This is a genomic window from Peteryoungia algae (genome assembly GCF_030369675.1).
Taxonomy (GTDB): Bacteria; Pseudomonadota; Alphaproteobacteria; order Rhizobiales; family Rhizobiaceae; genus Allorhizobium; species Allorhizobium algae.
The window spans coordinates 1,063,297-1,524,669 of sequence record NZ_CP128477.1; the positions used below are offsets into that span (position 1 = coordinate 1,063,297).

A 461,373-nucleotide genomic window follows, 5' to 3' on the forward strand; every position below is an offset into this window, starting at 1 on the left:
CATAGTCGATGCGGCGAAGCCTTGACCGAGGTTCTGCGCCTGGAACATGTAGTCGTAGACATATTTCGCCGGCACTTCGGAGGCGATGCCGGGGCCACCGCTGGTCTGCGCGACCACGAGATCGTAGAGGCGGACGATGCCAGACGTGATGATCACGAGCGTGGTGATGAAGACCGGGCGCATCATCGGAATGATGATGAAGAGATAGGTCTTCCACATCGGGATTCCGTCGACACGCGAGGCCTTCCAGATGTCCTCGTCGATGCCGCGAAGCCCTGCGAGCAGCAGGCACATCACAAGACCGGTCCCCTGCCAAAGGCCTGCAATCAGGATGCCGTAAATGACGATGTCGGAATCGTAGAGGGGATTGAAGGTGAAGGTCTCCCAGCCCAGCGACCGCACGATCGACTGCACCCCGAAATCCGGGTTCAGGATCCATTGCCAGACAAGGCCGGTGACGATGAAGGACAGGGCGAAGGGATAGAGGAAGATCGTCCGGAACGCATTCTCGAATCGGATCTTCTGGTCCATCAGGGCGGCGAGCAGGAAACCGATCACAATCGAGAAGATCAGCGACAGAAGGCCGTAGATCGCCAGGTTCTGGATCGACATGATCCAACGCGGCGCATCCCACAGACGCTCATACTGCTCCAAGCCGACAAAATTGGCGCGCGGCAAAAGCCTGGAATTGGTGAAGGAATAGACAATCGTCCAGATGGTTCCACCCAGGAAGATGACCAGTGCGGTCAGGACCATCGGGATGGATGCAATCTTTGCATTCAGATTGCGAAACAGTTTGTTGGGTCGACCTGCATGGGCTTGGCGTGCCATGGGTCCGTCTCCTCGTCCTGGACACGGGAGAGGTCACAACCGATCCGACTGTGCAAAGGCACAGACGAGATCGTTGAAACGCCCTGCGGCAATCCGCATTCCCGGTCGAAGTTGGCAAGTCACCGACCGGGGCTTGAGCCCCGGCCGGATTGTGTCAACCAGTCAGATCAGTCAGCAGATGCGACGATCTCGGCGAAGCGCTTCTGCGCGTCTTCGACGGTCATGGACGAATTGGCGAAGAACTCCGAGAAGAGGTCTTCCTTCTGCTTCTGGCTGTCTGCCGAAAGCAACTGGTCGGTACCCTGAATGACATTGCCCTTGGCGAGAATGTCGAGGCCCTTCTTCATGCAGTCGTTGGCGGCTGCGAGATCGACGTCACCGCGAACCGGCAGAGAACCCTTCTTCAGGTTGAACGCAACCTGCGTTGCGGGCGCAAGCAGGGTGGACGCAAGAACGTCCTGTGCAGCAGACTTTTCCTCGTCGTCGAGAACGGGGAAGTAGAATGCGTCACCACCGGTCGAGATGATCTCGTTCACGCCGAGGCCCGGCAGGCAGGTGTAGTCCTTGCCGGCGACCTGGCCAGCGAGTGCGAACTCACCCTGTGCCCAGTCACCCATGATCTGACCGCCGGCCTTGCCGGTGATGACCAGGTTGGTTGCCTGATTCCAGTCCTGGACGTTCGAGCCCTTGGACATCTTGCGGGCATCGTCGGCAGCCTTGAAGACCTTGGCGATCTCAGGTCCGGCTGCAACGTCTGCATCCTTGTCCTTGAACACCTTCTCGAAGGTCTCCTTGCCGGCAATGGCGACCATCAGAACGTCGAAGGCACCGGCCGTCTGCCAGGGCTGGCCGCCGACAGCGAGCGGAATGATACCCTTGGCTTCAAGCGCGGGTGCCGCTGCGACGAACTCGTCCCAATTCTTCGGCACAGCTACGCCGGCCTGCTCAAAGGCCGCGTTGGAAAGCCACAGCCACTGCCAGGAGTGGATGTTGACCGGGGCGCAATAGACCTTGCCGTCGATCGTGCAGCTTTCGAGCAGGCTTGCCGGCTTGATGATATCCTTCCAGCCTTCCTTCTCGGCAACCGCAGTCAGGTCCTTCATCAGACCCGCTTCGGCGAGTTCCTCGGCCTGACGGCCGTGGTTGAACTGTGTGGCAGCCATGGGATCACCACCGGTGATACGGCTGATCATGATCGGGCGGGCAGTGCCGCCGGATCCGGCGATCGCGCCATCGACCCACTTGTTGCCGGTGGCATCGAATGCCTTGGCGAGCTCGGCGACGGCTGCGGCTTCGCCGCCAGACGTCCACCAATGGGTCACTTCGAGATCGGTGGCATGAGCCGCTGCGAGCGGCATGACGACGGTTGCGGCCAAAGCTGCCGCGAAGCTACGGAAATTCATGAGTCTCCTCCCTCACTGAAACGTTGCCGGAAAAACTTATGTCAAAGATTTTTGGAGCGCAACCTATTCGATTGCAAATATTCTGTTGCAGCATCGATTCAGCGAAAACGTGCATCGCTCGAGCTGTGTTCAAATCGCTTTGGATGGCGCACGCATTGCGCAGCACCATCTTTTTTCTCGCTGAAATCACCATATTATAGCGCCGAAACAGGATTTTTGTGCTGCATATGCGAACTTGCCGAATTTTAGTGCTGTGAACAGACGGGAAAACTCGCTCCCTCGCCCGGAGGTTGTGCACCTTCGCAATGCAGCATGAGAAAGGGCTCGACAAACCACCTGTATCGTTTCAGATTTTCTCTTCCGAGCGCCGGGAGGGGGTGCCGGGCAAACTGTTTGCAGGCGAGTGAAAGCTCACTATAAGCGAGACTTTCTGATTGGCGGGAACACGATGGCAGATCAGCAGGGCAGCGGATTGATAGACCGTCCAGGGGCGAACAAGGAGCGACCGACGCTCAAGACGATCGCCTTCATGACCGGACTGGGCATTACGACAGTGTCGCGAGCCTTGAAGGACGCGCCCGACATCGGCGCCGAAACCAAGGAACGCGTGCGGATGGTCGCCCGCCAGTTGGGATACCAACCCAACCGCGCAGGCGTGCGCCTGCGCACCGGCAAGACCAATGTGATCGCGCTGGTCCTCGGGATCGACGAGGAAATCCTCGGCTTCGCCAACCAGATGGTCGTCGGCATTTCCGAAGTGCTTGCCGGCACGCCCTATCATATCGTCGTGACACCGCATGCCCATACCAAGGATCCGATGCTGCCCGTCCGTTACCTCCTGGAGACGGGATCGGCCGACGGCGTCATCATATCGCGCACAGAGCCCGATGACGCGCGGGTAAGCTTGCTCCTGGAGCAGAACATGCCCTTTGCCACCCATGGCCGCACCGACATGGGCATCCAGCACCCTTTCCATGACTTCGACAACGAGGCCTTTGCCTATGGTGCCGTGGAGCGGCTTGTGCAGCGCGGGCGAAAGCGCATTGCCCTCCTGCCGCCACCGACCAAGCTCACCTACTACAAACACACGTTTGATGGCTTCATGCGCGGCCTGAAGGCATTCGGGGCCGAAGAGGTTCCCCTGCACATCAATATCGACGCCACGCTCGACCAGATCCGGGCATCCGTACAGGAACTGATGAGTGGACCGGATGCGCCAGACGGCATGATTTCATCCTCGGGCAGCAGTGCAATTGCCGCCAATGCCGGCATCGAGGCCGCGGGCAAGCGCGTCGGACGCGAAGTCGATCTCGTCGCCAAACAAGGGACGCCAATTCTCAACTGGATTCGCCCGGAGATCATCTCGGTCTACGAAGATGTGCGCCAGTCCGGCCGTGAACTGGCCAAGGCTGTCATCGCCCGCATCGACGGCGTCGATCCGGAACTGCTGCAGAGTGTCAGCAAGCCGCGCTGGGAATAGGATCGGGAAGCCGAAGCGCTCACCGTGTCCGGCGCCGCCCTGTGCCCCGTCCGTTGAATGACGGACGCTGGTCATTGGCCCGGTCAAATGCGGAGTTGCGGCCTTCGAACCTGTACACGGGCAGATCAGCCACGAATTCCGTACCGGCCAGGCGACCGAGCAGCGCATGTTCCCGGCAATGCGCGCAGGATGATCGCGACGACCTGCTTCAGGACCACTCCGCCAGACAGGCAGACAGACCGGAGTGCCTGTTTACAGGGTAATGACCCGCCCGTCGCGACCGACCACACTGTCACCACCGAAGATGGGCCTGACCGCCGCATGCCAGTGCTCTTCGGTAAAGGCCGGGTCATCGGCGGGAATGAGATGGTTCAGCACAAGCACGGCGACGCCAGCCTGCTGGGCAATGCGGGCGGCGTCTGCCGCAAAGCTGTGCGAGGCGACCAGGTGCTCGCGCAGGCGGCTGCCGTTTCCCGTTCGACTGATGATGCTGTCGAGCCCTTCCGGGAGCATGGCCTCATGCACCAGGATGTCGGCGTGGCGGGCGAAGTCGGCAAGCGGCGGGAACGGCGCGGTATCGGCCGAGAAAACCACGGACTTGCCGGCGCCGGAAAACTTGAGCGCGAAGCACTCCGTAACGGGCGGATGATCGACCCGCAGCGCCTCGACCTGAAGGTCGCCCTCCTGCAGGATGACACCGGGCCCGTATTCGGTGACCGTGACGAGCGAGGCGAGATCCGGGCGCCCCTCGTCGGCAATCCGTGTTTCAATGTCATAGGCGAGCGAGGCAAGGAAACCTGTCCAGACGGCCCGGGTTCCGGGCGGGCCATACACGGTAACCGGATGGTCGAGCCCGGTCGTCCAGGCAGTGTGGAGCAGCGGTCCGAGTTCCAGCACGTGATCCGAATGAAGATGGGTGATGAAGACGAGGTCGAGCTCCTTCAGCGACATGCCCGTCTCGACGAGGCCGCGCGAGACCCCGAGCCCGCAATCGATCACCATCCGGCGTCCGCAGAGGGTGAGCAGCATCGAGGTCGGATTGGGTCCGCCCGGGCGGATGGCCGGGCCACCCTTGGTGCCGAGCAGGGTGAGTGTATGGGGCATGCTGACTCTCCGACAAAAAAGAAAGGCCCGACATCGCGCGATATCGGGCCTCGGTCATTCCCAGCAATCGTCAGCGATCAGAACTGACCGGCCCAGGGGCCATGATGCAGGTCCTTGCCGTCCAGGCGGTCGAAGCCGTGGGCACCGAAGAAATCGCGCTGCGCCTGGATAAGGTTCGCCGTGCCGCGACCGCGGCGATAGGTGTCGAAGTAGGACAGCGCCGAGGCGATCGCCGGGACCGGCAGGCCCGAGAGTGCGGCATGGGCAACGACGCGGCGCAACGCCCCGTCTGTTTCCTTGACCATTTCGGCGAAGGCCGGCGTGACGACGAGGTTCGCCACGTTCGGGTCCTTGGTGAAGGCCGACGTGATTTCGTCGAGGAACTGCGAGCGGATGATGCAGCCGGCACGCCAGATGCGGGCGATGGTCGGCATGGGCAGCGACCACTTGAACTCGTCAGACGCAGCCGACATGACCGCGAAACCCTGCGCGTAGGCCGCGACCTTGGCGGCGAGCAGGGCGTTTTCGAGATCCGCGATGAAGGCGGCCTTGTCCTTCGGCGTCTCTGCGAGTGTCGGCAGGCCGAAGAGCTTTTCGGCGGCCAGGCGCTCCTGACGCAGCGACGACAGCACGCGACCGGAGACCGCAGCTTCGATACCGCTCGCAGCCACTGCCAGGTTCTGTGCCTCGATGGCCGACCACTTGCCGGTGCCCTTCTGGCCGGCGGCATCGACGATGATATCGACCATCGGCTTGCCGGTTTCCGGATCGGTGGCCTTCAGAACCTTTTCGGTGATCTCGATCAGGTAGGAGTTGAGGCGGCCCTTGTTCCACTGACCGAAGATTTCGCCGATTTCGGCCGCCGACATGCCAAGGCCGTCGCGCAGGATGCCGTAGATCTCGGCAATCATCTGCATGTCGGCATATTCGATGCCGTTGTGGATCGTCTTGACGAAGTGCCCGGCGCCATCGGTACCGAGCCAGGCGACGCAGGGGTCGTCGTTGAACTTGGCGGCAATCGAGGTCAGCACAGGCTCGACGCGCTTCCAGCTTTCCTCGGTGCCACCGACCATGATCGAAGGACCATGGCGGGCGCCTTCCTCACCGCCGGACACACCCATGCCGATGAAGGTCAGGTCGGTTCCGGCAAGGCGTTCGAAACGCGCGACGGTATCGCGGAAATTGGCGTTGCCCGCATCGATCATGATATCGTTCTTGGACAGATGCGGCATCAGCGCCGCCATCTGCTGGTCAACGGCCTCGCCAGCCTTGATCATGATGATGATCGGGCGCGGTGGCCGGATGGCGGCGACAAACTCCTCGATCGTGTGGCAACCGATGATTTGGCCGGCCAGATCGCCTGCTTCTGCAAGGAATTCATCCGTGCGCGCCGGCGTCCGATTGAAGACCGCGATCCGATTGCCCTTTTCGGCAATATTGAGCGCCAGATTGGAGCCCATGACTCCGAGACCGATCAGTCCGATTTCCGCTTGCTGCACGATGTAGCCTCCGCATGCAAATTCTTAGATGAGGCTTTCTCGCATCCGCAAAGGCATGCGGCAAGCGTGAAATTTGACCGCCCGGTAAACGGTGCATCAATCCGCCGGCCTGTCGTCCTTGTCCGACAGAACCCGCCATGCGGCACCGTCGAGATCTTCATACTGGCCGCTCTTCAACGACCAGAGGAAGGCAAAGAGTCCGAGACCGCCGAGAAACAGCGCGATCGGAATGAGGAAGATCAGCATGTTCATGCGGCAATCCTCGCATCGTCAGGGGCTCCAGCCGGTACCGTCGCGGCGGCGTCCCCTGTCAGGGCATTCTCGTCAAGCGCCAACCGGTTGAGGCGCAGCGCGTTGGCGACCACGATGATCGACGAGGTCGACATGGCAATCGCCGCGATCAAGGGGGTAGCGTAACCGAGGAGCGCGATCGGTACGGCGATGACGTTGTAGCCGATGGCAAGCGCGAAGTTCTCCCGGATCAGGCGACCCGCACGGCGCGACGCCTCGATCGCAAACGGTACGGCTTCGAGCCCGTCGCGCATGAACACGAAGTCGGCAGCCTGGCGACCGACATCGGCGGCGGTGGCGGGTGCCATCGAGACATGGGCGGAAGAGAGAGCCGGAGCATCGTTGATGCCGTCACCCACCATCAGCACGCGGCGCCCGCGCGCCGAAGCGTCGGCGCAGGCCTCCGCTTTCTCACGGGGGCTAAGCCCTGCCCGCCAGTGGGCGATCCCGAGATCGGCTGCGAGCTTGGCAACGACGGGTGCGCGGTCGCCCGAGAGAATGCCAAGGTCGAGACCTGCATGCTTCAGGGCCTCGACTGACGACCGGGCTCGCGGACGCAGCGTATCCTCGAAGAGGTATGTGGCGCGTTCGATCCCGTCGAGGGAGAGAACCACTTCGGAATAGGGCTTGTCGGTCAGATCTACCGGCTGGGAAGGAGAGGCAAAGCGGCGATTGCCGAGTCGCCAGACGCCCTCCTCCGTCTCCGCCTCGACACCGGCGCCCGGCACTTCGCGAACGGTGTCGAAACCGCGCGGCTGGCCGCCATAGGCCGCCCACAGGGCGCGAGACAGCGGGTGACGGGAATGGGCGGCGAGACCGGCAGCGACGGCAAAGCCGACCGGTTCGATCCTGGCTGCATCGACGAGTCTTGGACGACCGAGCGTCAGCGTTCCGGTCTTGTCGAAGGCAACAGCCTCGATCTCGGCCAGACGCTCCATGGCAGAACCGTCCTTGACCATGACGCCCGCCTTGAACAGGCGCCCGGCAGCCACGACCTGGACGACGGGCACGGCAAGGCCGAGTGCGCAGGGGCAGGTGATGATGAGGACAGCGATTGCGACCATCATCGCGTGTTTCCAGTCGCCGTCATACAGCCCCCAACCGACAAAGGCGGTGACGGCGAGCAGATGCACGGCCGGCGAATAATATTGCGCGGCGCGGTCTGCGATGCGGCGATAACGTGCCCTGCCCCCTTCCGCTGCCTCCATCAAATGGATGATTTCGGAGAGGAACGAGTTCTGCGCGGTCGCAGTGGCACGCACGGTGAGCGAGCCCGTGAGGCTCAACGTCCCCGCCTGGACATGCGAGCCCGGACGGACGGAAACCGGCGCACTTTCACCATTGACGATCGACATGTCGAGATCGCTTTCGCCCGAGACGACCATGCCGTCGACGGGAATGCGGTCGCCGGCCGCGATTGCCACCTGGTCGCCGACGCGAATTTCATCGACGGCACGGTATTCGCGGGAACCATCGTCGGAAAGCACCATGGCGCCGCGTGGATTGAGGCGGGCAAGCCCGCTGATCGCCGACCGCGCCCTGTCGCGCATGACATGGTCGAGCGTGCGGCCGATCAGCAGGAAGAAGAGCAACGACGCCGTCGCGTCGAAATAGGCGTGTTCGCCGTGATGAATGGTTTCCCAGAGCGAGGCGAAATAGGACAGCGTGATGCCGATCGCGATCGGCACGTCCATGTTGGTACGGCCGTGTTTCAGCGCGTTCCAGGCAGACTCGTAGAAGAAGCGACCGGCATAGATCAGGGCCGGGGCGGCGATCATGGCCGAAATCCAGTGGAAGAGATCGCGGGTCGAGGCTTCCGCCCCGGACCAGATGGAAACCGACAGGAGCATGATATTGGTGGCGGCGAAGCCTGAAACGGCGACCGCCCGGATCAACTTGTTGCGCAGCGCATCCGAGGCTTCTTCTGCCGCCGTGAACAGGTGGGCCGTATAGCCGGCCGAGACGATCGCGCGCGCCAGATTGACGGGGTCTGTTTCCACGCCATCGACCGCTTCCTTCCAGACGACGGAGACACGTTTGGTCGAGAGGTTGACGCGCGCACGCTCGACTTCCGGCAAGGCTTTCAACACACTCTCGACGGTCGAAATGCAGGTGCCGCAATGGACCGAGGGCACGCTCATGTCGACCTGCCAGAGCCCGGGGCCGACGGCACGGCTGGAGAACCTCAGCTCTTCCGCCGATGGCAGGGACGCCCCTGCCCGCTCCAGGTCGAGTGCGCCTTCAGTGCCTGCTGCACAGCAACTCATCGCTATTCTCCCGAAACGGTGACCCGCTTCGCCTCATGCATGATCAGCTTTGCATCCTTTGTCGCCTGAATCTCGACGATCCAGCTCCCGGGCAGGATCGCCTTGTCTGCCAGATAGAGACCGTCCCCGGCGGGAACCAGCTGCAATTCGAAATCCTGGGCAGTGCCAACCGGGCGCCTGAAATGGGCGGTCACCGCATCGGCGACGACCGGAGTGTTTTCAGGCAGGGTCAGGCGGTAGCGCATGCCCTTGCCATCCACCTGGAGATCGCCGGCAATGCCGGTCGCGAGCATATCGCGAATGGCGGCCGTCTTGCCGTTGAACTGCTGGCTTGCGACATAGGTGTTTTTCACCACCAGACCGCTCCAGGTGGATGTCGCGAGATAGGCCATGGTGAAGTTGACCGTGATGATCGTGCCAAAGAAGGCCAGCATGATCGCCAGCATGTGCCAGCCCGTGAAGGTGAAGGGTTTCTTGGCCTCTGAGTTCATTTCCTGGCTCCCGGTCCCATGAAGACTGCATCATACACGTCGCGCTCGTCGCTGCCCGCATCCTTCGCAACGAACTGGAATTCCTGGTTGGCGTCGGTGACCTTGTCGCCGGCAAGCGTGACAAAGACCTTCAGCGTCGTGGCCTCGTCCGGCTCCACCGAGACGGTGAACAGCCGGGCGGGCGACTGGCTGATGCCGTTGATCTTCATGGTCGCATCCGGCAGGCCCTCGAGTGAGACCTCGATATCACGCGGAACGGCGATCATGTTGAGGATGCGGATCGTATATCCATTGCGGATCGACCCGTCGGATTCGAGCACGAATTGCGGATTGCGGTCGTGCAGGACGTTGAGTTCCAGACGGTCGCGGCCGAGAAGCGCCACGAGCATGCCAATGCCGACAGCCGTCCACACCCCCATATAGAGCAGCGTGCGAGCACGGAAGATGACGCGCCAGTCGAAGTGGCGGACCTTGTCGGAGAAGCTGCCGTCGTCGTTGCGCACTCTCTTCGGGTCGATCGCGGTTGCGCCGCCATTGGTCGCGAGCGCCATGTTCGACTGGTATTCGTCGAGCGTGGCATAGGCAATCAGGCCGCGCGGCTTGCCGACCTTGTCCATCACCCCGTCGCAGGCATCGATGCAGAGCGCGCAGGTGATGCATTCGAGCTGCTGGCCGTCCCTGATGTCGATGCCCATCGGACAGACCGCCACGCAGGCATTGCAGTCGACGCAATCGCCAATCGATTCGCCGGCGGCGATGGCCTTCTTGGCATGGCGGGTCCGTGGCTCGCCGCGCCAGTCGTTGTAGGTGACGACCAGCGAGTTCTCGTCGAGCATGGCGGCCTGGATACGCGGCCAGGGGCACATATAGATGCAGACCTGTTCGCGCATCAGCCCGCCGAAGACATACGTCGTGGCGGTCAGGATGGCGACGGTCATGTAAGCGACGGGGGCCGCATTGCCGGTGATGAAATCCATGGCAAGCGATGGTGCGTCGGCGAAATAGAAGATCCAGGCGCCCCCGGTCAAAACGCCGATCAGGATCCATGTCGCGTGCTTGCTCACACGCTTCCAGATCTTGTCGAGGGTCCAGGGCGCTGCCTCGAGCTTTATCCTCGCATTGCGGTCCCCCTCGATGAAGCGCTCCACGACGAGAAAGAGATCGACCCAGACCGTCTGCGGACAGGTATAGCCGCACCAGGCCCGCCCGACGGCGGAGGTCAGAAGGAAGAGGCCGAAACCGGCCATGACGAGCAGGCCCGCGACGAAGAAGAACTCCTGAGGCCAGATCTCGATGAAGAAAAAATAGAAGCGCCTATGGGCAATGTCGATCAGGACGGCCTGGTCCGGCGCGAATTCACCGCGATCCCAGCGAAGCCAGGGCGTCAGATAATAGATACCGAGCGTGATCGCCATGACGATCCACTTGAAGCGGCGGAAGCTGCCTTCGGCACGTTTGGGGAAGATCTTCTTCCGGGCTTCGTAAAGCGGGCCGCGGGTCTTGGCCGACATCACCGCCTCGGCTTCGAGTCTCTCGACATCGGGCGTTTCTGCGACATGTGTCTGATCGGCATGCAGGTTCATGGGACGAGGACCTTCTTCTGATGATCGCCTTGTCCCATCTCGCCGGCCAGCCTGCCTTGACTTAAGTCAAGCAGCGGCGAAGCGTCGCAAGACATAGCGTTTTCCATATCTGGAAACAGAAACGGGCCGCATCCTGCAATGCGGCCCGCTGTCGAGAATGTAGGGGAAGCTTACTCGCCGCCACCCAGCTGGTGAACGTAGACGGTCAGCTGTTTCACGGTCGTGTCGCCAAGGCGCGCGGCCCAGCCAGGCATGGCGCCGTGACGAGGCTGGCGGATCTGGGCTGCAATCTGTGCCTCGCCATCGACCTTCAGCCAGATGGCATCGGCGAGATTCGGCGCTCCGAAGTCGCGATTGCCCCGGGCGTCGTCAGCGTGGCAGGAGGCGCAGTTTTCCGCATAGAGCTGCTTGCCCGGCTCGACCATCTCGACATCGAGCGGCGTGCCCGTCAGGCTGACCACATAGGCCGCGACCTGCTTGATCTGCTCGGCCTCGAGAATGTCGGCAAAGGCCGGCATCTCAGAGATCCGGGTATCCGGATCCTGGTCGTAGCGGATGCCGTGGGCAATGCTGGCCTGGATCGATTCCAGATCGCCACCCCACAGCCAGTCGTCATCGTTCAAGTTGGGATAGCCGGCACCGCCAGCCGCCCCCGAACCGTGACAGGGCGAGCAGTTCACCTTGAAGGCGGCCGCGCCGCCGGCGACGGCGAACTGGGTCAGTTCCTTGTCGGCGACGATCTGGTCGAGCGGCAGAGCGGCGATCTTGTCCAGGTAGACCGACTGTGCGGACTTCGCTGCGGTCAATTCGGCTGCGACTTCCGCACGGCTGGAATAACCGAGCAAACCCTTGGTGTTTTCGGTCAGCAGCGGCCATGCCGGATACATGATCGTGTAGCCGATCGCCCAGACAATGGTCGCGTAGAAGGTATAGACCCACCAGCGCGGCATCGGGTTGTTCAGTTCGCGGATGCCGTCCCACTCATGGCCAGTGGTCTCGACGCCGCTGATCTCGTCGATGTGTTTCTTGTCTGCCATTGTTCAATCCTCCTTGAGAGGGATGCTGGCCGCGTCATCGGCGGATTTCTTGCCGCCCGGGCGGAATGTGAAGAGCACGACTCCGACGAAGAAAAGGGTCATGGCAAGCAGGCCCCAGCTGTCGGCGAAGTGGCGCATGGCCGTATAGGTTTCCATGGTGCTCTCCTCAGCGGTATCCGGTTGCGTCGTCATATGTGGAGAAGTCGACGAGCGTGCCGAGCATCTGCAGATAGGCGACGAGTGCGTCCATTTCCGTCAGCTTCGCCGGATCACCGTCGAAGTCGCCGATCTTGGCTTTCGGGTAGCGCTCCAGCAGGCCGGACGTATCGGCATTCGGATCCGCCTGGGCCGCGAGATCGGCGGGCGCCTGCGCCAGCATCTCTTCGGTATAGGGCACACCGACGAGGCTGTTGGCCTTCAGGTCCATGGTGACATCCACCAGTTTGAGCGGCGTCGTCTTCAGATACGAGTAGCTCGGCATGATGGATTCAGGCACGACGTCGCGCGGTTCAATCAGGTGCTGGACGTGCCATTCGTTGGAATAGCGGTCGCCGACACGGGCAAGATCCGGACCCGTGCGCTTCGATCCCCACTGGAACGGATGGTCGTACATCGACTCCGCTGCCAGCGAATAATGGCCGTAGCGCTCGACCTCGTCCTTGAACGGCCGGATCATCTGGCTGTGACAGACATAGCAGCCTTCACGGACATAGATGTTGCGACCAGCCAGTTCGAGCGGCGAATAGGGCCGCATGCCCTCCACCTTTTCGATGGTGTTCTCGAGGTAGAAGAGCGGAGCGATTTCCACGATGCCGCCGATGGTGACCACCAGAAGCGAACCGAGGAAGAGAAGGCTCGTGTTCTTCTCGAGGATTGCGTGTTTATCAAGAATTGACATGAGAGCCTTCCTTTCATTCAGCCGGCTGCGCGGCAGCAGGCATGACCGTTCCGGCGATCGGCGCTTCCTGGCGCTCGTGGCCGAGAATGGTCATCAGGACGTTGTAGGCCATGATGAAACCGCCCAGGAGATACATGGCACCGCCGACTGCACGCAGCACGAAGTAGGGATGCATGGCAGCGACCGATTCCGCGAAGGAATAGACCAGGAAGCCCTGCTCGTCGTATTCGCGCCACATCAGGCCCTGCTGGATGCCGGCGACCCAGAGCACGGCGGCATAGACGACGATGCCGAGTGTGGCGAGCCAGAAGTGCCAGTTGACCAGGCGCAGCGAATAGAGCCGGTTGCGGTTCCACAGCTTCGGCGTCAGGTAGTAGATCGCACCGAAGGTGATCATGCCGACCCAGCCGAGGGCGCCAGAGTGAACATGCCCGATGGTCCATTCGGTATAGTGGCTGAGCGAGTTGACGGCCTTGATCGACATCATCGGGCCTTCGAAGGTCGACATGCCGTAGAAGGCGATGGCGATGACCATCATGCGGATGATCGGGTCGGTCCGGATCTTGTCCCACGCGCCGGACAGCGTCATCAGGCCGTTGATCATGCCGCCCCAGGAGGGCATCCACAGCATGATCGAGAACACCATGCCGAGCGTCTGTGCCCAGTCAGGCAAAGCCGTGTAGTGCAGGTGGTGGGGACCTGCCCAGATATACATGAAGATCAGAGCCCAGAAGTGGATGATCGACAGGCGGTAAGAGTAGACCGGGCGTTCGGCCTGCTTGGGCACGAAGTAATACATCATGCCGAGGAAGCCTGCGGTCAGGAAGAAGCCGACGGCATTGTGGCCGTACCACCACTGGGTCAGAGCATCCTGGACGCCGGCAAAGGCTGAATAGCTCTTGACGCCGAGGAAGGAGACCGGGATCGCGAGATTGTTGACGATATGCAACATCGCGATGGTGATGATGAAGGACAGATAGAACCAGTTGGCCACATAGATATGGCTCTCTTTCCGTCTGATGATCGTGCCCATGAAGCTGATCAGATAGGCGACCCAGACGACTGTCAGCCAGAGATCGACATACCATTCCGGCTCGGCATATTCGCGGCCCTGGGTGATGCCCAGGAGATAGCCGGTGGCGGCCATGACGATGAAGAACTGGTAGCCCCAGAAGACGAACCAGCCGAGATTGCCGCCAAACAGACGTGCCCGCGAGGTCCGCTGGACCACGTAGAACGACGTCGCGATCAGCGCATTTCCGCCGAAAGCGAAGATCACGGCCGAGGTGTGCAGCGGACGCATGCGCCCAAAGTTAAACCAAGGCTCGATGTTGAGATCGGGATAGGCGAGCTGCAAAGCCACGACGACCCCGACGAGGAAGCCGACGACACCCCAGAAGACGGTGGCGATCACGCCGTAGCGGACAACTTCGTCGAAATACTCGGACTGCGGCGCCTTGGGCTTGAGAGCGGAGGAGGATGCCGTGGACGGAGCAAACTGCATCCGACGCAGCATGACGATCGTGCCTGCCGTAAGCACGAAGAAGGCAACCCACATATGGGCTGCAAAGAGACTGTCCTGGGTGAAGGCCACCCCGAGCAGCGCGGCGAAGGCGAGGACCGCCATCACCAGTGTCTCGAACGTATAATTCATTGTTGGAATCCCCCAACGCTTGCTGATCTCATCGCGAGGGGAGCCTGGCCCTGGGGAAGAATCCTCCCGCGTCGAATGCACCAATCGCATTGGGGGACCCAAACCACCTTGATCCAAGTCAATGCGGCGGCTCCTAAAATTCGCAAGGTTTGGTTTCACAACCGGCTTCGCGAATTGTCGTGCGCCATGGCTTGAGACCGCAAGGCGCAAGGCCCGCTGTACGTATCCTGGACTGCTTGGGTACCACGCGACGGAGACCCCGTTGGAGAGAACGGACATGCTGACCAGTATCCAGAACGGCCATGCCGAAAGCGGCGCCACCCGAACCGGCAATCTTCTGCTCGACACGGGCAAGCGCGACCTGTCCTGGCTCACTCGGGCTCATGGCGAGCAACTCGCCCTCTGCCGGGAACTGGAGGAGATCGCCGACTCGTTGCCGGCCCGAATCAACCGCCAGAAATGCATCTACGCGGCCAAGGCACTCGGTCCGCTCATCAAGGGCATCCACCACTACGAGGAAACCGTCCTATTCCCCATGCTCCAGGCCAACCCGGACGCCACCGAGCGCCTTGGACCGACGATCGAGAGGCTGAAATTCGAGCATTGCGAGGATGAGTGTTTCGCCGAGGAACTGACCGATGCGCTGTTGAAGCTCGGCTCTGGCGAAAGCGTCAACATGGAGGCCGTCGGCTACATGTTGCGCGGCTTCTTCGAAGGCATGCGACGCCACATCGCGTTTGAAAGAGAGCATCTCCTTCAGGGCGTCACGGACCACTGACGACCGCCGGGCGGACCAGACAGCGTCCGGACCGCCGACGGCCGCAATCACAAGACCCATCGACCGCCTCAGGCGGCGACATCACCAAAGACGGTTTCCGGTTCACCGAATGTCAGGATGGCACCGCTGATGCTGCCGTCCGAGGCACGCAAGGGGCTGCAACGCCCCGGCACGGTACTGCCCCCCATCTGAACTGACATCTTTGCAACGAAGGTACCGGACCGCCCGGCAAACGCCGAGTCCAGGGCGTGACGCACGCTCTCGTCGCAACCACCGGCAAGACCGAGATTGAAGACGCTTCGGCCAATCAACTCCATCTGCTGCTTTCCGAGCATCTCCGCCATGGCCGTATTGGCAAAGAGGTAGCGATAATCGCAGGTAACGACCGCGACACGTTCCGGCAGGTTGTTGAGGATCGCCTCGTTGAGCTGCTCGTCGTCGCCGCCGAGCCGGGCATGGCGCTCGCTCACCTGAGGCATCGGCGTTTCCTGAGCCCGCTTCGGCCCGAAATAGCGCTCGACCAGCAAGGACATCATCGCGGCATGCCGAAGCACGCAGGAGCGGTCGTCTGCATCATCGCGCAGGAACTTGGTGAGGAGGCGCATCTGCAGGTAGATGTCGTCGAGATCGGCGGCGCGATAGCTGATCAACTCCGAGATGAGCGGATCGATTTCGCGATCGAGCACCCGGACGAGCTGATCGTTGCCGCTGCGAATCGCCTGTTGCAACTGCAGCTTTTTCACCGAAACCGCTTCGAACATCGCGCGCAGATTCGAATCACGGAACTCGCCAACAGACATTCGCAACCTCATCACTGCGGTGTGACGCAGAACCGGTTCACGTCACACTCATCCGGCCGTCCCTAACATGAGGTCGTGTCACCTTCAATCGCTGCGAGTGTCCGGCTGCGGCCCAGCCCAAAAAATATCGGTCCGCCTTAATGAAATTACCAATGAAAATTGAGGGGACAGGCAGAGAGCGCCTAGAGCAAAGGCGCGCGACGCCGGCAGGCAAGAGAAACCCGCTGCTGGCGAATCAGATCGTGCGCTTGATGTCCCAGCGGTCGTGATACCAGAGCCACTGCTCCGGATATTCGCGCACCCATGCCTCGACCTTGTCGTTCAACATCTGTGCCGTGGCCGTGACGTCGATCTGTCCCTTGTCGTTGCGGGGCATCGTGACCCGCGGTTCGATCTCCAGCCGGAAGCGGTTTCCGGGCAGGCGGATGCAACGGGCGGGATAGACCTCGCAGTCGAACTGCCGGGCAAGCTTGGCAAGCAGAGGATTGGTCCGGACCGGATTGTTAAAGAACTGCGTCTCCAGCCCCTTCTTGAACTTCTGGTCGACGAGCACGCCGACGCCACCGCCCTGCTCGAGCTGGCGCGCAAGCGCAAAGGAGGAACCGGCATGCGATGGAACGAGGTTGCCCATGCGCTTGCGACGAAACTCGAAGACCTTCTCGGCGATGTAGGGATTGTTCGGCGGCCGGAAGAGAACCGTGACGAAGAGACCGAAGGCAGCGCCCGCCACGGGAAGGAGCTCGAAATTCGCAGTATGGCCGGTAAACACGATGAAGGGCCGCGGATTGTCGCGCAGGTCGAGAAATTGCTCGACCCCTGACACCTCCACCCTGCCCTCGCCCGGCTTTTCCGGATCGATGTCGAAGAGCTGGTCGAGGAAGACATATTCAGCCGCGAGCCGGCCCATATGGCCCCAGCTCGCAAGCGCAATCACCTCGCGCTCGGCCTCGGATTTCTCCGGAAACGCATTGCGCAGATTGACCAGCATCAACCGGTGTCGCTTCGTCTTCGGGCCGAGCCAGCGCATGAGCCGGTCGGCAAAGTTGATCGCCGAATCCGCCGGAAAGATCTTGAGCGCCGTCAGGAAGCCGAACGCAATCTGGGCCACGGACCAGTGATAGAACTTGCGCAGCGCCAGAACGATCCGGGTAACGAACATCCGCACCGGATCAATCCACCTTCAGGATGATCTTGCCGAAGACCTGCCGGCCTTCCATGCGGGCGAGCGCCTTGTCGATGTCATCGAAGGAGACCTGCGTGTCGATGACGGGATGAACGAGGCCGCGCGCCATCTTCTGCATGGCATCGGCCATGTTCTCCATGCGGCAGCCGAAAGAGCCGATGAGCTTGAGCTGCTGCTGGAACAGCATCATCAGGTTGACCTCGGTCGACACGCCAGAGGTCGAGCCGCACGTAACCAGGCGGCCGCCGCGCTTCAGGCAGAACATCGAGGCTGCGAAGGTGTCCTTGCCGACATGTTCGAAAACGACGTCGACGCCCTTCTTCTTGGTGAGCTTGCGCACCACACCTTCGAAACGGTCGGTCCGGTAGTTGATGACGTGGTCGGCACCCAGCGCCTTGGCCGGCTCGATCTTGTCATCGGAGCCGACGGTGGTGATGACGGTGCAACCGATCTTCTTGGCGAGCTGGATGGCGGCCGTGCCGATGCCCGAACCGCCGGCATGGACGAGAATGGTTTCGCCCGGCTGGAGCTTGGCATTATCGAACAGCATGTGCTCGACCGTACCGAAGGTGACGGGGGCGAGCGCCGCGCCGATCGCGTCGACACCGGGAGGTGCCGGCACCAGCAGGCGGGCCGGCAGGTTGATCTTCTCCTGGGCGAAGCCGTCGAGATGGAAACCATGCACGCCCGACACGTTTTCACAAAGATTGTCACGGCCTTCGCGGCACGGCTTGCAGAGACCACATGTACGCGCACCGTAGATGGCAGCGAGCTGCCCCGGCAGGATGTTGCCGACGCCGGGGCCGATCGCTTCGACGACACCGGAGGCCTCCGCGCCGATGACGAGCGGCATCTTGCGCTTGGCGAATGCCATGCCGCGCCAGCCCCAGACATCGATATGGTTCAGCGCCACGGCCTTGACGCGCAGCGTTACCTCACCCGGGCCGGGAGCTTCCGGCTCCGGCAGATCGACGATTTCAAGCTTGCGATCTTCGACGAGTTGCAATGCGCGCATGACATGTTTCCTTCAGGGCCTACGGGGCAGACGAGGCGTCGTCACGCTCCCATCATCACACCCGGACGTGTCCCGGGCGTCTGCCGACCTTCGTTGTTCTTGCGAGATGCGTGGATCCTCGGCTGCAGGCCGAGAATGACGTCCCGAATTGATGGCGCAGGCCTTAGACCGGTTCCCGCGTCATGACAAGGCTGGCATTCTGGCCGCCGAAGCCGAAGGAATTGGAGAGAACCGCCGAAACCGAGGCCTCCCGCTTCACGTTCGGCACCACATCGAGCACGATCGAGGGATCGGGGTTCGTGTAGTTGATGGTTGGCGGCACTGTGCCCGACAGCATGGTCTGGATCGAGAACACCGCCTCGACTGCACCGGCCGCCGTCAGCGTGTGGCCGATCATCGACTTGTTCGACGATGCTGGAATTGCGTCCTTCAGCCTGTCGCCGAAGACCGACAGCATGGCGCCATATTCCATCTTGTCGTTCTCAGGCGTCGACGTGCCATGGGCGTTGATATAGCCGATCGCATCTTCCGACAGGCCCGCGTCGGACAATGCCGCACGGATCGTTGCGATCGCGGGGCCGCCATCCGGCGAGGACCGTGTGCGGTGAAAGTGATCGGCCTTTTCACCGCAGCCCTTGATGATGCCGAGAACCTTGGCGCCACGGGCAATCGCCGATTCCAGCGATTCCAGCACCAGCGTTGCCGCACCTTCGGCGATGACGAAGCCATCGCGTTCCTTGCTGAACGGCTTGGAAGCCTTTTCCGGCGGATCGTTCTGGGTCGACAGCGCCGACAGAAGCGAGAAGCGGATGACGGCTTCCGGGCTGATCGAACCGTCGGTCGCAACCGTCAGCGCGCGTGTCGTGCGGCCCTGGCGGATCGCCTCGACGCCGAGCTGGATCGCGGTGGCACCGGAGGCACAGGCCGTCGACAGGGTCACGGGAAGGCCGCGCGTGCCGAACTTGTCGGACAAACGCTCGGAGATCGAGCCGAACTGCACGGCTTCAAGGAAAACCGGATCCGGTTTTTCGCGCATGGCGGCGAGGAAACGGTCATAGGCATCGCCTGGCTGGGTCGAGGCAGGCGCCCGTTCGGCCAGCGCAAAGCGGTCATGCCATTCCGGCTCGACCGGCGGGGCAGCCAGAAAGAGCGGGCCGTTGAAATCGCCATTGATGCCGGCCTGTGCCAGTGCCTCAATGGTCGTCTCGCGGGCCAGCGCATAGGAGCGCTCGACGGCATTGTTGGCGGGAACGGCGATGAAATCGACCGTACCACCGATGCGGGTCGACATGCCCTCGGTATCGAAGCGCTTGATGTAATGGATGCCGGACTGACCCGAGGTGAGCTTTGACCAGTTGTCGGCCAGCCCTTGGCCGAGCGACGTGATGACGCCCATGCCGGTGACGGCGATGATCGGGCGGCCGAGATGATCCTTGAAGCGGTTGTCGGTCATGGATCTGTTCTCCTCACGCATTCGCCGAGAGTACGGCGAGGCCTTCGCCCCGCACATAGCCGAGGGTGGAGATGACGGCATGTCTTGCCGGAGCGGTCTGCGCCGTCTCATGCGCCGGATCGAAGGCCGGCACGATGGCGCCAGAATCGATGGCGAGAGCCGCGAGCGCCAAGCCTGCCGGGAATTGGGCTTCGACGGAATGGCCGATCGAACCCGCATAGCCGCGCACAGGCATACCGGCAAAACGTTCCGCAAGGTGAGCCTTCTCACGTTGCGTCAAGTCAGCCAGACCCGAAGCGCCCGAGAAGACCACCGTATCGGCAGCAGCCAAGGACGCGGCTTCCGGCACCATCTGCCCGAGACGCGTTTCGAGCTTGCCCTCGTCGCGATTGCCGCGATCGCCTTCGACTGCGTCGAGCACGGCATAGATATGCGCGCCCCGCGCTTCGGCATGTTCGCGGGATTCAAGCACGAGGAAAGCGCCGACCGTGCCCAGGATCATGCCGCCGCCTGACGAGCCGTCACGCGACCAGAGCGGTTGCCAGGGACCCGTCTGATGAGCGCGGATGCCCTCGACCAGCAGCAGAATGTCAGGACGCTCTGCAACGAAGGCACCGCCGACAAGCGTATGGGTCGACTGGCCGGCCTTGATGCGGGCGAACGCCGTTGCAATCGCCGAGATGCCGGCTGCTTCTTCGCCCATGAATGTGCGCGACGAACCGGTGACCTTGTGCACGATCGAGATATTGCCGGCCAGCAGGTTGGAAAGCTGCGCCAGGAACAAGGTCGGGCGAAGCTCGGTCTTCAGCTTCTCAATCAGGAATTTCTCGCGGTCGTTGCGCATCAGCGCCTCGTCGACGATCAGGCTGTCGACGGCAATGTCACGCTCGCCGCCCCCGGCCGCCACGATGAGGTCCATGGTGCCGCAGGCGTCCGCATCGTCCTTCATGCCGGCATCATCAAGCGCAAGACCGGCGGCGAAGACGCCGAGGCGCTGCCAGTTCTCCATCTGGCGCTGGTCGCCGCGCTTGGCGATCTGCTGCGACCAGTCCATCTCGGGCAGCTTGTGCACGACATAGGGCTTGAACTTTTCGGCCTCGAGCACCGGTTCGGGAGCGGTCTTCTGGGAAAGGAGCGCGATATGCGCTTCCTTGCCGGTGCCGTGGCAGGTGACGATCCCGACGCCGGTGATCACCACATCATTCGGTTGTTTGACCATATGCAATCCTCTCGTCGGCGGGCTGGCCGACGTAAAATGCGGGTTTTCCCGAATAAGGCCCCAAGGTCAATAGCAGATTGCGCGCTTGCGGCCGAATGCGCCTTAAGCCTGGGACGTCATGGCCGCGATCAGACCGATCTCCTCGGCGCGTTTGCGCACGATCGGGGCGAGCGGCACCTCGGAGAAGGGCATGGTGCGCAGCTTCAACTGTGCATCGCAGACCTTCTTGCCTGCGCTCGTGATCTTGGCCTTGGTAACGGCAAAACCTGAACCGTCATGTTCGAGCACAGCCTCGATGTCGAGCACGGCGCCCGGTTCGACGAAGGTGCGCATCTTGGCGCCGTCGACCGACATCAGGAAGGGCATGGCTTCGAAGTCCTTGACCGCAAGCAGCAGCATTCCGGAGGCCTGCGCCATGGTCTCGATCAGAAGCACGCCCGGCACGAGCGGCATGCCGGGGAAATGCCCCTCGAAGACGGGGCTTTCCATCGGCACGGTCGAGGTGGCCTTCAAAAGGCCAAGGCCGAGATCAACGCTCTCGACCTTGTCAATCATCTGGAAATATTCAAGCAACATGACGTGTCTCCGCCGCGTGGCGGCTCAAGCCTTGGCGGCCCTGAGTTCGTCGATCTTGGCGCAGAGGTTTTTCAGAACGAAGTATTCCTCGGTCGAAACCTTGCCTTCGTTGACTTCCTGCGTCCACTGCTCGAGCGGGATCTTGATGCCGAATTCCTTGTCGATCGCAAAGACGATGTCGAGGAAGTCGAGGCTGTCGATGCCGAGGTCATCGATCGTATGGCTTTCCGGCGTGATCGTCTCGCGATCGATTTCGCTGGTCTCTGCGATGATGTCGGCAACTTTGTCGAATGTAGCGGTCACGCTCGTACCTCATATGTCTAAAATTCTGGGTTCCACATAAGGAAAATGGCGTGAAATGCCAATGGTGGTTTTGTGCAGTCGCGAAATTTGCAGGCGTAGTGTTGCCTAAACAGCAATCGAGTGGCGCCCCTTGCCGCTCGACAGATAGCCGTCGAAGACAGCAGCGATGGTCCGGGCGAAGGGCCGGCCGGCTTTGGTGATGACGAAACGATCGCCCTCGATCAGACAGATGCCGTCCTGGTTCGACTGTGCAAAGGCTCGCGCTTCCGCGACGATGACATCGACCGCATTGCCGAACTCGGCTGTCAGCTCCGCGAATGAGACGGTGAAACGGCACATGATTTCCTCGATCACGCGCCGACGCAGCCGGTCGTCGTCGCTCACCTCCACGCCGCGTACGGCTGCAAGCCCACCGGCTTCCGCCATGCGCTGATACTCGCCGGTTGCCGGCATGTTCTGGACATAGCCTTGCGGAAACTGACCGATGGAGGATGCGCCAAGCCCGATCAGGGCTTCCGCCGCATCATCCGTATAACCCTGGAAATTCCGCCGCAGGCGCCCCTCCCTCGCCGCAATCGCCATGCGGTCCTCCGGCAGCGCGAAATGGTCGATACCGACAGGCTCGTATCCGGCATCGATAAGCAGCGAAGCGGCGAGGCTCATCTGCGCAAACCGCTCTTCAAGGCCGGGCAAGACCTCTTCCTTGATCATCGTCTGATGTTTCTTCATCCACGGAACATGCGCATAGCCGAAGAGAGCGATGCGATCGGGTTCGAGCGACAGGATATCCTTGACCGTCTCCGCCACGGTCGCCTGCGTCTGGTGTGGCAGACCGTAGAGAATGTCGCAATTGACCGAATGCACGCCACGGGCGCGCACCGCATCCACCACCGATTTCGTATGTTCAAATGTTTGAATACGATTGATCGCCTTCTGCACCTCTGGGTGGAAATCCTGAACGCCGAGGCTTGCACGCGTCATGCCGATGGCGGCAAGCGCATCATAGCGCGGTTCATCGAGATCATTCGGATCCATCTCGACGCTGATCTCGACGTCATCGGCAAAGCGAAAGGCGGAACGAAGGGCGTCCATCAGTGCGACCAGGTCGTCCGGTCGCACCATGGTCGGAGAACCGCCGCCGAAATGCACGGCGGTCACGGCGGCGTCGCGGCTGACCAGCGCGCCGACGGCCGCGATCTCCTTCTTCAATGCTTCCAGATAGATAGTGATGGGCTCGTATTTCAGCGTATGCTTGGTGTGGCAGGCACAGAACCAGCAAAGGCGGTCGCAATAGGGGATGTGGACATAGAGTGAGATCCGCTCGTCACCCGTGATTGCCTTCAGCCACTGTGCATATTTGTCGCAATCGACATCCTCGTGAAAATGTGGCGCCGTCGGGTAGCTCGTATAGCGCGGGACAGCGCCAGAGTACTTGGCCAGGAGGGAATTCTGCATGATTTTGCGCTGCCTTAGGATGTGTCGAGCTACGACCGAAGATAGCGGCAGCAAGCGGCCGGCTCTTTGACTTCGATCAATTTGCTGATAGTGTTCCCACACAGAGTTTATTGGAACTCACAGGCCCCGGCGGGCCGCCGACCGGGCACGGCAAGCTGCAGCCGAAACCGGGGCGATGGGGTGGCAAGACCATGGATACCTACAGAAAAGACATCCCCCAATGCGACGCTCCCGTCGTATGCCGTTCCTGCGAAGCGCGCCATGGCGGCCTGTGCTCGGTGCTCACGGCCGCCCAACTCGCCGAGATCAACCGTCACTCGATCCGCCGCCGCATCGATGCCGGGAACGAGGTTGTCGGCCAGGGCGAACAGGTGGGAAGCTACAGCAATATCCTGAAGGGCGTCATCAAGCTGTCGAAGATGATGGCCGATGGCCGCCAGCAAATTGTCGGCCTGCAATTCGCGCCGGATTTCCTCGGCCGCCCCTTTCTCGGCGAGAGCACGATCACGGCGGAAGCGGCGACCGACACCGAGATCTGCACCTTCCCGCGCAATGTCGTCGAACGCATGGTGGGCGAAGTGCCCGACATGGAGCGCAAGCTGCATTCCCAGTCGTTGAAGGAGCTGGACGAGGCCCGCGACTGGATGCTGACGCTGGGCCGCAAGACGGCCCAGGAAAAGGTCGCGAGCTTCCTCTACCTGATCGCCACCCACATCGACCCGGAAACCGAAGGTGTCCAGACCTTCGACCTGCCGCTGTCGCGCGCCGACATCGCCGACTTCCTCGGCCTGACGATCGAGACCGTCAGCCGCCAGATGACGAAGCTGCGCAAGGATGGCGTCATCGTCATCGAGAACAATCGCCACGTCATCGTGCCGAAGCTCGACCGCCTGCAAGACGCAGCCGGGATCGACTGAATCAGCGGCTCGCCGACGAACAATTTTCGTACTGCCCGATCTGTCGATCGGTTCAACCAGCTCAGAGCAGGCGAATCGCAAGCCAGGTGAGCGCGACGACCGCCGCCATGAACGCACAAGCCGCATAGAAAACGCCGATGCCTCTGAGAATATCTGCGGGACCGGCATTGTCGCGTCCGCCTGCATGCATCATCGGCTCGCTCACCCGGACGCCGCCATAGACGCGCGGGCCCGCCAGCTGCAGATCGAGCGCGCCGGCCATGGCCGCTTCCGGCCAGCCGGAATTCGGCGAACGGTGCAGTCCATTGTCACGCAGCGCAACCGACATCGATCGACGGCCGGCCCCTGCCCCGAGCCTCACTGCAGCCGCCAGGGCGATGAAACCGGCGGCCAGCCGCGCTGCGGGCCAGTTGGCGAGATCATCGAGCCGCGCCGAGGCCCAGCCAAAGTCGAGAAAGCGCTCGTTCTTGTGTCCGATCATCGAATCGGCCGTGTTCAGCATCTTGTAGGCGAGTATGCCCGGCAAGCCGGCAATCGCATACCAGAGGGCCGGTGCCACGACGCCGTCGGCGAAATTTTCCGACAGACTCTCGATCGCAGCGCGTGAGACACCCGCCTCGCCCAGCGTCTTTGGATCGCGACCGACGATCATCGCGACCGCAAGCCGACCGCCTTCCAGCCCCTCCCGCTGCAGCCCGTCGGCGACGGCCTGAACGTGATCGCCGAGACTTTTCTGCGCGAGGAAGACTGCGACGACAATGACTTCGAGCAGTACTCCAATCAGGCCGAGATGATCGAAGATCCATGAAAGCATGCAGCCGACGGCAACCGAGCCGAAAAGCAGCAACAGGATCGTCACGGCACCATTCAACCGGCGGCCTTCGGCCGTGAAGGTCGAGCGGTTGAGCGGCTTCTCGAGGAGATCGATCGCCTTGCCGAAGACCACGACCGGGTGCGGCAGGCGGCGCCAGAGCCAGGGCGGGTCCCCGATGATCCGGTCTAGCCCGAAAGCCACCAGCAGCAGCAGGAGATGGCTCATGCGATCACCTCGGGAATGACTTGAGCGCGGCGTCCAGACGGCTATCGCCGGCCGGATCGGGCGCGAGGCCGAAACGCAGCCAGTCGGGCCGGTAATCGAATCTGCGCGTCAGGATATGATGGCTGCAGAGATGCGCGTGCAGAGCACCGGCTGCGCGATCCTCCACCAGCTGAAACAGGTCTGTTCCACCCCGCACCGTGAGCCCGGCCTTTGACAGAACACCGCCGAGAGCCTGTGAACGCTGTCGGATCTGGTCACGGATGACGGACGTGTCCGAAGACATCAGGTGCTGGGCAAGCACGAGCGCGGGGCCGGACACGGCCCAGGGGCCGAGCCAATCGGCAAACTGGCGGGTGAGGCTTTCATCCGCGATGACGAAGCCGAGGCGAATGCCGGCGAGCCCGAAGAACTTGCCAAAGGAGCGGAAGACAATGAGGTTGGAAGCAGTCCCGGCTGCCAAGCTTTGCTCCGGATCCGTATCGCCGAATGCCTCGTCCACGACGAGCAAACAGCCACGACTGCCAAGATCACTGGCCAGCGCCTGCAATGCGTCCCGCCCGAGCAGACGGCCATCGGGATTGTTGGGGTTCACGACGACGACGAGACTGTGCGCGGGGCCGATCTCACCGAGGTCGGCGATCGCATCGACAGAAATACCGGCAAGCGTGAAGGCCCGTTCATACTCACCATAGGTCGGGGTAAGCACGGCGACGCGACCGCCCGCAGGGACGAGACGCGGCAGCAACTGGATGACGGATTGCGTGCCGGCCACAGGCAGCGGCAGGCGTGCCGCCGAAGTGTAGTAGGTGCGTGCGGCCTCGCGCGCTGCCATATCGCGCTCCCGATCGGGCAGGCGATGCCAGGCACGCATGGGTATGTCGGGCAGGCCCGGCGGACATGGGTTGATGCCGGTGGACAGGTCGAGCCAGTCCTCAATCCGGCCGCCATACTGTGCAGCAGCTGCTGCAAGCCCGCCACCATGCTGGATCGGGCCGCTCATTGCTGCCCTCCGGCAAGATCGATGAGATGCATATAGGAACCGGCAACCGTGCCGCGGCGCAGGCCGACGGCGCCGAGGCTTTCGCCGAGCGCGTCTTCCGCATCGAACAGACGATCTCCGGCCCCTTCCGACACGACCGTGGAATAATGGAATTCATGGGCCGTCAGGGCGCCCGCGAACAGATCGGGCGCGCGCGAGCGAAGTCGACGGTAGCCGAGATGGCGCTTGCGGCTCGCATGACTCGTCACGACGGGCAAGAGGCCGAGCATGGCGTGGGTGCGGCCATCGGCATCGATCAGCCCCTCGCCCAGCACCATATAGCCGCCGCACTCACCGTAGATCCGGGTGCCCCGGGCAGAAGCGGTCGTCATGCCCGTGCGAAAGTGCAAGGCATCGGCAAGCACGCCGGCATGCAGTTCCGGATAGCCGCCAGGCAGATAGACGGCGTCGGCATCCGCGACCGGTGCCTCGTCCGCGAGCGGAGAAAAGAACGAGAGCTCCGCCCCCTGCGCGCGCCAGCCTTCGAGCAGATGCCGATAGGAGAAGGCGAAAGCGAGGTCACGGGCGACAGCGATCCGCTGGCCAAGCGGCGGTATGCCGGCCGGGACAGGCCCGGAAGACTTGGCAACGTCTCCTCCGGCCAGTCGCAGAACGGCATCGAGATCGACGCCGGCCTCGATGGCATCGGCCGCGCGTTCGATAAAGGCCTCCAGCGACCCATGCTCGCCCGCCTGGACGAGGCCCAGATGCCGCTCCGGAAGCAACAAATTCTGGTCGGTCCTGAGGCTGCCCAGAACGGGTATCTCGGTTTGCGCCATGGCGGCACGCAGCATGGTCTCATGCCTGTCGCTGCCGACGCGGTTGAAAATGACCCCGGCCACCCGGACATCCGGCCGGAACCGCGCAAAGCCGGTGACCAGGGCCGCCACCGATTGCGAGGTGCGGGCGCAGTCGACGACAAGCACCGCAGGCAGAGAGAGACAAACGGCCAGATCGCCGGCACAGCCGCTGCCATCGGCGGCACCGTCGAACAGTCCCATCATGGCTTCGACGATCAATGTGCCGGTCTCGGAACAACGGACGGCTTGCGACCTGAGAAACGCTGGACGCATGGCCCAGGGGTCGAAATTGAAGCAGGGCGCTCCGCTTGCGGCTGCATGAAATGCCGTGTCGATATAGTCAGGGCCGGCCTTGCCAGGGGCCACTGGCACTCCGCGACGGCGAAAGGCCCGCATCAGGCCGAGCGTCACCACCGTCTTGCCGGAACCGGAAGCCGGCGCGGCAATCAGCAGTCCGCTCATGCCGTGTCTTTCCGGTCCGTGCCGAATGGATCGGGCAGGAGTTTGCGCCCGGACATGGCGCCCAGCCAGTCAAGCGAGGGACGGAGCCGGACGACTTCGCCGATCACCACGATGGCCGGAGGCTCGATACCGGCGGCCAGCATGTCGGCCTCGGCCCGTGCAAGCGTCGTCTCAAGCACGGTCTGTTGCGGTGTCGCCGCATTGCAGACGAAGGCGACGGGCTCGTCGGCCCGGCGACCTGCCGACATAAGATTGGCCGTGATCTGTCCCATATGTTTCATCGCCATATACATGACGATGACAGGTGATCCGCGACCGATCGCATCCCAGTCGATGCGATCGGGCACGACGCCGGAGGAATCATGCCCGGTCAGGAAAGTGACGGCGTGGTTGACCTCGCGATGGGTGACGGGAATGCCGGCATAGGCAAGACCACCGATGCCGGCCGTGATGCCCGGCACGATACGGAAGGGCACGCCATGTTCGATCAGCGTCAGTGCCTCTTCACCACCCCGTCCGAAGACGAAGGGATCGCCACCCTTGAGACGAAGAACACGGTGGCCGGCCTTGGCGAGTTCGACGAGACGCAACGAGATGTCACGCTGTTTGGCAGAGGGCTTGCCGCCACGTTTGCCGGCATATTCGAGCACGGCACCACTGCGCGCGAGCTTGAGGCAATCCTCGTTGACCAGTGCGTCGTGAACAATGACGTCGGCTTCCGACAGGCCCTTCGCTGCCAGCAGGGTCAAAAGGCCCGGATCACCGGGGCCGGCACCGGCCAGCCACACCTGGCCAGGCTCGATGGCCGGCAGGCTCGTGGGCAGGGCAAGACGCGTCGGTTCACTCATGCTCATGGTCTAGGCCCCGTCGATAAAAATTGCAATTCCGCCCCGACGCTTTCCGCACGCAACCTGCCGACCCATGCCTTCCGCCGGGCAGCCAGCTCGCCTATAAGCGAGCCATGAGCGATGCCGATCGAAAAGACGCAAGGAACGCCGCCGAAGACGGGCGGCTGGAAAAGCCGGAAGGCGCACCGCTGCGCAAAGGCTGGACGACCGGCGCCTGCGCGACGGCCGCGACCAAGGCCGCCTATACGGCGCTGCTGACCGGGAGCTTTCCGGATCCTGTCTCGATCACCCTGCCCAAAGGCGAAACACCCGCTTTCGCGTTGGCCCGGGAAGGCATGGACGGGCAAAGCGTCTTTGCGGGCATCGTCAAGGATGCGGGCGATGATCCGGATGTGACCCATGGCGCCACCGTAATCGCCACCGTGACAAGGCTGCCGCCCGGAAGCGGCATCCGCTTTGTGGCCGGCGACGGCGTCGGAACCGTGACCAAGGCCGGCCTGCCGATCGGCGTTGGGGAACCGGCCATCAATCCGGTGCCCCGCGCCATGATGACGGCGGTGGTCGAGACACTCGCCGGTGAACACGATGTATCGCCCGATCTGGAGATCCGGATCTCGGTGCCCGGCGGCGCGACCATTGCGGAGAAGACCTGGAACCCGAGGCTTGGCATTCTCGGCGGCATCTCGATCCTCGGCACGACGGGTGTGGTGCATCCCTTCTCCTGCGCGGCCTGGATTCATTCCATCCATCGCGGCATCGACGTGGCCCGCGCCGAAGGCCTGACGCATCTGCTCGGCGCCACGGGCTCGACCTCGGAGAAGGCGGCGCAGGACTTTCATCGCCTGCCGGATGGCGCGCTGATCGACATGGGCGATTTCGCGGGCGGCCTGCTCAAATACCTCCGCGCCCATCCGGTGCCGCGTCTGACGATTGCGGGTGGTTTCGCCAAGATGACCAAGCTTGCCCAGGGCGCGCTCGACCTGCACTCGTCGCGCAGCCAGGTCGACAATCAGTTCTTTTTGTCATTGCCTTGCAGCCAGTCCCTGAGCGACGCCCAGCGCGCGGCGGTCGAGCATGCAAACACCGCCATGGAGGTTCTGACAATCCTGTCGGAAGAGGGTATCGACATCGCGCGATCCATTGCCGAAGCGGCCAAACGAAGTGCAGAAGGGGTGCTTCGCGACAGCGGTGTGAGCGTGGACATCATCGTGACCGACCGCAAGGGAACGATCATCGCCCATGCCAACTGATCGGCAAGACACCCCGCAAAAAATCCTGATTCTCGGCGGAACGTCGGAGGCCCGGGCTCTTGCCCAACGGCTTTGCGCTGAGGGACATGACGTCACGACCTCGCTTGCAGGGCGGACGGTCGATCCCGTGTTGCCGGTGGGTGCCGTCAGGATCGGCGGTTTCGGCGGCCCTGAGGGGCTTGCGACCTATCTGCGGGCGGAAGGTTTCGCGCGAATGATCGATGCCACCCACCCGTTTGCCCGGCGGATCAGCGAAAACGCCATCCAGGCGGCTGCGATCTCGGGTGTCCCTCTCGAACAATGCTTGCGGCCACGCTGGCAGAAGCAACCTGGCGACCGGTGGAAGCCCGTCCCCTCGCTGACCGCCGCAGCGGATGCCCTGCCAGCCGGCGCAACCGTGTTTCTGGCGCTCGGTCGGCAATATCTCGACGCCTTCCAGGCGCGCAGTGATTGCCGCTTCGTCATTCGCATGGTGGATCCGCCGGAGACACATCTTGCCTTCGCGGACCACACACTCGTGCTTGGCAAACCGGCCAGCGATCCCGACCGGGAGGCCGATCTGTTCACGGCGCATGGAATTTCACATCTCGTCTGTCGCAATTCGGGTGGCCCCGCCGGCTATGCCAAGATCATTGCCGCACGGCGTCTGGCCCTGCCGGTGATCATCATCGAGCGCGACTGACGTCGCACCGCCTCAGCGGAACTCGAAGATCTGGCGAAAGACGCCCGGCGCGATGATCGAGAGCGGGTTGATCACGAGATTGGGCTTGGTGGTCGCGCCAGTCAGCTTGAAGGTGATGCCGAGCAGGCCCCGGTCACGGCCGTTGCCGAGGATCGCGCCGATGACCGGCAGTTCGCCGAACAGCCGATTCAAGCCATAGGCGGGCATGAAGGTGCCGGTCAGATCGATCCGCCCGGCCGGATCCCGGACGATGCCCTGGAAGGTGGCACCGATCTGTTCCCCACGCACGATGCCGTTCTCCAGGCTGAGCGTGCCATCGACCACGGCGAGCCGCGCAAAGGCACGCTGGAAAGCCGCAGAACTGACATCGGTATCGCTGCGGACAGCGCTGTTGAGGCTTCGTCCATCGGCACCGGTCGGCGTCGTGACAATGCTCTGCAGGCGCTCTTCGTTCTGCACCTTGAAATTGCGCAGGTCGAGATTGCCGCTCCAGGCGCCTTCTCGAGTTTCAGTCAGCCGGAGATTGGCAAGCCCTCCGCCCAGACGCTTGTAGGTATCCAGAAAACGCAGAACGGCGCCGGCGTCGCTTGTCGTCACGGAGAGTTCACGCCGCCCGCTCGGTTGCCGCAACTTTGCGACCAGAGCCTGGCCGCTGCCCGTGATACCGGAAAAATCCACCCCGCTGAGCCGCCCCTTGGCTGACGAATAGACGACGGACACGCCAGACAGCTGTTCGCCTCCGAAGCCCAGGACACGTTCGAATCGCCCCTCGATCCGAAGCGATGTGTTCGAGGCCCCGGCCTTTCCGGCATCCCCGGATGGCTGCTGTATCGTCGAGATCAGCGAGCGTGCATCGAGGACACTTCCCTTGGCGACAACCGAATAGACACCCTTGTTGAGCCGTATCGTCAGGGCCACATTATCCCCAGGCGCCAGGCGAACACGGGACAGATTGGCGGACACCAGCCCCCTGTCGTCGGCAGACATGTCGCCCAAGGCGCCGAAACCATCCCCGTCGAGCTCGAACTTCTCGATAAGCGACTGAGCACCCTTCTTCGACAGTTCGAACTTCGCAGTGGCGCCGATGCCCTGCCCTTTCGCCCAGCCGACCCAGGGGAAGGTCAATGTCGCCGACCGCAGATCGACGGACACGGCCTGACGGGTTTCGTCAACGCGGCGCAATTCGATCTTCATCGGGCCGCTGACGATCTCGCCGAGCCCCGGCACGAGCTTCTCGCGGCTCGCATTGTCGAGCGTTGCGGTGATCACGCTTTCACGCGCCACCTCCCCCTCGCCCCGGCGCACAGGTTCGGTAAGCACCACCTTCATAGGCACGTCGTCGATCCTGGCGTCGGCATCAAGCTTCGCCTTGTCCGCATCGACAGTGAGTTTGCCGGTCACGTCGTTGATTTTCCGGCCATCGAATGGCTTCGCTACATCGACGTCTTCGAGAGTGACGTCCGCCGTCCAGCTCGGGGCCGGCGGCTGCTGGTCCGGCACCAGACCGAGGCGGATTTTCGCCTTTCCGCGCACCTTGCCGGCAAAATCCTCAGGCTTGAAGTCCACGACACGCAGCGCCTCGATGGGCTTGAACGAAACGAGCTCCGCCACGGCGTCGGCGGCACCGCTGATATCGAGTTCGAGATCAGCCATGAGCGGCTTTTCATAGGCGTCCTGAAGGCTGAGCTTGCCCCGATCGAGCGTCACCATGCGCCCGGATGGAAAGAATGATCCAGCCGATCGGATGTCGACGTCGACCCGTTCCCCCACCATGTCGAACCGACCATAGACATCACGGAGAGGCGGCAGGTCCCCGGTGAGGTTCAGCCGGGCATCCTCCAGATCGAAACCGATCTTCAGCTCGTCGGCATCCAGCCGCACGGGTTTCGGATCGATCGACAGCCGGTTCTGTGGAATGAATACTTCGATCGTGCCGCGTGGAATGACGCCACCGAAGAGGTTTTCAAGCACCCATGCCCGCGGTTTCGAGGCGATCCAGTAAGGCCAGAGCTGCTTGACAACGCTCGTGCGCATGTCGTGCACCTCGCCGTTGAAGCGGATCTCGGGGCCTGTTCCGCCGAAACGCATCTGCAGTTTGCCGCGCATGTTGCCACCGGGCGTCGAGGCATCGAGCGTGTCGAGCTGCAACAGGTTCTCATCGACCAGATAGCGGCCATAGCCCTTCAGGAAGAAGGGAAACGGCGTCTCGCCGGCCGTCGGCACATTCGCCCGACCGTCGGTCACCACCAGATCCAGGCCGAAACCCTTGCCGAAACTCGGCCCCTCGGGAAGCCGGTCGAGATCGATGATGCCCCCCGAGAGCGGGATGACCGTCTCCTCGAAGCGCGCAATGGAATCAGCGAGTTCGATCGTGTCCTTGGAGAAATCATAGGACAGCTTGAGCTGGGCATCGGTCAATTCCTGGCGGTCGCCGTCCGAATAGAAGCCTGCCTTGCGCAAGTTGATGGCGAGTGACACCGCCGGTGCCTGGGCGCCATCTTCACGCCGCGCGTTGAGCAGCAGTTCGGCGGAACCGTCGATCCCCTGGCGCGGCTCGCCGACACTCGATCGCCGGAGAAGAAAGGGCGTCACCCGCACATCGGCAATGCGCATCGTCAAGGTTTCCGCCCGTCCACCGACATTGGTGGTGAGTGCGGTGAGCTCGGTCTGCTGACCGTTCACCGAGACGGCGCCGAAAATCGACAGAGAATCGTCCTCGCCCCGTTCCAGCACGATGTCGTCGATGGCAATGGAAAGCGGCCGCCCGCTGGCGCTCGTCGAGGCAATTTCCATTCCGCCGAGTCGCATTCGATCCAGGCCGCCCCGGGCGATGAAGGCCTGCAGCCCGTCGAGTTCGCGAAAGGCATCCGCCAGCCGCTCCGGCACCTGGTCGACCCGCCAGTTGGAAAGGTCGATGGGCTTGCCCTTCGGCAGGACCGTGGCGTCGAGGCTGATCCCTTCGCTGACGACTTCCCGGACAGAGAAACGCCCGCCCAGAAGAGCGAGCGGTTCGATGATGAAGCGAATCGATTGGGTGAGCGCGACCTGCTGACCGCCGACCTTCTGCTGCAGGGTGACGTCGCGCGCTTCGACCGACAGTTCCATGTCGTTCGAGAACCGGACCTCGGTGGCGCCGATCTCGGCGACGAATTGCTGGCCGAGCGCATTGTTGAGAACCGTCCGCGCACGCTGGGCAAGGGCCGCATCGAGCGCGCCACTCTCGACGACTGCGTAAACGCCGATGAAGACGATCAACCAGAGGCCGGCAAAGCCGGATACCAGCCTGAGGAAGCGCCGAAACAGGGAGCGTTTCGGCGGTGGGCAATGCACGATGAGGGGATCTTCGGCCTGCGCCGACGGAAGGGCATGCAGCGGCACGATGTCCCGCTTGCGAAACCGTAGCTTTTCGCCCCGGATCTCCGACATGTGCTGGTGATTGTCTCCGTCGACCGATGCCGCTAACAAGTCGCTCTGGACGACTTCGGAGCGGACTATATATCGATGACGCCCAGTTTCACCCATAAAACGGGCAAAAGAAAGGTTATCCCATGACGGAATTGACTGCCGGGGACATGGCCCCCGACTTCTCTCTGCCCCGCAACGGCGGCGGCGCGGTTTCGCTTTCCGATTTCGCCGGCAAACCGGTGATCCTCTACTTCTACCCCAAGGACGACACGAGCGGTTGCACGACCGAGGCGATCGACTTCTCCGGTCTCGCCGCTGACTTCGAAAAGCTCGGCGCACTCGTCATCGGCGTATCGCCTGATTCGGTGAAGAGCCACGACAAATTTTCCGCCAAACACAGCCTTTCGGTGGTCCTCGCCTCCGATGAGGAGCACAAGGCGCTGGAGGCCTATGGCGTCTGGAAGGAGAAGAGCATGTATGGCAAGACCTATATGGGTGTCGAACGCTCGACCTTCCTGATCGACGGCTCGGGCAAGATCGCCGAAACATGGCGCAAGGTGAAGGTAGCAGGCCATGCAGCAGCCGTGCTGAAGGCAACCCAGGCCCTCTGACATGTCCGAGATCAAGCAGCCCGAAACGGCCTTCCATTCCCTTCGCGGCGCTGCCACTCTCGCGATCACGAGCGCCGACCTCGACGTGAAGACGGCGCTCACACAAGCCGCAGCGGTCCGTTGGCAGGAGCGACGCCTGTCCTTGCGCTCGCCGCTCGACCCCGCCTTGCCGGACAGGCCCGGCCGCCCGGCAAAGCCGGAACTGGTTCCTCCCAAGGCGGTCGGCAAGCGCTCCCTCCACACGCTGCCCGGTCGCGTGGCGCTCCTGCACGCGCTCGCCCATATCGAACTCAATGCGGTCGACCTCGCACTCGACATCGTCGCGCGCTTTGCCACAGAGCCAGTACCGCATTCCTTCTTCGATGGCTGGATGAAGGTCGCTTTCGAGGAAGCCAAGCATTTCAGACTGGTGCGCGACAGGCTGCGGGCCCTCGGCGCCGACTACGGCGACATGCCGGCTCATGACGGCCTCTGGCAGGCGGCACATTCGACCAAGAACGACCTGACGGCACGGCTTGCGGTGGTCCCGTTGATTCTGGAGGCGCGCGGTCTCGACGTCACACCGGCCCTGCAGGAGAAGATGCGCGAGACCGGCGACATCGAGAGCGCCGATGTGCTGAGCGTGATTTACGAGGACGAAAAGGGGCATGTGGCGGTCGGCGCCAAATGGTTCCGCTTCCTCTGCGCCCGCGAAAAACGTGATCCGGCCAAGGCTTTTCAGGATCTGGTTCGCGCCAATTTCCGCGGCCAGCTGAAGGCGCCCTTCAACGATGTCGCCCGCGCCGAAGCCGGCCTTACCCCGTCCTTCTATCGATCCCTGTCCTCCAAGAACAACTCCTCGGTTTGACACGCAAATCCATGCGCCTAACGCTTCATTAACCCTAATTATGCGTAACTCCCGAGGGCGGGATCGGAGAGTCGACGGACCGCAAAAGGGCAAGGAACGCAGTAGCGTTTCGCCTGAATGTGATTGGGGGTCAGCGTGGCGGCGGGTTCGAACAACCAGATCTTCGGAAAACGCAAGGTGCAGCACGTCGTCATCCTGGCGAGCGGCGACCGCATTCGTCACATGACGATCCGCCCCTGGATGATCGCCCTCACCGTCTGTTTCCTCGGCACCATGGCAATCGGCTATCTCGGCGCCACCACCTATCTCGTCTTGCGCGACAACCTGATCGGCGCCACCATGGCCCGCCAGGCGCGCATGCAACACGAATACGAAGACCGTATCGCTGCGCTCCGGGCACAGGTCGACCGGGTGACGTCCCGCCAGTTGCTCGACCAGCAGGTGGTCGAGGAGAAGGTCGAAAAGCTGCTCGAACAGCAGATGGCGCTCACCTCGCGGCACGGCCGGATCGGTGCACTTCTGGAGGCCAGCAGCCCGTCCGACGCACTGCCTGCCGACGGTCCCGTGCCGGCCGAGAAGCCGCTGGTCGATGGTGAGGACCACGCAGCGCTCTCGAACGGCACACGGGCTTTCGCAGCACTTCTAGGCACAGCGACAGACGAAACCACCGCGAATGCCGTCGAGGCAGGCAATCACGCGCCGGCGCTCGCGCTGGGTTATGTCCCAATGACGGGCGAGAATGTCGCAGATCGCGCCGACCGGCTCTTCTCCAACATGACGCTGTCCTTGAAGGAAATCGAGGCGGAGCAATTGCAGCGGATCGACCAACTGGCAAGCGGCGCATCGCAGACTGCCGATGAAATTGCCGCGATCCTCGAGCGCCAGGGCGTCCAGATCGACGACCTCGCCGCACTTCCGGTCGCAGACGCCGTCGGCGGCCCTTACCTTGCGCCGCAGTCGGACCGTGACTTCAACGCCTCGCTCAATGCGCTCGACGCAGCCCTCAACCGGCTCGAATCGGTGCGCGGGACAGCAAAACGCCTTCCCTTTGCCAATCCGGCACCCGGCCAGGACATAACCAGCCGATTCGGCAACCGGCCGGATCCGTTCTTCGGCGGCCTCGCCATGCATGCCGGCATTGATTTTCGCGCCCCGACCGGCACAGAGATCCGCTCGACGGGCAGCGGCAAGGTCGTGACGGCCGCCTTCTCCGGCGGATACGGCAACATGGTCGAGGTCGATCACGGCCTGGGACTGACGACCCGTTTCGGCCATATGTCGCGCATTCTGGTGCGAGAAGGCGAGACGGTCGAACCCGGTCAGCTCATCGGCCTGTCGGGCTCGACCGGCCGGTCGACAGGACCGCATCTGCACTACGAAGTCCGCCGCAACGGCGACCCGGTCGATCCGATGCGCTTCCTCAACGCCGGCATGAAGTTGACGCCACTGATCAATTGAAGCATTTTACCAAAAGCAGATATTCGTCTCTTGAGAGACCCAGAAAGCCAATGCTTTTTTGTCGGTTTGCGAAACCGCTGCCAATTAATCGTGAACTTTAAGCCTTTGTAGGGGTAAATCCGTCTGTTTCCTTGACTTTCCGGCAGTTTCCCACTATTCGCCGCAACCATTGGAGCCCAATCCGATGGGCTATTGAGCGATGTTCGCGAGAACAGGAACGGAAACTACTTCCCTTTGACCACTTTTGCTGACCTTGGCCTGAGCCAAAAAGTCCTTTCTGCCGTCACAGATGCCGGCTACACGATCCCCACACCCATTCAGCTGGGCGCGATCCCGCCGGCCCTCCAGCGGCGTGACATTCTCGGCATCGCCCAGACAGGCACCGGCAAGACCGCCGGTTTCGTTCTCCCGATGCTGACCCTGCTCGAAAAGGGCCGGGCCCGGGCTCGCATGCCGCGCACGCTCATTCTGGAGCCGACGCGCGAACTTGCGGCACAGGTTGCCGAGAACTTTGAGAAATACGGCAAGAATCACAAGCTCAATGTCGCACTCCTCATCGGTGGCGTGTCCTTTGACGAACAGGACCGCAAGCTGGAGCGCGGAGCCGACGTTCTGATCTGCACGCCCGGCCGCCTGCTCGACCATTGCGAGCGCGGCAAGCTGCTGATGACCGGCGTCGAGATTCTGGTCATCGACGAAGCCGACCGCATGCTCGACATGGGCTTCATTCCCGATATCGAACGCATCGCCAAGATGATCCCCTTCACGCGCCAGACGCTGTTCTTCTCGGCCACCATGCCGCCGGAGATCCAGAAACTGGCCGACCAGTTCCTGCAGAACCCCGAGCGCATTGAAGTCGCACCGCCGTCATCGACGGCGAAGACCGTGACCCAGCGCCTCGTCGCCTGCCACAACAAGGACTACGAAAAGCGCTCGACCTTGCGTGACCTGATCCGCGCCCAGGACGAGTTGAAGAACGCGATCATCTTCTGCAATCGCAAGAAGGACGTCGCCGATCTCTTCCGTTCGCTCGAACGCCACGGCTTTTCCGTCGGCGCGCTGCACGGCGACATGGACCAGCGCTCGCGTACGACCATGCTGGCAAACTTCAAGGCCAACACGATCACGCTGCTCGTGGCTTCCGATGTTGCCGCACGCGGTCTCGACATCCCCGATGTCAGCCACGTCTTCAATTTCGACGTTCCGATCCATGCCGAAGACTATGTCCACCGCATTGGCCGAACCGGCCGTGCAGGACGCTCCGGTGCAGCATTCACCTTGGTGACGCGCAGCGACACCAAGTTCCTCGACGCCATCGAAAAGCTGATCGACCAGAAGATCGAATGGCTGGACGGCGACCTGTCGGCGCTTCCTGCGCCTGCGGAGAGCCATGACGAAAGCCGTGGAAAACGCGGCAGCCGCGACAAGGGTCGCGAGCGCCGCGGCGGTCATAAATCCGATACGCGCAGCGAGTATGTCAAACCGGCAGAGGAACAACAGGTGATGGAAGCGGTGAAAGTGGAAGCGATCAAGGTCGAACCGGTTGCAAGCAAGGCAGAGCCGGTTGCAACGGAACGCCGCACGGACAAGCGCCGCGACCAGAACCCGCGCAACAGCCGCAGCAATCCCCCGCCGGCCAACGACGACAATCGTGATCGCCGCCGCAACCGTCATCATGACCACGATGATGGCCCGACGCCCGTTGGCTTCGGCGACGACATTCCCGCTTTCATGCTGATCGTCGCTGCCGCCAAGGCCTGATCCAGTCAATGGGTCTGCCCGGTCTCGACTTCCCCGGTCTCGGGGTCGGAATTGCCATCCTTCGGGATGGCAAACTGCTTTTATGCAGGCGCATGAAAGCGCCGGAAGCCGGCCACTGGAACATCGTCGGCGGCAAGGTCGAACACATGGAGCCGGCAGAGCATGCCGCGCGCCGCGAGGCCGAAGAAGAGACGGGGCTCTCGGTCGGTTCCATCCGCTATCTCGGCGTGACCGAACAACGGATCGAAGCGGACGGCCAGCACTGGGTGTCGCTGCTCTATGTGTGCGATGACGCGAAAGGCGAGCCACGGCTCACCGAACCCGACAAACTCTCGGATATCGGCTGGTTCGACCTTCACGACCTGCCTCAGCCGCTCTCCGTCTTCACCACCGCTGTGCTTGCCTATTTGCGCTGACCGGCTTCGCGCTCGGTCACGCGGATCGCGGCATCGAGTGCGATTCGCGCCCATTTCGCCATTATCTCGGGATCATCAAGCGCCTCGTCGGGCACCGTCCAATAGGGCATGGCGACGGGCTTGCCGCTCCGGCCCTGGTAACACCATCGACTGGCGCCTGCGTCTTCCAACAGCGGCGCGCTTTCCGCATCCCCTTTCAGCATCAGCTCTCCGCGCAGCTCGAGCGCGAAGATGACGCCTCGTGCATAGATACCCTTGCCCCCGAACATCCGGCGAATACTGACAGGCCCGACCGCCTCGAACATTTCCTCGATCGCCGCATTGTCCATCGTCAGCCCCTCAGGATCCCGCCAGCCGCCAGGATAGCCTCGGGCGTGTCGACATCAAGCCTTGCAGCCGCTCCGATTTCGACATCGATCACGGCGAGCCCTGAGCTTTCGATCACTGGACGCGCGCCAATATCCCCCTCCAGTGACTTCAGCGCCTCAAAGGTTGCCGCCGGCAGGATGACCGGATTGCCGCGCTGGCCGTCTGAAACCGCGCGCACGATCACCTTGCCGCCTGCCTTGCGATAGGCTTGGGCGAGGGCTGCCATATCGGCCGAAGATATGTTTGGCATATCGGCCAGCAGCACCATCATTCCGGGCAGCCCCTGCGCCTCGACAGCCGCCAGCCCGACCTTTAGCGAGCCCGCCATGCCACTGGCGAAATCCGCATTCTCCTCCAGTTGCACGCCGAGCCCCGCAACCGCCCTGGCCACCTCCTCGCCACGGTGGCCGGTGACGACCATGACCGGACCGAGCCTGGCCTCGATCGCCTGTCGGACCGAACGGCGGACCAGGGACTCGCCGTCGAATTCGGCCAGCAGCTTGTGCCGCCCCCCATCCCCCATCCGGCTCGCCCGGCCGGCGGCAAGCACGACGAGCCCCAGCGCTGCTGGATCTGTTTTTGCGGTTGCGGCAAGGCGCGGCAACGGACGGCTCGGGATCTCCATCAAGAGGCCGCCGACACCCCAGCCGGTCATTTCCGTTCGATCGGGCGGGTATCCGGCCAGGATCCTGTTCAGGACCCAGTCGAAGCCGTTCTCCTTCGGTGAGCGCGCGCAGCCGGGCGCACCGATGACCGGCACCCCACCGACATGGCCGAGAACCAGGAGATTGCCCGGATCGACGGGCAGGCCGACCTGCTCGACGCTGCCGCCGGCCAGCCGGACCGCCGACGGAATGACATCCTCGGCATCGGCCACGGCTGACGCGCCGAAGATGACGATGAGCGGCGGAGCGTCTCTATCGCGCTGCGTTTCCTTGAGAGCCACATGCAGTGCCTCTGCAACCGCCTCGGCCCGATGGGACACGCGTTGCTCCGAAACAAGCCGGCTCGCCGACGGCATCAGCCGCGCTTCCAGCACGCGCGTCGTCTTCTCCATGACGGACGGTTTGAGCGATGGCAATTGGGTCGCGACGAGATGGACCCGATGCGCGCGATAGCGCGCCACTTCAAAGGCTTGCGCTCGCTGAAGGATGGCCTCTGCGCCTTCAACGCTCGCCCCTTCGACCGCCAGCGGAATGATCTTGACCGTGGCAACCAGATCCCCGGCCCGCACGTCGCGACGGTCGGCGAGACAGGCCAGCGTGATTGCGGGATCGACACTGTTGATGTGATCGACGACAGGCCTGTCAGCCAGAAAGAGCCCGTTTTCGCTGGCGTAGAAATTCACCCGCCCCGTCGAGGCGGGACTGCGGCTGAGACCCTTGAGCTGGATGGCGGCGCTCAGTCTCTCGGCAGCTTCATCTTCCGTCAGGTCACCGGGTTCAAGGCGACAGGCGATGACCCTCGGGATTTTTTCGGCGAGAAGACGGGCGATGTCGGCGGCCCGCAAGGGATGACCCTTCGCAAGCTTGCCGGAGGAGAGTGGCTGGGAATGGGCGAGGATCGAACCTTCGGCCTCAGCGGTCGGGATCGGCCCGAACTTCATGCCGAGACCTCTTGCCGGATCGCCGACGGCCCGGTGCTGCGCCTTCGCAGCGACTGGATGACTTCACCGAGAATGGCGACCGCGATCTCCGCAGGTGTCGCCGCACCGATATCAAGGCCTATAGGGGCCCGGATGCCGGCAATGGTGTCGCCATCCAAGCCGGCTGCCGTCAATCGCTCGACGCGCTTCGCATGGGTCTTGCGCGAGCCGAGCGCGCCGACATAGAAACAGCCTGCTCTCAAGGCTGCCATCAGACCGGGGTCGTCGATCTTCGGATCATGGGTGACGGCGACCATCGCGCAGTAGCGGTCGAGCGGCCTGGTCGCAAAGACGTCGTCCGGCCAGTCAGCGCAAAGCTCGATGCCAGCAAAGCGTTCCGGCGTGGCAAAAGCCGTGCGGGGATCGATGATGGTGACAGCAAAACCGGCAAGCGCCGCCATCGGGGCGAGCGCCTGACTGATGTGCACCGCGCCAACGACCACGATTCGTGCCGGCGGCGTGTGCACGTTGAGGAAGAGGCTCCGACTGTCGATCTCGACGGTCCCGGATTTTCCAGACAGAAGCCGCGCCTGGATTTCATCCCCCAGAGCGTCGGCAGATACCTGGTCCTCGGTGACCAGTTGCGACGTGCCCGCGGCGAGATCAACCACCAGCACGGCGCCGCGGCGATCGCGCTTCGCGGCATTCAGCGCCTTGAGCGTGGAAACATCCATCAGCCGAGCCTCTCGACATGCACGCGGATACGCCCGCCGCAGGAAAGGCCGACACGCCAGGCGGTTTCGTCGGCAACGCCGAATTCGAGCATCTTGGCCGCCCCGCTCTCGATGACGTCAAGGGCCTCCGTGATGACCGCCCCCTCGACGCAGCCACCCGAAACCGAGCCCTCGAAATTGCCTTCGCCATCAATCACGAGATGGCTGCCCACTGGCCGCGGCGCAGAGCCCCAGGTTTCGATGACCGTGGCAATGGCCACGGAGCGGCCCTCGCCAAACCAGCTCTCGGCGATGGCGAGCGGGTCGCGCAGGATGGTGTCTGTGGTCATGACTGGCTCCTTCCAGAACCGAGGTAACGCCTGGGATCACAATCCCGATCCGGGGCACCGGACAAAGATTGCACCAGATCCGACAGGGCTTCCAGATTGTGCACGGACCTGAGCTCGTCGACATGCGGCAGCATGGCCAGCACACCCCGCGCGCGGGCCTCGAAGCCGGAAAAACGCAGAAGCGGATTGAGCCAGACGAGCCGGCGACAGGACCGGTGCAAGCGGTCGGTTTCGCGGCTGAGAAGCTCCACTTCGTCCCGCTCCAGACCGTCGGTGATCAGGAGCACCACGGCCCCCTGCCCCAGCACACGCCGTCCCCAATGCCGGTTGAACAGTTTCAGCGTCTCGCCGATGCGCGTGCCGCCGGACCAGTCGGCGACCGCCTCGCTGCACTGGGCAATCGCCTCATCCGGGTCACGATGTCGCAGCTGCCGGGTAACATTGGTGAGCCGGGTGCCGAACAGGAAGGTATGCACCCGACGTCGGCGCTCTGTCAGAACATGCAGGAAATGCAGGAAGATGCGGGTGTACTGGCTCATCGAGCCGGAAATGTCGGCAAGGACCACCAGCGGGGGCGGCTGTTGCCGGCGCACTCGGAACTTCGGCAGCATCAGGTCACCTCCGGTGCGCAGCGACTGGCGCATCGTCGCACGGGCATCAATGCCACGACCACGCGGCGACAGCGTGTAGCGACGCATCTGGACGAGATCACGCGGCATGGCAAGGCGTTCGATGGCACGGCGCGCCTCCCTGAGTTCGGTCGACGTCATCTGGCCGAAGTCGAGCCGGCGAAAGACCTCCTGGGCCGAAACCGTCAGCCGCGCATCGATCTCGACATCGGGCTCCTCCTTCGGCTTCGACGCGCGCTGTTTCTCGGCAAACAGGGCATCGCTCACCCGCGCACCGCCGGCCTTCGGCTTTTGCCGCTCACCGATCGCTGCCACCGGTGACATCAGCGCAATCATCTTGCCAACCAGATCCCGCGAACGCCAGAAGATCGAAAACGCCTCGTCAAAGACGGGCTGGTCCTCATGTCGCTTGACGAAAACGGCGGACAGGGCCGCATGAAACTCGATACGCGAGCCAATGCCGATTGCATCGATCGCCGCAATGGCATCGATGACGGCGCCTGGTCCGGGCTTCAGTCCCGCTTTTCTGAGCACCCGCGCGAAATGCACGACATTGTCCGCAAGCCGTCCATCGCCCTGCACTGGCGGCGGCACGACGATGCCGTCGCGTCCGCTGGCTTGATGCGGCCCGAACGTCTCCATCTCAGCCAGCCTTCGCCAGCAGCTCGGCCTTGACCTCCGAGAGCAGCTTTTCGCCATCACTGCCCTGGATGCGGGCGATGTCCTCCTGATACTTCAGGAGCGTCCCCAGCGTATCCGCGATCGTCTCCGGATCGAGTGCGAGGCGATCGAGTTCGGTCAGGGCTGTCGCCCAGTCGATGGTCTCGGCGATGCCGGGGTTCTTGAAGAGATCGATGGTCCTGAGCTTCTGCACATAGGCAACGATCTGGCGCGAGAGCTGCTCGTTGCAACCCTTGACCTTGCGCCTGATGATGGCGAGTTCGTCGGCAGCGGACGGATAATCGACCCAGTGATAGAGGCAGCGCCGCTTCAAGGCATCGTGGACCTCGCGCGTCCGGTTCGACGTCACGATCACGATGGGCGGCTCGGCAGCCTTCACCGTTCCGAATTCAGGGATCGTCACCTGAAAATCAGAGAGCACCTCGAGCAGGAATGCTTCGAAGGCTTCATCCGTGCGGTCCAGTTCGTCGATCAGAAAAACAGGTGCCCGACCGGGCTCCCCCTGAATGGCCTGCAGCACGGGGCGGCGGATGAGGTAGCGTTCGGAAAAGATGTCGCTTTCGAGCCGCGATCGGTCCGATACGCCAGAGGCCTCGGCCATACGGATCTCCAGCATCTGGGCCGGATAATTCCACTCGTAGACGGCGGAAGCGACGTCCAGCCCCTCGTAGCATTGCAATCGTATCAACGGCCGGTCGAGTGCCTTGGCGAGCACCTTGGCGACTTCCGTCTTGCCGACTCCCGCCTCACCTTCGAGGAAGAGCGGGCGCCCCATCCTGAGCGCCAAAAACAGCACGGTCGCGAGCGGTCTGGCCGCCAGATAATCCTCGGCCGACAGAAGATCGATGATCCCATCGATCGACTCCGGCAGGACCTTTCCCGAGGTTTCTGCCATGTCTCCTCCCATGTTTGAGCGGAAGCTTATAGCGTGCGATAGCCCCGGTCCAGATAGATGAGTGACGGCTCAAGGGCTCCGAAATGGACAGCCTTCACTTCGCCGAAGAGAACCGTATGGGTGTTGGTGACCTTGCGGTCGGTAACCATGCAGTCGAAAGCCACGATCGCATCGGCCAGAACGGGTGAGCCCGTGGCAAGAACCTGCCATTCGGCCAGTGCGAAGCGTTCCTCGGACGAGAGCTTGCCGAAGCCGGCAAAGGCATTGGCGAGATCCTGGTGATGGGCGCCCAGCGTGTTCAACGCGAAATGCCCGCTCTCGAAGAGCACCGCATTGCTCGGATTGTTGTTGTTCAGGCAGACGAGCACGGTCGGCGGACTATCGGAAACGGAACAGGCAGCCGTGATCGTCACGCCGCGCCGGATCTCCTGATGCTCTGTCGTCACGATCTGCACGTGCCCTGCATAGCGGCTCATGGCGTCGCGATAGACGACCGGATCCAGACCTTGCATGCTCAAATTCACGTCTCCCCTTGAAGATAACCCCCGGTCGAAACCGCAATATGGGCCGCGGCCCTTACCTTTTCCACAATAGGGATAGGATTTAGTTCCAACCACCCGCCAAAGGCCGGAAAGCCAGCATTTCCAAACGGCTGCGCTTTCGGCTAGGATCATGCCATGATGAAGCAGACCCTGCAGAAACGTGTTCTTTCGACCTCGCTGTTCCTGGCCCTCGGCCTCGGGGCGACCTCGGCTGCCGAGTTGAAGCTTGCAGTCGTCGCGCCGAAGAGCGGCCCCTTCGCGATACTCGGTGATCAGGTTCGGCAAGGCGCCTCGCTCGCTGCGGGCAAGCTTTCGATCACTCTCGTCGAAATTGACGAGACCTGTAGCGAAGGCAGCGGCAAGGCGATTGCCGAGGCGGTTGCGGCAGCGGGCGCCAAGGCCGCGATCGGATTTCTCTGCAGCGAGAGCCTGAAGGACGCCCTGCCGGGATTGAAGGAAGACGGCCTGCCGGCTTTCACCCTGTCCGTTCGTTGGAAAGGCTTGATGGAAGATGCGATCAAGGGAGGCTCGCCTCTGTTTCGCCTGGCGCCGAATGCCGACCAGGAAGCCGCAAAGCTCTCGGACGTGATCCTGCGGGACTGGGCGGGTTCCGCCGTCGCTCTCCTCGAAGACGGTACAATCCGTGGCCGGGAATTGACGGAAACGATCCGCCTGAGCCTCGAAGAACGCGGCCTGAAGCCCGCCTTCGTCGACACGTTCCGTCCGGGCCAGGAACAGCAGCTGGCGCTTGTCCGCCGCATCAGGAATGCAGGCGTGACCCACGCCTTCATCGGCGGCGACCGAAGCGACGTGGCCGTCATTGCTCGTGATGCGAAAGCGGAAGGCCTGCCGCTCACTCTGCTCGGCGGCGAAGCGATGCGAGCGGCGGACGAACCCGTGCCCCTGGAGGATGGCGTGCTCGCCGTCGGCCTGATCGAGACACCACGGGGGCCTGCTGAAGGAGAACTGGCCGCCGAACTCGACAAGACCGATATCGAACCGGAAGGCTACGTCGTTCCCGCGCATGCCGCCGTCACGATCCTCGCGGACGCCTGGGGCATTTCGACCGCCATGGGGACGCCTGTCGCAGACACGCTGATCGGCACGACCTTCGAGACCGCACTGGGTCCAGTCGCCTTCGGCGAGGACCATGAGCTGACCGAGAACCCCTATCGCCTGCTGGAATGGCGAGGCGACAGCTTCGTACCCGTGCCTGACAAGACGCAGTAGAGGCTCTTTCAGTCGCGATAGGGCCAGAAAGCCTGGCTGAAGACACCGCCGTCGACCCAGATTGTTTGACCGGAGACGAAGGACGATTGCGGGCCGGCGAGAAACAGCACCGGTCCGGCAATGTCCTCTGGCGTACCCACACGACGCAGCGGCGTCACATCCCCCCAGGTCTTGGCATAATCGGGGGCCTCGGCCTGCGTGCGGGCCGTTTCTATGGCACCGGGCGCCACACAATTCACGCGGATCTGGTGCGGTCCGAGTTCGACGGCGGAGACCTTGGTCAATTGTTCGATGCCGCCCTTCGAGGCGGTGTAGTCGACCAGCTTCGGGAAGGCATGCTTGTTGCAGCCGGAGCCGAGATTGATGATCGACCCACCTTTGCTGGCAGCGACCATGCGGCGCGCGACCCGCTGGGTGTTGAGAAATGTGCCCTTGAGATTGGTGCTGATCACGGCATCCCACCGCTCTTCGGAAAGTTCGAGCATCGAGGCCCAGGTCTGGATACCGGCATTGTTGACGAGCACGTCGGGCGTCTGCCCCGCCCAGTCAATTACTTCGTCGAGGAAATCCTCGATCGCGGCGCTGTTTGCCACCTCGCAGTCGCGACCGATCGCCTTTCCGCCAAGGGCCGCGACTTCAGCCTCGACTTCGGAAGCCGCATCACTCTGGCCGAGATGGGTGAAGGCGACGTCATAGCCCTCCCGCACGAAGGCCGAGACGAGATGCCGGCCGATGCCGGAGCTGCCGCCGGTGATGATCGCGAACTTGGCCATTTGGTCCTCCCAGACTGCTGTCACTGGTCCGAGGGATGGAGTGCCCGGCACCGATCGTCAAGGGCCGACATCTCGACACGACCTTCTCATCCAAAGGGCATGGTTGCCGCCCGCAAGCACCGGTGCTATGCGGACGCCGAGCCATCGCCCGTCTGCCAAAGGCATGTCACGTTCAGACGGCGCGCAATCGTCCTGCCTATCGAGGATATCCAGATGACCCGCCCTCTCCTGATCTCGCCTTCCATTCTTGCGTCGGATTTCGCCCGCCTCGGCGAGGAAGTGCGCGATGTCGTCGCTGCCGGCGCCGAATGGGTGCATCTCGACGTGATGGACGGGCATTTCGTGCCGAATATTTCCTTCGGGCCCGCCATCATCAAGGCCCTGCGCCCTTGCACCAAGGCGGTCTTCGACTGCCACCTGATGATCGCGCCGGCCGATCCCTATCTGGCAGCTTTTGCCGATGCCGGCTGTGACATCATCACGGTTCACGCGGAGGCCGGTCCGCATCTGCACCGCTCGCTGCAGACCATCCGCGGGCTTGGCAAGAAAGCCGGCGTCTCGCTCAATCCGGCGACCCCCTTGTCTGCCATCGAACATATGATGGACGATCTCGACCTCATCCTGATCATGAGCGTCAACCCCGGCTTCGGCGGCCAGAAGTATATCCCCGCCATGACCGACAAGATTGCCAGGGCCCATGCCCTGATCGGCAATCGCCCGATCGATCTGGAAGTCGATGGCGGCGTGACGGCCGACAATGCCGCCGAGATCACCAGGGCGGGAGCCAATGTTCTCGTGGCTGGCTCGGCAATCTTCAAGGGCAAGGGCGTTGACGACTATCGCAAGACCGTCGACACTCTGCGCCACGCGGCGCAATCGGGACGCGGCTGACACGACGACACCGGTCGCGGGGACGGGAAGCTGGACATTTGAAAGCAAGTCGCCACTGCTCCGCGTCATCCCTGTCCGGATCGCCTGCGCCATCCCTCATCCCTCCCCTCGGCCTCTGGCTTGCCGGGGGAACGGCCTGGGCTGGCGCCATGGCCCTGAGTTTTTTCCTCTCAACCCAAGTCTTCGGTCGCGCCACCGGCAGTCATGATCTGAGCCTGCTCGCGATCTACGCGGGCGGCGGACTTCTCGGCTGGCTCGTGGCGCTGCCGTTCATCCACATCCTCACCCATGGCCGGCCGCCACAGACGATACTGGCGGGATGGTTCCTGTTCCTTGGTGTCGTCACGATCGGAGCGACAGCCGGTCTCTATGCGCTGCAGTACCGATACTTCTACGCCCACTGGCATGCGCCCTTCCCGTCCCGCATCTGGTTCTACCAGCTGATTTACACGGCGGCGGTTGCCCTCTACCAGTTTGCCGTGCTCGGTGTGAGGCACCTTCTGCCGGCCGGATTGGCCCTGCTTCTTGCCGTGAGCATGGTGATGGCCCGCCGCAGCCGTTGAGCTTGCCGCCCCACTTTGCTAAGGGGAGCCAGAATTTTTCAAGTCCAACGAAAGACGAGCCCGATGATCCCGCGTTACTCCCGGCCGGAAATGGTCGCCATCTGGTCCCCCGAAACCAAGTTTCGCATCTGGTTCGAGATCGAGGCACACGCCTGCGACGCGCTCGCCGATCTCGGCGTGATCCCGAAGGAATCCGCCCGCACGATCTGGGAAAAGGGTGGCCCGGCCGAATTCGACGTCGCCCGCATCGACGAAATCGAAGCCGTCACCAAACATGACGTCATCGCCTTCCTGACCCATCTCGCCGAATTCATCGGCCCGGATAGCCGCTTCGTCCACCAGGGCATGACCTCGTCCGACGTGCTGGACACCACGCTCAACATCCAGCTGGTGCGCGCCGCCGACATCCTGATCGCCGACATGGACCGCGTGCTGGCCGCGCTGAAGGCCCGTGCCTTCGAACACAAGGACACGGTGCGCATCGGCCGCAGCCACGGCATCCATGCCGAGCCGACGACCATGGGCCTGACCTTCGCCCGCTTCTATGCCGAGATGGCCCGCAACCGCGACCGCCTGGTCAATGCCCGTGCGGAAGTTGCGACCGGCGCGATTTCCGGTGCCGTCGGTACCTTTGCCAATATCGACCCACGCGTCGAGGAGCATGTATGCGCAAAGCTCGGTCTCGTGCCGGAACCGATCTCGACCCAGGTCATCCCGCGCGATCGTCATGCGATGTTCTTCGCGACGCTCGGCGTCATCGCCTCGTCGATCGAGAACGTCGCGATCGAAATCCGCCACATGCAGCGCACCGAAGTTCTGGAAGCCGAAGAGTTCTTCTCCCCGGGCCAGAAAGGCTCGTCGGCCATGCCGCACAAGCGCAACCCTGTTCTGACCGAGAACCTGACCGGTCTCGCCCGTCTCGTCCGCATGTCGGTCGTTCCCGCCATGGAAAACGTTGCCCTCTGGCACGAGCGTGACATCAGCCATTCAAGCGTCGAACGCGCCATCGGCCCCGACACGACGATCACCCTGGATTTTGCGCTGAACCGCCTGGCAGGCGTCATCGAGAAGCTCGTCATCTACCCCGAAAACATGTTGAAGAACATGAACAAGTTCAAAGGCCTGGTGATGAGCCAGCGCGTGCTTCTGGCGCTCACGCAAGCCGGCGTTTCGCGCGAGGACAGCTATCGCCTCGTCCAGCGCAACGCGATGAAGGTCTGGGAGAAGGGCGCCGACTTCCTGGAAGAGCTGCTTGGCGACGAAGAGGTGCGCGCCGCCCTCTCCGAAGAAGACATTCGCGAAAAATTCGACCTCGGCTATCACACGAAACACGTCGATACGATCTTCGCCCGCGTCTTTGGCTGACGGCACGGCAACGCGACGCATAGACAGACGGGCGCGGTCACTTCCGCGCCCGTTCTGCATTTCAACGCAGGGTAAAAGGACGACTGAGTGTCCGATCCCGGTCCAACACTCCCTGATGCAGCGATAGAAGCCGGTAGCAGTCGCGAGATATTCGCGATGCTTTTCTTGGGGGGCGGACGTGTCGGCCGGGCATTCGTCGCCGCGTCAGGCTCGATGAGAGGCGCGCAGATGACGCCTCTCCCGCTCTCTGAAATGGCAGGCGCCTCTACGTCACCGGCCGGTCATGAGCCTCGTGCCAAACGCTAGACCACCAGCCGGCGATAGAAATGCCAGGTCGCGTGACCGAGGATCGGCACGATCACGATCAGCCCGACGAGCAGTGTCGCCATGCCGATGGCAAGCAGCGCCGCAACCATCAGTCCCCAGACGGCAACCGGCACCGGATTGATGAGGCTTGCACGCACCGAGGTGCCAACGGCAGAGGCGGCACCGCAATCACGATCGAGCAGCATGGGAAAGGCCACGAGACTGATGACGAGCGCAACCAGCGCCAGCAGGAAGCCGATTCCATTGCTCCACAACAGGAAGCTCCAGGCGTTCGGGTGATCGAAGACGCCGCGGGCAAAGGCAAAGACACCCGGCGCCGGGTAGTCCCCGATCATGGAGAGATAGAGCCCGCGCGAAACGACCAGCCAGATCATGAAGAGCGTCACCAGATAGGCGCTCATCATCAGGAGTGACGGCAGGGACGGAGACTTGAGCAGGTCGAGCACGTTCGACCAGTTTGCCGGCTGGCCCACTTCGCGGCGACGGCTGATCTCCATCAGCCCGAGCGCGAGAAGTGGTCCGAGCAGGGCAAAACCGGTCAGCAACGGATAGACCATCGGCAGGAGTTCGACACCGGCACTCCAGCCGATCATCAGGGCCCCCGCAATGGGATAGATCAGCGCCACGAAGGCATAGTGCGAAGGTTTCTCGCGAAAATCCTGATAGCCTTCACGCAGCGCAGAAAACACGTCGGACACGGCAATGCGCCGTATCTCGGGTCGCACAACATTGCCGGTCGCACTGGTCATGACATGAAACATCGACATTCTCACTTCCTCCTCGGGCATAAAGGGTCTGCAGGCTGCAAAGTGAAATGCGAAACGGCATCGAGGCCACAACGGACCGCGGCCACGCGCCGTCTGTATTGTCCGGGGCAACGCGACAGGATCGACGCGCCAGACATTTGCATAAGCAATTAGTTTATCAGCTAATATCTGACCTGTCGCGCAAAACGAGCGCACAAAGCCGTGACAGGACCGGAGGACTTGTCAACGTGCCGCCGGTCCACCCGGCAGGTGTCACGTCTGATTTTTCTCACGATTGCCCATGCACGAAATCTTGACGTCGCCCCGGCGGAACAGCAGATAGGGGCCATGAAAGTCTCTGAAGCTGAAATATTGATCGTCCCGGGCTATACCAATTCCGGACCCGCGCACTGGCAGACCCGCTGGGAGCAGAAGCTGTCGACGGCAAGGCGCGTCGAACAGGCCGAGTGGTCGAAGCCGGTTCGTGAGGACTGGATCGCGCGCGTTGCCCAAGAAGTGAATGCGTCGACCAAGCCTGTTGTCCTCGTCGGGCATTCGCTTGGCGTTCCCGCAATCGTGCACGCCATCCCCGAGATGAAGCAGCGGGTCGCCGGCGCTTTCTTCGTCGCGCCGCCGGATGTGGCCAACCCCGAGATCCGCCCGAAGCACCTCATGACGTTCGGACCCTACCCGCGAATGCCACTTCCCTTCCCGTCGATCATGATCGCCAGCCGCAATGATCCGTTCGGCGAATATGCGCATGCGGAAGACATTGCAAACGCCTGGGGTTCGCATCTGATCGATGCCGGCGAATCCGGGCACATCAATGCCGAATCCGGGCACGGACCCTGGCCCGAGGGCACGATGGTCTTTGCCCAGTTCCTCAGCCGTCTCTGAGAAGCGAGGCCACCGCATCTGGATCATGCCGGGCACACTGCTCCCATCTGAGAGCCCGGCCCTGCACGGCGTGCATTCTTAAAGTCTTTTTAAATCGGCTCTCATAGACTGAGCCAGCCTTACTCAGTCCGGAGCCTCACATTGCGTCCAGACGTTGCCGCACTTGCTGCCTCGCCTAGGGGTGGCGGCTTCGACATCGACACCCTTCCCTCGCCCGCAGCCTGGGTTAGCCCGGATGGATTCGTCCTGGCGCTGAACCCGGCGATGCGCGACTGTCTCGACATTGAAACAGGCCGTCCGTTCTCGGACGGTTTACGCTCCGAAGATGTCGGCGCCTTCGATCTTGCATTGAAGCGACTGACATTGGGGAACCCCTCGGCATCCGTCGAGGTCAGGGGCAGCGGCGAGCGGCAATCCGCCTTCATTGCCTCGCTGGCGCAGCCACAGCATAACGACCCGACCTGCGCAATCCTGCTGCAACTGATCGAGATCACCCGCTTGCGGCAGAGCTTCGATGCCCTTGCCGAGCGTGAGAGCCGCTGGAACCACGCCCTGGTCGGTTCGGCATCAGGTGTCTGGGACCAGCGCAACAACGGCGACATGTATTACTCGGACGTCTGGCGGTCGATCCGTGGGCTGGGACCAGACGACCCCATCGCGCAGAACATGGAGGACTGGCTCAAGCTCATCCATCCGCAGGACCGCGAGCGCGTGCGCCATTCGATTGAACGCCAGAACGAGGGCGATCCGGACTACACCACGTTCCAATACCGCGAAATGCACAAGGACGGGCACTATATCTGGATCGAATGCCGCGGCGCCTGCGTGGAGCGGGATGAAGACGGACAGCCGGCGCGCATCGTCGGCACGGATACGGATGTGACAGCCCGAAAGGCGCAGGAGGCATGGCTCGAAGGCCTGTCGCGGCGCCTGAAACTGGCGGTCGACATATCGCGCATCGGCATCTACGAAACCGATTACGACATCGGGGTCAGCGAATGGGACCACCGCATGCGGGAGATCTTCGAGGCTCCCCTCGACGAGGACGTGCGTGTCGGCGATTTCTGGGAGCGCAAGTTGCATCCCGATGACCGCGAGCGGACGCTCGCCTATGTCGAGGCCAAGATGGCCGAGCTTAAGCCCTTCACTGACGACTACCGCATCATCGCCAGCGATGGCAGCACCCGGTACATCCGCGCCAACAACCTGCCTTACGTCGATAATGACAGGCACCTGAAGATGATCGGCGTCAACTGGGACGTGACCGAGGACCAGCGCCTGCGGCAGGAACTGGAACGTCAGAAGGCTCTGGCGGAAACGCGCAACGCAGAACTGGACCAGATCCGGATCGACGCCGAATACTCCGCCCTCCACGACTACCTCACCGCGCTGCCGAACCGCCGCTATCTCGAAGCACGCCTCGACGAACTCCGGCAGTCGGCCAGTGCGCACAGCCGCGGCATCGCGGTGCTGCACATCGATCTCGACCGGTTCAAGCAGATCAACGACACGCTCGGCCATGGTGCCGGCGACGCGATGCTGAAACATGCGGCCCGCATTCTGCGCGACAACATTCGCCCGACGGATTTCGCCGCCCGAATCGGCGGCGACGAATTTGTCGTTCTTCTGGACTATGACGGCGAGAACGGAGTGCTTTCGGCGATTGCAGAGCGCATCATCGCCGAAATGCGCCAGCCTGTCTGGCACAATGGCCAGGAATGCCGCTTCGGCGCAAGCATCGGCATCGCCTGTTCCGTGGACCGCAGCTCCGACCCCCGCGCATTGCTGCAGAACGCCGACATCGCCCTCTACAATGCGAAGAACCAGGGGCGTAATCGCCACGAATTCTATACCCAGTCGAGCGGCAGGCTGCTGGCGGATGCGCGACGGCTGTCGAGCGAACTCCTGCGCGCGCTCGAAAACGACGAGATCATCCCCTTCTATCAGCTGCAATTCGAGGCCCGGACACGGCAAATCTCGGGTGCGGAATGTCTGGCCCGCTGGCGCCACCCGACTCACGGCATTCTCGGACCGGAGCGCTTTCTCGCGGCGGCCGAGGAATGCGGCGTCCTGGCCCAGATCGACCAAATCATTCTTGAAAAGTCCCTCGCCGATGTTGCCGCGTGGCGCGAAGAGGGCCTCGACCTGCCGAAGATCTCCGTCAACGTCTCGGCGAGGCGCCTGATGGATCCCAATCTCGCAAGCGGCCTCGCCGCCCTCGATATCAAGCCGGGCCAGGTCTCCTTCGAACTGCTGGAAAGCGTCTTTCTCGACCGGCAGGATGCTGCCGTGATGACCAATCTGGAAACCTTGCGCAGGCTTTCGATCGACATCGAGATCGATGATTTCGGCACGGGCCACGCCTCGATCGTCGGGCTGCTGAACCTGAAACCGAGCACGCTCAAGATCGACCGCCAGTTGATCGAGAACATCCCGAAGAGCCAGGAGCAACGCATCCTGGTCATGTCCATCATTCAGATCGCGCGCTCTCTCAAGATCAAGGTGACCGCCGAGGGCGTCGAGACCGAGGAGCACGCCCGTATCCTGAAGCGACTGGGCTGCGACGTGTTGCAGGGTTACGGCCTTGCCCGGCCACTTGACGCCACGGCGATCGCCGAGCTGCTCCGCGCACGCAAAAAAGCCGCCGCCACCTGATCGGGGGCGGCGGCTTCAAACATTAAGTCCGAGACTCAGGTGTTCTGAATCTGCTCGATAGCCTGTCCGAGGAACTCGACCATCTTGGCGCGCAGCTCCTCGTCGGTGATGGACACGCCACCGGCGACCAGGTCACCCATGACCTTGCGGATGACATCCTCGTCGCCGGCTTCCTCGAAATCGGCCGCGATGACTTCCTTCGCATAGGCGTCCGGGTCAGCCTTGCCGAGCAGACCTGCCGCCCAGAGACCGACGAGCTTGTTGCGACGCGCTTCGGCCTTGAAGCGCAGCTCCTGATCATGGGCGAACTTGTTTTCGAAAGCCTTTTCGCGATCACTCATGCCGCTCATATCGATCTCCCGTTTTGTGCCGTCATTGTGCGGTTTGGTTTCCCCATTAATCAAAAGGGAGTACAAAGTGCAATGCAAACTTCCGCGATTCTGGGCGAGCCGCCCGCAACGCGACGTTTTGGCAGGAAGGGACGAACTCCGCATTGTGAAAAGCCGGGTTTTCCGTTAAGGGACCGCTTCAAAGACCGATCCACAGCATCCGCGCCAACCGCGCCGGGATGCCAACAACAGAGAAAATCACCCATGAACCGTCGCCGCCGCGTTTACGAGGGCAAGGCAAAGATCCTCTATGAGGGTCCCGAGCCCGGCACGCTGATCCAGTTCTTCAAGGATGATGCAACGGCTTTCAACAAGAAGAAGCACGAAGTCATCGACGGAAAGGGCGTTCTGAACAACCGCATCTCCGAATACGTCTTCACGCATCTGAACAAGATCGGCATTCCGACCCACTTCATCCGCCGCATGAACATGCGCGAGCAGTTGATCAAGGAAGTCGAGATCATCCCGCTTGAGATCGTCGTGCGCAATGTCGCCGCCGGCTCGCTCTCGACCCGCCTTGGCATCGAGGAAGGCATCGTTCTGCCGCGCTCGATCATCGAATTCTACTACAAGTCGGACGCACTCGGCGACCCCATGGTCTCTGAAGAGCACATCACCGCCTTCGGCTGGGCCAATCCTGCCGAACTCGACGACATCATGGCACTCGCCATCCGCGTCAACGACTTCCTGTCCGGCCTCTTCCTCGGCATCGGCATCCAGCTCGTCGACTTCAAGATCGAATGCGGGCGCCTCTACGAAGGCGACATGATGCGCATCATCCTGGCCGACGAGATCTCGCCGGACAGCTGCCGCCTTTGGGACATCGAGACGCGCGAGAAGCTCGACAAGGACCGCTTCCGCCAGGATCTGGGCGGGCTTCTCGAAGCCTATCAGGAAGTGGCGCGCCGCCTCGGCATCATGAATGAAAACGAACCGATCCGTGGCACGGGCCCGGTTCTCGTCAAGTAAGCTTTGGAGAAGAGATCAGTGATCAAGGCACGTGTCACAGTCACCCTGAAGAACGGCGTTCTGGACCCGCAGGGCAAGGCCATCGAGGGGGCGCTCGGCGCCCTCGGTTTCGACGGCGTCGGCCAGGTCCGTCAGGGCAAGGTATTCGATCTCGAACTCGCCGGCGACGACAAGGCCAAGGCAGAGACCGAGCTGAAGGCCATGTGCGAAAAGCTCCTCGCCAACACGGTTATCGAGAATTATACTATCTCCATCGCCTGAGGGTTGAGGGAGATGCATGATGGCCGAAGTCGCCAGCGAATTGATGTTCGAGCCTCTGAAGAAGCTCAATCAGCGATTTGACAAGGTGGACTTTGCCATCAGCGAGTTGCGCGCGGACAATCAGACAATGCGCGCGCAATTGCATGCACTGCAGGGTGACGTGAACAACCTGCGCGCAACCGTCGGACACTTTGAAAGCCGATTTGACCGCATCGACAATCGTCTGGAACTACGCGAGTTCCAGGAAGCCCAGATAAGGTTTGAGCCACAGCCATGAAATCAGCCGTCGTCCAGCTCCCAGGCCTCAACCGTGACCGCGACATGATCGCGGCTCTCACCAAGATCTCCGGCCATGCGCCGGTGACGATCTGGCAGACCGAGACCGAGATCCCGGATGTCGACCTGATCGTCATCCCCGGCGGCTTCTCCTACGGCGACTATCTGCGTTGTGGGGCCATTGCCGCCCGCATGCCGGTCATGCAGGCAATCAAGGACAAGGCCGAAAAGGGCGTCAAGGTCATCGGCGTCTGCAACGGCTTCCAGATCCTCGTCGAAGCCGGCATGCTGCCAGGCGCCCTGATGCGCAACACCTCGCTGAAGTTCGTCTGCAAGGAAATCAAGCTCGAGGTCGTCAACGCCGATACCGACTTCACCCGTGCCTATGCCAAGGGTCAGATAATCCGCTGCCCGGTCGCGCACCACGACGGCAACTACTTTGCCGATGCCGAGACGCTGAAGGCGATCGAAGGCAATGGCCAGGTCGTGTTCCGCTATGCCGATGCGACAAATCCGAACGGATCGATGAACGACATTGCCGGCGTGATCAACGCGAAGGGCAATGTCCTTGGCATGATGCCGCATCCGGAAAACCTGATCGAAGCGGCCCATGGCGGCAATGACGGTCGCGGTATTTTCGCCTCGGCACTGGACGTGATCGCGGCCTGAGGTAAGCCTCGCTTAACCACCGCCCTTTAAGGGAAGACGGCAGCCAGCCGAAAGAACGCCCATGCGCCGCTTCGCCTTTTTCGTCATCCTCCTTGCAGCAGCCGGCCTTGCGGCCTGCAAGCCGGAGGCACCGCGACCACCTACAGGTGGACAGTCAGCGCTCGACATCATGGAAAAGGTGGCCGTCGGCGCAAACCGCTGCTGGTTCAAATCCGGCGACCCGGCGTTCAAGGCCTATTCGCTCGCCCCGGAACTCACGTCCTTCTCCGGCCGCCCCCGCATCCTGCTGGTGCGCAAGGGCTCACCAGACATCCGTCCGCTCCTTGTCGTACAGGCGGAAGGCCGCCCGGCGCGTCTCGATGCCTTCGGCCCACTGATGAACGAAACGCTTGCGCCACGCATCCAGAAGGATGTCGTGCGCTGGGCAAACGGCGCCAAGGACTGCTGATCAGACCGGCGGCTGATAAAGGCGTTCGACCAGCAACAGACGCGACTTTCTGATTTCGCGCTCGGCCATGTCGGGCGAAAGGCCCACATCTCGCAATTGCTCCTCGGTCAACTGCGCGAGATGAATGCGCGTTCGCCGCTGCCGCCGCCTCAGTGTCGAAGCCGCTCCGACGGCCCGGGCAATGGCCATCAGCCATGCCAGCCGCGCCGGACGAACGGGATCATTGTGCGAATTTGATGTGATTGTATCTATTGTCACCATGATGGAAACTCCTAAGGGCTAGTCCGTCGGCATGACCGTATGAATTGACTCCCATGCCGTGACAATCTATAGAATTGTCATCATGACAAATTGGCTCCCCTCTCTTGAAGCCGGCACCGGTCCGCTGTATGTGCGCATCGCCGATGATGCGGAAAACGCCATCAAATCAGGCGCATTGCCTCTCGGCGCCAAATTGCCCCCGCAGCGCGATCTCGCCTATGATGTTGGGGTGACAATAGGGACAATATCCCGAGCCTATGCCTTGTTGCGTGAGCGCGGCCTGGTCAATGGCGAGGTCGGGCGCGGCACTTATGTGCAGGGCACGGACGACCAGGGATCGGCCACGCCGCGTGACCCGGTGTCGATCCACTACGGCGGCACCCGCGCCATCATTCCGCCGCCGGGCAAGCTGCGCTTCGACACCACGGCTGCCATCGACGTTGGACAGGCCGATATTGTCGGACGCATCATGGCCGAGATCGCCTCCGCGCATCCGGGTGAGATTTCAAGCTACACCCGCACCCTCTCCCCAGATTGGCTCGAGGCAGGGCGGCAATGGCTGTCTTCGGGCAACTGGACGCCGGACCCCGAACAGATACTCCCCCAACTGGGCGTGCATGCCGGCATCAACGCCGTTATCGCTGCTGTGAGTGGCGCCGGTGACCGGATCGTGTGCGAGCACCTCACCTATTCGCAAGTCTCGCGCAGCGCGAACCTGATGGGACGACAGATCGCACTGGTCGATTCCGACGCCGACGGCATTCTGCCGGAGGATTTCGAGCGTGTCTGCGCCCGCGAACATCCGAAGGCTGCCTTCATCATGTCGTCGGGCCAGAACCCGACGCTGGCGAGCCTTCCGCTCTCCAGGCGCAAGGACATTGTCGAGATCGCCCGCAAATACAATGTCTGGCTGATCGAGGACTATCTCTATGGCGGCATGATCGCAGACGAGATCCCGCTTCTGGCCGAACTGGCGCCGGACCGCACCTTTCTGCTCAACGGATTGTCGAAATGCGTCGCCGCCGGCGTACGCGGCGGCTGGGTCGCCTGCCCGCCGCATATGAGCCAGCGCGTTCGCGTCACCCAGAAGATGGTGAGCGGCGGCCTGCCCTTCCTCCTTGCCGAATTGTCCGCAAGACTTGTCTTGTCCGGCGCGGCTGGCGATATTCGCGGCAAGGTGCTCGCAGAAATCGGCGCGCGGGAAGAAATCGTCCGCCAGTGCTTTGCCGGAAAGGATTTTCGCTCGCACCCGCGCCTGCCCTTCTTCTGGCTGAAGCTGCCGGAACCCTGGATGTCCGGAACCTTCAAGCAGGCCGTTCTGGATGCCGATGTCCTGATTGATGATGAAGACGAGTTCAAGCCAGCCCGCTCGGCGCGCGTCTTCCACCATGTCCGGGTCGGTTTCAGCGAGGGACGCGATCGTGCGATTTCGGTGGAAGGGCTGAAGACGGTTCGGCGCGTCCTCGACCAGTCCCCGCTGGGCACCAGCGCCATCGTCTGACAGCGATCCTCTCCATCCGCCATCGCCACGAAAGCGGCAGGAAAGGCCGGATTGCGCGCATTTTTCAAGTGCGCCGGGCGCAGGCTTGGGTTATAGCCTGCCTCGAAACCGATCTCCCACCGATCTCCCATTGCCCTGAGAGCCAGATGACCGTTTCCAACTCCCGTCCCATCACCGCAGAATTGATCGCAAGCCACGGCCTGAAGCCGGATGAATACGATCGCATCCTGAACCTGATCGGACGCGAGCCGACCTTCACCGAGCTTGGCATCTTCTCGGCCATGTGGAACGAGCACTGCTCCTACAAGTCCTCGAAGAAGTGGTTGAAGACGCTGCCGACCAAGGGTCCGCGGGTTATCCAGGGACCGGGCGAAAATGCCGGTGTCGTCGACATCGACGATGGCGATGTCGTCGTCTTCAAGATGGAGAGCCATAACCACCCGTCCTACATCGAACCCTATCAGGGAGCGGCAACCGGCGTCGGCGGTATCCTTCGCGACGTCTTCACCATGGGTGCCCGTCCGGTGGCCGCCATGAACGCCTTGCGCTTCGGCGCGCCTGATCATCCGAAGACCAAGCATCTGGTGGCAGGTGTCGTCGCCGGTGTCGGCGGCTATGGCAATTCCTTCGGCGTGCCGACAGTCGGCGGTGAAGTCGAATTCGACGCCCGCTACAACGGCAATATTCTCGTCAATGCATTTGCCGCCGGCCTTGCCAAGGCGGACGGCATCTTCCTGTCGGAAGCCAAGGGAGTCGGCCTTCCCGTCGTCTATCTCGGCGCCAAGACCGGCCGTGACGGCGTCGGCGGCGCCACAATGGCATCGGCCGAATTCGACGAATCGATCGAAGAGAAGCGCCCGACCGTGCAGGTCGGAGACCCCTTCACCGAAAAGTGCCTGCTGGAAGCCTGCCTCGAGTTGATGCAGACCGGCGCCGTCATCGCCATTCAGGACATGGGGGCTGCCGGCCTCACCTGCTCGGCGGTCGAAATGGGCGCAAAGGGCGACCTCGGCATTGAACTCATGCTGGACAAGGTGCCGGTGCGCGAGGAGCGCATGACGGCCTATGAAATGATGCTCTCGGAGAGCCAGGAGCGCATGCTCATGGTGCTTGAGCCCTCCAAGGAAGAGGTCGCCAAGGCGATCTTCGTCAAATGGGGGCTCGACTTCGCCATCGTCGGCTACACCACCGACGACCTGCGCTTCCGCGTCATTCACCAGGGCGAGGAAGTCGCGAACCTGCCGATCAAGGAACTGGGCGACGAAGCCCCGGAATATGACCGTCCGTGGATCGAGCCGAAGACCCCGGCCCCGCTGGCCGAGAACGACATTCCGGCAGGCGACGTGACCGACGCACTTCTGAAGCTCGTCGGCTCGGCCAACAACTCCTCGCGCCGCTGGGTCTACGAGCAGTATGACACCCTGATCCAGGGCAACTCCCTGCAGCTTCCAGGCGGCGATGCTGGCGTCGTCCGCGTCGAGGGTCACGCCACCAAGGCGCTCGCCTTCTCCTCTGACGTCACCCCGCGTTACGTCGAGGCCGACCCGTTCGAAGGCGGCAAGCAGGCTGTCGCCGAATGCTGGCGCAACATTACGGCGACCGGTGCACTTCCGCTCGCCGCCACCGACAACCTGAACTTCGGCAACCCCGAGCGGCCCGAGATCATGGGCCAGCTCGTCTTTGCCATCAAGGGCATTGGCGAGGCTTGCCTGGCGCTCGACTTCCCGATCGTGTCCGGCAATGTCTCGCTCTACAACGAGACCAACGGCCAGGGCATCCTGCCGACCCCGACCATCGCCGGCGTCGGCCTGATGAAGGATTGGTCGAAGATGGCCCGCATCCGCTTTGCCGCACAGGGCGAGGCGATCCTGCTCGCCGGGGCTCCGTCTTCCTGGGGCACCCATCTCGGCCAGTCGGTCTATCTGCGCGACATTCATGGCCGCACCGACGGTCCGGCGCCTCATGTCGATCTCGCCCATGAGAAGAAGGTCGGTGACTTCGTGCGCGGCCTGATCCAGGATGGTCTCGCGACCGCCGTGCACGACTGCTCGTCGGGTGGCCTCGCGCTCGCCGTTGCAGAAATGGCCATGGCCTCCGGCATCGGCGCCCATGTCAATGCCTTGAACGACGCCAACCCGGTGGCTGTCTTCTATGGCGAAGACCAGGGTCGCTACGTGCTGACGGTCAAGGAAGCAGACGTCGACACGGTCCAGGTCCGCGCTGAAGCCGCTGGCATCTTCTGCCCGTGGATCGGCCGCACGGGCGGTTCGAACGTCGTGCTCGGCGATGCACGTGCCATCGCCGTCGAGGAATTGAAGAAGGCGCATGAAGGCTGGTTCCCGGCCCTCATGGAAGGCGAACTCGCCTAAGGCCTTCGATCACATGCCTGTGGAGCATGGGGTAGGTGCCACCTACCCCATTGAAAGACTTCGGCGAATGCACGATAGTTCTCGCATTGCTGATTTGCATGAGGGATCCGTTTTATGCCGATGAAACCAGGCGACATCGAAGACATGATCAAGGCCGGCATTCCGGGGGCGAAGGTCGTCATCCGCGATCTCGCCGGAGACGGTGATCACTACGCTGCCGAGGTCGTCGCCGAAGCTTTTCGCGGCAAGAGCCGCGTCCAGCAGCACCAGATGGTCTATGATGCGCTGAAGGGCAATATGGGCGGCGTCCTGCATGCGCTGGCGCTGCAGACCAGCATTCCCGACTGAAGGGACTGCCGTTCTTGAGGGGATATCCAAGGCCTGCCGTTCATCGGCAGGCCTTATTCATGACCTGGGGTCAATGACCGGAGCGCGTGTCGATTGCAGCGCTTCGAAGCTCTTCGCCGGCAGTGGCCCCGCTGTCATGAGGGTAAAGTCGAAGCCGCTCGGCTGATCGGGGCCGAGCACATATTGCCGGTGCATACGCAGAAAATCGCAGCGGTTCTTTTCATAGCGCTCGATCGACATCGCATGTTTGAAGCGGATGAAGACGAGCTTCGGCTGTGGCGCGTCCGCATGGCCCGAGAGTGCCACGGTATTGCATTTGTAAAGATGGATAGGATCGGTCAGGCACTGAATGTCGAACCAGTCCACATCCGGCTGGCGCGCGAGGGCGCCGATACGACTGCGCAGCAAGGCCGCCTCTGACAAAAGGCTGCATTGCAGGGCGGCGCCCCCCAATGCGACGAAGACGATCCGTCGCCCCATGAGAATGTCGGGCGCCTTCTCGAGAAGTCGAGCAATCACCGAGATGGCAAAATTCGCACCCATGCTGTGGGACGTCACAAGGATCTCGTCCGACGGCTGCCTCAAGGCCTCGACCGCCTGGTCTACCGCCCGCTCGATCAGGGATGAGACCTCCGGCCGGTCTTCCGCGATGGCGACCGCGAGCCGCCAGTCGGCCAGCAGATGCAGCACGTGGTAGCGGTTGGAAAACGGAATGACGCCGTAGCGGAACACGAGTACGCCCGCAGGCACTGTCAGGAGAAACCACCAGGGCGAGAGATCAAGGACCGATGGGATCGCCGCGATATTGACCCCGAGCGCCATACCGGCAGACAGGAACAGGAAAGGAAAGAGGAAGAACAGGCCGAAACGCCAGGCATGGCGAAAATAGCCCCAAGCGCCGCCCTGACGCACGACATCAAATCCGGCCTTGAAACCCTTTGCGACCTGCATCCAGACCGGTTCGGACCGCATTGCGGTGATCAGCGCATTGTGGTCGAAGACATGAATACCGGAACGCGTCGTCCAGCCGGCAACTTCTGCATCAACCGGAAAGTGCGCACCCGCGCCATCGACGGACAGCGCCCCGACGTCGAAGCGCGCCTGCCAGACCGAACTGGTCTGTGCGGCCGAGCGCTGATAGCGCCGACGATGGGCTTCGGCGTCCAGTGGTTCGAAACCCGGAAAATGCAGGACAATGCGGCTATGGATCATCTAGACGGTCACTCGATCGACGGCAGGCGGCCGCATGGGGCGCTTGCTAGACGAGAATTACGCTGATTAAAAGAGCGCATGGAACAAAACCATTCAAGACCGCGGGCGCAAGGGGACTAATATGGGGGATCTGCTGGGAAACATTGTCAAGGACGTCGTCGAGGGCGTGCTGAAGGAGATCCTGAAAAAATCGAACCGCAGCGGCACGACTCGCCGCCGCAAGCGCCAGAGCCGCTCCGCGACAACGGGACGTTTCGTGCGCAAGACGACGAAGCGCGTGAAGGCCCCGGCCCGCAAGCAGGTGAGCCGCCGCCGCACCACCGCCAAGCGCAGCCGTTAATTCCGGCATTGCCGCAAACTCGCCACTGGCAAAAGCCGATCCGTATTGCTATTTCTACGGCAAATCGAAGCTGCCGCCTTGAACGGCATGTGAAAGGACAGATAACATGAGCGCCCACGAATTCATCGAAAACGAAGTCAAGACCAACGACGTTGTCCTGTTCATGAAGGGCAGCCCGCAGTTCCCGCAGTGCGGTTTCTCTGGCCAAGTCGTCCAGATTCTTGATTATCTCGGCGTGGACTACAAGGGTGTGAACGTGCTGGCCGACATGGAAATCCGCGAAGGGATCAAGGAATTCTCCAGCTGGCCGACCATTCCGCAGCTTTACATCAAGGGCGAGTTCGTCGGCGGCTGTGACATTGTCCGCGAGATGTTCCAGGCCGGCGAACTTCAGAAACATTTCGAAGACCAGGGCATCGCCGTCCGCGGCGCCGCCTAAACCTACCGGCCGCAAGGCCTCTAGACAATCTCCAGGTCATGAAGGCGTTGTTCCCAGCAACGCCTTCATGCCGTTCCAAGGTCAAAATTTATGTCAGATTCATTACAGCCCACCCCCAAGGTCCTTGGGGGCATGGGGCGCGTCGAATTCATTGCGCTGATGGCTTTCCTCATGGCGCTCAACGCGCTGGCCATCGACATCATGCTGCCGGGCCTGCAGGAAATCGGCGCCGCACTCAACGTCGAGAACGAGAACCATCGCCAGTATGTCGTGTCGGCCTATCTGCTCGGCTTCGGCATCGCCCAGCTCTTCTATGGTCCGATCGCCGATCGCTTCGGCCGACGGATGCCGATGATCATCGGCCTTGCGATCTATGTGGTCTCGTCGCTCGCCGTCGTCATGGTCCCGTCCTTCGAGTCACTGCTCGTCCTGCGTTTCATCCAGGGCATCGGCTCGGCGGCCACCCGCGTCATCACCGTGTCGATCGTCCGTGACGTCTTCGGCGGACGTCAGATGGCGGAAGTCATGTCGCTGATCATGATGGTCTTCATGGTCATCCCGGTGGTCGCCCCGGGCACGGGCCAGGTCATCATGCTCTTCGGCGACTGGCACTGGATCTTCGTTTTCATGGCGCTGATCGCCGTGATGGTCGGCGTCTGGATGTATGTCCGCCTGCCTGAAACACTCGCGCCGGAAGACGTGCGTCCATTTACGGTCAAGGTGATCTTCGACGGCTTCCGGATCGTGCTGACCAACCGTGTCGCCCTCTGCTACACGATCGCCAGCACCTTCATTTTCGGCGCCCTGTTCGGCTTCATCAACTCGGCCCAGCAGATCTATGTCGGCATTTATGGCCTTGGCGTCTGGTTCCCCGTCGCCTTTGCCGGTGTCGCCCTGTTCATGGCGCTTGCATCCTTCGTCAACGCCAAGCTCGTCGGGCGGTTCGGCATGCGAAAGCTGTCGCACGGCTCTCTGATCGGCTTCATCACCATCAACTTCATCTGGCTGGTGGTGCAGCTCGTCGGTCCGGCGCCAATGCCCTTTGCACTCTTCATCACCCTCTTTGCGCTGGCGATGTTCCAGTTCGGCTGGATCGGCTCGAATTTCAACTCGCTCGCCATGGAGCCGCTCGGTCATGTGGCCGGCACGGCATCCGCAGTGCTCGGCTTCATGGGTACGATCGGTGGATCGATCATCGGCGCGACCATCGGCCAGGCCTTCGACGGCACGGCGTTGCCAATGGTCGCCGGCTTCTTCATGGTCTCGGTTATCGGCCTCGTTTTTGTCCTGATCGGGGAGAAGGGCCGTCTGTTCCAGGCTCAGAACAAACCGGTTTAGTCGAAACGCCCTCTTTGAAACGTGAAAGGCCCGGTCGATGCCGGGCCTTTTTTTCAGTCGACGGTGAAAATCCGCTCCCGCAATTCCTGCCATGCGTCCGCATCAGCCGCGATCAGGAGGCCACCCGACGTGTGGTGCGGCAGGTAGGGCGAACCGTCGAACCGCGCCACATGCGCGCCCGCCTCCTGCATCATCAGGGCCCCGCCGAGATGATCCCAGGGCATCAGCTTGTTGTACATGGCGAAATCCATATGCCCCTGGCCGAGCAGGCGATATTCATGCGCCGCGCAGCGGTAGCTGGTGAAGAGGCGGACCTCTGCGAGGTTGGAGAGGATCTTGCGGCGCATGTCGATATCGAAGAAACCGGTATTGGCAATGCCGATCATCTGTTCGAGCGCACCGCTCGGCCGCATGAACATCTGCTCCTGAGAGCCATCAGTACGATAGAGCCAGGCACCCGATCCCTTTTCGCAAAGCGCCCAGTCATTGCCGATCGGATCATAGATGATACCGGCGACTGTCTCGCCCTTGGAGACAACCGCAAGCATGACGCCGAACAAGCTCAGCCCGGAGGCAAAGTTGAACGTTCCATCAATGGGATCGACGACGACGGCGAGATCGGCATCCTTGAGGCGCTCGAGAAGGGCCGGGTCTGCGGCGACCGATTCTTCGCCGACGAACAGCGCGTCCGGCATAAGGGATTCGATTCCCTTTCGGATCAATCGCTCGGCAGCCTCGTCGGCTTCGGTAACGAGGTCGATGGCCTCCGTCTTCATCCGGATATCGCCATCGCCGAGGTTGCGAAAGCGCGGCAGAATCTCCTCGACGGCAGCCTCCTGCAAGAGATTGGCTAGGGCGGCGATGTCGATGGCGGCAGTCATGAGGCGTCTCCTGATGCTTGAGGCAAGGCACGATGTGTCGCGCCATCCGGTCGCCCCCGTTCTAGCCCGTCGACAATGGTGAAGTATAGGCAGAAAGCCGCGCCAAGCTGATTGTCACCCGGCCTGATTCATGCATGATTTCGAAACAGCTACATTTTCAGGACCACCACACGACATGTTTTCCAGGCGCGCCCTTCTCTCCCATGCATCGCTGATCCTCGCCGCCTCTGTTCTGCCAGCCGAGGCCGCAAAACCTCGCAAGCCGAAGCTCGCCACCGGCCAAGTCTATCTCTTTCGCGGCTTTGCAAATATCTTTTCGACGGGGCTCGATACCCTCGGAAAGAGGCTCGCCAAGGATGGCATCCAGGCGGAGGTCCTGTCGCTGCCCAATGCCCAGGCCTTCGCCCGAAGGATCGCTGAGCGATACCGCGCGTCGAAGGATGCCCGCCCGATCGTGCTCATAGGCCACTCCCTGGGCGCGGACATGACCTTCTCGGTGGCAAGCGCGCTGCAACCGATGAAGATCCCGGTGGCGTTGATCCTGAGTTTTGATCCGACGGGCAAGGGTCCCGTCCCCCGCAACGTAAGGAAGACGCTGAACTTCTACACCGGTGGCGAAAACCTGTGGTCCCCGGTCTTGCCGGCGCCCGGATTCAAGGGCGAACTGGCCAATATCAACCTGCGCCAGGGCGAGGCGGCCATCAAGGGCATCGGCCACTTCAACATCGACAAGAACCCGGAGCTTCACCATCGGGCGATCAAGGAGATCACCCAGGCCCTTCGCAGGCGCTGACAGGTTTCAGAATATCCCGGGGACAAGCCGCTTGGTGCGGGCGCAATAGGCGTCGTATTCGGCACCGAAACTCTCCCGCATCATGGCCTCCTCACGAGACTGGCGCACCGCATAGAGCGCGACCACGGCGCATAGGCCGACAAGACCGGCGATCCAGTTCGGGATCAGCAGGGCCTGCGTGAGACCCCAGAGCAGGAAAGAGGCATACATCGGATGCCGGACATGGGCGTAGACGCCCTGGGTGACCAGCTGATGCCCTTCGCGCACTTCGAGCGTCACGGACCAGTTCTTGCCCAGATCCTTGTGGCTGCGGCGGAACAGCCAGAGAAAGGCAATGCCCGTTATGGTGCCCAGAAGAACCTGCACGATCCCCTGCCCGCGATCGGCAAAACCATCGAAGACATCCAGCCGCCATGCGATCGGCATGACCACGAGGGCAAAAGTGCAGAAGGCCAGAAGCGAGATATCGAGCGTCGAGCGGCGGTCGACCTGTGTCTTCTGGCGGCGTGCCCGACGCATGGCCGGATAACGCATCGCGCACCATGTCACCAGCATCAGGGCCCAGAGGATGAAGGAAATGCGCGTCATGATACTGCCTCTGCCGTTTTGCCTGCCTCTGCCGAGATCGGCAGCGCATCGCCTCTTACGGCCTCGATTGGCCGGGTGCCACAGCAGATCATGAAGAAATCATAGAAATAGCGCCGGCTGTTCGCCGAAATGAACTGATAGTGAACCCGAAAGAAGTTCTTCTTCACGCGTCGATAGGTGTCCCGCTCGAGCATGTCGCGGACACGCACCTGCATCTGTCGCGGAAACGCGTCGCCGCGCCGATGCGAGAGCCCAGCGCGTGCATAGGGGTCGCATTTGTAGAAGTTGATGATGTCGGTGAGCGCCTGGAACTCCGTCCAGACGACCCCGGGATGAGATGCCAAGGCTTCGAGCCGCATCCGGGCCCGTTTTGCCGCCGGATGCAGGGCCACCTTGAGCGAGGTGGATCCGACGGTGACCAGCTTGAAGTCGACAGGCCTGCCCTCCACCACCAGTCGCTCCGCAAGCTGGTGAGCGACATCGAGGATGAGGGCGCCACCGGTCGAATGCCCGACAAGCAGTATCTCATCATAGTCCGCAGCCGCGATCCGCTCTGCAATCAGCCCGGCCCAGCCGTGGATGCGCGCATCCATCACGGGACGGCGGCAATGCAGATGCTCGCGACTGAAGGACCAGAGATCCATGAGGTGAAAGACAAAGTAGCGCCGCCCGATGAAACGACCGACGGCATAAGCAAAAGCAGCACCGACGATCGCCGGCAAAACCGGCCCACCGGGAAGGGCCAAGAAACCGGCCAGCCGATAGGCGGCTGTTGCGAGCCAGGCGAAGACGAGCAGCATCACGAAGGGGTAGAGAAAATACAGTGCGAATCGCCAGTTGGTCGCAAAGAAGCGGAACATCGTGCCGCTCAGCACATAATCGAAGAAGGCAACGAGATAGGCGAGCAGCCTGACGACGAAGGGCCGCGCACCGTCATGCTTCACAATATCGTCGAAGCTCAGAAAGCTGATCTCGGAGCGGCAGGCGCCATCCGGACCGCGATAATCGACGGCTGCGGTCGTGACCGAGACCTGCGCATGCTCCACCGGCTTTTCCAGCGTCGCTTCGACCGACCAGCACTTGCAGAAGCGATCCATCTCGCGCCCGATGCGCCGGAAAAAACCGGCTGCGTCGTTGCGTTCATACCCTCCGACGAGAAACACGGCACGCCTCGACACCGAAGGCTGAGTGACCTCAGACATTCCTACTCCCACGAATTCCCGGAGCCGCGAAGCAGTGCTCGCAGTCCCTGTCCGGATGCAATGTGCAAGAAGCCCCCTGCGCAGTCCAGCCTCGGAACCCGATCAACATGCGACGGGAGGATTTTTCTTGTGTCTTTACAAGTGAGATGGCGCCGACCGGGGCAGTGCTGGGCTCAATCCGGCTTCGTTGCCATCAGTCCGGCAAAATCGAAGAGCTTCGGATCCAGCAGATGCGAAGGATCGACATGGGCGAGAGCCCTGAGCATCGCATCTTTGCGGCCCGGCATCTTCGATTCGATCCCCGCCAGCATCTCCTTCATTGCATTGCGCTGCAGACCGTCCTGGGAGCCGCAGAGATCGCAGGGGATGATCGGGAACTGCATGGCCTGGGCAAAGCGCGCCATGTCCTCTTCGGCGACATAGGCGAGCGGCCGCATCACGAAGAGATCCTTCTCGTCGTTCAAGAGCTTTGCCGGCATGGCTGAAAGTCGGCCGCCATGGAAGAAATTCATGAAGAAGGTCTCGAGGATATCCTCGCGGTGGTGGCCGAGCACGAGGGCGTCACACCCCTCCTCCCGCGCAATCCGGTAGAGATTGCCGCGACGCAGGCGCGAACAGAGCGAGCAATAGGTGCCGCCGCTTGGCACCTTTTCCTTCACGATCGAATACGTGTCGCGATACTCGATGCGGTGCTTGACCCCGATCGAAGCGAGATACTCCGGAAGCACGTGTTTCGGGAAATTCGGCTGGCCCTGGTCGAGATTGCAGGCGACGAGTTCGACCGGCAACAGGCCACGCCATTGCAGATCAAGCAGGATGGCGAGCAGGCCGTAGCTGTCCTTGCCGCCGGAGAGACCGACCAGCCAGCGCGTCTGGCCCTTCAGCATGTCGAAATCGGCAATGGCCTGGCGCACCTGGCGGATGAGCCGCTTGCGCAGCTTGTTGAAGGACACGGAGCGTGGCGCATTGGCAAAGACCGGATGGACCGTCGAGAGGTCGAGCGCATCCTCGCCGTCGAATGCTGAGGCATCCTGACTGTCGATCATGTTGACGAGGTTCATCTTCGGCTCCGGCCCGGCAGCAATGGTGGCCATGCAATGCCCGTTGCAGCCGTGAAGATCAAGCCCCGAAGACCGACCAGCCCGTGCGGGTTGCGAGCATCTCAAGCGCAGTCGAGCCGAGCGCCGAATTGCCCACCTCGTTGAGACCTGGCGACCAGACGGCAATCGACGCCTTGCCGGGCGCAACCGCGAGGATGCCGCCGCCGACGCCGGACTTGCCCGGCAGGCCGACATGATAGGCGAAATCGCCCGAACCGTCATAGTGGCCGCACATCAGCATCAATGCGTTGATGCGCCGCGCGCGCTTCGGCGAGACGACCGAGAAGCCGGTCAGCGGATTGGTGCCGCGATTGGCGAGAAACAGGCCGGCATGCGAGAGTTGGACACAGGAGAGTGCCAGTGCGCACTGGTGGAAGTAGACGCCGAGCGTATGTTCGACCGGATGTTCGAGATTGCCGAAGCCACGCATGAAATTGGCCAGTGCAAAATTGCGGAAGCCGGTTCTCTGCTCTGACTGGGCCACCTTCTCGTCAATCGACAATGTCTCGTCATCGGCGAGGTAGCGCATGAAGCGCAGATATTCGCCGATCGCCTCGCGCGGCGCATGACCTGCCAGCACCATGTCCGTGACGACAATCGCACCGGCATTGATGAAGGGATTGCGCGGGATGCCATGCTCGCGTTCAAGCTGGACGATGGAGTTGAAGGAGGAGCCCGAAGGCTCGCGCCCCACCCGTTTCCAGACCGATTCGCCCGCCTTGCCGAGCGCAAGCGTCAGCATGAAGACCTTGGAAATGCTCTGGATCGAAAACGCCGTGTCGGCATGACCCGCCTTATAGGTCTTCCCATCCACGGTGGTGATCGCGATGCCGAACTGTTTCGGGTCGACGCGGGCGAGTTCCGGAATGTAGTCGGCCACCTTGCCTTCGCCGAGGCGCGGCTCAAGCACGCTGACAATCTCGTCGGCGATCAGCTGCAGATCCATCTCTTACCCCTTACCCGCGTCCGTACCGCGTCATCTTCCCCGGCGAGCGCTGCACTGCAAACAAAAAAAGCCGCCCCGAGGGGCGGCTTTCCACAAATCCGTCTCGCGATCAATTAGCGCGAGTAGAATTCGACGACCAGGTTCGGTTCCATGATGACCGGATACGGAACATCCGACAGGCCGGGAACGCGAACATAGGTGGCGACCATCTTGTTGTGGTCGACTTCGAGGTAGTCGGGAACGTCACGCTCTGCGAGCGATACCGATTCCAGAACCGTGACCATCTGCTTCGACTTCTGGCGAACCTCGATGACGTCGCCAGCCTTGCAGCGGTACGAACCGATGTTGACGCGAACGCCGTTCACGGTGACGTGGCCATGGTTGACGAACTGGCGGGCAGCGAAGACCGTCGGTACGAACTTGGCGCGGTAGACGATGGCGTCCAGACGCGACTCGAGCAGGCCGATCAGGTTTTCACCCGTGTCACCCTTGCGACGGTTGGCTTCGTCGTAGGTGGCGCGGAACTGCTTCTCGCGGATGTCGCCGTAGTAGCCCTTCAGCTTCTGCTTGGCGCGCAGCTGCACGCCGAAGTCGGAAAGCTTGCCCTTGCGGCGCTGGCCATGCTGGCCCGGGCCGTATTCGCGGCGGTTCACCGGGGACTTCGGACGGCCCCAGATGTTTTCGCCCATACGGCGGTCAATTTTGTACTTGGAAGATGCGCGCTTGCTCATCCGTATTTCCTTCTCAACAGGTTACAGCGGTTTGTTGCCAAATCGCTTAAGGAAACACGCCCTCCTCTGAACCTCCTTCCGGGAGATTCTGACAGGCTTCTCACGTCAGCGAACGGAGAAAACCACGGGACATGTCAAAACAAACACCGGGCGTTTCGGCCCGGCGTTGGTGGGGTGATTAGTGGCGAAGTACACATTTGTCAACACGGCATCCGCACTGCATGGCGCCGGATCTGCAAATAGACGCGCTCATGGACGGTCTAGAGCGGAAAAGATCGCAAAACAGCCTGCAAAGGCTGACAGAACGCAAGAACTCCGCTATCCCCGGGGCATCCTCATTAACAGAAGACACATCCTTGATGATCAGACATCTGTTTCGCCTGCCTTTGCTTGCCCTCGCCAGCCTCTTCCTGGCCATTATGCCTGCGGCAGCGGAGATCCAGAAGCCCGGCCATGCGCATATCCTGGTCGATGCGGAGACCGGTGCGATCCTGGAGGCGGACAATGCCGATCGGGTGCTTTACCCCGCGTCACTCACCAAGATGATGACGCTCTATCTGACATTCGAGGCGCTGCAGTCCGGCCGCTTCGACTGGGATCAGCGACTGGTCATCTCGCAGAACGCAAACGACAAGGAACCCTACAAGTTTGCAGTCGGCGCCGGCAATACGATCAGCGTGCGCGAGGCGGTCATGGGCATGGTGGTGCTTTCGACCAATGACGCAGCAACTGCGGTCGCCGAAACCCTTGCCGGTTCCGAGGAAGCCTTCGGCCAGATGATGACATCCAAGGCCCGGGAACTCGGAATGGCGCAGACCGTCTTCACCAATCCGTCCGGCCTGCCCGATCCGCGTCAGGTGACGACCGCAACCGACATGGCGCGCTTGGGTCTGGCGCTGCTCCGGGACTTCCCCGAGGAGTACAAACTGTTCGCCTCGCGCGGCATGACATTCCGCAGCATGAAGTTTCGCGGTCACAATGCCTTCCTCGTGCAGTATCCAGGCGCCGAAGGGATCAAGACCGGCTTCACCAACGCATCGGGCTACAACATCGTGACATCTGCGAGCCAGGGTAATCGTCGTCTGATCGGCGTGGTTCTGGGTGCAGACAGCGCCAATGCCCGTACGCAGGAAATGATCACGCTGTTCGACCGTCATTTCGGAACCAAAGCCAGCCAGTGACAGCAGGAAGACCAGGAAAGGCATAGCCATGACCGACACCGTCCTCGACCGCTTCCTCCGCTATGTCGTCATCGACACACAGTCCGACCCTGCCTCCGAGGCCCAGCCCTCGACGGAAAAGCAGAAGGATCTCGGCCGGGTCCTCGTCGCCGAAATGCTGGCGCTCGGGCTCAATGACGCCCATCTCGACGAGCATGGCAATGTCTACGCGACAATCCCGTCCAATACGGACAGGGACGTGCCGGTCATCTGCTTCTGCTCGCATATGGATACCGCGCCGGACTTCACCGGCACGAACGTCAAGCCGCAGCTGCTGCGCAACTACCAAGGCGGTGACATCACCCTGACGGGCGACACCAGCCAGGTGATCCGGGTCGCGTCTCATCCGCAGCTGAACAAGCAGATCGGCAACGATATCGTCACGACAGATGGCACGACACTGCTTGGCGCTGACGACAAGGCCGGCCTGGCAGAGATCATGACGGCAGCGGCCCATCTCGTGGCGAATCCTGACATCCCCCATGGCACGATCAAGATCCTCTTCACGACAGACGAAGAGATTGGACGTGGCGCCGACAAGGTGGACCTGGCCAAGCTCGGCGCCCGCTTCGCCTATACGCTTGACGGCTCGACCGTGGGCGAAATCGAGAACGAGACCTTTTCAGCCGATGGCGTGACGATCGAGATAGCCGGCGTCGCCATGCATCCCGGATATGCCAAGGGCAAGATGGAGAATGCCATCAAGGCTGCAAGCGACATCGTTGCCCGCCTGCCCCGCGACATCGCGCCGGAGACCACGGACGGCCGTCAGGGCTTCATCCACCCGGTCGACATCTCTGGCAGCATGGAAAGCGCCAAGCTTCAACTGATTATCCGCGACTTCACCGAAGCAGGGCTCAAGGAAAAGGAAGACCTGCTGGAGGCGATCACCGCAGACGTCATGGCGACCTATCCGGGCTCGACCTATCGCCTCAAGATCAAGCAGCAGTATCGCAACATGCGGGAAGTCCTCGATCGCCATCCGGAGATCATGGAAAACCTCGAAGTGGCAGTGCGTCGCGTCGGCCTTGAGCCCGTGCGTCACAGCATCCGTGGTGGCACAGACGGCTCGCGTCTCTCCTTCATGGGCCTGCCCTGCCCCAATATCTATACCGGCGGCCATGCCTATCACTCGCCACTCGAATGGGTGAGCGTTCAGGATATGGAAAAGACCGTCGAGACGATTATTGCGCTGGTGAAGGTGTGGGAAGAGCGGGCGGCCTGAGCCGTCCGGCACGCTCTCAAGTCTACCGGGTTATTCGGCGGCGGACGCCGTCTGCTCGTCCGCATCCACGAGATTGGGGTCCCCCGGCTGCGTCTCGGCTTCCAGATCCGGGAAGGCAACGATGCGCTTGCCGGAAAAGTCGGTATGCACGACGACCAGCCCCTGTTCCTCAAAGTAACCGAGCAGTCGTCGGGCACGGCGGGCAGAATGCGTGCCATAGGCCCTGGCGATGCGATGGTCCGACGGGCATTCCTCGTTGCGGAGCGCCGCCTTGGCGAGCAGCAGAAAGACGCCCTGCAGATCGTCGGAGACCCGGACCGAGAGCGAAAGAGCTGTCTGCCATCCCTCGCTCGCCGCAGTTTCCTCATCCACACCAGCGCGCGCAACCGCCACCCGACGGCGGAATTCACCCATGGGCATTGGCGGGCCGCTCACGCGACGCATCCGGGCCCGGACCAGAAACTCCTGATAGAGCACACTATCGGTCCGGTAGGCGGCCTGCGGATCACCGAGGATTTCGGAAAGCACGGCCGCGAGTCGATCCTCACGCTCTTCGGCCGACATTTCTGCGACACGCGTCGGAGAATCGCTTGCGACCGGGGTCATGGAAGCGGGGGAAGAGCGGGAGAGCTCGGCCAGAATGTCCGTCGTCGGCCGTGGCGCCGGCGATGCCCGGCGCACGATCGGCCGGGTGAATTCTTCCGGGTCGGGCGTGAAGATCAGATCCTCGACGTCCTGAGGCGCATCGGGTAGCGGCATCAGCATGGGCGAGGACGAGCGGGCCGACGTCTCGACGGCACCGATGACGATCGGCAGCGGCCGGCGCGACATGGCCGGGCCCAATGCAACGAAATTGCCGCGTTGCAAATCGCGAAACATCTCCGCCTGCCGGCGGTCCATGCCGAGCAGGTCGGCTGCGCGCGCCATGTCGATATCGAGAAAGGTTCGACCCATGAGGAAGTTGGAAGCCTCCGCCGCGACGTTCTTGGCAAGCTTTGCGAGGCGCTGGGTGGCGATCACGCCGGCCAGACCGCGCTTTCGGCCACGACACATCAGATTGGTCATGGCGCCCAGCGACATCTTGCGGGCATCTTCAGAGACATCGCCACTGACGGCGGGTGCAAACATCTGTGCTTCGTCGACCACGACGAGGACCGGATACCAGAATTCGCGATCGGCATCGAAAAGACCGTTGAGGAAAGCGCCCGCCGCGCGCATCTGCTGCTCGACATCCAGGCCTTCCAGCGTGAGCACGCAGGAGACGCGGTGCCGGCGGATACGATCCGCAATGCCCGCAAGTTCCGCTTCGGTGCGCTCACCATCGACGACGACATGGCCATATTTGTCGGAAAGCGTGACGAAGTCACCTTCGGGGTCGATGATGACCTGCTGGACCCACTGAGCCGATTGCTCCAGCAGGCGACGCAGAAGATGCGACTTGCCCGAACCCGAATTGCCCTGCACCAGGAGTCGGGTCGCAAGAAGCTCCTCGATATCGAGCTTGGCAGGCTGTCCCCCCTGCACCGTTCCCATATCGATTCCGACCTTCAATGACGGCATCCTCAAATCATGTGTTGATCTGTTGTCACTAACAGACTTGAAAGCCCGCGTATGGGCCGCATCCGCGAAACCCACAGGGAAGTGCTGACGTCAGGCGGCCTTTCGGCGACGCAGCAGACCTGCAAGCAAGATGCTGAGTACCAGCGCAGGCAGAAGCGTGGCAAGCCCGCTACGCAACCCGGAGAGTTCTGCCACGAAACCGATCATCGGCGGACCGACCAGGAAACCGAAAAGCGCGATGAAGCTCAGGATCGCGACATTTTCAGCCGCCGGCCGGTCACCCAGATCGGCAGAGGCCGTGACGGCGAGCGGAAAACCGACGGAAACGCCAAGGCCGACACAGGCGAGACCAAGATAGACAAGCGCCGTGGCAGGCGCAACGACGACGAGCAGCAGACCGCCAAGCGAGAAAAGAAGGCAGATCCGCGCCAGAACCACAGCGCCCAGACGTTGCTTGGCCCCATCGCCGAGGAAGCGGCCGACCGAGACCATCATGGCGAAGACGACATAGCCCATGCCCGTCGCCATCCCCGACGTCGCGAAGACATGCTTGAGATAGACGGCCGACCAGTCGGCAACCGCCCCTTCCGTCATCGTGATCCCGAAGACGAAGAGACTGATGCCGAGGATATCGGGACTTGGCAGCCGCCAGGACGACCGCGGCGCATTGGTCGCAGCCGTCACTTCGTGCAGCGGCAAGGCACGGCAGACAAAACAGGCAACCGGCATCAGAAGCAGCGACAGCACAGCAATCGCAATCACGGGCGCTGTCTCCAGCGCCAGAAAACCAGCCCCGATCAGGCTACCCGACATGATGCCGAGGCTCCAGAAGCCGTGACAGCGGTTCATGATCGAGGCCGTGCCGCGCTTCTCGACAATGTCAGCCTCGACATTGAGACCGAGCTCGATCGTCGAAAGGCCGATCCCGAGCAGCGCGAGCAGCAGGAAGAGCGACAGCATATCCGGGGCTGCGACTGGCAGCGGCACCAATGCGAGAAAGACCGGAAAACCAAAGATCAGTGTGTTGCGGCTGCCAATCCGACCGACCAGCTGACCGGCGAAGGGCAGCATCAGCAGAATGCCTGCCGGCAGGCCAAGCAGCGCGATCGCAAGTTCGGCAGGGCCAAGCGCCAGCCGCTCCTGCACCCTGGCTATCTGCGGCAGCCAGCTGCCGAAGGCGATCGGCTGCAGGAAAAACGCGGTCATGATGAGGAATTGCGGCGGCATTGACGGACCGGGTGCTGGGGAGGGAGGGAATCAGATCCCCAAGATACTCGGCCAGCCCCGCTGTTTTGGGAAGCAGACCACCGCATCGAGTGGTCTGCTCGCCGACAAAAATCTGACCCGGACGGCTCGCGATACGAGGACCAGTCAGCGCTCAAGGTCTGATGTCCCAGAGCGACAGACGGCGCGGAAAGACCGGCCGATCCTCGGGGAGGCCGATATCCCGCCGCAGTTGGGGAGAAAGATGCGCCGTCAGATTGCGAAGCTGTCCCCGCCTCCAGCTGGCACCGATCAAGGCGGCCAGCAGTCGCCAGGAGCCAAAGTGTTGCAGCAGTTCATCCATCCGCTTGGCGAGCGGATCGGCAACTATAGATTGATTTTCGTGCATGACTTGTCCGTCCCGGAACGCCGACGCGCCCAGGTCCTTTCGCTGATGAAAATGCGACGTGACACAAGCGAACGAACGCGTTCACACGCGCTGGCGGCAAGTCACGTCAGTATGGTTGAAAACGCCGAAAAAGGCAGGAAATATGACTGTTCAGACAGTCATCGGGTGCATCGAACAGTGGTGGATGATCCCACGCACATCGAAGACACCGATCCGCCAGAGAGGCGCATACGCATGGTAAAATGAGTCATCTGTCGCCTCCTGTAGTTTGTGTTGCGGATGATCGAAACATGCCATGCAAAATCGACTCGGGCAAGATCACAATTCGAGATTGCAAATCTTGCCAAAGACCGTTGCCGATCTGCAACAAATTGTCGCAGGGCCGATTAGGAGCCGTCCTGCTGTTTACCGCCACACCGTTTCGGACGCTGGCGGCAGGGACAGGCCCATGCCCTGCATCAGGCGCCGGGTGGAAAAATCCTGACTGCCGGAGGTGAAGACGGCAAAGTCAAAATTGTCGGGATGTTCGGCCCCCTCCACGAGCGGAACAAGACGGCGCGCCTGCCGGGCGATGGCTTCCGCCGGATCGAGCCAGTCGACGGGCCAGGGCGCGAGCCGGCGAAAGACGTTGGCGAGGAACGGATAATGCGTGCAGGCGAGCACGACGATATCGGACCGCCTTCCGTCCTTCTCGACGAAGCAGGGCGTAATCTCTGCAAGCACCGCCGCATCGTCCAGCGCCTCGCCCCGGATATAGGCCTCCGCCATGCGGGCGAGGTTTTCCGAACCGACGAGGCGGACATGGCATTGTGAAGCGAAGGACTGAATGAGGTCGCGCGTGTATGCACGTTTCACGGTCCCCGGCGTTGCCAGCACCGAGACCAGGCCGGACCGTGTCCGCTCGGCCGCTGGCTTGATCGCCGGGACCGTTCCGATGAAACGCATCTCGGGAAATCGCTGCCTGAGATCCGAACCCGCAAGCGTAAAGGCGGTATTGCAGGCAACGATCACCGCCTCGGGATCATACCGCCCGAGCAGATCTTCGAAGAGGCGCACGATCCGCGCCTTCAAGGGCTCTTCGTCCCAACCGCCATAGGGAAAACCGGCATCGTCGGCCACATAGATGAAGCCGCGCTCGGGCATCAGCAGACGCGCCTCACGCAGGACGGTCAGTCCACCTATGCCGGAATCGAAAATCAGGATCGGCTTCGAGCCGACCGCATCGCCGTTATTTGCCGGAACCTTCGTCATCAGGGCCATCTTTCGCCATCACAGACTTTACCGACGCGTTGATCTGGCCCGGCCGCGAAAAACGGTCGAGCGAGTTGATCACGCCGCGGATCACGTGGATCTCGGGCGTCGTGAATGCTCGCCGGGTGAAGACAGCGCGCAGATTGTCGATCATCCTCGGCTTCTTGTTGGCGGGATGGAAATACCCCCTGACGTCGAGCGCCTGCTCCAGATGCTCGAACATGCCGATCACCTCATCCTTCGTCGCCTGTGGCTGTTCCGGCGCATCGAACGGCACCGCATGAGGATCCTCGATGTCGGACTTCATCCATTCATAGGACATGAGAAGCACCGCCTGGGCAATATTCAGCGAGGCGAAGGCCGGATTGACAGGGAAGGTGACGATTTCATCGGCCAGCGCCACATCTTCGGTCGAGAGGCCCGACTTTTCACGTCCGAACAGGATACCGGTCTTCTCGCCCGAGCGGAACCGCTGGCGAAGCGTCTCGGCAGCCGTTACCGGCGAGCGCACCGGCTTGAAGCCGTCCCTGAAGCGCGCTGTGGTCGCATAGACGAAGTTGAGATCGGCAACCGCCTCTTCCAGCGTATCGAAGACCACTGTGCCGTCGATCACGTGATCCGCCTTCGAGGCTGCCGCGCGCGCCTTGTCGGACGGCCAGCCGTCTCGTGGACTGACGAGACGCAGTTCCGCCAGGCCGAAATTGGCCATGGCCCGCGCCACCATGCCGATGTTCTCGCCGAGTTGCGGCTCCACCAGAATGATTGCCGGCCCTTCGGCCAGCATGATGCGCTCGCTGTTCGTCCCTGCCATGATCTGCCCTTGTATGATTGTGGGGCTCCCATTGGCATAAAATCACGCGGGCGCAAAGGGGTTGGGGCGGCAACGCAGCCGCTGAAACGTCGTAGGGGCGTTCGAATTTCGGCCAAACGAACAGCGGCCAAGGCTCAGATCCCGCCTTGCACCTTCAGGTCCTGCTTGATGGAGGTACCACTCTGTCCATCGACAACTGGATAGATGTCGTCGATCACAGACCGCTCCCCTTCGTCAACGACGTGAAAGATCAGGACCGTATCGACATCGTATTCTGCGCCTTCACCGAAGCAACGGCGATTGTTGAAGAGCGCCGTCACCTGCCCCTCCCCGTCATCCTCGATCCTGATGTTCTCGAAGGGGCATCCATCCTGTCCCTGGGCAATCGGGTCATAGTCGAAGGGATAGCCGGTGGTCTCGCCCTCAGGCGGATCGAATGGCGGGTTCTTCGATGCCGCCTCGAAGGCCCGGGCAAAATCCCGGCTGAACAGGCGGGCAAGACGATCCTCGCTGAACACGTCTTCGCTCGGCCCGTCGATTGTATCATCCCAGCTGCGAGCCGCAGCCTCGACGATCTCTCGAACCGGTTCCGTCACGTCGGCTGAGGCGGAACCCGATGCGACCGAAGCGAAAAACAAGCCAAGGACAAATGCTGCGGACAGGGGTTGCATGGAACACTCCGAAGGGTTCTTGCCGATACACTGCTTTTAGCCGCAAATCGCCAGCCCTAGACAACCAAGTTTGGGGACAAATGCAGGCCGAAAGTCTGACCTGAGAATTTCCTTGAACACCCCCTCTCCTGTTTGCCTTGTACCGAGAGAATGTTATAGGCAGGCCATCGGCACGGCGCCCTCCCCGCGCTCGTCCCATAGGCACCAACCCCGCGAGGATATTCATGAGCAAGATCAAGGTAGCCAACCCGGTCGTCGATCTCGACGGCGACGAGATGACCCGCATTATCTGGCAGTTCATCAAGGACAAGCTGATCCTGCCCTACCTGGATCTCGACATCGAGTATTACGACCTTTCGGTCGAGAACCGCGACGCCACCAACGACCAGGTGACGGTCGATGCGGCCCACGCCATCAAGAAGCACGGCGTCGGCATCAAGTGCGCGACGATCACCCCGGACGAACAGCGCGTGAAGGAGTTCAACCTCAAGGAAATGTGGAAGAGCCCGAACGGCACGATCCGCAACATCCTCGGCGGCGTCATCTTCCGCGAACCGATCATCTGCAAGAACGTACCCCGCCTCGTTCCCGGCTGGACCAAGCCGATCGTCGTTGGCCGTCACGCCTTCGGCGACCAGTACAAGGCAACCGACTTCAAGTTCCCCGGCAAGGGCAAGCTGACGATCAAGTTCGTTGGCGAAGACGGCGAAGTGATCGAAAAGGAAGTTTACAACGCTCCTGGCGCCGGCGTTGCCATGGCGATGTACAACCTCGACGAATCGATCCGCGAATTCGCCCGCGCATCCATGATGTATGGCCTGATGCGCAAATGGCCGGTCTACCTGTCCACGAAGAATACCATTCTGAAGGCCTATGACGGCCGCTTCAAGGATATCTTCGAGGAAGTCTACCAGGCCGAATTCAAGGCGAAGTTCGAGGAAGCCGGCATTGTCTACGAACACCGCCTGATCGACGACATGGTCGCATCCGCGCTCAAGTGGTCCGGCGGCTACGTCTGGGCCTGCAAGAACTACGACGGTGACGTGCAGTCCGACACGGTTGCCCAGGGGTTTGGCTCGCTCGGCCTGATGACCTCGGTCCTGCTGTCGCCCGATGGCCGCACGGTCGAAGCCGAAGCTGCACACGGCACGGTCACACGCCATTATCGCCAGCACCAGAAGGGTCAGGAAACCTCGACCAACTCGATCGCCTCGATCTTCGCCTGGACCCGTGGCCTCGCCCACCGCGCCAAGCTCGACGACAATACGGCACTGGCAAATTTTGCCGCGACGCTCGAAAAGGTCTGCATCGACACCGTCGAGTCGGGCTTCATGACCAAGGATCTGGCGCTGCTCATCGGTCCCGATCAGCCGTGGCTCTCGACCACCGCCTTCCTAGACAAGGTCGATGAAAACCTCAAGAAGGCCATGGCCGCCTGATTGGCGCCCAAGGCTTGAAACTTCAGAACCCGGTCACGGCAACGTGGCCGGGTTTTCTGTCTCGGCAATGTCGTCCCCGGCATCGACGTCTTCAAAGCGCTTGCGGATCTCGGTCCCGAGGCGCCGGGCCGAAATATGGTAGCCGGACAGCGGCAGATCGTAACTCTCGAGACGATCGGGGTCGTCCTCGTCCAGGTAATCGATGTCAACCAGCCAGCGGCCATCGACACGGCGCTGGGCCAACTCGACCATCGAGGCCCAGGGGATCCGTCTCTCGGTCCTCAGATCGATCAGTTCCTCATTGTTGAGTTCGATCACCGGCCGCGTGGCGAGGACCAGATCTCGCCAGCCTTTGCGAAGCCCGAAGACGGCAAAGGCGATCAGCGCCAGATAGACGAGAACCATCAGGCTCGCCCAATCGCCGCCCAGAAGACTGGCCATCAGCCCGCCAATGGAAACTGACAAGAGAATGGCGGCCATGGCGGCCCAGAGAACCCCGAAGCCGCGGCGGGGATAGACGATCAGGGTCGGGTAGCTTGTCTCTGTTTTCATCATTGACCTCCATAGGGAAAATCATCCCCGGCGAATAGCCGGGACGAGGCCTGTCACACCGGCCTAATCCTTTAGCCCTGTTGTCAAACAGCGGGACTCAGGCTCCAATACTGCCAAAAGGCAACGGGGGATGCCGTGACAGGACACATGCCACCGAAAAAATCATGACCGAAGCCATCCTGCCGAAAACCGTCAGCGTTTTCAAAGAAGGATATGGTCCAGCCGGGTTCAAGGCCGATGCCCTGGCCGGCCTCACCGTGGCCATCGTCGCGCTGCCTCTGTCCATGGCGATCGCCATCGCCTCGGGCGTCACCCCGGACCGCGGCCTATACACCGCAATCATCGGCGGCTTCCTCGTATCCCTGCTTGGCGGCAGCCGCCACCAGATCGGCGGTCCGGCCGGTGCCTTCATCGTGCTCGTCAGTGCCACCGTTGCAAGCCACGGCATCGACGGCCTCATTCTGGCCACCGCGATGGCCGGCATGATGCTGATCGCCTGCGGGCTCCTGCGGATCGGAATTTACATCAAGTTCATCCCCTATCCCGTGACCGTCGGCTTCACGGCGGGCATCGCGGTGATCATCTTTGCCAGTCAGATCAGCGAATTGCTCGGCTTGCGCTTTCCCGGTGGAGAACCCGGCCCGCTGGCCGAGAAGCTATCTGCCATCGCGGCTGCCCTGCCCGGTTTTTCGCCGGCCGCAGCCGCCATGGCCGGGCTTACGGTCGGCGTCATTCTGCTGTTGCGCCGCTACCGCCCGTCCTGGCCCGGCCTGTTGATCGCGGTTGTCGTAGCCTCGGCTGCGTCCGCCGCTCTCGACCTTCCCGTCTCGACCATCGGATCCAAATTCGGCGGCATCCCCTCCGGCTTGCCGATGCCGGCGCTGCCGCATCTTTCGCTTGATCTCGCAATCGCCGTGCTTCCCGATGCCATCGCCTTTGCCTTGCTCGGCGCCATCGAGTCCCTGCTATCGGCCGTCGTCGCCGACGGCATGACAGGCCGCCGGCACCGATCCAACACCGAACTGGTGGGCCAGGGTGTGGCCAATATTGCCTCTGCCCTGTTCGGCGGCATCTGCGTGACCGGGACGATCGCCCGAACGGCGACCAATGTACGCGCCGGTGGCACCAGCCCGGTTTCCGGCATGCTGCATGCTGTCTTCCTGCTCGTCTTCATGCTGGTCGCAGCGCCGCTTGCCGCCTACATTCCGCTCGCAGCCCTTGCCGGCGTGCTGGCGGTCGTCTCCTGGAACATGGTGGAGAAATCGGCGATCGCGGCTCTGGTCCGCTCCTCGCGCGGCGAAACGCTGATACTCGCCGTCACCTTCCTGCTCGTCGTCTTCCGCGACCTGACGGAAGGCATTGTCGTGGGCTTCTCGCTGGCGGCCCTGCAGTTCATCCATCACATGTCGAGAAATGTCCGCATCACACCGGAAAAGGTCGAGAGCCCGCTGGAGGAAATGGACGCGGAAACAGTGACCTATCGACTGGACGGGGCCTTCTTCTTTGGCGCCGTGGCGGCCGCGAGCGCCGTTCTCGACAGGATTGCCGATGATCACCGCAATCTCGTCCTAGACTGCCACGGGATCCGTTTCATCGACACCTCGGGCGTCAATCTGCTTGCCGGCGTCATTCGCAAGGCCGTCCGGCAAGATGTGCAGGTCTATGTGATTTCGGATCGCCCGGAGATGCAGCAGATGCTGCTGCATCACGAGGTACCGGAACATGGGGTGCACTTCGTCCCTTCCTTCGATGAAGCCCGCCGGCAGATCGCAGAACGCGGGGGATCTAAGGATCCGTCATAGACGGATGTGCTGGGCGATCATTGCGCCCTCTCGCAGCATGTTCTGGAGCGCCAGCCAGCCAGTGCCCCAGCCAGCCAGTGCCCAGGCAAGCGGACAGGGGCCAGCGACACCGCCGGCCCCGTTTCCGTTTCTTCAGTTGAGCGCTGCCTCGACCGCGGCAATCGCCGCATCGGCCTCAGCACCATCCGGGCCGCCGGCCTGGGCCATGTCCGGCCGTCCGCCGCCACCCTTGCCGCCGAGTGCGGCAGAAGCGATACGCACGAGATCGACGGCGCTGAAACGATCGGTCAGGTCAGGTGTCACCGACACGACGGCGCTCGCCTTGCCGTCTTCGGCAACAGCAATCAGCAGGACAACGGCGGTTGCAAGCCCCGCCTTGGCCTCGTCCGCCATGCCCTTGAGGTCCTTCGCATCGATGCCGGCAAGCGTGCGACCGATGAAATTGACGCCATTGATCTGCTTCGGCGCATCGGCACCACCGGCGGCACCGCCACCCATGGCGAGTTTGCGCTTGGCATCCGCCAGCTCCTTTTCGAGCTTGCGGCGTTCCTCGACGAGCGCCTCGACGCGCGTGACGACATCCGTCGGCTGCACCTTCAGCGTCGATGCGAGCGTCTTTACCCGCTCGTCCTGCTCGGAAAGATAGGCACGAGCCGCCTCTCCGGTCAGCGCCTCGAGACGGCGCACGCCAGCACCCACTGTGCTTTCGCCGACCAGGCGCACAAGGCCGATATCGCCCGTTGCCGACACATGTGTTCCACCGCAGAGTTCGATCGAATAGGCCTTGCCAGCCTTGTCGCCGCGCAGCGCCGTGCCCATCGACACGACGCGGACTTCATCGCCGTATTTCTCGCCGAACAGCGCCATGGCGCCTTCTGCGATCGCGTCGTCGACCGCCATCAGGCGGGTCGTGACCGGCGAGTTCTGCAGAATGATCTCGTTGGCCATCTCCTCGACAACCTTCAGTTCCTCCGCCGAAATCGGCTTCGGATGCGAGATGTCGAAACGCAGGCGCTCAGGGGCAACCAGCGAGCCCTTCTGGGCCACATGGGTCCCGAGCACTTCGCGCAGAGCCTCATGCAGGAGGTGGGTTGCCGAATGGTTGGAACGCAGGCGCGAGCGGCGCGCGTGGTCGACGTTCAGCGTGACGGCCCCGCCAGCCTTGACGACGCCGTTCTGCACGGTCGCGACATGCACAAAGACGCCTTCGCCCTTCTTCTGGGTATCGGTGACATCAAGCGAGTATCCCTCGCCGACGATCTCGCCCGTATCCCCTGTCTGGCCACCCGATTCGCCGTAGAACGGCGTCTGGTTGACGACGATCTGTACCTGTTCGCCGGCGCTTGCGTGCTCGACGACCTTGCCATCCTTGACGACGGCGAGAACCTGGCCTTCGGCCGTCTCGGAACTGTAACCCAGGAATTCGGTCGCGCCGAACTTCTCCTTGAGCTCGAACCAGACGGTCTCGGTCGCCTTGTCGCCGGAGCCCGACCAGCTGGCGCGCGCTTCCGCCTTCTGGCGCTGCATGGCGTCATTGAAGCCGGTGAGGTCGACGCCGATACCACGACCGCGCAACGCATCCTGCGTCAGGTCGAGCGGGAAGCCATAGGTGTCGTAGAGCTTGAAGGCGGTTTCGCCGTCGAGGCTGTCACCATTGTCGAGGGTTGCCGTCGCATCCGACAGAAGCGTCAATCCGCGTTCCAGCGTCTTGCGGAAGCGGCTCTCCTCGAGCTTCAGCGTCTCGGAGATCAGCGATTCGGCACGGACCAGTTCCGGATAGGCGCGGCCCATCTGCTGCACGAGAACAGGCAGGAGCTTGTAGATGATCGGATCCTTCGCGCCGAGAAGCTGCGCATGGCGCATGGCGCGGCGCATGATGCGGCGAAGCACGTAGCCACGGCCCTCGTTCGACGGCAGCACGCCGTCGGCGATCAGGAAGGCCGACGAGCGCAGGTGGTCGGCGATGACCCGGTGGCTGGCGCGGCGCTCGCCCTCGGCCTTGACGCCGGTCAGGTCGACCGAAGCATCGATCAGCGCGCGGAAGAGGTCGATGTCGTAATTGTCGTGGCGCCCCTGCAGAAGCGCTGCGACACGCTCGAGGCCCATGCCGGTGTCGATCGACGGGCGCGGCAGATCGACCCGCTCGTCCTTGGTGATCTGCTCGTATTGCATGAAGACGAGGTTCCAGATCTCGATGAAGCGATCACCGTCTTCTTCGGGCGAGCCCGGAGGGCCACCCCAGATATGGTCGCCATGATCGTAGAAGATTTCCGAACACGGGCCACAGGGGCCGGTGTCACCCATGGCCCAGAAATTGTCACTGGTCTTGATGCGGATAATCTTGTCGTCCGAAAGACCGGCGATCTTCTTCCACAGGCCATGCGCCTCGTCATCCGTATGGTAGACGGTGACCAGCAGGCGGTTGCGGTCGATGCCGAATTCCTTGGTGATCAGGTTCCAGGCGAGCTCGATCGCGCGTTCTTTGAAATAGTCGCCGAACGAGAAATTGCCGAGCATTTCGAAGAAGGTATGGTGGCGCGCGGTGTATCCGACATTGTCGAGGTCGTTGTGCTTGCCGCCGGCGCGCACGCATTTCTGCGCGGTCGCGGCCGTCGTGTAGGGACGCTGCTCCAGTCCGGTAAAGACGTTCTTGAACTGCACCATGCCGGCATTGGTGAACATCAGCGTCGGATCGTTGCGCGGCACCAGCGGACTGGAGGAAACGACCTCGTGACCGTTCGTCTTGAAGTAGTCGAGAAAAGTCGACCGGATGTCGTTTACACCGCTCATGTCACGCCCTTCATTCAGGCCGGGAAGCCGGCCAATTTGCAAAATCAATGGCTTTTATCGCCCGGCTTCCTCCCTGTCCAGCAGCCGCAACGAAAACCGGCCGCGTCTCCAGGGAAACGCGGCCGACAAATATCACAAAGGTGGACGACTGGCTTACGCGTCGTCGGCACCATCGCCGTCATTGGCGTCAGGCCCACCGTTCTGCAGGAATTTTTCCGCGATCAGACCGGCATTCTGGCGCAGCGCCATCTCGATCTCCTGGGCCATTGCCGGGTTGTCACGCAGGAACAGCTTGGCATTTTCACGCCCCTGACCGAGACGCTGGCTATTGTAGGAGAACCAGGCGCCCGCCTTCTCGACGATACCAGCCTTGACCCCGAGATCAACGAGTTCGCCGGTCTTGGAGACGCCTTCGCCATACATGATGTCGAATTCGACCTGCTTGAAGGGAGGTGCCATCTTGTTCTTGACGACCTTGACGCGGGTCTGGTTGCCGACAACCTCTTCGCGATCCTTGACCGCACCGATGCGGCGGATATCGAGACGAACCGAGGCATAGAACTTCAGTGCGTTACCGCCGGTCGTGGTTTCCGGCGAACCGAACATGACGCCGATCTTCATGCGGATCTGGTTGATGAAGATCACCATCGTCTTCGACTTGGAGATCGAAGCGGTGAGCTTGCGCAGCGCCTGGCTCATCAGGCGGGCCTGCATGCCAGGCAGGCTATCGCCCATTTCGCCCTCGATTTCGGCGCGCGGGGTCAGCGCTGCGACCGAATCGACGACCAGCACGTCGATCGCACCGGAACGGACAAGCGTGTCAGTGATTTCAAGCGCCTGTTCACCGGTATCCGGCTGCGAGATCAGCAGGTTCTGCAGGTCGACACCCAGCTTTCGGGCATAGACCGGATCGAGCGCATGCTCGGCGTCGACGAAGGCGCAGATGCCGCCCTTCTTCTGGGCTTCGGCAATTGTCTGCAGCGCCAGCGTCGTCTTGCCCGAGCTTTCCGGCCCGTAAATTTCAACGATGCGGCCCTTCGGCAGGCCGCCAATGCCGAGCGCGATGTCGAGGCTGAGCGACCCCGTCGAGACCGTCTCGACTTCGACCACGCTCTCGTTCGCGCCGAGCTTCATGATCGAGCCCTTGCCGAACGACCGTTCGATCTGCGAGAGCGCCGCCTCCAATGCCTTGCTTTTATCCACCAATTTGTCCTCTACAAGCCGCAAAGAATTCTGTGCCATTCGATCCACCTTTAGGTTATTGAGGCCGCATAGGCAATGAAGCCGCCGATGAGCAACATGTACCCTTTTTGTTCTTGTTTTGCAAGTCTCCGCGAAGCAATTGATATAACATCGTTTTTGAACTCATGTTCGAAATATGTTCCGCGCGGGGCATCGACGTCGCGACAATGCCCTGTCGGGACCGTCGACAGAGCGGGCCTGCCGATTTCGATTCGTGAAATCCGGGCCGCGGAGAGGTGCACATGACCGTCGATATCCTGGCAATCGGTGGCGCGCATATCGACCGCCGCGCACGCATCCTGGGGGATACAAAGCCCGGCGCCAGCAATCCCGGCGCATGGTTCGAGGAAGCCGGCGGCGGGGTTTTCAATGCAGCCTGCAATCTCTCGCGTCTCGGTCGTGCCGTCCGCCTGATTGCTCCCCGGGGGGGCGATGCGGCCGGCCAGATGGTGGCTGACGCGGCCAGCCGCGCCGGCCTTGAAGACCAGCCGGTGATGTTCCTGGATCGGGCGACCCCGAGCTACACAGCCATTCTGGAGCGCGACGGCAATCTGGTCATCGCGCTGGCCGACATGGCCTTGTATGACGCTTTCACGGCACGGCGGCTGAAGGCGCGATCGCTGCGCGACAGCCTGGCGCTCGCGGGCCACGTCCTCACCGATGCGAACCTGCCGGCAGACACCCTGACCACGCTCGCGGCGTCCTGCCATGCGGCCGGAAAGGGCATATCCGCCATCGCCATTTCACCGGCGAAGGTCATCAAGTTCCGGGCAGCCCTGCCCCATCTCAGCCATCTCTTCATGAACGGAGCCGAGGCCGAGGCGATTGCCGGCGAGCGGCCCGAAGGACCGGAAGACTGGCCGGCTCTGCTGCGCGCCAGGGGCCTCCGAGGCGGGACTGTGACCAGCGGCAGCGGTCCCACGATCGCCTTCGATCCCGACGGCATGGCGCTGATCGAACCCTTGCCGCTGGAAAAAATCGCCGATGTGACCGGTGCAGGCGATGCCTTTGCAGCCGGCTTCCTCGATGCGCGCCTGACCGGCGCATCTCTCGCTGAAGCCTTGCGACACGGCACCGCCAGTGCCGCGATCACCCTCGCATCATTGAACGCAACCGACGAAAACCTGTCGCAGGAGCGGCTGGCAAGCCAGTTGGCACTTGTCCCAGCCGCCCGTTTCCTGTCATGAGAACCTGAATTTCAAGCGGAAGCCCCCCATGACCCGTTCCATCTCTCCTCTCCTGCCGATCACCTATTCGAGTGAAGTCAGCGCCGCAAAGCAGCGCGGCGCCCCGATCGTGGCACTCGAATCGACCATCATCACCCATGGCATGCCCTATCCCGGCAATCTGCAAATGGCCCGCAGCGTCGAGGACATCGTCCGCCAGCAGGGCGCGGTTCCCGCGACCATCGCCGTCATCAAGGGCGTGCTGCATATCGGCCTCGAGCCGGCAGAGCTGGAAGCGCTGGCGCAGATGGAGCATGTCATGAAGCTCTCGCGCGCCGATCTGGCCTTCGCGATCGCCGAGCGCCGCAACGGAGCGACGACCGTCGCTGCGACCATGATCGCCGCCTATCGCGCCGGCATCCATGTTTTCGCCACCGGTGGCATCGGCGGCGTGCATCGCGGCGCGGAAGAGACCTTCGACATTTCAGCCGACCTGGAAGAGCTCGCCCGCACCGCGGTCATCGTCGTCTCGGCCGGCCCGAAGGCCATTCTCGACATTCCGAAGACGCTGGAAGTGCTCGAAACACGCGGCGTTCCCGTTGTCACGTTCGACAGCGAGGACTTCCCGGCCTTCTGGTCGCGCAGCTCCGGCCTCAAGAGCGTGCTCAACCTGCAGAGCCCGGCAGCCATCGCGAATTTCCAGAAGATGCGGGATCAGCTCGGCATCGACGGCGGTATGCTCATCGCCAATCCGGTTCCGGAATCCGACGAGATCCCACGCGAAGAGATGGAGATCTACATCAGCCGCGCACTTGCAAATGCCGAGCGCGACGAGATCGCCGGCAAGCAGGTCACCCCCTATCTGCTCGACAACATCTTCCACCTGACAGGTGGACGTTCGCTCAAGACCAATATCGCACTCGTCGAAAACAATGCGCGCCTCGCCGCCGAGATCGCCGTCGCCATGAACGGCTGACAGTCGAGATCACCCGAGAAAAAGAAGAACCCGCCGGAGCGATCCGGCGGGTTCTTTCATTCCGCGATAGTCCATAGGCTGTGGAAGTCCTCAGCCTTCGCCATCCAGCATTTCGCGCACGGCGACGGCGAGCTGCTTCAACGAGAATGGCTTGGGCAGGAAGCCGAACTTGGCATCCGCCGGCAGATTGCGGGCAAACGCGTCCTCGGCGTAGCCCGACACGAAAATGAACTTCAGGTCCGGATATGTCTTGCGCAGTTCGGTGAGCAGGGTGGGGCCGTCCATCTCGGGCATCACGACGTCGGAGACGACGATGTCCACCGCCCCGTTGAGTTCGTCCATGATGTCGAGTGCCTCGACGCCGGAACCAGCCTCATGCACGGTGTAGCCACGCGTCTCCAGCATGCGCTTGCCGCCGCGCCGCACCGCCTCCTCGTCTTCAACGAGCAGGACCACGGCCGACTTGCCCGTCAGATCCGGCGCATCCTGCGGTTCGGCATTGCCGCCGGACTTGGCAACCGTGATCGCATCCCCGTTGAGTGCGGTCGAGACCTGTCCCTCGATGACCGGCTGCACCTCGGGCACATGCCGGGGCAGGAAGATGCGGAACGTCGTTCCCTTGCCCACTTCCGATTCGGGATAGATGTAGCCGCCCGACTGCTTGACGATGCCATAGACCATGGCAAGGCCGAGACCCGTGCCCTTGCCCACTTCCTTGGTGGTGAAGAAGGGCTCGAAGATCTTGTCCATGATTTCGGGCGCGATGCCCGTGCCTGTATCGGCCACTTCGACCAGCACCATGTCTTCCGACGGCAGTCCACGATAACCGAAGGCGCCGGCTTCCTCAGCGTCAATATTGCGCGTGGAGACGGTGATGGCCCCTCCGTCCGGCATGGCGTCGCGCGCGTTGACGCACAGATTGATCAGCACCTGCTCGAACTGCGACAGGTCCGTCTTCACCGGCCAGAGATCCCGGCCATATTCGACCCTGAGCTTGACATTGCTGCCGGAAATGAGCCGATCGACCAGCATTCTGAGATCGCCGATCACATCCGTCAGGTTGAGCACGCTCGGCCGCATCGTCTGCTTGCGCGAGAAGGCGAGCAACTGGCGCACCAGAACGGCCGCGCGGTTGGCATTGCGCTTGATCTCCATGAGATCGGCGAAACTCGCATCCGAGGGGCGGGCCTGCAAGAGCAGATGGTCGGAAGACAGGAGGATGGCAGTGAGCACATTGTTGAAGTCATGCGCGATGCCGCCGGCCAGCGTGCCGACAGCGTTCATCTTCTGCGTCTGCGCCATCTGCGCCTCGAGCGCCTTCTGGTCGGTCACATCGACAGCATAGACGATGGCCGCCTCTTCCGGCGCTTCGTCGCTCTGATCGATCACGGCGTTGACGTAGAAGCGGAAGTGCCGGGTGTCATTGGTCGGATGGCGGCTGTCGATCGGCGATATGTCGACCTGCCGGTCCATGGCGGCGGCCAGCGCCTCCCGGAAGTCGTCGCGATCGCCCTCGTGCAGCACCACCTCGATCAGCCCGTGCTGATCGATCTCGTCGCGTGAAATGACGTCGGCGAAGAGCTTCATGAACGGAGCATTGGTGCGCAGTATGCGACCCTCTCCATCGACGGAGGCGATCGCCATCGGCGTATTGTTGAAGAAGCGGGTAAACCGCATCGAAGCGACGGAATCCGACTGGTCGCCGCCCTCGCCCTGGGCGCGGGACAGCACGATCGAGCGGCTTTCCCCCGGCGCTCCGTCGCGGGCAGCGCGCACGCGATGCACGAGTCGCACCGGCAGGCTCTGTCCGTTGACGCGGCGCAGATCAAGGTCGAGCGTTTCGGTGCGGGCCTGTCCGGGCTCGGCCTGCACCGAGTTGATCAGCGCCATGCCCTCACCGGCGACAAGGTCCGTGATCGTCATGGAGCCGGGATTGAACTGGGTGAGGTCGACCCCCAGCCATTCGGCGAGCGTCGCATTCAGATAATAGATCTCTCCCTTGCGACCGGCGGAGAAGAAACCCGCCGGTGCGTGGTCGAGATAATCGATCGCGTGCTGAAGCTCCTTGAAGAACCGCTCCTGATCGTCGCGCTCTGCTGTGATGTCTGAAATCTGCCAGACATGCTGGGGCTTGCCCCGCCCTTCTCCGGGCAGAAGCCGCGCTTTCAGGCGATACCAATGGGCGCCGGACCCGTTCACCGTCTGGCTTCCCAGCGGCTTGAGGAGCCGGAACTCCTCGTGGCCGTTGCGCCCCTCGCGCAGGCCGTTTGTCAGCCGGTACAAAGCCTCGCTTGATTCGCGGTAGCGCGACAGCAACGCCTCCAGCGTCTGGACTTCCGTGGCCTTGCGCGCGCCGGTCATCGCGCCATAGGCCTGGTTGGCAAACACGATCCGCCCCTCGACATCCGTGATCAGCGTGCCGTCGGGCTGGCTGGAAAGGAAACGGCGGGCGAGCGTATCGCCTTGCGACTGCGGCATGACCTCGACGAAACCGATGACGGCGGAGACGATGAAGAAAATGCCCATCATCGCGAGGATGCCGAGCACTCCCAGCACCATCTGATTGTCGAGCTGGTCGCGGAAGAAGATGAAGGCCGCCGAGGTTGCGATGAGCACAAGAGCAAGCAGCAGGATACGAAACACCATACCGGCGCCACTGCGGCGATCGACCAGGGGGCCGTCTCCATCTCGATCGAACTGCTGTCGTGTCATTGATGCCTCTTGCAAAAAGCGCCCGGATGGATCGACCAAGCGAGAATCGGCGCTTTCTCCTGTTTATCAACTTGCCGTAACCGCAAAAAGGAAAGAAAGGGCCAGAATGCCCTGCAAAGCCGCTCTCCCACAGGAATGCCGCAATCCTGACGGAGCATTCAGGCCGTTGCCGCGTTGTGGACCCCATATCTCGCCTTCGCTCAAGATTGCGGAAGGGAGCGTCTTCTGCCAGAAAGCCTGACAAAAGGAGCACGCACATGCTGGATGACCTGATCGCGGCCTATGGCAATCGATTTCTCGTGGCGGCACTGGGCGTCAGCCTCGCCCTGCTCTGCCTTTTTGTCGTGCTCTGGATTTTGCGCAACCGGGCACCCTCGCCCTTCGTGCGTGGTGGCCGCAATCGCCAGCCCCGCCTTCAGGTGCTGGATGCCGCCGCCGTCGACACGCGCCGCCGCATCGTGCTGATCCGCCGCGACAATATCGAGCATCTCGTGATGATCGGCGGCCCCACGGATATCGTCATCGAGAGCGGCATTGGCGACGACAGGCCCTATCTGAACGCCCGCCCTTTGACGCAGCAGGGCGAAGAAGACCAGTCCACATTGCCAAATTCCGCCGCGCAGGCGAACCTGGCGCCAGCAGAGCCGCCGGCACCGATGATCACTGCGCCGGCAGCAGCCGTGGCGGCACCGCCCGCCGAGCCGCTCGCACGCCGCCAACCAATTGCCGGACCGCCAAAGACGGACCCCTCACCGCTGCCAGCCAGGCCAGCCGCCAAAGCCGGGGATGCCGCCGAGAGCAAACCTGCACCAACGATCCCGGCGCGCCGGCCAGAACCCCCGATGGAAAAGCCGGTTGCTGCGACTGCTTTGCCCATGGCTGCCGCCGCAACCACCGTGATGCATGCCCCACCCCCGCCGACAACAGGCAAACCTGTCGAGCCAGCACCAACAGTTGCCGCAGAAGCCGCGACGATCCAACCCGTGTCGCGCCCCGCGCCCTCGGCCGATCGGCCAAGGGCAGCCGAAGCCCCTGCAGTGCAGCACACCGCGCAACTCGAACCGGTCATGTCCGTCGAGGCCGATAGGGCACCCGCAACGGGCGATTTCGAGCGGATCCGTGCCGAACCGGAGGCGTTCCGGACAACGACGGTCATCGAGCCAGGTATGACGGTCGGTACGCCGTCAATCGAGACGGTCCGAATGAACCGTGTCGAACCCGTAATGGCAAACGAGGTCCGACCCGCGGCCCCAGATGAAAACCGAAACTTTGTCCCGGCAGAGCCTGCACGCATTCCACCGCCCGTCATTGATCCACCGGCGGCAGAGGAACTGCTCGAAGCGGCACGCCAGCGGGTGCTTGCGCCGCAGCCTCCGCCCACGCCGGTCGTCAGTCAGCAGCCGCATCGAGCAGAACCGACGACCGACATCACGCCCTCTGTCGACGCAAGCGAAGCGCCCAAACGTGACATGAGCGACTTCGAGCGTGTCCTGGAAGAGGAAATGGCCTTGCATCTGGCGGAAGATCCCGTTCCGGCCGCCCGGCCCGCCCCGACGATTTCGCCCATCCTCCCGGAAACGCGTGCCGATCGGCCCCGCCCGCCGGTGTCAGCAGTCTTGCCCGAAGGCAACCGGCCAGCGCCGGGGCAGAACCCGGCCAAGCCGGGCGAAGAGCCCAATCTGCAAAACGAAATCGCCCGCATCTTCGGCGAGATGTCGGCCAGCCGAAACCCCTGACGAAAAGCGGACTGGCGCCATAAAAAAAGACCCGCCAATGGCGGGTCTGAGATTTTTGTTGCGATTGCCGGGAATGCCGAAGCGTCACTCGTCGCGATAGACCTTTTCACGGCGCTCGTGCCGCTCCTGGGCTTCGATCGAAAGAGTTGCGATCGGACGAGCGTCGAGACGCTTGAGACCGATTGGCTCCCCGGTTTCCTCGCAATAGCCGTAGGTGCCATCATCGATACGCTGCAGCGCGGCGTCGATCTTCGAAATCAGCTTGCGCTGGCGATCGCGGGCTCTGAGTTCGATGGCTCTATCGGTTTCCGAGGAAGCCCGATCAGCGAGATCAGGGTGGTTGGCGCTTTCTTCTGCGAGGTGACCGAGCGTCTCTCGCGCTTCGCGGAGGATGTCGTTCTTCCATGCGACAAGCTTGGCCCTGAAGTACGCCCGCTGGTTCGCATTCATGAACTCATCGTCTTCCGAGAGTACATAATTGCTAAGATTGATCTTCTCACTCAACGCGATTCTCCTGAAGAACATCTCAATGGGCGGGTGTATAACCTTTCAAGGCAACCGGTTCAAGCCTTCTGACTGTTTCAAAGCCATTTTTAAATCCGTTACATTTTTGATCTAAATTTCTATTTTTTAAGCATAATTTGTTTCGACACCGAGCTCCGATACTTCCCACTGGGTGATGCCGGCCGCTCCTTCGCCTGGTTGACGGCGAGGCCCAAGAACCGGTACGTCAATGACGAGCTCCATCGCACGCGGATACCCCAACGGATGACGCCCTCCATTCAGCCTCCAAAGCGGATCTATCTGCTACGCCATGCGAAATCCGGCTGGGCCGAGCCCGGTGGTCGAGATTTCGACCGCAGCCTCGCGGACGCTGGCTTTGCAGAAGCCGAACTGCTCGCGGAGACGGCTGCAGACAAGGGCTACCGCCCCGATCTCGCCATCTGCTCGACCGCAAAACGCTGCCGCCAGACCGCGGACGCGATCAATCGGGTCTTTTCCGGCCTGGTCGAATTCCGTTATGAAGATGCGCTCTACAACGCACCCGCCGAAGTCTACCTGGAAATTGCCCAGTCCACCCGCGGCGTCGATGCCCTGATGCTGGTCGGCCACAATCCAGCAATCGAGGAAGTCTTCGCGCGCCTTTGCGGCAACGAGGTGATGGGCCGCACAGTGCCCGAGGGCTACCCGACATCCGGCCTCGCGGTGATCGACGCCCTGGGCGACGATGCCTATGTGCTGCGGGATTTCCTGATCGGCTGAACGCGGGTTCACCGAATGTGAGTGCCTCTTTATTGCGCCGCAACCGCTGCCTATATGGGAGTTCGAGACGCGTCTCGCCTCGAGACTAGTGCGCGACCATGACAGACCCGACAGGACACCTCCTTGCCCCCTTCCCTGACCAGCCTGACCGATGAAGCCGCGATCGCCCTCGACAATCTGGCGGATCGTGCCGCCAATCTGGTCAATCCGACGATCCGGCTCGGCGTGACGGGCCTGTCGCGTGCGGGCAAGACCGTGTTCATCTCGTCCCTGGTGCACAATCTCCTGCATGGCGGCCGCCTGCCACTTTTCGAGCCCTTGCGCTCCGGTCGCATCACGGGCGCGGAACTCCAGGAGCAGCCCGACGATGCCGTGCCGCGCTTCCAGTACGAAGACCATATCCGGGCGCTGGTCGACGAAAGGGTCTGGCCGGACTCGACACGCGCCATCTCCGAATTGCGCCTCACCATCGATTACAAGAGTGCCAGCTCCTGGAACCGCATGTTCTCCGCTGGCAGATTGTCGATCGACATCGTCGACTATCCCGGAGAATGGCTGCTCGATCTGCCGCTGCTTGGCCAGGATTACCGGACCTTCTCGGAGAACACCGCCAGGCTTGCGGCGTCGGGTGTGCGTGGCGAACTCGCCGCCGAATGGCTTTCGCTGGCGGCCAGCATCGATCCGGACGCTCCGGCCGACGAAATGACCGCCCGTCGCCTCGCCGAGGCCTTCACCACCTATCTCAGGCTCTGCAAGTCGGACGAGCGGTCCCTTTCCACCTTGCCGCCGGGCCGTTTTCTCATGCCGGGCGATCTCGATGGTTCACCGGCACTGACCTTCGCCCCCCTGCCGGTCTTGCCCGAAGGCCGTGCCCCCAAGGGCTCGCTGCGCGCAATGATGGAGCGACGCTTCGAGGCCTACAAGTCCGTCGTGGTCAAACCCTTTTTCCGCGAACATTTCGCCAGGCTCGATCGCCAGATCGTGCTGGTCGACGCGCTCCAGGCGATCAATCGCGGCCCTGAAGCCGTACAGGATCTCGAACGCGCGCTCGGCGACGTGCTCACCTGTTTTCGCGCCGGCTCCAACAATATCCTGACGTCGCTCGTGCGTCGGCGCATCGACCGGGTTCTGGTGGCTGCGACCAAGGCGGATCACCTGCACCATGAGAGCCATGATCGACTGGAAATCCTCACCCGGCGTCTCGTCAATCGCGCGATCCGCACGATCGGCATGAGTGGTGCCGGCATCGAGGTCATGGCGCTTGCCTCCGTCCGCGCAACGCGTGAGGCCAATGTGAAGCAGGACGGCCATGACCTGCCCGTCATCGTTGGCACGCCCATGGCCGGCGAACGCATAGGGGATGAATTATTCGACGGCAGCCGCAAGACGGCAGTCTTCCCGGGCGACCTGCCACGGGACCCTGAAGCGTATTTCCGCTCCGTCGACGAAGGCGACGCCTCGGCTGCCCTCCCCGATTTGAGCATCGTCCGCTTCCGCCCGCCGCAACTCGACGAGCGGCAGGGCATCACGCTGTCGGTGCCGCATATCCGCCTCGACCGGGCGCTGCAATTCCTGCTGGGAGATCGACTCGCATGAAGAAGCCGACCGTATCGCTACCCGGAAATCCGGCCACGAAGATCCCTGACCCGCAGCGACGCCCCGCCGCCTTCACCATCGAGCCGGAAGCGCCGCACATGTCGGGCGCCGAGAACCTGCGCCGCCCACCACGTAGTTTCGCCGGCGAAGTTGCGATCGTGCCGGATGACGAAGATCCCTTCATCTCGGCCGCAGACGATCTGCCGCCCGCCCCCGTGGCCGAACCGCAGCGCCGCCGGTTTTCCTTCGCAAGGCTCGCCGCCGGTGCTTTCAGCCTGCTTCTGTCCCTCGCTTTCGGCCTTTGGGTCGATCGCCTGATTGCAGATCTTTTTACCAGAGCCGACTGGCTGGGTTACACGGCGCTTGGTGCTCTCGCCATCGGCCTCCTGGCCCTTGCCATTGCCGTTGGGCGCGAATTGATCGGCCTCTGGCGTCTCGAGACGGTTCAAAACCTGAAGGCGGAGGCGCAAGCCGCTGCCGAAAGCGGCAAGCGCAAGCAGGCCGCATCCGTCGTCAAGAAACTCATCGGCCTGGTTGCCCATCGCCCGGAAACCGCCCGCGGTCAGAAGAACCTGGCGACGATCGAGGATGATATCATCGACGCGCCGCAACTGATCGAACTCGCGGAACGCGAGCTGCTGGCGCCGCTGGACAATCAGGCAAGGGCCCTCATCCTGAATGCCGCCAAGCGCGTTTCGGTCGTCACCGCCGTCAGCCCGCGTGCTGTGGTCGATCTCGCCTATGTGCTCTTCGAAGTGGTGCGCCTCGTGCGAAGCATGGCCAATCTCTATGGCGGCAGACCTGGCTCGTTCGGCATGCTGCGGCTGCTGAGAGACGTCTTCGCCCACCTCGCCGTCACGGGCTCCATCGCAATCGGTGACGGCCTTGCCCAGCAGGTTCTCGGACATGGTCTTGCCGCACGCCTGTCCACCCGCCTCGGCGAGGGCGTGATCAACGGCCTGATGACGGCGCGCATCGGGATTGCCGCGATGGATCTCTGCCGCCCACTGCCCTTCCGGGCCGCCAAGCGCCCCGGCATCGGCGACTTCATCGGCGATCTCACCCCCTCGATGACCGGCAAGGACCGCGATCGCGCCGGGTGAGGCAGACTGGCCACACTTGCCTTGCCTGTGACTTTTGTCAGTTGTCCGGGCCGCCATTTGAGGTTAATGGCAAGGATGCATTAACCATTTTTCCGCTAGGGTGTCTGCGGGGTTTCTGGTTTCTCGTACCAAGGCAAATCGATGTTCTCTCGCTCCTCGACAATCGGCCGTTGCGCCGCCGTGCTTGCCGTTGCCGCGCTCATGCCGGCCACGGTCGCTGATGCTGCATCGCGCGACAAGCGCTTCTTCCAGTCCGTCGCCGGGGTATGGAAGGGTCCGGGTGAAATCGTTGCCGGCAAGTACAAGGGCACGAAGTTCACCTGCAACCTGACCGGCCTGCCGGCAGAGGGCAATGAAACCGGCCTGAAGCTCGACGGCACATGCCGGGTCGGCGTCTTCAGCCAGCCGATGTCGGCGGTGATCTCGCAGTCTGGCGGCAGCTACAAGGGCCAGTTCCTCGATGGCGCCGATGGCAAGGGTCTCGACATCGTCTCGGGCACTGTCACGGGCAACCGCGCCGTGATGGGCATCAATCGCGCCAAGCTGAACGGTGCCATGGTCGCCCGCATCGAGGAAAACGACGCGATGAACATCACCATTTCGGTGAAAGTGGAAGACCGCATGATTCCGGTGATCGGCCTGAAGCTCAACCGCCAGGCGACTGCCATGGCCGAGAGCGACTGAAGATCCACCTTGCAAGAGCGATTGAATTCAACCGCGCCACCAGGCGCGGTTTTCGTTTGCAACGACAATTCCGGTCCGATCGACGCTATCCAGCCAGTCGCCGACGCTCCGTCCCTTGACTGAAAGCTGCGGATCGATATCCGCGAGCGGCATCAGGACGAAGGCCCGTTCCGTCATGCGCGGATGCGGCACTTTCAGATGCTCGGCATCGATGATCCGGTCCGCAAAAGTGAGAATGTCGATGTCGATCGTTCGCGGCCCCCACCGCTCCACCCGGACCCGCTTCATTGTCCGTTCGATCTCAAGGCAGGCGGCCAGAAGCTCCTGCGGTTCGAGCAGTGTTTCCACAGCGGCACAGGCATTGTAAAAATCCGCCTGATCGGTCTTTCCCCAGGGGGGCGTCCGATAGAGCCGGGAGACCGACGTCACGCGGCAATCCGAACGCTGGTCGAGCCGGCCAAGTGACTCGGCCATGGCCGCAGCCGGATCCCCGACATTGCCACCGAGACCGAGTATTGCCGTCGACCAGCGCTTACCGTCTGAACTGTTCAACGCTCACCTGCACATAATCGAGGATACCGGCGATCGGGGCGCTCGGCTTGCGAACGGTGATCCGGCACCGAAGCATTTCGGGGAACCGGTCGAGCAGTCCTCGCGCGATCGTCAGCGCCAGCGCCTCGATCAACTGCCGCCTGCAGCCGGTGACGATCTCCTGGATCACCTCGAAGGCGATCCCGTAATGCACGGTCCCATCCAGCGTATCGGTCTCGGCGGCTTGAAGTGCATCGACGTCGAACTCGGCGTCGATGAAAAAGCGCTGTCCGAGCACACCCTCCTCGGGAAACACGCCGTGATGGGCAAAGAAGGCGCAGTTTTTCAGGGTAATGGTGAAAACGCCGCTCATGTGGAAGATCCCTTCGCCGCAGCGGTCCGCCGCTCGGTTTCGAGCATAGCATCGGCGATCAGGACGGCGTCCCGGTTGATCGCGACATTATGGACGCGGAAAACGGAGGCCCCTTTCAGCCGGAGCGCCACCGTGGTTGCAGCGGTTGCTGCATCGCGGTCCGGGGCATCGCGCCCGGTCAGCGCCCCGAGGAATCGTTTGCGTGAGGTACCCACGAGCAGCGGCAGGCCAAAGGCACGCAGTTCGCCGAAGCGGGTCATCAGCTCCATATTCTCCTCCAGGCTTTCCTTCGCGAAACCGAAACCCGGGTCGAGGACGATTGTTTCGCGCGCGACGCCGGCACGTGCGGCAATGTCGAGGGAAAGGCCAAGAAACTCCAGCTGGTCGGCGATCGGATCGGCGAGCTTGGCGCGTCCACGCCCGGTATGCATGATGCACAGCCCAGATCCGGTTTCCGCAGCGACGGCCGCGATGTCCGGCTCCCGTTGCAGTCCATGCACGTCGTTGACGATATGGGCGCCTGCCGCAACGGCCGCCCGGGCGGTGACCGCCCGATAGGTGTCGATCGAGATCAGCGCATCCGTTCTCTGACGCAGGGCCGAGATCACTGGCAAGACACGCGCCATCTCATCCTCTGCACTGACCTCCGCCGCACCCGGTCGTGTCGATTCACCGCCAATGTCGAGAATGGTGGCCCCCTCCTCGACACAGGCCAGGGCATGAGCGACAGCGGCCTCGGTATTGTCGTGCAGACCGCCATCGGAAAAGGAGTCCGGCGTGACATTGACAATGGCCATGATCACGCCGCGCTCGCTCAGGTCGAGGCTGCGGCCGTATCCAACACGCCAAATTGTGCGCTCACCCATGGCCACGCGACCTTGTATCCTCTCGACGGAAATCCGCGAAGCTGCGATAGTACAAATCGGGTTTGGCTATGCCCCAAGGGCGCGGCGAATACAACATTGCGGAAAAAAGAATGAAGAACTCCCGCCGTCTTCGGGCCGCCAGCATCTGGGCAGCTCTGATCGGCATATCCCTGCCGCTTTCGGCGAGCGCCGACGTCGTCGTCCAGAAGTCCATCACCTTCTTCCAGATCGGCGGCCGGACTCCGGCCGATCTCGACGCAGAACTCTCGCGCAAGGGCCCCTTCACCCAGGCGAGTGGCAACCGCCATCCGGGCGCGACCCAGATCCGCTTCGGTGGCGACCTGACCTATACCCGACGCGGCGACCGCTGCGCGATCGAGGATGTCCGCGTCACAGTGGCGACCAAGCTCATTCTGCCTCGCTGGAAAAACCGCAAACACGCGAGCCAGGACATGGCCACCTTGTGGGATGCGCTCTCGTCCGACATCAAGCGGCACGAAGAGCGGCACGCCGAAATCGCGCGCCAGCATGCCAAGCTGCTGGAACAGCGCCTTTTGAAGTTGCGCCCGACACGGGACTGCGAAACCCTGCAGGATCGCGTCAGCGAGACTACCGACGAAGTGACGGTGGCGCATGACGAGGCGCAGATGAGGTTCGACCGAGTCGAGGCGAAGAACTTCGAGGATCGCATGGCGCGGATTCTGAGGCATCGCCAGGAAACCCGGGAAAACCGCTAGAAATCACCCCTGAAATCCAAGGGCAAGTGTTGCCTCGATGCTGCAGCTTGCGCAGGCCTTACGCCTACGCCTGTGAATAACCGGCAATTTCTCGGCGTGGCCCTTGATACAAATCTGAAATATAAGTGTCATCGAATACGTTGATTAAGCGTTCCCGATTTCCAGTTCTCCCGGCGCGTCCTGGTGCCACAGGTGCTTCCTCCCTCGCCTGTTTGGCGATGCGCCCCCTTGCCCCGCTTTCGCGTCGCGAAAGCGGGGCTTTTTTTGTGGGATAGCGATGACCGAAAGGTCTCAGCCCTGCCGTTCCGGAACGTGAACCACGAGCCCTTCGAGGGATGCTGACACCTTGATCTGACAGGAGAGACGCGAAGTCGGGCGTACGTCGACGGCAAAGTCCAGCATGTCTTCTTCCATCGGTGACGGCTGGCCAACCTTTTCGGACCAGGCATCATCGACATAGACATGACAGGTGGCACAGGCGCAGGCGCCGCCGCATTCGGCATCGATCCCCGGGACCGAATTGCGCACCGCATTTTCCATCACGGTGGAGCCGTCGGCTGCCGCGATGTCGAAACGTGTGCCGTCGAATGCGATGATGCTGATGTTTGCCATGTTTGCCTGTCCAGACTTCGCCTTGTGAAAAATCGGCGAAGTCATCTCCCAATTCGGAAAGTCAGTCAACTCACGGGAAAGCGATCAGGGCGAGTGAGAACACGCCTCTGGCGATCAGCGGGCGAGCTTCAGGATGAAGTGCTCGGCTTCCAGCACGGCGGACGAGACCGTAGCCATGGAATCGGCGGTCGCCCCCTTGGCTTCGACCAGATCGGCGGCAGCCACGACGCGAAGCGCACCGACGGCCATGGCCGCATTGCGCAGACGGTTGGCAGCGGACTTCACTTCCACCTTGCCACGCCCGGCAGACATGGCGAGGAGGCAGCCACGGGCCTGGCGCGCGAAAATCTGCAGGATCTCGACCTCCACAGCCTTGTCGCCCTTGCTCTGGGTGGCCAGGTGTACGAGGTCGATGGGGCGCTGCAGGGAGGGCGTCAGACCATTCAGGTTGTCGGGCGATTCGAATGCGATATTGACTGCGGCGGCCATGACCGGGATCCTTGGTTTCTTGTTTTTGGTGTTGCCAGTCTGAGGCCTCACAATGGGCGCGCCGTTAAGAAAACCGGGGAGCGACGGAAAAAGCTGGCACTATGGTTAACGGGAATTAAACCTAGGCGCGGACTGGCTTTTCAGCCGAAACCTTGATTGAAATACTGTTAACAAGAGCAAGGGGTGCGGGAACGCCAGGGGCGCATTAATTGTATCGGATGGCCAAATGTGTCAGTACGATACGGTTGATTGGGCAATCGTGCGTGACCTTTGCCCGCGAGCCAGTCGGTGCGCGTGATTCCGGCGATAGCGCCGGCACTGCAGCGACCGAACTGCTATAAGTCAGAGGTTTTGTCCGGCGTGGCGGCGGGCGGGATTTCAAGTGTACGGCGGGAGCCGGACGGAACCGAAGCGATGAGCGGCATCGCGGTTTGGCGTCTGACCCACCGAGAGTAAGCGGTAACGAGGCGTAACCCTATGGCGAACAAGAAGACCGACTCGATTGATGAGAACGCGTTCCACGCGCTCGAGGCGGCCCTGAGTATCGATTTCGATGGTGAGGACGACGCCGCTCCAGGCCCGGCACGGTCCAAACCTCACGCCCCGGAGGCAGCCTTGTCAGACAGTACCTCGCGTTCCGCCTCGAAGAAGACGATTGAGCGCCGCTCCGCGCGCGCCGGTGAGCTCAACCCCGAACCGGCACCGAAGGCTCCGGCCTTCTCTCCCGCCAATGACGGCTCGCGCCGCACGCCGACGGCGATCCTGAAAACGCTGGACGGAGCCTCGTTAACCTCGGCCTTGCGCAATGCCGCCGTCGTCTCCGGGCTGTGGGTCCTCGGCGCTCTGGGCCTGACCCAGCTTCTTTACGGCAGTGCTCTCTGGCAGGTCCCCTCGATCGCCGAGATCGTCGCCATGCCGGGCGTCGTCGCCATCTTCATCGGCACCTTCCTGCCGATCATGCTCTTCTTCGCCTTCGCGATCATGATGGCGCGCGCGCACGATCTGCGCAACGCGGCCCGGTCCATGGCCGAGGTCGCCCTTCGCCTCGCCGAACCCGAAACCATCGCATCCGAACGCATCATGACGGTCGGCCAGGCGGTGCGCCGCGAAGTCTCCGCGATGAACGAAGGCATCGAGCGCACCATCGCCCGTGCCACGGAACTGGAAACCCTCGTCCATTCCGAAGTGACCGCGCTCGAGCGCAGCTACACCGACAACGAACTGCGCGTCCGCGGCCTCGTCCACGAACTGGGCGCCGAACGGGATGCCATCGTCAACCACGCAGAGCGCATCCGCTCCTCCATCGTTGGCGCCCATGAACAGCTGAAGGAAGAACTGTCGCTTGCCACCGAAGAGATTTCGGTTCGCCTGCAGACATCGGGTGAAGCTTTCGCGTCGATGATCGACACCCGCGCCGCAACGATCATGGAAAAGTCCGATGCGGCGGTCAACGCTCTCGGATCGCTACTCGCGCACAAGACCGAAAACATGGTCCAGACGCTCGCCGCGTCGGGCATGTCGCTCTCCAACGAATTCGACACCCAGCTCCAGTCGCTCACCTCGACCCTGAGCCAGCGCGGTCGCGAACTGCTCGGCGAGTTCGAAACCCGCGCCTCCTCGCTCGACGCCAATACCGAAAAGCTGAACGCGGCACTGAATGAACGGGCGCGCCAGCTCAACGAGACCCTGGTCGAGCGCACCCGCGACATCGCGGAAACCCTGAAGGGCAGCGAGACCTCGATCACCTCGTCGCTCGACGACGTTCTCTCGCGCCTCAACCTGTCTCTGGATGAGCACGGCCGCGGCTTCCGCCAGAGCCTGCAATCGAGCGCCGACGATGCGATCGTCGATCTCGACCTGCGTTCGGGCCTCTTCGAGGACCGGTTCCAGACGACGATCGGCCAGATCAACGCGACCTTCGACCAGCGCGTCGCGGAATTTGCCAGCGCCTTCGACCAGCGCGCCGGCTCACTCGATTCGAAGCTGATGGAAAGCCTTGCCCGGATCAACGAGACGGTGAACGGCGGAACCGACTCCATCAACGGCATCCTGAACTCCAGCATCGAACGCCTCGGCTCGACACTCACCGACCAGTCGCTGGCGCTCGCGATGACGCTCAGCACCAGCCAGGAAATGCTCGACAGTTCCATGTCGGATCGTGCGCAGGAAATCGCGGATGCAATGTCCGCCCGAGCTGCCGCACTGACGGAAAGCCTCGAAAGCGCACAGACACGCATCGATCAGGTCATGGAAGAGCGCAGCGGCTCGCTCTACAACGCACTCAGCGACAACCAGCAGCGCTTTGAACAGACGCTGTCGAGCCGTGCGGAGCACATCGTCAATGCGCTCGAAGCCAACCAGGATCGATTCGCCGAAACCCTCGACGTCAAGGCGCGCGGCATCGCAAATCTTGTCGAGGGCCAGAGCGAACAGCTCATCGACGCCCTCAACACCAAGAGCCTCGAGCTTGATCTCACCCTGACCGCACGCACTCAGGACTTGTCAGAGACCCTGAACGACAGCCAGCGCCGCATTGACGAGACGCTGAACCAGCGCGCCTCGTCCATCATCGAGACGGTTGCCGATGCCGATCGCCGCATCGACGCAGCTTTTGCGGAAAAGGCCGAAACCATTCGCAACGCCTATGGTGAAAACCAGGAACGTCTGGAACTTTCACTTGCAAGCCATACGTCCTATCTCACCTCGACGCTCGAAGATGCGACCGGCGACATCGAACGCAGCCTCGGCCAGAGCTCCGGCCGGATCGCCGAGACGGTCGCGACCGGTCTTGCCGACATCGACGAGAAACTCGGAGGCAACCAGCAGCGCCTGGAGCTATCCCTGGCAAGCCACACCTCCTATCTCGCATCGACGCTCGAAGATGCGACCGGCGAGATCGAGCGCAGCCTCGGCCAGTCCTCGAGCCGCATCGCCGAAACCGTTACTGCCGGCATAGCCGAACTGGGAGACAAGCTTGGCGGCAGCGAGCAGCGCCTCGACAGCCTGCTCACCGCGGCCTCCAGCACCATTTCCAGCACGCTCGAAGACAATGCGGCCCGCATCGCGAACACGCTGAGATCCGGCGTGGACGACATCGATGGCAGGATTGCCGAGACCAACACCACGCTGAGGAGCAGCCTCGAATCGGCGACCAATGCGCTGGCGACGACCCTTGGCGAAAACACGGACCGCATCTCGCAGACGATAGATACCGGCGTCGCTGCGATCGATGATCGCCTGGTCGGCACGCATGAGCGGATCCGCGCGACCCTCGAGGACCGCACCCAGGCCATTACTGCTTCCATCGGTGAGGCCCGCGACGCGCTGGAAACCACGCTCGGCGAACATGCAACCTCGATCGGCGCCTCTGTTGCCGCCAGCACCGGCATGCTCGAAATGAGCCTGGAGGACCACGAGGAAAGCCTGCGCAAGGTCATCGACGACAGCAGCCGGGCACTCGACGAGCGCCTGCGCGGCACCGCCGGTGCCCTCACCGATCAGATCCGTGAAGCGGCCGACGACATCACGCGTTCGGCCCACGGCTTCTCGGGCACCGTCGAACAGTCCGTCTCGGGCATGACCACCCGCCTGGACGAAACCAGCACCCGCATCGAACAGAGCCTCGGCACACTGGAAGATCGTCTGCGAAACGGTCTCGACGGCGTCGACGCCCGCGTCAACGATGCCGGCGAGAAGTTTGCCGCCCGCCTCGACGAAAAGGTCTCCAATATTGAGCGCGTTGGCGACGAAGCCTCGATGCGCGTGGCACAGGTCCTCGACGAGGGCATCGGCCGCGTCTCCGAAACCTTCGACACTCGTACACCGGTGATCGAAGAGCGTCTGGCGACCATGGACCGCGCCCTGAACATCGGGCTTGAAAACGTCAACCGCACCATCGAAGGCAAGGCCGCAGGCCTGGCGACTGCCCTGCGCAGCGCCGTGACCGACGCTGCCCGTGACCTCGACAGCGAGGCTCAGCGCTCGGTCGATCGCCTGGCGGCCACCACCTCGCAGTTTGCCGAGCAGATCGGCGAACGCAGCGCCGAACTCAACCGCACGGTCGAGGAACGCTCGGAGGACCTCGCGCGGCGCATCACCGACACCCAGAACCGCCTCGCCGGACAGGCCGCGACGATCGCCGAGACCTTCTCGCAGGCCGGCGATGTCATCAGCAACAAGGTGAACCAGGCAGAAGCGCTTGTCAGCGCCCAGGTGGCCAACCTTTCGGGCACCCTTGGCGAAGTGAGCACCACGCTGGAACAGCGCGCCGCCGCAATCCGTGACGCGATCTCCGGCAACACGCAGGAACTCGCCGATGCCATGAACGCGGCAGAGAAGGCACTCGAGGTTCGCGGCAACTCCATCCGCGACGCGATTTCCGGCAACACGCAGGAACTCGCAACCACCATGAATGCGGTGGAGAAGGCGCTGGAAGCGCGCGGCAATTCGATCCGCTCGGTGCTCGACGATCGCACCCGTGAGCTGAACTCGATGCTCTCCACGCGTTCGGCCGAACTGTCGCGTCTGATCGACGAGAAGGCGGCGCCCGTCGTCGCTTCCTATGCCGAGACCGGACGTGTCGCCGCAGAACAGATCGCCGCGGCTGCGGAGCAGAGTGCCGAGCGCCTTCGCGCCGAAAATGCGGCCCTGGTCAACGCGATCAGCCAGCGCACGGATCGTGCGGTTGCAACCCTGGGCGCGGCCGAACAGAGCCTCGTCGCCAGCGCCTCGCAGCTCATCGAACGACTGGGCGACAGCAATGCCGGCCTTTCTTCGATGATCGACCAGGCCGTCGAGAGCATCGGCTCGCTCGACAGCCGCCTCGGCTCCACGGCCAATCGCTTCAACGAGACGGCGAGCCAGGCGACCGACATGCTGTCGACATCCAATCGCCTGCTCGACGACAAGCTCGGCCGCCTCACCGCCGTCTCCGGCGAAACACTGCAGCAGGTCTCCTCCATCGTCAGCCGCTTCGGCGACCACACCCAGGTTCTCGGCAAGGCTTCCGAACTGTTGTCGGCTGCCCAGTCCAACCTGGTCGGCACGCTCGAAGAGCGCCAGCAGGCCCTGCGCGACCTCTCCATTGGCCTCGTCAAGCGGTCGGAGGAAATCGAGACCACCATGCAGGGGCTCGGCAAGATGGTCGAGACCGCCTTCGACCGCGCCGAACAGCGCTCCGGCCAGATGGCCGGCAACCTCCGCCAGAACGTCCAGGCATCCTTCACCGATATCGGTCTGATCCTCGGCGAAACGGAAAAGCGCGCCCAGTCGACGGCTGCCAACATGCGCGAAAGCGTTCAGGCCTCCTTCGCCGACATTGGACAGGTGCTCGGGGAAACCGAAAAGAAGGCACAGCTCACCGCAGCTAACATGCGCAATGCCCTGCTCTCCGCCGAACAGGAGGCACAGGTCTCGATCGACAAGACACTGACTGAAGCCGAGAAGCGTTCAGGCGAACTTGCAAACCGTCTGCGCGGCGGCCTCGCCGTCTCGCTGAACGACATCGACCACCTGCTCGGCGAAGCCGGACGCAAGTCGGAAGGTGCTGCAGTTGCCCTTCGCGAAGCCATGCAGCAGGCCGTGACCGAGGCAGTTGCAAGGTTTGCGGGCGCGACCGATGAGATCCGTCGCTCGGCCGTCGACATTCGCAAGGAACTCGATCTGACCCGCAATGAGCTGAAGCGCGGGGCCTTCGACCTGCCTGAGGAGGCCAAGGAAAGCGCAGCCCAGATGCGCCGTGCCGTATCCGAGCAGATCAAGGCGCTACAGGACATCTCGCAGCTCGTCGGCCGCACGAGCCAGACGCTCGAAATCTCCGAGCCTGTCGCCCGGCGCCTGGCGGAGGCCCAGCCGGAACCTGCACGCCGCCAGCCGGCCGCACCGCAGCCGCAACCCCAGATCCGTCAGGCCGAAGGCCTGGCCCTGCGCGGAAGCCTCGGCGCGACCGAGCCCTACGCCCAGTCGACGGCTGCGACCACCCGCGCTGAAGGCGGTGGCTGGATCAGCGACCTTCTGCGCGGCGCCTCGCGCGAAGAACCCCAGGAAGCAGGCCCCGCTCGCCCGGCGCCAGCTCCGCAGCGACCGGTCGCGGAAAGCCAGCCGGCACGCCAGGGTGACACCCGCAATCCGCGCCACATGGTCGAATCGCTGAACTCGCTCTCGGTCGATATTGCCCGCGCGATCGATCACGACGCTTCTGTCGATCTGTGGCGCCGCTACCAGCGTGGCGAACGCGACGTCTTCACCCGCCGGCTCTACACGCTGAAGGGCCAGCAGACCTTCGACGAGATCAAGCGCAAGTACGACCGCGAGCCGGAATTCCGTGTGGCTGTCGATCGCTACATCGCCGATTTCGAAAAACTTCTGGCAGACGTCGCACGCACCGATCGCGACAAGTCGATCACCCAGTCCTACCTGACCTCCGACACGGGCAAGGTCTACACCATGCTCGCGCATGCGGCCGGCCGTTTCAGCTGATGATTTGATCTGAGCCGGTCACCCGGCTCAGATGCAGACCAACGAAAAACCCCGGATTGCGGTGACGCATCCGGGGTTTTCTTATGTCTGGACTGGGAGGGGCCTCGACCTCGTCAGATCGACTGCAGCGTCCAGGCGACGATATCGCCGGTCACGCGGGCAAAGGCCCGGTCCAGCGCTGCCACATAGGCCGCATTGTCCGAACCGGACGAAGGCACTTCCGCACGGAAGACCCGCTGTGCCTTGACGGTGCCGTTGCGATCATTGAGTAGCTTGGCGGAAATCTCGACGACGCCTCGATCGGTCCCCTCGGCCGACACCTCGAAGGCGCGCACGTCGGTGATCAGCTGGAAGTCGATCGCCAGCCCCTGCCCCGGCCGGCCGACGCCGCCGAGCCGTCCGGTGTTCTCGAAAGCCTCGACGAGCTTGGACTGCACCACACGCGTCAGGCGGTCGCTCCACTGCGATTGCGACAGATATCGGATCTCGGCACCGGAGACGCGCACGAGGATCTGCTCGCTGTCCAGTGCCTTCAGCGCCGAGGGATCGGCAACGAGGAGCTGTCGGTTGCGGGCACTGGCAGTTGTCGTGACGTCGCTCGCCGACGCCGTGAGGTCGAATGTATCATTGGCGGCCTTGGACCCGCAGGCCACAAGGCTGAGGCCGAGGCTCGGAACGATCACCGAGGTCAGAAGCAGCCGCCGAAGCTTGCCCATGTCTGCGGACCCGTTGACGCTGGTCTTTTGCATTCTGTCGTCCTTTCCGCTGGTACCCGTCATCGGCGTGTCCGTCCGTCGAATTCCTTGACCGTATCGCCGCCGAAAAGTAGGCGCTGCGGATCCTGGTCGAAGTTGCTGATCGCGTCGTTCAGGCCGCGCACCGTCTGGCGCGTGTCGTTGACGAGTGTCTGGATGTCTCGCAACCCGGTTGCCGAGAAGCGCTGGAAATTTTCGGCAATCGGCCCGATCCGGGCGTTGACGTTCTCCGCCGCCAGCCGGATTGATTCCAGCGTCCGGCGGGCCTCGACGCTGAGCGAATTGACGTCGCCGGAACCGAGGAAGCTGTCGACCTTTTGCAGAATGCCATCCACCTGGGTGGAGGCATTGTTCAGGCGATTTGCCAGTTGGGTGAAGTCATCGATAGCCTTGTCGATATCGTCTCGGCGACCGGTGATGCTGTCGGTGAGTTCACGGAACCCGGCGATGGCCTGCCGGGCGTCGGCGCTGGCAACGGACGCATTGTCGACGACCTGTCCCACCTTCTGGCTGTCCACAGCGTCGATCAGCTTCGAGACCTTCTGCAAGGTCTGGTCGGCATTGGACCCGAAGCGCTGGAAGGTTTCTGCGGTCTCGCGGAAACTGTCGATCGCCGGACCGATGCTGTCCGAAGCCTGGGCGAAGCTTGCAGTCGCGCGCTCTGTATTGGTCAGGATCTGGTCGATCTTCTCGGAGTTGAGCGCTTTGAACAGATCCTCGGCAGCCGACAAGGTCGTATCCAGTCTGCCGGAGAGACCGGAGACGGAGTCAGACAGGGAGCTCACACTTTTCAGAAATTCGTCGATGCCCTTTGCATTGTCGGCGAGAGACTTGGAGAATGTTTCGGCATTGCGGACGGTATTCGTCAGCGGCGCGCGCGCATCGGCAATGAAGCCCTGGAGCTCGGCAACGGCACCGTCGGCGCGCTGCAGGATCCGATCGGCGGTGGAAAGCAGATTGGTCACGCTGGATTGTTCGGCCGTCAGGATGGCCGGTTCGCCGGTATCGATCGCCCGCGCCAGGATCGGCTCACCCGACCCCGGACCACCGCCCGAGAGTTCGATATAGGCGGCACCCGTCAGCCCCTGAATCTCAAGAATTGCCTTTGTCCCGGACGTCACTGGCGCATCGGCACGAACTTCCGTGAAGGCCACGGAGAAATTCGGGTCCTCGTTGTCGATATAGAGATTGCGAACCGAACCGACCGAGATGCCGTTGAAGCGAACCGGCGAGCCGATGCTCAGCCCGTTCGCTGAACCCGGAATGCGGATGGCGAGCGGCGCCATCGGGCCGCCGCGGCCATATTCAGCCATCCAATAGACAAATCCAAAGGCGGCCGCGATGACCAGCATCGTAAAAAAACCGACTATGGCGTAATTGGCTTTGGTTTCCATGGTTCACTCTACCGGATGTCCGGCGGAAAGCTCCGACCGGGGAATGGAACGGGCACGTTTGCCCCTGAAGTAGGATTGTACCCACGCATCGTCGAAGGCGAGCATGTCGTCCAGTGTCCCTTCGACCAGAACACGTTTCTGCCCGAGCACCGCGATGCGGTCACAGACAGAGAACAGGCTGTCGAGGTCGTGGGTCACCATATAGACCGTCAATCCCAGCGTATCGCGCAACTGTGCGATCAGATCATCGAATTCGGCAGCACCGATCGGATCGAGACCCGAGGTCGGTTCGTCGAGAAAGACGAGATCCGGATCGAGCGCCAGAGCGCGGGCGAGCGCCGCCCGCTTGATCATGCCGCCCGAGAGTTCGGAAGGATACTTGTCCGCCGCATCCGGACTGAGACCGACCAGCTCGATCTTCAAATAGGCGAGCTCGTCCATGAGCCATTGCGGCAGGTCCAGGTATTCACGCATCGGCAGCTGGATATTCTCCTTCACGGTCAATGAAGAGAATAGCGCGCCGTGCTGAAATAGAACCCCCAGGCGGGTATCGAGGGAGATGCGTTGTGCGTCATCCACAGTATCGTAGTCCGAACCGAGGATCTCGATCGACCCGGCCCGCCGCGGCAAAAGGCGCAACACCGTGCGCATGAGCACCGACTTGCCGGCACCGGAAGCGCCGACGAAGCCGAGAATTTCACCGCGATAGATATCGAGATTGAGCTTGTCGAGAACGATCTTCTCGCCGAAGCCAACCGTCAGGTCCTTCACCGAAAGAATGGTCTCGCGCTCGTCAGAGGGTCTCTGGTTCATCTGCCCCTCCTCAAAAATCAATGGCTGCGTAGAAGATCGCGAAGAGGCCATCCACGAGGATCACGACAAAGATCGACTTGACCACAGAGGCTGTGACGTGGCGGCCAAGAGACTCGGCACTCCCTCCGACCTTCATGCCCTCGACAGCTGCGATAATCCCGATGATCAGCGCCATGAACGGCGCCTTGATCATGCCGGTCGCAAGCGTGGAGTAATCGACCGCATCGTGCAGACGGGTGATGAAAACATCGAAGGTGATGCCGGAATATCCCCAGGCGACGACAGCTGCGCCATAAAGCGCGGCAAAATTCGCCACGATGGTCAGCAGCGGCAGCGCGATCGTCAGCGCCACGAGCCGCGGGAAGACCAGAACGCCGATCGGATTGAGGCCGATGACCTTCAGGGCATCGATCTCTTCGCGCATCTTCATCGAACCGATCTCGGCCGTAATGGCGCTTCCGGAGCGACCGGCGATCATGATCGCGGTCAAGAGGACGCCGATCTCGCGCAATTGCAGAATACTGACGAGGTCGACGACGAAGACCTCGGCGCCGAAGTAGCGGAGCTGAAAAGCGCCTTGCTGCGCAATGATCGCTCCGATCAGGAAGGACATGAGCGTGATGATCGGAACCGCCCGAACGCCCATATGGTCGAGCTGGTTGACGACCGAGGCAGGCGACACGCCTGCGCCACGGCCAAGCTTGGTTTGTGCTCCCCGAACCGCGGAGCCCAGAACGAACATCATCGCGACCAGATCGCCCCAGAGGCTGACCGTCAGACGCCCGACAGGTTCGAAGACACGCTCGAAACGGCTGCGGTGATCGACCGGCTTCTCTGGCGGCGTGACCTTTTCAGGCAGGGCTTCGATCAGATCCCGCATCTCGGGATGGGCGCCCACGATTTCGACAGACCGGCCCTGCTCGCGCCGTTCCGTCACGTAGCGGCGGATCAGCCAGGCTCCAGCCGTATCAATGCCAGAAACGGCGCTCAGATCGATCGTATCCGACCTCGGATCCTTATCGTCGACAAGTGGTCCGGCGGACTTGATCAGAGCGCTCAGGCTGGTGTTCTTCCACGTGCCGACAAGCCGGACCAGTCGACGATTGCCATCCGGCTGATCCTCGATCTCGATACGGGCGTTTTCAGGCTGAACCGGATTCAAGGTGGCGACAACTTCCATATTCGCGCCGGCTAGATCCGGTTACGCAAATCACGTGACAGATGGCTGCACACTATAACCATCGCCGACGGGAAGAAATCCTTTACGGAAAGTTAATCGCGCTTTTCCCGCCGGAATGCCGACAGCGATGGCTGCTTTGCAACAGGCCCTCGATCAAGCCGCCCGGACACCGTCTTCCTTGGCCACATCGGCAACGCTGGACGGAAGGTAAACCGGAACGAGCCGGGTGGCACGCTTCGGCGACGAAAGCGCACCGACCTTGTGGCCCCAGGAGATCAGCTCCAGCCTTCCGTCGGAATGCTCGGCGATCGCCGTACAGCTCTCCACCCAGTCTCCGGTATTGACGTAATGAATGCCGTCGATGTCTTCCATGACGGCATGGTGGATATGCCCGCAGATGACACCATCGACCTCGGCGCGCCTTGCCTCGTCGGCCACGACGCGCTGGAACTCGCCGATGAAATTGACCGCATGCTTGACCTGCAGCTTTGCCCAGGCCGAGAACGACCAGTAGGGCATGCCGAGGCGTCGGCGCACGGCGGCGAGCACGACATTGATGGCAATCGCCGTGTCATAGGCCCAGTCACCGAGATAGGCGAGCAGGCGGGCATTGCGAACGACCACATCAAATTCGTCGCCATGCAGAACGAGATATTTCTTCCCGTCCGCCATTTCATACACCATGCGCTCGGCGACCTCGATACCGCCGAAGTGGACGCCTGGAAACTCCCGCATGAATTCGTCGTGGTTGCCGGGAATGTAGACGATGCGCGTGCCCTTACGTGCCTTGCGCAGAAGCTTCTGAACAACGTCGTTGCATGGCTGGGGCCAGTACCAGCTGCGCTTGAGGCGCCAGCCATCCACGATGTCGCCGACCAGAATGATGGTATCCGCCTCGTGCGTACGCAGGAAATCCAGAAGGAAATCCGTCTTCGCGGCCTTCGATCCCAGATGCACATCCGAGATGAACAGGGTCCTGAAATGGCGTGTTTCGCTGGCTTCTTCCACGGCACGGTCCTCTTCGCTGTCTGGACAGCGCTTAATCAGACTCGTGTTTCAGTAAGATGACATTGCAAGATTTGCGGCCCAACCGTGGTTCGCTCGTGTTATCCGCGCCGGCAGGGGATCGCGGAACTAAAGTCTACCACTCGTGGCCAATTCGTGTATGACGACAGGGAGTGTGTGAAGACAGGAATTGCCGGTGAACCGATGACTTCTCAGGACAAAAACAAGCCGCAAGTGGCAAACCCGACCGCCGATCTCGACGAACAGGCGCTTTTCTATCACCGCTATCCCCGTCCCGGGAAATTGGAAATTCAGGCCACCAAGCCGCTCGGCAACCAGCGCGATCTGGCCCTCGCCTACTCGCCCGGCGTCGCAGCACCCTGTCTTGCGATCAGGGACGACCCGGCCGCCGCCGACGATTACACGGCGCGCTCCAACCTCGTCGCAGTCATCTCCAATGGCACTGCGGTTCTGGGTCTCGGAAACATCGGGCCGCTCGCCTCCAAGCCCGTCATGGAAGGCAAGGCCGTTCTCTTCAAGAAATTCGCCGGCATCGACGTCTTCGACATCGAAATCGATGCGCCTGGCGTCGATGATATGGTTTCGACCATCTCGGCACTGGAGCCGACTTTCGGCGGCATCAACCTCGAGGACATCAAGGCACCGGAATGCTTCCAGGTGGAAGACCAGCTCCGCGCCAAGATGAACATTCCGGTATTCCACGACGACCAGCATGGCACGGCGATCATCGTCGCGGCTGCGATCCTGAACGGCCTGGAACTGGCCGGCAAGTCGATCACGGACGTGAAGATCATCGCATCGGGTGCCGGTGCCGCAGCACTCGCCTGTCTCAATCTTCTCGTTATCCTCGGCGCCAAGCGTGAAAACATCTGGGTGCACGACATCGAAGGCCTCGTCTACAAGGGCCGCAACGAGTTGATGGACCCCTGGAAGGAAGTCTACGCGCAGGAGACCGACAAGCGCACGCTGTCCGAGAGCATTGGCGATGCCGACGTCTTCCTCGGCCTGTCGGCTGCGGGCGTTCTGAAGCCGGAACTGCTGGCGCGCATGGCGCCAAAGCCGCTGATCATGGCGCTCGCCAACCCGAAACCGGAAATCATGCCGGAAGAGGCCCGCGCCGCCCGTCCCGACGCGATGATCTGCACCGGTCGTTCCGACTTCCCGAACCAGGTCAACAATGTCCTGTGCTTCCCCTACATATTCAGGGGTGCGCTTGATTGCGGCGCCACCACAATCAACGAAGAGATGAAGATGGCGGCTGTGCGCGCCATCGCCGCACTCGCCCGCGAGGAAGTTTCGGAGGTCGCTGCAAAAGCCTATACGGGCGAGACCCCGACCTTCGGTCCCGATTACCTGATCCCCTCGCCTTTCGATCCGCGTCTGATCCTGCGCATTGCTCCGGCCGTTGCCAGGGCCGCCGCCGACAGCGGCGTCGCGCGCCGCCCGATTGCCGATTTCGACACCTATCTCGACCAGCTGAACCGCTTCGTCTTCCGCTCCGGCTTCGTCATGAAGCCGATCTTTGCAGCCGCCAAGACCGCATCGAACAAGCGCGTGATCTTCGCCGAGGGCGAGGACGAGCGCGTGCTGCGTGCAGCGCAGGTCCTGCTCGAAGACGGCATCGGCGAGCCGATCCTGATCGGACGCCCGCAGATCATCGAAACGCGCCTCCAGCGCTACGGACTGCGCATCAGGCCCGGCGTCGACTTCCAGCTGGTCAATCCGGAAGACGATCCGCGCTACCGTGACTATGTCGACGATTACTTCGCGCTCGTCGGCCGCGCCGGCATCAACCCGGAAGCCGCTCGCACCATCGTTCGTACCAACACCACTGTCATCGGCGCGCTGGCCGTCAAGCGCGGTGAAGCCGATGCCTTGATCTGTGGCGTCGAAGGCCGCTTCGACCGGCATCTGCGCGACGTACGCCAGATCATCGGAAAACAGGAGGGCGTTCGGGACATCTCGGGCCTCAGCCTTCTGATTTCCCAGCGCGGCGCCATTTTCTTCACTGACACCTTCGTCACGGACGATCCATGTGCCGAGGAAATCGCCGAGATGACGATGCTGGCGGCGCAGGAAATCCGCCGCTTCGGCATCGCGCCCAAGGCGGCGCTTCTGTCGCATTCCAATTTCGGCTCCCGCCCCTCGCCCAGTGCCTCGAAGATGCGCAAGGCTCTGGAGATCATCCGCACCGAGGCACCGGACCTCGAGGTGGACGGCGAAATGCAGGGCGGCTCGGCACTGTCAGAGGTGCTGCGCAAGCGCGCCATGCCGGAGAGCACGCTGACCGGTGAGGCAAACCTTCTGGTCTTCCCGAATCTCGATGCGGCAAATATCTCGCTCGGGATCATGCGGACCATGATGGATGCCCTGCATGTGGGGCCGATCCTGCTCGGCGCAGCCATGCCTGTGCATGTCCTGTCGACCTCGGTCACGTCGCGCGGCGTCGTCAACATGGCGGCACTCGCCGTCGTCGAGGCATCCCAGCCGGCCGGCTGACGGGAACATCTCCAGCTACGCGTCCATATGCCGGTTGCCGCGAAATTTGCCATCTGGACAAGCCAAAGCGGCAACCCCGACACTGCCTCCCCTCGGAATCTAGGGGCGGCGAATGGTTCAGGCAGGCGCGTATTTCGACATCTTGGATTGGCTGGAACGGCGGGAGACATGGGATCCCCCGGCGTTCCTGGCACGGCTGCAGGCGGCCTATGGCACAGGGCCGATCACCTATCTGGACGCTGTCACCAGCAACGGCCGCTTACGGCCGCAGCGCATTCTCCACAGCCAGCGGCGCGATATCCAGCTGATCGCACGGAGCCTTCAACGCAAGCCGGCCCAGGAGCAACTGTTGCGGGTCTTTTCGGCGCTCGAGCCGTTGCAGCTTGTATCCTGGCAGAACACCGGGAACTCCGACCGGGTAATGTTGGGCTATCCGCTGCCGAGCCTGCCAGGCCGGCACAATTGCCTTCTCGTGGAAAGCTCCGCTTCAAGACAGGACGTCTCGGCCTGGTGTCGCGTCCATGATCGCGACCTCCTGAGCCTGGGTGCCATCTTCAACGGCCGAATGGCCCGGTCCAAACGGCTGGCCCCTGGCGGAAAGGTCCGCAAACATCCACTCACCCGTCGTGAACGCGAGACGCTGGCCTGGATCGCGGCCGGAAAAAGCTACTGGGAGACCGCCGTCATCCTCGGAATTTCCGAGCGCACAATCCGCCATTTCATGGCCAATGCCCGCCAGAAACTCGACGTCGTCAACAATGCCCAAGCCGTCGCCGAGGCTGTCTGGCAAGATCTTATCCCCCGTCTTGCGGAGCACCAGCTGCCGTGAACCGAACCCAACCCGAAACAATATCATAGATTGCAATATTGAAACTGGACGCCACCGCCAGTTTCAGACGCCTTTGCGGAACCGCATGCTGCCAGCTCCATTCAACAAGAAGGAGAACCGCATGATCAGGATCATCAACGGCACCCGGCGAAACCAGTTTCCCGAAGACATCGACGCCATGCACAGGCTGCGCAAGCGGGTCTTCCATGACCTCCTGGGCTGGGACGTCCAGGTGCGTGACGCCTGGGAGATCGACGACTACGACCGAGCCAATCCGCTCTATGTTCTCTCCTATGGCGAGGAGGGGCGGCTGCGTGGCGCGCTGCGCCTTTTGCCGACACTGGGGCCGAACATGCTCGATGATACGTTTCCGGTCCTGCTCGGCGACCGTCCTGAGATCCGCAGCGCCGAGATCTGGGAATCCAGCCGCTTCTGCATCGACCCGGAAATCTCGCAGGATCGCGCCAGCAACCAGGTGACGATTGCCGCCGCCGAACTCATGTGTGGCGTCGGCGAATTGGGGCTGACCTCCGGCCTCAGCCACATCGTGACCGTCACAGATGTTTTCCTGGAGCGCATGTTCAAGCGGATGGGCTGCCCGGGCATTCGCATCGGCGAGCCGAAGCGCATCGGCATCGTCCAGGCGGTCGCGGTTTCCTGGGAGGTCTCCCAGGACCTGCTCGACCGCATGAAGGCCATCGCCGCGATCGACGGCAGCGTGTTGGAGCACCGGATGACGCTGACCGCAGCCCAGGCCGCCTGACCGACGAAAGGCGGTCGCTGCACGGCAAGCGGCGACCGCCAACTCAACTGTCATTTTACTTTGGGGACCGCTCCGCTATCCTGCCGGCGATCAGGGTCGTTTCGTCCCTGCACGCGACAACGGAAATACGAATTTTGCCGATCAGAATAGTCAGATCCATCACGATGATCGTCGTTCTGGGCAGCCTGTTGCCGAACGCGGCAAACGCTTCGGCGCTGTGTGAGCGTCTGCGCGATCGGCTAGTCCTCCTCCAGGAGGGCGGCACCTCGCCAGAGATCAACAGCTATGCAAGTGCGATTGCCCAGCAGAACATAGAATTGCGCAAGGCGCACCAGGACCAGCGGCGTCTCCGCTGCCTGACCTCCTCGATCGTCCAGATCAGGCCCGACGGTGGCAATGACTGCAGCGAACTGGCGCGGGCGATTTCCCGCATGGAATCCAACCGCGACATCCTTGCGGCGAGACTGGCGGATCTTCGCGAGAACCGCGTATCCGATGCGCGTGCGGCTCTGGTAACCGCACTCGAGGCGAATGGCTGCGGCTCCGACGAAACAGTCTACCCGGAAGAGGCAGGGCGCATTCCCTATCTGGATACCTTGCCGGAACCCTATCGCCCGGACCGGCAAGCGGAAGCAGCATATTCCAACGAGCCACCCCCGATCTCGTTGATGCCCGCAGGCAATGTCCGCACGCTTTGCGTCCGCACCTGCGACGGCGGCTTTTTCCCCATCTCATCCCAGACATCACCGATGAATTTTGGCCGGGACGCGGCCCAGTGTCAGCAGATGTGCCCCGGCACGGAGACCGAGCTCTTCTTTCACGCGCCTGAACGCAGCGAGACGCTCGATATGGTCTCGGCCGTCACCGGCCGCCCATATCGGGACCTGCCCAATGCATTTGTCTACCGCAACCGCCAAACGGGAACGGACCCGTCCTGCAGATGCAACATGCAGCTTTATTACCAGCGCATGACCCCACGCCAGGCGGTTCCCGACTACCAGTCGTCCATCATGGAGATCAGCCCGAATAAGGCACCAGCACCGGCGGCGATACCACCTGCACCAGAGCGCGATCTGGACGAGGCGAGCCTGAGCGTGCGTCGGGTCGGACCGGCGTTTCTGCCCCCGGACAAGGGAACCATAGACCTCAGGAACCCTGCGGCGCCCGGCCCACAGCCGCTACAGGAGTAAGCGGCGCGGAGGCCCGCTCGCCCCAATGGTCCTCGAAGACGAGGTCTTCGAGTGCGAGGCGCTGGCGCCACCCCTTCACCTCCAGTTCGGGCGCCGAATAGAGTTCATCGACATATCCAAGGCAGAGATAGCCGATGATCTGGATCCGGTCCGGAACGCCGAGGATGGCCTTCAGCTCTGCCTCGTGGAAAATGCTGACCCATCCGAGGCCGACACCTTCCGCCCGCCCAGCAAGCCAGAGGTTCTGGATTGCGCAGACGGTCGAGAAAGCGTCCATCCGGGCATCATGGGTCCGCCCGAGAACAACAGGCCCGGCGCGTTCCGGATCGCAGGTGACGCAAATGTTGAGCGGCGCCTTGCGGATGCCTTCGAGCTTCAGGGCGCGATAGGCGCTGCGACGCTCCTCGGGAAACATTTGTTCTGCCTCGGCATTCGCGCGGGCGAATGCTTCCCACACCGCATCGCGCGTTCCCGGGCTCCTGATCAGCAGGAAATTCCACGGCTGCATGAAGCCGACCGACGGCGCCGCATGGGCCGCCCCGAGCAGCCTTTGCACCACGTCATCCGGCAAGGGATCGGGCAGAAACTGGTCGCGAACGTCGCGCCGCGTATGGATGGCCCGGTAGACAGCGGCCTTGTCTTCCTCGACAAAACCCGCTGCCCGGACGAGAAATTCGTTCGGATCGTCGTGCATCGTAATCCCCACAATGCGCAACCGCCCGCCGTCCGCGCAGGCTCGGTCTATCTTGCCAGGCCGGTCTTCTGACTGGGCATCATCCAGGACGCACACCTTCCCGGATCGCTCCAGTGGTCGGGTTTCCCCTTGCGCATCATGTCCGCCTCACAGCGTTGGGCACGTGCCGGAATTGCGCCGGCTTCCCGATTCTCCTGCCTTCGGCAGGCACCTGACTGATCGCTTGTATCCCGAAGCGGCAAGCTTCGACAGGCCAAAAACGACAGGGTCAATCCTCGACCGGAAAGTAACGGACGAACGCGAAGGCCGTCCCGTCCGGCGACCAGTTCGGAACGTTGATCGAACCCTGCCCGCCGAAGAACTCGAACAGCGTCTCGACATTTCCGCCATCGGCATCCATCAGCCGAAGCCGGACCTGCTTGTCGCGGGGATGGCCGGAGACATCGGCGTCATAGGAGAGGAACAGGACCTTGCTTCCGTCTGGCGAAGGATGCGGGAACCAGTCGCCATAGCCATCGGAAGTAAGCTGCTCCAGTCCCGTGCCATCGGTGCGCATCCGCCAGATCTGCATGGTGCCGGTGCGGCTGGAATTGAAATAGATCCACTGGCCGTCGGGCGAATAATCGGGACCGTCATTGTGTCCCTCGCCAAAAGTCAGCCGCTGCTCAGACCCGCCCTTGGTCGGGATCGTGTAGATGTCGAAGGCCCCGTTCCGTTCACCGCAATAGGCAAGCACATTCCCGTCCGGCGACCAGCCATGCCAATAAGACGGCATATTCGCCGTCACCTGACGTGGCTCGTCATCCCCATCGCCGAGCAGATAGATGCAGGACTTGCCATGGAGTGTATGGTCGGAAAAGACGATCGAAGCGCCGTCAGGTGAAATTCCGTGGTCGTTGTTGAGCCGGACGGCAAAACCGGTATCGATCAGTTCCGGTGCCGGATCATCTTCGTCGAGCGGCAGTGCATAGATGAGGCCGTCGCCATTGATGACGAGGAAATCACCGTCGCGCGACCAGTTGGGCGCCTCGACGAGGTCTTCCGTCTCCCAGACAACCTCGCATTCGCGTGTCGCCATGTCGTAGATTTCGACCGAACTGCGCATCCTGGACTCCCTGTCCGCCGAAAAGCCAGCTTCAGTGGCTACGGCAAATAAACTCGATTACCCGCGCAGCACACGTTGGCAATATTGATAAAGGGCCGCAAAAGCCCGCAATTTGACGCTCACGCGCGATCCCGGAAGCGGTTCGTGATCGGATAGCGACGATCGCGTCCGAAATTCTTCTTGGTGATTTTGACGCCCGGCGCCGACTGGCGGCGCTTGTATTCGGCGAGATAGAGCAGGTGTTCGACCCGGTGCACCGTCCCAAGGTCGTGGCCGCGCGCGACGATCTCCTCGACGCCCATTTCCTTCTCGACAAGGCATTCGAGGATGTCGTCAAGGACGGGATAGGGCGGAAGCGAGTCCTGGTCGGTCTGGTTCGGACGCAGCTCCGCAGAGGGCGCCTTGGAGAGGATGTTCTGCGGGATCACCTCGCCAGACGGCCCCAGAGCGCCCGGCGGCACGTTCTGGTTCCTCCAGGCCGAGAGTGCATAGACCTGCATCTTGTAGAGGTCCTTGATCGGATTGAAGCCACCATTCATGTCGCCATAGAGCGTGGCATAGCCGACAGACATTTCCGACTTGTTGCCCGTTGTCACGACCATCGAGCCGAACTTGTTGGAGACCGCCATAAGGATCGTGCCGCGTGTACGGCTCTGCAGGTTTTCCTCGGTGATACCGCTCTCGGTGCCCTCGAACATCTCGGAGAGCGACGACAGGAAGCCTTCCACCGGCTCCTGGATGGGCACGATGTCGTAGTGGCAACCCAGCGCCTTGGCACAGGCCTCGGCATCGGCAAAGCTCTCCTGCGAGGTATAGCGATAGGGCAGCATGATCGTGCGCACCCGCTCCTCGCCGAGCGCATCCACGGCAATGGCCGCACAGATGGCCGAATCGATGCCGCCAGACAGTCCGAGCACCACGCTCTTGAACCCGTTCTTGTTGACATAGTCTCGGAAACCCAGCACGCAGGCTCGGTAGTCCGCCTCTTCCTTCTCCGGTATGCGCGACATCGGACCCTGGTCGCAGCGCCAGCCGTCATCGGAGCGTTTCCAGGTGGTGACGGAGAGCGTCTCCTCGAATTGGCTCATCTGAAAGGCGAGCGACTTGTCACCGTTGAAGGCGAAGCTCGCGCCGTCGAAAACAAGTTCGTCCTGGCCGCCAAGCTGATTGGCGAAGATGAGCGGCAGCCCGGTTTCGATGACCTGACGCAGCGCCACCTGATGGCGCACGTCGACCTTGCCGCGGTAATAGGGCGAACCATTCGGTACAAGCAGGATTTCGGCACCCGTTTCGGCCAGTGTCTCGCAGACCCCGAGATCGTTCCAGATCTCTTCGCAGATCGGCACGCCGATGCGCACGCCGCGAAAATTGACGGGACCCGGCATTTCGCCTTCCACGAAGACGCGCTTCTCGTCGAACTCTCCGTAATTCGGCAGGTCGATCTTGTCGCGGAAGGAGAGGATGCGGCCACCATCGAGAATGGCGACGGAATTATGCCGTCCCGCCTCGCCCTGGCGCGGAAACCCGACGATCACCCCCGGGCCGCCATCAGCCGTGTCGTTGGCGAGCGCTTCCACGGCCTGCAGACAGGCGGCGAGAAAGGCGGGCTTCAGGACGAGATCTTCCGGCGGATAACCGGAAATGAAGAGCTCCGTCAGCAGCAGCAGGTCAGCCCCCTGCCCGGCGGCATCGGCGCGTGCCGCACGCGCCTTGGCGAGATTGCCGGCGACGTCGCCGACAACAGGATTGCACTGTGCCACCGCGATACGCAGGACGTCTGAGATTTTCTTTGCTTCGCTCATGACACCGATTTAGCCCCTCGCAGATCGGATCGCAACGTCGCTTCTCGCAGTCGTCATCTGCCATGTCCGCAGCGGCTGACCAATCCCCCCGGAATTGTGGGAACCAAGCTTCATGCGTCACGGTTCATGTAGCATTCATGACGTTTGTGTGACACCTATGCGAAGCTTTCATGACACCGCCCATGCCCCGGAGTTCGACGTGGTTCAGACCAACCCGAAATCGATTGTTGCGAACATGTTCAACGCCGTGGGCGCGACCCGTGAACGGGAGTCCGGCGCGTCCTTTATCGTGCAGTTGCTCATTCAGTGGGTCAACACGGCGCTGATTGCTGTCGCGATCGTTTTCATCAGCGAGGTCCTTGCCCGCGGAAGCGTGACCGACATCGTCGAATACATGACCTCGTTCAACCGACCGGGTCTGGTCGCCACAGGCGTGGTCTTCCTCGTTCTCCTCTGTGCCGACGCCATGATCGGCAAGGCCCATCAATCGGCGCTCTTCGTCGGTCCCCTTCTGCTCCTGCCTGCCTTCTTTTCCGGACAGAAGCAGCAGTTCCTGTCGGACCCGCTCTTCCCGAGCGATCTCCTTTTCGGCCGCCAGATCCTGGAACTCCTGCCAGCCATGGTCGCAGCCGAGCCCTTGAAGGCCGTTGGCCTTGCGGTCGGATGCGTTGTTTTCATCGTCGCCTTCGCGGCACTGATCTGGAAGAGCCGCAAGGTCTTTCCCAAGCTGAACCTGTCGGGCCGCGGAACGCGCCTTGCCCTGTCCCTCCCGCTTCTCATCGGGTTTGCATCCCTGATGGATCCGATGACGTTTTCGGCTTTCCGCGATCGCCTCAACATCGTGCCCATGATGTGGGACCAGAAGGAAAACTATCGGCACAACGGCTTCCTCATGGCGTTTGCCTTCAACGTGCCAATGGCAAACGTCAGCGCGCCCGACGGCTACAGCAACCTGGCCATCACCGACATGCAGACCGATCTATTGCCGGCTTCCTTCTTCTCCGGACGCCAGGCCGATGTGATCGTCGTCATGAGCGAGTCCCTCTGGGATCCGACCAGGATGAGCAGCGTGCGCTACTCCGCCGATCCCATGCCGACCATCCGCGCGGCTCAATCGGGCCAGGTCTTCTCGCCCGAATTCGGCGGCATGACCGCCAATGTCGAGTTCGAGTCGCTGACCGGCTTCTCGAATGCCTTCCTGCCCTATGGCAGCATTCCCTATCAGCAGTATATTCGTCGACCGGTTCCCTCGCTCGCCACGTTTTTCCAGTCCAAGGGCTATGTGACCAAAGCCTTCCATCCCTTCCAGGGCTGGTTCTGGAACCGCACCAACGTCTATCAGTCGCTGGGCTTCGAGGAGTTCCACTCGCAAGACAACATGCCGGCCATGAGCAAGCGCGGCATCTTCGCCTCTGACGAAGACCTGACGCGCTTCATCATCAAGGAAGCAGACAATACGGATCAGCCGTTCTTCTTCTTCGCGGTCACCCTTCAGGGCCACGGCCCCTACGAGCATAACCGCTACAAGAAGAACACGATCGCGGTCGATGCGCCCACACTCTCCGAGGCCAGCACCAACTCGCTTGCAACCTATACGCAAGGGGTGAAGGAAGCCGATCAGAGCCTCAAGGCTTTGATGGACTGGGCCAAGAAGCGCCGTCGCGAGACAATCATCGTGCTCTTCGGCGACCACTTGCCGCCGCTGAATGCCGTCTACACGGAAAGCGGCTACATGGCGAACGTGGTCGCGACCCGCAAGGCATCGGTTGCCACCATGAAGCGCGAGCACGAAACGCCGCTCGTCATCTGGTCATCCAAGCGCGGCGCACAGAAGGATATCGGCTCGGTGAGCCCGTCGCAGCTGCCCTACTACATCGTCCGCATGGCTGGCTATCGTCACCCCTACTATACCGGCATGCTCGGTCGTGTCGCGGAACGCTATTCGGTCATCGACCGGCACCAGCTGATAGGCCGCAACAACAAGGCTCAGGCCGACTGGGCGATGTCCGGTCAGGTGGATCCGCTGATCCGTGACTACCGCCTGCTGCAGCACGATGTCATGTTCGGCGAGGGCTACGGAGTGGAGAGTTTCTTCCCCGAGCACACCAATCGCCAGCAGGCAGCACCGAGCAGCTGAGCTCGCGCGGCTCCCGGTCGCGGACATCCATAGACATGATTTGATGGGGGGCGCTATTGCAGCACCCCCCATTTTTGGCGTAGACTTTTTTTTATTGACCCAATCCGACCGCTGGACAGTATTTGCCCAAACTGTTCTTGGCATGGCCAAGCAGTTTACCCAAGCCCTTGATCAAATTCGAAGTTTTGAGCCGAGCCGTTACCATGCAGCTAATGACGCGTGCTGAAATTGCAGCACATCCCCTCTACCCGGACATTGAAAAGCAGATCGCACAACATCTCATTGGCATCCACATCCGGACTCCACGCATGTCCCGCCTCAAGGCTTCCCATCGGAAATGGCTGATGACACAATCCGTCTTTGCACTGGCGCTTCGCCGGAGCGAAGATGACCCGCTGTCCGGCCTGACGGCGACGCGTTTCGTTGAGACCGTGATGCGCCTGGGTGCTGCCAGCCGCAACACCGCCACCGGCTACCTCGCCGAGCTGGTCGCCTACAAGTTCCTGCGGGACGTGCCGGATGTACCGGACAAGCGAGTGCGCGTCCTGGAGCCAACAGAGCTCAGCCTCAACGGCATGCGCAGCTGGTTCAACGGCCACCTCGCCTGCCTTGACAGGCTCGATGGCGGCAATCGTGAAATGACCTCTCTGGCCGAGGAGAGGATATTCCTGATCGCCCAGCCGATCGGAGCCGACATCATGGTTTCGGATCCCCTCTGGCTGGAACCCCCTGACACGATTGGGCATTTCCTCTGGTCCGACCTCGGTGGCATCATCCTTCACGACCTCTTCTCGCGCCTCGACAATGTCGACCGGACCGCACCCGCCATCTCCTGTGGCCCGGTGACGCTGGTGGAACTGAGCGAGATGTATCAGGTCTCGACGACCAACTTGAAGCGCATGTTCAAGAAGGCCGAAACCGACGGCCTGCTCGCATGGGAGCAGCCGCGCCGACGGGGCGAGCTGCTGCTCACCAGCCGCTTCATCGAAGACTATTTCACCTGGCAGTCTGCAAAGTTCGTGGCCATCGACCAATCCTACCATCTCGCTCTGGCGCAACTGGGCAAGATCGAAAACGCAGCCGCCGCCTGACGCGCCTCAGCTGCTGCCCGCCGGGTATTGCGGTAATCCGTCGTCGATCTCGTAGAAATCGCCCTTGTCGGCGCAGTAGATGTGATAGCCTCCTTCGAGGCCTGTCGGATTGGGAAACAATCCGGCCATCAGCGACATCCTTTGCTCGCCGTCCGCCTTCCAGTAGAGTGGTGAGCCGCAATCCCGGCAGAAGGCGCGCTCGGCGCCGGGGCTCGCCCGGAACGCTCCGATCCTGTCGCGCCCGCTGATCTCGACCTCGCTCAGGGCGGCATCCGTCGTTGCATAGTAAAGACCCGTCTGTCGCCGGCATTGCGTACAATGGCAATAGCTGACTGGCCCGAGTTTACCCGTGACCGTGATCGTTACTGCGCCACACAGGCAACGCCCTGTCTTGTCGTCCGTCATGCTCACCTCCAAAACGAGAACCGGGCGAGCTTCGATGAAGCCCGCCCGGTCGTCAAACTCGGATTACTGAACCTATGTGTCAGCCGTTCGCAACCATCATGCGCTTCTCGTCACGACCGCTCTTCATCCGCTCGGCGAGCAGGAAGGCGAGTTCAAGCGCCTGGTCGGCATTGAGACGCGGATCGCAATGGGTGTGGTAACGGTCGGCCAGATCATTGCCCGTCACGGCACGCGCACCACCGGTGCATTCGGTGACATCCTTGCCAGTCATTTCGATATGGATGCCGCCCGGATGCGAGCCTTCCGCACGGTGAATCTGGAAGAAGCTCTCGACTTCCGACAAGATCCGCTCGAACGGGCGCGTCTTGTAGTTGTTGAGGGTGATCGTGTTGCCATGCATCGGATCGCAGGACCAGACGACCTTGCGGCCCTCGCGCTCGACGGCGCGGATGAGACGCGGCAGGTGCTCTGCGACCTTGTCGTGACCGAAGCGGCAGATCAGGGTCAGGCGGCCGGCTTCGTTCTGCGGGTTCAGGATGTCGATCAGGTTCAGAAGATCGTCCGCCTGGAGAGACGGGCCACACTTCAGACCGATCGGGTTCTTGATGCCCCGGCAATATTCCAGATGTGCATGGTCCGCCTGGCGGGTACGGTCGCCGATCCAGATCATGTGACCGGACGTTGCATACCAGTCACCGGACGTGGAATCGACGCGCGTCAGCGCCTCTTCATAACCGAGAAGCAGGGCTTCGTGGCTGGTGAAGAAATCGGTCTCGCGCAGGCTCGGATTGTTCTCCGAGGTGATGCCCACGGCCTTCATGAAGTCCATGGTCTCGGAAATGCGGTCGGCGAGCTTGCGGTAGCGCTCGGCCTGGGGCGAGTCCTTGATGAAACCGAGCATCCACTGATGCACGTTCTCAAGATTGGCATAACCACCCATGGCGAAGGCGCGCAGCAGGTTCAGCGTGGCCGCCGACTGGCGATAGGCCATCAACTGGCGTTCCGGATTCGGAATGCGTGCGTCTTCGGTGAATTCGATGCCGTTGATGATATCGCCACGGTAGCTCGGCAGCTCGACATCACCGATCTTTTCCATGTCGGACGAACGCGGCTTGGCGAACTGGCCGGCGATACGCCCGACCTTCACCACCGGCAACTGCGCACCGAAGGTCAGGACGACGGCCATCTGCAGGAAGGCGCGGAAGAAGTCGCGGATGTTGTCGGCGCCATGTTCGGCGAAGCTTTCGGCACAATCACCGCCCTGCAGCAGGAAGGCCTCGCCTTCAGCGACCTGGGCCAGCGACTTCTTCAAGCGACGGGCTTCGCCCGCAAAGACCAGCGGCGGATAGGTCGAAAGCTGATGCTCGGCAGCCTTCAACGCGTCGAGGTCCGGATAGGACGGAACCTGCTTGATCGCCTTCTGTCTCCAGCTGCTCGGGGTCCAATTCTGCGCCATGGTCGTCACCTGTCTAATACTGGTTGCGGCAACCTCCCGGCCGCATGGGATGGGGGCTTATAAACGGTTAATCACCGCTTGGAAAGGCGTTGTTTAGGCTCTTCGGAACCTCATGGGCCACCTGCGACGACTGGGAATGCTCTGCAAAACCAGGCGCAGTCCTGTGACTTGGAAACCCGAGATTGAATTTACCTTCACGTAAACGTAATCTGCGAACCGGCATTCGGAACGGGAGGTTCGACATGAAACCGCATCATATGGAACGATCGGACATTGCCTTCGAGGCGTCGGACCGCTTTCCGTTGCACGCAACGCTTTTCCGCGGATCAGGGGATGGCCCCCTCGCCCTGATTTCCTCTGCCGCTGCCGTGCCGCGCGGCTTCTATGCCAAATTTGCAGAGCACCTCGTCTTGCGCCACGGCTTTCGGGCGGCATTGACCTATGACTATCGCGGCGTCGCCGGCTCCCAGGCGCCGAGCAGTTGGAAACGTCCGCTCCTGATGCGCGACTGGGCCCATTTCGACATGCCGGCCGCCCTTCATCGGCTGGAACTTGAAGCACCGGAGCACCGCATGGTCGGCATCGGCCAGTCCTTCGGCGGCCAGGTTCTGGCGCTGGGCGGACGGGCCGAGAGATTTTCCCGCTATCTGATGGTCGCGACAATGACCGGCTACTGGGGCAATACCAAGCCGCGCTTCCGGGTCTTCAGCCAGATGAATCTCGTCGGCGTGCCCTTGGCAGTCCTACTCGGCAAGGTGCCCGGTCGAGCTGGTCTCGGACAAACCCTGCCCGGCAGCGTCTATCGCGAATGGGCACGTTGGGGTCGGCATCCCGACTATTTCTTCGCCGATCCAACGATGGATGCGGCGCGCCGTTTCGCAGAGGTCCAGACGCCCATTCTCGCAATCGGCCTCACCGACGACCCCTGGGGCACGCCGAAAGCACAGCATGCCCTGCTGAAGTACTACAGCCGGGCACCGACCGAGATTCGCTGGATTTCACCGATTGAGGCCGGCGGGGCGGTCGGCCATCTCGGCTTCTTCCGCTCAGCCTTCCGGGACACATTGTGGGACCCCGCGATCGACTGGATCAAGCAGAGCTGACTACCGCAGCGCAACACGGTTACCCACACAATTCACAGCCCGCAACCCGGCCGTCCTTCAGCAATATCTTGCAAAGCGCGGCCTTCATGACAGCATGCAATGTCAGCAGACGCACGGCCAAAGCACCATACCTGCCAGAGGTTAGCTCCGCGCAAGCCTCGCCCTCTACCTCGATCCACGGGGGCGTAATGTTGTGTTTGGGAAGACTTTGTAGCTTCCCGTGTGATCATGAGGATCGTGTGATGGCGTATGATTGGACCGGCGTCCAAACCCGCAAAAACCGCAGGCTTCGTATAGCACTGCTTTCTTTGCTGACCCTTGCCGCGCTATCGGCACCAGTCCTGGGTCTGGATCTCATCTCGATACTCTGATTTCGCCCGGCGGACCTCTTTCGAGGCCCGCCTGACCAGACTCGTTTCGGATGAAATGGCGACGGGTCAGACCCGCTCGCCGTTCCGGACCCGATAGCTCGGATTGTACATGGTCACCAACTCCTCCGCGGCAGTCGGGTGTACCGCCATGGTGCGATCGAAGTCGTCCTTGGTGCAACCGGCCTTGAGCGTGATCCCGAGAAGTTGCGCCATTTCGCCGGCGTCGTGGCCGAGAATATGGGCGCCGACCACCTTGCGGTCGGCAGCATTGACGATCAGCTTCATGATCATCTTTTCGGCCCGACCGGAAAGTGTCGCCTTCATCGGGCGGAATTGGGCGCGATAAACCTCGATCTCCTCGAATTTCTTCGCGGCGGCCTCTTCGGAAAGTCCAACCGTGCCGATTTCCGGCTGCGAAAAGACCGCGGTTGCGATCAGCTCGTGATCCGGCGAGGTCGGATTGTTCTTGTATTCCGTTTCAATGAAGCACATCGCCTCGTGGATCGCGACAGGCGTGAGCTGCACGCGATCGGTCACGTCACCAAGTGCAAAGATGCTCTGCACGTTCGTGCGAGAATACTGATCGACCACGATCGCGCCACGTTCGTTCGTCTCGACGCCTGCGGCCTCGAGCCCGAGCCCCGTCGTGTTCGGATCGCGTCCAAGCGCCAGCATCACCTGTTCGACCACGAGACGACCATTGTTGATCGTCTCAACTTCGAGATTCCCCGCAGCCGACTTCGACACCTTCTGCACATGGTCATGGCAAAGGATGCGGATGCCCTTGTCGACCATCGCCTCGTGCAGCCCACGGCGCATGTCCTGATCGAAGCGGCTGAGGATCTCCGCGCCGCGATAGATCAGCGTGGTCTCGACGCCGAGCCCGTGAAAGATGTTGGCGAATTCCACCGCAATATAACCACCCCCAGCGATCAGGATGGACCGCGGCAATGTCGCGAGGTGGAAGGCTTCATTGGAGGATATGCAGTGCTCATAGCCCGGCAGCGCGGCATGCGGGTTGGGGGCGCCACCAACGGCAACCACGATGCGTTCGGCCGTCACCTCCCGGCCGGACTTGACCAGACGAATGCTGTTCGGGCCGGTGAGCTCGGCACGTGTCTCGAGGATCTCCACACCGGCACCATCCAGCCCCTTGCGGTAGAGGCCCTCCAGACGATCGATTTCCTTGTCTTTGGCCGCAATCAACGACGGCCAGTCGAACGAGCTCTTGCCGACGGTCCAGCCGTAGCCGACCGCATCCTCGAAATGCTCGTGGAACTGCGAAGCATAGACGAACAGCTTCTTCGGCACGCAGCCTCTGATGACGCAGGTTCCACCGAAACGGTACTCTTCCGCGATTGCCACCTTCTTGCCGAGCGAAGCGGCCACGCGGGCACTGCGAACCCCGCCGGAGCCACCGCCGATGACGAAGAGGTCATAGTCGTACTGGCTCATGGGATCTCCTTGCCCGCTCGGGCGCTTGCTGAAACTGCATCTGATATAGGAAGTGGAACCACAAAAAGAAAAGCCCGGGACGACGCCCGGGCTCGAATATCCAATCGGATTCTACTAGGGCTTCGGCGCTTCGGCCGCTGCCGGCTGCTCGGCCTGAACCTGGGCAAGCAGGGCGGCATTCGCCTGCTGCTCGAGATCGCGGGCAATGCCGGCGGTCCAGATATCGGCAGCTTTCAGAAGTTCACGCGTCGCGATCGGGCCGTCCTTCAGAAGCTTCTTGCCGGTTTCGCTGCCATAGAACGCCGTGATCTGGTTCAGTTCTTCAGCCGTGAACGCCTTGGCGTAAACAAGCGCTGCTTCGCGTTCCAGGTCGGCACGGCGAGCGGCGAGCTTGAGGGCTTCTTCCTCGACCTTGACAGAGATGACGTCCTGCAGGTTCGGGTAGGCCTGGATGAGCTGGGCCGTCAGTCGATCCATGATGCTTGGCAGGATCGCGTCGAAGCGGTTCGTGACGCCGAGCGCGCTGATCGCCTCGCGTGCCGACTGCAGGTGCTCGGCCGGCACGTCCTGTGCCTTCGCCGAAACGGCACCAAGCGCAAGGCTACCGGCGATGACGGTGATCGAGGCAAGGCGGCCCATACCCGTAAAGCTGATCATGAAATTCAATGCTCCTGTTAGTTCTTCGGCTCCATCACCCTTGCCCCCGCCGGTCCGGCGATGATCGCGAGCGATGCCAAGTTTATGAAAAGGCCGTGTTCCACCACGCCGGGGATTTGATTGAGCCGGCTTGCAAGAGCGTCTGCATCAGGAATGCGGCCAAAAGATGCGTCAAGAATGAGGTGTCCACCATCGGTCATGAACAGGCTTTCGTCGGAACGGGTCCGGAGCATCATCGGCCCGCTGAGACCGAGCTCCGCGGCCAGCCGTTCGATCGCAAGCCGGGTGGAGGCCTGCCCGAACGGGTTGATCTCGATCGGCAAAGGGAAGGCGCCGAGCGTGTCGACCAGCTTTGTCTCGTCGGCGATCACAATCATGCGCTTTGAAGCCGCAGCGACGATCTTTTCACGCAGCAGCGCACCACCGCCACCCTTGATCAACCTGAAACCGGTGTCGATCTCATCGGCGCCATCGATGGTCAGATCGAGCTCGGGCAATTCGTCCAGTGACTTCAGCGGCACGCCGAGTTCGACGCAGAGACGCGCGGTGCGCTCCGACGTCGGCACGCCTTCAACATTCAGGCCCCCGGCAACCTTTTCCGCCAGCAACCGAACGAATTCTTCCGCGGTTGAACCAGTTCCGATCCCGAGACGCATGCCGTCTTCGACATGCTCCAGCGCCGCAGCTGCGGCCTTGATCTTCATTTCACGGGCGTCCATGCGCCGAAAGCTCCCGTCCGTTTCGTTGGATGCTGTTTACACGCCTCCTTGGCCGAGTGAAAGCCCCGCATCGCCATGCGGCGTTGCCTTTTCAGAGGATTTCCCCTACCCCCGGCGGCACTGATCAGTTCGCAAGGGAGCTTCGTCTTGACCGCAACGACCATCGTCTTCGACCTCGACGGAACCCTGATCGATACGGCACCCGATCTTGTCGAAAGCCTCAACCACACGATTGCAACGCGTGACCTGCAGCCGGTGGGCTACGAAGACCTTACCCATCTCGTTGGCCAGGGCGCACGCGTTATGATCCAGCGCGCATTTGCTTTGCGCGGTGCGCCATTGCCGGACGAAGATATCCCTGCCCTGCTCGATTGCTTCATCGATCACTACGAAGCCGGCATGCCGGGCAAGAGCCGCCCCTATCCGGGCCTCGTCGAAGCCCTCGAGCGATTGCGCGCCGCAGGCTTCAGGATGGCCGTCTGCACCAACAAGATGGAACGCTTGGCGCTTCCCCTGGTCGAGCGCCTGGAGCTCACCTCCTATTTCACGGCAATCGCGGGCGGCGACACTTTCGCCTTTCGCAAGCCGGACCCGGCGCATATTCTCGCGACCGTCGAGCGGGCTGGCGGCACGCCCGACAAGGTGCTGATGATCGGCGACAGCATCAACGACATCCTGGCGGCCCGAAATGGCGACATCCCCTCGATCGCCGTGAATTTCGGCTATTCGGACGTGCCGGTGGAAGAACTCGGCGCCTCGCATGTGATCGGGCACTTCAACGAACTGACCGTCGAACTCGTCGAGCGGCTGACCCGCTGAACCCATCCTCGAAAACGAGAAATGGCGGACCAGCGGCCCGCCATTTCAGGTTTTCGGCTTTCGTCCGGTACAATCAGGCGCGCGGCGCGCGTGCATCCGTCGTCGCCTTGAAGGCCTTGGCAGTGTAGCCGTCACGGCCGTAGACATCGTCGAAATACTCGACGACACCGTCACCGTTCGGCCAGGCCGTGAAATAGGACACATAGACCGGGATCTTCTGCGGCACCTGGACGGCGCGGTTCTGCCCCGATGCGATCTGCTTGCCGATCTCCTCGACCGTCGTGCCCATGACGGCCGCCGCCATCACGCGCGGCTCGGCCAGACGAACGCAGCCATGGCTGAGTGCCCGCATATCCCGACTGAAATAGCTCTTCGACGGCGTGTCATGCATGTAGATGGCATGTTCATTGGGGAAGAGGATCTTCAACTCGCCCAGCGCATTGTCGCCACCCGGCGGCTGGCGGACATCGACGGCATGGGTGGCGTTCCAGTCAACCTGGCTCGACGCAACCTTGCGACCTCCATAGGACACTTCATAGCCCAGACGGTCGAGATAGGACGGATCGGCCCTGAGCTTGGGCAGCATTTCGTTGACGATGATCGACTTCGGAACGCCCCAATAGGGATTGAATTCGACAGTCTGGATCTGGTCCTGGAAGAAATAGGTCTGGTTGGCCCTCGACCCGACGACCACCCGCATCGAAACCTCTTCCTTGCCTTCGTTGAAGTAGGAGGCACGGAAGGAGGGTGCGTTGATGAAGACGTAGCGCGATCCGAGATCGGCCGGCAGCCAGCGCACGGCTTCCATCGCGACCTGCAGCTTAGCGATCTTCTCGGCATTGCTGTGTCCGGTCATGGCGCGAATGGTGGCAGGTCCGACGACACCATCCGGCTTCAGCCGCTTTTCCTTCTGGAACGCTTCGATCAGCGCCACCAGTTCGGGCGTGTATTCCGGTGTATTGGTGTAGGCAGAAAGCGTGGCCGCGTGGCCGGTCAGGATAGCATCGGACGCCACCTGCTTCAGGGCACCCACCACATTAGCGAGTTCCGGATTGCTCTGCCCGGGCTTCAGCAGCGTGCCCGGCGCAATGGTGATCCGCTGCGTCGAGGCCTGCGCATCCTCGACCCGCAGGCGGGCCAGCTCGTCGCGCAGGGCAACGAATTGCGGGCTCTTCGGATCGCGATTGCGCAGATAGGCGGCGACATCGGGGCTCTTCCGCAGCATGTCGAGCACCGGGGCAAGGTTCACACTCTTGCGCTTGAAGTCGTAGTACCCGGAGATTTTATTGGGATCGATCCGGCCGCGGCCCGTATCTTGCACATAGGTCAGGACCTTTGCCGAAAGGGCGATCTCGAACGCCATCAGCTCGCGCTGACGCTTCTCCGGATCGGCGGCATCGACTGTCTCGGACGGCAGGGTCACCGCATAGTCATCGGGAGAAAGACCAACTGCATCGGCCGAAGCGAGCGCCTCGATCATCGCATGGCCGCGATCGGAAACGACCTCGCCATCCGTCCAGATCAGCGGCGCATTGGACTTGCCATAATAGGCCTCGACGGTCTTTGCGACCTCGTCCGTGGCCCGGACGGAAACCTCGGAAAGGAAACGACGTGCGCCCAGGACCTCTTGGGTCGCAGGTGCCTCAGCGGTGCCAGCGCCCGGCTCCGCAGCCGGCAGCTTGATCTTGATGGCGCGCTGCGCCTCCGGCTTATAGGTGTGGTACTGCGGGCCAGTCACCTTCGGCAACGGCTCGGGATCTCCCATCTCGAGCCCGCCGCGGGCCTGTTGCTCCAGCGAGGCGGGAGCAGACTGCTGCTTGGTCTGGCGACCCGGGCCGCCGCGGAGCAGATCGAGAAGCGTCGTGGCAGTGGCCTCACCCGGCAAGGTCCCGACGGCAGTCGTCGCAGCGAGGAGCGCTGTGACTACGAATTTTGTCTTTCTCGTCATTCTCTGTTCCATTTCCCGGTCGAAGTCTGGACGGACTTGCGGCGCATGCGGATGTTGCGCGGATCACTAGCCCATCGGCTTTTCATTGAAAAGTTGAACGGTGACATAGACCTCCGCCCGGCAACGGCAACCTAGCCTAACCCGACCCGTGATCGCAGCCACCGCCTCGACGCAAACTAAATGGAAACATTCGTTAAATTTTGATTGACGTTAACAAAACCTGTACCGTGCCGCCCCGTATGCCCCCAGAAAACGGCAGACAATTTGTCGTGACACGTGCTGAAAACGACACAGCTGCAGGTCAAGAACGCCCCCGCCGACTCGGCGCAGAATTACTTGACACCGACGCTCCAATTATATTGATCGGCTTGCAAGCGGCCTGCAGCCACCTAAATGCAGGAAGAATTCGCGGCGCCAGCCAGAGCAACTGTCAAAGGCAGGACATCAGATGAAAAACCGTACTGAAACCGACACTTTTGGCCCGATCGAGGTCTCCTCCGATCGCTATTGGGGCGCCCAGGCGCAACGCTCACTCGGCAACTTCAAGATCGGCTGGGAGAAGCAGCCTCTGCCGGTCGTTCGCGCACTCGGCATCGTCAAGCAGGCAGCCGCACGCGCAAACATGGCGCTCGGCAAGCTGGACCCGGCCATCGGCGACACCATCGTCGCGGCAGCGCAAGAGGTGATCGACGGCAAGTTGAACGAGCACTTCCCGCTTGTCGTCTGGCAGACCGGCTCCGGCACCCAGTCCAACATGAACGCCAACGAGGTGATCTCCAACCGCGCGATCGAGATGTTGGGCGGTGAAATGGGATCCAAGAAGCCGGTTCATCCCAACGACCATGTCAACATGAGCCAGTCGTCGAACGATACCTATCCGACAGCCATGCATATCGCCGCAGCCGAGCATGTCGTCCACCACCTGCTGCCGGCCCTGAAACACCTGCACGCGGCTCTTGACGCCAAGGCCAAGGCCTTTGACCACATCATCAAGATTGGCCGGACCCACACGCAGGATGCAACGCCGCTGACGCTCGGCCAGGAATTTTCCGGCTACGCTGCCCAGGTCGCCTCGTCGATCAAGCGGATCGAGATTACCCTGCCGGGGCTCTACGAGCTCGCCCAGGGTGGAACGGCCGTCGGAACAGGGCTGAATGCACCCATTGGCTTTGCCGAAAAGGTGGCCGAGGAAATTTCGAAGATCACTGCCCTGCCCTTTGTCACCGCACCGAACAAGTTCGAGGCGCTCGCGGCCCACGACGCCATGGTCTTCGCCCATGGGGCAATCAATGCGGCGGCCGTCGCGCTCTTCAAGATCGCCAACGACATCCGCTTCCTCGGCTCCGGTCCCCGTGCCGGCCTCGGCGAACTGGCCCTGCCGGAGAACGAGCCGGGCTCCTCGATCATGCCCGGCAAGGTCAACCCGACCCAGTCGGAGGCGATGACCCAGGTCTGCGCGCACATCTTCGGAAACCAGGCGGCCATTACCTTTGCCGGCAGCCAGGGCCATTTCGAGCTCAACGTCTACAATCCGATGATGGCCTATAATTTCCTGCAGTCGGTCCAGCTCCTGGGCGATGCTGCGGTCTCCTTCACCGACAACTGCGTCGTCGGTATCGAGGCCCGCGAGGACAATATTCGCAAGGGCGTGGAGAATTCGCTGATGCTGGTGACCGCGCTCAACAGCCGCCTCGGCTATGACACCTGCGCCAAGATCGCCAAGACCGCCCATAAGAACGGTACGACCTTGCGTGAGGAAGCGGTCGGCGGAGGTTACCTCACCAATGAGGAGTTCGACCAGTTCGTGCGTCCGGAACTGATGATCGGACCGCAGTGACAAAACGGCAATGCGGCGGCGAAATCCCATCCGCCGCATTCGCGCGCCCGCTCAGCGCTGCAACACTTCAAGACCTGTCCGGCGAATATCCTTTGCCCGGAAGAGCGCCATGTCCGCCTGATGCAGCAGGTCGGCCATGGCCTCGTTGCCGCGGCGAATGGCAATCCCGAACGTGACGCGCAGAGTACCGCGTGCCAGGGAGCCGACCTCCAGCTCGGCCACGGCGCGCCTGATGGTCTCGCAACAGGATGAAACAGTGGCCGGCGCATCTCCCGCGAAGACCAGCACGAAAGTCTTGTCGGACATCCGTGCCGCCACCTGCCGGGGTGCAAAATGCTGGCGCACCACATCGCCCACGGCGACGAGCGTGAGATCGACGGTTTCGCGCTCAAGCCCCGCCAGCGGTGCATTGGTTGCTTCCAGCTCGAAAACCGCAACCACGATTTCCGCGCCGCCGCCGCTCTGTCGTGCGAGATTTGCCAGTTGCATGCCATAGGCGGCACTGCCGTTCAGGAGGCCCGTCAGGGGATCGAGCCCCGGCTGGCCCTCGACGCGTTCGGCGAGCGCCGAGATCTCTCCGACCATGCCGCAGACGGCCCGTGTCACGACCGCGATTTCGTCGTCGCCATGTTTGTTGAGGTGTTCGTCCACGAAGGGGCCACCGATACGATAACGGCTGATCGCGAGCGCCAGATCGCGCAGTGGCCGCGTCAGCCACCACATGGTCACGAGACAGGCGATGGTGCCGGCGAGCGTGGCGCCGAGCACGACGAGTCCGATCGTCAGCGCGTCGGATTGCGGCGCCGTTCCGAAATTGATCAGGAGCGCAATCAGCGGAACATGGATGCAGACAAAGCTGATCAGGAATATCTTGGCGACGATCGACCGATGCCATTTTGCTCGGTTGGCGTAGTCCATTGGCATGCCTTGTTTCGCTCCTGCTCTGTCGAACCCAATGACGCTGTCCGCGCGAAGGCGCTTTCCCAGAAGGTCACCCGTCCTGTCAATGCGCAGCGTAAGGCTTTCGGCGCATTGAAATCTTAAGCCCTTGCCCGTAAACCACCGGAATTTCCAGCTTATGCCGCGAAAGGCCCCGTGATGGCAGACGATCTGTTCCCAATTGGCGAAGACCTGACCCCCTATCGCAAGATCACCTCCGACCATGTTTCCGTCGAGACCTTCAAGGGTCAGGAAATGCTGACCGTCGAGCCCGAAGGCTTGCGCCTGCTGGCCGAGACCGCGCTGTCGGACATCAACCATCTCCTGCGTCCCGGCCATCTGAAGCAATTGGCCTCGATCCTCGAGGACCCCGAGGCGACCGACAACGACCGTTTCGTTGCATTCGATCTCCTGAAGAACGCCAACATTGCCGCCGGCGGCATCCTGCCCATGTGTCAGGACACGGGCACCGCAATCGTCATGGGCAAGAAGGGTCGCCGCGTCTGGACCGACGGGCAGGACTACGCGGCACTGGCCGAAGGCGTGCGTGACGCCTATGAGCGTCGCAACCTGCGCTATTCGCAGCTGGCACCGATCAAGATGTTCGAGGAAAAGAACACCAAGACCAACCTGCCGGCCCAGATCGACCTCTATGAAGAGGGCGAGGATGCCTACAAGTTCTTGTTCATGGCCAAGGGTGGCGGCTCGGCCAACAAGACCTTCCTCTATCAGGGCACCCCCTCGCTTCTGACCCATGACCGCATGATCGACTTCCTCAAGGAGAAGATCCTTACGTTAGGGACGGCAGCCTGTCCGCCCTACCATCTGGCGATCGTCATCGGCGGCCTCTCCGCCGAAATGACCCTGAAGACGGTCAAGCTGGCCTCGGCACGGTATCTCGACGACCTCCCGACCGAAGGCTCGGAAAGTGGCCATGCCTTCCGCGACATCGAAATGGAACAGGAAATCCACAAGCTCACCCAGTCGTTGGGTGTCGGCGCCCAGTTCGGCGGCAAGTATTTCTGTCACGACGTCCGTGTCATCCGTCTGCCCCGCCACGGCGCCTCTCTGCCGATCGGCCTCGGGGTGAGCTGTTCCGCCGACCGTCAGGCCAAGGGCAAGATCACCAGGGATGGCATCTATATCGAACAGCTTGAAACCGATCCGTCGAAATACATGCCCGACATCGACGATACCGCGCTCTCCTCATCGATGGTCAAGATCGACCTGAACCAGCCGATGAGCGCGATCCTCGCAGAACTGACACAGCATCCTGTCAAGACACGCCTGTCGCTGACAGGGACGATCATCGTCGCCCGCGACCTCGCCCATTCCAAGATCCGCGAGCGGCTGGAAAAGGGTGAAGGCATGCCCGACTACATGAAGAACCATCCGGTTTACTACGCGGGCCCCGCAAAGACCCCGACCGGTTACGCCTCCGGCTCCTTCGGCCCGACGACAGCCGGCCGAATGGACAGCTATGTCGACCAGTTCCAGTCCTTCGGTGGCTCCATGGTGATGCTTGCCAAGGGCAACCGCTCGCGCGCCGTGCGCGAGGCCTGCAAGACCCATGGCGGCTTCTATCTCGGCTCGATCGGTGGCCCGGCAGCCCGCCTCGCCCAGGACTGCATCCGCAAGGTCGAGGTTCTGGAATATCCCGAGCTCGGCATGGAAGCCGTCTGGAAGATCGAGGTCGAGGACTTCCCGGCCTTCATCGTGACCGATGACAAGGGCAATGATTTCTTCCAGGAATTCAATCTCGGCTGATTTTTCGACAAAGCCGAGAGAACTGCCGTTGCGGAGGGCAAGCGCCGCAATGGCAGTTATTACTTGTTTCGCAGATACTTAAGGAAAGAAATCGTCAATCGCCCATTTCGAACCGACGACTTATCATTGCGCGACAGTTAAACATTTTCCAATCATTTACCCCTACCTTTATCCAGGCTCTTCACGGGCTGAGTGACGATCACTGGAGTTGGCCGAATGACGACGGCGCCACCGCCAAAGACGCAGGCACCTGACGTTGCGGCACACATCACCTACGCCATGCGCTCGATGGGGGTTGCCCCCATTCCGCGGAACTATGAGCTGTTCTACGAAGCTTATATCGGCTCCAACCCGTCGCTCACCCGCGAACTTGCCGCTCTTGGCGGCAAGGCAACACAAGACGAACTCGACGCCATCGGCGAGCAGTATTTCGGCCATCACCAGACGCGTGTAATCGAAAACGCCCATGGCAAGCTGATCGGCGAACTGGACGGGCTCTTGCGGACCCTGCAACAGGAACAGAACTCGCTGCAGAGCTATAACCGCCTGCTGGGCGAAACCTATCACCGCATCAATTCGAAGAGTGCCAACAGCACCGACATCCTGCGCAGCGCCATCAATATACTGACGGAAGCCACCGGCTCGACCATGGCCCACGGCCAGGAGACAGTGGTTCAAATGTCGCAGCGCTCCCAGGAAATGGACGAGGTCCGGCGCGAACTCGACGAATACAAGCGCATTGCCAATACGGATTCGCTGACCCGCATCGCCAATCGCCGCGCCTTCGACGAGAAATTCGCCGCCGTCTACACGAGCGGCGCCAAACCTCTGGCCGCACTCGTCCTGGCCGATATCGACAATTTCAAGAAGGTCAACGACGCCTACGGCCATCCCGTAGGCGACAAGATCCTGGCAACCGTCGCCACCGTCATCCGGAACAATGTCCGCAAGGACTGTTTCGTCGCAAGAACCGGTGGGGAAGAATTTGCCATCATCGTCGAGGGCAACACCGCTGACGAAATGTTCCAGATATGCGAGCGCATCCGCACTGCTCTGGAAACGACACCCTTCAAGAATTCGAAAACCGGGGTCAATTACGGCCCGATCACCATATCACTGGGCTTCGCCATGGCTGCGGATGCCGAGGATGCCGGCGAACTTTATTCCAGGTCCGATATCGCCCTCTACTGCGCCAAGAATACCGGTCGCAATCGCACGAAGGCTTATGAGGACGGCATGAAAAAGGAATTCGCCAAGAGCTGGCTGATCTACAAGCGCTGAGCGACGGCGGCGCTACCACATGGTCTTGGCCGCTCGCGCGGGCCACTCACGATCATAAGTCTCACGATCGAAGTCCGCCTGGGCTGCCTTCAGCATGTCGCCCGGTGTCGGGAGATCGGCTGCAGCGACCTGTCGCTCCGCATTCCAGAGTTCGGCGCGCAGAATCGCCCGAGCACATTGAAAATAGGCCTCGTCGATCGTCACCACGATGACACTGCGCGGATGGCGCCCCTCCATCTCGAAACTGGCAAGCAGATCAGGCGCGACCGAGACGACGGCTCGTCCGTTGATCCGCATGACGCTGCTGGAGCCGGGAATCAGGAACATCAGCGCCACCCGCGGGTCCCGCACGATGTTGACCAGCGAATCGACGCGGTTGTTGCCGCGCCAATCCGGCAGCGCCAGCGTCTTCTCGTCCTCGATACGAACAACTGCATTGCGGTCGCCCCGAGGGGAACAATCCAATCCCTCCGGCCCGACCGTCGCCAGCGCGACGAAAGGCGACATCTCGATCATCTGCCGGTAGGCGGAAGTCAGATATGTCGTGACCTTGGAGGTCGAGGCTACCGTGACCTCACCATAGATCGCCTTTAACTCCTCGACACTGCTGATGTTCGTCATGACTCGCTCCCACCGTTCCCGGACGGACTATTTCCGACGGACGCGGCTTAGGGAAGTCGCATGACGGCGCTATGACACGGCTCGGGCATCCAAGCGGCCCAGGCTGTCGGCCTCCGTCAGGAAAGACGCGACCGCCCGGATAACCTCGGGCGCACTGACGATCCGGCGGTGACCGTGTCCGTTGGCCCAGAGATGGCGCACATGTGGTGACACACCGATATAGCGCTGCGCATGGCCGACATTCACCTCCTTGTCGTCCTCGGCATGAACGACCAGCAATGGCCTGTCGATCCGCCGCGCCACACCGACACCATCGAGATCGTCCACACGGGCACCGATCAGTTCCATCGCCCTGCCCCTCATTGCACCGATACTGCCGTGTCCGAGGCCGACCATTGCAGCGAAGCCCTGGAATACCTCGCCCATGCTGGACGGCGAGCCGATGAGTGCGATGCGCCCTGGCTGAAACTGGCGAAGATCGGGAAACACGCGCCCCGCAGCCATCATCACCGCGGCCCCGCCGAAGGAATGGCCAACGACACCGTCGAAATGCCCGAAATGCCGCTCGGCCGCCACGATCGCTTCGGCAGCGATCTTCAGATCGAGCCGCCGCCCGCTCGATGCCCCATGACCGGGAAGATCGAGGACGACGACTTCCGCGCCGGTCTCCCGGATGCCGAGGGCAAGATCGGTCAAATATTCCGCCCGCGAACCCCAGCCATGAACGACCAGAACCCGCTTTGTCTCCCCGGTGCTCGGATCCGAGGGCAGATGATGCGCCGCTGCCATCCCCCGTGTCAGGGCGAGACGCACGGTGGGCGCCTGCCGCAGGCGATTGCGCCCCTTGAGAAAGACCTCCGTCGCCTTGGCGCCTTTCGGGCGGCGGGTCGGCGTCCGGCAGAAGAGCTCGAAGGCGAGGCGCCCGGCGAAAGCAGGAGAGAGCTTCTCCAGCTGCGCGAAAGCCAGGCGGGTGACCTTGAGAGGAAAGGATGGCATAGTCAGAGTCCCATCAAATGTTCAATGCTGAACAATAAAGTACAAGAATGAACAAAAAACAAGCCCTCCCCTGGGACCATCCTCGATTTCGCAGCTGGATATCGGTCGCCCGAGCCTGTCAGTTGATGCAGCAAGCCCTGGCCCGCGCCCTCGCGCCCCTCGACATCAAGCCGCCGCATCTCGACATCCTCGTCAACCTCTACCGTTTCGAGGGGATCTCCCAGCAGGAACTGGCCCGCAAGCTGCTCGTCGGACGCTCGAACATGAGCATGTTGCTGCCGCAGATGGAAAAGCGAGGATTGCTGCAGCGTCGGCCCGACCAGAAGGACAAGCGAGTATTGAGGCTTTCCCTGACAGCCGAAGGACGGGCCTTGAGCGAAGAGGCCATGCGCATCCAGACGGAACTCATCGAGCGCACCCTGTCGGCGACACCAGTCGACGAGTGCCAGCGGCTCGCCGACAACATGGACCTGCTCGTTCAGCGCATGCTGTCATCGGATGACATGCAGGATCTGGAAATCAGCGAGGATCGCGGCTGAGGTGCTTCTCGGCGAGTTCCATCTCATAGGCAGCGAATTTCTCGGCACCGCTTTCACCCAGTTCCCGAAGGTAGAGCCAGGTGAAGATGCCGGTATCATGCCCGTCGTCGAAGCCTATCCGCACGGCATAGTTTCCAGTCGGCGTCATCTGCCTGATGCCAACATTGCGCTTGCCAGGCACGGTTACCTTTTGCCCGGGGCCATGCCCCTGAACCTCGGCGGAAGGCGACAGAACCCGCAACATCTCAGCCGGAAGCAATGCCACGACGCCGTCGTTGAAGGTCACTGTCAGGTGACGTCTGTCTTTCGACACTTTCAATTCACTCGGCCAGATCTCGCTCATGCGACCCTCGTCTTGCTTGGTGCGGCTGGTGCAGACCTAGGGCCAACGGCAGGCGTTTGCAATCGGATATCGACGCTGTGCCCGGTGTCAACTTGACGCTTCAAGGACTTGGCCCCACATTGGCTGAAACGGACAGGAGAACCCGGTTGGACCACACACCCGCCGATTGGCACGATGCAGAGCCGCTCGTCGACCGAGCCGCCCCGATGATCGACCCCTTCGGACGGGCGGTCACTTATCTGCGTGTTTCCGTCACGGACAGATGCGATTTCCGCTGCACCTATTGCATGGCGGAGAACATGACCTTCCTGCCGAAGAAGGATCTCCTGACGCTGGAAGAACTCGACCGGCTCTGTTCGGCCTTCATCGCCAAGGGCGTGCGCAAACTGCGCCTCACCGGCGGCGAACCCCTGGTGCGCAAGAATATCATGCATCTGGTGCGCGGCCTGTCGCGTCACATCGGAAGCGGACTGGACGAGTTGACGCTGACCACCAACGGCTCCCAGCTCGCCCGTCATGCGGCCGAACTCGCCGACTGCGGTGTACGCCGCATCAACGTGTCGATCGACACGCTCGACAAAGACAAGTTCAAGACCATCACCCGCTGGGGCGAGCTGGACAAGGTCATGGAAGGCATACGCGCCGCACAGGCCGCCGGCATACACGTCAAGCTGAACGCGGTGGCCCTGAAGGACTTCAACGAGTACGAAATCCCCGAACTCATGCGCTTCGCACACGGCGAGGGCATGGATCTGACCCTGATCGAGACCATGCCCATGGGCGAGACCGATGAGGATCGCACGGAGCAGTATCTGCCTCTTTCTCTGGTGCGACAGCGGCTTGAAGAACAGTTTACGCTTGATGACATTCCCTATCGGACCGGCGGGCCGGCCCGGTATGTCGAGGTTCGGGAAACCGGCGGAAAGCTCGGCTTCATCACGCCGCTCACCCATAATTTCTGCGAAAGCTGCAATCGCGTGCGCCTGACATGCACGGGCACGCTCTACATGTGCCTCGGCCAGGACGACGCCGCAGACCTGCGCACGGCGCTCAGGGCCTCCGATGACGACGCCTATCTGTCGACGGCCATAGATGAAGCCATTTCACGCAAGCCCAAAGGCCACGACTTCATCATCGATCGCAATCACCGCAAGCCGGCAGTGGCGCGGCACATGAGCGTCACCGGCGGCTGAGCGCCGCCGGTTATCTCGCTCCGCCTCAAGCGGACCGACGGAAGCCCGGCACTTCGGCGCGCTGGGTTTCGGTGCGAAAACGCGAGATCTTGTGCATCAGGATGTCGACGCGCTGGCGAAGCCCCTGGATCTCGGCATTGTTCTCCTCGACCATGGCAGCGTTCTGCTGCGTGATCAGTTCGACGTCGCGCACGGCCGACGTAACCTCGCTGATGCCCGTCGCCTGCTCGCGTGTGGCAGCAGAAATGCCCTCCACCAGCGACTGGACCTCTTCGACCTGGTCGATGATCGACTGGAGCGCAGCGCCGGTATTTTCCACCAGCTCGACACCCGAACGCACTTGGCCGCCACTCACGGAGATCAGCGTCTTGATCTCCTTTGCCGCATTGGCGCAGCGCTGCGCAAGATCACGCACCTCCTGCGCAACGACCGCGAAACCGCGACCGGCCTCACCCGCACGGGCTGCCTCGACGCCGGCGTTGAGGGCCAGAAGGTTGGTCTGGAAAGCGATCTCGTCGATGACACCGATGATCGTCGAGATCTTGTCTGACGAACGGCTGATCTCCGCCATCGCCTCCACGGCCTTCCTGACCACCACGCCGGACTGCCGGGCATGGTCACGAGCCGACTGTACGGACTGGGCCGTGCGCCCTGCCCCGTCGGCCGTCGTCCTGACGACATCGCTCAGATGCGAAAGCGCGCGGACGCTCTCCTCGAGCGCCGCCGCCTGCTGCTCGGTCCGCCGCGCCAGATCGTCGGCGGACACGGCCAGGTTCTCCGTGCCGGCATTGATGTCGCTGCTGGCGGCCCGCACGTCTTCGAGCGTGGCACGCAGTGCCTCGACCGCCTCGTTGTAAGTGGATGCCATGGCAACGAAGTCCGCCGGCAGATCGTCGTCCATGGAGACGTTCAGCTGCCCGTTCGCCAGCGCCTCGAGGACGGACGACAGCGCTTCCAGGGCCGAGCGCTGGTCGGCCTCGACGCGCGCCCTCTCATGAGCGCGCTGTGCGCTCTCATGCTCGGACTGCGCACGGGCGGCTTCCGCCTCGCCCTCGAGCCGCTTGTTTTCAAGCGCTGCATCGCGGAATACGGTGACCGAACGCACCATGTCGCCAATCTCGTCGCCGCGATTGCGTCCCTCGATCGGCACCGAGAGATCACCACTCGCCAGCCGTGACATGACGCTGGTGATGCGCTTCAACGGCGCCCGCAGCGTCTCGATCAACATCAGGCCGCCGATGATCGCGAGCAGCGTGCCCACAACCATGGTAATGACCGAGATCGTGGCTGATCTTTCACTGTCCTCGCGCCCGATTTCCTGGGCCTGGCTGACAAAATTGCGCAGCGATTCCATCGCAGCAGAGACCGAGGCATCGGCGGCCAGACGATTTTCCCGCCAGTCACGGGCGGCATCGAGACGGGCCTGCGAGTTCTCCGTGATCGAGGCGAGATGCGGCGCTATCTTCTGCGGAAAGTCACGCAGGGCGCTGTTCTTCGCGCCCAGTTCCGAAATGCGCGCCGCGACGTTCTGAAGCCGGCCCACATCGCCAATCACCACTGCGCGGCTCTTATCGTCGAGGGAACCGAGCATCTGCTGAACGCGGAGCTCCAGCGTTGCGATATCGAGCGCCGCCGTATCGACCAGCGCCATCAGTTCTTTTTGCTCGCCGACGAGCTTGTCGAGACTGACGAAGCGGTCGGCAGCGATGTCGCTGTTCTTCGCCGCCTGCAGGGTAATTTTCTGTTCGATCTCGACCAGTTCGGCAAGCACCCGTCCGAGCTCTTGCGCCCTGGCATCGTCAGGACCGGAATTCGCGAGAATCGCCTCAACCTTCTGGATCGCAGTGGCAACGTCAGCGACAAGCACTTTGCCTTTGCTGGATGCGATTTCCTCGGCCTTGGCCAGATCCTTCTTCATCGGCCCGAGATAGAGCTTGGCCTCGGACAGCTGCTCCTCAGGCGTAAACGCCATCTGCACGCCGACACGCAGCTTGCCCAGACGGTCGAGCAGAGACTTGAAGGCGGAGGCGTCGAACAGCAACTCCTTGGCGAAGCGCTCCTTGCCCGAAAGATCGGTGCGGACGAAATCGACCTGCTTGACGATCTGCTGGCTCTCCGCCTGCAGTGCCGCTACAGCAGCGGTCAGCCCGGCGTCGAGTTCCTCCCGCCGCACCTTGCCATCCCAGAGTATATCAGTCTGCCCGCGCATCTCGGTCGGCAATCCCGTCAAGGCGGAGAGATCGGCCGTCTGCGCCTGCCCTGCCAACACGCCGTTGAGTACGGCGAGCCCCTTCTCCTGCCCTTCAATTGCCGCGACGAGAGCCTGCCGGCTCTGTTCGGTCGGATCGAGACTGAATTCCTGCAACCCCTGCTGAAGGGCCTCCAGGTCACTGATATTGCCGATCGTGGCGCGGGTGACCGTCATGTGACCGTTAAGGGTGGTGGCAGTCCAGTAGCCCAGAAGACCGACACCGGCCATGAGCAGGACGAGAGGAACGACAAAAAGCAAAACCTTGGTGACGATCCTGCGGCTTTGCAGGAGGCGATCGATAAAACTCATGAGACCCTCTGAAAGGCCGACGCCCGCGAAATCATCGCGCAGGTTGAAGTATGGGGCAGAGCCACCTCATGCGGCACCGGTTCCATTCTTGTCTTCGGGAGCTTGAACAAAGGTTAACCCTGCAACCGCCTTTTGGCAGTGCAGCATGTTTTGCCGTCCGGGACAGCGGAATTCCGGTTTCTACGGTCCCCGGCTTGGGCTAGAACCAGCGCACAGGCACGGGAATCGAGCATGGCATTATCCGAGAACACCCGAGGCGCCCTTCTGATGGCGATCTCGATGGCTGGCTTCACCATCAACGACGCTTTGACGAAATCGGTGACTGCGGACCTGACCGTGGCGCAGATCATGTTCGTGCGCGGGGCCTTCACGGCCATCCTAGTTTACATCGTCGCCCGCCGCATAGGGGGACTGGACCACGTCAGGAATATCCTGCAGCCGATGATCCTCCTGCGCATCCTCTTGGAGACGATCGCAGCCATCGCCTTTCTGGCGGCGCTGGGACAGGTGCCGCTCGCCAATGCCTCCGCGATTCTTCAATCGATGCCCCTCGCCGTGACATTGGGGGCTGCGCTCTTCTTTCAGGAGCCTGTCGGCTGGCGGCGCTGGACAGCAATTGGCGTCGGCTTCCTGGGCGTGCTCGTCATCATACAGCCAGGCCCGGAAGGGTTCACGCTGGCCTCGCTCTACGTCGTCCTGTGCGTCTTCACCGCCGCTGCTCGCGATCTTGTCACCCGCAGGATCGATCCGAAAGTCTCTTCGGTGACCGTGACATTGTTCACGGCCGCCTCGATCTCCTTTGCCGGCCTCCTGCTGATTCCCGCCTTTGGTGGCTGGGAGCCGGTATCGGCGACGGCATACGGGAGGCTGGCCTTCGCCTCGGTCTTCCTCTTTGCAGGCTACCAGGCGATCATCATGGCGATGCGCACCGGTGAAATCTCCTTCATCGCCCCGTTCCGCTACACCAGCCTGCTCTGGGCGATCCTGCTCGGCATCCTGTTTTTCGGAGAAACCCCTGATATCTGGATGATCGTCGGCTCCAGCATCGTCATCGGCTCCGGCCTCTACACATTCTATCGCGAGAACAAGAAAAAGGCGGCGCTCGCCCGCCTCTCCGATCCGTCCTCTCCGGGCTGATCGCGGTCGCCAGCCAAGGACAAGTTCGCGTGCCAGAGCCCTCCCGCTTCCTCGACCCGACAACCGCGCCGCATATCGTCAGCCTCGTGGCGATCGCGGGCCTGTCGGCGTTGACGATGAACATCTTCCTTCCATCGCTTCCGGCAATGGCCACGGACCTCGGCGTTGGCTATGACCGCGTCCAGATTCTTGTTTCCGGCTACATCGCCATGACGGCCTTGGTTCAGCTGATCATTGGCCCCCTTTCGGATCGTTACGGGCGACGGCCGGTCATGATCGGCGCACTGCTTATCCTGATCGCCTCCTCCCTTGTCTGCGTCATCGCGACATCAATCGAGATCCTGACACTCGCCCGCATGGTCCAGACGGCAGTCGTGGCGGGCCTTGTCCTGTCTCGGGCCATCATTCGCGACATGGTGCCGATGGAAGAGGCTGCCTCGATGATCGGTTATGTCACGATGGGCATGACACTGATTCCGATGATCGGCCCGACGCTGGGCGGGCTTCTGAGCGACGCCTTCGGCTGGCGCTCCAACTTCGTGGCGATTCTCATCGCTGCCATTCTCGTGCTGATCCTCGTGCAGCGCGATCTCGGGGAAACCAACCGGCAGAAGAGCGGCAGCTTTTCGGAACAGTTTCGGGCCTGGCCGCGGTTGCTCGCCTCGCCCCGCTTCTGGGGCTACACCATGGCCGGCACCTTCACGTCCGGGGCCTTCTTCGCCTTTCTCGGCGGCGCGCCCTTCGTCGGCGGCACGCTGATGGGCCTGACACCGAGTACGCTTGGCCTGCAATTCATGTTCATCGCCTCCGGCTATATCGCCGGCAACTATCTGTCGGGCCGCTTCGCTCGGCGCGCCGGCATCGACATGATGATGCTCATCGGCGGTGTCGTCGCTCTCGCAGGGGCGACCATCCCCATCCTCTTCTACTCCCTGGGTTTCGTCTCCTCGCTGGCCTTCTTCGCACCGCAGGTCGTCGTCGGCTTCGGCAACGGCTTGTCCCTGCCGAGCACCAATGCGGGCATCGTCAGCGTCCGGCCGGAACTCGCCGGCTCCGCTTCCGGACTGGGCGGCGCGATCACCATGAGTGGCGGCGCCGTCGTCTCCTGGCTCGCCTCGCGCATCCTGACCGTCGAAACAGGTGCCATGCCGCTGCTGCTTGTCATGCTGGCCTGCTGCGTTCTGGCATTGGTGGCGGTAGTGTTCCTGCGCTTTTCGCCGGGAGAGGAAAGGTGAACTGATGGCCGGTTCCGTACGCCTTCCGGGCATCATTCTGGCCGGCGGCCTGTCACGCCGGATGGGTGAGGACAAGGCCTTGATGCGGCTGGAGGGCACGCCACTCGCACTGCATGTCGCCACACGCCTCACCCCTCAGGTGACAACCGTGCTTCTGAACGCGCCGGAGGGACATGCCCTATCCGACAGCCTGCCCCTTTTACCCGACGCGAAGCCGGACAGGCCAGGGCCACTTGCCGGCGTGCTTGCGGGCCTCAAGATCTTTGCCGGCCTACCGGACGCCCCGACCCACATTCTGACCACGCCCTGCGACACGCCCTTTTTACCCCGTGACCTCGTTTTTCGCCTGGCGGAGCAGGCAAGCAGCGGCATGATCGTGATGGCCGCCTGTGCCGGTCGGACCCATCCGGTCACGGCCCTCTGGCCCCTCGCGCTGGAAGAGGATCTGGACGTATGGCTGGACGATCCGGCACATCGCCGGGTCTTCGATTTCGTTGCACGACATCAGAACAGAACGGTCGAGTTCACGCCCCACGACGGCCCGCTCGGACCCGTCGATCCCTTCTTCAATATCAACACGGCAGAGGATTTGGCGCTTGCCAGCGCAATCCTCAAGCGAGGTGCCCTGTGACGACGAACCCGCGCATCTTCGGGATTGCCGGCTGGAAGAATTCCGGCAAGACCGGCCTGGCCGTACGGCTTGTCGAGGAATTCACCAGGCGTGGCTACCGGATTTCGACGATCAAACACGCCCATCATGACTTCGACATCGACAAGGTCGGTGCCGACAGCTATCGCCACCGCGAAGCCGGCGCCCATGAAGTCGTCATCGTCTCCGGCACCCGGTATGCCATCATGCATGAGTTGCGGGGCGCGCCCGAACCGAGCTTCGAAGAAATCCTCTCCCGCATCGGCCCGTCCGACCTCGTGCTGATCGAGGGCTACAAGCGCGAACCGGTACCGAAGATTGAGGCTCGCCGCGCGGGCGCGAGCAATCGCGAGCCACTCGCCCCGACCGATCCGCATATCCGTGCCATCGCGGCGGACCATGAAGTGACGGACACGAACCTGCCCGTCTTCGATCTCGACGACACCAAAGCGATTGCCGATTTCATCGCAGACGTCACGGGACTGCCGCCGAAAGCCTGAAACACCTCGACAAGGAAAAGGGCCGCCGGATTGCTCCGGCGGCCCTTCTTTTGGTCAGCTATTCTGCCGTCGATCAGTCGTTGCTCGATATGCCGGCAGGGCGAACCAGCGTCGTGACGCGGCGGATGGCCACGCGGCGGTTCTGCTGTTCGGCGGCTTCCGTCCGGATCTTCAGGAAGCGCTCGCCATAACCCTGGACCGACATGTTTTCCGGCGGAATGCCGTAGACTTCGGTCAGGAGGTTGGCGACCGTCTCGGCGCGCTGATCCGAAAGGACCAGATTCGAACGATCCGAACCAACCGCATCCGTATGGCCTTCAATCAGGAAGACTTCGCCCGGATCGTTTTCAAGCAGCTTCTCCATGGCCTCGGCAACCTTGCGCAGGGTCCGGGCCTGTTCCAGCGGAACCTCGGCCGAGCCCGACGGGAAGGTGATCGTGTCGAGGTCGATACGACGAACCTTGTCACGGATACGGGCAGACGACTTGACTTCATCGATGGAGTAGACGCGCTCGACACGCTCGACCGGCGGCTGCCCCAGGAATTCGTAGTAGTCACGATCGGGTGAGCGCGTCGTGCTCACGATGTAATCGTTGACCGGAATGGTCAGACGCATCGGCGGCAGGGACAGACCGACATCGACATACATGGTCGGACGTTCGCCCTCCGCTTCCGGCGAATACATCAGGACATATTCACGGCCGCGCGGAGAAATGCGCGAGCGAATGATGATGTCGCCGTAGCGGTTGTAGACCGTGACCAGCTTGCTGCCGTCGGCACGCTCGATGGTTTCGCGGGTGCGGCCGCGCGGCAGTTCCTCGTAGTAGGTCTGTTCCGCATCGTAGCGCAGCCGCTCGCGGTCGTCGCTGCGCACGACGATCTGGTTGCCGACATTGATGACCGTACGATTGTCGACCTGCTCGATCACCCGGATCTCGGTGACCTGATTGACCACGTTGTTCTGGACGATGTTGTTGTTGGTGACATTGTTCGTGACGTTGGTGGTCACCGTGCTGTTCGACACGTTGTTGGTGACAGTGGTCGGCACTTCGAAGGTCGGCGCAGCCTCAAGCGTGGTGCCCTGCTCCGTGATGTTGGCCTGCATGGCCTGCTGATCGACCTTGATCGAATCAGCCTGCGCGGCAGCATCATTTTCCGGCGGCGGAGCGGCTTCTTCCTGAGCACGGAGTTCGCTGCGCTGCTGACGGACTTCCTGGCCGCCGCTGTTGTCGGCGTCCTTGTCGCTGTCGAGAACGGCTGCACCGTTGTCGACCGGCAGAACGACAGTCTCGGAAGACTGGGACGGATCTTCCGCGATCGCCTGCTTTTCTTCAGTGGTCCGCGTGTCGGTGATCTCCTGAACCGGCTGGTCTTCCTGCGGTTCGACGGCGGGCACGACGACCTGTTCGCCTTCCGGCTGGGCGCCTGCCGGAGCATCGTCACCGGTCGCCTGCTGGTCGGCAGGTTGCAGGCCGGCGGGCTGCTCCGCCTGATCGGCCGGAACTTCGCCTTCTGTTGCCGGCTGTTCGCCGGCAGCGTCCTGGCCTGGGCGCAGTTCTTCTTCGGCAGCCGGAGCCTGCTCCCCGGTCGGCTGCGGTGCGGCCTCCTCTGGCGCAGGCTGCTGTTCTTCGGCTGGCTGCTCGGTCACGGGTGCCGGGCATTCTGCCTCGGTGGCAGCTTGCGAGCCATCGGCGCACGTCACGTCCTGCGGCTCTGCTGCTGGCTGGGCCTCTTCAGCCTTCTGCTGCGCCTCTGCCTCGGCTGCACGCTGGGCCTCCGCTTCCGCCTGGGCCTGTGCTTCGGCTTCGGCCGCACGCTGGGCGTCGGCTTCCGTCTGGGCCTGTGCTTCTGCTTCAGCGGCACGCTGGGCTTCGGCTTCCGCCTGGGCTTGCGCTTCCGCTTCAGCCGCACGCTGGGCTTCGGCGTCCGCCTGAGCCTGTGCTTCTGCTTCGGCCGCACGCTGGGCTTCGGCTTCCGCCTGGGCTTGCGCTTCCGCTTCAGCCGCACGCTGGGCTTCGGCTTCCGCCTGGGCCTGTGCTTCCGCTTCAGCCGCACGTTGGGCTTCGGCTTCCGCCTGGGCTTGCGCTTCTGCTTCGGCAGCACGCTGGGCTTCGGCTTCCGCCTGGGCTTGCGCTTCTGCTTCGGCAGCACGCTGGGCCTCGGCTGCGGCCTGGGCCTGCGCTTCGGCTTCCGCCGCGCGACGCTGCTCTTCCTCGGCAGCGGCCTGCGCATCGCGGGCGGCACAGGTGTCCGCATCCGGAGCCTCGGTGCCGTCGTTGCAGACGACGGCCTGGGCAAGCTGGATCAGTTGCTCTTCGGCCTGGCGGGTCTGGCTCTGCCGTTCCGGGTGTCCGGTAACCGAAGCCGCGACGGGCTTTGCGAGCACCGCCACCGACAGCACCGGTATCGCCACCGTGGCCAGCAATCTGTTCTTGAACATATCTTGCGTTTCCTTCCCTCTGCATGGCCACCGATGAAATCATCCGTGCCACACCATTGAATGCGTGCTCGATTACGCGAACCGAAACTGCCGCCAAGCTAGATGTCGCATAATTAACCGTGCCTGAACGGTTGGGAACGACATTTGCTCCATCCGCCGACGCAGAATGGAACAAAAAACTCCCTCTCGCCTGCTAACCGGGCAATTAGCAGCAAATTTTGTCGGCCACGCGGTTTGTTGTTGATTTCGGTGCAAAAACCGGACGAATATTGGGCCAAGTGCTGCCATCAACGCTGCACGATCATGGACAGCTGCATCAAAACAAAAAGCGGCGTCCACCAACAGAGAGGATCTCATGCGTATTCCGACACGTTTTCTGGCCGCAGCTTCGATTGCTGCCCTGTCGCTTTTTGCCGGTTCGGCCATGGCGCAAGAAAAGCTGATCATCGGCACTGAGGGCGCATACCCGCCATTCAACAACCTTGAAGCCGACGGTTCGCTGGTCGGTTTCGACATCGACGTCGCCAAGGCGCTCTGCGAAGAGATGAAGGTGACTTGCGAATTCGTCACCCAGGATTGGGACGGCATCATCCCGGCTCTGCAGGCGAAGAAGTTCGACGCGATCATTGCATCCATGTCGATCACGCCCGAGCGTCTGGAAAAGGTCGACTTCTCCAAGAAGTACTACAACACTCCGCCGGCTGTCGCCGTGCCGAAGGATTCGGACATCGCGGACGTTGCAGGTCTCGCTGGCAAGACCATCGGTGCCCAGTCATCGACGACCCACGCCAACTATGCCGAAAAGCACATGGCCGAGTCGGAGCTGAAGCTCTATCCGACGGCTGACGAGTACAAGCTCGACCTCGAAGGTGGCCGCGTCGATGCCGTCGTCGACGACATCGTTGTTCTCTCCGAATGGCTGAAGTCGGACGCTGGTAGCTGCTGCAAGATCCTGACCCCGCTTCCGGTCGACGTCGAGATCAACGGCGAAGGTGCCGGCATCGCGGTCCGCAAGGGCGAAACCGCACTGGCCGACAAGTTCACGGCCGCTATCGCCGCGATCCGTGCAAACGGCAAATACGAAGAAATCAACAAGAAGTATTTCGATTTCGACGTTTACGGCGAGTAATCGCGCCATCACCTGACAAACGAGTGGCGGAAGTCGAACACTTCCGCCATTTTGCATTTGGACGGCATGACGATCAAAAAGGCGGGAAAAACCGCCAAGGGGGAATGGCATGGGCGGATTGTCTTCCGCGCTCGGCTCGCTTTGGGCCTGGATCAGCTACACGTTTGATCCACTCTGCGGCCCGGTCGGGCTTTTCCGGCTTCTGGCGTCGGACACTCTGGTTAGCTGTGGCGACACGGGCTGGGGCGACGAGATCGCCTTTGGCGTGAAGGTGACGATTTCGTTGGCACTTGTGACCCTGCCGGTTGGCCTTGCCATCGGCTTCCTGATCGCCCTGGCGCGGCAGTCCGACGAATGGAGTCTGAGGGCAGCCACCGGCGTCTACACCACCATCTTCCGCGGCCTGCCCGAGCTCCTGACGCTCTTCATCGTCTATTTCGGTTTCCAGATCCTGGTCCAGTCGGTCCTTACCTGGTTCGGCAGCGAACAGCGGGTCGAGATCAACGCCTTCATCGCCGGCATGATTGCCCTGTCGGTGGTATTCTCATCCTATGCGTCTGAAGTCCTGCTCTCGGCCTTTCAGGCAATCCCGCGCGGTCAGTACGAAGCCGGCAGCGCCGTCGGCCTCTCGCGACGCAAGACGATGTGGTTGATCATCGTGCCGCAGCTGATCCGGATCGCCCTGCCGGGCTTGAGCAATCTCTGGCTTGTGCTGCTGAAGGATACCGCGCTCGTCTCAGTCATCGGCCTTGCCGACATCGTTCGCCAGACAGGCGTTGCTGCCCGCGTGACCAAGGAAGCCTTCCTGTTTTACGGCATCGCCTGCCTGCTCTACCTGATCCTCGCCAGCGTCTCGTCCATCGGACTGAATGCGATTTCCAAATGGGCGAACCGCGCGGAGGTGGGCCGATGACCCATGCTCTGGAAATCATTCCGGCCCGCCCTGCGCCTCCAGCAAGGGTGATCCGCATCACTGTCGCCCGTGTTTTCGGCTATGCTGTTCTGACACTTTGGGCCGTGCTCGGATTATCCCTGGCCTGGTACCTCGTATCGAGCTGGGACCCCGAGAAGATCGCCCGCTACGGCTGGCGTTATATGGACGGCCTCGCCACCACCCTGATGCTGACCTTCGGCTCCATCACACTGGGCGCCGTCCTGTCCTTGCCGGTGGCCTTCGCGCGCATGGCGAAGAACAGACTGCTGAACGCCATTTCCTATGCCTATGTCTACGTCTTCCGCAGCACGCCCATGCTGCTGCAGATCTTCATGATATACTATGGCCTCGGCTCGTTCCGCGCTGAGATCGATGCCGTAGGCCTGTGGTGGTTCTTCCGTGAAGCCTGGTATTGCGCGCTCTTCGCCATGACGCTGAACACGGCGGCCTATCAGGCGGAGATCCTGCGTGGCGCAATCGAAAGCGTCCCGCGCGGACAGACGGAAGGCGCCAAATCGCTCGGCCTGCCGACGTCGATCACCTTCTGGAAGATCATCATGCCCCAGGCGCTGATCGTGGCACTGCGTCCCTATGGCAATGAAATCATCTTCATGATCAAGGGCTCGGCTGTCGTCGCCGTCGTCACGGTCCTCGATCTCATGGGCCAGACGCGATACGCCTTCTCGCGTACCTTCGACTACCAGACCTATCTGTGGGCCGCGATCTTCTACCTCGCGATCGTCGAGGCGCTCCGTCACACCTGGGGGGCTATAGAGGCGCGCCTCACCCGTCACTTGAAGCGATAGTGGCTTTGCGGGCGGCATCTGCCTTGGTGTCGCTCGCCCCCGCTAAGAAATCATTTACCAAACGGTGTTTCCATCATGTCAGGGCCCGCGTTGGTCGCGCCCCCGGTCGGTCGCGGAAGCGTGACGCCGTCCGCACCGATCCCTTGCAACGGGAAACGGAGCAATGGACATGAACAGCGAAATGGAACTGATGCTAAAGGGTTATGGGTTGACCACCGCCCAGATCCTCTACCGCCTGCCGGACCACCCGTCGCTGCTCCAGACCTATATCTGGCAGCACTACGACCTTGCCCCGGACTTTCCAGAGATGCGTGGCTTTTTGCGCTTCTGGCAGGACAAGATCGAGGGCCCTCTCCACTCCGTCACCTACGTGCACAAGAAGATGATCGCGGCCAGCGAATGGCGTTCGCTGAAGGGTGAGTTCATCCTGCACTGAGGGCAGATCTCCAATCAGACATGCACCTCGCCATGGGCAAACTCGCCATCGTCGGGGTTTCGGTGCACGATGGCAAAGAGCAGCGACCCGTAAAAAGCGGCGACCAGCGCCAGCACGATGCCGCCATGCAACGGTCCCAGATGCGCATTCACGACAACCTGCCAGACGTCGCCGACGAACTCGGCCGGCAGTTCACCCTGCTGCAACTTGGGGCTGGAGATCTTCAGCGCCCAGGCGAGAAGCAGGATCAGGTACATCCAGATATAATTTCGCCGGATACGCCGCCGGAGCGCATCTCCATACTCGATCAGGAAGACAGGCTTCCGCAGGCTCGCCGCGATCGCCTCGGCCCAATCGGCCTTGAGCTCCGCCTGTGGGTAGAGCGCCTGGGCAAAGTAGTGCCGCTCCAACTGCCGGACGCGGGCCCGGTAGACATCGAAAAAGCGATAGCGCCGCGCCTCGATCAGCAGAAAGACCGAAATCAACAGCATGGCGAACAGCACCACGCCATGATGCGAGGCGGGGGTGGAAAGGGACACCGACAAGAGACCGGCGACAACCGTCATCGCCCAGTTCGATGTCCGGTCGATCCGGTCGCGCCAGCTGGTCATGCGACCGATTTCGCCCCGATAATAATGGATGATCATGTTGGCCTTTTCGGCCGAACTGGCGGGCAAGGCCGGCGCCTGACGTGCGGGCTCGGCGCTTTCCAACGGCAGGATGCCTGCTTTATCGTCTGTCGTCTGTTCCATGCGTGGCTCCCTGCCCTGAAAACACTGGAAGACCCTGCACGGTTCCGTTTTCATTGCCAAGCCCGTCACGACGGGCTAGACGAGCCGCAAAGGCTGGCAGGAACAGCCACGCAAACAGGAGCCTGACATGGCCAAGATCGACGAAGAAGCCCTGGCGGAAGCCTATAACCGCGCCCTGGCACTCGAAAAAGCCGGCGATATCGAGGCGGCCGTAAACGCCTATCAGGAAGTGCTGGCCATCGATCCCGACGACCACGGTGGCGCCTCGGTCCGGATCGCAGCACTTGGCCGCGGTGAAGCCCCGCCCAAGGCACCTGACGCCTATGTCGAAACACTCTTCGACCAGCATGCGGAAGCGTTCGAGGACATTCTCGTCGAGCAGTTGGGCTATACGGTGCCGATGATGGTGCGCCAGCGGCTTCAGGCCCTCAACCTGGGCCCCTTCAAGCGCCTGCTCGACCTCGGTTGCGGGACCGGCCTGACCGGCGGCACCCTGCGCGACATGGTCGACGACATGACCGGTATCGACATCTCCGAGAAGATGGTCGAAATCGCCCATGAGAAGGATCTCTACGAGACGCTCTACGTCGCAGAACTCGAGGACTTCCTCGAAGACAACGACGACGAGACCTTCGACCTCGTGACCGCCACCGACGTCCTCCCCTATCTTGGCGCTCTCGAGCCGCTGTTCTTCGGCACAGCCGAGAACATGGCAGACGGCGGCATCTTCGTCTTCTCCTCCGAGACGAGGCCCGCGGACGTGATGGCCGGCCGTCCCTTCATGGTCGGACCGCACCAGCGCTTCGTTCATGCCGAGGCCTATGTGCGCGAACGCCTGACCGCGACCGGCTTCGAAATCGTCGAAATCACCGACATCAATGTTCGCATGCAGGACGGAGAACCATCGCCGGGGCATCTCGTCGTGGCGAAAAAGACAGCGGGTTAAATCCAAGGTTGAATTTTCAACCCTGGACTGCATTCGATTAGTAGCAGCCCACCCACAAGAGAATAGGCTTTCCCCAACAACAGGGGGAAGCCATGCAGACAGAAGTTGCCGCCCAAGCTGCCACCGACCCGTCCCTGGCATGGACGGTCGTGGTCGCATTTGCCATATCCCTCATCACCGTATTCGCCCTGATCTTCGGGCGCTACGAAATCAGGCTGCGACGCCTGCGGCTCATTCGCGACTATGTGAAGACCTTTCCTGTCATCGATCTGGGGGAAGAAGGCACCAGCCCATCATTCGAGTTCGTTCGCAGCAAATATGCAGCCGACGTGAGGAGCAAGGGCGAGAGAAGAACGGATGAGGGGATCGAGGAACCGCGCTCGGCCGAGGGTATCATCAGGGAAATCAACGATACGATTTCAAGAACGCGCTTCTTTCTGAACCGTGGCGACCTGCGGCTTTTGGTGGCGGCCCTGCCCTATATGCTCGTGATCACACCGGGTTTCATCCTCGCCTTCTCCGGATTCGGCTGCTTTGAAACCGCGGCAACCTGCCTGGACGGTACGACCTTCAATCTGCTCACGGTCGGCGGCATGAAGTTTTCCGAGCAGACAACCTCCGCCGAGTTGAGGCAACTCGCGGAGAACGTCCTGACGGTTGCCGCGATCACGTTCATTGGCGCTTATCTCTCGTCCTTGCGGTATCTCGTCCAGGCGCTCGCGGTCTTCGACCTAAACGGCTACACGATGATCCGGCAGGCAGCGATGACCGTGATCTCCGTGCTGGCTTCGGCGACGCTCTACCGCGCATTGCCGGATTTAAGTGCCCTGCAGGCGGTGGTGAGCATCGAAAGGACGACGCCCATCGGGGAGCTGCCGGCTCTCTGGATCCTTCTCGGCCTCGCCTTCGGCCTGCTCCCGGGCAGCGTCCTCCAGTTCATCTTGGTGAAGATCGGGACCCAGATCAACTGGATCAAGCAGTCGGACAACCGCTTCATCGACTGGACGAGGGTCGTCCCACTGGACGCCATCGACGGCATAGATTTCTTCACGCGCTTTCGCCTTGAGGAATGCGGGATCTCCGACGTCCAGTCGCTCGCCACTTACAATCCGATCATGCTGCATATCGAGACGCCCTATGGGATCTACCAGACCGTCGACTGGATCGCGCAGGCGCAATTGTGCTGCGTCGTCGGTCTCGACAGGTTCCTGTTGCTGCGACAGTTCAACGTGCGCACGATCTTCGACCTCGAACGAGCCTTGAAGCAGAACCGCAAGGACGACACTGAGGCGGATCAAAAGGCCATCGATGCCTTTGATCGCATCTATGCGTCGGTCCTTTTTGCACCGACTGGTCCGATGAAACATGTCCAGGAGAAGAGTACCGCAAAGTTTCTGATCCCGGGCACAGACGGACAGATCAAGGAAGTCGATGCCAAGGACTTCAGCATCTGGGCGCTCACGACCATCAGTGAAACCAAGGAAATGTCATCACGCGCGATCGAGCACCTGATGGACTGGATCGGCGACGATCTTCATGTCCGCCGCTTGAGACGCCTGTGGAACGAGATTTCGAGTCGTCTCGGACAGCAGAGCGTCGAACTGACGCCGGACCACAAGATCGGCGCCAAACCGGACACCCCGGCTCCGGCTGAATGACCGTCGGGAGACCTTTCGTCCTCTGCTGCCATCGATTATGCATGTCGCATCGCGAATGGCAGGAGAGACGAAATGGCAAAGGTCGCATTCATCGGTTTGGGCGTGATGGGTTTTCCCATGGCAGGCCACCTGAAAGTCAAGGGTGGTCACGAGGTGAAGGTCTACAACCGCACCACGACCAAGGCCGAAGCCTGGGTCGAAAAATTCGGCGGCAGCCTGGGACACACACCGGCGGAAGCGGCCGCCGATGCGGATTTCGTCTTCACCTGCGTCGGCAATGACGACGACCTGCGTTCGGTGACAACGGGCGAAAACGGGGTGATCGCGGCGATGAAGCCGGGTGCGATCCTGATCGACAACACGACGGCCTCCGCCGAAGTTGCACGGGAACTGGCAGACGCGACGGCAGCCAAGGGCTGCGGCTTCATCGACGCCCCGGTTTCCGGGGGGCAGGCCGGCGCCGAAAACGGGGTCCTCACCGTCATGTGCGGCGGCGAGCCGGAGACCTTCGAGACGGCACGGCCGGTGATCGACGCCTATGCCCGCATGATCGGTCTGATGGGCCCGGCCGGCGCCGGTCAATTGACCAAGATGGTCAACCAGATCTGCATCGCTGGGCTCGTCCAGGGGCTCGCCGAAGGCGTTCACTTCGGAAAGAAGGCCGGCCTCGACATCGAAAAGGTGATCGAGGTCATCTCCAAGGGTGCTGCCGGATCCTGGCAAATGGAAAATCGACACAAGACCATGAACCAGAGCAAATACGACTTCGGCTTCGCCGTCGACTGGATGCGCAAGGATCTCGATATCGTCCTGACCGAGGCACGCTGCAATGGCGCCAACCTTCCGGTAACGGCACTTGTCGATCAGTTTTACGGGGAAGTGCAAAAGCTCGGCGGCAATCGCTGGGACACGTCATCCCTGCTGGCAAGGCTGGAAAAGTAAAGGTCTAAAAGGGGCGCTAAGGCGCCCCTCAGTCTTCCTGGGACTTCTGATTGTCGATCATCATATAGTCGAGCGGAAGCTCGGTCGTGTATTTGATCTGCTCCATGGCGAAGACAGACGACACGTCGCGGATCTCGATCTTGGCGATCATGCGCTTGTAAAAAGCGTCGTAGGCCGCGATGTCTGGCACCACGACGCGCAGCAAGTAGTCGACATCCCCGCTCATGCGATAGAATTCGACCACTTCCGGAAATTCCGAGACCACCTCGGAAAAGCGCTTCAACCATTCGATCGAGTGGCTGGAGGTGCGGATCGAGACGAAGACGGTGACCTTGGTATTGACCTTGGCCGGATCGAGCAGCGCCACGCGACGGCGAATGACACCGTCTTCTTCCATTTTCTGGATACGCCGCCAGCAGGGCGTCGTGGACAAGCCGACCTTCTTGGCGAGATCGGCAACAGCGAGCGTGGTGTCTTCCTGGAGAATGCGAAGAATTTTACGATCGAGGCGGTCCATGGGGCATCCTGATAAGACTGAATTTTCCTGATATAGCCGATCTGCTAAGATTTATGGAAAATCATTTCAACCTATCAACAAGCAAACTTCGCGCTGCAGGACCGGCAGGACCTCCTCCTCGAACCAGGGATGACGCTTCAGCCAGCCCGTATTGCGCCAACTCGGATGCGGCAAAGGCAACACACGCGGCCCCTCCCGATTGGCCAGCAGGAATTCCCGCCATTGGCTTACGGTCTCCGTCATCGTCTTGCGCCGACGGGGCCCGAGATGCCAGGCCTGCGCATACTGGCCAATCGCGAGGATCAACTCGACCTGCGGCATCGCCTCCATCACCGTCTGTCGCCAGTGCGGCGCGCACTCCCGGCGTGGCGGAAGGTCATGTCCGTCTTCATTGTAGCCGGGAAAGCAGAATCCCATCGGCGCGATCGCAAATAGACTGCGATCGTAGAAGGTCTCGCGATCCACGCCCAACCATTGCCGCAAGCGGTCCCCGGACGCGTCGTTGAAGGGAATGCCTGTCTCATGGACCCGCAGGCCGGGCGCCTGGCCCGCGATCAGCACGCGTGCGGTCGCCGAGAGATAGGCGACAGGTCGAGGCTCATGCGGCATGCGGCGCTCCGGTCCGCCCGCTGGGCAGTCGCGACAGATCCGGCAGCGCGCGATCGCCAACGACAGTTCATCGATCGGCGGCGGGGCAGTATTGGACGGCATTGCCGGAGGCCTCTGGGCGTCAAGTGGCATTCTCTGTCATTCCCCCAACCAGGTCAGAATCCAATGCGGAACTAACGTCCAGACCCAGGCCGTCTGTTCCACCTCTTCGAGCTTTCGCATTCGTCGCCAATCCGAAGGACGCTCGAAGCCACCGTTCCAGATGCCGCGGCCCTCCCGCCGTGCCAGTCCCTCCTCCGCAAGATAGCGCCCATCTGCCAATGCCGCGCCGGATGCGACCAGCAGCCGCCCGAGATCGTCGGAACCGCGCCGACAGACGACAAGCAACCGGCGATAGCGGTCGTGATCCGTCCCGCTGCATTCCCATGCACCGGCGCCGACCAGATCCGCCAGAATTTGTCGGGCATCCGCTCCGCAAGAATAGGGCTCACCGTCCGGCCGTGTGCAGGTCTGATCGAGCTCTGGCGCATCCACCCCTTCGAGCCTGAGCCGTTCTCCCCCTGAAACCAGCGTATCGCCATCAATCGCCAGAAAGGAGCCCTCGAACCGCTGAGCCTGCTCGCTCTCCAGCTTAGCGATGATCAGGAGCGAGAGCGCGAGTATGGCGATTGCAACCACCCAATCGCGCATATGGCGAAGAATTTTGGTCACATTCCGACCCATTTCAAAAACGAATCCTTTTCACACATGGCAAACAAATCCTTCCGAGACAGGATCTTCTTAAGAATTCGCCGCTAGGGTTTACCCGAGGCGTGGAAGACTGCAACGCAATGAGTAACGGCGTAGACACATCAGCGGACAAGAACGTTCTGGACCTGACGCGGAACACCCGCAACAGGGCAACGACGCGTGCTGTCCGCGCCACCCGCGATCGCCTGCAATCTCCCCAGGGGTCCTCACCGGCATTCGACGTCGAGATGCTCGCCATGCATGTGGCGGCCTCACTGCAGGGTGCCGCCGTCGTCCCCATCATCACGCTCCTGATCGCAGCATCCGGAGCCTACTTCACCGCACAGCCGCATTTCCTCGTCTGGGGCCTCTTCGCGCTGACCATGCATGCGATCGGCATTTTGCTGGTCAGGCGCGCCTCGAAACACGACATTACCGTCGAGAACCAGCACAATTGGCGCCGCATCCTGCTGCTTTCGCAGGTCGCCATGGGCATGTCCTGGGCCATCTTTGCCCTTCAGGACTGCGCCACGTGCAATCCGACTGCCTTCATCTTCTACAAGAGCGCGGTTCTGCTTCTGGCTCTCTCGATCACCGCCATGGCGAGCATGCTTCTCCGCCAGGCCGTGCTGTTCGGCTTCCTGCCGACGGTCGTGGCGCTCAGCTATGTCGCCGGCACGAGCCGCAACATGCTGGATCTTGGCCTGACGGCGGTCTTCACCACGGCACTCATCTTCTTCATCTACATCACAAGCCGCCTGCATCAGGCCAATCTGAAGCTCCTCTCCTACCAGACGGAGAAGGACGATCTGATCGCGGAACTGGAAGTCGCGAAATCTCTTTCGGATGAAGCACGCCGCCGCGCAGAAGAAGCCAACATGGCGAAATCGCGCTTCCTCGCATCGATGTCGCATGAGCTTCGCACGCCTCTCAACGCCATCCTGGGCTTTTCCGAGGTGATGGCGACCGAAGTGCTTGGACCGCTGAACAACCCGCTCTACAAGGAATATGCCGGCGACATTCACCGCTCTGGCAGTCACCTGCTCGAACTGATCAACGAGATCCTCGACCTTTCGCGCATCGAAGCCGGGAAATACGAGTTGAGCGAGGAAAGCGTTTCGCTGCTCGAACTGGCCGAAGACTGCATCGGCATGATCCAGCTGCGCGCGAAATCCAAGAACATCCGCATAGAGGAACAGTTCGAACGGGACCTGCCCTCGCTCTGGGCCGATGAGAAAGCCCTGCGCCAGGTCATCCTGAACCTCCTGTCGAACGCCGTGAAATTCACACCACAGGGCGGCGAAATACTGGTGAAGGCCGGCTGGACGGCAGGCGGCGGACAGTACGTCTCCATCCGCGACAACGGACCGGGCATCCCGGAAAACGAAATTCCGGTCGTGCTCTCAGCCTTCGGTCAGGGCTCGATCGCGATCAAGAGCGCCGAACAGGGAACCGGCCTCGGCCTGCCGATCGTTCAGGCGATTCTCGCCAAACATGGCGGTGAATTCAAACTGAAGTCCCGGCTGCGTGAGGGCACGGAAGTCGTCGCAATCCTGCCGTCGAGCCGTGTCCTGGAAAGCCTGCCCGCGATCAGCGAAGTGAAGGCCGTCGAGCCGCGCCGCCGGCAGTTCGCCTGATCAGAAGAAGACCAGCCGGTTTCCCACAACATAGATCGCGAAGGCAGCATTCGCGATGATCAGGCAGAAGACCGCGAAGGAACCGAGGTCCTTCGCATTCCGCCCGACCGTTGATATTTCCGGCGATATGCGGTCGACCAGCTCTTCAATCGCCGTATTCAATGCTTCGACCGAGAACATCAGCATCATCAGCACGATGAAGCCGAGGAATTCGAACAGGCTTGCGCCGATCACGGCGAAGACGACGAGCCCGCCGACAAAGCCCAGCAATTCGTGCCGGAAGGCGGATTCCTGGATCAGGCGCTTGAAGCCCTGCGCCGAATATTGCGCCGCCGCGAACAGATGCGCGACGCCGGTCTTCTTCTTGATGACGGCCGATGCGAGCGGCCTGGCACCCGGGTTCTTAGTCTTGCGATCACTCATGTGACTTGTTGGATACCCCTGCCTGCTCGAAAGTCGCCATGCCGGAATGGCAGGCAGCAGCCGCCTTGACAATGCCGGCCGCAAGGGCGGCACCCGTACCTTCGCCGAGCCGCATGCCGAGCGCCAGAAGCGGCGTCTTGCCGAGCCTTTCGATCGCCCGAAGATGTCCCGGCTCGCCGGAGACATGGCCGATCAGGCAGTGATCGAGCGCCGACGGATTGGCGGCCTTCAGGATCGAGGCTGCCGCGGTCGCCACATAGCCGTCGATCAGCACGGGGATCTTCTCAATGCGCGCCGCCAGAATGGCGCCCGCCATGGCGGCGATTTCGCGCCCACCAAGACGGCGCAACACTTCCAGCGGGTCCGACAGGTGTTCCCTGTGGAAAGCCACGGCCTGCTTCACGGCGGCCACCTTGCGCGCCAGCACGTCGCCTTCGGATCCGGTGCCAGGCCCGACCCAGTCTTCCGCCTCGCCGCCGTAGAGCGCCAGATTGATGGCGGCCGCGATTGTGGTGTTGCCAATGCCCATCTCGCCGATGCAGAGCAGATCGGTGCCACCGGCGATCGCTTCCATGCCGAAGGCCATGGTGGCGGCGCAGTCGCGCTCGGAGAGCGCCGGCTCGCAGGTAATGTCACCCGTAGGGTAATCGAGCGCGAGGTCGAAGATCTTCAGGCCAAGATCATGTGTGACGCAGATCTGGTTGATCGCAGCACCGCCGGCCGCGAAATTCTCGACCATCTGCTGGGTGACCGACGGCGGGAACGGCGTGATGCCGTGTTTCGTCACGCCATGATTGCCGGCGAAGATTGCGACCAGTGGACGATTGACCGCCGGCGCACGCCCACTCCAGGCCGCGAGCCACATGGCAATCTCCTCGAGGCGGCCGAGTGCACCCGGCGGCTTCGTCAATTGCTTGTCACGCTCGCGCGCGGCGACCAGCGCTGCGGTATGAGGTCCCGGCAGGTCGCGCAGCAGGGCGCGAAAATCGTCGAATGGCAGGCCGGTGACGCTCATGGATCGGGCTTCCTTGTATTCTTCCAGCAAATCAGGCTTTGTGGCCTCTCTCATACTGACCGGACCGGTGCCGCTCAACTCAAAAAACGACGCTGACGGTCGAAGGCGCAACGGAATGCTGAAATACGGAAAATGGGGATCATGCAGGTCATCGAGAACCTTCTGACGGAAACGCTGCGCGCCATTTCCTTTTTGAGCCGTCTCCCCGTGCCGGATCGCCATTTTAACGGCCATGACGGAAGCCTGCGCCGAACCGTGGCGGCCTTTCCCCTTGCCGGTCTCGTGATCGCCCTGCCCCCGACCCTGATGATCGGCTTGCTGTCCGCAGCCGGTGCCAAAGCCGTGCTCGTCGCGCTCATTGCGGTGACCATGCAGATCATGCTGACGGGCGCCCTGCATGAGGATGGCCTGTCCGATACAGCCGACGGCCTGGGCGGCGGCGGTAGCCGCGAAAAGGCACTGTCGATCATGAAGGACAGCCGCATCGGCACCTATGGCGCGCTCGCCTTGATCCTGTCGGTTGCAATCCGTGTCGCGGCCCTTGCGATTCTTGTCGAGGCTCTGCCACCGCTCGCCGCGGCATTGTCCTGGCTGGCGGTTGCGGCCCTGTCCCGGACGCTGCTGGTCTGGCACTGGTCGTCGCTACCCTCGGCGCGCACGGATGGCGTCGCCGCTTCGGCTGGCATGCCTGACACCGAGGCCGCAAGGACAGCCTATGTTCTGGGCGCGGCAAGCACGGTTGCCCTCAGCATCGTCGCATTGCCGTTTCACGCCTGGTTTCTTGCCTCCGCCTTCGCGCTGGCAAGTGTGTTCATATTTACCCGACATTGCCGCACGCGCCTCGGCGGCCATACGGGCGACACGATCGGGGCCAGCCAGCAACTCTGCGAGATCGCCTTCCTCATCACCCTTGCCATGGTAGTTTAGGGACCCGATATAAGAGCGAAACCAAGGGGCTCGTGATGGAATCACCCTGCATTCTCGTTTGTTCGATCGATGACAAGACCGGCTTTTGCTTTGGCTGCGGGCGCACGCGCGACGAGATCGGGCTTTGGACGACCTATAGCAGCCTCGAACGCCGGACGATCATGGCCGACCTGCCGGCGCGCATGGAAAACATGGAGCGCAAGCCGCGCCGCGAGACGCGCCGCTCACGCATGGTCCGCGAGCGCGAGGGCGGCTGATGCGCTTCGTTGTCGGGCTAGCCATTCTCGCCGTCGGCCTGGCCATCCTCGTCGTCAATCATGACAGCGGGCAGAGTTTCGGCGTAAACAACGAAGACTTCGGCCGGATGGTCGTGGCGCTGCCGATCCTGCTGATGATCTCGGCCGGTATTGTTCTGGGCAGACGCTCCCTCGGCCAGAGCTTGCGCCAGATGGCGGTCTGGGTGCTGATCGCGCTCGCGCTCGTCACGGGCTACCTCTATCGCGGCGATTTTCGCAGCATCGGCGAACGCGTCCTGGCGGGCTTGATGCCGGGTCGCGCAGTCACAGTCACGACCGAAGACGGCCGCTTGGAAGTGGTTCTCCACAAGACGCTCGGCGGCCACTTCGAAACATCCGTCGGCATGGGCCCTGTCTCGGTCCCCGTCCTCATCGATACCGGGGCAAGTTCGGTCGCCCTCCGCTACGAGGACGCGATGCGGATGGGCATTGATCCCGGTGACCTGAACTTCACCCGCACGGTGCTCACGGCAAATGGTCGGGCTAACGCTGCGCCCCTCCGCATTCCGGAAATCCGGCTCGGGTCCATCGTAAGAACCAATGTGGAAGCCGTGGTGCTGGAAGAAGGCCTGCTCGACCAGAGCCTCCTCGGCATGAGCTTCCTGTCGACCCTCAGCTCGATGCAGATGCAGACGGACGAGCTGAGGTTGCGGGATTGACCGTCAATCAGGGCCGGAGCTTGTATCCTGTCTTGAAAATCCAGACGAGGAAACCAAGGCAGGCAGCCAGGAAGCATCCAATCATGGCCACGCTGATCAAGGGATGCACATCCGAGGTCTCGAAGAAGCTCCAGCGGAACCCGCTCACGAGGTAGAGAACCGGATTAAGGTGGCTGACCGCCCGCCAGAATGGCGGCAGCATATCGATCGAATAGAATGTTCCACCGAGGAAGGTGAGCGGCGGCACCACGAGCGACGGCACCAGGTTCAACTGCTCGAAATTCTTCGCCAGGATGCCGATGATGAAACCGGCGAGGCTGAAGGTGACGGCCGTCAGCACCATGAACAGCAGCATCAGAACCGGATGGGCGATCTGCAGATCCACAAACGCCATCGCAGTGAACAGGATGATGATGCCGATCATCATGCCCTTGGTCGCCGCAGCGCCGACATACCCGATCAGAATTTCGCTCATGGCGATGGGTGCTGACAGGATTTCGTAGATGGTCCCGGTGAATTTCGGGAAATAGATGCCGACGGACCCGTTGGAAATGCACTGTGTGATCAGCGCCAGCATGATCAGCCCGGGCGTGATGAAGCCACCATAGGAGACACCCTCCACTTCCTGCATGCGCGACCCGACCGCAGCGCCAAAGACGATGAAATAGAGGGCAGTGGACAGCACCGGAGAGATCACGCTCTGCAGGAGAGTACGGCGGGTCCTCGCCATTTCGTAGAAGTAGATCGACTTGATCGCTTCGATGTTCATGCGGCATCTCCGATCAGCGAGACGAAAATGTCCTCGAGGGAGGTCTGGCGGGTCGACACGTCGTCAAATCTCAGACCGGCGGCATCGATCGCCAGCAGAAGCCTTGCTATCTCGCCGTCCTCACTTCCCAGTTCATAGTCGTAGACCAGCTCCTTGCCCCCGTCGCCGAGTGTCAGCGAATAGCTGTCGAGGCTCGCGGGAATGGCGCCGATCGGCTCGAGCAGCTCGATCGTCAGCTGCTTGCGCCCGAGCTTGCGCATCAGGGCGTTCTTTTCCTCGACGAACAGCAGTTTTCCCCTGTTGATGATTCCGACACGGTCGGCAATCCCCTGCGCTTCCTCGATGTAATGCGTGGTCAGGATGATTGTGACACCCGTCTTGCGCAAGCGCCCGACCAGCTGCCACATGTCCTTGCGCAGCGCCACGTCCACGCCAGCCGTCGGCTCGTCGAGGAACAGGATGCGTGGCTGGTGCGACAGTGCCTTGGCGATCAGCACGCGCCGCTTCATGCCGCCGGACAATTCCCGCAGCGTATTGTCCCGCTTGTCGAACAGGCTGAGATCTTTCAGGACCTGGTCGATATAGTCAGGGTCAGGCGACTTGCCGTGCAGGCCCCGCGAAAAGCTCACCGTGTTGAAGACGGTTTCGAACATGTCGGTGGTGAGTTCCTGCGGCACCAGGCCGATCTCGCCGCGCGTCTCGCGAAACTCGGTGACAACGTCATGGCCGGAAACAGTCACCTGCCCGCCGCTCGGATTGGTAATGCCGCAGATGATCGAGATCAGCGTCGTCTTGCCCGCACCATTGGGACCGAGAAGCGCGAGGATCTCGCCCTCCTCGATATCGAAACTGACATTGTCGAGGGCCTTGAAACCATCGGAATAGGTCTTGGAGAGGCGATTGATGGATATGATGGGAGCCATGAGGGCACTCCGGTCTGCGGAAGGTCGCACAGATATAGGCACACGTTGCCGGCAGAACCAGTGCACCACCTGCGTCTGTTCAGGAAAGCATGGCCTCGGAGTAGACGCGGTTCCGGCCATAGCTCTTTGCGAGATAGAGCAACTGGTCGGCGGCCGCGAGGTAGTTGCTGAAACTCTCGCGCCCCGCGATCTCGGCAAGGCCGATCGAAATCGTGACGTTCAGATCCTGATCATCAAGTGCGACACGCAGAGATTCGATCTCGCAGCGGAGCGTTTCGCAAAGCGCAGTTCCCTCCTCGACGCCAAGGCCGACCATGAGCACGCTGAACTCCTCGCCGCCGAGGCGCGCCAGGAGGTGACCACTGCCTTCCAGCCGACGCGCAAGCTTCGCGCCCACGGCCTGCAAGACACGGTCACCGATTTCGTGACCATAGGTATCGTTGAGCTTCTTGAAATGGTCGATATCGAGCATGGCGATACAGCAAGGCTCGCTTCGCTCCAGCCGCCCGGCGACCTGTGCTGGCCCTGCATCGAAGAAATAGCGCCGGTTCGGCAAGCCTGTGAGATAGTCACTGAAGGCCGCGACACGCAGCTGCCGAAGCTGTGTCAGGGTCTCGATATTGTGCTGGATCCGGCACTGCAGTTCTTCGATCACATAGGGCCGATAGACGAAATCATTGGCGCCGGCCTTGAGGAAACTCGCCGACAGAAGCCGGTCAGCGGACGAGGAGATGCCGATGATGCGAAGCCGGTCGCTGTTGTGCTCGCGCCGGATCCGCCGTGTGAGCTCGTACCCGTCCATATCGGGCATGTGGTAGTCGGTAATGACCAGCTCAATGTGCGGCTGGCGGGCAAGGATCTCCATCGCCTGGAAACCCGTCGAGGCTTCATAGACCTGGAATTTCTGCACCCGCAGAAGGTCTGCCAGCATCGTGCGGGCGGAAGGCTGGTCATCGACGACAAGCACGCCGACATCGCGATTGCCGAGCAGCCTGACGACGGACGACAGAACGAGATCGATCGCATTCTCGTTGTTCTTGACATGGTAGTCGGCGACCCCCTTCTGCAGCAGGCGATCACGCAGGTCGCGATTGAAGTCTGCGGTGAAGACCACAGCCGGAATTCCCGCGGCGATCACGGCATCCAGCACTTCGCCGTCCGAGGCACCCGGCAAATTGAGATCAACAACCGCCACGTCGAAAGTCTGCCCGCTTTGCATGACGTCTCGAAAGACGTCCGCCGACGCACATTGGGTTACCTGGCAGAAGAAATCGTTCTCGAGCTTGTGGCGCATGATCGAGGACAGCGATCGCGAATCCTCAATGACGAGTATCCGCCCCTGCTCCGCGCGATTGCGCTGCAATGACGGCTCGCGCGCATAAATCTGCTCCGGAAAATACATAAATTACCTGCCACTTTACCGAAACCGCTTAATAAGCGATTCCCCCTCCCCAACGGCTGGACTGTAGCGACGTTGAATATGAGCCGCACCTATTTTTTGCGGGCTTGCGCAGCTTTGATCTGCACCAGCGTGTCGAGGTTCTGGTTGACGCGGCAATAGAATTCCTCGTCGATGAACGGACGCAGCATGAAGTCATTGCCCCCCACCTTGAGGAAGCGCGCCGACAGAAGCCGGTTGGTCGAGGACGAAACGCCGATGACCCGCAGTTCGTGCGAACCGCGCACCGAGCGAATGCGACGGGTGAGTTCGAAGCCGTCGATATCGGGCATGTTGTAGTCGGTGACGACGAGGCCGATATCCGGATTGGCCCTCAGGATCTCGATGGCTTTCGCACCGCTTTCAGCCAGGCTGACGCGAAAATTGTAGCGGCGCAGACGGCTCGAAAGAAGCGCACGCGCCGTCGGGCTGTCATCGACGATCAAGACGTGGTGGCGATGGTTGGTCAGGAAGCGGTAGACCGATTCCGCCAGCATCTCGACTGCGAAGACATTATCCTTGAGGATGTAGTCGACAATGTCCTTTGCCAGCAGCCTCTCGCGCATTTCGTCCTGGAAGGTGCCGGTAAAAACCACCGTCGGGATGTTGCAGTCGGTCAGATATTCGAGCGCTTCGCCATTTTCGGCACCCGGCAGGTTGATGTTCGAGATCGCAAGCGTCACCGGCTCGCCCGACAGCTCGTTCGCCATCTGCAGATCCTCGAAGGTCCGGCAGATCTCGATGTCGACACCCATCAGTTCCTTGAGGCGCTGACTGATCATCTGGGTGAAGACGTTGGAGTCCTCTCCGAGAATGATCCGAACGTCGGGAAAGGTCTCTCCCGAATACTGCATTCCAGATACGCCGAGAACTGCCATGGATCGCCTTTAGGTGTCTTGTTCCGTAGCAAGACACCTATCAAAGGCTCTTTGCCGAACCGTTAACTCAGCCTCCGCTGCCGCGGTGAGACAAGGTCATAGTTAAGCATTTCGCAATATCGAGGTATGAGATCCGTGCGCGTTACTTGATGGTGGCAACGCCATCCTTGATTTCGACAGTTTCACCACCGGCCAGACCGATACGATCGCCATTGGGCAGCGTCAGAAAGCAGCCGGAGGCGCAGATCACGTCAGACCCGCCAGCATCCAGCGCCACCTCGGCCTTGTTGCCGTCCTCGACGACGACGAGAACCACGGCCGAGCTCCCCGCATTATGGATCGACGCCGCGAACCCCGATCCGGCGACCAGGACGCTACCCACGACGACGACCAGTTGCGCATAGAATTGCTTCATGCCGACAGCAGAGCCAAGGGCTCCGTCCTCTCTTAGCGATTGGCTGACCCGATCGCTCCTGCCCCTCTTGTGTCGCATTGTGCCTGAATGGCGCCTGAATGCGACGTTCATGGCAGGAGTTTGTCATCATCCGGCCCCGGAAACAATTCCTCCTGTCCGTCGGACGGAATCTTCGCCGCGCGAGACCCGCGCCCAAGCAATGCCTCGCGGTCGCGATCCTGGATATGCAGCATGACCTCCTGATGCGCATAGGGCATGACGATGCCGCGGGCACGGAACCGTCGCACAATATCGATACGCACCTCGTTTCGCACGCGCAAACCGTCGGCAAAATCGGCGAGATAAAATCTGAGCTCGAAATCGAGAGACGATGCGCCAAAGCTTTGAAATTCGACAAACGGCTCCGGATTGTGCAGCACATCCTCGCGCTCGGTGACAATTTCGAGCAGCACGTCGATCACCTCTTGCGGATCCGAGTCATAGCCCACGCTGACCGGCACCTCGGATCGCTGCACCCGATTGCGATGGGTCCAGTTTCCAAGCGGTGCATTGATCAGTTCCGAGTTTGGCACGATGATCGATTGCCGGCGGAACGTCTCGATCTCGGTCGCCCGCACCGAAATGCGCTTGACGATACCTTCATTGGCACCGGTGATGACGTAGTCGCCGACCTTGAACGGCCGCTCCACCAGGAGAATCAGACCAGACACGAAGTTCGAAACGATGTTCTGCAGGCCGAAACCGATGCCGAGCGAAAGAGCACCGGCAACGAGGGCGAGACTGGACAGATCGATGCCGGCCGCCGAAATGCCGATGATCCCCGCGATGGCGGTTCCGAGATAGCCGACACCCGTCTTGACCGAATTGCGCACGCCATCGTCGACATGTGAGCGCGCCATGACATTGCCGTCCAGCCACTTCTGGAACCAGCGCGTCATGACAAGACCGGCCGCGAACAACAGGATCCCGCCGAGAATGCCGAAGATCGAGATGCGGATCGTCCCGACATTGATTTCGGTAAAGAGGTTGAACAGCCAGAGTTGCAGGTCGCGGGCCTGAAAACCCCAGGACATCAGGATCAGCGGAATGCCCGTGATCAACGCAAAGACGTAGATGAAGAGGCCAGCCGCGATACCGCTCTGGTCGAGCCCGACGGCGGAGAGGCGGAAACGGCGGCCGATGAACTGGCCGACGCGCGTTTCACCGAACTGATTGGGTGCGGATATCGCCTTGCCGGTCAGGACGCCGATATACATGGTCGCCACGACCGCGCCGGTCAGCACGATCTGCGTCGCGAGGAACCGGGCAAGGCCGACATAACCGATGCCGGCGGCGAGGATCAGGACGGCTCCCACCAGCCGCAGCGTGATCGACACGGCCCGCGGCCACGGTCTCCCCCGCGCCGAGGGATCGCCGCTGACGGCAAGAACCGGCCGCAAAAATGAAACGAAGAGCAATAGGGTACCGACGACGAGCGAAGAAGCGAAGCTCTTCATCACAGTCAGCACGACCGGCGAACTGTAGGTCTCGCTGATGACCGAAAGGACATAGTCCAGTCCGTTCACCAGGGCCATGAGGAAGATCGCGATGCTGAGGTCTCGCGCACCCTTGTTGGAGAGCCGGACCAGGCGCCAATTGGGTGCAGCCGGTGCCAACACCGCCCGCGAGATCGCGGTGATGAAGAAAACGAGGCCGACCAAGCCGAAGATGGAGGCCACGATCGGGGAGATGTCGGATCGAAGGACGTTGAATGTATCAAGCAGGAAATAGGTCGAGGAAAGAAAGAAGCTGAGCGCCAACGACGGCAGGATGGTCGAGAAGAATGCCACCGAGAAGCGGCTGAGATAGGACGGATCTTCTATCGACGTGTCCCGACGATTGATCCGGCCGAACAGGCGGTATTCGAGGAAGAGGATGAGAGAGGCAAGCGCCATCGACAGAAGTACGGCAACGGCCAGCGGCAACGCCTTGAACTTGATCACGAAGGTGAGCCAGCTGGTAATGCTGCGCTGTACGCGCGCCGCGTCTGCGGAAAATGACTGAAATGCCTCCTGAACAACGCTTCCATTGATCTCGGTATTCTCGAAAAGCCGGCTGGTGAAAAGGGTGCGGCGAATGTTGGATATCCGGTCGGAAAGCGCCTTCGCCTCGATCGACAGGTCCTCCGTCTGCCTCGTCAACGCATTGACCTCGGCACGGGCGGCATTGAGACGGGCCCGCTCCTCCGCGACACCAGGGCTTTCCGCCGGCTGGCCCTCTGCCGGAGGCTCTCCCAATTCGGTCAACCGCGCCTGGATGTCGCCGATGCGAGGCCGCAAATCTACAGAAATTGCCAGCGCGTCGCGCACGAGCGCGTCGACATTGACCTTCACGTCAGCAAGAAGGCCGTCTTCCTCGAGGTTTTTCTCGACCTGCGCCCGAAGGGCGGAAAGACGCGCCCGTTCTTCTTCGATACGACGCTCTGCCGCGACGATCTCCTCGTCACGCGGCAACGGCGCTGCCGGCGAAGCAACAGGGGCGGTGAAAATTTCCGGTGCGGTCGCCGCCGGTGCGGCATTGCCATCCTGCGCCATGGCGGATTGTAAGGACGGAAAGAGCGACGAACCCGCAGCGAGCAGGATGAGCGCCACGACAAGGGAAATCGAACGGTATCGGATCAAGACGGGGGTCCAGTCGGTGAATGAATTCGACGGAACAATAGATCCAGTTAAAGGCAAAAGGAAGAACGGCTTAAAGGCGCTGACCGCCGATCGGCGAGGAACGGCGGCCCTGATTGAATGGCTCAGATGGCTGACAGGCGAAGCGCCTCGAAGCGGGACACCTGGCCTTCCAGAAGATTTCGTTCCTTGTCACGGCGAACGAAGACCTTGAACATGGCTTTGCCCTCGGCATTCATGAACCAGACCGAGCAGGAACGTCGGCCATGGAAGCCACGGTCGACGAAAGCGATCGACACACAACGCTCCTTTCGGATATGCCCGCCAATCGGGCTATCGCCATGAATGTTGAACCAGCCATGGCCCTCACTGCCCTCCGGCAGGCTGCCTTCGACCTCAAGCACGATGTCATCCGTGTGCACGATCATCAGGATCTCGCCCCACGAGGTGAGATCCTTCCAGATCGGCTCCCAGTGCTCCGACGGCACCAGCATGGCAGCACCTTCGGGCAGGATCGCAAGAACCTCGGCCGGCGTGACGTCGGCCTTCGCAGCGATCTGCTCGATCACCCCGTCAGGCTTCTCCGCCAATGCGGCCAACGCGCGCTGGCGCCTGTCGTCAGCGGTCTGGGTCAACGTCTCCATCGCGTCCTCACGCAGCTTCAAGCGCAGAGCGCTTGCCGGAACGGTCTTCGTGAATGATGACGTCAAAGCCTTCAAAATGCGGGCCAGAGAGATACTGCACCTTGCTTTCGCCGGCCCGCGCATGGGCGGCGCGGAACTGCTCCGACTTCGTCCAGGCGACGAACTGGTCATGACTCTCCCAGACCGTGTGCGACGCATAGAGCGTATGGTCTTCCGCCTTGGGGCCCTTCAGCATGTGAAACTCGATATAGCCGGGCATTTCGGCCAGACGGCCTTCACGCGCCTTCCACTGGTTTTCGAAGGCTTCTTCGAAGCCCGGGACGACGCGAAAACGGTTCATGGCGATGTACATGGGTAGGTATCCCTCTCTGCAAGTTGCTTGATCAGTCGAGGTCGTAAACGTCTGCGGGACACAGCTTGCTGCGAAATCCGCCGCCGTGGAACGACCACGCTCTGTTGCCTTCCTATTTAAACATGTGTATCGCAGTCAAGTTAAATGTCGGACCTGGATCCGGCATGACAATCTCGTCATCGGCGATCGGAAGGAAGGCAAATGGCCGGCCTGCTGTCGCCCGGATCAAAGGTTTGAACGTGTCCTTCTTGTTCCCTAGCTCCTCGCGCCGCCAGGTGCTTTCCGCCACCGCCGCACTCGCTCTCAGCCTGTCTGTGCTTCTGCCCTCGTCGCTTGTCGCCAAGGATGCAAAACGCATTGTCGCGATCGGTGGCACAGTCACGGAAATCATCTATGCGCTGGGTGAAGGCGACCGCGTGGTGGCCGTCGACACGACGAGCCTCTATCCGCCGGAAGCCACGGGAAAGCCGAATATCGGCTATGTGCGGCAGATCTCCGCCGAAGGCGTGCTTTCGCAGAAGCCGGATCTGATTATTGCTGAATCGGGCGCCGGCCCGGTCGATTCGATCAATATCCTGAAGGCGAGCGGGCTTTCCTTCGTCACAATTCCTTCGCCACCCGACACGTCTGCGATCCCCGCCAAGATACGTGCGGTGGGGACAGCAATCGGACGGATCGACAGGGCCGAGGAACTGGCAAAGTCGGTTGAGGCGAGCCTCAAGGCGATCGAAGACAAGTTGCAGGCGGCTACGGGCCCGAAGAAGAAGGTGCTGTTCGCGCTGTCCCTCGCCAATGGCCGCGTCATGGCGGCCGGCAACCAGAGTTCGGCGGATGCCATGATCCGCCTCGCCGGCGGCGAGAATGCGGTCTCGTCGATTTCGGGCTACAAGCCCCTGACAGATGAGGCAGTGATCGCCGCGGCCCCTGATGTCGTGCTCGTCATGAGCGGCGGCGGTCAGCACCTGACGGCCGACATGGCCTTTGCCCTGCCCGCTCTGGCCGCGACACCCGCCGGCCGCAGCAAGGCCTTCCTGACCATGGACGGCCTTTACCTGCTCGGCCTCGGCCCGCGTGCCGCGGACGCCGCTTCCGACCTCAACGCCCTGCTTTATCCGGAGGCCAGGTGACCATGAACACGCTGGCCCTGATGTCGTCATTTGGCAGGCGCGATGGAGACCGCTCCGGTCTCGGCATCCTGGTCATCGGCCTGCTGACCGTTCTTCTTTCCGCGGCCATCGTTGTCTCCATCGTCATCGGCCCGACCGGCGTCGGACTGCCGCATCTCATCGACTATCTGAAGGGGAATACCGCAGCGCTCGACCCGCAGAACCTGATCATCCTGGAGGCTGTCCGCCTGCCGAGAACCGGCATGGGCCTGCTGATCGGGGCCGCTCTCGGCGTCTCTGGCGCAATGATGCAGGGCCTGTTTCGCAACCCCCTCGCCGATCCCGGCATTGTCGGAGTAACCTCCGGCGCGGCCCTCGCAGCCGTTATCGCGATCGTCCTCGGGCCGACCTTGCTCTTTCCGCTGCAAGCCTTTTTCGGTGAACAATTTCTGCCCCTGATGGCCTTCCTCGGCGGCCTCGGCAACACCTTGCTTCTCTATGTGATCGCCACCCGCAACGGCCAGACCTCGACGACGGCCCTCATTCTCTCGGGGATCGCGATCGCCGCCATGACCGGAGCCGCCACGGGTCTCCTGATCTTCATCGCCGACGACCGGGCACTCCGCGACATCACCTTCTGGTCGCTGGGCTCGCTGAGTGGTGCAACGACCGCCAAGATTGGTGCGATCCTGCCATTCGTCCTGTTCGTCCTCGCCATCATCCCCTTCGTGGCACGCGGTCTCGACGCGCTCATTCTCGGCGATGCAGCGGCCTTTCACATGGGCGTACCCGTCCAGCGGCTGAAGCGCATGACGATCCTGGCAGTGGCAGCTGCCTGTGGCGCGACAGTCGCGGCAGCAGGCTCGATCGGCTTCATCGGCATCGTCGTACCGCATCTGCTGCGGCTCGCAATCGGCCCGGCTCACCGTTTTCTGCTACCGGCCTCAGCCCTCGGCGGAGCGGTGCTGCTGCTCCTCGCCGACACGGTGGCCCGAACGATTGCTGCACCTGCCGAACTGCCGATCGGCATCATCACCGCGATCCTTGGAGCGCCCGTCTTCCTCATGCTCCTGCTTGGCAAACAGGGGCGTCAGGCGATGGAGAGCCTGTGATGATCCGCGCGCACGACGTCACCATCCGCCGCGGCGGCCGAAACCTTGTCGACAAGGTCAGCCTGAATCTGGAGGCTGGAAAGTTCACCGTCGTCATCGGACCGAACGGTGCTGGCAAGTCGACACTCCTCAAGGCTCTTTCAGGGGAGTTGCGCCCGGATGGCGGTGAGGTCTTTTACACCGATCGAAGGGTTTCAACCCTGAGCCCTCTGGACCTCGCCCATGAGCGAGCCGTCCTGCCGCAGTCCACCGCCCTCTCCTTCCCCTTCACGGCGCTGGAGGTCGTTCGCATGGGTGCCGTCGCCCATGGCAGCCGCGATCCGAACCAGTCGGCACGCCAGGCGCTGGTGCGCGTCGGCCTGGCCGGCTTCGAAGGGCGCAGCTACAACGCCTTGTCCGGCGGCGAACAGCAGCGCGTGCAGCTCGCCCGCGTGCTCGCCCAGATGCCGGATCCGCTCATGGACAAGCGACCGCGCGCAATCTTCCTCGACGAGCCGACGGCGAGCCTCGACATTGGTCACCAGATCTCGGTGCTGGAACTCGCGCGTGGCTTTGCCAAGCGCGGCGGGGTCGTGCTCGCGATCCTGCACGATCTCAATCTGGCTGCCGAATTCGCCGACCATCTGGCGATCCTTCACCACGGCCGGCTGGTGCGCGAGGGAAGCCCCAAGGCCACGATCGACGACGATACCATTGCCCATGTCTACGGCATTACGGGTACCGTTGGACGCCTGCCGGACGCCGCCATACCCTATGTCCTGCCCCAGGCGCGGCTCGGCACCACACGCTGAGCCGGCTATCGGAGTTGTCCACAGTTATCCACAGGGTACCGCAGCCCTATTCGCACGCATTTCCGATACGAAGCAGGAACACGAGCGACCGGTGATGGGAACATTTGCCGAACACGGACGCCTGACCGGCCACGGGCACGATCGTATTGACGATCCGCAATTTTCTTGCCCGGCTAACTCAACAGAACGGCTGCAACGGGTGTCGAATTTGCGACGAAATTCGCCCGCCGCCTAGGCGCAGCGATGGGCAGACATGCAGTCGACATTTCTGTGCCGCGGCGCGGCACTTCTTGTCATCCTGTTGAAATTCTGGAGAATTTGGTGGGTGATGTAGGGCTCGAACCTACGACCCGCTGATTAAGAGTCAGCTGCTCTACCAACTGAGCTAATCACCCGCCTGCGCCGCTTTCCGGTGCCGCCGCCTCCGTTTCCGGTGGCGTGACCGGGCGTATAAACAGGATCATGGACCTTGTCTAGCGCCACTGCCAAAAATCTTTGCCCTTTGGTCAAAAAAATTTCAAGAATCTGAAATTCTCTATTGTTTTCAAAGCTCCAGAATTCCAGTGGCCAGACGAACCGCTTGTCCGCCAATTCGCGCGCGAGAAATTTCGCCGTCCTTCACATCGACCTGCAGGTGGATAAAGGAGGGGCGTCCCATCTCCACCCCCTGCTCGATCATCATGGGGTGATGTCCATCGGGCAGTCCGTCGAAATGATGGATGGCGCCGGAGAGGGCAGCGACTGCGGAGCCAGTCGCAGGATCTTCCGATATGCCCATGTCGGGCGAGAACATTCGCGCATGAAACCTGGCGGCATGATGCACGCCGCCGCGACAGTAGACATAGGCCGAGGTGAGCCGTCCCTCGCTCAGCGGCGCCACCCGCTCCCAGAGCTGCGGGTCGAAATCGACACTCTCGACCGAGGCCAGGTCATGCAGGGGCACCAGCAGGAATGGCACACCGGCACTCCAGACCATCGGCAGATGGTTTTCAAAGCCGATGGCGCTGGCCTTGACCGAAAGCGCGTCGGCGAGCCCCTGGCGATCCAGCTGATGCTCCGGATGGCTGGCCGAGAGACGTGGAAGGTCGAATTCGGCGAAACTCGCCTCCCCCGGCCGAACACGCACCGCGCAACGCACCGGCCCCACCGTCTCCTCCAGCACCGATACGATATCCATGCTGGCCGCATCGCCATGATAGGCCCGTTCCGCGAGCGCAATGGCCGAACCGACCGTCGGGTGACCGGCAAACGGGAGTTCGCGTCCGGGCGTGAAGATGCGAATGCGCGCCGTATGGGATGCATGATCCGCCGGCAGGATGAAGACCGTCTCCGAGAGGTTCATCTCGGCGGCGATCGCCTGCATGGCCTGATCCGAGAGGCCTATACCGTCAAAGATGACCGCAAGCGGATTGCCTGCCAGTTTGTGGTCGGTAAACACGTCGTAAATGGCATAGTCTCTCGCCACGGGCCGTCTCCGCTGAAGGTCACGCTCGCGGCACACACTGCCCGAGGCGGCACGGCAAGGCAAGCCGACTGCGCTCAGCTCTCGTCGGGAAAAAACCAGCGCAGAATCGGCAGCATGGCGAGCCCGTATCGATGCAAAGTCGGATCACCGCTGCGGATGGCGATGGCCCGGGAAATCTCTGGATCCGGACAATTCCGTGCGAAATCGTCGATCTTCGCGACGAGGTCATCGGCGCTCTCGGAGAAGGAGAAAAGCCTGAGAAGTGTCAGCCGTTTCGAACGATAGCTGGCATAGAGAACGGGATCGGCCGTTGAGACGCGAAGGTCGAGCCCGGTCTCCTCCATCACCTCGCGCCGCATATTGCTTTCGATGTCGCAACGCCCGTCGACGACATCTGAAAGATCGAGCGAGCCCGCGGCGAAATAAACCTGCCCCGGATTGGCGGTGTGCGGCGCCATCTCCACCGCGATCAAGGCACCGTCTGAGGCGACGATGACTGGATATCCAAACAGGTGGCAGGCCCCGGCGAGTTCAGCTTGCCTCCGCCACCACAGAAAGGTGGCGAAACTCGAGACATGACCCTCGGCCCTCAGGTGCCCGTCAGAAAAACGGATCCGCCGCTGCAGGATGGTCCGACCATTGAACAGCGCGGGATTGGCCCCGACCTCCCGCTCCCAGTTTTCCGCCACCGCCTCGGCCGCCAAAAGATCCAGCGGATGCGGCTCTGACGAGACGAGCAGCTCGTGGGAATGTACGACATGCAGGCTGCCATCGGCCGGCAGGCCGACATCATCGATCAAGGCATCACTCACGGGAGGTGCAGCGTGATGGCGATGGGGCAGTGGTCGGAGGCCTTTGGTCGGTCCCAGCCGATCCGCGGGTAGCGTTCCACCTCCTGCCCTGGAGGAAATGGCGTGCGGAAGGGCTGACCGTTGCGGATCACGTCTGGCTTGGCCATCGGATTGGCTGCAGCGAGACCCTTGGAGAGCCATATGTAATCGAGTTGGCACAGATGCTGCTCTTCCGGTCCGCGCGCGTGATAGAGCGTCCAGCGGTCGAGCGGATCGCGCCTCTGCATGGCATTCTCCGCAAAACCGTCATGCGAGAACACATCGAGCGCACTCGGCAGGTCTGATTGCACGACATAGTCATATCCATGCCGGCGATCGCCGATGACATCGACCTTCTCCTGATAATCGTTCATGTCTCCGCAGATGACGAAGTTGCGCTGACTGGCCTTGTCGCGGCCGAATCGGTTTTCGATGATGTGGCGCACCGCTTTCGCCTCGGCCTCACGGACCGGCATGCTCGATGTGCGCCCGTCGGCGCCATCCCGACCATTGGTCATCGACTTGAAATGCACGACATAGACGGTCAGGGGCCGCCCGCCAACGCGCAGGTCCAGTTCCAGACAGTCACGCTTGAAGATCCGGTCCTCTGGCTGGATGTTGGACCCGAGACCGGGATGATAAAGGCCAAGGTCGTGATAGGTCAGCGCCGCGTGACTGGTGACGTCGCGCAACTCGATCGGCTCTCCGTCCCGGGTCTCCTCCCGCATCAGGACGGCGACATCGATCCCGCGGCCGTCATTGCCCTCGACAAGGTATTTCTGCCGATAGCCCGCTCCGATCATGCGGAACAGGTAGCCATACTCGAAGGCCTTGAGGGCCTCCATATTGTCGACCTCCTGGAGGCAAAGGATATCGGCGCCGGTGTCGGCGATCGCCAGTGCCGACAGCTGGCGCGTGTCGTCGGTTGACGAGACGACCCTTGCGGCCTCGAGCCGCTGATAATCGGCTTCAGACTTGATGTCGAACAGCTTCATCACCCGGTCCGACCTCAGCTGGTTCCGGAAGCCGGTGAAATCGAAACGGGCGATCAGGTTTTCAATGTTGAAGGTCGCGATGCGAATGGACATGAACACCCGTGAATTGTGCCTGGAAGCAGATGGATCCGGCGCACTGAACCACGCCCTCTCCGCCGCCGCAACCTCCAGGCACCGTTCCGGGTGTGTCAGGCTGCGCGAACCAGCGCAGTTCCGACGAGCCGACCCAGGCGTTTGATGCCCTCCTCGATCATCGCCTCGCTGGCGCAGGAGAAGGAGAGCCGGATCGTGTTCGTTCCGGATCGATCGGCAAAGAAGGCCTGCCCGGGAACGAAGGCAACCTTTTCCGTTTCGACGGAACGCGCCAGCAGTTCGGCACCGTCCATCCCCTCCGGCAGGGTCACCCAGACGAACATGCCACCTTCCGGCCGTGTCCATTCCGTACCGTGAGGCATGTACCTCTCGAGTGCCGCGAGCATGGCATCACGCCGCGCGACATAGGCCGCCCTGATTTTTGCGATCTGCGCGGGGAAATGCTTGTCCGCCACCTCCGCCACGACCATCTGATTGATGGTCGACGAATGCAGATCGGCGGCCTGCTTCATAAGAACCAATTTGCGGATCACGGGCTTTGCCGCCACCACGTAACCGACGCGCAGGCCGGGGGCCAGTGTCTTCGAAAAGCTGCCGCAATAAATCGTCCGGCAGGTGTCAATCCCGCCGCTGCGGGCGATATCGAGAGACAGGATTGGCGGGATCGGCTCGCCGTCATAGCGCAAATGCTGATAGGCCGCGTCCTCGATCACGGGTATGTCGAGTTCATCGGCAAGGGCGAGGATCTGTTTACGCTCCTCGAGACTGACCGTCTGGCCCGTCGGATTGGCGAAGTCGGTGGAGAGATAGGCGAACTTCACCGCACTTTCTTCTGCCTCCGCCGCCGCGCGGTAGCTCGCCGGTGTGCGATTGCCTGTCCCGAGCTGGTCATAGCGGGGCTCATAGGCATTGAAGGCCTGTAGTGCGCCGAGATAGGTCGGCCATGTCACGAGCGCGGTATCGCCAGGCGAAATGAACAGCTTTCCAAGATAGTCGAGCGCCTGCTGGGATCCCGACGTGATGAAGATATTGTCGACGTCGCAGGCAATGCCGAGACGGCCCATCTCTTCCTTCAGCCATGCGCGAAGCGGCAGATAGCCTTCCGACACCGAGTACTGCAGTGCTGCGCTCGCACGGCCATCCGAGAAGAGAGCGGCATAGGCCTGGGCGAACTCCGCCTGCGGGAAGAGCGCCGGGTCGGGGATGCCGCCGGCAAACGAGATGATGTCCGGCTTGTCGAGCAGTTTCAGGAGTTCTCGGATTTCGGAAGCGCGCATGCGTGTCGAACGCGTGGCGAAGACATGGTCCCAGTTCAGCATCGGTGTTTCCTCGCGGCTTATCGTTTTGAGACGAGGAAATCACGAAATCCTCGATAGGTCAACAATGCTGACCTATCGAGGATTTTTTCTTGGCTCCGAACATTTTACGTTTGCAAACCATGTTGAATTTGTTCGAGAACTCGCGCTGCGACCAACTGACACCTCCCCACTACTCCTCCGGATTCTCAAGGACTGAAGATTTGCTGCTGCAAAAGCTTACCCTCCCGATCCTCGGTGCCGACGACAAGACGGATCCCCCTTGGGACCATCTCTCCATCCTCTACAACATCATCCCTCATCTGGTTGCCGCGGTTGCGATCCTGTCCGCTTCGGTTCTCCCCTATGCCGAGGGGCAAACGACCAAGGTGGCGATTGTCGTGCTGATCCTGGTCGTCCAGGTCGGGTTCAGGGCATGGGGCGACTATGCATTCCGCAGACGATCACCCCACGAAACGCTGGAGCTGTGGCTGGGTCGTTTTGTCCTGCTGTCGCTTGCATCCGGTCTCGCCTGGGGCAGCGCGCTTGCAGTCCTCTATTCCAGCGGCAGTCCCGACACGCAGGTCGTTGTGCTTGCCGTCGGCTGTGGCATCCTCCAGTCGGTCGCGGCCCGTGCCTATCTCGCACCCCGCTCGACGCTGGCGCTCATCTTGATCATGACGGGCATCGTCAATGCCTCCGCCATCAGCGAGGGCAACTGGATCATGGTTCCGATCTGTGCGGCCTATGTCGGCTTCCTCGCGAGCTACATGGTCCAGCTGATTGCCATGGACGAGAAACGAACCGCGGCCGAAGGCAAGACACGGGTCCTGGTCAAGGCGCTGGCCGAGAGCAATTCAAAGCTGATCGAGGCGAACGCACAATTGCATCGCAATGCACGCACCGATGTCCTGACAGGGCTGGAGAACAGACGCGGTTTCGATGAAGACTTGCATCGCTGTCTCCTGTCGATGCGAGACGTGGGCAGGCCGGTGGCGCTCTTGCTGATCGACGTCGACCATTTCAAGCGCTTCAACGACGCCAACGGTCACCAGGCCGGTGATGAGTGCCTGCGGACCATCGCAAAACTTCTGGCTGGCCTCGTCGCTCCGTCGGAGGGCATTACTGCAAGATATGGCGGCGAGGAATTTGCCATCATTCTTCAGGACGGCCACGCCATGCGCGCCGAGACGTTCGCGGAAGAGCTGCGGGTGAGCGTCGCATGCCTGTCGATCCCGACGCGCCATGGCAAAGCGCACAAGCTGACGGTGAGCATTGGCGTTGCAATCGCAGAGCCGTCCGACGACGAACGCACACTGATCGCCCGGGCGGACCGCCGCCTTTACGATGCCAAGGCCTCCGGTCGTGACCGCGTTTGTGCATTCGACCGTACCAGGCACATTGTCGGCTGCCGCTGAAGGAATTCCTGCCCACCGAAACGGAAAAGGCCGGGGAGGTCTCCCTCCCCGGCCGTTCTGCCATCCTGTGGGATGCAGATTAGTTGCGGGCCTTGTCGACCAGCTGGTTCTTGGCGATCCAGGGCATCATGCCGCGCAGCTTGGCGCCGACTTCTTCGATCTGGTGGCTGTCGTTCATGCGGCGGATTCCCTTGAAGCGGGCAGCACCGGCGCGGTACTCCTGCATCCAGTCCGAGGTGAACTTGCCGGTCTGGATGTCGTGCAGGACGCGCTTCATTTCAGCCTTGGTTTCAGACGTGATGATGCGCGGACCGGTGACATATTCGCCCCATTCGGCCGTGTTGGAGATCGAGTAGTTCATGTTGGCGATACCGCCTTCATAGATCAGGTCGACGATCAACTTCACTTCGTGCAGGCATTCGAAATAGGCCATTTCCGGCGCATAGCCGCCTTCGACCAGCGTCTCGAAGCCGGCGCGGATCAGTTCGACCAGACCGCCGCAGAGAACGACCTGTTCGCCGAAGAGGTCGGTTTCGCACTCTTCCTTGAAAGACGTCTCGATGATGCCCGAACGACCACCGCCAACGCCGCAGGCGTATGAGAGGGCGAGTTCAAGGGCGTTGCCCGAACCGTTGTGGTGAATGGCCACGAGGCAGGGAACGCCGCCGCCCTTCTGGTATTCGCCGCGAACCGTGTGGCCGGGACCCTTCGGGGCGATCATGACGACATCGACGGTCGACTTCGGCTCGATCAGGCCGAAATGGACGTTGAGGCCGTGGGCAAAGGCGATGGCAGCGCCGTCGCGGATGTTCGGCGCGATGTCGTCCTTGTAGATGTCGGCCTGCAGCTCGTCCGGCGTCGCCATCATCATCAGGTCGGCCCAGGCAGCAGCTTCGGCAACCGTCATGACCTTGAGACCATCGGCTTCAGCCTTCTTGATGGTCGGCGAACCGGCCTTCAGGGCAACGACGAGGTTCTGTGCGCCGGAATCCTTCAGGTTCAGCGCATGCGCGCGGCCCTGGGAGCCGTAGCCGATGATGGCAACCTTCTTCGACTTGATCAGGTTCAAGTCGGCATCACGATCGTAATAGACGCGCATTGTAGTGTCCTTCCCTATGCTTTGTCAGTTGTGGTGGATGTTGTTGATCGGCGAGCCGGAACGGGATGCCCCGTCGAGGCCGGCCAGTACGCGGTCGGTGCCGTAGAGGGCGAGGAAGGCTGCAACCGCCTTCGTGGCCCGGACCCCGAATTTGTGTGACTGCGGCGATTCGCCAAGCAACATGCGCACATGCAGGTCGCTGACGATCAGCCCGTAGAGCGTCCGATAGGCATCCTCACCATCGCCGAAGCGCAGGAGCCCGTCCCGCTGGCCGGCATCGAGCAGAGCCCGCGCCCGGCGATCGATCTGCCGACGCCCGCGCTCGAGAAGCAGTGTGCCGAGCTTGGAGCCATCACGGCTCGACTGGCCGATGGCAAGCCGGTTGAGCGCGAGCGAAACATCGCCGGCGAGAACCTCGAGCAGATCGCGGGCGAAGACATCGAGATGCTCCGTGAGACTGGCGACCGTCAGGCGCTCGCCCGGCCGTTCAAAGGTGCGAACCTTGCTCGCCTGGTACGAAATCATCGCGGACAGCAGGCCATCGCGATCACCGAACCACTTGTAGAGGCTTTCCTTGGAGCAATTGGCGGCCCGTGCCAGACCGGCTGTCGTGACGGCCTTGTCGCCACCCTCGACAAGCAAACGCAGGGCTTCGGCCAGAACCGCACTCTGGCGTGGCGTGAATTCCGTGGTCTGTGTGTCGATCGACATGGCCGGCTCCTGGTACCGTACGGTACGGTTCGCCATCCTTATGTCCGTCACCGCACAAGAGGTCAAGGGGCGATTGAAGAAAATTGCGGCAGTTGCGCGTGCCGCGAGTCATGTTTTTAGGCAGACCCGCAGCCACCCGCGGTCGACGGCGACGCCCCGATCGGGGTCTCGACAGTCAAGCAGCAGTCACAAAAGGGTGAGAGAAATAAAAAATAATCGTTCTATGTCATAGTTAAATGACAGCCAAAACACAGCCTAAACCGCTGATTTCAATAGGACAAATTTTCAAGTGCCTCTCCGTATACCGGGTACACCAACCGAACCAATCAGTTCGATTGTGCGCAATGGGGTATTGTAATCCGCAGCCGTCTGCGCCAAATCTACATCATCGAACCGCACAGTTCGATTGAACAAGGTTCTCAAGGCACAACGACAATGAAGTTCATCGCAGCAGCACTCCTCACAACCCTCGCAGGCACATCGGCCGCCTTCGCGGTAGAGCCAATCCCGGGCTCCATCACCTATGGCGGTGCGCAGCCGAGGCTCGAACAGGCCCCGACCGGTTCGAACTTCTTTCATACCTTCTACACCGGTGGATCCGAGGTCCGCGAGATCTACCAGGTGAATGCAGACAGGACCGTATCGATCGTTTCCCGTTCCATGTCGAACGACTGACGCAAGAGACGATTCTAAATCCCGGGTGAAACTCTACCCAGACATACAATCATGAGCTGAACACGCAGCGTGTCACTCAATTCAAGATAAGGAACTCCGACCATGAAGACCATCATCTCCGCCGCCCTGATCTCCCTCGCAGCCGGTTCGGCCGCTTTCGCCTCCGTCCAGCCGATCCCGGGTTCGATCACCTATGACAACGCCACTGTTCAGCTGGAAAAGGCACCTGTTGGGTCGACCTTCTTCCACACGTTCGCAAACGGTGACGGCCGCGACGTTCGCGAGATCTACAAGGTCAATGCCGACAAGTCGGTGACCCTCGTCAACCGCACGGTTTCCAACGCCTCGTAATCCGCGCCTCCCAAGACGCAATAGACCCTTCGGCGGCCGGCTCGGTTCCCCTCTCCCCCTCCCCTCAACCGGGTCGCCGCCAACCCAAACGCACAAAGGAATATCACCATGAAGACCATCATTTCCGCCGCCCTGATCTCCCTCGCAGCCGGCTCGGCCGCCTTCGCCTCCGTCCAGCCGATCCCGGGTTCGATCACCTATGACAACGCCACTGTTCAGCTGGAAAAGGCACCTGTTGGGTCGACCTTCTTCCACACATTTGCAAACGGTGACGGCCGCGACGTTCGCGAGATCTACAAGGTCAATGCCGACAAGTCGGTGACCCTCGTCAACCGCACGGTTTCCAACGCCTCGTAATCCGCGCCTCCCAAGACGCAATAGACCCTTCGGCGGCCGGCTCGGTTCCCTCCCCCTCCCCTCAACCGGGTCGCCGCCAACCCAAACGCACAAAGGAATATCACCATGAAGACCATCATTTCCGCCGCCCTGATCTCCCTCGCAGCCGGCTCGGCCGCCTTCGCCTCCGTCCAGCCGATCCCGGGTTCGATCACCTATGACAACGCCACTGTTCAGCTGGAAAAGGCACCTGTTGGGTCGACCTTCTTCCACACATTTGCAAACGGTGACGGCCGCGACGTTCGCGAGATCTACAAGGTCAATGCCGACAAGTCGGTGACCCTCGTCAACCGCACGGTTTCCAACGCCTCGTAATCCGCGCCTCCCAAGACGCAATAGACCCTTCGGCGGCCGGCTCGGTTCCCCTCTCCCCCTCCCCTCAACCGGGTCGCCGCCAACCCAAACGCACAAAGGAATATCACCATGAAGACCATCATTTCCGCCGCCCTGATCTCCCTCGCAGCCGGCTCGGCCGCCTTCGCCTCCGTCCAGCCGATCCCGGGTTCGATCACCTATGACAACGCCACTGTTCAGCTGGAAAAGGCACCTGTTGGTTCGACCTTCTTCCACACGTTTGCAAACGGTGACGGCCGCGATGTTCGCGAGATCTACAAGGTCAATGCCGACAAGTCGGTGACCCTCGTCAACCGCACGGTTTCCAACGCTTCCTGATCCAAGGGTGCGTGGTGGGCCTCGGGGCTTCGGCCCCGGGGACTTTTTTCGTGCTCTGCAGGATGGGTCACCGAGCGTAGTCGACGGGGACAGCCAGCCCCTGCTTGAGCGTCTCCATGGAGATTGACGCCGAGACGTCGAACAGCTCCACCCGCTTGACCAGACGTCGGTAGACGACGTCGTAATGCTCGACCCGCGGCAGCACGACCTTCAAGATATAGTCGTAGTGTCCGGTCAGCCGATGCGCCTCGACGATCTCCGGAATATCGCTCACCGCGCGGCGAAACTCCTCGATCCAGTCATCGGCATGATGTGCGGTTTTCACCAGCGCATATACGGTGGTCGGCACGCCCGCCTTGTCGCGATCCAGAACCACGATCCGGCGTGCGATATAGCCACTCTCCTCCAGCTTCTGGATTCGCCGCGAACAGGCGGAGACCGACAGTGAAACCATGTCGGCAATATCGCTGACGCCCACACTCGCATCCCGCTGGAGAATATCGAGAATCTTCCTGTCTCTATCGTCGATCACGCTGACAAATCCCACCATTTGATACACTCGCGCAAAAATTCAGCGCAAAGCAACTGTATCGCCGGATCCACACAGCGGCAAGACGGCATCACTCCCATCAAATTGCAAACATCGCGCGTCCGACCCAGAGCATCATCGGCCATCAAGTTCGAGGAGACGATGTGATGCAGATGATTGGCCTGATCGGTGGAATGAGTTTCGAAAGTTCGGCGGTTTACTATCGCCTGGTAAACGAAGCCGTGCGGGCGCGGCTGGGCGGCCTGTCCTCCGCGGAAGTCATTCTTCATTCCGTGAATTTCGAGGAGATCGTCACCCTGCAAAAGGCCGGCAAGTGGGACGCAGCCGCCGATCGCCTTGCCCGTGCGGCCGAGGGCCTGGAACGCGCAGGGGCTGATTGCGTGCTGATCTGCACCAACACGATGCATCTCGTCGCCGAACCCGTCGCGTCCCGCATCTCCGTCCCGCTGATCAACATCATCGATGAAACTGCAAGCGTATTGGCGCAGCGCGGCGCCAGCCGCCCGCTCCTGCTTGCCACCCGGTACACGATGGAACACGGCTTTTACGCCGATCGCATGCGCCGCCATGGCATCGAGGTCATGGTGCCCGACGCAGATGGCCGTACAACGACCCACGACATCATCTTCAGCGAACTCTGCGCCGGCGAAGTTCGCCCGCAGTCTCGCGAGAAGCTGATCGCCATCGTCGAAAAGGCCAAGGCCGACGGCGCGGACAGTGTCATCCTCGGCTGCACCGAAATCTGCCTCATCCTTGATCCTGAAAACCTGCCACTGCCGGGCTTCGATTCGACAACGATCCATGCAGATGCAGCGGTCGCGTTTGCGCTGGCTGACCCGTCGAGCACCCTCGCCGCCTGACGTCGCGCCCGGTCGAAATCAGATCGATTGGCCGCAGGCCCGGCAGAAGCGGCGAACCGTCTCTGCCATGCCGTGTTCCAGTGCATCCGCCGTCAGGCCGTGGCCGATAGAGACTTCCGCCAGATGCGGGATCCGCCGGGCAAGCATCGGCAGGTTCGCGACCGTGAGGTCATGGCCGGCGTTGACGGCAAGTCCCTCGGCCTTCGCCGCATCGGCGGTCAGGCCGAGCAATTCGACCTGGCGGGTGGCCTCCTCCGGATTGTCGTGGCAGCCGCCATAAGGCCCGGTGTAAAGCTCGACGCGTTCCGCGCCAGTCGCCCGCGCCAGCGCCATCGACTCGGCCATCCCGTCGCCATCGACGAACAGCGAAACCCGCATTCCCTTCGACCGCAAACGAGCAACCACGCCCCTGAGAAATTCCTGGTGCTTGACCAGGTCCCAGCCATGGTCGGACGTCGCCTGCGCCGGATCATCGGGAACGAGGGTCACCTGTTCCGGCTCGATTGCCTCGCAGAGTGCCAGGAAATCCTCGGTCGGATAACCCTCGATATTGAATTCCGCCTTGGGGAATTCATCGTCGATCAGGGAGCGCAGAACCGGCAGGTCGCTGAACCGGATATGCCTCTGGTCGGGTCGCGGATGCACGGTCAATCCGCTGGCACCCGCCCTCAGCGCAATCCGGCCGAGAACGGCGACATCCGGCCATGGCAGGTCACGGCGGTTGCGCAGCATGGCGATGGCATTGAGATTGACGGAGAGCTTCGCAGGCATGATCACGGTTCCGGAGCCAAGGTTCATAGGCCCGCATCTTTAGGACATCACAAGGCGGAAAACCAACGAGAATCGCAAATCATCCGATCTCCGCAATTGATGGATCCAAAACGGAAAAACCCCGGATTTTTAAGGTATTGACCCAAACGTGCTTTGCATTAGTCAGGTGGGCGATTGTGACGGATCGCACAAATGGCTGCCGGCGCCCCTGCCGCAGCCTGGCGATCGCCTGGACAAGGTGGAGCGACGATGCCAACCGATGCAAGGATCGACAGCCGTCAGGTGGCAGAGGCATTGGGCAGCGTCCTGTCCAGCCGCACCTTCGCGCGCTCCGAGCGTCTGAGGTCCTTCCTGAAGTTCGTGGTTGAAATGGAGCAGCTGGGTCTGGCCCATCAGCTGAAAGGCTATACGATCGGCATCGACGTCTTCAGCCGCGACGAAGGTTTCGATCCGGGCACCGATCCATTGGTCCGCGTTCAGGCTGGCAAGCTGCGACGCCTGCTCAATCAGTTCTACGCGGAAGAAGGGCGCGAAGAAGCGCTGCGCATTCGTATTCCGCTCGGAGGTTACGTACCGACCTACGAACTGGCAGCGACGGCCCAATCGATCGGGATTGAAGACGACCGCGCGACCGATGCCTCCCGCTGGCGCGGCCTGCCCCGTCTGTATCTGGCGCCGCTCCGGCCCAGGGATGGCACGAGCCGGATCTTTGTCAATGCTCTTCGGATCTGGACAGGCCGCCTCTGGGCGGTCGCGATCGCCGGATGGGATGCGGAACTTCACGAACGCAATGATCAGGACCGCTCCTTGCATTTCATTCTGCAGGTGCGGGACGAGGGCGCCTCTGGGCTGTCACTCAGCCTGCGACACCGGCAGTCCGGCAGCGAAGTCCTTGCGACGGGCCGAACACTGGATGCCCCGGGCGATATTCTGGATGTCGCGAGACTGGCAAACCAGTTCGTTGCCGCCAACCTGACGATCCCCGGCCCCATCTACCAGTTTTGCCACGCAAGCGATCTGTCGACGCGCGAAATGAAGTGCCTCGACGCCACCTACCGCTACGCACTCGAAGGCACACCCGATGCCTATATCGCGGCTCGGCGGCATCAGCAGCAATGTTCCGACCTCGGCGACGATACGGACATCTTTGCGGAAATTCCAAGGCTGATCGCCCTTGCCAATCAGCACGCCTGAGGGTCCGTACACGCGGTTCACGCGTCGTGACGCACCCGAATATAAATTCATTTTATTGCTTTCGAATATGCTTTAGCTCTTACCTAGGCGAGTGACTCGCGGAGGGAGAAACGGGCAAAACACATCCGAGCGGAACAAAGGAAAGAGCAGGCGCTTCGACACAAAACATGGGGGATACATGTCGAACGGACCACACAATCTGCGCAGCATCGCAATACAGCCCGGCACGACAGGACAAGAGATCATTCTCCCGGATATTGCGACTGCGCGCGAACTTCCCAAGGGGCCGGTGGCGATCGCCGACATGGCGGAATTCTTCGGCGTTACGCACCGAACCCTGCATTTTTACGAAGAGAAGGATCTGATCCGGGCGAGCCGGCTGGGCCTCATGCGGGTCTACAGCGAGCGCGACGTGTCGCGCATGGTGCTGATCAATGCCTGCCGAGAGGTCGGCATGCCGATCTCGCTGATCCAGGACTTGTTCGAGACCCTGGCGACGGCGACCTCGAAGACCGAAGCCAACCTGTTTTTCGAAGAGGCCATGCTGGTCCGCCAGCGCGAGCTTGCGGCGAACCTGTCGACGCTGCACCGACAGCTGCGGAAAATCAGCATGCTGCTCACCCCGGAAGAAGAAAGCGGCGTCACCTTAACCCATGTCAACCGGCACCGGCCCGAACTCGATGAGATCGAACATCGCTGCCTGCAGCTGATGGCGGAGGGTTACTCGCAGATCCGGATTTCACGCACCCTCGAACTCAGGCCAGACGAAACAGAGGCGATCGAACGTCGCGTGGCCGAAAAGCTCGGAGCCCGCAACAGGTTTCAGGCGGTCGCGAAAGCGGTGCTGATCGGTATTGTTGCCAATTGACGCCAGACCGAGGGCAGAATTGGCAAATGCAAAACATGGAGGAGATGTAACGAGACCTCCGCCGGACCCGAGCTTATGAGGACAGCGTTCCACAAGCATGGGTTTCCGCAATGTCCTCACTCCTCTCCCGATATGCCACGCCTCTGACAACCGGCCTTTTCCTGGTCTCTCTCGTCTCAGGCATCGCCCTGTTTTTCCATCTCGGCACAGCCGCCTTTCATGGCATGCATGAATGGTTGAGCATGGTGCTGGTCGCGCCGTTCCTGCTGCATGTCTGGAAGAACTGGCGTCCGTTCCTTGCCTATTTCAAGCGTTTGCCGATGGCGCTGGCGCTGGGCCTCAGCCTCGCCGCAGGCCTTGCCTTTGCGTGGCCGTCCCTGACCGGCAATGCCGGTGCAAGCGCAAACCCGACTGTGGCCATGGTCAGCATCATCGCTGCCGGCACACCGACCGAGGTGGCGCCGCTCCTCGAAAAGACCGATGCCGAAGTCGTCGCAGCCTTGAAAGAAGGTGGCTTCACCGCTGCCGATGCGGCAACACCTCTCTCCGAGATTGCCACGGCCTCCGGCCAGAACACGATGGCGCTGATGGCGACACTGGCCGCAATGAAGGCGAAATGATCGGAACAGGCGCGCTCACCGGACGATGGTGAGCGTCTCCGCTGCACGTGTCACGGCAGTATAGAGCCAGCGCTCGCGCGTGTCGCGAAAGGCCCAGCTCTCGTCGAACAGCACGACGTCGTTCCACTGCGACCCCTGAGCCTTGTGCACGGTCAGCGCATAGCCGTAATCGAACTCGTCATAGCGCTTGCGCGTCGACCAGGGGATTTCGGTATCGATGTCCTCGAAGGCCGCCTTGAGGAGCTTGATCTTGGCCGCACCGCGATCCATGTCGTCGTCCTCAGGCTTGATCAATAGGTTGATCCCCGGCTTCACCGTCTCGCGCGACGAGGTCATCACCTGCCAGAGTGAACCGTTGAGCAGACCCTTGAGCTGGTCGTTCCGCAGGCAGACGAGCTTGTCGCCAGCCTGGGGATAATCGACCGTGAACCCCTTCAATTCCCGCAGGCGCATGTTGTAGCGCCGCCGCGTCTTGTTCGTGCCGACCAGCACCTGGTCGGCGCCGAGCACGAGGTCCTGTGTGACCTCGTTCTTCGAGATCACCCGCGCCGTCGTGCCATAATCGCCATGCATGATCTCCTTGCCTTCGCGAATATGCATCGCAAGCTGGATGATCGGATTGTCACGCGCCTGGCGGTGGATATCCGTCAGCAGGTAGTCCGGCTCCTGATCGGTGAAGAAACCACCCCCTGAGACCGGTGGCAACTGGCCCGGATCCCCCAGCACCAGGATCGGCGTGCCGAAGCTCATCAGGTCGCGGCCGAGCGCCTCGTCGACCATCGAACATTCATCGATGACGATCAGCGCCGCCTTGGCGACAGGGCTCTGACGGTTGATTGAAAACATCGGGGCGATCGAGGTCCTGCCGGTCTCCTCGTCTTCAACGGCCTCCTCGCCTCGCGGGCGATAGATCAGCGAATGAATGGTCTTTGCGTTCGAGGCTCCCCGCGAACGCAGCACCTGCGCTGCCTTTCCGGTGAATGCGGCAAACAGCACGTCGCCATCGACATGTTCGGCAAAATGTTTGGCAAGCGTCGTCTTGCCCGTACCGGCATAGCCGAACAGCCGGAAGACGGGAGTTTTCCCCTCTTTCAGCCATTTTGAAACGGCCTTGAGGGCCTCGTCTTGCTGGGGCGCGAATTGCATGGCCTAGGTCATGCGCGGATTCGGACGCCCGATGCAAGGCAAAAGCCGGGACAAACAGAACAAATCGTGGACATCACGCCCGGCGCGGGTCGTTGGCGAGCTCAATCGGCGCCCCATGCGGCGTCGCTTCTGCCGCCCGCTGCCAGCTTTTTCGCAAAGCCTCGATCGTTTCAGTATCCGCCACCCCCTTGCGCTGAAGAAGACCGGCAAGAGCGGCAACCCAGGCATCGAAATAGTCGGAGCCATCCACAGCCCGCCCCGGCCGATGGACTTCGGCCGAGAGGCTCTCTGCCCATTCCGGCCAGTTGAACACGCCGCGCGCGTGGAGATGCACGGTCATCGCAAACGCCTGTGCATGCCAGGGTTCTGCAAAGACCGGCGCTCCCTCGGGTGATCGCGGCAGACCGGGCGAGGCGACGAGATCAGTGCTGGTCTCACAGGCGCTCAAGATAGCTCTCCCAGCCATCGATGGAGACGGTGAGTGTCGGATCGGCGCCCTCGCCCCAGATCTCTGCCGCCGTAAAGATCACGGTATAGACCCATTGCGGGTTCTCGCCGCGCCCATGCGCATTGTCGTCGGGAAAGACAAAGCCACCCTGCACGGCCTCGACGACACCCGCCTTCGCCCGAGCATAGCGCGGAAGGCGGGTATGCCCCGCCGGATTGAGATTCTTCGTCCGCACCCGGTCACCGATGGCAAACTTCGGCACCGTCGCCACGGGTCGATCACACGGCCCGCCCCGCGCCAGCACCGCATCGACCATTTCGGATTTCAATACACGTTTTGGCGCGTGTCCCTGCTCCAGATGCCGACCGGTTGCCAGCTCCTGGCCGGTTGCGAAACCATGCCGTTCGAGCAGCATCTCGATACCGCGTATCCAGATCTCGTAATAGCTGGCCGCCAGATAGTTGGCTGGCGGAATGCTCTCGCGCGCATGCCGGCTTTCGTCGATTGTCCAGGCCCCGAAGGCGCCGCAGGACAGCGTGATGCCGAGCGCCCGCTTCTCCCATTCGGCATGAAAGTATGGCTCATCCTTTTCAGGCGCGACGAGACCGAAGCCCATTTGCCCGCCAAGATCATGCGGCCCGTTCATCGCAACGCCTCCGGCGAGAGCGCGAGCCCCGTGCCGATCATCGAGTCCCGCGTCACGAGATTGGCAAGCGCCTCTTCGGCGAGCCCCTCCGTGTCGGCGGGACGCTGAGGCACGACAAGATACCGCAGCTCCGCCGTCGAATCCCAGACGCGTATGCCCATAGTCTCCGGCAAGGTCACCCCGAACTCGGCCAACACGCCGCGCGGATCGATCACCGCCCGCGAACGATAGGCCGGCGCCTTGTACCAGACCGGCGGCAGGCCGAGCACCGACCAAGGATAACAGGAGCAGAGCGTGCAGACGACGAGATTGTGGGTCTCGGGCGTATTGAAGACGGCCCGCATATGCTCGCCCTGCCGCCCGGTATAGCCGAGGCTCGTGATCGCTGCCGTCGCATCCCGCTTCAACCATTCGGCGAAGTTTTGATCGGCCCAGGCTTTGGCAACGACGCGTGCGCCGTTTCTCGGGCCCACCTTCGTCTCGTAGGTCTCGACAATTGCGTCGATTGCACCAGGATCGATCAGGCCCTTTTCGGTCAGAAGGGTTTCCAGCGCTTTGACCCGCGCCTGCATGTCGGAATAGTGGTTATCATGATGATGATCGTCGTGGTCGTGGTGATGGCCGGACATCATTGTTTCCTATTTCAGCATGGGCCAGAGACTGAGCACCAGGAGCAAAGCCATGGTGATGTTGAACCATTTGAGCCGCACCGGCACCGAGAGCCACTCGCGCAGCGCCGAACCGAAGCCGGCCCAGGTCGACACGCTGGGCACGTTGACCGCGGCAAAAACCAGCGCGACGATCGAAACTGTCAGAGCATATTGCTCCGGGTCAGGATAGACCGCCATCGCCGTGATCGCCATGACCCAGGCTTTCGGATTGACCCACTGGAAGGCGGCCGCGCCGAGAAAGGTCATCGGGCGGGCCTTTGCCTCGCCCTTGCCCATCGAGCGTGACGAGCCGATTTTCCAGGCGATCCAGAGAAGGTAGAGCCCACCTGCGACCTTGAGCGCGACAAAGGCCGGTGGATAAGCGGCCAGAAGCGCGCCGAGACCAAGCCCCACGGCAATCAGCAGCGAGAGAAAGCCGGCACCGATGCCGAACATGTGGGGAATGGTCCGCCGGAAGCCGAAGTTCACCCCCGAGGCGAACAGCATCATGTTGTTCGGTCCCGGCGTGATCGAGGTCGCGAAGGCGAAGAGGGCGAGCGCGAGCAGCGTATCGACCGACATGAATGTTTCTCCTCCAGATCTTGAGGTGAGCCTAGCTGGCCCATCCTCACAAACCATCCGCAATCTTGTGACGGTGACACGAAGGGCCCCCAGTGGAGAGCACTGCGTCATTTGACGCTTGCTGCGCCGATGCGTGTGGTTATCTTGATGACGACACAAGCGAGGACCGCACGATGCACGACGCCATTCCGACTGTCACCTTGCCGGGCGGCGAGGACGTCCCGAGCCTCGGCTTCGGCACCTGGATGATGGGCGTGGACAAGTCCGTCGCAAAAGTCGAAATCGATACGATTAGGCTGGCGCTCGATCTCGGAATGACAGTAATCGACACCGCCGAAATGTATGGTGACGGCGGCGCGGAACGCATTGTCGGCACGGCGTTGAAGGACAGGCGCGAGGACGCTTTCCTCGTCTCCAAGGTCCTTCCATGGAACGCGAGTTACAGCGGCACCATCAAGGCGTGCCACGCCAGTCTCGACCGTCTGGGCACGGATCATCTCGACCTCTATCTCCTGCACTGGCGGGGTGAGTACCCGCTCGACGACACGGTTGCCGCCATGGAAGAACTGAAGGCCGCTGGCCGCATACGCGCCTGGGGTGTTTCCAATTTCGACATCGGCGACATGGAAGAACTTCTCGAGGTGGCTGACGGCAAGAACTGCAGCGTCAATCAGGTTCTCTACAATCTCTCTCGCCGTGGTATCGAATTCGATCTTCTGCCTTGGTGCCAGGAGCACGGCATTCCGGTCATGGCCTATTCACCGATCGAGCAAGGGCGAATTCTGGACAATCCCGAACTGATCCACATCGCCAAGGCGTACCAGGCCACCCCGGCCCAGGTCGCCCTCGCCTTCCTGTTGGAACGTGAGGGGGTGATCCCGATCCCGAAGACCTCGAGCCCTCGCCGCCTGCAGGAAAATCGCGAGGCGGTTGATCTCGACATATCCGAGGATGACTGGGCGCGCCTCGATGCCGCCTTCCCACCGCCGGCGCGCAAAGTGCCGCTGGAGATGCTGTAAACGGTGGAGGAGCAAGCGCTCCCGATCCTCTCCCCAGCATCGGAAAATCGTGATCTATCCACAGGCCCTGCATTTGCGGCACTTTACGCCAGCCCCTCAGGAAATTAGGAGATTGCCTAATTCGAGAATTGCGGAGAGAGAGCCGCACGGCTGAGGGACCACATGGCGAAACGCGGCAAGACCGACCTGCACCCGGCGATGGACAAGACCTCGTCCCGCGTCTTCCATGCGCTAGCTTCCGATCCTCGCCGCATGATGCTGCTACACCTCTCCCAGGCGACCCTGACCGCCGGCGAGATCGCAGCCCGTTTCGACATGGCCAAGCCCTCGATCTCCCAGCACCTCTCGATCCTGGAAAATGCCGAGCTGATCGAAGGCGAGAAGAAGGGGCAATACATCCATTACAGCCTGAAACCTGCAGCCCTGCGGCATGCGCTGGCAGCGATGTTGACCGCGACCGAAGTCGCGGGCGAAGAAGCCGAGGCAGTGGCTAGGGAGGGCACGGCCATAAAGGTCAAAAAGCCCTCGAAGAAAAAGGCCGGCCCGGCAGAGTCAGAACTATCCGCCCAGCAGCCTGGCAAAGCCTCGAAGGCTCAGAAGACCGAGAAACCCGCCAGGGAAAAGCCGAAAAAGGCGGACGCCGATCTGCCTCCGGCACCACAGCAGATGGGCCTTCTCGACCTGCTCGGCATGAACTGAAAACAGAAAGGGCGACCGAAAGGTCGCCCTTTTGTTATTTCGGGAAATCCCGAAGTCCTTACATGCCCTGCGGACCACGGTTCATCGCGGCGATCCCGGTGCGGCAGATCTCGTTGAGGCCGAGCGGCTTCATGATCGAGACGAACTGGTCGATCTTCGACGACTTGCCGGTGATCTCGAAGATGAAGTGGTCGACGGTCGCGTCGACCACCTTGGCCTGGAAGGCATCGGCCAGACGCAACGTTTCGGCCCGCATCTCGCCGGTCGAAACGACCTTCACCAGCGCCACTTCGCGCTCGATTGGCCGTTCCTGGCCGAGTTCGCGCGCCCTGACCGTCAGGTCCAGCACCCGGTGTACGGGTACGATCCGCTCGAGCTGCGCCTTGATTTGTTCGAGCACACCGGGCGTGCCGCGCGTGACGATGGTGATGCGCGACAGATGCGCCTCATGCTCGGTCTCGGAAACGGTCAGGCTCTCGATATTGTAACCACGGCCGGAAAACAGGCCGATGACACGAGCGAGAACGCCCGGCTCATTGTCGACCAGCACCGAGAGCGTATGGCTCTCGATGGCGGACGTTTCCTTGGCGATGAAATAGGCCGAACCGGTCGGCTGAAGATGTGCGTTCATGGTTCTGTTCCTCCCGGTCAGACGAGCTGACGGCCCTTGGCATCGATGGCATTGGCGACGGCTTCGTCGGTCGCCTCGTCCGGCAGCAGCATCTCGTTATGCGCCTTGCCCGACGGGATCATCGGGAAGCAGTTGGCGAGATTGGCGACGCGGCAATCGAAGATGACGGGCTTCTTGACGTCGATCATTTCCTGGATGGCACCATCGAGATCGCCAGGCTTCTCGCAGCGGATACCGACCCCACCATAGGCTTCCGCCAGCTTGACGAAATCCGGCATGGCTTCCGTGTAGGAGTTCGACAGACGGTTGCCATGCAGCAGCTGCTGCCACTGGCGCACCATGCCCATATACTGGTTGTTCAGGATGAACACCTTGACCGGCAGCTCATACTGGATGGCGCAGGACATTTCCTGGATGCACATCTGGATCGAGGCGTCGCCCGCGACATCGATGACCAGCGCATCGGGATGCGCGACCTGCACGCCGATGGCAGCCGGCAGGCCGTAGCCCATGGTGCCGAGACCGCCCGAGGTCATCCAGCGGTTCGGCTGCTCGAAGCCGATATACTGGGCCGCCCACATCTGGTGCTGACCGACTTCGGTCGTGATGTAGGTATCGCGATGTTTGGTCAGTTCATAGAGCCGCTGCAACGCGTATTGCGGCATGATGACATCCTTGGACGGCGTGTAGGCGAAGGAATTGCGGGCCCGCCACTTGGCAATGCTCGTATTCCAATCGGCCGTCTGGGAAGCCTCTGGCTTCTTCGGCAGGGCCCGCCAGGCGCGAACCATGTCTTCCAGAACCCGGCCGACATCGCCGGTGATCGGCACGTCGACGCGGACATTCTTGTTGATCGACGACGGATCGATATCGATGTGGATCTTCTTCGAATCCGGCGAAAACGCATTCAGGCGCCCGGTGATGCGGTCGTCGAAGCGCGCGCCGATGCAGACCATCACGTCGCAATCATGCATGGCCATGTTGGCTTCGTAGGAACCGTGCATGCCGAGCATGCCGAGCCAGTTCTTGCCCGAGGCCGGATAGCAGCCGAGGCCCATCAGCGTCGAGGTGATCGGGAAATCGGTGAGCGAAACGAGCTCGCGCAGCAGCTTGGTGGCTTCCGGGCCGGAATTGACGACCCCCCCGCCCGAATAGATCACCGGCCGACGGGCCGTAGCCATCAGTTCGACGGCGGCCTGGATTGCGCGTGCGTCACCGGTGACCTTCGGCTGGTAACTCTTCAAGGCCTTGTGCGAATCCGGCGGTGTATAGGTGCCGGTGGCGAACTGGATGTCCTTGGGCACATCGACGAGAACCGGGCCAGGGCGACCGGTCTGGGCGATACGGAAGGCCTCATGAATCACGCTAGCCAGCTGGTTGACGTCCTTGACCAGCCAATTGTGCTTGGTGCAGGGACGCGTGATACCAACGGTATCGCATTCCTGAAACGCATCCGAGCCGATCAGCGAGGTCGGGACCTGACCGGAGATGCAGACCAGAGGAACGCTGTCCATCAGCGCGTCCTGCAACGGGGTGACGGCATTGGTAGCGCCGGGACCGGATGTGACCAGCATGACGCCGACCTTGCCGGTCGAACGCGCATAGCCTTCCGCCGCATGGCCGGCGCCCTGCTCGTGACGAACCAGGATGTGCTGGATTTCGTCCTGCTGGAAGATCTCGTCATAGATCGGAAGCACGGCCCCGCCGGGATAGCCGAAGATGTGCTCGACACCGTTATCTTTCAGCGCGCGCAGGACGATCTCGGCGCCAGTCATCTGATTGTCTTTACCCGTCATGCTGTGTTTCCATCTGCCTTCTTGGTTTTTGGGCTGATAACCCGGTTCAGGGCATAAAAAAAGGCCCCTTGAGGAGCCTGTCATCTAGCGCATGGGTGGCTATCGCCGGATGGTTACACCATCCTGCCCATGCGCCGTCCCACCACGATAAGTGCAACCGAGTTTTTCATGGAGCGAAGTGTTAGCCAGAAAGCAGCCCAGCGTCAACGCATCTTTCGTAACTTTTGCTGACGGCTCGCGAAAGTTTGTTGCGCCGAAGCCTTCAATCTTCGCGGCCGCTTTAACGAAATACACCATATTTTAAGCGCTCAGTCCTAAGCTTGCGCCAGCAGGGAGAATGCGCGCTTGTTGAACGATGATCTTCACAAGTCCGGCGACGCCGGAGACCAGGAGCGCCGCGATGGTATGCGGCCAGGCAATCGAATGTTGGGGCGCGTCGTCGCCTGCAATGGCTCGCGCGCGACCATTTCCGCCGTCGCTGCGGAAGGCGGCACCGATCTCACAGAACTCTGGTCCGTCGGCCGACTGATCTCCATCACTGTCGGCAAGAACCGCGTCGTGGCACTGGCCTATTCGATGCAGACCGAAGGCAAGGACTGGGGCGAAGGCGCCGACAACCAGTTCCTGATCGAGGTCGAGCTCATGGGCGAGGTCTATGTCCAGGAGGACGGGAAAGAGACCTTCTCCAGCGGCATTTCGCGCTATCCCTATCTCGGCGCCATCGCACATCGCATTCGTGCGGCCGACCTCTTGCGCATCTACGACACCCGCCTCAACGACACGGCCGTCATCGGCAAGCTGACCCAGGACGAGACGATCGACGCGACCATTCACATCCCCTCGATGCTGTCGAAGCATTTTGCCGTGGTCGGGTCGACCGGCGTCGGCAAATCGACAGCCGTTTCGCTCCTCTTGCGCAAGGCGATCGAGAGCGACCCAAAGCTCCGCGTCCTGATCCTCGACCCTCACAACGAATTTGCCGCCGCCTTCCCGGATCTCGCTGTCGTCATCGACACCGATACGCTCGACCTGCCCTTTTGGCTGATGCGCCTGGACGAATTCGCAGAGGTCCTCTTCCGTGGTCGACCGCCGGTGGCGGAGGAACTCGATATTCTTCGCGATTTGATGCCCGAAGCAAAGCGCGCCTTCCGCGGCAATGAGAGCGCCCTGATGCGCCGCATGGCCGACAAGAGCTCGATGACGGCAGACACGCCCGTCCCCTACCGCATCGCCGACCTCATGGCGCTCATCGACGAGCGCATCGGCCGGCTCGAGGGGCGCGGTGAAAAACCCTTCCTGCGGTCACTCAAGATGCGCATCATGTCCGCGGTCAACGACCCGCGCTATCACTTCATGTTCTCCAACAACACGATCAGCGACACGATCATGGAGACGATCGCGCATATCTTCCGCATCCCGGGAGACGATCGCCCGGTCTCGACCTTCCAACTGGCCGGGATTCCCTCCGAAGTCGTCAACTCCGTTGCCTCGGTGCTTTGCCGCATGGCCTTCGAACTTGCGCTGTGGTCAAACGGTGCAATCCATATGCTTGTCGTCTGCGAGGAAGCTCACCGCTACGTCCCCGCCGACCCCAATCTCGGCTTCTTCCCGACCCGACAGGCCATCGCCCGCATTGCCAAGGAAGGCCGCAAATACGGCGTGTCGCTCGGTGTGATCACCCAGCGCCCCGGAGAACTCGACCAGACCATCCTTTCGCAGTGCTCGACGCTCTTTGCCATGCGCCTCGCCAACGACCGCGATCAGGAGATCATCCGCTCGGCGATCCCCGACAGTTCCATCTCGACCACCAGCTTCATCTCGTCCATCGGCAATGGTGAAGCCATCGCCTTTGGCGAGGCGATCGCCGTTCCCATGCGCATGCGCTTCACGCGCGTCGACGAATCGGCATTGCCCAAGGCGAACGGCGTTACCGCGAAAAACACGGAGGAAACACCGGATACGGTCGATCTTCGCAACATCGTCGGTCGTATGCGCGCCGTTGCCGGCCCCGACATTTCGGCCTTTCAGCAGAGCTTCGACAATGGCCTCGGCCGCGTTGACATTCCGCTTGCGCCAGAGGGCATCTACGACGATGAGGAGTTCGAAGATGATGACGAAGGTTTCGGCAGCATGAGCCAGCCTCTCGCTCCGCCTCAGGCTCCTCGACCAATGGCGAGCAGCATGCCGCTCGCGCCGCCGCCACCTGTCACGCGGCCTGCCTATGACCCGCCGGTCCAGCGACACACATTGCCATCGTCGGAAACGCCACCGATCGAGCCTTATCGTCCCGACATGCTTCCCCGTGCCGACATGCCTCCACGTGCCGGCATGGAGGAGCGCGTCCGCCCGCGCACCGAAATGCCTGCCCCTGCCCCCGCATACGCGACGGAGCCGGCACCCGCGACCTTCGCCTCGCAACCACTGCGCCGCGAGGGCAGCTCCTCGCTTCGGGAAAGCATTCTGAAAAAGCCGCTGTCGAGCCTCTACAAGCGCGATTGAAAGAACCTCAACCGATCCGGAATGTAACCGGGTCGATGCGCTGCCAGCTTTCATCCACCTGATTGCGGAACCAGGTCATCTGCCGCTTGGCATATTGCCGCGTCGCCGCAGAGGCTCGATCGGTCGCCTCTGCGCGGCTGATCCGGCCCGCCACCATATCGGCAATCTGCGACACGCCGATTGCTTTCAGGGCCGGCATTTCGGGCGCAAGATCAAGCGCAAGCAGCGCCTCTACCTCCTCGACGGCCCCCTCCTCCATCATCATCGCAAAACGCCGGTTGATCCGATCGTGGAGCAGGGCTCTGTCGGGCAGGACGACAAGTTTCAGCGAGCGCTCCGGGTCGATCAGCATCGGCCCGGAGCGCTTCTGGAATTCGACAATGGAGCGTCCCGTCGCGCGAAACACTTCCAGGGCTCTGACGATCCGCTGGCCATCACTGGCATTGAGCCTTTGCGCTGCCGTCGGGTCCAGTCTGCCCAGTTCTGCATGCAGAATCGCGGCCCCTTCCACCTCCAACCTGCGCCGTATTTCACGCCGCAGCGCATCCGGCACGGGCGGCATGTCCGAAAGTCCTCCCGTCAGCGCCTTGAAGTAGAGCCCCGTCCCGCCGACGATGACCGGCAGACGCCCCTTCTCCTTCAGCTGTCGCAGGAGTTGTTCCATCTCCCTCAGCCAGTCCCCGGTGGAGTAGCTGCGCGATGCGGGCACATGGCCGTAGAGTTCGTGCGGAACCCCGTCCATCTCCTGCGCGCTCGGCCGGGCGGTCACCACCCGCAACGTGTCGTAAACCTGCATGCTGTCGGCATTGATCACGATGCCACCATGGCGTCGGGCAAAATCGAGCGCGAGCGCGGACTTGCCGCTGGCGGTCGGCCCGGTTATCAGGATCGCGTCTGAGTTCTTGCTAGGATCTTCCATCATGGCCTTGGTTGCCACGCTTGTCGCCAATCCGTCAAACCCTGTTCTGACCCCGGCGCTCGCCGAGAGGGCAGCAGATGCGGTCGCATCGACGCGGCTCTACTGGCTTGCCGACGGCATTGCCTGCGACATCCCGATCCCGGACGGCACGGACGCGGTTGAGGCAGAGCGCCGATTGCGTGAGGTCATTACAGGCCAGCCCGTGGATATCGCCGTGCAGGACGCCGAAACCCGCCGCAAATCCTTCCTGATCGCCGACATGGATTCGACCATGATTGGCCAGGAATGCATCGACGAACTGGCAGCCGAAGTCGGGTTGAAGGAAAAGGTGTCTGAAATCACCGCACGCGCCATGAACGGGGAGATCGCATTCGAACCGGCCCTTCGCGAGCGCGTGGCACTGCTCAAGGGCTTGCCGATTACGGTAATCGACGAGGTGATCGAAAAACGCATCACACTGACGCCAGGTGGCCGCGAACTGATCGCCACGATGAAGGCCAGGGGTGGGTATACCGCACTCGTCTCGGGCGGTTTTACCGTGTTTACCAACAGGATTGGCGCCACGCTCGGCTTCGACGAAAACCGCGCCAACATTCTCATCGAGAGTGACGGCTTTCTGACGGGGGCGGTCGCGGAACCGATCCTCGGCAGACAGGCCAAGGTGGATGCGCTGCTCGACATCGCCCGTAGGCTCGGTATTTCCCCTGAAGACACGATTGCCGTCGGCGACGGCGCCAATGATCTCGGCATGCTCGGCATTGCGGGATCGGGCGTCGCATTGCATGCCAAACCCGCCGTTGCCGCGGAAGCCAGTATCCGAATCGATCACGGCGACCTCACCGCCCTCCTCTATCTCCAGGGCTATCGCAAGACCGATTTCGTCACGGGGTAACCGACCTTCCATGATCATTGTCGAAACAGAGCGGGTCGTTCTTCGCAATTGGCGGGACGAAGACCGTGATCTGTTTCGTGAAATCAATCGGGACGAGAAGGTCATGGCCTTCTTTCCGTTTCGCCGCAGCCATGCCGAATGCGACCAGTTGTTCAACCGCAATCGCGACATGATCACCGGGACCGGGCTAGGCTTCTACGCCCTCGCCGATCGCGACACCGACGAAGCCATGGGCTTTTGCGGCCTGGCTCCCGTCGACTTGCCCGGCATCCTGCCGGAGGGATCCGTTGAAATCGGCTGGCGTCTTGCCACGCGGTTCTGGGGAAAGGGTTATGTCACCGAAGCCGCGGAAAGACTTGTCGAGCATGGGCTGACCGCCTTGGGGCTCGCCAAAATCTACGCCTTCGCAGTCCAGAACAATGACCGATCGATCGCCGTGATGCGGCGCCTTGGTATGGAGCATTACCGGAACAGAGACTTTGACCACCCCAAGGTGCCGGATACACATCCTCAATTGAAACGACACGTATTGTATCGGACCACCTCGAGAACTCTCAAGATACGAAAAAAACGAAACGACCAATTTACTCAGACTTAAAAAGTAGATGCTAAATATCGCGCCATGGAGAAAACAATCCCGGCGCGTATAGCGGCTTCCGTTGCAGACATGGTCGACCGCTTCCTGCGCCTCGGTGAGAGTGGGCAGACAGCCGACGAAGCATCGCGCATCCGGGCCATCCGGTTATCCGTCATGGCGGCCACGACTCCGTGGATGATGGTCGCCAATCTCTGCAATGCGCTTCTGACACTATTTGCGTTCAAGGATAGCCCGTCATCGACATCGGTCTTCGTTGTCTGCAGCCTCATTCTCGCAGTCGCTGTCTACACCAGCTATACTTGGTGGCGGAACCGCAAACGAGGGCCGCGAGAGCGGGCGAGCATCCGCGGGACGAGCCGTGCCGTCATCTACGCATTTCTCTTGAGCGGCCTTTGGGCAATGCTCGACGTCGTGGCCTATCACACGGCCGATGAAACGCAGAGAATGGTGCTGATCGCGCTGACGGTCGGCATGGCCGGCGGAGGCGGCTTTGCGCTGGCGACGGTGCCGCCGGCCTCTCTCGTCTTCTGCAGCACGGTAGCCGTGGGCGCAGCCATCGCGCTCTCACGCGATCCTTCGATCGTCGGAGCCTACCTCTTTGTTCTCTATCTGGTATTTGCCGCCATCATCATCCGTTCCTCACTGGCGGTCTGCAACAGTCTCACCGAACGTGTCCGCGCAAAGCTTGCCGCCGACGAACAGCGTGATGTGATCAACCTTCTCCTGAATGATTTCGAAGAAAATGCCGCCGACTGGCTCTGGGGCGTCGACCAAGGCATGAACATGGAGCGGGCATCGATCCGCTTCTATGAGCAGCTCCAGGTGCCCGAGGGCATGGTGGTCGGCAAGCCACTGATCAACATCATGCCATTCTCAACCGTCGGCATAGACGGATTAGACTGCCGGCAGAATTTTGAGGCCTGCCTGGAAAAACGTCAGTCGTTTCGCGACCAGGACATCTGCGTCGAACTGGGCGGCGAGCTGGCGATCTGGTCACTGACCGCCAAGGCAATTCTGGATGAGCATGGCAATTTCAAGGGGTATCGCGGCGTCGGGCGTGATGTGACCGCCAGCCGGGAGAGCCGTCTGCGCATCGAGCACATGGCCCGCCACGACCCCCTGACGGAGGTTGGCAACCGGGTCATGTTGGCCGAGGATTTCGCCCGCGCTGTCTCCCGCTACGATCGTCTCGGCGACGCGTTTTCCGTCCTCGTTCTCGATCTCGACCGCTTCAAGCAGATCAACGACAACCTTGGACATGCTGGCGGCGACGAACTTCTGCGGGTCGTCTCGAGCATTTTGAGCCAGCTCTGCGGCGATGCAGACACGCTCGCCCGCATCGGCGGCGACGAATTTGCCATACTGCACCTGTCGGGAGACGATCCACAAAGCGCAGCAAGCCTCGCCGCAAGGATCATCAATACCCTCCAGAAACCCATTACCCTGCGGTCCGGTTCGGCACATATCGGCGTCAGTATCGGCATCGCCTGTGCGCCGATCGACGGCATCGATCCCGACCAGTTGATGCGTAGTGCCGATCTTGCGCTTTACCGGGCGAAGGCCGACGGGAGAAATCGCTATCGGTTCTTCGACAGTTCCCTGGACGCCGCCGCCCGCCGCCGCAGCCTGATCGAACGCGAACTGGCGCTGGCGATCGCTGAAGGAACGCTTGATATCAACTACCAGCCACTCGTCGATGCCCAGAGCCGGCACATCGTCTGTGCCGAAGCTCTCGTCCGTTGGAGCCATCCGACGCTGGGAGCGATCAGCCCTGGCGAGTTCATCCCCATTGCGGAAGAGACCGGCCAGATCGGCGCCATCGGCAGCTTTGTGCTGCGCCAGGCCTGCAAGGACGCAGTCAACTGGCCCGCCCATATCCGCATCGCCGTCAATCTGTCATCGCGGCAGTTTCTCGGCCCGGGCCTCTTGCCACTGGTCGAGTCGGCGCTGAGACAGAGCGGCCTTCCGGTCAATCGGCTCGAACTCGAAGTGACGGAAAGTCTTCTGATGGACATGAGCTCCGGCGTGGAAGGGACGCTTGCAGCGCTCTCCCGTCTGGGGCTCAGGATCGCCCTCGACGACTTCGGAACCGGCTTCTCCTCCTTGAGCTACCTGCGTCGCTATCACTTCGACAAGCTGAAAATTGATCAGTCGTTTATCTCAGATCTCGAAACCAATCAGGACAGCCGGGCGATCGTTGAAGCAATCATCAATCTCGCGCGCGATCTGCGCATGAGCGTCGCGGCAGAAGGGATCGAGACCAGGGCCCAGTTCGATATGCTGCGGCAGCTCGGATGCGGCGAAATCCAGGGCTACCTCGTCGGTCGACCGATGCCGGTCGACCGGTTCGAGGATTATCTCCGCGAAAACGGCAGTGCCGTAGAGCGCCTCTATGCGTGACGTCTATTCCAGGGGAACAGCAACGAGACGCAGGTTGCCGTCCTTGTCGGCGATCATCAGATAGCCGCTGCGGCGCCCCTCGCCCTTGATGCTGGTCAGCTTCTCGGCGACCTGCTTCGGTGTCTTCATGAATTCCTGTGCCACCTCGACGATGACCTCGCCGACCTTCAGTCCCTTGCCTTCAGCTTTGGAACCGGGAAGCACGCGCGTGATCAGCACCCCCTCGACACCCTCGGCGATCGAGAAGCTGACGCGCTTGGCATCGTCGAGGTTGGACAGTTCGACCCCGATCAGACCTTCGGTCACCGGCGCGCTTGCCTCGTCCTGAGGTGCTATCGTCTCGCCTGCGCCTTCCTCGGCATCCGGAGCCGGATCTTCCGGCATCGGCTGATCGGTCGGAGGCGTTGCCGGATCCTCCTGTCCATCACCGTCGGGTGCAGTCCCCTCTTCGTTCGGCTCCTGAGTCGTTTCCGCCTCCGTCTCGTCGCTGGCGACCTCATCGTTCTCCAGACGACCGAGCGTCACCGTCACCGTCTGTTCCTTGCCATCTCTGAGGATCACCACGTCGAGCGGCTCCCCGATCGGGCTTTCCGCCACGATGCGGGTCAGATCGCGTGTCTCGGAGATCGGCCGGCCATCGAAGCTGGTGATGATATCTCCGACCTGGATCGGGCCTGTGGCAACGGGTCCGCCTTCGACGATCCCGCTGATCAGGGCGCCCCGGGCGCGACCGATCTTCATGCTTTCCGCAACTTCGTCGGACACGGGCTGAATGCGCACACCGAGCCAGCCACGGCGCGTCTCGCCGAATTCGATCAGCTGATTGACGATGTTCTGCGCAAGCTCTGTTGGGACGGCAAAGCCGATGCCGATCGAACCACCGCTCGGCGAGATGATCGCGGTGTTGATCCCGATCACCTCACCGCTCATGTTGAACAGCGGGCCGCCGGAATTACCCTTGTTGATCGCCGCATCCGTCTGAATGAAGTTGTCGTAGGGGCCGGCATTGATGTTGCGACCGCTGGCCGAAATGATGCCGACGGTGACCGAGCCGCCGAGACCGAACGGGTTGCCGATCGCCATGACCCAGTCACCGATCCGCATCTTGCGGGAATCACCGAACTTGACTGAGGTGAGCGGCTGCGGCGGCTCGACCTTGAGCACGGAAAGATCGGTCTTGGTGTCCGTGCCGATCAGCTTGGCCTTCAATTTCGAACCGTCCGAGAAGATGACTTCAATGTCGTCGGCGTTCTCGATGACGTGGTTGTTCGTGACGATGAAGCCTGTCGGATCGATGACGAAGCCGGAGCCGAGCGAATTTACCCTGTTATTGCTGGGGCCGCTTTCGCGATTCTTGTAGAAATCCTCGAACAACTCCTGGAACGGAGAACCGTCCGGCACCTGCGGCAGGGGACCGTCGCCTTCCTCGGCGACACTCTGCGAGGTCGAAATGTTGACGACGGCTCCAAGCAGGCCGCTGGCGAGATCGGCCACCGATTCGGGCCCCTGCGCCTGTGCAGGCTGCTGAGCGATGGCGGGGGAGACGGCAAGCGCCGTACCCATGAGGAATGCCGACAAGATCGTTCGCGACATGCGGGCAGGTTTCATCATCGGCTTCCTCACTGATTGTCTGGGCTTTTGCTGAACATAAGTCGGTTTGGGCGGAGGGAAAATCACAATTCCCGGAATAGCTCTATCCGCTGCTTGCGACCAGATCTTGTCAGCCGCGCAGCAGCCACAGCATTGCCGCGCCGAAAGTGACAGCGGTCATGCCGACAAGCCGCAACTGGTCTTCTGGGATATGCGGCAGGAGCCGCGCCATCCGCACAAGAAAACGAGGGGCCAGCGCATAGGCCAGCCCCTCGATGATCAGAAAGATGGCAATCCCTGCGAACAGGTCATCCATCGTGTCAGTTGCCGACCGCGACCGGCGGTGCTGCCGGCGCTGGTGCCGGAGCGGGCGCAGCCCGTCCTGCTCCACCGGTTCCTACTCCGCTGTTGAAGAAGCGGAAGAAGTCGCTGTCTGGCGAGAGAACCATCGTGGTCCCCTGATTGCTCAGCGAAGCAACATAGGCACGCATCGAGCGGTAGAACTCGAAGAAGGCCGGATCCCGCTGGAACGCATCAGCGAAGATGCTGTTGCGCTGCGCATCGCCCTCACCGCGAAGGATTTCCGAATCGCGCTGCGCTTCGGCCTGGAGTTCGACGACCTGACGGTCGGCGATCGCCCGGCGACGCTGGCCTTCTTCGTTACCGCGTGCGCGGATCAGTTCCGCTTCGGCCAGACGTTCGGCCTTCATGCGCTCGAAGGTCTGCTGCGAGACTTCCTGGGTAAGGTCGGTACGGCGGATACGGACATCCGTGACCTGCAGGCCGAGGCTTTCGGCAGCGGCCTGGAGATCGTCGCGAACATCCGACATCATCGAACCACGCTCTTCCGAGAGAGCCGCATCGAAGTTGCGCAGACCGTAGACGCGGCGGAGGGCCGCATCGAGGCGGGTGCGCAGACGCGACTCGGCGGCTTCGCGATCGGCAGAGACCGTTTCACGGAAACGGCGGGCATCGGTAATGCGATAGACCGCAAAGGCATCCACTTCATAGAACGCACCGCCGCGGACCTGCACACGGATATCCGGCAGGTCGAAGCGCAAGGCGCGGTCTTCGACATACTGGACTCGATCAGCGTCCATGAAGGCGAAAGGCAGCTTGAAGTAGAGGCCCGGTTCGGCCTTCACGTCCTGGATCTGACCGAAGCGCAAAACGAGAGCCTGTTCGCGTTCATTGACCACGAAGATGGACGAGTATGCCAGGAAGAGCGCGACGCCGATCGCGACGAGGAAATAGGGGAGACGATTTTCCATCTCAGTTCCCTCCCGTCGAAGACTGGCCTGCCGGCTGATTGCTCGACTGACGCGTGATTTCGTTGAGCGGCAGATAGGGCAGAACCCCCTGCTGTTCGTCGATGATCACCTTGTTCGAATTGCGCAGGACATTCTCCATTGTTTCAAGATAGATGCGCTGGCGCGTGACGTCGGGTGCCTTGACGTATTCGTCGTAGATCGAGATGAAGCGCTGCGCCTCACCTTCGGCTTCCTTGACGACACGATCCTTGTAGGCGGCTGCCTCTTCACGGATCTGTGCGGACTGACCGCGTGCCTGACCGAGACGCTGGTTGGAATACTGGTTGGCCTCTTCGACGAAACGGTCTTCGTCCTGCTGGGCACGCTGGACTTCTTCGAAGGCTTCAGCCACCTCGCGCGGCGGCGCCGCATCCTCGATCGGAACAGCGTTGATCGCGATACCGGAGCCATAGGTATCCATGGTCCCCTGAATGATCGCCCGCACCTGTGTCGAGATTTCCTCACGATTGTCGCGGAATACATCCTGGGCCGGACGACGGCCGACGACTTCACGCATGGCGCTTTCGGCCACCTGCTGCAGCGTCTGCGAAGGATCTTCCAGGTTGAAGAGGAAGGCCTGCGGATCGGAAACCGTGAACAGCACCGAGAACTGGACGCTCACGATATTCTGGTCGCCGCTGAGCATGAGCCCGGCGCCCGGATTGTTGGAGGTCGGACGGCTGCCGACATTCTGCTGTTGCTCCGTGACCTTGACGATCTCGACCGATTCGACCGGCCAGAGATGGAAATGCAGGCCCGGCATCGAAATGTCCTGCTTCGGCTTGCCAAAGCGAAGTTCAACGCCGCGCTCGTCGGGCTGCACAGTGTAGATCGACTGCATGGCCCAGAAGGCGACAAGCACGATACCCACGATGACGAAGACGCCACCGTTGAAGCCACCGGGCACGACATTTTTCAGTCGATCCTGGCCCCGGCGGATGAGGTCCTCGAGATCCGGAGGCTGATTGCCGCCGCCGCCGCTGCCGCGTGGCCGGTTCGGCCCCTGCCCCCAGGGACCCTGATTGTTACCGCCGCCACCGCCGCCGCCCCATGGACCGCCGCCGCCGCCGTTTTGATTGCTCCAGGGCATCAATACCTCTTTGCTGTAAAAAGCTCCCAAGTCCCCCGCCCGCTGGCCGATCGGCTAGCATGCATGAGGTTCCAGAGGGTTATAGGTATCGTGGCCCCGCCTTTCAACGCGAAGGGGGCAACTTCTTCATCGGAAAGGGCAAATTTTGCGTTATCAGGCGCTTCTGCGACGGTATATCGCGTATCGCGTCGGGAAATTGTCCTTTTCGCCCGCCGGAACCGAAGTCTCCTCGATGAGCTCGAACACCGCAGGATCGATCTGCGGAAACGAGGTATCGCCATCAACGACCGTCTCGACATGCGTGACATGCAACATGTCGGCATGCTCAAGCGCCTGACGGTAGATTTCCCCACCGCCGACGATACAGACTTCCGCGACGCCACTTGTGCGGGCCATGCTTTTCGCACGGTCCAGCGCGTCTTCGAGGCTCGCCGCGCTTTCCACGCCGGGCATGTCGAAGACCTCGCTGCGGCTGACGATGATGTGTGGACGACCCGGCAGCGGCTTCGACCCGACGGATTCGAAAGTCTTGCGCCCCATCACCAGCGGCTTGCCCATGCTCAGCGCCTTGAAGCGCCTGAGATCCGTCGACAGCTTCCACGGCATGTCGCCATCACGGCCGATAATGCCGTTTTGCGAAACGGCCACGATGATCACGGTCTTGATGGGAGTCATGCTCTTTTGTCCTCGCCGCGCCTAGACGGCGATCGGTGCCTTGATGCTCGCATCGGCTTCATAGCCGACCAGGCTAAAGTCCTCATAGGCAAAGGAAAACAGATCCTTCACCTCGGGATTGAGTTTCATCACCGGCAATGCCTTCGGCGTGCGGGTCAGTTGAAGCTTGGCCTGGTCGAAATGGTTCGCATAGAGATGCGCATCACCCAGAGTGTGCACGAAATCCCCCGGCTCGAGCCCCGTCACCTGGGCCATCATCAAGGTCAGCAGCGCATAGGACGCAATGTTGAAGGGCACGCCGAGAAAGATGTCGGCAGAGCGCTGGTAGAGTTGGCAGGAGAGCCGTCCGTCGGCGACGTAGAACTGGAACAGGCAGTGGCAGGGTGGCAGCGCCATTTCGTCCACCAGCGCCGGGTTCCAGGCGGTGACGATATGCCGGCGCGAATTGGGGTTCGTCTTGATGCTCTCGACGAGCCGGGCCATCTGGTCGATATGGCCGCCATCATAATCCGGCCAGGACCGCCACTGCGCACCGTAGACAGGTCCGAGATTGCCGTCTTCGTCGGCCCATTCGTCCCAGATGCTGACGCCATTTTCCTTGAGGTAGCGGATATTCGTGTCACCCTTCAAGAACCAGAGCAGTTCATGAATGATCGACTTCAAGTGCAGGCGCTTGGTCGTGATGACAGGAAAGCCGTCGGCCAGATCGAATCGCATCTGATGACCGAACACGGAGCGCGTGCCGGTTCCGGTGCGATCGCCGCGGTCACTGCCGTTGTCCAAAACATGGCGCAAGAGGTCGTGATACTGGTGCATGGGTCTAGTCCCGATCTATTCTGGGCGCAGCTTACTTCCGGCGCGACCTTTAACCAATCCGCCAAATCGTCTTTTCCCCGCTCGATCGCTGCCCTGCGCTCCTGGGAATTTATCGCAGACCGACGATTGTGCTTCCACCCTCTTTTCATCAGGGACGGAAACACCTATATCAGCCTTGCCGGGGCTTGCTCCGGATATGGCGATAAACGGTCGATGTAATAAACCTATTGGACCCGGGGGCGGTACCCGGCGCCTCCACCAAAAACCGGTCGATGACGAAGTCTTTGCGGACCGGCTTTTGATGGGGGCGAAATAGGATCGACAAGGGCGTAAAGATCGAACTTTTGCTCGGCATGATACCGCCGTTATCGGGTCACAAGTGTAGTTGCAAACGACAACAACGCTAAGGGTTACGCTCTCGCTGCCTAACGGTGGTGCGGGAAACCCGCTCTAAGTCCTTAGGGTTAGCCCCTTAAGGCGGGGTCCGAAGGCACCTGGCAACAGAAGCCTTCACCTAACTTCTCCCTCAGTCTTTCCCCATGAATTGCTTCGGATTTCGCCGCTACCCGCAGGCCGCGAATTGATGTACATTCGCCGAACCAGTTTAACGCGTCGGGGCTTTTCCGCGTCGCCGCGTCATGGCATAAGCCGTCGAAATCGGCATGATTAGGAAAGCAGGATCTGATGGGGCACGACCACATTCGCTACGACATTCTGGCCCAGGACGCCCTGCGCGGAGTCATCCGCAAGGTCTTGACCGAGGTTGCGGCGACAGGCCGGCTGCCCGGCGACCACCACTTCTTCATCACCTTCCTGACCGGAGCGCCGGGCGTGCGCATCTCCCAGCACCTCAAGGCGAAATATGCCGAGCAGATGACGATTGTCGTGCAGCACCAGTTTTGGGAGCTCAAGGTTACCGACAGCCTGTTCGAGATCGGCCTCTCCTTCTCCGACACGCCCGAGAAGCTGGTCATCCCCTTCAATGCCATCCGCGGCTTCTATGATCCGTCGGTGAACTTCGAACTCGAATTCGATGTCCCATTGACGGAGGAGGAAGAGAACGACGCCGAAATCACGGCTTATCCGGTGGAAGCCATTGCGAAGACGGATGAGCCGGAATCTGCGAAATCGGACGAGAAGAAGGAAGGCTCGGTCGTCTCGCTCGACGCCTTCCGCAAGAAGCAGTGATCTGACGAATGGCCGGGCCGATGCCCGGCCGTCTTCATCGAGGGACCAGAATGGCCGCAGACGTCGTCAATCTCCGCCAGTTCCGCAAGGCGAAGGCCCGTAGCGAGCGTGAGACGACCGCCGAACAGAACCGCATAACCTACGGGCGGACCAAGGCGGAAAAGTCCCTCACCCGGGCGCAGAACGACAAGGCTTTCCGTGAACACGAGCAGGGCCGCATCGAAAAGTCGGATCCGGAGTAAGGGCCCGCCTGTCCTTGGCGATCCTGTCAGCGCCATCCTCCGAATATTCTCCCGGAGATCCGTCATGATCCGCAAGCGCTCGATCACCCTTCACGGCCACAGGACGAGTTTCTCCGTCGAAGACGCGTTTCTCGACGAACTCAGGACAATCGCCTCTGAACGTGGACTGAGTTTCGCGGCCCTGATCGCAGACATCGACGAAGCCCGGCCACTTGATTCGAACCTCTCGTCCGCATTGCGCCTCTTCGTGCTGCGGGACCTGAAGGAGAGGCATCAACGCCCATGAAATACACAATGCGAGACATGCATAATTAGGTATCGCGTTGTATCGTTCATCCTGTGATTCCCGAAGGGTAGACCCCAGGGCCCATCGCCGCCGGATTTTGTATTGCCTCTGGCGAATCGTTCCAGCACCCATTCAGCAAGAGGCCATTTTCCATGACGACGGTTTCCACCTCGACTACCCAGACGATCTTATCGTCCACAAGCAACTCGACCTCTGCAATCAAGTCTGAGATCGCAAGTCTTGAGGCAAGCATTTCCAGTCAGGAAGAGGCCTTGAGCTCGGCCACTACGGACGACGAGGAGGCGGAAATCAATGAAGCGCTTACGGAGCTCCGCGCAGCACTCGCCGTTGCCGAAGCGAAGCTGGCCCAGCTGAATCCGACCTCCGAACCGACGGCAGAAGTTCCGGCCGAAACACTGCTGTCGGGTGAAAGCGAAACAATCGGCACATCGAACCTCTCCGAGAATGTCGAAGACACACCCTTTGGTGAGCGGACGGCATATGTTTGATCCGGTCGATCCGGACCCGGCCCCGGTTCAGTTGACCCCCGGCAAGCCATTGAACTGAAGTTCCGGCAGGGGCTGGCGGGTCACCCGCTCCTCCGGCGCCACTGGTACGACCGGTTGCGATGGAACTGTCTCCGTCGTCACAAAGCCCCGCTCCTCCGGAATCGGCGGATCAGAGGGCTTCGGAGCCGCGTCAGCCTCTCTGGCAGCCTCCAAGGCTGCTGCATCAGCTTCCGCCTTCAACCGGGCTTCTTCTTCCAGCCTGAGCCGTTCAGCCTCGGCACGCCGGCGCTCGTCGTCTCGGGCGCGTGCAAGGGCTGCCTCCCGCCTGAGCCTCTGCTTCTCCAGAACGGTCGCCTGCAGTGCCTCGACCCGCCGCCGCTCGGCCTCGAAGGCTCGCAAGGAGAAGAAATTGGTGAGCTCGGTCACGTCGAGCACCCGTTCGGGCGCAAGGGTCGGCCCCTTGAGCAACAGGCGAAGATCGGGCTGTGTCCCGTCCATGGCAGCATCCCCGGCATCGAAGGCAATCCCTACCTCCCCATCCAGCGTGCCGGCACGCAGATCCAGTCGCAGCGCGCCGTCGAGTTCCGCCTGCGCCGTCTGATGGGTCGCGGCCTGGACACGCACGGTGCCGTCCGACAGCGCGAAAGGCACGGTTACATCCCCCAGCGGCGTGGATCCGGCCGTGATCAGTCTTTCCACGAGCGCCAGGACCTTTTCCTCATCGATCTCGGTGCCGAGTGCATCGGCTTCGGTGATCAGCCTCGGCATGATGGACAGATCGAACTCATCCAGCGTCAGGCCCTTCATCCGCGCCTCCCCGGATCCGCTCGACATTCCGATCAGCTCGGCCGGCGTCTTGCCACCACCCTCCACGACGAAGGTGAGGTCCATGCGGCCCGAAGGACTGTCCGTCGTCGCGATGCCTCGTTCGACACGCAAAGCGTTAACCATGCGGGCGATATCGCCGTCGGCCAGATCGAGCCGCGCCCGAAGGAAGCCGTTTCCGTCGGTATTCGCCACCGAGAAGCGCCCTTTGATCCGCCCGCCCAGCCAATCGGCCGACACGTCATCGAAGGTGAGTTCGCCGGCCTTGTTGCGAAGCGTTCCGGATAGATCGGTCATGGCTTCGCCCAGACCGGGCCAGAGCCGGTTGACGGTCAGCCCCAGATCGAGATCGAAAGGCAGTGCCATGGGCCCCAAGGCTGCAGAAGACAGAGCGCCGCTTGTCGGATCTCTCAGCGGGCCGACCGCGGTTTCCGCCAGCCAGTCGAGGTCGAGCTGATCGAGAGTGACCTTCCCGACGGCAGATGGCACCGCAGTCGTCAGATCGACACGCCCCTCGGCCGCGACCGCTTGACCGGCAAGGCTCGCCTCGAAACTCTCGACGGCAAGTTGGCCCTTGGCCAGCGAAAGCCGCGTTTCGCCCGTGATCGGTACGCCGGTCGCTGCATCGGGCAAGCTCAGGCCAAGCGCCATCAGATAGGGGCCGATATCATCACTTTCGAGCGAGACCTGCCAATCACCGTCAAGAAGGCCGGACGTGTCAAACGCTGTCAGTTCCGCGGTCGCGTCGAGGGTCGTTGCGACGCCGGCGAAGCGCACAACGGCCTCGGCATTCCCGTCACCTGCCGCGTCAAGCGTGAGGGTCAGCGCACCGCCCTCCCCGATCGTCCAGGGCAAGGGATTGAAACCTGCTTGCCCGAGCAGGATCTGCGCCTCATCATTTTCCAGCTGCAGCTCGAAGCGCCGCTTGCCGCCTGACAGAAGGGTTGAAAGATCACGAGCGCCAGCCTTCAGCGAAACCACACTGTCGGAGGCTCGACCGCTCGCATTAAGAACCACCGCCCCGTCTTCCGGAACGCTCAGCGTGATCTGGATATCCGTGTCCTGATACCAGAGTGCGGCCTTGGCCAGCCGTTCGATGATGGGGCTGTTCGGCAACCGCTCACGCAGCAGCGTCAGGAACGGTTCCGGATTGGCAGATTTGAATGCGATCTGCCCCTCGCCGACCGGCTGGGTCTCGGTATCTCGCAGCTTGCCGCTGACGCGCAACGAACTGCCAGCCACATTGCCAAGGTTCAGGCGCTCGATGGCAAGCTGGCCGGACTGGTAGGTCACGATCGCCTCGACCTGTTCGGCGGTGACGCCGAATGCCAGCAATTCGTCGACATTCAAACGGGCAGCGACCCGTTCGGCCAGAAGACGCTGTTCGGCATCCTCACCGATGATGAGGGCCGCGATCGCCCGCGCGGCGTCCAGATCAAGCTTTTCTCCATCGAGATCGACGGAAAGGCTTGCCGCGGAACCGGCGCGCGACTCGCGTTCGATCCGGCCCTTCAGGGGCTCCGCACCGATCGCAAGCTCCAGCTTCTCGAAGCGTTGCAGCTCCGGGGTCAGGTTGACGGAAGCGGAAAAACCGGCGGATGTCAGCCCGCGGATGGCCGGATCCACCCGGCCCGAAATCCATGTGGCCAGTCCCGACGGTTGTGTCGAGGCGACAAGCAGGTTTCCTTCAAAGGACGGCGTGCCGATGAGCACCAGCCGTCCGCTCGCCTCGACCTGGGTGCGTCCAGGCAGCAATCCGACAGCCCTGTCCACGGTCCAGCCGTCACCGGCCGGGCGAATGTCAAGCTGCAGATCCCGGAATACCGCATCTCCGGCCACGAGCGCCGGCAGCCGCAGGCTTGCCCGGCCGGGCACCTTGGGAATCGGGATCTGCGCGGCTGTCGCCAGAAGCAACACCATCCTCTGCTGGACAGAAACGGACCCGTTCCGTGACGTCTTTGCCCGGCTCCCGTCGGCCGCCAGCCGGTTGACATCGACCTGCTGCCCCTCGGCCGTCAGCAGGAATTCCGGGTTCGTACCCGTGTCGAGCTTGGCTTCACCGGTGATCACATAGGGGTCGACGAAATCGCCAAGTTCCAGCCGGTAGGTCGGGATGGTGATGCTGTCATTCGCCAGCTTGAACTCACCGCGAACGCGCGGGGCCGGCGCCGGCTTCTGGCCGGCCTCGAAAGACTCGGGCGCGTCGGCGACTTTCCAGGTCGACGTGAAATTTCCTGTGTAATGCGGCTTGCCGTCCTGGAGGGCCAGATCCCCCTCAAGCATGAGGTCGAAAGGCCGCCTCTCGGGATCGATACGCATCCTCAGCGGCAGGGAGGCCCCGGCGAATTCGGATGTCGTGAGGCCGAAACTTGCTGCCTCTCCATCCAGTTCGGCACGTCCCTCGATGGACCACGGACCGGCGAGCGTGCGCGCAGAAAGAGATGCGTCGAGATTGGTCAGGATCCGGTCGCGTCCCGACTGCTGGTCGATGAACTCGATCGTACCACCACTGACGGAAACCTTTTCAAGGACCACGGTTCGGGCGGGAATGCTCGGCCTGCTGCCGCGCAGCCAGTCCAGCGAACCATCCGCCAGCAAACGGATGCGCGCCTGCGGTTCCTCGATCCGCATGTCGAAAATGCGGGCCTCCCCTGAGAGGAAAGGCGCAAGCTCCGCGTCGAGCGAAAACCGCGCCACCCGCACCAATGGCGTCCCGTCGACATCGGTGCCGACGGTCACATCCTCCATTGTGACAGAGGGGAACGGCAGGAGCCGCGCGCTGACCGCTCCATTGACCACAACCTTCTTGCCGAGCAACTGGCTCGCCTGGTCCTCGAAGTTCTGACGGAAATTGGTCCAGTCGACGAAGACAGGCGCCAGCAGGGCTGCAAAGAGCGCAACCACCACAAGACCGCCAAGCGTTGCCAGTATGCGTCCGAGCACGGATGTCCACTCCCTTGATTACGGCCCGAAGGTAACGCAATTCACCAGCGGGGCAACCCGCAAGCTCTTGCAGTCACTGGCGAAAGATCTTGCCGGGATTGAATATATTGTCAGGATCGAGGCTCGCCTTGATGGCGCGCATCGCCGGCAGTGCCGAGCCGAGTTCCTGCTCCAGATAGCCGATCTTGCCCTGCCCGATCCCATGCTCGCCCGTGCAGGTTCCGTCCAGCGCAAGTGCTCGGCCATTCAGCCGCTCCAGGAAGGCTTCCGCCTTTTCCACATCCGCTGCATCCTTGTCGTTGAAGAGCAGAAGAACGTGAAAATTGCCGTCACCCGCATGCCCGACGATCGGCGCGAGAAACCCCTGTTCGCGAATGTCGGCCTGCGTTGCGGCAACGCATTCGGCGAGCCTGGAGATCGGCACGCAGACATCGGTCGAGAGTGCTGCAAGCTCCGGCGCCAGCGCCCGGCTTGCCCAATAGGCATTGTGGCGGGCCTTCCACAACTGGCTCCGCTCTTCCGCATTCGCCGTGTAGGCGAATTCATCACCGCCGAAATCGGCCGCGATCTCTCTGAACTGCGCGGCCTGCAGGGCGACCGTCTCCTCGGTCCCGTGAAACTCGACGAAGAGCGTCGGGCGTTCGGCATAGGAGAGCTTCGAATAGGCGTTGCAGGCGCGGATCTGCATCTCGTCGAGCAACTCGATTCGCGCAACCGGAATGCCCAACTGGATGGTCATGATCACCGCGTTGCAGGCGTCTTCAAGCGTGGGGAAGGCGCAGACGCCGCCACTGATCTTGGCCGGAATGCCCTGCAGACGCAGCGTGATAGAGGTGATAATGCCGAGCGTGCCCTCCGAACCGACAAAGAGACGCGTCAGGTCGTAGCCGGCCGAGGATTTGCGGGCCCGCCGGGCCGTGCGGATCTCTTCACCGTTGGCGGTGACGACGGTGAGCGCCAGGACATTGTCCTTCATCGTGCCGTAGCGCACGGCATTGGTGCCGGAAGCACGCGTCGCCGTCATGCCGCCGATCGAGGCATTGGCACCGGGATCGATGGGGAAGAAAAGGCCGGTGTCACGCAGATAGGTGTTGAGGTCCTCGCGGGTTACGCCCGGCTCGACCGTGCAGTCGAGATCCTCGGCATTGACCGAGAGGATCCTGTTCATCCGGGTAAAGTCCACGGAAATCCCGCCACTGGGGGCGTTGACCTGCCCCTCCAGCGACGAACCGGTGCCGAAAGGAATGATCGGCACACGGTGGGCAGCGCAAACACGCACGATCTCCTGCACTTCGGCCGCAGCCTCGACGAACACCACACCGTCGGGACGCTGCGACGGCAGATAGGTGGTCGTGTGGCTGTGCTGCTCCCGAAAGCTCTCGCCGATCTGGAAACGTTCGCCGAAACGCTGTTTCAGCATGGGCAAGACCAGCGCGATGCCGTCTTCGTTGCGCTTGCCGTCGATTACATCCTTGCGGGCCATCCGCGACCTCTCGAATTCAGCCATGGGGCGCAGCGGCGACGTGCCGGTGCGCCCCTGCTATGGGATAGGCCTTGAGATTTGTCCAGACGGCCGAAGCGCACAGCCGAGCGCCCTAGCCGGTCACTCCGCTGCAATTCGCGGAGGAGCACCGGCATCATTGGCGATCTTGAGCGTGGCATCCTCCAGCTCCGTCTTCAGGCGCGCCTCTTCCTGGGCATGTGGCTTGGAGAAGCCTGCGAGCAACAGGTAGGCAACGGGGGTGATGTAGAGCGTGACCAGCGTCGCGAAGCCGAGACCGCCGACAATCACCCAGCCGAGCGCAATACGCGCTTCGGCACCTGCACCTTGCGCCAGCACCAGCGGCACCCCGCCGAGCACAGTCGCGATCATCGTCATCATGACCGGACGCAATCTGATCGTGCAGGCCGTCTCGATCGCCTCCCGCACGGAGAGCCCCCGGTCACGGAGCTGGTTGGCGAATTCAACAATGAGAATGCCGTTCTTCGCCATCACGCCGACGAGCAGCACGAGACCGATCTGGCTGTAGACGTTGAGCGTCGACCCCGTCACGATCAGCGCGAACACGGCACAGGCCAGACCGAGTGGCACCGTCGCCATGATGATCAGCGAGGAGATCACACTTTCGAACTGCGCGGAGAGCACCAGGAAGATGATCGCGATGGCGAAGCCGAAGGTGAGCGCCATGCCATAGCTGTTCTCTTCCAGCGTCGCAGCCTCCGCAAGCGGAATGAGCCTTGCACCAGGCGGCAGGAGCGGCTGAACGATCTGCGTCACCATCTCGACGGCATCTCCAAGAGCGACACCATCCCCAAGCCCGGCCGAGAAGGAAACCGAGGCAAGCTGTTGCTCGCGGTTCAGGGTTGGCGAGACGGCCTTCTCTTCCAGCGATGCAATGGTCGACATCGGCACCACACGGCCATCTGATGTCGTGAGGAAGATGTTCTCCAGATCCGTCGGATCGTTGATCGGCTGGGTGCTCGACACCAGTCGAACCGGGATCGAGTTACCGTCAACGAAGACGTCCGTGACCGACCGCCCTTCGAGCAGGGCTTGCAACGAGGTGCCGATGGCGCCGATATCGATGCCGAGATCGGATGCGCGTTCCCGGTCGATCGTCACCGAGATCTGCGCCTGGGTCGGCTCGTTTTCGAGACGCGGTGTCTGGAACTCGGGGCGGACACTCAGTTCCTCGACGATCTTGATCGCCGCGGCCGTGAGCGTCTCATGGTTCGAGCCGACCACCGCCATCTGCAGTCCACTGCCAGCGCCACGAATACGCAGACTGTTGGTCTGGAACACGTTGCCGCGAAGCGCCGGCACCTTGGCGGCCGCCGCATTCACGTCCTGAACGATCTCGTTCTGGTTGCGCGCACGCTCCGACCACGGCGCGAGCGTCATCACCATGAAGGCGCTGTTCGACGAGCCCTGACCGGAAATCGAGAAGATGTTCTGGATCTCGCCACTGTCTCTCAGTGGCTGCAGGTTTTCCTCGACCCTTTGCAACTGGTCGCGGGTATAGGCGAGGCTCGACCCTTGCGGTGTCGAAAGCCGCATCAGAACCAGCGAGCGGTCCTCGCGGGGTGTGATCTCGCTCTGGATCCCCGTAAAGGCAACATAGGCCGCCCCCGAAAACACCAGGGCGAAGATGCAGACCAGCAGAGGATTACCGAGCCCGGCCCGCAGTGTCCGTGCATAGAAGCCGGCGAAGCGCTTGCCGAATGCACTCAGCAAGCCGCGGTCGTCCTTGGTTTCGCGTGACAGCATGCGCGATGCCATCATCGGGCACAGCGTCAGGGCAGTGGCCGAAGAAAGCAGCACCGCGAAGGCGAGCACGAAACCGAATTCGCGGAACAGGCCGCCGAGCTGGCCCGGCAGGAATGACAGGGGCACAAAGACCGCAGCGAGCGTCGCCGTGGTCGCAATGACGGCAAAGAACACTTCCTGCGTCCCGAGCACCGCCGCGGCGCGCGGCCCCATCCCCTCCGCCCGACGACGGACGATATTTTCGAGCACGACAATTGCGTCGTCCACCACGAGACCCGTGGCGAGAACGATGGCAAGCAGGGTCAGGATGTTGAGCGAAAAGCCGACGAGATAGATCGCCGCCAGCGTCCCGATCAAGGCGACCGGCATGGTGAGCGCCGGGATCAGGGTCGCTCTCCAGTCGCGCAGGAAGAGGAAGAGGACCACGAGCACGATGACGGCCGAGAGCCCGAGCGCGATCTCGACCTCATGCAAAGCCCCCTGAATGAAGACCGCGTCGTCGCTGGTGACGATGACACGCGTCCCCTCAGGCAGGGCGCTCGCCATGGCATCCACGGCGCCATGAACGCCTGCCGAAATGTTCAAGGTGTTGGACTGCGCCTGGCGGATGATGCCGAGGCCGACGCCCTGGACGCCATTGGAACGCAGCGAGGTCGAGCCTTCGTCAGGCCCGAGTGTCACCGTTGCCACATCGCGCAGCCGGACGCGATCGCCGATCAGGACGTTCTCGAAATCCTCGACCGTGGTCAGATTGGCGGTCGCCCGCACGACGATGTCTTGTGTCTGCGATTCAAGCGAGCCAGCCGGCACGTCGAGCGAAGAGTCCTGCAGCGCCGTTGCAAGGCTGGCGATGCTGAGCCCCCGGCTGGCGAGCGCCGCCTGATTGACGTCGATCCGGAAGACCTTTTCCTGATCGCCATAGACCTGGACGTCGGCGACGCCTTCGACTGCTGCCAGCCGGTCGGAGATCTCGTTGTCGACCAGAAGCGTCAGATCTTCCATGGAGAGCGTGGTGGAGGTCACGGCAAGCCGCATGATCGGCTGCGAGTCCGCATCCGCCTTCACGATGCGTGGTTCATCCGTATCGTCGGGCAACTGGTTACGCACCCGGCCCAGCGCATCGCGCACATCGTTTGCAGCGACGGCCAGGTCGACACTATCGCTGAATTCGAGCGTCGTCCGGCTGTCCCCGAACTGGGAGCGCGAGGACATCGACTTCAGACCACTCACCCGGGCGACGGCGCCCTCGATGATGCGCGTCACCTCCTGATCCATGGTTTCGGCCGAAGCGCCGTCATAATCAGTGCTGACCGTGATCACCGGCTGGTCGACATCGGGCAATTCGCGAATTTCGATGCCGGCCAGGGCCGCGAGACCCGCCACGACGAGCAGGGTGTTAAGAACCGCCGCGAGCACCGGCCGGCGGACGAAGAGCGCGGTGAAGCTGCGCCCGGACTGTTCGGAAGCGTTCTCTGTCGAACTCATCGTACGGCAACCTCCCCGGAACCGGCCTTGGCTTGTCCAACAATCTCGATCGCCCCACCCTCACGCACACGCTGCAGGCCTTCGACCGCCACGACATCCCCTTCCTTCAACGACGCCTCGACCAGGATCTGGTCCGAATTGCGCTGAACGATCGTCACACGCGTCTTCACGGACTTGTTATCGACAATCTGCCAGACGAAGGATCCCTCGCCGTCCCACTGGACCGCGAGCGGATTGACCGCCGCATATCGATCACCGGGGAAACGCATCGATACGGCAAACGACATGCCGGCGCGCAGGACATCGTCCGGATTGTCGATCTTCGCACGAATTCGGATCGTGCGACTTGCCTGATCCACACGGCTGTCGACGGCCTCGACGACGCCGTTGAAGGCCTGTCCCGGGCGCGAGACGGACCTTGCCTCGACCGGCATGCCCGGTCGGACAGCTGCCACGAAACGCTCGGGAGCCCAGAAATCGACCAGAAGCTGGCTGCGATTGTCGAGGGAAACGATGGCGGTCGTGTTCGTTACATTGTCGCCGACATTGACGCCGACGATCCCGATCACGCCGTCGATCGGTGCCACGATGTCGCGGCGCTTCAGGTTGAGTTCGGCCGTGGTGAGCTGCAGCTGTGCCTGCTCCTCAGCAATCTGTGCATCCAGGACATCGAGTCGCGAGAAGCTCTGCAGGTTCCGGTAGGATTCGGCTTTTTCCTTGGCGCTGCGCAGCGCCACGGCCGACTGATCGCGCAAGATAACCTGTTCTTCCCGATCCAGCCGGGCGATCACGTCGCCCTTCGTCACCTTCTGGCCGGACGAGACCAGGATTTCCGCAAGGGTCCCGGAGGCCTGCGGCATAACGGTCACGGCCTCGATGGCCTCTCCGTCGCCGATCGCGCTCAACCGGTCGTTCACCACGCCCATGGTCACCGGCTGCGTGGCCACAAGAATGGCCTGGTTGCCACCGCCACGACGGTTGCCCTGAGCCTGACCGCCGCCTTGCCCTTGTCCTTGCCCTTGTCCTGCACCTTGTCCCTGGCCGCCGGACTGCGCCTGCCGCCTGCCCTGTCCTTCACCCTCAGGCCCGCTGGACAACAGCGCGACCGCCGATGCCGGCACGCCCATGGAAACGAGCGTTCGCCCTGCTCCGGGTGAAAAATAGACCAGGGCACAGAGACCCGCGAAGAGAACGGCAAGACTGATGGCGAGTTGCTTCCAAATCGGCATGCAAGGCTCCAAAATGTAAAAACGGAATGTCAGCCGCTAAGTATCGGGTGCAAACGGTCGGTGGCAATGGCACAACGTCAAGCTTACTGATTTGTAATCTCGCGTCTTTTCACGCCACCGTGAACACGGCTCGGTTCACACCACAGATATGCGCCTCTTCCACAATATCATGGGCGGCGTCCGGAGACGTTTGAAATCCGTGAGTTAGCAGGCGCGAGGAATAAAACCAGAACGCCGTCACTGGCCTTTCCGACCCGAATCACTACATTGGGCCGCATGAGTAACGGTTTCGACGACATTCCATTCTTCGATGAAGAACCCGCGCCGCGCAAGCCGGCCGCATCTCTGACCCCTGCTGCAGGAGCCGGCGCGCCCTCCGGTGGTGGCCTCGGCATTGCGGCCCGCGCCATGGCCGCCCGGAACCAGGCCCGCGCGCCCGACTATCTCTCCGGCCTCAACCCCGAACAGCGCGAGGCAGTCGAAACCGTCGATGGCCCCGTATTGGTACTGGCCGGTGCGGGTACGGGCAAGACCCGCGTGCTGACCACCCGTATCGCCCATATTCTCGCGACCAATCACGCCTATCCCAGCCAGATTCTCGCGGTGACCTTCACCAACAAGGCCGCGCGCGAGATGAAGGAGCGCGTCGGTCATCTCGTCGGCGGTGCAGTCGAGGGCATGCCGTGGATGGGCACCTTCCACTCCATCGGCGTGAAGCTGCTGCGGCGCCATGCCGAACTGGTTGGCCTCTCCTCCGCCTTCACCATTCTCGATACCGACGACGTCGTGCGCCTCATCAAGCAGATCATCCAGGCCGAAGGGCTGGATGACAAGCGCTGGCCGGCCAAGCAGTTCGCCCAGATGATCGACGGCTGGAAGAACAAGGGTCTCGATCCGGCGCAGATCCCGGAGGGCGATGCCCGCGCCTTCGCCAACGGCAAGGGGCGCGAACTCTATGCCGCCTATCAGGCCCGCCTCAAGACGCTCAATGCCTGTGATTTCGGCGACCTGCTGCTGCATCCGATCCGCATGTTCAAAGCCAATCCGGATGTGCTGAAGGAATACCATCAGCGCTTCAAATATGTCCTCGTCGACGAATACCAGGACACCAACACCGCCCAGTACATGTGGCTGCGTCTGCTTGCCCAGCGTCCGCCGGGCGTGCCGCAGAATGTCTGCTGCGTCGGCGACGACGATCAGTCCATCTATGGCTGGCGCGGCGCGGAGGTGGACAACATCCTGCGCTTCGAGAAGGACTTCCCCGGCGCCAAGGTCATCAAGCTTGAGCGCAACTACCGATCGACGGAACACATCCTCGGTGCGGCCGGCTTCCTGATCGCCCACAATGAGGGCCGCCTCGGCAAGACGCTGTTTACCGACCGTGTGGATCCCAACGACGACAAGGTCGTGGTTCACGCCGCCTGGGATTCGGAAGAGGAAGCCCGGGCCGTCGGCGAGGAGATCGAACAGCTCCAGCGCAATCAGCACCCGCTGAACAACATGGCAATCCTGGTACGCGCCTCCTTCCAGATGCGCGAATTCGAAGACCGCTTCGTCACGCTCGGCCTCAACTACCGCGTCATCGGCGGCCCACGCTTCTACGAGCGCCTCGAAATCCGCGATGCCATGGCTTACTTTCGTCTGGTCTGCCAGCCGGCCGACGATCTCGCTTTCGAGCGCATTGTCAACACGCCCAAGCGTGGCCTCGGCGACACGACGATCCGCAATCTGCACGACTATGCCCGTGCCCGGGACATCCCGATGCTGGCGGCAGCGACCGACATCATCGAAACGGATGAGTTGAAGCCCAAAGCCCGCAAGGCGCTCTTCGACGTCGTGACCGATTTCCGCCGCTGGCAGTCACTGCTCGAAACCACGCCACATACCGAGCTCGCAGAGCAGATCCTAGACGAAAGCGGCTACACGGCGATGTGGCAGAACGACAAGTCTGCCGAAGCGCCGGGACGACTGGAAAACCTGAAGGAACTCATCCGCTCGATGGAGACCTTCGAGAGCCTGCGCGGTTTCCTCGAGCACGTGTCGCTGGTCATGGACGCCGAGACCAACGAGAACCTCGACGCCGTCTCGATCATGACGCTGCATTCGGCCAAGGGTCTGGAATTCGAGACCGTCTTCCTGCCGGGCTGGGAGGAAGGCCTGTTTCCCCATCAGCGCGCGCTGGACGAGGGCGGCCGCTCGGGCCTCGAAGAGGAGCGCCGGCTTGCCTATGTCGGCATCACGCGAGCCAAGCGCCGTTGCCACATCTGGTTCGTCTCCAACCGCCGCATCCATGGGCTGTGGCAATCAACCCTGCCGTCACGCTTCCTTGAAGAATTGCCGCCTGCGCATGTGGAAGTGGCCGAGTCAGAAACTTCCTATGGCGGCTATGGCCGAAATCCTTATGGCCAGTCCCGCTTCGACAAGCAGGAGCCCTTCCAGAACAGCTATTCGACGCCCGGCTGGAAACGCGCCCAGGCCAACAAGACCGATGCCACGCGTGACAACTGGGGCAGCCGCTCCGGCCATGCCGTCGAGCGCATCGGTTACGGTGAGAGCGGCCCGAGGGCGAAGACCATCGACGGCGAACTCGTCGCCAAGTCGTCAGCGACCGAACCCTCGCGTTTTTCAGTCGGCGACCGCGTCTTCCACATCAAGTTCGGCAATGGCAACATCGCGTCGATCGACGGCAACAAGCTGACGATCGATTTCGACCGGGCCGGCCAGAAACGGGTTCTGGACGGGTTTGTCGAGCGAGTAGCTTGACATAAAGCCTCACTCGACCAGCCCGGGATCTAATGGTAAAGCCGCCGCAATGATCGAAAAGACCAAGGGACAAACACTGTGTCCGGAATGCTGAATAGAACTGTTGCGCGAGTTCTTTACTACACCCAAAATACCGTACGAGACGCAATTCCACGCCGCTATTTCATCGCAAAACGTTCTGGCGTCCTGAACGCGCTTGAAAAAGCCGATTTTGCAGAAATTTCGTCGCGCCTTGGTTACTACAACAAGCTGAGCGGACCATTTTCTGCGTCATCTGGTAGTCATGCGATAGAAGAAACACGTCGAGACAGAAGTCGATACTATTTTGACTTCATGGAAGCTGCTCGATACTTCGATGGAGATTTGCGGGTCAGGACGATGTTCGGTGACATTACGCATGTTCCGGACCTTCCCACCATTGTCAAAAGCAGGCCTATCGGAGATACAAACCATAATTCCGTGCTGATGAAACTGGACAAGTTCCGGCATTTCCAAGGCGTGAACGATCCGCGTCCATTTGCGGAAAAACAGTCCAGGATTGTATGGCGAGGATCACCGAACAATAGGCTTCGGCACGCACTCCTCGAGAAGTTCTACAACCACCCTTCATTCGATGTGGGTTCAACGGGAGGCAGCGCTCCTACCGACTGGCAAAAGCCCTTCCTGTCCATTAGCGACCAACTGCGCTACCGCTACATCGTTTCAATCGAAGGAAATGACGTAGCAACCAATCTGAAGTGGATCATGTCAAGCAATTCACTGTGCTTCTCTCCACGACCGAAGTACGAGACATGGTACATGGAGGGGCGCCTGGAAGCAGGTCGACATTATGTCGAGATCCGGGATGACATGGCGGACATTGAGGAGAAGTTTCATTATTACGAAACCCATCCTGAAGAAGCGAAGAAAATCATCGACGAAGCGCAGACTTATTTCAAATCATTCCTGGATGAAAAAACAGAACTCGCTCTCTCCATATTGGTACTTGAAAAATACCTGAGTCTTAGCGGGCAATTGCAAGCGCACAGCATTTCCAAGTAACCGCAGCACCGGCCTCAGGCCACGCTCACGCGGCGCCAGTGACCTCTTCCGCCGCAAACGCCATCTGCCAGTGGCGTCGGCAGAGCGACGTGTAGGTCTCGTTGCCGCCGATCAGGACCTGTGCGCCGTCCCGCTGCGCCGTGCCATCCTCACCCATGCGCACGACCATGGTCGCCTTGCGACCGCAATGGCAAATCGATCGAGCCTCGGTCAGCTCGTCTGCAATTGCCAGCAGGACCTTGGAACCCGGAAAAAGCTCACCGCGAAAATCCGTCCTCAGGCCATAGGCCATGACGGGAATATCGAGCACGTCGACAATCCGTGAAAGCTGCCAGACCTGCTCGGAGGTCAGGAACTGTGCCTCGTCGACGAAGACGCAGGAGAGCGGCGATTTCTGATGATCTGCCTTGATGGCAGTGAAAAGGTCGTCCTGCGGGCCGAAAGCATCCGCTTCCGCCTTGAGACCGATCCGCGAGCCGATCCAGCCCTTGCCGACACGGTTGTCGAAGGCGCTGATCAACGTGGCAACCCGCATGCCGCGTTCCTGGTAGTTATAGGCCGCCTGCAGGAGGAGCGTCGATTTGCCAGCATTCATGGTGGCATAGATGAAATGAAGTTTGGCCAAGGCGTCGCTGCTCGTGATGGGTTCCCGTGTCGAAGCCGTCTTATCGGATCGGCACGACAACGGACAAGGACGACACGGCGTTGCCAACAGGAAGTATCAAGGCTTTGAGCGAGAAAACCTCAGCCCTGGGCAGCTTCCTCTCGGTGCAGCCACATCAATTCGATCTGGACTGCCGCCTGAAAGTCCATGATTTCCGCCCGCATCTCGTCTTCCGGGCAGCCGAGCTCGAGGAGTTCATTCCCGAGACCCCGGCAGGTCATCTTCCAGAATTCCGTCGCGGCATAGCCATTCAGCCGATCAAGCTCGATCGCGGAACGGCGCACCAGATCCCTACGGTTCGCAAGCGGAAAGAAGGCGATGGTTGGGGTGGTCGGGCCATTCATGGCTTGGCTACTCATGCGAAACATCCTCACGTTACGACATGTGTTTAGAATCACATGGTTAACGTTCCGTTTCGCGGCAATGCCCGGCATGCCGAACTGTCCCGAAAATGAACCCGCCCGAAGTGATCGGGCGGGTTCATGTCGCTTAATCCGGGAGCGTGTAGGCGATGACATAGTCCCCCGGGTCGGTGCCGACGGAGCCGTGCCCCCCGGCCACCATGACGACATACTGCTTGCCGTCATCCAGAGCATAAGTCATCGGCGTCGCCTGCCCGCCGGCCGGCAGCCGCGTCTCCCACAACTGGTCGCCTGTGGTCAGATCATAAGCGCGCAGATAGTTGTCGACGGCCGCCCCCAGAAAGACCACGCCACCCTTGGTGATCATAGGACCACCAATGCCGGGAACGCCGACCTTGAACGGCAGCGGCAGCGGCGTCATGTCAATGACGGTGCCATTGCGCTTCTGATAGGCAATCTGACCCGTCTTCAGATCGACACCGGCTACCGTTCCCCATGGCGGCGCTTGGCAGGGAATGCCGAGCGGCGACAGGAACGGTCCCATGATGACGCCATAGGGTGCACCATCATTGCGGTTCAGCCCCTGCTCGGATCCAGTGGTGCCGGCCTCTTTCGGCGGAATTTCGGACCGCGGCACAAGCTGCGAGGTAAAGGCCAGGTAGGTCGGCATTCCGAACATCACCTGCCGCTCGGGATCGACCGCGACCGAGCCCCAGTTGAAGGTCCCGAAATTGCCGGGATAGACGAGCGTACCTTCCAGCGAAGGCGGCGTGTACTGGCCCTCGTATTTCAGCTGGTGGAACTGGATCCGGCACATCATCTGGTCGATGATCGTCAGCCCCCACATATTGCTCTCGGTCATCGTCGGCGGCCGGAAGGTGAGATCCGAAATTGGCTGCGTCGGCGCTGCGAAGTCCTCCGGTATCGCACCACCAGGGGCCGGGATCTCCCGTACCGGGATAATCGGTTCGCCATTGCGGCGGTCGAGGACATAGATGTCGCCCTGCTTGGTCGGTCCGATCAGGGCTGGCACCACACTACCGTCGTCACGATTGAGGTCCATCAGGACGGGCTGTGCCGGCACATCCATGTCCCAGAGGTCATGATGCACGGTCTGGCGCACCCAGCGGTCCTGTCCGGTATTCACGTCGAGCGCAACGATAGAGGAAGCGTATTTCTCGACACTCTCGCTGCGACCCATGCCGAGCTGGTCAGGGACCTGATTGCCGAGGGGAATGTAGACAAGGCCGAGCTCTTCATCGACCGAAAAGATCGACCAGCTGTTCGGCGAATTTGGCGTGTAGGTTTCGTCCAGCCCAATGGGCGCGGTCTGCGTGGGATTGCCGCTGTCCCAGTTCCAGACCAGTTCCCCTGTGTTGACGTCGAAGGCTCGGATGACGCCTGAGGGAGACTGTGTCGAATAATTGTCGTTCACCGCACCGCCGATGATGATCTTGCCTGCAGCGATCACCGGTGGCGAGGTCGAATAGTAGTAACCCGCCGGATTGTAGGGCATGTTCTGCTCGAGCCGCAGCGTGCCGCCATTGGCGAAATTCTCGCAGACGGCGCCGGTACCCGCATCAAGCGCGATCAGCCGGGCATCCGACGTCGGCAGGTAGACACGCTCGGCGCAGACGGTGTCTTCGAGGGCGGACGGATCCTTGTAATAGGTAACGCCTCGGCAGGTCTGATGCTGCCGGTCCGGATTGAGGCCCGCATTCGGATCGAATTTCCATTTCTCCTGCCCGGTCGCCGCATCCACGGCAATCGCCCAATTGTGGGGCGTGCAGAGAAAAAGCGTGTCTCCGACCTTGAGCGGCGTGACCTGATAGGTCGTTTCGCCCACATCCTCCGGCAGCTTCACATCACCGGTTTGATAGGTCCAGGCGATCTTCAGATCCTTGACATTGTCGGTCGTGATCTGGGTGAGCGGCGAATAGCGCTGGCCATAGGACGTGCGGCCATACCGGTGCCAGTCGGCATCGGGAACATCACCACCAAGAGCAGGCGCGGCAGCTACCTGTTCAGTCGGCAGCGCACCGTGGCGCCCATAGGGCTCGACGAACAGGGAAATGCCGGCAACGACGACGGACACCAGGACTGGCACGGCGACCGGCAGCATGCTGGCCGCCACCCGATCACGCCGATGAACGGGACCGAGCCTCCTCCGGATTGCCGGCAGCATCAGCCACAGGCCGAGCACAACGATGAGGCCTCCGCGCGGGCCGAGCTGCCACCAGTCGAGACCGACTTCCAGAACAGCCCAGATGAGGCTTACAAGGATGAATACGCCGTAGACCCAGAGCGCTTCCGCGCGCCTGAAGAAAAGCAAGACAGCTGTTGCCAGCAGGGCCAGCCCGGCGAGAAGGAAATAGGGACTGCCGCCCAGGATGAGAAGCTGTATTCCCCCTGCCCCGAGAACGAGCCCCAGGATCCCGAAGACGACGGCGGTAACGATGAGAAACATGCCGGTTCCATTCGATGCTTAGATGTGGCGGATACGACCGCAAGGCGCGGTCGCGTCTAAGAACGCTTTGAGCGGAACGATGGAACCAAATGATTGTTCCATATTTCGGAACCCTCGGAAAACACGGACCCTGGCCTTGATCCCGAGCGTGGTGATTGCCATCTTGCGCCGCACATGGATTGGAGCGTGATCATGACCAAGGCCCTTCTGCTCATCGACATCCAGAATGGATTCTGCCCGGGAGGCAATCTACCGGTTGCGGAAGGTGACGAGGTCGTGCCCGTCGCCAATCGCCTGATGGCAAGCGGCAAGTATGACATCATCGTCGCATCGCAGGATTGGCATCCCTCCAACCATGGCAGCTTCGCCTCCCAGCATCGCGGCAAGAATCCCTTCGACATGGGAGAGCTTTCCGGCCAACCCCAGGTCATGTGGCCCGACCACTGCGTGCAGGACAGCGTCGATGCCGAGTTCCATCCCGAACTCGCGACCGATCGCATCGACTTCGTGCAGCGCAAGGGTGAGAACCCGAAGGTCGACAGCTATTCCGCCTTCCGCGACAATGACAAGGCGGCACTCACGGGTCTTGCCGACTGGCTGAAGGCAAAGGGCGTGACAGAGCTCGATGTGATGGGGCTTGCCACAGATTACTGCGTCAAATTCTCCGCGCTCGATGCGGTGGACATGCTGCCGGGGGCAAAGGTCCGGCTGATTGCGGACGGCTGCCGCGGCATCGATCCGAAAGGCGTTGAAGAGGCCATCGAGGCCATGCGCCAGGCGGGTGTCGAGATCACTGACAGCAGCCGAATCGGTTTCTGAGCAAGTTTCTGCAAAGGATTCGTGCGATTGCCTTTTTTGACGGCAAGCGTTAGAGCCGAGCCAATGAGAAGACAGGGAGAACGCCGGTCATGGAAATCGTCACCACGATCGCCGCTTTGCGACAGAAGCTCGCGCCCCGCCGCCGCGCCGGCCATACCATCGGCTTCGTGCCGACCATGGGTTATCTGCATCAGGGGCACCTCAGCCTCGTCGGCCTTGCCAAGTCTGAAAACGAGGTGACGGTCGTCTCGATCTTCGTCAACCCGCTGCAGTTCGGCAAGAACGAGGATCTCGAGAAATATCCGCGCGACCTCATCCGCGACAGTGCGATGCTGGAAGAAGAAGGCGTAGACTTCCTTTTCGCCCCCGATGTCCAGGACATGTATCCGGAACCGATGCAGACGGTGGTCGATCTGCCGAAACTCGGCTCCGAACTCGAGGGCGAGGCCCGTCCCGGCCATTTCGCCGGTGTGGCGACCGTCGTCACCAAGCTTTTCAACATCGTCCAGCCCGACAGCGCCTATTTTGGCGAGAAGGACTATCAGCAGGTCACGATCATCCAGAAGATGGTCAAGGATCTTGCGCAACCTGTGCGCATCGTGCCCGTGGCCACCGTGCGCGAGGGGGACGGCCTCGCCTGCTCGTCCCGCAACGTCTATCTTTCGGCCGCCGAGCGGGCCGCAGCGGTCGTCGTGCCGAAGACACTCGCCGAAGCAGAGCGTCTGGTTCGGACCGGTATCCGTGACGTGCCGACACTGGAAGCGAAACTCGTCGAGTTCATCCGCACCGAACCGCTTGCCGAGCCTGAGGTCGTGGCCATCCGGGACCCGCGCACCCTGGAGCGGATCGATAAAGTGAAGGACACGGCACTTGTCCTGCTCTACGTCCGCTTCGGCAAGACCAAGCTTCTCGACAACCGCATCATCGGCCAAGCGGCCGCCACCGGCATGGAGGCCGCCTGACATGAGCACACCACCCCGCCAGAAGCGCCTGACACCGGCCGACATCACAGCCCTCAAGGGCGTCACGCCGATCGTCTCGCTCACGGCCTACACGACACCTGTTGCCCGCATTCTCGACCGCCATTGCGACCTGCTCCTGGTCGGCGATAGCCTCGGCATGGTGCTTTACGGTATGGAAACCACCGTTGGCGTCACCATGGACATGATGGTCGCCCACGGCCAGGCCACGATGCGCGGCACGTCACGCGCCTGCGTGATCGTCGACCTCCCCTTCGGCGCCTATCAGGAGAGCAAGGAACAGGCTTTCCGCAATGCCGTGCGCCTGATGAAGGAAACCGGCTGCGACGGCGTGAAGCTCGAAGGCGGGGCGGAAATGGCCGAAACAGTCGAATTTCTCGTCAGCCGCGGTGTTCCCGTCTTCGGCCATATCGGCCTGATGCCGCAGCAGGTGAACACGTCCGGAGGTTATCGCTCCAAGGGCCACAGTGAAGCAGAGCAGGACAAGATCCGCCGCGACGCAAAGGCGATCGACGAAGCCGGTGCCTTCGCCATGGTGATCGAAGGCACGGTCGAACCTCTCGCCCGCGAAATCACCACAACGGTGAAGGCGGCTACGATCGGAATCGGCGCCTCCCCCGCCTGCGACGGCCAGATCCTCGTCTCCGACGACATGCTCGGGCTGTTCAACGAATTCAAGCCGCGCTTCGTCAAGCACTACAGCGAGTTGGCCGACGTCATCGACAAGGCCGCCGGGGGTTATGCCGCCGAGGTAAAGGACCGCATTTTCCCGGGCCCGGAACACACCTTCCAGATCCGCCCGAAGAAATAGCGGAAATTTCGATGGGCCGCCCAGATGATCGGAATTATGTCGCCGGTTTACGAGAAGGCGCGGCAGAGTTGGATGATGCGCGATCCGCACCGCGAAACACAGCCATTGAAGAAGCGATCCAGCGTCCTCGATCGCTGATAAGGCCGCGACATTGAAAGACTATCGCCCCGACGTGATCTTTGTTGTCAGCGGCGAGGTCTGGCGCGACTTCTGTGCACTGCGCGAGGCATGGGGACATCCTTTGACAGTGGGACTGTCCGACGAGTGCGTTACTTATGTCCGAAGCGCGATAAGGGCGGGGGATGCCGCAAAAGCAGCGCATTGGAGGGCCGTTCGGGATCTCGCGACGCAATACGGCCTGTCCTGGATCAGTGCGGTTGAAGTGGATGGGACACTGGTTCAGGAAGAACCTGAACACAGTATTTTCAGATATCCGCCGCTGTCTCAGCGCAAACGGGTGGTGATTGACGGTCGGAGCCCGGTATCGATCTGACGGCAATAACAACCACGCCGGGGGCGCCGGGAACCCGGGCAAACGTCCAGCCACGGTCCGCCCACCCTGAATGCAACTTTTCGACAAGACGCCGGCAACCGCCCGATGGCATTGGCAATCATCAACGCCGATGGTCGTTCCATCAGTGGAATTGGTTTGTCCGCAAGACAAACAGGCGTTAGCGAGCAGATGAACGCGAGAACAGCCCAGATGTCCCGATCCGAATTCGCCCAAGGTGCGCTGAAGGCGCTTCCCGTCATCATCTCGGCCGGTCCGTTTGCGGTCCTCTTCGGAGCGGTCGCCGTCGCAAACGGCCAGACCGTGGCTGAGGCGGCGCTGATGAGCGCAACCGTCTACGCGGGCGCCAGCCAGTTGGTCGGTATCGAACTGTTCGGCCAGAACGTGCCCATGTGGGTCGTCGTGCTCTCGATCCTCGCTGTCAACTTCCGTCACATCCTGTATTCGGCCGCACTCACGCCCTTCATCGATCACTACACATTCCCGCAAAAGATGCTGAGCTTCTTCTTGCTCACAGATCCGCAATTCGCCGAGGCTATCGCCCGAGGCGAAAGCGGTCGCGCAGTGAGCTTTCCCTGGTACTTCGGCTTCGGCGCAATGATCTACGTGCCCTGGGTCTCCATGAGCGCAGTCGGGGGCGCGCTCGGCAGCGTCATGGGCAATCCTGCCGACTGGGGCATCGACGTGCTTCTGCCGATCTATTTCCTCGGCCTCGTCCTCGGCTTTCGAAAGCGCGGCAATTTCCTGATGATCGTCACCGTGAGCGCCGTGGTCTCGGTCATTGCCCAGCACCTGATCGGCGCCCCCTGGCACATCAGCGTGGGCGCGCTTGCTGGCATCTTGCTGGCAGCCGTTCTTCCGCTGCCGGTGGCGGCAGGTAAGGAGACCGCACTGTGACGACCCTGCTCACCCCCTATATGACGCTGCTGATCGCGGCGGCTGCCGCCGCGACCTTCCTCACCCGTGTGGGTGGCTATTTTCTCGTCAAACGGCTGAAATCCATGCCGCCGCGACTGGAGGCGGCGCTCAATGCCGTCCCCGCAGCGGTCCTCACCGCACTCGTCGCCCCCGCCTTCTTCTATGGCGAGATCGACGTAAAGATCGCCATGGCTGCAGCCGTCCTGATCTGCTTGCGCTTTGGGGCCATTCCCATGCTGATCGGCGGCTGGGCCGTCGTCATGCTGATGCGGCAGCTGATCGGCTGATCCTCAGCGCCCAAACGGCGCCGTCGCCTGCTCCAGCCATTGCCGCGTCGCGGCATCGGCAATCAGCGGCGACAATTCTTCGCGGGTCCTGGAATGATAGGCATCGAGCCACTGCAGCTCGTCGCGCGTCAGCAGGTCCTCGACGATGAGGTTGCGATCGATCGGCACGAAGGTCAGGGTTTCGAAACCCAGCATCGGCTGGTCACCACCCTCGATCGCCTCGGCCTCTCGCACATAGATCAGGTTTTCGATGCGGATCCCGAAGCTGCCCGGGCGGTAATAGCCAGGCTCGTTGGAGAGGATCATGCCGGGCAGCAGTTCCTGCGTCGACAATCTGGCGATCCTCTGCGGACCCTCATGCACCGAGAGGTAGGAGCCGACGCCATGACCGGTGCCATGGGCGAAATCGGCACCGGCCTTCCAGAGCGCGATCCGCGCCAGCGGATCGAGGTCGCAGCCACGCGTGCCCTTCGGAAAACGCGCCGTGCTGATCGCGATCATGCCTTTCAGCGCAAGCGTGAAGAAGCGCTTCTGCTCCTCCGGCACCGTGCCGACGGCGAGCGTGCGGGTAATGTCCGTCGTGCCATTCACATATTGCGCGCCTGAATCGATCAGGAACATCTCGGCCGGCCGGATCTGCCTGTCGCTCTCCGTCGTCACGCGGTAATGCATGATCGCGGCATTTTCGCCGGCACCGGAAATCGTGTCGAAGGAGATATCCTTGAGCGGGTTCTGCATGCGCTCGCCAACCGAGGCCCGCACCGCTTCCAGCTTCTTCGCGGCCTCGATCTCGGTCAGGCTGCCATGCGGCTGCTCATCGAACCAGTGGAGAAACTCCACCAGAGCGACACCATCCTGCAGATGGGCGGCAGCCGAGCCGTTAAGCTCGACCATGTTCTTCACCGCGCGGCCGAGCTTGGCCGGATCATTGCCCTCGACCACTTCCCCACCGCTTTCCCGGATCATGCGCGAAAGCGCATAAGGAGCGAGGTCGGGATCGACGAGGATGCGGCCACCGTCACGGGCCACCCGCTCCAGCCGCTCGGCGAGCAGCGTTGGGTTTACCTGTTCGCAGAGATCGCGCAGATAGGTCTCGACCTCGGCATTGGTCTTGGCACTGTCAAGGAAGAGCTCCGTCGAGCCGTCTGCCTTGATGATCGCACGCGACAGCGGATGCGGCGTGTGCGGAACGTCACTGCCACGCAGATTGAAGATCCAGGCGACCGAGGAGGGATCGGTGATCAGAACCGCCGCGAGATTCTTCTCGGCGAGATCGGCGCTGATCTTCTTCAGCTTGTCGGCTGCCGATACGCCAGCCTGATGAAGGGCCTGGATCATCACAGCGCCTTTGGGCTCGGCGGGACGATCCGTCCAGAGACGATCCACGGGATTGAACGGCAGGAAGACGAGGCTGCCGCCCTTGTCTGCAAGTGCCTTTTCCAGGCGCCGAACTTCGGCACCCGTATGCATCCAGGGGTCGATGCCGAGGCAGAAACCCTTCGGCGCCCGGTTCTCGATCCATTTGTGCGGCGGCTCGCCAACGAGATCGCCAGGCGTGAAGACCGAAACGTCCACCTGCTGGGCAAGTTGGGTCACATAGCGACCGTCGACGAAGACGACAGCCAGCGTCTCGGTCACCATCAACATGCCGGCGGATCCGGTGAAGCCCGTCGCCCAGGCTAGGCGCTCCGCCGACTCCGGGACATATTCGCCCAGATACTCGTCTGAACGAGGAACAAGTACGCCATCGATGCCGAGCTCGCCAAACAGGCCCCGAATCGCTGCGACGCGGGACTTGCCGTGAATCGGCGTGGATTTGACCTCGAAGGATTGAAACATGAACTTGCTCGCGATGGGTTGTGGATTCTGTCAGCGCTTATAGCAAGGCCACCCGCCCCTCACCACCATCGGCGCATCGTTTCGCGGCAGATGCCACTCATCTGAGTCAGATATGCCGCAAATTGAGGCGTAACTCATGTTGCTATGCAGCAAACGCAGACCTCCCGTGCTCCAAGCCATCTGACTGAACCCGGCCGATGAGACTATATGTCAATCATCGAGGACGCAGAGACGAGCGTCCGAAACCTAGAAGGAACCGAGAGATGGCCAATTCTTTCCTGCGCACAGCCCTGAACAATCTTGTCGAGGCACGCCAGCGTCGTGCCGATCTCTATGCAACGGGCGCACTTCTGTCGCTCGACGACGCATCGCTTGCTGCCATGGGCCTGACACGCGACGAACTGCGCCGTCGCCCGCATCAGCGTTCGATCATCTGATCAGCGACGGTCGAACCCGACCGTCCAGCCGACAATCCGCTTGAGCGCTCCTCCCACGCTCGCGGACCCCGGCGCGGCTCCATGCCGTGCAAAAAAAGGCGGCTCCTTGTGGGCCGCCTTTTCTTTTGTCCGTGCAACTGGCGAAATGCGTCAGCCCTTGCCTTGCGTAAAGTGAATGGTCACCCAGCCATTGCGCCAGATCGTCTTCACATGCGAAAGCCCCTCGCCGCTATAGGCGGCGATCACCTTCCAGCGTTGTTCTGCGAGAATGCCTGAGAGAATGACCGAGCCATTCGGTGCGAGATGGGTGACGAGCTGCGGCGCCATCTTGATCAGTGGCCGCGCCAGAATATTGGCAATGATCAGATCGAAGGGGCCGTGGTCCCGAAATGCGGTCGAGTGAAAGCCCGGAGCTGTGCGGAAATCGATGCCGTCGATGATCTGGTTGCGGCGCGCATTTTCCTGGGCGACCCTGACCGCGATCGGATCGATATCCGTTGCCAACACCGGCACCGGAAGCAGCTTGCGAACTGCGATGGCCAGCACGCCGCTGCCCGTCCCAAGGTCAAGCGCATTGCGGACCTTGCGCGAACGGACCACCTTCTCGATCACTTCAAGGCAGCCAGCCGTCGTCCCGTGATGACCGGTCCCGAATGCCTGGCCGGCATCGATCTCGATCGCGACGTCATTGATCTGGACCTTGTCACGGTCATGCGAGCCATGCACCAGGAACCGTCCCGCGCGTACGGGCTTCAAACCCTCGAGCGACTTTGCGATCCAGTCGATATCCGGAATGACTTCCCGCTCGATCGTGGCGTCGGGGAATTCCTCGGCGAGCAGGTCCTGTACGCGGGGCCTGACCTCGTCTTCCTGGTCGGCCATCAGATAAATGGAAGCTTCCCAGATGTCCGCCTTCTCGTCGACCTCTGTGGTCGCGATGGCGAAGTCTTCCTCGCCGAAAGCGAAGCTCATCAGATCGAGGATCCGGTTGGCGTTCTTCTCGGTGGTGCTCACATAGAGGCGAATTTCGCTCACGATCGGTCTTCCTCGGCGGGTCTGGATGGTCAGGCGTTGCGGTACAACGCAATCGCCGCCATGGCAACCTCCGGCGAGGGCCCCACAATCAGCCCTTCATCAGGTTTTCGAGCTTCTTGATCGCCGTGTCGGGATTTTCTCCATAGGCGATCGTTCCCTTGAAGCGCCCGTCCGCGTCCAGGAGGAAAACGGAGGCCGTGTGGTCCATCGTATAGTCCCCGTCCGGCTGTGCCTCGTCCAACGGGATCTTCTTGGCATAAACGCGGAATCCCTTGACGACCTCGGCGATCTTGGCCGGATCGCCGGCGATGCCCGTCACCCGGTCCGTCACATTGGAAATATACTGGCCAAGGATTTCTGGCGTATCCCGCTCCGGATCGACGGTCACGAAATAGGCCTGGAGCCCCTTCGCATCGGGATCGACCGTCTTCATCCAGCCGTCGAGCTCGAACAGCGTGGTCGGACACACTTCGGGGCAATGGGTGAAGCCGAAGAAGAGCGCGGTCGGTTTCCCGCGCAAGGCCTGCTCGGTGATCGGCTGGCCGTTCTGATCAACGAGCTGGAAAGGCACGCCAAAGGGTGCTTCGGCGATCTGCTCCTTGGATTGCGTGACCTGGTATGTGAGCCAGCCGAGCACACCGGCCATGACCACCACCGCCGCCCACAAGACCACTCTCACCGTTTTCATGCTGGCTAATCCTTAGCGTTTGAAATCCTTGTTACGCCGGATAAGCTCCCGAGACGCGGATGGCAATTCAACTCCACGATATTGCAGGAAAGAGCGCCGATTTGTCACGGTGGCCAACGGCGATCAGAAACAATAGGCGAGACCGCTCTCGATCAGGGACAGGAAGATCTCACCGCCGAACCGCATCCAGCCGAGGAAGACCGCCAAAGTGAAGATGGCGCCCGCCAGAAGCAAAGCCGTGTAAGGCAACCATTTTGGAGTGCGCGCGAGATTGGACATGTCTTATCCTAGCGCAATTCTGGGAGGATGAAACGCGACATTTTCCGAACGTCTCTTGCGACTTGACGGATATCAAGGAACAGAATCGGCATTTCCTGACAGATTGCCGCAGGACCAGACGTCTTGGGAGGGACCCATGGAACAGCAGGCACTCCAACGGGGCTCACCGCCGAAGCTGCAGATCAACCGGCTGCGGATGCACGACATCAGCGGCGCCTTCGCCGATGGCTGGCGTGATTTCCGCACTTATCCGGCCTTCGGGGTGTTTTTCGGCGCGATCTATGCCTTTGGCGGGATCTTCATCGCCGTGATGCTGACATCCTATCAACTGCCCTGGATGATCATTCCCGTCGCGATCGGCTTCCCCCTGATCGGCCCCTTCGTCGCCGTCGGTCTCTACGAGATCAGTCGCCGACACCAGCAGGGAGAAAAGATCGGCTGGAAAACGGTATTGACCGAAGTCTTCCGCCAGCGCGAGCGACAGCTCTCCTGGATGGCCTTCGTCGTCCTCTTCATCTTCTGGATTTGGATCTACCAGATCCGCCTGCTGATGGCCCTTTTCCTGGGGTTTCGCATCCCGGCCACGCTCGACGCCTTTGCCAGGGTGGTCCTCACGACACCGGAAGGGCTGCTCTTCCTCGCCATTGGCACGATCGTCGGCACAGTCCTCGCCGCCATCCTTTTCAGTGCAACCGTGATCTCCATGCCTCTGCTTCTCGACCACGACGTTGATTTCGTGACCGCCATGCTCACGAGCATGCGCACAGTCATCGAAAATCCCGTCCCGATGCTGACGTTTGGCCTTGTCGTGGCCGGGCTGGCCATCGCTGCACTTGTACCGCTGTTTCTGGGCCTGCTCGTGGTCCTCCCTGTTGCCGGTCACGCCACCTGGCATCTCTATCGCCGCGCGATCACAGCCACCTGACAAGCTGACTGCAGCCGGTCACGTATTGGACCGTTTTGGGGAAGATATTTACGAAAATGCCACCATGTTAAGGCAATCGTTACCAGCAAGCGTGAACAATCGGCGGAACTGAGCGAGATCAATTCGGCCGTCGGCCAGATGGACCGGTCCCGCAACAGAATGCTGCGATGGTAGAGCAGACCACAGCGGCAGGCCACAGGCTGGCGAGAGATGCGGAACCCCTTTCGCACCTCGCCGGTGAGCTCAAGGTGACCTTGGGCCAGACTGCTCATGTCCAACATCAGGAGCCGGCGAACGCCGCCTCCCCTTCAGAGACCGTCTTCCCCGCGGGCGCTGATGGACAGGGTTGCGGGATCGTTTAACCGAACTGCTTCGGCACCAGCCTCAGCTGCCGAAGCGAAAGAACACTGGGAAGAGTTCTGACCATGAGCAATGCCATCAAACAGTCGGGTGCGTATCTGGAAATCGTGTCTTTCCATCTCGGCGACCAGGAATTCTGCATCGACATCATGGCCATCCGCGAAATCCGCGGTTGGGCACCGGTGACGCCGATGCCACACACCCCGCCTTACGTCCTCGGCCTGATCAACCTGCGCGGCGCCGTCATCCCGGTCATCGACATGGCATGCCGGCTCGGCATGAAGATGACCGAACCGTCCGAGCGCGCGGCGATCATCGTCACGGACATCGCCGGCAAGCTGGTCGGCCTTCTGGTCGAACAGGTTTCCGACATGATGACGATCAAGAGCGAAGACCTGCAGCCGGCACCGGAAATCATCCCGGAAGCGCAGCGCGCCTTCTGCCGTGGCATCGTTGCACTCGAAAAGTCGATGGTCTGCTTCCTCAACCTCGACACCGTCATCGCCGACGAACTGGCGCAGGCGGCCTGAGCCAACCCGCCCTTCCCAGGAAGATGCCCCGACTATCCGGGGCATCTTCCTCTCCTGCTCTCTTTTGAAAGTGATCAACTCAGCCAGGGGCACCGTCCTGCCGTTGTATAAAACTACCTCGAATGGTAGTTGTATTATATAAATAGTTTCGCATCTGGGCGGAACCGTATGCATAGTCTGACGTTCTCCTGTCAGCTTCCGACGACCGGAAGTTTCTGAAAAGAAACCAAGGAGAAAGACTATGAATTCTGCAGTAAAGCTCGCGCTCGCCGGTGCCATGTCCATCGCTTCCGTTTCGGGCGTCGCCCTGGCACAGACCGCCGAACCGATGGTTGATACCGCAACCACCACGAATTCCACGACAATGGCAACCGAAGGTGTGAGCATCGTTCGTCTCGACAGCCTGAACAACGACCAGGATCGTCAGCAGCACACGCGCCTTGAGCGGATGACCAACGACCAGTCTGCGATGGCTGAAGCCCAAGCTGAAGTCAGCGCTGACCCGGCCCTGATGGCGGCTCTTCAGGAGCAGAGCATCGAGACCATGAATGTCATCGACGTTGATACCGCTGCCAATGGCGGCAAGATCGTCTACGTCAAGTAATCGATCTTCCATCACCACGCAAAACGCCCTGGATCCGAAAAGGCTCCAGGGCGTCTTTTGTTGGGGAGCTGAACAGGCTGCTCTCCGGCCGGCTGCGATATTGGGGTTACGCCTGCCGACCGCGCTGTCATGGACGAGACACGAAAACCGAGAAAGTGATCGACGTCACATCGATCCGGCAAGGGACCAATGCCCCCTAATATGGTCGATCATTATGGCTTGCCCGACGTCCATACGACGTTCTGATTGAAGAGCGGCACAGTCGAGATCGCCATTTTCGCCGACCCCTCGACCACCTGACGCGAATGCGCAAGATAGATCAGCGTGTCGTTTTCCTTGTCGTAGATCCGGTTGACGACGAGCGACTTCCAGATGATCGAAAGCCCCTCCCTGAACACTTCCTCTCCATCATCCGACAGGTCGATGTCGCCGATCTCGATCGGCCCGGTCTGGCGGCACGCGATTGAGTTATTGGACGGATCCTCGAACCAGTTGCCCTTGGACAGACGGTCGATGAGCGAGCGGTCGAAGTAAGTGACATGGCACGTCACCCCCTTCACATCGGGATCCGTCACGGCTTCAACGACAATGTCGTTGCCGACCCAGTCGACTCCGACTTTGCCCACGACCTCGGACGATGCGGGGATCGCCGTGGCAGCAAGCATGAGGGCAGCGGCGGTGGTTTGACGGATCAGCATTGAGTTCACTCCTTCGTGATTTCAATGAAGATAGGATCTGCCGTCACGCTTGCAAGGCGACCGATCTCGTCTTTGGCTTGCGGGCAAAGGAACAGGGATCATAGCTCCGCCGACTGAGACGGCCAGGATTGAGCCCGAGCTTCAGCGCCAATTCAAACAGATCCTCCGCCTCGGCCTCGGTCGCCATTGCAAGGCAGGCTTCCGCACAAATGCGTGCATCTTCCGCCGCATTGTGATGCGCAAAAGTCAGTCCCAGATGGGCTGCAAGCACGTTCAAGCGATGCGAGCCGAGGTCCGGCCAGTGGCGCTGGGCAAGTTTGACGCTGCACAGATAGGAGAGCTCGGGATATTCCAGCCCACAGAGATCGAGACAGGCCCGCAGCACGGATAAATCGAAGGAAGCATTGTGCGCGATCATCCGCGCACCTTCGAACTCACCCGCGAACTCGGCCATGACCTCGACAAAATCCGGCGCATGAGCCGTATGCTCCGGCCGGATGCCGTGAATGGCGATGTTGAAGGGAGAGTAGCGGTTTTGCGGCGGCCGTATCAGCCGCTCCTCGACGCGGACCACCCGCCCTTTTTCGATGAAGGCGAGCCCGATCGAACAGGCACTCGCCCGCGCTTCCGTTGCGGTCTCGAAGTCGATGGCGATGGTTCTGCCGGAGAAATCGGAGATAGACATGCGCAAGCCTTAGGCGCTGAGAGGGATTCGTTCAAGGCACCGCGCCACCCTGCCCCTTCACCATAAGACGCCTTTTCACCGGCTCCCTCTCGACTTTCCGGGTCCTTGCGAGTAGGAACGGCGCAAACATACCCGCAATCGGCGGGCGCGGTGCTTTGGCCCGCACCATCCATCACATTCGAAAGACCAATTCATGACTGATTATGACGCCATCGTCCCGGCGATCGCTGAGGCCTTGCGCAAGCGCGGGTACGAGACACTTACCCCCGTGCAGCAGGCAATGATCGACCCCGACCTTCAAGGTCGCGATGCGCTCGTCTCGGCCCAGACCGGATCCGGCAAGACCGTCGCCTTCGGCCTTGCCATGGCGCCGACACTGTTGCCGGAAGGTGGTCGCTTCGATCGCGCCGGCGCACCGCTGGCACTCGCCATTGCACCGACCCGCGAACTCGCCATGCAGGTCATGCGCGAACTCGAATGGCTCTATGCCGAGACCGGCGCGATTATCGGCTCCTGTGTCGGTGGCATGGACATCCGCAACGAGCGCCGCGCCCTTGAACGCGGCGCCCACATCATCGTCGGCACTCCCGGCCGCCTGCGCGACCATATCACGCGCCGCGCTCTCGACCTGTCGCAGATGCGCGTCGTCGTGCTCGACGAGGCCGATGAAATGCTCGATCTCGGCTTCCGCGAGGATCTCGAATTCATCCTGGAGCAATCGCCCGACGAGCGCCGCACGCTGATGTTCTCGGCCACCGTGCCGCGCTCGATCGCCGATCTCGCCAAGAGCTACCAGCGCGACGCACGCCGCATCGAGACGGTCTCGGAGCAGAAGCAGCATATCGACATCGAATACCGTGCGCTGGCAGTCGCCAATCCCGACCGCGAGAACGCCATCATCAACGTCTTGCGCTACTACGAGGCGAAGAACGCCATCGTCTTCTGCTCGACCCGCGCCGCCGTGAACCACCTGACCGCGCGCCTTCACAATCGCGGCTTCTCGGTCGTCGCTCTGTCGGGCGAACTCTCGCAGAACGAACGCACCCATGCGCTGCAGGCCATGCGCGACGGCCGTGCGCGCGTCTGCGTCGCGACCGACGTCGCTGCCCGCGGCATCGATCTTCCCGGCCTCGAACTCGTCATCCATGCCGATCTGCCGACCAATTCCGAGACCTTGCTGCACCGTTCGGGCCGCACCGGCCGCGCCGGCAACAAGGGTGTGTCTGCGCTCATCGTGCCGAACAGCGCGCGCCGGAAGGCCGAACGCCTGCTCGGCGGTGCCAATGTTCGCCCGACCTGGGCCCTGCCGCCGTCCGCCGACGAAGTCCAGGCCCGCGACGATGAACGCCTGATGGCAGATCCTTCGTTGACCCAGGTCATCGGCGAAGACGAAGTACCGATGATCGAGGCACTGATTGCGACCCATGGCGCCGAACAGATCGCGGCCGCTTTCCTGCGCCTGCAGCGCGGCCACCGCTCGGCACCGGAAGACTTGATCCCCGTCAGCCTCGAAGCTGGCAAGGCCCGCAAGGAGCCTGACTACGCCAATCCGGCCAATTCGGCGACAAAACCGCGCGGCGATTTCGGTGCGAGCGTCTGGTTCTCCGTCTCTGTCGGCCGCCGCCAGAATGCCGAGCCCCGCTGGCTGATCCCGATGCTCTGCCGCAATGGCAACATCACCAAAAACGAGATCGGCGCGATCAAGATGCAGCCGGAGGAAACCTTCGTCGAGATTGCCGCGAGCGCTCTCGACACGTTCCTCGGCGCCCTCGGCCCCAATAAGGCACTCGAACGCGGCATCACACTCTCGCAGCTTCCTGGAATGCCGGACTTTGGCGCACCGCCGAAGGAACGGGCGCCGCGTCCGCCGCGCGAGGAAGGCGACCGCAAGCCTTATGGAGAGAAGAAGGCCTATGGCGACCGCAAGTCGGACGACCGCAAGCCCTCTGGCGACAAGGCTCCCTTTGGCGAGAAGAAGCCGTTCGGGGACAAGAAGCCCTATCCCCGCAAGGACGACGCAGCCCCTCGTCCGCCCCGTGACGCCATGGCTGCTGCCGATGCCGAAGTCTGGGGCGACGCCCCGGCCAAGCCAGCCTTCAAGAAGCCGAAGGGCGCCTCCAACGCCTGGGACAAGTCCGCAAAGCCTGATTGGGCCGGCAAGCCAAAGGGTGACAAACCGGCCTATGGTGGAAAGCCTGCCTTTGCTGGCAAGCCAAAAGGCAAGTTCGAAGACCGGGGCGCCGCCGCCGGCGCAAAGAAGAAGCCGTACAAGCCGAAGGTCTGAGCTTCACCAGCCACAATGCATTTCGGCTTGAAAATCGATGAACGACTGACGCCAGCCTTCGGGCTGGCGTCTTCATTTCCGCATGGTGGAACAACCATCGTCACTCGCGCATTCCCTGCGCGGCAAGGGACGGTGGAACAATGGCGGCAGTGGATGGACAGCAACGCGACAATACGGACCGGCACGAGCCGGACCGCGTAAACCGCTTCCTGATCGGCATCGCGCGCGGTGTCGCAGGCGCCCTGCTCTTTTCCATCCCCATGCTGATGACCATGGAGATGTGGTTTCTCGGCTTCTACATGGAACGCGAGCGCCTGTTTCTGCTGCTTGCCCTCAATTTTCCGCTCCTGATCGGGCTCTCCCATCGAATCGGCTTCGAACACACCGCCACCTGGCGCGAATCCACCCGCGACGCCATCGTCGCGTATGGGATGGGGGTGGCAGCCAGTGCATTGATCCTCGTGCTGTTCGGCGTGATCACACTGGACATGGCGCCGCGCGAATGGGTGGGAATGGTTGCACTCCAGGCAGTGCCCGCCAGCATCGGCGCCCTGCTCGGCCGCAGCCAGCTGAGCATGCGAGACGAGGACGACGAAGAGGAAGACAAGACCGGTGATGCGGTGGAAACGAGCTACGCCACGGAGCTCTTCATGATGGCGGTCGGCGCGCTCTTCCTCTCCCTCAATCTCGCCCCGACGGAGGAGATGATCCTGCTCGCACACAAAATGACGGCCTGGCATGCGCTGGGACTTCTGTCCCTGTCGATCTTTCTCATGCACGGTTTCGTCTACGCACTCGCCTTTCGCGGTGGCCACAGCCTGCAGGAGGACACACCCGGATGGCACGCCTTTGTCCGCTTCACCCTGCCCGGCTATGTCGTCGCGCTTGTCGTTAGCCTCTATGCCCTTTGGACGTTCGGCCGGCTGGATGACCTCGGCTCGGCCCAGGCGATCCTGGCAGTGGTTGTCCTCTCTTTCCCGGCAGCCATCGGCGCCGCTGCTGCCCGTCTAATCCTGTGAGGAGCAATTCCGTGACCCGTTCCAGTGTAAGCAAGAATGCGGAGCAGATCAGTCCCCACTGGATCGAATGGCTGACCGGTCTCTTGGCCACCGTGATCGTTCTTGCAATGACCGGATGGATCTTTTGGGAAGCCTGGACGACCGACGACAATCCGCCGGTATTGTCGGCGCATGTGCTCGACATCAAGCCCCTCCCCGCAGGCTGGCGCGTCATGATCCAGGTGCGTAACGCATCAGACGCGACGGCGGCCGCAGTTGAGGTCAAAGGCACCCTCATGGATGGCGCAACACCGGTCGAAGAGACGAGCGTGACCTTCGATTATGTGGCCGCCGGCTCCACCAGCAAAGGTGGCTTGCTCTTCGCCAACGACCCTTCTCGCTACCGCCTGAGCATATTGCCTGCCGGCTTCACAGAGCCGTGATCGTTCCGTATCGGAACGACAGAACATGCAATCCAGAGTTTCAAATTCATCTTAATTTAATTGGTGATGGATTAAATTTGGTATAAGTGCTGGAGACGGCTTTACTGTCGGGACAGCTCTCTTCACCTTGACCGAAGGTGGCCACCCAGTCTTACCGGGTCACCGATATTTCAGAATGAGTACGCCACCGAAGTCAATGTGGCGGTTCACGGGTATCCGTGGTTTCAAGTTATATTGAATAGGCGGTGGTAATGTTGAAAAAACAGATAGAAGCCTGGGTGATACGTGACATTGGACTGACCGAGTTCGACAGTTGGGATCCCGTGATGCGTTTCGCGACGCGGTTGTCGATCCGCACCACCATCCTTGCCTGTGTGATGGTCGCGCTGATCCTGGTCGTCCTGCACGCTCTGGGTGTTCTTCTCAATCCGCTGCTCCGAGATCTCGCGATTGGCTGCGGTATCGCCTTCATCGTGTCCTTCACCCTGACGATGCTCTGCTCCCTTTATATGGGCTATGCCGTGATTCATCTTGCCCGCACGCGGCTCGAATTTCGCCAGATGAGCCGGACAGACATGCTTTCGGGCCTGCTCAACCGCCGCGCCTTCATTGAGGACCTTTCCCAGGTGGAACGGGGGCACTTGCTGGTCATCGACATCGACCGATTCAAGCAGATCAATGATCGGTACGGACATCTGGCCGGTGACGACGTGATCGTTTCCATCGCCGGGACGTTGAAGGAGATTGCCGGACCGCCGCATCTCGTCGCACGCATCGGAGGCGAGGAATTTGCCATCCTTTTCCGCGACACCGATTTCGCCGAGGTCGTGTCGCTCGCAGAAAAGCTTCGCCGGACCGTCGCCAACCACAAGATCGACGCCGTGCAACACACAATCGCAGTTACCATCTCCGGCGGGCTGGCCGACATCACGCCGATCCGGGACTTTTCTGCGGTCTACGCCGCCGCTGACCGGGCGCTCTACATCGCCAAATCCGCCGGCCGCAACCGCATCGTGCTCGAACGCGACCTGCCGCGCACCGCACATCTCGACAGTCCGGCCATCGATCTGAGCGACGCCGCCTTCAGCGTCGCATGATCACCCGGCGATCAAGTCCAGCCACTCGTCTTCGGTCATCACCTGGACGCCCAGTTCCCGCGCCTTGTCGAGCTTCGACCCGGCCCCGGGGCCTGCGACCACGTAGTCGGTCTTCTTGGACACCGAACCAGCCACCTTGGCGCCAAGCGATTCGGCACGTGCCTTTGCCTCGTCACGTGTGAACCGCTCAAGCGATCCGGTGAAGACGACGGTCTTTCCGACAACAGGGCTGCCGCTGGTGACGGCCACTTCCGCATCGAGTGGTCGAACCTCGTCGAGCAGACGCTGCACGACCTCCAGGTTCCGCGGCTCCTTGAAGAACTCGACGATCGAGGCTGCGACGACCTCGCCGATCCCTTCGATATTGTTGAGTTCGTTCCAAGCCTCACCAAACTTGGAAGCGGCGGCCTGCATCGCCTGCGAAAAGACCTCGTAGCTGCCATAGGAACGCGCCAGCAGCTTCGCCGTGGTCTCACCGACATGGCGGATCCCCAGTGCGAAGATGAAGCGATTGAGCGCAATCTCGCGCCGTGCGTCGATTGCCTCGAACAGTTTTCGAACACTTACGCGGCCGAAGCCCTCAATGTTCTCCAGCTTGGTAAGCGATTGTTCCTGGCGCGCCTTGAGCGTGAAAATATCCGGCGCTGTACGGATCATCAGCGCCGGATCCTCGCTCTCGAAGAAAAAATCGACCTGCTTGGTGCCGAGCCCCTCGATGTCGAAGGCATTGCGCGAGACGAAATGCTTGATGTGCTCGACCGCCTGGGCGCGGCAGACGAAGCCGCCGGTGCAGCGGGTGACGGAATCAAGCTTGCCGGTTTTCTCGTTTTTCTCCCGCACCGCATGGCTGCCGCAGACCGGGCATTTCGTCGGGAAGACATATTTTGCAGCATCCTCTGGCCGCTTCTCCAGCACGACATCGAGGACCTGCGGAATGACATCACCGGCGCGCTGGACGATGACCGTGTCGCCGATCCGGATATCATGCTCCTCCTCGCGGATACGCTGACCGGAATTGCCGATGCCCTCGATATAGTCGGCATTGTGCAGGGTGGCATTGGTCACGACCACGCCGCCGACCGTCACAGGCGTGAGACGGGCGACCGGTGTCAACGCGCCGGTGCGCCCAACCTGAATGTCGATGGCCTCGACCGTGGTGAAGGCCTGCTCGGCCGGGAACTTGTGGGCCGTTGCCCAGCGCGGCGAACGCGAGCGGAAGCCCAGGCGCGCCTGCAGATCCAGCCGGTCGACCTTGTAGACCACGCCATCGATATCGTAATCCAGATCGGCGCGCTTGAGCCCGATATCGCTGTAGTGCCCGATGATCTCCTCGACAGAGTTCAGCCGGCGCGTCAGTGGATTGACGGGGAAGCCCCAACGCTCGAACACCTGCACCATGCCCCACTGCGTGTCTTCGGGCATGTCGCTCATCTCGCCCCAGGCATAGGCGAAGAAGCGCAAATTGCGGCTCGCCGTCACCTTTGGATCGAGCTGGCGCAGCGAACCCGACGCGGTGTTGCGCGGGTTGACATAGGTCTGCTTGCCCTCGGCCTCCATCTGCGCATTGAGCGCCATGAAATCGGATTTCGCCATATAGACCTCGCCGCGCACTTCGACGACATCGGGCGCATCGGCCGGCAGTTCCTGCGGGATTTCGCGGATCGTGCGGATATTGGCCGTGACGTTTTCGCCGGTCGTCCCGTCACCACGCGTGGCAGCCGTCACCAGCCTGCGCTTCTCGTAGCGCAGCGACATGGAGAGGCCGTCGATCTTTGGCTCAGCGGTAAACGCGATGGATTTGTCGGGCATCTGGCCGAGGAAGCGATAGACGGAAGACACGAAATCCTGCACGTCCTCGTCGGAAAACGAGTTGTCGAGCGACAGCATCGGCCGGGCATGCACGACCTGGGCAAAGATCCCGGCAGGTGCAGCGCCGACACGTTGCGATGGGCTGTCGGTGCGCACCAACTGCGGAAACTGCGTCTCGATTGCATCATTGCGCGCCTTGAGCGCATCATAATCGGCATCCGAGATCTCTGGTTGGTCCTTGCCATGGTAGAGCGCGTCGTGATGGGCGATTTCGGCTGCGAGTTGCTGCAGCTCGGCCTTCGCCTGCTCCTCGTTCAGGGTTTCGACGGGAATGGTGTGAATGGCCATGGCAACCTCCGGAATTCTCCCGTCGGGTTTAGCGGAAAATCGGCGAATGAAAAGGCCCGGTCCTCAGTCCTCCACCTTGGCGAGATCAAGACGCGCGGTCAGCGGCAGGTGGTCTGAGGCAACGCGGGCAAGCGGCGTGTCATGCACCGTGAGATCGGCGATCAACCCGGCCCTGTTGGCCATGATCCGGTCGAGCGACAGGACCGGAAGCCCTGCCGGGAAGCTTGGGATCGGTGTCGGTAGCGGTCCGAAGATGGGCTCGAGCCGGGTCAGAGCCGAGCCCGGCCCCAGCCGCCACTCATTGAAGTCGCCCATCAAAAGCGTCGGCCGCTCGTCACGGCTCTGCAGGAGGTCGAGAATGACGTCGGCCTGCTGGCGCCGGGCCCAGCGCAGGAGGCCCAGATGCGCGGCGATGACGCGAAGCCCTGACCTGCTTTCGAGATCGATCTCCGCGACCAGCGCGCCGCGCGGCTCCAGCCCCGGCAGGGCGACCTGGTGCACGTCGCGCACGATGCCCTCGCGAAACAGAAGTACATTGCCGCGCCAGCCATGCGACTTCGGACCGGAGATGACGGGAACCGGCAGCAAGCCGGTCTCGAGCCTGAGCCGGTTGAGGTCGAGCAGACCGGACCGCTCGCCGAAACGCTGATCCGCCTCCTGGAGTGCGATCACGTCGGGGCCAATTTCGCGAATGACGTCGATGATCCGCTCAGGATCGAAGCGCCCATCTGTTCCAACGCATTTGTGCACGTTGTAGGAGGCGACCGTCATCCCTCCCTCGGTCACCCCGTATACGGCACCCTCGCCGGGCCGCGATTTGCGATTGCGCAGCGAGGTCACCATCGTGCGTGCGAGGCTGGGCTTAATCTTCTTCATCACACCAGATGCATCCGTCGTCTTTTGAGGCGCCGACCGTTCCGGCCCTGACGGCCACGAATGGTGGTTCGTTTGTCAAAGATAGGGCGAACCAAGCCAGAAGAAACGGTCAATCAATCGGTTCGGCAAGGAACGAGCCCTCAGGCTTTCGAGGGTCACCTGCTCCGCCGTCGCCAGTCTCTCGTCGATCCCGTCCTCGATCTGCTCGGCCAGGCGCCGGTCATAGACTTCGAGATCGATCTCGAAATTGAGCCTGAGCGAACGCGAATCGAGGTTGGACGATCCGACGAAACACCATTGCCGGTCGACGACCATGAGCTTCGAATGATCGAAGGTGCCGCTCGACAGATGAACGCTGCAGCCTTCCTGCAGGATCTGGTCGAACTGTCCCATCATTGCACGGGCCACGATGGCGAGATTGTTCTGCGAAGGCACGATCACATCAACCTTCACCCCACGCCGCGCCGCCGTATTCAGCGCCGCGATGAAGGTCGTATCAGGCAGGAAATACGGCGAGACGATCCGGATCGACCGCTCGGCGACGGAGAAGGCGCCGAGCAGGAGCCGGTGATTCGTCTCGAAATGGGCGTCCGGCCCCGACACCACGGCCCGGATCGCGGTCCCCGTCCCGGATACCGCATCGTCGAGGCGCACTCGCCACTCCGGCCCCAGCAGGACCTCGCCCGTCTCGAAATGCCAGTCCTCCGCCGCAACCGCGAGGATGTCGGCGACGACGGGACCGGTCACCCTGAAATGCGTATCACGCGCACCATCAGGCCCGGCAAAGCCGGCGCGAATGTTCATGCCGCCGACAAAGGCCGTTGCACCGTCCACCACCATGATTTTCCGGTGGGTGCGCAGATTGGCGTAAGGGAGCCGGAGCCCCATGATCACCTGACCGTTGAAGACCGCCACGGGAACGCCGCCCTGCTCCAGATAGCCGATGATGCTGGGTACGCTGTAACGGGCGCCGACGGCATCGACGAGCACGCGCACCGCCACGCCGCGCTTGTGCGCGGCGATCAGGCAGTCGGCCACGCGCCGACCGGCGACATCTCGATCGAAGATATAGGTTTCGAGGATGATGCTCTGTTCAGCGGCCTCGATCGCTTGGCACATGCCGTCAAACGTCTCTTCACCGGTGGTGAGCATCGCAATGTGGTTGCCGGACGAAAGCGGACGAAGGGTCACCTTGTCCCCGAGCAGCTTCATCTGTCCGAACCGGTCGCCGAACTGCGCAGCCACCGTTTCACGGCTCACGCCATAAAGCGAAAGGCTGCGCGAGATATGGTCGAGTTCCAGGGCACGGCGAGAGATCAGGTTCGCACGACGGATACGGTTGATTCCCGCAATCGCATAGATCATTGCCCCCACAAGCGGCGAGAGAATGATCACCCCGACCCATCCGAGGGCAGAGCGAACCTCACGCTTGGTCATCGCCGCATGCGTCGCGGCGAGCGTGCCGAAGACCACGGAGAGCACGGCAAGGGTCTCGGCCCAGTAGATCTGGATCAGTTCAAGCATGGCAGACCAGCGAAACAGGTTTTGGTGGAAATCGCAACCGACACTGGGCAGACGAGTATCACTCGCCAGCCGCGAGCAGTTTGGCCGCCGCCGCCCGCGCTTCGTCGGTCACAGAGGCACCCGCGAGCATGCGCGCGATCTCTTCCTTGCGATGGTCCGGCTCCATGATTGCCACCCGCGTCGCAATCTTGTCGCCTGCATCCCCGGTCGGGCCCTTGGAAATCAGGAAATGCGTCGAGGCGCGTGCGGCGACCTGCGGTGCATGGGTGACCGAAAGTACCTGCACCTTGGCGGAAAGTCGCTTCAATCGCTGGCCGATGGCATCGGCCACAGCACCACCCACACCGGTGTCGATCTCGTCGAAGACCAGTGTCGGCGCCGACCCGCGGTCCGCGAGCGCGACCTTGAGCGCCAGCAGGAAGCGCGAAAGCTCGCCCCCGGAGGCAACCTTCATGATCGGACCGGGGCGCGTGCCGGGATTGGTCTGCACATGGAATTCCACGGTATCGATGCCGTCCGCTGTCGCATTCTCGGGATCAGTCGCCACCTCGACCATGAAGCTTGCCCGCTCCAGCTTCAGCGCCGGAAGTTCCTGCATGACGGCATCAGCCAGCGACTGGGCCGCGTTCCGGCGCTTGGCGGACAACTGGTGCGCCAGATGGTCGTAATGCGCCCTGGTCTCGTGCACGGCGGCCTCCAGCTGGCCAAGACGCTCCTCGCCGGCATCGAGATCCGCCAGATCCGCCACCATTTTTTCAGCCATTGCCGGCAGATCGACAACGGCGACAGAATATTTGCGACCCGCGGCTCGGAGCGCGAAGAGACGCTCCTCGACCCGTTCGAGTTCGCGGGGATCGAACTCGGTGCGGCGCAGCGCCGCCTCCACTTCCATCTGGGCGGCAGAAAGCGTGTCCAGAGCGGCGCCGAGCAATTGCACTGTCTCTTCGAGCAGTCCCGGAGCCTCATGGCTCTTGCGCTCGAGCCGGCGCATCAGCGAGGCGATATGCGGCACGGGGGACGCATTGCCGTTCAGGAATTCCGATGCTTCGGCGATGTCGCCCGCGATGCGCTCCGACTTCTGCATGGCAGAGCGCCGATCGGCGAGGTCGTCCTCTTCGCCATCGAGCGGCGACAGCGTCTCAAGCTCCTCGACCGAGGCGCGCAGATAGTCTGCCTCGCGCGCGGCGGCTTCTACCTTCGCCTTGTGAGTCTTGAAGCTGCGCTCGGCATCGCGCCAACGGCGGTAGCTCTCGCCAAGATCGACGGCCTCGTCGGTCAGCCCTGCAAAGGCGTCGAGCAGCATGCGATGTGCATTGGTGTCGATCAGGGCGCGGTCGTCGTGCTGACCGTGGATTTCGACCAGTACCTGACCGATCTGCCGCATGAGCTGCACGCTGACAGGCTGGTCGTTGATATAGGCGCGCGTACGGCCATCAGCGGACTGAACGCGCCGGAAGATCAGATCTCCGTCATCGTCGACCCCGTTGCCCTTGAGCAAGGTGCGTGCAGGGTGGCTGTTATCCACGTCGAAGACGGCAGTCACCTGCCCCTTGTCCTCTCCATGGCGCACGAGCGAGCCGTCGCCACGCCCGCCGAGCGCAAGCGAGAGACTGTCGAGAAGGATGGATTTGCCGGCACCCGTTTCGCCGGTCAGTACGGAAAGACCGGTTTCGAAGGCAAGGTCCAGCCGCTCGATCAGAACGATATCGCGGATCGACAGCTGGACCAGCATGGGCTCAGTTTCTCACTTCGTGACGGTGAACGGTCAGGCCCCGGTCAGCAGCCTGCGACCGGCGCGGGTGATCCACGACCCGGAATTCTCGCGCGGCTCGAGGCCACCCTTCTGCAGCAGCGCATAGCTGTCGGAATACCACTGACTGTCCGGATAATTGTGTCCGAGAACGGCTGCCGCTGCCTGCGCTTCCGACACGACGCCCATGGCGTAGTAGGACTCGACCAGACGCGCCAGAGCTTCCTCGATCTGATTCGTATTCGGATACTGCTCAACCACGACGCGGAATCGCGAAATCGCAGCAAGATATTCCTTGCGCTCCAGATAGTAGCGCCCGACCTGCATTTCCTTGCCGGCCAGCTGGTCGCGGGCGAAACGCATCTTCGCCTGCGCATCATCGACATATTCCGAGTCGGGGAATTCGTTGACGACCCGCTGCATGGCCTCGATGGTCTTCACCGAATTGCGCTGGTCCTGCGTGACGCTGGAGATCTGCTTCCAGTAGGAGAGACCGACGAGATACTGCGCGTAGGCAGCATCCTCGGACTTCGGATAGAGGTTCATGTAGCGGTTGCCGGTGGCGATCGCATCCGCATAGCGGCCGAGCCGGTATTTGGTGAAGGTGCTCATGACCAGCGACTTCTGCGACCACTCTGAGAACGGATGCTGCGCATCGACGGCGTCGAACTTGCGCGATGCTTCGCTCATATTGCCCGCCTTGATATTGGCGAGGCCCTGATTGTAGAGCACTTCCGGCGGTTCGGTCTCGGCAGCGAGCTTGCTGATGTCGATATCTGGGTCGCTCTGGCAGCCGGCCAGCACGGCCCCGACCGACATCATCACGCACAGGCCTGCAATACGCGCGGCTTTCTTCACAACGACCGATCCCACATGATTCATTCGAAATGATCCCGATTGCAGCGCCGCTTGAAAACCGTCGCCTTCAACTGGCGTTTCTAGCCACAAAAGCGGCACTAGGGCAACGCAGTGATGTGACTTTAACGCATTTTTGTGGCAGGGCGCCCAGAAAGTGCCGTTCGTTCAGTATCTTCCGTCGCCCAGCAAAAACGCCGGCCTCCGCGTGGAAGCCGGCGCGCAATCTTTCCATCGCCCGTTCCGAGGTCAGGCCGACCAGGGGGCAAATTCCGGCACCTGGACCGGAACGAATTCACGTGCGCGGACCTGATAGCTACGGCTCGGGGCCTCCACGACTTCATAGGCCGAGGGATCGCTGAGCAGCGCCTTCAGCGCATTGGCATTCATCTTGTGACCGCCACGATAGGAGCGGTAGCAACCGATGAACTGGGCGCCGGCCAGAGCCAGGTCGCCGACGGCATCCAGCGTCTTGTGACGGACGAACTCGTCCTTCTCGTAGCGCAACCCCTCGACATTGATGACAGTGTCGTCGTCCGAGATGACCACGGAGTTTTCCAGCGAGGAACCGAGCGCGAAACCGGCAGCCCAGAGGCGTTCGACATCGCGCATGAAACCGAATGTACGCGCCCGCGACAATTGGGTCTTGAAGGTCTCGGCGGTCAGGTCGCCTTCCCACTTCTGTCGGCCGATCAGCTTGCTGTCGAAATCGATCTCGACCTCGAAGCGAGTGCCGTCATAGGGGCGGAATTCCGACCAGGACGCACCCGACTCAATGCGCACCGGCTTGGTGACGCGAATGTAGCGGCGCTTCACGCCCAGATTGGTGATGCCGACCTGCTCGATCGCATCGATAAAGACTTCCGAACTGCCGTCCATGATCGGCATCTCCGCACCGTCGACTTCAACGATGACGTTGTCGAGGCCAAGCGCGTAGAGTGCGGCCATCACATGTTCGATGGTCGCAACAGAACGTGCCGGATTGGTGCCGAGCACTGTGCAGAGATCGGTATTGCCGACATGGGCTGAGACTGCGCGGTATTCGCTGGTCGAACCGTCGTCATGCTGGCGCTGAAACACGATACCGGTCCCGGCCTCGGCCGGCTGGAAGGTGATCGTCACGTCTCGTCCCGAATGGACCCCGATCCCCGTCAGCGTAAGCGGTGCTGCGATCGTGGTTTGAAATCCGAGCAAAGCAATTGCCATTCCGATAGCCTTAATATGAAGCGACGAGGCGGTGGATCTGAATTCTCGTCGTAAACTTGTGTCGAAGGGGCTCGAAGCCCTGTTCCGATCACATACATACGTGGCCCCGCCCTTCCAGCCAAATCACTCATTCTTTCGCTTTGTAACGAAGCCAGGCCATTGATTAAAATCAATAATTTCACACGCCGAAACAGATGGCAAAACGCAAGAAACCCGGGCCTTGGCGGCCCGGGTTTCGTTCACGAGTCGTTGTCCGAACTCAGCTCGTCTGGCGGCGCAGGAAGGCCGGGATCTCGAGCTGGTCATCTTCGCTGGTTGCCCGGGCGGGCGTTGCGCGGCCCTGGTCATCGAGCTGGCCACGACGCGGTGCGTAAAGGCTGGCTTCGGCCGAGAGCGGGCGGCGCTGCTGCGAGGGAGCAACAGGGGCCGAACCGGTCATGTCACCCATCACAGGCTCCTCGTCGGCCTGACGGCCAAGCGAGTTGGTGATGCGCTTCAGCAGACCCATCGGGCCGCGTTCGTCCTGGCCGGCGGGAGCCGCCGGCTGGGCGCGGTGATCGATTTCGGCGCGCAGCACGGGCGGGAAGTCCTCGACCTTGGGCATGCGGACCGGTTCGGGCGCCATGCGGGACTCGGCCGCAACAGGGGCCGGCGCGACAGGCGCCTGCATGACCGGCGCAGGCTGCGGCATCACCGGAGCTGGCTGGCTCATGACCGGGGCCGGAGCGGCCGGCTGGATCATCTGCGGGGCCGGAGCGGCTTCCGGAGCCGGCGAAGCGAACAGGCGGCTTGCCGGGCGGAAGTCCTGCGACGGAGCAGCCTGCGGCTGGTTCAGCGGCTGACGGGCGGCTGCGATTTCGAGTTCGCGTTCCATGGCTGCTTCAGCGGAACGGATGGTGTCTGCGACCGGATCCATGGTCGACTTGGGGGCCTGCGCCATTGCAGGCTGAAATGCGGCCGGTGCCGGAGCAACGGCCGCGGAGGAACGCATAGCAGGCTTTGCCAGCGGCGTGGCTTCGAAGCCCTTGGATGCAAGTGCCGCACGGTCGATGCCGGTAGCGACGACCGAGACGCGGATGATGCCTTCGAGTGCTTCGTCGAAGGTCGCGCCGAGGATGATGTTCGCATCCGGATCGACTTCTTCGCGGATACGGGTCGCTGCTTCATCGACTTCGAACAGGGTCAGGTCACGACCGCCGGTGATCGAGATCAGGAGGCCCTGGGCACCCTTCATCGAGGTTTCGTCGAGCAACGGGTTGGCGATTGCCGCTTCGGCAGCCTGCATGGCGCGGCCTTCGCCCGATGCTTCGCCGGTACCCATCATGGCGCGCCCCATCTCGCGCATCACGGAGCGAACGTCCGCGAAGTCAAGGTTGATCAGGCCTTCCTTGACCATGAGGTCCGTGATGCAGGCAACGCCGGAATAGAGCACCTGGTCGGCCATCGCGAAGGCATCAGCAAAGGTGGTGCGGTCGTTGGCGATGCGGAAGAGGTTCTGGTTCGGAATGACGATCAGGGTGTCGACCGACTTCTGCAATTCCTCGATGCCGGATTCGGCAAGCCGCATGCGGCGAGCGCCTTCGAAGTGGAACGGCTTCGTGACGACGCCGACGGTCAGGATGCCCTTGTTGCGGGCGGCCTGGGCGACGACCGGAGCTGCACCGGTACCGGTACCACCACCCATGCCGGCGGTGACGAAGCACATGTGGGTACCGTTGAGATGGTCGATGATCTCGTCGATGCACTCCTCAGCGGCCGCGCGACCGACTTCCGGCTGCGAGCCGGCGCCGAGACCCTCGGTGACATTCACGCCGAGCTGGATGATACGCTCGGCCTTGGTCATGGTCAGCGCCTGGGCATCCGTATTGGCAACGACGAAATCGACGCCCTGCAGACCAGCGGTGATCATGTTATTGACGGCATTGCCGCCGCCGCCACCGACACCGAAAACGGTGATGCGGGGCTTCAGCTCAGTGATATCTGGCTTCTGCAGCTTGATGGTCATGGTACCCGTTCCTTCTTTTTCCGGCCGCATCGCCAAGCCGGCCATGTCATTTCAACAGATTTCCCTTGGCCGAACCTTGTGGTCGGAGGGTGAACTCAAAAACTCTCTTTCAGCCACTGACCCATGCGGGCGAACCGGCTGTTTCCGTTGCCGAAGGGCGAGAAGAGCCCGCCCTGTCCGGCATGTGTTTCCTGATCCGCCATCTGCGGATAGATCGTCAGGCCGACGGCCGTCGAGAAGGCCGGTCCCTTGGCCGCGGCCGGCAGACCCGACACGCCCATCGGACGACCGATACGCACGTTCCGGGCCAGAATACGGCGGGCCGCCTCCGGCATCCCTGTCAGCTGGCACGCACCACCCGTCAGAACCACGCGCTTTCCGACGACAGGCGAGAAGCCGGACCTCTGGATCCGGTCGCGCAGCATTTCGAGGGTCTCCTCGATGCGCGCGCTGATGATCCGGGTCAGAAGCGCCTTCGACACCTGGGTCGGCTGGTCGCGATCGTCTTCGCCGATTGGCGGGACGGACACGACTTCGCGATCGTCGGCGCCGTTGGCGACAGCCGAACCGTGAACGACCTTCAGACGTTCTGCATCCTCGATACGGGTGGAAAGCCCGCGCGCCAGATCGGTCGTCACATGGTGACCGCCGATCCCGATGGCGTCCGTATGGATCAACTTGCCTTGAGCGAAGACAGAGATGGTGGTCATGCCACCGCCCATGTCGATCGCCGCGCAACCCAGCTCCACCTCGTCGTCGACCAGGGCCGCAAGGCCGCTGGCATAAGGCGTGGCAACCACGCCCTCGACGGTCAGATGGGCCCTGTTGATGCAGAGCTCCAGATTGCGGAGCGCAGCGCGTTCGGCCGTGACCACGTGCATGTCGACGCCGAGAACATCGCCATACATTCCAAGGGGATCACGGATTCCCCTCTCTCCGTCAAGTGAAAAGCCGGTCGGGAGCGAATGCAGGACCGCACGATCGTTGCCCTGGGACTGCTGACCGGCAGCAATGAGCACCTTGCGCAGGTCGCCCGCTTCCACTTCCTGACCACCGAGATCGATGGAGGCCGTGTAGACGTCCGAACCGATACGGCCAGCAGATACGTTGACAATCAGGCTCTCCACCGTGAGGCCCGCCATGCGCTCAGCCGCATCGACGGCGAGGCGCACGACGTTTTCAACCGCATCGAGATCAGCGATCACGCCGGACTTGATGCCATGCGAACGCTGGTGCCCGAGGCCGATGACCTCGACATTGTGGGTGCGCCCCGGAAGAACTGCGGATTCGCGGCGCGGCGTGAGCCGGGCGATGATGCACACAACCTTGGTCGAGCCGATGTCGAGCACCGAAACGACATGTGCACGCTTCGAGGAGAGAGGCTTCGTGCGGGGGAGACCGAAGGAGGAGCCGCCAAAGATACTCATATCTTCTGCTCCAGTTTCTTGAGGACCTTGCTACGCTCTTCAAGAGCGGCCGTGCGGCGCTCCTGCGCCCCGGGCGTCAGGCGCACGGCAACACGATCAGGCAAGCGCAGATCGACGACGGCAATATCGCGCGAAAGAACCTGCTGCTCCTCGTCGAAACGGGTCAGCAGCGCGAGCGCGCCGGCGACATTCACCTCCGGCAAACGCACGATGACGCCATTGTCGAGATGGACATCCCACCGACGACCGCCGACACGAACGAAAGCCTTTACGCGCGATGCGATCGCCGGCCACTTGGAGAATTCCTCGTCGATGGCAGCAGCAGCCGTTTCGGCGTCACGACCGACGAAAAGCGGAAGCGAGGCAAACTTGTTGTCGCGCAGCGGCGCGATCACCGAACCCGAGCGCTCGATCAGGGAGAGGTCCGTGCCATGTTGCCAGATGCCAAAAGCCTGACGTTCACGCAGAACAACCTCGACCGTCGACGGATAAACCTTCCGCACATCAGCCGATTCAACCCAGGGCAGCTCGGCCAGCGCCCTGCGGGCGCTCGCAATGTCGAGACCGAGCAAGCTGGTCGATCCATCGAGACCGAGCAGCTGAAGGATGTCGATTTCCGACGTGTGCTGATTGCCGGAGACACTGATATCCTCGACGGCAAAACCGGCGGAAGCCGTGACGGATTGCATGACGACTGGACCATGGCCACCAACGACGACGCCATGCAGGCAGACAACACCGTAAAATGCACCAAGGCTCACCTTGCCGAGATGACGAGGCAGCGCAATCCGACCGGAAAACAGACTGATCACGAAACGAACGAGACGACGAAGCGGGCGCGGAAGCACCTTGGCCTCCGTCGAGGCACGCGGAGCAGCCGGATAGACCCGGGATGCATCAGCCAGTTTTTTGCCGCTCAACGAGAACAAGAGGCGTCCTCCACCATCCAACGTACGAATTCACCAAAGCCATAGCCCGCATGGGCAGCCATTTCCGGCAGCAACGAGGTGGGGGTCATGCCGGGCTGGTTGTTGAGTTCCAGCCAGATCAGATCACCATCCTCAGCGAAGCGGTCGTCGTAGCGGAAGTCGGACCGACTCACTCCGCGACACCCGAGCGCCTGATGTGCCTTCAGCGCCAATGATTGTATTTTTTGGTAAATTATCGGTGAAATTTGCGCAGGAAGTACGTGTTGCGAACCGCCCGCCGCATACTTGGAGTCATAATCGTAGAAGCTGTGCCCGAGCGGCACGATTTCGGTCACGCCGAGCACCTTGCCATCCATGACGCCGCAGGTGAGTTCGCGACCCGCCACATAGCGCTCGACCATGACGATGTCGCCGTAGCGCCACTCGCTGGAGGTCAGGATCTGCGGCGGATGAGCCATGTCTTCGCGCACGATGACAACACCGAAGCTGGAGCCCTCGCGGACCGGCTTCACCACGTAGGGCGGCTTCATCGGATGCTCATTGCCGATATCCAGGCGGTTCATCACAAGCGCTTCAGCAACCGGAATACCAGCCTGTGCGGCAACGATCTTCGCCTGCTTCTTGTCCATGGCGAGCGCCGATGCCAGCACACCGGAATGGGTATACGGGATTTCGAGATATTCGAGCACGCCCTGGATCGTACCATCCTCACCGAAGGGACCATGCAGCGCATTGAAGGCGACATCCGGCTTCAGATCTCCAAGGACACGACCGATGTCGCGACCGACATCGACCCGTGTGACACGGAACCCCTCGCCTTCGAGGGCATCAGCGCAGGCATTACCCGACGACAAGCTCACGGGCCGCTCGGAGGACAATCCACCCATCAAAACCGCGACATGCTCGCCACTCATTTACGCCTCGCAAATCCCTGAACCGGCCGATCATCGCGTCACCGCATCGGCTCTGTATGATCAGTTCAACTACATTAAGGTTAATGAACCGTTTACTTTCGTTAACCGGCACGACGGATCCAGCGCGGCCGAAGCTCCCACACGACTTTAGAACTTGTTTATAAACAATTGGATTTACGAAGGTAAATTCAGGAACGAGACGTCCGCACCTCCCGACCTGAGGCACACACCTCCGCGTGTCCATGCGCCGGACAGGAGGTATCGAACAGCGCTTCGACGGGCTGTTTCGCATGCACGATTCGATTCCGCCCGCTCGATTTTGCGAGCTGAAGGGCGCGATCCACACCCGGCCGAACGCGCAAGGCAGAAGCCCGAGCGCAATAAGGATCAGAGTCCGAGGATGTTGGGCAGATGGGCGGAGATGGCTGTTCTGGCCGCCGTGAAGGCTGATCTGATCACAACCGCGCGTGACACACGAAAATCGCACCAGGCGTCAACCTGACCGATCATCCGCAGGCCGGCCAGATTGAACACGAAACTCCCCGCAAGCGCGGGGAGCCAAGATCAGCAAGGTTCAAACTCGTCGGGTCATAGGAGAGGTTTATACGGCAACGACGCCCATGAACGCCTTGACCTCGCGGCCCGGCATGAAGATGCCGAGACGCTTGATTTCCCATTCGAGCTTGACACCGGAGGTCTCGAAAACCCGCTGGCGCACGGTCTCGCCAAGATATTCGAGATCGTAGCCCGTGGCATGACCGACATTGATCATGAAGTTGCAGTGTAGCGACGACATCTGCGCCCCGCCGATCATCAGACCACGGCAACCCGCCTCGTCGATCAGCTCCCAGGCTGAATGCCCTTCCGGATTCTTGAAGGTCGAACCGCCGGTCTTTTCCTTGACCGGTTGCACGGTCTCCCGGTGATGGCGAACCGCGTCCATATCGGCGCGGATCTTCGCCTTCTCCTCCGGATAGCCCTCGAAAAGCGCGCTGGTGAAGATGAGCCCCTCTGACGCTGCCGAATGGCGATAGGTGTAGCCCATGTCTGCATTTGACAGGACATGGACATTGCCCTTGCGGTCGACAGCTTCGACCTCGATCAGCCGACCCGCCGTGTCGCCACCATTCGCGCCGGCATTCATGCGGATTGCGCCGCCGATCGAGCCTGGAATGCCATAGTAGAAATGGAAGCCGCCGATATTGTTGTCCATCGCCATGGCAGCAATGTGCTTGTCCGGGCAGATCGCGCCCGCCCGGATACGGTTTTCGCCCGCAAGCTCCACCTGGCCGAAGCCCTTGGCGGACAGGCGGATCACCACACCGGGGATCCCGCCGTCACGCACGAGCAGGTTTGAACCGACGCCGACCACCGTCAGCGGCACCTCTTCCGGCAGAAGCTTGAGGAAGGCCGTCAGATCCTCGACATCATGCGGCTGGAACATGAGTTCGGCCAGGCCGCCGGCCTGGAACCATGTGACCCGATCCATCGGCGCGTCCGTCGTCAGCCGCCCCTTGAGATCGTTGACTTCAGGGCCGAGTGACGCCAGAAGCTTTTCCCCATCCACCTGTTTCATTTATGACTTTCCCGAAATCGCATCTAGTTCCGTCGGCAGGGCAGCCGCCCACTGCGTGATGTTGCCTGCCCCCAACAGGACCACAAAATCACCCGGTTGTGCAATGCCCGCGACGAGCGAGGACAATTGCTCGGGCGCGGCCAAGTAGCGCGCATCGCGATGACCACCGGACTTGATCCGCGATACCAGCGCCTCCGAATCGATCCCCTCGATCGGCTCTTCGCCCGCAGCATAGACCGGGGACAGGAAGATCGTATCGGCATCGTTGAAGCAATTGGCAAAGTCATCGAACAGGCTCGCAAGCCGGCTGAAGCGGTGCGGCTGGTGAACGGCGATGATGCGTCCCTGGCACGCTTCCCGTGCGGCTCTCAGTACAGCCTTGATCTCAACCGGATGGTGGCCGTAGTCGTCGAAGACCTGCACACCGTTCGAAGCGCCCGTCAGCGTGAAGCGACGCTTGACACCACCAAAACCGGCAAGCCCCTTGCGGATCGCCTCTTCCGGAATATCGAGGCGGTTCGCGACCGTGATTGCAGCACAGGCATTGGAAATGTTGTGCCGCCCCGGCATTGGCAGCACCAGGTCCTTGAAGGTGAACACCCGCCCGGTGCGGCGACGGCGGATCTCGACGTCGAAGATCGAGCGTATGCCATCCAGGCGCACATTGGAGTACCGCACGTCGGCCTGCGGATTCTCCCCATAGGTGATCACCTTGCGATCCTCAATGCGGCTGACGAGCGCCTGCACTTCCGGATGGTCGAGGCACATCACACCGAAGCCGTAGAACGGCACGTTTTCGACAAACTGGCGGAACGCCGCACGCGCATTGTCGAAAGTTCCGTAATGGTCGAGATGTTCCGGATCGATATTGGTGACGATCGCCACATCGGCCGGCAGCTTCAGGAAGGTACCGTCGGACTCGTCCGCCTCGACCACCATCCACTCACCCTCGCCCATGCGGGCATTCGTGCCGTAAGCGTTGATGATACCGCCATTGATGACCGTCGGGTCGCGCCCGCCGGCATCGAGAAGGGCCGCAACCATCGACGTGGTCGTCGTCTTGCCATGCGTGCCGCCCACCGCAATTGCATTGCGAAAGCGCATCAGTTCGGCAAGCATCTCGGCGCGACGGACGATCGGCAAAAGCTTCTCGCGCGCCGCAATCAGTTCCGGATTGTTCTTCTTGATCGCGGTCGAAACGACGACGACTTCGGACTCACCGAGATTTTCCGCCGTATGGCCGACAAAGACCTCGATACCCTTGGCCCGCAACCGCTGGACATTGGCACTCTCCGACTGATCGGAGCCTTGGACCTTGTGTCCGAGATTGTGCAGGACCTCTGCGATCCCGCTCATTCCGATGCCGCCGATCCCGATGAAATGGACCAGGCCGATGGATTTCGGCATTTTCATTGTGTGGCTCCCTTCGACTGGGCAATACCCTTGCCGGCGGCAATAGCCTCTACGAGCTCTGCGAGCAAGCCAGCCGCATCAGGCTTGCCCGTGCTTTTCGCAGCAGCCGCCATGGCGGCGAGCCGACCAGGCCCCTCCATCGCCTCCTTGAGAAGGCCTGCAATCCTGTCGGTGGAAAGCTCCGCCTGTGAAATAACCTGCGCTCCCCCTTGCGCCGCAAGTGCCGCAGCATTTGCGGCCTGATCGTGGTCGAGCGCATGAGGATAGGGCACGAGCAGGCTCGGCCGACCAATCACCGCAAGTTCCGAAACTGTCGATGCTCCAGAGCGGCAGATCACCAGATGGGCAGCTGCTAGCCGATTGGCCATATCGGTGAAGAATGGCGCAACATCGGCACGGATGCCGAGCGTCGCATAGCTGTCGATCACCTTTTGCCGGTCTTCGGGCCGCGCCTGCTGCGTCACCACGAGACGCGCACGCAAGTCATCGGACAGCAACCGGATAGCACCGGGGATGGCGTCGGAAAAGAACTGCGCACCCTGGCTTCCACCGAAGACGACGAGATTGAACGGCGCGCGCTCAACGGATGGAACATAGGGATGCGCTGCAGCCGCAATCATCTCCGGCCGCACCGGATTTCCGGTCAGCACCATCTTTGCCGAATGTTCGCCGCCGGGCGACAGGAAGCCACCGGCGATCGCTCTGACGCGAGAGGCGAGAAGCTTGTTGGCGCGGCCCATGACCGCGTTCTGTTCGTGCACGGCCGTGGGGACCCCGAGACCGGCTGCCGCAAACAGGGGCGGCACGGTCGGATAGCCCCCAAAGCCGATGACAGCCTTCGGCTTCAGTCGCGACACGAGGCTCCGGGCCTCGCGATATCCGCGCCAGAGTGACAGAAATGCCTTCAGAACGGCGACCGGGTTCCTGGAGGCGATTGTGGCCGAGGACACGGTATGAATTTCGTCTGCCGGAAAGCTCCCGGCATAACGTTCGGCGCGCCTGTCGGTCACCAGATGCACGCCGTAGCCACGGGACTTCAACTCGTGCGCCAGAGCCTCGGCCGGAAAGAGATGTCCGCCGGTGCCACCGGCGGCGAGCAGGACGATACCTTTGGTCATACGCATTTACTCCGCGGGTACACCGGCGACCGATCGGAACAGGCTGCGCTCCTGCGCACGCTTTTCCGGGCGTCGGCGGGTAAGCGCCAGGATGAAGCCGGCGGTAACGCAGATCGCGGTCATCGACGATCCGCCATAGGAAATCAGCGGCAGCGTCATGCCCTTGGCCGGCAGAAGCTCGAGATTGACGCCGATATTGATCATCGACTGCACACCGAGCAGCAGCACGAGACCGGAGACGGCGAGACGGTTGAAATCATTGCGCTCCTTGTAGGCGTGGCTCAGGCCCCGGAGCACCAGGAAGCCAAAAATCGCCACGAGCACCATGCAAAAGACGATGCCGAATTCTTCCGCTGCAACCGAGAAGATGAAGTCGGTATGGCTGTCGGGAATGATGCGCTTGACGATCCCTTCGCCCGGCCCCTGGCCGAACCAGTCGCCGCGAATGATCGCCTCGCGTGCCGTATCGACCTGGAAGGTATCACCCTCACCTGTCAAAAACCGGTCTATTCGCCCGGCAACATGCGGCAGCGTCATATAGGCCCCGAAAAATCCCGCTCCGCCGAGAACCCCGAGCACGACGATCCACAGCCAAGGCATGCCGGCCATGAAGAACATCGCACCCCAGACGCTGCCGATCAGGATGGTCTGGCCAAGGTCAGGCTGCGCAATCAGCAGTGCAGCCGCGATGCCGAAGAGCAGGATGGCAAAGAGATTGCCCGGGATCTCAGGCTGGCGCGCATGTTCCGCGAACAGCCAGGCGCAGATGACGACGAAAGCCGGCTTCATGAATTCGGACGGCTGGATCGACATTGACCCGATCGACAGCCAGCGCCGGCCACCCTTTACCTCAAGGCCGATGAAAAGAACCAGCACCATCATGATCAGCGAGGCAGCCAGGATCAGCATGGCCATGCGCCTGACCTGGCGAGGCGACAGGAAGGAGAGTCCGATCATCACGCCGAGAGCCGGCAACATGAAGAAGGCGTGGCGCTTGACGAAATGGAAACTGTCGAGATTGAGACGTTCGGCAACCGCCGGTGACGCTGCGAAGGAGAGCATGAGCCCGATCCCCATCAGGAGAACGAAGGTGATCAGGAACAGACGGTCGATCGTCCAGAACCAGTCAGCGACCGGCCCTCTCTCCACGCGGCTTACCATCTCATTTACCTCCTGTCGGCAGGTCGATCAGCATCGTCATTCCATCCAGGTTCGCGACTTCAGCCACGAATGCATCACCGCGGACTTCGAAATTCTTGTATTGGTCGAAGCTTGCGCAAGCCGGTGAGAGCATCACTGCGGAAGTTTCACCATCCCGATCGGCATCGTCTGCGGCATGCGCCACCGCACGCTCGAGGCGATCCGAAATCTCATAAGGCACACGGTCGCCGAGCTGCGCGGCAAAGGCAGAAGCAGCCTCGCCGATCAGATAGGCCTTTACGATGCGCGGAAAAAGTGGTGCGAGGCTTGCGATGCCGCCTTCCTTGGGCAGACCACCGGCAATCCAGTAGATCCGCTCATAGCTGGAAAGCGCAGGCGCTGCCGCCTCCGCATTGGTCGCCTTGCTGTCGTTGACAAAGACGACCTGGCGCCGTTGACCGACCGGCTGCATGCGATGTTTGAGCCCGGGGAAGCTCTGGAGGCCCTTGCGGATCTCGTCCTCGGACACACCAACCGCGAGGCAGGCCGCAATCGCCGCACAGGCATTCTGCGCGTTGTGGCTGCCGCGCAGCGTCTGGATGCCGTCGAGATCGACCACGAGCGAAGTCGCTCCCTGCTCTGCCCGCATGACGCGCGAGCCCTCGGCATAGAGCCCGTCGGCGAGCGGCTGCCGCTTCGAGATCCGGGTAACCTTTGTCCCGGCGCGCTCGACACGATCGCCGATCAGTTCGCAATGGCTGTCATCGGTGCCGACGATCGCGGTGCTGGCACCAGCGACGAGACGCTCCTTCACTTCGGCATAGTGCTGCATGGTGCCGTGGCGGTCGAGATGGTCGGGCGTCAGGTTGAGCAGGATGCCGGCGGTCGGATTGAGCGTCGGTGCAAGATCGATCTGGTAGGACGAGCATTCGACCACATAGAACCGCCCGTCCCTGGGCGGATCGAGCGTCAGTACGGCCCGGCCAATATTGCCACCGAGCTGCGTATCGCGACCACTTGCTTCGAGCATATGGGCAATCAGGGCCGTGGTGGTCGATTTGCCGTTTGTCCCGGTGATCGCGATGAACGGGCAATCCGGCGCATGGGCTCTCCGCTCCCGCACGAAGATCTCGACATCGCCGATGATCTCGACACCGGCATTGCGGGCAAAGCCAACCGTCCAGTGCGGCTTCGGATGGGTGAGCGGCACGCCGGGTGAGAGCACGAAGGATGCGACCGACGACCACTCGATCTCCCGCAAGTCCCTGGTCGGCACGCCATCGGCCTGCGCCCGCGCGACGCTGTCGGGATTGTCGTCCCAGGCAATCACAGTTGCGCCGCCAGCCTGAAGCGCCTTGGCCGTGGCGAGGCCGGATCCGCCGAGCCCGAACAGCGCAACGGTCTTCCCCTTGAAGGTGGTGGCCGCGATCATCGCCGCCTCACCGCAGCTTCAGGGTCGAAAGACCGAGCATGGCAAGCCCAACGGCAATGATCCAGAATCGGATGACGACCTGGCTTTCCGTCCAGCCCAGCTTTTCGAAATGGTGATGGATTGGCGCCATCAGGAAGACGCGCTTGCCGGTCATCTTGAAATAGCCGACCTGGATGATGACCGACAGCGTCTCCATGACGAAAAGACCGCCGATGATGGCCATGACGATCTCGTGCTTGGTGGCGACGGCGACGGAGCCGATCAGGCCACCTAGCGCCAGCGACCCGGTGTCGCCCATGAAGATTGCAGCCGGCGGCGCGTTGAACCAGAGGAAGCCGAGACCGGCCCCGATCACGGCGCCCAGCACCACGGCGAGCTCGCCCGTGCCCGGCGTGAAATTGATCTGCAGATAGTTGGAGAACACCGCATTGCCGGCGAGATAGGCGATCACGCCGAAGGAGGCCGCGGCGATCATCACTGGCACGATGGCGAGCCCGTCTAGGCCGTCCGTCAGGTTGACGGCATTGCCGGCCCCCACGATGACAAAGCCGCCGAACAGCACGAAGAAGATCCCGAGATCGATCAGGAAGTCCTTGAAGAAGGGAAAGGCGATCGAGGAGCCGAAGGTCGAGCCTTGAGGCCCGGAGCTCAAGGCCGTCGACATCATGAAATAGACGGCAATGCCCGCGATCAGGAATTCGATGCCCAGGCGCGCCTTGCCGGAGAAGCCCTTCTCCGTCTGCTTCGTCACCTTCAGATAGTCGTCGTAAAAACCGATCGCGCCGAAGCCGAGGGTGACCAGCAATGTCGCCACGACATAGACGTTGGACAAATCCGCCCACAGCAGCGATGACACGACGATGCCGGCCAGGATCATCAGACCGCCCATGGTCGGCGTTCCCGCCTTCTTGAAATGGGTCTGCGGTCCGTCAGCCCGGATCGGTTGCCCCTTGCCCTGACGCACCCGCAGCGATGCGATCATCGCCGGACCGAAGAGGAAGACCACCAGCGCCGAGGTGAAGAGAGCCGCCCCCGTCCGGAAGGTGATGTAACGGAAGAGATTGAAAAACTGCAGGTTGTCCGACAGTTCCACAAGCCAAATCAGCATTGGAGACCTTTCCCAAAGCCTGGATTAAAATTGGCGCTCCGTGTCGGGGAATGCCGGATGCTTGTCAAGCAGAGCCGAAACGATCTTGCCGAAACCGATGCCGAGAGAAGACTTGACCATCACGACATCGCCGGCGCGGACCTCTGCGGTGACGAAATTCGCGAGCTCCTCCGTGGTCTCGAGATAGACGACATGGACCGTTTCCGGCAGCGCGTCTCGCAGCGCCGCCATTTCCGGTCCGGCGAGCCAGACGTGTTCGATGCCGGCAGCGAGCAAGGGCCCGGCAAGTTCGGCATGAACGCTGGGGGCGAATTCGCCCATCTCCAGCATGTCGCCGAGGACCGCAACGCGCCGCCCCTCGCCTGTCGGCTGGGACGATGCAAGCACAGAGATCGCCGCCCGCATGGAGGCCGGGTTCGCATTGTAGCTGTCGTCGATGAGTGTCAGGACGCCTTCAGGCATCATGAGTTTGTGGCGCGCACCACGTCCCTTGACTGCCGTAAGGTTGGCAAGCGCCTCGATCGCCGCATCGACGTCGGCGCCGACAAGCGACACGGCCGCGAGAACCGCCATCGCGTTCTCGGCGAGATGCCGGCCGGGCGCACCGATCATCACTTCGCGCGTTTCGCCGCCGAATGAGACCCAGACGGTCGAAACCTCGGCCGCACCATCGAATTCAGCGAGGCGGAACTCGGCCTTTGCATGCTGTCCGAAGCTGTGGATGTTCTCGATGCCACGGGCGAGTGCCGCCTGTTCGAGGCGCTCGTAATAGGGATTGTCCCGGTTGAGGATCGCATCCCCGCCATTGACGACGCCCTCGAATATCTCGGCCTTGGCATCGGCGATCTCGTCGACGCTTGCGAAATTTCCGAGATGCGCCGGCGCAACCGTCGTGATGATGGCCACATCAGGCCGCACCATGCGCGACAGCGGCCCAATCTCACCGGGATGGTTCATGCCCAGTTCGAAAACGCCGTAGCGTGTGTCGATCGGCATTCGGGCCAGCGTCAGCGGCACGCCCCAATGGTTGTTGAACGAGGCGACCGAGGCATGCACCTTGCCCGAAGGCTCGAGCGTCAAACGCAGCATTTCCTTTGTCGTCGTCTTGCCGACGGACCCGGTGACCGCAATCACGGTCGCAGGCGTGCGATCGCGTGCTGCCATGCCGAGTTTCTGCAGGCCGACCAGCACATCCTCGACGACGATCATCGGGATCGTCAACCGGCCAAGAGCCGGGAGTTTGGCTTCGCTGACGACGAGCAGCGAGGCGCCGTTGGCAATCGCGATGCTGGCATAGTCATGGCCATCGACGCGGTCGCCCTTGATGGCGAAGAACGCTTCGCCAGACGTGATCGTCCGGCTGTCGATCGAAATGCCGGTAATGCCTTCCGGCAGATTTCCGAAAGGCCTGCCGCCCATGGCGACAACCATTTCACGCGCGGTCCAGAGCAGGGTCAACGGTCGAACTCCTCCAAGGCTTTGCGGACTTCGTGATGGTCTGAGAACGGCAAGGTCTGGGATCCAACCGTCTGCCCTTCCTCATGTCCCTTGCCGGCCACGATGAGCGTATCCCCGGCCGACATCATGGCGACGCCGGCGCGGATGGCCTGCGCCCGGTCCCCGATCTCGATTCCATCAGGCGTCGCCGCCATGATTTCCGAACGGATCGCAGCCGGTACTTCCGAGCGCGGATTGTCGTCGGTGACGATGGCGATATCGGCCAGGCGCGAGGCAATCTCACCCATGATCGGTCGCTTGCCCTTGTCGCGGTCGCCGCCACAGCCGAAGACGACGATGACACGGCCCGTGGTGAAGGGACGAACTGAGGTCAGCACGTTCTCCAACGCTTCCGGCTTGTGAGCATAATCGACATAGGCGAGCGCGCCAGCCTTGGTCTGGCCAACCAGTTCCAGGCGCCCTGAGGCCCCCTTCAGATGCTCCAGCGCCTTGAGCGCGACGGCAGGTGCGACGCCGGTCGAAATGGCGAGGCCGGCCGATACCAGCGCATTGGCGATCTGGAAATCACCGGCCAGCGGGATGTGAACTTCGAAGATCTCGCCGCCGTGATGGACCTCGGCCACCTGCTTGTGGCGGAAATGCTCGACGCGCTTGAGGCTCAGGAACGCCCCGCGGCGCCCGACCGTGCGCACATCGTGACCGGAGGCCTTCGCCACACGGATGGCCTCGTCGGACCAGGCGTCATCGGCAAAGATCACGGCCGGCGCACCCTTCGGCAGCAGCGTGTCGAACAGACGCATCTTGGCGGCCATGTAGTCTTCCATGGTCGCATGGTAGTCCATGTGGTCACGGCCGAGATTGGTAAAGCCGGCGGCCGACAGGACCACACCATCCAGGCGGCTCTGGTCGAGACCGTGGCTGGAGGCCTCCATCGCGGCATGCGTCACACCCTCGTCGGCAAGCTCACCGAGCAGCGTGTGCAGCGCCAGCGGATCGGGCGTGGTCAGAGAACCATAGTCGTTGCGTGTGGGAGAAATGACGCCGGTGGTGCCGATCTGTGCTGCGGCATGGCCGGCTTCGGCCCAGATCTGGCGTGTGAAGGAGGCGACAGACGTCTTGCCGGCGGTGCCTGTGACAGCGACCATGGTCTTCGGTTGATGTCCGACAAAACGGGCTGCAGCCAGCGCCAGGAAGCGGCGCGGATTGTCGACAGTCACGACGGGAACAGACGCATCGACAGGATGCGAGGCAATGATGGCAACAGCGCCCTTGTCGATCGCCTGGGCAACAAAGGCGGAACCATCGGCCTTGCTCCCGGAGAGAGCGAAGAAAACCGTGCCCGGTGCGACCTTGCGGCTATCGGCAGAGAGGCCCCGAACCTCGACGGAGAGAGCGCCGCCGGCTGCCACCTGATCCCCAAAATCCTCGCCAGCCAGTGCGCCCAAAAGCATTTGCAGTCCATCCTTCCGGGGGCAAGTTCCGCGAATCGCCCCTCCTGTCGTCGATCTGATCAATAAGAGACGAGCAATGCCGAGCCGTCTTCCCCGAATGTGGGTTCTACACCAAGAATTGCGGCGCTTCTGCGGATGATCTCCTTCATCATCGGTGCAGCCGTATAACCGGCCGTCGGCCCGCCATTGTCATCGCCCGACTGCGGCTCGTCTATGAAGGTCAGCACCGCATATTGCGGATTGGAAATCGGAAACGCGGCAATGAAGGCGTTGAAGTTCTTGTCGTCCGAATAGCGGCCATTGACGACTTTTTCTGCCGTACCGGTCTTGCCGCCGACATCGAAACCGTCGACGCGCGCGCGTCGCCCGGATCCTTTGGTGCCGTTCCATTCAAACAGGAAGCGCATGTCTTCACTGGTCTTTTCCTTGATGACGACCTGCGCGAGCGCGTCCGCCTCCTCCTTCGTGCGCGGCAGGAAGGTTGGCGGGATCAGCCGTCCGCCGTTGACCAGCGCCGACACCGCAACAGCCGTCTGCAAGGGCGTTGTCGACACGCCATGGCCGAACGAAATGGTCACCGAATTGATCTGCTTCCAAACGCGCGGCTGCGTTGGCGTAGCAACTTCTGGAAGCTCGGTCTCGATCTTGGACAGCAAGCCCATGCGTGTCAGGAATTCCTGATGCCCGGTAATCCCGACCGCTTCTGCCATTCGCGCCGTGCCGATGTTGGACGAATACTGGAATATCTCAGGCACTGTGAGGATCCGGTGCTTGCCGTGGAAATCCTTGATTGTGAAACCGCCAATGCGGATTGGATAGCGCGCATCGAAACTGTCGCTGAGCCTGACCTTTCCGGAATCGAGAGCCATGGCGGTCGTGAAGGCCTTGAAAGTCGAGCCCATCTCGAATGTCCCGTTGGACATCCGGTTCAGCCAGCCCTCCTGGGCCCCTTCCGTGGGTTTGTTCGGATCGAAGTCCGGCACGGAAGCCATGGCGATCACTTCCCCCGTATGCACGTCGAGAACGACGGCGCCGGCACCGATCGCTCCATATTTCTGGACACTTTGAACAAGCGTGTCGCGAAGGATGTTCTGAACACGAATGTCGATCGACAGGCGCACGGGCTCAAGCGGCGCGTCACTGGTCATGCCGAGCGCACGCAGGTCCGCCATGCCCTGATTGTCGATGTAGCGCTCCATCCCGGCCATGCCGCGATTGTCGATATTGACGAAACCGACGATATGCGAGGCGGTGGGGCCGCCCGGATAGAAGCGACGCTTTTCGGGACGGAAACCGATGCCGGGAATGCCCAGCGCCAGGATCTGGCTCTGCTGCTTCGGCGTCAACTGGCGGCGCAGCCACTGGAAGCGCGAATTGGACGAGAGCTTGCGATAGGTGTCCTTGGCATCGAGATCGTCGAGGACGGTCGAGAGACGCTCGACGGCTTCGTCCGTGTCCACGATCTTGTGCGGCTCTGCAAACAGCGAAACCGTCCGAATATCGGTGGCGAGAAGCTCGCCATTGCGATCGAGAATATCAGGACGCGACGCCATCAGGCGGTCCGCCGGGAGAATACTGGAAACCGTCTCAGGCTGCGCATGACCATACTGGATCAAACGTCCGCCGATGACGGCATAAGCGACGCAGAAGGTTGCGAACATGAGCCCAACGCGGGTTTTCGCCATTTCAGACTTGCGCTTGCCGGCACCCTTGAAGGATGCACTGTTCACCACCGCTCCGCCACGCTGCACATCCGTCGAGAAATGCGCCTGGCTCTTCAACAGCATGATTCGCGAGAGAAAGGTCATCAGCGGTCCACCGATCCTGTCGTGATGAGATCCTTGATGGGGTCGGAGGGCGCGCTGGCACTTAACGCACCCTCTTCGCCTTCCGGAACGGGAAGTTGGTCCTTCGGCATCGGCAATTCCATCGGCCGTGCGAGCTGTGTGGGCTCGGTCGGAACGAGCTGCAGCTCGGCGGCATAGGTCTGCACCAGACGCTCGAGCCGGTTTGGCTGGGTCAGCAATGCCTCGTCGGCCTTCAGCAGTTCGATCGTGTCGTTTTCCAGCTTGATCTCGGCTTCGAGGCGCCGCACCTCTGCCGCCTTGTTATCCGTGTCGTGCTTGATCTGGTAGGTCACCGTGGCGGCCGCCAGCATGGCGCCGACCATCAGGAAATCGAAGGGTCTCAGCATGGGTCAGCCTCCGATCTTTTCGAGAGTGGCAAGGTCAGGCAGATCGAAGATCGACATGTCGGCGCGCTCGGCGGGCGCCGAGCTTCGGATACCGGCACGCAGCTTTGCGGAACGAGCGCGCGGATTGATCTCGGCCTCTTCCTCGGTGGCTGCGACCATGCCCTTGCCGACCGGATCAAAGGTTGCCGGCCGCGCTTCGACCATCGGAAGATGGCGCGAACCTGACGCCTTCCCGGAACGCTCGGAGAAGAATTTCTTGACGATGCGATCCTCCAGCGAATGGAAGGTCACGACAACGAGGCGTCCGCCCGGCTTCAGCGCCCGCTCGGCAGCAAAGAGCGCCTGGGCAAGCTCGCCGAGCTCGTCATTCACATAGATACGCAGCGCCTGGAAGACGCGTGTCGCGGGATGGATCTTGTCCTTGGCCTTGCGCGGGTTGACCGTCTCGATGAGGTTGGCGAGATCGCGTGTCGTCTGGAACGGCTCGATTGCCCGTCGCTTTTCGATTGCCCGTGCGATTCGGCCGGAATGCTTCTCTTCGCCGAGAAAGCCGAAGATGCGAATGAGATCGGACACCTTTGCACGATTGACCACATCAGCAGCAGAAACGCCGGAAACCGCCATGCGCATGTCAAGCGGCCCGTTCCTCTGGAAAGAAAAGCCGCGCTCCGCCTCATCGATCTGCATCGAGGATACGCCGATGTCGAGCACGACACCATCGAGACCACCTTCCGGCGCGAAATCGGCAAGATTGGAGAATTCCGTGTGATGCAGCGTGAGCCGGCCACCGCTTGCTTCCACGAGCGCCTGCCCGCCGGAAATGGCGTTCGGATCCCGATCCAGCGCGATCACGTGAGCACCCTCGGAAAGGATCGCCGACGTATAGCCACCGGCGCCAAAGGTACCATCGAGGATGACCTTTCCAGCCTCGGGCTCGAGAGCCCTCAGGACTTCCGAGAGAAGAACCGGAATGTGGCGAGCCGGTCCGCCATCGGCTTCAGGAATACCTTCGCCAAGTGTCGCCGCCATTCCGTTTCCCCGTCCTTCTAGGTGCGCAGGCCTCGTTGCCTGACCACCTCTCTGGCTCTCGCCTGCGCCTCGTGAAACGCCTGCGGTTGCCACACCTGAAAATGATCCGAACGACCGACGAAACAGACCTCCGAGGAAATCCCCGTGAAATCCCGGATGAAATCCGTCACCGCCAATCGCCCCTCGGCATCGAGTCGCGTGAAGACGCCGCCACCATGAAGCAAGAGCGACATCTCGTTTGCCTCCAACGCGAAGGGATCCTCGGCAGCCACCTTCCGCTCGTACCGCTCGAGCAGATCCGGACCACCGATGTTGATTGCCGGATAGACGAAATCCTGGAGACAATAAAGCTCCTGAATTCCGCGCTGCACCAGCACGGCACGAAAGGCCGCAGGGACGGAAACCCGTCCCTTCGCATCGATCCTGTTTGTCGCATTGGACAGGAAGCGGCTCATCAATGAAAACCGACCTCCCCTTGAACGAGGGACCTGAGAACGGCCCTCGGAGACTCATGGATACACCAACCGCCAAACCCGCGAAGCGCCCGCCCGAACAACGGGACGGAACACCTGATTCACGGGACTTCGAGGATGAAACGATCCCCGTAACGGCATGCAATTGGGATACCATGGGACAATATGGGCGTCAATGGGAACGGTCGGGATGAGCCAGCTCCACGATTCAAATATTGATAGGCGGTTAAGCTTAACGAATGGTTAGAAACTGCTGTTTTCCGAAGCTTTTTCGGCCGGCAGGACCGCAGTCTTCACAGGCGCCCACGCCCCGCGTTCCGCCTGTGTTTTCAGGCGCTTCGCACGAAAGTGCAAAAAAGGAGAATTTTGCCAGTTGGCCTGTAAGCCGGGTTCTGTAAGGCCCCGGTTTCCCGGGACGCGGCAGCCATTCATCTGGGACAACGCTTGCGCGCTGCCTCTCGCAACCCACCCGGATGACTGGCCCAGAAACAGGCTGTAGCGATGCTTTCGCGCCGCCCGCGTCATCCCTATTCGGTCTTGCTCCCGGTGGGGTTTGCCGTGCCGTCCCTGTTGCCAGCGACGCGGTGGGCTCTTACCCCACCCTTTCACCCTGACCTCGCATGCGAGGCGGTTTGCTTTCTGTGGCACTTTCCCTGAGGTCGCCCTCGCCGGACGTTATCCGGCACCGTGTTTCCGTGGAGCCCGGACTTTCCTCACCCTACCGCCTTTCGGCATTGGTAAAGCGCGGCTGCCCGGCCAACTGGCAAGCGGTCCTTAGCCGACCCTCTGCCCGATTGCCACCGAAAAGCGAGCACGGGGCACCACTTGGACGCTTTTGGTGAATCAGTCCCTGAAGACCGGCCGGAAGATGTCGCCATAGACCTCGTCGACAATCCGGCCATGCTGCATGAGTTCTGCGCCGAGGCGCCCGATCTCGTCCGAGCTCTTCGCGGCCGCGCCGCAGCCACCGGTCAGAACTGCGATTCGCTCGCTGGCAAAGCCGATCGCCGGATAGTTGTTCGGCGTGAACGAGGTCACGCAGGCGGCCATGGAGATCGGGGCGTCTGACAAGGTCGGCACGAGGCCGGTGAGGATCCGGTGCAGGTGATCGCGCGTGGTGAGCCGGCCACCGCGTCGGAACCAGGCACGGATCTCCGGCTCGACGTCCAGCTGAAGATCGTCGGGGTCGCCACCGATCTTCAGGTAGGTCTTGCCGTCCGGATAGCGCACCGGCGGCAGAAGATAAATGTGATCGGTGGGATTGTCGGACTGATGAATGAGCGACGGCATGCCGGAATAGGCGGCCAGATCCTCGTCTGCAATCTCGAAAAAGGCGACCGTTCGGCCGTAGACCTTGAGATCGAGAGGGCGCGGGACAAGGTTCTCGTTGATCGAAAAACCGCCGGCCGCAATCAGGACACGCTCGGCGGTATAGACAGCGCCGTCGTCCGTGGTGACGATGGCGAGGCCACCTTCCTCCCGAACCGACACAGCCGTACGCCGAACCACCGTAGCGCCCGCTTTTTCCGCTAGGATGCTCTGCGCCTCGACGAGCCTGCGCGGATTGACATAGCCGGCATTCGCCTGCTCGAAAACGCCCTCGAAATCGGATCCGAAATCGAAATAGCGGAACCGCGACGTGAGCGCCGCGTCCGACAAGATCTCGACCGATACGCCGAGCTGTTGTGCGGCGGCCTCGACCTGCCCGACATAGGGGTCACGTCCGCCGCGCTTCGGCCCGACGATCAGGCAACCGACCTCGGCGTAGAACTCGACCCCGCTTTCGATTGCGATATCGCCATATCGTGCGATCGAGCGATTGGCCATCCGGGCCCATATGGGATCGGAATCGATTGTCCGGGTGATCCGGGCTTCGTCATAGTGACTGGAGAAGACCCCGTGATGATTCGCCCAGTCCTTCGGCTCATCAGGGCCGATGACGGCAACCCCATCCCCCTGCAGGGCAAGATAGCGGGCTGCCGCAGCGCCCATCATGCCCCGACCAACGACAATCGACTTGTACCGCTGAACCATGCGTCACCATCCTTACATTGCGTGCGGTGATAGCATGACGAACCCGGCTGTCCAGACAGTTTGCAACCGGGTGGAGATTTCTCAGTTGCCGATCAAGGCGATGACCTTGCCGCAATAGCGCTTCGAAACCGGGTTCATGCGCTTGGCGCCGTGCCCTGCATTGTACCGCAGGATGGTTCCGCAGGTTTCTCCGCCACCGAGCTCATGGGCTTTGGAAAGATATTTCATGCCGTAGCGGATATTGGTGTCGGGATCATAGAGACCCTTGGTCTTGCCACGATACCCCATGGACCGTGCCGTCGCCGGCTTGATCTGCATCAGCCCCACCTCGCCGGCGCTGCCGCGCGCCTTGGGATTGAAGTTGCTCTCGACGCGAACGACAGCATGGGCGAGATCGACAGGGACGCCATAGGTCTTGGCATATTTGGTGATGATGGCGCTGTAGGGGCTCTTGGAGAAGGCCGGAGCTGCGGGATAGCCGGCATCGCGGTCGATCGTCTTCAAGGGCTTTTTGAAGCTTCGCTCCTCGCTATTGGCAAGCGCGGACTGGGTGTGAGTCAAAAGAAGTGCGATGCATGCCGCGGCAGCGAAAAGACGTCGTATCATGAGAAGGTTCAGTCTCCAGTCGAGAACCGGAATCGGCGCGCATCAAAGCGGACGCAGTTCAGCGTTGCGAGCCCTGTTCGGACTGCCCGTTTCGGTTCTCTCGAGTTGATGTTCGCGCCGGGTTTCAAAGAGAACCGCTGGCGCCGTTCAGCCCGTCCTTTAGAGCCGCCCAATAAGGAATTCGTGTGGCAGTGCAACAAAACGGCACTGAATTCGTTAAACCTGTTGGCTTTCCGGAAGGTGCCGGAGGCGCTGGATCAGGTGAAACGCGGCAGGTTCGTCAGCAGCCGATGCAGTGTCTCGATGGTTGAGCTATCGGCGACACCGTCAACCTTGGCCTGCCGGAAATGGCGCTGGAATGCGGCAACCACGCCTTCCGTCTGAAGACAGAATTCGCCAGAGATCTCAATGCCGTAACCATAGAGCGAAAGCATCGACTGCAGCGCCTCGATCGGCTGCCCCTGGTCGCCACGCTGGAAGAAGCGACCGCCGCTGATCGGAGCCGGCTCCACCCAATGGCCGACACCTCCTTCATGGAGCGCCGCCCAGGGGAAATTTTCACCCGGATCGAGCTTGCGAATGGGAGCCACATCGGAGTGAGCCAGCACCCGTTCGGGGGCTATTTCATGCCGGTTGACGCATTCGCGACACAATTCGATGACGGATTGGATCTGCTTTTCGGGAAAGTCGGGAAGTCCGGCCGGGTGTCCTGCATTGACGATTTCGATGCCGATCGACCGCGAATTGATATCCGTCTCGCCCCCCCAGACGCTTTTGCCCGCATGCCAGGCCCGACGCGACTCGGGAACCATCTGCACCACGCCCCCGTCCTCATGCACGAGGTAATGGCTGGAGACCTGGCTTTCCGGCGTGCACAGCCAGGCTTGAGCCCCTTCGGCCGACGGCATGCCCGTATAGTGGAGGAGAAGAATATCGGGCCGATCCACGCCCAGCCGTTCACCGTGATTGGGCGATGGACAGACCTCCGCGCGCTTGAAATCCGCGGTGAACGAACTCATGCCGCCCGGCGCGCCTTTTCGATTGCCGAATAAGCCTCGTTGAACTTGGCCATGCGGTGATTGGCGACGGCGTGAAACTCCGTCGGCACACCGCGGGCATGCAGCCGATCGGGATGATGTTCGGCGGCGAGCGCCCGGTAGCGCTTGCGGATCGTCGCGAAATCGTCGGACGGGTTCACGCCGAGAACGCCATAGGGGTCGCCATTCAAGTGGATGTGCCGTTCGGTAATCGAGGCGAACCGCTCGTCGGACAGACCAAAGATCTCCGCAATGCGGGCAAGGAAGGCAAGTTCCTTCTCGTGCACCAGGCCATCGGCCTTGGCGATGTGAAACAGCGCGTCGATGATATCCTCGAGCACCGGGCAGAACTGGTCGCAGGTCCGGCACATGCCGGCGAGGTTCTTCGCATAGGTCTCGAAACCGGCCACATCCTGGCGGGCGAGATTGTAGAGCCGCGCGACGTTGCGAGCCTCTTCAGGCGGAAACTCGAAGATCTTGCGGAAGGCCTCGACCTCGGCAGTGGAGACAACTCCGTCTGCCTTGGCCATCTTGGCAGAGAGCGCGATGATGGCGACGGAGAAGGAAACGCGACGACGCGTTTCGGGATCACCTTCGAACGCCGTGCGAACGGCCTCGACGATGCTGCCGATCACATTGCCGGCCGCGTCACCGATCGCCCCGAGCAGGCGGTCCCAGAATGACGATAATTGTTCGCAGGCGAAATCGAAGATCATGGCCAAGCTTGACCAAAAAAGACCAGAAAAAGCAAGAAGGCGGGGCCTCTGCCGAGGATTAAAGTTTCTTCATCTTGGATCCATTTCGCTGAAGACGCTCCATTTGCATGCCTTGGCGAAGCTCGAAACCTCATCCCGGGAGGGGGCGCCGGCGGCACCGCAATTTGAAACGATTATATTCGGACACCCATCGTGAAATCGGGCGAAACACCCGTTTTCCTTGATTTTTTAGCTTTACAGCGCGTCTCGCCTGTCGCATCCATTTGCCACCTGAACCAGACGACGGACGGGCGATCACGGTGCCCGAGGAGGAATGATGGCCAAGCAGAAAGTCGCGATGTTGACCGCCGGGGGCCTCGCGCCCTGTCTCTCGTCTGCAGTCGGCGGATTGATCGAGCGCTATACGGACATCGCACCCGAGGCCGAGCTTATCGCTTACAAGTCCGGTTTCCGCGGCCTGCTGATGGACTACAAGATCGAGATCACCAGGGAGATGCGCGAGAAGGCCTACCTCCTGCATCGCTATGGCGGCTCGCCGATCGGCAACAGCCGCGTGAAGCTGACCAATGTGGCAGATTGCGTGAAGCGCGGCCTGGTCAAGGAAGGCGAGAACCCGCTCCGCGTCGCGGCCGAACGCCTCGCGGCTGACGGCGTCACCATATTGCACACGATCGGCGGCGACGACACCAACACCACGGCCGCCGACCTTGCCGCCTATCTCGGCGCGAACGGCTACGACCTGACAGTCGTCGGCCTGCCGAAGACGGTCGACAATGACGTCTACCCGATCAAGCAGACGCTGGGCGCCTGGACTGCAGCGGAAGTCGGCGCGCGCTTTTTCGACCATGTCTCGAACGAGCAGAGCGCCTCGCCGCGCACGCTCGTCATTCACGAAGTCATGGGCCGCCACTGCGGCTGGCTGACCGCAGCAACCGCCCGCGCCTATATGCAGCGCACGCTGCACAACGAATATGTCGAAGGCTTCATGATGAACGAGGAGCTGAAGAACATTGACGGGCTCTATCTGCCGGAGACCCATTTCGACATGGACGGCGAAGCCACCCGCTTGAAGCGCATCATGGATCGCACGGGCTTCGTCACCCTCTTTGTCTCCGAAGGTGCCTGCATGGAAGAGATCGTCGCCGACCGCGAGGCCGCCGGCGAAGAGGTCAAGCGCGACGCCTTTGGCCATGTGAAGCTCGACACGATCAATGTCGGCAACTGGTTCCAGAAACACTTTTCCAAGCTGCTCGATGCCGACCGCTCTATGGTCCAAAAATCGGGCTACTACGCGCGTTCCGCCCCGGCCAATTATGAAGACCTGCGTCTGATCCAGAGCATGGTCGATCTCGCTGTCGAAGGCGCACTCGGCAAGGTCTCCGGCGTCACCGGCCACGACGAGGACCAGGGCGGCCGCCTGCGCATTATCGAGTTCCCGCGCATCAAGGGTGGCAAGCCGTTCGACCTCGGCACACCCTGGTTCGCAGAAGTGATGGACTATCTGGGCCAGAAGTACCGCCCGATCCATTGACCTGATCGCCGAAAGCTGGCTTCCTCTTGTTGGAGGAGTGAGTGCGATGCCCCAACTTACCTGGATCCTGTTCGCGGTCGTTGCGACGACCTTTCTGGTTGTGCCTGGCCGGTCGAAGCGCAAGGTCCTGTCCTATGCCCTCGCCCACGGCAAGAAGAGTGCCTTCGCCACCATACCCGGCGTGGCCCTCGGCTCCATGTTCGCGGCAGCCTCGACGCTGGCACTGTGCTGGGCCGTGATTTCCGTGTCTCAGACGGCTTTCACCGTCTTGCAATGGATCGGTCTCGCCTGCCTCCTGCTTTTCAGCCTCGGCCTCTCCCGCGCCCCTGCCGGCAGCGAACCGATCGCCGACAACGACAATCTGCCGGAAGAAAAGCCGCTGCGAGTCATCGCGCATTGTTTCCAGAGCGAGTCCCGCGACCCGCGTGCCAGCCTGGTGGTGGCCGCACTTCTGCCGCAATTCCTGACGCCTGCGAGCCCCTTTTTGGCTCAGGCGGTCACCCTTGGAAGCATCTTCGTCCTTCTTTCGGCGCTGACCTGCCTGCCCTATGCGCTGTTCGCCGAGCGCCTCCGGAAAACCATCAAAAAACATGCAGTTCGCAGAACGGTAAACCGCTCGGGCGGCACCGTCCTGATCGCGGCCAAGGCGGTCACGGCTGGCTATCGGAAGATCGCTGCTTGAGGAATTGATCACATCCGGAGCACGCCCCGGCGTAAGCTTGCCGCAATGTCGGGCATAGACTAAGAATTGGAAACGGATCGCCGGCTGATTTGCCGGTGACGTCGAGTGCGTCTCGTAATGGATAGTGGCATGATCTTCAGAACAGACCGCAGCATCGCTCTTTGCATGGCTGCTTCAATCGTGGCTGGGCTGGGCGGATGCACCGCGATCGACGAAAGCGTGAAGGCGGATCTCGCCGCCGCACCGGTCGCCAATCCAAAATCGCCGGAAATGCTCGCAGCGACCGCGGCCGAAGCCGCAATGAACGGCACAGCCGCCACTGCGATGACGCCTGACGAACTCGCAGCGGCCAATCCCGGCCCCGCGCCAGTCATCCCGGGAACCGAGACTGCCGCGCCGATCCCTTCGCTCAAAGCATCCGCCCTGTCGCCGGCAGCACCCCAGACGGCTGCGACCGATGCCCTGGCCATGATGACGACGCCCGAACAGTCTGCGACCGGCGCCCAGCAGATGACCGCTGCGGCAGCCTCCACCGAAGCGACACTCGCGCCACCCGGCGTTACACCAGCTGCGACCGCCGCATCCATGACCGCAACCACGGAACAAAAGCCGTTGGTTCTGGCCTATGCCGCACCACTGCGCACGACGGCCCTGACCAGCTTCGGCGACCCCTTCGACACGACCCCACCCGGCGAACCGCCTGTGCTCGATCCCCAGCGTAAGCCGGAAACCGTCGGACCGACTCGACTGAATGCGCTCATCGAGAAGTATTCGCGGGTTTACGAGATCCCTGTCGATCTCGTGCACCGGGTCGTGCACCGCGAAAGCCGTTATAATCCTGCCGCCTACAGCAAGGGCAATTACGGCCTGATGCAGATCCGTTACAACACGGCCAAGGCCATGGGATACAGCGGTCCGGCAGACGGTCTTTTCGACGCGGAAACCAACATCAAGTATGCGGTGAAGTATTTGAAGGGCGCCTGGGTCGTCGCAGACAATGACCACGATCAGGCTGTCCGCCTCTACGCTCGCGGCTATTATTACGATGCGAAGCGAAAGGGCCTCCTGCACCTCGTGCAGTAACGGCACCGGCCCGCGTCAGCGCAGGGCCGCCCTTACAGCCTCGACCAGTCTTTGGGGCCTGTATTCCAACCGCCGCGGCGTCAGCCCCAGTCTCACGACGACCAACCGCTCCGACGGGATGACGGCGATCGACTGGCCGTCATGTCCGAGCATCCAGACAGTGTCCTCCGGCAAGCCAAAATCGTTATCCGCGCCTTGCGGACCGTTCTGCCAGGCCTGCGCCCTCGTGTAGGCGCCGTCAGACGTCTCGCTGGGTTCGGTGATACGCGCCACAAAGGCAGGATCGAGAAGCTGCCGGCCTGCCCAATTGCCGCTCTCGGCGATCAGCAGGCCGAACCGCGCCCAATCCCGTGCTGTCGCATAGAGGTAGGAACTGCCAACGAAGGTTCCCGCCTGATCCGGCTCCAGCACGGCGCTGCGCATCCCGAGGGCATCGAAGAGTGCCCGTCGCGGAAACGCCAGCGCCTCTGCCTGGTCCGCAAAGCGCGACATCCAGTAGCGGGAGATGAGCACGGTTTCTCCCGAGGAATAGTTGAAGCGCGTCCCTGGGGGCGCCTCCGAGGGCAGCGACGCGACATAGGCGCCCATGTCCGGCTCGAGATAGAGCATGCGGGTAACGTCGGTCACATCGCCATAGTTTTCGTTGAAGCGCAGGCCGCTTTGCATGGCGAGCAGATCAGCAAGCGCGATCTCGCGGCGAGCATCCCCGGACCATTCGGGGAAAAGTGCGCGCGCCTCAAGGTCGATGCGCCCTTCCCCCTGCAGCAGCCCCAGCAAGGCCGCTGTGACCGTCTTCGTCATCGACCAGCCGAGCAGCGGCGTCCGCTCGTTGAAGCCAGGGCCATAAGCCTCGCCAACGATTTGCCCGTCTTTCACGACCACGACGGCGCGGGCGGAAGCGCCGAGCAGATCGGCATCACCCAGAACGTCCGCGAGATCCGGATCCGGGGTAGGAACGGCCTCACCTTCCGGCCAGGCAAGGGCCTCGTCGGCCGGCACAGCCTCCGAGACCGGGGCAGCCAAACGACGCGCCAGGCCGATATCCGCTTCTGCCACAACTGCGCAGCCGAGGCCGGTGCGGTAGACTGCATGGGCCGGCGCGACGATCCCGAGCATGGCCGCACGCACCAGGCCGCCTTCCAGATCCACGTCTACACCGACCAGCTTCAACAGGGGATGCCCCGGCGCCTGGACATCGTCACGCAGCACCTCGTCAGCATCGCGGCCGGCGATGAAGACGTTGGAGCAGACGATCTTGGCAGCGTAACCGGTTCCGACCCTTAGAAGATCCGGAGGAGAGACGAGGACAACACCGATACCGACCGCCACGAGGGCAACCAGCGCCACCGTCAGTCTAAGGCCCCATTTGATCGCTCGTTGCATCCGCCCGTCTCCTCACATTCCGGCTACCCAAGCAGGAAAGGATGACAGGCGAAAGAGACGGATGGCAGGCAGGGGAGGTTTTCCCATGCCCTTTCAAGGAGTGGCGGACGCGACGGGCCGAGGCAGCCGCGCCTGCAGGTAGCCCAGAGCCTCTGCGGCGGCAAAAGGCTTGGAGAAGAGGAAACCCTGTGCCTCACCAATGCCGAGCAGTTTGATGAAGTCGAGCTGGTTCTTCGTCTCGATGCCCTCGATCGTCGTGCTGATCTGGAAGGTTTCGGACAGCTTGTGCATCAGGTCGACCAGCTTGGCACCCTGGCTCGTCTCCAGCATCTGGCAGGCGAAGGAACGGTCGATCTTGAGCTCGTCGAGCGGGAACAGCCTCAGATTGTTGATCGAGGAGAAGCCGGTGCCGAAATCGTCGAGCGCAATGCGCACACCACCCGACCGGAGTTCGGCGAGACACCGGCAGACAAGGTCGATATCGATGGAAAACACGGCTTCCGTGACCTCGATCGTCAGGCGTTCGGGTGCAAGCCCGGTCTCGACCAGGCAATCGAGGATATGCGTGACGAAATACGGATCCTTGAACTGATCACCGGAGACATTGACGCTGACCCCCGTCGGGGCCGGCCAGGTTGCCGCTGCGGCACATGCCTGCTGCACCACCCATTTTCCAATGACCTGTATGATGCCCGTCTTTTCCGCCAATGGAATGAACACGTCCGGCGTGACCAGGCCGCGCCGCGGATGATGCCAGCGCAATAGCGCCTCGAGCGACCGGACATCACCATTCTCGACCGCAACGATCGGCTGGTATTCGAGATAGAATTCGCCGTCCACGAAGCCACGCGACAGATCGCGTTCCAGTTCCAACGCCTCCATCACCTCGCATGCGAGCTTCTCGTCATGGAAGGCGTGGCTCGGCCCGAAGACTTCCTTCGCACCATAGAGGGCGAGGTCGGCACGGTGCAGGGCGGATGAAATATCCTTGTCCTGTGCCGTCATCAGCGTCGCACCGATGCTGACGCCCGCCAGCACCCGCCCATGGGCGAGTTCGAACGGCTGCGCCAATGCATGTTCGATCTCCAGACAGACGAACTCCGCAACGGCCCGCTGCGTCACCGTTGGCAACACCACGGCAAACTCGTCGGCGCCATGTCGGAAGAGTTGCGCCTCCTCACCGGCTGCCTGGCGCAGGCGCTCGGCGACCGCGACGAGCAAGGCATCCCCTGCCGCATGACCGAGCGTGTCGTTCACATATTTAAAGCGGTCGAGATCGATCAGCAGCAGCGCACCGCGAGACGGACGCCCCAAGGAAGCGAGCGCCTGCCGTGTACCAAGTCCGGTCAATCGATCGACTTGCGAGGCGACGGCAAGCTCCGATGCTCCGCCCTCAAGCCGGCGGATACGCTCACGCAGGAGTGCATCCCAGGCCGCTAGTCGCCAGCCAACCGCAGCGCCGACCAGCGGCAGGCTGGACGCTGCGAGAATTGACCAATCACCGAGCAAAACTGTGGATAGGGCGGTGAATCCGCTCTCGGAAACATCAGGCAATGCAATCGCCACGGCTCCGCCCACAAGCCCGGCAAGACTGTAACGCAGCCGTCTGCCGAGCGGGATTTCACTTAACATCATGTTAAACACCCCTAAAATAACTGAGGACAATTTGTGTGAAATGCATTGATATTCGGTTACCGCTGGCGGCTCCGCACGTCATCAAACTGTAGCACGCGATAGCTACACGCCGTGAAACGCAAAGGACGGCGGATCGACATGACAGACATTGCACCTGATGCCGGATTTCATGGAAACGAGAAGCTGAAGGACGCCCTGCTGCAGCATGCGCCCTTGTCGGCGGCAGGCCTTTCCGAGCGCCTCTTCGGTCTTCTCTTCTCCGGACTCGTCTACGCCCAGATCTGGGAGGATCCTGACGTCGACATGGAGGCCATGGATCTGCACGAAGGGGCCCGCATCGTCACCATCGGCTCGGGCGGCTGCAACATGCTTGCCTATCTGAGCCGACGTCCGGCCTCGATCGATGTGGTCGATCTCAATCCGAACCACGTGGCCCTCAATCGTCTCAAGCTCGCGGCCTTTCGCCACCTGCCGGATCACGCCTCGGTCCGCCGCCTGCTCGCAGACCAGGGCACAGCGACCAACGTTCGCATGTACGACCGTCATGTTGCACCGAATCTCGACACGGCGACACGAAACTACTGGGAGACGAGGGGCCTGAGCGGACGTCGGCGCATCTCTGTCTTCAACCGCAATATCTACCGGACTGGCCTGCTCGGCCGATTCATTGCCATTGGCCACCTGATCGCCCGCATCCATGGCGTGCGCCTCGAAGAGCTGGCAGAGACCCGTTCGCTGCGCGACCAGCGCATGTTCTTCGATAGCCGCATTGCACCCCTCTTCGACAAGCCGTTGATCCGCTGGCTGACCCGTCGCAAGAGCTCGCTCTTCGGCCTCGGCATCCCGCCACAGCAATATGACGAGCTTGCCTCGCTTGCAGACGACGGCACGATCGCGCCCGTCTTGCGCCATCGCCTCGAAAAGCTGTGTTGCCACTTCCTGCTCCGCGACAATTATTTTGCCTGGCAAGCCTTCATGCGCCGCTATCCGAAGCCGGAGGAAGGCATTCTCCCGACCTATTTGCACGAGAGCCACTATCCGGCGATCCGCCAATCGGTCGATCGCGTGACGGTCCATCATGCGAACTTCACCGAATTGCTGGCGAACAAGCCGGCAGGCAGTGTCGATCGCTATGTCCTGCTGGATGCCCAGGACTGGATGACCGAGCAACAACTGAACGCACTCTGGACGGAGATCACCCGAACGGCCTCGGACGGCGCCCGCGTGATCTTCCGCACGGCCGCCGAAGCCTCCATCCTGACCGGCAAGCTCGCACCAGCCCTCCTCGACCAGTGGAACTATCAGGCTGACCGCTCGCAGGCGCTTAACCGGCAGGATCGTTCCGCGATCTATGGCGGCTTCCACATCTACGAGAAGCGCCCGGCATGAACGACGGCCCTGTAGTTCTCAACCGGGCCGGATCGCGGGAGCATGCAGAAAGCATGGACCGCATGTACCGTTACCAACGGCACATCTACGACCTGACCCGCAAGTACTACCTGCTCGGTCGCGACCGCATGATTGCCGGCCTCGACATGCCACCCAAGGCTTCGCTGCTTGAAATCGGCTGCGGCACGGGCCGCAATCTCGTGCTTGCGCGGCACCATTACCCGACTGCCCTGCTCTTCGGCCTCGACATCTCGGCAGAGATGCTGGCGACCGCCAGAGCGAAATTCTCAGCCGATATCCATCCACCAGAATTGCAGGTCGCCGATGCCACGGCCTTCTGCGCCGGCGACTTCCGGCGCAACGGTTTCGACCGTGTGATCATCTCCTATGCCCTGTCGATGATCCCCGACTGGCAGGCAGCCATCGATCGCGCGATCGAGGCGCTGGCCCCGGATGGCTCGCTGCACATTGTCGACTTCGGCCAGCAGGAACGGCTGCCCGGATGGTTCCGCACGACGCTGCAGGCTTGGCTCACCCGCTTTCACGTGACGCCACGCCCGAACCTTCGGGATGTTCTGGAACAGCGCGCGGCCGCTCATGGCCTACAGCTCAGCTTCGAGCCCCTCTGGCGCGGTTATGCCTGGCGCGCCGTCTTGAAGCGCTGAAGGTTCCCTGCACGCGCAAGATTGCATATAACGCGATATTAACCATGATGCACGCAGGGTGGTGGACGATCTCCCACGTCTCGTCTTCGTTGCACCGCCTGGGGGCATGTAATTTCAATTCTCAGCCGACGGACCCTGCATGCGGTGGCTCTCTGCACTTCTTCTTCCCCTCTGCGTGGCTGTCACGGCCTGTACCTCAGGGTCCTATGACCTGATGGAGACGGCGTCCGTCTCCCCGCGCTTCCACGACACCGATCCCCAGCATTTTGATGGCAAGACACCGCACCGCCACGAAGTGCACGGCATCGACGTGTCGAAGTGGAACGGCGACATCGACTGGCGGCAGGTCAAGAAGTCGGGCGTTTCCTTCGTCTTCATCAAGGCGACGGAAGGCGGTGACAGGCTGGATCCGCGCTTCCACGACTACTGGCAGGGCGCTCGTGCCGCCGGTATTCCGCATGCGCCCTACCATTTCTATTATTTCTGCTCCACGGCAGACGACCAAGCGGACTGGTTCATCCGCAATGTGCCGCGCGAAGCGAATCTGCTGCCGCCCGTGCTGGATGTCGAATGGAACCCGAGTTCCCCGACATGCCGCCTGCGGCCGGATGCCGCCACCGTGCGCAGCGAAATGCAGCGCTTCATGCAGCGCATCGAAGCGCATTACGGCAAGCGCCCCATCATCTACACCTCGGTCGACTTCCACCGGGAAAATCTCGAAGGCGCCTTCAAGGATCACCATTTCTGGGTCCGGGCCGTCGCCCAGCATCCGACCGAAATCTATCCCGACCGCCGCTGGGCCTTCTGGCAATACACCTCGACCGGCGTCATTCCGGGCATTCGCGGCGGGACCGATATCAACGTCTTTGCGGGAAGCCAGAAGAACTGGCAGAATTGGGTCGCAACCGTCTCGAAATGATCGCAAACGATCTGTAGAGGCTCCGCAGAACCTGCCATCCGTGGCCGGCATGACCGCGCGGGGCTGAAAGGCCTGCGCGCGCAAACCCTCGAAGGACCGATTGATGAATAAAGCCCTGCGTCATACGCTCCCCCTCGCCCTCCTGCTCGCTTCGACCGGCCTCGTGCAGGCCCAGCAGCAATGCGGCGGTGACCTCGCGACTTTTCTGGAAGGCGTCCAGACGGAAGCGATCGCAGCGGGCACCCCGCCGGAGATTGCCGCAAGAGCACTGGCCGGCGCCGCCATCGACCAGAAGGTTCTCTCCCGCGACCGCTCGCAGGGCGTCTTCCGCCAGACCTTTCTCGAATTCTCCGGTCGCACTGTCAGCCAGGCCCGGCTCGACATCGGTCGTCAGAAGATCAAGCAGTTTGCCGATGTTTTCGCCCGCGCCGAACAGGAATACGGCGTCCCGGCCGGAGTGATCGCGGCCTTCTGGGCCATGGAGACCGACTTTGGCGCCGTCCAGGGTGATTTCAACACCCGCAATGCCCTCGTCACTCTCGCCCATGACTGCCGCCGACCAGAACTCTTCCGGCCGCAGCTCCTCTCCCTGATCAAGATGGTCGAGCACGGCGACCTTGACCCCGCCAGCAATACCGGTGCCTGGGCCGGTGAGATCGGCCAGGTGCAGATGCTGCCCAAGGACATCATCGAATTCGGCATAGACGGCGATGGCGACGGCCACGTGAACGTCAAGCAGAGCAGCCCAGACGCGATCCTGACGGCTGCCAAGTTCATCCAGCATCTCGGCTTCAAGCGCGGCGAGCCCTGGATCCAGGAAGTAACGATCCCGGAGAACCTCCCCTTCGATAAATCCGGCCTCGGCGGCGCAATGACCGCAGGTGAATGGTTTGCACTGGGCGTTCAGCCACGCGACGGCGACACCGGCTTCTCCGCCCTCCCCGCGTCGCTGGTGCTGCCGCAAGGCCGCAAGGGGCCGGCCTTCATCACTTATCCGAACTTCAACATCTACCTCGAATGGAACCAATCCTTCATCTACACGACCTCGGCCGCCTATTTTGCCACCCGCTTCGGCGGTGCGCCGGCCTATCAGAAGGGCAACCCTGAACCGGGCCTCGACGTCGATCAGATGGCAGCATTGCAGACGAAGCTGCAGGGGCTCGGCCACGACGTGGGCAAGATCGACGGCATCCTCGGAGCCGGAACCCGGGTCGCGGTGCAAAAGGAGCAGCAGCGGGTTGGCATTCCCGCCGACGGCTGGCCGACGCCGGCACTCCTCAACGCACTCTGAATCACAGAGTCAGCATGGTTTTTGGCCGGGGTGGCACTGCTGCCCCGGCCTTTTCTTTGGCGGTAGCGAGCGCGACACGCGAAAGACACCCGGCAAGATCACTTTTGCACAGCCCCGAAGCCTCACGGATATTAAACTTCATTAACACCCCGAGATCGACGCCAAACGTTTGATCCATAATGCTTATCAAACTAGTCTCATATTCAGATTCTCGTCGCTTTCCGCAGCGCAACACCGATTAGCCCTTGCATAGACACAAATCAGACATAATATCTAACAGTCAACGCGAGGAGGCACACATGGGACTGACCAATTCTATCAATGTCCTGATCGTAGGTGCAGCGTTTGTTTTCGTAGCCACGATGCTGTTCATCTGACACAGGTCGAATGAACCAACGCCCATGGCTTGGCCGAACCAGGCCTCTCCAGAATTCATAAATTCAAAACATCAAAAGGCGCATGACGGTTACCGTCATGCGCCTTTTCTGCAGGAAGCGACAGCACAGCTCAGGCGGCAGCGCCCGATACGTTTTCTGCCTTTGCCGAGAAGCCGAGACGGTCGAGGGTCGCAATCGTGAGGGGAGCCCTGTTCATCGTGTAGATATGGAAGTCCTGCAAGCCGCGCCGCGAAAGGTCCGCGATCTGCTCGGCCGCAATGTCGGCGGCAATTGCGGCCCGTGCCCGCGGATCTCCGTCCGAGCCCTCAAAGCGGGCATCCAGGAAGGAGGGAATGCTTGCACCGCACATCGCCGCAAAACGCTTGAGCTGGGTCAGGTTCTGGATCGGCATGATGCCAGGCACGATCGGTATGGTGATTCCGGCCGCGCGGACCCGTTCGAGGTAGCGTTCGAAAATGTCGTTGTCGAAGAAAAACTGCGTCAGCGCACGCGTCGCCCCGGCATCGACCTTCTGCTTCAGCATATCGAGATCGACCACATCATTCTCGCTCTCGGGATGGCGTTCCGGATAGGCCGAGACGGAAATCTCGAAGTCGCCGATATCGCGAAGGCCTGCCACGAGATCGGCGGCATTGGCGAAGCCTCCCGGATGCGGCGCATATCGACTGCCGACACCGCCCTGCGGGTCGCCGCGAAGCGCCACGAAATGGCGAACTCCGGCCGCCTGGAATTCCTCGACGACTGCCCGCACTTCCTCGCGCGTCGCAGCGACGCAAGTCAGGTGCGACGCGGTGGAAAGCGGCGTATCGGCAATGAGGCGCTTGACGGTCGCAAGCGTCGGCTCCCGCGTGGTGCCGCCCGCCCCATAGGTCACGGAGACGAAATCCGGCTGGTAGGCCTGCAGTGCTTCCACCGTCTGCCAGAGCTGCGAGTCCATATCAGGAGATTTGGGCGGGAAGAACTCGAAGGAGATCCTGAGGTCAGAGGTCTTGGCGATCGGCCGCTCGGTCTTCGTCATCTATCTGCTCCCGGTCAAGGCAAGTGGTTGGTCCTGGGGTGTGTCTGCGACGGCGGCCATGCGCCGGGCGAGCCAGATCGTCACGGTCAGCCCGCGTCCGGCAGCACTCTCCGGCGGCAGGTCGATCACGTTTTCGACGGACAGGCCCTGCCGTCCGAGCCACTCGGCCATGACGGCATGCGAGAAGCCGAGACGCACATGGGCATGTTCGTCGCGCAGATATTCGTGCGCATGGGCCGCGAGATCGATGATTGCGAGGCGGCCGCCGACCTTGAGCATGCGCGCGGCTTCGGCAAGCGCCAGCTCCGGCTCTTCAAGGAAGTGCAATACCTGGTGGATGGTGACGAGATCATAGTCCCCGGCATCGAGCGGCAGGTTCAGGATGTCGCCATGACGGACGCTCGCCGACAGGATACCCTCCTTGTCGAGGTTGGAGCGGGCGACGGCCAGCATGTCCCGGCTGGCATCAATACCGATCGCTCGACGAAAGCGCGGCGCCAACAGCTGTAGAATGCGGCCGGTCCCCGTGCCGAGATCCAGCATGGCTTCGACCGGTTCCGTGCCGACGATCTGCAACAGTGCGGCCTCGACATCGGCGTCGTTCACATGCAGACGGCGCAGCTCGTCCCATTCCGAGGCGTTGCGGCTGAAATAGGCCTGCGCCTTCTCGGCTCTCGCCCGCTTGACGGCGGTAAGCCGGTCACGGTCGCGCTGCAAGACGGGATCGCTGTCTTCGGCAGCGTCGAGAAGGATGCGGATGAGTGCGGCCCCGGCGCCGTCCTGCTTCAGGCGAAAATAGGCCCAGGCCCCTTCCTGATAGCGGTCGATCAGATCTGCTTCAGCCAGCAGTTTCAGGTGCCGGGAGATTCGGGGCTGCGATTGCCCGAGAATTTCGGTAAGATCGGTCACCGTGAGATCGCCGGACGACAGAAGCATCAGCAAACGAAGCCGCGTCGGCTCCCCGGCCGCCTTCAGCAGATCCACAAGAGTATCAACGCCCAATCTCATCAGCACCACCGCAATAACGACATAAAGATATCTTTATGTCTCATCGGCGCCGGATGCAAGTCAAAACTTGTCGGCAACGTGGATTGCGGTCAGCAAAAGGGCCGGCACCTTTCGGCCCGGCCCTCTTTGGGTATTGAAGCTTATGCCTCAGCGCGTCAGGCGCTTGTAGGACTGGCTGCCCGGATTGAGCGCATCGGGGCCAAGCCGACGGATCTTGTCCTGCTCGTAATCCTCGAAGTTGCCCTCGAACCATTCCACATGGCCGTCACCTTCGAACGCGAGGATATGCGTCGCCAGACGGTCGAGGAACATGCGATCATGGCTGATGATGATGGCGCAGCCGGCAAAGTTCTCGAGCGCCGTTTCGAGCGCGCCGAGCGTTTCGGTATCCAGGTCGTTGGTCGGTTCGTCGAGCAGCAACACATTGCCGCCGGCCTTCAGCATCTTGGCCAAATGCACGCGGTTGCGCTGACCACCGGAGAGATTGCCGACCTTCTGTTGCTGGTCGCCGCCCTTGAAGTTGAAGGCGCCGCAATAAGCGCGGGAGTTCATGTCGAATTTGCCAAGCTTGATGATTTCGGCACCGCCCGAGATTTCCTCCCAGACGGTCTTCGAACCGTCCAGCGCATCGCGACTCTGGTCGACATAGCCGAGATGCACAGTCTCACCAACGCGGATCGAGCCGGCATCAGGCTTTTCCTGGCCGGTGATCATTTTGAACAGCGTCGACTTGCCGGCACCGTTCGGGCCGATGATGCCGACGATGCCACCCGGCGGCAGCTTGATCGAGAGATCGTTGATCAGCGTGCGGCCTTCAAAGCCCTTGGTGATTCCGTCGAGCTCGATGACCACCTGGCCGAGACGTTCGGAGACCGGGATGATGATCTGCGCATCGCCCGGACGGATGCCTTCGGCGGCATCCACCAGCTGTTCATAGGCCTTGATACGCGCCTTGGACTTTGCCTGGCGGGCCTTCGGGCTGGAGGCGATCCATTCCTGTTCGCGTGAAATGGCCTTCTGGCGGCCGGCATCTTCTCGGGATTCCTGCTGCATGCGCTTGGCCTTCGCCTGCAGGTAAGCCGAGTAGTTGCCCTCGTAGGGAATGCCGCGGCCGCGGTCGAGCTCGAGGATCCAGCCCGTGACGTTGTCGAGGAAGTAGCGATCGTGGGTGATCATCATCACGGCGCCGGGATAGTCGCGCAGGTGCTTTTCCAGCCAGGCGATCGTCTCGGCATCCAGATGGTTGGTCGGTTCGTCGAGCAGCAGCAGGTCCGGCTGCGAGAGCAGCAGGCGGCAGAGCGCGATACGGCGGCGTTCACCACCCGACAGCAGCGTGACGTCGGCATCCTTCGGCGGGCATCGCAGAGCTTCCATCGCCATTTCGACCTGCTGTTCCAGATCCCAGAGGTTCTGGCTGTCGATGATGTCCTGGAGCTTGGAGCCCTCTTCCGCCGTCTCGTCGGAATAGTTCATCATCAGTTCGTTGTAGCGGTCGAGCACGGCCTGCTTGTCGGCCACACCTTCCATGACGTTTTCGAAAGCATTCTTCGCCGGATCGAGATGAGGTTCCTGCTCCAGGTAACCCACAGTCGCACCTTCGGCGAGCCAGGCTTCGCCCGTATATTCCTTGTCCTGCCCGGCGATGATACGCAGCACGGTGGACTTACCGGCCCCGTTCGGGCCGAGAATGCCGATCTTGGCATCGGGATAGAACGAGAGATGGATGTTCTCGAGAATCTTCTTGGCGCCGTAGGACTTGCTGAGTCCCGACATGTGATAGATGAACTGACGTGCCATGGGGTCTTGCTCCGGCGGAAATGGGAATTTGCCGCTATGTAGGCGAATTGCGCCGAGGGAGCAATGCAGGGAGGCGGCAATCGACGGAAAATACCGGAGATCTGGCCTCTGACCTTCTTCTGGCGCATCGACCGCACCTTCAGTCAACCGACGCGCAACGAACAAGATGCATCTCCCCTAATTGAGGATGCCGGGGAACACCAGTCTTGCACAAGGGGTCGAGATATCCTCCTATCGCGCCAAGGGAGAACCGAATGTTTTCAGATCTGAATTTTCACCAGTCGCCGACCGGCGCCCGTCTCGCCTATCATCATCAACAGTCTGAGACTGCCCCGCGTGGCATCGTCATCGTCTGTCATGGCCTTGCCGAACATTCCCGCCGCTACCGCGCTTTTGCCGAAGCGCTGGCTGCGCACGGCTATCACGTCTATGCCCATGACCATCGCGGCCATGGCGAGACCACGGCTGCGGACGCAAGCCTTGGGCTTTTTGCGCGCAAGAACGGCTATGCCAAGGCCATCGCCGACGTGGTTGCGATGCGAGATCTCGCGAGCAGCGCGCATCCCGGACTGCCGATCATACTTTTCGGCCATTCCATGGGTGGCCTGATCGCACTGAATGTGGCGATTGAGAACCCTCAGGCCTTCCACGCGCTGTCGATCTGGAACTCCAATTTCAATCCCGGACTTGCGGGGCGCTTCGCCCAGGGCGTCCTTTATCTCGAACAGATGCTGAAGGGCTCGGATGTCCCGTCGCTGGTCCTGCCGAAGGCAACCTTCGCTGCCTGGGGCCGCGCCATCCCGGGTCACCGCACGGCCTTCGACTGGCTGTCGCATGATCCGAAAGAGGTGGACGCCTATATTGCCGACCCCCTCTGCGGCTTCGACGCCAGTGTCTCGATGTGGCGCGACATTTTCCGCTTCACCTTTGCCGGAGCCGACGCGGAACGCCTTGCCCGACTGCCACCGCGGCTTCCGGTCTATCTCGTCGGTGGCGCCGAGGATCCTGCGACCAACAAGGGCCGCGAGATCCGCTGGCTCGGCCAGCGCATGCTGGATGCCGGCATGACGGATGTCGATGCCACTGTCTATGAAGGCATGCGCCACGAGACGCTGAACGAGATCGGCCGTGAAAAAGCTGTTGGCGATTTTCTGACATGGCTCGGCAGTCTCTCCCCCTGACAGGCGATCTCTTGCCGAAACGGAATGATGCCATGAGAGAATATCAGGTGCGGAGACCAAAAACCGGCACTATAGCTCAACTGACAGCAGTTCTTGTCATGGCAAACGATCCGAGAGCGTCGGATCCGCAGGCCTGACGACAGCTCACAGGATCGCGCATGACCGCCAAACCCTCCGCCCCGTCACCGCTTGCCGGCATCCGCGTGATCGAACTCGCCCGTGTGCTCGCCGGCCCCTGGGCGGGCCAGATGCTGGCCGATCTCGGGGCCGACGTGATCAAGGTGGAAAACCCAGACGGCGGCGATGACACCCGCGCCTGGGGTCCCCCCTTCGTGACGGGCGACGATGGCGAAAACCTTTCGGCCGCTTATTACCATTCGACCAACCGCAACAAGCGCTCGATAGCCATCGATCTGAAAACGCCGGAAGGCCAGGACATCGTCCGCCGTCTCTGCGCTTCCGCTGATGTCGTCATCGAGAACTTCAAGCGCGGCGGTCTTGAGAAATATGGCCTCGACTACGAGAGCCTGAAAGCCGTCAACCCGAAGCTCGTCTATTGCTCGATCACAGGCTTCGGCCAGAACGGCCCCTACGCCGATTTCGCCGGCTATGACTACATCGTCCAGGGCATGTCCGGCTTCATGTCGATTACGGGCGAAAAGGACGGAGAACCGATGAAGGCGGGCGTCGCCATCGCCGACATCTTCACCGGCATCTATGCCGTAACCGCGATCCAGGCTGCCATCATTCACGTGATGAAGAAAGGTCAGGGCCAATTCGTCGATATGGCGCTGCTCGACGTGATGTCGGCCGTACTCGCCAACCAGAACATGAACTATCTGATCTCGGGCAAGCCGCCGACGCGGCTCGGCAATGCCCATCCCAATATCAGCCCCTATGAAGTGGTCCCCACCGCCGACGGTCACCTGATCCTCGCCGTCGGGAATGACGGGCAGTTCAGGCGCCTCTGCACGATTCTGGGCATCCCGGCGATCGCCGAAGACGAGCGCTTTGCCACCAACAAGGCCCGCGTCGCCCACAAGGTCGATGTCCGCGCGACCGTGACCGCCGAGACAGTAAAGTGGCAGAAGCGCGACTTGCTTACCGCCTGTGAGGCGAATGCGGTGCCTGCCGGGCCGATCAACTCGATCGAGGAAATGTTCGCCGATCCTCAGATACAGGCGCGCGGCCTGAAGATCGACCTCGCCGACGACAAGGGCACTGCGATCCCGAGCGTGCGCACGCCGATCGTGCTCTCCGAGACCCCCCTGCGCTACGAGCGCCCGAGCCCGCGTATCGGCGAGCACGGCGAAGAAATCCTGGCCGAACTGGCCGAGCTGGAAAGGAAGACGCAATGAAGAGAACCGGCGGAGCGCTGATCGTCGAAGCACTCAAGGCAAATGGCGTCGAGCGCGTTTCCTGCGTTCCCGGCGAAAGTTATCTCGCCGTGCTCGACGCGCTGAAAGACAGCGGCATCGAGACGCTGGTCTGCCGCCAGGAAGGCGGCGCCGCAATGATGGCGGACACCTGGGGCCGCCTCACCGGCAAGCCCGGGATCTGTATGGTGACGCGCGGTCCGGGCGCCACCAACGCTTCTGCCGGCCTGCATGTCGCAAAACAGGATTCGATCCCGATGATCCTCTTCATCGGTCAGATCGGTCGTGACATGAAGGAGCGAGAAGCCTTCCAGGAAGTCGAGTATCGCCGTGCCTTTACCGAATTCGCCAAATGGGTCGGCGAGATCGATGATGCCCGCCGCATCCCGGAATTCGTCACCCGGGCCTTTGCCGTCGCAACCTCAGGTCGCCCCGGCCCGGTCGTCCTGACACTGCCCGAGGACATGCTGCTCGACGAGGTCGATGCCCCGCAGGCCAAGGCTTACACCCCGGTCGAGGCGCATCCCGGTCCCAGCCAGATCGCCGCCCTCGGCGAGATGCTGAAAACCGCCAAGCGCCCCATGGTCGTGCTCGGCGGCACCCGCTGGAGCGAGGCCTCCGTCGCCGGCATCCAGGCCTTTGCGGAAAAGTTCAAGCTGCCGGTCGGCTGCTCCTTCCGTCGCCAGATGCTCTTCGACCACCTGCATCCGTCATATGCCGGCGATGTCGGCATCGGCATCAACCCGGCGCTGGCGAAAGAAGTGAAGGAAGCCGACCTGCTGATCCTGCTCGGCAGCCGCTTCTCCGAAATGCCCTCCTCCTCCTACACGCTGATGGACATCCCCTGCCCGGCGCAAAAACTCGTTCACGTGCACCCGGACCCGTCCGAACTCGGCCGCGTCTACCGCGCCGATCTTGCCATCTGTGCCGCGCCCGACGAGTTCGTCTCAGCCCTCGCCAGCCTTGATGCGCCCACGGCCCCGGTCTGGGCCGACCGCACCGAGGCAATGCATGCCGCATACCTCGCCTGGTCGACCCCGCCGAAGTCGAGTCCTGGCCCGGTGCAGATGGGCGAGATCATGGAGTGGATCGAGGACAACACGGCGAAGGACACAATCTTCACAAACGGCGCTGGCAACTATGCGACCTGGCTGCACCGTTTCCACCGCTTCCAGGCCTTCAACACCCAGGCCGCCCCCACCTCAGGCTCGATGGGCTACGGCCTGCCGGCGGCCGTCGCTGCCAAGCAGCTCTTTCCCGAGCGCGAAGTCGTCTGCTTTGCCGGTGATGGCTGCTTCATGATGCATGGCCAGGAATTTGCGACCGCCATGCGCTACAACCTGCCGATCATCACGCTCGTGATCAACAACGGCATCTATGGCACGATCCGCATGCACCAGGAGCGTGAATATCCCGGTCGGGTCAGCGCCACCGACCTGACCAATCCCGACTTCGCGGCCCTTGCCAGGGCCTATGGCGGCCACGGCGAAACCGTCGAGAAAACGGAAGACTTCGCCCCCGCCTTCCTGCGCGCCCGGGCGAGCGGAAAGCCTGCGATCATTGAGATCAAGCTTGATCCGGAAGCGATCACGCCGACGCGCACCTTGACTCAAATTCGCAACAGGGCGTGACAGACCATTGAACTGCAAAGAGAAAAGGCCGGGATCGCTCCCGGCCTTTTCGTATTATGATTGCGCTCTGAAAATCAGAGAGCAGCCGTGACGATGAACTCGACCAGATAGTCAGGCGTCGCGAGCGGCGCGCCGCTGGTGGCACGGGCCGGCGGGTTGGCCGGGTCGACCCAGCCTTCCCAGACGGCGTTCATCTCGGCGAAATTCGACATGTCGGAGAGATAGATGATCGTCTGCAGGATCTTCGACTTGTCCGAACCGGCAGCGGCCAGCAGGCGGTCGACTTCTGCAAGCGCCGACTTCGACTGTTCGGTGACGGTCGAGCCCTCACCCACCTGGCCGGCGAGATAGACGGTATTGCCGTGAACGACCGCGCCGCTCATGCGCTTGCCGGGTTCGATACGCTTGATGCTCATGGGAAATCTCCTGCTTGAGGCTGGTTTGAAAAACGAACGGGCCGGACGCGATGGCCCGGCCACGGGTAATGGAGATGAAAGGTCAGCCCCGCTGGCGCTGCGCGTGCTCGTAGGTCGCAGTCGAACGCGCACCCGAACGGCAATAGCCAAGCATGGGCCGTTCGAAGTCGTCGAGCGCATCCACCATGCCTGCAACCGCATCCGGCGTGACACCCATCGGGCCCACAGGCACATGCGCGATCTTCAACCCGAGTTCTTCCGCGCGCTTGGCGACGGCTGCGAATTCCGGCTGGCCCATCTCCTCGCCATCCGGACGATGGCAAACGATCGACTTGAAGCCGAGCGCCTTGATCTCGTCGACCTCCTCGACCGTGATCTGGCCACTAACCGAATATTCCTCGTTGATCTGGCGGATGTTCATCGGGGCTCCTCGTCAATTCCGTGGGCCAAACATCTACGACGGGCATCCTTGACCGTCAATGCGGCCGGCCATGCAGTGCCACCTCAAACGAAGGAAAACGCCAGCCCATAGTCGCGACTGTCGCCCGGCTGCAAAATGTCGAATTCGCCGCCCGCCTCCAGGTCGGCACGATCGGCCAATCGATGCGAGACCGGCTCGATCCCGAGCACATGGGCCGGCGCCTTCTGATTTCGCCAAACTTGCAGATGTGGCAGCGTATCCGTCCGGAACCGCACTTTCAGCCGCTTTCCGCCGATCACCGCGATTGGACCGAGCCTCAACTCCGCCCAGCCGCCATGCCCAGCCGGCACGCAGAAAATGCCGCCATCCCCCTCGCCGAAGGCCCAGGCAAGCCCGCCGCTGTCCAGCATCGCCCCCTCGAGGCGCGTACCGGCATCGAAGTGCTTCGCACCAAGGTTCATGTGATACATGAGGAATGTCGGAAAAGCCGTATCGCCGATATTGACCACCGTGTCGGCGAGTTGCACCTCGCCGCTCTCGCCCTTGAGCCGCCACTGCCGCCGCAGTTGCGCCCTTCCGCCGGCGGCAAGCTCCACATCGACGACCGCCCGGGCGAGGCAATCATCCCCGTCCATCGCGATGTCGATCGAATGAGCCGCGTTCGCGGACAAGGAGCCATGCAGCGGGTAAAAAGCGTCAGCCCCGGCCACCGGCGCGCGGTGGCGAATATGATCCGGCCCGCAGGTGAAGAGGAAACCTTCGAGCGAATGGTCGATCCGCGGATCGCCGTCATCGGGGATCGCCCGCCCGGGAGCGAGATCGATACCGTCCACCACGCAAGACCCGATATCGAACACCGAGCCTTCGTCGAGGGATAGACGCGGTCCCCTGGGACCGGAAAACATGATCATGCAATAGGTTCCTCGGCCTGCCGCTGCGGAGCTCGGAGATGGCCGATCAAGATGAGATCCTCAAGGCCGACGAGTCCGCTGTCGAGCGAGGACAGATAATCGCTGTTCACACTGCGCTCAAGCCAGCGTTGAAAGGCCGCGGCTTCTTCGGCCAGCCGCTCGAATCTCTGCTGGCCATCAGACGTCAGCGTCAACAGTTCGAATCGACGGTCCGACCGGTCTTTCCGACGCATCAGGTAACCCTTGTCTTCCAGAACCTTCACCGCTCGGCTGATCTTGGTCTTGGAAAGGCCGGAATGACCGGAGATCGCCTTTGCCGTCGTGGGACTGCGCTCACCGAGCGACCAGAGAACCTGCCATTCCGACCAGGACAGCTCGTCTTCCGGGCCACAGAACTGTGTGAAGCCATTATCGACGCTCTCGGCCACGCGCAGCAGCCTGAACGGCATGAAGGCCTCCATCCTCAGTCGTTCCTGCATTTCCCCCCCTCGAACCGGTGATGCCGCCCTGCATCGACGCCGGTTCTTCTCGTCCGCCCCCACAGCGAGTTAACTCAATATTCATTATGAATTCACCTTTTCCACATTAGTGTCAAATTTCTCGCGTTTGTCGCCGATTCAGACGAGGAAACCGCATCGTGTTCGACTTCAGGAATTCTGGCTTGGTATTGGCGGTTTTGACCGCCGCTCCACTTGCATTGGCGCCCCCCGCCTGGGCGCAATCCGTCTATGGCGATCGCAACTCGCACACCCTGCTGATCTCGCCGGAAGGCGATATTCTCGACTATGTGCCGGAAGTTGGCGAAGTCGTCATCAGCCGTGACCGCATGGGCCGCACCGTTCTCATCGACCGGAGAGGTAATCTCGTCGCGATCGAAATTCCCGCCGAGAGCTACTACCCGCCCCAGAACCGTGGCGGAAATCGCGGCCTGCCGGGCGTGAACGATCCCTATCAGGATCCCTGGGCTGCCCCGCGCGGCTGGGACGACGACGTCACCACCGCCTCGATTCCCGATGCGATGCCGGGTGATCAGGTGCCGATCGACCAGATGCCGCAGGACATGCCCTATGGCGGTCCGGACCTGCCTCTTCCTGCGGACAACACTCCTGCGCGAACCGTGACACCGGACATCCCGGTGAAGAGCAACCTGTCACGACTGGAGATCACGGCACTACAGGTCTTTCTCGATCGCGAAGGCGTGTCGCCCGGCGTGATCGACGGCAAGATGGGCCAGAATGTCAACAAGGCGATCGTGGCCTGGGAGCAGATTACCGGCGAAACGCTCGACCCGAACAATGCCGAGGATATCCTGGAGCGCCTGCGCTTGTCCGGCGGCCTCGCGATCAACAATTACACGATCACGGCCGGCGACGCAGCAGGCCCCTATGTCGCGTCGATCCCTGATGACTACGCCCACAAGGCGCAACTGCCGGCCCTCTCCTATACCTCGACCGCAGAAATGCTGGCCGAGCGTTTCCACATGGACGAAGACTATCTGCGCGAGTTGAATCCGGGGGTCGACTTCTCGATTCCCGGAACGATCATCAAGGTGGTCGAGCCCGGACCGGCCAAGAAGGGGAATGTTGCCCGGATCGTTGCCAATAAGGGGCTCAAGCAGGTCTTAGCCTATGGCGAGGACGGCAACCTCGTTGCCGCCTATCCGGCCAGCATCGGCTCAGCCGACACGCCCTCGCCGTCTGGCACGGTGACGATCGAACGCATCGCGCTCAACCCGGGCTACACATACAATCCGAAGGTCAATTTCCAGCAGGGCAACAACACCCAGGTCCTGCAGATTCCGCCAGGTCCCAACGGCCCGGTCGGCACGGTCTGGCTCGCGCTGTCCAAACCCACCTATGGCATCCACGGCACGCCGGAACCGTCGAAAATCGGCCGCACCCAGAGCCATGGCTGTATTCGCCTGACCAACTGGGACGCGACCGAACTTGCCAAGATGGTCAAGGCCGGTGTGACGGTGGAATTCGTCGAGTAGCCAAGAGCGATTTCGCGTCCTCACGTCTTGCAATTGGGCGTCAACCAACCACACAAAAAAAGACCGCCGGCATCACCGGCGGTCTTTTTTGGTTTCGGGAATTGGGCGCGATGTCCTCAGGCTGCAGACCGCACCAGCCGGAACAGGCGACGCGGTTCGCTGGAGCGGATGACCTTGACCGGCAGCAGGCGCATCACCTCGGAGGCAAACGACTTGGCGTTTTCCTTGGCCTTGTCGAGATTGCTGATCTTCGCTGCATCCATCGAATACAACGTGCCACCACAGTCGAAGATCTCGCGGTAAGCGCTGCGCTCGGCGATCGGCGTGTTGATGACATTGACGCCGCGGGCAGACAGCAGCCCCTTGATGGTCAGGAGTGCCCGTGTGGTCACCATGGATGTGACGCGGGTCAAGACGACCGAATGCGGGATGACCAGATTTCCGGCTTCTTCCATCAGCTTGATCAGATCGAGGATCTGCGCGCCACCCTTGGCATCCATGGCGCAGCCTTGAACGGGAATCATCACGTGGTCGGAAAGTCCGATCGCTGTGGTGACCATGGCGTCACGCGCACCGGCGAGATCCATAATGATGTAGTCGCTCGTGCGGGAAAGCTCGCGGATATGCCCCTGGAGCGACGCGATGGTCACTTCGGAAACGATCTCGATATTGCCGAGCGGACCGGAGATCTCGAACCACTGGGTGATCCAGCGCTGCGGATCGGCATCAAGGATGGCGACGCGATATCCCTGATGTGCCAGTTCGGTGGCGAGAAGGAGGGCTGCGGTGGTCTTGCCGGCACCACCCTTGGCATTGGCAAAAGAAATGACTGGCATGCTGTTTCCTTGGGAGGTCGGATCCGAGCGGCTCATCGCTCTTTGGCAACCTGCGTCATCGGCGCCTTATGCAGTCATCATGCCGCAAACATGGTTAACAAACCGGAAACACACAACCACCACCCCTCCCCCATAATGGGGAGAAGCGACGGAAAAGCCTAGTATATTCGCAGATAGGAATGCGCCGGACCAAGGCCTGGATCAGCCACGCAGCGGTGTGCAGGCTCCAACATATTGCGGCTCGATTCGGCCTGCCTTCAGGTCTACCAGCAAGGGGATGGTCGAATCCGGCCCACCGATTCCAGCCTCGAAGGCGGTGCGGTCGACCTTCACCATGCGGCCGCTTGCGAGAATGCTGACGAGGGTCTTCTTGTCGACCACAGCGAGGCTCACCTTCGACTTGCAGAACTGCTTGCCCTCCTTGCCAGAGAGAACCCAGCCCAAGGCACCGGATTTTGCCTGGCTCATCTTGCCGACGGTATAGCCCTTCTTCACCAAGCTCGAAAAGCTCTCTGCCGTCGCGGCATCCGCCTGGAATACGAAGATACCGGCTATCAAACCTGCCAGAGCGACGGACATGGGTGGGCGAAACATCAAAATGCTCCTGTTTCGAAATGGGGGGACTGAATGGAACCGTAAAATGAAAAGGGGCCCCGCCATCGTGTGGCAGAGCCCCGGATTTCCACGCGTTGCTATCAGAAGCAGTCGGCGAAGAGCTGCTTGGTATTCTCAAGCGTCATCTTGACCGGATTTCCCCCGGCGCTCGGATCTTCGATCGCCATGGCGGAGAGTTCGTCGATCCGGTCGTTTGCAATGCCCATGGCGGTCAGGTTGGCCGGCACGTTTAGTTCGGCGCGCAACGCGAGCACGTAGTCGTAGAAACCGTCGAAGCCGCCGGCAATGCCGAGATAGGCGGCAGCCCGCTCGATCCTGTCCTCGATCACATGGCGGTTGAACTTCAGCACGGGTGGCATCACCACCGCATTGGTCATGCCGTGATGCGTGTTGTAGACCGCGCCGATCGGATGCGAGAGCGCGTGGATCGCACCAAGCCCCTTCTGGAAGGCAGTGGCACCCATGGCCGCTGCCGACATCATGTTGGTGCGGGCCTCGATGTCGGTGCCGTCGTGATAGGCGCGCGGCAGGAACTCCTTGACCAGCCGCATGCCTTCGAGCGCGATGCCCTGGCTCATGGGGTGGTAGAAGGGCGAGGAATAGGCTTCGAGGCAATGCGCAAATGCGTCCATGCCAGTGCCGGCCGTGATCATTTTCGGCATGCCGACCGTCAGTTCCGGGTCGCAGATGACGACGCCCGGCAGGAACTTCGGATGGAAGATGATCTTCTTCACATGGGTTTCAGAATTGGTGATGACCGAAGCGCGCCCGACTTCCGACCCGGTCCCGGCGGTGGTCGGCACGGCCACGATCGGCGCGATGGCATCGGAGTTCGCACGCGTCCACCAGTCACCGATATCCTCGAAATCCCAGACCGGCCGCGTCTGGCCAGCCATGAAGGCAACGCACTTGCCAAGGTCGAGGCCCGAGCCGCCGCCAAAGGCGACAACGCCGTCATGGCCGCCGTCCTTGTAGGCCTTGATTCCGGCTTCGAGGTTCTTCTCGTTCGGGTTCGGATCGACATCGGCGAACAACGCGCGGCCGAGGCCGGCCTCTTCGAGGACGTCAAGAGCTGTCTGCGTGATCCCCATGGGTGCCAGGCCCCGGTCGGTGATCAAAAGCGGCTTCTTCATGCCGAGAGACTTGCAGGCGTCCGCCAGTTCCTTGATCCGGCCACGTCCCATCTTGATGGCGGTGGGATAGCTCCAATTGGCGACGATGTTCATTTCGTGACTTTCTTCAGATGGTAGGATTTTGGACGGGTGAGGTTCTGGAAGCCGAGCACGGAGAGCGAGCCGCCCTTGCCGGTTTCCTTGACGCCGGTCCAGCAGAGTGCCGGGTCGAGATAGTCGGCCCGGTTCATGAACACGGTACCCGTCTCGATTTCGCGGCCGATGCGGGCAGCCCGTTCCGGGTCCTGCGTCCACAGCGAGGCGGTCAGGCCATAGGGGCTGTCGTTCATCAGGCCGAGAGCTTCCTCATCGCTCTTCACCTTCATGATGCCGACGGCCGGACCAAAGGTCTCGTCCTTCATGAAGGCCATGGAATGATCGACGTTCACGAGAACCTGCGGCATGATATAGGCGCCACCATCATCGGCCGGGAAGAGCTTGGGATCGACCAGCGCCTTGGCACCCTTGGACACGGCGTCGGCGATCTGCTCGCGCACAACCTTGGCGAAACGCTTGTTGGCCATCGGCCCCAGCGTGGTTTCAGGATCGAGCGGATTTCCAAGCTTGTAGTTCGATACCCAGGCAACCGACTTCTCCACGAATGCGTCGTAGAGGCTTTCATGCACATAGATGCGCTCGATGCCGCAGCAGCACTGGCCGGAATTGTAGGTGGCGCCGTCCATCAGCGTGTCGACGGCCGCGTCGAGATCGGCATCTTCCATCACGTAGCCGGGATCCTTGCCGCCAAGCTCAAGCCCGAGACCTGCAAAGGTTCCGGCAGCCGCCCGCTCGATCGAACGCCCGCCTTCGACCGAACCGGTGAAGTTGATGAAGTTGAAATTGCCGGCGGCAATCAGCGCCGAGGTCGTCTGGTGGTCAAGGAAGAGGTTGATGAAGACATCATCGGGAACACCAGCCTCGACGAAGGCCCGGACCATGCGCTCGCCGACCAGCAGGGTCTGCGTCGCATGCTTGATGACGACGGTGTTGCCGGCCATCAGCGCCGGCGCGATCGTGTTGATCGCGGTCATGTAGGGATAGTTCCAGGGAGCGATGACGAAGACGACACCATGCGGCTCGCGTTCGATCCGACGCTCGAAATTATTGCTGGCTTCCACGACCAGCGGCGCCAGCGCATCTGCGGCAATCGCTGCGACATAATTGGAGCGCTCGTTGAAACCCTTGTATTCGCCGCCATAGCGCACCGGGCGGCCCATCATGTGGGCGAGTTCCGGCACGACTTCATCCGACATCTCGTTGATGCGGGCGACACCCTTCAGAACGAGCTGGACGCGCTCTTCAAGCGGCCTGCGGGCCCAGGCCTTCTGCGCCTTGCGGACGCGGGCGACAGCCTCGGTCGCCGCTTCCAGCGACATGGCGGGACGTTCAGCGTAAACCGATCCATCGATCGGCGAAATGCATTGGATCATGGTCATGATCGTCTTCCTGTTGTTCTAGAACGAGATGACAGCGGCCGCAGCCACTGTCCTTGTTTCCACCCTTACGCCGGGGATCGTGGCGGGCTCAAGGCCGCCTTTGGTCACGCCCGCTCGAAGCCGCGCGCAACCTCCCAGTCCGTGATTCGGCGATCATATTCTTCCTGTTCCCACTCCGCTGCGCGAACGTAGTGATCGACCACGTCATCGCCAAAAGCGGCCCGCAGCATGGCCGAGCCGCGCAGCGTCTCTGCCGCCGCCCGCAACGTCCGGGGAATTTCGCGGGCGCCCTGCGCGCCATAGGCATCGCCTGAGAATTCCGGCTCGAGCGCCATCTTCTTCTCGATCCCGTCGATGCCGGCCGCCAGCAGCGCTGCCATGGCCAGATACGGATTGAGGTCCGAGCCGCCGACACGGCACTCGACGCGGATACCCTTGCTCGCCTCGCCGCACAAGCGGTAGCCGGCAGTGCGGTTATCTTTCGACCAGATCGCCTTCGTCGGCGCAAATGTGCCGGCAACGAAGCGCTTATAGCTATTGATGTAGGGCGCGAGGAAATAGGTGAAATCGCCGGCATGGGCAAGCAATCCGGCCATGTAATGCCGCATCACCTCCGACATTCCGTATTCGCCGTCCTTGTCGAAGAACAGTGGCGTCTTGCCGTCGGCAGACCACAGTGACTGGTGGATATGCGAGGAGGAACCAGCGGCGTTGTAGTGCCACTTTGCCAGGAAGGTGATGGCCTTGCCCTTCGACCAGGCAATCTCCTTGCAGCCATTCTTGATGATCACGTGCCGGTCGGCCATGGTGAGCACGTCGGCATAGCGGACATTGATCTCTTCCTGACCGGCGGAGGCCTCCCCCTTGGAATTCTCGACCGGGATGCCCGCACCCTGCAGACCCTTGCGGATCGCACGCATCACGCCCTCTTCCTTGGTGGTCTGGAAGATATGGTAATCCTCGTTGTAGCCAGAGACCATCTTCAGGTCGCGATAGCCGGAAAGCCGCGCCTCGTCATAAGTCTGGTCGAAAAGGAAGAATTCGAGTTCGGTGGCCATGAAGGCCTTCATGCCCATGGCTTCCAGGCGGGCGACCTGCTTCTTCAGGATCGCGCGTGGCGAATGCGGCACTTCGGCATGGGTGGCATGGTCGAGCATGTCGCACAAAACGAGCGCCGTGCCTTCGAGCCAGGGGATGCGACGCAGCGTCGAAAGGTCGGGCTTCATGGTGTAGTCGCCATAGCCCTTTTCCCAGCTTGTTGCCTTGTAGCCGGACACGGTTTCCATCTCCATGTCGGTGGCGAGCAGATAGTTGCAGCTATGGGTTTCCTTCCAGGCGCTCTCGACGAAGAATTCGGCCTGAAAGCGCTTGCCCATCAAACGGCCCTGCATGTCGACCTGACACGCCAGAACCGTGTCGATGCGCCCCTCGGCGACGTCCTTTTTCAGATCTTCGAATGTGTAAGTGGTCATCTCGGTGTTCCCAGGGCGGCGATCGGCGCATGCCTCTTGTGTTTATGGAGGCGACCCGGCCGGAGCCGGATCGCCATGTCGGTTCAATCAGCCGTAGCGGTAAGGCTTGCCGGCCTTTTCCATGTCGGAATTGTACTTCTTCAGGATCTCCACGACCTTGCCGGTGCGTGGCGTCTGCTTGGCGACCTCTTCCCAGAAGACATGCGCGGCATCCTCGACCGTCTTCCACTCGGCATCCGGGATGCTGGTGAGCTCCAGACGGCCACCTTCGGCACGAAGGCGTGCCTCGCCGCCCCAGTACCAGTGCAGGCGCTTGTAGTGGGAGCTGTCCATGCACATCTGCCACAAGGTCTGCAGATGCGGCGGCACCTCGGCCCAGCGGTCGGCATTGGCGAAGAACGAGCCTGCCCAGCCGCCGGAGACGTTGTTGGTCAGGAAGTACTTGGTCACGTCGACCCAGCCGGAGGTGAAGACCTCGGTGATGCCCGACCAGGCGATCGCGTCGATCTCACCGGTCTGCATGGCAACAGGTACGTCCTCGAACGGGATGGTGACTGGCACGACGCCGAACTGCGACAGGAACTGGCCGGCCGTCGGGAAGGTGAAGACGCGCAGGCCCTTGAGGTCGTCGAGCTTGGTGATCGGTTTGTTGGTGGCGAAGTTGCACGGATCCCAGGCGCCGGCCGACAGCCACTTGACGCCGACTTCCGTATAAGCCTCGTCCCAGATCTCGGCCAGGCCGTACTCGTAGAACAGCGTCGGAACGTCGAGGCTGTAGCGCGAAGCAAACGGGAAGTAGCCACCGAAGACCTTGATGTCGACCGGCGAGTTCATCGAGTCATCGTCCGACTGGACGGCATCGATCGTGCCGGCCTGCATGGCACGGAACAGTTCCCCCGTCGGAACCAGCTGATCGGCGGTGTAGAGCTGGATTTCCATCTCGCCGTTTGCTGCCTTGTTGAAGGCATCGACCGCCGGGCGGATGACGAATTCGGCGAGCGCTGCACCGGCATAGGTCTGCAGTCGCCAGGTGATCTTGGCATTCTGGGCTTTGACGTAAGGCGCGGCCAGAACGGCGGGGGTCGCCATGGCGGCCGTCTTCAGGAATGAACGTCTGCTGTTGGTCATGTTGTTTCCCTCTGTTCTTCGTTTCACTTGAAGCCCGCAGGACCTGAGGTCCGGCGGGTAGTCCTGGTGCCGGGCCCGTTTGCCGAGCCTCTTGTCATTCGAACGCTAGCCTCTGAGATAGATCTGGCTTGGCAACCATGTGGCGATCTGCGGGAAGATCATGATGATCACCATGCCGAACAGCATGATCAACACAAAAGGTACCACAGAACGGTAGATGTCGATCAACCGGAAGTCGGGCGGCGCCATCGCCTTCATGAGGAAGAGATTATAGCCGAAGGGCGGGGTCATGTAGGCGATCTGGCAGGTGATCGTGTAGAGCACACCGTACCAGATCAACGCGTTGTCGACGCCCAGATCGAGCTTCCCGACCAGGGGGATGTAGAGCGGTGCGACGATGACAAGCATGGCCGTATCGTCGAGGAAGGCTCCCATCACCAGGAACGACAGCTGCATCATGATCAGGATCTGCCACGGGGTAAGACCGATATCGTTGACCAGCAGGTTCTCGATTGCCCTGACGGCACCCAGCCCATCGAACACGGCGCCGAAGCAGAGCGCAGCCAGGATGATCCACATGAACATGCAGGAGATGCCGAGCGTCTGCTCCAGCACCCGGTTCCAGACCGCCTTCGTAAGACGCCCCTTGAACCAGGCCGCAAAGAGTGCCCCCAGCGCGCCGACTGCCGAACTCTCGACGAGGCTGGTAATGCCCATCAGGAAGAGCCCCATCATCAGGAAGAAGATGAGGAACGGCAGGATGCCGGCCTGCAGCAGCTTGAGCTTCTCGCGCATCGGCATGTCACGCTCTTCCTTGGGAAGGGCGGGACCGAGCGCGGGATTGAGACGGCAGCGGATGATGATGTAGATGCAGAATAGCGTCGCGAGCAGCAGCCCCGGGAAGACGCCTGCAAGCCAGAGCTGGCTCACCGGCTGGCGCGCGATCATGCCGTAAAGCACGAGCACCACGCTCGGCGGGATCAGGATGCCGAGCGAGCTACCCGCCTGTATGACACCGGAGACCATGATCTTGTCGTAGCCGCGGCGCAAAAGCTCCGGCAGCGCAATCGACGCGCCGATCGCCATGCCGGCAACCGACAGACCGTTCATCGCCGAGATCACGACCATCAGCCCGATCGTTCCCACGGCGAGACCGCCCGGCATGCCGCCGAACCAGACGTGAAAGGCCTTGTAGAGATCTTCCGCAATGCCGGATTCCGAGAGCATGTAGCCCATGTAGATGAACAGCGGCAGCGTCAGCAGCGGATACCACTTCATCAGCTTCATGCCGGCCGAGAAGCCCATTTCGAAGCCGCCATTGCCCCAGAGCACGGCGGCCGCCACGACCCCGACGAAACCGATGGTCGCGAACACACGCTGCCCTGTCAGCATCGACATCATCATCGACGAGAACATCAGGAGCGCGATCATTTCGTAGCTCAGGAAATCAGTCATGCAAGCGGCCTCCCCAAGGCAATGGCAAGGTCCTTGATGAAGATCGAGGTCGCCTGCAGGAAGGTGAGGACAATGCCGATCACCATGACGATCTTGATTGGCGCCATGTAGGGTGACCAGGAGGAATAGCTGGTTTCGCTATACTGCAGCGCGTAGGTCGTGCTCGACACACCGCCCCACAGAAGGAAGAACAGATAGACGAACAGCATCATGATCGTGATCACGTCCACGATTGCCTTCGTCTTCGGCGACCAGCGGCCGTAGAGAAGATCCATGCGCACATGGCTGTCGAGCTGAAGCGAATAGGCACCGCCCAGGAGATAATAGCCGGCCATCACGAATTGCGCCAATTCCAGCGTCCAGCTCGCGGGCAGGAACAAGGTCTTTGAAATGGATGAATAAAGAAGGATTCCCATCATGACGAAGACGCCATACATGACGATCCGCCCGACACGGCGATTGAAGGCGTCGACGACGCGCACATAGGTCTGCAGGGCTTGCGGCATCAGGCCACCGCCGGCCCGGACCGCTTCCGCAGTCCTCGTTTCATCATCTCGTAGGCCGGCATCCGTTCCCTCATTGATTTTTGGTTTTCGCGGCGGCTGGACGTCTTTATGTGACCCTTTGGAGCCCCCCGGAAATCAACTCCGCGAGATAGGAGGAGATTGCCTCGATCCCCGCAACGTCTTCCACGAGGTCATTGCGAACCTCGATCATCACATTGGCGAAGCCCTGCGGGACGGCATGCAGACGAAGGGTATGGGTCACGCCATCCTCTGGACCGTAAGGAGTGTTCCGCTCCACCCGATAGGGACCGCCTGAGGCAGCATCGAGCATGGCATCAGCAAGACGGGCATCAATGTCGTGCAGGATGCCGATCTCGACGTCCCTCCGCTTGCCGAAATAGACCGGCGTGAACGTATGAACCGTCACCACGACCGGCCGCTGCCCCTCATCCTGGAGACGCGCGATCTCGCTCGAAATCCGGTCATGGAAGGGAATGTAGAGCGCTGCCGTCCGGGCATAGCGCTCTGCCGGGCTCAACTCGCGATTGCCGGGGATCTCGTAGATCTCGCTCTTTTCCGGCATGGCTGCCGGTGATTCCGGCGGGCGGTTGCAGTCATAGATCAACCGCGAGAAACGTTGATGCACGAGCAAGCCATCAAGCTTCTCGGAAAGACGACGAGCAATGGCAAGGGCGCCTGGATCCCAGGCGATATGGCTGGACAAGGCCTCGGCCGACAGTCCGAGGTCACCAGCTGAGGCAGGCAGCGCAGATGAGGCGTGTTCACAAACGAGCACGATCCCGCTGCGCGCCGTCGCATTTTCCAACGCGACCGCGTCATCTTCCGACGATGTCAGGATCTCCGACCTCAAGAGCATGCTGCAAATTCCCCCGAGCCTCGAGGGCCCTTTATCATTCCGAAGAGAATTCTTCACCAATGGGCGACTGTCAATCCACTTCTGAAAAATTCTCTTCAAAGGCCGGTTGACTCATTTGTGACAGCGAGGCTTAATCCGGAAAACGCTGGCGCTAGACCGGCTTGAGGGGAGTCCATCGGTCCTTGATGAACGCATCGACGACGGTGTCGGACGTGATTCATGCCCATTTCGACGGGCTGACGCGTGCCGAACGACAACTGGCCGAGAGCCTGTTGCTGAACTACCCTGTCTCCGGACTGGGCAGCATCACGACCGTGGCCGAAAATGCCGGTGTGTCGACCCCGACGGTTGCCCGCATGGTGCAGAAACTGGGTTACAAGGGGTATCCGGAGTTTCAGGCGCATCTTCACCAGGAGCTCGAGGCGACGATCTCCAACCCGATCGCCAAGCACGATCGCTGGGCGGCAAACGCCCCAAACCGCCATATCCTCAATCGCTTTGCCGAAGCCGTGATGGCCAATCTGCGAGCCTCTTTGGGCGAATTGCGCACGGCGACCTTCGATGAAGCTGCCCGCCTGATCGGAGACCGCCATCGCAGCGTCTATTTCGTCGGCGGACGCATCACGGGCGCACTGGCCGAATACTTTTTCACGCATATGCAGGTCATCCGCCCGCGAACGACCCTGATGTCGTCAAATGCCAGCTCCTGGCCACAACATGTCCTGAACATGCAGGACGGTGACGTTCTCGTGATCTTCGACATCAGGCGCTACGAGGCCGATCTGACCACTCTGGCCGAGGTCGCGCGCGCCAATGGCGTGCAGATCATTGTCTTCACGGACCAGTGGATGTCGCCCGTGACACAGCATACCAAGCACAGTTTCAAGCTTCATATCGAGGCACCGTCGGCCTGGGACAGCTCGGTGGTGACGCTGTTTGTCGTCGAAGCCTTGATCGAAGCGGTGCAGAGCTCGTCCTGGGATGAGACTCGCGAACGCATGAATACCCTCGAAGGTCTGTTTGAACAGGCGCGCCTGTTCAGAAAGCCCGGCTGAGGAACAACTGTCGACATGGAGGACCGATTTACCGGAGACGGACATCAGCTCGGAAACAAAGAAAGCTGGCCCCGTCAACCGTCATATAACGATAACACAGCGCACCTAAGTCAACCGCATCGCTGCCAACCTCAGAGGAGAACTACAGTGAACAATCTTCGCAAAATCCTGTCGATGACGACCGCCCTCGTCATGGCGAGCTCCGCCGTCGCTTATGCCGAACCGAGTGCCGAGCTGATTGAAGCTGCCAAGAAAGAAGGCATGCTGACCACGATCGCCCTGCCCCACGACTGGTGCGGCTACGGCGCCGTGATTGACGGCTTCAAGAAGAAGTACCCGGAAATCACCGTCAACGAACTGAACCCCGACGCGGGCTCGGCCGACGAAGTCGAAGCCATCAAGGCCAACAAGGACAACAAGGGTCCGCAGGCTCCTGACGTTGTCGACGTCGGTCTCGCCTTCGGCCCGCAGATGAAGGCCGAAGGCCTGCTGCAGCCCTACAAGGTCTCGACCTGGGACGAAATCCCGGAGAACGTCAAGGACGCCGATGGCCACTGGTACGGCGACTATTACGGCGTCATGTCGCTCCTGGTGAACAAGGACCTCGTGACCAACACGCCGGCTGACTGGTCGGACCTTCTGAAGCCGGAATACGCCGGTCAGGTCGCGCTCGCCGGTGACCCGCGCGCTTCCAACCAGGCCATCCTCGGCGTTCTCGCCGCCGGCATGGCAAGCGGCGCTGCCGCTGGCAAGGAGGCCGGTGAAGCCGGTCTCAAGTACTTCGGCGAAATGAACAAGGGCGGCAACTTCGTTCCGGTTATCGGCAAGTCCGGCACGCTGGCACAGGGTGCCACCCCGATCGTCGTCATGTGGGACTACAACGCTCTCGCCGCCAAGGACACACTCGCCGGCAACCCGCCGGTCGAAGTCGTCGTTCCCGCTTCGGGCGTCCTGGCCGGCGTCTACGTTCAGGGCATCTCGGCCTACGCGCCGCACCCGAATGCTGCCAAGCTGTGGATGGAATACCTGTATTCCGACGAAGGTCAGCTCGCCTGGCTGAAGGGCTATTGCCACCCGGCCCGCTTCAACGCCATGGTCAAGGCAGGCAAGGTTCCTCAGGAGCTGCTCGACGCTCTGCCGCCGGCTGAATCCTACGAAAAGGCATACTTCCCGACGCTGGAAGAAGTCGACGCCAACAAGGCCGCCGTTGTCAGCGGCTGGGATAGCGTCGTCGGCGCCAACGTTCAGTAAGGCCTGATCTTGAGGAGCCGCCCCGGCCTTTTGCAAGGTCGGGGCGGCACCTTCGTTTTAAGAAGATCCGTGCCGACACGGACAGAGGGGCAGACGGAATGTCGATTGAGAATGTGAGCCCTGGCCCGCAACTGCGGCCAAGAATGAAATTACCTCTCCACTGGCTGGGAGTCCTGCCCTTTGCCGCCTTCATAATTCTCTTCCTGATCATGCCGACCATGAAGATCGTCATCGGCGCCTTTCAGCGTCCGGATGGTTCGTTCACCCTGGCCAATATCGCCGGGCTCTTCACGCCTTCGATCATCGCGGCCTACTGGATCTCCATCAAGATCAGCCTTGCATCGGCGCTTCTGGGCTGCCTGATCGGCTTTGGCGTCGCAACGGCCGTCGTTCTCGGCGGCTTGCCGCGATGGATCCGTGGACCGCTCCTGACCTTTTCCGGTGTTGCCTCCAACTTTGCCGGCGTTCCCCTCGCCTTTGCATTCCTTGCCACTCTTGGCCCGGTCGGCATGCTGACGGTCTTGCTCAAGACGCAGCTCGGCATCGACCTGCGCCTCCTCGGCTTCAACCTCCTCTCCTTCTGGGGGCTGACGATCACCTATCTCTTCTTCCAGATCCCGCTGATGGTGCTGATCATCACACCGGCACTCGACGGCCTGAAGCGTGAATGGCGCGAGGCAGCCTCCATCCTCGGGGCGACCAACACGCAGTACTGGCGCCTCGTCGCCTTCCCGATCCTGCTCCCCTCGATCCTCGGCACAATGGCACTGCTTTTCGCAAATGCATTCGGCGCTGTCGCAACCGCGATCGCCCTCACCGGCTCTTCGCTCAATATCGTGCCGATCCTGCTTTTCGCCCAGATCCGCGGCGACGTGCTCGGTGATCCCCATCTGGGCTACGCGCTCGCCTTCGGCATGATCGTCGTGACCGGATTTGCCAATGGTCTTTACATCTGGATGCGCGCCCGCAGCGAAAGGTGGATGAAATGAAACGTTTCTGGGCTTGGGCCGCGCTGGCCTTCGGTCTTCTCTACTTCATCCTGCCGCTGATCGGCATGACGAACTTTTCGCTCAAGATGCGCCGCGGCGAGTATTCCTTCGACGCCTATGCCAAAGTGCTCGCAGATCCGCGCTTTCAGGAAACCTTTAGCTATTCCGTGACCATGGCGCTCGCGACCATCATCTTCGGGGTATTCCTGATCGTGCCGACGGCCTATTGGGTGCGCCTCAAATTGCCGGGCCTTCGCCCCTACATCGAATTCCTCACCCTGCTCCCGCTCGTCATTCCCGCCATCGTCGTCGTGTTCGGCTATATCCGCCTTTACAATACGTCGAGCTGGCTGCCGCTGACGGGCTCATCTGCCGGCACAAACATGCTTCTGATGTTCGGCTACGCGACACTTGGCCTGCCCTACATGTACCGCGCGGTCGACACGGGCTTGAGAACGATCGACGTGACGACGCTGACGGAAGCCGCACAAAGTCTCGGCGCCGGCTGGGCCACGATCATCGGCCGGATCATTCTCCCGAACGTGTCGGTCGCCGTCATGTCGGGTGCCTTTGTGACCTTCGCCATCGTTATGGGCGAGTTCACCATGGCCGCCCTTTTGAACAAGCCGGCCTTCGGTCCCTACATGCAACTGCTCGGCGCCAACCGCGCCTATGAGCCGGCGGCCCTTGCCGTGATCGCCTTTGGCATCACCTGGGCGTGCCTCGGCCTGATGCAGTTGGTTTCCCGCCTCCAGAAAACAGCCCCGCGCCAGGCTTGAGGAATTCTTTTCATGACCTTCCTGACACTCTCCCATCTCAAGAAATCCTTCGGCGCCACCCAGGTCGTGCACGACTTCAACATGGCGATCGACCAGGGAGAATTCATCTCCTTCCTCGGCCCGTCCGGTTGCGGCAAGACCACGGTGCTGCGCATGGTGGCCGGCTTCGAGACCCCGTCGGCCGGCGCCATTGTCATCGATGGCAAGGACCAGACAAGCCTCAAGCCGAACCAGCGCAACATCGGCATGGTTTTCCAGGCCTATGCTCTGTTTCCCAACATGAACGTCTTCGATAACGTGGCTTTCGGCCTGAAGATCGCCGGACAGCCCAAGGCGGACATCGAGAAGCGCGTCAAGGAAATGCTGTCGCTGATCCATCTCGATCAACTTGCAGATCGCTACCCCTATCAGCTTTCGGGCGGTCAGCAGCAACGCGTTGCACTCGCCCGTGCACTCGCGCCGAAACCCCAGGTCCTGCTGCTCGACGAACCGCTCTCGGCGCTCGACGCGAAGATCCGCGTCTCGCTGCGCGAGGAAATCCGCCAGATCCAGCAGCAGCTCGGCATTACCACTGTTTTCGTCACCCATGACCAGGAAGAGGCGCTGTCGATCTCCGACCGGATCGTCGTCATGAATGCCGGCAAGGCCGATCAGATCGGCACTCCTTTCGAGATCTACAACCGCCCGACCACCCGCTTCGTCGCCTCCTTTGTCGGCACGCTCAACGTGCTGGATGCGGTCGTCACCGACCAGTTCGCCGGCATCGTCCGCGTCGGCGACCGGACGCTTGCCATCAAAGAGGCGATCCCGGCGGCCAATGGTTCGACGATCCAGCTTGCGATGCGTCCGGAAGCCGGCATGCTGGCAGGTGCCGATGACGCGACGGTCCACGGCCGGGTGACCTCAAGCCAGTTCCTCGGCTCCGTGATCCGCACCCGAATCGATGTCGAGGGCAAGACGCTCTCCTTCGACACCTTCAACGATCCCGGCACCAGGCCGCCGGTCATTGGCGACACCGTCGGCATGAAGATCGATCCTTCGGCCTTGATCGTGCTTGCCGACTGAGGCAAGGCCGTTTTATCGGTCATATGGTCAGCATGCCGCCCCCTAAGGGCGGCATGCATCGCTTTGGAGGAAGCCCGTGCGCGCCATGTATTACGAACAGTTCGGAGCAGCACCGCAGATCCGGACGCTGCCCGATCCGACCCCGTCAAATTCAGGGGTCGTCGTTTCCGTCAAGGCAACCGGGCTTTGCCGCAGCGACTGGCATGGCTGGATGGGGCATGATCCGGACATCAAGCTGCCCCACGTACCCGGCCATGAACTGGCCGGCACCATCGCTGCGGTCGGCCGCGACGTGCGTCGTTTCAAGGTCGGCGACCGCGTCACCGTGCCCTTCGTATCCGGCTGCGGTCACTGCCTGGAATGCCGCTCCGGCAATCAGCAGGTCTGCGAGGAGCAGTTCCAGCCCGGTTTCACCCATTGGGGATCCTTTGCCGAGTATGTCGCCATCGAATATGCCGACCAGAACCTCGTACATCTGCCAGACGAGATCAGCTACGAGACGGCCGCAAGCCTTGGCTGCCGCTTCGCCACATCGTTCCGCGCCGTGGTGGACCAGGGACGCCTAGAGGGTGGCGAATGGTTGGCAGTGCACGGCTGCGGCGGCGTCGGCCTATCCGCGATCATGATCGGCGCGGCCCTCGGCGCCAATGTTGTGGCCATTGACATCGCCGAGGACAAGCTGGCGCTCGCCAAGGCGCTCGGCGCGAGTGTGGCCATCGACAGCCGCTCGGTCACCGATGTGTCCGAGGCGGTGCGTGCGGTGACGGGCGGCGGCGCCCATGTCTCCGTCGACGCGCTCGGCCATCCACAGACCTGCTGCAACTCGATCCTCAACCTGCGCCGTCGGGGCCGCCACGTCCAGATCGGCCTGATGCTCGCCGATCATGCAACACCTGCGATCCCGATGGCCCGCGTCATCGCGCATGAGCTCGAGATCTATGGCAGCCATGGCATGCAGTCCTGGCGCTATGACGCCATGCTGCGCATGATTCTTTCGGGCAAGCTTTCGCCCGACCGGCTGATCGGAAAGCGCATCACGCTGACGGAAGCAGCCCCTGCCCTCGCCACCATGGACAGTTTCCGGGAAAACGGCATCAGCGTCATCGACAGGATGATCTGAGGTCCGGCTGACATGCAGGTTTCATCTCAGGGTTTGAGAGTGTTAACCCGTTTGTGCTGAAATGCGGACGCACGAAACCGGCAACGGATCGAGGGCGCCATGGTCAAGCAGACAAAATCATCTGACACAGACGCCGAAGGCTTTATGACAGAGTTCATGAGGCTGAAGCGTGGTTCCGTCAGCCGTCGGCATTTCCTCGCGGTCACGGGCCTAGGTGCTGCGGCCCTCATGATAGGCGGCGCGAAGCGTACCAGTGTGGCGACCTCCGAAGGGTCACCACTGGGCGAAAGGGTCTCGCTCGCGACCTGGCCAAACTATCATGATCCCCAGACTTTCGAGGACTTCACCGCGCGCTACGGCGTCAAGGTCGATGTATCGATCATCGGCTCCAACGAAGGCACGATGCAGGCTCTGAAAGACGGCCGCGCCTGGGACATTATCGTGCCGACCCAATATGCCATCGCGCCCTATTTCCAGCGTGACATGCTGCACCCTCTCGACCTGCGAAGCCTGCCCAATTTTGACCTCAAGGCCCATGCCGATCGTTTCCTGAAACCGGGCGTGAAGGCAGGCGCGATCTACGCCGTGCCCAAGAATGCCGGCACGACGGGCATCGCCTACAACACGCAACACCTCGCCCCCATCGAGACCTGGCGTGGCTTTTTTGACAGCGCGATGGGAAAAGCTTCGGGCAAGACGATCGTCCATGACTACCAGCTGACGGCAATCGGTGGCGCACTGGTGGCCCTCGGATACGGCTTCAATTCACTGGACCCGGCCGAACTCGCACAGGCTGAGGAACTTCTCATGCAGGTCAGGCCGCATCTCCTGGCCGTCGACAGCGATTACCAGCCCGCCATGCGCGCAGGTGAAGCGTGGCTGACGATGTGCTGGAGCAATGATGCCGCACAGATGCATCGGGATATCCCTGAGATCGCCTATGCCATCGCATCGGATGGCGGAGAGATCTGGACCGACTACTACGCGATCCCCGTCGCGGCCCAGAACAAGCCGGCCGCCCATGCCCTGATCAACCATCTCCTCCATCCGGATATCGCCGCCAGGGAACATCTCGTCCATGGCGGCACAGCAACCGACAGTCGCGTTCGCGCGCTGCTACCGAAAGAGATCCTGGCAAACAGGATCACCTATCCCGACGAGGCGAAACTGACGCCCCTCGAATTCGGCCTGGCAGTCGTCATGACCGATCCCACGCGCGCTGAAATCATGAACCGCTTTCGCGCTGCCCGCGGCTGACGCAACCCTCCCACCATGCTAGTCACGAACCGTGCCGGAGACCTCCGGCCCGACGGAACAAGTACGAGGTTTCCATGCCGCAAATCTCCATCATCGACACCGTGTCAGACCCCGGAAAGGCCGGCCGTCCGAACGAAGACAGGCTCGGTTATAACAGTGACGCCGCTTTTGTCATCGACGGCGCAACCGGGCTCGGGCAGCGTCAGTTCATGGAAGGTTACGGCTCGGACGCTGCCTGGATCGCCGAATTCGCAGCCATCCGCTTCGAACAAAGACTTACCCGCAGCGCCGATCCGAAAACCGTGCTCCGACAGGTCTCGGAGGAGGCGCGCGATACCTTCCTCGCATCGGCGGGCGACCAGCCACGCTACGCCTGGCCGCTCTGCAGCCTGAGCGCATTGCAGGTGACCGACACCGACATTCGCTGGTTCGGCCTCGGCGACAGCTGTCTTTACATCCTGCATGATGATGGAAGCTCCGATTTCGTCATCCCGATCCCAGGCGCCTATGAATGGGAACAGCACCGGGCCGCCCAGCACATTGCGCGCGTCGGCGGCATCGGGGCAGCCGGCGTCGCCAATGACGACCTCGAAACGCTCGAAGACTTGCGCCGCGGCCGTGCTTTGCAGAACACGCCGGATGGTAACACCTGGACTTTCGGCGTCGTTCCAGAAGCAGCCGATCACTTGGCCATGGTCGACATACCCGTTCATGGCGGCGGCGCGACCGCCCTCCTCTGCTCCGACGGCCTGGCAGACCTTGTTGCGCTCTACAAGCTCTACGATCCCGCCACGATGATCCAGCGCGCCGCGACGGCCGGGCTGAAGTCACTCGTCATGGAACTCCGACATCTGGAGCGTGAAGTTGATCCGGACGGATTGAAGTACCCGCGCTACAAGCAGAGTGACGACACCACCGCGATCCTGCTGCGGCTGGAAGCGTAAGGGCCAATCGCGATCTACCGGCAGGATCAAGCTGGAGCCTGGAGCATCCAGGGATATCGCAATATTTGGGCCATGGAGCGGACGGCCGTCCGGCGGGACGGCTCGCGAGACGAAATGGCATTCTCCCGACTAGCCCGGGGGCGATGAAGGCAATTAGGAATCTGCCTCAATAACTTACCGCCGAAATCGGAATCGGATTGTGAACGAGTTCGCGCGGAGGATGAGGCCATCATCGTGACGCCTCAAATTGCCTCGCGGCTTTGGCGACCGCCCCTCATTTCGCGCTTGGGGGCATCGTCTCTCCACAAGATCGTCTTTCCGCAAGCAGGAAGAAGAACGATCCGACAACCGTCGAGAGTCGCCTCTCCCCGATTGCAGGGAGAGGGGCAGGCTCAGAGGCAGTTTAGAGCGCGGGTATCCTACTCAACCGCCTTCGGCACATAGTTCAACACCGGCCCCAGCCAGCGCTCAACCTCGCGAACTTCCATGCCCTTGCGGGAGGCATAATCCTCGACCTGGTCGCGCTCGACCTTGGCGACACCGAAATAATAGCTGTCGGGATGGCCGATATAGAGACCCGAGACGGATGAGCCCGGCCACATGGCATAACTCTCCGTCAGTGTAACGCCGGTCGCCTCTGTCGCGTTCAAGAGCGAAAACAGCGTCACCTTTTCCGTATGGTCGGGCTGCGCTGGGTAACCGGGTGCCGGCCGGATGCCGGCATAGGTCTCCGAAATCAGCTCCTCGGGCGTGAAGGCCTCGTTCGGCGCATAGCCCCAGAATTCGCGGCGAACCCTTTCATGCATGCGCTCGGCAAAGGCTTCGGCGAAGCGGTCGGCCAGCGCCTTGACCAGGATCGAGGAATAATCGTCGTTCGCCCGCTCGAAACGCTCGGCGATCGCAACCTCCTCGATGCCTGCAGTCACGACGAAGCCGCCAACATGATCCTGCAATCCCGTCTCCAAGGGGGCGACGAAATCACTGAGCGCCACATTCGCCCTGCCCTCGCGCTTGGCGATCTGCTGGCGCAGTGTAAAGAGGGTCGTGAGCTCCTCCGAGCGGTTCTCGTCCTTGAACAGCCGGATATCATCTCCAACGGCATTGGCCGGCCAGAAGCCGATGACGGCACGCGGGCGGAACCAGTTTTCCGCAATGATCTTTTCCAGCATCGCCTGGGCATCGGCAAAGAGCTGCCGCGCCGCCTCGCCCTGCTTTCCGTCTTCGAGAATCGCCGGATAGCGCCCCTTCAGCTCCCAGGTCTGGAAGAAGGGCGTCCAGTCGATATAGCGGGCGAGTTCCGCCAGATCATAGGTCTCGAACACCTTGGTCCCGGTAAAGCTCGGCGTCGTCGGCGTATAGGCCGACCAGTCGACCTTGACCGCATTGGCGCGCGCAGACGCCAGCGGTTGCCGCTGCTTCTCGGCTTCCGCCCGCGCATGGGCGTCGGCCACCTTGGCATATTCGCCCTTGATACCGTCCACATAGGTCTCATTGCCATCCTCCGCGAGCAGCGCCGAGACCACACCGACCGCACGGCTGGCATCGGTGACATAGATCGCCTGCCCCGCCTTGTATTGCGGATGGATTTTCACCGCCGTGTGCACCCGGCTGGTCGTCGCCCCGCCAATCAGAAGCGGCACGGTGAAACCCTGCCGCTGCATCTCGGATGCCACATGAACCATTTCGTCCAGCGAGGGGGTAATCAGGCCGGAGAGACCGATGACATCGACATTCTCCGCTTTCGCCACTTCGAGGATCTTGGTTGCCGGCACCATGACGCCGAGATCGATGATCTCGTAATTGTTGCAGGCGAGAACGACACCGACGATGTTCTTGCCGATATCGTGCACATCGCCCTTCACCGTCGCCATCAGCACCTTGCCGGCCGCCTGCCGCTCGCCGGTGCCGCCGTTGAGGCGCTTTTCCTCTTCCATGTAGGGCAGAAGAACGGCCACCGCCTGCTTCATCACGCGCGCCGATTTCACCACCTGCGGCAGGAACATCTTGCCGGCACCGAAGAGATCGCCGACGACGTTCATGCCCGCCATCAGCGGCCCTTCGATCACATGCAGGGGACGATCCGCCCTCTGCCGTGCCTCTTCCGTATCGATTTCGATGAATTCGGTAATGCCGTTGACCAGCGCATGTTCCAGCCGCTTTTCCACCGGCCATTCGCGCCACGTCATGTCCTGCGTGCGGGTCCTGGCCTCACCGGAGCCGCGATACCGCTCGGCAATCTCTAGCAGACGTTCGGTGCCGTCGCGGCGGCGGTTGAGCACCACGTCCTCGCAGGCCTCGCGCAGGTCGGCATCAATGCTTTCATAGACCGCCAGCTGGCCGGCATTGACGATGCCCATGTCCATGCCCGCCTGGATGGCGTGGTAGAGGAAAACGGCATGCATGGCCTCGCGCACCGGCTCGTTGCCGCGGAACGAGAAGGAGAGGTTCGACACGCCGCCCGAGATATGCACCAGCGGCATTTCGCGCCTTATGGTGCGCGTTGCCTCGATGAAGTCGACCCCGTAATTATCGTGTTCCTCGATGCCGGTCGCGACCGCAAAGACATTCGGATCGAAAATGATGTCTTCAGGCGCAAAGCCCGCCTCTTCCGTGAGGATCTTGTAGGCGCGGCGGCAGATCTCGACCTTGCGTTCATAGGTATCCGCCTGCCCCTTCTCGTCAAAGGCCATGACGACGACAGCCGCTCCGTAATTGCGGATCAGCTTGGCCTGCGCGACGAAGTTCTCCTCGCCTTCCTTGAGCGAGATGGAATTCACCACCGCCTTGCCCTGCACGCATTTCAGCCCCGCCTCGATGATCGGGAACTTTGACGAATCGATCATCACGGGCACGCGGGCGATATCCGGCTCGGCCGCAATCAGATTGAGGAACTCGACCATCGCCCTTTCGGAATCGATCAAGCCTTCGTCCATGTTGATGTCGATGATCTGGGCGCCGTTCTCCACCTGTTCGCGCGCGACCACCAGAGCGGCTGCAAAATCGCCGGCGGTGATCAGCTTGCGGAACTTGGCCGAGCCCGTGACATTGGTCCGCTCGCCGACATTGACGAAGGGAATGTCCTTGGTGAGCTCGAAAGGCTCAAGGCCGGAGAGCGACATGAAGGGCCGATGCTCGGCAGGCAGCCGCGGCGCTCTGCCCTTCACCGCCTCGGCAATGGCGGCGATATGCGCGGGCGTCGAGCCGCAGCAGCCGCCGACCACATTGACAATGCCCTCTTCGGCAAAGCCGGACACAAGATCCGCCATTTCCTCCGGGCTCTGGTCATACTGGCCGAACTCGTTCGGCAGACCGGCATTCGGGTAAGCCGAGATGAATGTGTCGGCGACGCCGGACAATTCCTGCAGATGCGGCCGCATGGCGTCTGCACCGAGCGCACAGTTGAGCCCGACCGCGAAGGGCTTGGCATGGCGCACCGAATTCCAGAAGGCCGTCGGCGTCTGGCCCGACAGCGTGCGGCCGGAGAGATCGGTGATCGTGCCTGATATTATCAGCGGCAAGCGTATGCCCTTGGCGAGAAAGCGCTCCTCGCAGGCAAAGATCGCGGCCTTGGCGTTCAGCGTGTCGAAGATCGTCTCGATCAGGATGAGATCGGCGCCACCGTCGATCAGCCCGTCGATCTGCTCGCCATAGGCGGCGCGCAAATCGTCAAAGGAGACGGCGCGATAACCGGGATTGTTGACGTCGGGTGAAATTGAGGCCGTGCGGTTGGTCGGTCCGATGGCGCCAGCGACAAAGCGGCGCCTGCCGTCTTCGCGCTCGGCACGGAAGGCCGCCCGGCGAACGAGTTCCGCGCCGTGACGATTGAGGTCATAAACCGCACCTTCCATCTCGTAATCTGCCTGGGCGATGCGGGTCGAGGAGAAGGTATTGGTTTCGAGAATATCGGCCCCCGCCATCGCATAGCGGAAATGGATATCCTCGATCGCATTCGGCTGAGTGAGGATCAACAGGTCGTTATTGCCCTGCTGGTGGCAGGCGCAGCCGAGAAATCGCTCACCGCGAAAATCGTCTTCCGTCAGTCCGAGCCCCTGGATCTCGGTCCCCATGGCACCGTCGAGGATCAGAATGCGCTCGCGCGCTGCCTGCTGCAGCGCCTTCAGGATCTCCGCCCCGTCACGGTTTGCGCCCTCGCGGCCGAACAGTTGATCGAGCATGTGCGAACTCTCCTATTGCGTATGCGACACCCGTCAAGTCACATAAAGATATCTTTATGTCAATATGCGGGACATCAAGACGTGCTCAGGGTGAAGCGGTGACAGCAGCGTCGGGATTGGGTTATACAGGCGGCAATGATGCAGCCAGGGAGGAAAACATGGCGGAAAATCAACTACAGTACGCGCCCTCACCCCCCTGGAGCGCCCGACCCTACCACCGCAAATGGCTGCTGGCCCGCGCCGACGACCTGTTTGACTTTTTTCAAGTGGCAGCCATCAATCCGAAGGGCGGCTTCTACGATCTGTCGCGCGAAGGCAAACCGCTTGCCACAGACAATCCCGTCCGCGGCATCCATTCAAGCGCCCGCATGGTGCATTGCTACGCCATCGGCCACCTGCTCGGCCGGCCCGGTTCGTCCGATATCGTCGACCATGGCATGCGCTATCTCTGGGAGCGCCATCGCGACCAGAAGAATGGCGGCTATTTCTGGCAGGCCAACGACACTGGTGCCGTGGATGATAGCAAGCAGGGCTACGGCCACGCCTTCGTCCTGCTCGCCGCATCCTCGGCCAAATGCGTCGGCCATCCGCTGGCAGACGCCATGCTCGCCGATATCACCGAGGTGATCGAGAAACGTTTCTGGGAAGACCGGCACGGCGCCATTGCCGAAGAATTTTCCGCCGACTGGCAGCCGGTCCCCGGTTACCGAGGCCAGAACTCCAACATGCACCTGACCGAAAGCCTGATGGCCGCCTTCGAGGCGACCGGGGAGCAGCATTATCTGACCAGGGCGGAGAGGATTGCCGACCTGGTCATCAATCGCCGTGCCCGCGAAGAGGCCTTCCGCGTCGCCGAGCATTTCGGCGAGAACTGGGACGTCGAACGCAGCTATTACCACCCCAACGAGATGTTCCGTCCCGCCGGCACCACACCTGGCCATTGGCTGGAATGGGCAAGGCTCCTGCTCCAGCTCTGGGTGCTCGGTGGTGAGCGCCACGCCTGGATGCCGGAAGCGGCCCGCGGCCTCTTCTTCCAGTCCATGGCGCTCGGCTGGGACAAGGACAAGGGCGGCTTCTTCTACACGCTCGACTGGGAAAACGCGCCCGACAAGCGCGCCAAACTCTGGTGGCCGCTTTGCGAAGGTGCTGCTGCCGCGCATTTCCTTGGCCAGCATCAGGAAGGCGATTTCCACGAGGAGAGCTATCGGAAGATCTGGAACTACATCGCGGGCAACAGCCTCGACCAGGAATTCGGCGGCTGGCACGAGGAACTGACCGAGGATGGGAAGCCGGCGAATAGCCTCTTCCCCGGCAAGGGCGACATCTACCACGCCCTGCAGGCCTGCCTGATCCCCCTCTTCCCGGCGAAGAGCAGCCTCACGAAAATGATATCAGAGCATCCGCTTGAGGTCTGACAGTCGAGCGGCGCTCAAAATGCAAAAAGGGCCGGGAAACCGGCCCTCTCTCGTTCCACTGACCGGTGGCGCGTTTATTGCTCGATGGCATAGGTGATGTTGACGGTCACCGTGTAGCGGTTTTCGCCCGACGCGATGGGCAGCGATTCGTCCATGCGCTTGGCCATTGGGGCCGCCGCATACATCTGCGGCATCGGCTGGGCGAAATTCTCCGAAATCTCGATGATCCGACCGAGTTTCACGCCGGCAGCCTCCGTGAGCGTCTTCGCCTTGGCGGCAGCCTTCTCGACAGCAAGCTTGCGTGCGGCTTCGACGGTCTCCTCCGGATCGTCATTGGTGAAGCTGATCCCACCACCCTGGTTGACGCCGAGCTTGACCGAGCGATCGATAATCGCGCCGAGCTTGCTGAGATCGCGCACCCGAACCGTGAGCCCGTTGCTCACGGTATAACCCACGATCACAGGCGCCTCATAGGTTCCGTCAGGCTTGTTCTCCTGCCGATACTTGGGCTGGATCGAGAAATCGGCGGTCTGCAGATCCTTGTCCGCAATGCCCTGCCCCTTCAGATCGGTCAGCACATCCGCCATGGCGGCGCTGTTGGCCGTGAGTGCCTCGCCAGCCGTCTGCGCATCGCGCACGACTGAAAGCGAAATGACCGCCATGTCGGGCGCAATCGTCGCCTCCCCCTCGCCCGATACCATGATCGTCGCCTCGCGGCGCTCGGTTTCGGCGGCAAACACCGGCGCAACGAAGCCGGCCGATAGAACAGACCCCGAGAGCGTCGTTGCAATGACGAGGCCGCGTGTGAATTTCAGCATGTGATATTCCTTTGTCCCTCAGTGCCGGCGGACCATTTCGTCTCTGCCGGCACAATGCCCTTCCAGCCTCTGTGATGACGCGTGATTGTGAAGCCATTGCGGCAGAGACTTGTCGCATACCGCAAATTGCGTTAGAGCCCGTGACCGGAGCGGGGTGACCATAACCCGCCCGACGGCTTCACGCCGGGCTGGGCCTGTAGCTCAATGGTTAGAGCCGGCGGCTCATAACCGCTTGGTTGGGGGTTCGAGTCCCTCCGGGCCCACCATTTGCTTTCTCGGCATCAACCGGAACAGCGCAAATCCAGCAGCCAGAACGATCCCCAGGCCGAGGCCGAAGAGGCCGCCGCCGAAGGCGCCGGCCATCAGCAGAACCTTGCGGCCTGGACCGTCGGGCCCTTGCGCCGGGAAGGCTTCGGCGACAATGCGGACATTGCTTGAGTAGAGGCTCATCTCGGCCGCCGTCTCCTCGCTGCGCTTCAGCACGGCCTCGTAGACGTCGCGTGCGGCCTTGGCCTTGCGCTCCAGCTCGCTGAGTTCGATCAGCGCCGTCGAATTGGTGGTCTGGGATGCCTTCTGGACATTGAGTTCCTTGAGGATGTCGGCCTCTTCCTTTTGCGCCGACTCATAAGCACTGCGCGAAGCGACCACCATGCGCTCGAGTTCCAGGCGGATCTGCCGCTCGATATCGCCGAGCGACGCCTTGGCCGACTGCAATTGTGGATGCCGCGGCCCGAGCCGCTCGGTCAGGCTGCTCACATTGGCCGAAAGGCTCGCATATTGATTGCGGAGATCTCCGAGCGTTCTCGACGCCGCCGCGTCACCGACGAGAACATCATTGATGTCGAGCCTGGACACGGTGTCGAGCTGCGCCTTGGCCTCGATGATCTTCTGTTGTGCGGCAACGAGCAGGTCGTCGAGCGACTGCAGACGCTTGTCGGCGATCTGGTCACCACCCACGGCGAAGAGATCGTTCTGTGAAGTGAAGGCGCGCACCTCGGCCTCGGCGGTGATCACCGCCTTGCGGAGCGCCGTCAGCTGGTTGACCAGGCTCGTATTGACGCTTCCGAAACTGTCCTCGGCATTGACGCGGCTGTCCTTGAGATAGGCAGCAACCAGCGAATTGGCGATCGCGGCAGACTTTTCAGCCTCCCTCGTCGTCACCTTCACCTGAAAGATGAACGTGCCCTCCTGGCGCGACACCAGGATTTGCTTCTGCAGGTTGGTGATCACCTTGTTCATGTCAGTGGCGGCATTATCCGAGGAGCGATCGAGAAACTCGGGATCCGACATGAGCTTCAGATTGCCGGCGATGGTCTCCAGGACTGTGCGGGATGTGATGATCTGCGTCTGGCTGTCGATCGTCGCATTGAGCACTTCCGGCGACGTCGCCCTGTCGTTCTCGACGAGTTCCACCGCAAGCTTCTGCGGATCGAAATAGAGCGTCGCGGTCGCGCTGTACTTTTGGGCCAGCAGCGTCGTCATGGCACCGCCTGCGAGCGCGCAGACGATGGCACCAGCAAGAACCGCCCTGCGATACTTCCAGGCAGCGAGCGCGACGAATTTCAGGTCGATCACCAGCGGCGTATCGGACGTGGGCACCGGCGGCTGCACCACTGCCGGGCGCTCGTCCCGCGCGGGCTCGTTTACCGGGTCGCGATGTGCATCCCCCCGGACAGTCTCTGGCGCGTCATTGCCGCCCGAGAGGTCCCAGCCAAATCGTTCCCGGGCCCGCTGCTCGATATCATCCATGGTGAGCGGCCGGCGGGACTGCGGCTCACGCACCTCGCGCTCGTCGACGGACGTGCCGAGATAACGGCGCAAGCTGACATTCCCGCCACCTGCAGGAGACGTCGGCTGTGCGTCCGCCTCACGACGCCCAGGTTCGAATTCGCTCATCCCTCGCGTCAGATCTTTCACGATTGGCTTGCCCATGCATGTAGAGGTCCAGCGGGGGCTTGCGAGCCGCCCGTTTCTTGCTGAACTATGAGTATTTACGGTTAATTAAGTCTTATCCAGCGGGCGGAATACGCAGGCATGACCCCGGATCTGTGGCATCGGGTTTGAGAGCCGGTAGAAGCACGGAAAGCTGGGCACGATCGCCCTCCGCTGTCGGCTGGATATTGTTGCCCTCCTCGGGCGACCACCAGTCCCCGCCGGCCCAATAGGTCCAGCCGAGCCAGACGTCGGAATGGCTCGCCATGTGATCTGTCATCCGCGTCAGACCGGCCAGGCAGTCGGCATCCTTTGATCCGCCGAACTCGCCGAGAAAGGCACGCTTGCCGTGGAGGCGCAGCCAATCCGAGAGTTTCTCCATCCCGTCGACCGCCAGGTCCGCATTGACGCAAGCCTCGTTCGTGCCCGACAGATCCTTGTCCATGTACTGGTGAACTTCGAAGGCGTAATTGTCGATCGGATCGATGATGCCGAGCATCGTCTTTGCATTCGATCCCTGGCCGAAATCCTCAGGCCACGTCACCACGCCGCTCCAGTGGGTCCCGGGCACAAGGATGAGATTGCGCGCACCGACGGCACGAATGCCGGCAATCGCCTGGTTTGCCGCATCGAGCCAGACGGCCGGTGGAATATCATGCGGCTCGTTCATCAACCCGAAGCCGATCCCGTCCTCATTGGCAAACTCGGCCGCAAGCCGGATCCAGAATTGTGCGAACTGTCGCGGCGAGACCTCGGCGGACCCGATGTTGTTGCCCGAATAATAGCCGAAATTATGTGGATCGAGGATGATGAGGAAACCCTTGTCCCTCAAGCCCGCGACGCTGGTCTTCAGACGTTCGAGCTCGGTGCGCTCGAAGGCCTCGCCCAGCCGCGGCTGGAGGCGTTCCCACTTGAAGGGCAGACGGACGGTATCGAACCCCTTGTCGGCGAAGTAGGAGACCGTGGAGGCCGAGGGGTAAGTGAAGTTCACCCCCTCGACACCGTCGAACTCGCCATATTCGGCACCCGAAATATTCAATCCGCGAAAGCAGAGATCGGCGGGCCCGGCAGAGGCAGAGCTTGCAACAAACCCCGCCAGCAGGCCTGACAGAACAGCGCGACCGCGCAGCGAATTTAAAGCCCTCAGATGCATGTCGGCGTCCCATCTCATACGTTTCTGACCTTTGCCGGCCGAACGAAACGCGGCAGGTTGCCCGATGACAGAATGCGTCCGACCGGAACCTCGAAGAGAAAGTAGCTGGCAAGGCCAACGGCGGTGGACATGGCCATCATCAGCACGACGAAGAGCGTGTCGCTCTGCAGCGTGCCGATCACCCAAGGGTAGATCATGCGGGAACCCGCCAGTGTGAAGATGTGGGTGAGGTAGATGGAATAGGAGGCATCGCCGAGTAGCCTCAGCCAACGCCAGGCCTTGAGATCCGGGATGCGGATCGCGGTGGAGAAAAAGATGATGAGGGCTGCCGGCATGCCGATCGTGATCAGGCGCGGCAGATCGAAGTCGTTATAGTCGTTAAAGACGAGCACGCCAAAGCCGAGTGCTACGCCGACAGCGACGACGGGGGCGGCAAGGGAGACCCCTGCCTTGTAGATGCGGCCCAGGACCATGCCGGCGACGAATTCGAAGATCACCGTATCACCGTAGAAGCGGGCAGCCGTGCTCTCGGGGACAAGATTGGCGACGAGAAAGACGCTGCCGATCAGCGCTGTGACCGCCACGATGCGATGTCGCACCGGCACGAGCAGGCAGAGGCCGAACAGGAGGTAGAAATACATCTCGTAGTTCAGCGTCCAGCCCGGCACGATGAGCGGCGCGATCATCTCGCCTGCCGGGTCGGCCGGATGAAGCCACGGCAGGAAAGCAAGCGAGGCAAGAATATGCGGCACGTCGAACTGGGTGGTTCTGAGGATTTGCGGAACGATCAGGGCGACGAAAGCGGCAGCCAGCGTAACGGCCCAATAGAGGGGCACCACACGGCGGACACGCTTCCACCAGAAGTCGGCAACGGACTGCGGCTTGTCCGACGTCGTGATCCACATGACGAAACCGCTGAGAACGAAAAAGAGATCGACGCCACTCTTGCCGAAGAGACCGTCCGTGATCGGGGCATCCGGATTGAGGTTCTCCAGCTGCAGGATCGCATGGAAATAGACGACGAGAAGAGCTGCGATCGCCCTGATATACTGCAGTTGAACGCACATGAGGAATGGCAATCCGTCGGACGGAGGCGTGGACCGTGGATCGGTTATAGCCTGGGACGCGTCAGTTTGTCCCCGCAGACCTTGCAATGCGGTTAATGGGTTTCCGGCTCGGCAATGCGCATCTGGCCCACAAGCAGCCAGAGAAGTGCCGCCACTTTGATCGAAAAGATCGCCGTCCCCCCGATCATCATGTTGAGGAAGATGAAAATGCCGAGTGCAAAGGCGCAACGCTTCTGCGCCGCGGTCTGCCCTGCCGGATAAAAACTGACAAACAGCCAGAAGGCCACAAGCCCGAACACGGTGCTGGCATTGATCACATAGATATAGCCGCTATCGGCAAAGCTTGCGACGTTGCGCACATCGAGCGCCAGCAGCTCGATGAAGTCGAGGCTGAAGAAGCCCTTCATGGTGAGCACGATCCGTCCATCGAACGTGTCGCCGCTCGCATCCGGACGCATCAGGTAGACCAGGGCCCCGGCGATGATGATCGCAGGCATGATCAAAGGCCTGATGCCGTTGGTGGCCTTCGGAAACAGGAAATAGCCGAAGAGGCAGATAAGCGAGAAGGCCAGCATGCTGCGCGAATCATTGGTCAGCAGGATGAAGGCGACCGTGGCGAGGATCAGCACGCGGTCGAATCGCGTGACTTGGCGGAAGCGGCTGACGAGATAGACGCACAGCACGCCGGAGAAATTGGCAAGCGAGACCTGTTCGAGAAACAGGGACGAAGTCCGGTGGTCGCTGAGCCCGAACGAGAACCGCCCGGGAATATTGATCGCGTTCTGAAAGATCTTCGCCCCGCCGAACGCGATCTGCTCGAGACCACGCGTATTGGTGAAATAGAGGGCCGGATAGAACAGGTCCTCATAGAGGCTGGTGAAGAAGATCTCGACCAGCAGGACCGAGAGGATGAAGAGGCAGCACACCCGGAATACAAAGGCGAGACTGCGACCGTCGGTCGTCATGCCGAGCTGGCAGAAGACCGCGATGACCAGCACGTTGCGGAAAAAATCCACGAACAGCATGCCATTGGCGGCAGAGGTATAGAGCATGACCAGCGCAAAGAAGCCGACCAGCGCAACAATCGGCAGCGCCTCCTCCGAAAGACCGCGATGGAGCAGATAGAGCAATGTGACGAAGAGGAGCGTGATCTCGACAAGCGCGACATGGGCAAAGCCGAGCGGCATCACATGTGCATTGATGATCGCGAGAAAGCCATTGTACATCACCGCCAACGGCACCACGACGCGCACGAGCCTGCCGTGCTGCCGGACGGGCTCGGATACAGACCGCGTCTGCGGATCGTGAAGGGTGCCGATATTCATGGGCCAGAGGTAACCGACTCGCGGCATGGCGAGAAGTGGAATGCCGAGTTCACTTCGAGGTTAACCGCGCCTTATAGATTAAAAATAGGACACCCTGGTTGTGCTCCAGGCCTTTATATGAGCCACTCGCCCGATCAGGGCTGAAGAATGCCATGCCCCGGAGAATTGCGGCATTCGGTGGGACTCTCCACCAGGTGGCCAAGCGCTACCAGCGTTTTCAGGCACGTAGCTAAGTCTTTATATCAGAAGGGAGAGTAGCGCTACACCACGGTGTACACGAAGGTGTACCGCACACGATACTGACCCACTCTCACCCAGGTGAAAACAGCGTTAGAGAGAGGCGAATGAAGAGTGAGCTGTCCTCGTCTCGGAAACGTCGGGAGTCCCAAGGATGGCCACTGCCCTTTAGTCAGGAGCGCTTTGCTTGGTGGACGACCGATCTTGGTTAGCACAGCCTGTTGCTGCATACGCGTCCGAGTGCTACCGAGCCTTCGGGACGACATACAAAGGGCACCGCAGCCATTTGGGCCAAACGGGGATCGGCATAGCTTGAACTTGACATTTATATTGCGTAGCTGCTGCCGAACATTTTTACCGGCCGCTGTCGCCGGCTCATATCGCGCACTATCGGCCCAAGCAGGTCGTCTGGCGTCAGCCAGATCCCATTCTTCAAACCTTCAGTAGGACCTTCCGTGCCTTCCAACCGCGTCTCCATCGTTGCCCCGACCTACAACGAGGTTGCAAACGTCGTGCCATTCGCCGAGCGAGTGAAGTCGGCGCTCGTGGACTTCGATTGGGAACTCCTTTTTGTCGATGACAATTCAGCTGATGGCACAGCCCGCAAGGTTTTCGAATAAGGGGTCACGGAGCCACGGGTCCGCCCGATCGTACGTTTTACCGATCGGGGCCTTGCCAAATCGAGCATCCAGGGCCTGCTCTCCGCCAAGGGTGACTTCCTTTGTGTAATGGATGCTGATGGTCAACATGATCCGGCTGTCCTGATCGAGATGATCGAGCGCATGGATCGTGATGACCTGGACATCGTGAGCGCCGCCCGGCGCCTGGAAGACGACCAGGCTTTGGAAGGGCTCTCGCCGCTCCGTCGGCGACTGTCGCAGATCGGTAACGCGCTAAGCAGCTTTGTCATCGGACGAAAACTCTCTGATCCGCTGACTGGATTCTTTCTCATCCGGCGTGACCGCTTTCTCGAGATAGCACCCAAGCTCGGCGACCCTGGCTTCAAGTTGCTTCTCGACATTCTGTATTCCGACAAGACCCTTCGCCACGGAGAGGTATATTTCGACTTCGGCACTCGCCTGCATGGCAGTTCGAAACTGGACAGCTACGTCCTGTGGAAGTTTGCGACTTTCCTGATGAGCAAGATGACCAAAGGCATTGTGCCTGCGAACCTCATCTCCTTCCTGTTCGTCGGTGGCTCCGGTGTCTTCGTTCATTTTGCAGTCCTTTATTCGGTACTAGCAATGTCGACGTCATTCGCGACAGCACAGACGATTGCAACATTGGTGGCGGCCACCAGCAACTTCCTGCTGAATAACCTGCTGACCTTCCAGGACAGACGTCTGCGTGTGACCCGTTTGATTTCGGGCTATTTGAAGTTCCTGGCGGTCTCGGCGGTTGGCATCGTAGCGAAGGTCTCGGCCGCAACGCTCGCCTATGAAAACCTGATCCATGTCGTCTTCATCGCCACCCTTGCGGGCATCGCGATCAACACCGTCTGGAAATTTGTCATCGCCAACAGGTTCATCTGGAAATGACTGAGACAACACAAAGCCGCCCACTGCCGTCTCAAAAGGTCATGACCGCTATCTGGATGCTCCTGGGCGCAGCCATATGCCTGGAAGTGCTTGCTACCCTTGTCCAGCAGTCGATGTTCTTCGATGGGGGAATATATGCGGCATTGGCCCGGAACCTAGCCGAGGGCAGAGGATCCATGTGGGCGCCCCATTTCTCCGAGACCCTGTTTCCCGTCTTTGCAGAACATCCGCCACTGATGATTTGGCTACAGGCCATCGGATTCGGCGTTTTCGGCGACACCATCGCGGTCGAGAAAGGCTTTTTGCTGATCACCTACGTGCTATCGGCCATCCTGTTGTTTCACGTTTGGATGCGCCTCAATCGAGACGATCTCTCGATGCAACGGGCTTTCCCTTTCGCACTTCTGCTAACGCTTATCTCAGGCCGCGTGAACTGGACCTTTGTTAACGGCATGCTTGAGAACCTGGTCACCGTTTTCTCGCTAGCTGCCGTCTTGCTCCTGCTTGTCGCCTATGAGCGCCCCTCACCCATGTCGATCGCTGGACGCCTCGCGATGATGATAGGGGTAGGTTTAGCTGTAAGCCTATCTTTGTTGACCAAGGGTCCTGTCGGATTGTTTCCATTGGCAGCCCCCGCCATTTATTGGCTCGTAGTTAGACGGCCAAATTTCTTGACTATGGTGATCGACAGCCTTGTGATTCTGAGCGTTATCTCATTGTTTATGCTCACTCTGTATTCTTTCGATGCGTCGCGTGAAGCTGTGAACCGTTACCTAGAAATACTGTTGTTTTCGAGTTTAAACGGAGAACGCGGCCACAACGGTGGCGGCAGTTGGAATGTCATACGCAAGCTTCTCATCGCCAATGGATATTCGTTTGCCATTGTCACATTGGCGGCACTTGCGATGTGACGATTCAAGCTTGGGTATAGCGGTGATGCGCTGCGGCGCCAGCGGTTGCAACGAGCCTCGTTCCTCATCATCGTGGGCCTGTCTGCCTCTCTTCCGCTTGAGCTAAGCCCCCGGGTTTCGAATTTCTACCTCACCCCATCGCTTGCATTTTTTGCATCCGGATTCTGCATTCTGGCAGCACCTGTTGTCATGGACGCCCTGTCGAGAATTACGGATCGCGTATCGCGGATAGTTTGGTCGGGATCCCTCGTCGCCTTGTTCATTGCGATGGTTGTCGTCAGTGTCAATTTTAGCAAACTTGGCGACAACGCGCGCACGATTGAGCAAGTCACTGCAATCAAAAATGCCGTTTGCATGGAGAAGGTTGACTGCAAGCCTAGCATCAGTGCCTGTAAAGCGGCATGGCAGGATAGGGCTCTACACACATCCATGCAGCGACTTTACAAAATCAGCATCGCGCAGGCGGGAGATGTAAAGAGCGAATTGATAATAGCCGATGAGACTTGCGAGGTCCCTTCGGGCTATGGCGCGACGAGTGTGGATATATCCCCGTATGTTCTTCTGCAGCAAAGATAAGATCAACGATCCGAGTGTCCTAGACCGGAGCCTCAGCCAGGCGGGCGTTTAGGGAAGATATTACAACCTTTAATGAGCACCGAGTCGGCGAGAATTTTGATTCTGTCCATCACGCAGAACCTCGGCGATGGAAACCCGTAGGACAAGATTCTATTTATGCGTTCAATGCTGGCGATCTGCAGCAAATTGCCGTAATGACGCGCGCATCGAGTTTGGTAAGTTCAGTTGGGGCAACCAATCAATGCTTTTGAAACGAGCATGCGACGTCGCCGGTGTCCTTCTGGCACTAGTTGTTTTTGCGGTACCGATGGCCATCGTGGCGCTTGCAGTGCGCGCCACATCAAAAGGACCCGCACTCTACTGGTCGCAACGCGTGGGGCGCGATAATCGCCTCTTCTCAATGCCGAAGTTTCGGACAATGCTGACAGATACACCCGTCGTTGCCACTCATCTTCTCGGCGACGCAAAAAAGCATCTGACACCAATCGGCAGTTTTCTGCGCAAAACCAGCCTTGATGAACTTCCACAACTCTGGTGCATCCTTAAGGGAGACATGAGTTTCGTCGGACCCCGTCCTGCACTTTTCAATCAGGATGATCTTATCGCCGCACGCACGGCTCGGAATGTTCATTCGCTTCTGCCGGGGCTCACGGGCTGGGCTCAGGTTAACGGGCGAGACGAATTGGCTATCCCTGAAAAAGTCGCGCTCGACGCCGAGTATCTCAGACGTCGCAGCTTTCTTTTCGATTTGCGCATTTTGGGCCTGACCGCCATAAAGGTCCTGGGTGCCGCCGGCGTCCAGCATTAATGAGTTGAATGACAGGATCATGCTAGCTTCCGATTGGATCAACCAGCCTCTGGTCAAGCGCATCAGAGAGAGGATCATAAAGACACCTCGCTTCTGGAAGCGGGTCTTCATGATCAGCCTCGACGTGATTGCATTGATGGTTGCCCTGTGGGCAAGCTATGCGATCCGGCTATCAGTGTGGACGCCGGCGCTCACAAGCGAACGCCTGATCCTCGCGGCCTTCGCGCCAGTCGTGGCTATTCCGATATTCATCAGGTTGGGCCTCTATCGGTCCGTGATCCGCTACCTGCCTGAAGCCGCGATCTGGACCATCATCAGGGCAATGCTGATCGCCACGATGAGCTGGGTCATCATCATCTTTCTGATGGAGATGGCCGGCCAGGGCATTGTACCACGCTCCGTCCCGTTCCTCTACTTCATTCTCGGAACGCTCATGATCGGGGGCATGCGCTTTGCCGCCAAATGGATATTGGTGTCCGGCACCGGACTGCGTCGTGACGAAGAACCGACTTTCATTTACGGCGCAGGCCCCGCCGCAGCTCAACTCGCACGGGCGCTCAGAGGCCATGGTAATCGCTATGTGATGGGGTTGATTGACGATGACCCGACAAATCAAGGGCGGGATATAGGCGGATACCGTGTGTTTCCGTCAAGCGACCTTCCGTCCTTGATAGATCGCTACGGGATCACGGAAATCGTGCTCAGCATGTCGTCGATACCCATGGAGAAGCGGCAGGCCGTATTGGGGCGCGTGACAGGTCTCGGCGTAAAGGTGCGTAGTCTACCGGATATTTCTGACCTCGTGGATGGCCGCTACATTGTCAGCCAGATTCGCGAAATCGAAATCGACGAATTGCTTGGCCGATCTTTCGTGCCGGCCGACACGGACTTGCTCGACCAGGCACTCGCCGGCAAGATAGTCATGGTCACGGGTGCTGGCGGATCCATAGGCTCCGAACTGTGTCGCCTCATCATTCGCCGCAAACCGGAAAAACTCATCCTTTTCGAAGCGAGCGAATATGCACTCTACCGCATCGAACAGGAACTGCTAACCGCAAGCAACAATCTAGTTGTTCCGGTCCTTGGCTCTGTGACGGACGCTAAAACGGTTGAGCGCGCCATCCGGACCCACAATGTCCAGGTCCTCTATCACGCTGCCGCCCACAAGCATGTCCCACTCGTTGAGGCGAATGTGCTGGAGGGCATCCGCAACAACGTTTTCGGGACATTGACGGTAGCGACCACCGCCGCTCAGCAAAACGTCGAGAGCTTCGTGCTGATATCGTCAGACAAGGCGGTCCGGCCGACCAATGTCATGGGTGCAACGAAGCGCTGGGCTGAGCTCGTCGTACGGCAGATGGCGATTGAGGCGCGAACAAAACCCAAAAAACAGGTATTCTGTGCCGTCCGCTTCGGCAATGTGATTGGATCCAACGGCTCTGTCGTGCCGCTTTTCAAACAGCAAATCGCCAAGGGCGGGCCGGTGACGATCACCGATCCGGACATGACCCGTTACTTCATGGCGATCCCCGAGGCTGCAGAATTGATCGTCCAGGCCGGCGCACTTTCCGCCGGGGGCGATGTGTTTCTGCTGGACATGGGCGAGCCAGTGCGTATCGGAGACCTCGCGGAAAACATGATCCGTCTGGCCGGGTTCAACGTCCGAGACGCCAACAACCCGGACAGTGGCATAGCCATCGAGGTCATCGGTAAACGGCCCGGAGAAAAGCTTTTCGAAGAACTGTTCTACGACCGCAACAATGCCCAACTGACCCGTCACCCAAAAATCATGCGTGCCGACTCCACGGCTATCGCCAATTACGACATCGCAGCCTGGTTGGAAAAACTCGAACAGGCGATTTCTGACGAAGATGAAGCACAGGCTAGGACGCTATTGTTTGCCCTGATTTCGGAAGATGAAATAGTAAGTCATCCTGTTGAATACGGCTGAGCCATGGGAAAATTCCAGCATGCTTTGGTGCAACAATGGCGCACGCCGAGAGCCCTCATCAAGTTTTCTGCCAAGCGGCCGTCCTTGTCCAACTCGCCCGATCTGGTTGCTAGAGGGCGCAAGTTGTACCTGGGCTGAGGGAACGCACCCAGTTATTGTCGGCACCAAGTAGCGCACCAGCGAAGGCGCCGGACACGCAGTATTTCGTCAGCGACGAACGTCTTTTTTGCCGGCGCATGGGCCGGGTGGCCGCAATGAGGATTGTCAGGGGCTAACGTTCGGCAACTCCCTGAAGTGTTGATTTCCACTGAGTGCTGACCCGGCGCAGCCAGATATTTCCATTGAGAATTGACCCATGTTTCAACCGTCCCTCGCATGTTTTCAGCGGGGGCTCTGGGGTGATCGACATGGCGTTACTGAGCGTGATCCGGCGCTGGCATTTTCGAGAGCATCTATCGATCCGGGAGATTTGCCGCAGGACCGGCTTGTCCCGGAATACCATCCGCAAATATCTGCGCGCCGACGGCGTGGAGCCAAAGTTCAACGTGCCGGAGAGGCCGAGCAAGCTTGATCCGTTTGCAGATCGGTTATCGGCCTGGCTGAAGACGGAGTCGAAGAAAGGCCGCAAGCAGAAGCGGACGATGAAGCAGCTACACGTTGATCTTGTCAGCCTCGGCTACAAGGGGTCCTACAATCGTGTGGCGGCATTTGCGCGGGAATGGCGCAATGATCGTCAGAGGGAATTGCAGACGACGGGCCGCGGGACATTTGTGCCCCTGACGTTCGAACCAGGCGAGGCCTTCCAGTTCGACTGGTCAGAAGATTGGGCGATCGTCGGCAATGAGCGCACCAAGCTGCAGATCGCCCACACGAAGCTGAGCTACTCCAGGGCCTTCATCGTCCGGGTATACCTCCTGCAGACGCATGAGATGCTGTTCGATGCCCATAACCATGCCTTCCGTGTCTTCGGTGGCATTCCTGGTCGCGGCATCTACGACAACATGCGCACGGCGATCGACAAGGTCGGTCGTGGCAAGGAGCGCGACGTCAACGTCCGCTTCATGGCGATGGCCAGCCATTATGTGTTCGAGCCCGAGTTCTGCAATCCGGCTTCCGGCTGGGAGAAGGGACAGGTCGAGAAGAACGTGCAGGATGCGCGTCATCGCTTCTTTCAACCGATCCCGCGCTTTCCATCACTGGAGGCCCTGAACGATTGGCTCGAGGAGCGTTGCAAGGAGTTCTGGGCCAAGACACCCCACGGTCAGATGCGTGGCACCATTGCCGACATCTGGGCCGAGGAAGTCCCAGCTCTCATGGCGCTCTCCAGGCCGTTCGACGGGTTCGTCGAATATACGAAGCGGGTCACGCCAACCTGCCTCGTGCATCTGGAGCGCAATCGCTACAGTGTTCCGTCATCCTTCGCCAATCGACCGGTGAGCCTCCGGGTCTATCCGGATCGTGTCGTGGTCGCCGCAGAAGGCCAGATAGTTTGTGAGCACCGCCGCGTCATAGATCGGTCTCATGATCGGCCGGGTCAGACCATCTACGACTGGCGTCACTATCTGGCGGTGGTGCAGCGTAAGCCTGGTGCTCTTCGTAACGGCGCACCGTTCATTGAGCTTCCCGATGCATTCCGGACCTTGCAGCAATACCTGCTCAAGAAGCCGGGGGGCGATCGGGAGATGGTCGATATCCTGGCGCTGGTCCTTCAGCACGACGAGCAGGCAGTCCTGTCTGCCGTCGACATGGCGCTGAAGTCTGGCGTTCCGACCAAGACGCATGTGCTGAACCTGCTGCATCGGCTCGTTGACGGCAAATCCTTCACGCCGCCAACCCTCGATACCCCTCAGGCACTGACGCTCACCAATGAACCCAAGGCTAATGTTGAACGATACGACACCTTGAGAAAGACGGAGGCTCGCCATGCGTCATAATCCAGCAAGCGGCGCGATCGTCATCATGCTGCGGCAGTTGAAGATGCATGGCATGGCCCAGGCCGTCGGGGAACTTACTGAGCAGGGATCACCCGCGTTCGAGGCTGCCCTTCCGATCCTGTCGCAGCTTCTCAAGGCAGAGATGGCGGAGCGCGAGGTTCGATCAACGGCCTATCAGCTCAAGGCAGCACGCTTTCCAGCCTACCGTGACCTGAATGGCTTCGACTTTACCAGCAGCGAGATTAACGAGGCGCTCGTGCAACAGCTTCATCGCTGTGACTTCCTCGATGACTCCAACAATATCGTTCTGGTCGGCGGACCTGGCACGGGAAAGACGCACATTGCCACCGCGCTCGGCGTTCAGGCAATCGAACACCACCACAAGCGGGTAAGGTTCTTCTCGACGGTCGAACTGGTCAACGCGCTCGAGCAAGAGAAGGCACAAGGCAAGTCAGGACAGATCGCCAATCGGCTCGTCCACTCTGATCTCGTCATTCTCGACGAGCTGGGATACCTGCCATTCAGTACTTCAGGCGGGGCGCTGCTCTTCCACCTGCTCAGCAGACTTTATGAGCGCACCAGCGTCATCATCACCACCAACCTCAGCTTCAGTGAATGGGCAAGCGTCTTTGGCGACGCAAAGATGACCACCGCGCTGCTCGACAGGCTCACCCACCACTGCCACATCCTCGAAACCGGAAACGACAGCTTTCGCTTCAAGAGCAGCTCGGCGCATCAGCCCAAAACATCAAAGGAGAAACGCAGGAACTTGACCCAGACCAACAACACGAACGATACCTAAAGGCGGGTCAATTCTCGGTGGAAACGCCGGGTCAGCTCTCAGTGGAAATCAACAGCTGAAGGCCGGATTAGTTAATGGTGCAAGATAACCGCCATGCTAGCACTGCTAGTTCGACGATAAAGGGAACAGACCTCATGGGCATGACCTTGGTGACCGGAGCCTCAGGCTTCGTTGGCTCGCACCTGATAGAAGAGATGACGCGACGTGGCCTTCCGGTTCGGGGTGTCACCCGGGGGACGACGCCGGGTCTGATGCCCATAAAGTCTTATGGTCCTGAAATGGTTTGGAGCGAATATCTCGCGGGTGTCGACCAAGTGGTTCATCTTGCGGCGCGCGTTCATGTGATGAAGGAAACCGCGTCGGACCCGCTTTCCCTGTTTCGAGAGGCCAATGTCACTGCCACAGTCAATCTAGCGCGACAGGCGGCCCAAGCCGGCGTACGCCGCTTCGTATTCGTAAGCTCAATCAAGGTGAACGGCGAGCGTACCGAACCTGGCAAGCCCTTCACCAGTAACGAACCGCCGAATCCGCAGGACCCCTACGGCATCTCGAAAGCCGAGGCTGAAGCGGCGCTAGTGGCCTTAGGTCGCGAAACCGGCTTAGAAATCACGATTATCCGACCTCCCCTTGTGTATGGCCCGGGAGTGAGAGGCAATTTCCGCAGTCTCATGAAGTGGGCGGCAACCGGAATGCCGTCAATTTTCGCTGCTGTCAAAAACAAGCGATCGTTTGTGCATGTGGCAACCCTATGTGACCTCCTGATCACTGTGTTGGACCATCCAAACGCGGCGCATCAAGTGTTCCTTGTGAGCGATGGAGAGGATCTTTCTACCCATGAGCTAATTGAGCGACTGACTATTGACGCCGGACGCCAGCCCAAGAGTATCCCTGTCGCCCCAGCTATCCTGAACCTAATCGGTAGGGTCAGTCGTCGCCGTGCCGCTCTTGAGCGTCTCACACAGAGTCTTCAGGTCGATTTAAGTACGACGTGTCAGCAGCTGAACTGGCATCCCAGCAACCGTTTCCCGCCTAGTGATACTTTTGATCGAGAAAATCGTGTGTGGACGCAACGGGCTACACAGTCTTAAAAATCCTGAACGAGCCTGTTAGAGAGTTGGCAACGCCATCGCAGCATGGTTTCCAACGCTCCCCTCGATAAATGGCTAACAGCACCCGCATGGATGTCTATTTTAACTGCCTAACTTCAATTGCTAGTCACAAATACTGGAGAGCGCAATTGAAAGCACGAGCGCAAAAAATGGATCTCCGATCCGCCACTTGGTCAAACAACTTCGACCTCATGCACACATCCAAAGATACAAAGCAGCGCCCGTTCTCGTCGCGACGGTGCCTACCCAAAAACTATAGCGACTTTGACCAGACGGTACGATTTACATAATCGATGTAGCTCAGCACTACTCGCAATATCTGCTGCGAAACCCTCGGATTTTCATAATCGTCCACCTTGCTCACCGGTCCTAACAACCCCTTCGTGACCACTTCCACGGCCTCGATGACACGTTCGGCATCTCCCCCAGACATGACGAGCACACCGGAGTCCATCCCCTCCGGTCTCTCGTGAGCGGGACGAATGGTGACTGCTGGGAACCCAAGCAATGCACTCTCTTCCGTGATGGTTCCGCTATCAGATATGGTGCAGTAGGCATTCATTTGAAGATGCACGTAGTCGGAGAACCCGAAAGGCCGCAGAAATTTCACCCTTTGATCAATGGTCGAATCGGAAAGTGCATCTATACGTTTGCGTGTACGTGGATGAGTAGACAATATAACTGGAAGATCATAGTGAGCCGCAATGGCATTCAGCGTATCAATAAGTTGGGAAAGTTTGTCTGCGCTGTCTACATTCTCTTCACGGTGAAGACTTACAACAAAATACCTATTTCGAACCAAATCCAACCGCGACAATATCTCAGATGCTCTTATACGATCCTCGTAGAATTCAAGGACCTCCCGCATGTGGGATCCTGTCTTGATGATAGTTTCTTGTCGAATTCCTTCTGCGATCAAGTAACGTCGAGCATGCTCGGTCAGCACCAGATTTACGTCGCTCAAGTGATCGAGTATCTTGCGATTAAGCTCCTCAGGAACGCGCTGATCGAAGCAGCGGTTTCCAGCTTCCATGTGGAAAACAGGGATCTTCCGACGCTTGGCGGAAATCACGGCTAGGCAGGAGTTCGTGTCACCGTACAGAAGAACAGCGTCAGGGTTCACTTTTGCTAACAATTCGTCGGAGCGCTCGATGACCCTTGCGATTGTGGAAGCGGCGCTCTCAGTGGCAGCATCGAGAAAATGGTCGGGGCGACGGATGCCCAAATCTTCGAAGAAAATCTGATTTAGTTCATAGTCATAATTCTGACCGGTATGAACTAGGACGTGCTCTGTGTGGAGGTCGAAGGCCGCGATGACGCGAGACATCTTAATAAGTTCGGGTCTGGTCCCGACGATCGTCATGATTTTACGCATGGCGACGCTCCTGAATGAAATCTAGGCTTTTGAGTAGTTGCTTTACCCCGTCAACATCAAGGCGCTCCGCATTGTGGGAGGTATAGTCCTCAAAAGTGGAAACTTTGACCTCGCCCTCAACAAAATATTTGTTGTAGTTGAGGTCTCGACCATCAGCCGGGACACGAAAATAGCGCCCTCTGTCTTCCGCTCGCGCCATTTCCTCCCGGGACAGAAGGGATTCGTATAGCTTCTCACCATGGCGCGTGCCGATAATCCTGAGTTCCGAATTGCGCTCAAACAACTCATTCAACGCCTTTGCCAGATCACCCACCGTCGAGGCAGGAGCTTTCTGGACGAAAATGTCGCCCTGGCGGGCGTGCTCGAATGCATGCAGAACCAGATCCACTGAATCGTCAAGCGACATCAGAAAACGCGTCATTTCCGGATCTGTGATAGTCATCGGCATTCCGGACTGTATCTGTTCCACAAAAAGTGGAATGACGGACCCTCTCGAAGCCATAACGTTCCCATAGCGGGTCGCGCAGAGAACCGTCCCTCCCTCATCCATCATTCTCGACTTTGCAACCATGAGCTTTTCCATCATTGCCTTCGAGATCCCCATGGCATTGATGGGGTAGACGGCCTTGTCGGTGCTAAGGACGATCACTCGCTTCACCTTGCATTCGATTGAGGCATTCAAAACGTTTTCAGCGCCGAGGACGTTGGTTCTTACGGCTTCCATAGGATAGAATTCGCACGAAGGAACTTGCTTCAACGCGGCGGCATGAAACACGAAATCGACGCCCGTCAAGGCTTGGCGCACGCTGTCGTAGTCGCGTACATCGCCAATATAAAAGCGAAGCTTTGGATTGTTCATTGCGATCCGCATGTCTTCCTGCTTTTTCTCATCGCGGCTGAAAACTCGGATTTCACGAACATCGGTTCTCAGAAAGCGTTTTAGCACCGCATTCCCGAAGGATCCGGTTCCCCCGGTGATCATCAGCACGCCATTGGAAAACATAGTTTTTCTCTCACTTAAATGCATGCATCGCAGCGATCAGGGCGTCCCACGACGGTGCTATATAGCCTGTCTCTGCGTTGAAGCGGCTGCCAGACAAAGACCGGTCAATCACCACGCGGTCGCTGGCATGGATCGCCAGCCCCTTTGCATACTGGCGGTTGACAAGCTCCAGCAGGTCATACTTCGAAATGGGCTGCGCCGCGACGTGATACAGTCCGGAGAGGTCCGGGCGTGGCAAAACTACGTCGCGGACGACACGTGCCAATTCGCAGGTCGGCAAACCTGAGAATATGGCATTCTTGTAACCCTCCACACTACCGTCCTGTGCCAGGAACCATTCGACTAGACCATGACAGCTACCCAATTCATGGCCTATGATCGAAGTCCTCAGGGTAATGGCATGAGGGTAATCCACTTCTCCTAGAAGTTTGGAGCGGCCATACAGATCCGCAGCGTCCGGCTTGTCATCTTCCGTATACATTCCCTTCAGTCCGGCGAATACGCAATCAGTACTCACGTGAACCAAACGGGCTTCTGCCAAGTCGCAAAGTCTCGCCAAGCGGTGGGGCAGGATCGAATTAATCGGAAGCGCAACGAGAGGATCGCCCGCTGCAGCAAGTTGCTTGACTAGGCCGATACAATTGATCACGGCTTGGGGCCTGACTTGGGCCATCACACTTGCCAGTAGATCGAAATTTTCCGCATCCACACCGGAAACAAATTTCAAGTTGGTCGTTTGCTGGAAATAGCGCTTACTGCCCTCGGAGCGCAGTGTACCGTAGACCTCGTGTTGGCCGCCATCCGACAACACGCGAACCATCGCATTCCCCAACATGCCTGATGCGCCGAGTACAAGTATACGCATTATATGGCTTCCTCTTTTCCTGCGAGCTCGCGAAACTGGCCGATCAAGTCACGCGTCAGCATGTCCGCGGAGAAATTGGCCTCAAAATATGCCGCCCCCCGAGCCCCCATGGAATTTCGCTCTTCGACAGGAAGATCTGCCATCGTTTCGATAGATTTCGCTAATGCCCCAGCATCCTCGGACGCGGACACTAGCCCTGCCCTCGCCGCGTCTACGATCCGCGCGCCCTCTCCATTAATTGACGCGATAATGCATTTGCCAGCTGATAGATAGGCCTGAAGCTTGCTGGGAACGGTCAACGCGAAAATCTCATCCGCCGCAAGTGTCACCAACAAGCTACCGGCCGCCTGGAGCAAAGCGGGCATATCTGACGCTTCAAAACGGCCACACAATTCGACATTGGACAGGTCACGATCTTTCACCTGCTTCGCAAGCCACTGACCACGGCTCCCCGAGCCGATGATGTAGAACCGGATGTCGCAACGTGCCTTCAATTGCTCCGCGGCATCGATGATCGTATCAAGAGACTGGGCAGCGCCAAGATTTCCGGCAAAGACAACAGCGAATGAGTTCATCATATCGGCGGCAAGCCTTTTGGCCCTGTCGCTCGGCTCTTGTGTTGCCGCCGGCCTGTAGAGATTGGGAAAATATCGGATCTTGCGGCGCTCGGTATATTGTGCCACCCGATCAACAAACGCTTCCGACTGAACTAAAATCCTGTCGCTTGAAATATAGATCAGGCGCACGAGAGCCGCCACGAATTTCATGATCACGGCGTTCTTCAGGTAACCGGTCGCGGAAAGACTTTCCGGCCACAGATCCTGCACCCAGACGAAGAGCTTAGCGTTGTTCATCCGTGCGAAGAGCAAGGCCGGCAATGCTTGCAACAGCGGTGAAGGCGCGTACACGAATACCACGTCGTATTTCTGTCGCCTGATCGACCAAAGCCCCAGTGTCGATGCCGCGATGATAAAGGAGGCATAGTTCATGGCCAGCCTGATCCGCGATTGCTTTCCGCGGCGCGCGATCGGTACCCTTACAATCGAAACGCCATCGTGAAATTCTCTTTGAACGCCCCAGCTGCGGTAGCCTGCAAAAAAATCACCTTCTGGATAATTGGGCTTGCCAGTAAGTACCGTAACCTCCAGTCCGGCGGCTGCCAACAAGCTTGTAAGATCGTTTATCAGAAAGTTTTCTGGCCAGTAGTACTGGCTGACAATCAAAACTCGCATCTCAGAAATCCGCCTGGATTGCGCGAAGGAACTCGACGGGATCATCAATGCTGGCCGTCTTCATGGGCTTGCCAAGATGCCTCATGACCGCTCGAGCGATAGATAGCGCTGAATCGGGATCAAATGTCTCGACTGGTTCCACGAGATCACGAACGTAATCGCGCTCCGAAGCGATGATGGGTAGTCCAGCATTCTTTGCTTCTAGGAGAGGCAAGCCAAAAGATTCAAAATGCGAAGGATATATTGCGGCACGGCTTCGTGCTAGCAATCGCGCTACTTCGGCCTCACCTGACACGTCCTGCATATCAATAGAAAGGCCGGGCAACTGGGCGCGGCGCTCAACCCACGCCCGTAGTTCGCGATCACGGTCAAAAGTCAGCGTAAGGCACAGGGTCGGCTGAAAACCATGCCGATGTAAAATCTCCCAGGCTTCTACAAGCGTCCTGTGATTCTTGTGCGGCTCACCGGAGGCTACATAGACGAAGTCGTAATCGGGCTCTTTCGATTTGTGGCCGACTGGCTGCAAAGTCGGGAAGAACGGCATGGGCAGTGCCCGCCTCTTCATATTCAACTCGACAGCCCGCGCCATCGTCTCCGTTTGGACGATGAGCGTCGCCGCTCTCAGACAGGCTCCAAGCCATAAGCGCTCCAGGTTGATGCGAACTCGTGTTCTGACAGGCATGCCAACAGTCGACGCCCGTGTGGCAAGATATCGGTTCTGCAGAAAGACCACGACCTTTGCCCGACTGGGAAAAAGCGGAGGTAAATTACCGAAGCACAGGATCAGATCATCCGACGTGGCCATGTTTCGAAGTGTCCGCTCAGCTTTCAGCCGACCGGGAAGGGTTGCCTTAAAACGCATCACCTTCACTGCTGGGTCCAAATCCGGGACGTCTCCCAGCCGCTCATCCAGATAAACCACACAAGGCTGCCGCACTGCGGCCAGCAGTGGCAAAAGCAGCGCCTTTCCGCCGCCCTGGTGGACATTCGATGCTTGGATAAACAGCGTCACGCGTCTTCTCTGGGGCGTGCGATAACCATCAATGTTTCGCCACCCAACAATCTAACGCCCAGATCCTTGTTGCACGCATAGACAAGCCGTCGCAAGTATCCGGCGAGACGCGTTTTGACAGTCCGTTGAGGAGCATCGAGAGAGGCATTTGTATAGCGTGCCTCGATTACCTCGTATCCTGACTCCTCAAGCAGCACAACAGCCAGGTTGCGGGTAAAATAGTGAAGATGACCAACCTTGCTGCGGACATGCAGCAACGGTCTCTCCCTCACCACACTTACGGCGGACAAATCAAGTGGAATGTGGCATACAACAAGGCGGGCACGCTTCCTGAGACGTGACAGGAAATCCCATGGATTTCCCAGATGCTCCAGCACATCGATGACAAGCACAACGTCGGGAATTGCAGTATCAAGTTGGAGGTAATCCGCAAGCGTGAACGAAATTCCCTCATTGGACGGTAAGTTCCAGAACCGCTGTGCATCGGGCGCGATATCGTAACCTTCCATGCGTGCAGCAGGGTAGCGTTCTTGCAGTGAGGCCAAAACAGCGCCTGAACCGCAGCCAACTTCGACAATGCTGCTTGCGGTGATTTGATGAGCTTTCAAGATCTGGGCGATCTTTTCGGCCTTCCAGGGCGCATCCGCAGAATCCCAGTCCGGATTTTTTTCGGCGTAGTCGCCGTTGAGATATCGCTCAAGTGTCGGATCTTGGCTGCTCATGAACCTAGCCTTTGCATTTGGGATCGATGGACCGGCAACATCGCGAAACGCCAATCAGGAAAACGCATCTATAACCTTCGGCAAAGTCTTTGTCCCGACGGCAAACCCGACATCAACAACTCTCTCCGTCCACACGGGACCGGAGCACCTCCGGCGAACAGAATGCCTTCAATACTCTGGCACGCGTTTTCGTAGCGATCGGGTCGCTGACCGTGGTGCCAGCAGGAATTGCCTAGCTGTTTCCGCTACTTGAACCAATGGTTAGGTCTTCGGCCATCAACGCCAGATATTGTGCCGTGACTTCTTCGGCCGAATAGATACGTCGAACATCTTCTGCGAATTCTTGCAGAACGGTTGGCGGATTTAGCAAAAACTGCGCCAACAGCGAAAGAGTGTCGCCAGAGATCGCTCCGGTCCTGGCCGAGATGGTGAAGCAAGATGGATAACTGCTCAATGCATCCAGGGAAATGTCGTCCGGGATGCTGACTACGTTCACAATGGGCCGTCCCATCGCCATGTACTCGATGACTTTGCTTCCCAACTGCGACGCGGAATGATTCCCAATGTTCAACAGAAAGTCTGCATTTGCCATCGCATGCAAGACTACGGCACGGTCCACAAGCCCGTGAACCAAGACGGTGACGTGCGGATGGTCAGCATATTCAGCGAGGATATCGTGACAGTCATTCACAGCGCCATAGAAGTGCAGCCGGAAACGGCTTTCAGGGAACCGCTGGCCAAATACACTAAAACACTCAAGTAGATAACGTGGACTGCGAAGATTCCTATAGAGCGTACCGACGAAAACCAGGTCAAGAATGCCGTCTTCTTGTTTAGTCCGCAGTGGCGGCGCTGGAAGGGACAGAAGTGGCGGGATTACCATCGTCTTGCCGTTCGCCGGCGAAAAGTTTTGCTGATAAAGCGAAGCCGTTGCATGCGTCGTAACACTGATCCGATCGGCCAGCGCTATCACCCGTTTCTCCACCCAGTAGCTTAGTAGCCCGTAGAGACGCCTGTTAAAGGGCGATGGCTGTCTCATAAATGAATAGGGATCGCCGATATCGACCAGCCATCGTGAGGGAGCAGAAGTCCTTCGTACCAGCCACCAGACCAAATGCCCCGAGAACGGATGGGAGGTGGTGATGACCCAATCGAAGCGATGGGTGCCGGAAAGGGATCTTGCCATGCGGGTCGCCGGAAAGATCCATCCGCAGGCATAATCCGGCCAATAGAAGCTGCGCCAGAGAGTCCGAAACGCGGATCGGGTCCAAGATTTCAATGTGTCGATCCATGTACCACGTCGATCGGACGAGGCAGGTGCCGGTACCGTCGCAGGCCTTGACTTTAGGATCGGATCCGCCACCCGATGAACCTCGAACTCCGCTTCCTCAGGCGCTTGGAGTTGAGCAGCACACAGAACGTGAACCTCGTGTCCAAGTTTGGTCAGGCGAGCAGCAATTGCGGCCCAACGGAAAGCGCGAGGCGTGAGCTCCGGAGAGAAAGAGTGCGTAATGATTAAAATCTTCATGATGAACTATTCAATAGATGGCCATAGCCAGGCGAAAACCTCAGCGTGTCTGGCGTCGGATCTGTAATTTCATGACCATCGAGACCGAAGTCGACGACACTGACCCGATCGTCAAGAACACGGATCATCCGGTAGATATCAAAACCATAGCCCCGATGTCTGCCCAAGAAGCCTTCCTGACCAAAAAACAAACATTCACCGTCAGCGGCTCCTCGCAGGTCAAAAAGCCCAAGGCCGAGATCCGCCGGCTCCATCTCGCCATGCCGCGGTGCATGATGCGCACGCACCGATCTGTACAAATTCCGCATCCGCGCATCGGCAGTATAAATATAAGTTCCGGGATCCCGCGCACGGCTCTGCCCGTCGATCATCAAATCAATCGCGAGCTGATCACAATGGGCATGCGCTCCCAATCCTCGAATACCAATCTCTCCACATCTGACGGCCATGAACAGGCGGGGAGATCGCATTACATAGCATCCTGTGCCTTGAAATGCGGCCAGCTCGAGCTCGTCTCTCAGACCCGGCGGTGCTTCGAACTCTGTTCTCCATACGCTTCTTGGCGGGGCTCTATCTGCGATTTCCAGGAATTCAACCCAGACCTTGTCAGTTCCGACATTCTCCAGTCGGTTGACCCTTTGCCTGGAAGACGTCGCCACCGGGTCAAGCCTGCCCGCAAAGGCGGCCAGCACCGTCGATGCCGCATCGACGCTGTGACGCCCTAGATAGGCGTCAACCCCCGCAACCAGCGACCTGTGGTCAAGCGACCAGGCGATGTGTGAGGGATCTCCGGCCGCAATCATCTGTTCGACCGTCCCCATTGTGAGAAACCGGCCACTGTCATTGTCGCCGAACTGCACAACCAGGCCATCAGCTCGCGTTACTGCCGTCGTGAACGAAGCCATAGCATCCAGGTGGTCGCGACACGAAGGGGTAAGAGGGCTTAGATGGGTTCTGCCCGGCACTGGATGAAGCACCAGAGGCGCCACGATGCGCGGGGGAGGAAGCGGCCCACGCCATTCGGTCCCGGTCTTGAACACCTCAAGCCGTTCCGGCGGAAGGTTGTCCAGAAGAGCGCACGCCCATAGCACAATCTCAGAGGAAAGCCGATGATAACAGGTGCTTGCCTCAAAATTCGAACCGTCTGCATGAAACTGATACTCGATCTCCTGCATCAATTCCACAGTCGCGAAACTCAGCCACCCATCTGCTTCTTCGCTGTCTTTCAAATAGGAAGAGGCGAAAAGAAGTCCCGCAATGTCAGCTAGATAGTGGTTGCCCCGGTAGACCGCCGACCATTCAAGATTCTCTGCGACATGGCGCGCATGCGCATGCACATTGTCCGCGAAAGCAACTTCGAATTCAGGATCGAAGTGGACCCCCAAGGACGCCAACATGTCGTATGCGACGACCATGTTGGCGACACGGATCGCGACATCCATGGCACAACACCAGTTTACACCAAACCCTGGAGGATTGGTCGCGATGAAATCCAGGATCTGGTTGCGGACTTCTCGGGCATACTCGTCGCGGCTTCGGACTTCGGACAGCCCGGCTCCAGCATACCCTGCAGCAAGTGCCAATACTGGCAGATGTTGCATCCGAGCTAGTTCCCAAGGAACCTTTACATCCACGCCGGGAACGTCGCCGAAACGGATCTTGCCGTGCCAGTCTTGCTCGCGCCAGCGATAACCCGACTTGAAATCAATTTGCCAGTCGATTGCCCTGTAGTGTGTGTCCAAGAGGCGCCATATTCGTTTTGCGTCGGCTCGGTTCCGAATATTGATGACGCTATCAAGCCATTTTCCATCAGCGTCAATTTCAGGTGACGGGGCATCGTAGCGTATGCCGCTCATGCCCTTGCAGCGCATGCCGTGCCTAACTTCAACCAATCCGGATCCCAGAAGATTGAAACGATGATGGAGGACGTCCTCCGCATGTCGAACGATCAGTTCAACATGGCCAGGTGAGAGGCTCGCAATTTCCCCGAGAAAGCCGGAGGTCAGAAAGGAGAAACGGCCGCAGTTGAGGCCCCGAACGGGTGAGCGCTTCCCGTAGGTGCCAACTGCCTGCGCACGAATGTATCGGTACTGATTGCGGATCAGACGCGCCGAACGGCCGGCGATACGTTTGCTCAAACCAGAAAGCTTGCTCGCGCCTGTCAAATTCAGCCCTCTACTCAGAAATCGGTATATTCGCCGCCTCTCGGACAACGACGCGCAAAACGAGCACGGCTGTGAGAAATGCTACGAGGACCTGCGCGATGCCGGCCCCCCAGACACCGTACCAAAGGACGAGCGGATAGCCGATAAAGATGGCGAAGGAGGTTGTAATGAACGCGATTGCCATTCCCTGCTTTATCGCCCCGATACCAACCATTGCCGCGCCGCCAACCGCATAAGCACTCCAAATGCAAAAGCGCAACATCAACAAGGCGACCATCATGCTCAGGCCCGAATAGGCCTCACTCAGGAAAAAAACTTCTAGAAGCCAAGCAACAATGATCGCGCCCGTCGCGACCACGATCCCACCCGCCATCAACCACACGCTCCATCGCAAAAGGCTTGAGCGAAAGCCAGCACGATCCCTGATGAGTCCGGTGAACTGTGGCGTCGCCACACTTTGGACCGCGCCAGCTAGCGCGCTGGCCGCGAAGAAGAAAATGGTCGCCAGCGAGTACACGCCAACATCACTGCGTTCAGCGCCAACCCAATCCAGCATCATCAGATCCGCATATTGCCCTATTGTGGTAATGACCATCCCTAGTAGGCTGTATCCGGCAAGGGAGGTGAAATCCCCGGGAACATCGCCCTCCAGCTGTCGAAACGAAGGACGAGCAGCATGCAACAGCGGAACAACGCTTGCTGCGACAACACCTAGGGTCGCGATGAGCAAGCCCGGTAATCCATGCAAGTAACAGGCGGTAACGGTTATAAGGAACGACGCTGTTCGGAGTCCAATCTGAGCATAAGCGAGAAACTTAAACCTTTGAATGGCCTGAAGGTAGACCAACAACAGACTCGTCGCTGCAAGCGCAGGAACTTGCAGCGCATAAGCAGTTAGCACCATGAACTCCGTTCCCTGGCTACCTGAGCCGATGACGATCCCCAAGAAGGCACCGGTTGCCAGGAAGGCTATAGCGATCAGTCGACGAAGCCCGATGCCAAGCAGGCGCCGTCGTTGCGGAGCGTCAATTAGGGGGTCTGCACAATACCTCAAGATAGGTGCCGTCAGACCGCCGGCGCCTAAAATGGTGGCAACCGCCACATAGGCCATAGCAATACGCACCTGCGCGAACTCCTCTGCCGGAAGCAGCCGCGCGATTAATATTGTACCGAGAAACGCCACGCCCTGCTGCGCAATGTTGGCGATCATCACATGGGGCAGCCCATGCCTCAGCGTATCGGCTCCGGCAGTCCTAATCTTCCTCAGCACGTTGTAGCGCTCTCCTTCGATGCCACATCAAGCGTCGAGCTTGAGCTTTACCTTGCCAGCTGCAGAACGTACCGGGGCCTTTACCAGCTCGATGTTCCAATCGAGATCCAAACCAGAAAAATCAAATCCCGAAGCGAGATTAGAAATCGAGACGTCTTGATGGCGTGGGACGATCAGAAGGGTCATGTGCCCCGGCGATCGCTGGGCAACTTGCACATGATTGATATCGTCAAAAGCGCTGTGATGACGACCGAAAATGATCGAGGTTAAACCCAATCTCCGGTTCCTTTGATCCAGCACATAATCACCAATCCGACCTTCGGTAATGCGAAAGGTCAGTGTGGCACCAATCGTTGCGATCGACTCAACAATATCGCCGGTATCGTACCTAATAAACGGGTGAGTGCGGTTATGTAGCGAAGAGCAGACTAGGCGCGCGCGGCGCCCTTCTCCGCTTTCCACCGCCTCCGCGAAACCATAGGTTGGCATCGAACGATAAACACCCTGAGCTGTCTCTCCGGCAAGAATGGCCATCTCACTATGTCCGTACCAACTCAGAATGTTGGCGCTGAGGCCGTTGGCTATGGCGTCGCGATAGACCGGCGCCGGATACTCCGACCCTAGCAACACACCATGCAGCCGGCCTCGAAACAAGGCAGCACCCTGAAGATCCTCGGTGACTAGCGCCTTTGCGAATTCTGCAACCATGCTGGGATAGCCATGAACCCAACGGACACAATACCGACCGGCCTGCCGAAGGATTTCGCGTGATACCAACGATAGGGGACAATTTGAATTAACGATAAGTTCGTTATGTCTCGGATGATAGCGAAAAGCTTCGTTGCTCGCAAAATGCGTACCGCCTATCCGAAGTTTCAGGGCAGACGGACTGTAGCCCCTCGCCTTCCAAAGGGCATGCATGTGAGCCCACTCAATGCCCGACGCGTCTTCCGGCAAGCGGAAGGAAAGGGGCCTGCCCGATGTGCCGCCCGTGTTGGCTATAGGACCAGACGCACCCTGCGCGCATCTCCGCTCAAGCGAAACGCCTTGGAAATCCTCTTTGGACACGATGGGTACCAGCTTCCAGTCATCTGGCTCCTTGAGTTGCGACGGATCGAACGCTCGTTCGTTGTAGAAGTCGCGGTAAAATGGAATTTGTGAGAACGCAAAATTGACGATAGTTTTCAGGTGGGAAAATGCCTGCTGATGCTGCGCCTCGGGCGACAATCGGCCTTCGGCTCGGATTGCGCGCGATGCTACAGAATATCCCTTTCCTATTCGGAGATCATTTGGCAGCAGGCGAAGTGGCGCAGCGAGTAGCTGCGCATTCGATGCAATTTTCTGTTTGAACGAATCCATAGATCCTAACCGGAAAATCCTATTTCTCTATAGGCTTCAAGCATTTGACGAGCAACTACTTTGCTATCGTGATACTTTTCCGCATAGCCGCGACTTCTGCGTGATATATCTGCCCTGCCTTCGTCATCTTCTATGAGGTGGCGCAGGACCTCGGTAATCGTATCCGGATTGGCATTCACGAGTGGCAGATCGGCAGGATATTTCTCCACCAAATCGGGGCGTATATAAGTTATCGTCGCCTTGCCAGATGCCATAGCTTCGACTGCAGTTACGCCGTGAGAACCGCATCTCAACTCATCAATGTAAATGTCGCACTGAGACAGCTCACGATAGAATTCCTTCTGCGTTAGCTTCCGAACCATCTTGAATTCGAACCGCAGCCCCTCGGCCTGCAACTTTTCGGCTGCGGCGACGATCTGCTCTGTACCCTTCACATGCGGCTCCGTCGGCACATGAAGCACGACCGGCGGACGAGCCTTTTCCTCGGCAGGCCTGCTAGAGAAGCGACTGAGATCCAGAGGCGGACGGAACGGGAACACCTTATCAAAATAAGGCGTAACGTAGTCTTCCATCTCGCAGTCGGTGGCTACGAAACGGACGTACTTTGAGATCGACTTCAAGTATTCTCGCGTTCTGGCATCCCTGGTTGGATCGGCTTCCCGATAGAAATAAGGATTCTTGCGCCGTGCGATATCGATAATTCGAGCATCGCCACCGCCAAAGCTTACAAGCATTGGTATCTTTTGCGCCGCAAGATAAGGCCCTTCAAGCAAGTGATGCATGCTTCCGCGCAGCAGATGGCTTCCGTGATAGTGGACAAACGAAAAGCGTGAGGGGATCTGCTTCAAGAACCATCCACGCTTGAATACCTTCCTATACCGCGACGCCGACTTTGCCATCAACGCCTCGTGATATGGCAAGCGACGGTCAAGGTCAAATACGTCCGTATCCTCAGGGATGACATTGATCGAGGGCTGACCAATCTGTTCCAGTGCCTCAGCTAGCCAATAAGGCCAAGCCGCCAAACTTCCGTATTGCAATATGGGTTTCAATACCGTCACTTTAGGATTTCGCTGTGTACTTCATGTAAAAACTCTTAGGCACGAGATCCATCTTGTACATAGCCCAGAAGAATGGCCTCATCGTTTCGAACGTTTTCTTGTAGGTATCGAAATCTGTGTAGTTCTTCTTCGGCAAGTTCATGATTTGCTCGAATTCCCCGTCAGAATATCCAAGTCGCTTGCGCACGAAATCAACCAGTCCGGCTTCGATGTGCGGCGGCTGTCGCATCAGATCCATCGCCTCTTCCCGAGTCATCCAGCCATTTCTGCAATAGGCGGAAAAACCTGCGATGCGAAAATCGATACCCCATCTTTGCGGAAAAAAATAACTATGGACGAACGCGGTGAAGCGGTTCTCGAGATGGTGCCCGCCATACCACTGCCAACCGTATTTTTCGGCGAGTAGTTGCTTTGCCGCCTCTTTGTCGTAGTCGAGATAATATATCGGACGTACTTTCTTGATGCCACCGAACAGCATCCACCGCAGTTGGTCCTTGAGCCACAAATTTGGGAACGTCTTCATCGGAAGCTTTCCAAACTGATTATGGACAGACTGTATGTATTTGCCGTCCATATAGACCCAGCCCAAAGGCGCCACTCCTTCGGTCCGGAAGGAATGTCCCTCGATCATATATTTGATGCCGAACTTCTCGGCGGCTCGATAAAGCGTGGTCGCCAATGCGATATCAGTGGGTATGTCGATATCCTTCACGCCAGCCTGAAGGAAGGAGCGATAGATGTCGTCATATTCCTTGTTGTCCACGACAACTGTGAACAAGTCGACATTCAGTTTCTCTAGGACATTTTGAATGTTTTCGGTCGCAACTGTCGAATTCCACGTGTTATCGAAGTGGGCGGCAAGCAGTCTAAGACCATACACTTCCTTCATCTGGTGAACGAGGTACGATGAGTCGCAGCCGCCGCTGACGCCGATGATCGCATCATACTTCTTGCCTCGGCCGGCAGCCTTGATGTCATCCACCATCTTTTCTAGGCGAGCCTTGCCTTCCGCGCCGGTCGGATACTCCGCCTCCAGACCTTCGATTTGCCGACAATAATTGCAGACGCCGTCGTGCGGGTCGAACGACACGTTCGGAACCGTTTCGTCATAGATGCAACGCGTACAGACGATCATCTCTTATCCTTCACGCAAAGATGCCTTCCTGATCCTTCCGGGATGGAAACTTGATCAGTACGCCCAAATCTTTTCCCTGAAACACTGCCATGCTGCCAATCGCTACGGCAGAAACCCCAGCGTCCTTTACCGCAGCCCTTATATCTGCCGGAGAACCTGCGCCTCCGGTGGCAACCACGGGAACATTCACTACACTGCTGATGTCCGTCAACAACTTGAGATCAAAGCCGGCCCAAGTCCCGTCTCTATCAATCGAGTAGGCGAGGATTTCACCCGCACCTTCCGACATGAAATGACGAGCGGCATCCACCGGACGAATTTTCATGTCCTTCTGTCCGTTGCGGATGTGTACCGAATATTTGCCGAGCAAACTACGCTTCACATCCAACGTTACGACAACCGCTTGCGAGCCGAATTCGGCTGCGGCCTGTCGCACCAGTTCCGGCTGTTCGAAGGCAGCCGCGCCAAGGGATATTTTCTCAATTCCGAGATTGAACAACCGCCGCATTTGCTCGATGGTGCTAACCCCGCCGCCGTAACAGATCGGCATGAAGCACTCGGTCACGAGCCCTTCAAGCGTCGCGAAATCTATCCCCTTGTCCTGAGTGGTCGCGTGTATATCGAGCAGGATGAGTTCATCCACCTCTTTCTGATTGAATATTCGCACGGCATTCGTCGGATCGCCGACATAGGTCATGTCCTTGAAGCGGACCGTTTTGACCAGAGCGCCGTTGCTCATAAGCAGGCAAGGCATCAGGCGGGTTTCAAGCATATTCAGAGCTCAAGAAAGTTTGACAGAAGCTGCATTCCGAAACGGTGGCTTTTTTCCGGGTGGAACTGGACACCCACAATGTTTTCCCGGTTAACACCGGATGCAAAACTATTGCCATAACTGGTGCGGAGAAGAACGTCGGCCGGATCGGCACAATCAAAATAGTAGGAATGCACGAAATAGAACCGCGCCTCGTCCAAGCGCCGACACAAGGCGTGTTCGCGCGCCGCCGCCACGCGATTCCAGCCCATATGTGGGATGCGTAGATTCCGATTTTCACCGTCGAAGCTAAAGCGGCGGACCCGACCGGGGATGAGGCCGAGGCCCTTCAATTGCCCTTCCTCGCTGGACTCCGCAAGAAGCTGCATCCCGAGGCAGATCCCGAAAACCGTCGCCCCTTCCGAGGCTCGCTGCTTAAGTACGTCCACCAATCCCAGCGAAGAAAGCCGCGCCATCGCATTGTCGAAACTGCCGACGCCCGGCAACAGGATCTTGTCCGCAGCCAGCAACTCGTCCAGTTGACCGGTCGCCTTCGCCCGCCCTCCAACCTTGTCGATCATGTTTAAGATCGAACCTATATTGCCGACACCATAATCGACGATTGTGACCAGATCAGCCATCACACGCCTTCGACCAATATTTCCTTGAGCCCACGCAACACCGTACCGAACCTGTACGCTGGGCGCTCTTCAATTTCCTCTGCGAGAATGTGCCTGCGGATGAGGAACTCTGGTTCGTTGAATCCAAGCATGGCACGAATGGAAGATGTTCCGGAGAAACGCGGATTGATCTCGAAGATCATCACCTCTCCATTTGCCACGCGGCATTGAACATTGATCGCGTAACGGGCGCCCAGTGCGAGCCCGACCTTTTCGCACTGCTCCCTGACAGCCTCGAAAGCCCCGACCCTACCTTGCGAGACGCCGCTGCTAATGGCCAGAACATCACCCAGATCCGTGCGTCCTGTATGATTCGGGACACGCAACCGATTGCTGAGGCTGGTTAGGATGAACCTGTTCAAGGCAATCGAGTTGATGAGACGTCCTTCGCCGTCGAAAAGGACACCAACCGTATATTCCTCATCCACGCGTCCCACGTATTCCTGAAGCAGGATCGAATCGAAATATCGCAGCAGGAAACCGGATATCATGCGCAGTTCGTCATCGTTCTGGATGAGGTAGACGTTTTGCGAGCCACCGCCGACAAGCGGCTTCGCGATCAGGGGGAAGCCCTGAATCTGGGAAAGATCGTCCAGGCTCGCGACCAGCCAGCTGCGCGGGCTCACGAAACCATTGTCGGCAAGGAACTGATTTGTCGCAAACTTGTCCGAACAAATCTTTATCAGCTTCTCGTCATTGACGGCCAGAAGCTTGACGTGCTTGCGGATCTCGTACGCATGGGTCGCGATGACCCTCAACTCCGGCTCCGATCCAGGCAGCAGAACCTCGATACCCTCGCTCTTGCAGATGGCCAGCAGCTTCTCGACATAGTCGGGCGCCGCGGCACGTGGCAAGGCGTAACATGCATCGGCACCACTCTGCCTCGCCGTGTCTGCGGAGAGATCCGTTCCGATTACGCGTAGAGGCAGGGATGAAAGGCGCAACGACTTCACGAGCTGCTCGCCGTTACCGCCGCCCCCGACGCCCGTCACCAAGACATTGATCATTTTTTTCTCCGCAGCATTTCAGTCAATCAAATCCGAGACAAGTACGATCTCGGTGGTTGCGGGAAGGCTCTCCCGGAGTTTTTCCTTCAGGGCTGGCCCAAAGGTACGAGACATGATTAGTACCGTATCCACAGGACGGTCGATCAGTGACTGCCTACATTCGACGGCAACCGGTATTCCCGGATAAAATGTCCCAGCGAGACTCAAGTCATCATCGAAGAACCGAATGCCATCGGACGGCATCTGGCAAATCCTCATCGCATTCACGAACCTGGAAGGAACATAGACGCCTAGCGATCTTCCACCCGAGCGTCTGTTCGCGCATTCTTCAGACAGCCGATAGCAGCTTTCACGAGACTTGGTAATGTAATCCTGCGCCTTGCTGATAGCGGCCTCAATACCGGCGCGGTCGATCTCAATCCGATCCTCGCTTGGCCGGAGCTCGGCATAGATCGATCCGCCATAATTCGATCCCTCGCAGCGCTCCGCTACCAGCCCGCCGAGCGCCATTGTACTAAGCAGTGTCTGATGATCGAAGTAACTCCAGTGTTCGTGAAATAACGTGGAAACATCGTGGCTGGCGATATAGGGCCCTTCATCGGGCACCGAGACGAAAATTCGTCCACCTGGCGTCAAATAATCCTTCAGGGATGATGCCAATCCGACCGGATCCTCAACATGCTCCAACACCGATGTCAGGATAATTGCCGAAAAGCGGCGACCCTCAATGAGAGGCGAGGGAAAGAAGTCGCGAATGATCTCCAAGCCAAATCTAGCGGCACCCTCCTGGCCTTGAGGCCCAGGCTCAATTCCGATGACCGTCGCAAAAGAAGGCCTCAACCGCTCCAGCAGATAACCATTCCCGCATCCGATTTCCAGAACGCTCTCGCGTGTGCCATCTGCGGCCCGTTCGAGCCAATGCGAGATGAACCGTAAAAAATCGTCGGCGTATCGGCGACCGAAACCCTCGTCATCAACATTGCTGCCGAGAATGGAGCCCTTTTCATAGACACGCTCCAGGCATTCCGCGACCTGCGCGTTCTTCTCCTGAATGACCCGCCCGGTACTGGGATCGTATGAAAGCACAAACGGTAATTCATCGGGTACGCCGTGCTGGTTGTGTGGCGTGTCTTGCGCGCCCCACATGAATGGCAGCGCATCAATACCCCATTTCAACTCAGCGGATTTTCCTTTGCTCATTCACCCTGCTCCGAAACCAACGTTCCCATATAGCTTTCCGCTCTTCTCTGTAGACAACTCAACACGTCCGGATGCGGCGGCACCACTCGTTCCAACACTTTCGCAGTATCCATGCGGCAGCGGAACACCTTGCACTCCCCATATTCACCGTCAAACATCGCGAAACTCGCCAGATTTCCAACGTCTCGCGGCAGCCCACAGGAACCGACGTTCAGCAAGGTGTTTTTTCCGACACTTGCCAGGAACGGCCGATGAGTATGTCCCATTACGACGACATCAGCATCAACGCTACCGAATACAGAAAGGTCGGACCACGGATAGACATAGCCGTTGACCGGATCGAACGGACTGCCATGCACCATCAGGATGCGTGTGGAATCGCAAACAATCTCTCGTCTCACCGGCCATGTCGCCATCCAGTCCAAATAGGATTCAATGTCGTGACGATACTCCGCTCGAAGCTGATAGGCATTTTCGCCAAGATCATCCAGCGTGTTTTCCAAGACAAGTTGATCGTGGTTGCCCCTCACGCACTCGACGTCATTTTTCCTGAGAAACTCGAGTACATCGCGCCATTGAGAAAAATATCCCACGGCGTCGCCGAGGAAGTAAACCTTGTCAACACGCTGCTGCTCGAGCATTCGAAAACACAGTTCGAGGCCCGCGGGGTTTCCGTGGGCGTCAGATAGAAAGCCAATCTTCATTGCCGCCTCTCAAACGACGCGCTAACTGAGCAATACCGGTTTCAAGAGGCACGGCGGGCCTCCAGTCAAGGATGGCCTTGGCATGATCTATATTCATGTCGGCGCGGTATTCGTCATTACCACCGCTGATGCCTGTGAAAACCACGCGGCCGGATCCACAAACCTCGACGACGGTTTCCGCAAGGGATGCCATAGTTACCGGTGCGCCGGAACCGATATTGAAAAGTTCTGCTGTAACGGTTGAACGCGGTTGAAGCAGGTAATCGATCGCCTTCCGAATAGCGACGGCAACATCGTTCGCGTGGATGAAATCCTGACTGCGAAGGCCGGCTCCCGCGACCATCAAGTTCTGCCCGGCAACCGCCTGCTTCACGAAGCTGTAGAGCACGCTGGGTTTGTCCACGCCCACGGCACTGTAAGGAGAACCAATTCTTATTGTCGCAGTCGGCGATGGCAGAGCGCGTAATAGCAGTTCGGTATAACGCTTCGCTGCCGCATAGTCCGAAAGCGCCCCGATTTCGGCGGTTTCCATCCATGGCAAAGGTGAATTCGCATAGACACTGGTGCTCGATAGATAGATAAGGCTCGCGCCGGTCTCCTCGGCCAACCTGATCACATGGGAGTCTATCGCGGCGTTCGACGACGCTGCTTCCTTGTCATCGAAGGACCTCGGAAGCCTGGCCGCAGTATGAACGATTACATCCGGTGCGTACGTCGCCAGCCCTTGGACCTGCGCCGCATTCTCGAGGTCGGCAACCACATAATCGCTCACGCCGGTTGAGCTCGACCTCGTGGTGCGGACAACGCCAACCGGTCGCCCCTGCGGTATGGCGGACAAAGCATGCATGACATGTTGTCCAACCAAGCCTCCGGCACCGGTGATGATTATCCGCACCTCCCGCGTCATCCCGAGTGCTTCGTGATGTGCCTGATTGCCGCCGCCACTCGCTCGACATCGACATTATCATAGCACGGCAAGGTAATCGTCGACGTCATCAACGAGGCGGCGATGTCGTTTCTGGTGCCATACTTGTTCGCGTAGTAGGTGGTGGCACTCATCGCGTATGTGCCGATCGTAGATTCAACACCTTCGCTACGCAGCCCCGCGACCAATGCATCGCGGTTACAGGTGGGAGGAACAGAAAATACCAGCGACTGGACGTTGTGACGCACTGAATTTCCGGCGTGCTGCGCCACGAAACCGATAGGCTCTAACTGGGCGCGATAGACCTCGCGTATGGCGTTGCGAGAATCCACAATTTCATCGATTTTGGCGAGCTGCTTGCTGGCCATGATCGCCTGTAGCTCTGTCAAACGGAAATTGTAGCCATAATCCACGAAATCGAGACCATTCTCCGTCGGCCGTGCTCCATGGGCCAGCTTTACGGAAAGCCATTCAGCCCAATCATCCCGGTCTGTGGTGATGGCGCCACCTTCGCCACTGCTGATCAGCTTCCGGGGGTGGAAGCTGAAGCAGGTCAAATCCGCAACGGATCCGCAAGGGCGACCGAATTCACTGCTACCGATCGAGCAGGCAGCATCTTCGATCAGCGGGATGCCATGCTCGCGGCAGATATCCTTTATTTCATGGAGACCTGCCGGATTGCCGAGCGCATCAACGAAGATAACGGCTTTTGTTTTCTCGGTCAGCAGCGAGCGCAGAGCATCCGGCCGCATATTATAGGTTTGCGAGGAGACGTCGGCAAACAGCGGGCGAGCTCCCAAATCTTCAACAACGTTTGCTGTCGCCGGGAAAGAGAAGTCTGAAACAACTACCTCATCACCGGGGCCAATCTCCAAAAGTTTCAGGCACACCCACAAGGCTGTAGTTGCGGATGTTGCAAGGAAAGCATGCTTGCTGCCGGTGTAGCGGACTATGTCCGCCCGCAATTCCTCGACGTAGCGGCCCCTGGTGAAGATCCCGGTATCGAACACGTCACGGAATTCAGCCTCGACCTCATTGAAGCTGACATACGGTTTCATGAGACGTATCTGGCTCATCATGCTCTCCCGATATTCGCTACATACCAGGCGATGGTTTCCCGAAGCCCTTCATCGAATTCCGTAAGCGAATAGTCGATCAACGAACTTACCTTCACATTGCTGGCATTGTGGCACAACACGTCCGCCTGTCGCGCCGGTCTACGCACAACTTCGCCTTGATATTCCATCATCTTGCAAATGCGCTCGACTAGCTCTGAAATCGTGATCTGATTGTCGGTAGAGATGTTGACGGAGTCGCCCGACGGGAGCATGCGGAAAAGCTTCAGAACAGCGTTCACCGTATCATGCACATATATGAAGTCACGACTCTGCGTTCCTTCGCCATGGATTTCAGGCGATATACCATTCAAGATCCGCCATGCCGTGATGGGAATTACACCCGCCATCATCCCCTTGAAATTCTGGCGTGGCCCGTAGTTGTTGAAAGGCCGGACGATGATAGCATCCAGTCCGAACATGCGAACATAACTTTCAACCGCCAGATCAGCGGCAGCCTTGCCTGCTGCATAAGTAGTCGTCGGATTGCGGGGATGCAACTCGTCCATCGGCTCGTACACTGCTGTCCCGTAAACCTCGGAGGTCGAAAAATGGCACAGTGACTGAAATGCGCCGCGGCGCTGCAAATCCAACAGGTTGAGCGCCACAGTTACGTTCGTGCCAAAGGCATTCGCGGGATTCACAAACGAGTAGTTGAGTGCTTTGGTCGCGCAGTTGAAGACGATGCCAATATCGTGTTTGGAAAATATATATTCCAAACTGGTCATCAGTTCGGCATCATCCCGATAAAAGGTCAGGCGACCACTTTTATCCGCAGCGGTCAGATTATGCTCCGAGCCCAAGAACAAGTTGTCTATCACGATGACACTTTCGGCGCCTTCGGCAATGATTTGGTCAACTAGATGGCTACCTATGAACCCGGCGCCTCCGGTTACCAGAACGTTCTTACCCGTGATGCTTCGCATTTTCGTCACGCCACAACCGATCGTTGAATCTTGTCGCAAATAATCATGGCCTCCAAGCCAGCTTTCGCGCCCGGTAGCCCCGGGTCAACGTGTCCCGAGCAACTCGCCACGAATGCCTGCAGTTCTGAAAGCAGGGCTTCCTGTGGGCGCACCTCTACTGCCTCCTGGATCGCGGAAATGGTGTAAGGCTGGCCTGCCACATGCCGGATTTCGGATTGACGGTTAATGATGATTTCCTTTCGCAAGAGCTCGCAGTCGATGAACATATCGATGCAGGTCGCCTCTATCTGCCTTTTTTTCTTGTCGGTCACCCGGCTAGCCTGGATGCGGGAAAAGCGGCCATTTTCGTGAGTTATGAGTGCCGATGCGAAATCGATCATCTCGTGGCGAGCGTATCCGTGAGCAGCCACGTCTAAAGCGGGCCCGTTCAGGTAAAGCGCGAGATCGATGTCGTGCACCATAAGATCCGTCACGACATCCACATCAGTGATGCGCGCACTCAGCTTGTTTGTACGCATGAAGTCAATGCTGATTACCCGGTCGGCCTTGTCGAGTATCGCCTTAAGCTCTTGGACTGCCGGGTTAAAGCGTTCAATGAAACCTACCTGAACATTGAGCCCGCGCTCAGCGCTGAACTCTGCAATGTCCATCGCTTCCTTCAGTGTTCCCGACAGCGGCTTCTCGACGAAAATGTTCTTCACCTTGGCGGCTGCCGCTTTGATGTAGTCGGCATGCGTCACCGTGGGTGTGCATATAACGATAGCGTCCACTGGTTCGCTTACTTGACCCAGGTCCGACACGACGGGAACATTGTGAACTGCGCCGAGGCGTTTGGCTGTGTCTCCATCGGCGTCGGCCAGAAAACTCAGTTCCACACCTTTGAGCATAGACAAAACGCGCAGATGGTTTTGCCCCATCCTGCCAAGTCCGACCAGACCGACCCGCAAAGGTCTTTCTACCATCGTCTCAACCCTCCGCCAGGCGATTGCCGTTTTTGTCGATCTTTGCAACAGGGCGCGCAGGATTGCCGACCACCAGTGTAAACGGCTCGACGTCGCGAGTCACGACACTGCCGGCCGCTACCATCGCATACTCCCCGACGACGATACCGCACACGATGGTGGAATTTGCACCGAGGCTGGCCCCGTTTGCGATCCGGGTCGGCGTAATCTTCCAATCGGCATTGAAAGCCCGCGGCACCTTGTCGTTCGTGAAGGCGACATTGGGACCCACGAACACGTCGTCGCCGATCTCAACACCGTTGTAGACCGAAACGCTGTTTTGGATCTTGCACCGATCTCCGATCCGAACGGCGTGATCGATGTAGACGTCCTTAGATATCACGCAATCCTCGCCGATCGACACGTTTTCCCGGATCTGCACGTTGATCCAGATCTTGGTGCCCTTCCCTATCCTGGCTAGCTCGGAAACATGAGATGAAGGATGGACAAAAATTTCCTGTGCCATTGTATGATCTCTTTACTCTCAGCTCTTCAGCGCTTTCGCCATCACGTCGGCCACCCGCTGGAGTTCACTCTCCGTCATGTATGGGAAAAGTGGCAAGTTCAATACGGACGCGCACAAGCGCTCGCCTTCGTCCCCGCCAAAATGTGCCTTCAGATACCTTTCGGCGCCTTTCTGCCTGGACATGACGCCCGGATAGATATTCCCGAAGCCGATCCCCTCTTTTTTCAGGACCCCTTCCACGGAGGATCGGCAGCCCGGATCTTCGATGAGGCATACATTGCAATAACCGTTTTCCTCATAGTCCACCGGAGCATCCATGAGCGTGATACCAAGTTCTGGCAGCGTGCGTCGGTAAAAACTGACGGCATTCCGACGCGAGGCAAGTCTTGCGTCTAAGTGATCCAGGCTCAGGTTGAGGAAAGCAGCCTGCAGGCTATCGAGACGCGAGTTCCATCCGACCTCCCCATAGCTATAGTGGGTGTCTCGGCCATGATTGGCCAGACACCTAACCTTTTCGGACAGAACCTGATCATCGGTCATCACTGCGCCGCCATCGCCTGCCGCGCCCAGAACCTTGGCAGGGTAAAATGAGGTGGTCGAGATCAGCGCCCCCTCATAGATCGGAAGGCCCTTGTAAGTAGCGCCGAAGCATTGAGCCCCGTCTTCCACCAGCAGAACGCCTTCATCCCGGCATAGCAACCTGATCTGCTGCAAATGCGCACTGCCCCAGCCGTAAAGATGCGCGATAACGGCGGCCTTCGGACGAAAAGCCCTGATGGCCTCCTTCAACGCCTCCAGCGAGATCCCGCCATCCGAAATATCGGCATCCACGGTCACAGGATCGGCACCCACGTTAACGACCGCCTCGAACGTTGCCCAGAACGTGACGTTAGGCACCAGGACAAGATCCCCTCGCCCCACCCCCAAGGCCCTGAGAGCAATCTGCAATGCGTCGGTTCCATTGGCGCATGTCACCACAGACGAGACGGAAAGAACATCTATGAGGCGGCTCTCCAAGCGAAGTACTTCTTCTGCACCGATAAACTGGGCGTTCTCAGTCATCTGGGACCATCGAGCGTTCAGAGCGTCAAGAAACCCGTCTTCGAAACGTTTGATATCAATAAACGGCACTTTCAAACGGTGTTCCTTTCACGAAAATCAGGACTTGGATTAGGTATGCGGTGTCCGTATCCAATCAATGACCACAACAGAGCCCCCGTCACCGGCTCATAGACGACAGGATAGATCAACATCCAACATGCCAGCATCATCAGGCACACGATAGCACAACGGACTTCAGCGCTCGAATTGCGCCTCGCCTCAGAAATCAGATTCCGAAATGCCCCTACCATGAGATAGATCATGCTGCCTAGCATGACGACACCTCCGGTCATCATCATCTCCAAGTAGGAATTGTGCGGCAAGACTACGTCAGACTTGTCGCCAAGAATCTCGTATGCAGCACTACCCGCCACTCCAAAAGACGATCCGAAGAGCACGGTCAGAATGCTTGAAATCGGTGACCCCGTATAATCGAGGTCCGGCCAGAAGCCCACTTGACGATGCGCGAAATCAGTTATCGCGGAGGGCTCACCTTTAACTTGACCCAAAACGGACTTTACTGCCGCTACCAGATAGGCATCGGCACCGATCAACAGTACGAATCCAACGCCGACGAGCCCACCAACAACACCGCGGAAAACGAGATCGACACGCTTTTCTGCTGGCGACACTAGGAAGAGCGTCAGACTGGCAAAACAGATGCCGAGCACTGCGCCTTTAGATAAGGTCATGATGGCAAACGCCGTTGCAAGACCGGCTGTCGCCGCTGACATCGGAAGTTTACAGGGGACACTTATGCCAATGATAAAACCTAGCACGGCGAGCATACCTCCGACGTTGGGTTCTCCAACAATCGTCATATGGCGGACGAGGTCTGCGCGGATCGCTATATAGTTTTGAACCAACGTTGCGAGCGAGCCACCAAAATACTGGTAAAGTAGCGAGGCAAATGCTGCGGAAAACACTATTAAATATATCAGAAACAAGACCTTTAGGCTCTTTCGTGAGACAAACAACAGCGCCGCAAGCGGTGCAATGACCATGACATTGGCGAAACGGCTGGTCGCCGCGATGCTCAGATCAGGGCCAAAATTTAGATATGTGTGAACTCCTGCCCATCCGACGGATAATCCCAGTAGCACTAAGCCGATCGGCATCCGAATAAATCCACGCCATTCGGCGAGTAACACGAGAGCCAACGTAACTGCGATCAACACGAAACGCCCACCGGCTGAAAACGGAAAAGTCGCGTATCGTTGCATTAGGTAAAGTGCCGAAACAAGGACCGTCAAACAAAGACAGAAGCGCGCCAACACCAACAGCTTGGAACTGCCTCCGTTTGTCCGACCAACATCGGACGTATTCCACGCCTGCGCGAAAGTCGAAGCTTCATTAAGGCCGCCACGCACTAGGGCTCTCCTTTTGATCCGGGATGACTGCATCCGCAACATCAGATCACCTGTAGCAAAGATCGAACTACCACGATTTTGATCACCGCCATGCGAGACCAACGTCATGGTTACGGACAATGCGGCAAAAGCTGCGGGGCATCCATCAGCACCCGTGTACCGCAGCGACATCACCACCGAAAACGCGCGGTGGTGATACCGATGACTGCCTAAATTGCCCCCTCGACATCGATGGCAATCCTCGTTGCTTGAACCTGGTGCCATAGCGGGATTGGCCAATCCCCACCATTTTCGATGGCCTCGGCGAACACCTCCAGTTCCTTTTTCTGCCCCTTGTCCGGCTTCCGAAGCGAAACTTCCTCGTTCTTGGCGCCAACTTTTCGGAATAATCGATAGTCATCGATACTGATGACGTTGCCATCGCAGAACACTTCCATCATCTCCTTCGAATAGGCACCCGCACCAAGTGCCGTGTAGGTCAGTGTCGCGACGGATCCATCCTCGAATGCAACGGTCGCGACGAAGTTGTCACTTGAGGAATAATGACCTGTTGCTGGGTTAATTGCCTTGGCATCGACCGTCGCTACGCGCGACTGAGTTAGGAAGGTGAACAGATCGTAGATATGGCAGGCTTCACCGCGATTGCGGCCCCCTCCTTCTCCACCATGAACCCAGTGATCTAACGGTATGTAACCGGCGTTCATTCTGTAATTGATGATCATTGGATTTGAGCGGTTAGCGACAGCAAGAGCCACACGTTCGACCAGAGGTGAGAAGCGACGATTAAAACCGGTAAACAAAAGCGGCTTTGTCTCCACATCCTCCTGATAATAGTCCAAAATCGATGAAATTTCACCGGTGGTGAGCGCTAGCGGCTTTTCTAGAAGAACATGTTTCCCCGCCCTCAATGCGGCGACAGCGAGCTGAGCGTGGCTGTCGTGGCGCGTCGCGATAATAACTGCATCCACATCGTCATCGCCTAGAATTTCAGCATAATCCGTAGTGCAGTAGTTTGCGCCAAATCGTTTGGCAGTCGAAGCAGCATTGTGACCAGTTCGGCTCGCGATCGCCCGTAGCTCGAATTTTTCCTTCATTTCAAGGATGTTCGGAAGGTGCATGCCCTTGGCGAAGCCACCTGCACCGATGATGCCGAGCCTTATGCGTTTCTTGCCGTTTGGAGCCGGCGATAGCCGCGGGAGAACGATACGGCGTTCGGCAGGGAGCACGCTCGGCTGATAGGAGAGAAGGACGAGAAGCGGCTTTTGAGAGCCAGCCTGCAGCCGGCGGTAGGCCTCGTCGACATTCTCCAAGGGATACTTCACGGTTATGAGTGAGGTGATGTCGATTAGCTTGTCCGACAGCAACCGCAGATATTCTGCCATATTGCGACCTTCTGTCCAGCGGACGTAGGCCACGGGATAGTCAAGTCCACCTTCTTCGTAGCGCTCGTCATATCGCCCCGGTCCGTATGACGAGGATACCAGAAAGTCTAACTCCTTCGCGTAGAAGTCACCCCGATTGAGATCGAGACCGACGTCGCCGACTAAGACCACGCGCGCCTTCTTCCGACACATGCGGAACGCGGCCGACACAATTTCGCTGGATTGGCTGGCGGCCGTTATGATGACGCCGTCCGCACCGATGCCACCCGTCACCCGCGCAACTTGGCTTACCTCGTCAACATCGGAAGGATGCATACCCCAGTCAAGTCCCTGAGAACGCGCGTCGTCGAGCCGATTCCGATCAACATCGAAACCGATGACCCGACAACCGTTTGCTCGCAGCATCTGCGCGGTCAGTTGCCCGATGAACCCGAGCCCAACGACAACAAATGTCTCACCTATGGTTGGGGCTGCACGTCTTATCCCTTGAAGGGCTATGGCGCCCAGTGCAACAGTCGAAGCTTGCTCGAACGTCACAGAGTCCGGCACTACAATGGCAAGGTTCGTCGGGATGCAGACATACTCGGCATGAAAGGCACATTGCGCGCCGGCGCATGCCACCCGATCCCCAATCTTGAAGTTGCTAACGCCCTCTCCGACCGCAACGACGCACCCTGCGCCGGAGTAACCCGTCGGCAACTCCACAGACAAACGGCTTTGTACAAGCCGCATAGTCTGGGTCAGTCCATCGGACCGCACCATGTCGACGACCTTCTTGACATTCTTAGGCTGCTGAAGTGCGCGTTGAACAATCGAGCGCCCGGTCGCCTTCACCCCCGACACTTCCGTCCCTACCGAGATGCAGGAATGGTCCATTTTCACGAGCACCGTGCCGGGCGTAGCGAGAGGCGCTGGCACCTCCTCCAACCTAACCTCACCCTCGCTCACGATAACTTGTTTCATTGCCAGAAACCACGCGTATCAACGACCACCTTACCTAGGAGCAAGGATGGATCTATCGTCTTGAAGGCACGATGGTCGACAAGGAGCACCACAATATCGGCTTCTGCCACGGCCTGCTCGAATTGGGCGAGCGCTGCTTTCCCTTCAAGGGTAGCGGGCAAATGCTCGATGAACGGTTCAACGACCATGATATCGATGGCTGCACCTTGTCCCGCAAGGGCTTCAACGATTTCCAAGGCCGGGCTCTCGCGCAGGTCATCGACATTGGCTTTAAATGAGAGGCCAAGGCAAGCGACTTTGGCCCGTTCAGCAACCAGTAGCCGATCGCTCACGGCCTTCATGACCTTATCGACGACCCAAAGCGGCTTCCCGTCATTCACTTCTCGAGCAGTACGGATCAAACGGGCGACATCGGGAGCGGAGTGGACAATAAACCAGGGGTCCACAGCAATGCAGTGTCCGCCCACACCCGGGCCTGGATTAAGAATGCTAACCCGAGGGTGCTTGTTCGCGAGCCTAATCAGCTCCCAAACATTAATGCCTATTTGATCGCAGATCAGCGACAGTTCATTCGCGAAACCGATATTGACGTCGCGGAAGGCGTTTTCCGTCAACTTCGTCATTTCAGCCGTTCTGGAATCCGTGACAAAACATTCACCTCGGACAAACGTCTCATAAAATCTGCGGGCTTTGGAAGAGCATTCTAGTGTCATGCCACCGATGACACGGTCGTTCTTAACCAGTTCGGTGATAATGCTGCCCGGAAGGACTCGCTCCGGGCAATAGGCCACGTTGACGTCTGGTTGCGCGCAGGACTCGTGAGGAAAAGCCAGATCCGGCCTGAGCTCTGAAAGCCAAGCAGCCATTTTCTCAGTCGTACCGACCGGCGAGGTCGATTCCAGGATGATGAGTGAACCTGGACGAAGTACGTCGGCGATCGAGCGGGAGGCCTGCTCCACAAATCTCAGATCGGGCTCGTTTCCATCTTTGAAGGGTGTCGGGACGGCAATCACGAAAACATCGGAAGGCTGCGCCGTTGCGGATGCACGCAAGCGGCCTTCACTAACCACTCCTTGCACTAGGCCGGCAAGATCAGTCTCTACGATATGAATCTGGCCGCGATTGATGAGTTCGACAACGTCAGCGTTTACATCAACGCCGACAACCTCATGTCCCACGCTTGCAAGAACGGCCGCGGTGGGCAGCCCGATATACCCCAGCCCAATGACCGACACCTTCAACTTAGGAAAACTCATATTGTCCCAAATCCCCTTCAATTACACGCATAATACGTCCGGACGCATGACCGTCACCATAGGGATTATGGGCCATGCTCATAGTTGCATAGTAAGAGGGATCCGTCAGAAGGCGTGAGGTTTCTTCGAAAATCTTATGTTCATCGACACCGACAAGGCGTACGGTTCCAGCAGTGACCGCCTCTGGTCGCTCGGTCGTATCCCGCATAACCAACACCGGCTTGCCAAGCGACGGCGCCTCCTCCTGAACACCGCCGGAATCAGTTATGATTATATGAGCACGGCTCATCAGCATCACGAAGGGCAGGTAGTCCATGGGCGGCACCAGATGAATGTTTGGAACCCCGTCCAGAAGCTCATGAACAGGCTTCATGACATTCGGATTCGGATGAACGGGGTAAACAATATCGGCGTTTTGCTCTGCTGCGATGCGCTTCAGAGCCCTGCAGACTGCCTGAATACCATTCCCAAAATTCTCACGTCGGTGTCCAGTAACTAGAACTAAATTTCGGCTAGTATTTACTAACCAAGGCATTGCAACGAACAGTTCGCTCAGAACAGATGGTTCCTTAGATATCTTGTCCACAATGCTCAAGAGTGCATCGATAACGGTATTTCCCGTGACCCAAACCCTCTCCGGAGAGACCTGCTCTTTTAGTAGATTTTCTCGGGCATTGAGGGTAGGTGCGAAATGAAGCGAAGCAAGCTGACCAACAAAACGTCTGTTCATTTCCTCCGGCCAAGGAGCATTAATGTTACCTGTTCTTAGACCAGCCTCTACGTGGCCCACTGGCACTTTGTTATAGAACCCCGCAAGTGCTGCTGCAAACGCGGACGTTGTATCACCGTGAACCAGAATAAGGTCCGGCTTTCGCTCACGAATTACTCCGCTCACGCCCTGAAGAACGGCCTCCGTCACGCTCTCCAAGGATTGATTGGATCGCATAATGTCTAAGTCAATGTCCGGTACAATTGAAAACAAGCTCAGCACCTGATCTAAAAGACCACGATGCTGACCCGTTACGCAGACTGTCACCTCGTACTTCCCTGACGATGTCAACTGCTTTACGACGGGAGACATTTTAATCGCTTCTGGGCGTGTTCCAAACACGACTAGGATTTTTTTGTAATTCACGCAGTTCCCCTGAGATCGCGACTGACAGACCAACAAGCGATTATCCAACACGCATCGTTGGAGTGCCCGTTATAAGCAATGTTTAGCTTGAACACGCCAAATTGCGTCCCGCGGATGGCCATACCCGCACTCATTAAACATGGATAGCAATTCCTGATAGTCCTCGATGTACACTTACGGCCATTAACCATAACGGAGCTCTTTGTTCCGGGTGCGTTCTATTTGCTTGCCGGAATACCATCTCCGGGCTAAGTCTGGGTTGTGCCGGATAAATCAAACGATCTCCGGAACTTAAGCGGCCCCCGATGGTGGTGGAACACCGAACGAGGGCCTGACCCGCAACCTTATCTGAGAAGGAATTGGGCTATGAAGACCCTTATCTGCTTCGCTTTCGTGATGGAAGCACTCCCTTATATGGATCCTGTTGATCCCTTATCAGATCGTGCCCTGCCGAGCAGGCGTCGTGCCTTTGCTGGCTGCGGTTCACCGTATGCGTTTCCGCAGGCCTGATCGAACAATTCTGACATTCGCAGGCATTTGTAATGGTCGAGCGCGCCGGATGGCGTCCTCAGCCGGGCCATGACTCTTGCGCTGATGTCACTCAACAACAGGATACATTAAATGAACAATACTGTTTCCGGTGCGGCTGCCGCACCAACCCATTCGCATGCCGTCAATCCGGATGTGCTGCATTCGAGGCTTGATGGATTGTGCAATCAGGTGCTGACATCGAGCTTCGGCTCGACCGCTCTGATGGACGCGCTTGCCTCAGGACTTTCCGACGTTTCCAGCCTGCTGCGCGGTGTGCCGGCAGCCGAAGGTCGCCTCATCGAGCGTGGCATTCAGATGATCGCGGGGCTTAATCCCGACCTTGTCGTGCTGACGGAGAACATTCGCCTGCCAGTCAGCAAGGCAGCTCTCGATGTCGTCGAGCGCAACGATCCTCGCCATTATGCATCACTGACGCTGGATGCCGATAGCGGTGGTCGGCGGGGCTACACGCCAGATATGATCATCGTGAACCGGGGCTCTAAGGTTGCACATGTTGTAGACGTCAAGCGCAGTCTCAGCTCCTACGATGCTGTCCGACTGCAGGAGTTGAAGAAGCGGATGCTCGCTGGCGCACTGACCGTTCCTGATCTGCTCTATCAAGAGCATCACCGGCTGGCCGTTGAAGCCGTCCATGTCGTCATGCTCGACGCCCAGAATGGCAGTCGCGAAGCGTCCTCGGGTATCTGGCCTGTGAGCGATATCGATCACCTGCTTGGCGTCGAAGGTGCGGGCAAAGCGATCGCCTATCTGCGGCGGGCGTTTCAGACCGCAGTCGAGCAAGTCTGGCGTGAGGCGCTGCAACATTATCGTCGAGCGCGGGACTTGAGCGAGGACGATCGTCGGGCAGGGGCCATGCCATGGCTCGTGACCCAGCAACATGCTCCCGATGAGCGCATACTGTTCGGCAGTGACGATCGAATAGTTGGGGCTACAAGCACAAGCGAGCGACCTGAGATCCGCATCGGGTTTGCCAGTCTGCCAACCGTTCGGCTACAGGCGCTGAGCTAGGCCAAGTTATCGGCCGGCCAGCGCCGGCCACTTCCCCCATCCATCCATCTACTCATTCCGTAATTGCGACCGCGCATCTCAGATGCTGCGGCGGAGGAAACACGTCATGTCCAAACAACCCTCTGCAACCATCATTCCCTTCCCGATCCGCCCTGCCTCTCCGCCCAAAGCGGTCACGGAGACGACAGCTCATTCTTCAGCGCCCGTGACACCGACGCCGAAGAAGCTATCGCGAGCCCGGCAGTCCTTCGAAGCGCTGATGGCCCGTCCCGAAAGCTCATCGCCTGAAAACTGTATCCCATACCGGGCGTTTAACAAGCGGCAGACGGTCAGCCTCCCGATCGACCCCGCCTTCATTGTGCGCCAGGCCATTCATTGGACCCGTAAACGGCCAATCGCCTTGAGCAGCCTTCCTGACATGATCCGCAAAGATCTCGAGAAACTTTGCGCGGCAGGCGACCCGACCGGACTGATGGTCCGCGACTGGCTCGAAGGCAAAGGCCCGAAGCCTGTGGTTGAGGAGAAGGCATGATGGAGATCCTCACCGATCGCGTGACGCGATATCTGCTACGCCGCATCCGACGGCTTGCCGTTCTCGACCTCTATCAGCATGCAGCTGTCGCAGGTCTGCTTGACGAGATCGCTTATGACGCTGGTGGCAGTACTGGTCCAACTATGATCAGTCGCTGGTCTCCGACTGTCGAACTGATGCATCTGTTGTCGCTCGGAGATCAGGGCAAACAGATCTTGGCACGCAGGCTCGGCCATGCCGGCCAGCACGCAGATAGCCTCGCAGAACACTGGCAGTCTCAGCAAGCGCCAGCGGCAGCCGCTCGAGAAGCCCGGACGTCGTCGATGTCGTCATTGGTGTCTTCGTCAGCATGCGATACAGAGCTTGAGCGCCAGGCCGCATCCGAGCGTAAGGCACTGGCCGTTCTTCGCGAACAACAGCCGCTTCCGAAAGCCGCACCCGTTGCGGTGGCTCTGCTGATTGCCCGCGCTGTCGGATCACACCCTGGCGGATGGGAGGCGCTGCGGTCGATACTGCGCCGCCCGGACCCGTTCATCGTGATGCGCATTCCAGTCCCGGGCTTTCAGCGACATTGTGGGCGTTCCCTCGAAGACGGACTGATCATCCCGTCATGGATGAAGCTTGATGAACTCGTGCGTCTCGCCGGGATCTGCGACTACGGTGATCGGCGGCCGGGGAAACTGCGCAAGCGGATCAAGACGATTGCGGGAAGCGAAGTTCACAAAATCTCTGATCGAGCCCTTAGCAGAGCCCTCAGTGACGCGGTCAACAGCGAGCCTCCCCCGCCCATTCTGCTGGTCGATCAGACGAACCAGGACCTGCCTGAAATCATCATGCACGCCGCCGACCTTGTGCTTGAGGCCGATGGGCTCGACCATACCTTGCTGTCCGAGCTACTCCAGATCTGTTGCGGCATCGCCCCCAAACAGTCACTCGCGTTGATGCGGGAGAAAGGTCTGACACTTGATCATCTGCATCTCGATGACCTCGCCCTGATCGTCCGTCCGGGGCGGTCCAGTGCGGAAATCGTTTCCGCATTTGAAGCTCTAAGGGAAGATCGCGCATCAGATCTGGAGAGTGGTGATGGCGAAGGCTCCGACGGTTCCGGCCGCAGGAAGAGCTCGGGCGTTCCGGAATGGCGGTCGGGTGCAAAGCCTGAAGAGAAACGCAAGAGCGCTGGCTCTGCGACCGTCGAAGTCATCCGCCCGCAACCTGCCGACGCCGAGGCCGTTCTGCGGGTCGAGACGCTCAGCGGCTATGGCGAGGCGGCAGACTGGGCTACCAGTCTCAAGCTCGATCTGGATCTCTGGCGTAACGGCCTGCTGGACTGGAGCGAACTGAGCAGCCGATTGCTTCTCTCCGGTCCACCGGGAATAGGCAAAACCACGTTCGCGAGAGCGCTCTGCAACACACTGCAGGTACCGCTGCTCGCGACATCCGTCGCTCGCTGGCTCGAGGCCAGTTATCTTGGCGACGTCCTGAAATCGATCAATGCCGCCTTCACAGTAGCGTCCGAGCACCGGCCTGCGATCCTCTTCGTCGACGAGATCGACAATCTCGGATCACGCGCTTCAGGCGATAGCAGAGGCCATAAAGGTCATGATGATTATTGGGCATCGCTGATCAACCGGGTCCTTGAGCTGATCGATGGGGCTGCAAAGACCGAAGGTGTGATTATCGTTGCTGCAACGAACCTGCCGGAGAAGCTCGATCCGGCACTCCTGCGATCAGGACGGTTAGAGCGACATGTACAGATCCCACGGCCAGACATCGACGCACTCACTGGCATTCTTGCGCATCATCTCGGGACAGACCTCGCGAAAGTCATCGAGACCGCTCCGAAGTCGGACACATTCGACGTAACTCAAGTGGATGGCAAGCTTGAGCCGGATGCGACCAAATCGAGTGTCGAACACATCCCGGTTAACGCAAAGGCGTCAGGCAGCAGGAGGAATACTGTATGAACGAGTTTGTAGATGGCTTGAGCCACCAATCGTCCCGTCAGAGGGCCGATCTTACGCCGCTTAACCGTCTGGCTCTGTTGGCCTGCGGCAGAACCGGAGCGGATATCGAGCGGCTATTGCGCGAGGTCAGGCAGAAGACGAGACGCGAACGACGGCCCCTCAGCTGGTGCGATATCGAGACCGCGCTGATGGAGTCTCGCATCAGGCTGACTGGTGATCATCGTTATCGGCTTGCTGTTCATGAAGTCGGGCATGCCATGGCTTACACGCTCCTTGAAACAGGGATTGTCTACGCCGTCACCGTCGGGGGGAGCCTTAATGGTTCAAGCCAGAGCTTCGGCCAGGTCGAGTTTACGCCTTTCCTCGATCGGCCGCAGAACGACGACTGGCTCAGGCGCACATGTGCGGCTTCGCTCGCAGGCAGGGCTGCCGAGAAACTCATCTTTGGTGAGACACTGGCGGGATCCGGTGGCGACCTGAACAGCGACCTGGCCCGGGCAACGCGGCTGATGCTGGCGGCCGAGACACAGCTTGGCTTCTCCGATGTCAATCCATTGATCTACGTCTCGCCCGAACAGGCACAGCAGCAGTTGCTTTACGACGGCGAGCTTCGCAATCGTGTTAACGAGCGGCTCAAGCATGCTGAGGCCATGGCAATGGAAATGCTGACGCGGCACAAAACGGCTCTGGCGGCGATCGCCGCTCAGTTGGCAAATGTCGGCGTCATGTCGGGGGATGAGTTCCGAAAAGCGTTGGCGCTGGCTTCATGAGAGCAAAAGACAGATCCGGTCACGGCGTGACCTGCCTTTGCGATTCCGATCGGCACCCGTTCGATTCTGAACGCGAGATTGGCGGTGCCGAACGCCGATTCCGCGATTCTGGGTTGAGGATTTCCGTGTCCGAACTGCGAAAAAGGGATTCATACTGTCACGGCGTGACGTACCCCTGGGAGGGTTATGCATGAGTTGTGAGCTGACGCAGCAGATCTGTGAGGAATTGGGAAGTCGTGATGCGCTTGGCAGTTCCCTGCGCAAGGCTACTCCCACTTTGCCAGCAACCTGCGTCAAGGTCACATACCTCGGAGCCAAGCTGATTTAAGTTGTCGCAAATCAAGTCGATCTTAAACGCTTTGCGGGCAACTCAGGTCAAATCATCTCAATTTACCCTGACGCGATTCGGAATGCGGATTTATCGATTCCGAATCAAGATTCAGCGATTCCGCTGCAAACGGCGTTTCGACTGTCGATAGGATCCCGTAAAGCTCTGCTGAAGCTCGTGGCGGTCAAGTTTCTGTCTCCCGCCTTAACTTGGCTGGACAATCACGTCGACGATTTGAACGTGGATGGCAAAGCGTCCGGAAAGCGGATGGCCTGCTACAGGGCTTATTGAGATTAAAAGAGTGGAGTTAGGCTCTCCATGCCCGAAACATCCCCCATTGCTGTTAGTTTGCTCGCTTCAATGGAAACAACTCATCCTGTTGGCGAGCCGATGCGATAGCTGTCGGCGGGTTCGATGAACGTATGGGCTACGGCTCTGAGGACCATGAGTTTGGATATCGATTGGTGAGCGCGGGTATCCGCGCTCGGCATATCAGATACTCGGCAGTCTGCCTTCATCTTGACCATGCTCATGGTTACGTGGATCCAAGGCAGATCGCTGATAACGCTAATATCCTGCAACAAACTGTATCCCAGCGACTCAGGACGACAGACTTCGGCTTGAAGGGCGCTTCTCAAGAGTAAGATAAGGGAGGAGGATCCAGGATTGTCACTGGATCCTCGCAGTCAGCTCAGGCTGGCTCTGTCTGCTTGCATGCGTCGGGATGCCATCGAGGTAGATTGCGGTAGAAGTGCGCAGGATAAGCACCATCCAGTCGCTTGGGACCGCACCAGTCGTAGTTTTCGTCGTCATCCTCGTCGCTGAGTTCTTCGGAAATGGCTTCCGGATACGGGGCAAATCGATATTCCGGCAGATCGAGCGCTTTTCGCGCAACATCGATAAGCCAAATCAGCGTGCGATATTCATCTTCGATATCAACCTGTGAGAGCGCCTCATATTCGGTGCAGTTTTTCTCGACTGCCAGGTCTGAGAGTGAATAGAAGTCGCATGCGACCTTATCGATGATTTTCAAGCTCTTGAGGATCTGCAAGCGGAACTGACTTGCGATCCGAGTCTCTTCGTCTTCCTCTTCTGGGCCTCGCGGCTCAAAGTCGCTCCATCGCAAATCTGGTATCATCCGATCGTAGACGGATCCGTCATCAGTGACCGTCGCGACACGGATCACGTTGCTATTACCTGCCTCGATGACCTTCTCTGCGGCCAACTTAAGGGCTTCCCACACATCCGGAGCGGGAAGCTCCATCACCTCTGTGCTCAGACTCTGAGCATAAACTCTATACTTCATTCTTCATCTCCATAATTAAAATCAATAAGTACTACTACTGTATTGATAATACATCATAGACTATACATTAATGATTGTCAAATATATAAAGTATAAACTTCTATCCCGTCGCAAATTTTGGATTACATATTATGTTTACCTATTTATCCGGGCTGTATTTCCTAGAATAAAAATGTTGAAAATAGAAATTTGAGTGCCAGCTCACTTCGATTAATGAAGTTTGATCATCTAAAACGCCTTCCACATTGCCAACATTGCAATAAACGGATGCGCTCATCGGCCGGCGAAACATCACGCCGTTTGTCTGTTGCATCAGCGCCGATGAAACTCATGGCTCAACCCAACAGGAGAAGACCATGAGAAAATCAAGAAAACAGAAGCTGGAAAATCAGGCCAAGAGGCAGAGTAATCTGCGCAAACTGTCCCGGGAGAAGCGACGCCCAAATCGTGATGACTTGGCACGCGTTCTGCTGTGGCAGATGATCACTGCGGCGAAGGGACGTTCCCGTCCTGAGAAAGCACTTAGCAAGGTCTGCGACTCGTTGCTGACGGAATTGTTGAAGCAAGGATTTAGTGAGCACGAAACCGAGCAGGTTTTTTGGGAGCTTGCACAAAAATATGATCCTGCGCTTTCACCCTTCAGGCCAAAACGCCATCTCGGTGCATGATCCGGCTACCAATAGTCGGCAGCACTGTGTGCTGTCGACAGGTCCATTGGTCGCGCAAGTCTGTGTCCGCGCAAACGGCGTACCCATTCGAACGCATCTGTCCCCCCATTACTTCGTGTAACGGCGTTTATCCAAGAATCGATTTTCGAGGGTCGATGTCCTGATCAACGGCTATCTCGGGAATCTCAACCAACCTCTTCTGCATCTATGGATGCAGAAGAGCATTTAGAGGTCTAGGAATGTATACTCTCAGCGATGGACCATGTCGGCACCCGGAACGCAATCTCCAATAAGAAAGCCGGAACGCACAGTGAAGCCTGGCCAAGCGGCTATGCCCATATGCGGAGTGGAATACAAACCTACAATTTTTTCTTTGCTGGACGCTTACGTACCGTTTCTATTTTCTCGACTACGGGCTTTCGGTGTCCTTTCTGCCGTCGGTTGAGAGCAAGCTTGTCGAAATCGAGACCATTGAACATAGAGTAGTCGACCCGTTCACTGAGCGGCGCGAACGCGATTTCAAACGCGTTGTCTTCACTAAGGACTGAGAACCCATACTTCGAGTGTTCATCACCTCCCACAGAGTGCCCCACCTGAAGAACACGAGCCCGATCGTCGATTTTGTTGGCCCGCATTTCCTCGATTTTTCCGCCGCGGAGCGAGTGAAAGACTTCGCGATTACCTTGTTCAATGCCAGCCTTTTTAAACAAGCGCCCCATATATGAAGACGCACTTTTGGCGGGATCCTCCAGCCGAACGAGATCAGGAAAGAGATATTCATCACCTTTACTCGTTGCCCATTCGATGAAGCCAATCTCCCGCAGGAAGTCGTGAAGCACGAAGAAATTGAGGCTCTCCGCAGTTTTAACGGGCACGCGTTTCCACACTTTATCGACCTCGACGACACCATCAGTGCTCGCGACCCACACATTCTCGTATTTCTGTCGGATGTCTTTGCCCGTCAAAAACGTCAGCAGCCCGAGCCGGCGACCCGTGAGATGGGCGAGCAAAGGCAAAAGAGCATTGTCGATGTAACCACTGTTAACGCCCTCCTTAAAGAGACGACTAAGCTGCTGGGAACTTAATGGAACACTTGGTTTAGATGGACGATGCCCCTTCGAGTAGCGTAACGAAACACCTGCAAATGGATCAAGATAACCCCACTTGGTCATCCCAGAGCGGATCGCCGACTTGACGACGGCGACATAGCCGTCTTGCAGGGTCTTTGCCGCAAGAGGCGTGTACGAATTGGTCTTGGAGCGCTCAAGGGTCTCAAATGCGCTTTCATTTTTAAGGCGTCGTTTCTGTTCCTTTGGCCAATGCGCCATCAGATTGACGAACGCCTGAAGATCCACGCCGCTGTATCGGTCCGCCGGGTGGTCTCCGATGAGATCAAGAAAAACTTGAATTCGCATTCTCGCGGTTTTGATATCCCCATCTTCGCATTCGCCGTTTTCATCGATCTGGCTCTGGATATGTTGATGCGCAACTACGCTGAGTTTGGGCACATCCGAGGGTGCCCGGTGGACAAGCCTTCTGTCCAGTTTGTCGAGTGAAATCGGCATCCCATATTTATCAAGGGGAATCTTCTCAGTCCGGGAAACACCGCGAGCAGTCGACTGAGCTGGAGGCAAGTCAGCTTGTCCCGTCAGAGACGTCGTTTTTGCTATGGCTGCTGGTGCTGTTTCGGGGGTTAATTTCGGCTCTTGTCCAGACACCTCGATGACCTCTGCGACAGAAGCCACAGACTCAACTTCGACTGGCTGGGCGGTCTGCGAAGTTTGTTTAATCTCCTCCAGAACTGGAGCTGATGCCATCTTCGCGGGAGCGGACGGGGCGTCCGCAGGTAACGTTGACGGAGCATCTTCAACGTTGAATTTTGCGGCAGCAGTTCGACGCAATGCTTCTGCGTTTTCCACGACGATCGGCGAATGGGGCTCGCCCCGTTCCTTTGCTTCGACTTGCTGGCTGATTTGAACCAGATCCCGGATCCCGGCGAGTTTACTCTGATCCTCGAGAGTGATGGGAGCAACAGGCTGGCGGAAGAAAAACGAGAGAACCTCAAGCTCTCCTTTGACTTGACCAAGCCAGGTAGCAAGTTCGAGATCGCCCTCGTTGAGCGGCGAATCTTTTTCCTTATCTGAATTGCTCAACGCCATCGCCCTCCGCTCTTCGAACATCAAACGAGCCCTTGCCGCGAGAAGATCAGCAACAATGCGCGCCCGCCGATGCAGGCATGGCCCGATGCTGATCCGGATCAGGCTCGGCTTAGCATTGCCTGCAAGGTCTCGTGGCACCCTAATCTGAAAAATGTAAACGGAGCCTGAGCGCGTCAGATAAGGACCTGGACCGCCCTGTCGATGGGCGTCCAGATGACCGCTGGCTGGGGTTGAGAGACCGTCTTGATTCGTTACCGGACGCGATACCGTAACGTGTACATCTTGCGCTACTCGCATTGCCATTACCTCCGTAACGGTTCGTGAAGAACCGAGGAATTGCCTTTAAATTCAAGGCGCTGTAAAAGCTGGTAGCGAGTGGCTCTACAACCTGGCGGAGAGGGTGGGATTCGAACCCACGATACCCTTGCGAGTATGCCGCATTTCGAGTGCGGTGCTTTCGACCACTCAGCCACCTCTCCGGTCACACTGGTCGGCGCTTGTTGGCGCGGGCTGTCTCATAGCGGCAACTCACCCCCCACGCAAGAGCGAATGTCACGCTTTTTCCACGCACCACAAAAACATGCGCCGCACGTCCCAGCCGATGGGCCGGAGTGTTGGCCTCTCCTGCGGTTGGCCGCGATATCCCAATAGGATTTGAGACGCATTCATATCGGTGGACATGACCCCGCCAACCCAGTGGAGGACCGGCGATCGGTGGTCGGTGGAGGTGGAGGAGTGAGGCGATCACATAACGAGCCGGTCCCTGACGGCAAACTCGGCACGACCTCGGTTTCCTGAGGCGGTCCCGCTACCACATGCTGCCTTGGCGCGCGAAGTGAACCGGTTCGAGGGCGGAGATTTTGTACCACACCTGCCCACCCACGCTGTACCACTCCTCATCCTTGGCAAGTCGTAGTTCGAGTCTGTCGATGAGCATTTCTACGTTTCAATCCAAGATGACGCGCTAGAGGGATGGGCGCATACGAAGATTGGACATTGCCGAGACCATGACGGCACGCTTGTATCCTGTCGAGCCGCCTACCTTTTGCCAACGTGCGGTGTGAATCTCGACGCGGCAAAGGAAAAAGCCGATGGGGATCATTCATTCATGAAAAAGCTGGTCGGCAAGCGACGATGGATCCCCTTCTTGGCGTTCGGTGCAGCCAGCCTATGGGCGGCAGCTCAAACGAACCATGGATATCGCAAGCCGGTGTTCGATTGGGATCTCAGCAGGGAAGCGATAGCAAACGCACTGACGAAGATGCCGCATATCGGCTCAACGGCCTTCATCTTCGCTCTCGCAGTCATTGCTGTTGGTCGAGATCGCCTGCCGTTTGCGGCTGTCCTCACCTTTCTTGTCGGAGTCGGTTGGGAGGTTGTTCAGATGCCAACAATCGGTAACAATCCAAGACTGGCAGATCTCGCACCCAACATGGTTGGCATCGCCATCGGCTGGACATTGTTCGCGGCCATAAATCGGTTATGCAGCCCTCGCATATCCTCTACCTCGCATCGAAAGCCTCCTTCTCCATAAAAGGCCCCTTGTCGCAAGACGTCTGATTGCTCCCAGCCTTGATCGCTTCGCCGCTGGAGCCCAGAGACCATCGACAGGTCCCTCGTCCAAGCCGAATCGCCGCACAGCTTTCCGGACCACGATGACGGCCCTCTCTCATAAGGAGCACGCACAAGGGATTTTGCCGCACCGGCGCCCCGCCAGATCGGCTAGGGCTCGATCGGAAAGGCAAAGCCTGCCTTCACTCGATCCATGACCACCATGGTCTTGAACCCCTTGATATCGTGATTCTCGTAGAAGAAGCGCCGCGTGAAGGCTTCGTAGTCCTCCATGTCCTTTGCGGTGATCACCAGGATGAAGTCGGCGTCACCCGTGACATAGTAGCCGATCATCACCTCTTTCGTCGCCCGGATCGCCGCCTTGAACCGGTCGACGATATCAGCACGCTCGCGCTCCAGCGATACCAGAACGATCATGGTGATGCCCCGTCCGACGGCCTTGGGCGACACGATCGATACATCCGCCTCGATCACCCCCTCCTCGCGCAATCGTTTCAGCCGCCGCTGGCAGGCCGTTGGAGACAAGTTGACGATGCGCGCCAGCTCTTCCGAGGTCAGGCGATTGTTTCTCTGCACCGCCTCCAGCAACGCCCTGTCCGCTCTATCAAGTGAATTCATGCAGCAATCCTGCGCAGAGGAGGAAATTAGGATCGGCATCCTGCATAAGCCCGCCCCTCTACGCAGTCAAATGAACAGGCGATGCGGCTAGACTTCGATAAACCGAAAGAGGGAGTGACCTATGAAAGGTATCGCCAAAGCCGCGCTCAATTCCCTGCGACGGCCCGAACTGCTCGAGCACCGGGCGTTTTTGAATGGCGCCTGGATTGCGCGCGCCGACACCCTTCAGGTCACGGATCCCGCAACAGCAGAACATCTGGCCGACGTCGCGGCCTGCTCCCTCGAAGACGCCGATGCTGCGGTGCAGGCTGCCACGCGGGCGTTTCAGACCTGGCGGGACACCCTGCCGCTGGAGCGCGGTCAGGTCCTGCGCACATGGGCAAAACTGATGCGCGAGAATGCAACGGACCTCGCCGTCATCATGACCGCAGAACAGGGCAAGCCACTGGCGGAGTCCGAAGGCGAGATTTCCTATGCCGCAAGTTTCCTCGACTGGTTTGCCGCTGAAGGCGAGCGTGCCTACGGTGAAACCATCCCCAGCCATCTGCCAGGAGGCCGTCTCTCGGTACAGATGCAGCCAGTCGGCGTCACTGTGGCCATCACGCCATGGAACTTCCCGTCTGCAATGATCACCCGCAAGGCCGGCGCAGCGCTCGCCGCGGGCTGCACCATGATCGTCAAACCTGCACCCGAAACACCGCTCTCGGCTCTGGCCTTGGCAAAACTCGCACAGGAAGCCGGCATGCCGGCGGGCGTCTTCCAGGTATTGACCGGCGAAGCGGCCCCACTCTCCCGCCGGTTGCTTGAACACAGGGAGGTTCGGGTTTTTTCCTTCACCGGCTCCACGGAAGTCGGGCGAATTCTGCTGACCCAATCCGCCCCCACGATCAAGAAGGCATCACTTGAACTGGGCGGCAATGCGCCGTTCATCCTGTTTGACGATGCCGATCTGACGGCAGCGGTTAAGGGATGCATGGGGGCAAAATTTGCCACTTCCGGGCAGGATTGCCTCGCGGCAAACCGCATTTACGTCCAGCGCAAGCTTTACGAGCACTTTGTCGAGGCCTTCGCCAGGGCGACATCGGAGCTCAAGGTCGGACATGGCCTTCAGCCGGATATCGACATCGGGCCGATGACGCGTCCTTCAGTGGCTGAGAAATGCCGAAAGCAGATCTCCCAGGCCCTGTCAGCCGGTGCCCGTCTAGTCTGCGGCGGACAGGACAGTCCTCTGGGCGGCAACTTCGTCATGCCGACGGTGCTGGCCGATGTCGCGGACGATATGATGATTGCAAGAGAAGAAACCTTCGGTCCTGTCGCGGCGATATTGCCGTTCGATAACGAAGACGAGGTACTCGCGCGGGCGAATGACACAGAAATGGGCCTGGCGGCCTACGTCTACACCGGCGATCTGGGCCGCGCCATGCGGCTCACGGACAGGCTCGAATACGGGATGGTCGCCGTCAACACGCCGAAATTCACCGGCGCGCCCATCCCCTTTGGTGGATGGAAGCAATCCGGCCTGGGTCGTGAGGGCTCGCGTCACGGCCTCCTCGAATATCTCGAAGCAAAATATGTCTGCTTTGGAAATCTCGCTGCTTGAAAGGATGGACTGCCATGAATGCCAAACTGAACCAGATCGCCGAGATGGATCGCAACTCGGTCCTGCACCCCTTCACCCAGCTCAAGGATTTTGCCAGCGGCAAGTTGGGAGATCCCACGATCGTCGAAACCGGCAAGGGCATACGCATCCAGGATGCCCATGGAAACCAACTGATCGACGGCTTTGCGGGGCTGTATTGTGTCAACGTCGGCTATGGCCGGACCGAGGTGGCCGAAGCCATTTCCCGACAGGCCTATCGCCTCGCCTATTACCACTCCTATGCGGCTCATACGACCGATGAACTTGCAATTCTGTCCGACCGCCTTGTCAGGATGGCGCCGGGCAAAATGAGCAAGGTCTTTTACGGCATGTCGGGTTCCGATGCGAACGAGACCCAAGCCAAGCTCGTCTGGTACTACAACAACCTTCGCGGCAAGCCGAACAAGAAGAAGATCATTTCCAGAGAACGCGGCTATCACGGGTGCAGCGTCGTGTCCGGATCCATGACCGGGATGAGTTTCTATCACGACCACATGGACCTGCCGCGCGCCGGCATCCTGCATACCGGCGCACCGCATCACTATTGGGGCGCCGAAGCCGGGGAAACGGAACTCGAATTCTCGATACGTCGCGCAGGCGAACTTGAAGCTCTCATCCTGCGCGAGGATCCCGAAACGATCGGCGCCTTCATCGCTGAGCCCGTCCTGGGAACGGGTGGCATCACTCCGCCGCCTGAGGGCTATTGGCAGGAGGTTCAGAAGGTGCTGCGGAAATACGATATCCTGTTGATCGCTGACGAAGTCATTACCGGTTTCGGCCGGACCGGCTCGATGTTCGGATCCCAGCATTACAGTATCGAACCCGATCTCATCACAGTGGCCAAAGGCCTCACCTCCGCCTATTTCCCCCTCTCGGGCGCAATCATCGGAGAAAAGGTCTACAAGGTCATGGAAGAAGGAGCCGGTCGGGTTGGCGCCTTCTCCCATGGCTACACCTATTCGGGCCACCCGATCGGCGCGGCAGCTGCAAACGCGGTTCTCGACATCGTCGAAAAGGAGGATCTGCCGGGCAACGCCCGCAAGGTCGGCGCCTATTTCCAGGCGCAGCTGAAGGAAAAGTTTGCGCAACTTCCCATCGTCGGCGAGGTTCGCGGCGTCGGCCTGATGGGCGCCATTGAGTTCGTGGCAGACCGTGAACACAAGACACGTTTTGACCCGTCCCTGTCGGTGGGTGCCCGTGTCTCCAAGGCTGCCCGGGCCCGCGGCTTGATTGCGCGCGCGATGCCGCATGGCGACATCCTGGGTTTTGCCCCTCCCCTCGTCACGACAAAGGAAGAGATCGACGAAATCATCGCCATTGCCGATTCCGCCGTGCGCTCCGTCATGGATGAACTGGTACAGGCTGGCGAAAGGATCTGACACACGATCGGTAAAACGCCCGTCGCCGACGGCACTGCAGGCAATCAACGCTGCAGAAGTGCGAAAAATCCGAGGCGGTTCCGCCTCGGATCCCAGCCGCTTCATTTCTGGAGCGAAGCGTGCATAATGTCATGAAATTTAAGTCGTCATAACGAGACAATTTCATGCGTCAACAATCCAATCACTCCGCCCGCGATCCGGTGACCGTTGCCAAGCCTGTGCTTTGGCGACCTCAGCTCGCGAAAAACAAAGGTGAGACGAAGCATGCTGCACTGACCGAACGCATCATCGCGGATATCGACGCAGGCATCCTCAAGCCGATGGACCGGATGCCGACGCATCGGGATCTCGCGCGCGACCTCGGCCTCTCCGTCCAGACCATCAGCCTGTCCTACAAGGAGGCAGAACGCCTCGGCTACCTGAGCGGCGAGATCGGACGCGGCACCTTCGTCAAGGCCCGGGTGACCGATCGCGCGGGCCGCATGATGCTCGATCACAGGGCCAATGAGGTGCTCGATCTTTCCATCGTTCGTGGTGTCTATCTCGATGCCCACGAGAAGGCGTCGCGCGAAATACTCCGAGAGCTTTCAGAGGCTGACAATGCCAGTTTCATGAGGCCTTGCCGGCCGATCGCGGGGCTTGATCATCATCGGGAGACGGCGCGCGACTGGCTTCGAACACTGAACGTCGACACGACGGGCGAACGCATCCTCATCACCAACGGTGCGGCCCATGGCATTTTTCTGGCCTTGAGCTGTATCGTTCGTCCCGGCGACATCGTCCTGTGCGAAAACCTGACCGATCACGGCATTATCGGACTGTCGAACGTCCTGGGATTCAGCCTCAAAGGATTACCCACAGACAGCGAAGGCATCCTGCCGGATGCATTTTCCGCCGCCTGTTCGGGCGGCGGCGTGCGGGCACTGGTCCTCATCCCGACGCTGAACAATCCGACAGGTCACGTGGCCGGCGCAGCGCGCAGGCGCGAAATTGCGGCAATCGCCGAGCAGTACGGCGTCTTTGTTGTCGAAGACGAAGTCTATCGGCCGTTGATCGAGGAAGACCTGCCCTCGATCTGCGACATGGTTCCGGACCTGGGTTTCTTCGTCACCAGCTTCACAAAGACAGTCCTCACCGGGCTGCGTGTCGGTTACCTTGTCGTGCCGCGCTCCTATTCCATCCGGGCGGCCTCCATCCTGCGCGTCACCAGCTGGAGCGGCACCTATCTCGCGGGTGAAATTGCAACACGCTGGGTCGAGAATGGCATGGCACGGCAATTGGTCGCCATCCAGCGCGAGGAGGCACGGAAGCGCCAGCAGGTGGCAGTCGATATTCTGGCGGATCACATCGCCTCCAGCCACCCGCTCTCGCTCTGCGCCTGGCTCAGGGTCCCTCCTCAGTGGACCGAGGACAGTCTCGTGCGTGCGCTTGCCAACCAGAATGTTGCCGTCACGCCGTCGGAACCTTTCATCGCCGGACCGGGTCATGGCGGCGGTATCCGTATCTGTCTGGGCGGACGCCTGAACCAGACCAGCCTGACCAAAGCGCTGACCATCGTACGCCAGACATTCGATCAAATGCCCCCGGTTTACGACATAGGCTCGATAGGATGACACGTCCTTCGGCAAACATTGAATCATTACAATATAACAATTGACATGATTTTGTTTCGCTCTCAACATGACAATCATGAAGAGCGAACCCCTGCCCCACACGGCCACCGCGGACACTCTGCCAGTGACATTGGCGGACATTCGCAATGCGTCGGCAAGGATAAACGGTCGCGTCGCACAGACGCCGCTCATTCACTCAGGCGCCCTGTCTGACCATACCGGCCATCCGTTTCATCTGAAACTCGAAACGCGCCAGCCGATCGGAGCCTTCAAGCTGCGCGGGGCGATGAATGCCATCCTGTCTCTCGACGATGGTGAGCGCCGGCGTGGGCTCGTCACGGCGTCTACGGGAAATCATGGGCGGGCAGTTGCCTATGCGGCACGTGAACTTGGCGTGCCAGCCATCGTCTGCATGTCCGCGCTCGTTCCGGCCAACAAGGTCGAAGCCATCCGCTCACTTGGCGCCGAAGTCCGCATCATCGGCGCCTCCCAGGACGATGCCCAGACGGAAGTCGAACGACTGGTCGAAACGCATGGTCTGACGGCAATCCCGCCTTTCGACAATGTGGATGTCGTCGCCGGCCAGGGAACGATCGGCCTTGAAATCCTCGAAGCCATCCCGGATCTGGGAACCGTGCTCGTGCCCCTGTCCGGAGGTGGGCTTGCCGGCGGCATCGCCGTAGCCGTCAAGGCCTTGCGGCCTCAGACGCGCCTCGTCGGCATCTCCATGGAACGCGGGGCTGCGATGAATGCGTCGATCGCCGCCGGACGACCGGTGGCAGTCCGCGAAGAACAAACCCTGGCCGATTCCCTGGGCGGCGGCGTCGGCCTCTCGAACCACGTCACCTTTACGCTCTGCAGCAACCTCCTGGATGACGTCATTCTTCTGAGCGAAGGCGAAATCGCCGAAGGAATTCGCCACGCCTGGCGCGAGGAAGGCGAGATGGTCGAGGGCGCCGGAGCGGTCGGCATTGCCGCCATTCTGGCCGGGAAGGTCGAACTGTCCGGCCCCACCGTCGCCATCGTGTCAGGCGGCAACATCGATCCGGCGCTCCACCGGAGTATAACAGAAGGGGCAGACGCATGAGCCGCATCGCGATCCTGACGGAGAGTGACCTGCGAGCGGTTGTCCAGCTGGACGCATCCGCGGTCGACTGTATCGAGCGCGCATTTGCAGCGCTTTCCACCCAAGACGTCGCAATGCCCCCGATCTTGCGGCTCGACATCCCCCAGTTCCGCGGCGAGGTCGACGTCAAGACAGCCTATGTGCCCGGATTTGACGGTTTTGCGATCAAGGTCAGCCCAGGCTTCTTCGACAATCCCAAGCTGGGTCTGCCAAGCCTCAACGGACTGATGATCCTCTTCAGCGCCAGAACAGGCTTGGTCGAGGCGCTTCTGCTCGACAATGGTTATCTCACCGATGTGCGCACGGCTGCGGCCGGCGCAGTTGCCGCGCGGCATCTGTCGCGTCGGGACGCCTCCGTCGCCGCAATTTTCGGTGCAGGCATGCAGGCACAACTCCAGCTTCAGGCATTGACGCTGGTCCGTCCGCTAAGGTCAGCACGGATCTGGGCGCGCGACCTTGCAAAAGCGCGCAAGCTCGCCGGCGAGTTCACCAGCAGGCATGGCATTGACGTGACGGCCGTGGATGACCCACGGGAGGCAGCGCGCAATGCCGATATCATCGTCACGACGACGCCTGCCGAAGAGCCGGTTCTGCGGGCAGACTGGCTGGAACCCGGTCAGCATCTGACGGCGATGGGATCCGATGCCGAACACAAGAACGAGATCGATCCGGCCGTATTCGCCAAAGCCAGATACATCGCCGATCGTATCACCCAGACACGCATTCTCGGCGAATTGCACCACGCCATAAGGGCCGGAGCAGTTGCGGCAAATCAGCATTTCGACGAACTCGGCGCTGTCATCGCCGGCAAGGTGCCCGGCAGAACGAGCGCCGAAGAAATAACCTTCGCGGATCTGACGGGCACGGGCGTTCAGGACACGGCCATTGCCAATCTGGCCGCTCACCGCGCGCGGGAGGCCGGTATCGGCCAGACAATCGACAACAAAATCAACAAGGGAGACGCCGCGTGAGCGTGACGCTGAACTTTACGCGCGAGGAGTATGCCGAGCGCCTTTCCAAAACCCGTCATGCCATGGAAGCGGCGCAGATCGATCTTCTGATCATCACCGACCCGTCCAACATGCATTGGCTGACGGGATATGACGGCTGGTCCTTCTACGTGCATCAATGCGTACTCGTTCCGCCGAGCGGAGAGCCGATCTGGTATGGCCGCAAGCAGGACGCCAATGGCGCCAAGCGCACCGCCTATCTCGACCACGCTAACATCATCGGCTACCCGGATCACTACGTGCAGTCGACCGAGCGTCACCCGATGGATCTGCTGTCGCAGATCATCGACGAGCGCAAGTGGTCGAACCTCACCGTGGGCGTCGAGATGGACAACTACTACTTCTCGGCTGCCGCCTTCGCGTCCTTGCAAAAGCACCTGCCCAATGCCCGCTTCAAGGATGCCGCAGGTCTCGTCAACTGGCAGCGCTCCATCAAGAGCCCGACCGAACTCGACTACATGCGCAAGGCCGGCAAGATCGTCGAACTGATGCACAAGCGGATCGTCGACACCATAGAGCCCGGCATGCGCAAATGTGATCTGGTCGCCGAGATCTATGACGCCGGCATTCGCGGCACCTCCGAGTTTGGCGGAGATTACCCGGCCATCGTGCCGCTCCTGCCATCCGGCGCAGACGCATCCGCGCCTCATCTGACATGGGATGACAAACCCATGCGCCTTGGCGAGGGGACGTTCTTCGAGATCGCCGGCGCCTACAAGCGTTATCATTGCCCGCTCTCGCGGACTGTTTTTCTGGGCAAGCCGACACAGGCCTTTCTCGATGCCGAAAAGGCGACCCTGGAAGGCATGGAGGCCGGACTGGCGGCGGCAAGACCCGGCAACACATGCGAAGACATCGCCAATGCCTTCTTTGCCGTCCTGAAGAAATACGGGATCATCAAGGACAACCGGACCGGCTATCCCATCGGCCTCTCCTATCCGCCGGATTGGGGCGAACGCACCATGAGCCTGCGCCCCGGCGATCGCACCGAGCTGAAGCCAGGCATGACGTTCCATTTCATGACAGGGCTGTGGCTGGAGGATATGGGGCTCGAAATCACGGAAAGCATCGCGATCACTGAAACAGGTGTCGAATGTCTTTCGAATGTTCCGCGACAGTTGTTCGTGAAGGGCTGAATGATGTTGACCGGTCTGTCCCGCCCCTCCCCGATTAGCCCTTCCGTCGACTTCGACTCCATGGGCGTACAACACGGTCATCTGCGCCTGCCCTACAGCCGCGACGACAGCGCCTGGGGTTCGGTGATGATCCCCATCTGCGTCATTGCCAACGGCGATGGACCGACCGCCCTTCTCACCGGAGCCAATCACGGTGACGAATACGAAGGCCCCGCGGCTCTCTTCGAATTGGCACAGGCGCTGGATCCAGCCGACGTGAGTGGACGTGTCATCATCGTTCCGGCGCTGAACTATCCTGCCTTTCGCGCCGGCACACGAACCTCTCCGATCGATCGGGGAAATCTAAATCGCAGCTTTCCGGGCCGCCCGGATGGCTCCGTGACGGAAAAGATCGCCGACTACGTGACCCGCTATCTGGCACCACTCGCCGACTTCGTCCTCGATTTCCATTCGGGCGGCAAGACGCTCGATTTTCTGCCATACGCTGCGGCACACGAACTGCCTGACAAAACCCAGGAGGCGCGATGTTTCGATGCCGTGGCCGCGTTTTCCGCGCCCTACTCCATGAAGATGCTGGAAATCGATGCGGTCGGCATGCTCGACACGACCGTCGAGGATATGGGCAAGGTATTCGTCACGACGGAGCTCGGCGGCGCCGGTACGGCAAGTGCCCGATCCATCCAGATCGCCCGAAAGGGCATCCTCAACCTGTTGAGCCACGCGGGCATCCTGCCCGGCGCTCCAGACGTGCAGTCCACCCAGTGGTTGGACATGCCATCGAGCGATTGCTTCGCCTTCGCCGAGGACGACGGTCTTGTCGCCTTTGTGCGTGACCTCGGCGAGACCGTCACAGCCGGCGAAACCATTGCCCGGGTCTACCCCGTGGGCAAGACCGGCATCACCCCGATCGACTACCGAGCCGCCATGGATGGCGTGCTTGCGGCACGACACGTGCCCGGCCTGATCAAGGCCGGCGACTGCCTTTCCGTCATCGCCACGGTGACGGGAGAACCTGCCCGGTAAACCGGCACAAGAACCGAACCGGACAGGCAAAAACAATGAACCAGAGGAGAATTCAGATGCACATCACAAAGATCACCGGACTTTCCGCTCTCGCCCTCGCCGTTTCGCTCACATCGGCGGGCGCTCTCACCCTCGAAGAAGTCAAGGAGCAGGGCTACATTCGTGCAGCCACGGCCAATGAAGTGCCCTATTCCTACATGCAGCCGGACGGCACATCCGCGGGCATCGGCCCGGATGTCGCGAATGCCGTATTGAAAAAGATCGGCATCGAAGAGGTCAACTGGACGGTGACGCCCTTCGGCACGCTGATCCCGGGCCTCAAGGCGCGCCGTTTCGATTTCGCTGCGGCCGAACAGAACATTTCGCCTGAACGCTGCAAGCAGGTTTCCTTCACCGAACCGAACTCGTCTTATGGCGAAGGACTTCTGGTAAAGAAGGGCAACCCCAAGGGTCTGACAACCTATGCCGACATCGCCAAGGATCCGTCGCTGAAGGTCGCCGTCGTCTCGGGTGCAAACAACGTCGACTTTCTTCGGGCCGTCGGGGTGAAGGACGACCAGATCGTCTTCATTCCGGCCAATGCCGATGCAATCCCGACGGTGGAGAGCCGGGTGGATGCCTATGCCGCCACGGAGCTGACCGTATCGGAGCTCGCCAAGGATCAGGCGAATGTCGAGCAGGTCGCCCCTTTCGAAGACCCGATCGTCAATGATGCACCGGTGCGCAACTACGGCGGCTTCGCATTCCGGCCGGAAGACGAGGAATTGCGCAACGCCTTCAACGCTGCCCTTGTCGAGTTCCGCAAGACGGACGACTACAAGGCGATCCTTGCAAAATATGGCGTTTCCGAAGCGAGCATCGCAGCTGCTGCGGAAAAGAACGTCGCCGATCTTTGCGCCGGCAAATAATGCTGGATGGCGCCCGGTCTGACCGGGCGCCAGACGTCTTGAAACCGGGAGTTCACAGATGGATTGGACAGCCTATCTGCCTATGCTCTGGAAGGGCGCGACCGTCACGATGACGATTACGCTTGCAGCGATTGCCGTCGGAGCAGCCCTGGCCTTCTTCTTCGGCATCCTGCGCGTCGAGGGTGGCGCCATCCTGTCGGGCATAGCGCTGTGCTACACCGAGGTGTTTCGCGGCACTTCGCTCTTCGTTCAGCTCTTCTGGTTCTATTATGCCCTGCCCCTGGTCGGGCTCAGTTTCGAGCCGGTCACGACAGGCATTCTGGTGCTGGCCGCGCATGTGGGCGGCTATGGGGCGGAGATCGTTCGGGGTGCGCTTTCCTCTGTGTCCCCGCAGCAGCTGGAAGCGGCTCGCGCTCTGAACTTCAATCGCTTCCAGACGCTGTATCGGATTTCATTGCCTCAGGCGATCGTCGAGATGATGCCCGCTTTCGGCAATCTCGCCATCGAGACCCTCAAGCTATCCTCCCTCGTCTCGCTGATTTCCATCGCGGATTTGACATTCGCGGCCCAGTCGATCCGCAACCTGACCCTCGACAGCACCAGCATCTACTCGATCACGCTCGTCTGCTATTTCGCGATGTCGCTGATATTGATGATCGCAATCAAGGGGATCGAACGCTTCGTGCGACGCGGTGACGTCATGCCGCGTCCGGGCCAATCGTGAGGAGCCTGCCGTCATGATGTATGGTTATGAATGGGACACGACCACCTGGGTCACCTACACGCTATCGATCCTTCCGATCATCCTGATCGGCCTGACCGTAACGTTGAAGGCGGCGGCTGCCGGCTTTGCAATTGCGCTCTCCCTTGGCCTCGTCTTCGCCCTGCTGCGCCGCAGCCGGGTCAAGGCGATCTCCTGGACGACGGCCTTCGTCGTCGAGTTCCTGCGCGATACGCCGCTTCTGGTGCAGCTCTTCTTTCTATACTATGTCCTGCCCGAGTTCGGCATTGTCCTTCCTGCCTTCCTCACCGGCGCGCTTGCGCTGGGTCTGCAGTATGCGGCCTATACGTCCGAGGTCTATCGCGGGGGGATCGAGGCCGTACATCGCGGACAGTGGGAGGCCGCGACCGCGCTCAATCTGACGCGAATTCAAGCCTATCGGGACATCATCCTCCCCCAGGCCGTCCCGCGCATCGTGCCTGCCATGGGCAACTATCTGGTCGCAATGATCAAGGAAACGCCCGTTCTTTCCGTCGTCACTGTCCTTGAGATGATGGGCCTTGCCAACATGATCGGCGAACGCACGTTCGAATACCTCGTGCCACTGACACTCGTCGGCCTCATCTTCCTCCTCCTGACGCTGATCTGCTCGGCAGGCCTCCATCGCCTGCAGAAAGCGCTCCCCAAAGCAGGGATACCCATGCGATGACCGATACCATCAACAAGCCCATCATCGAATTTTCCAACGTGACGAAGCGCTTCGGCATTCTGACGGTCCTGGACCAGTTCAATTTCAGCGTGGCCCAGGGCGAGAAGGTCACGCTCATCGGGCCGTCTGGGTCTGGGAAATCGACCGTCTTGCGCATCCTCATGACGCTGGAACCGTTCCAGGAGGGAAGGCTGACACTTGCCGACACGTCCTACCATGAAGAACGTGGCAAAGGACCGTTCCAGGCCTCCGAACGGCATCTGCGCGAGATCCGCAAACATGTCGGCATGGTTTTTCAAAGCTTCAATCTGTTTCCGCACATGACGGTCTTGCGCAATGTCGTTGAAGCCCCGGTACGGGTCCTGGGCATGGCGCGGGCAGAGGCAGAAGCGCGCGCCATCGAATTGCTCGACATGGTGGGATTGGCTGACAAGAAGGACCATTATCCGGTGCAACTTTCGGGTGGGCAGCAGCAACGTGTCGCGATTGCCCGCGCACTCGCCATGCGGCCACGTGTTCTGTTGTTCGACGAACCGACATCGGCGCTCGATCCCCAACTGGTCGGCGAAGTGCTTTCCGTCATCCGCGGTCTCGCGCATGAGCACGATCTGACCATGCTGCTCGTCACCCACGAGATGCGTTTTGCGCGCGAGGTCTCGGACCGGGTCTGCTTCTTCGACAAGGGGCGCATCTGCGAACAGGGATCCCCCGAGGAGATCTTCGGAACGCCCAAACAGGAGCGAACGCGCGAGTTTCTATCCTCCGTGCTGGCCTAGATTGGCTCCAGAGTCGACGGGATGCAGCCTCCCGCCTTCGCTGTCGCAAGCGCGCAGGAGCCGGACTTGCTGGCTCCATTGCGTGTTATCTGCGTAGCCTCTGGACTTCTCGCAGGAGCCCACACCCATCCCGGAGAAGCCGAACGTTCGTGTCTTGACCTCTCGACCGGGCTTGCCGCAGGCTCAGGCACGGAAGAGCGTATCAAGGGGATGCTCCGACAGCTCGCAGGCTATTTCACCTCCCGGAAATATGCGCAATCTTGGCGAAGCAGTATCGCATCACGAAGAACTGGAGCCATCATCATGTGTGTCGCCTGCAACCACACCATCCACCGGGCCCAGCATAATTTTGGCTGGAACAATGATTTCCCACCGGCCCTCGTCGCCAGGCCGGGCGAGACGATCCTGTTCGAATGCCTGGATTCCTCCGGCGGACAGTTGGGCCCGGACGCGACACTCGACACGCTGGCCAGCCTCGATTTCGACAAGGTCAATCCGGTCTCGGGACCCGTCTATGTCGAGGGCGCAGAACCGGGCGACGCGCTGAAGGTCACCATCCGCAAGTTCCACCCTAGCGGCCATGGCTGGACCGCGAACATCCCGGGCTTCGGCCTGCTCGCCGACCAGTTCAAGGAACCCGCCCTGCATCTCTGGTCCTACGACACGGCCTCCATGGCACCGGCCGCCTATGGGCCCGGCGGCAAGGTGCCGCTGAAGCCCTTCACCGGCACGATCGGCGTCGCTCCGGCAGAGGTCGGGCTTCATTCGGTCGTTCCGCCCCGCCGCGTTGGCGGCAACATGGACATCCGGGACCTGACATCAGGCGTAACGCTCTATCTTCCGATTGAAGTTGAGGGCGCACTCTTTTCGGTTGGCGACACGCATGCTGCCCAGGGTGATGGAGAAGTCTGCGGCACGGCCATCGAAAGCCAGATGAATGTCGAACTCACCCTCGACCTGGTGAAGGGCGCCAATATGAAGACGCCCCGCTTCACGACGACCGAGCCGGTGACGCGCCATCTCGATGGCGCCGGCTACGAAGTGACGACCGGCATCGGTCCCGACCTGATGACCGGCGCGCAGGAGGCCGTCATGCGGATGATTGATCTTCTCACCGCCGAACACGGCATGAACCCGGTTGACGCCTACATGCTCTGCTCGGTCTGCGGCGACCTGAGGATCAGCGAAATCGTCGACATGCCAAACTGGGTCGTTTCCTTCTACTTCCCCCGGATCGTTCTGTCCTGACGACAGAAAGTCGGGGCTGCAACCAGTCCTTCCCGTCAGAGGCCGCTTCGCTGTCTGCGACCTACGTAAAATCGCGATGATCGGAGCCCATAGGATGGGCGCCGATCATCGCAGTCTGGTAACTCACCTGGCGGGCCTGAAGTGTCGAAGGACCGAAGGGGCTTGCGTCCCGTTGGTCCTCAAGGTCATGCCACCTCGGGAAGGCCATGGATCAGCTTGTCGAGCGTAACCGGGTAATCGCGGACCCGCAGTCCCGTTGCATTGTAGACCGCGTTGGCGATTGCGGCCGAGACGCCGCAAAGGCCCAGCTCACCCACACCCTTGGCCTTCATCGGCGACGACATCGGATCGGTCTCCTCGAGGAAGATCACGTCCTGATGCGGGATATCGGCATGCACGGCGACTTCATAGCCGGCCAGGTCGTGATTGACGAAGAAGCCCCGGCGCGTGTCCACGGCCAGTTCTTCGGACAAGGCAGCGCCAACGCCCATCGTCATTGCGCCGATCACCTGGCTCCCCGCGGTGATCGGGTTGAGGATACGCCCGGCCGCACAGACAGCCAACATGCGTCGGACACGGCATTCGCCAGTGACCACATCCACGCCGACTTCAACGAAATGCGCGCCAAAGGTCGATTGCTGGTGGGTCTTGGACAGGTCGCCCCATTCCATCTTGTCCTCACCGACGAGCCCCTCCGGCCCGGCGGCCTCCGAGAGCGAGACGGAGCGATTGCCCATGCGAACCTGGCCGTTCTCGAAGACGACCTCGGCAGAGTTGAAGCCGAGCTTCTGGGCTACGGCTTCGCGAAGCTTGACGCAGGCGGCGTAGACACCGGAGGTCGAGGAATTGGCCCCGAACTGTCCGCCGGAACCGGCCGATATCGGAAAACCGGAATCGCCGAGGCGCACATCGACCTGCTCGACCGTCAACCCCATCATCTCTGCCGCAGTCTGCGCAATGATGGTGTAGCTGCCGGTGCCGATGTCGGTCATGTCCGTCTCGACGGTGACCATACCATCCTGGCCAAGGCGCACCCGGGCAGCCGACGGTACGAGAAGATTGTCGCGATAGGCGGCAGCCACACCCGTCCCGATCATCCAGTTCCCGTCGCGACGCGACCCCGGCTGACCACGGTCGCGCCAGCCAAAGCGCTCTGCGCCGAGGCGCAGGCATCCAATGAGGTCGCGTTGGGAGAATGGCCGCTCGGGATTTTCCGGATCGACCTGCGTGTCGTTGAGGATCCGGAACTCCACGGGATCCATTCCGAGCTTGTTCGCCATTTCGTCCATGGCAATCTCGAGCGCCATGAGACCAGGGGCCTCGCCGGGTGCACGCATGGCATTGCCTTCAGCCAGATCGAGCGTAGCCAGTCGCATCGCGGTCATGCGGTTCGCCCCGGCATAGAGCTGCCGCGTCTGGTTGACCGCCGGCTCGACCTTCCCGCCCGGCAGGTCGCCCGACCAGCTTTCATGGGCGATGGCCTCAATCCGGCCGTCAGCCTTGGCACCGATGCGCACCCTTTGGATCGTGGCCGGTCGATGGGTCGTATTGTTCATGATGAACGGCCGTGGCAGCGCAACCTTGACGGCGCGCCCAACGGCCTTCGCCCCAAGCGTTGCAAGCACGGCGTCTACGCGCAGGAACAGCTTGCCGCCGAATCCCCCGCCGATATAGGGCGACATCAGGCGGATTTTGTCCTTGTCGATGCCGAGGAATGTGGCGAGATCTCCCCGCCACCAGTCGATCATCTGGCTCGACGTCCAGACCCGAACCTCGTCGCCCTCCCAGACTGCAACCGACGCATGCGGCTCCATCGCGGCATGCGATTGATCGGGCGTGGTGTAACGAGCATCGAAAGTCACGGGAGCGCTCGCAAAGGCGGCATCGAAGTCCCCATAAGCCGAATCGGGCGTCTGATCATCGTCCGGCTTGACAGCCGCGTGCATGGCGTCGGCGAGGTCGAAGGCGCCAGCCTCCTCCGCATAGTCGACCTTGACCAGGGCCGCTGCCGCTCGCGCCTGCTCGAACGTCTCAGCGACGACGAGGGCAATGGCCTGATGGTAATGCTGCACGGTGCTGCCGCCGAACAGGTTCGCTGTGTTGTACTCGCCCTTTTCGCGCTCGCCGACATCGAGCGTCGTCACCACGGCCAACACGCCCCGCGCGCTTTTGGCATCGGTGGCATCGATGGAAAGGATACGGCCCTTGGCGACCGCAGCCCCGATGGGATAGCCATAGGCATAGCGCAAGTCCGGGTCATGCCATTCATAGGCATAGGTCGCCCGGCCGGTGGTTTTCAATGCACCGTCAACACGGTGGGTCGGCCGGCCAACGACTTTCAGGTTGTCGATGGGATTTGTGGTTGCTGGCGTGTCGAACTTCATGGCCTCAACCTCTTGCTTCCGAAATCACGGCGCTCAGGATGCGCTGCACCAGATCGATCTTGAACTTGTTCTGCTCGGTCGGACGTGCGCCGGCCATCAGGATGGTCGAAGCAGCCCGCGCGCCCTTCGTGAGCTCCGCCTCGGCCTCCTCGACCCGCCACGGCTTGTGGGCCACGCCGCCGACAGCGATCCGCCCCGTGCCGTCCTCCTGCATAACGGCCCCGACAGACACCAGGGCAAAGGCATAGGAGGCCCGGTCGCGCACCTTGCGATAGATCTGCCTGCCACCGACCGGCGCTGGAAGCACCACGGCCGTGATGATCTCCCCCTGTTCCAGCACCGTTTCAATGTGTGGCGTGTCTCCGGGAAGAAGATGGAAGTCTTCGATTGCGATGGCGCGACGACTGCCGTCCGGCTTCACGGTCTCGACGACTGCATCAAGGGCACGCATCGCGATGGCCATGTCACTCGGATGCGTGGCGATGCAGGCATCGCTGACGCCGATCACCGCGTGCTGGCGGCTGAAGCCGCCAATGGCGGAACAGCCGCTTCCGGGCTGGCGCTTGTTGCAGGGCTGATTGGTGTCGTAGAAATAAGGACAGCGCGTCCGCTGCAGCAGGTTGCCGGCCGTCGTCGCCTTGTTGCGCAACTGGCCAGATGCCCCGGCCAAAAGCGCCCGCGACAATAGCGGGTAGTCACGCCGAACGAGGTCATGCGCCGCAAGATCGGTGTTGCGCACCAGCGCACCGATGCGCAGGCCACCCTCCGGCGTCGGCTCAATCTGATCAAGACCAAGCCCGTTGACGTCGATCAGATGGGTAGGCGCCTCGATTTCCAGCTTCATCAGGTCGAGAAGATTGGTCCCGCCGGCGATGAACTTGGTGTCCGGCTTTGAGGCGGCAACACGGGCGGCAGCCTCAACCGAGGAGGCACGTTCATAGGTAAAGGCTCTCATGCTTGTGTTCCCGCAACCTCGGTAATGGCATCGATGATGTTGGAATAGGCGCCGCAGCGACAGATGTTGCCGCTCATCCGCTCGCGGATTTCTTCAACCGTCACGGCGGCGTCGGCAGTCAGGTCGGATGTCACATGGCTCGGGATATTCGCCCTGATCTCGTCGAGCACGGCGATGGAGGAACAGATCTGACCGGGCGTACAGTAACCACATTGGAAACCGTCATGCTTCACAAAGGCCGATTGCATCGGGTGGAGGTTTCCAGGCTCTCCCAGGCCCTCGATCGTGGTGACGTCGTCACCCTCATGCATGACGGCAAGCGTCAGGCATGCATTGACCCTGCGTCCATCGACCAGAACCGTGCAGGCCCCGCACTGTCCGTGATCGCAGCCCTTCTTCGTGCCAGTGAGATGCAGGTGCTCGCGCAATGCATCGAGCAGGGTCGTTCTGTTGTCCACGTCGATGTCGCGGACCTGTCCGTTGATCGTCAGGGAAAGCTTGGTGCTGTAACTCATTGGATGTCCTGGTGTTGGAACTGGACCCGGGGCTGTTGCCGCTTCATACGGCTCAACCGGCATGTTTCCTTGGGTGTGACCGTCTCGGGATGGATTTCTGGGGAGTGTTTCGATTGCACGGCGCTCTCAAGGCTCGTCACCGCAGAGGCTGATCTTTTTTCCAGTTGCGGTATGGCGCCAGAGATTGACCCGGAAACCGGCGTTCGAGTTCTTCCTCGACGAGAGCAATCCTGGAGAAGATCTCATCCCGATCACCGGACACTTCTTCACTGCGCAATTCCAGAGACCTCATGGCGGCGAAAACTTCGTCTTCGGTCATCGCCTCGAGCCGCGACGCAAAGTCCGCCACGTCTTCCGTCAGAATGTCGCTTGCTGTCATGATGCCGCTCCCAATTGCTGGGAAAGTCTGACGGCGCGGGATTGTTCCAATCTCTTTGCTGCCTGGCGGCTTTCCGCGCCAGCTGCCATTGGCAACGACCGTGGCAACACTCACGCAGACCCTGTCATGCGACGATCACCACGCCACCTCCAGACATGCAAGACACCCCACAGCCTTCCGTGCCGCAGGGTGTCTGATACGAAGTTCAGGCGCTGATCGCGGTGCAGCCTGCCAGCCTTCAGGCCTCGACCGTCTCGCGAACATCATCGAGCAGGAAATGCACCACGACATAGCGGGTCGAATAGGCCCGCCCGCTGTCGGAGACGCTCTCGACCGTGCCGCCATCAGCCGGATGCCACTGACTGTAATGCGGATTGTTGACGATCATCGTGACCGCCTTGCCGGCCAAACGTCCCTGGAGACGATAGCGCGCTTCGGCAAGCGGCCAGATCCGCTCATAATCAGCCTGCGTCATGCGAACCTTCAAGCCCTGGCGATGGATCGCTTCGCTATGCGAACCGTCCTCCCTCGCGCGCGCCGCACTGTCGAGCGTCACCTCCTCTGCCGCGTCGAGAATGAAACTGAATTCCTCAGGCCACATGCGTCTCATCAAATTGCTCCTCCCCGAGCGTTTTCATGCTGACACTGGAGAGTGTAGCGCGTCTGGCCCGGGAAACAATCCGAGAATGTGGACGATCTTTTCCACCATCGATATGGATCCGACGTGGTCAGAGGTCGCCGCTGCAGACCATGGCTGCCTTGGGGCGCGTCACCGGTCCGGCTTCCTTCCCACCGCCAGGATGGGGCAAAAACACACCCGACAGCCAATATCCGGCATCGACCCCTCGCGGACCTCTGTTGGAGGCCCGCGACAGGATCATAGTCGCGATGGCGACCATGATGAGCCTCGGCCTACTCGCCGCCCTGCCCATCGACTTGGGTGACGCTTCGGCGAGCAGATACGCTCATTCAGTGCAGCCCGTATCCTTCAGCGCCTGGGCATGAAATCGGCGCAGCGCTGCCTCGATGTCGGTCTTGGTGAAGCTATGGCCAGCGGTCGCGAGGTCGCGCGAAAGCCGCGAAATCACGTCGCTGTCACCGGCCACGGTATGATCCACGGCATGCAGATCCTTCGCATAACGACCGAGATCGTCGCCGGTGAAGCCGATCAGCGAGCCTGCCCAATAGCCGGTGAGAAGATTGCGTCTGGCGCGAATGCTGCCGAGCGCTTCCTCCTCATGGTGATGGACATCGCCTGGGGTGGTTGTGGCAGATGACGACATTGTGGGGTTCCTCCTCGACGTGTTTCAGGCTTCCGCTTCGGCAGCGGTAAGGTAAGTGGCAACGGGAGCGCAGGCGGGATTGCCGGCGTCCAGAAGTTCGGCCGGTCCTGTAAGGCCCGTCGCGATCTTGACTATGGTCGCTCCGGCCCACCAGACGTCGCCGGTCGCGCGCTCGATCAGGATCGGGCCGGTCGTGCCAAGGCAGGCGCGTGCCTGGCTTACGATCTCGATCGGGGCTTGAACCGCCGCAAGGCGGCCCTCGATCTTGGCCTGGACGGGATCCACGACAAACAACGCAAAAAGCGAAGCGATGAATTCTGCAATCACCGACGTCCCTCCTTGAGCGCCAACGACCCTGTTTCGCCGCCCCGCGGCGAGAGGATACGCGGCTTCGGATGGCCCGGACGTGCAAACACAGTCTCGGGGTTCGGGAAGCGACCCGGGCTGATCAGGATGGAATGGTGGCGTGGCATGAACTGGTCCCTGGACCGGCAGCGGTGTCGAAACGGTCCGACATCGCAAAAGCGCCGGAAGGCTTTTGCCAGAGGGGCCCGGACCAGCGGGTTGATCGGCATATGGCGATCGATTCGGGCGGGATCAAGGCGTCGCAAACGCATGACAAAAATGGTGCGGGCCATGCAGCACGGGTCTTGTAAGGCCCGTTGATGCATGACCCGGGCGACGGGCGATCGAGGCGCGGACGATGAGCCATCCGGCCGATCGAGGCCGTCGCCACTTGGGGATCAGCGGATGATGGGGCAACCGCGGACATTGGCGAAGACAATCCGGTCGCGACCGCCGTGGCGGACGCCGGCCACGACCACGCGGCGCGGTGTCACGTCGGCGACGAATGCGCGGCGCAGGCCGTTCCACCGAGCCTTCTCGACCGCCTGATGCGGGCGGCATTCGCCACGGCGCGGACGGTCCATGCCTGGGCGGTCCCAGCCCGGGCCGCGGCCGGGGCGATCCCAGCCGGCGCCGCCCTGGCGCGGACCGTCGATGTAGATGCCCCAGCCGAAGCTGTCGGCAGAGGCCGTGGTGGCGAGACCGGTGGTCGCCATGACCGAGACAAGTGCGACGAGGCCGATTTTGCGAAGCATGCCGAACATATTCTCTCTCCTTGAAGAGGCGCCCCTCGGCGCCATCGTTTCCATCCCGCCATGTCGAGCGATTGATGTGAGGATAGGAGAGGCTGGCTGAATGCAGTCCGAATTCCGCATTCAGCGAGTGTTCACCTTGCGGGCGGCGCGAGCAGTCAGCCCTCACACATGCAGGATCACTTCCCGGCGATGCGGGCTGTCACGATGTTCGAAGAGGTATATCCCCTGCCAGGTGCCGAGCAGAAGGCGCTTGCCAGCAAACGGGATCGACAGCGACACGGGCAACAGCGCCGCCTTGATATGGGCCGGCATATCGTCGGCTCCTTCGTCGCGATGGGTGATCCAGTTCATCTGCGGGTCCGTGGTGGGCGGCACGAGCCGACGAAAAAAGGCCTTGAGGTCAGCCTGCACGGAGGGATCGGCATTCTCCTGAATGAGCAGGGAGCAGGAGGTGTGACGCACGAAAACACTCATCACGCCCTCTTCGGGCCCGGAATCACCCAGAAATTCACGAGCCTGGTCGGTGAATTCGTAAAGCCCCTGCCCGTGTGTGGATATCGAAAGCCGCAGCATTGGCATGTGTCGCACCTCACTCTCTCGCGGGGAGGACCACGCCCCGCCTCTAGTCAGCCCCGATTCGCCTCTGTAGTCTCCCGCCCGAAGAGGGAGAACCACAGACCATGAGCCTGATCGAAACCATCGAAAGACAGGAAAGCCAGCTCGTTTTCAAGAGCTTCGACGAACTTGTGGCACTGGAGGTCGGGCGGCGCCTGGTGGACCTCGCTCTCTCGCAAAAAGCACCTGTCGTTATCGACATCCGCACGCCGGACCGAACGCTGTTTCACGCCGCCCTGCCCGGCGCCTCACCCGACAACGATCATTGGGCACGCCGTAAGAGCAATGTGACCCTGCGCATGCACAAGGCCTCGCTGCGCGTCGGTGAGCTCAATCGCAGCCGCGACCGTGGCGTTTCGCCCGAGATCGGCCTCGATCCGATGGACTATGCCGACCATGGCGGGAGCTTTCCGATCCGTGTCGCCGGTACAGGCGTCGTGGCTGCCGTCACGGTCTCAGGCCTCAAGTCCGAGGAGGATCATGCCATGATCGTCTCCGTGCTCGAAGCCTACTTCGGCGCGCGCTGAACGAAATCCCACCAGGTCCCTCGTCAGGGACGCGTACCGGCATAGAGGCTGAGTCGCGTAAAGAGATCGCTTTCGCGTTCCAGCACCAGAACGGCCGGCAATGCGTATGGACCGGCATCCCCGTTGACGCCGGATTCGGCGTCATGGCGATCCGATCCGTTGAGCGTACACTCGACGGCGACGCGAAAGCCGGCGCCGTCGACCATCACGACATGATCCGACAGCGTAATGCCGTGGCGCAGCACATAGGCCGCGAGCGTGTCCCGGAAGGACGCGTGACCTATCACCCGGATGCCGTCGGGTAGATCAAGCACCGCCTCCTCCTCGAACATCGGGAGCAGCGCGTCGAAGTCATGACGATTGAGGGCATCGATGACGGCAAGTGTCTGGTTTTGAAGTGACATGGGCTACTCCTTCTCCTGGTTTATTCTAGGCAATGCTGTCGCCGGGGCAAGATCTGCCAGCGGTACAATAGGCTTCAGACAATCGGATGAAGCACGGCGGACGCCGCCCGCTCCACCGCATCGGTCAGGGGCTTGAGCGCACCCGCCACGGCTCGGCTGACATGCCAATAGAGCGGCACGTCGAGCGGCTGTCCGGCCACGAGTTCCCTCAACCGGCCATCGGCCAATGCGGCTGCGGCCAATGGCTCCGGGTTCATCCCCCAGCCGAGGTCAGCACAGGCAGCATCGACAAAGGCATGGCTTGAAGGCAGCCAGTGGGAGGGCCCCGTCACAGACACATTGAGGACCTGCTCCGCCCAGCGCGTCTGCAGGCGATCCTTCGCATTGAAGGTGATGACGGGTGCACGGGCGAGTCGCCAGGGGGTCACGCCATCTGCCCCGAACCAGCGATCGACAAAGGCTGGGCTGGCGGTGGCGAGATACCGCAGCGCTCCAAGCGGGCGACAATCGCAGCCCTGGACCGGCTTTGCCGAACCACTGATGGCAGCGCGCACGTCACCGCGTCTCAGCCATTCCGCGCTGTGATCCTGATCGTCGATCACGAGATCGAAGAGAACCGAATCCACGCACGCCATCGCCGGGACGAACCAGGTCGCAAGGCTGTCGGCATTGACCGCGAGCCTGAGCGTCGGCCAGCCATCACTCTCAGCCCCATTCTCCGTTTCGAGACCCAGATCGCGTCGAGCGCCCTGTTCGAGCAGGCGGACTTCCTCGGCATGGCGAAACAATCGCCCCCCGGCATCCGTCGGGCGGCAGGGCTGCGAACGAATGACGAGTGCGGTTCCGACCTGCTCCTCGAGTTGGCGCACACGCTGCGATATCGCCGGCTGGGTGACATGCAGCATCTGGGCAGCGCCCTCGAAACTGCCGGTTCTGAAAACCGCAGATAGCGCCGCGAGCTGAGCAGGGTCGAACATTAGAAGCGCTTATTCCAGATTAGATTTATTACCTTTTCTAATTCAACTTCATCCCCTAGTCAAAGCGGCACGAAACGGGATTTTCATCATGATCGTTGCCGCTACTGCCGGTTTTTTTCTGGGCCTCAGCCTGATCGTTGCGATCGGCGCGCAGAATGCATTCGTCCTGCGCCAGGGCCTGCGGCGCGAGCATGTTCTGCCGCTGGTTTTGACCTGCGCCATCTCCGACGCGATCCTGATCGCACTCGGCGTCGCGGGCTTCGCGACCGTCCTCTCACGCATCGCGTGGCTGGAGCCGCTCCTGCGTTATGGGGGAGCAGCTTTCCTCATCACTTATGCACTTCGAAGTGCCTATTCGGCCTGGACGGGCGGCAACAGTCTGCGGGCAAGCGAGAGCAATAGAACGAGCCTGCGCACGGCCTTCCTCACCTGCCTTGCCTTCACCTGGCTCAACCCGCATGTCTATCTCGATACCGTCGTTTTGCTCGGCTCGATCTCAACCCGGTATGCCGGACATGAACTGGCTTTTGCGCTTGGCGCCATGACGGCGTCGTTCTTCTTCTTCTTTAGCCTGGGTTATGGCGCCCGGCTCCTTGCGCCCCTGTTCGCAAGACCATCCGCCTGGCGCATCCTCGATGTGGTCATCGCCCTCGTAATGGCTTCGATTGCGATCAAGTTGCTGTTCTGATTGCCACACGTTTGTGCCCTTGGGCGGGTCGTCGCATCGATGTAAGACAGGATCGAACGAGACGAGGAGAAACCCATGTTCCTGAGCAATCGCGATATCTTGGAGCTTCAGGCCTTCAGACATGACCTGCACCGGCACCCCGAAGTCTCTGGCGAGGAACGAGAAACGGCGCGGCGGATTGTCGAGGCGATCCGCCCCCTGGCAACGGCGAGTATCCTGACCGGTCTCGGCGGCCACGGTGTGGCGGCCGTTTTCGACGCGGGCGTGCCCGGCCCCACCCTGCTCATCCGCGCCGAACTCGATGCTCTGCCGATAGAGGAAGTCTCGGCTGCGGACCATCGCTCGACGGTCAGAGGCAAAGGGCATCTCTGCGGACATGATGGCCACTCCACCATCCTCCTCGCATTGGCGACCGGCCTTTCGCGCGCGCCCGTCGCGCGCGGACGAGTCGTGCTTCTTTGGCAGCCGGCAGAGGAAGATGGCACCGGTGCTGCCGCCGTGCTCGCCGATCCGCGCTTTGCAGAGATCCGTCCCGATGTCGCCTATGCGCTGCACAACATGCCAGGCCTCGCCTTCGGCACGGTCGCGCTGAAGAGCGGCCCGGTGAACTGCGCCTCCCGCGGCATGAAAATCCGACTGTCAGGCAAGACGGCTCATGCTTCCCAGCCGGAGACCGGCCTCTCGCCAATGGCCGCCGTCTCGCAGCTGATGCCGGCCCTCACCGCCCTCTCCCGCGGCGCCCCGCCCGCAATCGATTTCACCCTCGCGACCGTCACGCATGCCTCGCTGGGCGAACAGGCCTTCGGCATTGCCCCCGGAGATGCCGAAATCTGGGTAACGCTCCGCACGCTCGTCGATGACGGAATGGCGGATCTTTGCGCGACGGCTGAAGATCTCGCTGCCGCAGCGGCCCGTGACGCGGGCCTGCAGCTTGCGATCAGCTATCACGACATCTTCCTCCACTGCGAAAACGCACCGGATGCCGTCGCTCATCTCGAAGCGGCACTTGCGGCCGAAAATGTGCCGTTCGATGAAGGCGACCTGCCGATGCGTGCCTCGGAAGATTTCGGCCGTCTGCGCAGTGTCTGCCCCTCGGCCATGTTCTTTCTCGGAGCCGGCGAGAAACATCCGGCCCTTCACAATCCCGATTACGACTATCCGGACGAGCTGACGGGTATCGGCGCCAGGGTCTTCATGTCAGTAATCCGACAGACACTCGGCTGATCGGGCGAAGGATCAGCTCTCTGGAAAGCCGCGCCCGGCCCATTCGACACGCGGCACGGTCTTTCCGATGGACAGTGAGAAACGCACCACTTCGGTCGCGTCGTCATCCACCTCACAGCGAACGCCTATGTTGATCCAGGCGCCATTGACGTCGCGGAAGGCGGCCAGTGGCACATCCACGACATTGCCTTCCTTCAGCCTCAGGATCGGCAGTAGATAGGGAACATAGGACGGCGTGCCGTGCCGAAGCTGCTGGCTGAGCTCCGTCCCGCAGAGCTGGTCTCCACGCTCCTGCCGCGTAAGCCCGGTCATGGCCGTCATTGCCGCCTGATCGCCTGATATGGCGGAGGAAAACAGCTCGGTCACCTCGCGCGGCTTGAGCTGCGCCTCTGTCAGCGCGGCCTCCAACGGGAGGTCGGTCGGCCGCTCGTCGGCGGACGTTTCTGCCTCGCCTGCCCCCTCCAGCGTCTCCGCGGCCGTATCTGGAAGTGCGCCGTCGATCGCAGGCGCCTCGGGCAGCGTGATTTCCGGCTGCGCGATCGTCGGGGCAGCATCTGCCACCTCTTCCGCCTCCGGCACAGCTTCTGCCTCGTCGGCTGCAGTTTCGGCTTCGGTCCCGCGCGAAAGTTCGGACCCGCTGTCACGCTCGCCAAATCGCACCACCGGCCGCAGAACCGGGATCGGCGCAGATGCCGAATCCGGCAATTCCGGCTCGGGCACAGGCGGTTGCTCGACGGGTTCGGGCGACGGCTCAGGTGCCGGCGGTTCGGCTTCAGGCTGCGGCTCTAAGACAGGTTCTGTCTGCGGATCTGGTTCAGGCGCGGCCGGCGGTTCGGATGCCTCCGTCTCGGACGCTTCCGTCGGCTCCTCCTCCAAGGCAGGTTCCGGCTCGGGCTCCTCGGGCGGCACGACCAGCGTCACTTCGATCGCCTGCTCCTGCTCATTCAGATCGACCGGGTTGTCGAAGCTCATGAGGAAGACGGCCACTGCAAGCCCGTGCAGCAGCAGTGAAACGGCGAACCCTCCGCCGAGGCGCCGCCAGCCAGTCTTCCTCTGATCCGTCATGCTGTGATCCATAGCCACGATTGCGGCGAAAAGGGAGGCGAAAATGACGAGGGTCGACATTTCAGCGGCGAGGCGCATCCAAGTGAACGCGTGCTTGGAGCGTGGACCGTTGCCGAACTCTCCAGCTCATGCGCTGAAGCGTCGAACGGGCCCGATCAGGCCGCTCGTCACACTTGGCAAGATGGTGGGCCCGGCCTGCCAATGCTCATCCGGTACAGTTCCTATGACATGAAAAACCCGCCGGATCGCTCCAGCGGGTTTCCATAATCGAATGCTTGGTTTCGATTTAGCTGTCGAGGAACGAGCGCAGCTTCCTCGAACGGCTCGGATGCTTCAGCTTGCGCAGCGCCTTCGCCTCGATCTGACGGATACGTTCGCGGGTGACCGAGAACTGCTGGCCGACTTCTTCGAGCGTGTGGTCGGTGTTCATGCCGATGCCGAAGCGCATGCGCAGGACGCGTTCTTCACGCGGCGTGAGCGAGGCCAGAACGCGGGTCGTCGTTTCACGCAGGTTCGCCTGGATGGCGGCGTCGATCGGCAGAAGCGCGTTCTTGTCCTCGATGAAGTCGCCGAGGTGGCTGTCCTCTTCGTCACCCACGGGGGTTTCGAGCGAGATTGGCTCCTTGGCGATCTTCAGCACCTTGCGAACCTTTTCGAGCGGCATGGCAAGCTTTTCGGCCAGTTCTTCCGGCGTCGGCTCGCGGCCGATCTCGTGCAGCATCTGGCGCGAGGTACGGACGATCTTGTTGATCGTCTCGATCATGTGCACCGGAATACGGATCGTGCGGGCCTGGTCGGCAATCGAACGGGTGATCGCCTGACGAATCCACCAGGTCGCATAGGTCGAGAACTTGTAACCGCGGCGATACTCGAATTTGTCGACCGCCTTCATCAGGCCGATATTGCCTTCCTGAATGAGGTCGAGGAACTGCAGGCCGCGGTTCGTGTACTTCTTGGCGATCGAGATGACGAGACGCAGGTTTGCCTCGACCATTTCCTTCTTGGCGATACGTGCTTCACGTTCGCCCTTCTGCACCATGGACACGATGCGACGGAATTCGGCGATCGAGATGCCCGTTTCGGTGGCGAGATTCTGGATCTCCCCACGGATATCGCGGATCGTCTGGTTCTCTTCGCGCGCAAAATCCTTCCAGCCACGGGCAGAAAGATTGGCGATCGACTTCATCCAGTTCGGGTCGAGTTCGGCGCCCTGGTACTGCTCCAGGAACGAGTCGCGCTTGACGCCGTAGCTTTCGGCGAGACGCAGAAGCCGGCCCTCGTTCTGCATCAGGCGCTTGGAGATATCGTAAAGCTGTTCGACAAGGCTGTCGATGCGGTTCTGGTTGAGCGACAGCGACTTGACCGCCGTGATCAGCTGATCCTTCAGCTCCTTGTAGCGGCGCTCCTGGCCAGACGACAGCGTGCCGGCACAGGCGAGACGTGCCTCCACCTGCTGGTCCTGCAGCTTGCGCAGCTTCTTGTAGGTGTCGGCAATGAGGTCGAGGGTCTCCATGACCTGTGGGCGAAGTTCCGATTCCATCGCGGCCAGCGACAGGTTCGATTCGTCCTCGTCCTCTTCCTCTTCTTCCGGCGGCATGCCCTCGCCGCCCATGGCGGTGATGTCGTCGTCGTCACCGGAGGTCTGCGGGCGCCGCTTGGCGCGCTCCTTTTCCTTCTCTTCGGCCGCCTTGCGGTCAGCCTCGATCTTTTCAGGAGACTGGAACTGCGGGGCAGCCTTGGCTTCCGGGCCGGAATAGGTGGTTTCGAGATCGATGATCTCGCGCAACAGCGTCGTGCCTTCGTTCAGCTCGTCACGCCAGATGATCAGTGCCTGGAACGTCAGCGGGCTCTCGCAAAGGCCGGAGATCATCGTCTCGCGGCCGGCCTCGATACGCTTGGCGATGGCGATTTCGCCCTCGCGCGACAGGAGCTCGACCGAACCCATTTCGCGCAGATACATGCGCACCGGGTCGTCGGTGCGATCCGTCGGTTCTTTCTTCTTGGCTGTCGCCACGGCCGTACCAGCGGACGGAGCAAGCTCGCCGCCTTCACTTTCGCCGTCTTCTTCATTGTCGTCTTCGCTGGGCTGGGCCTCGTCGACGTCCTCGTCCTCGATGACGTTGATACCCATGTCCGAAAGCATGGCCATGGTGTCTTCGATCTGCTCCGAGGTGACCTCCTCGGACGGCAGAACCGAATTCAGCTCATCCATCGTGACATAGCCGCGCTTCTTGGCGGCTTTGATCATCTTTTTGACCGCGTCATCGGAAAGATCGAGAAGCGGGCCGTCCGTCGCGCCGTCGCGTTCGCCTTCGGCTTCTTCGTTTTCTTTGACTTTCGATGCCATTTATCTCGTCGCTTTCCCTGACGTCTGATCATGCTGCTGGTCGCCGGACGGATGGGGGAGCGGTGCACTCGCCCTGGCGGATAGCTGTCTGTGACCTAACGGAGTGTTGCTTAATTCCTGATTAACTAAGGGCATTGCGGTCGCAGCGCCGAGCTCTTGATTGCCTGCATGACCGGTCATCATACCAGAGATCTGTCCGAACCCACCTCACCCTAGTGTGCTTGGATTGGTGATTCCCACAATTTTTCCTGACGTCAAGCCTTTCCGCAGGCCAGATCAGGAAAATCAACAAAACAAGCCGTCCGACGGCGTCTTTATCACCGATCTTCGCAAATGTAGGACGTTACGCCTGAGAAACAAGGGGCAGGCCCGATCCACGCTAGGTCACATGGACACGGGGCCACCCGCCTTCACGCCAATGAGGAACCAGACCCGCATCGGCCCCTTGCCCTTGACGTCGATCTCACCACGCAATTCAAAATCGAACCGATCCTCCAGTCTCGATTTGAGGCAGTCGGCAACCTGGATCCGCCCCGCCACGCCGTGCGATTCCATGTGGGCTGCCGTGTTGACCGTATCGCCCCAGACGTCATAGAGGAGCTTGCTCGTACCGATGACACCGGCAACGACCGGCCCCGTATCGAGACCGATTCGCACCTCGACCGGCTCCCCCACCTGCTCTGATATCCGCCGGCAGCACGCGAGCAGATCGAGCGCCATCAGCGCCACCGCCGCTTCGTGGTCGGACTTCGGCTCCGGCAGGCCGCCGGCAACCATGTAAGCATCGCCGATGGTCTTGATCTTCTCCAGTCCATGGGCACTCGCAATCGCATCGAATTGCCCGAAAACCCGCCCCAGAAACGCAATGACCTGTTGCGGCTCCCATCGCGCGGCCCGCGAAGTGAAGTCGACGATATCGGCAAACAAGATGGTGGCAGACGGGATCTGGTCTGCCACAACCTGGGTCCGGTGGTCGCGCAGCCGCATGGCCACGGCCTGCGGCAGGATGTTTTGCAGCAGACGCTCCGAAAACTGATGTTCCGATTCGAGCGCGGTCTCTGCCTGGGCCGCCTCCTTGAACGCGAAGAAGGAGATCGTGAAAATCAACAGGAAGGCAAAGGGGACAGTCAGGTAATAGAGTATGTGGAGAAAGAACGGCTCCACATGGATGAAATCCAGCGGCGCAACGAACAGAACTTCGGTGGCGAGAAAGGCGATCAGCCCGACGATGGTCACACAGGCCGACACCAGCAGGCGCTCCGAACCGAACACCAGCAGGGAGGCAGCAGCCCCCGGCAGAAAATAGAAATGCAGCCCTGAGTCACGACCGAAAAACATGCAATAGCCGACCCCGAAGATCAGCCACATCATGCAGAGGTAAAGGGCACCTGCGATCGGACCGTACCGGTGAAAATAGGGCGTCAGCGCATAGAAGAGCAATTGCGGGGAAAAGGCGATGATCGCCGGCAACAGTCCGTACCAGTCGTAGAGCGCATAGAGCACGATGTAGGGAATGGTCATCAGGCTGACCATCGCCGCGATGACATTGGTCACTGCGAGCCTGCGGCGAATGCGTGGCGAATATCCCGCCGTCCCAATCCTCGCCACCCACCAGACTGCATTCGGCAAACGCCAGAACGAGCGTGGTTTGAGCCCATTTTGGGCTATGAAGTCGAGTTCGGGCTGCGACACTCTTGCATCCGGTGCGAATGGTCCGGCACCTGCATCTCGCATTTGTCGCCGAGGCGCAACATATTTATGCAAACGATTACATCAGCTGCGCCCGGTGGCGGCACCCTTGACGCGACCGGACATCACGCCGAAGCCATCGATGATCGCCTCCTGGTTTTCCATCCGCGTCACCTCGAGCTGAACCTCGTGCAGCGCACTGATCACCTGCTCGATGCGGCCGGCATCATCTGTCTCCGTCGCCTCTGCGACCTCGCGCTCCAGTTCCATGCGCTGGCGCTTCAGTGCACGCGCCCGCTTGTAGAGCGAGAGTGCCTGCCCATAGCCCTCGCGCGCATCCTCGGACGCCGCGATCTCGGTCGCGATCCACAGGCGGGCGTTGCGGATCTGCTGATCGAGCGCACGCAGCAGCGTGCCATGACCGTGAGCTTCCAGTTTCTGGATCAGTTCCTCGCGAGTCAGCGACGAACCGGCTTCGGCAACCGCGGTCAAAAGCGACGACCACATCTTCTGGAGCCCGACATTTTCATAGTCGATGGAGGCGATCTCGTCATATTCGTCCTCGAGCAATCGCGGATGATTGACGATGGTGAGCGCAAGCACGCTCTCCCGAAGGGTCGGCTGGTCGAGAGCGCCGCGCACGAGCCCCGAGCGCGCGAGCCGATCCGAAATCGCCCCACGGCTGGAAGCAACAGGTCCCGGAGGGCGTCCACCGGTCCGACCGCCCTGCTGCCCCTGTCCGCGCCCGCCATTCTGGAAATTGCCACGCTCGCCACGTCCCGGCTGGCTTGCCTGGAAGAAGCTATAGAGCCTGTCGCGGACATCCTGCTGGTAATGACGTCGGACATTCTCATCGCCGATCACATTGACGATCTGCTTGAGCTTCGCCTCGAGCTCGGCCCGCTTTTCCGGCGTATCAAACCCACCACCTTGCGTCTCGCGCGTCCAGACCATCTCGGCGAGTGGCCGGGCTTCGGACAGCACGCGATCGAAGGGCTGGCGCCCGTCCCGCTTCACCAGGTCGTCAGGGTCCTTACCGTCAGGCAGCATGGCAAAACGGAGCGACTGACCCGGCTTGATGTGCGGCAGGGCAAGATCCACGGCGCGGAAGGCGGCTCTCTGCCCCGCACCATCGCCGTCGAAGCAAAGCACCGGCACGGGCGTCGTCTTCCACATCAGTTGCAACTGATTTTCGGTCAGCGCCGTCCCAAGTGGAGCGACCGCATTCTCGATCCCCGCCTGATAGAGCGCGATCACATCCATGTAGCCTTCGACCGCAATCAGCGTGTCGGCCCCGTCCGCCCCCTGCATCGCTCTGCGCGCGCGAGAAAAATTGTAGAGCACATTGCCTTTGTGGAAGAGTTCCGTCTCGTTGGAATTGAGATATTTCGCCATCGCATCCGGCGCCATGGCGCGACCGCCAAAGGCAATGACCTTGTCGCGCGACGAGAGGATCGGAAACATGATGCGATCGCGAAAGCGGTCATAGGAGACGGGAATATCGGGCCCATGCACGACGAGCCCGCATGCCTCGATCTGCTCCCGCGCCACGCCCTTGGACGCCAGATATTCCTTCAGCGCATTGCGGCTTTCCGGTGCATAGCCAAGCCGAAATGTCTCGATCGTTCGACCGGAGAGCCCGCGCTCACGCAGGTAAGCCCGCGCCCTGGCGCCGTTCGCCGTCTGCAACTGGTCCTGGAAGAACTGGGTCGCCATCTCCATGACGTCCTGCAAGGTGGTGCGCTCACGCTCACGGCGCTCCGCCTGCGGGTCCGGCTGCGGCATTGAAATGCCGGCCATGTCGGCCACCTGCTGTACAGCCTCGATGAAGCTCAAGCCCTCTAGATCCGTCAGAAAGCGGAAATGGTCGCCGGATACCCCACAGCCGAAGCAATGATAGCGCCCCTTGCGATCCTCGCAGTGAAAGCTTGGGCTCTTTTCGCCATGGAAGGGGCAACAAGCCCAATAATCCTGTCGGGACACATTGGTTTTCTTGCGATCCCAGGTCACGCGACGACCCACGACGGCCGAAATCGGCACGCGGTCACGGATCTCGTCGAGAAAGTCGTTGGAAAAGCGCATCTGTATCCCTGGGAAGCTGATCCTCCATATAGGCGCGCCGGACGCGCAGCGCCAAGGCTTTCACGCGGCATACCCGTTATTCACAGCGGTCATTTTCAAAGACGACTGTGAATGCGCCTCAGGGCTCGCTCAGAGATCCCCTTGTCGCTGAGCCTGAACGACATTCCGGTGAGTAACAGCGCGGTCCTGTGCCATCTCGTCGACGAACGAAGCGTGCGAAGCCCTGAAACGCAAGACGCCGCCCGAAGGCGGCGTCGCAAACTCGAAAACGTGAGCCTTACTTGAGCAGGTCCTTGACCACGCCCGAGGCCTTCCCGAAATCCATCTGGCCCGAATAGCGCTCCTTGAGCGTGCTGATGCACTTGCCCATGTCGCGCAGACCTTGTGCCCCGGTCTCGTTGATCACGGCGGCGCAAAGCTCCCGCACCTTCTCTTCCGGCAGCTGCTCCGGCATGAAGGACTTGATGATCTCGATTTCCTCGCGCTCCTGCGCAGCAAGCTCCGGACGATTGTTCTCCGCATAAATGCGGGCGGACTCGTCGCGCTGCTTCATCATCTTCATCAGGATCTGCATGATTTCATCGTCGCTCACCGGATCCTTGCCGGTGCCGCGATGCGCGATGTCCCGGTCCTTGATCGCGGTCTGGATCAGACGCACGGTCGACGTCCTGCGGACATCCTTGGCCTTCAGGGCCTCTTTCAGCGAGTTGGCGAGCGTGTCGCGTAGCATTTTCTTCTCCGGTGAAAAGCCCGTTGCCCGGTGGCGATTGTGGCTTTTCCGTGTTTGTTTGAGTGGTTCACATAGCCAGACATCTGCTGCAGTGCAAACGAATTGAACAAACCATTGAAATGGCTTGGGAGAAATCCGGAGCGTAAGCGACTCCGGAATTGACCTCGCGACGCGATGCGTCTATTGCTCGGCACCTGCACGCAAATTGACATCAGGGCTGAAAACGCGCGACTTCGCGCGCCTTCGATCTGCAACATAAATGGTCCTGCGATACCGCTCCGACAAGGGGCCGGCACGCGGGCAAAAAGGAACGACCATGACCGCGACAGCTCCCTGGACGACCCGCAAGCCGACCGCCCTCCTCGTTCTCGCCGACGGCACCGTCATCGAAGGCCACGGCGTCGGCGCAACCGGCAAGGTCCAGGCCGAGGTCTGCTTCAACACGGCCCTGACAGGTTACGAAGAGATCCTGACCGATCCCTCCTATCTCGGTCAGATCGTCACCTTCACCTTCCCGCACATCGGCAATGTCGGCACCAATGACGAAGACATCGAAGACCTGACGCCGGCAGCACGCCACGGCGCGGTCGGCACCATCTTCAAAGCCGATATCACCGAGCCTTCAAACTACCGTGCCGCGAGCCATCTCGACGCCTGGCTGAAGAGCCGTGGCATCATCGGCCTCTCCGGCGTCGATACACGCGCGCTGACCGCCTGGATCCGCGAGAACGGTGCCCCGAACGCCGTCATCGCCCACGATCCGAATGGTGTCTTCGACATCGAAGCCCTGAAGGCCGAAGCCAAGGCCTGGAGCGGCCTCGAAGGCCTCGACCTCGCCAAGGTCGCCACATCAGGCCAGTCTTCGGTCTGGAATGAAAAGGACTGGTCCTGGACCGAGGGCCACATGACGCTCGGTTCCGCCGATGCCAAATACCACATCGTCTGCGTCGATTTCGGCGTGAAGCGCAACATCCTGCGCCTTTTCGCGGGTCTCGACTGCAAGGTCACCGTCGTCCCCGCCACCACTTCGGCCGAAGACATTCTCGCGCTGAACCCGGATGGCGTCTTCCTGTCGAATGGCCCCGGCGACCCGGCCGCAACCGGCGCATATGCCGTTCCGGTCATCCAGAACCTGGTCAAGAGCGACAAGCCGCTCTTCGGCATCTGCCTCGGCCACCAGATGCTGGGTCTCGCACTCGGCGGCAAGACCGAAAAGATGCACCAGGGGCACCATGGCGCCAACCACCCGGTCAAGGATTTCACGACGGGCAAGGTAGAGATCGTTTCGATGAACCACGGCTTTGCAGTCGACTCCAAATCACTGCCCGAAGACGTTGAACAGACTCACATTTCTCTTTTCGACGGTACCAATTGCGGCCTGCGTCTCAAGGGCAAGCCGGTCTTCTCCGTCCAGCACCACCCGGAAGCATCGCCCGGCCCGCAGGACAGCCACTACCTGTTCCGTCGCTTCATCAACATGGTTCGCGAGAACAAGGGCGAGCAGGCACTCGCCGAACGCTGAGCGATCTCAGACGGATTGACGATGACGGCCCGGTTTATCCCCGGGCCGTTTGCATGTCATGCCGGACCTTCATGTAGAAGCGAAGGCTCAGCATGACGGCAGCGCTCGCCAGCCCCAGGCAGAAACCATACCAGATGCCGATGCCGCCAATCCCGAGCGGAAAGGCCATGAGCCAGGCGAGGAAAAACCCGATCGGCCAGTAGGCGATGAGAGCGAGGATCATCGGCACCCGCGCATCTTTGAGACCACGCAACAGGCCCGCTGCGATCGCCTGCAACCCGTCGACCAGCTGGAAGAACCCCGCCACCATGACCAGTGGCCCGGCAAAGGCGAGAACAGCCGGCGCGGCCGGCGCGTTTCCGTTGATGAAGGCGGCAGACAGCTGTTGCGGCACCAGCAGGAACAGGATTGCGCCCGACAGGGACATGAGACCGGCAATGCCGAGCACCGTGATCGATGCCCGCACCAGTTCCGGATAATTGCCCCGGCCATGCGCAAGACCGACCCGCACGGTTGCCGCTTGCGCCAATCCAAGCGGCAGCATGAAGGCAATCGACGCGAGCTGCAGTGCAATGCCATGGGCCGCCAGTTCGATCGTGCCGATCCGGCCCATCAAGAGCGAGGCCGCGCTGAACAGGCTGACCTCCGCCAGAACCGTGACGCTGATCGGCAGACCGAGATGCAGCACTTCGCGAAAGGCCTGCCAATCGGGCCTCCAGAAGCGGATGAAGAGCTCGTAGCGCCGCGTCTCGTCACGGGTCTGGATATAGATGACCATCGCCACGAAGCTCACCCATTGCACAATGACGGCGACAATCGCCGCACCGGTCATGCCGAGCGCTGGCAGCCCGAAATGGCCAAGCACCAGCGCATAGGCGAGAATGGCGTTGAGAACCAGGATGCCCAGCGTCACCCAGAGCACGATCCGTGCCCGTCCCGTTGCGCTGACCAGCGCACGCAAGACGGCAAAAAGCAGGGCGGGCAGCAGGCCGAGCTGGATGATGAACACATAGCCCGCCGCAAGTGCTGCAACTTCGGGCTTCTGCCCAAGCGCGAGCAGGATCGTCTCGGCATTGAAGAACAGCGGCATCGTCAGGAGCACGTAGAGGATCGACACCCACATGCCCATGCGGATGGAGCGACGGACGGAGACGACATCACCCCGACCATAGGCCTGCGCCACCATCGGCATGACAGCCATGGAAAAGCCCGAGCCGAAGATGAAGATCGTGAAGAAGAACTGACCGGCCAGCACCATGGCGGCAAGCGGCACGGCGCCCAGCTGACCCACGATCACGACGTCGGTCGTATGAATGCCGAGCTGCGCCAGCTGCGCTCCGATCAGCGGAATCCCCAGCGCAAGCGTTGCGCGAATATGCGACGTCCAGCTGCCGGCACCAACAGGTGCATGGCCGTGGGTATCGAGCGAAGCGATATCTGTGTGCATGGCTTGGATCTCAACGAAAAAAGCCGCTTCCAGGATCCTGGCGAGCGGCATGTCGTAACGGGATAGGCGCCAATCCCCAGTCCATCAAGACGAAATCATCAACCTGCAGAATTTTTGCGCGATACATCAGAGATTTTGATGAAAATCCGCCGATATTCGGCGGTTTGCGCTTTGACACCGGTCATAAAATGCAAATTGAGGTCGAAAATGGAGCAAACCGACCTTTTCCACTTTCATGGATCGCGCTTATGGTCTCCTCCCCTGAAAGCAGAAAGAAATGATCGAGACATGTTGGAACTGATTTGGCGTGGCGCGATCATCGGCGTCGGAGCAACACTTGCCATGGATATCTGGGCAGTCATTCTGACAACAGTTTTCAGGCAGCCCAGGCCCAACTGGGCGCTGGTCGGACGCTGGTTCTATCATTTGAAATCCGGACGGGTCTTCCATGACACGATCGCGGATGCGGAGCCTTACAGCCACGAACTGGCCCTCGGCTGGTTCTCACACTACGCCGTCGGCATCGCCTACGGCATCATGCTGGCACTGCTTGCCGGGGCCGCATGGGTCGCCGAGCCCACCTTCCTGCCCGCCTGGATCTGGGCGATCGTCACGGTCGCCGCCGGTTGGTTCCTTCTGCAGCCGGGCCTGGGGCTCGGCTGGGCAGCCGCAAAGACACCGAACCCCACAAAGGTCCGTGCCCTCAACCTCGCCGCTCATACGGTCTTTGGTCTGGGCCTCTGGCTGACGGCACTCCTGATCCGGTAAGGAAACCGACGCGTCAGATCGCGCCGGAGAAGGTGTCGCATGTGCTCACATTGCCGCTGTCGTAGCCGCGCTTGAACCATTTCATCCGCTGGGCGGAGGTGCCGTGATTGAAGGCGTCGGGGACCACATAACCCTGGCTGCGCTTCTGCAGCGTATCGTCACCGATCTGCTGCGCGGCATTCAGCGCTTCCTCAAGGTCACCGTCGGAGAGGATCCCTTCCTTGTCAGCCGATTTCGCCCAGATCCCGGCATAACAATCGGCCTGCAATTCGACGCGCACTGACATCTGGTTCGCCTCCCGCTGTCCCATGGACCGGCGCTGGCGGTTGAACTCCGGCAGCACGCCCGTCAGGTTCTGCACGTGATGCCCGACCTCATGCGCAATGACATAGGCTTGGGCAAAGTCACCGGCGGCATCGAACTTCTGTTCGAGCTGGTCAAAAAATTCGGTGTCGAGATAGACCTTGCTGTCCGCCGGGCAATAGAACGGGCCGGTGGCCGACGAAGCCTGGCCGCAGGGTGAGGATGTCGAGCCACCGAATAGCACCAGCGTCGGCTCCCGGTATTGCTCGCCGGAGGCGGAAAAGATCGCATTCCAGGTGGTTTCCGTCTCGGCCAGCACAGTCCGGACAAAGGCGGTCGTCTCATCGCTGGATTGCCCCGCCGGCCGTTGTCCGATCGACTGCTCGTATCCGGAGCCGGAACCGCCGACATTGCCCTCGCCCAACACCTGAAGCATGTCGATGCCCATCGCCTTGAGCACGAAATAGATCACGACAAGAAAAATGATCGTGCCGAAGCTCAGGCCTCCGCCACGGCGGCCGCCCATGGGGAGCTGGATCCCGGACCGGCCAAAGGGATTGCGACCCAATCCTCTGCCGGAAGATTGCCCGCGCCGGTCCTCGATATTGTCCGACTGCCGACGGCCTCTCCATTCCATGGTGCTTCCCTCTCCACTTACGCAGCTATCAATGAGAACATAGCCGAACTGTTCCCTCGCACCAGTGGGCGCGCGATTTTCTTGCGCAGCGAGGCACGCAACCGGGGCGAATGGCTGTCACTCAACCCTTCGCGTATCCGTACTCCCCGCCCCGCGCGAGCGCCCGCTGATAGGCCGGCCGTGCGCGGATCTGTTCCATCCAGCCGCGCAGCACGCTCGTATCCTTGGCACCGGCGATCCGTGTCGTGCCGGCTTCGACCGGAAAACTCATCGCGATGTCGGCTGCGGAGAAATCCTTGCCGGCGAACCAGCCTTCCTTGCCGACCTCCGCGATCCAGAGATCCAGATGGTCGGAGAGTTGTGGATCGAGCAATTTGCGCGAGACACCCTGGCTGATCATCCGCGCGACTGGCCGGACGAAAAAGGGAACCTGACCCGGAATGCGGGCAAAGATCAGCTTCATCACCAGAAGCGGCATGGCCGAACCCTCGGCATAATGCATCCAGTAGCGATAGCGCAGCCGCTCATCCGTGCCGGCGGCAGGTCGCAGTCCTTCTCCACCATAGGTCTCGATCAGATAGTCCATGATCGCGCCGCTCTCGGCGACCACCCGTCCATCGTCCTCGATGACAGGTGACTTGCCCAGCGGATGCACGGCCTTCAACTCCTTCGGCGCGAGATAGTCCTTCGTGCGATGATACACCTTGACCTGATAGTCGAGCCCCAGTTCTTCCAGCATCCAGAGGATGCGATGCGCGCGGGAATTGTCGAGATAATGCACGGTGATCATCAGGAAGGATCCTTGGATTGTCGTTGATCGAGCTATCTAGAGGCCGCAGGTACATCCGTCGAGGCGAAGCTCCAACTTTCTCTCGGCACGCCGCCCGATCGCACGATGCAAGCCCTTGGCAGGCCGGGCATCGCGTGCAAGTCTCGCGCGAAATTGCACTTTGGGAGGAGTGACACATGAAGGCGATGCGACTGGAGGCCACCGGCCGGCTCTTCACCCGCGAGGTCGAGAAGCCGATGCCCGGACCGGATCAGCTTCTGGTCAAGGTCGAGGCCTGCGGCGTCTGCGGCACCGATCGCCATCTTTTCAAGGGCGAGTTTCCCTGCACGCCGCCCGTGACCCTCGGCCATGAATTCAGTGGAATCGTCGAAGAGCTCGGCGCAGGCGTTGCGGGCTTTGCCATTGGTGACCGCATCACCGGCGATCCGAACATCGCCTGCGGTCGCTGCAGCCAATGCGTCGGCGGCCGCGTCAATCTCTGCCGAAACCTGAAGGCCATCGGCATCCACCGCGATGGCGGCTTCGCCGATTATATCATCGTTCCTCAGAAGCAGGCCTTCCTTCTGCCCTCCGATCTCGACCCGCTGCACGGCGCCTTCTGCGAACCCCTCGCCTGCTGCCTGCACGGGATCGATCTCGCGGACATCAGAACCGGAGCATCGGTCGTGGTTCTCGGCGGGGGCGTCATCGGCTTGTTGACGGTCCAGCTGGCCCGGCTCGCGGGCGCAACGACAGTCATCCTCGTGACCCGTCAGGCGAGCCGCCGCAGCCTTGCCGAAGGCCTCGGCGCCACGGCCAGCGTCGATCCGGCGGCAGGCGACGTCATCGCACAGATCGCAGGCGAAACGGGGCTCGTCCCGGGCGGCGTCGATGTCGTCCTCGAATGCGCCGGCGTCGGCGAAACGGTGATCCAGGCAACGAAGCTCGTGCGTCCCGGCGGCACAGCCGTCATCCTCGGCGTCATGCCCCAGGGCGAGACGATCGCGATCGAGCCCTTCGACCTCCTCTTCCGGGAGGTGAAACTCGTCACCTCCTTCCTCAATCCCTTCACACATCGCCGCGCCGCAGACTTGATCGCATCGGGCATGATCGAAGTGGAGACGCTTATCTCGCGCAAGGTCTCGCTCGACGACGCACCCGAGGCAGTCGGCAATCCGCCCCGGCCGGGCGAGGTCAAGGTGCTCGTCGTTCCAGGCCTCTGACTAGATTTGCGGACGTTTGTCCGTCCAGGGCTGCGCGTTCTCCAACTGGCCCGCGAGCGAGAACAGCGTATCCTCGTCGGCGAAGCGCCCGACGAACTGCATGCCGATCGGCAAGCCCTCGTGCGACCAGCCGATCGGCACCGACATGGCCGGTTGACCGGTGACATTGAAAATGGGCGTCCAGGGGATGAACTCGAAGGTCTGCGCCGCCAGTTGTTCGGCAATGCCAAGCTTCTTCAACAGGCGGCCGCCACCGAGGTAACCGAGCACCGTCAGCAGCTTTTTCTCGACGGCACTCGGCTGCAAGGCACCGATCTTGACAGGCAATGACGACAGCACCGGCGTCATCAGCACATCGATGTCATCGAAGAAACCGAGAATCGAACGGGCGGACAGCTTGAGATAGCGGTGCGCCGTGATCAGATCGGCCGCTGTGAACCCCTCGCCCAGCAGTCCCATGCCGAAGGTCGAGGCATCATAGTCACCGGGCCGGATCTTCACGCCGAAGGTCTTGGCGGTATACTCGATGTCCGCACGGAGTTCCCCGGCAAGCGCGGTCAGGAAAGCCATGGAGAAGGCCTCGCGCTCGACGGGCGGCGCCGCATCGACCACCTCGTGGCCGAGGTCGGTGAGCAGCGCCACCGCCTTGTCGAAGGCGGCGATCACCTCGGGCGCAACGGCTTTGCCGAGCATAGGCGCGTGCGAAACCGCAATGCGCAGCCGCGGGGGCGCCCTATGCACCGCATCGAGAAACGTGCCCTCATGCCGCGGCAAAGGATGCGGCGAGCCGCGATCCGGCCCATGCGTGGCGTCGAGCACAGCGGCGCTGTCCCGTACCGACCGCGTCAGCACGTGTTCGACGGCAAAGCCGGACCAGGCCTCGCCGATGAACGGACCGGCCGGAGTGCGTCCGCGCGTCGGCTTCATCCCGAAAATGCCGCAAGCCGAGGCCGGAATGCGGATCGATCCGCCACCGTCGCCACCCGAGGCGATTGGCACCATGCCGGAAGCGACCGCGGCGGCCGAACCACCCGACGAGCCACCCGGCGTGCGCGTCATATCCCACGGGTTCCGGCTCGGGCCACACGCGCCGGGCTCGGTATAGGGCGTCAATCCGAATTCAGGCGTATTGGTTTTGCCCGCGATCACCAGGCCTGCAGCGCGCCACCGCCGGACGAGTTCACTGTCGCCGGTCGCCTTCCGGGTGGCCCAGAGCCGATTGCCGTTTCCAGTCGGCACACCATCCACCTGCGCCAGGAGATCCTTGATCAGAAATGGCACGCCTGCGAGCGGTCCACCACCGGTGCCGGCGCCGACATGTTGCCTTGCCTCCTCGAACAGCGGCCGAACCACCGCATTGAGCTGCGGATTGACCTCTTCTATGCGGGCGATGGCCGCCTCGAGCACTTCGACAGCGGAGACCTGCCCCCGCCGGATCAGATCCGCCAATCCCATGCCGTCGTGTTTGCCGTAGTCGTCGAACATGCACCGCCCGCCTCGATTGGATTCGCCTCCCAACTCTTTCGCCATCCCTCGCCGGAGGCAAGCCCCAAGGGACGCACCGGATCAATCGAATATAAGAACTACTTAACCATGAACCCTTAGAGTTCGAGACAAATGCGCGTGGTCGCCTGTCGGGCGGACGAAGCGCTGTGACACTGCAAGGCTAATGAGGGAACGGCCCATGCTCTTCAGATCCGCCACCAGCCGGAATATTTTCTCGACAGTCGGACTCGGTGTCGTCACCACCATCGGGGTGGCCGCGACGCTGGTCGGCCTGACCTATGGCCACATCCGCGAAGCCGGGATCAACGAGATGCGCGTCGCCGCATCCGATGCCTCGGGCGACATCGCAGAGAGCCTGAAGGCATCATATCAGATGGTCGAGGGCATGCGGACATCGGTGGAAGCCTTGCGCGCCAACAACCTTGCCGACCGCACCATTGCCATGGCCGTGATGACCAGCGCGCTCGAAGCCTATCCGGGCGCGATCGGCGTTTCCACCGGCTGGGAACCCGATGCCTATGACGGCAAGGATGCAGACTTCGCCGGCAAGCCGGTCCATGACGCGACGGGCCGCTTTGTGCCCTACATCTTCCGCTCTGCCGGCGCCATCAAGACCGATGTGCTCGTCGATTACGACAAGCCGGGCGCTGGCGACTACTACCAGCTGCCGGTCAAGACCGGAAAATCCGTGCTCATGGAACCCTATGTCTATCCGGTCGACGGAAAGGACGTGTTGATGACAACGATCTCCATCCCGATCTTCGATCAGGGCAAGGCGGTCGGCTATATCGGCGCTGACATCGATCTCGACCAGACGGCGACGGCTCTCGCCGCCAAGCGTCCGCTGGGCGACGGCTACATTGCCCTCCTCTCCTCGGCCAATGCCTTCGTCAGCCATCCGGACAAGGATGTGATGGGCAAGCCGCTGAGCGACAGCGGCGTTGACACCACCGCCTGGGAGACGGTCCTCAGAGCACCCGGCAGCGTCGGCACCATCGTCGACAAGGACGGCGTCGAACGCATGGCGGTCGCAGTCCCGATCGAGCCCTTTCCCGGTGCCGTGTGGAACGTGGTCGTTGCGGTGCCGAGCGCAACCGTGCTCGGCGCCCTGACAGAGACGGTGTCCACCTCCGCCCTCATCATCATCGGCGCCACCATCCTGCTGATGGTCGTCGGCTGGTTACTCGCCCGCCGCTTCGTCGGTCGGATCAACCGGGTCATCGGCCAGACAACCGAGATTGCAGCCGGCCGCCTCGACGTCGAACTGACCGACAGGGATCGCGGCGACGAACTCGGTGATCTCTCCCGTTCGCTCCAGGTCCTCCTGGAAAGCAACCGCAAGAAGGTTGAGCTGGAAAAAGACGCTGAAGCCCGCTTCGAGCAGGAAGAGGTTGAGCGCGTCGAACGCTCCAGGGGTCACAAGGCTCGTGAAGAGGAAATCCGCCTGGTGGTCGACGAGTTGCGCGCAGGCCTCGCCCGCCTGTCCGACGGCGACATGACGGTCCGGCTGGACAAGCCCTTCTCGCCGGCTCTCGACGAGATCCGCGGCAACTTCAACGACTCGATCGAGAAGCTGTGCGCCGCCATGAACTCCTTCCGCGACAATGCCACCACGATCGAAAACGGCTCGAACGAGATCCGCTCGGCCGCCGACGATCTCGCACGCCGCACCGAACAACAGGCCGCCTCCGTCGAAGAAACCTCGGCCGCCCTCTCCCAGATCACCAGGTCGGTGAAGGAATCGACCCAGCGCGCCGAAGAGGCAGGCCAGCAGGTCAGCCGCACCAAGGAAAGCGCCGAACGCTCCGGCGACGTGGTGCGCTCCGCGGTCGACGCGATGAGTGCGATCGAACAGTCCTCGCAGTCGATCTCCAACATTATCGGCGTCATCGACGAAATCGCCTTCCAGACGAATCTGCTCGCGCTCAATGCCGGCGTCGAGGCAGCCCGTGCGGGCGAAGCCGGCAAGGGTTTTGCCGTCGTCGCCCAGGAAGTCCGCGAACTCGCCCAGCGCTCCGCCAATGCCGCCAAGGAAATCAAGACTCTGATCACGGCCTCAGGCGAACAGGTCAAACATGGCGTCTCTCTGGTCGACCAGACCGGTGAAGCCCTGACCGCAATCGTCGCCGAAGTTCAGCAGATCAACACAAACGTGCATGCCATCGTCGAAGCGGCCCGCGAGCAGTCGACCGGACTGGCCGAGATCAGATCAACACAAACGTGCATGCCATCGTCGAAGCGGCCCGCGAGCAGTCGACCGGACTGGCCGAGATCAACTCGGCGGTCAACATCATGGATCAGGGCACGCAGAAGAACGCCGCCATGGTCGAGGAAACCAATGCGGCCTCGCACACGCTGGTCACCGAAGTACAGGCCCTGTCCGCCCGCCTCGCCCAGTTCAATCTCGGCTCTCCATCCCGACAGGCGCCAATGCCGGCTCCGGCGGCAAGATCCCATGCGGCTCCCTCCATGCCCGTCCGGCCGGCTCCCGCCTCGCAAGCAACCCGTCCCGTCGCCTCTCCCGCCCGCGCCCTCGCCAGCAAGATCGCATCCGCCATGGGTGCAAAGCCTGCGCCGAGCGGCCAGGAGTGGGAAGAGTTCTGATCTTGGCCTCAATGGCTCAAACGGTGAAATGGCGGGCTAGGCCCGCCATTTCTCGTTTTTGCGGCAAAGTCTCACCTAGGCTCGAAGGAGATTAGCTCCTCGAAATGGTTCATGTCGTCAAAGGCGCAGAAAGCCGGCGCCCGCAGTCGGATGATTGGTGACCGCTGACGGATATCCTCGACGACATCCTCCAGAAAAGGCACCCATGCGGCCATGGTCTCATCGTCGAAACGTTCGACCATGTAGGCGAAGGTCATGTGAAAGACATAGGCATCATGGTCCGGATGCCGATAGCCGAGCAAGTCTGCGAGCCGGCGGCGCCAATCCTTGAGGACTTGCCGGTCCCGCGCCGTCACTCCGTCCAGCATCAATCCGTTCGGCGTCGCATGCGTGACCTCGATGGCGAAGGCTTCGCCCGGCGCAAATCGTGCCAGCCGATCCATGAAGATCGCCGTCATGTCGTCGACCGGTGCCTCGAGCGAAACATCCGCCGGCCAGTACGGCAAGGCTCGCCGGGTCTCGATGATCCCCTGGAAGAGGGTCATATGCAGGCTGGAGACAGCTGTGAACGCGAGTTTGTCGGCACCGGGCATGGCCTGGAAACGAGCGCGGACGGCATGGATGGCCGAGGCACTCTCAGAGTTCTCGACGAGATGGCAGACCACGGTGTTGCCGGGTTCATGCAGAAACAAGCCGACATCATTGTAGCGGGTCCCCAAATGGGACGGTGGATCGGGATTGAATGCGCGGGCACAGATCTTCAGATAGGCAGGCAGATCATCAGGGGTCACGGGGTGTCTCTCAATTACGAGGAAAACTGCAATAAACCCGCCCCGCAAAGCTAATGTGACACCGGCACCTGGCCGCGATGGGCTGCACCCGCTGCAAAAACAACAATCAGCATTCCCACGAAGAGCAGGATAAAGCTGCTTGAAACGTCTGTTGCCCAAACAATAAGTAGCTGCAGCAATGGAAGGGTGGCCACCAACCCGAAAACCAGTCTCTTGGGATTGGCCGGAGCTCCATGGGCGCTGATGTGAGACGCCACAAGCGCCGCAAGCGCACTGGTCGCGCCAAGATCATAGGCGAGACTATAGGGCGTAACCAGAATTCCTGCTGCTGCGAAACAATAGGCGCGGCCCAGCGGATCCTTGACCCTCGGCAGGCTCCAGAGCCATAAGCCGAAAACCAGAACGGCAAACGCGCCATGCCAAATGATGGCTTCGTTGAACGGCAGGCCGACAAGACGCGCCTGACCATAGGCAGAAGCCAGCAAATCAAGAAACCCGCCGCTCAGCGCCTGCATGACCAGACTTTGATGCGGCACTGTATGCTGGAAAAAGCCAATCCAGCTTTCCAATCCAAACAATAGAGCGGACATCATCAGCAATGCGATGGTCGTCGCAGCGGCCGTGGCGAGGACCAGCCACCGCCTCTCATAAAGAAGCAACAGAGGAAACAGCAGGCCAAGCTGTGGCTTCACGGTCAAAAGGCCAATGGCGAGACCTGCAAGGATCGGGTGACGATCTCTCAGCCCTAGTCCGTAAAGGATCAGGGCACCTGTCATGAAGCCATTTTGTCCATAAAGAATGTTCCCAAGGATAAAGGGGACTAACAAGACGACAGCGAGTGGCGAAACACGCTGGACCAACAGGGAGATGGCGTGAAAGTAAAATGCTAGGGTAACGGCAAAGAAGACCAGCATGGACAACCCATAGGGCATGAGACCTAGGGGGAAGATGAGCAACAGGTAACTTGGTGGATAGCTCCAGGATCGCCAGGGATAGTAGGGCCCGAAAACGGCCTGCATCTCGGCGAAATAGATATCATGACCAAGGAAAAGGTTCATCACTTTGCCCTCCAGCATCAGCCTGGAGGCCAGCCAATAATTGGCATAGTCCTTGTCAATCGACAGAAGTCTCTGAGCGCCTTGATATCCCGACGCATTGAGCACAAAGAGCGTCACGAGTACAATCAGCATTGCCCAGGCGAGCACCAGCAATGGCATCTTGTCGTCCATCGCATTTCGTACTGGTTGACGTTCCATTGCACACCTCAGCCTATCCGGAATGACCAGATCCTAATCCGATCCTTTTAACGAAAACTACCGGGGCCCATGGGCTACCGACCAACGCAGATTTTCCCCTTCCAGCCTCACTTTGAGGGTTCCTTCTCGCTCAACATTTCCCTATAAGCCGCTTCTAGCCTGAAAAGACCTCTCTGCGCCCGGCCGGTGACATTTCCACCGAGGCCGGTTTTCTGCGCAGGTCAAGAAACGGATAGCACCATGCCAAAGCGCCAAGACATCAAGTCCATCCTCATCATCGGCGCTGGGCCGATTGTCATCGGCCAGGCATGCGAATTCGACTATTCCGGCACCCAGGCCGTGAAGGCACTGAAGGAAGAGGGCTACCGGGTCATCCTGGTCAACTCGAACCCCGCCACCATCATGACCGATCCGGGCCTCGCCGACGCGACCTACATCGAGCCGATCACGCCGGAAGTCGTCGCCAAGATCATTGCCAAGGAACGCCCGGACGCGCTGCTCCCGACCATGGGCGGCCAGACCGCGCTCAACACGGCACTGTCGCTGAAGCGCATGGGTGTGCTCGATCGCTACAATGTCGAGATGATTGGCGCCAAGCCGGCCGCCATCGACATGGCCGAAGACCGCGCCCTGTTCCGCGAAGCCATGACCCGCATCGGGCTCGAAACGCCGAAGTCGATGCTCGCCAATGCGACCGAGATCAAGGACGCCGACCGCAAGACCCATGAAGTCGCCCGCAACGAGCTGAAGTCGAAACTGTCAGGCCCCGAACTCGACACGGCGCTCGACGAGCTCGAGAACCAGTGGAACCTCGGCGAGACCGACCGCAAGCAGCGCTACATGGCCCATGCCATGGCCATTGCCGCCCAGGCCCTCGACGTCGTCGGCCTGCCCGCCATCATCCGCCCCTCCTTCACCATGGGCGGCACCGGCGGCGGCATCGCCTACAACCGCTCCGAATTCTACGAGATCATCAATTCCGGCCTCGACGCCTCCCCGACGACAGAAGTCCTCATCGAGGAATCCGTCCTCGGCTGGAAGGAATATGAAATGGAAGTGGTCCGCGACAAGGCGGACAACTGCATCATCATCTGCTCGATCGAAAACATCGACCCGATGGGCGTCCACACCGGCGATTCGATCACTGTTGCCCCCGCGCTGACCTTGACCGACAAGGAATACCAGATCATGCGCAACGCCTCGATCGCGGTGCTGCGAGAGATCGGCGTCGAGACCGGCGGTTCGAATGTTCAGTTCGCCGTCAACCCGGCAGATGGCCGCCTCGTCGTCATCGAAATGAACCCGCGCGTCTCGCGCTCGTCCGCTCTCGCTTCGAAGGCCACCGGCTTCCCGATCGCCAAGGTCGCTGCCAAGCTTGCCGTTGGCTATACGCTGGACGAACTCGAAAACGACATCACCGGCGGTGCGACGCCGGCCTCGTTCGAACCCTCGATCGACTACGTCGTCACCAAGATCCCGCGCTTTGCCTTCGAAAAATTCCCCGGCGCCGGCACCACGCTTACCACCGCAATGAAGTCGGTTGGCGAGGTCATGGCGATCGGCCGCACCTTCGCAGAAAGCCTGCAGAAGGCGCTCCGCGGCCTTGAGACCGGCCTGACCGGCCTCGACGAAATCGAGATCCCCGGCCTGGGTGCAAACGGCGACAGCGCCGATGACAAGAACGCCATCCGCGCGGCCATCGGCACCCCGACGCCGGATCGCCTGCGCATGGTCGCCCAGGCGCTGCGCCTCGGCATGTCGCCGGAAGAAGTGCACGAAGGCTGCAAGATCGATCCGTGGTTCATCGCCCAGTTCAAGGCGATCACCGACATGGAAGCCCGCGTTCGCGAGCATGGTTTGCCGGAGGATGCCGAAAACCTGCGCACCCTCAAGGCCATGGGCTTTTCCGACGCCCGGCTCGCCTCGCTCTCCGGCAAGCGCCCGAAGGAAGTGGCCGAACTGCGCAATGGCCTCAACGTCCGCCCGGTCTTCAAGCGCATCGACACCTGCGCTGCCGAATTCGCCTCGCCGACCGCCTATATGTATTCGACCTATGAGACGCCCTTCGTCGGTCAGCTGCGCTCCGAAGCCCAGGTCTCCGACCGCAAGAAGGTCGTCATCCTCGGCGGCGGCCCGAACCGCATCGGTCAGGGCATCGAGTTCGACTATTGCTGCTGCCATGCCGCCTTCGCCCTGAAGGATGCCGGCTTTGAAGCAATCATGATCAACTGCAACCCGGAAACCGTCTCCACCGACTACGACACCTCCGATCGCCTCTATTTCGAGCCGCTGACGGCCGAAGACGTCATCGAGATTCTGCGCGCTGAGCAGGAAAAGGGCGAAGTCGTCGGCGTCATCGTTCAGTTCGGCGGCCAGACCCCGCTGAAGCTTGCCGAGGCGCTTGAAAAGAACGGCATCCCGATCCTCGGCACCGCACCCGACATGATCGACCTCGCCGAGGACCGCGACCGCTTCCAGAAGCTCCTGATGAAACTCGACCTCAACCAGCCGAACAACGGCATCGCCTATTCGGTCGAGCAGGCTCGCCTCGTCGCCTCCGAAATCGGCTTTCCGCTGGTCGTGCGCCCGTCTTACGTGCTTGGCGGCCGCGCCATGCAGATCATCCATTCGGAATCCATGCTGCAGTCCTATCTGCTCGACACGGTCCCGGGCCTCGTACCCGAAGACATCAAGCAGCGTTACCCGAACGACAAGACCGGCCAGATCAACACCCTGCTCGGCAAGAACCCGCTGCTCTTCGACAGCTACCTGACCAATGCCATCGAAGTCGATGTCGATGCGCTTTGCGACGGCGAAAACGTCTTCGTCTCGGGCATCATGGAGCATATCGAGGAAGCCGGCATCCACTCCGGTGACAGTGCCTGCTCGCTGCCCTCCCGTTCGCTCACCAAGGCAACGCTGGACGAACTGGAACGCCAGACGGCCGCCATGGCAAGGGCGCTCAACGTCGGCGGCCTGATGAATGTCCAATACGCCATCAAGGACGACGTGATCTACGTGCTCGAAGTCAACCCGCGCGCCTCGCGCACGGTGCCCTTCGTCGCCAAGACCATCGGCGCTCCGATCGCCAAGATCGCAGCCCGCATCATGACCGGCGAAAAGCTCGACGACGCGATCGCCGCCTACGGCACCAAGCCCGATCCGCGCAACCTCAACCACATCGCGGTCAAGGAAGCGGTCTTCCCGTTTGCCCGCTTCCCCGGCGTCGACACGCTGCTGGGGCCGGAAATGCGCTCGACCGGCGAAGTCATGGGCCTCGACACTGATTTTGCGCTCGCCTTCGCCAAGAGCCAGCTCGGCGCTTCCGTCGAACTGCCGCGCGACGGCACGGTCTTCGTCTCCGTCCGTGACGAAGACAAGGTCCGCGTCCTGCCGGCGATCCTGATCCTGACCCAGATCGGCTTCAAGGTCATGGCAACCGGCGGCACCCAGCGCTTCCTCGCCGAAAACGACATTCCGGCGGTCAAGATCAACAAGGTTCTGGAAGGCCGTCCGCATATCGAGGATGCGATCCGCAACCGTCAGGTCCAGCTCGTCATCAACACGACAGATGGCAACAAGGCGATCTCGGACTCGAAATCGCTGCGTCGCGCCGCCCTGATGCAGAAGGTGCCTTACTACACGACCATGGCCGGCGCCCTGGCTGCCGCCGAAGCCATTCGGGCGCTGAAGAGCGGCCAGCTCGAGGTTCGCCCGCTTCAGAGCTATTTCTGAGGCAAGGCTGAGACGGTGGAGATCTGTATCTGAGACTATGGAGGGCTGACAGCCCTCCTGACCGGCGAACGAGACAGGTCCACCGTCGGTTTCTCGATCTCGACAACGACGCGCCGCCATCCGATCAGCCAGCACACCCTGGCGTATCGTGCGGCGCGCTCTCGGGACTTCAGACGAAGGGCGTGGCTCGCCCACCCGGACGGGCCTCCGCATGGCGCCACCGCAAAATCCTCACCGCACTGCGCCCGCTTGACGACTGACATCGCAGGCTTTAAATAAACCACTTGGTTAATTAACCAAATGGATAACCATGAGCAGCGACCCTTTGTCCTTGACATTGTCCGCCTTGGCCGACCCGACGCGTCGCGCAATCCTCGCGCGGCTAGCCACCGGCGAAGCAACCGTCAACGAGCTGGCAGAACCTTTTGACATGAGCCTTCCGGCTGTTTCCAAACACCTGAAAGTGCTGGAACGGGCGAAGCTCATTTCGCGCGGGCGCAGTGCCCAGTGGCGCCCCTGCCGACTGGAACCCGAGCCCCTGAAAACTGTCGATGGCTGGCTTGGCGATTATCGCAAGCTTTGGGAGCACAGGCTTGATCGCCTGGAGGATTACCTGGCCGCAATCCAGAAGGAACGCGAAGACGTGAAGGATGATGAAGAATGACTGACAAGCTGGAAATCTTGAACGAGCGTCTGCTCCCCGCAGACCCGTCAGCCGTATTCAACGCGATTGCTGACCCAAAGCTGCTGGCGCTGTGGTGGGGACCGCACGGCTTTACCAATCGCATCGACGAATTCGACTTTCGCGCCGGCGGCGATTGGCGCGTGACCATGACATCATCTGACGGCACCGATTTCGCCAACCGGTGGACCTTTCAAGAAATCGAACCCGGACGCCGCGTGGTCGCCCTTCACCATGAACCGATGCACGTCTTCACGCTGGAGATGACATTCGAGGGCGCGGAACCGGGCACACGTCTGAAGTGGCGCATGCTGTTCGAGCCGACGGAGGAAAACCGGGAGATCCAGAAATTCATTCACGCCGCCAACGACCAGAATTTGGAACGCCTCGAACAGGTCCTGCAAGGAGGAAACCAGTGAGATGACGAGCACACTGGATCCTTCCCGCATCCTGGAGGTCGAGCGCCTCGTCGCCGCTCCCATCGATCTTGTCTTCGAGATGTTTGCAGATGCCCGCCATCTCGATGCGTGGTGGGGGCCGGATGGCTTCCAGAACGAAACCCACGAGATTGAATTCTCGGTCGGCGGTTTTTGGCGCTACACCATGCATGGTCCGGACGGCAGGGATTGGCCGAACTGGATCCGCTATCAGGACATCGCACCGCCGACCCGCATCGCCTATGAGCACGGTGGCGAGATGGGAGAGCCCGCACATTTCGATGGGATCATCACCCTTCGCGATGAAGGTGAGCAGACCCGCGTCATCCTGACCCTCGTCTTCCCGACGCAGGAGGCGCGCGACGCAACCTTCAAGTTTGGCGCAGTGGAGGGTGGCAAGCAGACGCTTGCCCGTCTTGCCGCCTATGCCAGGGAACGCCACGCGGCGGCGGGAGACAACTGAAGGTCAGAGGCTCAGCTTGGGTGTTTCTGTTTCGCCAGAATGGCAAGGGCAATCCCCCCGATGACACAGACGCCAGCGACGATGAAATGCAGCGTCAGCCGCTCGTTGAGAAAAAGGATCCCACCGAGCGCTGCAATGACAGGGACTGACAGCTGGATCAGCGCCGCCTGAAAGGTCTCAAGACCCCTGAGCGCCCTATACCAGATCGCATAGCCGAGGCCCGACGCGACGATGCCAGACGCCAGTGCCAGGATCACCCCGGTCGGCGTCGCTGTCTCATAAAGGGCTGCGACCACAGCGAGCGGCAGACAGAAGGCGGAGGCCCGGACAAAATTGCCAGCGGTCTGGCCGATCGGATCCTGCGATCCGCGGCCACGCAACGTGTAGACAGCCCACGCAACGCCCGAGGCGATCATCAGAGCACAGCCGACCGGGTCCGGCCGTCCCACGCCGGGCAGAATGAGATAGACGAATGCGGCAAACGCGATTGCGAAGCCGATGACTTCCCGCAGGCTCGGACGGTCACCCTTGAAAAGCCCGAACGTGACCATGCTTGCCTGCACGGAGGAAAAGAGGATCAAGGCGCCGGTCGCGGCTCCGAGGGAAAGATAGGCGGCGGAAAAGGCGATGGCATAGACGAAGAGCGCCGTTGCCGCCCACCAGTCGCCCGGCAAGGCAGGCCCCGCTGTGCGAGAGATGGTCTGCCCGCGCCGCATCAGACCATAGAGCACCACCGCCCCCGAGATGATCCTCACGGCTGTATACCCGGCGGCCCCGATCGAAACGTCCCCCAGAGCCTCGCGGGCCAAAAGCGAATTCGCGGCGAAGGCAAGCATGGCCAAAGCGGTTAAGACGAATGTCGATTGCAAAGCTATCTCCCAGCGACATCCTGCAGCGGTGTCGATGTGTCCGCAGGATCGAACCCGTCTTAAACGCGAGCCTCTTCCGCTTGACAAGCCGACAGCGACAAAACAGTCGGCAGCGGCCCAGCTGTCATCGCGGACGCCTTCGTTGGGGCGATACGATCATGTCGCGTGATCCATCCCATCAATATTTGACGTTTGTCGAAATCGCTTCGTTACGGCAATCTGCAGCGGTTTGAACTGTGAGATATTGTCATGTCCGTGACTGTTGACGCTGTCGCCGGAAAGGCGACGCGGCGGGAGTGGATCGGTCTTTTGATCCTGTCCATTGCCTGCCTCATCTATTCGATGGACCTTTCGGTCCTGTTCCTGGCCACGCCCTCGATCGTGGCCGACCTCGATCCATCGGCCACCCAGCTCTTGTGGATCAACGACATCTACGGCTTCATGGTCGCCGGCTTTCTCGTCACCATGGGCACGCTCGGCGACCGCATCGGTCGTCGCAAGGTCCTGCTGACCGGCGCCTTCTTCTTCGGCGCGGCCTCGGTCTTTGCCGCCTTCGCCAACACTGCCTCCATGCTGATCGTCGCGCGCGCCCTTCTCGGCATCGCCGGCGCAACGATCGCCCCGTCAACTCTCTCGCTTGTCGTCAACCTGTTTCGTGACGAGAGCGAACGCAACCGGGCAATCAGCATCTGGGGCACCGCCTTTGCGCTGGGTGGCCTGATCGGCCCGTTGATCGGCGGTGTACTCCTGCAGTACTTCCACTGGGGATCGGTCTTCCTGATCAACGTCCCGATCATGGCGGCGCTCCTGGCCACGGCGCCCTTCCTTCTGCCGGAATACAAGGATGACAATGCCGGTCGACTTGACCTCATGAGCGTCGCGCTCTCGCTTCTGACCGTCCTGCCCATCGTCTACGGGTTGAAGAACATGGCAGCCGAGGGCTTTCACTCCACACAGCTTCTGCCGATTCTCTTTGGCATTGCTGTCGGTGTGATCTTCGTCAAGCGCCAGAAGATGCTCCAGCACCCGATGATCGATCTCGCACTGTTCAGGATCCCGGCCTTCACCGCCTCACTGGTGGTCAACCTCGCCGGCGTCTTCTTCATTTTCGGCATCTTCCTTTTCCAGAACCTCTTTATGCAGCTCGTCATCGGCCTCACGCCGCTCGAGGCCGCCCTCTGGTCCATTCCCTCATCGCTGGTCTTCACGGTCATGTCCTTCCAGGCCTGGCGCGTGACGAACAGGCTTGGACCGGTGAAAACCGTCTTGCTGGGACTTGTGGTCAATGCACTTGGCACCGGTCTGATGGCGATCGCCGCCTGGTATTCGAGCCTCATCGGCGTGCTCGGCGCCAGCATGATCATGGGCCTGGGCTTTGTACCCGTCATCCTGACAACGACGGGACTGATCGTCGGCACAGCCCCTCCGGAGCGGGCGGGCTCGGCATCCGCCATTTCGGAGACCAGTGCGGAGTTTGGCGGAGCTCTGGGCGTGGCGATCCTCGGCAGCCTTGGAACGCTCATCTATCGCTTCGGGATGCAGAATGCGGATCTGACCGCGCTTTCAGTGGCAGACAGGGACTCGGTCATCTCGACATTGGGGACGGCGCTTGAATTGGCACGCAACAGCGGAAATCTGGCCGCACCCTGGCTCGACCTGGCACGCGAGAGCTATGCCCATGGCTTCGCGCTCTGCTGCGCCCTCGCCACCTTGACCCTGCTGTTGCTTGCCGCCATAGCCGCAAGAGTCTACGCCCGCACCGAGCTCGACGAAAGCCGGATTGCCGGCCAATAGAGATCGTTGCTAGAGGCCCGGCAGGGTGTCGAACAGGCGCTTCACACCTTGCAGATCGGATCGGAAGGCCTCGAGACTGCGTGCCTTCAGATCCTCATCGGGCATACGCAAGATTGCTGCAGGATGTGTTGTGACAAGCAGCATCCGGTCTTCCTGCATCGGGATCGGCATGCCGCGGACTTCGGCGATCGGCCGGCTTTCGCCCGTAAGCGAAAGATAGGCGGTTGCCCCCAGTGCCACCACGATGCGCGGCTTGATCACCTCGATTTCCTTGGCCACCCACCAGCGGCAATGGGCGACTTCGCCTGCATCGGGGCGCATGTGGATGCGCCGCTTGCCGCGCCGCTCATATTTGAAATGCTTGACGGCATTGGTGACATACACCTGGCTCCGGTCGATCCCGGCCGCCTCAATGGCCTCGTCGAAGACCTTCCCGGCGGGACCGATGAAAGGTCGTCCCGCGAGGTCCTCCGTGTCGCCGGGCTGTTCGCCGACGAAGAGGACTTCGGCATCGACGGGTCCCTCGCCGAATACGGTCTGTGTCGCATGGCAATGCAGTAAACACCGCGTGCAAGCGGACGCTTCCTGACGCAGGCGTTCAAGCGGCGGCAGATCGACCGCCGCCTCTTCGTCCCGTCCACGCCACTGCGCCTGTAACCGCTCGTGAAAGGCCGGCGGCTGGCTCGCCTGCCGCGCTGCCATCTCGGCCACGCGACGTTCGGCGCCCGCGATCAGGTCTGGAATGAGCGACGCCTCGGGCATGTTCTTCCAGTATTTCTTCGGCATCTCCGACTGCATGGCTCGGATCTTCAAACGTGCCGGATTGAAGATATTGGCGAAGTAGGTACGCCAGAGTTCATCCGTCGCGTCCTCGGCCGTCGGTCGGGCGGCGGGCTCGCGGGAGGTCTTCAGCGCTTCTCCGTTCCAGGCGGCAGATCCCCTGGGCGTTGCGATCAGCCAGTCCATGTCGGTGAAGCGCCGTTGAAAGAAGCCCGCCGTGCGGGAGACGATGAAATGCTCCGGCTCGAACCAGGCGACGAAACGCCGGCGCTCGGCCTGAACAGCCTCTACCTCGCGAAACCGCACGAAGGCTTTCATCTTGTGGCTGTCACGCCTCACATTCTTGATCAGTCGCATGAGCAGTGCGACGTCGGCATCGGACCTCACCTGCAACAGGCTGCGCTCCGCCTGGAGGCGCCAGAGGATGCGATAGAGAAGCGAAAACCGATCAGGATCCGAATGGCAGATCGCCGTTTCTGCCGCCTCGATGAAACCCTTGGGCACGACCATGTCCGACGGCGCGGTGTGCCCGGGTTCTGGCCCATCGACAGCGCCGAACAGATCCTCCCCCTGTCCAGCAACCTGCCAGCGAACCTCGTCCGGCGCGACCGCATCTGCAAGCAGACGGCGGGCGGCATGCCGCCATTCACCGAACTCCCCTCGCCCGTCGAGCGTGACCGTCCGCATCAAAAGAGCGACAACTGTTCGGCCGGCGGCGCAAAGACGGCGCGAAGATCCGTACGGTCGAGGCTGCGATTGGGCGACCAGCCCTCTGCGACGATGAAGGATCGCACCTTCTTCAAGGACACGCCAAGCCGCGCCAGGTCTTCGAGCCTCACCCGCCTGTGGCGCCGGGCAGACAAAAGTCCGTTGACCGTCTTTGTGCCGAAACCGGGCACGCGCAACAGCGTCTCACGATCCGCCTTGTTGACATCGACAGGAAAGCGGTCGCGATTGGCGAGCGCCCAGGCGAGCTTCGGGTCCAGCTCGAGATCGAGCATGCCACCCTGCCCGATCGATGAAATCTCCTCGACCGAGAAACCGTAGAAGCGATAGAGCCAGTCGGCCTGATAGAGGCGATGCTCGCGCATCAGCGGCGGCTTGATCAGCGGGAGGTTTTTCGAACTGTCCGGGATCGGGCTGAATGCGGAATAATAGACCCGCTTCAGGCCATAGGAGCTGTAGAGCCGCGCACTCGATCCGAGGATCGTCGCGTCATCGGCGCCATCAGCCCCGACGATCATTTGCGTGCTCTGTCCGCCGGGAACGAATTTCTTGCGCCGGCCGGTATGCGTTGGCTCGCGGGCCTCATCGATCTTCAGCCTCAGATCCGCCATGGACCGGCGGATGTTCACGGGCCGCTTTTCAGGAGCGTATCGTTCGAGCCCGTGATCGGTCGGCAATTCGATATTGATCGACAGACGGTCGGCATAGAGGCCTGCCTCTTCCACCAGATGCGCCGAGGCCTCGGGGATCGTCTTCAGGTGAATATAGCCGCGGAAATCATGCTTGGTCCTGAGGTCTCTCGCGACCGTCACCATTTCCGCCATCGTATCGTCGGAGGAGCGGATGATGCCAGACGACAGAAACAGCCCCTCGATATAGTTGCGCCGATAGAACTCGATCGTCAGCCACACCACTTCCTCCGGTGTAAAGCGGGCGCGTTCGATATTGCTCGACGAGCGATTGATGCAATAGGCGCAGTCGTAGATGCAGAAATTCGTCAGCAGGATCTTCAACAGAGAGATGCATCGACCATCCGGCGCATAGGCATGGCAGATCCCTGAACCCTCTGTCGACCCCAGACCACCAGAGGCCGCAGAATCGCGCTTGGTCGTCCCGCTCGACGCGCAGGACGCATCGTATTTGGCAGCGTCGGAGAGAATGGCGAGACGTTCTTTGAGAGACTTCTTCATTTTTATGTTCTCTATACGTTCTCCTGACTTCCGTCAAGAAAAAGACCTGCGACATTCCGTCTCCACACCTGCCAAGCAATTGAGAAAGTTAGCGTTTTCGAGCCTGAAACGGCGATGTGGAATCAGGTGTCGAAAACTCTGGAAATTGCGCTGACCATTCTGCTATAGTCCCGCTCAACCTGATTTGTGACATGGTTCCGCAGCTTTGCTTCGGAACCTGTTTTCTTTTGTGTCCGCTGTGCGGCCATGAATACGAAGGAAGACGAAATGGTAGACAAGGTACCGATGACGCAGAACGGCTTCGTCCGGCTCAACGAAGAGTTGCGCTGGCGCCAGCAGGAAGAGCGTCCCCGCATCATCGAGGCGATTGCAGAGGCGCGCGCCCATGGCGATCTCTCCGAGAATGCGGAGTATCACGCCGCCAAGGAAGCGCAGAGCCACAACGAGGGCCGCGTCGGCGAACTGGAAGACCTGATCGCACGTGCAGAAGTCATCGATCTCTCGAAGATGTCCGGCTCCAAGATCAAGTTCGGCGCGACCGTAAAGCTCATCGACGAGGACACCGATGAAGAGAAGACCTACCAGATCGTCGGCGACCAGGAAGCCGATGTGAAGGCTGGCCGTATCTCGATCTCCTCGCCGATCGCCCGCGCGCTGATCGGCAAGGAAGTCGGCGACAACATCGAAGTCGTCGCCCCGGGCGGCTCCAAGGCCTACGAGATCCTCGCGGTCAAGTGGGGCTGATCTAGGCCGGAAGGGCTTTCCCGTGTCGCAATCCCTCGAGGAGATCACTGTGATCGCGCCGCATTTCAAGCGGCGCCTTTCAGGGGTAACGTCGACGGTCATCCAGCTCATACCCGAGCAGCGACGACAGGGCCTTGGAATTCTGACGTTCGGGCCCGGCCTGCCCGGGCATCTGCCGAAAATGCGCTGGGCGCAACTGCCCGGGCTCTGGAAGAGACCGAAAGCCGCCTCCGACCGCGTCTGGCATGCCCGCCGCAACAACGAGATGCTGGCTGGCCTGATCCTCCGCGACGTCTGTCGAATGCCGCTCAAGCTGCTCTTTACCTCGGCGGCTCAACGGAACCACAGCCGCTATACCCGCTGGCTCATCTCGAAAATGGACGCCGTGGTCGCGACCAATGCGAAGTCTGGCTCGTTCCTCAAGGTCCCCCACACCGTCATCCGCCATGGTGTGGACCTTGAGCTTTTCCATCCAGCCGATGGTATGGATACAGACCTCCCGGAGGATCTGCATGGCCGTCTGCTGGTCGGTTGCTTCGGTCGCGTGCGACACCAGAAGGGCACGGATCTCTTCGTTCGCGCCATGATCGAGCTTTTGCCGCAGAACCCTCAATGGACCGCGGTCATCTGCGGGCGCATTACCCCCGAGCATTCCGGGTTTGCCGATCAACTCAGGGCAGACATCGCGCGAGCCGGGTTGACCGATCGCATCCGCTTTCTGGGCGAAGTAGGCGACATCAAGCCCTGGTACCGTCACCTGGCTCTCTACGTCGCGCCCTCACGCAATGAGGGATTTGGCCTGACGCCGCTCGAGGCCATGGCGTCGGGCACGGCAGTGGTGGCGAGCGATGCCGGCGCCTATGCCGAGATGATTGTCGAAGGCGAGACCGGAGCGGTTGTCCCGGCAGGCGACTATGACCGTCTTCGCGATGCGATCTCGGACTTCCTGGTCCCCGAGAAAGCAAAACTGGCTGGCCGCAAGGGACGCGATCACGTCGTGGAAAGTTTCGGGCTCCAGCACGAAGCACGAGCACTCGGTAATGTATACGACAGTCTGATCCAGCAGCGAATGGTAGCGACGCATGAGTGACGTGGAATTCATCTGCCATACGAAACAGTTGAGCGCATTGTGCAGCCATTCCGCGGGGAGGATTCTGCCGATACCGACGAGGCTTGGACAGATCTGCAGCGGATTGATCAAAAAACGCGGCTTGATGGGCTTCCTCTCCGCGCTCATCGGAACGAATGCCGTCCCTGATCCGGGTTACCTCGTCGACAGGAACCTGATGCGCAGACAGATCCGCCTGCCGCAACTGTATTCCATCACACCAATTCGCAACACATACCGCTTTTTCCTGCTGCTGCGCGCCCGTTTGCAGGCGGCCCTGGTCAGCGCCCACTTCGAGGATCATCCGCAAGCAAGGGCCCTGGTCTTCAACGGGTATCTGATGCCGGACTCGATAACGAAGGCTGTCAGCGAGACCCTTGGACGAGAGACGCTCGTGCTGGAGAACGGCTTCTTTCCCCGAACCAGCCAGGCGGATACCGTCGGCATCAACTTTGACAGCACGCTGCCCCGCGACCGCGCATTCTACGAGTGGGTGGCCGACAAGATCTCGGATGAGCGCCCGCTAGAGCTGGTGAGACGCCCGTCCAAGCAGAAAGCGGCCGATCAGGTTGAGACGCCGCCGCGCTACATCTTCGTGCCCATGCAGGTACCAAGTGACATGCAGATCCTCAAGCATTCGCCATGGATCTCTGACATGAAACACTTGTATCAGGTAATCCATGGACTGGCGGAGCGCTTTCCGGAACGCGAGTTCGTGGTGAAGGAGCATCCGAGCTTTCCCCTGTCCATACAGCCGCAGATAAGTCGTCACCCCCGAATATCATTCGCAAATCACAATGAAACGAGACAATTGATCGAAGGCGCCGAGGCGGTGCTGACGGTGAATTCGACGGTAGGTCTTGAGAGCCTTCTACTCGGCAAGAAGGTGATCACCTTGGGAAATGCGCCCTACAATGTCGAAGGAATGGTCCTGCAAGCTCGAAACGAGCAGGAGCTCCACTCCGCACTCGCTGCAATCGATAGCTGGACGCCGAACACCACGGTGACCAACGCCTTTATTCGATACGTCCACAACGTCTTTCTCCTGCGCGGGGATGTCCGCAAGGGTGATGCTGAGATACTGGATGCACTCGGCTCCCGGGCTAGTGGCACGGATGAACATGCGCGTCTGACCGAGGCCTATGGCAGAGGCGTGGCTCGTACCGCTCCAGCAGATTGACCGCCTGCAGGCTCGAACGCATCCGGATTCGCATAAAGCAAAAACCCGGCGACAAGATCTGCATGATCTGCAATTTCTGAGGCGCTTCGCAGCCCCCTCAGATCTCCACCATCCCCAGCTTCTTCACTTGCCGGATGGTGAGCATCGTCCTGACGGTGTCGACATGTTCGTTCGCCGTCAGCACCTCGATGACGAAATCCTGGAATTTCGTCAGATTTCCCGCCACGCAATGCAGCAGGAAGTCGCTGTCGCCGTTGACCATCCAGGCCTGGCGCACGATCGGCCAGCTGTCCGTTGCTGCGGCAAAGGCCTTGAGATTGGCTTCCGACTGGTGCTTCAGGCCCACCATGCAGAAGGCGACAAGGTCGTAACCCAGCCGGCTTGCATTCAGGTCTGCGTGATAGCTTTCGATCACGCCTGCCTCTTCGAGCTTGCGCACCCGCCTCAGGCAGGGCGGCGCCGAGATCCCCACGCGCTCGGAGAGTTCCACATTGGTCATGCGTCCATCGCGCTGCAGTTCCTTGAGGATCCTGAGGTCGATGGCGTCGAGTTCTACCTTGAGCACGGCCGTTCCTTTTGAAGATGTGTCCGTTATCTACTCCAACCGGCGCAATTGGCAAGATTCAGCCACGTTCACGCACAATTATTGCGTGGGTCGGCAATGCCCTGTTGCTAATGCGCCCGCATGCCTTGAATTGCGCTTCGCTTCGATCCTAAATGAGCGGCAGTTGCGCGAGGACCGGACAAGAGCCATATCGAGGCCCCGGTCGACACCGACTGCGCGTTGAAAGGAAGCGACATGACTGCCCGCCACACCAAGGTGCTGATCATCGGCTCCGGCCCTGCCGGCTACACTGCAGCGATCTACGCCGCCCGCGCCATGCTGAAGCCGGTTCTGATCGCCGGCATGGAACAGGGTGGCCAGTTGATGATCACGACCGATGTCGAGAATTATCCAGGCTTTGCCGATCCGATCCAGGGCCCCTGGCTGATGGAACAGATGCTCAACCAGGCGATCCATGTCGGGACCGAGATCGTCAGCGACCTCGTCACCGAAGTCGACACCGTCAATCGCCCCTTCACGGTGAAGACCGACAGCGGTCAGGTCTGGACCGCCGACACGCTGATCATCTGCACCGGTGCCAAGGCCAAGTGGCTCGGCATTGAAAGCGAGCAGCATTTCCAGGGCTTCGGCGTTTCCGCCTGCGCCACCTGCGATGGCTTCTTCTATCGCAACAAAGACGTGATCGTGGTCGGCGGTGGCAATTCCGCGGTCGAAGAAGCGCTTTATCTCTCGCATATCTGCAAGTCGGTCACGGTCGTGCACCGGCGCGACAGTTTCCGCTCTGAAAAGATCCTGCAGGAGCGCCTCTTCGCCAAGGATAATATCCGTGTTCTCTGGAACACCACGGTCGAGGAAATCACCGGCGCGCCGGCCAAGCCGCCCATGCCGCCCTCGGTGTCCGGCGTCCGGCTCAAGGACCGGCTCACGGGCGCTGTCAGCGACATGCCGATCGACGGCGTCTTCGTCGCGATTGGCCACGCACCGGCGGTCGAACTCTTCAAGGACAAGCTGAAGCTCAAGTCCAACGGCTATCTCTGGACCGCGCCCGATTCTACAGCGACCGACGTGCCCGGCATCTTCGCTGCCGGTGACGTGACCGATGACATCTATCGTCAGGCGATCACCGCCGCCGGCATGGGATGCATGGCGGCACTGGAAGCCGAACGCTACCTGTCGGCAATCCCGGTGGATGCGCAGCAAGCCGCGGAGTAAACCGACGTGAAGGGGGCCAGCATGCCGTTGGACTGGGACAAACTGCGCATTTTCCACGCGGCTGCCGAAGCTGGGTCCTTTACCCATGCCGCAGACAAGCTGCATCTGTCCCAGTCGGCGATCAGCCGCCAGGTTTCCTCCCTGGAACAGGATATCGGCGTAAAACTCTTTCATCGCCATGCCCGAGGCCTGATCCTCACAGAACAGGGCGAATTGCTCTACCGCACGGCCCATGACGTTCTCTTGAAACTGCAGACGGTCAAAATGCAGCTCACCGAGACGACGGAAAAGCCGTCCGGCAAGTTGCGTGTCACGACCACGGTGGGCCTCGGCCAGGGGTGGCTGACCGACAAGGTGCAGGAATTCCTCCAGCTCTACCCCGATATGTCGATCCAGCTCCTCCTCGACAACGAGGAGCTCGACGTGAACATGCGCCACGCCGACTGCGCGATTCGTCTGCGACAGCCACAGCAGTCGGACCTCATCCAGCGCAAACTCTTCACCGTGCACATGCACGTCTATGCGGCTCCGTCCTACATCAATCGCTATGGTGAGCCGCAATCGATCGAGGATCTGGACAACCACAAGATCATCACCTTCGGGGAGCCGGCGCCAAACTACCTTCTGGACGTCAACTGGCTGGAGGTCGCGGGTCGTTCCTCCGACAATCCGCGCATGCCGCACCTGCAGATCAACAGTCTGACATCGATCAAGCGCGCCTGCCTGCTCGGCATCGGCATCGCCATGCTGCCGGATTACATCGTCGGGCGTGATCCGGGTCTGTTGCAGCTCGTGACCAGCGCGGACGTCCCCTCCTTTGACACCTATTTCTGCTACCCCGACGAAATCAAGAACGCGGCAAAGCTGAAGGCATTCAGGGACTTCATCGTCGCCAAAGCCCGCAACTGGAACTTCTGAGTTTTTTATCGACCGGCCGTCTTTGTCTGCCACACACACAGACCTGCAGCTTGCGCATGCCTGACATGCATAAAAAAGCATTGTTCACTGCACAAAAAACCACCATATCGCACACAGCTGATGCACATGGTGGCTTTTTCCTCCCAGTTCCACCGCAGCAGCTGTTCCCCTCTGGAGGTTTTTGACCTTCACAATTCAAAGGGCCCTGGTTTACCGGTGGCCCTCTTTTTTTGTTTTCTCGATGGAACGATAAGCTCCGCTCCCCGTTGAAGCGCCAGGCGGAGTAGACACCGCCCGCATTTCTGCGGGCGCCCTGTGATCGCACCGCCACAGTTTCGTTTTGGTTGCTTGCATTGGAGGGGACATGGTCCTGGAGGACGTAATGAAGGCGCTGGCACACCCGGCCCGCATGGAAATGTTGATCTGGCTGAAGCAACCGATGGAATTTTTCGGCATACCTGATGCCGAAGCGGTCGACGGCATCAGCGCCGGGCAGTTCGAACGTTCAGGCCTCTCCCAGTCTGCCGTGTCCGCCCATCTCGCAACCCTGCAACGTGCCGGCCTGATCAGCTCGCGACGGGTCGGACAGCGGGTTCTCTATCGCCGCAACGAAGAATCTATTGCCGAATTCGTGAAGACCTTGAACGAAACACTCTGATGCCCCACATCGGGATTCCCAATGAACCTTCCCATCATTGGAAACTCCCGAGAGGTTTCATGTCCAAGCTTTTTGAACCGACATCCGTCGGCGGCATCCCGCTTTCCAACCGCATCGCCATGGCGCCGCTGACGCGCAATCGTTCGCCGGGCGCCGTGCCCAACGATTTGAACATCGAGTATTACCGCCAGCGCGCGACGGCCGGCCTGATCATCAGTGAAGGCACGGCGATCACCCATCAGGCGCAAGGCTATGCCGATGTACCCGGCCTCTACAAATCCGAAGCGATCGAGGGCTGGAAGAAGGTGACGGACGCCGTGCACAAGGCGGGCGGCAGGATCGTCACCCAGATCTGGCATGTCGGCCGGATCTCCCATACCAGCCTGCAACCCGAAGGCGGCAAGCCGGTTGCCCCGTCTCCTGTCGCGGCCAAGTCCAAGACCTATGTGCTGAACGCTGACGGTTCCGGCGCCTTCGTCGAAACATCTGAACCGCGCGCGCTCGAAACTGCCGAGCTTCCCGGCATCATCGAGGATTACCGCAAGGCGGCCCGCGCGGCTGTCGAGGCGGGCTTCGACGGCGTCGAGATTCATGCCGCCAACGGCTACCTGCTCGAGCAGTTCATGCGTTCGAACAGCAACCAGCGCACGGATCAATATGGTGGCTCGATCGAGAATCGCATCCGACTGACGCTGGAAGTCGTGGACGCCGTGACCAAGGAAATCGGCGCCGACAAGACCGGCATCCGCATCTCGCCGACGACACCGGCCAATGATGTCTCCGATCCCGACCCCAAGGCCGTCTACACCGCGCTTGTCGAAGCGCTGGCAAAACGCGATCTGGCCTTCTTGCACGTCATCGAAGGTGCCACCGGCGGCCCACGTGACGTCCTGCCCTTCGACTGGAAGGCCCTCAAGTCCGCCTATCGCGACGCCGGAGGCAAGGGTGCCTGGATCGCCAACAACGGCTATGACCGCGCGTCCGCCATCGAGGCCGTCGAAAGCGGTTACGCCGATCTCGTCGCCTTCGGCCGCCCCTTCATCGCCAATCCGGACCTCGTCCGCCGCCTGAAGGAAGATGCCGCCCTCAATCCTCTGGACCAGGCTACGCTGTATGGCGGCGGCGCCGAGGGTTACACCACCTATCCGGCTCTCGCCTGATACGCGAAAGGGCTCCCGCAAAACCGGGAGCCCTTTTTTCATGCTGACGTGCCGTCACTTCAACGGCGAAACCCCAGCCGCAAGGTGAGACGCGCCGCAAGCAAGCCCATCAGCAGCCCATTGACAGGATGCAGAGCCCCGATCAGCGGCTGGACCTGACCGCTGGCCGCCAACGCGACCTGAAGCAGGTAGAGGCCAAGCAATCCGCCGGCCATCGACCGATATTCGCGCAGGCCAGCGATGAAGGATGTCAGGAAGAGCCCCATGATCGGCACGCCGACAGCCCCGCCGGTCGCAGCATGTGCCTCCCATCCGGTCCCGCCCCCGAATACCGTCATCCCGGCAAGAAAAAACTGGACGGCGATCCCGACAAGGGTGAGCGCCGCAAGAGCGCGAAAGCCAAGTCGAGGCATCGAAGAAACGGACATTGCGCGGCTCACTGTCCGCCTCCAGCAATCAGCTCTGTGCCCTTTGATGCAACCATGGCGTCAGGCTCAGGAAGGCAACCCAGGCTCCGCAGCGTGACCTTGACGGCCTGATCGATCGGCGTGCGCGGCTCCTCGCCGAGGAAAGCACACAGGGCGCCATTGTCGAGCCGGATCGTCTTCCGCCACAGGTACCGCATCTCGTGCAGTTCCCTTAGCAGCGGCACGAAAGGACGGAGAAAGCCTGTCAGCCGCCATGGGAAGTGAAACGAACGGATATTGGCGCGACCGACTGCCCGGCCGATCGACTGCACCATCTGCATTCCGTCATGGTCGTAGAAACCTTCCATGTGGAAACGGGCGAAACTTGGCAATTCGTCTGCCCGGTCAAGAAGTCGCATGAAGGTTTCTGCGACATCCGGCAGATAGGCCCAGGCATGACCTGCGCCCTTGCGGCCCGGATTGAGGACGAACCGAATGGGCTTGCCGGGTTGGACCAGCCCCTGCGCAAACCAGTTGTTTCCTGCATCAGGCCCGAAGAAGTCTCCGGCCCGGACGATGATCACGACAACGCCCTCGCCTGCCGCTCGCTCGAGACGCTGCTCTAGTTCGACACGGATCCGACCCTTCACGGTCTGCGGCGCCTGACGGCTCTCCTCCTTCAGCAGCGGAAACGTATCGGCGCCGAAATTGTAGATCGTACCCGGCATCAGGATTCGGGCCCCCACAGCGCGGGCGGCGGCGATCGTGTTGTCGATCATCGGCAGCACGAGTTCACCCCAGTTCCGGTAGCCGGGCGGATTGACGCCATGAACGATGACACTGGCGCCCCGCGCGGCATGCAGCACATCGTCTGCTATCATGGCATCCCCGGACACCCATTCATAACGCGGGCGCATCAGGTGCTGCTTCTCTGGCCTACGGTGCATCGCACGCACGCGGTAGCCGCGCTGTAGGAGCGCTTGCGCAAGTGCCCCGCCGACGCCGCCGGTGGCGCCAAGGACGAGCGCGAGGGGAGCCTGCAGGGAGGCCTTGGAAAAGTCTGTCATTGTCATCTCCTGTGTTTGAACTGGAGTGACTCTGTCATTTCCGTGTGATATTCAAAATTGCCAAATATCGTACACATGACATTCAAAAATGTATGACTCCTAACCACATCAGCTGGGACCACTATCGAACCTTTCTCTTCGTCATCGAGACGGGGTCGCTGTCTGCGGCCGCGCGCGCGCTGGGGCTCACCCAACCGACCGCCGGCCGGCACATCGAGGCATTGGAGCAAACCTTCGGAGCGCCCCTCTTTCTGCGAACCCAGCAGGGACTGCTGCCGACCGAAAAAGCCCTGGCCATGCGGGCGCATGCAAAGACCATGGCTGCCATGTCTTCGGCCCTCGCCCGTATCGCCTCCGGCGACATGGAGAACGTGCGCGGCACGGTTCGCATCAGCGCGAGCGAAGTGATCGCGGCGGAATCGCTGCCGCCCATCCTTGCCAGGCTTCAGGAGGCCCACCCGAGCCTGGAGATAGAACTATCCGCCTCTGATAGGATCGAGGACCTGCTGCAGCAGGAAGCCGATATTGCCATCCGCATGGTGCGCCCCACCCAGTCCGCCCTGGTCAGCCGCCGCATAGGACACATCTCGCTCGGCCTTCATGCCCATCGCAGCTATCTCGATCGCCACGGCGTTCCCAAATCGCTGGAGGACCTGAAGGAGCATCGTTTGATCGGCTTCGATCGACAGCTCGCCTATATCCGGGATCTGCTGAAAACCCGCCCCAATCTCGCAGGCGTGACATTCGACTTTCGCACCGACAGCAATCTCGTCCAGCTGGCGGCGATCCGCGCCGGTCTCGGAATTGGCATTTGCCAGAATGCGATCGGCGCCCGCGATCCCGATCTCGTGGAGGTCCTGCCGGACGCGCTCGATCTCGCGCTCGAAACCTTTGTGGTGATGCATGAAAACCTGAAGACTGTGCCGCGGTTTCGCAGCACTTTCGATGCCCTCGCCGCCGGTCTCGGCGACTGGATCAGGGTCGGCGACGGCAAGGATCTGCCCCCTCCACCGCACTGAATCAGGAAATGAACAGACCCGGCCAGGTCATTGATCCTGTTCAACGCATCCGGATCAGGGAGAGGGTGGCTCTTCGCCGTCAAAGCTGTCGACCACATCCACCTCGGGACGGTCTCCTCCGTCGCTATATTCTTCGTGCCAGCGCCCCGTTTCATCCTGATAGCTGATCATCACACTCTCGTCGCCGACCTGTTGCTCGGCCATGACGATCCTGACCGCCTCAAGGGCCTGGTCATGCGTCGCGAAGGCTTCCGAATAGACGCCTCCCAGGCGATAGGCCCAGCCACCATCATGTTGGACGATCTCGTAGATGATCTTCACCATGGCCACTTCCCTCCTCCAGCCGGAGTATTCCATCAAATTCGGCTGACCGCAAATCGTCGCTGGAAAGGTCGGGAACAGGCCGCGCTGCTACCCGTTTCATACGCAAGCCACCACAAGGAACGAGCCGTGTCCCTCATCAGGCAGGAAAGACTTCTCCTCATCCCGATCGCCGTCGCCATCATCGCCTGGTTCTCAGAACATGCGGTGCTGGAAATGGGTCAGGCGACCTCTCTGGTCGGCGCTGCGGTCCTGATCGCCGCCATTGTCGTGGGCTCCATGCGGGTCGCCCATCATGCGGAAATCCTCGCCCACAAGGTTGGCGATCCCTATGGCACGATGATCCTGACGCTTTCGGCCGTCGCGGTGGAAGTCCTGATCCTCGCCATCATGATGAACAACGGCGCCTCCCCCACCCTGGTGCGCGACACGATCTATTCGGCCGTGATGCTCGACATCAACGGCATTCTCGGCCTCGCCGCTCTGCTCGGGGGATTGAAGCACGGCGAACAGCCCTACAATGACGACAGTGGCAAAACCTATGGCGTGATGATCCTGACGGCCATGGGCATATCGATGATCGTCCCGGAATTTGTGCCGTCTGACCGCTGGCAATATTACTCCGCTTTCACGATCGGGGCGATGATTGCGCTCTACGCGCTGTTCCTGCGCATGCAGGTCGGAACTCACAGCTACTTCTTCTCCTACAGCTATCCCGGCCGTGAAGCGGGTCGCCCAGCGGAGACGCCGCCCGCCACGCCGCCGAAGGAAGCCGCGGCCGTGGACGAGGCGCATAAGGGATCGACGATTTGGTCCATCGCCGTGATCCTCTTCGGTGTCGTCGTGATCGGCGTTCTCGCCGAGATCATGTCGGTCATGATGGATGCTGGCCTCGAAGGCACCGGAGCGCCGGTTGCCTTGACGGCGATCCTCGTGGCCGGCATTTCCGCTGCCCCGGAAATACTCACCGCCCTGCGCGCAGCCTTGCGAAACCGCATGCAGGCCGTGGTCAACATCGCCATGGGCGCATCCCTCTCCACCGTCATCCTCACGGTGCCTGTGATGGAGGCGATCGCGCTTTACACGGGCCAGCCCTTCGTCATGGCCATGACCCCGGTCCAGACGACAATGGTCGCCATTACCCTCGTTGCGGCCGCCATCAATCTCAACGACGGCGAGACGAATGCAATTGAGGGCATGACCCATTTCGTTCTCTTCGCCACCTTCATCATGCTCGCTTTTCTCGGCCTCTGAGGCGCGCGGCAAGCCCGTTCATCGCCGTTCGGGCACGGCTCCGTGAGCAATTGGTCGCGGAACTTTTGGGGAAAGCTGCCGTTCCTCCCGCAAGGATCGGCCTCCATTGGGCCTCCCGCCGCATTCTCAACACGATGCGGATGATGATCGCCCCTGCGGATCACCGGGGGGCCAACTCGGGAGTCGAACGTGAAGAGATTGGACGTGATCGATGGCATGCGGGGTTACTTCCTCGTCTTCATGCTGATCAACCACCTGGTGTTCACCGGGGGCCTCTGGCTCGTTGAAATCAACCACCGCAACCTCGCTTTCGTCGAAGATGCACAGGGCTTCGTCTTCCTCTCGGGCCTGTTGACCGGCATGGTCTACAGCCGCAAGATGATGAAGGACGGCTATACCGCCGGCCGTGACAAGATCTGGTCGCGTGCGCTGGAACTCTATCGCTACGCCATGGCGATCATCCTGATCGTACTCGCGCTCCAGCTGATCTTGCCGGGTGCCGTGTCCGCCTGGGAAAACTGGCTGGGTGACGCCAGTCTGCTCGACCCGAGTTCGCTGGCCCCCATCGCCGCCTTCCTTGTCCAGCCGACATTCATGGACATCCTGCCGCAATACATCGCCTATATGGTTTTCGCGCCCGTGGTGATCTGGCTTTGCCTGCGGGGCAACTGGCTCGGCGTCGCAATCGGCTCCCTGCTCGTCTGGCTCGCAGCCCAGCTCGGCCTTCATCGCATCCTCACCTACCCGCTCGACGCCTGGCTGGCTGGCGCGCCGGATGAGAACGCCCTGCGCGTTTCGTTCAACCTGCTGGGCTGGCAGATCGTCTTCTTCGCCGGCATCATTGCGGGCACGCTGACCTCGATGAAGAAGATCGAATGGCAGAAGGTTTTCGACCCTGGGCGCACGACACTCGCCTGGACCGCCCTCGCTATCACCCTCTTCTTCCTGCCGCTGCGCGTCGCCACCGCCCATGGCTTCATGCCGGGCTTCGTGCTGGAAAAATTCGGGCTGATGGAAGTCCGCGCCGATTTCGGCCCCGTCTATCTGATCAACTTCGCAGCCGTTGCCTATGGCCTCGCCTGGATCCTGATCGCCGGCCCGCGCCACGACAATGCACTGATCCGCCGGATCGCCTCGACACTGACAAGCCTCTTCACGCTGAACATCCTCCAGCTTCTGGGCCGTCATTCGCTCCAGATCTACGTCTGGCACGTGCTGATCGTCTACGCGGTCTACTATCTCGATGCCCGTACGCCCGAACTGTCGCAACTGACCAAGACCGCGATCACCTTTGCGGCGCTTGGCCTTCTCACCCTGCCCGCCCTGTGGCGAGACCGCGAGAAGATCTTCGCCAACGCACCGTATGTCGGCAACGGAATGAAAACCCCGGCATGACAGCAGACCGCACCAAGACAGGCGGATGCCTGAGCCAGTGCCCCAATGCGAAAAGGGCCCGCCTTATGGCGAGCCCTTCGAAAAACCCCTGAACGTCAGCTCTTACTTCAGCGAGGCGCAGAAGCGCTGGATGCGGCTGCAGGCTTCTTCCAGTTTCTCGTTGGACGTCGCGTAGGACACACGGAAGTTCGGGCCGAGGCCGAAGGACGAGCCGTGCACGGTGGCAACACCCTCGGTCGCCAGAAGCTCCATGACAAAGTCCTCGTCGGTTGCAATGACCTTGCCGGAGGGCGCGGTCTTGCCGATCAGTGCAGCGCAGGACGGATAGACATAGAAGGCGCCTTCCGGCTTGGGGCACACAATGCCCGAGGCCTGGTTCAGCATCGAGACAACCAGATCGCGGCGCTCTTCGAAGGCCTTCTTCGATTCCGTGATGAAGTCCTGCGGACCGTTCAGCGCCTCGACGGCCGCCCACTGGGCAACCGAGCAGGCACCCGAGGTCTGCTGGCCCTGGATCATGTCCATGGCCTTGATCAGCGGCAGCGGGCCTGCCGCATAACCGATACGCCAGCCGGTCATCGCATAGGCCTTGGAGACGCCGTTCATCGTCAGGGTGCGCTCGTAGAGCGCGGGCTCGACCTGGGCCGGCGTGTAATAGACGAAGTCGCCGAAGACGAGATGCTCGTACATGTCGTCGGTCAGAACCCAGACATGCGGGTGCTTCATCAGCACGTCGGTCAGCGCCTTCAGTTCTTCCTTGCTGTAAGCAGCGCCCGAAGGGTTGGACGGCGAATTGAACATGAACCACTTGGTCTTCGGCGTGATCGCCTTGTCCAACTGCTCGGCGGTGAGCTTGAAGTCGTTCTCGAGTGTCGTTTCGACGAAAACGGGCGTGCCACCGCACAGTGCGATCATTTCCGGATAGGACACCCAGAACGGCGCCGGGATGACGACTTCATCGCCCGGATTGATTGTCGCCATGAAGGCATTGAAAAGAATCTGCTTTCCACCTGTGCCGACAATGACCTGCTCGGGCTTGTAGTCGAGACCGTTCTCCCGCTTGAACTTGTCGGCGATCGCCTTGCGCAGTTCCGGAATGCCGGCAACCGGCGTGTACTTCGTCTCGCCGCGGGCGATGGCGGCCACAGCCGCATCCTTGATGTTTTGCGGCGTGTCGAAATCAGGCTCGCCAACGGAAAGCGAAATCACATCTTTCCCTTGCGCTTTGAGTTCCCGGGCCATCTGCGTGACGGCGATGGTCGCGGAAGGCTTGATGCGGGAAAGGGCGTCGGCGAGGAAAGCCATTGTGCAGGTCCTGAGCTGATTGAACATCGGCCCCGGTCACTGGGGCCTCAGGTCCAAGCTCTATGGCGAAAGAGGCCCTGCCTTTCAAGCCAAAAGCATCGGAAGCTGAAGAGAATCGAACCATGGCGCGGTCTCCCCATCCGCACCAATTTTGCAATGACCGGCGAAATCACAATTCGATATGCGAAACGCCACAATTTCGTCGTTCTGCGGACGTGATCACACGGTTTCATGCGGTCAAGTCAACGAGACGAAGGCACCCGCCATGGATTACGAATTGGAAGCACGCACACCTCCTTCCCGTCGGAGCCGATCCCTCGCGTGGTTGGCGGCCGCCAGCGGCCTGGCTCTGGCCCTGTTTATGTTCGCCAGCCCCGGCGCCGCCACGCCACCCGCCACAGCGCCAGTCGCCCAAAGTCTGACGGTTCACGACACCCGTGCCGACCATCTGACGACGGGAAGCATCGCACGCGCCGCCCCCGTTCGGCTCGTCCATGTCCCGGCCTCACACGGCCAGGACCTGCCACTGCCGCAAACCGAGCGCCATCTTCTCATTCTCCTTCTGCTCGCCTGCTTCGCCGTCATGGCGGCCGGCGGCCTGGCCCTGTGGAAGCGCGGCTGGCACGATATCGTCCAGCGCGCCCGGGCAGAAGACGCCTAAGAAAATAGTCTAATTGATATATATGTAGTTTCGTAGATACTATCCTCCACCAATTGGAGGAGCCATCATGAAACGCATTGCAGTTCTGGGTGCCGGTCTCGGCGGCACGATCATGGCCTATGAATTGAGAGACCGCCTCGGCGGGGAGGTCGAGATCGATCTTCTGAGCAAGGGGCCGACCTACTCCTTTGTGCCATCCAACCCCTGGGTAGCCGTCGGCTGGCGCGGACGGGAAGAAATCGAGGTGGACCTTCGCCCCGCCTGCGCCAAACGCAATGTCACCCTGCACAGCCAAGGCGCGGCCCGCGTTCACCCGGGTGAAAACCGGGTCGAAATGCTCGATGGCAGCTCACTCGACTATGACTACCTGGTCATCGCCACCGGCCCTGATCTCGCCTTTGACGAAATCGAAGGCTTCGGTCCAGACCATCACACGCAATCCGTCTGCCATATCGATCACGCACTTGCGGCGAAGGAAGCCTTCGACAAGCTCGTCGCAAATCCCGGCCCTGTCGTCATCGGCGCGGTCCAGGGCGCTTCCTGTTTCGGCCCGGCCTATGAATTCGCGTTCATACTCGACAAGGCGCTCCGCGATGCCAAGGTCCGCGACCGCGTTCCCATGACCTTTGTCACCTCCGAACCCTATATCGGTCATCTCGGGCTGGATGGCGTCGGAGACACCAAGGGCCTGCTCGAAAGCGCACTGCGCTCCAAGCACATCAAATGGGTGACGAACGCCCGCGTGAACCGGTTCGAGAGCGACAAGGTCGTCGCCGAGGAGATCAACGAGGACGGCACCGTCAAGGCGACCCACGAAATTCCCTCGGTCTACACGATGATGCTCCCGGCCTTCCGCGGCATCGAGGCGGTCAGAGACATCGAGGGCCTGACCAATCCGCGCGGCTTCATCCTCGCCGACAAACACCAGCAGAACCCGACCTACAGCAACGTCTTTTCTGTCGGCGTCTGCGTCGCGATCCCGCCCATAGGCAAGACGCCGGTGCCTGTCGGCGTACCGAAGACCGGTTTCATGATTGAGTCCATGGTGACCGCCACGGCGCACAACATCGCCAATCTCATCGCCGGGGAGGAAGCCAATGCGCAAGGGACCTGGAACGCCGTCTGCCTCGCCGATTTCGGCGATGGCGGCATCGCCTTCGTCGCCCAGCCGCAATTGCCGCCCCGCAACGTCAACTGGTCGTCACAGGGCAAATGGGTCCACGCCGCGAAGATCGGCTTCGAGAAATACTTCCTTTACAAGGTGAAGCTCGGCAAGTCGGAGCCCTTCTACGAAAAGCTCGCCTTGCAGGCTCTCGGCATCGACAAGCTGAAGGCCGTCAGCTTCGACAGTTGATGCACGGCAGCGGCGCCTCTTCACAATTCGGTCAGGAGGCGCAGCCTGCCCACTCCACGTCTTGCCACAGGCATTTCCATCCCCACATTGACCAGAAGTCATGAGATATGCCGGGACGAGGAGATGAAGATGCTGAACCTGTCGGACAAGACCAAGCTGCTGGCAGCGCCCATTATTGCACTCGCCCTCGCCCTGCCCGCCTCGGCACAGGACCAGTCGGAGCACCATGCCGGCAGTGTCACCCTGAAGGTTACCACCGTCGCCGGCGACCTGGAACATCCCTGGTCCGTCGAGGTCTTGCCTGATGGAGCCTATGTGGTGACCGAGCGCCCCGGCCGCATGCGCATAATAAGAGACGGAAAGGTCGGCGAGCCTCTGCGCGGGCTACCGGCGATCGCCGCCGTCGGTCAGGGCGGCCTTCTCGATGTGGCGCTCGCGAAGGACTTTGCCGAAACGCGGCAGCTGTTCTTCACTGCGGCTGTCCCCGGTCCGGGAGGCCAGGGCACCGCCGTCTTTTCAGCCCGCCTCAGCGAGAACGAGCAACGCCTCGAAGAGGTCGACCGCATCTTCCTGATGAACAAGCTGACAAGAGCCGGCCAGCATTTCGGATCGCGCATCGCCATTGCAGCCGATGGCAGCCTCTTTTTCGGCATCGGCGATCGGGGCGACGACGATCGCGCCCAGGATCCTGCTGACCACGCCGGCAAGATCATGCACATCACACCGGACGGCAGCCCGGCGAATGGAAACCCGCAGGGCCAGGCCCTGCCGGAGGTCTGGTCTAGCGGCCACCGCAACCCACAGGGCCTTGCGATCGATCCCGCCGACAACCGTCTCTACACGGTTGAACACGGTGCCCGCGGTGGAGACGAGATCAACGCGCCGCAGGCCGGCAAAAACTATGGTTGGCCCGTCATCTCCTACGGCAAGCATTATTCGGGCGCTGAGATCGGCATTGGACAGTCCGCCGACGGCTACGAGCAGCCGCTCCACTACTGGGACCCGTCGATCGCACCTGGGGCGCTTGCCATCTACCGCGGCACAATGTTTCCGGAATGGGACGGCGACTTTCTGGTCGCAGCCCTCAAATACCAACTCCTGGCGCGCATGGAACGCAACGACGAAGGCTCATTTGAAACCGAAGAGCGGATGTTGGGTGGCGAATATGGACGTATCCGGGACGTGAAAGTCGCACCGGACGGCTCAATTCTGTTGGTGACCGACGAAGAGGACGGCCAATTGCTGCGCATTACGCGCGGCAGCGACAGCTGAAGACTGCCAAGACCAGGCCGCACGTCCCCGCAAGGAAGCAAATCTGGGCGGAAATAGCTGCCAGACGGCGCGATATCAGGCTACGGCGAAAATCGAACACGAGAAATTTTCACCCGCAAAACTCCGTGTTTGCGCAGCCAATTCACCCAATCTCCATCGCAAGCGATGCAAATTTTCGGCGAAATGGCGCCAGGAGAGCTTTTCGGTCTCGCGAATCACGTTGTTCGCACTGAAAACAAAGGACTCTCACCCACGAAAGGGTTAAAACTTTCGCTTGCCAATTTTCGACAAAGCAAGCACTCTTCCACTGTTCGGGCAATTTTGCGAGCATGGGAAGACCTATAAAGTAATGCGCGCCGGGGACGCTATAACAACCCCGGGCCGACCAACTACAGTGGATGGCAACATGCACTTGGCTAGTCTGCGGTAACAGGGCCCCTTTCCTCTAATTTCGACAAATGCCTGCCGCTCACCCGCTCGCGGGTACATTGCAATGCTGCCCCGCCGAATATGGGCAGAGAGAAAAGGACCTGACGCATGGCCGAGACTGGCACTGTAAAATTCTTCAATACCGACAAGGGCTTTGGCTTCATCAAGCCCGACAACGGCGGCGCGGACATCTTCGTCCATATCTCCGCTGTTCAGGCATCGGGCCTATCGGGTCTGACCGAGAACCAGAAGGTCAGCTTCGACACCGAGCCCGATCGCCGTGGCAAGGGCCCCAAGGCCGTGAACCTGCAGATCTCCGGCTGATACAAACCGGATCTCCACGAATTGCGGCCCGGCATTATTGCCGGGTTTTTTCGTTCAGCCTGCGTTCAGGCGGTGC

418 protein-coding genes, 3 tRNA genes, 2 other RNA genes, 3 pseudogenes and 1 riboswitch (1 of these 427 only partly in view) are annotated in these 461,373 nt (G+C 60.9%); of the genes and pseudogenes, 186 read left to right on the top strand and 240 right to left on the bottom strand.

Annotated features, from left to right (window positions below):
- Both QTL56_RS05375 and QTL56_RS05380 read right to left on the bottom strand, forming a co-directional pair.
- Positions 1-831, bottom strand: partial view of a carbohydrate ABC transporter permease gene (locus QTL56_RS05375; protein WP_229575579.1) — the 5' portion only. It extends 72 nt beyond the left edge of the window; 831 of the gene's 903 nt are visible here — the first part of the coding sequence; its start codon is at positions 829-831; its stop codon lies beyond the left edge, outside the window.
- A 167-nt stretch (positions 832-998) separates the two neighbouring features.
- Positions 999-2,234: an ABC transporter substrate-binding protein gene (locus QTL56_RS05380; protein WP_245136773.1), complete on the bottom strand. Its 1,236-nt coding sequence runs from the start codon at positions 2,232-2,234 to the stop codon at positions 999-1,001.
- Positions 2,235-2,682: 448 nt separating this feature from the next.
- Here QTL56_RS05380 and QTL56_RS05385 point away from each other — a divergent pair, with 448 nt between their 5' ends.
- Positions 2,683-3,714, top strand: coding sequence for a LacI family transcriptional regulator (locus tag QTL56_RS05385; RefSeq protein WP_229575581.1), 1,032 nt, complete (start codon positions 2,683-2,685; stop codon positions 3,712-3,714).
- Positions 3,715-3,966: 252 nt separating this feature from the next.
- Here the strand turns inward: QTL56_RS05385 and QTL56_RS05390 are convergent, their stop codons facing one another.
- The 10 genes from QTL56_RS05390 to ccoN all read right to left on the bottom strand — a co-directional run bounded on the left by QTL56_RS05390 (position 3,967) and on the right by ccoN (position 14,538).
- Entirely contained in the window at positions 3,967-4,818 is an 852-nt protein-coding gene (locus QTL56_RS05390) for an MBL fold metallo-hydrolase (protein ID WP_245136772.1), read from the bottom strand.
- Positions 4,819-4,895: 77 nt separating this feature from the next.
- Positions 4,896-6,317 (bottom strand): NADP-dependent phosphogluconate dehydrogenase, encoded by a 1,422-nt coding sequence (gene gnd / locus QTL56_RS05395; RefSeq protein WP_245136771.1) that lies wholly within the window; start codon positions 6,315-6,317, stop codon positions 4,896-4,898.
- Between the two features lie 96 nt (positions 6,318-6,413).
- On the bottom strand, positions 6,414-6,569 hold the full coding sequence (gene ccoS / locus QTL56_RS05400; protein ID WP_229575584.1) for a cbb3-type cytochrome oxidase assembly protein CcoS: 156 nt from the start codon (positions 6,567-6,569) through the stop codon (positions 6,414-6,416).
- A complete protein-coding gene (locus QTL56_RS05405) occupies positions 6,566-8,875 on the bottom strand; it encodes a cation-translocating P-type ATPase (protein ID WP_245136770.1) in 2,310 nt (769 codons plus the stop codon). The genes ccoS and QTL56_RS05405 overlap by 4 nt, the downstream gene beginning before the upstream one ends.
- A gap of 2 nt (positions 8,876-8,877) precedes the next feature.
- Positions 8,878-9,366, bottom strand: coding sequence for a FixH family protein (locus QTL56_RS05410; RefSeq protein ID WP_229575586.1), 489 nt, complete (start codon positions 9,364-9,366; stop codon positions 8,878-8,880).
- On the bottom strand, positions 9,363-10,949 hold the full coding sequence (gene ccoG / locus QTL56_RS05415) for a cytochrome c oxidase accessory protein CcoG (RefSeq protein WP_245136769.1): 1,587 nt from the start codon (positions 10,947-10,949) through the stop codon (positions 9,363-9,365). Before ccoG ends, QTL56_RS05410 begins: the two co-directional genes overlap by 4 nt.
- 170 nt (positions 10,950-11,119) lie before the next feature.
- Complete coding sequence (ccoP, locus tag QTL56_RS05420; protein WP_245136768.1) at positions 11,120-11,986, bottom strand: cytochrome-c oxidase, cbb3-type subunit III; 867 nt, start codon at positions 11,984-11,986, stop codon at positions 11,120-11,122.
- A gap of 3 nt (positions 11,987-11,989) precedes the next feature.
- Entirely contained in the window at positions 11,990-12,142 is a 153-nt protein-coding gene (locus QTL56_RS05425) for a cbb3-type cytochrome c oxidase subunit 3 (protein ID WP_112243432.1), read from the bottom strand.
- A 10-nt stretch (positions 12,143-12,152) separates the two neighbouring features.
- On the bottom strand, positions 12,153-12,884 hold the full coding sequence (gene ccoO, locus QTL56_RS05430) for a cytochrome-c oxidase, cbb3-type subunit II (protein ID WP_229575589.1): 732 nt from the start codon (positions 12,882-12,884) through the stop codon (positions 12,153-12,155).
- Between the two features lie 13 nt (positions 12,885-12,897).
- A complete protein-coding gene (gene ccoN, locus QTL56_RS05435) occupies positions 12,898-14,538 on the bottom strand; it encodes a cytochrome-c oxidase, cbb3-type subunit I (protein ID WP_245136767.1) in 1,641 nt (546 codons plus the stop codon).
- A 277-nt stretch (positions 14,539-14,815) separates the two neighbouring features.
- On the opposite strand from ccoN, the gene QTL56_RS05440 reads away from it, so the two are divergent.
- Entirely contained in the window at positions 14,816-15,316 is a 501-nt protein-coding gene (locus tag QTL56_RS05440) for a hemerythrin domain-containing protein (RefSeq protein ID WP_245136766.1), read from the top strand.
- A gap of 68 nt (positions 15,317-15,384) precedes the next feature.
- Here the strand turns inward: QTL56_RS05440 and QTL56_RS05445 are convergent, their stop codons facing one another.
- From QTL56_RS05445 to hemN, 8 genes are all read right to left on the bottom strand, one after another.
- Positions 15,385-16,116, bottom strand: coding sequence for a PAS domain-containing protein (locus QTL56_RS05445; RefSeq protein ID WP_245136765.1), 732 nt, complete (start codon positions 16,114-16,116; stop codon positions 15,385-15,387).
- 235 nt (positions 16,117-16,351) lie between these two features.
- On the bottom strand, positions 16,352-17,281 hold the full coding sequence (locus QTL56_RS05450) for a lipid A biosynthesis lauroyl acyltransferase (RefSeq protein ID WP_229575593.1): 930 nt from the start codon (positions 17,279-17,281) through the stop codon (positions 16,352-16,354).
- A 4-nt stretch (positions 17,282-17,285) separates the two neighbouring features.
- A complete protein-coding gene (locus tag QTL56_RS05455; RefSeq protein WP_245136764.1) occupies positions 17,286-18,314 on the bottom strand; it encodes a zinc-binding dehydrogenase in 1,029 nt (342 codons plus the stop codon).
- Between the two features lie 163 nt (positions 18,315-18,477).
- Entirely contained in the window at positions 18,478-19,767 is a 1,290-nt protein-coding gene (locus tag QTL56_RS05460) for a beta-ketoacyl-ACP synthase (RefSeq protein ID WP_229575595.1), read from the bottom strand.
- 13 nt (positions 19,768-19,780) lie between these two features.
- The gene (locus tag QTL56_RS05465) at positions 19,781-20,986 is read right to left on the bottom strand and encodes a beta-ketoacyl-ACP synthase (protein ID WP_245136763.1); all 1,206 of its coding nucleotides are present in this window, start codon (positions 20,984-20,986) and stop codon (positions 19,781-19,783) included.
- Positions 20,987-21,088: 102 nt separating this feature from the next.
- A complete protein-coding gene (locus QTL56_RS05470) occupies positions 21,089-21,562 on the bottom strand; it encodes a 3-hydroxyacyl-ACP dehydratase FabZ family protein (RefSeq protein WP_229575597.1) in 474 nt (157 codons plus the stop codon).
- A 24-nt stretch (positions 21,563-21,586) separates the two neighbouring features.
- Positions 21,587-21,865, bottom strand: a complete 279-nt coding sequence (locus QTL56_RS05475) for an acyl carrier protein (RefSeq protein WP_046797252.1) — start codon at positions 21,863-21,865, stop codon at positions 21,587-21,589.
- Between the two features lie 105 nt (positions 21,866-21,970).
- A complete protein-coding gene (gene hemN / locus QTL56_RS05480; protein ID WP_245136762.1) occupies positions 21,971-23,320 on the bottom strand; it encodes an oxygen-independent coproporphyrinogen III oxidase in 1,350 nt (449 codons plus the stop codon).
- Between the two features lie 191 nt (positions 23,321-23,511).
- Here hemN and QTL56_RS05485 point away from each other — a divergent pair, with 191 nt between their 5' ends.
- Positions 23,512-24,237 carry a Crp/Fnr family transcriptional regulator gene (locus QTL56_RS05485; RefSeq protein WP_229575599.1) on the top strand — a complete coding sequence of 242 codons (726 nt, stop codon included), beginning with the start codon at positions 23,512-23,514 and terminating at the stop codon, positions 24,235-24,237.
- Between the two features lie 61 nt (positions 24,238-24,298).
- Here QTL56_RS05485 and cbiB read toward each other — a convergent pair whose 3' ends face one another.
- Genes cbiB through cobA form a run of 4 tightly spaced genes read right to left on the bottom strand, consistent with a single transcriptional unit; the run spans position 24,299 to position 28,431 of the window.
- Positions 24,299-25,276 (bottom strand): adenosylcobinamide-phosphate synthase CbiB, encoded by a 978-nt coding sequence (cbiB, locus tag QTL56_RS05490; RefSeq protein WP_245136761.1) that lies wholly within the window; start codon positions 25,274-25,276, stop codon positions 24,299-24,301.
- A 4-nt stretch (positions 25,277-25,280) separates the two neighbouring features.
- On the bottom strand, positions 25,281-26,276 hold the full coding sequence (cobD, locus tag QTL56_RS05495; RefSeq protein ID WP_245136760.1) for a threonine-phosphate decarboxylase CobD: 996 nt from the start codon (positions 26,274-26,276) through the stop codon (positions 25,281-25,283).
- Positions 26,273-27,577, bottom strand: a complete 1,305-nt coding sequence (locus QTL56_RS05500; protein ID WP_245136759.1) for a cobyrinic acid a,c-diamide synthase CobB — start codon at positions 27,575-27,577, stop codon at positions 26,273-26,275. Before QTL56_RS05500 ends, cobD begins: the two co-directional genes overlap by 4 nt.
- A complete protein-coding gene (gene cobA, locus QTL56_RS05505) occupies positions 27,574-28,431 on the bottom strand; it encodes a uroporphyrinogen-III C-methyltransferase (protein WP_245136758.1) in 858 nt (285 codons plus the stop codon). The genes QTL56_RS05500 and cobA overlap by 4 nt, the downstream gene beginning before the upstream one ends.
- Positions 28,432-28,538: 107 nt before the next feature.
- Between cobA and QTL56_RS05510 the strand changes: the two genes are divergently transcribed.
- Positions 28,539-29,675 (top strand): cobalt-precorrin-5B (C(1))-methyltransferase, encoded by a 1,137-nt coding sequence (locus QTL56_RS05510; RefSeq protein ID WP_245136757.1) that lies wholly within the window; start codon positions 28,539-28,541, stop codon positions 29,673-29,675.
- Positions 29,665-30,357: a cobalt-precorrin-6A reductase gene (locus QTL56_RS05515; RefSeq protein ID WP_245136756.1), complete on the top strand. Its 693-nt coding sequence runs from the start codon at positions 29,665-29,667 to the stop codon at positions 30,355-30,357. The genes QTL56_RS05510 and QTL56_RS05515 overlap by 11 nt, the downstream gene beginning before the upstream one ends.
- A 12-nt stretch (positions 30,358-30,369) precedes the next feature.
- Here QTL56_RS05515 and QTL56_RS05520 read toward each other — a convergent pair whose 3' ends face one another.
- A complete protein-coding gene (locus QTL56_RS05520; RefSeq protein ID WP_245136755.1) occupies positions 30,370-33,783 on the bottom strand; it encodes a DUF3971 domain-containing protein in 3,414 nt (1,137 codons plus the stop codon).
- Between the two features lie 122 nt (positions 33,784-33,905).
- On the opposite strand from QTL56_RS05520, the gene bcp reads away from it, so the two are divergent.
- From bcp to QTL56_RS05545, 5 genes are all read left to right on the top strand, one after another.
- Entirely contained in the window at positions 33,906-34,373 is a 468-nt protein-coding gene (gene bcp / locus QTL56_RS05525; protein WP_245136754.1) for a thioredoxin-dependent thiol peroxidase, read from the top strand.
- 1 nt (position 34,374) lies between these two features.
- A complete protein-coding gene (locus QTL56_RS05530) occupies positions 34,375-35,220 on the top strand; it encodes a ferritin-like domain-containing protein (protein WP_245136753.1) in 846 nt (281 codons plus the stop codon).
- A gap of 135 nt (positions 35,221-35,355) precedes the next feature.
- Positions 35,356-36,678: a M23 family metallopeptidase gene (locus tag QTL56_RS05535; protein ID WP_245136752.1), complete on the top strand. Its 1,323-nt coding sequence runs from the start codon at positions 35,356-35,358 to the stop codon at positions 36,676-36,678.
- Between the two features lie 234 nt (positions 36,679-36,912).
- Positions 36,913-38,439: a DEAD/DEAH box helicase gene (locus QTL56_RS05540; protein ID WP_229575610.1), complete on the top strand. Its 1,527-nt coding sequence runs from the start codon at positions 36,913-36,915 to the stop codon at positions 38,437-38,439.
- An 8-nt stretch (positions 38,440-38,447) separates the two neighbouring features.
- A complete protein-coding gene (locus tag QTL56_RS05545) occupies positions 38,448-38,855 on the top strand; it encodes an NUDIX domain-containing protein (RefSeq protein WP_245136751.1) in 408 nt (135 codons plus the stop codon).
- On the opposite strand, the gene QTL56_RS05550 is transcribed toward QTL56_RS05545, so the two are convergent.
- The 7 genes from QTL56_RS05550 to QTL56_RS05580 are packed head-to-tail and all read right to left on the bottom strand — an operon-like array spanning position 38,843 to position 44,589.
- Positions 38,843-39,184: a TfoX/Sxy family protein gene (locus QTL56_RS05550; RefSeq protein ID WP_229575612.1), complete on the bottom strand. Its 342-nt coding sequence runs from the start codon at positions 39,182-39,184 to the stop codon at positions 38,843-38,845. The two genes, QTL56_RS05545 and QTL56_RS05550, sit on opposite strands and share 13 nt — an antisense overlap.
- 2 nt (positions 39,185-39,186) lie before the next feature.
- Positions 39,187-40,830, bottom strand: a complete 1,644-nt coding sequence (locus tag QTL56_RS05555) for an NTP transferase domain-containing protein (RefSeq protein WP_245136750.1) — start codon at positions 40,828-40,830, stop codon at positions 39,187-39,189.
- Positions 40,827-41,543, bottom strand: a complete 717-nt coding sequence (locus QTL56_RS05560) for an XdhC family protein (RefSeq protein WP_245136749.1) — start codon at positions 41,541-41,543, stop codon at positions 40,827-40,829. Before QTL56_RS05560 ends, QTL56_RS05555 begins: the two co-directional genes overlap by 4 nt.
- Positions 41,543-41,872, bottom strand: coding sequence for an XdhC family protein (locus QTL56_RS05565; RefSeq protein ID WP_229575615.1), 330 nt, complete (start codon positions 41,870-41,872; stop codon positions 41,543-41,545). The genes QTL56_RS05560 and QTL56_RS05565 overlap by 1 nt, the downstream gene beginning before the upstream one ends.
- Positions 41,869-43,143: a vWA domain-containing protein gene (locus QTL56_RS05570; RefSeq protein ID WP_245136748.1), complete on the bottom strand. Its 1,275-nt coding sequence runs from the start codon at positions 43,141-43,143 to the stop codon at positions 41,869-41,871. The genes QTL56_RS05565 and QTL56_RS05570 overlap by 4 nt, the downstream gene beginning before the upstream one ends.
- A 1-nt stretch (position 43,144) precedes the next feature.
- The gene (locus tag QTL56_RS05575; protein ID WP_245136747.1) at positions 43,145-44,077 is read right to left on the bottom strand and encodes an AAA family ATPase; all 933 of its coding nucleotides are present in this window, start codon (positions 44,075-44,077) and stop codon (positions 43,145-43,147) included.
- A gap of 26 nt (positions 44,078-44,103) precedes the next feature.
- Positions 44,104-44,589: a flavin reductase gene (locus QTL56_RS05580; RefSeq protein ID WP_229575750.1), complete on the bottom strand. Its 486-nt coding sequence runs from the start codon at positions 44,587-44,589 to the stop codon at positions 44,104-44,106.
- Between the two features lie 165 nt (positions 44,590-44,754).
- On the opposite strand from QTL56_RS05580, the gene QTL56_RS05585 reads away from it, so the two are divergent.
- Positions 44,755-45,849 (top strand): ABC transporter substrate-binding protein, encoded by a 1,095-nt coding sequence (locus tag QTL56_RS05585; protein ID WP_245136746.1) that lies wholly within the window; start codon positions 44,755-44,757, stop codon positions 45,847-45,849.
- An 8-nt stretch (positions 45,850-45,857) separates the two neighbouring features.
- Here the strand turns inward: QTL56_RS05585 and QTL56_RS05590 are convergent, their stop codons facing one another.
- On the bottom strand, positions 45,858-46,622 hold the full coding sequence (locus tag QTL56_RS05590) for an SDR family NAD(P)-dependent oxidoreductase (protein WP_229575619.1): 765 nt from the start codon (positions 46,620-46,622) through the stop codon (positions 45,858-45,860).
- Between the two features lie 213 nt (positions 46,623-46,835).
- Between QTL56_RS05590 and rpe the strand changes: the two genes are divergently transcribed.
- The 3 genes from rpe to purB all read left to right on the top strand — a co-directional run bounded on the left by rpe (position 46,836) and on the right by purB (position 49,441).
- On the top strand, positions 46,836-47,513 hold the full coding sequence (gene rpe, locus QTL56_RS05595; RefSeq protein ID WP_245136745.1) for a ribulose-phosphate 3-epimerase: 678 nt from the start codon (positions 46,836-46,838) through the stop codon (positions 47,511-47,513).
- A 149-nt stretch (positions 47,514-47,662) separates the two neighbouring features.
- On the top strand, positions 47,663-48,076 hold the full coding sequence (locus QTL56_RS05600) for a hypothetical protein (RefSeq protein WP_245136744.1): 414 nt from the start codon (positions 47,663-47,665) through the stop codon (positions 48,074-48,076).
- A 63-nt stretch (positions 48,077-48,139) separates the two neighbouring features.
- On the top strand, positions 48,140-49,441 hold the full coding sequence (gene purB / locus QTL56_RS05605) for an adenylosuccinate lyase (protein WP_166599734.1): 1,302 nt from the start codon (positions 48,140-48,142) through the stop codon (positions 49,439-49,441).
- Between the two features lie 302 nt (positions 49,442-49,743).
- Here the strand turns inward: purB and QTL56_RS05610 are convergent, their stop codons facing one another.
- Entirely contained in the window at positions 49,744-50,535 is a 792-nt protein-coding gene (locus QTL56_RS05610) for a DUF2189 domain-containing protein (protein WP_245136743.1), read from the bottom strand.
- A 327-nt stretch (positions 50,536-50,862) separates the two neighbouring features.
- Here QTL56_RS05610 and QTL56_RS05615 point away from each other — a divergent pair, with 327 nt between their 5' ends.
- Both QTL56_RS05615 and QTL56_RS05620 read left to right on the top strand, forming a co-directional pair.
- Complete coding sequence (locus QTL56_RS05615; RefSeq protein WP_229575623.1) at positions 50,863-51,411, top strand: RBBP9/YdeN family alpha/beta hydrolase; 549 nt, start codon at positions 50,863-50,865, stop codon at positions 51,409-51,411.
- 141 nt (positions 51,412-51,552) lie between these two features.
- Complete coding sequence (locus QTL56_RS05620; protein WP_245136742.1) at positions 51,553-54,066, top strand: sensor domain-containing protein; 2,514 nt, start codon at positions 51,553-51,555, stop codon at positions 54,064-54,066.
- A gap of 35 nt (positions 54,067-54,101) precedes the next feature.
- On the opposite strand, the gene QTL56_RS05625 is transcribed toward QTL56_RS05620, so the two are convergent.
- Positions 54,102-54,416: a DUF1476 domain-containing protein gene (locus tag QTL56_RS05625; RefSeq protein ID WP_229575625.1), complete on the bottom strand. Its 315-nt coding sequence runs from the start codon at positions 54,414-54,416 to the stop codon at positions 54,102-54,104.
- Between the two features lie 243 nt (positions 54,417-54,659).
- Here QTL56_RS05625 and purC point away from each other — a divergent pair, with 243 nt between their 5' ends.
- From purC to QTL56_RS05650, 5 genes are all read left to right on the top strand, one after another.
- Positions 54,660-55,424 (top strand): phosphoribosylaminoimidazolesuccinocarboxamide synthase, encoded by a 765-nt coding sequence (purC, locus tag QTL56_RS05630; protein ID WP_113459581.1) that lies wholly within the window; start codon positions 54,660-54,662, stop codon positions 55,422-55,424.
- An 18-nt stretch (positions 55,425-55,442) separates the two neighbouring features.
- Positions 55,443-55,685: a phosphoribosylformylglycinamidine synthase subunit PurS gene (gene purS / locus QTL56_RS05635; protein ID WP_113376567.1), complete on the top strand. Its 243-nt coding sequence runs from the start codon at positions 55,443-55,445 to the stop codon at positions 55,683-55,685.
- Between the two features lie 19 nt (positions 55,686-55,704).
- Positions 55,705-55,962, top strand: a complete 258-nt coding sequence (locus QTL56_RS05640; protein WP_245136741.1) for a hypothetical protein — start codon at positions 55,705-55,707, stop codon at positions 55,960-55,962.
- Positions 55,959-56,630 (top strand): phosphoribosylformylglycinamidine synthase subunit PurQ, encoded by a 672-nt coding sequence (gene purQ, locus QTL56_RS05645; RefSeq protein ID WP_245136740.1) that lies wholly within the window; start codon positions 55,959-55,961, stop codon positions 56,628-56,630. The genes QTL56_RS05640 and purQ overlap by 4 nt, the downstream gene beginning before the upstream one ends.
- A 61-nt stretch (positions 56,631-56,691) precedes the next feature.
- On the top strand, positions 56,692-57,078 hold the full coding sequence (locus QTL56_RS05650; RefSeq protein WP_245136739.1) for a hypothetical protein: 387 nt from the start codon (positions 56,692-56,694) through the stop codon (positions 57,076-57,078).
- On the opposite strand, the gene QTL56_RS05655 is transcribed toward QTL56_RS05650, so the two are convergent.
- Positions 57,079-57,339, bottom strand: coding sequence for a YjiS-like domain-containing protein (locus tag QTL56_RS05655; protein WP_245136738.1), 261 nt, complete (start codon positions 57,337-57,339; stop codon positions 57,079-57,081).
- 82 nt (positions 57,340-57,421) lie between these two features.
- Between QTL56_RS05655 and QTL56_RS05660 the strand changes: the two genes are divergently transcribed.
- From QTL56_RS05660 to QTL56_RS05670, 3 genes are all read left to right on the top strand, one after another.
- Positions 57,422-58,840, top strand: a complete 1,419-nt coding sequence (locus tag QTL56_RS05660) for an aminotransferase-like domain-containing protein (protein ID WP_245136737.1) — start codon at positions 57,422-57,424, stop codon at positions 58,838-58,840.
- Positions 58,841-58,986: 146 nt separating this feature from the next.
- Complete coding sequence (gene purL, locus QTL56_RS05665) at positions 58,987-61,209, top strand: phosphoribosylformylglycinamidine synthase subunit PurL (RefSeq protein ID WP_245136736.1); 2,223 nt, start codon at positions 58,987-58,989, stop codon at positions 61,207-61,209.
- A gap of 114 nt (positions 61,210-61,323) precedes the next feature.
- Positions 61,324-61,557 (top strand): BolA/IbaG family iron-sulfur metabolism protein, encoded by a 234-nt coding sequence (locus QTL56_RS05670; protein ID WP_054149753.1) that lies wholly within the window; start codon positions 61,324-61,326, stop codon positions 61,555-61,557.
- 57 nt (positions 61,558-61,614) lie between these two features.
- Here the strand turns inward: QTL56_RS05670 and QTL56_RS05675 are convergent, their stop codons facing one another.
- Positions 61,615-62,769: a hypothetical protein gene (locus QTL56_RS05675; protein WP_245136735.1), complete on the bottom strand. Its 1,155-nt coding sequence runs from the start codon at positions 62,767-62,769 to the stop codon at positions 61,615-61,617.
- Between the two features lie 121 nt (positions 62,770-62,890).
- Here QTL56_RS05675 and QTL56_RS05680 point away from each other — a divergent pair, with 121 nt between their 5' ends.
- The 3 genes from QTL56_RS05680 (at position 62,891) to QTL56_RS05690 (ending at position 64,886) form a co-directional block, all read left to right on the top strand.
- Complete coding sequence (locus QTL56_RS05680; RefSeq protein ID WP_245136734.1) at positions 62,891-63,109, top strand: hypothetical protein; 219 nt, start codon at positions 62,891-62,893, stop codon at positions 63,107-63,109.
- Between the two features lie 106 nt (positions 63,110-63,215).
- A complete protein-coding gene (gene grxD, locus QTL56_RS05685; protein ID WP_229575634.1) occupies positions 63,216-63,548 on the top strand; it encodes a Grx4 family monothiol glutaredoxin in 333 nt (110 codons plus the stop codon).
- Positions 63,549-63,680: 132 nt separating this feature from the next.
- A complete protein-coding gene (locus tag QTL56_RS05690) occupies positions 63,681-64,886 on the top strand; it encodes a multidrug effflux MFS transporter (protein ID WP_245136733.1) in 1,206 nt (401 codons plus the stop codon).
- Positions 64,887-64,939: 53 nt separating this feature from the next.
- Here QTL56_RS05690 and QTL56_RS05695 read toward each other — a convergent pair whose 3' ends face one another.
- Positions 64,940-65,767 carry an inositol monophosphatase family protein gene (locus tag QTL56_RS05695; RefSeq protein ID WP_245136732.1) on the bottom strand — a complete coding sequence of 276 codons (828 nt, stop codon included), beginning with the start codon at positions 65,765-65,767 and terminating at the stop codon, positions 64,940-64,942.
- A 175-nt stretch (positions 65,768-65,942) separates the two neighbouring features.
- Between QTL56_RS05695 and QTL56_RS05700 the strand changes: the two genes are divergently transcribed.
- The gene (locus QTL56_RS05700; RefSeq protein WP_245136731.1) at positions 65,943-66,560 is read left to right on the top strand and encodes a thioesterase domain-containing protein; all 618 of its coding nucleotides are present in this window, start codon (positions 65,943-65,945) and stop codon (positions 66,558-66,560) included.
- Positions 66,561-66,566: 6 nt separating this feature from the next.
- Here the strand turns inward: QTL56_RS05700 and QTL56_RS05705 are convergent, their stop codons facing one another.
- From QTL56_RS05705 to rpsD, 5 genes are all read right to left on the bottom strand, one after another.
- Positions 66,567-67,148, bottom strand: coding sequence for a protein-S-isoprenylcysteine O-methyltransferase (locus tag QTL56_RS05705; RefSeq protein WP_245136730.1), 582 nt, complete (start codon positions 67,146-67,148; stop codon positions 66,567-66,569).
- A complete protein-coding gene (locus tag QTL56_RS05710) occupies positions 67,145-68,350 on the bottom strand; it encodes a lipase (RefSeq protein ID WP_245136729.1) in 1,206 nt (401 codons plus the stop codon). The genes QTL56_RS05705 and QTL56_RS05710 overlap by 4 nt, the downstream gene beginning before the upstream one ends.
- A 173-nt stretch (positions 68,351-68,523) precedes the next feature.
- Positions 68,524-69,411 (bottom strand): tRNA 2-thiocytidine(32) synthetase TtcA, encoded by an 888-nt coding sequence (ttcA, locus tag QTL56_RS05715; RefSeq protein WP_370660346.1) that lies wholly within the window; start codon positions 69,409-69,411, stop codon positions 68,524-68,526.
- Between the two features lie 58 nt (positions 69,412-69,469).
- Complete coding sequence (locus QTL56_RS05720; RefSeq protein ID WP_229575640.1) at positions 69,470-70,396, bottom strand: glutaminase; 927 nt, start codon at positions 70,394-70,396, stop codon at positions 69,470-69,472.
- A gap of 113 nt (positions 70,397-70,509) precedes the next feature.
- Entirely contained in the window at positions 70,510-71,127 is a 618-nt protein-coding gene (rpsD, locus tag QTL56_RS05725) for a 30S ribosomal protein S4 (RefSeq protein WP_229575641.1), read from the bottom strand.
- A gap of 359 nt (positions 71,128-71,486) precedes the next feature.
- Between rpsD and QTL56_RS05730 the strand changes: the two genes are divergently transcribed.
- Positions 71,487-72,308 (top strand): D-alanyl-D-alanine carboxypeptidase family protein, encoded by an 822-nt coding sequence (locus tag QTL56_RS05730; RefSeq protein ID WP_245136728.1) that lies wholly within the window; start codon positions 71,487-71,489, stop codon positions 72,306-72,308.
- A 28-nt stretch (positions 72,309-72,336) separates the two neighbouring features.
- Positions 72,337-73,572, top strand: coding sequence for a peptidase T (pepT, locus tag QTL56_RS05735; RefSeq protein WP_245136727.1), 1,236 nt, complete (start codon positions 72,337-72,339; stop codon positions 73,570-73,572).
- 30 nt (positions 73,573-73,602) lie between these two features.
- Here the strand turns inward: pepT and QTL56_RS05740 are convergent, their stop codons facing one another.
- Both QTL56_RS05740 and QTL56_RS05745 read right to left on the bottom strand, forming a co-directional pair.
- Positions 73,603-75,123 carry a helicase HerA domain-containing protein gene (locus QTL56_RS05740; protein ID WP_245136726.1) on the bottom strand — a complete coding sequence of 507 codons (1,521 nt, stop codon included), beginning with the start codon at positions 75,121-75,123 and terminating at the stop codon, positions 73,603-73,605.
- A gap of 99 nt (positions 75,124-75,222) precedes the next feature.
- Positions 75,223-76,338 carry an MFS transporter gene (locus tag QTL56_RS05745; RefSeq protein ID WP_245136725.1) on the bottom strand — a complete coding sequence of 372 codons (1,116 nt, stop codon included), beginning with the start codon at positions 76,336-76,338 and terminating at the stop codon, positions 75,223-75,225.
- On the opposite strand from QTL56_RS05745, the gene QTL56_RS05750 reads away from it, so the two are divergent.
- On the top strand, positions 76,337-76,990 hold the full coding sequence (locus tag QTL56_RS05750) for a hypothetical protein (protein WP_245136724.1): 654 nt from the start codon (positions 76,337-76,339) through the stop codon (positions 76,988-76,990). The two genes, QTL56_RS05745 and QTL56_RS05750, sit on opposite strands and share 2 nt — an antisense overlap.
- 159 nt (positions 76,991-77,149) lie before the next feature.
- Here the strand turns inward: QTL56_RS05750 and murI are convergent, their stop codons facing one another.
- The 3 genes from murI to QTL56_RS05765 all read right to left on the bottom strand — a co-directional run bounded on the left by murI (position 77,150) and on the right by QTL56_RS05765 (position 79,477).
- Positions 77,150-77,995 (bottom strand): glutamate racemase, encoded by an 846-nt coding sequence (murI, locus tag QTL56_RS05755; RefSeq protein WP_245136723.1) that lies wholly within the window; start codon positions 77,993-77,995, stop codon positions 77,150-77,152.
- A complete protein-coding gene (locus QTL56_RS05760) occupies positions 77,973-78,806 on the bottom strand; it encodes an RNA methyltransferase (protein ID WP_245136722.1) in 834 nt (277 codons plus the stop codon). The genes murI and QTL56_RS05760 overlap by 23 nt, the downstream gene beginning before the upstream one ends.
- A gap of 134 nt (positions 78,807-78,940) precedes the next feature.
- A complete protein-coding gene (locus tag QTL56_RS05765) occupies positions 78,941-79,477 on the bottom strand; it encodes a hypothetical protein (RefSeq protein ID WP_245136721.1) in 537 nt (178 codons plus the stop codon).
- A gap of 224 nt (positions 79,478-79,701) precedes the next feature.
- Between QTL56_RS05765 and QTL56_RS05770 the strand changes: the two genes are divergently transcribed.
- Positions 79,702-80,916 (top strand): NADP-dependent isocitrate dehydrogenase, encoded by a 1,215-nt coding sequence (locus tag QTL56_RS05770; RefSeq protein WP_229575650.1) that lies wholly within the window; start codon positions 79,702-79,704, stop codon positions 80,914-80,916.
- A 33-nt stretch (positions 80,917-80,949) separates the two neighbouring features.
- On the opposite strand, the gene QTL56_RS05775 is transcribed toward QTL56_RS05770, so the two are convergent.
- Positions 80,950-81,468: a hypothetical protein gene (locus QTL56_RS05775; protein WP_245136720.1), complete on the bottom strand. Its 519-nt coding sequence runs from the start codon at positions 81,466-81,468 to the stop codon at positions 80,950-80,952.
- Positions 81,469-81,632: 164 nt separating this feature from the next.
- Between QTL56_RS05775 and QTL56_RS05780 the strand changes: the two genes are divergently transcribed.
- Complete coding sequence (locus tag QTL56_RS05780; RefSeq protein ID WP_245136719.1) at positions 81,633-83,270, top strand: SulP family inorganic anion transporter; 1,638 nt, start codon at positions 81,633-81,635, stop codon at positions 83,268-83,270.
- A 132-nt stretch (positions 83,271-83,402) separates the two neighbouring features.
- On the opposite strand, the gene alaS is transcribed toward QTL56_RS05780, so the two are convergent.
- Both alaS and recA read right to left on the bottom strand, forming a co-directional pair.
- Positions 83,403-86,060, bottom strand: a complete 2,658-nt coding sequence (gene alaS / locus QTL56_RS05785) for an alanine--tRNA ligase (RefSeq protein WP_245136718.1) — start codon at positions 86,058-86,060, stop codon at positions 83,403-83,405.
- Between the two features lie 153 nt (positions 86,061-86,213).
- On the bottom strand, positions 86,214-87,302 hold the full coding sequence (gene recA, locus QTL56_RS05790) for a recombinase RecA (RefSeq protein ID WP_245136717.1): 1,089 nt from the start codon (positions 87,300-87,302) through the stop codon (positions 86,214-86,216).
- Between the two features lie 242 nt (positions 87,303-87,544).
- Between recA and QTL56_RS05795 the strand changes: the two genes are divergently transcribed.
- A complete protein-coding gene (locus tag QTL56_RS05795) occupies positions 87,545-88,489 on the top strand; it encodes a carbohydrate kinase family protein (RefSeq protein ID WP_245136716.1) in 945 nt (314 codons plus the stop codon).
- A gap of 28 nt (positions 88,490-88,517) precedes the next feature.
- Entirely contained in the window at positions 88,518-89,444 is a 927-nt protein-coding gene (locus QTL56_RS05800) for a pseudouridine-5'-phosphate glycosidase (protein ID WP_229575656.1), read from the top strand.
- Positions 89,445-89,534: 90 nt separating this feature from the next.
- Here QTL56_RS05800 and cckA read toward each other — a convergent pair whose 3' ends face one another.
- Positions 89,535-92,156: a cell cycle histidine kinase CckA gene (cckA, locus tag QTL56_RS05805; RefSeq protein ID WP_245136715.1), complete on the bottom strand. Its 2,622-nt coding sequence runs from the start codon at positions 92,154-92,156 to the stop codon at positions 89,535-89,537.
- A gap of 257 nt (positions 92,157-92,413) precedes the next feature.
- Here cckA and QTL56_RS05810 point away from each other — a divergent pair, with 257 nt between their 5' ends.
- A complete protein-coding gene (locus QTL56_RS05810; protein ID WP_245136714.1) occupies positions 92,414-93,892 on the top strand; it encodes a flagellar biosynthetic protein FliO in 1,479 nt (492 codons plus the stop codon).
- An 84-nt stretch (positions 93,893-93,976) separates the two neighbouring features.
- Here QTL56_RS05810 and dksA read toward each other — a convergent pair whose 3' ends face one another.
- Entirely contained in the window at positions 93,977-94,396 is a 420-nt protein-coding gene (dksA, locus tag QTL56_RS05815; RefSeq protein WP_112243309.1) for an RNA polymerase-binding protein DksA, read from the bottom strand.
- A 264-nt stretch (positions 94,397-94,660) separates the two neighbouring features.
- Between dksA and QTL56_RS05820 the strand changes: the two genes are divergently transcribed.
- From QTL56_RS05820 to QTL56_RS05835, 4 genes are all read left to right on the top strand, one after another.
- Positions 94,661-95,155 (top strand): SixA phosphatase family protein, encoded by a 495-nt coding sequence (locus QTL56_RS05820; RefSeq protein ID WP_229575659.1) that lies wholly within the window; start codon positions 94,661-94,663, stop codon positions 95,153-95,155.
- A 123-nt stretch (positions 95,156-95,278) separates the two neighbouring features.
- Positions 95,279-96,751 carry a YcjX family GTP-binding protein gene (locus QTL56_RS05825; protein WP_245136713.1) on the top strand — a complete coding sequence of 491 codons (1,473 nt, stop codon included), beginning with the start codon at positions 95,279-95,281 and terminating at the stop codon, positions 96,749-96,751.
- Entirely contained in the window at positions 96,748-97,854 is a 1,107-nt protein-coding gene (locus tag QTL56_RS05830; RefSeq protein WP_370660328.1) for a YcjF family protein, read from the top strand. Before QTL56_RS05825 ends, QTL56_RS05830 begins: the two co-directional genes overlap by 4 nt.
- Before the next feature lie 141 nt (positions 97,855-97,995).
- Positions 97,996-98,538, top strand: coding sequence for a hypothetical protein (locus QTL56_RS05835; RefSeq protein ID WP_229575661.1), 543 nt, complete (start codon positions 97,996-97,998; stop codon positions 98,536-98,538).
- A gap of 27 nt (positions 98,539-98,565) precedes the next feature.
- Here QTL56_RS05835 and folK read toward each other — a convergent pair whose 3' ends face one another.
- The 3 genes from folK to folP are packed head-to-tail and all read right to left on the bottom strand — an operon-like array spanning position 98,566 to position 100,308.
- Positions 98,566-99,012: a 2-amino-4-hydroxy-6-hydroxymethyldihydropteridine diphosphokinase gene (gene folK / locus QTL56_RS05840; protein ID WP_245137182.1), complete on the bottom strand. Its 447-nt coding sequence runs from the start codon at positions 99,010-99,012 to the stop codon at positions 98,566-98,568.
- A 58-nt stretch (positions 99,013-99,070) separates the two neighbouring features.
- Positions 99,071-99,442 carry a dihydroneopterin aldolase gene (folB, locus tag QTL56_RS05845; RefSeq protein WP_245136712.1) on the bottom strand — a complete coding sequence of 124 codons (372 nt, stop codon included), beginning with the start codon at positions 99,440-99,442 and terminating at the stop codon, positions 99,071-99,073.
- Positions 99,439-100,308 (bottom strand): dihydropteroate synthase, encoded by an 870-nt coding sequence (gene folP / locus QTL56_RS05850; protein WP_370660329.1) that lies wholly within the window; start codon positions 100,306-100,308, stop codon positions 99,439-99,441. The genes folB and folP overlap by 4 nt, the downstream gene beginning before the upstream one ends.
- 110 nt (positions 100,309-100,418) lie before the next feature.
- On the opposite strand from folP, the gene QTL56_RS05855 reads away from it, so the two are divergent.
- On the top strand, positions 100,419-101,045 hold the full coding sequence (locus tag QTL56_RS05855) for a DUF922 domain-containing Zn-dependent protease (RefSeq protein ID WP_245136710.1): 627 nt from the start codon (positions 100,419-100,421) through the stop codon (positions 101,043-101,045).
- A gap of 291 nt (positions 101,046-101,336) precedes the next feature.
- On the opposite strand, the gene QTL56_RS05860 is transcribed toward QTL56_RS05855, so the two are convergent.
- Positions 101,337-101,657 (bottom strand): 2Fe-2S iron-sulfur cluster-binding protein, encoded by a 321-nt coding sequence (locus tag QTL56_RS05860; RefSeq protein WP_136560131.1) that lies wholly within the window; start codon positions 101,655-101,657, stop codon positions 101,337-101,339.
- 114 nt (positions 101,658-101,771) lie between these two features.
- Positions 101,772-102,146, bottom strand: coding sequence for an Hpt domain-containing protein (locus QTL56_RS05865; protein ID WP_229575665.1), 375 nt, complete (start codon positions 102,144-102,146; stop codon positions 101,772-101,774).
- A 477-nt stretch (positions 102,147-102,623) separates the two neighbouring features.
- On the opposite strand from QTL56_RS05865, the gene QTL56_RS05870 reads away from it, so the two are divergent.
- Positions 102,624-108,623, top strand: coding sequence for an apolipoprotein A-IV repeat region-like domain-containing protein (locus QTL56_RS05870; RefSeq protein WP_245136709.1), 6,000 nt, complete (start codon positions 102,624-102,626; stop codon positions 108,621-108,623).
- Positions 108,624-108,736: 113 nt separating this feature from the next.
- Here the strand turns inward: QTL56_RS05870 and QTL56_RS05875 are convergent, their stop codons facing one another.
- From QTL56_RS05875 to QTL56_RS05895, 5 genes are all read right to left on the bottom strand, one after another.
- On the bottom strand, positions 108,737-109,372 hold the full coding sequence (locus QTL56_RS05875; protein ID WP_245136708.1) for an ABC-type transport auxiliary lipoprotein family protein: 636 nt from the start codon (positions 109,370-109,372) through the stop codon (positions 108,737-108,739).
- A 26-nt stretch (positions 109,373-109,398) separates the two neighbouring features.
- Positions 109,399-110,772, bottom strand: a complete 1,374-nt coding sequence (locus tag QTL56_RS05880; protein WP_245136707.1) for an MlaD family protein — start codon at positions 110,770-110,772, stop codon at positions 109,399-109,401.
- Between the two features lie 3 nt (positions 110,773-110,775).
- Positions 110,776-111,585: an ABC transporter ATP-binding protein gene (locus tag QTL56_RS05885; RefSeq protein WP_229575669.1), complete on the bottom strand. Its 810-nt coding sequence runs from the start codon at positions 111,583-111,585 to the stop codon at positions 110,776-110,778.
- A 10-nt stretch (positions 111,586-111,595) separates the two neighbouring features.
- Positions 111,596-112,765, bottom strand: a complete 1,170-nt coding sequence (locus tag QTL56_RS05890; protein ID WP_245136706.1) for an ABC transporter permease — start codon at positions 112,763-112,765, stop codon at positions 111,596-111,598.
- A 153-nt stretch (positions 112,766-112,918) separates the two neighbouring features.
- Positions 112,919-113,773, bottom strand: coding sequence for a UDP-2,3-diacylglucosamine diphosphatase (locus QTL56_RS05895; protein WP_245136705.1), 855 nt, complete (start codon positions 113,771-113,773; stop codon positions 112,919-112,921).
- A gap of 201 nt (positions 113,774-113,974) precedes the next feature.
- Between QTL56_RS05895 and QTL56_RS05900 the strand changes: the two genes are divergently transcribed.
- From QTL56_RS05900 to QTL56_RS05915, 4 genes are all read left to right on the top strand, one after another.
- Entirely contained in the window at positions 113,975-116,290 is a 2,316-nt protein-coding gene (locus QTL56_RS05900; RefSeq protein ID WP_245136704.1) for an NADP-dependent malic enzyme, read from the top strand.
- A 112-nt stretch (positions 116,291-116,402) separates the two neighbouring features.
- On the top strand, positions 116,403-117,119 hold the full coding sequence (locus QTL56_RS05905; protein WP_245136703.1) for a helix-turn-helix transcriptional regulator: 717 nt from the start codon (positions 116,403-116,405) through the stop codon (positions 117,117-117,119).
- Positions 117,120-117,240: 121 nt separating this feature from the next.
- Positions 117,241-117,882, top strand: a complete 642-nt coding sequence (locus QTL56_RS05910) for an acyl-homoserine-lactone synthase (RefSeq protein WP_229575674.1) — start codon at positions 117,241-117,243, stop codon at positions 117,880-117,882.
- 164 nt (positions 117,883-118,046) lie between these two features.
- The gene (locus tag QTL56_RS05915) at positions 118,047-119,072 is read left to right on the top strand and encodes a DUF2865 domain-containing protein (RefSeq protein WP_245136702.1); all 1,026 of its coding nucleotides are present in this window, start codon (positions 118,047-118,049) and stop codon (positions 119,070-119,072) included.
- On the opposite strand, the gene bluB is transcribed toward QTL56_RS05915, so the two are convergent.
- The 3 genes from bluB to QTL56_RS05930 all read right to left on the bottom strand — a co-directional run bounded on the left by bluB (position 119,029) and on the right by QTL56_RS05930 (position 122,673).
- Positions 119,029-119,766, bottom strand: a complete 738-nt coding sequence (gene bluB / locus QTL56_RS05920; protein ID WP_245136701.1) for a 5,6-dimethylbenzimidazole synthase — start codon at positions 119,764-119,766, stop codon at positions 119,029-119,031. The two genes, QTL56_RS05915 and bluB, sit on opposite strands and share 44 nt — an antisense overlap.
- A 41-nt stretch (positions 119,767-119,807) precedes the next feature.
- Positions 119,808-119,996, bottom strand: a riboswitch (cobalamin riboswitch).
- 38 nt (positions 119,997-120,034) lie between these two features.
- A complete protein-coding gene (locus QTL56_RS05925) occupies positions 120,035-120,871 on the bottom strand; it encodes a TolB family protein (RefSeq protein WP_245136700.1) in 837 nt (278 codons plus the stop codon).
- A 119-nt stretch (positions 120,872-120,990) separates the two neighbouring features.
- Positions 120,991-122,673: an NAD+ synthase gene (locus tag QTL56_RS05930; protein ID WP_229575678.1), complete on the bottom strand. Its 1,683-nt coding sequence runs from the start codon at positions 122,671-122,673 to the stop codon at positions 120,991-120,993.
- 199 nt (positions 122,674-122,872) lie between these two features.
- On the opposite strand from QTL56_RS05930, the gene QTL56_RS05935 reads away from it, so the two are divergent.
- Both QTL56_RS05935 and QTL56_RS05940 read left to right on the top strand, forming a co-directional pair.
- Complete coding sequence (locus tag QTL56_RS05935; protein WP_245136699.1) at positions 122,873-124,810, top strand: LTA synthase family protein; 1,938 nt, start codon at positions 122,873-122,875, stop codon at positions 124,808-124,810.
- Between the two features lie 344 nt (positions 124,811-125,154).
- Complete coding sequence (locus tag QTL56_RS05940) at positions 125,155-125,901, top strand: hypothetical protein (protein ID WP_245136698.1); 747 nt, start codon at positions 125,155-125,157, stop codon at positions 125,899-125,901.
- A 6-nt stretch (positions 125,902-125,907) separates the two neighbouring features.
- Here the strand turns inward: QTL56_RS05940 and QTL56_RS05945 are convergent, their stop codons facing one another.
- Both QTL56_RS05945 and QTL56_RS05950 read right to left on the bottom strand, forming a co-directional pair.
- Positions 125,908-126,306, bottom strand: coding sequence for a GFA family protein (locus tag QTL56_RS05945; RefSeq protein ID WP_245136697.1), 399 nt, complete (start codon positions 126,304-126,306; stop codon positions 125,908-125,910).
- 79 nt (positions 126,307-126,385) lie between these two features.
- Positions 126,386-127,762 (bottom strand): class II 3-deoxy-7-phosphoheptulonate synthase, encoded by a 1,377-nt coding sequence (locus tag QTL56_RS05950; protein WP_245136696.1) that lies wholly within the window; start codon positions 127,760-127,762, stop codon positions 126,386-126,388.
- 242 nt (positions 127,763-128,004) lie between these two features.
- On the opposite strand from QTL56_RS05950, the gene QTL56_RS05955 reads away from it, so the two are divergent.
- A complete protein-coding gene (locus tag QTL56_RS05955) occupies positions 128,005-128,865 on the top strand; it encodes an alpha/beta hydrolase family protein (protein ID WP_245136695.1) in 861 nt (286 codons plus the stop codon).
- Between the two features lie 437 nt (positions 128,866-129,302).
- Here the strand turns inward: QTL56_RS05955 and gor are convergent, their stop codons facing one another.
- The 3 genes from gor to rpiA form a co-directional block, all read right to left on the bottom strand.
- Positions 129,303-130,691 carry a glutathione-disulfide reductase gene (gene gor, locus QTL56_RS05960; protein ID WP_245136694.1) on the bottom strand — a complete coding sequence of 463 codons (1,389 nt, stop codon included), beginning with the start codon at positions 130,689-130,691 and terminating at the stop codon, positions 129,303-129,305.
- Positions 130,692-130,805: 114 nt separating this feature from the next.
- The gene (locus tag QTL56_RS05965) at positions 130,806-131,348 is read right to left on the bottom strand and encodes a DUF2059 domain-containing protein (protein WP_229575685.1); all 543 of its coding nucleotides are present in this window, start codon (positions 131,346-131,348) and stop codon (positions 130,806-130,808) included.
- A 17-nt stretch (positions 131,349-131,365) separates the two neighbouring features.
- On the bottom strand, positions 131,366-132,067 hold the full coding sequence (gene rpiA, locus QTL56_RS05970) for a ribose-5-phosphate isomerase RpiA (protein WP_245136693.1): 702 nt from the start codon (positions 132,065-132,067) through the stop codon (positions 131,366-131,368).
- 147 nt (positions 132,068-132,214) lie between these two features.
- Between rpiA and QTL56_RS05975 the strand changes: the two genes are divergently transcribed.
- Complete coding sequence (locus tag QTL56_RS05975; protein WP_245136692.1) at positions 132,215-132,886, top strand: HAD family hydrolase; 672 nt, start codon at positions 132,215-132,217, stop codon at positions 132,884-132,886.
- Positions 132,887-132,959: 73 nt separating this feature from the next.
- Here the strand turns inward: QTL56_RS05975 and QTL56_RS05980 are convergent, their stop codons facing one another.
- On the bottom strand, positions 132,960-134,834 hold the full coding sequence (locus QTL56_RS05980; RefSeq protein ID WP_245136691.1) for a L,D-transpeptidase family protein: 1,875 nt from the start codon (positions 134,832-134,834) through the stop codon (positions 132,960-132,962).
- A gap of 448 nt (positions 134,835-135,282) precedes the next feature.
- Between QTL56_RS05980 and fumC the strand changes: the two genes are divergently transcribed.
- Positions 135,283-136,671: a class II fumarate hydratase gene (gene fumC, locus QTL56_RS05985; protein ID WP_245136690.1), complete on the top strand. Its 1,389-nt coding sequence runs from the start codon at positions 135,283-135,285 to the stop codon at positions 136,669-136,671.
- A gap of 51 nt (positions 136,672-136,722) precedes the next feature.
- Here the strand turns inward: fumC and QTL56_RS05990 are convergent, their stop codons facing one another.
- Positions 136,723-137,595: a GGDEF domain-containing protein gene (locus QTL56_RS05990; RefSeq protein WP_245136689.1), complete on the bottom strand. Its 873-nt coding sequence runs from the start codon at positions 137,593-137,595 to the stop codon at positions 136,723-136,725.
- 174 nt (positions 137,596-137,769) lie between these two features.
- On the opposite strand from QTL56_RS05990, the gene QTL56_RS05995 reads away from it, so the two are divergent.
- Both QTL56_RS05995 and QTL56_RS06000 read left to right on the top strand, forming a co-directional pair.
- A complete protein-coding gene (locus QTL56_RS05995) occupies positions 137,770-139,377 on the top strand; it encodes a fumarate hydratase (RefSeq protein WP_245136688.1) in 1,608 nt (535 codons plus the stop codon).
- Positions 139,378-139,593: 216 nt separating this feature from the next.
- Entirely contained in the window at positions 139,594-140,658 is a 1,065-nt protein-coding gene (locus QTL56_RS06000) for a GGDEF domain-containing protein (protein WP_245136687.1), read from the top strand.
- 12 nt (positions 140,659-140,670) lie between these two features.
- Here the strand turns inward: QTL56_RS06000 and QTL56_RS06005 are convergent, their stop codons facing one another.
- Positions 140,671-141,279, bottom strand: a complete 609-nt coding sequence (locus QTL56_RS06005; RefSeq protein ID WP_245136686.1) for a pyridoxamine 5'-phosphate oxidase family protein — start codon at positions 141,277-141,279, stop codon at positions 140,671-140,673.
- Positions 141,280-141,348: 69 nt separating this feature from the next.
- Positions 141,349-142,275: an alpha/beta hydrolase gene (locus QTL56_RS06010; protein WP_245136685.1), complete on the bottom strand. Its 927-nt coding sequence runs from the start codon at positions 142,273-142,275 to the stop codon at positions 141,349-141,351.
- A gap of 47 nt (positions 142,276-142,322) precedes the next feature.
- Here QTL56_RS06010 and QTL56_RS06015 point away from each other — a divergent pair, with 47 nt between their 5' ends.
- Positions 142,323-142,814: a MarR family winged helix-turn-helix transcriptional regulator gene (locus QTL56_RS06015; RefSeq protein WP_245136684.1), complete on the top strand. Its 492-nt coding sequence runs from the start codon at positions 142,323-142,325 to the stop codon at positions 142,812-142,814.
- On the opposite strand, the gene QTL56_RS06020 is transcribed toward QTL56_RS06015, so the two are convergent.
- Entirely contained in the window at positions 142,795-143,157 is a 363-nt protein-coding gene (locus QTL56_RS06020) for a gamma-butyrobetaine hydroxylase family protein (protein WP_245136683.1), read from the bottom strand. The genes QTL56_RS06015 and QTL56_RS06020 overlap by 20 nt on opposite strands.
- 206 nt (positions 143,158-143,363) lie before the next feature.
- Between QTL56_RS06020 and moaA the strand changes: the two genes are divergently transcribed.
- The gene (moaA, locus tag QTL56_RS06025; protein WP_229575754.1) at positions 143,364-144,350 is read left to right on the top strand and encodes a GTP 3',8-cyclase MoaA; all 987 of its coding nucleotides are present in this window, start codon (positions 143,364-143,366) and stop codon (positions 144,348-144,350) included.
- Positions 144,351-144,375: 25 nt separating this feature from the next.
- Here moaA and QTL56_RS06030 read toward each other — a convergent pair whose 3' ends face one another.
- The gene (locus QTL56_RS06030) at positions 144,376-146,910 is read right to left on the bottom strand and encodes a methyl-accepting chemotaxis protein (RefSeq protein WP_245136682.1); all 2,535 of its coding nucleotides are present in this window, start codon (positions 146,908-146,910) and stop codon (positions 144,376-144,378) included.
- Positions 146,911-147,141: 231 nt separating this feature from the next.
- Between QTL56_RS06030 and QTL56_RS06035 the strand changes: the two genes are divergently transcribed.
- Genes QTL56_RS06035 through mobB form a run of 4 tightly spaced genes read left to right on the top strand, consistent with a single transcriptional unit; the run spans position 147,142 to position 150,431 of the window.
- Positions 147,142-148,047: a DMT family transporter gene (locus tag QTL56_RS06035; RefSeq protein ID WP_245136681.1), complete on the top strand. Its 906-nt coding sequence runs from the start codon at positions 147,142-147,144 to the stop codon at positions 148,045-148,047.
- A gap of 29 nt (positions 148,048-148,076) precedes the next feature.
- Positions 148,077-149,282 carry a multidrug effflux MFS transporter gene (locus QTL56_RS06040; protein ID WP_245136680.1) on the top strand — a complete coding sequence of 402 codons (1,206 nt, stop codon included), beginning with the start codon at positions 148,077-148,079 and terminating at the stop codon, positions 149,280-149,282.
- Between the two features lie 4 nt (positions 149,283-149,286).
- Complete coding sequence (gene mobA / locus QTL56_RS06045) at positions 149,287-149,913, top strand: molybdenum cofactor guanylyltransferase MobA (RefSeq protein WP_245136679.1); 627 nt, start codon at positions 149,287-149,289, stop codon at positions 149,911-149,913.
- Positions 149,910-150,431 (top strand): molybdopterin-guanine dinucleotide biosynthesis protein B, encoded by a 522-nt coding sequence (mobB, locus tag QTL56_RS06050; RefSeq protein WP_245136678.1) that lies wholly within the window; start codon positions 149,910-149,912, stop codon positions 150,429-150,431. Before mobA ends, mobB begins: the two co-directional genes overlap by 4 nt.
- A gap of 73 nt (positions 150,432-150,504) precedes the next feature.
- On the opposite strand, the gene QTL56_RS06055 is transcribed toward mobB, so the two are convergent.
- Entirely contained in the window at positions 150,505-152,871 is a 2,367-nt protein-coding gene (locus QTL56_RS06055; RefSeq protein ID WP_245136677.1) for an OmpA family protein, read from the bottom strand.
- Positions 152,872-153,226: 355 nt separating this feature from the next.
- On the opposite strand from QTL56_RS06055, the gene QTL56_RS06060 reads away from it, so the two are divergent.
- The 4 genes from QTL56_RS06060 (at position 153,227) to QTL56_RS06075 (ending at position 156,176) form a co-directional block, all read left to right on the top strand.
- On the top strand, positions 153,227-154,000 hold the full coding sequence (locus QTL56_RS06060) for an ABC transporter substrate-binding protein (protein ID WP_245136676.1): 774 nt from the start codon (positions 153,227-153,229) through the stop codon (positions 153,998-154,000).
- A gap of 109 nt (positions 154,001-154,109) precedes the next feature.
- Complete coding sequence (locus QTL56_RS06065) at positions 154,110-154,913, top strand: ABC transporter permease (RefSeq protein ID WP_229575704.1); 804 nt, start codon at positions 154,110-154,112, stop codon at positions 154,911-154,913.
- Positions 154,910-155,740 carry an ABC transporter permease gene (locus QTL56_RS06070; RefSeq protein WP_245136675.1) on the top strand — a complete coding sequence of 277 codons (831 nt, stop codon included), beginning with the start codon at positions 154,910-154,912 and terminating at the stop codon, positions 155,738-155,740. Before QTL56_RS06065 ends, QTL56_RS06070 begins: the two co-directional genes overlap by 4 nt.
- A 169-nt stretch (positions 155,741-155,909) precedes the next feature.
- A complete protein-coding gene (locus QTL56_RS06075; RefSeq protein ID WP_006726048.1) occupies positions 155,910-156,176 on the top strand; it encodes an usg protein in 267 nt (88 codons plus the stop codon).
- A gap of 14 nt (positions 156,177-156,190) precedes the next feature.
- Here QTL56_RS06075 and QTL56_RS06080 read toward each other — a convergent pair whose 3' ends face one another.
- A complete protein-coding gene (locus QTL56_RS06080) occupies positions 156,191-156,928 on the bottom strand; it encodes a DUF2270 domain-containing protein (RefSeq protein ID WP_245136674.1) in 738 nt (245 codons plus the stop codon).
- 127 nt (positions 156,929-157,055) lie between these two features.
- On the opposite strand from QTL56_RS06080, the gene QTL56_RS06085 reads away from it, so the two are divergent.
- The 3 genes from QTL56_RS06085 to QTL56_RS06095 all read left to right on the top strand — a co-directional run bounded on the left by QTL56_RS06085 (position 157,056) and on the right by QTL56_RS06095 (position 160,474).
- Complete coding sequence (locus QTL56_RS06085; protein WP_245136673.1) at positions 157,056-157,874, top strand: class I SAM-dependent methyltransferase; 819 nt, start codon at positions 157,056-157,058, stop codon at positions 157,872-157,874.
- A gap of 92 nt (positions 157,875-157,966) precedes the next feature.
- The gene (locus tag QTL56_RS06090; protein ID WP_245136672.1) at positions 157,967-159,532 is read left to right on the top strand and encodes a hypothetical protein; all 1,566 of its coding nucleotides are present in this window, start codon (positions 157,967-157,969) and stop codon (positions 159,530-159,532) included.
- A gap of 72 nt (positions 159,533-159,604) precedes the next feature.
- A complete protein-coding gene (locus tag QTL56_RS06095) occupies positions 159,605-160,474 on the top strand; it encodes an NAD(P)-dependent oxidoreductase (RefSeq protein ID WP_245136671.1) in 870 nt (289 codons plus the stop codon).
- A gap of 28 nt (positions 160,475-160,502) precedes the next feature.
- On the opposite strand, the gene QTL56_RS06100 is transcribed toward QTL56_RS06095, so the two are convergent.
- From QTL56_RS06100 to QTL56_RS06110, 3 genes are all read right to left on the bottom strand, one after another.
- On the bottom strand, positions 160,503-160,991 hold the full coding sequence (locus tag QTL56_RS06100) for an Lrp/AsnC family transcriptional regulator (protein WP_229575710.1): 489 nt from the start codon (positions 160,989-160,991) through the stop codon (positions 160,503-160,505).
- 66 nt (positions 160,992-161,057) lie between these two features.
- Complete coding sequence (locus QTL56_RS06105; RefSeq protein WP_245136670.1) at positions 161,058-161,702, bottom strand: uracil-DNA glycosylase family protein; 645 nt, start codon at positions 161,700-161,702, stop codon at positions 161,058-161,060.
- A 36-nt stretch (positions 161,703-161,738) separates the two neighbouring features.
- A complete protein-coding gene (locus tag QTL56_RS06110) occupies positions 161,739-162,311 on the bottom strand; it encodes a thermonuclease family protein (RefSeq protein ID WP_245136669.1) in 573 nt (190 codons plus the stop codon).
- Between the two features lie 119 nt (positions 162,312-162,430).
- Between QTL56_RS06110 and QTL56_RS06115 the strand changes: the two genes are divergently transcribed.
- Positions 162,431-163,966 (top strand): sensor histidine kinase, encoded by a 1,536-nt coding sequence (locus tag QTL56_RS06115; RefSeq protein ID WP_245136668.1) that lies wholly within the window; start codon positions 162,431-162,433, stop codon positions 163,964-163,966.
- Here QTL56_RS06115 and QTL56_RS06120 read toward each other — a convergent pair whose 3' ends face one another.
- Complete coding sequence (locus tag QTL56_RS06120; protein WP_245136667.1) at positions 163,967-164,389, bottom strand: diacylglycerol kinase; 423 nt, start codon at positions 164,387-164,389, stop codon at positions 163,967-163,969. It abuts the gene before it with no gap.
- The gene (gene cobT, locus QTL56_RS06125) at positions 164,382-165,404 is read right to left on the bottom strand and encodes a nicotinate-nucleotide--dimethylbenzimidazole phosphoribosyltransferase (RefSeq protein WP_229575715.1); all 1,023 of its coding nucleotides are present in this window, start codon (positions 165,402-165,404) and stop codon (positions 164,382-164,384) included. The genes QTL56_RS06120 and cobT overlap by 8 nt, the downstream gene beginning before the upstream one ends.
- Before the next feature lie 141 nt (positions 165,405-165,545).
- Here cobT and QTL56_RS06130 point away from each other — a divergent pair, with 141 nt between their 5' ends.
- The 3 genes from QTL56_RS06130 to QTL56_RS06140 are packed head-to-tail and all read left to right on the top strand — an operon-like array spanning position 165,546 to position 167,286.
- Positions 165,546-166,331 (top strand): adenosylcobinamide-GDP ribazoletransferase, encoded by a 786-nt coding sequence (locus QTL56_RS06130; protein ID WP_245136666.1) that lies wholly within the window; start codon positions 165,546-165,548, stop codon positions 166,329-166,331.
- Positions 166,332-166,366: 35 nt separating this feature from the next.
- A complete protein-coding gene (locus tag QTL56_RS06135; protein WP_229575717.1) occupies positions 166,367-166,588 on the top strand; it encodes a DUF1289 domain-containing protein in 222 nt (73 codons plus the stop codon).
- Positions 166,585-167,286 carry a TIGR02281 family clan AA aspartic protease gene (locus QTL56_RS06140; protein WP_245137181.1) on the top strand — a complete coding sequence of 234 codons (702 nt, stop codon included), beginning with the start codon at positions 166,585-166,587 and terminating at the stop codon, positions 167,284-167,286. The genes QTL56_RS06135 and QTL56_RS06140 overlap by 4 nt, the downstream gene beginning before the upstream one ends.
- Before the next feature lie 7 nt (positions 167,287-167,293).
- Here the strand turns inward: QTL56_RS06140 and QTL56_RS06145 are convergent, their stop codons facing one another.
- The 8 genes from QTL56_RS06145 to hmuQ all read right to left on the bottom strand — a co-directional run bounded on the left by QTL56_RS06145 (position 167,294) and on the right by hmuQ (position 175,362).
- Complete coding sequence (locus QTL56_RS06145; protein ID WP_229575718.1) at positions 167,294-168,055, bottom strand: ABC transporter permease; 762 nt, start codon at positions 168,053-168,055, stop codon at positions 167,294-167,296.
- Positions 168,052-168,978 (bottom strand): ABC transporter ATP-binding protein, encoded by a 927-nt coding sequence (locus QTL56_RS06150; RefSeq protein ID WP_245136665.1) that lies wholly within the window; start codon positions 168,976-168,978, stop codon positions 168,052-168,054. The genes QTL56_RS06145 and QTL56_RS06150 overlap by 4 nt, the downstream gene beginning before the upstream one ends.
- Before the next feature lie 79 nt (positions 168,979-169,057).
- Entirely contained in the window at positions 169,058-170,272 is a 1,215-nt protein-coding gene (locus QTL56_RS06155; protein WP_245137180.1) for a diguanylate cyclase, read from the bottom strand.
- Positions 170,273-170,469: 197 nt separating this feature from the next.
- Positions 170,470-171,294 (bottom strand): response regulator, encoded by an 825-nt coding sequence (locus QTL56_RS06160; protein ID WP_245136664.1) that lies wholly within the window; start codon positions 171,292-171,294, stop codon positions 170,470-170,472.
- A 142-nt stretch (positions 171,295-171,436) separates the two neighbouring features.
- A complete protein-coding gene (locus QTL56_RS06165; protein WP_245136663.1) occupies positions 171,437-171,709 on the bottom strand; it encodes a hypothetical protein in 273 nt (90 codons plus the stop codon).
- 107 nt (positions 171,710-171,816) lie between these two features.
- On the bottom strand, positions 171,817-174,366 hold the full coding sequence (locus QTL56_RS06170; protein WP_370660348.1) for a DUF3772 domain-containing protein: 2,550 nt from the start codon (positions 174,364-174,366) through the stop codon (positions 171,817-171,819).
- Positions 174,367-174,491: 125 nt separating this feature from the next.
- Positions 174,492-175,010, bottom strand: a complete 519-nt coding sequence (hutX, locus tag QTL56_RS06175) for a heme utilization cystosolic carrier protein HutX (protein ID WP_245136661.1) — start codon at positions 175,008-175,010, stop codon at positions 174,492-174,494.
- Between the two features lie 7 nt (positions 175,011-175,017).
- The gene (hmuQ, locus tag QTL56_RS06180; RefSeq protein WP_229575724.1) at positions 175,018-175,362 is read right to left on the bottom strand and encodes a heme-degrading protein HmuQ; all 345 of its coding nucleotides are present in this window, start codon (positions 175,360-175,362) and stop codon (positions 175,018-175,020) included.
- A gap of 248 nt (positions 175,363-175,610) precedes the next feature.
- Here hmuQ and QTL56_RS06185 point away from each other — a divergent pair, with 248 nt between their 5' ends.
- The 3 genes from QTL56_RS06185 to QTL56_RS06195 are packed head-to-tail and all read left to right on the top strand — an operon-like array spanning position 175,611 to position 178,371.
- Positions 175,611-176,489, top strand: coding sequence for a heme/hemin ABC transporter substrate-binding protein (locus QTL56_RS06185; RefSeq protein ID WP_370660349.1), 879 nt, complete (start codon positions 175,611-175,613; stop codon positions 176,487-176,489).
- 2 nt (positions 176,490-176,491) lie between these two features.
- Positions 176,492-177,580, top strand: a complete 1,089-nt coding sequence (locus QTL56_RS06190) for a FecCD family ABC transporter permease (protein WP_245137179.1) — start codon at positions 176,492-176,494, stop codon at positions 177,578-177,580.
- A complete protein-coding gene (locus tag QTL56_RS06195) occupies positions 177,580-178,371 on the top strand; it encodes a heme ABC transporter ATP-binding protein (RefSeq protein WP_245136659.1) in 792 nt (263 codons plus the stop codon). Before QTL56_RS06190 ends, QTL56_RS06195 begins: the two co-directional genes overlap by 1 nt.
- A gap of 319 nt (positions 178,372-178,690) precedes the next feature.
- On the opposite strand, the gene QTL56_RS06200 is transcribed toward QTL56_RS06195, so the two are convergent.
- The 5 genes from QTL56_RS06200 to QTL56_RS06220 form a co-directional block, all read right to left on the bottom strand.
- A tRNA-Lys gene (locus QTL56_RS06200) sits at positions 178,691-178,766 on the bottom strand.
- A gap of 149 nt (positions 178,767-178,915) precedes the next feature.
- Positions 178,916-179,836, bottom strand: coding sequence for a PhzF family phenazine biosynthesis protein (locus QTL56_RS06205; RefSeq protein ID WP_245136658.1), 921 nt, complete (start codon positions 179,834-179,836; stop codon positions 178,916-178,918).
- 74 nt (positions 179,837-179,910) lie between these two features.
- Entirely contained in the window at positions 179,911-180,636 is a 726-nt protein-coding gene (locus QTL56_RS06210; RefSeq protein ID WP_245136657.1) for an NUDIX hydrolase, read from the bottom strand.
- An 8-nt stretch (positions 180,637-180,644) separates the two neighbouring features.
- Positions 180,645-181,754, bottom strand: a complete 1,110-nt coding sequence (locus QTL56_RS06215; RefSeq protein WP_245136656.1) for an endonuclease/exonuclease/phosphatase family protein — start codon at positions 181,752-181,754, stop codon at positions 180,645-180,647.
- A 95-nt stretch (positions 181,755-181,849) separates the two neighbouring features.
- The gene (locus tag QTL56_RS06220; RefSeq protein WP_245136655.1) at positions 181,850-183,073 is read right to left on the bottom strand and encodes an aminotransferase-like domain-containing protein; all 1,224 of its coding nucleotides are present in this window, start codon (positions 183,071-183,073) and stop codon (positions 181,850-181,852) included.
- Between the two features lie 200 nt (positions 183,074-183,273).
- Between QTL56_RS06220 and QTL56_RS06225 the strand changes: the two genes are divergently transcribed.
- Positions 183,274-184,467 carry a GGDEF domain-containing protein gene (locus QTL56_RS06225; RefSeq protein WP_245136654.1) on the top strand — a complete coding sequence of 398 codons (1,194 nt, stop codon included), beginning with the start codon at positions 183,274-183,276 and terminating at the stop codon, positions 184,465-184,467.
- A gap of 79 nt (positions 184,468-184,546) precedes the next feature.
- Here the strand turns inward: QTL56_RS06225 and ilvC are convergent, their stop codons facing one another.
- Together ilvC and QTL56_RS06235 are read right to left on the bottom strand one after the other, a co-directional pair.
- Positions 184,547-185,566, bottom strand: coding sequence for a ketol-acid reductoisomerase (gene ilvC / locus QTL56_RS06230; protein ID WP_229575732.1), 1,020 nt, complete (start codon positions 185,564-185,566; stop codon positions 184,547-184,549).
- Positions 185,567-185,590: 24 nt separating this feature from the next.
- Positions 185,591-186,277, bottom strand: coding sequence for a TetR/AcrR family transcriptional regulator (locus tag QTL56_RS06235; RefSeq protein ID WP_229575733.1), 687 nt, complete (start codon positions 186,275-186,277; stop codon positions 185,591-185,593).
- A gap of 435 nt (positions 186,278-186,712) precedes the next feature.
- Between QTL56_RS06235 and QTL56_RS06240 the strand changes: the two genes are divergently transcribed.
- From QTL56_RS06240 to QTL56_RS06260, 5 genes are all read left to right on the top strand, one after another.
- Positions 186,713-186,952, top strand: a complete 240-nt coding sequence (locus tag QTL56_RS06240) for a hypothetical protein (RefSeq protein ID WP_289393335.1) — start codon at positions 186,713-186,715, stop codon at positions 186,950-186,952.
- 102 nt (positions 186,953-187,054) lie between these two features.
- Complete coding sequence (locus tag QTL56_RS06245) at positions 187,055-187,303, top strand: hypothetical protein (RefSeq protein ID WP_245135440.1); 249 nt, start codon at positions 187,055-187,057, stop codon at positions 187,301-187,303.
- Between the two features lie 108 nt (positions 187,304-187,411).
- The gene (locus QTL56_RS06250) at positions 187,412-187,660 is read left to right on the top strand and encodes a hypothetical protein (RefSeq protein WP_245135440.1); all 249 of its coding nucleotides are present in this window, start codon (positions 187,412-187,414) and stop codon (positions 187,658-187,660) included.
- A gap of 105 nt (positions 187,661-187,765) precedes the next feature.
- Positions 187,766-188,014, top strand: a complete 249-nt coding sequence (locus QTL56_RS06255) for a hypothetical protein (RefSeq protein ID WP_245135440.1) — start codon at positions 187,766-187,768, stop codon at positions 188,012-188,014.
- 108 nt (positions 188,015-188,122) lie between these two features.
- Positions 188,123-188,371, top strand: coding sequence for a hypothetical protein (locus QTL56_RS06260; protein ID WP_245135440.1), 249 nt, complete (start codon positions 188,123-188,125; stop codon positions 188,369-188,371).
- A 67-nt stretch (positions 188,372-188,438) separates the two neighbouring features.
- Here QTL56_RS06260 and QTL56_RS06265 read toward each other — a convergent pair whose 3' ends face one another.
- Complete coding sequence (locus tag QTL56_RS06265; protein WP_229576760.1) at positions 188,439-188,903, bottom strand: Lrp/AsnC family transcriptional regulator; 465 nt, start codon at positions 188,901-188,903, stop codon at positions 188,439-188,441.
- A 164-nt stretch (positions 188,904-189,067) separates the two neighbouring features.
- Between QTL56_RS06265 and QTL56_RS06270 the strand changes: the two genes are divergently transcribed.
- A complete protein-coding gene (locus QTL56_RS06270; RefSeq protein WP_229576761.1) occupies positions 189,068-189,781 on the top strand; it encodes an aspartate/glutamate racemase family protein in 714 nt (237 codons plus the stop codon).
- An 18-nt stretch (positions 189,782-189,799) separates the two neighbouring features.
- Here the strand turns inward: QTL56_RS06270 and QTL56_RS06275 are convergent, their stop codons facing one another.
- The gene (locus QTL56_RS06275; RefSeq protein WP_245136652.1) at positions 189,800-190,552 is read right to left on the bottom strand and encodes a pyridoxine 5'-phosphate synthase; all 753 of its coding nucleotides are present in this window, start codon (positions 190,550-190,552) and stop codon (positions 189,800-189,802) included.
- 249 nt (positions 190,553-190,801) lie between these two features.
- Here QTL56_RS06275 and QTL56_RS06280 point away from each other — a divergent pair, with 249 nt between their 5' ends.
- The 3 genes from QTL56_RS06280 to QTL56_RS06290 all read left to right on the top strand — a co-directional run bounded on the left by QTL56_RS06280 (position 190,802) and on the right by QTL56_RS06290 (position 193,234).
- Positions 190,802-191,746 carry a hypothetical protein gene (locus QTL56_RS06280; protein ID WP_245136610.1) on the top strand — a complete coding sequence of 315 codons (945 nt, stop codon included), beginning with the start codon at positions 190,802-190,804 and terminating at the stop codon, positions 191,744-191,746.
- A 178-nt stretch (positions 191,747-191,924) separates the two neighbouring features.
- Positions 191,925-192,614, top strand: coding sequence for a MerR family transcriptional regulator (locus QTL56_RS06285; RefSeq protein ID WP_245136609.1), 690 nt, complete (start codon positions 191,925-191,927; stop codon positions 192,612-192,614).
- A gap of 110 nt (positions 192,615-192,724) precedes the next feature.
- Entirely contained in the window at positions 192,725-193,234 is a 510-nt protein-coding gene (locus tag QTL56_RS06290; RefSeq protein WP_245136608.1) for a DUF4405 domain-containing protein, read from the top strand.
- A 15-nt stretch (positions 193,235-193,249) separates the two neighbouring features.
- On the opposite strand, the gene QTL56_RS06295 is transcribed toward QTL56_RS06290, so the two are convergent.
- The 5 genes from QTL56_RS06295 to QTL56_RS06315 all read right to left on the bottom strand — a co-directional run bounded on the left by QTL56_RS06295 (position 193,250) and on the right by QTL56_RS06315 (position 196,706).
- Positions 193,250-194,380 carry an ATP-dependent DNA helicase gene (locus QTL56_RS06295; protein ID WP_245136607.1) on the bottom strand — a complete coding sequence of 377 codons (1,131 nt, stop codon included), beginning with the start codon at positions 194,378-194,380 and terminating at the stop codon, positions 193,250-193,252.
- Between the two features lie 73 nt (positions 194,381-194,453).
- Positions 194,454-194,828 (bottom strand): nitrile hydratase accessory protein, encoded by a 375-nt coding sequence (locus QTL56_RS06300; protein WP_245136606.1) that lies wholly within the window; start codon positions 194,826-194,828, stop codon positions 194,454-194,456.
- Positions 194,815-195,474 carry a nitrile hydratase subunit beta gene (gene nthB, locus QTL56_RS06305; protein ID WP_245136605.1) on the bottom strand — a complete coding sequence of 220 codons (660 nt, stop codon included), beginning with the start codon at positions 195,472-195,474 and terminating at the stop codon, positions 194,815-194,817. The genes QTL56_RS06300 and nthB overlap by 14 nt, the downstream gene beginning before the upstream one ends.
- Complete coding sequence (nthA, locus tag QTL56_RS06310) at positions 195,471-196,103, bottom strand: nitrile hydratase subunit alpha (RefSeq protein WP_245136604.1); 633 nt, start codon at positions 196,101-196,103, stop codon at positions 195,471-195,473. The genes nthB and nthA overlap by 4 nt, the downstream gene beginning before the upstream one ends.
- A 9-nt stretch (positions 196,104-196,112) precedes the next feature.
- Positions 196,113-196,706: a LysE family translocator gene (locus QTL56_RS06315; RefSeq protein WP_245136603.1), complete on the bottom strand. Its 594-nt coding sequence runs from the start codon at positions 196,704-196,706 to the stop codon at positions 196,113-196,115.
- Between the two features lie 173 nt (positions 196,707-196,879).
- Here QTL56_RS06315 and QTL56_RS06320 point away from each other — a divergent pair, with 173 nt between their 5' ends.
- Positions 196,880-197,725 (top strand): aldo/keto reductase, encoded by an 846-nt coding sequence (locus tag QTL56_RS06320; protein ID WP_245136602.1) that lies wholly within the window; start codon positions 196,880-196,882, stop codon positions 197,723-197,725.
- Positions 197,726-197,887: 162 nt separating this feature from the next.
- A complete protein-coding gene (locus QTL56_RS20920; protein WP_280640725.1) occupies positions 197,888-198,424 on the top strand; it encodes a metalloregulator ArsR/SmtB family transcription factor in 537 nt (178 codons plus the stop codon).
- Positions 198,425-198,482: 58 nt separating this feature from the next.
- On the opposite strand, the gene ilvN is transcribed toward QTL56_RS20920, so the two are convergent.
- Positions 198,483-199,055, bottom strand: coding sequence for an acetolactate synthase small subunit (gene ilvN / locus QTL56_RS06330; RefSeq protein ID WP_076398065.1), 573 nt, complete (start codon positions 199,053-199,055; stop codon positions 198,483-198,485).
- A gap of 17 nt (positions 199,056-199,072) precedes the next feature.
- Entirely contained in the window at positions 199,073-200,830 is a 1,758-nt protein-coding gene (locus QTL56_RS06335) for an acetolactate synthase 3 large subunit (RefSeq protein WP_370660350.1), read from the bottom strand.
- Positions 200,831-201,196: 366 nt separating this feature from the next.
- Between QTL56_RS06335 and QTL56_RS06340 the strand changes: the two genes are divergently transcribed.
- Positions 201,197-203,350, top strand: a complete 2,154-nt coding sequence (locus QTL56_RS06340) for an ATP-binding protein (RefSeq protein ID WP_245136600.1) — start codon at positions 201,197-201,199, stop codon at positions 203,348-203,350.
- Positions 203,351-203,357: 7 nt separating this feature from the next.
- On the opposite strand, the gene miaA is transcribed toward QTL56_RS06340, so the two are convergent.
- Positions 203,358-204,272, bottom strand: a complete 915-nt coding sequence (gene miaA, locus QTL56_RS06345) for a tRNA (adenosine(37)-N6)-dimethylallyltransferase MiaA (protein WP_245136599.1) — start codon at positions 204,270-204,272, stop codon at positions 203,358-203,360.
- Between miaA and serB the strand changes: the two genes are divergently transcribed.
- The 3 genes from serB to QTL56_RS06360 are packed head-to-tail and all read left to right on the top strand — an operon-like array spanning position 204,271 to position 208,159.
- Entirely contained in the window at positions 204,271-205,161 is an 891-nt protein-coding gene (serB, locus tag QTL56_RS06350) for a phosphoserine phosphatase SerB (RefSeq protein WP_245136598.1), read from the top strand. The genes miaA and serB overlap by 2 nt on opposite strands.
- Positions 205,162-205,171: 10 nt before the next feature.
- The gene (locus tag QTL56_RS06355) at positions 205,172-205,759 is read left to right on the top strand and encodes a GNAT family N-acetyltransferase (protein WP_245136597.1); all 588 of its coding nucleotides are present in this window, start codon (positions 205,172-205,174) and stop codon (positions 205,757-205,759) included.
- 24 nt (positions 205,760-205,783) lie between these two features.
- A complete protein-coding gene (locus QTL56_RS06360) occupies positions 205,784-208,159 on the top strand; it encodes a putative bifunctional diguanylate cyclase/phosphodiesterase (protein WP_245136596.1) in 2,376 nt (791 codons plus the stop codon).
- A 3-nt stretch (positions 208,160-208,162) separates the two neighbouring features.
- On the opposite strand, the gene QTL56_RS06365 is transcribed toward QTL56_RS06360, so the two are convergent.
- The 6 genes from QTL56_RS06365 to QTL56_RS06390 form a co-directional block, all read right to left on the bottom strand.
- Complete coding sequence (locus tag QTL56_RS06365) at positions 208,163-209,770, bottom strand: Do family serine endopeptidase (protein ID WP_370660330.1); 1,608 nt, start codon at positions 209,768-209,770, stop codon at positions 208,163-208,165.
- Between the two features lie 109 nt (positions 209,771-209,879).
- Positions 209,880-210,065, bottom strand: coding sequence for a DUF2065 domain-containing protein (locus QTL56_RS06370; protein ID WP_245136595.1), 186 nt, complete (start codon positions 210,063-210,065; stop codon positions 209,880-209,882).
- Between the two features lie 4 nt (positions 210,066-210,069).
- Positions 210,070-211,020 (bottom strand): protease modulator HflC, encoded by a 951-nt coding sequence (gene hflC, locus QTL56_RS06375; RefSeq protein ID WP_245136594.1) that lies wholly within the window; start codon positions 211,018-211,020, stop codon positions 210,070-210,072.
- Position 211,021: 1 nt separating this feature from the next.
- Entirely contained in the window at positions 211,022-212,149 is a 1,128-nt protein-coding gene (hflK, locus tag QTL56_RS06380) for an FtsH protease activity modulator HflK (RefSeq protein ID WP_229576780.1), read from the bottom strand.
- A gap of 153 nt (positions 212,150-212,302) precedes the next feature.
- Positions 212,303-212,824: a dihydrofolate reductase gene (locus QTL56_RS06385; RefSeq protein WP_245136593.1), complete on the bottom strand. Its 522-nt coding sequence runs from the start codon at positions 212,822-212,824 to the stop codon at positions 212,303-212,305.
- A gap of 21 nt (positions 212,825-212,845) precedes the next feature.
- On the bottom strand, positions 212,846-213,640 hold the full coding sequence (locus tag QTL56_RS06390; protein ID WP_245136592.1) for a thymidylate synthase: 795 nt from the start codon (positions 213,638-213,640) through the stop codon (positions 212,846-212,848).
- A 138-nt stretch (positions 213,641-213,778) separates the two neighbouring features.
- On the opposite strand from QTL56_RS06390, the gene ssrA reads away from it, so the two are divergent.
- The 5 genes from ssrA (at position 213,779) to QTL56_RS06415 (ending at position 215,865) form a co-directional block, all read left to right on the top strand.
- Positions 213,779-214,155: a transfer-messenger RNA gene (gene ssrA / locus QTL56_RS06395) on the top strand.
- A gap of 169 nt (positions 214,156-214,324) precedes the next feature.
- Complete coding sequence (locus QTL56_RS06400) at positions 214,325-214,828, top strand: SspB family protein (RefSeq protein WP_229576783.1); 504 nt, start codon at positions 214,325-214,327, stop codon at positions 214,826-214,828.
- A 50-nt stretch (positions 214,829-214,878) separates the two neighbouring features.
- A complete protein-coding gene (locus QTL56_RS06405; protein WP_229576784.1) occupies positions 214,879-215,070 on the top strand; it encodes a DUF4169 family protein in 192 nt (63 codons plus the stop codon).
- A gap of 64 nt (positions 215,071-215,134) precedes the next feature.
- Positions 215,135-215,356: a ribbon-helix-helix domain-containing protein gene (locus QTL56_RS06410; RefSeq protein ID WP_229576785.1), complete on the top strand. Its 222-nt coding sequence runs from the start codon at positions 215,135-215,137 to the stop codon at positions 215,354-215,356.
- 272 nt (positions 215,357-215,628) lie between these two features.
- Positions 215,629-215,865 carry a hypothetical protein gene (locus tag QTL56_RS06415; protein ID WP_245136591.1) on the top strand — a complete coding sequence of 79 codons (237 nt, stop codon included), beginning with the start codon at positions 215,629-215,631 and terminating at the stop codon, positions 215,863-215,865.
- A 27-nt stretch (positions 215,866-215,892) separates the two neighbouring features.
- On the opposite strand, the gene QTL56_RS06420 is transcribed toward QTL56_RS06415, so the two are convergent.
- From QTL56_RS06420 to QTL56_RS06435, 4 genes are all read right to left on the bottom strand, one after another.
- Positions 215,893-219,633, bottom strand: coding sequence for an AsmA family protein (locus QTL56_RS06420; RefSeq protein WP_245136590.1), 3,741 nt, complete (start codon positions 219,631-219,633; stop codon positions 215,893-215,895).
- A 73-nt stretch (positions 219,634-219,706) separates the two neighbouring features.
- Positions 219,707-221,116 carry an FAD-binding oxidoreductase gene (locus tag QTL56_RS06425; RefSeq protein WP_245136589.1) on the bottom strand — a complete coding sequence of 470 codons (1,410 nt, stop codon included), beginning with the start codon at positions 221,114-221,116 and terminating at the stop codon, positions 219,707-219,709.
- A 120-nt stretch (positions 221,117-221,236) separates the two neighbouring features.
- The gene (locus QTL56_RS06430) at positions 221,237-224,386 is read right to left on the bottom strand and encodes an efflux RND transporter permease subunit (RefSeq protein ID WP_229576789.1); all 3,150 of its coding nucleotides are present in this window, start codon (positions 224,384-224,386) and stop codon (positions 221,237-221,239) included.
- The gene (locus tag QTL56_RS06435) at positions 224,383-225,615 is read right to left on the bottom strand and encodes an efflux RND transporter periplasmic adaptor subunit (RefSeq protein WP_245136588.1); all 1,233 of its coding nucleotides are present in this window, start codon (positions 225,613-225,615) and stop codon (positions 224,383-224,385) included. Before QTL56_RS06435 ends, QTL56_RS06430 begins: the two co-directional genes overlap by 4 nt.
- A 276-nt stretch (positions 225,616-225,891) precedes the next feature.
- Here QTL56_RS06435 and QTL56_RS06440 point away from each other — a divergent pair, with 276 nt between their 5' ends.
- Together QTL56_RS06440 and QTL56_RS06445 are read left to right on the top strand one after the other, a co-directional pair.
- Positions 225,892-228,378, top strand: coding sequence for an ATP-dependent helicase (locus tag QTL56_RS06440; RefSeq protein ID WP_245136587.1), 2,487 nt, complete (start codon positions 225,892-225,894; stop codon positions 228,376-228,378).
- 87 nt (positions 228,379-228,465) lie between these two features.
- On the top strand, positions 228,466-229,419 hold the full coding sequence (locus QTL56_RS06445) for a glycosyl transferase family 90 (RefSeq protein WP_245136586.1): 954 nt from the start codon (positions 228,466-228,468) through the stop codon (positions 229,417-229,419).
- Between the two features lie 25 nt (positions 229,420-229,444).
- On the opposite strand, the gene QTL56_RS06450 is transcribed toward QTL56_RS06445, so the two are convergent.
- The 3 genes from QTL56_RS06450 to QTL56_RS06460 form a co-directional block, all read right to left on the bottom strand.
- Entirely contained in the window at positions 229,445-230,044 is a 600-nt protein-coding gene (locus QTL56_RS06450) for a thymidine kinase (protein ID WP_245136585.1), read from the bottom strand.
- Between the two features lie 119 nt (positions 230,045-230,163).
- Positions 230,164-230,442: a DUF6074 family protein gene (locus QTL56_RS06455; RefSeq protein ID WP_245136584.1), complete on the bottom strand. Its 279-nt coding sequence runs from the start codon at positions 230,440-230,442 to the stop codon at positions 230,164-230,166.
- 130 nt (positions 230,443-230,572) lie between these two features.
- Positions 230,573-232,912 carry a glucose/quinate/shikimate family membrane-bound PQQ-dependent dehydrogenase gene (locus QTL56_RS06460; protein WP_245136583.1) on the bottom strand — a complete coding sequence of 780 codons (2,340 nt, stop codon included), beginning with the start codon at positions 232,910-232,912 and terminating at the stop codon, positions 230,573-230,575.
- Positions 232,913-233,104: 192 nt separating this feature from the next.
- Between QTL56_RS06460 and pncA the strand changes: the two genes are divergently transcribed.
- The 6 genes from pncA to QTL56_RS06490 all read left to right on the top strand — a co-directional run bounded on the left by pncA (position 233,105) and on the right by QTL56_RS06490 (position 237,238).
- Positions 233,105-233,731, top strand: coding sequence for a bifunctional nicotinamidase/pyrazinamidase (pncA, locus tag QTL56_RS06465; RefSeq protein ID WP_245136582.1), 627 nt, complete (start codon positions 233,105-233,107; stop codon positions 233,729-233,731).
- Positions 233,732-233,820: 89 nt separating this feature from the next.
- Positions 233,821-234,693: a pantoate--beta-alanine ligase gene (gene panC / locus QTL56_RS06470; RefSeq protein ID WP_245136581.1), complete on the top strand. Its 873-nt coding sequence runs from the start codon at positions 233,821-233,823 to the stop codon at positions 234,691-234,693.
- 1 nt (position 234,694) lies between these two features.
- Complete coding sequence (panB, locus tag QTL56_RS06475) at positions 234,695-235,522, top strand: 3-methyl-2-oxobutanoate hydroxymethyltransferase (protein WP_229576797.1); 828 nt, start codon at positions 234,695-234,697, stop codon at positions 235,520-235,522.
- Between the two features lie 151 nt (positions 235,523-235,673).
- Entirely contained in the window at positions 235,674-236,015 is a 342-nt protein-coding gene (locus QTL56_RS06480; protein ID WP_229576798.1) for a hypothetical protein, read from the top strand.
- 210 nt (positions 236,016-236,225) lie between these two features.
- Positions 236,226-236,930, top strand: a complete 705-nt coding sequence (locus tag QTL56_RS06485; protein WP_229576799.1) for an AzlC family ABC transporter permease — start codon at positions 236,226-236,228, stop codon at positions 236,928-236,930.
- 20 nt (positions 236,931-236,950) lie between these two features.
- On the top strand, positions 236,951-237,238 hold the full coding sequence (locus QTL56_RS06490; RefSeq protein ID WP_245136650.1) for an AzlD family protein: 288 nt from the start codon (positions 236,951-236,953) through the stop codon (positions 237,236-237,238).
- 3 nt (positions 237,239-237,241) lie between these two features.
- Here the strand turns inward: QTL56_RS06490 and QTL56_RS06495 are convergent, their stop codons facing one another.
- On the bottom strand, positions 237,242-239,077 hold the full coding sequence (locus QTL56_RS06495) for an aminopeptidase P family protein (RefSeq protein WP_245136580.1): 1,836 nt from the start codon (positions 239,075-239,077) through the stop codon (positions 237,242-237,244).
- Positions 239,078-239,340: 263 nt separating this feature from the next.
- Between QTL56_RS06495 and QTL56_RS06500 the strand changes: the two genes are divergently transcribed.
- Positions 239,341-239,514: a hypothetical protein gene (locus QTL56_RS06500; protein WP_229576801.1), complete on the top strand. Its 174-nt coding sequence runs from the start codon at positions 239,341-239,343 to the stop codon at positions 239,512-239,514.
- Between the two features lie 150 nt (positions 239,515-239,664).
- Here the strand turns inward: QTL56_RS06500 and QTL56_RS06505 are convergent, their stop codons facing one another.
- The 3 genes from QTL56_RS06505 to QTL56_RS06515 form a co-directional block, all read right to left on the bottom strand.
- Positions 239,665-240,549, bottom strand: coding sequence for a 50S ribosomal protein L11 methyltransferase (locus QTL56_RS06505; RefSeq protein WP_229576802.1), 885 nt, complete (start codon positions 240,547-240,549; stop codon positions 239,665-239,667).
- An 88-nt stretch (positions 240,550-240,637) separates the two neighbouring features.
- The gene (locus QTL56_RS06510) at positions 240,638-241,237 is read right to left on the bottom strand and encodes an SCO family protein (protein ID WP_245136579.1); all 600 of its coding nucleotides are present in this window, start codon (positions 241,235-241,237) and stop codon (positions 240,638-240,640) included.
- Positions 241,238-241,360: 123 nt separating this feature from the next.
- Positions 241,361-241,516, bottom strand: a complete 156-nt coding sequence (locus QTL56_RS06515; protein ID WP_229576804.1) for a hypothetical protein — start codon at positions 241,514-241,516, stop codon at positions 241,361-241,363.
- A 136-nt stretch (positions 241,517-241,652) separates the two neighbouring features.
- Between QTL56_RS06515 and QTL56_RS06520 the strand changes: the two genes are divergently transcribed.
- The 3 genes from QTL56_RS06520 (at position 241,653) to QTL56_RS06530 (ending at position 243,935) form a co-directional block, all read left to right on the top strand.
- Complete coding sequence (locus tag QTL56_RS06520) at positions 241,653-242,441, top strand: DUF2189 domain-containing protein (RefSeq protein WP_245136578.1); 789 nt, start codon at positions 241,653-241,655, stop codon at positions 242,439-242,441.
- Between the two features lie 425 nt (positions 242,442-242,866).
- Positions 242,867-243,331 (top strand): chemotaxis protein CheW, encoded by a 465-nt coding sequence (locus tag QTL56_RS06525; protein WP_006725961.1) that lies wholly within the window; start codon positions 242,867-242,869, stop codon positions 243,329-243,331.
- A 241-nt stretch (positions 243,332-243,572) separates the two neighbouring features.
- A complete protein-coding gene (locus QTL56_RS06530; protein ID WP_229576806.1) occupies positions 243,573-243,935 on the top strand; it encodes a hypothetical protein in 363 nt (120 codons plus the stop codon).
- A 212-nt stretch (positions 243,936-244,147) separates the two neighbouring features.
- On the opposite strand, the gene QTL56_RS06535 is transcribed toward QTL56_RS06530, so the two are convergent.
- Positions 244,148-244,633, bottom strand: a complete 486-nt coding sequence (locus QTL56_RS06535; protein ID WP_245136577.1) for a CreA family protein — start codon at positions 244,631-244,633, stop codon at positions 244,148-244,150.
- 43 nt (positions 244,634-244,676) lie between these two features.
- Positions 244,677-245,318 carry a 3'-5' exonuclease gene (locus tag QTL56_RS06540; RefSeq protein WP_245136576.1) on the bottom strand — a complete coding sequence of 214 codons (642 nt, stop codon included), beginning with the start codon at positions 245,316-245,318 and terminating at the stop codon, positions 244,677-244,679.
- A gap of 193 nt (positions 245,319-245,511) precedes the next feature.
- Between QTL56_RS06540 and QTL56_RS06545 the strand changes: the two genes are divergently transcribed.
- From QTL56_RS06545 to QTL56_RS06560, 4 genes are all read left to right on the top strand, one after another.
- Entirely contained in the window at positions 245,512-247,602 is a 2,091-nt protein-coding gene (locus tag QTL56_RS06545) for a DEAD/DEAH box helicase (RefSeq protein WP_245136575.1), read from the top strand.
- Between the two features lie 140 nt (positions 247,603-247,742).
- Positions 247,743-248,621, top strand: a complete 879-nt coding sequence (locus QTL56_RS06550; protein ID WP_229576810.1) for a TIGR02587 family membrane protein — start codon at positions 247,743-247,745, stop codon at positions 248,619-248,621.
- A gap of 11 nt (positions 248,622-248,632) precedes the next feature.
- Positions 248,633-249,043 (top strand): TIGR02588 family protein, encoded by a 411-nt coding sequence (locus tag QTL56_RS06555; RefSeq protein WP_245136574.1) that lies wholly within the window; start codon positions 248,633-248,635, stop codon positions 249,041-249,043.
- 251 nt (positions 249,044-249,294) lie between these two features.
- Entirely contained in the window at positions 249,295-250,140 is an 846-nt protein-coding gene (locus QTL56_RS06560; protein WP_245136573.1) for a GGDEF domain-containing protein, read from the top strand.
- Here the strand turns inward: QTL56_RS06560 and ligA are convergent, their stop codons facing one another.
- From ligA to QTL56_RS06695, 27 genes are all read right to left on the bottom strand, one after another.
- Positions 250,141-252,297: an NAD-dependent DNA ligase LigA gene (gene ligA, locus QTL56_RS06565; protein WP_245136572.1), complete on the bottom strand. Its 2,157-nt coding sequence runs from the start codon at positions 252,295-252,297 to the stop codon at positions 250,141-250,143.
- 63 nt (positions 252,298-252,360) lie between these two features.
- Complete coding sequence (locus QTL56_RS06570; RefSeq protein ID WP_229576884.1) at positions 252,361-253,173, bottom strand: endonuclease/exonuclease/phosphatase family protein; 813 nt, start codon at positions 253,171-253,173, stop codon at positions 252,361-252,363.
- 75 nt (positions 253,174-253,248) lie between these two features.
- The gene (cls, locus tag QTL56_RS06575) at positions 253,249-254,697 is read right to left on the bottom strand and encodes a cardiolipin synthase (RefSeq protein WP_245136571.1); all 1,449 of its coding nucleotides are present in this window, start codon (positions 254,695-254,697) and stop codon (positions 253,249-253,251) included.
- A gap of 58 nt (positions 254,698-254,755) precedes the next feature.
- Positions 254,756-256,429, bottom strand: a complete 1,674-nt coding sequence (recN, locus tag QTL56_RS06580; RefSeq protein WP_245136570.1) for a DNA repair protein RecN — start codon at positions 256,427-256,429, stop codon at positions 254,756-254,758.
- A gap of 33 nt (positions 256,430-256,462) precedes the next feature.
- Entirely contained in the window at positions 256,463-257,269 is an 807-nt protein-coding gene (locus tag QTL56_RS06585; protein ID WP_370660351.1) for an outer membrane protein assembly factor BamD, read from the bottom strand.
- 282 nt (positions 257,270-257,551) lie between these two features.
- On the bottom strand, positions 257,552-258,508 hold the full coding sequence (gene lpxC, locus QTL56_RS06590) for a UDP-3-O-acyl-N-acetylglucosamine deacetylase (RefSeq protein WP_245136569.1): 957 nt from the start codon (positions 258,506-258,508) through the stop codon (positions 257,552-257,554).
- A 259-nt stretch (positions 258,509-258,767) separates the two neighbouring features.
- Positions 258,768-260,513 carry a cell division protein FtsZ gene (ftsZ, locus tag QTL56_RS06595; protein WP_245136568.1) on the bottom strand — a complete coding sequence of 582 codons (1,746 nt, stop codon included), beginning with the start codon at positions 260,511-260,513 and terminating at the stop codon, positions 258,768-258,770.
- A gap of 95 nt (positions 260,514-260,608) precedes the next feature.
- Positions 260,609-261,940, bottom strand: a complete 1,332-nt coding sequence (gene ftsA / locus QTL56_RS06600; protein ID WP_245136567.1) for a cell division protein FtsA — start codon at positions 261,938-261,940, stop codon at positions 260,609-260,611.
- Positions 261,937-262,869 carry a cell division protein FtsQ/DivIB gene (locus QTL56_RS06605; protein WP_370660331.1) on the bottom strand — a complete coding sequence of 311 codons (933 nt, stop codon included), beginning with the start codon at positions 262,867-262,869 and terminating at the stop codon, positions 261,937-261,939. The genes ftsA and QTL56_RS06605 overlap by 4 nt, the downstream gene beginning before the upstream one ends.
- Entirely contained in the window at positions 262,857-263,783 is a 927-nt protein-coding gene (locus QTL56_RS06610) for a D-alanine--D-alanine ligase (protein WP_229576820.1), read from the bottom strand. The genes QTL56_RS06605 and QTL56_RS06610 overlap by 13 nt, the downstream gene beginning before the upstream one ends.
- Positions 263,784-264,384: 601 nt before the next feature.
- Complete coding sequence (gene murB, locus QTL56_RS06615; RefSeq protein WP_245136565.1) at positions 264,385-265,359, bottom strand: UDP-N-acetylmuramate dehydrogenase; 975 nt, start codon at positions 265,357-265,359, stop codon at positions 264,385-264,387.
- On the bottom strand, positions 265,360-266,772 hold the full coding sequence (murC, locus tag QTL56_RS06620) for a UDP-N-acetylmuramate--L-alanine ligase (RefSeq protein ID WP_229576822.1): 1,413 nt from the start codon (positions 266,770-266,772) through the stop codon (positions 265,360-265,362).
- Positions 266,769-267,890, bottom strand: coding sequence for an undecaprenyldiphospho-muramoylpentapeptide beta-N-acetylglucosaminyltransferase (gene murG / locus QTL56_RS06625; RefSeq protein ID WP_245136564.1), 1,122 nt, complete (start codon positions 267,888-267,890; stop codon positions 266,769-266,771). The genes murC and murG overlap by 4 nt, the downstream gene beginning before the upstream one ends.
- A gap of 6 nt (positions 267,891-267,896) precedes the next feature.
- Complete coding sequence (gene ftsW / locus QTL56_RS06630; RefSeq protein ID WP_229576823.1) at positions 267,897-269,051, bottom strand: putative lipid II flippase FtsW; 1,155 nt, start codon at positions 269,049-269,051, stop codon at positions 267,897-267,899.
- Between the two features lies 1 nt (position 269,052).
- On the bottom strand, positions 269,053-270,462 hold the full coding sequence (gene murD / locus QTL56_RS06635; protein WP_245136563.1) for a UDP-N-acetylmuramoyl-L-alanine--D-glutamate ligase: 1,410 nt from the start codon (positions 270,460-270,462) through the stop codon (positions 269,053-269,055).
- Between the two features lie 7 nt (positions 270,463-270,469).
- Positions 270,470-271,570 carry a phospho-N-acetylmuramoyl-pentapeptide-transferase gene (mraY, locus tag QTL56_RS06640; protein ID WP_245136562.1) on the bottom strand — a complete coding sequence of 367 codons (1,101 nt, stop codon included), beginning with the start codon at positions 271,568-271,570 and terminating at the stop codon, positions 270,470-270,472.
- Positions 271,571-271,594: 24 nt separating this feature from the next.
- Positions 271,595-273,028 (bottom strand): UDP-N-acetylmuramoylalanyl-D-glutamyl-2,6-diaminopimelate--D-alanyl-D-alanine ligase, encoded by a 1,434-nt coding sequence (locus QTL56_RS06645; RefSeq protein ID WP_245136561.1) that lies wholly within the window; start codon positions 273,026-273,028, stop codon positions 271,595-271,597.
- Positions 273,025-274,479 (bottom strand): UDP-N-acetylmuramoyl-L-alanyl-D-glutamate--2,6-diaminopimelate ligase, encoded by a 1,455-nt coding sequence (locus tag QTL56_RS06650; protein ID WP_245136560.1) that lies wholly within the window; start codon positions 274,477-274,479, stop codon positions 273,025-273,027. Before QTL56_RS06650 ends, QTL56_RS06645 begins: the two co-directional genes overlap by 4 nt.
- A gap of 59 nt (positions 274,480-274,538) precedes the next feature.
- Complete coding sequence (locus tag QTL56_RS06655; protein ID WP_245136559.1) at positions 274,539-276,287, bottom strand: peptidoglycan D,D-transpeptidase FtsI family protein; 1,749 nt, start codon at positions 276,285-276,287, stop codon at positions 274,539-274,541.
- Positions 276,287-276,673, bottom strand: coding sequence for a cell division protein FtsL (ftsL, locus tag QTL56_RS06660; protein WP_245136558.1), 387 nt, complete (start codon positions 276,671-276,673; stop codon positions 276,287-276,289). Before ftsL ends, QTL56_RS06655 begins: the two co-directional genes overlap by 1 nt.
- A gap of 3 nt (positions 276,674-276,676) precedes the next feature.
- On the bottom strand, positions 276,677-277,702 hold the full coding sequence (gene rsmH / locus QTL56_RS06665; RefSeq protein ID WP_245136557.1) for a 16S rRNA (cytosine(1402)-N(4))-methyltransferase RsmH: 1,026 nt from the start codon (positions 277,700-277,702) through the stop codon (positions 276,677-276,679).
- A gap of 17 nt (positions 277,703-277,719) precedes the next feature.
- Positions 277,720-278,157: a division/cell wall cluster transcriptional repressor MraZ gene (mraZ, locus tag QTL56_RS06670; protein WP_136542797.1), complete on the bottom strand. Its 438-nt coding sequence runs from the start codon at positions 278,155-278,157 to the stop codon at positions 277,720-277,722.
- Positions 278,158-278,540: 383 nt separating this feature from the next.
- An RNA gene (rnpB, locus tag QTL56_RS06675) (RNase P RNA component class A) lies at positions 278,541-278,939 on the bottom strand.
- A 79-nt stretch (positions 278,940-279,018) separates the two neighbouring features.
- Positions 279,019-280,209, bottom strand: a complete 1,191-nt coding sequence (locus QTL56_RS06680) for an FAD-dependent oxidoreductase (RefSeq protein WP_245136556.1) — start codon at positions 280,207-280,209, stop codon at positions 279,019-279,021.
- A gap of 81 nt (positions 280,210-280,290) precedes the next feature.
- Complete coding sequence (locus tag QTL56_RS06685; RefSeq protein ID WP_229576832.1) at positions 280,291-280,815, bottom strand: lytic transglycosylase domain-containing protein; 525 nt, start codon at positions 280,813-280,815, stop codon at positions 280,291-280,293.
- 257 nt (positions 280,816-281,072) lie between these two features.
- On the bottom strand, positions 281,073-281,834 hold the full coding sequence (locus tag QTL56_RS06690) for an N-acetylmuramoyl-L-alanine amidase (protein WP_245136555.1): 762 nt from the start codon (positions 281,832-281,834) through the stop codon (positions 281,073-281,075).
- Positions 281,831-282,568: a J domain-containing protein gene (locus QTL56_RS06695; RefSeq protein ID WP_229576834.1), complete on the bottom strand. Its 738-nt coding sequence runs from the start codon at positions 282,566-282,568 to the stop codon at positions 281,831-281,833. The genes QTL56_RS06690 and QTL56_RS06695 overlap by 4 nt, the downstream gene beginning before the upstream one ends.
- A gap of 316 nt (positions 282,569-282,884) precedes the next feature.
- Here QTL56_RS06695 and QTL56_RS06700 point away from each other — a divergent pair, with 316 nt between their 5' ends.
- From QTL56_RS06700 to QTL56_RS06710, 3 genes are all read left to right on the top strand, one after another.
- Positions 282,885-284,099 carry a pyrophosphate--fructose-6-phosphate 1-phosphotransferase gene (locus QTL56_RS06700; protein WP_245136554.1) on the top strand — a complete coding sequence of 405 codons (1,215 nt, stop codon included), beginning with the start codon at positions 282,885-282,887 and terminating at the stop codon, positions 284,097-284,099.
- A 46-nt stretch (positions 284,100-284,145) separates the two neighbouring features.
- Positions 284,146-284,781 carry a LysE family translocator gene (locus tag QTL56_RS06705; protein WP_229576836.1) on the top strand — a complete coding sequence of 212 codons (636 nt, stop codon included), beginning with the start codon at positions 284,146-284,148 and terminating at the stop codon, positions 284,779-284,781.
- Between the two features lie 129 nt (positions 284,782-284,910).
- The gene (locus QTL56_RS06710) at positions 284,911-285,864 is read left to right on the top strand and encodes a transglycosylase SLT domain-containing protein (RefSeq protein ID WP_245136553.1); all 954 of its coding nucleotides are present in this window, start codon (positions 284,911-284,913) and stop codon (positions 285,862-285,864) included.
- A gap of 15 nt (positions 285,865-285,879) precedes the next feature.
- Here the strand turns inward: QTL56_RS06710 and QTL56_RS06715 are convergent, their stop codons facing one another.
- Together QTL56_RS06715 and QTL56_RS06720 are read right to left on the bottom strand one after the other, a co-directional pair.
- Complete coding sequence (locus QTL56_RS06715) at positions 285,880-287,247, bottom strand: serine hydrolase domain-containing protein (protein WP_229576838.1); 1,368 nt, start codon at positions 287,245-287,247, stop codon at positions 285,880-285,882.
- A 93-nt stretch (positions 287,248-287,340) separates the two neighbouring features.
- Entirely contained in the window at positions 287,341-288,882 is a 1,542-nt protein-coding gene (locus tag QTL56_RS06720; RefSeq protein WP_245136552.1) for a putative bifunctional diguanylate cyclase/phosphodiesterase, read from the bottom strand.
- Positions 288,883-289,020: 138 nt separating this feature from the next.
- Between QTL56_RS06720 and QTL56_RS06725 the strand changes: the two genes are divergently transcribed.
- From QTL56_RS06725 to QTL56_RS06740, 4 genes are all read left to right on the top strand, one after another.
- Positions 289,021-290,271 carry a BtaA family protein gene (locus QTL56_RS06725; RefSeq protein ID WP_245136551.1) on the top strand — a complete coding sequence of 417 codons (1,251 nt, stop codon included), beginning with the start codon at positions 289,021-289,023 and terminating at the stop codon, positions 290,269-290,271.
- Positions 290,268-290,936 carry a class I SAM-dependent methyltransferase gene (locus tag QTL56_RS06730; RefSeq protein WP_245136550.1) on the top strand — a complete coding sequence of 223 codons (669 nt, stop codon included), beginning with the start codon at positions 290,268-290,270 and terminating at the stop codon, positions 290,934-290,936. Before QTL56_RS06725 ends, QTL56_RS06730 begins: the two co-directional genes overlap by 4 nt.
- 139 nt (positions 290,937-291,075) lie before the next feature.
- A complete protein-coding gene (locus QTL56_RS06735; protein WP_245136549.1) occupies positions 291,076-291,855 on the top strand; it encodes a glycoside hydrolase family 25 protein in 780 nt (259 codons plus the stop codon).
- 103 nt (positions 291,856-291,958) lie between these two features.
- Complete coding sequence (locus QTL56_RS06740) at positions 291,959-293,146, top strand: lytic murein transglycosylase (RefSeq protein ID WP_245136548.1); 1,188 nt, start codon at positions 291,959-291,961, stop codon at positions 293,144-293,146.
- Between the two features lie 507 nt (positions 293,147-293,653).
- Here QTL56_RS06740 and metF read toward each other — a convergent pair.
- From metF to ettA, 3 genes are all read right to left on the bottom strand, one after another.
- Entirely contained in the window at positions 293,654-294,562 is a 909-nt protein-coding gene (gene metF / locus QTL56_RS06745) for a methylenetetrahydrofolate reductase [NAD(P)H] (protein ID WP_245136547.1), read from the bottom strand.
- A complete protein-coding gene (locus QTL56_RS06750) occupies positions 294,563-295,570 on the bottom strand; it encodes an ArsR/SmtB family transcription factor (RefSeq protein ID WP_245136546.1) in 1,008 nt (335 codons plus the stop codon). It abuts the gene before it with no gap.
- A 147-nt stretch (positions 295,571-295,717) separates the two neighbouring features.
- The gene (ettA, locus tag QTL56_RS06755) at positions 295,718-297,367 is read right to left on the bottom strand and encodes an energy-dependent translational throttle protein EttA (RefSeq protein WP_245136545.1); all 1,650 of its coding nucleotides are present in this window, start codon (positions 297,365-297,367) and stop codon (positions 295,718-295,720) included.
- A 254-nt stretch (positions 297,368-297,621) separates the two neighbouring features.
- On the opposite strand from ettA, the gene QTL56_RS06760 reads away from it, so the two are divergent.
- From QTL56_RS06760 to QTL56_RS06770, 3 genes are all read left to right on the top strand, one after another.
- A complete protein-coding gene (locus QTL56_RS06760) occupies positions 297,622-298,548 on the top strand; it encodes an alpha/beta hydrolase (RefSeq protein WP_245136544.1) in 927 nt (308 codons plus the stop codon).
- Positions 298,549-298,706: 158 nt separating this feature from the next.
- Positions 298,707-299,906 (top strand): succinate--glutarate CoA-transferase, encoded by a 1,200-nt coding sequence (caiB, locus tag QTL56_RS06765; protein ID WP_245136543.1) that lies wholly within the window; start codon positions 298,707-298,709, stop codon positions 299,904-299,906.
- Complete coding sequence (locus QTL56_RS06770) at positions 299,903-301,555, top strand: thiamine pyrophosphate-binding protein (RefSeq protein WP_245136542.1); 1,653 nt, start codon at positions 299,903-299,905, stop codon at positions 301,553-301,555. The genes caiB and QTL56_RS06770 overlap by 4 nt, the downstream gene beginning before the upstream one ends.
- Before the next feature lie 74 nt (positions 301,556-301,629).
- Here the strand turns inward: QTL56_RS06770 and QTL56_RS06775 are convergent, their stop codons facing one another.
- From QTL56_RS06775 to QTL56_RS06790, 4 genes are all read right to left on the bottom strand, one after another.
- Positions 301,630-301,971 (bottom strand): RidA family protein, encoded by a 342-nt coding sequence (locus QTL56_RS06775; RefSeq protein WP_245136541.1) that lies wholly within the window; start codon positions 301,969-301,971, stop codon positions 301,630-301,632.
- 82 nt (positions 301,972-302,053) lie between these two features.
- The gene (locus QTL56_RS06780; protein WP_245136540.1) at positions 302,054-302,392 is read right to left on the bottom strand and encodes a protein tyrosine phosphatase family protein; all 339 of its coding nucleotides are present in this window, start codon (positions 302,390-302,392) and stop codon (positions 302,054-302,056) included.
- Between the two features lie 83 nt (positions 302,393-302,475).
- Complete coding sequence (locus QTL56_RS06785) at positions 302,476-303,303, bottom strand: DUF4432 family protein (RefSeq protein ID WP_245136539.1); 828 nt, start codon at positions 303,301-303,303, stop codon at positions 302,476-302,478.
- Positions 303,300-303,752: a MarR family winged helix-turn-helix transcriptional regulator gene (locus QTL56_RS06790; RefSeq protein ID WP_245136538.1), complete on the bottom strand. Its 453-nt coding sequence runs from the start codon at positions 303,750-303,752 to the stop codon at positions 303,300-303,302. Before QTL56_RS06790 ends, QTL56_RS06785 begins: the two co-directional genes overlap by 4 nt.
- Before the next feature lie 188 nt (positions 303,753-303,940).
- On the opposite strand from QTL56_RS06790, the gene QTL56_RS06795 reads away from it, so the two are divergent.
- On the top strand, positions 303,941-305,296 hold the full coding sequence (locus QTL56_RS06795) for a L,D-transpeptidase (protein ID WP_245136537.1): 1,356 nt from the start codon (positions 303,941-303,943) through the stop codon (positions 305,294-305,296).
- Positions 305,297-305,412: 116 nt separating this feature from the next.
- Here QTL56_RS06795 and QTL56_RS06800 read toward each other — a convergent pair whose 3' ends face one another.
- The 9 genes from QTL56_RS06800 to QTL56_RS06840 all read right to left on the bottom strand — a co-directional run bounded on the left by QTL56_RS06800 (position 305,413) and on the right by QTL56_RS06840 (position 314,793).
- Positions 305,413-306,132: an AAA family ATPase gene (locus QTL56_RS06800; RefSeq protein ID WP_245136536.1), complete on the bottom strand. Its 720-nt coding sequence runs from the start codon at positions 306,130-306,132 to the stop codon at positions 305,413-305,415.
- Positions 306,133-306,333: 201 nt separating this feature from the next.
- A complete protein-coding gene (locus tag QTL56_RS06805) occupies positions 306,334-306,726 on the bottom strand; it encodes a hypothetical protein (RefSeq protein ID WP_245136535.1) in 393 nt (130 codons plus the stop codon).
- Positions 306,727-306,827: 101 nt separating this feature from the next.
- Positions 306,828-307,973 (bottom strand): iron-containing alcohol dehydrogenase, encoded by a 1,146-nt coding sequence (locus tag QTL56_RS06810; RefSeq protein ID WP_229576857.1) that lies wholly within the window; start codon positions 307,971-307,973, stop codon positions 306,828-306,830.
- Positions 307,970-309,355 (bottom strand): aldehyde dehydrogenase family protein, encoded by a 1,386-nt coding sequence (locus QTL56_RS06815; protein ID WP_245136534.1) that lies wholly within the window; start codon positions 309,353-309,355, stop codon positions 307,970-307,972. Before QTL56_RS06815 ends, QTL56_RS06810 begins: the two co-directional genes overlap by 4 nt.
- Positions 309,356-309,459: 104 nt before the next feature.
- Complete coding sequence (locus tag QTL56_RS06820; protein ID WP_229576859.1) at positions 309,460-310,827, bottom strand: glutamine synthetase family protein; 1,368 nt, start codon at positions 310,825-310,827, stop codon at positions 309,460-309,462.
- An 87-nt stretch (positions 310,828-310,914) separates the two neighbouring features.
- On the bottom strand, positions 310,915-311,955 hold the full coding sequence (locus QTL56_RS06825) for a TRAP transporter substrate-binding protein (protein WP_229576860.1): 1,041 nt from the start codon (positions 311,953-311,955) through the stop codon (positions 310,915-310,917).
- A 105-nt stretch (positions 311,956-312,060) separates the two neighbouring features.
- Positions 312,061-313,398, bottom strand: coding sequence for a TRAP transporter large permease (locus QTL56_RS06830; RefSeq protein WP_245136649.1), 1,338 nt, complete (start codon positions 313,396-313,398; stop codon positions 312,061-312,063).
- An 8-nt stretch (positions 313,399-313,406) separates the two neighbouring features.
- On the bottom strand, positions 313,407-313,916 hold the full coding sequence (locus QTL56_RS06835) for a TRAP transporter small permease subunit (protein WP_245136533.1): 510 nt from the start codon (positions 313,914-313,916) through the stop codon (positions 313,407-313,409).
- 106 nt (positions 313,917-314,022) lie between these two features.
- Positions 314,023-314,793 carry an N-formylglutamate amidohydrolase gene (locus QTL56_RS06840; protein ID WP_245136532.1) on the bottom strand — a complete coding sequence of 257 codons (771 nt, stop codon included), beginning with the start codon at positions 314,791-314,793 and terminating at the stop codon, positions 314,023-314,025.
- Positions 314,794-314,975: 182 nt separating this feature from the next.
- On the opposite strand from QTL56_RS06840, the gene QTL56_RS06845 reads away from it, so the two are divergent.
- The 8 genes from QTL56_RS06845 (at position 314,976) to QTL56_RS06880 (ending at position 323,253) form a co-directional block, all read left to right on the top strand.
- Entirely contained in the window at positions 314,976-315,848 is an 873-nt protein-coding gene (locus tag QTL56_RS06845; protein WP_245136531.1) for a MurR/RpiR family transcriptional regulator, read from the top strand.
- Between the two features lie 174 nt (positions 315,849-316,022).
- Positions 316,023-317,099: an ABC transporter substrate-binding protein gene (locus tag QTL56_RS06850; RefSeq protein WP_245136648.1), complete on the top strand. Its 1,077-nt coding sequence runs from the start codon at positions 316,023-316,025 to the stop codon at positions 317,097-317,099.
- Between the two features lie 98 nt (positions 317,100-317,197).
- On the top strand, positions 317,198-318,088 hold the full coding sequence (locus QTL56_RS06855) for an ABC transporter permease (RefSeq protein ID WP_229576865.1): 891 nt from the start codon (positions 317,198-317,200) through the stop codon (positions 318,086-318,088).
- Positions 318,085-318,867 carry an ABC transporter permease gene (locus tag QTL56_RS06860; protein WP_229576866.1) on the top strand — a complete coding sequence of 261 codons (783 nt, stop codon included), beginning with the start codon at positions 318,085-318,087 and terminating at the stop codon, positions 318,865-318,867. Before QTL56_RS06855 ends, QTL56_RS06860 begins: the two co-directional genes overlap by 4 nt.
- Before the next feature lie 12 nt (positions 318,868-318,879).
- Positions 318,880-319,932: an ABC transporter ATP-binding protein gene (locus QTL56_RS06865; RefSeq protein ID WP_245136529.1), complete on the top strand. Its 1,053-nt coding sequence runs from the start codon at positions 318,880-318,882 to the stop codon at positions 319,930-319,932.
- A gap of 76 nt (positions 319,933-320,008) precedes the next feature.
- The gene (locus tag QTL56_RS06870; RefSeq protein WP_245136528.1) at positions 320,009-321,052 is read left to right on the top strand and encodes a zinc-dependent alcohol dehydrogenase family protein; all 1,044 of its coding nucleotides are present in this window, start codon (positions 320,009-320,011) and stop codon (positions 321,050-321,052) included.
- Between the two features lie 144 nt (positions 321,053-321,196).
- The gene (locus tag QTL56_RS06875) at positions 321,197-322,309 is read left to right on the top strand and encodes an ABC transporter substrate-binding protein (RefSeq protein ID WP_370660332.1); all 1,113 of its coding nucleotides are present in this window, start codon (positions 321,197-321,199) and stop codon (positions 322,307-322,309) included.
- Between the two features lie 74 nt (positions 322,310-322,383).
- Positions 322,384-323,253 (top strand): PP2C family serine/threonine-protein phosphatase, encoded by an 870-nt coding sequence (locus QTL56_RS06880; RefSeq protein ID WP_245136526.1) that lies wholly within the window; start codon positions 322,384-322,386, stop codon positions 323,251-323,253.
- A 419-nt stretch (positions 323,254-323,672) separates the two neighbouring features.
- Here the strand turns inward: QTL56_RS06880 and metH are convergent, their stop codons facing one another.
- Positions 323,673-327,428 (bottom strand): methionine synthase, encoded by a 3,756-nt coding sequence (gene metH, locus QTL56_RS06885; RefSeq protein ID WP_245136525.1) that lies wholly within the window; start codon positions 327,426-327,428, stop codon positions 323,673-323,675.
- 158 nt (positions 327,429-327,586) lie between these two features.
- Here metH and QTL56_RS06890 point away from each other — a divergent pair, with 158 nt between their 5' ends.
- Positions 327,587-328,843: an AGE family epimerase/isomerase gene (locus QTL56_RS06890; RefSeq protein ID WP_245136524.1), complete on the top strand. Its 1,257-nt coding sequence runs from the start codon at positions 327,587-327,589 to the stop codon at positions 328,841-328,843.
- A 74-nt stretch (positions 328,844-328,917) separates the two neighbouring features.
- On the opposite strand, the gene QTL56_RS06895 is transcribed toward QTL56_RS06890, so the two are convergent.
- The gene (locus QTL56_RS06895; RefSeq protein WP_245136523.1) at positions 328,918-329,661 is read right to left on the bottom strand and encodes an SIMPL domain-containing protein; all 744 of its coding nucleotides are present in this window, start codon (positions 329,659-329,661) and stop codon (positions 328,918-328,920) included.
- Between the two features lie 190 nt (positions 329,662-329,851).
- Between QTL56_RS06895 and QTL56_RS06900 the strand changes: the two genes are divergently transcribed.
- The 4 genes from QTL56_RS06900 (at position 329,852) to QTL56_RS06915 (ending at position 331,099) form a co-directional block, all read left to right on the top strand.
- Positions 329,852-329,927 (top strand) — tRNA-Ile (locus QTL56_RS06900).
- Position 329,928: 1 nt separating this feature from the next.
- A complete protein-coding gene (locus QTL56_RS06905) occupies positions 329,929-330,099 on the top strand; it encodes a hypothetical protein (RefSeq protein WP_245136522.1) in 171 nt (56 codons plus the stop codon).
- Positions 330,100-330,273: 174 nt separating this feature from the next.
- Positions 330,274-330,639 (top strand): hypothetical protein, encoded by a 366-nt coding sequence (locus QTL56_RS06910; RefSeq protein WP_245136521.1) that lies wholly within the window; start codon positions 330,274-330,276, stop codon positions 330,637-330,639.
- Between the two features lie 310 nt (positions 330,640-330,949).
- On the top strand, positions 330,950-331,099 hold the full coding sequence (locus QTL56_RS06915; protein ID WP_245136520.1) for a hypothetical protein: 150 nt from the start codon (positions 330,950-330,952) through the stop codon (positions 331,097-331,099).
- Here QTL56_RS06915 and QTL56_RS20880 read toward each other — a convergent pair.
- From QTL56_RS20880 to QTL56_RS06930, 4 genes and pseudogenes are all read right to left on the bottom strand, one after another.
- Positions 331,030-331,593 (bottom strand): annotated as a pseudogene (locus QTL56_RS20880) (hypothetical protein); the annotation flags it as partial. The gene QTL56_RS06915 and the pseudogene QTL56_RS20880 sit on opposite strands and share 70 nt — an antisense overlap.
- A 76-nt stretch (positions 331,594-331,669) precedes the next feature.
- A complete protein-coding gene (locus tag QTL56_RS06920) occupies positions 331,670-332,746 on the bottom strand; it encodes a glycoside hydrolase family 5 protein (RefSeq protein ID WP_245136519.1) in 1,077 nt (358 codons plus the stop codon).
- Positions 332,747-332,760: 14 nt separating this feature from the next.
- The gene (locus tag QTL56_RS06925) at positions 332,761-333,813 is read right to left on the bottom strand and encodes an acyltransferase family protein (RefSeq protein WP_245136518.1); all 1,053 of its coding nucleotides are present in this window, start codon (positions 333,811-333,813) and stop codon (positions 332,761-332,763) included.
- 92 nt (positions 333,814-333,905) lie between these two features.
- The gene (locus QTL56_RS06930; RefSeq protein WP_245136517.1) at positions 333,906-335,138 is read right to left on the bottom strand and encodes a hypothetical protein; all 1,233 of its coding nucleotides are present in this window, start codon (positions 335,136-335,138) and stop codon (positions 333,906-333,908) included.
- A 767-nt stretch (positions 335,139-335,905) separates the two neighbouring features.
- On the opposite strand from QTL56_RS06930, the pseudogene QTL56_RS20945 reads away from it, so the two are divergent.
- From QTL56_RS20945 to QTL56_RS06970, 7 genes and pseudogenes are all read left to right on the top strand, one after another.
- A pseudogene (locus QTL56_RS20945) lies at positions 335,906-336,913 on the top strand (glycosyltransferase).
- Positions 336,910-337,824, top strand: coding sequence for an ArnT family glycosyltransferase (locus QTL56_RS06945; RefSeq protein ID WP_245136516.1), 915 nt, complete (start codon positions 336,910-336,912; stop codon positions 337,822-337,824). The pseudogene QTL56_RS20945 and the gene QTL56_RS06945 overlap by 4 nt, the downstream one beginning before the upstream one ends.
- Before the next feature lie 817 nt (positions 337,825-338,641).
- Positions 338,642-339,208, top strand: a complete 567-nt coding sequence (locus QTL56_RS06950) for a sugar transferase (protein WP_245136646.1) — start codon at positions 338,642-338,644, stop codon at positions 339,206-339,208.
- A gap of 109 nt (positions 339,209-339,317) precedes the next feature.
- On the top strand, positions 339,318-341,159 hold the full coding sequence (locus QTL56_RS06955; protein WP_245136515.1) for a polysaccharide biosynthesis protein: 1,842 nt from the start codon (positions 339,318-339,320) through the stop codon (positions 341,157-341,159).
- A gap of 407 nt (positions 341,160-341,566) precedes the next feature.
- Positions 341,567-343,093 (top strand): IS21 family transposase, encoded by a 1,527-nt coding sequence (gene istA / locus QTL56_RS06960; protein ID WP_245136514.1) that lies wholly within the window; start codon positions 341,567-341,569, stop codon positions 343,091-343,093.
- Positions 343,083-343,895: an IS21-like element helper ATPase IstB gene (gene istB / locus QTL56_RS06965; RefSeq protein ID WP_245136513.1), complete on the top strand. Its 813-nt coding sequence runs from the start codon at positions 343,083-343,085 to the stop codon at positions 343,893-343,895. The genes istA and istB overlap by 11 nt, the downstream gene beginning before the upstream one ends.
- A 134-nt stretch (positions 343,896-344,029) precedes the next feature.
- Entirely contained in the window at positions 344,030-344,983 is a 954-nt protein-coding gene (locus tag QTL56_RS06970) for an NAD-dependent epimerase/dehydratase family protein (protein WP_245136512.1), read from the top strand.
- Between the two features lie 274 nt (positions 344,984-345,257).
- On the opposite strand, the gene wecB (QTL56_RS06975) is transcribed toward QTL56_RS06970, so the two are convergent.
- From wecB (QTL56_RS06975) to wecB (QTL56_RS07105), 27 genes are all read right to left on the bottom strand, one after another.
- Positions 345,258-346,379 carry a non-hydrolyzing UDP-N-acetylglucosamine 2-epimerase gene (gene wecB / locus QTL56_RS06975; protein ID WP_245136511.1) on the bottom strand — a complete coding sequence of 374 codons (1,122 nt, stop codon included), beginning with the start codon at positions 346,377-346,379 and terminating at the stop codon, positions 345,258-345,260.
- Positions 346,372-347,382, bottom strand: coding sequence for a polysaccharide biosynthesis protein (locus tag QTL56_RS06980; protein WP_245136510.1), 1,011 nt, complete (start codon positions 347,380-347,382; stop codon positions 346,372-346,374). The genes wecB (QTL56_RS06975) and QTL56_RS06980 overlap by 8 nt, the downstream gene beginning before the upstream one ends.
- A gap of 10 nt (positions 347,383-347,392) precedes the next feature.
- Positions 347,393-348,247, bottom strand: a complete 855-nt coding sequence (locus QTL56_RS06985; RefSeq protein ID WP_245136509.1) for a dTDP-4-dehydrorhamnose reductase family protein — start codon at positions 348,245-348,247, stop codon at positions 347,393-347,395.
- Positions 348,247-349,479, bottom strand: a complete 1,233-nt coding sequence (locus QTL56_RS06990; RefSeq protein ID WP_245136508.1) for a glycosyltransferase family 4 protein — start codon at positions 349,477-349,479, stop codon at positions 348,247-348,249. The genes QTL56_RS06985 and QTL56_RS06990 overlap by 1 nt, the downstream gene beginning before the upstream one ends.
- Before the next feature lies 1 nt (position 349,480).
- Positions 349,481-350,491 (bottom strand): glycosyltransferase, encoded by a 1,011-nt coding sequence (locus tag QTL56_RS06995; protein ID WP_245136507.1) that lies wholly within the window; start codon positions 350,489-350,491, stop codon positions 349,481-349,483.
- Positions 350,488-351,213 carry a class I SAM-dependent methyltransferase gene (locus tag QTL56_RS07000; protein ID WP_245136506.1) on the bottom strand — a complete coding sequence of 242 codons (726 nt, stop codon included), beginning with the start codon at positions 351,211-351,213 and terminating at the stop codon, positions 350,488-350,490. Before QTL56_RS07000 ends, QTL56_RS06995 begins: the two co-directional genes overlap by 4 nt.
- Before the next feature lie 232 nt (positions 351,214-351,445).
- Entirely contained in the window at positions 351,446-352,741 is a 1,296-nt protein-coding gene (locus tag QTL56_RS07005; RefSeq protein WP_245136505.1) for a glycosyltransferase, read from the bottom strand.
- Complete coding sequence (locus QTL56_RS07010; RefSeq protein WP_245136504.1) at positions 352,738-354,906, bottom strand: heparinase II/III family protein; 2,169 nt, start codon at positions 354,904-354,906, stop codon at positions 352,738-352,740. Before QTL56_RS07010 ends, QTL56_RS07005 begins: the two co-directional genes overlap by 4 nt.
- Positions 354,907-354,916: 10 nt before the next feature.
- A complete protein-coding gene (locus QTL56_RS07015; protein ID WP_245136503.1) occupies positions 354,917-356,116 on the bottom strand; it encodes an oligosaccharide flippase family protein in 1,200 nt (399 codons plus the stop codon).
- Positions 356,117-356,203: 87 nt separating this feature from the next.
- Entirely contained in the window at positions 356,204-357,535 is a 1,332-nt protein-coding gene (locus QTL56_RS07020; protein ID WP_245136502.1) for a phenylacetate--CoA ligase family protein, read from the bottom strand.
- 5 nt (positions 357,536-357,540) lie between these two features.
- Positions 357,541-358,596 carry a glycosyltransferase family protein gene (locus QTL56_RS07025; protein WP_245136501.1) on the bottom strand — a complete coding sequence of 352 codons (1,056 nt, stop codon included), beginning with the start codon at positions 358,594-358,596 and terminating at the stop codon, positions 357,541-357,543.
- Position 358,597: 1 nt separating this feature from the next.
- Complete coding sequence (locus QTL56_RS07030; protein ID WP_245136500.1) at positions 358,598-359,731, bottom strand: N-acetyl sugar amidotransferase; 1,134 nt, start codon at positions 359,729-359,731, stop codon at positions 358,598-358,600.
- Between the two features lie 10 nt (positions 359,732-359,741).
- Positions 359,742-360,503: an AglZ/HisF2 family acetamidino modification protein gene (locus tag QTL56_RS07035; protein WP_245136499.1), complete on the bottom strand. Its 762-nt coding sequence runs from the start codon at positions 360,501-360,503 to the stop codon at positions 359,742-359,744.
- A 2-nt stretch (positions 360,504-360,505) separates the two neighbouring features.
- Complete coding sequence (hisH, locus tag QTL56_RS07040) at positions 360,506-361,123, bottom strand: imidazole glycerol phosphate synthase subunit HisH (protein WP_289393481.1); 618 nt, start codon at positions 361,121-361,123, stop codon at positions 360,506-360,508.
- A complete protein-coding gene (locus QTL56_RS07045) occupies positions 361,123-362,169 on the bottom strand; it encodes an ATP-grasp domain-containing protein (protein WP_245136498.1) in 1,047 nt (348 codons plus the stop codon). Before QTL56_RS07045 ends, hisH begins: the two co-directional genes overlap by 1 nt.
- An 18-nt stretch (positions 362,170-362,187) precedes the next feature.
- The gene (locus QTL56_RS07050; RefSeq protein WP_245136497.1) at positions 362,188-363,369 is read right to left on the bottom strand and encodes a class I SAM-dependent methyltransferase; all 1,182 of its coding nucleotides are present in this window, start codon (positions 363,367-363,369) and stop codon (positions 362,188-362,190) included.
- Positions 363,366-364,073, bottom strand: coding sequence for a metallophosphoesterase family protein (locus QTL56_RS07055; protein WP_245136496.1), 708 nt, complete (start codon positions 364,071-364,073; stop codon positions 363,366-363,368). The genes QTL56_RS07050 and QTL56_RS07055 overlap by 4 nt, the downstream gene beginning before the upstream one ends.
- Positions 364,051-364,980 carry an NAD-dependent epimerase/dehydratase family protein gene (locus tag QTL56_RS07060; protein ID WP_280640724.1) on the bottom strand — a complete coding sequence of 310 codons (930 nt, stop codon included), beginning with the start codon at positions 364,978-364,980 and terminating at the stop codon, positions 364,051-364,053. The genes QTL56_RS07055 and QTL56_RS07060 overlap by 23 nt, the downstream gene beginning before the upstream one ends.
- The gene (locus QTL56_RS07065) at positions 364,977-366,074 is read right to left on the bottom strand and encodes a DegT/DnrJ/EryC1/StrS family aminotransferase (RefSeq protein ID WP_245136494.1); all 1,098 of its coding nucleotides are present in this window, start codon (positions 366,072-366,074) and stop codon (positions 364,977-364,979) included. Before QTL56_RS07065 ends, QTL56_RS07060 begins: the two co-directional genes overlap by 4 nt.
- Positions 366,074-367,039, bottom strand: coding sequence for a dTDP-glucose 4,6-dehydratase (locus QTL56_RS07070; RefSeq protein WP_245136493.1), 966 nt, complete (start codon positions 367,037-367,039; stop codon positions 366,074-366,076). The genes QTL56_RS07065 and QTL56_RS07070 overlap by 1 nt, the downstream gene beginning before the upstream one ends.
- Before the next feature lie 5 nt (positions 367,040-367,044).
- Positions 367,045-368,001 (bottom strand): Gfo/Idh/MocA family protein, encoded by a 957-nt coding sequence (locus QTL56_RS07075; RefSeq protein ID WP_245136492.1) that lies wholly within the window; start codon positions 367,999-368,001, stop codon positions 367,045-367,047.
- A 4-nt stretch (positions 368,002-368,005) separates the two neighbouring features.
- The gene (locus tag QTL56_RS07080) at positions 368,006-368,506 is read right to left on the bottom strand and encodes an acyltransferase (protein ID WP_245136491.1); all 501 of its coding nucleotides are present in this window, start codon (positions 368,504-368,506) and stop codon (positions 368,006-368,008) included.
- A gap of 18 nt (positions 368,507-368,524) precedes the next feature.
- Positions 368,525-369,637, bottom strand: coding sequence for a DegT/DnrJ/EryC1/StrS family aminotransferase (locus tag QTL56_RS07085; protein WP_289393566.1), 1,113 nt, complete (start codon positions 369,635-369,637; stop codon positions 368,525-368,527).
- A 2-nt stretch (positions 369,638-369,639) separates the two neighbouring features.
- Positions 369,640-370,977 (bottom strand): hypothetical protein, encoded by a 1,338-nt coding sequence (locus tag QTL56_RS07090; RefSeq protein WP_245136489.1) that lies wholly within the window; start codon positions 370,975-370,977, stop codon positions 369,640-369,642.
- A gap of 209 nt (positions 370,978-371,186) precedes the next feature.
- Positions 371,187-373,322, bottom strand: a complete 2,136-nt coding sequence (locus QTL56_RS07095) for a bi-domain-containing oxidoreductase (protein WP_245136488.1) — start codon at positions 373,320-373,322, stop codon at positions 371,187-371,189.
- Complete coding sequence (gene wecC, locus QTL56_RS07100; protein ID WP_245136487.1) at positions 373,319-374,578, bottom strand: UDP-N-acetyl-D-mannosamine dehydrogenase; 1,260 nt, start codon at positions 374,576-374,578, stop codon at positions 373,319-373,321. The genes QTL56_RS07095 and wecC overlap by 4 nt, the downstream gene beginning before the upstream one ends.
- The gene (gene wecB / locus QTL56_RS07105) at positions 374,565-375,713 is read right to left on the bottom strand and encodes a non-hydrolyzing UDP-N-acetylglucosamine 2-epimerase (protein ID WP_280640723.1); all 1,149 of its coding nucleotides are present in this window, start codon (positions 375,711-375,713) and stop codon (positions 374,565-374,567) included. Before wecB (QTL56_RS07105) ends, wecC begins: the two co-directional genes overlap by 14 nt.
- A 621-nt stretch (positions 375,714-376,334) precedes the next feature.
- Here wecB (QTL56_RS07105) and QTL56_RS07110 point away from each other — a divergent pair.
- The 5 genes from QTL56_RS07110 (at position 376,335) to QTL56_RS20885 (ending at position 381,511) form a co-directional block, all read left to right on the top strand.
- Positions 376,335-377,273: a hypothetical protein gene (locus QTL56_RS07110; protein ID WP_245136486.1), complete on the top strand. Its 939-nt coding sequence runs from the start codon at positions 376,335-376,337 to the stop codon at positions 377,271-377,273.
- Between the two features lie 259 nt (positions 377,274-377,532).
- Positions 377,533-377,805, top strand: a complete 273-nt coding sequence (locus tag QTL56_RS07115) for a hypothetical protein (protein ID WP_289393482.1) — start codon at positions 377,533-377,535, stop codon at positions 377,803-377,805.
- Positions 377,802-379,769, top strand: coding sequence for an ATP-binding protein (locus QTL56_RS07120; RefSeq protein WP_245136484.1), 1,968 nt, complete (start codon positions 377,802-377,804; stop codon positions 379,767-379,769). Before QTL56_RS07115 ends, QTL56_RS07120 begins: the two co-directional genes overlap by 4 nt.
- Before the next feature lie 188 nt (positions 379,770-379,957).
- A complete protein-coding gene (locus tag QTL56_RS07125; RefSeq protein ID WP_245136483.1) occupies positions 379,958-380,539 on the top strand; it encodes an ATP-dependent metallopeptidase FtsH/Yme1/Tma family protein in 582 nt (193 codons plus the stop codon).
- 723 nt (positions 380,540-381,262) lie between these two features.
- Entirely contained in the window at positions 381,263-381,511 is a 249-nt protein-coding gene (locus QTL56_RS20885) for a glycosyltransferase family protein (RefSeq protein ID WP_245136643.1), read from the top strand.
- 47 nt (positions 381,512-381,558) lie between these two features.
- On the opposite strand, the gene QTL56_RS07130 is transcribed toward QTL56_RS20885, so the two are convergent.
- Positions 381,559-382,173, bottom strand: a complete 615-nt coding sequence (locus QTL56_RS07130; protein WP_245136482.1) for a hypothetical protein — start codon at positions 382,171-382,173, stop codon at positions 381,559-381,561.
- A 356-nt stretch (positions 382,174-382,529) separates the two neighbouring features.
- On the opposite strand from QTL56_RS07130, the gene QTL56_RS07135 reads away from it, so the two are divergent.
- On the top strand, positions 382,530-382,841 hold the full coding sequence (locus tag QTL56_RS07135; RefSeq protein ID WP_245136481.1) for a hypothetical protein: 312 nt from the start codon (positions 382,530-382,532) through the stop codon (positions 382,839-382,841).
- Positions 382,842-383,200: 359 nt separating this feature from the next.
- On the opposite strand, the gene QTL56_RS07140 is transcribed toward QTL56_RS07135, so the two are convergent.
- Both QTL56_RS07140 and QTL56_RS07145 read right to left on the bottom strand, forming a co-directional pair.
- The gene (locus QTL56_RS07140) at positions 383,201-385,297 is read right to left on the bottom strand and encodes a hypothetical protein (protein ID WP_245136480.1); all 2,097 of its coding nucleotides are present in this window, start codon (positions 385,295-385,297) and stop codon (positions 383,201-383,203) included.
- A gap of 92 nt (positions 385,298-385,389) precedes the next feature.
- Positions 385,390-385,479 (bottom strand) — tRNA-Ser (locus tag QTL56_RS07145).
- A gap of 629 nt (positions 385,480-386,108) precedes the next feature.
- Here QTL56_RS07145 and QTL56_RS07150 point away from each other — a divergent pair.
- On the top strand, positions 386,109-386,534 hold the full coding sequence (locus QTL56_RS07150) for a hypothetical protein (RefSeq protein ID WP_245136479.1): 426 nt from the start codon (positions 386,109-386,111) through the stop codon (positions 386,532-386,534).
- 188 nt (positions 386,535-386,722) lie between these two features.
- Here QTL56_RS07150 and QTL56_RS07155 read toward each other — a convergent pair whose 3' ends face one another.
- Positions 386,723-387,190, bottom strand: coding sequence for an Lrp/AsnC family transcriptional regulator (locus tag QTL56_RS07155; protein WP_245136478.1), 468 nt, complete (start codon positions 387,188-387,190; stop codon positions 386,723-386,725).
- 121 nt (positions 387,191-387,311) lie between these two features.
- Between QTL56_RS07155 and QTL56_RS07160 the strand changes: the two genes are divergently transcribed.
- The 12 genes from QTL56_RS07160 (at position 387,312) to QTL56_RS07215 (ending at position 400,478) form a co-directional block, all read left to right on the top strand.
- Entirely contained in the window at positions 387,312-388,790 is a 1,479-nt protein-coding gene (locus QTL56_RS07160; RefSeq protein ID WP_245136477.1) for an NAD-dependent succinate-semialdehyde dehydrogenase, read from the top strand.
- A 14-nt stretch (positions 388,791-388,804) separates the two neighbouring features.
- Entirely contained in the window at positions 388,805-390,208 is a 1,404-nt protein-coding gene (locus QTL56_RS07165; RefSeq protein WP_245136476.1) for an aspartate aminotransferase family protein, read from the top strand.
- 164 nt (positions 390,209-390,372) lie between these two features.
- Positions 390,373-391,821, top strand: coding sequence for a MocR-like ectoine utilization transcription factor EhuR (gene ehuR / locus QTL56_RS07170; protein ID WP_245136475.1), 1,449 nt, complete (start codon positions 390,373-390,375; stop codon positions 391,819-391,821).
- Positions 391,822-391,888: 67 nt separating this feature from the next.
- Positions 391,889-392,908, top strand: a complete 1,020-nt coding sequence (gene eutB, locus QTL56_RS07175; protein WP_245136474.1) for a hydroxyectoine utilization dehydratase EutB — start codon at positions 391,889-391,891, stop codon at positions 392,906-392,908.
- A complete protein-coding gene (gene eutC / locus QTL56_RS07180) occupies positions 392,905-393,918 on the top strand; it encodes an ectoine utilization protein EutC (RefSeq protein WP_245136473.1) in 1,014 nt (337 codons plus the stop codon). The genes eutB and eutC overlap by 4 nt, the downstream gene beginning before the upstream one ends.
- On the top strand, positions 393,915-395,093 hold the full coding sequence (doeA, locus tag QTL56_RS07185; protein ID WP_245136472.1) for an ectoine hydrolase DoeA: 1,179 nt from the start codon (positions 393,915-393,917) through the stop codon (positions 395,091-395,093). Before eutC ends, doeA begins: the two co-directional genes overlap by 4 nt.
- A gap of 3 nt (positions 395,094-395,096) precedes the next feature.
- Positions 395,097-396,116 (top strand): N(2)-acetyl-L-2,4-diaminobutanoate deacetylase DoeB, encoded by a 1,020-nt coding sequence (gene doeB / locus QTL56_RS07190; protein ID WP_245136642.1) that lies wholly within the window; start codon positions 395,097-395,099, stop codon positions 396,114-396,116.
- 56 nt (positions 396,117-396,172) lie between these two features.
- On the top strand, positions 396,173-397,024 hold the full coding sequence (gene ehuB / locus QTL56_RS07195) for an ectoine/hydroxyectoine ABC transporter substrate-binding protein EhuB (RefSeq protein WP_245136471.1): 852 nt from the start codon (positions 396,173-396,175) through the stop codon (positions 397,022-397,024).
- Positions 397,025-397,082: 58 nt separating this feature from the next.
- Positions 397,083-397,748: an ectoine/hydroxyectoine ABC transporter permease subunit EhuC gene (ehuC, locus tag QTL56_RS07200; protein WP_229573943.1), complete on the top strand. Its 666-nt coding sequence runs from the start codon at positions 397,083-397,085 to the stop codon at positions 397,746-397,748.
- 13 nt (positions 397,749-397,761) lie between these two features.
- Entirely contained in the window at positions 397,762-398,454 is a 693-nt protein-coding gene (gene ehuD / locus QTL56_RS07205) for an ectoine/hydroxyectoine ABC transporter permease subunit EhuD (protein ID WP_245136470.1), read from the top strand.
- Positions 398,451-399,230, top strand: a complete 780-nt coding sequence (ehuA, locus tag QTL56_RS07210) for an ectoine/hydroxyectoine ABC transporter ATP-binding protein EhuA (protein WP_245136469.1) — start codon at positions 398,451-398,453, stop codon at positions 399,228-399,230. Before ehuD ends, ehuA begins: the two co-directional genes overlap by 4 nt.
- 303 nt (positions 399,231-399,533) lie before the next feature.
- Entirely contained in the window at positions 399,534-400,478 is a 945-nt protein-coding gene (locus QTL56_RS07215) for an acetamidase/formamidase family protein (RefSeq protein WP_245136468.1), read from the top strand.
- A gap of 185 nt (positions 400,479-400,663) precedes the next feature.
- Here the strand turns inward: QTL56_RS07215 and paoC are convergent, their stop codons facing one another.
- From paoC to QTL56_RS07260, 9 genes are all read right to left on the bottom strand, one after another.
- The gene (gene paoC, locus QTL56_RS07220; protein WP_245136467.1) at positions 400,664-402,862 is read right to left on the bottom strand and encodes an aldehyde oxidoreductase molybdenum-binding subunit PaoC; all 2,199 of its coding nucleotides are present in this window, start codon (positions 402,860-402,862) and stop codon (positions 400,664-400,666) included.
- A 4-nt stretch (positions 402,863-402,866) separates the two neighbouring features.
- Positions 402,867-403,817 (bottom strand): FAD binding domain-containing protein, encoded by a 951-nt coding sequence (locus QTL56_RS07225; protein ID WP_245136466.1) that lies wholly within the window; start codon positions 403,815-403,817, stop codon positions 402,867-402,869.
- Complete coding sequence (gene paoA / locus QTL56_RS07230) at positions 403,814-404,332, bottom strand: aldehyde dehydrogenase iron-sulfur subunit PaoA (protein ID WP_289393483.1); 519 nt, start codon at positions 404,330-404,332, stop codon at positions 403,814-403,816. The genes QTL56_RS07225 and paoA overlap by 4 nt, the downstream gene beginning before the upstream one ends.
- A gap of 136 nt (positions 404,333-404,468) precedes the next feature.
- Entirely contained in the window at positions 404,469-404,711 is a 243-nt protein-coding gene (locus QTL56_RS07235) for a hypothetical protein (protein WP_245136464.1), read from the bottom strand.
- A 238-nt stretch (positions 404,712-404,949) separates the two neighbouring features.
- Positions 404,950-405,312, bottom strand: a complete 363-nt coding sequence (locus QTL56_RS07240) for a hypothetical protein (protein ID WP_229574930.1) — start codon at positions 405,310-405,312, stop codon at positions 404,950-404,952.
- Between the two features lie 364 nt (positions 405,313-405,676).
- A complete protein-coding gene (locus QTL56_RS07245) occupies positions 405,677-405,994 on the bottom strand; it encodes an ATPase inhibitor subunit zeta (RefSeq protein ID WP_245136463.1) in 318 nt (105 codons plus the stop codon).
- A 24-nt stretch (positions 405,995-406,018) separates the two neighbouring features.
- Positions 406,019-406,321: a hypothetical protein gene (locus QTL56_RS07250; protein ID WP_245136462.1), complete on the bottom strand. Its 303-nt coding sequence runs from the start codon at positions 406,319-406,321 to the stop codon at positions 406,019-406,021.
- Between the two features lie 416 nt (positions 406,322-406,737).
- Entirely contained in the window at positions 406,738-407,103 is a 366-nt protein-coding gene (locus tag QTL56_RS07255) for a hypothetical protein (protein WP_370660333.1), read from the bottom strand.
- A gap of 153 nt (positions 407,104-407,256) precedes the next feature.
- Entirely contained in the window at positions 407,257-407,673 is a 417-nt protein-coding gene (locus QTL56_RS07260) for a secondary thiamine-phosphate synthase enzyme YjbQ (RefSeq protein WP_245136461.1), read from the bottom strand.
- Positions 407,674-407,774: 101 nt separating this feature from the next.
- On the opposite strand from QTL56_RS07260, the gene QTL56_RS07265 reads away from it, so the two are divergent.
- Positions 407,775-408,236 (top strand): heme-degrading domain-containing protein, encoded by a 462-nt coding sequence (locus QTL56_RS07265; protein ID WP_229573968.1) that lies wholly within the window; start codon positions 407,775-407,777, stop codon positions 408,234-408,236.
- A 23-nt stretch (positions 408,237-408,259) separates the two neighbouring features.
- On the opposite strand, the gene QTL56_RS07270 is transcribed toward QTL56_RS07265, so the two are convergent.
- Both QTL56_RS07270 and QTL56_RS07275 read right to left on the bottom strand, forming a co-directional pair.
- Positions 408,260-408,640, bottom strand: coding sequence for a YybH family protein (locus QTL56_RS07270; protein ID WP_229573970.1), 381 nt, complete (start codon positions 408,638-408,640; stop codon positions 408,260-408,262).
- A gap of 74 nt (positions 408,641-408,714) precedes the next feature.
- A complete protein-coding gene (locus QTL56_RS07275) occupies positions 408,715-409,617 on the bottom strand; it encodes a LysR family transcriptional regulator ArgP (RefSeq protein ID WP_245136460.1) in 903 nt (300 codons plus the stop codon).
- 88 nt (positions 409,618-409,705) lie between these two features.
- Between QTL56_RS07275 and QTL56_RS07280 the strand changes: the two genes are divergently transcribed.
- Positions 409,706-410,305 carry a LysE/ArgO family amino acid transporter gene (locus QTL56_RS07280; protein WP_245136459.1) on the top strand — a complete coding sequence of 200 codons (600 nt, stop codon included), beginning with the start codon at positions 409,706-409,708 and terminating at the stop codon, positions 410,303-410,305.
- 75 nt (positions 410,306-410,380) lie between these two features.
- Positions 410,381-411,529 carry an amidohydrolase gene (locus QTL56_RS07285; protein WP_245136458.1) on the top strand — a complete coding sequence of 383 codons (1,149 nt, stop codon included), beginning with the start codon at positions 410,381-410,383 and terminating at the stop codon, positions 411,527-411,529.
- Positions 411,530-411,541: 12 nt separating this feature from the next.
- Here the strand turns inward: QTL56_RS07285 and QTL56_RS07290 are convergent, their stop codons facing one another.
- From QTL56_RS07290 to QTL56_RS07310, 5 genes are all read right to left on the bottom strand, one after another.
- Positions 411,542-412,594 carry a DUF930 domain-containing protein gene (locus QTL56_RS07290; RefSeq protein WP_245136457.1) on the bottom strand — a complete coding sequence of 351 codons (1,053 nt, stop codon included), beginning with the start codon at positions 412,592-412,594 and terminating at the stop codon, positions 411,542-411,544.
- A gap of 286 nt (positions 412,595-412,880) precedes the next feature.
- Positions 412,881-414,941, bottom strand: a complete 2,061-nt coding sequence (rpoD, locus tag QTL56_RS07295; RefSeq protein WP_229573978.1) for an RNA polymerase sigma factor RpoD — start codon at positions 414,939-414,941, stop codon at positions 412,881-412,883.
- A gap of 384 nt (positions 414,942-415,325) precedes the next feature.
- Positions 415,326-416,633 (bottom strand): adenylate/guanylate cyclase domain-containing protein, encoded by a 1,308-nt coding sequence (locus QTL56_RS07300; protein WP_245136456.1) that lies wholly within the window; start codon positions 416,631-416,633, stop codon positions 415,326-415,328.
- A gap of 81 nt (positions 416,634-416,714) precedes the next feature.
- Positions 416,715-418,712, bottom strand: a complete 1,998-nt coding sequence (gene dnaG / locus QTL56_RS07305; RefSeq protein WP_245136455.1) for a DNA primase — start codon at positions 418,710-418,712, stop codon at positions 416,715-416,717.
- A 277-nt stretch (positions 418,713-418,989) separates the two neighbouring features.
- A complete protein-coding gene (locus tag QTL56_RS07310) occupies positions 418,990-419,442 on the bottom strand; it encodes a GatB/YqeY domain-containing protein (protein ID WP_229573983.1) in 453 nt (150 codons plus the stop codon).
- A gap of 316 nt (positions 419,443-419,758) precedes the next feature.
- On the opposite strand from QTL56_RS07310, the gene carA reads away from it, so the two are divergent.
- Positions 419,759-420,964 carry a glutamine-hydrolyzing carbamoyl-phosphate synthase small subunit gene (gene carA / locus QTL56_RS07315; protein ID WP_245136454.1) on the top strand — a complete coding sequence of 402 codons (1,206 nt, stop codon included), beginning with the start codon at positions 419,759-419,761 and terminating at the stop codon, positions 420,962-420,964.
- 34 nt (positions 420,965-420,998) lie between these two features.
- Here the strand turns inward: carA and QTL56_RS07320 are convergent, their stop codons facing one another.
- Positions 420,999-422,411 (bottom strand): MATE family efflux transporter, encoded by a 1,413-nt coding sequence (locus QTL56_RS07320; protein WP_245136453.1) that lies wholly within the window; start codon positions 422,409-422,411, stop codon positions 420,999-421,001.
- A 288-nt stretch (positions 422,412-422,699) separates the two neighbouring features.
- On the opposite strand from QTL56_RS07320, the gene QTL56_RS07325 reads away from it, so the two are divergent.
- A complete protein-coding gene (locus QTL56_RS07325; protein WP_245136452.1) occupies positions 422,700-423,179 on the top strand; it encodes a DUF2938 domain-containing protein in 480 nt (159 codons plus the stop codon).
- A 13-nt stretch (positions 423,180-423,192) separates the two neighbouring features.
- Here QTL56_RS07325 and ypfJ read toward each other — a convergent pair whose 3' ends face one another.
- Both ypfJ and QTL56_RS07335 read right to left on the bottom strand, forming a co-directional pair.
- Complete coding sequence (gene ypfJ / locus QTL56_RS07330; RefSeq protein WP_245136451.1) at positions 423,193-424,119, bottom strand: KPN_02809 family neutral zinc metallopeptidase; 927 nt, start codon at positions 424,117-424,119, stop codon at positions 423,193-423,195.
- A gap of 121 nt (positions 424,120-424,240) precedes the next feature.
- Entirely contained in the window at positions 424,241-424,909 is a 669-nt protein-coding gene (locus QTL56_RS07335) for a glutathione S-transferase family protein (RefSeq protein WP_245136450.1), read from the bottom strand.
- A gap of 176 nt (positions 424,910-425,085) precedes the next feature.
- Here QTL56_RS07335 and QTL56_RS07340 point away from each other — a divergent pair, with 176 nt between their 5' ends.
- The gene (locus QTL56_RS07340) at positions 425,086-426,111 is read left to right on the top strand and encodes a zinc-dependent alcohol dehydrogenase family protein (RefSeq protein WP_245136449.1); all 1,026 of its coding nucleotides are present in this window, start codon (positions 425,086-425,088) and stop codon (positions 426,109-426,111) included.
- On the opposite strand, the gene QTL56_RS07345 is transcribed toward QTL56_RS07340, so the two are convergent.
- Positions 426,112-427,596: an amidase gene (locus QTL56_RS07345; protein ID WP_245136448.1), complete on the bottom strand. Its 1,485-nt coding sequence runs from the start codon at positions 427,594-427,596 to the stop codon at positions 426,112-426,114.
- A 199-nt stretch (positions 427,597-427,795) separates the two neighbouring features.
- Between QTL56_RS07345 and QTL56_RS07350 the strand changes: the two are divergent.
- Positions 427,796-430,221 (top strand): annotated as a pseudogene (locus QTL56_RS07350) (methyl-accepting chemotaxis protein).
- A gap of 71 nt (positions 430,222-430,292) precedes the next feature.
- Here the strand turns inward: QTL56_RS07350 and QTL56_RS07355 are convergent.
- Positions 430,293-431,012 (bottom strand): DUF1868 domain-containing protein, encoded by a 720-nt coding sequence (locus QTL56_RS07355; RefSeq protein ID WP_245136446.1) that lies wholly within the window; start codon positions 431,010-431,012, stop codon positions 430,293-430,295.
- A 50-nt stretch (positions 431,013-431,062) separates the two neighbouring features.
- Positions 431,063-432,268: a glycosyltransferase family 87 protein gene (locus QTL56_RS07360; protein WP_245136445.1), complete on the bottom strand. Its 1,206-nt coding sequence runs from the start codon at positions 432,266-432,268 to the stop codon at positions 431,063-431,065.
- Between the two features lie 240 nt (positions 432,269-432,508).
- Here QTL56_RS07360 and carB point away from each other — a divergent pair, with 240 nt between their 5' ends.
- The 4 genes from carB (at position 432,509) to QTL56_RS07380 (ending at position 437,585) form a co-directional block, all read left to right on the top strand.
- The gene (carB, locus tag QTL56_RS07365) at positions 432,509-436,003 is read left to right on the top strand and encodes a carbamoyl-phosphate synthase large subunit (RefSeq protein WP_245136444.1); all 3,495 of its coding nucleotides are present in this window, start codon (positions 432,509-432,511) and stop codon (positions 436,001-436,003) included.
- A 310-nt stretch (positions 436,004-436,313) separates the two neighbouring features.
- The gene (locus tag QTL56_RS07370) at positions 436,314-436,667 is read left to right on the top strand and encodes an ArsR/SmtB family transcription factor (RefSeq protein ID WP_245136443.1); all 354 of its coding nucleotides are present in this window, start codon (positions 436,314-436,316) and stop codon (positions 436,665-436,667) included.
- Positions 436,664-437,104, top strand: coding sequence for an SRPBCC domain-containing protein (locus QTL56_RS07375; RefSeq protein WP_245136442.1), 441 nt, complete (start codon positions 436,664-436,666; stop codon positions 437,102-437,104). The genes QTL56_RS07370 and QTL56_RS07375 overlap by 4 nt, the downstream gene beginning before the upstream one ends.
- A 1-nt stretch (position 437,105) precedes the next feature.
- On the top strand, positions 437,106-437,585 hold the full coding sequence (locus QTL56_RS07380) for an SRPBCC family protein (RefSeq protein ID WP_229574008.1): 480 nt from the start codon (positions 437,106-437,108) through the stop codon (positions 437,583-437,585).
- 11 nt (positions 437,586-437,596) lie between these two features.
- Here QTL56_RS07380 and QTL56_RS07385 read toward each other — a convergent pair whose 3' ends face one another.
- The gene (locus QTL56_RS07385) at positions 437,597-438,454 is read right to left on the bottom strand and encodes a DMT family transporter (protein ID WP_245136441.1); all 858 of its coding nucleotides are present in this window, start codon (positions 438,452-438,454) and stop codon (positions 437,597-437,599) included.
- Positions 438,455-438,703: 249 nt separating this feature from the next.
- Here QTL56_RS07385 and QTL56_RS07390 point away from each other — a divergent pair, with 249 nt between their 5' ends.
- Positions 438,704-440,248, top strand: coding sequence for an MFS transporter (locus QTL56_RS07390; RefSeq protein ID WP_245136440.1), 1,545 nt, complete (start codon positions 438,704-438,706; stop codon positions 440,246-440,248).
- A 9-nt stretch (positions 440,249-440,257) separates the two neighbouring features.
- Here QTL56_RS07390 and QTL56_RS07395 read toward each other — a convergent pair whose 3' ends face one another.
- Positions 440,258-441,715, bottom strand: a complete 1,458-nt coding sequence (locus QTL56_RS07395; RefSeq protein ID WP_245136439.1) for a UdgX family uracil-DNA binding protein — start codon at positions 441,713-441,715, stop codon at positions 440,258-440,260.
- A complete protein-coding gene (locus QTL56_RS07400) occupies positions 441,715-442,944 on the bottom strand; it encodes a putative DNA modification/repair radical SAM protein (protein WP_245136438.1) in 1,230 nt (409 codons plus the stop codon). The genes QTL56_RS07395 and QTL56_RS07400 overlap by 1 nt, the downstream gene beginning before the upstream one ends.
- Before the next feature lie 267 nt (positions 442,945-443,211).
- On the opposite strand from QTL56_RS07400, the gene greA reads away from it, so the two are divergent.
- The 3 genes from greA to QTL56_RS07415 are packed head-to-tail and all read left to right on the top strand — an operon-like array spanning position 443,212 to position 445,976.
- Positions 443,212-443,688: a transcription elongation factor GreA gene (gene greA, locus QTL56_RS07405; protein WP_229574017.1), complete on the top strand. Its 477-nt coding sequence runs from the start codon at positions 443,212-443,214 to the stop codon at positions 443,686-443,688.
- Positions 443,689-443,710: 22 nt separating this feature from the next.
- Positions 443,711-444,778: a glycosyltransferase family 4 protein gene (locus QTL56_RS07410; protein ID WP_245136437.1), complete on the top strand. Its 1,068-nt coding sequence runs from the start codon at positions 443,711-443,713 to the stop codon at positions 444,776-444,778.
- Positions 444,771-445,976 carry a capsular polysaccharide export protein, LipB/KpsS family gene (locus QTL56_RS07415; RefSeq protein ID WP_245136436.1) on the top strand — a complete coding sequence of 402 codons (1,206 nt, stop codon included), beginning with the start codon at positions 444,771-444,773 and terminating at the stop codon, positions 445,974-445,976. Before QTL56_RS07410 ends, QTL56_RS07415 begins: the two co-directional genes overlap by 8 nt.
- Positions 445,977-446,073: 97 nt before the next feature.
- Here the strand turns inward: QTL56_RS07415 and QTL56_RS07420 are convergent, their stop codons facing one another.
- Positions 446,074-446,541 (bottom strand): Lrp/AsnC family transcriptional regulator, encoded by a 468-nt coding sequence (locus tag QTL56_RS07420; RefSeq protein WP_229574026.1) that lies wholly within the window; start codon positions 446,539-446,541, stop codon positions 446,074-446,076.
- Between the two features lie 234 nt (positions 446,542-446,775).
- Here QTL56_RS07420 and trxB point away from each other — a divergent pair, with 234 nt between their 5' ends.
- The 4 genes from trxB (at position 446,776) to QTL56_RS07440 (ending at position 450,489) form a co-directional block, all read left to right on the top strand.
- On the top strand, positions 446,776-447,753 hold the full coding sequence (gene trxB, locus QTL56_RS07425; RefSeq protein WP_229574028.1) for a thioredoxin-disulfide reductase: 978 nt from the start codon (positions 446,776-446,778) through the stop codon (positions 447,751-447,753).
- 21 nt (positions 447,754-447,774) lie between these two features.
- The gene (locus QTL56_RS07430; RefSeq protein ID WP_229574029.1) at positions 447,775-448,671 is read left to right on the top strand and encodes a LysR family transcriptional regulator VtlR; all 897 of its coding nucleotides are present in this window, start codon (positions 447,775-447,777) and stop codon (positions 448,669-448,671) included.
- A 364-nt stretch (positions 448,672-449,035) separates the two neighbouring features.
- Positions 449,036-449,329, top strand: coding sequence for an ArsR/SmtB family transcription factor (locus QTL56_RS07435; protein WP_229574031.1), 294 nt, complete (start codon positions 449,036-449,038; stop codon positions 449,327-449,329).
- Between the two features lie 59 nt (positions 449,330-449,388).
- Complete coding sequence (locus QTL56_RS07440) at positions 449,389-450,489, top strand: alkene reductase (RefSeq protein ID WP_245136435.1); 1,101 nt, start codon at positions 449,389-449,391, stop codon at positions 450,487-450,489.
- A gap of 59 nt (positions 450,490-450,548) precedes the next feature.
- Here the strand turns inward: QTL56_RS07440 and QTL56_RS07445 are convergent, their stop codons facing one another.
- Both QTL56_RS07445 and QTL56_RS07450 read right to left on the bottom strand, forming a co-directional pair.
- Positions 450,549-450,917 carry a DUF6220 domain-containing protein gene (locus QTL56_RS07445; RefSeq protein WP_245136434.1) on the bottom strand — a complete coding sequence of 123 codons (369 nt, stop codon included), beginning with the start codon at positions 450,915-450,917 and terminating at the stop codon, positions 450,549-450,551.
- Between the two features lie 8 nt (positions 450,918-450,925).
- Positions 450,926-451,963 (bottom strand): NAD(P)H-binding protein, encoded by a 1,038-nt coding sequence (locus tag QTL56_RS07450; RefSeq protein ID WP_245136433.1) that lies wholly within the window; start codon positions 451,961-451,963, stop codon positions 450,926-450,928.
- A gap of 92 nt (positions 451,964-452,055) precedes the next feature.
- Here QTL56_RS07450 and QTL56_RS07455 point away from each other — a divergent pair, with 92 nt between their 5' ends.
- Entirely contained in the window at positions 452,056-452,982 is a 927-nt protein-coding gene (locus QTL56_RS07455) for a LysR family transcriptional regulator (protein ID WP_245136432.1), read from the top strand.
- Positions 452,983-453,036: 54 nt separating this feature from the next.
- Here QTL56_RS07455 and QTL56_RS07460 read toward each other — a convergent pair whose 3' ends face one another.
- Positions 453,037-453,306, bottom strand: coding sequence for a DUF2188 domain-containing protein (locus QTL56_RS07460; RefSeq protein WP_229574039.1), 270 nt, complete (start codon positions 453,304-453,306; stop codon positions 453,037-453,039).
- Positions 453,307-453,432: 126 nt separating this feature from the next.
- On the opposite strand from QTL56_RS07460, the gene QTL56_RS07465 reads away from it, so the two are divergent.
- Complete coding sequence (locus QTL56_RS07465; protein ID WP_245136431.1) at positions 453,433-454,557, top strand: calcium:cation antiporter; 1,125 nt, start codon at positions 453,433-453,435, stop codon at positions 454,555-454,557.
- Positions 454,558-454,746: 189 nt separating this feature from the next.
- Entirely contained in the window at positions 454,747-455,952 is a 1,206-nt protein-coding gene (locus QTL56_RS07470; protein ID WP_245136430.1) for an OpgC family protein, read from the top strand.
- A 102-nt stretch (positions 455,953-456,054) separates the two neighbouring features.
- Here the strand turns inward: QTL56_RS07470 and QTL56_RS07475 are convergent, their stop codons facing one another.
- Positions 456,055-457,257, bottom strand: a complete 1,203-nt coding sequence (locus QTL56_RS07475) for a pyridoxal phosphate-dependent aminotransferase (protein WP_245136429.1) — start codon at positions 457,255-457,257, stop codon at positions 456,055-456,057.
- Positions 457,258-457,618: 361 nt separating this feature from the next.
- Between QTL56_RS07475 and QTL56_RS07480 the strand changes: the two genes are divergently transcribed.
- The 4 genes from QTL56_RS07480 to QTL56_RS07495 all read left to right on the top strand — a co-directional run bounded on the left by QTL56_RS07480 (position 457,619) and on the right by QTL56_RS07495 (position 461,297).
- Positions 457,619-457,918 (top strand): hypothetical protein, encoded by a 300-nt coding sequence (locus tag QTL56_RS07480; RefSeq protein ID WP_245136428.1) that lies wholly within the window; start codon positions 457,619-457,621, stop codon positions 457,916-457,918.
- Between the two features lie 67 nt (positions 457,919-457,985).
- On the top strand, positions 457,986-459,272 hold the full coding sequence (locus QTL56_RS07485) for an NAD(P)/FAD-dependent oxidoreductase (protein ID WP_245136427.1): 1,287 nt from the start codon (positions 457,986-457,988) through the stop codon (positions 459,270-459,272).
- 123 nt (positions 459,273-459,395) lie between these two features.
- The gene (locus QTL56_RS07490) at positions 459,396-460,544 is read left to right on the top strand and encodes a PQQ-dependent sugar dehydrogenase (RefSeq protein ID WP_245136426.1); all 1,149 of its coding nucleotides are present in this window, start codon (positions 459,396-459,398) and stop codon (positions 460,542-460,544) included.
- 537 nt (positions 460,545-461,081) lie between these two features.
- Positions 461,082-461,297 (top strand): cold-shock protein, encoded by a 216-nt coding sequence (locus QTL56_RS07495; RefSeq protein WP_006725577.1) that lies wholly within the window; start codon positions 461,082-461,084, stop codon positions 461,295-461,297.
- Positions 461,298-461,373: the final 76 nt, after the last annotated feature.

Bases quoted from the DNA above. Each gene is read 5' to 3' on its own strand.
- ftsZ (WP_245136568.1), bottom strand. From the start codon at position 260,513: ATGACCATCAAGCTGCAGAAGCCAGATATCACTGAGCTGAAGCCCCGC.
- QTL56_RS06545 (WP_245136575.1), top strand. From the start codon at position 245,512: ATGACTGATTATGACGCCATCGTCCCGGCGATCGCTGAGGCCTTGCGC.
- QTL56_RS05890 (WP_245136706.1), bottom strand. From the start codon at position 112,765: ATGGAAGTTGTCGCCACCTTGAATCCGGTTCAGCCTGAAAACGCCCGT.
- QTL56_RS07445 (WP_245136434.1), bottom strand. From the start codon at position 450,917: ATGTCCGTTTCTTCGATGCCTCGACTTGGCTTTCGCGCTCTTGCGGCG.
- cobT (WP_229575715.1), bottom strand. From the start codon at position 165,404: ATGAGCGTCACCGGCCTGCCATTCGACGATTTTCGCGCCCTGCTGCGC.
- QTL56_RS05900 (WP_245136704.1), top strand. From the start codon at position 113,975: ATGACTTCTCAGGACAAAAACAAGCCGCAAGTGGCAAACCCGACCGCC.
- QTL56_RS06560 (WP_245136573.1), top strand. From the start codon at position 249,295: ATGTTGAAAAAACAGATAGAAGCCTGGGTGATACGTGACATTGGACTG.
- QTL56_RS07265 (WP_229573968.1), top strand. From the start codon at position 407,775: ATGAGCCTGATCGAAACCATCGAAAGACAGGAAAGCCAGCTCGTTTTC.
- QTL56_RS06945 (WP_245136516.1), top strand. From the start codon at position 336,910: ATGACTGAGACAACACAAAGCCGCCCACTGCCGTCTCAAAAGGTCATG.
- QTL56_RS07035 (WP_245136499.1), bottom strand. From the start codon at position 360,503: ATGCTTGAAACCCGCCTGATGCCTTGCCTGCTTATGAGCAACGGCGCT.
- QTL56_RS05705 (WP_245136730.1), bottom strand. From the start codon at position 67,148: ATGACGCGCATTTCCTTCATCCTCTGGGCCCTGATGCTGGTGACATGG.
- ehuD (WP_245136470.1), top strand. From the start codon at position 397,762: ATGATGTATGGTTATGAATGGGACACGACCACCTGGGTCACCTACACG.
- QTL56_RS05600 (WP_245136744.1), top strand. From the start codon at position 47,663: ATGGCCCTGAGTTTTTTCCTCTCAACCCAAGTCTTCGGTCGCGCCACC.
- QTL56_RS06490 (WP_245136650.1), top strand. From the start codon at position 236,951: ATGACGCTGCTGATCGCGGCGGCTGCCGCCGCGACCTTCCTCACCCGT.
- QTL56_RS05455 (WP_245136764.1), bottom strand. From the start codon at position 18,314: ATGCGCGCATTGCAACTCGTCGAAGATCGCAAGCTTGAAATCGTCGAT.
- QTL56_RS05640 (WP_245136741.1), top strand. From the start codon at position 55,705: ATGGCCGAAGTCGCCAGCGAATTGATGTTCGAGCCTCTGAAGAAGCTC.
- QTL56_RS07415 (WP_245136436.1), top strand. From the start codon at position 444,771: ATGAGTGACGTGGAATTCATCTGCCATACGAAACAGTTGAGCGCATTG.
- QTL56_RS06195 (WP_245136659.1), top strand. From the start codon at position 177,580: ATGATCCGCGCGCACGACGTCACCATCCGCCGCGGCGGCCGAAACCTT.
- murC (WP_229576822.1), bottom strand. From the start codon at position 266,772: ATGAAAATGCCGAAATCCATCGGCCTGGTCCATTTCATCGGGATCGGC.
- QTL56_RS06695 (WP_229576834.1), bottom strand. From the start codon at position 282,568: ATGATCTTCGATTTCGCCTGCGAACAATTATCGTCATTCTGGGACCGC.
- QTL56_RS06070 (WP_245136675.1), top strand. From the start codon at position 154,910: ATGACCCATGCTCTGGAAATCATTCCGGCCCGCCCTGCGCCTCCAGCA.
- QTL56_RS07095 (WP_245136488.1), bottom strand. From the start codon at position 373,322: ATGAAACAAGTTATCGTGAGCGAGGGTGAGGTTAGGTTGGAGGAGGTG.
- QTL56_RS06850 (WP_245136648.1), top strand. From the start codon at position 316,023: ATGACGACCGCCCTCGTCATGGCGAGCTCCGCCGTCGCTTATGCCGAA.
- QTL56_RS05650 (WP_245136739.1), top strand. From the start codon at position 56,692: ATGCGCCGCTTCGCCTTTTTCGTCATCCTCCTTGCAGCAGCCGGCCTT.
- rsmH (WP_245136557.1), bottom strand. From the start codon at position 277,702: ATGGCGGCGACACTTGGCGAAGGTATTCCTGAAGCCGATGGCGGACCG.
- QTL56_RS07285 (WP_245136458.1), top strand. From the start codon at position 410,381: ATGTTCCTGAGCAATCGCGATATCTTGGAGCTTCAGGCCTTCAGACAT.
- QTL56_RS07430 (WP_229574029.1), top strand. From the start codon at position 447,775: ATGCCGTTGGACTGGGACAAACTGCGCATTTTCCACGCGGCTGCCGAA.
- gor (WP_245136694.1), bottom strand. From the start codon at position 130,691: ATGAGCCAGTACGACTATGACCTCTTCGTCATCGGCGGTGGCTCCGGC.
- QTL56_RS05865 (WP_229575665.1), bottom strand. From the start codon at position 102,146: ATGGCCGCCGCAGTCAATATCGCATTCGAATCGCCCGACAACCTGAAT.
- QTL56_RS05995 (WP_245136688.1), top strand. From the start codon at position 137,770: ATGGCAGACGATCTGTTCCCAATTGGCGAAGACCTGACCCCCTATCGC.
- QTL56_RS06260 (WP_245135440.1), top strand. From the start codon at position 188,123: ATGAAGACCATCATTTCCGCCGCCCTGATCTCCCTCGCAGCCGGCTCG.
- QTL56_RS06875 (WP_370660332.1), top strand. From the start codon at position 321,197: ATGACAGAGTTCATGAGGCTGAAGCGTGGTTCCGTCAGCCGTCGGCAT.
- QTL56_RS05990 (WP_245136689.1), bottom strand. From the start codon at position 137,595: ATGCCAATGGACTACGCCAACCGAGCAAAATGGCATCGGTCGATCGTC.
- QTL56_RS05955 (WP_245136695.1), top strand. From the start codon at position 128,005: ATGAAACCGCATCATATGGAACGATCGGACATTGCCTTCGAGGCGTCG.
- caiB (WP_245136543.1), top strand. From the start codon at position 298,707: ATGACCGCCAAACCCTCCGCCCCGTCACCGCTTGCCGGCATCCGCGTG.
- QTL56_RS07115 (WP_289393482.1), top strand. From the start codon at position 377,533: ATGGCCCGTCCCGAAAGCTCATCGCCTGAAAACTGTATCCCATACCGG.
- QTL56_RS05570 (WP_245136748.1), bottom strand. From the start codon at position 43,143: ATGGAGACGTTCGGGCCGCATCAAGCCAGCGGACGCGACGGCATCGTC.
- QTL56_RS06915 (WP_245136520.1), top strand. From the start codon at position 330,950: ATGAGCTTCAGATTGCCGGCGATGGTCTCCAGGACTGTGCGGGATGTG.
- QTL56_RS07335 (WP_245136450.1), bottom strand. From the start codon at position 424,909: ATGATCACCGTGCATTATCTCGACAATTCCCGCGCGCATCGCATCCTC.
- QTL56_RS07475 (WP_245136429.1), bottom strand. From the start codon at position 457,257: ATGGCTTTCCTCGCCGACGCCCTTTCCCGCATCAAGCCTTCCGCGACC.
- QTL56_RS05465 (WP_245136763.1), bottom strand. From the start codon at position 20,986: ATGGTCAAACAACCGAATGATGTGGTGATCACCGGCGTCGGGATCGTC.
- QTL56_RS06060 (WP_245136676.1), top strand. From the start codon at position 153,227: ATGCGTATTCCGACACGTTTTCTGGCCGCAGCTTCGATTGCTGCCCTG.
- QTL56_RS05510 (WP_245136757.1), top strand. From the start codon at position 28,539: ATGAGCGATGCCGATCGAAAAGACGCAAGGAACGCCGCCGAAGACGGG.
- QTL56_RS07290 (WP_245136457.1), bottom strand. From the start codon at position 412,594: ATGACGGATCAGAGGAAGACTGGCTGGCGGCGCCTCGGCGGAGGGTTC.
- QTL56_RS07340 (WP_245136449.1), top strand. From the start codon at position 425,086: ATGAAGGCGATGCGACTGGAGGCCACCGGCCGGCTCTTCACCCGCGAG.
- QTL56_RS07150 (WP_245136479.1), top strand. From the start codon at position 386,109: ATGAAAAAGCTGGTCGGCAAGCGACGATGGATCCCCTTCTTGGCGTTC.
- QTL56_RS06510 (WP_245136579.1), bottom strand. From the start codon at position 241,237: ATGAAAACGGTGAGAGTGGTCTTGTGGGCGGCGGTGGTGGTCATGGCC.
- QTL56_RS06750 (WP_245136546.1), bottom strand. From the start codon at position 295,570: ATGAGATTGGGCGTTGATACTCTTGTGGATCTGCTGAAGGCGGCCGGG.
- trxB (WP_229574028.1), top strand. From the start codon at position 446,776: ATGACTGCCCGCCACACCAAGGTGCTGATCATCGGCTCCGGCCCTGCC.
- QTL56_RS06500 (WP_229576801.1), top strand. From the start codon at position 239,341: ATGGCCAATTCTTTCCTGCGCACAGCCCTGAACAATCTTGTCGAGGCA.
- QTL56_RS05675 (WP_245136735.1), bottom strand. From the start codon at position 62,769: ATGATCCATAGCCGCATTGTCCTGCATTTTCCGGGTTTCGAACCACTG.
- hflC (WP_245136594.1), bottom strand. From the start codon at position 211,020: ATGGAAAATCGTCTCCCCTATTTCCTCGTCGCGATCGGCGTCGCGCTC.
- QTL56_RS05950 (WP_245136696.1), bottom strand. From the start codon at position 127,762: ATGGCGCAGAATTGGACCCCGAGCAGCTGGAGACAGAAGGCGATCAAG.
- ligA (WP_245136572.1), bottom strand. From the start codon at position 252,297: ATGGCCATTCACACCATTCCCGTCGAAACCCTGAACGAGGAGCAGGCG.
- QTL56_RS06970 (WP_245136512.1), top strand. From the start codon at position 344,030: ATGGGCATGACCTTGGTGACCGGAGCCTCAGGCTTCGTTGGCTCGCAC.
- QTL56_RS05530 (WP_245136753.1), top strand. From the start codon at position 34,375: ATGTCCGAGATCAAGCAGCCCGAAACGGCCTTCCATTCCCTTCGCGGC.
- QTL56_RS05760 (WP_245136722.1), bottom strand. From the start codon at position 78,806: ATGGCAGGGACGAACAGCGAGCGCATCATGCTGGCCGAAGGGCCGGCA.
- murD (WP_245136563.1), bottom strand. From the start codon at position 270,462: ATGATCGCGGCCACCACCTTCAAGGGGAAGACCGTTGCGCTGTTCGGG.
- QTL56_RS05965 (WP_229575685.1), bottom strand. From the start codon at position 131,348: ATGATCAGCTTTACGGGTATGGGCCGCCTTGCCTCGATCACCGTCATC.
- ehuR (WP_245136475.1), top strand. From the start codon at position 390,373: ATGCGTCAACAATCCAATCACTCCGCCCGCGATCCGGTGACCGTTGCC.
- cckA (WP_245136715.1), bottom strand. From the start codon at position 92,156: ATGACACGACAGCAGTTCGATCGAGATGGAGACGGCCCCCTGGTCGAT.
- QTL56_RS06495 (WP_245136580.1), bottom strand. From the start codon at position 239,077: ATGTTTCAATCCTTCGAGGTCAAATCCACGCCGATTCACGGCAAGTCC.
- QTL56_RS07030 (WP_245136500.1), bottom strand. From the start codon at position 359,731: ATGATCGTCTGTACGCGTTGCATCTATGACGAAACGGTTCCGAACGTG.
- QTL56_RS05390 (WP_245136772.1), bottom strand. From the start codon at position 4,818: ATGCCCCATACACTCACCCTGCTCGGCACCAAGGGTGGCCCGGCCATC.
- QTL56_RS05610 (WP_245136743.1), bottom strand. From the start codon at position 50,535: ATGTCGATGTTTCATGTCATGACCAGTGCGACCGGCAATGTTGTGCGA.
- paoC (WP_245136467.1), bottom strand. From the start codon at position 402,862: ATGAAGTTCGACACGCCAGCAACCACAAATCCCATCGACAACCTGAAA.
- QTL56_RS06735 (WP_245136549.1), top strand. From the start codon at position 291,076: ATGCGGTGGCTCTCTGCACTTCTTCTTCCCCTCTGCGTGGCTGTCACG.
- recN (WP_245136570.1), bottom strand. From the start codon at position 256,429: ATGCTGGTCCAGCTGTCGATCCGCGATATCGTTCTGATCGAGCGGCTG.
- QTL56_RS06335 (WP_370660350.1), bottom strand. From the start codon at position 200,830: ATGACTGGCGCCGAGATCGTCCTGCGCGCGCTGAAAGATAACGGTGTC.
- QTL56_RS07135 (WP_245136481.1), top strand. From the start codon at position 382,530: ATGAGAAAATCAAGAAAACAGAAGCTGGAAAATCAGGCCAAGAGGCAG.
- QTL56_RS05745 (WP_245136725.1), bottom strand. From the start codon at position 76,338: ATGACCGCGTTTTTCCTGCAGCCGATCGCCTTCGGCAGCTGGCTGCCG.
- QTL56_RS06290 (WP_245136608.1), top strand. From the start codon at position 192,725: ATGTCCTCACTCCTCTCCCGATATGCCACGCCTCTGACAACCGGCCTT.
- QTL56_RS06515 (WP_229576804.1), bottom strand. From the start codon at position 241,516: ATGTCCAATCTCGCGCGCACTCCAAAATGGTTGCCTTACACGGCTTTG.
- QTL56_RS06440 (WP_245136587.1), top strand. From the start codon at position 225,892: ATGAGTAACGGTTTCGACGACATTCCATTCTTCGATGAAGAACCCGCG.
- QTL56_RS06860 (WP_229576866.1), top strand. From the start codon at position 318,085: ATGAAACGTTTCTGGGCTTGGGCCGCGCTGGCCTTCGGTCTTCTCTAC.
- QTL56_RS07075 (WP_245136492.1), bottom strand. From the start codon at position 368,001: ATGGTAGAAAGACCTTTGCGGGTCGGTCTGGTCGGACTTGGCAGGATG.
- QTL56_RS06090 (WP_245136672.1), top strand. From the start codon at position 157,967: ATGCAGACAGAAGTTGCCGCCCAAGCTGCCACCGACCCGTCCCTGGCA.
- panB (WP_229576797.1), top strand. From the start codon at position 234,695: ATGAGCACACCACCCCGCCAGAAGCGCCTGACACCGGCCGACATCACA.
- QTL56_RS05765 (WP_245136721.1), bottom strand. From the start codon at position 79,477: ATGCAACCCCTGTCCGCAGCATTTGTCCTTGGCTTGTTTTTCGCTTCG.
- QTL56_RS05585 (WP_245136746.1), top strand. From the start codon at position 44,755: ATGATGAAGCAGACCCTGCAGAAACGTGTTCTTTCGACCTCGCTGTTC.
- rpoD (WP_229573978.1), bottom strand. From the start codon at position 414,941: ATGGCATCGAAAGTCAAAGAAAACGAAGAAGCCGAAGGCGAACGCGAC.
- QTL56_RS05830 (WP_370660328.1), top strand. From the start codon at position 96,748: ATGAAGAAGCCGACCGTATCGCTACCCGGAAATCCGGCCACGAAGATC.
- mraZ (WP_136542797.1), bottom strand. From the start codon at position 278,157: ATGAGCCGCTTCCTGTCCAATGCGACAAACAGGATCGATGCGAAGGGA.
- QTL56_RS06220 (WP_245136655.1), bottom strand. From the start codon at position 183,073: ATGCTGAACTGGGACCATGTCTTCGCCACGCGTTCGACACGCATGCGC.
- QTL56_RS06075 (WP_006726048.1), top strand. From the start codon at position 155,910: ATGAACAGCGAAATGGAACTGATGCTAAAGGGTTATGGGTTGACCACC.
- ccoP (WP_245136768.1), bottom strand. From the start codon at position 11,986: ATGGCAGACAAGAAACACATCGACGAGATCAGCGGCGTCGAGACCACT.
- ttcA (WP_370660346.1), bottom strand. From the start codon at position 69,411: ATGAACCTCGTCAACATGATCGACAGTCAGGATGCCTCAGCATTCGAC.
- bcp (WP_245136754.1), top strand. From the start codon at position 33,906: ATGACGGAATTGACTGCCGGGGACATGGCCCCCGACTTCTCTCTGCCC.
- QTL56_RS06725 (WP_245136551.1), top strand. From the start codon at position 289,021: ATGACAGACATTGCACCTGATGCCGGATTTCATGGAAACGAGAAGCTG.
- QTL56_RS05425 (WP_112243432.1), bottom strand. From the start codon at position 12,142: ATGGAAACCTATACGGCCATGCGCCACTTCGCCGACAGCTGGGGCCTG.
- QTL56_RS06720 (WP_245136552.1), bottom strand. From the start codon at position 288,882: ATGATGTTAAGTGAAATCCCGCTCGGCAGACGGCTGCGTTACAGTCTT.
- wecB (WP_245136511.1), bottom strand. From the start codon at position 346,379: ATGCGTAAAATCATGACGATCGTCGGGACCAGACCCGAACTTATTAAG.
- QTL56_RS06655 (WP_245136559.1), bottom strand. From the start codon at position 276,287: ATGACCTTTCTCTCGCGAATCATGCTGTTGAAGAGCCAGGCGCATTTC.
- QTL56_RS06705 (WP_229576836.1), top strand. From the start codon at position 284,146: ATGCCCCAACTTACCTGGATCCTGTTCGCGGTCGTTGCGACGACCTTT.
- QTL56_RS07080 (WP_245136491.1), bottom strand. From the start codon at position 368,506: ATGGCACAGGAAATTTTTGTCCATCCTTCATCTCATGTTTCCGAGCTA.
- QTL56_RS07480 (WP_245136428.1), top strand. From the start codon at position 457,619: ATGTTCGCCAGCCCCGGCGCCGCCACGCCACCCGCCACAGCGCCAGTC.
- mraY (WP_245136562.1), bottom strand. From the start codon at position 271,570: ATGCTGATTTGGCTTGTGGAACTGTCGGACAACCTGCAGTTTTTCAAT.
- QTL56_RS06135 (WP_229575717.1), top strand. From the start codon at position 166,367: ATGGAATCACCCTGCATTCTCGTTTGTTCGATCGATGACAAGACCGGC.
- QTL56_RS06235 (WP_229575733.1), bottom strand. From the start codon at position 186,277: ATGTCGATCGACACACAGACCACGGAATTCACGCCACGCCAGAGTGCG.
- QTL56_RS06990 (WP_245136508.1), bottom strand. From the start codon at position 349,479: ATGCGAGTTTTGATTGTCAGCCAGTACTACTGGCCAGAAAACTTTCTG.
- QTL56_RS05385 (WP_229575581.1), top strand. From the start codon at position 2,683: ATGGCAGATCAGCAGGGCAGCGGATTGATAGACCGTCCAGGGGCGAAC.
- QTL56_RS06805 (WP_245136535.1), bottom strand. From the start codon at position 306,726: ATGTTTCGCCCACCCATGTCCGTCGCTCTGGCAGGTTTGATAGCCGGT.
- QTL56_RS06455 (WP_245136584.1), bottom strand. From the start codon at position 230,442: ATGAGTAGCCAAGCCATGAATGGCCCGACCACCCCAACCATCGCCTTC.
- eutC (WP_245136473.1), top strand. From the start codon at position 392,905: ATGAGCCGCATCGCGATCCTGACGGAGAGTGACCTGCGAGCGGTTGTC.
- QTL56_RS06855 (WP_229576865.1), top strand. From the start codon at position 317,198: ATGTCGATTGAGAATGTGAGCCCTGGCCCGCAACTGCGGCCAAGAATG.
- QTL56_RS07490 (WP_245136426.1), top strand. From the start codon at position 459,396: ATGAAGATGCTGAACCTGTCGGACAAGACCAAGCTGCTGGCAGCGCCC.
- QTL56_RS06405 (WP_229576784.1), top strand. From the start codon at position 214,879: ATGGCCGCAGACGTCGTCAATCTCCGCCAGTTCCGCAAGGCGAAGGCC.
- QTL56_RS06425 (WP_245136589.1), bottom strand. From the start codon at position 221,116: ATGGCCCGCAAGGATGTAATCGACGGCAAGCGCAACGAAGACGGCATC.
- QTL56_RS07360 (WP_245136445.1), bottom strand. From the start codon at position 432,268: ATGGAACGTCAACCAGTACGAAATGCGATGGACGACAAGATGCCATTG.
- QTL56_RS07130 (WP_245136482.1), bottom strand. From the start codon at position 382,173: ATGAAGTATAGAGTTTATGCTCAGAGTCTGAGCACAGAGGTGATGGAG.
- QTL56_RS07485 (WP_245136427.1), top strand. From the start codon at position 457,986: ATGAAACGCATTGCAGTTCTGGGTGCCGGTCTCGGCGGCACGATCATG.
- istB (WP_245136513.1), top strand. From the start codon at position 343,083: ATGCGTCATAATCCAGCAAGCGGCGCGATCGTCATCATGCTGCGGCAG.
- QTL56_RS07235 (WP_245136464.1), bottom strand. From the start codon at position 404,711: ATGACAGCAAGCGACATTCTGACGGAAGACGTGGCGGACTTTGCGTCG.
- QTL56_RS07255 (WP_370660333.1), bottom strand. From the start codon at position 407,103: ATGTTCGGCATGCTTCGCAAAATCGGCCTCGTCGCACTTGTCTCGGTC.
- QTL56_RS06105 (WP_245136670.1), bottom strand. From the start codon at position 161,702: ATGCCGTCCAATACTGCCCCGCCGCCGATCGATGAACTGTCGTTGGCG.
- QTL56_RS06710 (WP_245136553.1), top strand. From the start codon at position 284,911: ATGATCTTCAGAACAGACCGCAGCATCGCTCTTTGCATGGCTGCTTCA.
- QTL56_RS06535 (WP_245136577.1), bottom strand. From the start codon at position 244,633: ATGCTGATCCGTCAAACCACCGCCGCTGCCCTCATGCTTGCTGCCACG.
- QTL56_RS06280 (WP_245136610.1), top strand. From the start codon at position 190,802: ATGCCAACCGATGCAAGGATCGACAGCCGTCAGGTGGCAGAGGCATTG.
- QTL56_RS06925 (WP_245136518.1), bottom strand. From the start codon at position 333,813: ATGTGCGTTCAACTGCAGTATATCAGGGCGATCGCAGCTCTTCTCGTC.
- miaA (WP_245136599.1), bottom strand. From the start codon at position 204,272: ATGATGGAAGATCCTAGCAAGAACTCAGACGCGATCCTGATAACCGGG.
- QTL56_RS06570 (WP_229576884.1), bottom strand. From the start codon at position 253,173: ATGAAGAAGATTAAGCCCAGCCTCGCACGCACGATGGTGACCTCGCTG.
- QTL56_RS05915 (WP_245136702.1), top strand. From the start codon at position 118,047: ATGATCGTCGTTCTGGGCAGCCTGTTGCCGAACGCGGCAAACGCTTCG.
- QTL56_RS05750 (WP_245136724.1), top strand. From the start codon at position 76,337: ATGATGAGGAATTGCGGCGGCATTGACGGACCGGGTGCTGGGGAGGGA.
- doeB (WP_245136642.1), top strand. From the start codon at position 395,097: ATGTTGACCGGTCTGTCCCGCCCCTCCCCGATTAGCCCTTCCGTCGAC.
- QTL56_RS07460 (WP_229574039.1), bottom strand. From the start codon at position 453,306: ATGGTGAAGATCATCTACGAGATCGTCCAACATGATGGTGGCTGGGCC.
- QTL56_RS05565 (WP_229575615.1), bottom strand. From the start codon at position 41,872: ATGACCACAGACACCATCCTGCGCGACCCGCTCGCCATCGCCGAGAGC.
- QTL56_RS05655 (WP_245136738.1), bottom strand. From the start codon at position 57,339: ATGGTGACAATAGATACAATCACATCAAATTCGCACAATGATCCCGTT.
- QTL56_RS07345 (WP_245136448.1), bottom strand. From the start codon at position 427,596: ATGTTCGACGACTACGGCAAACACGACGGCATGGGATTGGCGGATCTG.
- hemN (WP_245136762.1), bottom strand. From the start codon at position 23,320: ATGCAGAATTCCCTCCTGGCCAAGTACTCTGGCGCTGTCCCGCGCTAT.
- QTL56_RS07140 (WP_245136480.1), bottom strand. From the start codon at position 385,297: ATGCGAGTAGCGCAAGATGTACACGTTACGGTATCGCGTCCGGTAACG.
- cls (WP_245136571.1), bottom strand. From the start codon at position 254,697: ATGCTTGAACTGATCCAGATCTACTGGGCCGAGACCCTTGCCGTGCTC.
- ftsL (WP_245136558.1), bottom strand. From the start codon at position 276,673: ATGCTGAGACCCTTCGATTTCCTGATGGTCGGCGCCATGCTGGCGGCC.
- cbiB (WP_245136761.1), bottom strand. From the start codon at position 25,276: ATGAGCCATCTCCTGCTGCTGCTGGTGGCTTTCGGGCTAGACCGGATC.
- QTL56_RS06775 (WP_245136541.1), bottom strand. From the start codon at position 301,971: ATGAGCATCAAGCGTATCGAACCCGGCAAGCGCATGAGCGGCGCGGTC.
- QTL56_RS06130 (WP_245136666.1), top strand. From the start codon at position 165,546: ATGCAGGTCATCGAGAACCTTCTGACGGAAACGCTGCGCGCCATTTCC.
- rpe (WP_245136745.1), top strand. From the start codon at position 46,836: ATGACCCGCCCTCTCCTGATCTCGCCTTCCATTCTTGCGTCGGATTTC.
- dnaG (WP_245136455.1), bottom strand. From the start codon at position 418,712: ATGCGCTTTTCCAACGACTTTCTCGACGAGATCCGTGACCGCGTGCCG.
- nthB (WP_245136605.1), bottom strand. From the start codon at position 195,474: ATGAACGGGCCGCATGATCTTGGCGGGCAAATGGGCTTCGGTCTCGTC.
- hutX (WP_245136661.1), bottom strand. From the start codon at position 175,010: ATGGAGACGTTGACCCAGACCGCTGACGACAGGCGCCAGCGCGCGTTG.
- QTL56_RS06810 (WP_229576857.1), bottom strand. From the start codon at position 307,973: ATGAACATCGTCGCCAATTGGAGCTATCCCACCGCCATCAAGATGGGA.
- QTL56_RS06365 (WP_370660330.1), bottom strand. From the start codon at position 209,770: ATGATGAAACCTGCCCGCATGTCGCGAACGATCTTGTCGGCATTCCTC.
- QTL56_RS05770 (WP_229575650.1), top strand. From the start codon at position 79,702: ATGAGCAAGATCAAGGTAGCCAACCCGGTCGTCGATCTCGACGGCGAC.
- purB (WP_166599734.1), top strand. From the start codon at position 48,140: ATGATCCCGCGTTACTCCCGGCCGGAAATGGTCGCCATCTGGTCCCCC.
- QTL56_RS06895 (WP_245136523.1), bottom strand. From the start codon at position 329,661: ATGCTGAAATTCACACGCGGCCTCGTCATTGCAACGACGCTCTCGGGG.
- QTL56_RS05575 (WP_245136747.1), bottom strand. From the start codon at position 44,077: ATGGCAGAAACCTCGGGAAAGGTCCTGCCGGAGTCGATCGATGGGATC.
- ehuB (WP_245136471.1), top strand. From the start codon at position 396,173: ATGCACATCACAAAGATCACCGGACTTTCCGCTCTCGCCCTCGCCGTT.
- QTL56_RS06430 (WP_229576789.1), bottom strand. From the start codon at position 224,386: ATGAGTTCGACAGAGAACGCTTCCGAACAGTCCGGGCGCAGCTTCACC.
- ftsW (WP_229576823.1), bottom strand. From the start codon at position 269,051: ATGGTAAGCCGCGTGGAGAGAGGGCCGGTCGCTGACTGGTTCTGGACG.
- paoA (WP_289393483.1), bottom strand. From the start codon at position 404,332: ATGAGTTACAGCACCAAGCTTTCCCTGACGATCAACGGACAGGTCCGC.
- grxD (WP_229575634.1), top strand. From the start codon at position 63,216: ATGAGCGCCCACGAATTCATCGAAAACGAAGTCAAGACCAACGACGTT.
- QTL56_RS06530 (WP_229576806.1), top strand. From the start codon at position 243,573: ATGAATTCTGCAGTAAAGCTCGCGCTCGCCGGTGCCATGTCCATCGCT.
- QTL56_RS05555 (WP_245136750.1), bottom strand. From the start codon at position 40,830: ATGAAGTTCGGGCCGATCCCGACCGCTGAGGCCGAAGGTTCGATCCTC.
- QTL56_RS06790 (WP_245136538.1), bottom strand. From the start codon at position 303,752: ATGCCGTTCAGGCTGCTGCGCGTGGCCGAGAGCGTCGATAATGGCTTC.
- QTL56_RS05780 (WP_245136719.1), top strand. From the start codon at position 81,633: ATGACCGAAGCCATCCTGCCGAAAACCGTCAGCGTTTTCAAAGAAGGA.
- QTL56_RS06435 (WP_245136588.1), bottom strand. From the start codon at position 225,615: ATGCCGATTTGGAAGCAACTCGCCATCAGTCTTGCCGTTCTCTTCGCG.
- QTL56_RS07380 (WP_229574008.1), top strand. From the start codon at position 437,106: ATGACGAGCACACTGGATCCTTCCCGCATCCTGGAGGTCGAGCGCCTC.
- ypfJ (WP_245136451.1), bottom strand. From the start codon at position 424,119: ATGGAATGGAGAGGCCGTCGGCAGTCGGACAATATCGAGGACCGGCGC.
- QTL56_RS06035 (WP_245136681.1), top strand. From the start codon at position 147,142: ATGGCATTATCCGAGAACACCCGAGGCGCCCTTCTGATGGCGATCTCG.
- ilvN (WP_076398065.1), bottom strand. From the start codon at position 199,055: ATGAACGCACATCTTCAGCCGACCGGTTCGGCCTATTTCATCGCCAAG.
- QTL56_RS06095 (WP_245136671.1), top strand. From the start codon at position 159,605: ATGGCAAAGGTCGCATTCATCGGTTTGGGCGTGATGGGTTTTCCCATG.
- QTL56_RS06460 (WP_245136583.1), bottom strand. From the start codon at position 232,912: ATGTTTCTCATCGTTACCGCCGTCGTCTTCGGGATCCTGGGGCTCGTT.
- QTL56_RS05545 (WP_245136751.1), top strand. From the start codon at position 38,448: ATGGGTCTGCCCGGTCTCGACTTCCCCGGTCTCGGGGTCGGAATTGCC.
- QTL56_RS05925 (WP_245136700.1), bottom strand. From the start codon at position 120,871: ATGCGCAGTTCGGTCGAAATCTACGACATGGCGACACGCGAATGCGAG.
- QTL56_RS06585 (WP_370660351.1), bottom strand. From the start codon at position 257,269: ATGATGTCGGTCGGGGCCGTGCTGGCCGGCTGCCAGAGCGACCCAGAT.
- QTL56_RS06160 (WP_245136664.1), bottom strand. From the start codon at position 171,294: ATGGCAGTTCTCGGCGTATCTGGAATGCAGTATTCGGGAGAGACCTTT.
- QTL56_RS06865 (WP_245136529.1), top strand. From the start codon at position 318,880: ATGACCTTCCTGACACTCTCCCATCTCAAGAAATCCTTCGGCGCCACC.
- QTL56_RS06275 (WP_245136652.1), bottom strand. From the start codon at position 190,552: ATGCCTGCGAAGCTCTCCGTCAATCTCAATGCCATCGCCATGCTGCGC.
- QTL56_RS05460 (WP_229575595.1), bottom strand. From the start codon at position 19,767: ATGACCGACAACCGCTTCAAGGATCATCTCGGCCGCCCGATCATCGCC.
- QTL56_RS06610 (WP_229576820.1), bottom strand. From the start codon at position 263,783: ATGAGTGGCGAGCATGTCGCGGTTTTGATGGGTGGATTGTCCTCCGAG.
- pepT (WP_245136727.1), top strand. From the start codon at position 72,337: ATGACCGACACCGTCCTCGACCGCTTCCTCCGCTATGTCGTCATCGAC.
- QTL56_RS06155 (WP_245137180.1), bottom strand. From the start codon at position 170,272: ATGCGCCACAAGCTCGAGAACGATTTCTTCTGCCAGGTAACCCAATGT.
- QTL56_RS05945 (WP_245136697.1), bottom strand. From the start codon at position 126,306: ATGACGGACGACAAGACAGGGCGTTGCCTGTGTGGCGCAGTAACGATC.
- QTL56_RS06985 (WP_245136509.1), bottom strand. From the start codon at position 348,247: ATGCGTATACTTGTACTCGGCGCATCAGGCATGTTGGGGAATGCGATG.
- alaS (WP_245136718.1), bottom strand. From the start codon at position 86,060: ATGAGCGGTGTAAACGACATCCGGTCGACTTTTCTCGACTACTTCAAG.
- QTL56_RS07015 (WP_245136503.1), bottom strand. From the start codon at position 356,116: ATGATCGCCAACATTGCGCAGCAGGGCGTGGCGTTTCTCGGTACAATA.
- QTL56_RS07325 (WP_245136452.1), top strand. From the start codon at position 422,700: ATGTTGGAACTGATTTGGCGTGGCGCGATCATCGGCGTCGGAGCAACA.
- QTL56_RS06920 (WP_245136519.1), bottom strand. From the start codon at position 332,746: ATGCATCTGAGGGCTTTAAATTCGCTGCGCGGTCGCGCTGTTCTGTCA.
- QTL56_RS05515 (WP_245136756.1), top strand. From the start codon at position 29,665: ATGCCAACTGATCGGCAAGACACCCCGCAAAAAATCCTGATTCTCGGC.
- QTL56_RS06955 (WP_245136515.1), top strand. From the start codon at position 339,318: ATGATCAGCCTCGACGTGATTGCATTGATGGTTGCCCTGTGGGCAAGC.
- QTL56_RS06390 (WP_245136592.1), bottom strand. From the start codon at position 213,640: ATGCACCAGTATCACGACCTCTTGCGCCATGTTTTGGACAACGGCAGT.
- QTL56_RS06370 (WP_245136595.1), bottom strand. From the start codon at position 210,065: ATGGATGACCTGTTCGCAGGGATTGCCATCTTTCTGATCATCGAGGGG.
- carB (WP_245136444.1), top strand. From the start codon at position 432,509: ATGCCAAAGCGCCAAGACATCAAGTCCATCCTCATCATCGGCGCTGGG.
- QTL56_RS05380 (WP_245136773.1), bottom strand. From the start codon at position 2,234: ATGAATTTCCGTAGCTTCGCGGCAGCTTTGGCCGCAACCGTCGTCATG.
- QTL56_RS06295 (WP_245136607.1), bottom strand. From the start codon at position 194,380: ATGCAATTCGCGCCCCAGCAAGACGAGGCCCTCAAGGCCGTTTCAAAA.
- QTL56_RS06085 (WP_245136673.1), top strand. From the start codon at position 157,056: ATGGCCAAGATCGACGAAGAAGCCCTGGCGGAAGCCTATAACCGCGCC.
- QTL56_RS07125 (WP_245136483.1), top strand. From the start codon at position 379,958: ATGGAGTCTCGCATCAGGCTGACTGGTGATCATCGTTATCGGCTTGCT.
- QTL56_RS07240 (WP_229574930.1), bottom strand. From the start codon at position 405,312: ATGTGGCCTGAGGAATTCAGTTTCATTCTCGACGCGGCAGAGGAGGTG.
- QTL56_RS05550 (WP_229575612.1), bottom strand. From the start codon at position 39,184: ATGGACAATGCGGCGATCGAGGAAATGTTCGAGGCGGTCGGGCCTGTC.
- QTL56_RS07160 (WP_245136477.1), top strand. From the start codon at position 387,312: ATGAAAGGTATCGCCAAAGCCGCGCTCAATTCCCTGCGACGGCCCGAA.
- QTL56_RS06285 (WP_245136609.1), top strand. From the start codon at position 191,925: ATGTCGAACGGACCACACAATCTGCGCAGCATCGCAATACAGCCCGGC.
- purC (WP_113459581.1), top strand. From the start codon at position 54,660: ATGAACCGTCGCCGCCGCGTTTACGAGGGCAAGGCAAAGATCCTCTAT.
- QTL56_RS06980 (WP_245136510.1), bottom strand. From the start codon at position 347,382: ATGTTTTCCAATGGCGTGCTGATGATCACCGGGGGAACCGGATCCTTC.
- QTL56_RS05980 (WP_245136691.1), bottom strand. From the start codon at position 134,834: ATGACGAGAAAGACAAAATTCGTAGTCACAGCGCTCCTCGCTGCGACG.
- panC (WP_245136581.1), top strand. From the start codon at position 233,821: ATGGAAATCGTCACCACGATCGCCGCTTTGCGACAGAAGCTCGCGCCC.
- QTL56_RS06785 (WP_245136539.1), bottom strand. From the start codon at position 303,303: ATGATCATGTTTTCCGGTCCCAGGGGACCGCGTCTATCCCTCGACGAA.
- bluB (WP_245136701.1), bottom strand. From the start codon at position 119,766: ATGCACGACGATCCGAACGAATTTCTCGTCCGGGCAGCGGGTTTTGTC.
- QTL56_RS06055 (WP_245136677.1), bottom strand. From the start codon at position 152,871: ATGTTCAAGAACAGATTGCTGGCCACGGTGGCGATACCGGTGCTGTCG.
- QTL56_RS05670 (WP_054149753.1), top strand. From the start codon at position 61,324: ATGCCGATGAAACCAGGCGACATCGAAGACATGATCAAGGCCGGCATT.
- QTL56_RS06115 (WP_245136668.1), top strand. From the start codon at position 162,431: ATGAGTAACGGCGTAGACACATCAGCGGACAAGAACGTTCTGGACCTG.
- QTL56_RS06760 (WP_245136544.1), top strand. From the start codon at position 297,622: ATGTTTTCAGATCTGAATTTTCACCAGTCGCCGACCGGCGCCCGTCTC.
- wecC (WP_245136487.1), bottom strand. From the start codon at position 374,578: ATGAGTTTTCCTAAGTTGAAGGTGTCGGTCATTGGGCTGGGGTATATC.
- QTL56_RS06015 (WP_245136684.1), top strand. From the start codon at position 142,323: ATGAACAAAAAACAAGCCCTCCCCTGGGACCATCCTCGATTTCGCAGC.
- QTL56_RS07275 (WP_245136460.1), bottom strand. From the start codon at position 409,617: ATGTTCGACCCTGCTCAGCTCGCGGCGCTATCTGCGGTTTTCAGAACC.
- ftsA (WP_245136567.1), bottom strand. From the start codon at position 261,940: ATGAGTATCTTTGGCGGCTCCTCCTTCGGTCTCCCCCGCACGAAGCCT.
- QTL56_RS05445 (WP_245136765.1), bottom strand. From the start codon at position 16,116: ATGTCTGTTGGCGAGTTCCGTGATTCGAATCTGCGCGCGATGTTCGAA.
- recA (WP_245136717.1), bottom strand. From the start codon at position 87,302: ATGGCACAGAATTCTTTGCGGCTTGTAGAGGACAAATTGGTGGATAAA.
- QTL56_RS20920 (WP_280640725.1), top strand. From the start codon at position 197,888: ATGGCGAAACGCGGCAAGACCGACCTGCACCCGGCGATGGACAAGACC.
- QTL56_RS06190 (WP_245137179.1), top strand. From the start codon at position 176,492: ATGAACACGCTGGCCCTGATGTCGTCATTTGGCAGGCGCGATGGAGAC.
- purL (WP_245136736.1), top strand. From the start codon at position 58,987: ATGACCGTTTCCAACTCCCGTCCCATCACCGCAGAATTGATCGCAAGC.
- QTL56_RS05710 (WP_245136729.1), bottom strand. From the start codon at position 68,350: ATGTCTGAGGTCACTCAGCCTTCGGTGTCGAGGCGTGCCGTGTTTCTC.
- QTL56_RS05590 (WP_229575619.1), bottom strand. From the start codon at position 46,622: ATGGCCAAGTTCGCGATCATCACCGGCGGCAGCTCCGGCATCGGCCGG.
- QTL56_RS06770 (WP_245136542.1), top strand. From the start codon at position 299,903: ATGAAGAGAACCGGCGGAGCGCTGATCGTCGAAGCACTCAAGGCAAAT.
- QTL56_RS05410 (WP_229575586.1), bottom strand. From the start codon at position 9,366: ATGAACTCAGAGGCCAAGAAACCCTTCACCTTCACGGGCTGGCACATG.
- QTL56_RS05690 (WP_245136733.1), top strand. From the start codon at position 63,681: ATGGGGCGCGTCGAATTCATTGCGCTGATGGCTTTCCTCATGGCGCTC.
- QTL56_RS06000 (WP_245136687.1), top strand. From the start codon at position 139,594: ATGACGACGGCGCCACCGCCAAAGACGCAGGCACCTGACGTTGCGGCA.
- QTL56_RS06815 (WP_245136534.1), bottom strand. From the start codon at position 309,355: ATGACCATGATCCAATGCATTTCGCCGATCGATGGATCGGTTTACGCT.
- QTL56_RS06400 (WP_229576783.1), top strand. From the start codon at position 214,325: ATGGGGCACGACCACATTCGCTACGACATTCTGGCCCAGGACGCCCTG.
- QTL56_RS06485 (WP_229576799.1), top strand. From the start codon at position 236,226: ATGTCCCGATCCGAATTCGCCCAAGGTGCGCTGAAGGCGCTTCCCGTC.
- QTL56_RS07020 (WP_245136502.1), bottom strand. From the start codon at position 357,535: ATGGATTCGTTCAAACAGAAAATTGCATCGAATGCGCAGCTACTCGCT.
- QTL56_RS05440 (WP_245136766.1), top strand. From the start codon at position 14,816: ATGCTGACCAGTATCCAGAACGGCCATGCCGAAAGCGGCGCCACCCGA.
- QTL56_RS05695 (WP_245136732.1), bottom strand. From the start codon at position 65,767: ATGACTGCCGCCATCGACATCGCCGCCCTAGCCAATCTCTTGCAGGAG.
- QTL56_RS06255 (WP_245135440.1), top strand. From the start codon at position 187,766: ATGAAGACCATCATTTCCGCCGCCCTGATCTCCCTCGCAGCCGGCTCG.
- QTL56_RS06550 (WP_229576810.1), top strand. From the start codon at position 247,743: ATGGCGGCAGTGGATGGACAGCAACGCGACAATACGGACCGGCACGAG.
- QTL56_RS07390 (WP_245136440.1), top strand. From the start codon at position 438,704: ATGTCCGTGACTGTTGACGCTGTCGCCGGAAAGGCGACGCGGCGGGAG.
- QTL56_RS06780 (WP_245136540.1), bottom strand. From the start codon at position 302,392: ATGAACATCCGCCAGATCAACGAGGAATATTCGGTTAGTGGCCAGATC.
- QTL56_RS05485 (WP_229575599.1), top strand. From the start codon at position 23,512: ATGGATACCTACAGAAAAGACATCCCCCAATGCGACGCTCCCGTCGTA.
- QTL56_RS06840 (WP_245136532.1), bottom strand. From the start codon at position 314,793: ATGCTCTTGAGGTCGGAGATCCTGACATCGTCGGAAGATGACGCGGTC.
- QTL56_RS06445 (WP_245136586.1), top strand. From the start codon at position 228,466: ATGCTGAATAGAACTGTTGCGCGAGTTCTTTACTACACCCAAAATACC.
- QTL56_RS06650 (WP_245136560.1), bottom strand. From the start codon at position 274,479: ATGCTTTTGGGCGCACTGGCTGGCGAGGATTTTGGGGATCAGGTGGCA.
- QTL56_RS07050 (WP_245136497.1), bottom strand. From the start codon at position 363,369: ATGAGCAAAGGAAAATCCGCTGAGTTGAAATGGGGTATTGATGCGCTG.
- metF (WP_245136547.1), bottom strand. From the start codon at position 294,562: ATGACGAAGACCGAGCGGCCGATCGCCAAGACCTCTGACCTCAGGATC.
- serB (WP_245136598.1), top strand. From the start codon at position 204,271: ATGGCCTTGGTTGCCACGCTTGTCGCCAATCCGTCAAACCCTGTTCTG.
- QTL56_RS07155 (WP_245136478.1), bottom strand. From the start codon at position 387,190: ATGAATTCACTTGATAGAGCGGACAGGGCGTTGCTGGAGGCGGTGCAG.
- QTL56_RS06690 (WP_245136555.1), bottom strand. From the start codon at position 281,834: ATGAGTTCGTTCACCGCGGATTTCAAGCGCGCGGAGGTCTGTCCATCG.
- QTL56_RS05500 (WP_245136759.1), bottom strand. From the start codon at position 27,577: ATGAGCGGACTGCTGATTGCCGCGCCGGCTTCCGGTTCCGGCAAGACG.
- ilvC (WP_229575732.1), bottom strand. From the start codon at position 185,566: ATGCGCGTCTATTACGATCGTGATGCCGACTTGAACCTGATCAAGTCG.
- QTL56_RS06825 (WP_229576860.1), bottom strand. From the start codon at position 311,955: ATGACCAACAGCAGACGTTCATTCCTGAAGACGGCCGCCATGGCGACC.
- QTL56_RS07070 (WP_245136493.1), bottom strand. From the start codon at position 367,039: ATGCGAAGCATCACGGGTAAGAACGTTCTGGTAACCGGAGGCGCCGGG.
- fumC (WP_245136690.1), top strand. From the start codon at position 135,283: ATGAAAAACCGTACTGAAACCGACACTTTTGGCCCGATCGAGGTCTCC.
- QTL56_RS07455 (WP_245136432.1), top strand. From the start codon at position 452,056: ATGACTCCTAACCACATCAGCTGGGACCACTATCGAACCTTTCTCTTC.
- istA (WP_245136514.1), top strand. From the start codon at position 341,567: ATGGCGTTACTGAGCGTGATCCGGCGCTGGCATTTTCGAGAGCATCTA.
- QTL56_RS07060 (WP_280640724.1), bottom strand. From the start codon at position 364,980: ATGACGCGGGAGGTGCGGATAATCATCACCGGTGCCGGAGGCTTGGTT.
- QTL56_RS06120 (WP_245136667.1), bottom strand. From the start codon at position 164,389: ATGAGTGATCGCAAGACTAAGAACCCGGGTGCCAGGCCGCTCGCATCG.
- QTL56_RS06355 (WP_245136597.1), top strand. From the start codon at position 205,172: ATGATCATTGTCGAAACAGAGCGGGTCGTTCTTCGCAATTGGCGGGAC.
- QTL56_RS05560 (WP_245136749.1), bottom strand. From the start codon at position 41,543: ATGGATGTTTCCACGCTCAAGGCGCTGAATGCCGCGAAGCGCGATCGC.
- ccoO (WP_229575589.1), bottom strand. From the start codon at position 12,884: ATGTCAATTCTTGATAAACACGCAATCCTCGAGAAGAACACGAGCCTT.
- folB (WP_245136712.1), bottom strand. From the start codon at position 99,442: ATGAGCGGCGTTTTCACCATTACCCTGAAAAACTGCGCCTTCTTTGCC.
- QTL56_RS06150 (WP_245136665.1), bottom strand. From the start codon at position 168,978: ATGGCTCCCATCATATCCATCAATCGCCTCTCCAAGACCTATTCCGAT.
- nthA (WP_245136604.1), bottom strand. From the start codon at position 196,103: ATGTCCGGCCATCACCACGACCACGACGATCATCATCATGATAACCAC.
- rpsD (WP_229575641.1), bottom strand. From the start codon at position 71,127: ATGAGCAAGCGCGCATCTTCCAAGTACAAAATTGACCGCCGTATGGGC.
- QTL56_RS06930 (WP_245136517.1), bottom strand. From the start codon at position 335,138: ATGAATATCGGCACCCTTCACGATCCGCAGACGCGGTCTGTATCCGAG.
- QTL56_RS05940 (WP_245136698.1), top strand. From the start codon at position 125,155: ATGACACAATCCGTCTTTGCACTGGCGCTTCGCCGGAGCGAAGATGAC.
- QTL56_RS07005 (WP_245136505.1), bottom strand. From the start codon at position 352,741: ATGAAGATTTTAATCATTACGCACTCTTTCTCTCCGGAGCTCACGCCT.
- QTL56_RS06065 (WP_229575704.1), top strand. From the start codon at position 154,110: ATGGGCGGATTGTCTTCCGCGCTCGGCTCGCTTTGGGCCTGGATCAGC.
- moaA (WP_229575754.1), top strand. From the start codon at position 143,364: ATGATCGACCCCTTCGGACGGGCGGTCACTTATCTGCGTGTTTCCGTC.
- QTL56_RS05580 (WP_229575750.1), bottom strand. From the start codon at position 44,589: ATGCAAGGTCTGGATCCGGTCGTCTATCGCGACGCCATGAGCCGCTAT.
- ccoS (WP_229575584.1), bottom strand. From the start codon at position 6,569: ATGAACATGCTGATCTTCCTCATTCCGATCGCGCTGTTTCTCGGCGGT.
- QTL56_RS07395 (WP_245136439.1), bottom strand. From the start codon at position 441,715: ATGCGGACGGTCACGCTCGACGGGCGAGGGGAGTTCGGTGAATGGCGG.
- QTL56_RS06020 (WP_245136683.1), bottom strand. From the start codon at position 143,157: ATGAGCGAGATCTGGCCGAGTGAATTGAAAGTGTCGAAAGACAGACGT.
- QTL56_RS05835 (WP_229575661.1), top strand. From the start codon at position 97,996: ATGTTCTCTCGCTCCTCGACAATCGGCCGTTGCGCCGCCGTGCTTGCC.
- QTL56_RS05870 (WP_245136709.1), top strand. From the start codon at position 102,624: ATGGCGAACAAGAAGACCGACTCGATTGATGAGAACGCGTTCCACGCG.
- QTL56_RS05625 (WP_229575625.1), bottom strand. From the start codon at position 54,416: ATGAGCGGCATGAGTGATCGCGAAAAGGCTTTCGAAAACAAGTTCGCC.
- QTL56_RS05930 (WP_229575678.1), bottom strand. From the start codon at position 122,673: ATGAGCGAAGCAAAGAAAATCTCAGACGTCCTGCGTATCGCGGTGGCA.
- QTL56_RS06360 (WP_245136596.1), top strand. From the start codon at position 205,784: ATGGAGAAAACAATCCCGGCGCGTATAGCGGCTTCCGTTGCAGACATG.
- QTL56_RS07400 (WP_245136438.1), bottom strand. From the start codon at position 442,944: ATGAAGAAGTCTCTCAAAGAACGTCTCGCCATTCTCTCCGACGCTGCC.
- QTL56_RS05855 (WP_245136710.1), top strand. From the start codon at position 100,419: ATGAAGAACTCCCGCCGTCTTCGGGCCGCCAGCATCTGGGCAGCTCTG.
- purQ (WP_245136740.1), top strand. From the start codon at position 55,959: ATGAAATCAGCCGTCGTCCAGCTCCCAGGCCTCAACCGTGACCGCGAC.
- QTL56_RS05875 (WP_245136708.1), bottom strand. From the start codon at position 109,372: ATGCAAAAGACCAGCGTCAACGGGTCCGCAGACATGGGCAAGCTTCGG.
- eutB (WP_245136474.1), top strand. From the start codon at position 391,889: ATGACAATCATGAAGAGCGAACCCCTGCCCCACACGGCCACCGCGGAC.
- QTL56_RS07225 (WP_245136466.1), bottom strand. From the start codon at position 403,817: ATGAGAGCCTTTACCTATGAACGTGCCTCCTCGGTTGAGGCTGCCGCC.
- murB (WP_245136565.1), bottom strand. From the start codon at position 265,359: ATGAAACAGGTGGATGGGGAAAAGCTTCTGGCGTCACTCGGCCCTGAA.
- QTL56_RS07495 (WP_006725577.1), top strand. From the start codon at position 461,082: ATGGCCGAGACTGGCACTGTAAAATTCTTCAATACCGACAAGGGCTTT.
- QTL56_RS06740 (WP_245136548.1), top strand. From the start codon at position 291,959: ATGAATAAAGCCCTGCGTCATACGCTCCCCCTCGCCCTCCTGCTCGCT.
- QTL56_RS05885 (WP_229575669.1), bottom strand. From the start codon at position 111,585: ATGAACCAGAGACCCTCTGACGAGCGCGAGACCATTCTTTCGGTGAAG.
- QTL56_RS06080 (WP_245136674.1), bottom strand. From the start codon at position 156,928: ATGGAACAGACGACAGACGATAAAGCAGGCATCCTGCCGTTGGAAAGC.
- QTL56_RS06315 (WP_245136603.1), bottom strand. From the start codon at position 196,706: ATGTCGGTCGATACGCTGCTCGCGCTCGCCCTCTTCGCCTTCGCGACC.
- QTL56_RS07000 (WP_245136506.1), bottom strand. From the start codon at position 351,213: ATGAGCAGCCAAGATCCGACACTTGAGCGATATCTCAACGGCGACTAC.
- QTL56_RS06525 (WP_006725961.1), top strand. From the start codon at position 242,867: ATGAGCAATGCCATCAAACAGTCGGGTGCGTATCTGGAAATCGTGTCT.
- QTL56_RS06240 (WP_289393335.1), top strand. From the start codon at position 186,713: ATGAAGTTCATCGCAGCAGCACTCCTCACAACCCTCGCAGGCACATCG.
- QTL56_RS05730 (WP_245136728.1), top strand. From the start codon at position 71,487: ATGATCAGACATCTGTTTCGCCTGCCTTTGCTTGCCCTCGCCAGCCTC.
- QTL56_RS07440 (WP_245136435.1), top strand. From the start codon at position 449,389: ATGTCCAAGCTTTTTGAACCGACATCCGTCGGCGGCATCCCGCTTTCC.
- QTL56_RS05680 (WP_245136734.1), top strand. From the start codon at position 62,891: ATGGGGGATCTGCTGGGAAACATTGTCAAGGACGTCGTCGAGGGCGTG.
- pncA (WP_245136582.1), top strand. From the start codon at position 233,105: ATGACCAAGGCCCTTCTGCTCATCGACATCCAGAATGGATTCTGCCCG.
- ccoG (WP_245136769.1), bottom strand. From the start codon at position 10,949: ATGAACCTGCATGCCGATCAGACACATGTCGCAGAAACGCCCGATGTC.
- QTL56_RS05660 (WP_245136737.1), top strand. From the start codon at position 57,422: ATGACAAATTGGCTCCCCTCTCTTGAAGCCGGCACCGGTCCGCTGTAT.
- QTL56_RS07215 (WP_245136468.1), top strand. From the start codon at position 399,534: ATGTGTGTCGCCTGCAACCACACCATCCACCGGGCCCAGCATAATTTT.
- QTL56_RS07165 (WP_245136476.1), top strand. From the start codon at position 388,805: ATGAATGCCAAACTGAACCAGATCGCCGAGATGGATCGCAACTCGGTC.
- QTL56_RS05615 (WP_229575623.1), top strand. From the start codon at position 50,863: ATGAAAGTCTCTGAAGCTGAAATATTGATCGTCCCGGGCTATACCAAT.
- ccoN (WP_245136767.1), bottom strand. From the start codon at position 14,538: ATGAATTATACGTTCGAGACACTGGTGATGGCGGTCCTCGCCTTCGCC.
- murG (WP_245136564.1), bottom strand. From the start codon at position 267,890: ATGACCAAAGGTATCGTCCTGCTCGCCGCCGGTGGCACCGGCGGACAT.
- QTL56_RS07375 (WP_245136442.1), top strand. From the start codon at position 436,664: ATGACTGACAAGCTGGAAATCTTGAACGAGCGTCTGCTCCCCGCAGAC.
- QTL56_RS06715 (WP_229576838.1), bottom strand. From the start codon at position 287,247: ATGCAACGAGCGATCAAATGGGGCCTTAGACTGACGGTGGCGCTGGTT.
- QTL56_RS05520 (WP_245136755.1), bottom strand. From the start codon at position 33,783: ATGTCGGAGATCCGGGGCGAAAAGCTACGGTTTCGCAAGCGGGACATC.
- folK (WP_245137182.1), bottom strand. From the start codon at position 99,012: ATGGCCGAGTCACTTGGCCGGCTCGACCAGCGTTCGGATTGCCGCGTG.
- QTL56_RS07110 (WP_245136486.1), top strand. From the start codon at position 376,335: ATGAACAATACTGTTTCCGGTGCGGCTGCCGCACCAACCCATTCGCAT.
- hisH (WP_289393481.1), bottom strand. From the start codon at position 361,123: ATGGCTGATCTGGTCACAATCGTCGATTATGGTGTCGGCAATATAGGT.
- QTL56_RS06270 (WP_229576761.1), top strand. From the start codon at position 189,068: ATGCAGATGATTGGCCTGATCGGTGGAATGAGTTTCGAAAGTTCGGCG.
- QTL56_RS07435 (WP_229574031.1), top strand. From the start codon at position 449,036: ATGGTCCTGGAGGACGTAATGAAGGCGCTGGCACACCCGGCCCGCATG.
- QTL56_RS05795 (WP_245136716.1), top strand. From the start codon at position 87,545: ATGACCGTCGATATCCTGGCAATCGGTGGCGCGCATATCGACCGCCGC.
- rpiA (WP_245136693.1), bottom strand. From the start codon at position 132,067: ATGGACGCCCGTGAAATGAAGATCAAGGCCGCAGCTGCGGCGCTGGAG.
- carA (WP_245136454.1), top strand. From the start codon at position 419,759: ATGACCGCGACAGCTCCCTGGACGACCCGCAAGCCGACCGCCCTCCTC.
- lpxC (WP_245136569.1), bottom strand. From the start codon at position 258,508: ATGGCAATTGCTTTGCTCGGATTTCAAACCACGATCGCAGCACCGCTT.
- QTL56_RS07065 (WP_245136494.1), bottom strand. From the start codon at position 366,074: ATGAGCCAGATACGTCTCATGAAACCGTATGTCAGCTTCAATGAGGTC.
- QTL56_RS07450 (WP_245136433.1), bottom strand. From the start codon at position 451,963: ATGACAGACTTTTCCAAGGCCTCCCTGCAGGCTCCCCTCGCGCTCGTC.
- QTL56_RS06730 (WP_245136550.1), top strand. From the start codon at position 290,268: ATGAACGACGGCCCTGTAGTTCTCAACCGGGCCGGATCGCGGGAGCAT.
- QTL56_RS06215 (WP_245136656.1), bottom strand. From the start codon at position 181,754: ATGTCCATTCGCATCGCGACCTTCAACATTGAAAACCTGATCGCCCGT.
- QTL56_RS05905 (WP_245136703.1), top strand. From the start codon at position 116,403: ATGGTTCAGGCAGGCGCGTATTTCGACATCTTGGATTGGCTGGAACGG.
- QTL56_RS07310 (WP_229573983.1), bottom strand. From the start codon at position 419,442: ATGCTACGCGACACGCTCGCCAACTCGCTGAAAGAGGCCCTGAAGGCC.
- QTL56_RS06245 (WP_245135440.1), top strand. From the start codon at position 187,055: ATGAAGACCATCATCTCCGCCGCCCTGATCTCCCTCGCAGCCGGTTCG.
- QTL56_RS05775 (WP_245136720.1), bottom strand. From the start codon at position 81,468: ATGAAAACAGAGACAAGCTACCCGACCCTGATCGTCTATCCCCGCCGC.
- ehuC (WP_229573943.1), top strand. From the start codon at position 397,083: ATGGATTGGACAGCCTATCTGCCTATGCTCTGGAAGGGCGCGACCGTC.
- QTL56_RS06030 (WP_245136682.1), bottom strand. From the start codon at position 146,910: ATGAGTTTTATCGATCGCCTCCTGCAAAGCCGCAGGATCGTCACCAAG.
- QTL56_RS07055 (WP_245136496.1), bottom strand. From the start codon at position 364,073: ATGAAGATTGGCTTTCTATCTGACGCCCACGGAAACCCCGCGGGCCTC.
- QTL56_RS05820 (WP_229575659.1), top strand. From the start codon at position 94,661: ATGACGCCCTCCATTCAGCCTCCAAAGCGGATCTATCTGCTACGCCAT.
- QTL56_RS06835 (WP_245136533.1), bottom strand. From the start codon at position 313,916: ATGCCGCAAGCCCTGCAGACCTATGTGCGCGTCGTCGACGCCTTCAAT.
- QTL56_RS06700 (WP_245136554.1), top strand. From the start codon at position 282,885: ATGGCCAAGCAGAAAGTCGCGATGTTGACCGCCGGGGGCCTCGCGCCC.
- ehuA (WP_245136469.1), top strand. From the start codon at position 398,451: ATGACCGATACCATCAACAAGCCCATCATCGAATTTTCCAACGTGACG.
- cobD (WP_245136760.1), bottom strand. From the start codon at position 26,276: ATGAGCGGCCCGATCCAGCATGGTGGCGGGCTTGCAGCAGCTGCTGCA.
- QTL56_RS07280 (WP_245136459.1), top strand. From the start codon at position 409,706: ATGATCGTTGCCGCTACTGCCGGTTTTTTTCTGGGCCTCAGCCTGATC.
- QTL56_RS07045 (WP_245136498.1), bottom strand. From the start codon at position 362,169: ATGATCAATGTCTTGGTGACGGGCGTCGGGGGCGGCGGTAACGGCGAG.
- greA (WP_229574017.1), top strand. From the start codon at position 443,212: ATGGTAGACAAGGTACCGATGACGCAGAACGGCTTCGTCCGGCTCAAC.
- QTL56_RS06680 (WP_245136556.1), bottom strand. From the start codon at position 280,209: ATGGTTCAGCGGTACAAGTCGATTGTCGTTGGTCGGGGCATGATGGGC.
- QTL56_RS05880 (WP_245136707.1), bottom strand. From the start codon at position 110,772: ATGGAAACCAAAGCCAATTACGCCATAGTCGGTTTTTTTACGATGCTG.
- cobA (WP_245136758.1), bottom strand. From the start codon at position 28,431: ATGAGCATGAGTGAACCGACGCGTCTTGCCCTGCCCACGAGCCTGCCG.
- QTL56_RS06385 (WP_245136593.1), bottom strand. From the start codon at position 212,824: ATGACTCCCATCAAGACCGTGATCATCGTGGCCGTTTCGCAAAACGGC.
- QTL56_RS06165 (WP_245136663.1), bottom strand. From the start codon at position 171,709: ATGAAGCAATTCTATGCGCAACTGGTCGTCGTCGTGGGTAGCGTCCTG.
- QTL56_RS07370 (WP_245136443.1), top strand. From the start codon at position 436,314: ATGAGCAGCGACCCTTTGTCCTTGACATTGTCCGCCTTGGCCGACCCG.
- QTL56_RS06820 (WP_229576859.1), bottom strand. From the start codon at position 310,827: ATGACCACTTACACATTCGAAGATCTGAAAAAGGACGTCGCCGAGGGG.
- hmuQ (WP_229575724.1), bottom strand. From the start codon at position 175,362: ATGTACATCGCCATGAACCGTTTTCGCGTCGTCCCGGGCTTCGAAGAA.
- QTL56_RS05700 (WP_245136731.1), top strand. From the start codon at position 65,943: ATGTTTTCCAGGCGCGCCCTTCTCTCCCATGCATCGCTGATCCTCGCC.
- QTL56_RS06010 (WP_245136685.1), bottom strand. From the start codon at position 142,275: ATGCCATCCTTTCCTCTCAAGGTCACCCGCCTGGCTTTCGCGCAGCTG.
- QTL56_RS05860 (WP_136560131.1), bottom strand. From the start codon at position 101,657: ATGGCAAACATCAGCATCATCGCATTCGACGGCACACGTTTCGACATC.
- QTL56_RS06250 (WP_245135440.1), top strand. From the start codon at position 187,412: ATGAAGACCATCATTTCCGCCGCCCTGATCTCCCTCGCAGCCGGCTCG.
- QTL56_RS05405 (WP_245136770.1), bottom strand. From the start codon at position 8,875: ATGAGTTGCTGTGCAGCAGGCACTGAAGGCGCACTCGACCTGGAGCGG.
- ettA (WP_245136545.1), bottom strand. From the start codon at position 297,367: ATGGCACGTCAGTTCATCTATCACATGTCGGGACTCAGCAAGTCCTAC.
- murI (WP_245136723.1), bottom strand. From the start codon at position 77,995: ATGACGAAGGTTCCGGCAAATAACGGCGATGCGGTCGGCTCGAAGCCG.
- QTL56_RS06005 (WP_245136686.1), bottom strand. From the start codon at position 141,279: ATGACGAACATCAGCAGTGTCGAGGAGTTAAAGGCGATCTATGGTGAG.
- QTL56_RS05470 (WP_229575597.1), bottom strand. From the start codon at position 21,562: ATGTTGCTTGAATATTTCCAGATGATTGACAAGGTCGAGAGCGTTGAT.
- folP (WP_370660329.1), bottom strand. From the start codon at position 100,308: ATGGGTGAGCGCACAATTTGGCGTGTTGGATACGGCCGCAGCCTCGAC.
- QTL56_RS06800 (WP_245136536.1), bottom strand. From the start codon at position 306,132: ATGCCAGTCATTTCTTTTGCCAATGCCAAGGGTGGTGCCGGCAAGACC.
- QTL56_RS06410 (WP_229576785.1), top strand. From the start codon at position 215,135: ATGATCCGCAAGCGCTCGATCACCCTTCACGGCCACAGGACGAGTTTC.
- QTL56_RS06320 (WP_245136602.1), top strand. From the start codon at position 196,880: ATGCACGACGCCATTCCGACTGTCACCTTGCCGGGCGGCGAGGACGTC.
- metH (WP_245136525.1), bottom strand. From the start codon at position 327,428: ATGCTCGATCAACTGTTCGGCCGCGAGGGCGCAAACCGTGACGGGGCG.
- QTL56_RS07320 (WP_245136453.1), bottom strand. From the start codon at position 422,411: ATGCACACAGATATCGCTTCGCTCGATACCCACGGCCATGCACCTGTT.
- hflK (WP_229576780.1), bottom strand. From the start codon at position 212,149: ATGCCCTGGAGCAATCAAAACGGCGGCGGCGGCGGTCCATGGGGCGGC.
- QTL56_RS05910 (WP_229575674.1), top strand. From the start codon at position 117,241: ATGATCAGGATCATCAACGGCACCCGGCGAAACCAGTTTCCCGAAGAC.
- QTL56_RS06950 (WP_245136646.1), top strand. From the start codon at position 338,642: ATGCTTTTGAAACGAGCATGCGACGTCGCCGGTGTCCTTCTGGCACTA.
- QTL56_RS06540 (WP_245136576.1), bottom strand. From the start codon at position 245,318: ATGTCTATCTCCGATTTCTCCGGCAGAACCATCGCCATCGACTTCGAG.
- mobA (WP_245136679.1), top strand. From the start codon at position 149,287: ATGGCCGGTTCCGTACGCCTTCCGGGCATCATTCTGGCCGGCGGCCTG.
- QTL56_RS07270 (WP_229573970.1), bottom strand. From the start codon at position 408,640: ATGTCACTTCAAAACCAGACACTTGCCGTCATCGATGCCCTCAATCGT.
- QTL56_RS06145 (WP_229575718.1), bottom strand. From the start codon at position 168,055: ATGAACATCGAAGCGATCAAGTCGATCTACTTCTACGAAATGGCGAGG.
- QTL56_RS07120 (WP_245136484.1), top strand. From the start codon at position 377,802: ATGATGGAGATCCTCACCGATCGCGTGACGCGATATCTGCTACGCCGC.
- QTL56_RS05810 (WP_245136714.1), top strand. From the start codon at position 92,414: ATGCTGGATGACCTGATCGCGGCCTATGGCAATCGATTTCTCGTGGCG.
- QTL56_RS06520 (WP_245136578.1), top strand. From the start codon at position 241,653: ATGGAACAGCAGGCACTCCAACGGGGCTCACCGCCGAAGCTGCAGATC.
- QTL56_RS06890 (WP_245136524.1), top strand. From the start codon at position 327,587: ATGGCGGAAAATCAACTACAGTACGCGCCCTCACCCCCCTGGAGCGCC.
- QTL56_RS07260 (WP_245136461.1), bottom strand. From the start codon at position 407,673: ATGCCAATGCTGCGGCTTTCGATATCCACACACGGGCAGGGGCTTTAC.
- QTL56_RS06685 (WP_229576832.1), bottom strand. From the start codon at position 280,815: ATGATACGACGTCTTTTCGCTGCCGCGGCATGCATCGCACTTCTTTTG.
- QTL56_RS06100 (WP_229575710.1), bottom strand. From the start codon at position 160,991: ATGGACCGCCTCGATCGTAAAATTCTTCGCATTCTCCAGGAAGACACC.
- QTL56_RS06880 (WP_245136526.1), top strand. From the start codon at position 322,384: ATGCCGCAAATCTCCATCATCGACACCGTGTCAGACCCCGGAAAGGCC.
- QTL56_RS05800 (WP_229575656.1), top strand. From the start codon at position 88,518: ATGACCCGTTCCATCTCTCCTCTCCTGCCGATCACCTATTCGAGTGAA.
- QTL56_RS07245 (WP_245136463.1), bottom strand. From the start codon at position 405,994: ATGTCGTCATCTGCCACAACCACCCCAGGCGATGTCCATCACCATGAG.
- QTL56_RS05720 (WP_229575640.1), bottom strand. From the start codon at position 70,396: ATGGATCTGCAGCTGATCGCCGACGAGATTGTCAGCGTGCTTGAGCCG.